Consider the following 453,798-nt stretch of genomic DNA (forward strand, 5'->3'; position numbering starts at 1 on the left):
GGACTTGCGTCCCCTACGGAATAGAACAACAGCGACAGCGAATAAAGGGTCTACACGGTCACAGGGGTACTTTTCTTTATTGTCAGACAAATGAATTTGCGAGCTGTTGCTTTTAAGGCGCGGTTTGAAGACAGTTTTACAATTAAATGGGCTCAATCGCCGCATGGCTCCTCGCATCGGCTCGGGCGCGCAGTCGCGCTTGCCAACGGCAAGCTGTTGGAGAAGTTTTACACACCTTCCTTTGCGAAATCCCTTCTCTTCGCTGTTAACAATGGTTAACTTCGCGGCATGAACGCCCCGCAAACCCTCACGCCAGATGCCGCCGCCCCTAATGTGGAGGGCGCCACGCCGGTCATGGCGCAATATATCCAGCTCAAGGCGCAATACCCCGATGCCCTCCTGCTGATGCGCATGGGCGATTTCTACGAAATCTTTTTCGAAGACGCGGTCATTGCCTCGCAGGCCTTGTCGTTGGCTCTGACCAAGCGCGGGCAGTTCCAGGGCAAGGATATTCCGCTGGCCGGCGTGCCCGCCCATGCCGCCGATGCCTATATCGCCAAGCTGATTCGTCTGGGCCACCGGGTTGCCGTCTGCGATCAGTTGGAAGACCCGGCCGAAGCGAAAAAGCGCGGCTCAAAAGCCATCGTCAAGCGGGGTATAACACGCGTTGTAACGCCGGGCACTCTGACGGAGGATACGCTTCTGGAGGAGCGCGGCGCCAACCGCCTGGTGGCCCTGTCATCGCGCGGCGGCGTGCTGGCCCTGGCAGCGGTCGAGCTTTCAACCGGTGATGTCGAGGTGCTGGAGGTCGCGCCCAAACAGGTGGGCGTGCAGCTTTCCGCCCTGCGGCCTTCGGAAAGCCTGGTGGCTGACCGGCTGATCCAGGACGAGGCCATTTACCCCCTGCTCAAGATGTACGGCGGGGTCATCCAGCCGCAACCAGCGTCTCTGTGCGATCCGGTTTCCGGTGAAGCGCGCCTGCTCAAGCTCTACGGTGTCTCCACGCTCGATGGCTTCGGCAGCTTCAGCCCGGCCGAGGTTTCGGCGCTGGGCTTGCTGGCCGCCTATATCGACCTGACCCAGGCCGGCAAGATTCCGACCCTGAAACCGCCGGCGCGGGTGATTTCCAACAACTATCTCGCCATCGACGCCGCCACGCGCAACAGCCTTGAGATCGACCGCACGCAGCAGGGCAGGCGCGAAGGCAGCCTGATCTCGGCGCTCGACATGACCGTGACCTCCGGCGGCTGCCGCCTGTTGCTGAACCGTCTGGCGCGCCCTCTCTATAATCCGGCCGATATCAATGCACGGCTGGATACGATCGAGTGGTTGCTGCCGCGCCGGACCTTGCGCGAAACCCTGCGCCACCTGATGCGCTCGCTGTCCGATCAGGCGCGGGCCCTGTCGCGGCTGTCTCTGGGCCGGGGAAGTGCGCGCGACCTGTGCGTCATCGCGCAGGCGCTGACCATCAGCGAGACCCTGGCCAGCCATCTGAACGACGCGCGCCATCAGGATCATGACGATCTGGCCGGAAATCCGCCTGCCATCCCGCAGGAAATCGACACCATCATCTCGGCCCTGGTGCCCTCCCTGCCGCTCAGCCAATTGCGCGACAGGCTGGCGCGCGCCGTTGTCGAGGAGCCGCCGCTCAAACTGTCCGACGGCGGCTTTATCCGTCCCGGCTTTAATGCCGAACTGGACGAGGCGCGGGCCCTGCGCGATGACAGCCGCCAGATCATTCTGGCGCTGGAGCAAAGACTGGCCGCTGAAACCGGTATTGCCATCCGCATCAAATTCAACAATGTGCTGGGTTATTTCATCGAGCTCTCCGCCAAGCTGGCTGAACAGCTTCAGGCGCAGGACACGGAAAAGCAGTTCATTCACCGCCAGTCTCTGGCCAACCAGGTGCGCTTCGTCACCACCGAACTGATCGAACTCGATGGCCGAATCCAGCGCGCCGCGCAGCAGGGCCAGGCGCTGGAAATGGACATTTTCGAGCAGTTACGTGAAGAGGTGCGCCTGGCCGCCGCCGAAATCCAGGGCGGACATGACGCCATCTGCGCGCTCGATGTCGCGGTCGCCAATGCCGCTTACGCCGAAGAATGGGATGCGATCCGGCCGGTAGTCGATGACTCCTTACGACTCGAAATCACCCGCGGCCGCCATCCGGTCGTCGCGGCGGCGCTGAAAAGCCAGGGCAAGCCCTTCACGCCCAACGATGTCCATCTCGATGCGTCGGGCGCCCATGCCGCGCGATTGTCGCTCGTCACCGGTCCGAACATGGCTGGTAAATCAACCTATCTCCGCCAGAACGCCCTGCTGATCATCATGGCGCAGGCCGGCCTGTTCGTGCCGGCCAAAGCCATGCACCTGGGCGTGGTCGACAAGCTGTTCTCGCGTGTCGGCGCCGGCGATGACCTGGCGCAGGGCCGTTCCACCTTCATGATGGAGATGGTCGAAACCGCCGCCATTCTGACCCAGGCCAGCGAGCGTTCCTTCATCATCCTCGATGAAATCGGCCGCGGCACCGCCACCTATGACGGCCTGGCCATCGCCTGGGCCTCGGCGGAAAACCTGCACGAGGTGATCAAGGCGCGCACCCTCTTCGCCACCCATTATCACGAGCTTTCCCGGCTCGAAGAGCGGATGAAGCACCTCAACAACCTGTCGCTGACCGCCCATGAGCACAATGGTGAACTGATCTTCCTGCACGAGGCGCGCAAAGGCTCGGCCGACCGCTCCTACGGCGTGCAGGTGGCACGTCTGGCTGGTATGCCGCCGGCCGTGGTTTCGCGCGCCCGCGATATCCTGACACGCCTGGAAGAAGACAACCAGACCCAGCTCAGGCTCGACGATTTGCCGCTGTTTTCCGCGAGCCGCACACCGGAACCGGCTTCATATGCACCCTCCAGGGCGGAAGCCATGCTCAGGAGCGTAAATCCGGATGATTTAAGCCCCAAGGAAGCCCTGGAACTCATATATAATTTACACAAACTGCTGTAAGCCGGAGGCAAGCCGAGTTTTGTTCATATGAGTGACTCCTCCCCCATGCTCACCCAGACACACCCGGCGGCGCCCGCATACCGTATCGACGGGACTGATCTGCGTAAACGCCTGACCGAAGCCTATGAGGATTCGTCAGGCGATACGCTCGATTTGCGACGCCGCGCCGTTACCATACTCAAGGACGCGCTCGATAAGGGCCGCGCCAGCCTGCTTGAGCGTGTGGACGATCAGAAGGGCGGCTATGCCACCGCCCGCGCCCTGGCCGGGGTGACCGACGAAGTGGTCTCGGCCCTGTGGGACTTCACGCTCACCCATGTCTACCGTGCCCGCAACCCGACCGAAGGTGAACGCCTGGCCCTGCTGGCGGTGGGCGGCTATGGCCGTGGCGAACTGGCGCCCTATTCCGATCTCGACCTGTTGTTCCTGCGCGCCTGGAAAGAGACCTCGCACTCGGAATCGGTCATCGAATTCATCCTCTATACATTGTGGGATCTGGGCCTGAAGGTCGGCCATTCGTCGCGCACGGTCGATGAAACGCTTAAATATGTCAGGAGCGACCACACCATCATGACGGCGGTGCTGGAACATCGCCTGATCGCCGGCGATGCCGAACTGGCGCAGAACCTGGAAGACCGGCTCACTCACGATGGCCTGAAATCGCACGCCTTCGATTTCGTCGCTTCCAAGCTGGAAGAACGTGACCAGCGCCATGTCAAGACCGGCACCACGCGCTTCGTGGTCGAGCCCAATGTCAAGGAGGGCAAGGGCGGCCTGCGTGACCTGCATACCCTCTACTGGATAGCCAAATTCCTGGCCGGCGGCGCTGGTAAAGATGCCGAGGTGCTCGATCTGATCCTGACCGACAAGGAACGCCGCATTTTCATGCGCGCCTTTGATTTCCTGTGGAAGGTCCGCATCATCATGCACACCGCCGCCGGGCGCGGCGAAGAACGGCTGACCTTCGACCTCCAGCCGGAAGTGGCCCGCCGCATGGGCTTTATCGACCGCGAGGGCGAACCCAATGTCGAGCGTTTCATGCGCCGCTATTTCGTGGTCGCCAAGGAGGTGGGCGCGCTGACCCGCACCTTCTGCACCAAGCTGGAAACCCAGCAGGCCAAGCCGCTGGCCCGGCTGTCGAGCCTGATCCAGTCGGGCATCATGAACCTGACGCGCGCCGATCACCCCGGCTTCATCGTCACCAATGGCCGCCTGAGCGTCAATTCACCGGATATCTTCCAGAAGTCGCCGGTGGCCATGTTCATGCTCTTCAAGATGGCTGACCGGCTCGAACTGGACCTGCATCCGGATGCCTTCACCGCCATCGCCCGCAATCTTGACCTGGTGACGCCCAGTTTGCGGCGTAATCCGGAAGCGGCACGGCTGTTCCTTGACCTGCTGGTGCGCGGCAAGGATCCGTACAAGACGCTGTCGATGATGTCGGAAACCGGCCTGCTCGGTCGCTATATCCCCGAATTCGGCCGCATCGTCGCCCAGACGCAGTTCAACATGTATCACGCCTATACGGTCGATGAGCACACCCTGCGCGCCATCGATATCATCCACGGCATAGATACTGGCGCTTACAAGGAAGACCATCCGCTGTCGAGCGTGATCATGCCGCAGGTCACCGACAAGGAATCGCTCTATCTCGCCATGCTGCTGCACGACACCGGCAAGGGCAATGAACTGGGCCAGGAAGTCGGCGGCGAGATTGCCGCGCGCAAGGCGTGTGAACGGCTGGGCATCGAGGACTGGAAGATCGATCAGGTGGCGTGGCTGGTGCGCCACCACCTCGTCCTGTCCGATTATGCGCAGAAACGCGACGTCTCCGATCCGGAAACCGTGGCCGCCTTCGCCCATATCGTCGAAACGCCCGAACGCCTGCGCCTGTTGCTGATCCTGACCGTGGCCGATATCCGCGCCGTCGGACCGGGCGTCTGGAACGCCTGGAAAGGCCAGTTGATGCGCGACCTGTTCGACGCCACAGAAAGCGCCTTCCGCGGCGGACGGGGACCGGATGCCGTGGCCAGCGTGCGTGAAGACCTGCAACAGCGCGCCCACGCCCGTCGGGTGCAGTTGAGCGAAAACAACGCGGATATGGCCGCCTGGCTGGAAACCATGGACGAAAGCTACCTGTTCTCGTTCAGTCCTGAAGATATCAAGAACCACGCGGTGCTGGTGCGCAATGCCAATGGCGCGCCGGCGGTCGCCCTGCGCATCGATACGGTGCGCAATGCCACCGCCTTCTCGATCTCGGCCGAGGACCGCACCGGGCTCTTTGCCGATCTGGCGCGCTGCTTCGCCAATCTCGGCGGCAATGTGGTCGGGGCGCAGGTTTTCACCTCCGCCACCGGCCAGGCGCTCGATGTCTTCTATGTGCAGGATTCGACCGGCAAGCCCTTCGCCCATGACGACCTGCCGCGCCAGAAACATGCCCAGACCGCCCTGGAAGCCGCCGCGAATGGCCGCCTGCCGGAAGCCCTGACCTGGAAATCACCCTTCGCGGCGCGCACCGCCGCCTTCGCCATCGCCCCCACTGTGGTCTTTGACGATGACAGCAACGCCAATGTCACCATCATCGAAGTTTCCGGCCGCGACCGTCCCGGCCTGCTGGCCGATATTGTCGAGGTCATGGCGAAGCAGCATGTCGATATCGCCTCGGCGCATATCGATTGTTATGGCGAACGCGCGGTCGACGCCTTCTATGTGGCGGACCACTACCGCAAGGCGCAACTGGCCGGCGGCCTGAAGCAGACCCTGAAAAAGCAGTTGCTGGCCGTACTCGACAAGCCGGCCCAGCCGCCAAAGCGCAACCTGGCACGGGCAAAAGCTAGCCTGGCGCGTTAACCCATAACTGCTTGCAGGAAATCCACAGGCGGCCTAAAGCGGAGAATACACTTCCAGCAGAGCATGTCCGTGTCAGACGTTGAAACGCCCGCAACACCCGTCAAGAAATCCTCCGGGCTTCTGCGCAATTCGCTGATCAACAGCAGTTTCACCCTGATCTCGCGTCTGGCCGGCTTCGCCCGTGACCTGGTTCTGGCCGCTTATCTCGGCGCATCGGGCAATATCATGGCCGACGCCTATAACACCGCCCAGGCATTTCCCAACCTCTTCCGCCGCATCTTCGCCGAAGGTGCCTTCTCGGCCGCCTTCGTGCCTTCTTACTCCGCCGCCCTGGAACGTGATGGGAAAGAAGCGGCCGACAAAATGGCGCATGATGCCATGGCGACACTCACCTTCATCACGGTCGCCTTCTGCCTGCTGTGCCAGTTCACCATGCCGTGGCTGATGATGGTCATCAAGCCGGGCTTCCTGGCCGATCCCGCCAAATACAAGCTGGCCGTGCTCTTTACCCAGATCACCATGCCCTATCTGCCGTGCATGGCCATCGTGGCGCACCTGTCCGGCGTGCTCAATGCGCGCGGGCGCTTCCTGATGTCGGCCGGCGTACCGATCCTGCTCAATGCCGTGACCCTGATCTCGATATTGCCACAGCATACGGTCTATGCCTCGGCGCTGTGGGGGTCGATCGGCACCCTGATCGCCGGTATATTGCAGGTCGCCATGCTGCTGTGGGGGGCACGAAGGTCCGGCGCCCATGTCAATCTGGCGATCATTCCGGTGTTCTCGAAGGACATCAACAAGCTGCTCCTGCTGGCCGTGCCCGGCGCTTTGGCCGCCGCCGCCACCCAGGTCAATATCTTCATTTCCGGCATCTTTTTCCTCATCGATCCACGGCGCCACCTCGTGGCTGGCCATGGCCGATCGCTTCTACCAGTTGCCGATCGGGCTTGTCGGCGTCGCTATCGGCACTGCCCTGCTGCCGGCCCTTTCCCGCGCCGTCCATGCCGAAGATCATGAAGCCGCGCAGGTCCAGATGGACCAGGCGGTCGTGTTTTCCATGGCTTTCGCCCTGCCCGCCGCCGCCGCCCTGATGGCCATGCCCTTCTTCCTGATGGACGGTCTCTATACGCGTGACGCCTTCCATCTCGATGACGCCCACCAGGTGGCGCGCTGCCTGTTTCACTATGGCTGGGGCGTACCGGCCTTCGTGCTGACCCGCATCCTCAATCCGGCCTTCTTTGCCCGCAAGGACACCTTCGGACCGATGAAGTTCGCCATTATCTCGGTGGTCGTAAACCTGAGCGTCGGCCTGACCATGTTCAAGCTGATCGGCACGGCGGGCCTGGCCATCGGCACCTCGGCTGCCGCCTGGGTCAATGTGGCGCTGATGGTCTTTACCCTGGCCAAACGCCGGACATGGATCATCACCCCCAAAGCCTTCCGCACCCTGCTATTGCTGCTGCTTTGCGGCGCCGGCATGGCAGCATTCTGTGGCCTCAGCTCGTTTGAACGCCCGTTAATACAGGGCGCCATCGGCTCGGTGGTGCCCTATGTGCGCGGCATTCCGTTGCTGCCTGCGATCTTTAGCCACACCAAGGAAATCGCCGTTCTGGGGGTTTGTTTCGCCGGCCTGTTCCTTTATATCGGACTGCTGTTTATAACCGGCGCGATCAAGCCGCACGAACTGAAGGCGGTGCTGCGGCGCCGTTCTGCATAATCAAGTAAGACCATGACCAATAAACGCATCCTTTCCGGCATCCAGGCCTCCGGCTCGCTGCACCTCGGCAACTATCTCGGCGCATTGAAGAAGTTCGCCGATATGCAATCCGATGACGCCGAGCGCTTCTTCTTCATCGCCGATCTGCACGCCATCACCGTCTGGCAGGAACCGCAAAAGCTGCTCGATCAGACGCGCGAAATTGCCGCCTGTTACCTGGCCGCCGGCGTCGATATCGAAAAGTCGACCATCTTCCCGCAATCAGCCGTGGCGGGCCATGTCGAGCTGGCGTGGATCTTCAACTGCGTCGCCCGCCTCGGCTGGCTCGACCGCATGACCCAGTTCAAGGACAAGGCAGGCAAGGACAAGGAACGCGCCAGCGTGGGCCTCTATACCTATCCGGTGCTGCAGGCCGCCGATATACTGCTCTATAAGGCGACGCATGTGCCCGTCGGCGAGGACCAGCGCCAGCACCTCGAACTGACGCGCGACGTCGCCAAGAAGTTCAATCACGATTTCGATGTCGATTACTTCCCCGTGCCGGAAACCCTCTACCAGGGCCCCGGCGCGCGCATCATGTCCCTGCGCGACGGCATGGCCAAGATGTCAAAATCCGACCCCTCCGATAATTCGCGCATCAACTTGACCGACGACGCCGATACCATCGCCTCCAAGATCAAGAAGGCCAAGTCCGACGCCGATGTGCTGCCGGAAAGCGCTGAAGGTCTGGAAAGCCGCCCGGAAGCCAAGAATCTCGTCGGCATCTATGCGGCGCTTGCCGGTATTTCCGTGGCAGACGTTCTGAAGGACTTTGGTGGCAAGGGCTTCGGCGCCTTCAAACCAGCCCTGGCTGAGGTCGTGGTCGAAAAGATGGCACCGATCTCAGAACGCCTGCGCAGGCTTTTGGCCGATCAGACCGAAATCGACCGTGTGCTGAGGATTGGCGCCGACCACGCCAATGAAGTGGCTGCGCCAGTGGTGAAAGACGTGAAAAAGATTGTCGGTTTATGGGCAGGGTCATAATGACCCTGCACCCTTAAGTTTGGAGGTCGCTATGCGTGCTTTAATCATTCTGGGCCTGGTGTGTCTGACACTGCCATTCACCTTGACCGCCTGTGAAAAGGTGGAGCAGCGCACCACCACCATATCGAGCTCAAGCGATGCCAGCGGCGTGGTCACCCAGTCCAGCCTCAGCATGACTGATTACGCCATGCGCGCGGCCTTGGGCAACAATCCAAATACCGCCGCCTATGTCACCATCACAAATAAGCGCAATACCGACGACCGCCTGATCTCGGCGGCCTGTGAGTGCGCTACCACCACGACCCTGCACACCATGAAAATGAACGGCTCGACCATGGAAATGGCCGAGGCCAGGGATGGCTTCGTCATCCGCTCCGGCGATAAGCTGGTTTTCGCACCCGGTGGCAATCACATCATGCTGGAAAACCTGACCCATCGCCTGGTCGAAGGCGAAACGGTCAATGTGACCCTGGTGTTTGAAAAAGCCGGTCCGGTGACATTGCCGATGCTGGTCTCCAATACCCCCTGGCCAAATCTGGTACATCGGGCGGTATGGACCATGGCGATATGAAGATGTGATTACCTCGCACCGAAGAGGGCCGAGCCGACACGGATTTCCGAGGAACCGAAAGCGATAGCCGTCTCGAAGTCGTCGCTCATTCCCATGCTGAGATGATTGATGCCGTTGCGGTCGGCGATCTTTTTCAGCAGGGCGAAGTAAGGCCCCCGTGGCCCCTCGAGCGGCGGAATACACATCAGTCCTTCGATTTTCAAGCCATAACCCTTGCAGTTGGCCAGAAAAGCATCGGCCTCCGCCGGCAGAACGCCCGACTTCTGGTCTTCCTCGCCGATATTGACCTGGACATACAGCACCGGCGCCCTGCCCTGCTTTTGAATTTCGTCGGCGATGGCGCGGGCGATCTTGTCCCGGTCGATGCTCTCGATCACATCGAAAAACGACACCGCTTCCGCCGCCTTGTTGCTTTGCAGGGGACCGATCAGGCGCAGTTCAAGACCCGGATAGTCGGCGCGTTTGCCGTCCCAGCGCGTCATGGCCTCCTGCACCCGGTTTTCACCGAAACGGCGCTGCCCAGCTTTAAGCACGGGCTCAATCGCCTCCCAGGGCTGGTTTTTGGAAACCGCGGTCAGATAGGCCGAGTCCGGCGCCCGAGCGGCGACCTTTAAAGCCTTGTGCATCTGAGCCATGAGCCTAGAATAGGTGCCAGATTGGACATCCGGTGATGACATACAAGACCCGCTTTCAGTATCTGCTCGACAAGGCACGGGATATAGCGCAAGCGCAGTCGCCCCAAAACCCCAAATTGCCGCCATTGTTCTTCTTCACCGATCCGAAGCGCACGCCGCATCCGGAAGATATTGCCGTCCACATGCCGGCAGGCTCTGGGATCATCTACCGCCATTTCGGTGAAAATCACGCCAGCCAGCGCGCACAATTGCTGCGCAAAATTGCCCGTGACAATGGTCTGACCCTGCTGATTGGCGAGGACGACGCTCTGGCGCTGGAGATCGAGGCCGATGGTATCCATCTGCGTCAGGCGAGCATCAATCGCGCCATCGGCTTGCACGCCGCGCATCCGGACCTGATCCTGACTGCCGCCTGCCATGACGCTGAGACCCTGCGCAATCTCGACGCAGCGAACGGCTTGACGGCGGTATTCATATCCCCGGTCTTCGCCAGCCAAAGCCCCTCAGCGCAAGGCATAGCGCCTTTGGGCGTAAAAGGGGCACGCGATATGACGGAACTGTCCAGTCTTCCGGTCTATGGTCTGGGAGGGATTGGCTGCGACAATATCCTGTCGCTGAGAGATACCGGTCTTTCAGGTATCGGCGCGGTAGACGCCTTCAGGCTGAATTAAAACTTGAACGTCGTTTCCAGGCGGACACGCGGCTGCTTCTTGTCACCTTGGGCGGCGCTGCGGGCCGGTTCCGGCTTCATCGGATCGGACTTTTCACCGAAACCGAGCGTGCCGCCGACGCGCAGGGAAGGCGTCAGGCGATAAAAAGCGCCCGCATCGATATCACTGGAGCGCGGGGCACTGGATTCGGGCTGGTTGACGTCAAACTTGACGCCCCATTTGCCATCGAGGTTGAACTGGTAGACCTTGGACTGCGGCTTGGAAAAGCCAGTCGTGTCGTCGCTGATGAAGCTTTCGCCAACCGGCTGTACCAGCGGCGTCAGGCCGGCGATATTTTCGACGGTCGACTGCGGACGCACGGTCTTGGTCTGCGCCATGGCAAAAGTGCTGCTTCCGGCCAACGCCAGAACCATCACAGATACAGCCATGAATGCGACAGATTTCATCTTCTTTTTCTACAGCCCGAAACCCGGATCATTTCGAGAGCGCCCCTTGAAAGGGTTGTCTACCTGAACAGCCACCGGATACCAGTTTATTGTTTTACACAGCTATTTTGACAAAGCTGTGACCTGATTGAGATATGACGAATTGTCTGACCGGTCAATTTGATATCACGCGAAAAGAGCCACCCGCCGAGATTCACCTGACAGCTGTGTTGAATCCGCCACGGATAGTAAACGCCGCATAAACAACAGGGTAACATTACAGCCCTGACGCAAAAGAGCCGGGAAGCTTTTTCGCTTTGCCCCACATCCGCCCTTATTTGCTGTAGAGTTAACAAACTTGTGATGCTACCCCTTGTCATACCCCAGGGCCTCCATGCTATAGAGGGCCGGGTCGCCGGGCAAATACCGGCAATTGGGGCCAATAAATCCAGGAATTCCGGCTGCTTAGCCGCGCGAATTCAAATCATGCGGAGTGATCAGTCTATGACGATTATGCGGAAATCGGCCCCGAAGCGTTTCGGTCTGGCTCTCGCTGCTTTGGGCCTGTGCCTGTCCTTCAGCGCCTGCGCCAGCCTGGGCACCAAGGGCGGCACGGCTTCCGCCAATACCACCGCGCCGACGGAAGAAAGCAAGATCGACCTCGGCCACCTGTTTGGCGGCGGCAAGAAGGAATCCGCGAATACGGAACAGGCCGGCATCGGCGTCAATGCCTATCTGTGGCGCGCCTCGCTCGACACCATTTCCTTCATGCCCCTGACCTCAGCCGATCCGTGGGGCGGCGTGATTATCACCGACTGGTACGCCAGTCCGCAAACCCCGGATGAGCACTTCAAGGTCACCATCTTCATCCTGGATTCGCGCCTGCGCGCCGATGCGCTGAATGTCTCGATCCAGAAAGAAGTCCGCGCCGGCGATCGCTGGGTGCCGGCCGATGTGTCGCAGCAGACCCAGCTCGACATCGAAAACGCCATCCTGACCCGCGCCCGTGAACTGCGCCTGTCGAACGTCAAGAACTAGGGAGCAGCCTTCCCGTTTAAAAAAGCCGTTGCGGTTATCCCGCAGCGGCTTTTTTAATGGTTTTGCGCCGCAACGCGCCGTATAAGCAGCCATCCCCTGTTTTCGCCCATTCCGCACAAAGATTTATGGCCCGTTATAATCCCAAAGAGACCGAACCCCGCCAGTTGCAGCGCTGGGACGACGCCAATGTGTTCCTGACCCGTCAGGATTCGATTTTAGATTCTGGCAAGCCCAAATACTACGTGCTGGAGATGTTCCCCTACCCCTCCGGCCGCATCCATATGGGCCATGTGCGCAACTATGCCATGGGCGACCTGGTGGCACGCTTCAAGCGGGCGCGTGGCTTCAATGTGCTGCACCCGATGGGCTGGGACGCCTTCGGGATGCCGGCCGAAAACGCCGCCATGGAACGCAAGATCCATCCGCGCGGCTGGACCTATGACAACATCTCCAATATGCGCGGCGAGCTGAAGCGCCTGGGCCTGTCTATCGACTGGACGCGTGAGTTCGCCACCTGCGACCCGGCCTATTACGGCCAGCAGCAGAAGTGGTTCAATACCCTGCTGAAGAACGATCTCGTCTATCGCCGCGAAAGCCAAGTCAACTGGGATCCGGTGGACATGACCGTTCTGGCCAATGAGCAGGTGATCGATGGCAAGGGCTGGCGCTCCGGTGCCGTGGTCGAGAAGAAGAAGCTGACCCAGTGGTTCATGCGTATCACCCGCTTCGCCGATGACCTGATCGAGGGCCTGACCGAGCTGGAGCGCTGGCCGGAAAAGGTGCGGCTGATGCAGTCCAACTGGATCGGCAAGTCACGCGGCCTGAAAATGACCTTCCCGTTCGCAGACCGCGATGGAGGCGTAGAGGTTTATACAACACGCCCGGATACCTTGTTCGGCGCCTCGTTTATTGCCATCGCTGCCGACCATCCGCTGGCACAGGAAGCCGCCGCCGCTAATCCGGAACTGGCCGCCTTTATCAAGTCCATCGCCAAGGGCGGCACCACCCAGGCCGAAATCGACACCGGCGAGAAGCTGGGCTTCAATACCGGCATAAAGGTCAAGCATCCCTTCAAACCGGGCGACACGCTCGATGTCTGGGTGGCCAATTTCGTGCTGATGGATTACGGCACCGGCGCCATTTTCGGCTGCCCGGCGCATGACCAGCGCGACCTCGATTTCGCCCGCAAATATGACCTGTCCGTCACCGAAGTGGTCCTGCCGCAGGGCGCCAATCCGGAAGAGTTCAAGATCGGCAATGACGCCTATACCGGGCCAGGCCATATATTTAACTCCGCCTTCCTGGATGGCCTGGAGATCGAAGCCGCTAAGGACGCGGCCATCGAAAAGATCGAGGCCATGGGTCTTGGCGAAGGCGCCACCGTCTTCCGTCTCCGCGACTGGGGCGTTTCGCGCCAGCGCTACTGGGGCTGCCCGATTCCGGTTATCCACTGCGACGATTGCGGCGTCGTGCCCGTGCCGGACGATCAGTTGCCGGTGGTTCTGCCGGAAGATGTCACCTTTGATATTCCCGGCAATCCCTTGGAACGCCACCCAACCTGGAAACACACGAAGTGTCCGCATTGCGGCAAGGACGCGACCCGCGAAACCGATACGCTCGATACCTTCGTCGATTCCTCATGGTATTTCGCCCGCTTCACCGACCCTAAATCGCCAACCCCGATCAACAAGCAGGCGGCCGATTACTGGCTGCCGGTCGATCAGTATATCGGCGGCATCGAACACGCCGTGCTCCACCTGCTCTATGCCCGCTTTATTACCCGCGCCCTGAATCATTGCGGCTATTTGGAGGTCAAGGAGCCCTTTGCCGGGTTGTTCACCCAGGGTATGCTGACGCACGAAACCTACAAAAATGTCGCCGGCCAGTGGGTCGAACCGGCCGATGTCGAGGTCACGAGCGAAGGCGGTGTCCGCAAGGCCGTGCAGGTCTCCACGGGTGAAACGCTCTCGATCGGCGATATCGAAAAGATGTCGAAATCGAAGAAGAACACCGTGGCGCCGGAAGATATTTTCGACACTTATGGCGTTGATTCGGCACGCCTTTTCGTTCTGTCTGACTCGCCGCCCGAGCGCGATGTCCAGTGGTCGACCGCCGGGGTAGAAGGTTCGTGGCGCTTTACGCACCGCGTCTGGGATCAGTTCGACACCCTGCCGGAAGGCGAGATTGCCTGCACCGATGAAGCCGCCGCCGCTGACCTGTTGAAGGCCGCACACAAAGCCGTCAAGTTCGTCACCGAAGGCTTTGAAAGCTTCCGTTTCAACGCCGCCATCGCCAAATTGTACGAATTTGTCACCATCATCCGTAATGCCGATATCGCAAAGACCGGCTCAAAGGCCCGCCGCGAGGCCCTGACCTTGCTGGCCGGGTTGATCGCACCGGTGACCCCGCACCTGGCCGAAGAATGCTGGACGCGTCTGGGCCATGACGGCCTGATTGCCAATGCCGCCTGGCCGAAATTCGATCCCGCCCTGGCCCAGGATGACGCCTACATCATGCCGGTGCAGGTCAATGGCAAGAAACGCGGCGAGATTTCGATCCCGGTCGGTGCCTCGGAAGAACAGATCCGCGAGATGGCGCTTGCGGATGAAGGGGTTAAGCGTCATCTTGAGGGTGTAACCATCCGCAAGATCATCATCGTGCCGAACCGGATTCTCAACTTCGTGGTGGGATAGCGAAATGCGTAAAGTTCTTGGAATATTTGCCGCATGTACCGTGCTGACCGCCTCCGCTGTCAGCCTGGCGGGTTGCGGATTCGCGCCGCTTTACGCCAGGACCGGCCTGACAGCCAGCCTCTCCCAGGTGGCGATAGAGGTGCCGCAAACCCGCACCGGCTATTTCCTTGAACAGGATCTGCGCAATGGCCTGGGCGGCGATGAGACCGCGCCCAAGTCCTTCCTGCTGACCATCGGCATGAAGGAAAGGCATTATGGCGTGGGTTACAAGGTCGATGACACTTCGACCCGGTCCGAAATTACCTCGGCCGTTGCCTATACGCTCAAGGATATGACGACCGGCAAGGTGTTGTATACGAACCAGTTCAGCGAAACCGTCACCTACGATACATCGAGATCACCCTTTACCGGCGTGATATCCCAGCAGAACGCCCAGCAGCGCATTGCCACGGCCATATCCCAGCAGGTCCAGCATGATCTCGCCCTGTATTTCCATGGCGATATGCTGCCGACCATCGCACCGGCTGACGCCGCCGCGGCCGATGCCGCCGTTTCGGCCATGTCGTCCGACACGGAAACCTCCGCCGCCAGCCAATGAAATTAAGCAAGCGCGCTGAGATCGATGCCTTTTTCAGCAAGCCGCCAGCCCATGTGGTGGGCGCCCTGATCTATGGCAAGGATCGCAGCCAGGTCATCGAACGCTGCACGGTTCTGGCGAAAAAGATCGTCCCGGATATCACCGATCCGTTCAATGTCTCGCTGCTGACGGATACCGATATCGAGGGCGACGGCGGCCTGCTGGAAGGCGAACTTCAATCCCTGTCGCTGATGGGCGGCAAACGCCTGATACGGCTTAAGTTTTTTTCTGAAAAGGCCACGCTGGACAAGGCGGTCGCGGCCACCCTGAAAACCCATGCTGCCGGCGAATTCAACAAAGACGCCTTTATCGTCATCGAAGCCGGCGGGTTGGGTGCCGATTCCGCCCTGCGCCGCCTGGCCGATGCCGACAAGAACCTGGTCAGCATTGCCTGCTACGAAGACGAGACCGGCGATGTGGTCCGCATGGCCCGCGAAGCCCTGGCCGCCGATGGCGTCTCCCTCAGTAATGCCGCCATGGATATCTTCGCCCAACGCCTGCCCAAGGAACGCGGCATCGCCCGGCAGGAAATCGAACGGCTGATCCTGTTTATCGGCCCCGGTTCGCACAAAACACTGAATGAGGTCGAGCTTCAGGAGTTTCTCGGCGTCGAGCCGGAAGCCTCGCTTTTCAAGGCGGCATCGGATGCCTTTGGCGGCCGCATGAAGCAGGCCCAGGCCGGTCTGCGCCGCGCCTTTGCCGAAGGTGAAGGCGGCGCCGATGCCATGCGCGCCTTGAGCCTGCAATATAACAAGTTGAAATTGCTCAAGAGTTATCTGGAGAAGGGCCTTGGCACCAAGGAGGCCACGCGCAATGCCGGCGTCTTCTGGAAGGACGAGGACGATATGCTCCGTCAGGCGCGAACCTGGAGTTTTCCGGCGCTCGATGCCCTGGCGCGCGACCTGATCGATGCCGACAAGCAGTGCAAATCAACCGGTATGCCTGATCTTTTGATCGCTGAACGGCTCTACCTGCAAATCGCCGGACGGGCGGCCAGGGCGGGCGTCTGATGTCGGCCGCCGACGCCTTCGCGGTCGCTTGGCGCGACCTGGCGTTAGCTTTTAGCTTGCCGGCGGCGTTCTCCGAGGGGCTTCTGGCCGAATTGCAGGCCGGATATGGCCATCCTGGCCGGCATTATCATACAGAAAAACATATCGTCGCCATGCTGAACGGCGCCGCCGGTCTTGATTTAAACGATCCGGACATGGCGCGCCTGGCCATTGTCTTTCACGATGTCATCTATGACCCGACACGCAGTGATAATGAACAGCGCAGCGCCATTTTACTGAAAGAAAGACTGGCGGGCCTTGTCGCGCCCGACCGCCTCAACCGGGCCGCCGGTATCATCGCGGCCACCGCCGCTCATAAGGCGACCAGTGATCATGATACCGATCTGGTGCTTGATCTCGACATGGCCATACTGGGCCAGCCCTGGCCGGTTTATCTAAGTTATGCCGAGGGTGTCATGGCGGAATACCTGCCCCATATTGGAGATGCGGCCTGGCGGCAGGGACGGATCAACCTGTTTATCGACCCCACCCTCGCCCTTCGTGACATCTTCATCACCGAACGGTTCAAGCCTCTGGAGATGCAGGCGCGCGAAAATCTGCGACGCGAAAAGGCCTGGCTTTCTGGCGACTCAACCTCGGCCTGACCATGACCGTTTATATCGACGACATGTACCGCTACACCATCCGCCAGTTCCGGGGCATGAAGATGTCGCACATGATCGCCGATGAAGAAGAAGAACTCCATATCATGGCCGTCCGCCTGGGCCTGCGTCGCGCCTGGCATCAGGGTGATCATTACGACGTGCCACTCGATGCGCGCTTCGTGGCCATCAGCCTGGGCGTGATCGAAATCACCTACCGCCAGGCTTCGGCCATGCGCCGCCGGCGCGTCGTGGAAGGAATCTGCGGCGTTCCGGATGAGGCCGTCGGCTGGCTGAGGGCCTGGTTTGCTATCCGGAGTTCGGGCCGAAATTCTGGCCGAAATCAGGGCCTCTGAGACGCACCAGGACGTCCCAGAGTACGACTTTCGACGCCAAATTCGCGTGAGACGTCGTTCTTACAAAATAATCAATTATTTCATAAGCTTACGACATAGCTCATCGAGCTGTTCAAGGCTGGCATAACTCAAACGCAGTTCGCCTCTGCCGCCGCGGTCATCAAGCTTCACTGTCAGGCCCAAAGCTTCCTGCAAATCCTGTTCGAGCGACAGGGTATCAGCATTCGGCTGGGCCTTAGGACGGGGCGATGGCGCAGCCTTGGGTCCGGCCTGTTCGTCACGCACCAGGGCTTCGGTCTGGCGCACGGATAATCCCTTGGCGATAACCTCGTCCGCCAGGGCATCGGCATTTTCAGCTGTGATCAGCGCACGGGCATGACCGGCCGACAGGCGACCGTGCAGCACATGATCCTGCACACCTTCGGGCAGCGCCAGCAGGCGCAGCGTATTGGCGATATGCGGACGGGACTTGCCGACTACCTGCGCCAGAGCGTCCTGGGTACGGCCGAAACGATCCTGCAAGACCTTATAGCCGCGCGCTTCTTCGATCGGGTTCAGGTCGGCGCGCTGGACGTTTTCAATAATGCCGACTTCCAAAACGTCGAGGTCATCCAGTTCACGAATGATCACTGGCACGGTATGCAGTCCGGCTTTTTGCGCCGCGCGCCAGCGGCGTTCGCCGGCCACAATCTGGTAATGCCCGGCCTGACCCGGCGCCGGACGCACCAGGATCGGCTGAAGAATGCCCTTTTCGCGGACGGACGCCGCCAGTTCGTCAATGTCGGATTCAACAAAAGTGCGACGCGGCTGATCCGGGTTACGGACCAGGAGTTCGATCGGCTGTTCAAGACCCCTCGCCGGCTCGGTGCCACGCGCTTCGGCCGCCTCCGCCCCCGTCTTCGGGCTGCTGGTATCCTGATCACCGAGCAATGCCGACAGACCGCGGCCCAAACCTCTATTCTTTTCAGACATTTATCTATTCTTCTTGTTGTGGGATACTTAAGCCGGAATCTTTTCCGCTTGCTTGCGGCGCTTGCGTTCCCTGGCCACCAGTTCCTTGGCGAGCTTGATATAGGCCTGGCTGCCGGAGCATTTCATATCGTAGATCAGGGCCGGTTTGCCGAAGGACGGCGCTTCGGACACCCGTACATTGCGCGGTATCACCGTATCATAGACCAGTTCGCCAAAGTGCGACCGCACGTCGCGTTCGACATGTCCGGACAGGGCATTGCGCTTGTCAAACATGGTCAGGACGATACCTTGCAGGCTCAGCCTGGGGTTCAGACTGCCGCGCACCAGATCAATCGTGCGCATCAACTGGCTCAGACCCTCAAGCGCAAAAAACTCGCATTGCAGCGGCACGAGCACGGCATCGGCCGCGCTCATCGAATTGACCGTCAGCAGGTTCAGCGATGGCGGGCAATCGATGAGGATATAGTCATAGGGCGGCTTTTCCTGATCCAGGCCATCGAGGGCATCCCGCAACCGATAGGATCGGCGCTCGGCCTGGCCCAGTTCGATCTCCACACCCGACAGATCCGGGTCAGATGGCAATAACCAAAGCCCCGGCACCGCCGTACTAACAGCCGTATCACCAATCGGCCGGCGATCGACGATCACGTCATAAAGCGAGTTTTCTCGCTGCTTTTTCGGCACGCCAAGCCCCGTGGACGCATTGCCCTGAGGATCCAGATCGATCAGCAGAACGCGCTGGCCGATAGCCGCCAGGGCCGTACCCAGATTGATCGCCGTGGTGGTCTTGCCCACGCCACCCTTTTGGTTGGCTATGGCCAGAACGCGAACTTTTTTATCGAAATCTTGGGCATTAACGGGCACGACGCAGCCTCCGGATATGGATCACGCGTCCGCGGGGATCGCTGGCGGACACCATCTGTTCTACGTCAAATGTCCACGTTTTGCCAGCATCCGCCAGTTCACTTTCCACGTTTTCCCCCTTTAAAAACCACGCATCGGCGCCTTTGTGGATAAAGCCTCCGGCAAACCCGAGAAGTTTGGTCATGGGCGCGACGGCCCGCGCTGTGACGACATCCACTTTCAGCTTCACGTTCTCGGCGCGGTCATTGATCACCGTCGCCGGCAGTTCGAGATCATCGACTACACTTTGCAGAAACCGGCAGCGCTTGGTCAGGGATTCGACCAGATAGACCTGCGGAGCGGGACCGTCGGAATGTTTCAGGAGAATACTGATGACGATACCGGGAAACCCCGCTCCGGCCCCAAGATCAGCCCAGGTGCGGGCGTCCGGGCGGTGATCAAGCAATTGCGCGCTGTCCAGCACATGGCGCGACCAATAGTCCGGCAGGGTGGCGGGCCCCACAAGATTCATGACTTCGTTCTGTGCGGCCAGAATATCATAAAATTTTTGCAGGTCAGCGACCGCCTCGTGTTTCACGTGAAACACCAGTTTGGCGGACATCTCGTCCGGAGTCATATGCGTCATGCCGTCAGCTTCGACTGGTTACGAACGTAAAACAGCAGCGTTGTCAGCGCGCCTTGCGTCATACCCTCGATACGTCCCGCCTGCCCCAGGGTTTGCGGACGGATGCGGTTAAGCTTTTCCCGTGCCTCATTCGACAGGCCCAGGATCGACATATAGTCGATATCATCCGGCAGGGCGAGATTTTCATCTTTACGGAAGCTCTCTATCTCCGCTTTTTGACGCGGCATATAGCCGGCATAAAGGGCATCGACTTCTACCTGCTCATAGAGGGCATCCGGCCAAGACTTGATTTCAGGCCACAGGGTTTCCAGGCGCTCACGATTGCAGGAGTCATAGGCCATCAATTGTGTGACGTTACGCCGCTGGCCATCACCATTGACCTGAATGCCCTGCGCCAGTGCTTCCTTTGGCGCGGCGACCAGTTCGGCGGCGCGCACGCGAATAGCATCCAAAGCCGCCTTCTTTTCCAGCCAGGCCGTTTTGCGCGCTTCACCGACGACACCGATGGCCAGACCATGATCGGTCAGGCGCTGATCGGCATTATCGGCGCGCAAGCTGAGGCGAAACTCCGCCCGCGAGGTGAACATACGATAGGGCTCGGTTACGCCGCGCGTCACCAGGTCATCGATCATTACGCCGATATAGGCTTGGTCCCGGCCAAGGACCGTCGGTGCATAGTCCCCTGCCCGTGCGGCCGCATTTATGCCGGCCATCAGGCCTTGAGCCCCAGCCTCTTCGTAACCCGTCGTGCCATTGATCTGACCAGCCAGAAATAAACCCGGCAGAGACTTCAATTCGAGTGTCGGGTGCAGTTCGCGCGGATCGACAAAGTCGTATTCGATGGCATAGGCGTAGCGCTTGATCACCACATCTTCAAGGCCGACAATGGTGCGAATAAAGGCCTCTTGAGTCTCTTCCGAGACACTGGTCGAGATGCCGTTTGGATAGACCGTATCATCGTCATAACCCTCTGGCTCCAGGAATATCTGGTGCGAGGTCTTGTCAGCGAACTTAACCACCTTGTCCTCTATGGATGGGCAATAGCGCGGCCCGCTACCGGATAGATGGCCACCATAAACCGCCGATTCCGTCAGACGGTCGGCAATGATCTGGTGTGTCTTCTCATTGGTATAGGTGATGCCGCAGGCGATCTGACCGCGCTCTATCGCGGGCGTCAGCATGGAGAAAGGCTGAATCGGATCGTCACCCAACTGTTGCTCCAGGCGATCCCAGTGGATGGTCTTGCCATCAAGACGCGCCGGCGTGCCTGTTTTCAGGCGGCCTATATCGAGTTTCAAATCATAGAGACGCTGGCCCAGGCCATTGGCCGGGGCATCGCCCCAGCGACCGGCCGCCATGCGCTTTTCACCAATATGGATGACCCCACGCAGAAAAGTCCCCGTCGTTAGCACAACAGCCTTCGCCAGATAAGACTGACCGGCAGCATCAATCACCCCGGTCACCACATCCTTTTCCAGGATCAGGTCTTCGACCGCTGCTTCGATAATGGTCAGGTTCGGGGTCTGGAAAAGTTCGGCCTGCACCGCTTCCCGATAAAGCTTGCGGTCGATCTGGGCGCGCGGCCCGCGCACGGCTGGGCCTTTGGACTTGTTCAGAACTTTGAACTGCATCCCGCCGATATCGGCCATGCGCCCCATAATGCCGTCAAGCGCATCGATCTCACGCACCAAATGGCCCTTGCCCAGACCACCAATGGCCGGGTTGCATGACATCTCGCCGAGCGTGTCCTTGCGATGAGTCAACAGAAGTGTTTTGGCGCCCATGCGCGCGGAAGCGGTCGCGGCCTCGCAACCGGAATGACCACCGCCAACGACAATAACATCCCAGAGTGTTTTGGGTTCATACATACGCAAACTTTCAAAAGGAGACGCGGCCTATAGCAGATAAGGCCAGGTCGGTCGATTCTATTTGCCTATGCAGAAACTGGAAAAGATGACATCCAGCACGCCCTCGACATCATAGCGGCCGAATAGCTGCTCGAAACTGTTGATCGCTGAGCGGATATTTTCCGCCGCCAGTTCGGGAATAGCCAGATTGGACCGCGACGCCACGACCAGTTGATCGCGGGCCTCTGTCAGCCGCTCGATATGTCGCAGGCGCGTCGCCGCCGGAAAGGTCTGGGCAGAAAGCTGCGCTCCGACAATCTGTTCTACAGCAGCGACCAACTCTGTCACGCCCTCACCCAGCGCCACACTGACAGCATAAACCGATGTTTCACGTGAAACACGCAAAGCGGCGACAGCTTCACGTTCATGTGCTTCCGCTTCGTCAATCTTATTGAAGACAATCAAATCGCCTTCACGGAAATCTTCTGGCAAGGCGGGTGCCGTTGAGTCGATTACCCAGATGCGCAGATCGGCTTCATCAGCCTTGGCTCTCGCTCGACGGATACCCTCCGCTTCCACCACTTCATCGGTGTCACGCAAACCGGCCGTATCATAAAGCAGGACGGAATAGGGCCCGATACGCAGTTGGGCTTCGATGATGTCTCGCGTCGTGCCGGCTATGGGCGTGACGATCGCGGCCTCGGCCTTGAGAAGAGCATTGAACAGGCTGGACTTACCGGCATTCGGTTCGCCCAGAATAACAATGCGATAGCCTTCACGGATTTGCCGGCCACGATGAGAGTCAGCAATAGCGATCGTCAGTTTGGTTTCCAAAGCGCGGATACGGCCAAGGATGGACTCCATCAATTCTGGCGGCAGATCTTCATCCGGAAAATCGATATAGACTTCCAGCCGCGCCAGAATATCGATCAGATCAGAGCGCCAGTTTTCATACTGCTGTTTCAGTCCCCCACTCAATTGGGTCAAAGCCTGTCGCCTTTGCGCCTCGGATTCGGCATCGACCAGATCGGCAATGGCCTCGGCTTGAGTCAGGTCCAGCTTGCCATGCGCCAGCGCGCGGCGGGAAAATTCGCCCGGTGCCGCCAGTTGCAAACCCAGTTCGGTCAGGATGAGATACAGGCGATCGAGAATGGCTTTCGAGCCATGGACGTGAAGCTCAACACAGTCTTCGCCAGTGAAGCTATGCGGCGCCTTAAACCAGATGACCACCGCTTCATCGATCAGTTCGTCTCGCCAGGTCAGCGGCGTATAGACCGCCATGCGCGGAGTCAGCATCTTGGCTGTGAGTTGCTGAACAGCCCAGACCGCCCTGTCACCGGAGAGACGGATGATCGACACCCCTGCCCGGCCCTGCGCTGAGGCCAGAGCGAAAATTGTGTGTTTCACGTGAAACACTTCCTTAATACTATTTGCCAGTGCTGAAAGGTTTGAGGCTGGCCTGAGCCGCCGACTGCATCAGTTTAAAGAACTGATCCTGAGCCGTGACCCCCAAGCTCGACCAGTTTTTCAGCATCTCTTCCGGCTGCATAGAGTGGATATTCTGCGCCAGGCGTTCCTGCATGGCGTTCATCATGTAATCGTTCAGCGGCTGGACATCGGGCAAGCCGAGAAAGGTGCGGGCCTCTTCCGGCGTGCATTCGACATTGACCGTGACCTTCATGATGATCTCCAGAACGGAATATAAAACGAATCAACCCGATATGATCCTCTCATACCGGGTTGACAAGAGCTATATTGCTTTAACATTCCAAACGCAGAGCCTTTGGTAAGCACGACTGTTCGCCCGAGCCTTTGCGAGGAGACTTGGGGCGCCTAGCCCGGCGCTTGAGCGCTTACTAAGTGTTCATCGACTGGAAGAACTCGGCATTGTTCTTCGTCTGGCGCAGTTTGTCGCTGAGGAACTCGATCGCGTCCTGAGCGCCCATCGGATTGAGAATACGGCGCAGCACATAGGTCTTTTGCAGGTTGACCTTGTCGGTCAGCAGTTCTTCCTTGCGGGTGCCGGACTTGAGAATGTCCATCGCCGGGAAGACGCGCTTGTCGGCCACCTTGCGGTCGAGCACGATTTCCGAGTTACCCGTGCCCTTGAATTCTTCAAAGATGACTTCGTCCATGCGCGAGCCCGTATCGATCAGCGCCGTGGCAATGATGGTCAGCGAACCGCCTTCTTCGATATTACGCGCGGCGCCGAAGAAGCGCTTCGGGCGTTGCAGAGCATTGGCGTCGACACCGCCGGTCAGCACCTTGCCGGATGACGGCACGACGGTGTTATAGGCACGCCCGAGACGCGTGATTGAATCGAGCAGAATCACGACATCGCGCTTGTGTTCGACCAGGCGCTTGGCCTTTTCGATGACCATTTCAGCGACCTGAACGTGGCGGGTGGCCGGTTCGTCGAAAGTCGAGGAAATGACTTCACCGCGGACGGTGCGCTGCATGTCGGTCACTTCTTCCGGGCGTTCGTCGATCAGCAGAACGATCAGGTAGCAATCCGGGTGATTGGCGGCGACCGACTTGGCAATATTTTGCAGCATGACCGTCTTACCGACGCGCGGCGGCGCAACGATCAGGCAGCGCTGGCCCTTGCCGAGCGGCGCCACGATATCGATGATGCGGCCGGAGCGATCTTTCAGGGTAGGGTCTTCGATCTCCATCCACAGACGCTGATCAGGATAGAGCGGCGTCAGGTTATCGAAATGGACCTTGTGGCGGATATTTTCCGGGTCTTCGAAATTGATGGTCTGGATCTTGAGCAGGGCAAAATAACGCTCGCCTTCACGCGGCGAACGGATCGGCCCTTCGACCGTATCGCCTGTGCGCAAACCATGACGACGGATTTGCTGCGGCGAGACATAGATATCATCCGGGCCTGGCAGGTAGTTGGCTTCGGGTGAGCGCAGGAAGCCGAAGCCATCCTGGAGCACTTCCATTACGCCGGAGCCGGTGATTTCGACGCCCTCTTCGGCCAGTGCCTTCAGCACGGCGAAGAGCATATCCTGCTTGCGCATATTGGAAGCATTTTCGACGCCCAGGGATTCGGCGAAAGTCAGCAGGTCGGTCGATGATTTGTCCTTCAGGGTCTGAAGTGAAATCTTCTGGCCGGCCATCGAGCCTTCGACTTCTTCCTCTTCGCTCTCGTCCGTTTCGAGGTCGGCGTCCAGGGTATCGTCGGTCAGGTTGTCTTCGGCCTGAATTCCGTTTTCGGGGGTTTCGGTATCGTCGGTCATGGTATTCTCTTTGTCAGGAACAGGATACGCGCGAAGTAAAGCCAAGGCTTTTCAGCCTGTGAAATCATCGTATCCCCAGCCCGTTTTAGCTAAACGCTTGAAAAGGCTTATAAATGTCAAATGAAGTGGCTGTTCCACAGAACGTGGCGCCATCAGGACGGCTGTCAAAACAGCTTAGGTCGGGTGCGATAACTACACCAACGCGGTCGATCGTCAAGTTAATCCTTATGGGACGTGGGTCTGTGACCCCACATCTGTCTTAAATGATCAAATTTGCCAGAACTGCAAGGTCACCGCCAGCACCATGATGATGGCCAGTACAAACGGCACCTCATTCATCTTGCGCCAGAAACTTTCGGTCCCGATCGGCTCACCGCGTTGCAGCTTCTTGAACCGCACCGCCAGGAAATGGTGGTAACCCGTGATCCCCACAATCCCCAGTTCCTTGACCACGAACCACGGCTCCCAAAAGAACTTCCAGCCTTCCATAAAACGAACGTGATAGACGATCAGGCAGGTACCGAACAGCCAGACCGCGATCATGGCAGGGTTCATGATCAGGCGCAGCAGATTGCGCTCCATCACCTTGAAGACATCGGTCACCGCCGTCACTTCGGCGTTCTTGATATGGTAGATGAATAGCCGCGGCAGATAGAGAAGACCGGCCATCCAGGCAATCACCGCCAGGATATGCAAACCGCGAAACAAATCGTACCAATTCACGCAGCACCTCTTTTCGGACAGAAGCTGTGACACTTGCCACAGTTATGATCACCCACCACGCGATCACCGGAACCGATGGCTTTCAGCACCTCATCATTCAATGCCTTGATATAGCTGGCGTTCACGCCCAAGGCCGGCAGGCGGATATAGTCTTTCACGCCGGATGCTGCCGCCAGATGGGCATATTCGATATCCAGCTCCACCAGGGTCTCGATATGCTCTGAAACAAAGGCGATCGGCACCAGGATGATCGATTTGCCATCGGCACCGGCCTTCTGGATGCTGGCATCGGTCGAAGGTCCGATCCATTTCATGGGCCCGACCCGGCTTTGATAACAGATGCTGTGCTCGATCGGATTGCCGAGCCCCGCCATGATCTTCGCCACGCAGGATTCGACCTGCTCCTGATAGGGATCCCCCCGCGCAATAATGCTTTCCGGCAAACCATGCGCGGAGAACAAAAGACGGTAATGGCCCGGCTGTTTCAATGTCCCTATCTTTTCCCGGATGGCATCGACATGCGCCTTGATGAAGTGGGCATTGTCCGAATAACAGCAGACCGAAGTCACCCTGGCCTTGCCGAAGTAGGCTTTCTGAAAAGCCTGGAAGGATGACAGGGTTGTGGTCGAAGAAAACTGCGGATAGAGCGGCAGTAGCACAATCTCATCCGGTCCCCACGCGTCGATTTCCCGTACCGTGTCTTCAACAAATGGATGCCAGTAACGCATCCCGATAAAGACCTTCGCCTCGATGCCCTTGGTATTGGCGGTAATATAGGCTTCCAGCGCCTGACTTTGCGCCTGCGTTTCCTTCAGGATCGGCGAACCACCGCCCATATGGGCGTAATTCTTTCTGGCTGAAGGCGCCCGCCGGCTGGAAATCAGCGAAGCGACGCCCTGCCTGATACCGAACGGCAGGTTAATGATGTTCTTGTCGGCAAAGAGATTATAGAGAAACCCCTGCACATCTTCGGGGTTTTTCGGTCCACCCAGATTGAACAACAATACCGCTATGCGCTTCATTCGCCTCTGATCCGCTTGAGCGCCTGCTCGACATGAGCCATCGGCGTATCCGGAAAGATGCCGTGGCCCAGATTGAAGATCAAGGGCCCCTGCCCCCAGCTTTGCAAAATCAGGTCGATGGCTTCATCCAGCGCCCGGCCGCCGGACCGCAATACCACCGGGTCGAGCGCGCCCTGGATCGGCATTTTCTTTTGCAATTCGATACCTAGCTTCATCGGCGTCGCCGTACCGAGCCCCATGCCCTGAACCGGCACCTGATTGGCATAATCATGGCACCGCGCTTCGGCGCCGCGCGGAAAACCGATGATCGGCAGGGTTACACCCAGTTCTCTAACGCGCCGGATAAGCCGGATATGCGGCTGGATGATCAGGCTGTCGAAATAAGGATCAGGGAACCCTTCCGCCCAGCTTTCGAAGATCTTCAGAACCTGCGCACCATTATCGGCCTGCATCTTCAGATACTGCGCCGAGGCTTCAATGACGATATCCGTCAGATCGAGCACCTTCTGGTAATCATCATAGACGAAGGCCCTAATGAGACTGCGATCGTGGGCCTTCTTGCCGTTCAGCATATAGGTCATCACGGTCCAGGGTCCGCCGCAGAAACCGATCAGCGTGGTCTCTGGCGAAAGTTCGGCTTTTACGCGGGCAACCGTCTCACCGACATTTTTCAGAGCCTCACCTGCCAGGCTGGCTTTCTCCCGCATAGCGTCCAGTGCCGGCAGTTCACCCAAAACTGGCCCTTCACCGGCCGCAAAGGTCAGGTCCTGTCCCAAAGCCAGGGGGATCATCAGAATGTCTGAAAAAAGAATGGCGGCGTCAAAACCATAGCGCCGGATCGGCTGCAAGGTCGCTTCGGCCGCTTTCTCCGGAGTGAGACAGAAATCAACGAACCCCTTGGTGGTTGCCCGAAGTTCCCGGTATTCCGGTAGATACCGTCCGGCCTGACGCATGAACCATACCGGAGGCACCCTAAGTGTCTGCCCTTGAAGGACGGCCAGGATCGATGGATTTACGGATGCCTGAGCGAGGGTCATGAGTCAACCTGTGTGAAACTGACCTTCCCTTAGCCCTAATCTAAATAAAAAGAAAAGGGTTTGTAGAAGGTTATAGGGCCGGGGACAGTGCGCAAAAGTGTCGCAGATTTCGCCGGATTCACGGGTTTTTCACATGCCATCCGGAATGGTTAATGCTTCATTAACAGCCCTGTGAATGACTTGGATAATTAACCAAATATTAGTATTGCTTAAAAAATTCTTAATTCGTTTTGGCGAGTCAATGTGAATGGTTAATGAAGAATTAACTTACGCACAGAGAGCCATAAGAAATTCATACAGAACGGGTGAGAGTCGATAAGCATCGGGTAAATGCGCCGGTTATGCCCGCTATCCCCTGCCCTTGCGGTGATTTGCGAATTATCGGATGATTGTCCACGACAGACCCCGACTTATACAGCCGCCTTATCCCCAGTTCGGCACACAGATTTAATTTTACAGGCTTTGCATGTCCTCCCCCTCAGCCAAGATCGGCAGCTATTTTCACGTCCACCTGGTATCGGATTCGACAGGCGAAACCCTGAACGCCCTGGCCAAGGCGGCGGCCGCGCGCTTTGAAGGCATCCTGCCGATTGAACATATCTACGTGCTGATCCGCTCGGAAAAGCAGTTGGAACGTGCCCTTGTGGAAATCGAGAGTTTTCCGGGCATCGTTCTGCACACCATGGTCGATATGGAATTGCGGACGGCCCTGGAAGCGCGGTGCCGCGAAATGGATATGCCGGCGATCGGCGTGCTGGATCCGCTGGTCGTGGCGTTTTCCCGTCATTTGGGCGCGGCGGTTTCCAAGCGCGTTGGCGCCCAGCATAATCTCGACAATGAATATTTCGAGCGCATCGAGGCACTGAACTATGCCATCGCCCATGATGATGGTGCGGCGGCCGACCGGGTGAAGAATGCCGATGTCGTTCTGGTGGGGGTCAGCCGCACCTCGAAGACCCCGACCTGCATCTATCTGGCGCACCGCGGCATCAAGGCGGCCAATATTCCGCTGGTGCCCGGCCGGGGGCTGCCGGAGGAACTGGACGATATGAACATCCCGCTGGTGGTGGGCCTGATTGCGTCTCCGGAGCGGCTGATTTCAATCCGCAAGAACCGCCTGCTGACCCTGAATGACGATCGTCCCTCTTCCTATACGGATACTGAAGCGGTGCGGCAGGAGATCATCGCTGCGCGCCGGCTGTTCGAGCGCAAGGGCTGGCCGGTAATCGATGTGACGCGGCGCTCGATCGAGGAAACCTCGGCGACGATTATCAGTTTGCTGAACGAGAAGCGGACGGGGAGGCTTGGAGGTATTTGAAGATGCGGGGTCGCGGACCCCACACCCCGAAACCGGACTGTGATACTTATATAAACATTCTAAAATGGGACCTCTTTGAAGTCCCATTTTAGAATGTTTGCGCAAATAACACTGTCGAGTTATGGGGTGCAGGGGCCCCCGCCCCCGCAACTTCAAAGACCTTCATGACCCAACTCATTCTCGCTTCCGCTTCCGCCTCCCGTTCCGCGCTCCTGACCGGCGCCGGTCTGTCTCACACCAAAATCCCGGCCCATCTCGACGAAGACGCCATCAAGGACGAATGTCTGGCGCGCGGTCACAGCCCCAAATCCGTGGCGCTGAAACTGGCCGAGGCCAAGGCGCTGCATGTCTCGACCCGTAATCCTGGCCTAGTGCTGGGCGGCGATCAGGTATTGCAACTCGAAAACGACCTGATCAGCAAGTCGCACGATCTCGATGAAGCCCGCGCCCTGCTCAGGCGCATGAGCGGCAAGGTCCACTATCTTCATGCCGGCATGGCCCTGGCGGAAAGCGGCCAGATCGTCTGGTCAAATGTCGAAACCGCCGAAATGACCGCGCGTCCACTGTCCGATGAATTTATCGACTCTTATCTGGCGCAGACGGGCGACAAGATCCTTTCCAGCGTCGGTTGCTACCAACTGGAAGGAGAAGGCGTGCATCTGTTCGAAGCCATTCGCGGCGACTACTTCACCGTGCTGGGTCTCCCCCTCCTGCCGCTTCTGGCGCAACTGCGTAACCTCAAAGTGGTGATGGCATGAGTGATCTTCCCATTGGGCTCCCCACAGGCGCGGCCATGGTCGCCGGCGTGGTCGGCCAGCCGATCCACCATTCTCTGAGCCCCTTTTTGCATACCGCCTGGCTGCGCGACCTGGGTTTGAATGGCGTCTATGCGCCTTTCGGGCCCAAGGATGAACATGGTTTCGATCGCCTGATCCTCTCCTGCCGCTCCAACGGCATCAAGGGTCTGAACGTCACCGCCCCTTTTAAAGCACAGGCCCTCGCCTTGGCCGATACGGTCTCCGATACCGCCAGAAAGGCCGGATCGGCTAATCTGCTGACCTTTGATGACGACGGCTATGTCCATGCCGATTCCACCGATGGTCATGGCCTGCTCCGCGCTTTTGAACTTCAGGCACCGGACTGCGATCTGACCTCGGCGCCGGTGGCGATCATGGGCGCCGGCGGGGCTTCGCGCGCGGTTGTCGCGGCTCTGCTTGATAAAGGCTGCCCGGAAGTCCGTATCATCAACCGCACCCTGGCCCGCGCCGAAGAACTGGTCTTTGCCTTCCAAACGAGCGTCACGGCTTTCGACCTGACCCAGGTGGCCCGCGCCTTTGAGGGCGCTATCGCTGTAATCAATGCGGCTTCTGGTGGCCCTCATCCGCTGTTTGAAGGTTTGAGCGAAAACGCCGCCGTCATGGATATGACCTACCGCCCGCTGAAAACCGCCTGGTTGCTGGCGGCGGAAGCCAATGGCCTCAAAACGGTCGATGGTTTGAATATGCTGATCGAACAAGCGCGGCCCAGCTTCCAGGCGTTTTATGGTGTCGCGCCGCGCGCAGATTTCGATATCCGCAAGTTGGCGCTGGACTTCCTGGGTGAAACCGAATGATCACGCTCGGCCTGACAGGCTCCATCGGCATGGGCAAATCAACCATCGCGGCCATGTTTGCCGACGAAGGCGTGCCGGTGTGGGATGCCGACCTGGCCGTCCACCGGCTTTACGCGGAATCCGAACCGCTGAAATCAAAGCTCGTTGAAACCTTCGGTGATGTGCTGACGGAGGGCGTGGTCGATCGGGTGAAACTGTCGGCGGCCCTGAAGGGCGAGGCGGCGAATTTCGAAAGACTGGACGCCATCGTCCATCCGGCGACTGTGGCGGACCGCAACCGTTATCTGGCCGAACACACCGACGCGCCCCTGGTGGTTGCTGATATTCCGCTGCTCTATGAAACCGGCGCAGAGGCGTCTCTCGACAAGGTTCTGGTGGTCAGTGCCCCGGCCGATGTGCAGGCGGCGCGGGTGCTGGCGCGCGCCGGCATGACCGAGACCAAGTTCGAGGCGATCCTGGCACGCCAGATGCCGGACGCGGAAAAGCGTGCGCGGGCGGATTTCGTCATCGATACGTCGAAAAGCCTCGATGAGTGCCGCGATGCTGTGCGGTTGTTGATTGAAAAACTGACCTCTTTACAAGATACCCCGGCTTAAGCCACACACAGATCATGGCGCTTGAAATCGTACTCGACACCGAAACCACCGGCATTGACCACCGCAAGGGTCACCGCCTGATCGAAATCGGCTGCATCGAGATTGAAGACCTGTTGCCGACCGGTCGGACCTATCACCGCTATATCGATCCGGAACGGGAAATCGAGGCGGATGCGATCCGGGTTCACGGCATCACCAATGAAATGGTGCGCGGCAAGCCGAAGATGGCCGAGATTTGCGACGAACTGCTGGAATTTATCGGCGACCGCAAGATCATCGCGCACAATGCTTCGTTCGACCGCGGCTTCATCAATATGGAGCTGGAGCGGCACAGTCGTCCCTTTCCACCGGATCACCAGTGGATCGATACCCTGGAAATGGCGCGCCTGAAATTTCCGGGCGCGGCCAATTCGCTCGATGCCCTGTGCCGGCGCTTCAATATTTCCCTGGCCGAACGTGATCTGCACGGCGCCCTGATCGATGCCCGGCTGTTGGCCAGTGTTTACCTCGAACTGCTGGGCGGCAAGGAACGCGGGCTCGATCTCGAAATGGCCGGCGCACGGGCCAGTGCCGCGGCCACGGCCAACCATACCGGTTATGCGCCGCGTCCGCGTCCGCTGGCTTCAAGAATAACGGCCGCGGAAGCCGAGGCGCATGAGGCGTTTGTCAAAAAATACCTGAAAGACAAGGCGCTCTGGCCGGCCGGTGGTTAAGCCGCCTTGCGTCCGGAGCGCAGCAGCCACAGCATGTCTTCGAGCACATGCGGATCGACGGGCTTGACCAGGTGCAGGTCGAAACCGGCGGTGGCGGTTTTTCGGCGCATGTGTTCATCACCCCAGCCGGTCTGGGCGATAATCTTGACATGTTTCAGGTCCGGCATGGCACGCAGGGCTTCGCAAACCTGAAGGCCGTCCATGCCGGGCATACCGATATCGAGCAGAATAACATCGGGCCGGAAGTCCGCAGCCATTTTCAGCGCGGTCTTGCCGTCATGACAGCTTTTGACCGTGTCGCCGAAGAGTTCGACCGTCCAGTGCAGGGTATCGGCGGATGCCTGGTTATCATCAACGACCAGTACACGCAGGGCAGAATTTTCAGACATCGATAAGGACAGGTTTCAACTGGCGAATTTACGCGGGGCGTCCCTTTACCGCGCGTGATATAAAAAATCGCTGTGGCTTTGCTGAGGACGCAAAAAAGCCCGGCGTCACCACCGGGCTTTACGAAGATAGCCACAAACTCTGATTTCCAAACGCTTCAACGTTTGGCAAGCACAAGGCGCGCCCGAGGGGGACGCCTAGTCCCGATGCGAGGTATCTCTTATGCAAAAAGGCTTGATCGCTTAAGCGATTAAGCCTGACCTACGGTCTGCTGCGACTGGATATTGCCCTTTTGCTGCAGGTACAGCGCGCCGAAATCGATCGGATCGAGGAAGAAGGGCGGGGTGAAGCCGCCATCGGCCGTGGCATCGGCGATGATGCGGCGGGCGAACGGGAAGAGATAGCGCGGGCATTCGACGAGCAGGGTCGGCTCGATCATCTGTTCGGGGATATTGCCGAGTTGGAACAGGCCGCCATAGACCAGTTCGATGGCGAACATCGGGCCTTCGGGTGTCGAGGCTTTCACGGTCAGCTTGATATCAACCTCAAACATGCCGTCCGGACGGCCTTTCGCGCTCATTTCGACGCCGAGATCGACTTCCGGCCGCGAATCCATGCGCAGGGAATTGGGCGCGCGGGGGTTTTCGAACGAGAAGTCGCGGATGAATTGCGCCAGAACCTGCATTTGCGGGGCGGGCGGTTGTTCGGGGGTGCGCTCGGGCGTGAAGGCGTCAGACATAAAAACAGGCTCCGGTAATCGAATGTGTCGGGGTGGAAAACGGCCGCGCCCGACATGTGTGGAAATGCGACTATCAGATAAGAAAATTTTAAGCAATCAAACGAAGAGTTCCGTTTCCTTAAACTTATCCTATATAGTTACCATCCGGGTGCCCGAAAGGCGCCCAAATATGTCTGCCGGCCCGAAAAAGCCAGATTCGAAAACAGAAGAGACGTTTCCCGTGAACACCCAAGTGATAGCCCTCGTTGTTTTTGCCGTGCTGGCTGTGGTGATCCTGTTGCAGCTTTATAATGTGCTGGGCCGCAAGACGGGTTTCCGTCCGGAAGAAAAGCCGGCGGGCCCCAAGGGTGAGGAGCTGGATGCCGCCGTGCGTGCCGAGCGCGTACCCGAAGGGATGCGGATGCCCAATCTCGAAACCCTGAAGACGCGCGACGTCAATTTCAACGAGATCAACTTCCTGGAAAAGGCCCGCGAAACCTATGAGCAGGTGGTGATCGCCTTTCATAAGGGCGAACTCGATCCGATCAGGGACCGTTTGTCAGAACGCGTATTGACCAGTTTCCGCGACGCCATAGGCCGGCGTACTGGCGCGCCAAAGGATACGGTCAGTTTCGTCGATACGCCAAAGGCGGATCTCGACCTGATCGATTTCAAGGAAGACCTGGCGCAGATCCGCGTCCGCTTCCTGTCCGAACTGGCCTATGAAGAGGTGGCTGTACCGGGCGAGACCACGGATGCCGCCGTGCCTGTCACCACGCCGGATAAAAAGGCCGAGCCGGTCAAGCCGCACCGTACCTATAAGCGCACCGCTGAATACTGGACCTTCCAGAAGGTCATGAAAAACCCTGCCAATCCCTGGTTGCTCACCAAGGTAGAGGCGGCCAAGGCGTGAGGTTGAGGTCAGGTTTTGCGCTTGGTCTGCTGGCCTTGCTGGTGGTTGCCTGCGCCGAAAGACCGGTCACGCCGCCGGTGGTGACGCCGCCCAAGGCGCCTGAAGTGCCGCCGGTCTACCTGCCGACGCCCGTTCCCGAAGGTGCGCGCCTGTCTGACCTGCCCGGCTGGGAAAATACCGATCCCTTCATCGCCATCGAGGCCCTGCGCGCCACCTGCCAGTATAAAAAGGGCCGCCAGTACGCCGATATCTGCGCTGCCATGGCCCGCCAGGATTTCGAGACACCTCAGCAGATCATGGCTTTCCTCAACGTGCATTTCCGCGTCGAGAAGGTGGAGGGCCAAGGTTTGCTGACCGGCTATTTCGTGCCGGACTATGACGCGCAACTGACGCCGGATGCCGAGTTTTCTCAGCCGGTGCGTACCAAGCCTGCTGATCTGGTCTATGTGCCAGGATCACAGATGACGCCGGCCTCTTCGGCGCCGAAGGTAGCGGCGCGCCGGCTGGGCGATCTCTACGTCCCCTACTTCACCCGCGCCGAGATCGAACAGCTCCCTGCAAATGCGCAATATTATATGCGGCCGGAAGATTATTTCTTCATGCAGCTTCAGGGGTCTGGCTTCCTTGATCTGCCCGATGGCAAACGTGTCTATGCCGCCTATGCCGCCGATAATGGCTGGCCGTTTGTCGGCATTGCCAAGACCTTGACCGAGCGCGGTATCCTCGACAAAACCCAGACCTCCGGCGACAATATCCACGCCTGGCTGGCGGCGCATCGCGGGCCGGAAGCGACTGAGATCATGAACACCAATCCGCGCTATGGCTTTTTCGCCATCCAACCGGACCAGACCGAGCCGGTCGGCGCCTCGGGCCTGGCCCTGCCTTCGGGATCGGCCATTGCTATCGACCCGACGCAGAACGACATGGGCGACCTGTTCTGGATCGACGCCGATGCCGGCGCGCTCAAGGATCCGTTCCCGACCTATCAGCGCATGGTAGCGGCGCTGGATACCGGCGGGGCGATCAAGGGCAAGATACGGGCAGACCTCTATGTCGGTCATGGCCAGCGCGCCGGATCGGAAGCCGGCCGTATCAAGCATACCCTGCGCATGTGGCGGCTGGTGCCCTATACAGGCAATTAACTCCGAATGCGTCAGCATTCGGCAAGGGCGACTGCCCGTCGCCGCCTTTGCGGCGAGCCATGCGGCGCTTGAGCTCTAAAAATGAAAGGCTATTCGCAGGGCATCGAAGCACAAGATCCCCAAAACACCCGAACTTGCCAGGAACAGGCAGAAGCGGATGGTGGTGATATTGGCGGTCGATTGCACGACGGAATGGATGATGCGCAAGGCAACATAGAGCCAGGCGAGATATTCCATGCCGGGATTAGACAAACCGCTCAGGAAAATGCCGAGGCACAGCGCATAGAACAGGGTCGGCTGCTGCATCAGGTTGTTGTAATTGTCGGCGGCCCATTGCGCCTGGGGCGGCATCTGGCGGATGGCCTCACCGCTTTGCAGGCGGGCTTCCGATATGGCGTAGCGGACAAGCGCGGGCAGCCTGCGGACATAGAGCCAGACAAGCATGATCATCGACCAGGCAACAAGCGCGAGCACGGGTTGTATCATCGTGCCCGTAACCTAACCGCCAAAAGCTAAATTAAGATTGAATAACGCCGCATAAACCATAACGGCCGGCCATGTTTTTCGTGCGTTTGCAGCGTCGATCTGATGGGAGCGTATGCGCTCCGAACACGCATTTCACACATTTCCCGCACAGAACTGTGATACCGAACCACTGGTTATAGCCGGTATGAAATGGTAAAAGTTGATCCGTCATCCAGGTTCGACCGGGTGGCCCGCCGGTATCAGGCTATGCCCCGCCCGGACCGTGCGGAAAGGTCAAAAACGAGAGGCGGCGCACCATCCCCCCGGTGCGTCGGCCTCGAACCGAGACGCAAAGACCCCTTCCCCCCATAAAGGGTTTTTGCGCCAAAGCCGCCAGTCCCCCGCCGGATTGGCGGCTTTTTACTGGGCGATAGTCAGGGCTTCATTTTGTTTTGACATCAGCGAAAGTGGATCACGGAAAGGCACAGAAGAAGACGGAAATACACGGAATTCTTCGCATGGACACATCGCTGCGAAGCGTCCTTTTTCACGTCTCTTTCACAAGTATGTTGTCGCCTTCGGCACAAGGACACCAGCATACTCACATTCCGTGTATTTCCGTCTTCTTCTGTGCCTTTCCGTGATCTTCTAAAATGTTCGTCGCTTGAGCGCATTTCCGGACGCAAAGCGTTCGCAAGGGCAAGGCCCGCCCGAGCTGATGCGAGGAGGCCCGCGCCGTCTGAGCGCCAATAAAGTGATCACAAAATCCCGTTGCCTGAGCAACTTTGTAGTGAAACCGTTGCGGGCTTTTGTTAAAGATTGCGTCGCATACTCCGGCTCCATCTCGGCGCCTATAATAACGAACCGTGAACCGGCGCCACCCGGCACTCGCGGTCAGGATCAAGTGGAAATACACATGGACACGCTCATCCCCGGCGAAAGCCAATCTCCCTCGAAAGACGCCCTGACCAGGGCATTCATAGCCAGCCGGGGAGCGAAGGATTTCCTCAGGCTTGACGAGTGTGAGAAAAATTTTCTGACCCAGATACTGGAAGATTTCGACGCCGACGAACTGCCGGGCCTCGACGCCGGTGATCTCAATCGTATCATCGATGGCTTCTGGCAGTATGGCGCCCGGCGCGATGGCGCCCAGACCCTGCGGCGCATCATGCCGGTGCTCGATGGCCGAGGCCAGCCCACGGGATATGATGCGGTCGAGATTGTGCAGGGCGACTCGCCGTTCATCGTCGAAACGGTGATGGGTGAACTGATCGACCAGGGCGTCTCTATCCGCTCGATGTTCCATCCGGTGGTGACCACGCACCGTGATTTCGACGGCAACCGCAGCAAGACGGGCGATGATTCGAAAGAGTCGATGATGCTGGTCTTCATCGAGCGCCAAAGTGTTGAACGTCATACCCAGATCATTGATGGCATCGACCAGAGCCTGAACGACCTGAAGCTGGCGGTGCGCGATTTCCCGCGAATGCAGAAGCTTCTGGCCGATGAGATCGAGGCGCTCGAACGTCAGCGCACAAATCCCGGTATTGATACGGCGACCCTGGAGGAAAACCTCGCCTTCCTGCGCTGGATCGATGAGAACCATTTTGTTTTTCTGGGCGCCCGCGGCTATGCCTATCCACGCGCTGATGATGGATCATACGCCCGCGAGGAGCCGCTGAACCAGATGCAGGAAGGCTTCGGCGTGCTGCGCGATGCCAACCGCGCCGTGCTGCGGCGCTCAAGCGAGCCGGCGGTGCTCAGCCAGCAACTGATGACGCAACTGGAAAATTCCGAACCGGTGACGGTGGCCAAGGCCAATCTCAAGTCCCGCGTCCACCGCCGCGTCTATATGGATTATATCGGGGTGAAGCGTTATGGCTCCGATGGCAAGGCGTCCGGCGAAGTTCGCTTTGTCGGCCTTTTCACGTCTGAAGCCTATGACCGGCCAGCCTTCGAGGTGCCGCTTGTGCGTAAAAAGGCCGAGCATGTGCTGCATGAAGCGACGGCGCTGGGTCTCCAGGGCGGTTATAATGAAAAGCGCCTGAAGAACATCGTCGAGACCTATCCGCGCGACGAGTTATTCCAGATGACCGAGCAGGAATTGCTGCGTATCGCCCGCGGCATATTGCACCTCAGCGATCGTCCGCGCGTCAAGCTGTTTACCCGCACTGATCCTTTCGACCGTTTCATTTCGGTGATGCTCTATATTCCGCGTGAAATCTACCAGTCGCAGATGCAGAAACAGGCCGGAGACATTCTGGCGGCCGCGTGGTGTGGCCGGGTTTCGGCGTCCTACAGCTATATCTCGGATTCGCTGCTGTCCTGCATCCATTACATTATCGGCGTTACCCCCGGCGATCACTTCGATCCGAATATCGCCGATGTCGAGGCCGATATCGAGAATATCACCCGCACCTGGCCCCAAAAAGTCGAGGCGCAGGTGGCACGGCAGGAAAAGGCGGCGAAAGGTCTCAACTGGATGACCTGGGCGGCGGCTTTCCCCGCCGGCTACCAGGATCGCTATACGCCGGCCGAGGCCGTCATCGATACAACGGTTCTTAACGCGCTTTCGATCGATGCACCGGTCAATGTCCGGGCCTATCAGCGGCTGGAAGATTCTGAGAACATCTTCTGTTTCAAGCTCTATACCCGCGCCGAAAAGGCCATTCCGCTGTCGGATATCCTGCCGGTACTCGGCAATATGGGCGTGAAGACGCTGGAGGAATACGGCTATCACGTCCGTTCGGAGGCGATCGGCACCTACTGGGTGCATGAATTTATCCTGAAGCTGCCGCGCGGCCACGCCGGCGCCTTTGCCGATTTCCGTGACGAGTTCGAAGAGACCCTGCTGGCCCTGTGGTATGGCAAGACCGAGGATGATGGTTTCAACGCCCTGGCCCTGACCGGGCAATCGTGGCGCGAAGTCGCCCTGTTGCGCGCTTTCTGCCGCTATCGCGTCCAGTCGGGCCTCGACCCCAGCCTCGATATCCAGCAAGCGGCCCTGCGCGAAAATCCCCAGGTGGTCGAGGCCCTGCTGGCGCTTTTCAATGCCAAGTTCGCCCTGGATGGCGGCGACGCGAAACTGCGCCTGACCGCCGTGGAAGCGGCCACACAAAATATCGATACCCTGCTGCAAAAGGTCGCCAGCCTCGATCATGACCGCGTTCTGCGCCGCCTGGCCGCGCTGATCGGCGCCATGCGGCGCACCAACTATTTCCAGACGGGAACGGACGGCAATCCCAAGCCCTATATTTCCTTCAAGGTGGCCAGCCGCGAACTGGCTGACCTGCCTGAACCCAAGCCTTATCGTGAAATTTTCATCTGGTCGCCGGGCGTCGAAGGCGTCCACCTGCGCTTCGGTCCGGTGGCGCGCGGGGGTCTGCGCTGGTCCGATCGCAAGGATGACTTCCGCACAGAGGTGCTGGGCCTGGTCAAGGCGCAGCAGGTCAAGAATGCGGTCATTGTGCCGGTCGGCTCGAAAGGCGGCTTCTTCCCGAAGAAACTGCCTAAGACTGGCACGCCAGACGAGGTGAAAAACGCCGCCATCATCGCTTACAAAACCTTCCTGTCGGGCCTCCTTGATCTCACCGATAATCTTGATGGCAAGGGAAATATCGTGCCGCCGGCCGATGTCATCCGCTGGGACGATCCCGATCCGTATCTGGTCGTTGCCGCCGACAAGGGTACGGCCACCTTCTCCGACATCGCCAATGGCGTATCGGCCGATTACAATTTCTGGCTGGGCGACGCGTTCGCCTCGGGCGGATCGGTCGGTTACGACCACAAAGCCATGGGGATTACGGCGCGCGGCGCCTGGGAAGCGGTCAAGCGCCACTTCCGCGAAATGGGCAAGGATATCCAGTCGGAAACCTTCACGGTGGCCGGTGTCGGCGATATGTCGGGCGATGTCTTCGGCAACGGCATGTTGCTGTCCGAAAAGACGCTTCTGGTCGCCGCCTTCGATCACCGCGATATCTTTATTGATCCCAGTCCCGATCCGGCCAGATCGTTCGCCGAACGCCAGCGCATGTTTGCCCTGCCGCGCTCAAGCTGGCAGGATTACAACAAGGACCTGATCTCGAAGGGCGGCGGTGTCTTCCCGCGCAGTCAGAAATCGATCCCGCTGTCACCGGAAATCAAGGCGCTGCTTGATCTAGAGGCCAACGAAGTATCACCTTTCGAGCTGATGCAGGCCATTCTGAAGGCGCGCGTCGAACTGCTCTATTTCGGTGGTATCGGCACCTATATCAAGGCGCCGGCACAAGCGCACCTTGACGTAGGTGACAAGGCCAATGACGCCATCCGCATCGATGGCAATGAGGTGCGCGCCAGGGTCATAGGCGAAGGCGCCAATCTGGGCGTGACCCAGGCCGGACGGATATCCTGTGCCGAAAATGGCGTGCGGCTGAATACCGACGCCATCGATAATTCCGCCGGCGTCGATTGCTCCGACCACGAGGTCAATATCAAGATCCTGCTCAGCCAGGTCATCGCCTCCGGCAAGCTGAAACCGGAGGCGCGTGATGACCTGCTGGCCAGCATGACCGACGATGTGGCCCGCCATGTGCTGAAGCACAATTACGACCAGACGCTGGCCCTGTCGCTCCAGGAAGCGACCTCGGCCGAGGACAACAGCGCGCAACAGGCGTTCATGTCGGGCCTCGAAAAGCGCGGCCGTCTCGATCGCAAGGTCGAGGGCCTGCCGGCCAATTCGGTGCTGGAGGCGCGCAAAACCGCCGGCCATGGCCTGTATCGCCCGGAACTGGCGGTCATCACCGCCTACGCCAAGCTGGTATTGTTCGATGATATCGTGGCGGGTGATGCGCCGGATGATGCCGGACTTGAACCGGTGCTGGTGCGCTATTTCCCGCCGGCTTTGCACGGCTATACCGACGCCATCCGCAAGCATCGCCTGCATCGTGAAATCATCGCCACGGTGGTGAGCAACGAAATCGTCAATGTCTGCGGACCGAGCTTCGCCATGCGCCTGACCCACGGCGCTGGCGTAGATACCTCGGCCCTGGTGCGGGCGTTCGAGGCCACGCGTCAGTTGTTCGGTATCAATGTGCTGTGGAGCGAGGTCAACGCGCTCGACAATCAGATACCGGCAGAGGCGCAGACCGCGCTTTACAGCGATCTGGCCAGCTTTGTCCGCCACCAGACCTACTGGATCGCGCGACGTCATGCCGGGCAGACCATCGATCTGGCCGCCATGCTGAAACCTTATGCGGAAGGGCTTTCGAATCTGCTGGCCCGAGGGGGATGCGGCCTTTACCGGCGCTATCAAGGCCCGCTTGGCCGATCGCGTGGCGGAACTGGAAGCGCTGGGTTGCCCGGCCGATCTGGCGGCGCGGATCACGCGCCTCAGCGCCTTCCACCATGCGTCGGATATCATCGACCTGGCGGCGGAAAAGAAAAAAGCCGCTCGACAGGACGGCGGAGCTTTATTTCCTGACCGGCGCGCATTTCGGCTTTGACGGTCTGCAGGCCGGCGCCGGCAATCTGGCCTCCCACGATCCATGGGACCGCATGGCCACCCGCCGTTTGATCGAGGATGTGCTGGCCGAGCAGAAAACGGTGGTGAAGACCATGATGGCCCGCATGTCGCCCTCTGAAAGCCCGGCCCAGATCATCGAGAACTGGGAAACCGAAAACAAGACGCTGATCGAGCCGTTGCAGCAGATGATGGCTGACATGGAAACCGGCGGCTGGAGCTTCGCCAAGCTGACCATCGTCAATGCCCTGCTGCGCGAATGGGCGGCGAAGTTGTAGTAAGGTTTAACCACGGATAGACATGGATGATGGCCTTTGGCCATCTGCACGGATCAGCACGGATATCTTTGTTTTGACCCTGTTGTGGGTCTATGGCGGCTATTTTTGGTTGTCATGAAATCCGTGTTTATCCGTGTGGCCGCGCAGCGGCATCCGTGCGGATGCGCTTGCGCATCATCCGTGGTTAGACTTACGGCCCAGCCTCTGCTGAACATACCCCTTGTCATCCCGGCGCTTTAGGCCCATTTACGGCTCAGTTAAAGCTCAAGGCCCAGTCATGTTTATCCAGACCGAATCCACCCCGAACCCCGATGTCATCAAATTCATCCCAGGCGAGGTCGTGCTTGAGAGCGGCACGAAGGAATTCCGCACGGTCGAAGACGCGAAAGCCTCCCCCTCTGGCCGAGAGCCTGTTTGCGCTCGATGGCGTAGCCGGATTGTTCTTCGGCGGCGATTTCCTGACGGTGCGGCGTTCGCCGGACTCGGACCTGATCTGGGCCCAGCTCAAGCCGCCGATCCTGGCCGCCATCATGGACTTCTACTCCAGCGGCCAGCCGATCCTGCGCGAAGTCACCGCCAAGGACGAGATCGTCTATGAGGGTGAATTGGGCCAGATCGTCGCTGAAATCAAGGATCTGCTCGATACACGTGTCCGCCCGGCGGTGGCCCAGGATGGTGGCGATATCGAATTTGACAGCTTCGATCTCGATTCCGGCACGCTTTACCTGCATATGCGCGGCGCCTGCTCCGGTTGCCCGTCGTCTTCTGCCACCCTGCGTCAGGGCGTCGAAAGCCTGATGAAGCACTATGTGCCAGAAGTGAAGTCCATCGAGCAGGTGCTGTAATTGGCTCTGCGGCTGGTCATCGACACGTCGCTGAACGCCTGCGGCCTGGGGCTGTTTGATGGTGAGACCTGCCTGTTTGACATCACCGAGGGCATGACGCGCGGCCAACAGGAACGCCTGCCGGTTATGGCGCTGGAAGCGTTTCAGGCGACGGGGATCAAAGCCAAAGGCCTGACCGCTATAGCAGTTACTCTTGGCCCGGGCTCCTTTACCGGCGTCCGGGTTGGCCTGTCCTTCGCTAAGGGTTTGGCGGCGGGCGCGGGCGTGCCGTTGAAGGGTATCGGCACACTGGAGGCGCTCGGCCATCACGCGGAGCTGCGGGATAAAATCCGTCTGGCGGTGGTGAACGGCGGCCGCGGGCAGATTTACGTCCAGCGGTTTCCGCAAGGCGTGCCGGTCACGCTCGATGTCCATGCGCCGGAGGCCATAGCCGAATTTGCAGCCGCGAATCCTGTCAATATCCTGACCGGTCCGGCCGCCGCGCTCCTTGCCGACTATTGGCCCGAAGCCGATGAATTCCCCCAAACGTGGCCATCGCTTGACGCCATTTCAAAGCTGGCCGTAGATGCGGGCCACGATGATTTGACCCCGCTCTATATGCGCGAAGCCGATGCCATTGCCTCGACCCGCGGTATTATCAGCCTGAACGCCTGACGCTTATGACACTGATCCGCCAGCTTGACGCGCCGTCCATGCAACTGGAGCACATCCATACGCGGTGCTTTGATTATGGCTGGAGCGAAGGGGTTTTCGCCGACCTGCTGATCAAGCCGCACCATCGCACCTATGTTTTCGAGGTCGAGGGCGAGATCGTCAGCTTCGTGGTGATGACGGTGGTGGCCGGTGAGGGCGAAATCCTGACCATCTGCACCGATCCGGATTTCCAGAAACGCGGTTTGGCGCGGATGCTGCTTCAGCAGGTCATCAAGGCCCTGCGGGAAGAGGGCGCAGAATCGCTGTTCCTGGAGGTGGCCATCGATAATCCGGCGGCGCTGCGCCTCTATGAAAGCGTCGGTTTCAAAAAGACCGGCCGGCGGAAAGCCTATTACAGCCGCAAGGACAAACCGCCGGTGGACGCCCATATCTTGAGGCTTGCGCTCTGAGGCGCAACACCATACATTTGCGGGACTTTTTGCCTATACCGGAGCTTACGGCCATGGACCGCATAGAACAACAATGCATTGAAAAAGGTATGCGAATGACCGACCAGCGCCGGGTTGTGGCGCGTGTTTTGTCGGCGGCCGAAGACCATCCGGATGTCGAAGAACTGTATCATCGCGCCGCCGCGGTTGATCCCAACATCTCGCTGGCGACGGTTTACCGCACGGTGCGCCTGTTTGAAGAGGCTGGTGTGGTCGAGCGTCATGATTTTGGTGATGGCCGTTCGCGCTATGAAGAAGCCGGCAGTGATCACCATGATCACCTCATCAATATCAAGACGGGACAGGTAATTGAATTTTTCGATGCCGAAATCGAGAAGATGAAGGAGGCCTTGGCGGAAAAACTGGGCTACAAACTGGTCGGCCATAAACTGGAGCTTTATGGGGTGCCATTAGGCGAAGAGAAATAAAGGTTTTGCAGGGGTGCAGGAGGCTGTGCCTCCTGCATACCTTGAATTTCTGTCCACAAACGACCATAACGCCCTGATGAACGATCACGCCCCCTTAAAGAAGCTCCACATCAAGACTTACGGCTGTCAGATGAACGTCTATGACAGCGAGCGCATGGTCGATATCCTGCGGCCGTTGGGCTATGAGGTGTCGGACAAGGCTGAAGGGGCTGATCTGGTTCTGCTCAATACCTGCCATATCCGCGAAAAGGCCGCCGAAAAGGTCTATTCCGAGATCGGCCGCCTGCGTGAAATGCGTGAGGAAAAGGAAGCGCGCGGTGAAGGGCGCATGACCATCGCCGTCGCCGGCTGCGTGGCCCAGGCCGAGGGCAAGGAAATCATGAACCGCGCCCCGGCGGTCGATCTGGTGGTTGGTCCGCAGGCTTACCACCAGTTGCCGGAACTGATTGCCCGCACCCACCGTTCCAAGGGGGAGCGCCTCTCCGCCGATTTCGCGCCGGAAGCCAAGTTCGACGCCCTGACTGTTGATCGCACCGTCTCCGGCCCGGCCGCCTTCCTGACTGTGCAGGAGGGTTGCGACAAGTTCTGCACCTTCTGTGTGGTGCCCTATACACGCGGCGCCGAATGGTCACGCCCGGTCCAGTCGATCCTCGATGAAGCAAAGGCGCTGGCTGCCAAGGGCGTGCGCGAGCTGACCCTGCTCGGCCAGAACGTCAACGCCTATAACGGTCTCGATGCCGATGGGGCGGAATCGACACTGGCGAAACTGATGTATGCCCTCGCCGATATCGAAGGTATTGACCGCCTGCGCTATACGACCTCACACCCGAACGACATGGGGCAAGACCTGATCGACGCGCACCGTGATCTGCCCGCCGTCATGCCTTACCTGCACCTGCCCGTGCAGTCCGGTTCCGACAAGATCCTGCGCGCCATGAACCGCAAGCACGGCCGGCAAGCTTATTTTGACCTGATCGACCGCATCAAAGCGGCACGGCCTGACCTGGCGCTTTCCGGCGATTTCATCGTCGGTTTCCCCGGTGAGACCGACAAGGATTTCGAGGATACGCTCGATCTGATCCGCCGCGTCGGTTACGCCTCGGCCTTCTCGTTCAAATATTCGCCGCGTCCGGGTACGCCCGCCGCCGGTATGCCCGGTCAGGTGCCGGATGAGGTAGCCGATGCCCGCCTGCACACCCTGCAGGCCCTGATCATCGAACAGCAGCAGTCGTTCAAGGAAAAGCTGATCGGTCAGACCCTGGATATCCTGTTTGACAAGCCGGGCCGTTTGGCGGGTCAGGCCATCGGTCGCTCGCCCTACCTGCAATCGGTGTTCGTTGAAGATGCCGCCCATCTGATCGGGCAGATTCACAAGGTGAAGATCATCGCCAACAGCAATAACAGCCTGAAGGGTGAACTCGCCTGATGGCCGCCGTGAAGGACGATTTCATCAATCTGACCGACCCCTGTGTTCTCGCCGTGGTCGGGCCTTCAGAGCGTTATCTCGCCATGATCGAGGGCGCCTTCAAGGTGCTGGTCGAGATGCCGGGCGGCGGTCTGGTCGTCTCCGGTGATGCCCGCGCGCGCCAGAAAGCCAAGGCAGTCATCGTGACCCTCGCTGATATGTATGACCAGGGCATCGATATAACCGAGGACGATGTCCGCCGTCTGATCAACCAGCCGCAACTGACGGGCGGCAAGTCCGAAAAGACTCAGTCCGCCGTACCGCTCGATCAGCGCAACACAATCGTCATGGGCCGGCACGGCGCCATCGCCGCGAAAACCGCCGGTCAGGCGACCTATCTCCATGAACTGGCCTCCAACGACCTAGTATTCGCCCTGGGTCCGGCGGGCTCCGGCAAGACCTTCCTTGCTGTAGCGCATGGCGTTTCCCTGCTGCTCAAGGGGGCTGTCGACAAGCTGATCATCACCCGTCCGGCGGTCGAGGCCGGCGAACGGCTGGGTTTCCTGCCGGGTGACCTCAATGAGAAGATCGACCCCTACCTGACGCCGATCTGGGGCGCCCTCGATGATATATTGGGGCCGCAGCTTCTGGCCAAGAAGCGCGAGACCAGGGAAATCGAGGTGGCGCCGCTGGCCTATATGCGCGGCCGCACGCTCTCCTATGCCTATGTCATCATCGACGAGGCGCAGAACACCACGCGGATGCAGATGAAGATGATCCTGACCCGCCTCGGCGAAGGCTCGAAGATGGTCGTCACCGGTGATCCGTCGCAGATCGACCTGCCTAATCGCGGTGACAGCGGCCTGGTCCATGCCGTTCATCTGCTTGATCAGGTCGAAGGTGTCGGCAAGGCCGAACTCAAGGCCGAGGATATCGTCCGCCACGAACTGGTGGCGCGTATCGTCCGGGCTTATGATAATGAGTATAAGAGTTGATGGCGAATATGGATGAAAACTATATTCGCTATTTAGCGCCCAATCGGGCGCCGCGCCTGATGGCGCGCACCCGCGTAGCGCCGAACACAGTGAGGTTAGCGTGAGCGAAAAAATGCCGAACGAAATTCCCCACCTTATCGATATTGAAGTCGAAGAAGACGGCTGGCTCGATGTCTTGCCGGATGCCCGGTCAGTGGTTGAAACCGGCATATTGGCGGCGCTCAACGCCGTTGATGTGACCGAACAGACCGATATTGTCGTGCTGCTGTGCGATGATGCCGAGATGAAATCGCTCAACAAGGAATATCGCCAGAAGAACGCGCCCACCAATGTGCTCAGCTTCCCAGCCCCGAAAATGAAGGGCATGGCGCATCTGGGCGATATCGCGCTCGGTCTGGAAACCTGTGTGCGCGAGGCCGCCGAACAGCAGAAGACACTGAAAAATCATGTCCTTCATCTGTCTGTGCATGGCGCTTTGCATTTATTGGGTTATGATCACATGACTGACGAAGAGGCGGAAGAGATGGAAAATCTCGAACGCGATATTCTGAAAAGCCTCAATGTCGCCGATCCTTATGGACCTGAACACACACATGGCTGAGCCAGACGACGCGCCTCGCAAGTCTTTTCTATCCTTTTTCCGGATCAGGCCTAAGCCGGCGGAAAAATCCGGCACGGACTCCATTGAGAGCGAAAACAGCGCCGCCGCCGCGGCCAACCTGATCGATCACGCCCGCGCTTTTCAGTCCTTGAGCGTCGCCGATGTCATGACGCCGCGTGTTGATATCGTCGCCATCGAACTATCGAGTACGCTTGCCGATGTTGTGCGCATCTGCATCGAGAGCGAACATTCGCGCCTGCCGATCTATCGGGATGGGCTGGATGATCCGGTCGGTGTCGTCCATATCAAGGATGTTCTCAAGCTGCTGGCCCCGGAGCCGGGCCGCGCGGCGCCGAACTGGGCCGAACCGGTGCTGCACCGCCTGCGCCGTGAACTACTTTATGTCCCCTCCTCCATGACCACGGCCGATCTGATGCTGCGGATGCAGGCCCAGCGCATCCATATGGCGCTGGTGATCGATGAATTCGGCGGCACGGATGGCCTGGTGACGCTCGAAGACCTGATCGAGGCCGTGGTCGGCAATATAGACGACGAATATGACGAGGCCGGCGATGAGGAAATGCGCGAGCTTCCCAATGGCCAATATGAGATCGATGGCCGCGTCGAGCTGGTGACGCTGGAGGAAAAGCTCGGCCTAAAGCTCTATCCGGAAGAATCCGAGGAAGAAATCGACACCCTGGCCGGGCTGGTGGCGGTGCTGGCGGGGCGCGTGCCCCAGCGCGGCGAGGTCGTGCCTTATGCCGATGCCGGCTTCGATATCGAGGTGCTCGATGCCGATCCCCGCCGTATCAAGCGTCTGCGCCTGCATCGCCGGCTGCCGGCGCCGGCACCCGGCGATATCACGGCCGCCAATGACTAGACTGGCCGCGTTTCTGAAACACCCCTTTCTGGCGCCGGTGGTCACCTTCATGGGCGATCCGCGCAAGCGCCCGCGTATGTTGGCGGCGATATCCGGCCTGCTGATTGCCTTCGCGCAGCCGCCGTTTGGTTTCCTGCCCGGCCTGCTTGGCTATGGCTTGTTGCTCTATGCGCTGGAATGTCATCTCGGTAACTGGCCGAAACGGACCGCCTTCTTCATGGGCTGGCTGGCCGGCTTCTGTTACTTCCTTGTCTCGTGCTTCTGGGTGGCGGAAGCCTTCCTGGTCGATGCCGAAACCTATGGCTGGATGGCCATTCCCGCCGCCACGCTGCTGCCTGCCGGTATCGGCCTGTTCTGGGGCGGATTCGCGGTGCTTTACCTGAAGCTGGCGCCTAAGGGCTGGATCAGGTTCGTCTTCTTCGCGGCCCTGTTTTCGGTGTTTGAAATGACGCGCGGCATGGTGCTTTCGGGATTTCCGTGGAATCCGGCCGGATCGACCTGGAAAGCGGGCAGCGCCATGTCGCAGATGGCGGCTTATGTCGGGGTCTATGGCTTGGGCTTCGTCACTGTGCTGGCCTTCTCAAGTGTCGGCGTGATCCGGAGCGGAAAGGGCGCTGCGGGTTATGCGCCGACGATTTTCGGTGCGCTGACGCTTCTGGGCTGTTTCAGCGTCGGTCAGGTGCGGCTGATAACCACCCATGTCGGCGATATCGGTTACGCCATCCGCTACGTGCAGCCGGCGGTCAGCCAGGCCGCCAAGTGGGACAATGCCAATTTCAGCCACCTATTCTTTTCTTATATCGGCCTGAGCAAGGCGCCGCCCAAGCCCGGTCATCGCGCGCCGGACCTGATCATCTGGCCGGAAGGCGCGCTGCCGATCATGTGGGAACAACTGATGGACCCGCGAACGGGCACGGTCGAGGACATGGCCGATCTGCTGACCGATGGCCAGTCCCTGCTGATCGGCACATCCCGCGAAGACGGTAAGACGGCGGCGGGCAAGCCGATCTACCGCAATTCGATGCTGGCCCTGCACCGCGAAAATGGTCGGACCCGCATCATCGGGTCATACAACAAGTTCAAGCTCGTGCCATTCGGTGAATTTACGCCCTATCAGGATATCCTTAATCCGCTTGGCATGTCGGCCCTGACGCATTTCGATGACAGCTTTACGCCCGGCGAACGCACGCGTCCGCACAGCTTCCCAGGCATACCCAGGGTTTTGCCGCTGATTTGCTACGAAGGTATATTCCCGGCGCTGGATATGACCAGTTACAGACCAAACGACATAATGCGGCCCAAATGGATCATTAACATCTCCAACGACGCCTGGTTCGGCCCGACGACAGGACCGGTGCAGCACCTCAACCTCGCCAGCTTCCGCGCCATTGAGGAAGGGCTGCCCATGATTCGATCAACCCCCACGGGAATATCGGGCGTTATAGATCCCCTGGGAAGAGTTGTTCCGGGCACGGCAATAGGTTTAGGTGTAGCGGGATACATGGACGTAACTTTACCAGGCGAGGCAAATGTTACCGCTTTTGCACAACAGAGGTATGTTTATCCTGTGTTTGCTATCATGCTTTGCTTGAGCCTGATTGTTTTTAGCGGGACTTTTTCTGTCGGAAACCGGCCTTTATCTGCGAAAAAACGGGCCTGATTGCAAAAAGATGTAGCCCAAAGTGAACAGTTTCGCTATGCGCTAGCGTATAATATACAGTTTGGCCGGTCTTCCCCATCGGCCAGGTAAAAAGTAAGAGGCTTAAGTTGGACGATAATTTGAAGGCTGAACGCGGCCCGAACCCCGTCGATCTGCACGTCGGCGCCCGCGTCAGAATGCGCCGCAAGTTCCTGGGCATGAGCCAGGAAGGCCTTGCCGAGACCATCGCACTAACATTCCAGCAGGTGCAGAAGTATGAGCGCGGCTCCAACCGTATCAGCGCCTCGAAGCTTTGGGAAATTGCCAAGGCCCTCAAGGCGCCGGTGGCCTATTTCTTTGAAGGCTATGGTGAAAATGAAGCGGTCGAGGGCTTCTCGGAATCGGAATCCGAACAGTTCGTTCATGGTTTCCTGATGACGACCGAGGGCATCGAACTGGCCGAAGCCTTTCCGCGCATCAAAAACGCCAAGCACCGCCGCCGCATCCTCGAACTGGTGCGCAGCCTCGCCGAAGACGACGACGCGTAAGCTGTCGGTTTGGAACTGCCAGATGAACAAGGCCCCGCTTTTCCGGAAGCGGGGCCTTTTTTGTCCGAAACAGACGGGCGTCACAGGACAATATTTAAAAAGACGCTTGATCATATAAACATATCTTTATATGGTTATGAGGAATGCGAAAGCCTTGCTGAAAGTTCCGAACCATGCGCCCCAACTATATCTTCACCAGCGAAAGTGTCTCCGAAGGCCATCCCGACAAGGTTGCCGACCGTATTTCGGACGTCGTGGTCGATGCCTTTCTGGCGCGTGATCCGGAAGCGCGCGTGGCGTGTGAAACCCTGGTAACGACCAATCGTATCGTTCTGGCGGGTGAGGTACGCGCCGGCGATGACCAGATCGAGGAGATCATTGGCGGCCTGGAAGAAAAAGGTGCGCCATGCCGTCAAGGATATCGGCTACGCGCAGAAGGGCTTCCACTGGGCCATGGCTGACTATGCCTGCCACCTGCACGCCCAGTCGGCCGATATCGCCCAGGGTGTCGATTCCGGCGACAACAAGGACGAAGGCGCCGGCGACCAGGGCATCATGTTCGGTTACGCGACGGACGAAACCGAGGAACTGACCCCTGCCCCGCTGCAATGGTCGCACAATATCCTGCGCCGCCTGGCCCAGGCCCGTCACGCCGGCGAACATCGCCTGGAGCCGGATGCCAAAAGCCAGGTGACCGTCCAGTATGAAAACGGCGTGCCGTCGCGCATCCTGAAGATCCTTGTCTCGCACCAGCATCAGGACGGCCTGACACCTTCGGATGTCGAAGCGATTATCAAGCCCTATGCCCTTGAAGTCCTGCCCACCGGCATGGTGACGGCCGATACCGAGTGGCTGGTCAATCCGACCGGCAATTTCGTCATCGGCGGCCCGGATGGCGACGCCGGCCTGACCGGACGCAAGATCATCGTCGATACCTATGGCGGTGCGGCCCCCCATGGCGGCGGCGCCTTTTCCGGCAAGGATCCGACCAAGGTCGATCGCTCGGCCGCCTATGCCCTGCGCTATCTGGCGAAGAACGTCGTGGCCGCCGGCCTGGCCAAGAAGTGTACCCTGCAGGTGTCCTACGCCATCGGGGTGTCGCGGCCGTTATCCTTCTATGTCGATACCCACGGTACCGGACAGGTTTCGGAGGAAAAACTGGAGGAAATCCTGCCGGAGCTGATCGGCGGCCTGACTCCGAAATCGATCCGCCTGCACCTCGGTCTCAACAAGCCAATCTATGAGCGCACCACGGCCTATGGTCACTTCGGCCAGAAGCCCGATGCCGATGGCGGTTTCTCCTGGGAAAATACCGATCTGGTCGAGGCGCTCAAAGGCGCATTCTGATCAATTCACTTTGGCAAAAAGAACGGAGGGGGTTATACGGCGCCGTATAATCTCCTCTTTTGCGTTCAGAGTTAAATGTCCGAAAAAAATACACCGCCTGCCGAATGGGGCCCGATGCGCTCTTTCGGACGGATCAAGTCGCGTAAGCTGAAACCGCAGCAGGCGAGCCTGTTCGATACCCTGCTGCCCCGGATCGAGGCGACCGACGCGAATGTGAAGGCCGCCCTGACCTCCGGCCGTGACCTGTGGCTGGAAATCGGTTTCGGCGGCGGTGAGCATCTGGCGGCCCAGGCGGCCCGAAATCCGGCTGTCACCCAGATTGGCTGCGAACCCTTCCTCAATGGCGTCGGCTCAGCTTTGCGCCATATCGCGGACGGGGATCTGAAAAACGTGCTGATCCTGCCGGGTGACGCGCGGCCCCTGCTCGATAGCCTGCCGGAAGCGTCCTTGAGCCGCATCTTTATCCTGTTCGCCGATCCGTGGCCGAAGGCGCGGCACAACAAGCGCCGGTTTATCCAGCCGGAAACCATTGCCGCCTTCGCGCGCGCGCTGAAACCCGGCGGCACGGTGCGTTTCGCCACCGATTGGGCCGATTATGCCGACTGGGCGTTGGAACGCTTCCTGGCCAGTCCGGATTTCAACTGGCCGGCGCAATCGCAATCCGACTGGAATACGCCGCCCGCCGATCATGTCACCACGCGTTATGAGACCAAGGAACTGGGCGACTGCAAGCCGGTGTTTTTCGATTTCGTGCGCAAATAGTCATCTTCACAACCGTGTGATGTGCCCTCTGGTCAAACGGTCTGAATTAGGACATGGTTAATGTTCTTAACCGGGGGGCGTGTGTATGGAGCGGTTGCATAAGGTATCGGCGGGCTTCGTCTTCGCCTTTCTGTGCCTGCATTTTGCCAATCATTTTGTCGGTCTGCTGGGCATCGGGGCCCATGCGCAGTTCATGGATGCCGCCCGGCTGGTCTACCGCCATCCGGTGGTTGAAATGGCGGTCATGCTGGCCTTTTTCGTGCAGATTCTGACGGGCATCTCGCTGATGATCGAAATCTGGGCGCAGAAAAAGGATTTCATCCACCAGCTTCAGGCGGCGTCCGGCCTGGTCATGGTGATCTTCATCCTCGTCCATGTCGGTGTGATCGCCGTTGCGCGCATGGTTTTCAATCTCGACACCAATTTCGAATTTGCGGCGGCCACCTTTGCGCCGCCCCTGACCTATGCCGCCTATGGGTTTTATGGCGCCGGGGTCTTTGCGCTGTTTGTCCACTTCGGCTGCATTCTCTATGACGTCTTCAAGAAGACCAGCAAGCCGGTCGGCGGGCTGCTGCTGATCGCCACGCTGGGGGTGGGTAGCTATGCCACTTACCTCCTGCTGCTGATGTATTCCGGCCATCTGTATCCGGTCACCATTCCGGATGCCTACCAGCACCTGTTTTAAATTCTCCTTGGCAAAATAAAAAAGCGGGCCTATATAGCTTGCCAACATGACCGATTGCCGAAAGGCGACGGCGGCGGCCACAGAGCCTGCCGCCTTTTTTATTGCTTTAGAGACCCCATTGCGCGCCAAGACGACTGAAGAACGCAAGCTGCTGGAAGCCTTCGACCCCATCGCCGAAGCGCTGGAGCTGGATATCGTGCGCGTGCGCCTGCAGGGGTCGCGTGAGCCCGGCGGTTCGCGCTTCCTGCAGATCATGGCTGAGCGCAAGTCGGATGGCGACATCAATGTCACCCAGTGCGCCCGTCTGTCGCGCGCCATCTCGGCCTATGTCGATGAGGTCGATCCGATCCCCGGTGAATTCACGCTTGAAGTGTCATCGCCCGGTATCGATCGCCCCTTGACGCGCCTCAAGGATTTCGAAACCTACGAGGGTCTGGAAGCCCGTATCGAGCTGGATCGCCTGGCTGAAGGTCGCAAGCGTTTCCGCGGCATCCTGGCCGGTATCGAGGATGACCATATCGCCATCGACCTCGAAGGCGAGGAAGAGACCGCGCTGATCCCGTTCGACTGGGTGGTTGACGCCAAGCTGATCCTTAATGACGAGCTTCTGAAACGTGGTGCCGAGGCAAAGGCGGCGCGCGGTGAGGAAGACGACGAAGAAGATGAAGATTTTGACGACGCCGATTTCGATGATGAAGACGATCTCGATGATGACGCCGCTAATGACGACAAATAAATAAACAGAAGGACTCACCAATGAGCTTCACCGGAATCAGCGCCAACCGCCAGGAACTGCTGCAGATCGCAGAGGCCGTGGCGCGTGAAAAGTCGATCGACAAGACCGTGGTCATCGCCTCCATCGAGGAAGCGATCCAGAAGGCCGCCCGTTCGCGTTATGGCGCCGAGCACGACATCCGCGTCTATATCGATCCGCGCACCGGCGAAATGACCATCACCCGTCACATCACCGTGGTGCCGGATGAGGAACTGGAAAACGAATACGCCCAGAAGACCCTGACCGAAGCCCTGCGCGACGACAAGGAAGCCTTCGCCGGCAAGGAATATTCCGAAGTTCTGCCGCCGTTCGAACTGGGCCGCGTCCAGACCCAGATGGCCCGCCAGGTGGTGACGCACAAGGTGCGTGAAGCCGAGCGTGAAAAGCAGTATGACGAATACAAGGACCGCGTCGGCGAAATCGTCAATGGCACCGTCCGCCGCGTCGAATACGGCAATGTCATCGTGGATCTCGGCAAGGGCGAAGGCATCATGCGCCGCGACCAGTCGATCCCGCGCGAAGCCTTCCAGGTCAATGACCGCATCCGCGCCTATATCTATGATGTGCGCCGCGAGACCAAGGGGCCGCAGATCATGCTGTCGCGCGCTCACGGTGGCTTCATGGCCAAGCTGTTCGCGCAGGAAGTGCCGGAAATCTATGACGGCGTGATCGAGATCAAGTCGGTGTCGCGTGATCCGGGGTCGCGCGCCAAGATGGCCGTGCTGTCGAACGATAACTCGATCGATCCGGTTGGCGCCTGTGTGGGTATGCGTGGTTCGCGCGTCCAGGCCGTTGTGGCCGAACTGCAAAACGAAAAGATCGACATCATTCAGTGGTCGCCCGATGAAGCCACCTTCATCGTCAACGCTCTGGCCCCGGCCGAAGTTTCCAAGGTCGTGCTCGACGAAGAAGAGGACCGCGTCGAAGTGGTGGTGCCTGACGAACAGTTGTCGCTGGCCATCGGCCGCCGCGGCCAGAACGTTCGCCTGGCTTCGCAACTGACCGGCTGGCAGGTCGATATCATCACCGAGTCGCAGGACAGTGAGCGCCGTCAGAAGGAATTCGCCGAGCGCACCGCCCTCTTCGAGGAAGCGCTCGATGTCGATGAAGTCATCGCGCAGCTTCTGGTCACCGAAGGCTTCAGCTCGATCGAAGACCTGGCTTTCGTCGATGAAAACGAAATCGCCGTCATCGAAGGTTTCGACGAGGAGACCGCTTCCGAACTTCAGGCCCGCGCTCGTGACTATCTCGAACGCGAAGCCACCGAGCAGGACAACAAGCGCAAGGAGCTGGGCGTCGAGGACGGCGTGCTGGACATCGAGGGCGTTACCCTGCCGATGGCGGTTGCCCTCGGTCAGGCCGGCGTCAAGACGATCGAAGACCTGGCCGACCTGGCGACCGATGAAATCCGTGGCGGCTTCGAGCAAAAGGGCGGCGAGCGCGTGCGCGTCCCCGGCGCCCCTGGAATCGTTCAACCTGTCGGTGGCCGATGCCGAGGCCCTGATCCTCAATGCCCGCGTTGCCGCCGGCTGGATCGAGGCTCCGGTTGTCGAGGAGGCCGAGGAAGAGGCTTACGAGGAAGCCGGTGCATTTGCTGAGGAGGGCGAAAATGTCGCCGACTCCGAGCAATGAGCCCGCGCTTTTAACCGACATTGACGACGCTCTGGTCCTTGGCGAAACCGCCAGGGCCTTCCCATGCGCCGTGATATTGCCAGCGGTGAGACTGTCCCCACGGACGGTCTCATTCGCTTCGTCGTGTCTCCGGAAGGGATGCTGACGCCGGATATCGCCCACAAGCTGCCGGGTCGCGGCTTGTGGATCGCCTCCGAACGCGATGCCCTTGAAATCGCGCTGAAAAAGAACATATTCAGTCGGGCGGCCAAGCGACAGGTCAAGGCCGAGCCCAATCTCATTCCTCTGGTGCATGATCTGCTGCGCCGCCGCTGCCTCGATCTTCTCGGTCTGGCCCGGCGTGAGGGCGGGATCGTCAATGGCTTCGAAAAAGCGCTGGCCGCCGTCAAGTCGGGCAAGGCTGGCTGGATCATCGAGGCTTCGGATGGTGCGGAAGACGGCCGCCGGCGCATTTTATACGCCGGCAGCCAGCAAACCCCCTCGCCAAACGTCTGCGGAAGCTTTAGTAACGCCGAATTAAGTTTGGCTTTGGGCACAGAAAATGCCATACACGTCGCACTCCTGTCGGGGCGGCGCGTGCAGCGTTGGTCTTTGGAAATGAAAAGACTGTCGGGCTTCGAACCCCTGGTGCCGGAAGGCTGGGTAAGAAGGCCGGAGCCCGAAACGCCCGGTTAGTATCGGGCAAGAGACTGTGAGTGTTGGTTCTTCTGCCCTGACTGTATACGGCCACGGTAATGATCGAGCGCTCGTGACGCGGACGGCTGATTTCTGATCGGGCGCCCGAATGACGATATTATTGAAACAGAAGTCCGGCACTCGGGTCAGGCTTCGCAAAAGGTTAGTAGACAAGCCGGATGAGCGACGGAAAAGACGACAAGAACAACGACCAGCCTGCCAATCGTGAGCGCGCGCCGCTGACGCTGAAGCCGCGTGTCGGTGGCAATGTTTCGACAGGTACGGTCAAGCAAAGCTTCAGCCATGGCCGTTCCAAGACGGTGGTGGTGGAAACCAAGCGCCGCATCGGCGCCCCGCCTGCCGGCGCGGGAACCGGTCATGTGCGTCCTGCCGCGCCTGAAATCAACCGTCCGCAACAGTCCCAGGCGTCCCGTCCGGCGCAAGGCGCCCCGCGTCCGCAAGGCGGCAGCGCTGGCGGTTTGCGTCAGGAGGAGCAGGAAGCGCGTCAGCGCGCTATTGCCGCCGCGCTAGCCGATCAGGAACGCAAGGCCGCCGAAGCGCGGGCCGCCGCGGCCCGTGCCGAAGCCGCTAAACCGGCGCCGGTTGTCCCGCAGGCGCCCCAGCCGGCCGCCCCGGCCGCAGACGCAACCCCGCGTGCCTCTGAGCCGGCGGCCGTGACACCCCAGGCGCCGCAACCCGCACCCGCCGCGCCGGCCCCGCAGCAACCGGCTTTCCGCAACGAGCGCGCCCCGCGTTATGACCAGCGGGCAGAGCGTCCGCAACAGGGCCAGCGTTCCGACGCGCCGCGCGGCGAGCGCACGCCCTATCCGTCACGCGATCCGAATACCTCGCGGCCGCCTTATCCGCCCAGAGACGGACAACGTGACGGTCAACGCGAAGGCCAACGTGATGGCGCCCCGCGCGGCGATCGTCCCTATACACCGCGTGATCCGAATGCGCCGCGCACCCCGCGCGATCCCAATCGTCCGTTCACGCCGCGTGATCCCAACGCCCCGCGTACCCCGCGTGACCCGAATGCGCCGCGTGCCGAACGCGGCGAAACGGTGCGATACAACGTTAATTCGCCGCGCCCGCCGCGTCCTGGTCAGGGCGTTTCCGCCAATGCGCCCGCCACGCCGGAAGTCGATCGTATCCGTTCGTCGCGTGGCGCCACGGGCATGGCCGGCAAGGCGCTCGATACCCGCAAGACGGATGACGATGATCGCGGCACCAAGCGCGGCAAAGCCGGGGCACCGGTCAAGGCCGTGTCGCAGACCCGTGGCGAGCCCAAGCGCCGCGAAGGCCGCCTGACCCTTCAGGCCGTTGTCGGTGACGACGAGGGCACCGCCGACCGGATGCGCTCGCTGGCCTCGGTGCGCCGCGCCCGCGAACGTGAACGCGAAAAGCGCAAGGGCCATACCACGGAGCAGGCGCGCGTCTCCCGCGAAGTGGTCATCCCTGACATCATCACCGTGCAGGAACTGTCCAACCGTATGGCCGTCCGTGCCGTCGACATCATCAAGTTCCTGATGCGCCAGGGCATGATGCTTAAGATCAACGACGTGATCGATACCGATACCGCCGAGCTGGTGGCTTCGGAATTCGGCCACACCGTCAAGCGCGTGTCGGAATCCGACGTTCTGGAAGGCTTCATCGACGCCGAGGATCATTCGGACGACACCGCGCCGCGTCCGCCGGTCGTGGCCGTCATGGGTCACGTCGACCACGGCAAGACCTCGCTGCTTGATGCGCTGCGCAAGGCGGATGTCGCCTCCGGCGAAGCCGGCGGCATCACCCAGCATATCGGCGCCTACCAGGTTCGCCTGCCTTCGGGCGACAAGGTGACCTTCCTCGATACGCCGGGCCACGCTGCCTTCTCGGCCATGCGTGCCCGCGGTGCCAATGTCACGGATATCGTGGTGCTGGTCGTGGCGGCGGATGACGGCGTCATGCCGCAGACGATCGAAGCCATCAACCACGCCCGCGCCGCCAAGACGCCGATGATCGTGGCGATCAACAAGATCGACAAGCCGGGCGCCAAGCCGCAGAACATCATCAACGAACTGCTCCAGCACGAAGTGGTGGTGGAAAGCCTCGGCGGCGACACCCAGGTGGTCGAGGTTTCGGCCAAGACCAAGCAGGGCCTTGATCAACTGATCGAAGCCATCCTGCTCCAGGCCGAGGTGCTTGACCTGCGCGCCAATCCGGATCGCACGGCCGAGGGCATTGTCATCGAATCCAAGCTCGACAAGGGCCGGGGTCCGGTGGCTACCGTCCTGGTCAAGCGCGGCACCCTGAAGCGCGGCGATATCCTGGTCGCCGGTTCGAGCTTCGGCCGCGTCCGTGCCCTGATCAATGAGCGCAATGAGCAACTGAGCGAAGCCGGTCCTTCGGAACCTGTGGAAGTGCTGGGGCTCGATGGCGCACCGGAGCCGGGTGAAGCCTTTGCCGTGGTGGAAAATGACGCGCGCGCCCGTGAAATCACGGAATACCGCGAACGTGTCCGCCGCGAAAAAGACCGTCGCTCCGGTCGGCGCTGTCTCGCTCACCGACATGATGAGCAAGCTGGCCGACAAGAAGGTCAAGGAGCTGCCGCTCATCATCAAGTCGGACGTGCAGGGGTCTGGTGAAGCCATTGTCGGCTCGCTGGAAAAGCTGGCCACCGATGAGGTCCGGGCGCGGATCATCCATTCGGCTGCTGGCGCCATCACCGAATCCGACGTGCAACTGGCCAAGGGCTCGGGCGCGCCGATCATCGGCTTCAACGTTCGTGCCGGCAAGCAGGCGCGTGACCTGGCCGAGCGCGAAGGTGTCGAAATCCGCTACTATTCGATCATCTATGACCTGATCGACGACATCAAGGGTGTGCTGTCGGGCATGTTGGCGCCGATCCAGCGTGAAACCTTCCTCGGCAATGCCGAAATCCTCGAAGTCTTCGATATTTCGAAGGTCGGCAAGGTGGCGGGTTGTATCGTCAAGGAAGGCAAGATGCAGAAGGGCGCGCGTATCCGTATCCTGCGCGACGACGTCGTCATCCAGGAAATGGGTATCCTGTCGACGCTCAAGCGCTTCAAGGACGAGGTCAACGAGGTGCAGGTGTCGCAGGAATGCGGCATGGCCTTCAACGGCTTCCAGGACCTCAAGAAGGGCGATTTCATCGAATGCTTCACGGTCGAGGAAATCAAGCGCACGCTCTAATCTTTTAAAACGCTTTTGGCCCGGATCATTCCGGGCCAAATTCGTTTTAAGGGTTAGGTGTTTGTTTTCATTCCTGATGTGTTATGGGGTGTGGGGTCTGTGACCCCCATCTTCTTTTAGAAACCCTGGCTATGCTCGACACCACAGATTTTGACCCCGCCCATTATGTCCTGATCATCAAGTGCCCGGATACGCGAGGCATCGTGGCGGCCGTCTCCGGCTACCTGAATGACAACGACATTTCGATCGTTGAATCCAACCAGTTCAACGATGCTTTGGGTGACATGTTCTATGTCCGCGTGGTGTTCCGGCAGGCCGGTCCGAAGATGCCGCCGATGCAGACCCTGCGTGACGGCTTCAAGCCGATCGCCCATCGTTTCTCGATGGACTGGGAGATTCACAGCTTGGCCAATAAGCCCAGGGTGCTGATCGCGGTATCGAAATTCGGCCATTGCCTGAATGAGTTGCTCTATCGCTGGCGGTCCGGCCTGCTGCCGGTCGATATTGTCTGCGTGATGTCAAACCACGACGATATGCGTTCCCTGGTCGAATGGAGCGGTATTCCTTATGTCTGCCTGCCGACGAAAGGTATTGGCAAGTCGGAGCAGGAGGCCGAGTTTCTCAAGCTGATCGAAGACTATCAGGCCGATCTGGTGGTGTTGGCGCGCTATATGCAAATCCTGTCCGACGACTTCGCGCGCAAACTGGAAGGCCGCTGCATCAATATCCACCACTCGTTCCTGCCCAGTTTCAAGGGGGCCAAGCCCTATCACCAGGCCCATGCGCGCGGCGTAAAGATCATTGGTGCCACGGCGCACTATGTCACGTCGGATCTGGATGAGGGCCCGATCATCGAGCAGGACGTCCAGCGCGTCCATCACGGCCTGACGCCGGAACAACTGGTGGCCATTGGCCAGGATATAGAGGCAAGGGTGCTGGCGCGGGCCGTGACCTGGCACGCCGAGCGCCGGGTGATTATCAACGGCGCGAAGACGGTTGTTTTCAGCTAAAAGATAATCTTGAAAACGGCGATCCAGAAGATCGAGCAATAAACCGTCAGTCCCGCAAGTGTATAGATAAACGGATACTTGCGATCGTCGGTGGCGGTGCGAACATGCGCGCGGCTGCCGAATATACGGTCGAAATCCTGCTGCGCCATGAAGGCTGATATATAGGGCGCTTGTGCATAGCAGATGGCCGTAGCGGACTGGCGGGAAGTACTTTGCATAAGGGTCTGGGGGCTAGAGGGACGAAAAACGCTTATTTGGGGTATTACGCGCGCGGAATCTGGCTTTTTTGGGTTTAAAAAAGAAATTGGTCATAAAAAATTAATACATTTGTCAAAAGCGCCCATAGCGATTCGCTTTCAATGACAAAAATACTCCCAATCTGACTTTGGGTTTGTTACCGGTTCAAAAGCTTGATGATTGCGTAGGCTATGCCAAACCACACTGCGCTGCAGATAATAAATGTGGCAGCCAGCGTGATGGCAAATGGAATTTTCTTTTCAGTCGTATCCTGAATGCCCTGGTCTGCCTCGGATTGCGAAGGCAGGGGCGTATAGCTCAACAGGTATGATGCTTCATTCTTTTTGACCGTATCGTCAAAACCGAAGGTTTCGCTCGGAACATATTTCGCCAAAACAGGTACTCCACTAACACTATAATACACCAAATACGCTAATTTTTTCGCCAGAGTCAAAAAATTAACCAGATGAGAGCCCCTTTCAGGTAAATTTTGTCTTAATACCGGCACCCTCACTTTGAAATAGTGAGCCCTGATTCTTCGTTTTCCGGACATGGCCGCACCTTTATCCAATATCAAATTTTTGTGCGCAACCAAGACGGTGCTGCGATGCAGCATTGCTTGTATCTCTTTACCAGTCAGGCGCTTTTGAATACTGGAGTGCCGATTTTATGCGTGCATTGATACTTGATCACTGCAAAGCAATAAAGGCTTCAAGCCGCCGATGCCTTTCGGATGAAAGGCACCTTTAGGGTCAGATAGGTGCCGGCGCGCCATAGCCATTCCAGGGGGCCATAAAGGAAGCCTTTGAACCACATATGGGCGAAGACGACCTGGGCGATAAAGGCCGGGATAGCGATCAGAACAGCGGTGGATTGCAGCATGGTGGCGTGAAGCCCCAGGCCGAAACTGTAGAAGACTGGCACGAAGATGACCGACTGCAGCACATAAAGCGTCAGGGTCATTCGGCCCGCCGGGGCCAGCAGGTTCAGCAGGCCATGCGCGAAGCCGTAATAGAGGCAGAGGAAGCCCATCATCAGCACGGTCATCAGGCTCAGGTCGAACCAGCCGGAAAGCATGGTATCCCACAGGCTGCGCGGCATGAATACGGCCTCGGATGTCGGCATCAGCGCCACCAGGATCGGCTTGCCGTATGTCAGGCCGATGGCGCAGATGCCGGCTATGGCCAGGGCGACCAGGCGGAAGCGGATAAAGCGCTGGGGTTGGCTGAAGAAGTGGATGCGGCCCAGCACCATGCCGATCAGTGACAGGCCCAAAATCTGGCTCAGGCGGCCGGACTCATACATGAAGGACCACTTGAAGGGATGGCCGTCCACCCAGTTCATGCGTATGGTTTCCAGCAGGCTCTTGCCGGTGAGATAGGCTTCGGGTGTGGCGGCGGTCCAGAAGCCTGGGGCCTTGTTGGCCCAGGCGGCGCCATTCAGCGCGCTGATGATCTGGAAAATCTGTATCGGCTGGAGCAGGAAGAAAACGCCGAGCGCCACAAGCAGGGCATTCGATTTCAGGCGATAGAAAGGTACGAGGAACACGCCCATCAGTGCCAGGACTTCCAGCACATCGCCGCGATACCACAGACCGTGGATGATGCCGATCAGGCCCAGCAGGGCCAGCCGCCACAGGAAACGGACAGTGAAATCGACACCGCGCTTGGCGGCGCGATCCATGATGATGAAGAAGGACACGCCGAAGCACAGGGCCAGCAGCGAAAAGGATTTGCCCGCGAAGGTGGTGAAGATGATGTTATGCCACAGAAGCTGCGTCGGGTCAGTGGTCGGGTGCGCCCAGTAGAGTTCATAAAGCTCCGGCATATGCACCAGGAACAGCCCCATCAGGGCGAAGCCGCGCAGGGCATCCAGCCCCTCCATGCGAGGTACAAAATCCGGTTTCAGCGCAGCCATGTTCACCCCCGTTATAAGTATGGTTTTTCCCTGCATAGCGCAGGAATTGCATTTTTGAATAGAAAAATCAGCAGAAGCGCCTATATGGACCGGATGAAACGTTCCTTTAAAGACAAGCACCACGGCCGCGCGCCGGCCGAACTGGGGCCGTCCCAGCGCCAGTTGCGCGCTGGTGAACTGGTGCGCCACGCCCTGGTCGAAATCCTGCGCGAAGAAGAGATTCACGATGAGGCGCTGCATAATGTCTCGATCACGGTCACCGAAGTGCGCTGCTCGCCCGACCTGCGCCATGCGACCGTGTTTGTTGAACCGCTCGGCGCGGGATTGAATGGCGTAACCATCACCAAGGAACAGATCGGCCCTGCGGTCGATGCACTGAACCGGCATTCGAAATTCCTTCGCGGTATTCTCGGCAAGCATATCGAGATGAAGTTCACGCCCGACCTGCGCTTCTTGCATGACGAAAGCTTCAATGAAGCCGCGCGCATCGATGCGCTGTTCATGCGTCCGGATATTGCGCGTGATCTGCATCATGATGATGAAGACGAAGAGGATTAAGTAAGAAACCCCACCACCACGCCTTCGGCGCGGTCCCCCTCCCCCATCAAAGATGGGGAGGTATAAGGTTTTCTTTTTCTTTTACCTCCCCAGTTTACTGGGGAGGGGACCGCACAACGACGCGAAGCGGCTAGATGCGGTGGTGGGGATTCTTGCTTTCTTACATTTGGAGGCCACTTGGCACGTAAGAAAAAAGGCGAGGCGATCCACGGCTGGGTCTGCTTCGACAAACCGCTGGAAATGACCTCGACCTCGGCGGTCGGCAAGATCCGCTGGCTGTTCCAGGCGCAGAAGGCCGGTCACGCCGGCACGCTTGATCCGCTGGCGACCGGCATATTGCCGATCGCACTCGGCGAAGCGACCAAGACCGTGCCGTACCTTATGGAAGCCGACAAGGTCTACAGCTTCACCATCACCTTCGGCCGCACGACCGATAGTTATGACGCCGAAGGCCGCACCATTGCCGAATCCGATGCGCGCCCGACGCGCGAGGCCGTCGAAGCCGCCATTCCGCAGTTCATCGGCCAGATCGACCAGGTGCCGCCGGCGTTTTCCGCCATCAAGGTCGATGGCAAGCGCGCTTATGACCTGGCCCGCGAAGGCGTCGAGGTTGAGCTGAAGGCCCGCGAGATCGAGGTATTCGACCTGACGCTCGATGCTTTCGACACCGAAACCGCCAGCTTTACGCTCCATTGCGGCAAGGGCACCTATGTCCGCTCGATCGCGCGCGACATCTGCCTGGAACTGGGTGTTTGCGGTCATGTCACCACGCTTCGCCGCGAGGCGGTGGGTGCGTTTGAAACAAAAGACTCAATAACACTGGAAAAGCTTGAGGAATTAGTGCATAGGAACGCCCATCTTGAGGCTTTACTTGGCGTAGAGACGGCACTGGACGACATCCCGGGCCTGCCTGTGACGCAAGATGAGGCCGCAAGATTGAAGCAGGGACGCGACCTTGCCCTTCTGCCCCGCCAGATTGAACAGCTTCGAGCGGCTCTGAAAGCCCGTCATGACGACGGCTATCTGGAGTTTCCCGATACGGTTCAGGCGGTACTGAATGGACAGGTTCTCGCTCTGTGTACCTTACGCGACCGGACATTACACCCGGCTCGTATCTTAAACCTATAGCTTCTCAATAAGGAGAAACCCGATGTCGATTACTGCTGATCGCAAGACAGAAGTCATCAAGACCCACGCTCGTACCGCCAATGACACCGGCGGCGCCGAAGTTCAGATTGCGATCCTCTCGGAACGCATCGCCAACCTCACCGAGCACTTCAAGGAACACAAGAAGGACAACCACAGCCGCCGCGGCCTCCTGAAAATGGTATCGCAGCGTCGTCGCCTTCTCGACTACCTGAAGAACCGTCACGCCGATCGTTACGCGGCGATCATCGAAACCCTCGGCCTGCGCCGCTAGGTTTTGCGACTACCAAGGGCTTGGGGGCAACCTCAGGCCCTTCTCCATGATTAGCCGCTCTCAAGCAGCGATAGCGGTAGGGCAACTAAAAAGACTCGCCATATCGGCGATTATACACCCCGGTCGGAATATCTGGCCTGCTAAATACACCCCGCGAAACATCGGTTTCGCTTATACGCTGGGCCAAAACGAAAAGGCCCCTTACACGCGCCGCTTAATCGATAAGCGGCCACCTCCCGAACGGCATGGGGCTGTTCCGGAGCCGAATGAAAGAAACGAAATGTTCGACATCAAAAGAAAATCCATCGACTGGGCGGGCCGCAAGTTCACCCTGGAAACCGGCCGTGTCGCCCGTCAGGCCGATTCCGCCGTGCTGGCCACCTACGGTGAGACCACCGTCCGCCACCGTTGTTTACGCGCGCAAGCCGAAGCCCGGCCAGGACTTCTTCCCGCTGACCGTCAACTATCAGGAAAAGACCTTCGCCGCTGGCAAGATCCCCGGTGGTTATTTCAAGCGCGAAGGCCGTCCGTCGGAAAAAGAAACCCTGGTCTCGCGCCTGATCGACCGTCCGATCCGCCCGCTGTTCGTCAAGGGCTTCAAGAACGAAGTGCAGGTTGTCTGCACCGTCCTGTCGCACGACATGGAAAATGATCCGGATATCGTCGCCATGGTCGCGGCTTCTGCCGCCCTGACCTTCTCCGGCGTGCCGTTTATGGGCCCTATCGGTGGTGCCCGCGTCGGCGTGATCGACGGCGAATACGTCCTGAACCCGACCCTAGACCAGATGAAGGACTCGGAACTCGACCTCGTTGTCGCCGGCACCCAGGATGCCCTGATGATGGTGGAATCGGAAGCCAAGGAACTGTCGGAAGACAAGATGCTCGGCGCCCTGATGTTCGCTCACCGCGGTATGCAGCCGATGATCGACGCCATCCTCGAAATGGCTGAACACGTCGCCAAGGAACCGTTCGACTTCGAAGCCGAAGATTTCTCGGGCATCGTTGCCGACATCAAGAAGCTGGTTGGCCAGGACATCCGCGACGCCTACACCATCCAGGAAAAGCACCCGCGCCACGAAGCCGTTGGCGCCGCCAAGTCCAAGGCCGCCGAAGCGCTCGTCGTCTCGGAAGCCAATCCGAACGGTGTCGACGCCGCCAAGTTCGGCGCCGCCTTCAAGGAATGTGAAGCCGAAGTCCTGCGCCGCGACATCATCGAGCACGGCAAGCGCGTTGACGGCCGTGCCGTCGACAAGGTCCGCTCGATCGTCTCGGAAGTCGGCATCCTGCCGCGCACCCACGGTTCGGCCCTGTTCACCCGCGGTGAAACCCGTGCCCTGGTCGTCGCCACTCTCGGCACCGGCGATGATGAGCAGTTCATCGACGCCCTGGAAGGTACGTACAAGGAAAAGTTCCTCCTGCACTACAACTTCCCTCCGTATTCGGTTGGTGAAACCGGCCGCATGGGTTCGCCCGGCCGCCGCGAAATCGGCCACGGCAAGCTGGCCTGGCGCGCGGTCCGCCCGATGCTCCCGGCCGCGGAAGATTTCCCCTATACGATCCGTCTGGTCTCGGAAATCACCGAGTCGAACGGCTCCTCTTCGATGGCGACCGTCTGTGGGTCTTCGCTGGCCCTGATGGACGCCGGTGTGCCGCTGAAGTCGCCGGTTTCGGGTATCGCCATGGGTCTGATCCTGGAGCCGTCCGGCGAATACGCCATCCTGTCCGACATCCTGGGTGACGAAGATCACCTCGGCGACATGGACTTCAAGGTGGCCGGTTCGGCCAACGGCATTACCTCGCTGCAAATGGACATCAAGGTGGCCGGCATCACTGAGGAAATCATGACCAAGGCGCTGCGTCAGGCCAGCGCAGGTCGTCTGCACATCCTGGAAGAAATGAACAAGGCCATCTCCGGTGCGCGTGAAGAGCTGGGTGAATTCGCGCCGAAGATCGAAACCATCAAGATCGCCACGGACAAGATCCGCGAAGTGATCGGCACCGGCGGCAAGGTCATCCGCGAAATCGTCGAAAAGACGGGCGCCAAGATCGACATCGCCGACGACGGCACCATCAAGATCTCGGCTTCGGAACAATCGAAGATCGACGCCGCCCGCGATTGGGTGAAGTCTATCGCCTCGGAGCCGGAAGTCGGCGCCATCTACAAGGGCAAGGTCGTGAAGGTCGTCGATTTCGGCGCGTTCGTGAACTTCTTCGGCGCCAAGGACGGCCTCGTCCATATCTCGCAGATCAAGAACGAAAAGGTCGGCAAGACCTCGGATGTTCTTAATGAAGGCGACGAAGTGAAGGTGAAGTTCTTAGGGTTCGACGATCGTGGCAAGACGAAGCTGTCCATGAAGGTGGTCGATCAGGAAACTGGCGAAGACCTGACGGAAAAGCTGGCGGCGGAACGTGCTGCTCGTGTGGCTTCCGGTGAAGAGCCTGAGCTGGAAGCGGCTGAAGGTGGTGATCGTCCGGATCGTGGCGAGCGTTCGAGCCGTCCGCGCCGTCCGCGCAGAGACTAAGCGCCGGAGACTTACGGGGTGAAGGGGCCTGCGGCCCCTTCGTCTTTCTCTTAAAAAAGCCTGCCATCCCTTTTTGAGGATGGCAGGCTTTTTTATTTAAGGTGAGGGGTCACGGACCCCTCAACCCCATAACTCGATAGCGCGTGTGACAAAGTTCGCGCTACTACGAAAGTAACTCTGACTAAACTTATTATTTAGTCGATAATTTTGCCAGACATGCAAACAGGTACTTTAAATGAAATCCGATGAAACAACTGCGACGATGATGAATTGCTTTCATCATTCTTCATGCCGCCTTTCCCGTTCAAACCAATAACAGAAAGTACCTTAATTTCTCCGCCGGCACTTCTTTCAGATGATTTCGTTGTATCGGCGTTTTCTGAAACTGCGATAGACACATCGAATTCAATGTAAGTAATTTCAGAAACGAGTTTTCTGTTAATTGTAGCTGGTGAAATCGCAATTAAATGTCGTGATTTAGATTTTGCGTTTTCAACACCGAGAGCAATTTCACTAAGAGTTTCCTCTATCAATTCACTTAACTTCATGACGAATCCTCGACATAGAAAGAATAAAAGCTAACATAGTGATAGCTCATTAAAAATTCCAAACGTCAAATTTAAAGCCTATGACCGCTCCCACCACCATCACCGATCAAATCCTCGACCGTAACGCCTTGCTCCTGCTGGCCAATAAGGGCGAGCCGGTTACCCTGCTCGGCTGCGAACTGGATGAGGTCGATCTGTCCGATCTGATCCTCAATGGCTGGGTGTTCGATCAGTGCTTGTTCCGCAAGGCGAAGTTTGTCAGCGCCAGGCTGGATGGCGCGCAATTTATCTCCTGCAAGGGCGCGCACGCCGATTTCACCAGCGCTGACCTGGCCGAATCCCGCTTCACCGCCTGCGATTTCAACAACAGCAAATTTCGTGGTGCCACGGTCTCACAGGCACAGTTCCGTCGCTGCAAGCTCACCGGCGCCAATTTCAATGACGCCAAGGCGCTCGATGTCCTTTTCGAGGAAACCCGCCTGAACGACGCCAAGCTGCGTAATTTCGCCTTCAACAAGCAGACACTGAAGTCGCTCGACCTGACCAATGCCGAGCTTCAGCGTTGCGATTTCCGCGGCGTGACCTTCGAGGATTGCAGCTTGCGCGATGCCGTCCTGACCGATGCCCGTTTTGAAGGCGCCGACCTGCGCGGCACCGATATCGGTGGGGTCCGGCTGGAGGACGCCCGCCGCTTCAAGGGCGCGACCATTTCCCGCGCCCAGGCGGCGGAACTGCTGTCAGAGCTCGGCCTGCACGTCCGTTAAGGGTTAAATCCCCTCGCCGCCATAAATCGGATTGTGGATGCCGCACTCGACTTTTTCTGAGTCGGCCCAGCGGCCGGAGCGGGCGTCCTCACCGGCAGCCACCGGCTTGGTGCAGGTAAAGCAGCCGATCGACGGAAAGCCCTGTTCGACCAGCGGATGCGGCGGCAGGTCATGGTTCTTGAAATAGGCGGTGATATCGTCGGCGGTCCACGTGGCCAGCGGATTGACCTTGAAATGCTTGCCGTCGAATTCGACGATCGGCAGTTTCGTGCGCGTGGCGCTCTGGTGGCGCTTGCGGCCGGAAATCCAGGCGCCATAGCCTACCATGAAGCGATTCAGCGGCCGCACCTTGCGCAGGTCACAGCAGGCGTCCGGATTGGTGCGCCACAGGGTGTTCTTGCTGTCTTCCGTGCTGGCTTCCTCCGCATCGGCCTTGAGATTGACCAGGTTGGTCAGGCCGAGCTTTACCACCAGTTCATCGCGGTACTGGAGGGTCTGGAAAAAATGCCGGTCGGTATCGAGGAAGATGACGGGCAGGTTCGGCTCGACCTGCGCCACCATGTGCAGCAGCACGGCGGAATCGGCGCCGAAGGACGACGACAGGGTGATGTCGCCGATAAATTCTTCAGTTATCGCTTTCTGCAGGATTTCCTGCGCGGTCAGGTGTTCCCAGGCCGCGCTCAGGGCTTCGGCGCGCAGTGACCCGTGCGTCTTTTTCTGGTCTTTCAGTATGTCGATCAGGATCGTCATAGCGGGAGGTCCTTAGCCCTCGGCGGCGTGCCGTAGAGCCCATACGGGGCGCTTGTCGTCCGCCGCCCCTTGATAAAATACACTAAAACGGGATTTGGCCGCTTCAATGGCCTGTGCCGGATCCTTGTCCTTGACGAGGAATTCATCGAACCCGCAGCGCAGCATCTGGAACAACTGGTCGCGCAGCACGTCGCCGACCGCACGGATGATGCCCGTGTAGCCGGCTTCGCGCAGGATGCGGGCGGTCGAATAGCCGCGGCCATCGCGGTAACCGGGGAAGCTGACCTCGAACAGGGTGATTTTCTCGATAAAGGGCAGCAGCAACCGCACGTCATCACCCGGATTGATACGGACGCCATAGTGGCCATTCAGGCCATCAAGTTCACGCAGGGCGCGGTCGAAGCCGAGCACATAGGGGCCATCGACGCCAGTCGTATCCTCGTCAGCCAAAAGCGTCCAGCCATCGGGAATGACTTCGCCGTCATTGGTGACCAGTTTCGCCTCGTGTGAGGAATTAAGCGGGCTCATGCAGCGCCTCCGCGAAGGTGTTACGGCCGACCCGTTCAAGCGTATCGATGAAACGCTCTGCGTCAGAAGTCCGCAAGGTGAGATAAAGCTGCACCACGCGCTCGATAGCGGCGGGCACGGCTTCGGCGGAAAGACCCTTGCCGGTGATCTGGCCCAATGCGGCCTTTTCATCGGCACGGCCGCCCAGCAGGATCTGATAGAATTCAACCCCCTGCTTGTCGACGCCCAGGATTCCAATATGGCCGACATGGTGGTGACCGCAGGCATTGATGCAACCGGAAATCTTGATCTGCAGATCGCCGATCTTGTCGGTCAGGTTGGCGTCCTCGAAACGCTTCGAGATTTCCTGCGACAGAGGGATCGAGCGCGCATTGGCCAGCGAGCAGTAATCCAGGCCGGGGCAGGTGATCATGTCGGTGATCTTGCCGGCATTGGCCGTGCTCAGATTGACCGTATCGAGCTTTGCATACAGCGCATAAAGATCGCGTTTGGCGACGTGCGGCAGGATGATGTTCTGCTCATGGCTGACGCGCAATTCGCCGTAGCCGAATTCATCGGCGACATCGGCCATCAGGTCCATCTGGGCCGAGGAGGCATCGCCCGGCGGCAGGCCGACGGGCTTCAGCGAAATGGTCACCGACACATGGTCGTCGCGCTTGTGCGGATGGGTGTTGTTCTTCACCCAGCGCGCGAAAGCGGCATCGGCGGTCTTGGCGCGTTCAAACGCAACACGATCGAACGGCGCATCGACATAGGCCGGATCGGGGAAATAGCTCTTGATGCGCGCCACCTCGGCGGCCGGCACATCGATGGCGGCCTTGTCAAAGGTTTCCCATTCTTCCTCGACCTGACGCGTATATTCGTCAGGCCCGAGGGCCGCGACCAGAATCTTGATGCGCGCTTTGTAGCTGTTGTCGCGGCGCCCATAGCGGTTATAGACGCGCAGGCACGCTTCGAGATAGCTCAGCAGCTTGTCGCCGGGCAGGCCCTTGCGGATGCAATGCGCCAGCGCAGGCGTCCGTCCCATGCCGCCGCCGACATAGACATCGAAGCCCTGCGGTGTCAGGTGCAGGCCGATATCGTGCAGGCGGATGGCGGCGCGGTCCTTTTCGGCGCCGGTAATGGCGATCTTGAACTTGCGCGGCAGGAAGTTGAATTCCGGGTGGTTGGAAGACCACTGGCGGATGACCTCGCCCCACGGACGCGGATCGTCATGCTCGTCCTTTGCGGCGCCGGCGAACTGGTCGGTCGTGGTGTTGCGGATGCAGTTGCCCGATGTTTGCAGGCAGTGCATCTCGACCTCGGCGAGGTGCTTCAGGATTTCCGGCACCTCTGCCAGCTTGATCCAGTTGAATTGCAAATTCTGGCGGGTGGTGAAGTGGCCGAAATCACGGTCATAGTTGCGGGCAATATAGGCCAGCTTGCGCATCTTGGCCGAGGACAGCACGCCATAGGGCACGGCGATGCGCAGCATATAGGCGTGCAGTTGCAGGTAGACGCCGTTCATCAGGCGCAGCGGCTTGAACTGGTCTTCGCTGATCTCGCCGGCGAGGCGGCGCTTCACCTGGTCGGAAAACTCGTTGATGCGGTCCTGCACGAAGGCATGGTCGAACTGGTCGTAAACGTACATCTTAGTTCTCGAAAATATCTGCGCGTTTGAACGCGCTGGAAAGGGCATCGGCGGTCTGGCCGATGGTCGGGCCATTAGCGCGGACAAATTCGCGCACATGCTCGCGCTGCACCGGTGTGCCGGCGTCGGTCAAGGGAATGACATAAGGCGCGACCACCTCGGTTTCGCGCGCCTTCCATTCGGCCAGCGCCGCATCCGCCTGCTCATCGCTCAGGCGCGCAGCATGGGCGGCATCCTCAACCCAGCCGGTTTCGGAAAACCAGATGGTCAGGCCGTCTGTCAAGCGATTGGCGGTCAGTAACTTCATGCGTTGATCCTGAGGGTCTCGGTAATGACGGCCGCAGCCGTATCCTGATAAAGCGCGGCGACTTCGCCGATAATGACGAGGGTCGGGCCTTTGGGTGGGTTGGCGGCGATGGCATCTGCCAAAGCGCTGAGATGGGTAAGTGTGCGTTTTTCGTTCGGACGAGTGCCGTTTTCTATGATCAGGGCCGGTGTATCGGGCATCCGGCCATGGGCCATCAGCTTGTCGGAAATGATCTTCGCCGTGGCGACGCCCATATAGACCACCAGCGTATGATGCGGGGCGGATAGCGCCGACCAATCGAGCAGCAGCGGGTTATTATCCGGATCGCCATCCTTGGCGTGACCAGTGATGAAGGTGACGCTCTGGGCGTGATCGCGGTGGGTCAGGGGCACGGCCGCCGAGGCCGCGCAACCGAGCGCCGCCGTAACGCCTGGCGTGATATGGACCTCGATACCGGCGGCGCGCAGGGCTTCGACCTCTTCGCCGCCACGGCCGAAGACGAACGGATCGCCGCCCTTGAGTCGCACGACACGGCGGCCCAAGCGAGCCTGTTCGACCAGCAGTTCGTGGATTTGTTCCTGCGGCACGGAGTGGTTCGAACGTTCCTTGCCGACATAGAAGCGATCGGCATCGCGGCGCGCCAGGTCCATGATGCCGTCCCCCACGAGACGATCATAGACAATGACATCCGCCTCGGAGAGCAGGCGCAGGGCTTTCAGGGTCAGCAGTTCGGGATCGCCCGGACCGGCCCCGACGAGGTTAACCACACCGGTGCGCGGGGCATTGACCGAGGGTGAGCGCCAGGGCCACGGCCTCATCGATCTGGCCCATGCGCGCCAGTTCAGCGGCCGGCGAGGACAGGATGTTTTTCCGTGCGCGGCGGCGATCGTCCGTGTTCGGAAGAAGTGCGCGCAGGTGGGGTGACAGGGCGGTGGCGAAGGCGGCGACCTCGGTCTCCGAAGGCGGCACGGCGGCTTCGATCTTGCGACGGGTCTCTCTAGCCAGCACCGGCGCGGTGCCGCCGGTGGCGACGCCGATGCTCAAAGTGCCGCGGTCGATAATGGCCGGCACATGGAAATCGGAAAGGTCGGGAAAGTCGACCACATTGAGTGGCGCGCTGGAGGTTCGGGCCAGGGCGGCGCCTTTTTCGGCTAGTTGGCGATCCTCAAAAGCGACGATGATCAGCGCGGCGTCTGCCAGTTCGGCGGCTTCCGGCCAGCGCGGCAGGGCCCCAATACTATCTGGCGCCAGATCGGCCAGCGGCGCGAAAACGGTCACTTTCGCCGGCGTGCGATTGAGCAGGGTCAGCTTGCGGATTGCCCACGCGCCAGCGCCGATCATGACGACCTGACGGTTTTCCAGCGGCCATGACAGGGGCAAAGCAAGCATATGAGCCAAACCAAAAGAGGGACCATACAATATGATCCCCTCTACAGCCTCTTATTTAAGGTTTTGCGCCCGCGAAATAAAGCGATGGTTTGTCGTGCGAGGGTTTAGGGGCGCTAAACGGCGCTTAATGACTGGCGCCGTCCCATTTGGTGATCTTGAGCGCATCGAGGTCAATGGCCGGAATGCAGCGCAGATTGATGCAGCGCATGGGCTTGCCGTCCGGTCCCTGGCCTTCGGAATAGGGGGCTATGCCGCAGGTCGAGCAGAAATGGTGATGCAGGCGGCGGGTATTGAAATTGTAGGTCGAAACGCCCGATTCCGGCGTTTTGAGTTTAAAGGCGTCGGCCGGCACAAAGGCCAGCAGCCCGCCGCGCCGCCGGCACATCGAGCAGTTGCAATCCAGCCCCTCATTGAAATCGCCCTCGACCTCAAAGGCGATCTGGCCGCAATGGCAGCTTCCCTCGTGCAGCATGATGTGTCTCCTTTGGTGGGAATCTTGTCTGGCAGGCATAAGAAAACAATGCGGGAGACAACCGGTCGCAGCGACCCGACCCTGTCAGTATGCTATAAAGCAGCCATGAGTTCAGAACGCGCCCTTGCCGCCCGCCAGAAAATCCGCGCTGATGCCGCTGCCATCGGCGTGGACGAAGCCTTTATCTCGAATCTAGTCGATGAATTTTACAGCCGTGTCCGCGTCCATCCGCAGCTTGGGCCGGTGTTCAATAATGCGGTCGATGACTGGCCGGATCACCTGGCCAAGCTGAAGCAATTTTGGGAGTCGGTGGCGCTCAATGCCGGGGTCTATTCGGGCCGGCCTATGCAGGCGCACCTGAAGGTTAAATCCATCGAACCGGCGCATTTCGGCGAATGGCTCTATCTGTTCGAACAGACCCTGCGCGATATCGCGCCAACGGATGAGGCCGTGGAATATTTCATGGTCCGCGCCAACCGGATCGGCGAGAGTTTGAAACTAGGGCTGTTTTTCAGGCCGTAAGTGATGTTATTTTAGGCTTTTGGTTTTAATAACTTTTGAGCCTAGTTTAGCGTTCGCTTAGCGTCCGGCAGATCAAGTGAGAAGGTCGGGATGATGACCTTCAGGGGCCGACCGTCTTCATTCTCAAACATATAGTAGCCGCTCATGGAACCGGAGGGGGTGCTTAACGGGCAGCCGGAGGAATAGCTGAAGCTTTCGCCGGGCTTCAGCACCGGCGTTTCGCCGACCACGCCGGGGCCATTGACATATTCGACATGGCCGCGCGCATCCATGATCGTCCAGTGACGGGTTTTGAGCTGCATCGTCTCGTCGCCGCCATTGATCAGGGTGATGTGATAGGCCCAGACGTGGCGCATGTCCGCCCCGCGCCTGTGGGCCTCTGGCGGCACATATTCGACCTCGACGCGGACGATGATATCGTGGCTGGTGTGCTGGTAAAACATGTTTATCGCTTGCTCACTCGGATAAGCTCTCTTAAATGGTGCGCCCGATCATGAAAAGAGAATAGCGCTCTGATGTCCCTGAAACCCGTTCCCGCCGACCAGCCCGAACCGCAAGGCATACTGCCGATGCAGAGCCTGGCGGCGCTTGTCGAACAGGGCGCGGTGATGAGCACCTCCGCGCTTGACGACAACCAGATCCAGCCCGCCAGCATCGACCTGCGCCTGGGCGACCGCGCCTGGCGGGTCCGCGCCTCCTACCTGCCGCGCGCCCGCACCGTGGCCGATCGCCTGCGCGACGTGCAGATGCACGAGATGGACCTGACGCGCGGCGCCGTGTTTGAATCGGGCTGCGTCTATATCGCCGAGTTGAAGGAAAGCCTGAACCTGCCCAGGGGCATTTCGGCGCGCGCCAACCCGAAATCCTCCACCGGCCGGGTCGATGTCTTCGTACGCCTGCTGACCGATTACGGCGTGGCCTTCGATGACGTGGCGGAGGGCTATTCCGGCCCGCTCTATATCGAGATTGCGCCGCAGACCTTTTCGGTGCTGGCGCGTTCCGGCACGCGGCTCAACCAGTTGCGCCTCAAGCGGGGCGTGTCGCCCAAGTTGCGCACCTCGGATTGCGGCGTCGACCTGACCGGCGAACTGGTCGGTTTTCGCGCCCGCCGCCATGCCGGCATCATTGATCTCGATCATATCGACGGCCACGATCCGAAGAAGTTCTGGGAACCGCTTTATTATGCCGGCGGCGAACTGCTGCTCGATCCGGGCGAATTCTATATCCTGGCCTCGAAGACCGATGTCGAAATCCCGGCCATGGAGGCAGCGGAAATGCTGCCGATCGATCCGGGCGTCGGCGAGTTCCGCGTCCATTATGCCGGCTTCTTTGATCCCGGCTTCGGCACGGCGGAAGCGGCCGGTACAGGCTCAAAAGGCGTGCTGGAAGTCCGCTGCCACGAGACGCCCTTCCTGCTGGAAGACGGCCAGACCGTGGCGCGGCTGGTTTATGAGCCCCTGACCGCGCGTCCGGACAAGCTTTACGGACAACTGGGCTCGAACTACCAGAAGCAGGGCCTGAAGCTGAGCAAGCATTTCAAGCCCTGGTAGCCTGCGCTACTTTACGATGTCGTCGACTGTATGACGGGTCACATCGTGATAGCCGGGACGCGCCTTCGCATAGACGGCCTTGGCCATATCGACGCCCCAGCCTTCCTGCGCCATCAGGCTCTTGAACAGCGGCACCACGAACTTCCGGCGCCCCTGCCCGGTCAGGAAATTTTCCAGCGCCGGCATGGCGGGCTGGTAATGATGCTGGATCGCCAGTTGCAGCCAGGCAAACAGGATTTCCGAATTGTGCGTTTTTGAAAAGCCATAGGCGTCGTCAAGCTGCGTCATCTGTTCGACCGTCAGGGTCTCCGGCAGGTGCGTCAGGAAATACTGCCACTGCGGCGAACTGTAATCCGCGACCTTCAGATCCTTCGCGGGCGTACCTTCGGTAAAGGCCAGCACCTGGGCCGATACCTCGTCCAGCAGGGCCGAGGTCGGGGCCACGGCATTATCCGGCATTCCCTTGTCATAAAGCCACTGATGGATCTTCAGGCTCTTTTCGAGGTCGGCGTCATTGTGCAGTAAATGGGTACGCAGGTCGATGACGAAGGCATCCGTCGTCATGCTCTGGAAGGCATAACGCTGGAAATAACCCTTGAGATAGGCATCCAGTTTCTTGCGGCCGAAATGGGCCTCCAGCATCCGGAGGAAGGCGGCGCCCTTTTCATAGGGCACATCGCTGAAATAATCGTCCGGATTGATGCCCTTGAGGTCAGGGTGCAGACGGGTGAAGTCGGGATTGGCCGCCTTGCTGCCGGGTTCGGTCAGGTCTTTCAGCGTGCCCTGCAAATCCTGCCAGCCGAGGACGCGCAGCATGTCGGCGCGCTCCTTGCCATAGACCTCTTCCATGATCCGGCCCTCGAAATAGACCGTGAAGCCTTCGTTGAGCCAGAAATCCTCCCAGGTGGCGTTGGTGACCAGATTGCCCGACCAGCTATGCGCCAGTTCGTGCGCCACCAGCGAAACCAGCGACTTGTCGCCGGCGATGACCGTGGGGGTTGCGAAGGTCAGGGTCGGGTTTTCCATGCCGCCGAAGGGGAAGGACGGCGGCAGGACGAGCACGTCATAGCGGCCCCACTGATAGGGACCGTAAAGTTTCTCGGCAGCCTCAAGCATGGAATGCATGTCGCTGAATTCACTGGCGGCGGCGGCCAGCGTTGCCTTTTCGGCATAGACGCCGGTGCGCGAGCCCTCGGCCTTGAAACCGATATCGCCGATAGCGATGGCGATCAGGTAGGGGGCGATCGGCTTCTTCATGTCGAAGCGGAAGGCGCGCTGGGCCGGATGACCGGCCACCTTTTCGCCTTCGGGCGTCAGGCGATCGGCGCTCATCACCGCCACCAGATTGGACGGCACGACAATGCGCGCGCTGTAGGTCTGGCGGATGGCGGGACTGTCCTGGGTCGGAATCCAGGTGCGGGTGTGGATTTCTTCACCCTGGCTGAAAACGAAGGGCAGCTTCTTGCCGGCGGTCTGTTCGGGCGAGAGCCATTGCAGGGCGGTGCCGTCCTTCGTCGTGGCATAATGGACGACGATCTTCTGCGCGCCCTGCGGCAGTTCGATGGTCAGCGGCTTGCCCATCATGTCGTTGCCCTTGCCCAGGGTGAATTTCAGCGGAGACCCGGAGGCATCAGTCACCGACTGGATATCAAGCGCGCGGGTATCGAGAATGACCTGCTTGGCATTGGCCTCGGTGACGAGGGTGAGCGTCGCCGTGCCCTTGAGAATCTTCTGGTTGAAGTCGGCGGTCAGGTCGAGATCGACATGGCTGACACGCGCCTCCTGCGGGCGGGCGTAGGAATGGTCATCGACCGTTTTGGCAACGATGGCCAGGGGGCGGCGGCTTCATTGTCCCCGGGGGTGCAGCCAGTTATCATCAGGCCGGCAGAGAGGGTCAGGGCCGCTATCAGGCAGGTGATCAGACCGATCGGTTGTCTGGCAGCTTTGGTTGCGGCTTTGGCAATCCTCGAAAGAGCGGGCATCGATCGGCATCCTCGGGTAACTGGCGCCGTTGTTCGGCGCGCCTCTATTAAACGGGAAAACCCGTCTTCACACAACTGTGAAAATAGCACAAGAGCCGCGTGCAAAGGTCACACGCGGCTCTTGACGATTCAGGGGTTTGGCCCCGGTTTACGAACGCGAACGACGCTTGAACTGGGCGCCTTCGCTGCGGGCCTTCGGGGCTTCGCTGTAATGCGGGTTGGCCGGTTTGAAAGCGCCCTTGGAGGCGCCAGCCTTGGCATTGTCCTTGCGGCTGGACGGACGGGCCTTGTTGCGTTCCTGGGTGGGGCGATCAGCTCCACGATCATCACGCGGGGTGTATTCGCGCGGACGTTCAGCATGGACATGCTCCGAACGCGGACGATCATAGCTGCGTTCAGCGCGCTCACCGTATTGGCCACCGCGCGGGGCATTACGGTCAAACGGCTTCTTCTTGCCGAATGGCTTCTTTTCGGCACGCTTCTCGAAGAAGGCATCGGTATTAACCGGCGCCGGACGCTCGGCAGCCATCGGATCATAGGCCGTCGGGCGAGGACCGAAATCCTTTTTGCCACCCGGCTTCTTGCCGAACTTGCGGTCGGCGAACGAACGGTCACCGCGGTCCGTCCCCTCGGCATTGGACTTGCCCGGACGGTTGCGGCTGCGCTTATGGACGTTTTCGGCGTGCGGATCGATATGACGGGCTTCACGCTTGACAGGGATACGGTCCGGAGTGGTCGGTTTTTCAGCCACGCCCGAAGCCAGCATGGCCTCGTCGAGCAACTTCAGCGCCTGGTCCTTGCGGCGGTCGAACGACGGAATGCGCTGACGGGTCATGCGCTCGATATCCTTCAGCATCTTGCGTTCGTCATCCGAACAGAAGCTGATCGAGATACCGCTCTTGCCAGCACGGGCGGTACGGCCGATACGGTGGACATAGGCCTCTGATACGTTCGGCAGCTCGTAATTGATGACGTGCGAGACGTCATCGACATCGATGCCGCGCGCGGCGATATCGGTGGCGACCAGGGCTCGGAGCTTGCCGGCCTTGAAGGCTTGCAGCGCCCGTTCACGTTGGCCCTGCGACTTGTCGCCGTGGATGGCAGCGGATTCGATGCCGCCGGCCTGGAGATAGGCGGCGACCTTGTCGGCCGAACGCTTTGTGCGGGTGAAGACGAGCGTGCGCGACAGCTTGTCTTCGACATAGAGTTCGGTCAGCAGGGCGCGCTTGCGCACGGCCTCGATGTAGAGGACGGTCTGTTCAACGCGCTCGGCCGTGGTGGCCTCCGGCGTGATCTCGACCTTTTTGGGCGCGTTCAGCAGTTCGGAGGCCAGGATGCCGATTTCCTTCGGCATGGTGGCCGAGAAGAACAGGTTCTGGCGCTTGCCCTTGATGCGCGAGGCGATCTGTCGGATCGGCTTGACGAAGCCGAGATCAAGCATCTGGTCGGCTTCATCAAGCACGAAGAATTCGACCGTGCTGAGATCAACCGTCTTCTGTTCGATGTGATCGACAAGGCGGCCCGGTGTGGCGACCAGGATATCGAGGCCGCCATTCAGCGCCTTATATTGCGGGCCATATTTCGAGCCGCCATAGATGGTGGCGATCTGCAGGCCGGTGCCGCGCGAATATTGCTGGAAGCTTTCGGCAATCTGCGAAGCCAGTTCACGGGTCGGCGACAGGACGAGTACGCGCGTCTGGCGCGGCGCGGGCATCTTGCGGTCGGACAGGAGCTTTTGCAAAATCGGCAGGGCGAAGGCGGCCGTCTTGCCGGTGCCGGTCTGGGCGATGCCCAGCAGGTCATGGCCATCGAGCAGGATGGGGATGGCTTGGGCCTGGATCGGGGTGGGCGTGGTGTAGCCGGCTTTTTCAAGCTGGATCAGCAGGGTGGAGGCGAGGCCGAGATCGGAAAAGAGTTTGGTCACGTGTGTCTTTCATGTGCTTCGGGCATCACGAAAGCACACGCCTTCGCAACGGCCCTTACCCGCAACTGGCCCATGCCAGTTCGGGAGTTGAGGGTCGAAGCGTTCGCGTGTCACGGACTTCGGTCATTTTTATAGATGGCAGATCGCCAAAATGGCGGTCTTAAATCACTGGCGGTATGTACTGGTTTGCGCGCAGTTTATCCGAAAAATGCACAATGACATTGCATGACACTTTATCGGACTACGCGTAGACGAAGCATACCTCACGCGGCCAGCGCCCGATATATAGGGCAGCGCATAAATTCCTGAAAATTCGAGAAAATGCGCAGAGAGCGTAAAAATATTCATTACGCACAGGATCAATCCCTGTGCGAGGCGAGACCAATGCCCTTTCATAGGCGGAAAGTCAAGTCCGACCTCGCTGCACCGCAAAACAAATATCCACAATCTGTTGCGCCGCCGGCATCCCTTTTGTGGACTCACTCATTTTTTATAAACCAAAGGCGCCTATGGTATTGGCCAACAGCGTAGTCATACGCGAAAACCCGCAAGCCGCCGCGTTAACGACGGCCGGGTGAGTGCCCAGTGATCCTTTAGTGCCGCGTATGCGTATGCACCATGTGCCCGTCACATGGCCCTCTGCCCATTTCTGCTTTCAGGTTGATCATGACCCCGCCTATCCGCCGCCCCGCCCCGCCCGTTACCGCAGCCCAGCCTGCGCCGGCGCGGCCGTCGGTAGAGGTCATCATGCCGGATCAATATGCCGACCGCCGTTCCGAACCCCGGACCCAGTGCGATGATCGCGGCGCCATGCTGTTTCTTTCCAGCCACCAGGTGATAAATTGCCGCATCCTGGACCAGAGCGCCAGCGGCGCCCGTGTCGCCATGGAAAACCTGGACCATATCCCGGCTGAAATCTGGCTGATCGACCTTGACACCGGCATGGTCAAGCGCGGGTCGCCTGCCTGGTCGATGGCCAACCGCATGGGGCTGAAATTCAACTTCATCCAGAAGATGACAGATGATGGCAAACGGCCAGCCAAGGTGCCGCCTGAAGTCTTTGACGCCTGGGTGCGCCTGAGCAAGGCCACCGGCACACCGGAAGAGGACCCGGACGATGACGTTCTCTATTTTGACTGATCATGTCTGAAAACCGACAAAGAAAAAATCCCGCAAGACATAATGTCTGCGGGGTTTTTTTCTACATCAGGGAGCGGAACTTCAAAGTTCCGTTGACGGCTTTGAGTTCCTCCAGCGCTTCCTTCGGATAGCCCTTGTCGACATCGACAATGACGTAGCCCAGGGTTTCGTTGGTCTTCAGGTGCTGGGCCAGCACGTTCAGGTCGTACTTGGCCATGATGGCGTTGATTGCCGCCATGACGCCCGGCACGTTCCTGTGCAGATGCAGGAAGCGGTGACGGCCGGAGACTTCCGACAGGGCCACATGCGGCATGTTGACCGAGAAGGTGGTATCGCCGCGATTGAGGAAGCCCAGCAGGCGCTCGGAGGCGAATTCGGCGATGGCTTCCTGCGCCTCTTCCGTGCTGCCGCCGATATGCGGGGTCAGGATCAGGTTTTTCAGACCCATCAGCGACGATTCAAACGGATCGTCATTGGTGCGCGGCTCCTGCGGGAAGACATCGATGGCGGCGCCGTAAATCTTGCCCGATTTCAATGCCGCCGCCAGCGCGTCGATATCGACGACATGGCCGCGCGACAGGTTGATGAACAGGGCGCCGTCCCTCATGCGGTTAAACTGCGCCGCGCCGAACAGGTTCTTGTTGTCGGCCCGGCCGTCGACGTGCAGCGATATGATGTCGGCCTCGGCCAGCAGGGCATCGAGCGAGCGGTAGCGTTTGGCATTGCCGAGGGTCAGCTTTTCGGCGAGGTCGAAATAGATGACGCGCATCCCGAAGGCTTCCGCCAGGATCGACAGTTGTGAACCGATGGCGCCGTACCCGATAATGCCAAGTGTCTTGCCGCGCACCTCATGGGCGCCGGTGGCCGACTTGTCCCACTTGCCCTTGTGCATGGCGATCGACTTATCGGGGATATTGCGGGTCAGCATGACGATCAGGCCGATGACCATTTCCACCACCGAGCGGGTGTTGGAATAGGGGGCGTTGAAGACGGCGATGCCCTTTTGCGAGCACGCCTTGAGGTCGATCTGGTTGGTGCCAATGCAGAAGGCGGCCACCGCCATCAGTTTGTCGGCGGCCTCGACGGCCTTGGCGGTCAGGTTGGTCTTGGAGCGCAGGCCGAGAATATGCACGCCCTGCAGCGCCTGGATCAGGTCTTCCTCGTCGAGCGCGCCCTTTACGGTGGTGACGTCATAGCCTTCCTCGCGGAAGGCGCGCACGGCGTCGGGGTGGATGTTTTCCAGCAGCAGCACCTTCAGCTTGGAGCGCGGGAAGGAATAGCGGCCCTGATAGCCTTCGGCGTGCAGCACCTCATCGAACGAGGCGGCGGTCAGGCTGGTGTCGCCATTGACGGCGGCCACCACCTTGGGGCGCACCACGTTTTCGGTGAAGGCGTAGAAGCGTTCGGCGGCGCCGCCCTTGTAGACTTCGAAATCGGTCCAGCCGTCGCCGACCATGGCGACCGCGCCAGCGACGCCAAGGCCGGTCAGGGCCACGACCTTGCCGCCATCCTGCGACAGGGGGTTGGCCTGGTCGACGCCCACAGCCGCGCCGTCTTCATTCCAGATCAGGCGGTTGGCCAGCACATATTCCGGCTCGATGCCGTAATCGGCGACCACAGCGTCGATGAAATCATGGAAGCCGCCCGAGATAATGCGGAACTTACCGGGGTTCTCGGCGAACACCGCCTTGTTGCGGATCACCGAAGCGCTGACCTTGGTCTTCAGCACCTCGACCAGGGCGGCAATATCGTCACGCGTCGGCTTGAGCAACTGGACACGGCGGTTAAGCGCCTCGGCGAAACTGATCTCGCCGGACATGGCCTGATCGGTCAGGGTCTTGATCTGGGCGACATCGGCATGGCGGGCGGGATCGGCGGCGGAAAGCAGCTCGGCCAGAACATCCAGCGCCTCGACCGAGGTAAAGGTCGAGTCGAAGTCGAGAACGACAGTGGCCAGGTTCGGTTGAGGAAAGCTTGCATTCATAGCGGTCACGCCCATTTAAGGGCGGAAACAGGCCATCGGGCCCACCGCCCACTTCAAAAGATGCGCCGCAAATAAGACAAAAGTGCCCCCCGCACAACCGCCTTCGCCATTTATTATGGCATGTGGCGGCTTAATTCTTTAAACCTGTAGACGAATGACCGCCAAACCTGCCAAACCCGTAAAATCTGAAACCAAAACCTCTGATTTCCTGCGCGATTATATGCCCGAACTTATTGACCCCACCGAAGACTATTCCGCCCGCTTCGTTATCGAAGCCCATCCCGTGCATGGGCGGCTGGTCCGTCTGGGGGAAACGCTCGACCAGATACTGAAGGCGCACGACTATCCGCCGCAGATCGCCAACCTGCTGGGTGAAGCCTGCGTCCTGGCCGTGCTTGTGGGCGCCTCGTTGAAATTCGAGGGGCGCCTGATCCTGCAGGCGCAAGGCGACGGCGTGGTGCGCTATGTCGTGGCCGATTACGACACCAAGGGCGGCCTGCGCGGTTTCTGCCGCTTCGATCCGGAAGAACTGGCGACGCTGGTGGCGGCCAATGAGGGCAGCTTCCAGAGCCTGGGCGCCCAGGCCCTGCTCGGCAAGGGCACCTTCATCATGACGCTCGACCCGGAAAACCACGGCGAGCGCTACCAGGGCATCACGCCGATCGAAGGCGAGAGCCTGGCCCTGTGCGCCGAGACCTATTTCCGCCAGTCGGAGCAGGTGCCGACCCAGATCAAGCTGGCCTGTAGCGAGTTTGCCGGAGAGGACGGTCCGAACTGGCGCGCCGCCGGCGCCATGATCCAGGCCATTGCCGGCGACGCGACCCGCGGTGATACCAAGGACTCGTTCCAGCATATCCGCGCCCTGTTCGAAACCCTGGGCGAGGAAGAACTGACCGATTTCGACCTGCCGGCCGACCGTTTGCTCTATCGCCTGTTCCACGAGGACGGTGTGCGCCTGAGCGCGGCCAAGTCGATACACAAGCTTTGCCGCTGCACGCAGGAGCGCGTCGAGGGATTGGTGCAGTCGTTTAGCGACGAAGAGCAGGCCGAAATGCTGGAGGCCGATGGCCGTGTGCATATCACCTGCGAATACTGCTCGAAGACGTTTTTCGTCGGGCTGTAGTCCACTCAAAGCTGCGATTGCGCTTTTAAAGAACGATGTTACTGTGATTTCACCGGCCGGAGAAAACAGGACCGGGGGAATCTAGGGGAAACATCGTGAGCAAAGCGCCTGACATCTGGATCAGCGACCGTGCGCGCATGTCACGCAGAACCGTGATGAGCGGGGCGACAGCGGCCGTTTGTCTTCTTGCACACCCGACGCTTGCCCAGCAGGTCAGTACGCCACCGGCAGATACACTGGACGATCATGATGCCGCCGCCCTCGCCGCCCGGACGGATGACGCCGATCACCTCAGCATAGAGGTCATGGTCAATGACCAGGGGCCTTATCACTTCGTTGTCGATACCGGCGCGGAAAGCTCCGTGGTGGCCGATAATGTCGCCCTTGCATTGGGCCTGCCGCCGGGCGCCTCGGTCGTGGTCGATGGTTTTTCCCGGCGTATACCGGCACAGACAGTCCATGTCGAAAGCCTGGCCTTCGGTCCCTTCCAACGCAAGAGCCTGACCCTGCCCGTCCTGCCGCGACAGTATCTGCTGGCCGATGGCTATCTCGGCCTTGACGCCATCAGCGACAGCCGCGTCACCTTTGATTTTGCCGGCAAGACGCTGAAAATAGAGCAGCCGCGTGACAAAAGCAGCCGTCATCCCCGGCCCGGCACCTCCACGCGCCTGTGGGCCAGTGGTTCTTCCGGCCGCCTGCGCGTTTCCGATTGCCTGGTTGATGGTGTCCGGGCCACGGCCTTCATCGATACCGGCGCTCAGGTTTCGGTCGGCAACCGGGCGCTGAAGGCGGCGCTGGCCCTGCGCGGCGGCCTGCAAAATCTGGGACCGCTCATTCTAAATGGCGTGACTGGCGGCGAAATTCTCAGCGAGGTCATCCCGGTTTCCCTCATCAAACTGGAAGACCTGTCCTTCACCGATTCCCGGCTGGCGATCGCCGATGTGCCGAGCTTCGATTCCTGGAACGTGCATAACCGCCCCGGACTGCTGATCGGCATGAACTTCTTGCGCCAGTTCGCGGCCGTGACGATCGACTATCGCCAGAAATCCATCCGCTTCGAACTGAGCGAAGCGCCGCCCCTGCCATCTCCAGGCGTACGGATAAACAGCCATGTCTGACGCTTTTACGCGCCGGAGCTTCGCGGCCGGCGGCCTGGCCCTGACCGCTTCCCTCCTGCCCGGCGGTCCCGGCTGGACCCAGACCATCACGGCCAATGCCTCCCTGCAGAAGCCCGATTCCGATCAGGATGCAGCCAGTCTCGCTGCACGCACCGACGCCAGCCAGCATCTGACCATAGAGGTGATGATCAATGGCCGGGGGCCGTATCATTTCGTCATTGATACCGGCGCCGAACGCACCGTCATCGCCGATACGGTAGCTTCGGCGCTGGGTCTTCAGCCGGGCGGCAACGTTACGCTGGAGGGTATCGGCGGACGGATCACGGTGACAACCGTCCATGTCGATCGCCTGACTTTCGGACCGTTTTTACGAGAAGGTCTCAACCTGCCTACCCTGCCGCGCGCCAATCTGTTCGCCGACGGCTACCTTGGCCTCGACGCCATAAATGGCAGCCGCGTGACCTTTGATTTCCGTAATCGCGCCCTGAAGATAGAGCAGCCGCGTGACCATGCGCCACAGGACTCGCAGGGTATCGCCAGCGTCCGCGCCAGAGGCAAGAACGGCCGGCTGCGTGTTTTCGACTGCCTGGTGGACAGCGTGGCAGCGGTTGCCTTCATCGATACCGGCGCCGAAGTTTCCGTTGGCAACCTGTCGCTCTACAACGCCCTGAAAAACCGCAATAGAAACCTGTACAGCACTGCCCGGATGACCCTGACCGGCGTAACCGGTGGCGAGGTGACCGGCGACGTCATCCCCGTCGGCCGGATCCGTCTGCACGACCTGTCTTTTACCAATGGCACACTGGCAATCGCCGACATACCTGACTTTTCCATATGGAAGGTCGCGCAGCGCCCCGCCCTCTTGATCGGTATGGACTATCTGCGCCAGTTCGCGGCGGTAACGATCGACTATCGCAATAAGGAAATCCGCTTCGAGATCAGCCTTGCGCCGCCGCGACCGACCCCCGGCGTGGAGATCGACCATACAGCTTGAATTTCAAGAATGATGATGCTCAAACTAATCACTGAAAGCGATTTTGTGAGTTCAGATGAAGCATGCAAACTTAAAAGCCAGAATGACGTTTTCGGTAATACTGGCTCTTATGATTGGAGCGGCGAGTTCGATATTATTCCTGCATATCGGTTTCGAAGAGAATGCTCAGGGCGAATATTATGACCCACTTACGAAGGTTATAGACCTGCCTTATACTGCAGAAATGTTTGTTATATTCTTTTTGCCGCCAGCCCTATTGTGCTTTATGGCAATGTTCATAATATCCGCTTACTTTTTCAAAAAATAAAATGTTTTGGCAAGCAGACCAGTAAGTTTGATCAGTTCTGCATGTCCAGGGAATAGCCAGCCGAACGCACCGTCCGGATCGGGTCGAACTGGTCGCCATTATTCAGTGCCTTGCGCAGGCGGCCGACATGGACATCGACCGTGCGGGCCTCGACATAGACGTCATTGCCCCAGACGGCATCGAGCAGTTGCTCGCGCGAGAAGACGCGACGCGGATACTGCATCAGATAGTCGAGCAGCTTGTATTCCGTCGGCCCCAGATGGATATCGCGGCCGGCGCGCTGGACGCGATGCGACAGGCGGTCGACGGAGATTTCACCGAACTCGACGCGATCTTCCGAAAGCGCCGGCCGGATGCGGCGCAGCACGGCGCGGATGCGCGCCATCAGTTCGACCATCGAAAACGGCTTGACCACATAGTCATCGGCGCCGGTATCGAGACCGCGGATACGGTCGGTTTCTTCCGAGCGCGCCGTCAGCATGACGATTGGCAGGTTGCGGGTCGAAGCCTGCTGGCGCAGGCGGCGGCAGACTTCGATACCGGATACCTTCGGCATCATCCAGTCGCAGACCAGCAGGTCCGGCGCACGCTCCTTCACCATCACAAGGGCTTCGTCGCCATCGGTGGCGACCCCGACATCATACCCTTCCTTCTCCAGGTTGTAGCTGAGGAGGGTGCTGAGGGCGTCTTCGTCTTCGGCAACTATGATGTAGGGCTTCATGCGTCTCTGCGGCGGTTACGGGTTACTGGTCCAGATTACTGGCTTTGGGGCGGGATTCGACATAGTCCTCACCGGTCAGCTCGTAATTGATATGCTCGGCCATATTGGTGGCGTAGTCGCCGATGCGCTCTAGGTTCTTAGCCATGAAGAGCAGGTGCGTACAGGCCGAAATGGTACGTGGATCGCCCATCATGTAGGTGAGCAGTTCGCGGAAGAGGGCGTTATAGTGTTCATCCACCTCGGTATCCGAAGACCACACGCTTTGGGCCAGGTCAACCTTGCCGGACTTGTAGGCATCCAGCACATCGCGCAGACGCGACGAGACCAGCTTGCCCATGCGCTCGATCGAACGGGTGAGCGGCGTCATGGGCTCGGCTTCGGAAATGACAATCGAGCGCTTGGCGATATTCTTGGCCAGGTCGCCGGTGCGCTCCAGCGCCGTGGCCAGCTTCATGGCGGCCACGGTCTTGCGCAGGTCGTCGGCCATAGGCTGGCGCAGGGCGATCAGACGGATGCACTTGCGCTCGACATCCTTTTCCAGTTCGTCGAGCTTGTGGTCGCGGGCCACAACGCTCTGGGCCAGGGCGACATCGCGGCGGGCCACGGCTTCAACGGCCTCAGCCACCTGCGCCTCGGCCAGGCCGCCCATGAGCACCACTTCGGCGGACAACTGGTCCAGTTCGTCGCCATAGGTCTTGACGATGTGGGTATTCATCTTGAACGACACCTTTTGAATTCCTTGTTCCTGATAGCCGACGCACGACGCCTGATGCCGGGAACTATAGCCCCAATAGGCGTATTTTGTGACAGTTTTATAATGCGGGTTGCTTTTTTTATGCGCTCAGGCGCCGCGCGGGCTTACGCGCAAACATGCGCGGCGGGCGGTCGCCCTTGCCGACCGGCTATACCGGTCGGAGGACTTTATCCTAGCCGGCATCTTTCATCGGCACAGCGTCACCAGTGACCAGACGCGGCGCATCGGCAACCCCAAAAGCGCGGGTCTGCGGAAAATAGGCACTGAAGGCGGTAAAGGTCTGGGGCGCATGGGGGAGGGCTGTCACCTTACCGTCACGCTCAAGAATATCATCTTCATTGGCCGAGACCGCCCCCTGACTTTCGACCACCAGTCCGCCGCGATGGCGGTTGATGATGTGCTTGACGATGGCCAACCCCAGGCCGGTGCCCAGCTTGTCGCCGCTCTTCTGGCCTTCGACGCGATAGAATCGCTCGGCCAGGCGTGGCAAAAATTCCCTTTGATTCCAGGGCCTTCATCGCGTACCGTGACGCGCGCATAATATTCATGCACATTGCGGTCAGGGCGCAGCAAAACCAGTTTGGCAGCTTGTTTGTCGTTCAGCGACATCGCCTGCGGCAGGGTAACATCGAAGCACACCGTGATGCTGACCTCCGAGCCTTGCGGCGCATATTTCAGCGCATTATCGGTGAGGTTCTGCACCACCTGGAGGATCTGGTCGCGGTCGCCGATGATCGGGAACAGACCGGGCCGGGGCGCATCGATGCGCAGGCGTATGCCCTTCTGTTGGGCCAGCACGCTAAGGCTGTCCACCACATCGCGCACGGCCAGAGCCAGGTCCGCTTCGCCTGCAGGCGGCACATGTTCGCTCATTTCGATGCGCGACAAGGAGAGCAGATCGGCGATCAGACGCCCCATGCGATCGGCCTGGGCGCCCATGATTGTCAAAAATCTGTCACGCGCCTGCTCGTCATCGCGCGCCGGACCGCGCAGGGTTTCGATAAAGCCGGTGATCGAGGCCAGGGGTGTGCGCAGTTCGTGCGACGCATTGGCGAGGAAATCGGCGCGCATCCGCTCCATGCGGCGGGCATCGGTCTCATCGCGGATCACCAGAAGCGCCAGACGCTGGCCATCATGTGCCTTTTCCATCGGCAGGGGGCGGAAAAGGCGCGCCAGAACTGGTCGCGCGCGCCACCGCTGGTCTCGAAATCGACCGAGCCGGTTATGCCGCCGAAGAGGGCCTCGTCGACATTTTCCAGCACTTCCGGCACACGGATGGCCCCGACCAGCGGCCCGCCATCCGGGCGCAGATGAAATACGGTCTGGGCGGCGTCATTGGCGAAGATCACACGGCGCGCGGCGATATCATCCGGTTCGTGGCCGGAAACGATCATCACCGGGTCAGGCACGGCGCGCAGAACTTCCTGGAAACTTGGGCCCAGTGGCTGCACCTTGTTCTGCTTTTCCGGGGCTTTCAGCGCGCGAATCTTCTCCTCGGCATCACCAAGCAGGACCAGATAACGAATGGCGGTATAGCCGATCACCAGCAGGGCCACGATGATGGTCAGCAGGTGCATTGGCGGCAGGAAGGCCATAGCGACCAGGATCGCGCAGCCAATAACGGTGCCGACCGGGACGAACTTCCAGACGCTCTGACGCTTTTCCATTTTGTACCCAAACCTCGCGGCGTTCATCTTATGACTTAAAGAACGTCGTGTTTATAGCGATTTGACGACAGTTTGGTGACCTGGCCGTAAACAGGCGATTAATCGGCGTACTGACAAGTTTGAGGGCAAGTTATGGCCGTGTTTGCCCGTCACCGCGCACCACATATTTGAAGGTCGTCAACTGATCGACGCCCACCGGCCCGCGCGCATGAAGGCGGTCGGTCGAGATGCCGATTTCGGCGCCGAAGCCAAACTCGCCGCCATCGGCATATTGCGTCGAGGCATTCCAGACGACGATGGCGGAATCGACTGCGTTGAGGAAGGTCTCAGCCGCTTTCGCATCCTCGGTAATGATCGCCTCGGTATGGCCAGAACCATAGGTCTTGATATGGGCGATGGCCTCGGCTTCGTCCTTCACCACCTTCACCGAAAGGATCGGCAAGAGGTATTCCGTGCGCCAGTCGTCCTCCGTGGCGGCCGACATCGGATAGATGGCCCGCGCCTTGTCATCGCCGCGAAGCTCGCAGCCGGCAGCTTTCAGAGCCTCAGCGATGGGCGGCAGCAGTTTCGCCGCCACGGCCTCGTCGATCAACAGGGTTTCGGTGGCGCCGCAGACCGAGACGCGGCGCATCTTGGCATTCAGGGTCACCTCCAGCGCCTTTTTCGGATCGGCGGCGGCGTGGATGTAGGTGTGGTTCAGCCCTTCGAGATGGGCCAGCACCGGCGCGCGCGCCTCGGCTTGCACCCGTGCCACCAGCGACTTGCCCCCTCTTGGGATAATGAGATTGATCGCCTTGTCGAGGCCACCGAGGATCAGGCCCACGGCGTCACGGTCGGAGGTCGGGACAAGCTGCACGCAATAGTCCGGCAGGCCCGCGGCGCGGAAGCCGTCCTCGAAGGCGGCATAGATGGCCAAGGCCGAATTGAGCGCTTCCGAACCGGTACGCAGGATGGCGGCATTTGATGAGCGGATGCACAGAGCGGCGGCATCGGCCGTCACGTTCGGGCGGCTCTCATAGATGATGGCGATAACGCCGATCGGGGTCGAGACGCGGGCGATATCGAGACCGTTTGGGCGTGTCCAGCGCGCCAGTTCGCGCCCGACCGGATCGGCAAGAGCGGCGACCTCTTCCAGACCTTTCGCCATGGCTTCGACCCGCGCCGGATTGAGGATCAGGCGCTCGATCATGGCATCGGTCAGGCCCTTGTCGCGGGCGAATTGCTGGTCCTGTGCGTTGGCAGCGAGGATCTGCGCTTCACGCTGGCGGATCGACTTCGCGGCTTCGAGAATGGCCTTTGTCCGCGTCTCCGGTCCAGCCAGACGCATGGCCTCCGCACCGAGCTTGGCTTTGTGTGCCATGTCGGTCATCAGGTCATTTAGAGATACGGCGCTCTGGTCGTCCATCGGGCGGCTCCTTGTTACTCAAGGGCTATATAGCGCAAATGCCGTAAATTACGACCGTTTCATGCGATATTACTCAAGCGCCCGAAAGCATCAAGATTGTTGAGTTCGCAGCTTTGATCTGTATTCGCGCAGAGCACGACCTATAATAAATGCAAGGGAAAGAGCCACAATTTGTGCAATTACGTAAAACGATACAGCGTCACCGAGTGGGTAAACCCTGCCGTGAGCGGCCAGCTTTGCAGCTTCGGTGGCACTTTCGCACCAGACTAAAATAGCAGGCACTAACACAAGAACGGCGATAGTGACCCAAGCGACGCGTTTCGCCGCGAACGCAATTGTCAGAGCTGCAATCACTATCCAGACTACAATTAATAAGTACGGATGTGTCATTACAGGCCTATCACACCAGCGCCATATCATCCCGATGGATGACTTCATCCCCTGACGTATAGCCTAAAATCGCTTCAATGTCGCGGCTGCCCCGACCTCGGATCAAGCGGATCGCTTCGGCGGAATAGGTGACTATCCCCCGCGCCACTTCCGTGCCCGCCGGCGAGACAATCGATACGCTGTCGCCCTTATCAAACTGGCCGGCGACCTCGACAATCCCTGACGGCAGCAGGCTTTTGCCATTATGCAGCGCCCGCACGGCGCCGTCATCGAGCATCAATTTGCCGGCGGGCACCACCGTTCCCGCAATCCACGCCTTGTAGGCCGCGCCCAAGCTGGCCTGCGGCTTGATCAGGGTGAATTTGGTAAGATTGGCCAAGGGGCGCACCACCAGGCCGGAGGCAATCAGCGTGGCGCAGCCAGCCGAACCGGCGATCTTGGCGGCGGCGATCTTGGTGGCCATGCCGCCCGTGCCGACGCCCGCCTGCGCATTGGCGCCACCGGCCATGGCCTCGATGCCGGCATCGAGCTTTTCGACCAGCGGAATGTGTTCGGCCGCGGCATTGCGGCGCGGATCGTCCGTATACAGACCATCTATATCCGACAGCAGGACCAACGCCTCCGAGCGCACCAGTTGTGCCGCCCGCGCGGCCAGGCGGTCATTGTCGCCATAGCGGATTTCCTCGGTCACCACCGTATCGTTTTCATTGACGATGGGCACGCAGCCCAGATCAAACAGGGTATCGATGGTGGCGCGGGCATTTAGCCAGCGGCGGCGTTTTTCGGTATCCTCGCGCGTCAGCAAAACCTGCGCGGTTTTCAGCCCCACTGTCTGAAAGGCTTCCTCCCAGGCGCTCATCAGACGCGGCTGGCCGGCGGCGGCGGCGGCCTGTTTCTCATCGAGCTTCAGCTTCTTGCGCGTCAGGCCGAGATAACGGCGACCCAAGGCGCCTGCGCCCGAAGACACCAGCAGGACCGACTTGCCCTCAGCCATCAGCGCCGCGATATCCTGCGCCAAGCCGCGCATCCACGGCGCATCGGCCACGCCTGAGGCGGCATCGACGATCAGGGCCGAGCCGACCTTGATGGTGATGCGCTTCGCCGATAGCAGGACATCGGGCAGCGATTTAATGACGTCGGGTGACATGAGGGTCTTTATCTCAGCGGCTTTAGATGTTAACTCGCGCGCTTCTTAACGACAATGCGTGCGCTTGCGCAAGTCCTTACGTTATTTGGCAAAATTGGTAACAAAATGAACTATATAGGCACCCGTGGCTTCCGCGAACCCCGTACCTTCGCCGGCGCCCTGCTCGATGGCCTGGCGCCCGATGGCGGCCTCTATGTGCCCGAAACCTACCCGACACCTGATTTCGACCTCGTCGCCGCTGCCGCCGGCGATTACGGCCTGCTCACTGAAAAGCTGCTGACCCTGTTCGGTGTCGATGTGCTGGGCGCGGACGCCGTGCAAAAGGCCGCCGCCCGCACGAAAGCCGCCTTCCTCAATGAGGCCGGCCAGACCCCGCTGGTTCAGGTCGAGGACAATCTGTGGATCTTGGAGCTGTGGCATGGCCCGACGCTCGCCTTCAAGGATATGGCGATGCAGATGATCGCCCCCCTGACCGACGCCGCTTTGGCGCAGACTGGCGAAAAGCTGACCCTGGTGACCGCCACTTCCGGCGATACCGGCGCCGCCGCCGTGCGCGCCTTCGCCGGTTCGGAGCATGTCAGGCTGGTGGTCTTCCATCCGCTCGGCCGCGTGTCGCCGGTGCAGCGCCTGCAGATGACGACGGTCGAGGCTGATAACGTGCTGAATATCGGTGTCGAAGGTGATTTCGATGACTGCCAGCGCATGGTCAAGCGCCTGCTCGGCGAAGAAGAACTGAAGCAGAACGGCCTGATTTCAAGCGTAAATTCGATCAACTGGGGCCGTCTGCTCGGTCAGGTGCCCTATTATCTCGCCGCCGCCGCCGCTTCCGGCGCGGACAAGCCCGAATTCGTGGTCCCAACCGGTAATTTCGGCGATGCCTTCGCCGGTTGGGTCGGGCGCAAGATCGGCGGCAATGTCGGCCACATCCACGCCGCCGTAAACCGTAACGACGCCCTGGCCCAGGCCATCAATACCGGCCACTATGTCCGCCACCAGGCGGTCGAGACCGCATCGGTCAGCATGGACGTGCAGGCGCCGTCGAATTTCGAACGGCTCGTCTTCGAAGCGTCGAACCGTTCCGCCGAAGGCACAAAGGGTGTGTTCGATAACTTCAACGCCACCGGCAATGTGCATCTGTCCGGAGACCTGCAAAACGCCCTGCGCGCCCAGGTCACCGCCTCGACCATCAGCGAAGAAGAAACCGCGCAGACGATCAAATATGCCCACGACACATGGGGCAAGGTCATCTGCCCGCATACCGCTGTCGCCGTGGCCGCTGCCCTGAAGCGAAACGACGGCCAGCCGATCATCGCGCTCTCGACCGCCCATGCCGCCAAGTTCCCTGAGTTCGTCACCAAGGCGCTCGGCTTTGCGCCGGAGGTGCCGGAAGCCATCCAAAAGCTGCATGGCCAGCGTGAGACCATCCAGTCAATCCGCAATGATGAATTCGCGGCGCTGGAGGCGGTGAAGGCTTTCGCCCACGGTTGATAAAAAGCGCCCGTGACCTGGGCCACAGACGCTTTTTCTACCCCTTCACGCAGACGACCTGCTTGAGGGTATGGACGATTTCGACGTGGTCGGCCTGAGCCTTCATCACCGCGTCGATATCCTTGTAGGCGGCCGGGGTTTCGTCGATCACCTCGGCGTCCTTCCGGCATTCCACGCCGACCGTGGCCAGGGCGTGGTCTTCCAGAGTGAACCGCCGCTTGGCTTCCGCCCGAGACATCGCCCGCCCGGCACCATGCGAACACGAACACAGGGCGTCGGCCGCTGCCTGGCCATCGATACCCCGCACGATAAAGGACTTTGCCCCCATCGAACCAGGAATAATGCCCAGCGTTTCCGGCGTGATCCGCACCGCGCCCTTCCGGGTCACGAGCACGTCCGAACCGAAGTGCCGCTCGTGCGCCACGTAGTTATGGTGGCAGTTGACGGCCTCGCAGTCACAGGTGAACCACTTAGGCACCGACACCGACAGGGCTTCAAGCGCCGCCGTCATCATCAGTTCCCGGTTGGCCCGCGCGAACCGCTGCGCCCAGGAGACCGCGCCCATATAATCGCCGAACAGGTCGGAACCTTCCGGCAAATAAGCCAGGTCTTCGTCGGGCAGGTTGATGTACCACCGCTTCATTTCGTGCTTGGCCCGTTCGATGAAGTACGAACCGATCCGGTTGCCTATGCCCCGCGAACCGGAGTGCAGCATAATCCAGACAGCATCGCTTTCATCGAGACAGACCTCAACGAAGTGGTTGCCGGTGCCAAGAGTCCCCAGATGGTTCTGCGCCCGCGACGCGCCCTGCGAAATCTTCGGGTGCTTGTCGACGATCTTTTTGCAGTTCGCCGCTCAGGCTCTTGAAGATTTCTGTCTGCGCCTCCGGCACTTCACCCCAGGCACCCCGGTCGTTGCGGCCGCCATTGTCGGTCCGGCCATGCGGAATCCGTTGCTCGATCGCCGTCCGCAGGCCCGACAGGTTGTCAGGCAGATCAGCGGCGTTGAGCGTGGTCCGCACAGCCATCATGCCGCAGCCGAGATCGACGCCCACGGCGGCTGGAATGATCGCGCCCTTGGTCGGAATGACCGAACCGATGGTGGCGCCCATACCCCAGTGAACATCCGGCATGATGGCGACGTGCTTATGAATAAACGGCATGGCGGCGATATTATCGAGCTGTTTGCGCGCCTGATCCTCAACCGCCACACCGTCGATCCATGCCTTGATCAGGCCACCTCTGGCCCCTTGAAAGACTTGCATGTCTTTCCCCTTTCTATGTGATTATCCCGGATTTTAGAGATGAAAAAGCCCTTTTGACCGGGTCAAAAGGGCTGCATAAAAGCTAGAAATCAAGCGATCCTAGTCTTTTATCAAAAAGCCCTGTCCACGGTAGCTCCAGTTGCGGAGGGTTTGTGGGCGTAGCGCAACACGCAGGGTGCCGACCTCTTTGGAGGCCTGCAACTGTGTCGACTGAACGTGGTAATGCGCTTGGGTCATGTCAGCGTCATCTGCCTGTTTTATGCACAGGTCAAGATGACAAGTTTCAAATGTGACAAGTGTGGCTTCGCGGTATCAGACGGCCAGGTCAGAAATAGACCAGACTAAAAATACGTATGCCCGGTCTTGATGCCGCGATGATAATCGAGCCTGCGGTAAAAGGCTTCGGGGTCTTTCGGCTTTACCACCCATGACGGATCGTGGTTCAGCAGGTCATAGAGCCGCGTCAGGGTAAAACGTACCGCCGAGCCACGGGCAAACAGAGGCAGGGCGTTGATTTCGGCTTCGGAAAGCTGCCGCGTCTCGTTATAGCCCTTGATAAAGGCCGAAATCATCTGCGGCTGCGGCTGGCCGCCCGGCGTGAAGCCCCAGGCATTGAGCGCCACCGCCAGGTCATAGGCATAAAAGTCCGTGCAGGCGTAATAGTAGTCGATCACGCCGGTGACGATGCCGTCGTCATTCATCAGCACATTGTCGGTGAAATAGTCGGCATGGATGGCGCCTTTGGGGAGATCAGTAGGCCAAACGCCCCGAAGGAAAGCCAGTTCCTCACGGAAATCCGCCAGTATCTCCTGGGCGCGCGGAGAGGTGACGGCGCGCGGTTCGCAGCGTTCGATCAGGCCAGGCCAGGCGGCCAGCCCCATCGAATTGGCGCGCACTTGCGGAAAATCGCCGCCCATCAGATGCAGCTTCGCCAGATACTCCCCGGCCGAGGCGGCATGACGGGTATCGGGATTGCGCGGCCAGCGGCCCGGCAGCCACTTGATCAGGGCACAGGGCTTGCCATTGATCCGCCCGAGCGATTGCCCGTCGCGCTTCAGCGCCGGCCCCGGCGCCGGATAACCCTTGCGGTCGAGATAAAGCGTATAGTCCATGAACCAAGGCAGCGAGTCTTCCGGCGTGGCGGCCTCGAACAGCGTCAGCGCATAGAGGCCCGACGTCGTCTCCACCTTGAAATTGGTGTTGGAAACCCCCTCCTCGATACCTTCGAGATGGATCAGTTCGCCTATATCATAGGCGCTGAGATAGGCACGGGCGTCCTCCAGAGATACGGGGGTAAAAACGGCCATGCGCGCCCTGTCCTGATCCTCAAAAGCCTGTGCCATCTGGTTTGGCACCTGCGGCATATAGACATAAAGCCGTGATCGCCAAAAGCTTTTCCTTGTGGACATAAGCCAGAATGTCTAAATCGCCGGCTTAGAATCCATCGCTTGGGTAGCGCGTGCGCATCTGATAGCAAGCCGCATCCCTTATTAGGACTCCTCCCATGGCCAAAACCGTTTCCTCTGTCGTCGATCTGATCGGCAACACGCCCCTCATTCGCCTGAAAGCGGCCTCTGACGCGACCGGCTGCGATATTTACGGCAAGGCGGAGTTCCTCAATCCCGGCCAGTCGATCAAGGATCGCGCCGCCCTGTGGATTATCCGCGCCGCCGAAGCCGATGGCTCGCTGAAACCCGGCGGCACTATTGTGGAAGGCACGGCCGGAAATACCGGCATCGGCTTGGCGCTGGTCGCCAATGCGCTGGGTTACAAGACCAAAATCGTTATTCCGCGCACCCAGGCGCAGGAAAAGAAGGACGCCATCCGCGCTTTTGGCGCCGAACTGATCGAGGTCGATGCCCTGCCCTATGCCAATCCCGGCAACTATGTCCGCTATTCCGGCACCCTGGCGCAGGAATTGCGTGAGGCCGGCGAAAGCGTTATCTGGGCCAACCAGTTTGACAATGTCGCCAACCGCCGCGCCCATATCGAAGGCACTGGCCCGGAAATCTGGGCGCAGACCAATGGCAAGATCGACGCGTTCATTTGCGCCGTCGGCTCGGGTGGCACACTGGGTGGTTTGAGCCTCTACCTGAAAGACAAGAACCCGAACATCCAGATCGGCCTGGCCGATCCGTTTGGCGCCGCACTCTATAGCTATTACACCACCGGCGAGCTGAAATCCGAAGGCACGTCGATTTCGGAAGGTATCGGCCAGGGCCGCATCACCGCCAATCTCGAAGGCATCACCGTCGATCGTTCCTATCAGGTTTCCGATGCCGAATGGCTGTCCGTGCTTTACGATCTGATCCAGAACGAGGGCCTGTGCCTGGGCACCTCCGCCGCGCTCAATATCGTCGGCGCTATGAAGATGGCGAAAGACCTTGGCCACGGCAAGACGATCGTCACCGTACTGTGCGATTACGGCAACCGCTACGCCTCGAAGATCTTCAATCCGCCCTTCCTGCGTGAAAAGGGCCTGCCGGTTCCGCCGTGGATGGCCGACTGAGGTGATGGCCTTTTTTCAGTCCCACCTTGTTTTCGCCTCCCCCATTCATGGGGGAGGTGGCGCGCCGCGTCAGCGGCGTGACGGAAGGGGTGATTCCACGGGAAAAAGCCCCTCCCACCATCGCAAGCGATGGTCCCCCCTCCCCGCTTCGCAGGGCGGGCGAAGAGGATCAGATATCCATCGCGGCGAAGACGGGCGGCTCGATATGCGCGCTCGGCGCGCCATCAACGCGCAGGGCTTCGGCGCGCAGCCACTCCATGAAGCACATCTGCGCCGGGGTCGGTTCGCGGGTCTGCGGCCACACCAGGTAATAACCGTATTCCAGCGGCTTGTCCTTCTCATCGAACAGCACCATCAGACGGCCGGCCTTGAGATCGGCTTCGGCGATGGTGCGCTTGGCCGAGGGCCACGCCGCGGCCGGCGACGGCGCCTTCGATGACCATGCTCGACTGGTTGAAACGCGGACCGCGCGTCGCATCGACGCCCTCGACGCCGTGCGCCTTCAGCCACATCGCCCAGTCCGGGCAGGAGGGATCGGTCTCGAAGCCGACATCATGCAACAGGACATGGTGGCTGAGGTCGGCGGGCTTGCGGATCGGTGCGGCCTCGTAAAGCAGGGGCGAGCAGACCGGCACCACGGCTTCGGCCAGCAAGTGCTCGACATTGAGGCCGCTGTAATGGCCGTTGCCATAGCGGATGGCGAGATCGATATCGCTGGTGGCGAAATCGACCGGGGCCATATCGGCGCTTACCCAGACATCAATGTCCTCGTTAGCGGCGCTAAAGTCATAGAGCCGCGGCATCAGCCATTTGGCGGCGAAACTCGGCGCGGCGGAAACCGTGACGCGGCCCTTCTGGTTGCCCTGCTTCATCAGGCGTGTGGCCTCGAACATCTTCTCGAAGGCTTCCTTCAGAATCTGCGCCGACGCCTTGCCGGCATCGCTCAACACGACGCGGCGGCCGTCACGCACAAACAGTTCGACACCGACATGTTCTTCCAGCAAGCGGATTTGTTGCGACACCGCGCCCGGCGTCACAAACAGTTCTTCCGCAGCCTGTTTGAAGCTTTCATGGCGGGCGGCGGCTTCAAAAACCCGAAGCGCCGACAGCGGCGGCAGACGATCACGCGACATATTCTAACCCCTGACCTGGCCACATAGCCTCAGTTGCCCTTAACCGGACGCTTCTTTATAGCGTCTTTCAGTTTAAAAAAACTATCTCGATTGAATTTGGAGAAAAAAATGACCGAAGCCAATCCGCTTCATCACATCGATGCGCTGGACGCCGGCGGCACCTGGACCACGGATGTGGTCGTTATCGGCGCCGGCCCGGTTGGCCTGTTCAGTGTCTTCGAACTCGGTCTGCTCGATATCAAGTGTCACCTGATCGACATTCTCGACAAGGTCGGCGGCCAGTGCGCCGAACTCTATCCGGAAAAGCCGATCTATGACATTCCGGCCTGGCCGATCATCTCTGGCGATGACCTGACCAAGCGCCTGCTGGAGCAGATTCATCCGTTCAGCGCCAAGTACCACCTCGGTGAAATGGCCGTCGGCGTGCGCAAGATCGAGGAAGGCGAGCATGAGGGCCTGTGGGAGGTGATCACCGACCAGAAGACCGTGGTTTACGCCAAGTCGATCGTGATTGCGGCCGGCGGCGGGTCGTTCCAGCCCAAGAAACCACCGATCCCCGGTATCGACGGCTTTGAAAACCTCGGTGCCGGCAAGGGCGTCCACTATGCCGTGCGCAAGATGGACACCTTCCGTGACAAGGAAATCGTTATTTCCGGCGGCGGCGATTCCGCGCTCGACTGGGTGCTGAATCTGCAACCGATCGCCAAGCGCGTGACGCTCATCCACCGCCGCGACGACTTCCGCGCCGCGCCCCACTCGGTCGCCAAGATGCGGGAACTGGTGGCCGCCGGAGAAATGGACCTGATCATCGCCCAGGCCACGGCGCTCAAGGGCGAGACCGGCCACTTCCTCGAATCGGTCGCCATCGAGGACGCGAACGGCGTGGAATCGCATATCACGGCAGATGCCTTCCTGCCCTTCTTCGGCCTGACCATGAAGCTGGGGCCGGTGGCCGAGTTCGGCCTGAACCTGCATGAGAACCTGATTCCGGTCGATACGGAGAAGTTCGAGACCTCGACCAAGGGCATCTTCGCCATTGGCGACATCAACCACTATCCGGGCAAGCTGAAGCTGATCCTGTCGGGCTTCCACGAGGCGGCTTTGATGGCGCAGCAGGCCTTCCGCTATGTCTATCCGGACAAGAAGCTGCGCTTCCAGTACACGACGTCGTCGTCGGAGTTGCAGAAAAAGATGGGCGTGAAATAGCAGGGTTTTGGGACCATAACGATTATCACGCTCAAGATAAAAAAGCCCCGCAACTCCAGGCTGCGGGGCTTTTAAAATTTCAGGGATCGGGCTTTACAGATAACGGCGGAGATTGCGGGACAGATCCGCGCCGCTGTCGCGCTTCTTGGCCTTTTGCGACGGCTGATAGGCGACGCGGCCGTGCTCGACGCAATAGGGCGTGCCTTCATCCGAACGGCGGCCGCAGAAAGAGAAGCTGTCCGAGGACGGGTCGCCGATCGGCCACTTGCACATCTTGGCGCCGAGCGTCAGGACTGTGGCGGTGCCGGGTTCTTCGACATAGGGCGTGACGGGCTGGCTGATCACCGGGCGGGCCAGGACCGGCTCGCTGCGACGGACGGGCGCCTGTGCGGCAGGACGTTCGGCATGTGAAGCGGCCGAGGCCGCAGGACGCGGCGGACGCGCGGGTTTATACAGCGGACGCGTCGGCTGCGAGGGCGCGGCGCGGCCGGAGAGGCCGAGGCGATGCACCTTGCCGATGACGGCATTGCGCGTGACGCCGCCAAGCTGCTTGGCGATCTGACTGGCGGAATGGCCTTCCTGCCAGAGCTTTTTCAGGGTCTCAACGCGTTCGTCGGTCCAGCTCATTACTCTCACTCTCCCATGCTTATCTATAATCGCTTGCGGTTCAAAAGTAATGAAACCACAAGATATAGATATTCCCGAAGGGACTTGCTCCCCAGTCATCAACAGATGGTAAACGAAATGTTAAAAACCGCAATATATGGTGTGAGGGGAATTTCATCTGTCCACAACATATCTATATGTAGTATTCATATAGTCCACATATGTGGATAAGGCTCCATCCATGCTCAGGCGGCAGTTTATGGCGCATTGTGCGGGAAGAACGGGCGTTTTAGCACCGTGAATCAGAACGGCGGCCCTTTAGGGAGCCGCCGGTCAGTGTCACTTAAATGGGGAATCCGTACCGGTTTACAAGGCGGGCTCGCCCAGGGTCGCCATGTCGATGGTGAAGCGATAGCGGACATCCTGTTTCAGCATCCGCTCATAGGCGGTGTTGATATCCTTGATGTCGATGACCTCGACATCCGAGGTAATGCCATGCTCGGCGCAGAAATCCAGCATTTCCTGGGTCTCGGCGATGCCGCCAATGCCTGAGCCGGCGAAGCGGCGGCGTTTCATCAGCAGCGGGAAGGCAGCGATGGCCTGCGGATTTTCCGGCGCGCCAACGAGGCAAAGCGTGGCGTCACGCTTGAGCAGATTGAGATAGGCATTGATGTCGTGATCGGCGGAGACGCAATCGAGGATGAAATCGAATGACTGCGCGTGCGCCGCCATTTCGTCTTCATTCTTCGAGATGACAACCTCATGGGCGCCCAGCCGCTTGCCGTCTTCCACCTTGGACGGTGAGGTGGTGAAGAGCACGACATGCGCCCCCAGGGCGCGGGCGAACTTCACACCCATATGGCCGAGGCCGCCGAGGCCGACAATGCCCACCTTCATGCCGGGCCCGACCTTCCAGTGCCGCAATGGCGACCAGGTGGTAATGCCCGCGCAGAGCAGCGGCGCAGTCGCCGCCAGGTCCAGCTTTTCCGAGACCTTCAACACAAAGCCTTCATAGACGGTGATTGACTTGGAATAGCCGCCGGCGGTCGGCTTGCCGGTCTGCGGCTCGATGCCGCCATAGGTCTGAATATTGCCGACATCGCAATATTGCTCCAGACCTTCCCGGCAGTTCGGACAGGTCCGGCAGGAATCGACCATGCAGCCGACGCCGACCAGATCGCCGACCTTGAATTTGGTCACATCCGCGCCGATCTTCGACACGCGTCCTACAATTTCATGGCCGACAACCACCGGATAGGTCGTGAAATGCCATTCGTTGCGCGCCATGTGCAGGTCGGAATGGCAGACACCGCAATAAAGAATATCGATGACCACATCTTCCGGCGTCGGGTCGCGGCGCTCGATGGTCAGTGGGCTAAGAGGTTTGTCGGCCGCGGGCGCGGCATAGGCTTCGCAACGAAACATGGGGGTGTCCTGTTATAAAGGGGAATGCCCTTCACAGGTAGGCCGATCCGCCTTCATTACAAGGCAGTGTCACCATCTATTCACACATCTTGCGGATGAAGTGCCTGCAGGGTAACGAGCAGCAGGCGCAGGCGATCTTCCGGCCATGTCATCAACTGTGCAAACAGGCGCGGATGGCGGCCGTGCAGGGCCTGTGCATCCTGAAGCCAATCCTGGCCTGGCCCCGGCGCACGCCACTCGCCGCGCGGCATCAGGTCGCCGGCGTCACACGCCAGCACACGGCTGATTTCGTAGAGGCGCGAGGCGCTGACCCGGTTGGCGCCGCGTTCGTACTTCTGGATTTGCTGGAAGGTCACATTCACGGCGGCCGCCAGCGCTTCCTGTGAAATACCCAAGCTGCGCCGTCGCCGGCGAATATTGTCGCCGACCGCCACATCAATGATATGCGGCCCCTTGCGCCCGATATCGCCCACAATTCACCACGGCATAAAATCAACCTACGAGTTGAAATTATCACTCAAACCAATCAGCGTCAATCACCGCGCAAAACAATGCGGTGAAGTCCTGCCACCTGGGAATGCAGCACCTGCTCCGTGCTTTCGGGATTGACCCGCCTGAAATAAAGAAAGCCGTCGCGTTCGCGTTCATAGAGCCGGACCTGGCGGGTGCCGTCTCTCATTTCGATAAAACAGCCCTCCAGGCGTTTGGGTGGCCGGCCGCGCTGGAAGAAGACCTTTTCGCCCGGTTCGCACCACGGCGCCATGCTTTCATCGGAGACGATATGGCTCTCCAGTTCGGCCGGAAAGCCTTGCCACCATGCCGTATGGCGCTGAAAACGCACCGCGAACGGGTCTTCGGAAACGGAATAGAGTTCGCGGTCGAGATCGGCCTCGCTGGCGCCGACCGCCCGCAGATAGACCGCCACCCGCTCCTCCGGCCAGGCGGCCGCGGCATTTTCCCACCGGCTCATGGCCTGGGCGGAAACGCCGACATCGGCCTGCAGTTCGGCCAGTGATTTACCGGCGCGCTGGCGCAGAAGCCTCATGGCGGCGGCGAAGGCGGGGTCTTTGGCAGTGTGTCGTCTCATGCCGCTATCATCAATGAGACACACGCAAACGCTACCGATAAAAAATCACCCTTATCAACCTATATCAACCCGTCTGACCTCAGGCAATAAGCTCGCGGTTGTGCGTCTCGGTGCCTGGCGTTTCCCTGGCCCGCATCTCTTTAGCCGGCGGTTCTGCCGTCAGGGCCTGAAGGCCGGCGACCAGCAGGCGCAGGTTTTCCTCCGGCAGGGCTATCAGCGTCTCGAAAAGGCGCGGATGCAGCACATGCAGCGCACGGGCGTCGGTCATCCATTTCGCGGCCTTTTCGTCCCGATACCAGTCCGGCGGCGGCATCAGGTCCGCCGGATGGCACCTGAGCACCCGGCAGATATCAAACAGGCATGACGCGCTGACCCGGTTGGCGCCGCGTTCATATTTCTGCACCTGCTGGAAGGTGACGGCGATCGCCTCGGCGAGCGCTTCCTGTGAAATTTTAAGCGCCCGGCGGCGCTGGCGGATATTGGCCCCTACCGCGACATCGACAATATGCGGCGTGGCCCGGCTGGGTTTGGGCATGGCGGCTCCGTGGCTATCCCTGACACGCGGGCATGATTGCGCTAACAAGTGCGACCCTTAACACAACCCTGAGAAAGCGCAAGTGTACGATAATTACAATCTATGAGCGTTTTACGCTTAAGGTTGGTGCCTGATGCCCGCCGGCCCAACCGGATAAATTTTCCCGTTATTTGCGTTTGATCAAATGAATGAGGACGCGGTCGGCCTATACAGGCACCATGTTCGACCCGATCACACCCGAAAGTCCGGTCGCGGACGCGCGCGCTTCTGCCAGCCCGATGCCCAGTCCGATACCATGGCTGGCGCCGGACATGGCTGATCAGACGGATCAGACATGGCAGGGCTGGCTGTCGCATTTCACCTTCGGCCTCACCCCGGCCGGGCTGACCGAAGCCTATGTCGCCTGGCTGGCCCATCTGGCCCTTTGTCCCGGCCGCCTGGCCGAACTGGCCCTGTTTCCGCTGACCCATCTTCATGATCCGTTTGCCGAGGGGCCGCGCGATTCCCGCTTCCGCTCCGATCTGTGGAAGCAGTGGCCGTGGCGGCAATATGTGCAGAATTTCCACCTGGCACAGGCCTTCTGGGACCGGGCGACGCTGGATGTTCCCGGCCTCGCGCCCGCCCATGCCCGCAGCATCAATTTTGTCGCGCATCAGGTGCTCAATATCCTGTCGCCGGCCAACTTCCTGCCGACCAATCCGGAGATCCAGAAGGCCGTCCGACAGTCCGGCGGACAAAACCTTGTGCAGGGTCTCATCCATTTCTACGAGGACTGGGAACGGCGTGTCACCGGCCAGCGTCCGAAGGGCATGGACGCCTTCACCCCCGGCCGGACCGTGGCGGTTACGCCAGGCCAGGTCGTGTTTCGCAACGACCTGATCGAACTGATCCAGTATGCGCCGCAGACTCCGGATGTCCATGCCGCACCGGTCCTGATCCTGCCGGCCTGGATCATGAAATACTATATCCTCGACCTGTCGCCGCACAATTCACTCGTCAACTGGCTGGTCGGTCAGGGCCACACGGTCTTCATGGTGTCATGGAAGAACCCCGGCAGCGCCGACCGCGACAAGGGCATGGACGACTATGTGCGCGACGGTGCCCTGGCCGCGCTCGATGCCGTGTCCGACATCGTGCCGGGCCAGAAGATCAACCTGGCGGGCTATTGCCTGGGCGGCACCCTGGCGCTGATCCTCGCCGCCTGGCTGGCGGTGAAGCGGGATGACCGGCTGCAAAGCCTGTCGCTTTTCGCCGCCCAGGGCGATTTCACCGAGGCTGGCGAGCTCAGCGTGTTCGTCACCGATTCCGAAGTCGCCTACCTCAAGAACATGATGCGCACCCAGGGCTATCTCGATACGCGCCAGATGGCCGGCGCCTTCCAGATGCTGCGCTCCAGCGAAAGCCTGTGGTCGCACATTGTCCGCGATTACTGGCTGGGCCGGCGGGCGGAGATGTTCGACCTCCTGGCCTGGAACGCCGACGCCACGCGGATGCCCTACCGGATGCACAGCGAATATCTGGAGCAGCTTTTCCTGCAAAATGCCTTCGTCAACGGCCATTTCCGGGTGCTGGGCGAAACCGTGGCGCCCGAAAACATCACCCTGCCGGTCTTTGCGGTCGGCACCGAAAGCGACCACGTCGCCCCGTGGCGCTCGGTCTACAAGGTCCACCAGTTCACGGCGGGCGACGTCACCTTCGCCCTGACCAATGGCGGGCACAATGCCGGCATTGTCAGCGAACCCGGCCGTACCGACCGCCATTATTGCCTCGCCGAGCACAAGGCGGGCACGCCGTTGCAATCCGCCGAGGACTGGCGGGCCGGCGCGCCGTGCCACACGGGCTCCTGGTGGACCGCCTGGGACGACTGGCTCTCCCGGCAGGACAACGCGGCAAAACGGCCGGCGCCGGCAGCCTTCGGCAATGCCCGCTTTCAGCCCCTCGAAGCCGCGCCCGGCCTCTATGTCCATCAGTCCTGAGGCCTGTCATGAATGTCCCCGTCCATCCCGCCGATCATTACAGCCACATCCTGGAGAGTGGCAGGGTGCTGCCGCGCATCACCGTGGCGGTCATTCATCCGGTCGACGCCCACGCCCTGGAAGCGGCGGCGGACGCCCAGGCGGAAGGACTGATCATGCCGGTCCTGATCGGCCCGCAGGCGCGTATCCGCAAGGCGGCTGTGGAGAACGGCATCGATATAGCCGACTGGACGATGATCGATGCGGAGCACAGTCACGCCGCCGCTGAAGCCGGGGCGGCCTCGGCGGCGCGCGGCGAGGTCGATGCCCTGATGAAAGGCGCCCTGCACACCGACGAACTGCTGACCGCCGTGGTGGCGAAAGAGGCCGGCCTGCGCACCGAGCGGCGCATGTCACACGCCTATATTCTCGACATCCCGATGTACCACAAGCCCCTGATCGTTACCGACGCGGCGATCAATATCGCCCCCGATCTCGATGAAAAGGCCGATATCTGCCGCAACGCCATCGGCCTGTGGCGCAGCCTGTTCGGCGACGAACGCCCGCCCAAAGTCGCCCTTCTTTCGGCGGTGGAGACGGTGCTGAGCGCCATGCCCTCGACCATCGATGCCGCCGCCCTGTGCAAGATGGCCGATCGCGGCCAGATCACCGGTGCGATCCTCGACGGCCCCCTGGCCTTTGACAACATCATTAGCCGCGAAGCCGCGGATGACAAGGGACTGGTCTCGCCGGTGGCGGGGGATGCCGATATCATTGTCGTCCCCAATATAGAGGCCGGCAATGCCCCGGCCAAGGAACTGATCTATCTCGGCCACGCCCGGGCCGCCGGCATCGGGCTCGGCGCGCGGGTGCCGGTCATCCTGACCAGCCGGGCGGATTCGCTGCGGACGCGGCGGCTGTCCTGCGTGGTGGCGCAATATCTGGTCGAGGCCCGCCGGAAAGGGCAACTGAAATGACCGACGCCCTGCTCGTTCTCAATGCCGGCTCCTCCAGCCTGAAATTCCGCCTGTTCGGCCTGACCCCGGACCTGCCGGTGATCGCCGGCGGCAAGGTCAGCGATATCGGCGGCCGGCCGGTCTTTCAGGCGGCAGGCACCGGCGAAGCCCCCCGCGATCTGCCCCCGCACACTGATGCCGGCGAGGCCCTGGCCTTCGTGCTGAACTGGCTGAAGCAGACGGTCGGACAGGTACGCTTGCGCGCCTGCGCCCACCGGATCGTGCATGGCGGGCCGGATTTCATCCACGCCACCGAACTGGACCGTGCGGCGGTCGATGACCTGCGCCAGTTCAACAGTCTGGCGCCGCAGCATCAGGCGCATAACCTGGCCGCCATAGAGGCCCTATGGGCGCAGGATCCGCGCCTGCGCCAATTCGGCTGTTTCGATACCGCCTTTCACGCCCATATCGACCCGCTGCACCGCCAGTTCGCCCTGCCGAAAAGCCTGCGCGACAGGGGTATTCGGCGCTATGGCTTCCATGGCCTCTCCTATGCCTGGATCGCACACCGCCTGGCCTGCGATCATTCGGCGCTGGCGAAAGGCCGGGTGGTCGCCGCCCACCTGGGCAACGGGGCCAGCCTGTGCGCCCTGAAAAATGGCCGCAGCATCGATACCACCATGGGCCTGACGGCACTCGACGGCCTGCCGATGGGCACGCGTTGCGGCGCCCTCGACCCCGGCGCGGTGTTATACATGCAGCAGGCGCTCGGCATGACGCCAGAGGCCATCAGCGATGTGCTCTACATGCAATCCGGCCTGCTTGGTCTGTCGGGCGTCAGCAATGATGTCAAAGCCCTGCTCGAAAGTCCGTTGCCCGCCGCGGCCTTCGCGCTCGATTACTTCGCCCTGAAAACCGCCCAGCAGATCGCCGCCATGGCCACCAGCCTGGGCGGCCTCGATGGTCTCGTCTTTACCGGCGGCATCGGTGAAAACGCCGCGCCGGTGCGTGAAAAAATCCTCCACCATCTCGCCTTCCTGCCCCCGTTTGAAACCCACATCATCGCCGCCAATGAGGAGCGCCAGATGGCGCTGGAAATCATGACGGCCTTTTATCAGGAGACTGTCTCATGACCGACGCGCTCAAGGGTCTGGTTATCGGCATTGCCAACGAAGACTCCATCGCCTGGGCCTGCGCGAAGGCGTTTCACGACAAAGGCGCCCGCCTGATCGTGACCTGCCAGAACGACCAGATGCGCGGCGCGGTCGAAGATCTGGCCGCCCAGATCGGTGCCGAACAGGTCCTGCCGCTGGATGTAACCGATGACGGCCAGATGGACGCCGTTTTTGCCGCCATTGCCGGCAAATGGGGTCGGCTCGATTTCCTGCTCCATTCCATCGCCTATGCCCCGCCGGCGGACCTGCTGGGCGAATTGGTAAATTCATCCAAAAGCGGATTCGCCACGGCCATGGATGTTTCCTGCCATTCGCTGATTCGTCTGGCGAAGCGGGCGCGGCCCCTGATGAAGAATGGCGGCTCAATCCTGACCATGAGCTATTACGGCGCGGAAAAGGTCATGCCGCATTACAACCTGATGGGCCCGGTCAAGGCGGCGCTGGAATCCAGCGTCCGTTACCTGGCCTGGGAACTGGGGCCCAGCGAGATCCGCGTCAATGCCCTTTCACCCGGACCGGTGCGCAGCCAGGTTTCACCGCATCCCGGCCGTTTCGATGAGATCATGCAGGAGGATGTATTCCGCACGCCCCTGCATCGCGCCATTACCCTCGAACAGGTCGGCGATGTCGCCGCTTTCATGGTGTCGCCCCAGGCGTCAGGCATCAATGGCCAGGTCATCCATGTCGATAATGGCTTTACGGCAATTGGTTAATAAATAAAGGGCGGTTTTGATCGGGGTCAAAACCCTTGGCCTGCCGCCATGCGATCATGCGCGCTCCCGGTTTCCTTACAGACAGCACAGGAGTTTTCCATGCCCGCCGATACCATTGCCCCCGCCCCGCAGACATCCAACCGCGCCAGCCCAAAACCGGACGGCGCCGCATTCCGGCCGGATAGCGCCGCCAACCTTTCGGAAGAAGGTGCGGCGACCTTCACCCAGGCCAATGACAGCCTGAAGCGGATCGGCGGCGCCTATATGGCCATCAGTTCCGACAATATGGCGGCCCTGACTGAAGCCGGCACGCAGGCCGGACGCCTGATGACCGACATGACCAAAAGCTATATCGATGCCCTCAGCTACGCGGCCGTCACCTATGCCGGCCTGGGGCGCGACTGCCTGACCTGCCGCACGCCGGCTGATGTCGTCGAGTTTCAGAAGAAGGCTATGGAAGGCTTCACCGAGACCTATGAAGCCGTCAGCAAGGTCTACAGCAATCTGTTCGAGTCCTTTTCGACCGCCTTCGAACCCCTGATGGCGCGGTCGGCCGATGGCCCGGAGCGGATGTTCCGCGCCTTTGCGGACTGAAAAGCGCCCATAAAACGCAACAAAAAAAGCCGGATCGTTTATCCCGATCCGGCTTTTACCGTTTGATCCCATCGCTTACAGCAGGCAGATCATCTGCTGCCGGTCCTCCCGGCTATGGCATCCGGTGTAGAGAAATCCGGCACCTGTAAGCCAGTCGGCCAGTTGCCGGTCGTTTTCGGCGTGATCCGCATGGATAACGAAGCAGATGTCATGCGCGCGCAGCCACTCCAGCAATCCGGCGATGGCCTCCGGCACATAGGGGGCGTGCAGGCCATCGCGCCGGCAGGCGATATCGAGATGAGGACCGTAGTAGCAGTCAAAATCAGGCGAGGCCGAGGTGGCATTCAGGTTTATGAAGCCCAAGGGATCGCCGCGACGGGTGAAAACGGCCCACATCCACCCCGTCTGCGCCGCCGCCTGGTCGTCGACGGGCCGGTAGACGCCCGGCAATGCACCCAGATCCTGCCCGGCCTGTATCAGTTCCATCTGGACGTTTTCAGTCTGAATGGAAAGGGGCAGCGGACGAAACGCATTGGCCTGAAAGCCATTGATTTCAGGCAGAACTTCAGGACGCGGATAGCGGATATCAACGGAAGCAACGCGGGCATTCATTTTGGTCATTCCTTTCTGGGCTTTCCCTGGCGGACCGCCTCGTTTCAGTCGGTGGCGTGGTCGCAGATATATTGCTGGTCGGGCGTGAGTTCGCAGACTGGCTTCTTATGCGGTGCCGGGGGCTGGACATCTTCAACCGGCTTGTCACCGGCGTTTTTACAGCTAACGGTCAATTCACAATCGACACCGCCGACTTCTCGTTCAAAAATCAAATGCTCGGGCTTGGTAATCGGCACGGTGTCCTCCTGTTCCGGTTGTTAAGATTTTGTACATCTTCCGAAGGGGCGCGCGTTTGATTACAGTCAATTCGACAATCAGGCCCAGCCTTTGAAAAGCAAAGTTCCCGGAAAGCGAGAGAGTTCATTTTTCGCTGTTTAAGCGAACCCGGTTGGGTTAATATTGGACTGTATCAGGATCGGCCTGCAATCGACGAGGCGCGTAAATGAGTAAGCAGATTGACATGCTGAGAACTCTGCCGCTGTTCAGCGATCTGCCCGAAGACCAGGTTGGTCTGCTGGCGTCCCACAGCCATATCCGCAAATGCGAACGCGGCACCTTCCTGTTCCTGCACGGCGACGACATACGCAACTTCAAGATTCTCTGCCGGGGCACGGTGCAGATATTCCGCGAGACGCCGGACGGTCACGAAGTGACGAGTGATATTCTCATCGCCGGCGACTGCATCAATGCCGAGGAAGTCATCGCCCTGCAAAAGACCCACCTGACCAGCGCCCGGATTGTGGATGACGCCCAGGTGCTGGAAGTGCCGATCAACTGGATGCGGGAACACCTGGCGGATTTCAACCGCCTGGCGCCGCGTTTGCTGCAGGGCCTTTCCGAGCGGCTGCATCAGGCGCACATGGAGGCCGAGCACCGGTCAACCATGTCGGCCACCCAGATGGTGGCCTGCTATCTTCAGGGTCTGTGCGTGCTTTACGAATTTGATCCGAAAGGGTTTGATCTGCCCTATTCCAAGACCCTGATCGCCTCACGCCTGCGCATGGAGTTGGCGACCTTTTCGCGCACGCTCCAGAAGCTGAAAGACGTAGGCATTTCGGTGACCGGCAATCGCGTAATCTTCACCAGCCTCAACCAGGCGGGTCATTTTGTCTGCGATAACTGCTCGGTCTCCGAGGATTGCCCGACCCACAAGGCGCTGTCGCAGAGGGCTCAGCCGCAGACTGCTGATGCGCCCGCGCCTGTGCTCAAGATAACCAGCTAAAAACTTCGGGCGGGAAACGGCTGACCGCCGACAATGGCCCTTCCGGCGTGCCGAGCACGATGGCGCAGACCGCCAACGCCGCCTTTGGTGCCTCCAGGCGAATCTTCCATTCCGGGCGGTTGAGCGCAGCGACCACGGGGGCGATCAGGCAGGTGCCCAGTCCCATGCCGCAGGCGGCCAGCATCACGTTTTCCGCCGCCATCCAGCATTCCGGCAGATGCCGTTCGTCGCCTGAGAGATCATAGATGACCATCAGCAGGCCGCCGCCGTGAAAGAAATCGAGATCATTAGACCCGGCCGGGTGAGGCAGCAACGCTTCGCCTTCGACGGCATTGTAGAGGCGCCCGGTCCATTCGGACAATTCGCCAAGGATCTGGCGGTCGCCAATGATCGAAAAGCCCAGCGCGGCCGTCTCTTTCGCCAGGGTGGGCGCCTGCACGGCGGCGTACAGCAGGGCGTGGATCGCCGTTTCAGGCACCTTCGCGCCCGTAAACTGACGCACTGCGCGCCGACTGTAAATGGCATCCATGATCGTCAGGGTGCGGCGGCCTGGCGCGAAAGCCGGACGCGGCTCGCTATCATTGGCCGCTGACCGGTTTCCTTGTGATATCTCTGACATGAAATTCACCACAGTTGCCCTTAGTGCGATAACAGAAGAGGAATATGCGAATGTTGCAGCACATGCCGCGTCGCGCCGCCCAGCAGGGCTTCGCCGACATGCCCGCGGCCGTAGGCGCCCATCACCAGCAATCCGGCGCCCAGTCCGGCGCTCTTTTCCAGCAGCCGGCTGCCGACCCCGCCCTCATGCGGAATATGCAGGCATTCGGGGAATATGCCGTGGCTTTCCAGGTAGCCCATGACATCCGCCTGATGGCCCTGAGCCGGATATTTGCCGTCTTCCTCGGCCATGAGCACATAGACGTCCTTGGCCCGCAGCAGGAAGGGCAGGGCATCGCGCATGGCCCTGCCGGCGGAAAGGCTGCCGTCCCACGCCAGCGCCACCGTGTCGGGGAAGCCCGTATCGGCCAAGCCTGTACCGGAAAGCACCGCGCCGGGGGTGCGCGGCAGCAGGAGGAGGGGGCGGCCCGTCTGGTAAAGACCGGCGCGGATCGTTTCCTGGTCGCCATCAGCTTGATTGTTGAAGCCGGCCACGATCAGGTCGACGGTCCGGCCTTCGGCATTCAGGCACTCGGCGGGGGAACCGATGCGCGTGCGGAACACCACCGCGTCTCGGCCTTTGGCACTTGGGGGAGGTCCTCGATCTCCGTGCCCAGGCCGTTTTTCTCCGCCCATTCGCGTGACAGGCGCAGCGCCTCGTCGTGCAGTTCGCGGGCATCCCGTTCCAGTACCTCCACCGCCGTGCCGCCGCCGTAGGCGGCAAAACCGTAGCCGCCGATCCCTAAAGTTTCAGCCGCCAGTATGGGCGGGGCGGCGATATGCAGAATGCGCAGGCGGGCGCGGCATTCCTGGCGGATGGCGAAAGCCGTGCCCAGGGCATTCAGGTCATGGCGCTCGCCGCTGAATACACAGAGGATGGATTTGATCGACATGGCGGGCCTCATTGAAAGCGATATGTATTTGATTCGACCATAGGGCGCGCCGGGGCCCTCTGCTTTGATCGCAGTCAAATACCGCGCGGGTCCGCGATCCTAGAGTTGTCAGGACATCCGATCAGGAGACTGCCTCATGCCGATCAAATCCATCCTTTGCGTCTATGGCGGCGTACCGTTTGAACAGAACGCCCTCGATACCGCCCTGTCCCTGGCCGGTTTCTTTCAGGCCGAAGCCCGGTTCCTGCACATATCCGTGCCACTCAATGTCTATCCCGAGCTCTATGGCATCACGCTCTATGGCCAGGCGGTATCCGGAGATGTTGGCGTGCTCGACTCCATCGCCGAAGCCAACGAGGACCAGCGCAAGATCGCCCAGACGGCGGTCATCAGCGCCGCCAGGGCGCATGGTGTCTCATTCAGCCGCAAGGACTGCCTGGGCACGACGACCGGCGCCGCCATGGCCGTCTTCTGTCCGGTGACCGCCCGCCTGAAAGACTGCCTGCCACAGGCCGGAAGACTGGCCGACCTGATCGTCATCCCCCGTGAGCGGGCGAATGCGGTGACGGACCTTGAATCTGTGCTCTGCGGCCTGTTCGATACCGGCCGGCCGGTCTTGGTCGTTCCCTCCATCGATACGGCATCCGCTGTGCCAGCCGCAAAGAGCCCCTTTGTAACCGGAAAGGCAGCCATCGCCTGGGACGGCAGCCTGCCAGCGGCGCGCGCCCTCTATAATGCCCTGCCCTTCCTGCGCCGGGCGAAACAGATCGAGGTCATCTGTGTCCGCCACGCCCATGCCGACGCCGAGGCGGACTATCATGGCGACCTGTCGCACTGGCTGGACCTGCACGAACTGCCGGCCCATATCCACCACATTGACCACGAGGCGACCACCGTAGGCGCTGCCATCCTCGACCGGGCCGAGACCTTTGAAGCGGAATGGCTGGTCATGGGCGCCTATGGCCACAGCCATGTCGGGGAAATGATCCTGGGCGGCGCCACCAACTATGTCCTGAAACACAGCCGAATGCCGCTCCTGCTGTCACACTGAGTTCAGAGCGCCTTGTCAGAGAGCCTGGCCGCCCAGGTTGCGCACCCGGGCCAGATGCCTTTCCCGCGTCGCCTGGCCCTGTTCGATCATACCGAGATAGGTGGCGCGCACCGGCTTGAAGCCGCAGAATGACAGCAGGCTCTGGAACGCCTTGCCGCCATGCGCCCGGAAGACGATCTCGTAAAAGGCCTGCGGCATACCCATGGTCTGGATCAGCCTTGCCGATCGTCCGCGCAGCAGGGCGGCCTGCATCGGGTTTTTGGCCTTCACATTATAGGCGATGCCGGGCGTGAAGGCGCGCTCGCAAAAACCTTTCACAAGCGCCGGTATGCCGAACTGCCACATCGGATAAATGAAAACCACATGCTGCGCCCAGGTGATCTGCGCCTGTACCGACGCGATATCGGGCTCCGCCGGCTGATTGCCCTGATAGCCCTCGTGCAGGATCGGATCGAACGCCAGGTCGGCGAGGCGCACCGTGTGGACCATATGGCCGGCCTCGACCGCCCCGTCATGATAGGCCTGGGCAAGCGCGGCGCTGAAACTCGTGCGCTGCCGGGCCGGGTTGCCGTTGATGATCAGGATGCGCCGCCCTGTGCTTTGATTGCCGCCACTCATCACGGTTTCTCGTGAAGTGTCTTGAGATAGGCGATAATGCCGGCCCGCTGCTTCGTGTTGGGGATCATGTAGGGCATCCCCGTGCCGGGCCGCACATGGCTGGGATTGGTCAGGAATTTATTGAGCGCCGAGGGTGTCCAGGTGTCGCCGCGGTCATAGGCGTCCCGCAGGGTCGGCGTGTAGAGGAAACCTTCGACCGATCCGACACGGCGACCCACCACGCCGAAAAGAGCGGGGCCAATATCATTGACCATATGCTGGCTGTTGTCGTGGCACAGGCTGCACTTGCTGGCATAGATCTGCGCGCCCAATGCCACCTGACTGGTCTTGCCGAGCGCCGGGGTGGCCAGGCAGATCGCTGTCAAAGCCGCAAGGGTCAGAAATCGGGTCATGGTATCCTCCGCCAGTTATACCCTGCGATCCATAACAGGAAATTCGCCGGGCGGTTTGACGCCGGTCAAATCAGCGGCGCGACTGCCTCTCTATGGTATGCGGGTAATCAGAAGAGGCATTCCAATGGACAGGGTAAAGAACAAGGTCGTCATCGTCACCGGCGGCGCCAAGGGCATAGGCCGCTCGGCCTGTCACCTGCTGGCGCGCGAAGGCGCCGGGGTCGCTGTCGTCGATATGGACCCGGCCGGTGAAGCGACGGCGGCCGAAATCCGCGCCGCTGGCGGCGAAGCCTGGTTCTGGCCGCTCAATACCCTGAACGAGGTCGATATCGCCCGCGTCTTCGCCGAGGTGGCGCATCGCTTCGGCGGCATCGACGCCCTGGTCAATAATGCCGGTATCGCCGGGGTCAACAAGCCGACCCATGAGCTGAGCGAAGCCGAGTGGGACGCGGTGATGGATGTCAATGTCAAGGGTGTCTTCTTCTGCACCAAGCACGCCATTCCCTACCTGCGCACGGCTGGCGGCGGTTCGATCATCAACCTGTCCTCGATCTATGGCCTGATCGGCGCGCCCGACAATCCACCCTATCACGCCTCAAAAGGAGCGGTGCGGCTGATGAGCAAGACCGACGCCATGCTGTATGCGGGCGATCATATCCGCGTCAATTCCATCCATCCCGGCTATATCTGGACGCCGATGGTCGAGGCCGTGGCGGCGCAGGATCCGGAAGGCATCGACCATTTCAAGGCGGCCATCAGCCAGTTGCACCCGCTGGGTGTTCTGGGCGAGCCCGATGATATCGGCTGGGCGGTCGTCTACCTGGTGTCTGACGAGGCCAAATTCCTCACCGGTTCGGAACTGGTGATCGATGGCGGCTATACGGCGCGGTGACATGTAATTATGCGCGCCATGCAGATATCACGGACCGGTCCTCTGCACGACCGGTCGCTGGAGCCGGTGGATATCCCCGTTCCGGTGCCCGGCCCCGGCGAAGTGCGGCTGCGTGTCCTGGTCTGCGGGGTCTGTCATACCGAACTGGACGAGATCGAGGGCCGCGCCCTGCCGCCGCATCTGCCGGTTATTCCGGGCCATCAGGTGATCGGGCGCATCGACACCATCGGCGAGGCGGTCGAGGGTTTGTCTATCGGTGATCGGGTCGGCGTCGCCTGGATTTTCCACGCCTGCGGCCAGTGCCGTCATTGCCTCGACGGCGAGGAAAACCTGTGCGCTGGGTTCAGGGCCACCGGCCGCGACGTCAATGGCGGCTATGCCGAAAAAATGATCATTTCCGCCGATTTCATCCATGCCATCCCGGAATCCTTCAGCGATGCCGAGGCCGCACCTCTGCTTTGTGCCGGCGCCGTCGGTTTTCGTGCCCTGCGGCTGACCGGCTTGCTGGATGAAGAACAGGACACGCCGGTGCTCGGCTTCAGCGGCTTCGGGGCGTCGGCGCATCTGGTGCTGCAACTGGCCCGCCAGCGCCTGCCGAACTGCCGGTTTCATGTCTTTGCCCGCAGCGCCGAAGAACGCGCCTTCGCCTTGAACCTTGGCGCCGATTGGGCCGGCGATTTCGATGAAACGCCGCCGATGCCGCTGGACGCCATTATCGACACCACGCCCGCCTGGCGGCCCATCGTTTCCGTCCTGCGCCACCTCGTGCCCGGTGGTCGGCTGGTCATCAATGCCATCCGCAAGGAAGACGCCGACAAGGCGGCTTTGCTGGAACTCGACTATGCCCGTGACCTGTGGCTGGAAAAACAGGTCCGCAGCGTGGCCAATGTCACCCGCGAAGATGTCCGCGAATGCCTGCTGTGGGCGGCGGAGGCTGATCTCCATCCGCAGGTGGAAATCTATGACCTGGCGGACGCTAATCAGGCCCTGGCTGATCTCAGGTCAAGGCCGGTGCGGGGGGCGAAGGTTTTGCGCGTCGCCAGCGATACCACCGCCCCGTCAGCCATTTAAGCCCTTCCAGGCCGGCCAGCATGATCACGCCGGCGGAGAGAGCCAGGGCAGTCATGGGCCAGGACGGCGCCTCAAAGCGGAACAGGTGACGGGCGAAAGGCAGGGCGAGGGCGACCGTCAGCACCACCGCCACGGCGAGGAAGACCAGCACCAGGGCGCGATTGGGCCGGCGTATCGCTTCCAGGATGGAGGCGGCGCGCGAACGATTGACCAGCACCAGGCTGAGAATGACCGCCACCAGCGCCATGAAGGTCACGGCGCGCACGGCATCCGTCGATAATCCGATGGTGAGCGCAAGACCCAGCATCAGGACGACCGCGCCGAGGGCCAGCCCGCCCTGGATGACGCCGCGGCTGATAAAGGCCAGTGAAAACATCGGCCGTTCCGGATCGCGTGGCGGCCGGCGCATGATGTCGTCTTCCTCGGTCTCCGCCTCGAAGACAAGCGTGCAGACCGGATCGATAATCATTTCCAGGAAGGCGATATGGACGGGGCCCAGCAGGATCGGCAGGCCGAACACCAGGGGCAACAGCGCCAGGCCGGCGATCGGCACATGTACGGCCAGGATGAAGGTCACTGCCTTGTGCAGATTGTCATAGATGCGCCGCCCCAGCCGAATGGCCTTGACTATGGAGCCGAAATCATCATCGAGCAACACGATGGCCGAGGCTTCGCGCGCCACGTCCGTGCCGCGCTGGCCCATGGCGATGCCGATATGCGCCGCCTTGAGCGTGGGGGCGTCATTGACGCCGTCACCGGTCATCGCCACCACCTCGCCCTTTGCCTTTAGGGCCTCAACGATGCGCAGTTTTTGCTGCGGCATGATGCGCGCGAAGACGGTGGTGGCCTCGATCCGCCGGGCGAGGTCGGCGTCGTCCATCGCCGCCAGCTCGTCACCGGTCATCACATCGGTGGCGTCGATCCCGGCCTGGGCAGCGATGGCGCGTGCCGTCACCGGATAATCGCCGGTGATCATGACGACGCGAATTCCGGCTGTCCGGCATTCGGCCACTGCCGTCGGCACCGCCGCTCTCAGAGTATCGGCCAGGCCGACCAGGCCCAGAAATTCAAACGCGAAGCCGTGCTGATCCTCAGGCAAGACGGGCCGCGCCGCCGCCCGCGCCACCCCCAGCACCCGCAAACCTTCCGCCGCCATGGCATCGGCATCGCCCGCGAGCCGTGCGCGGGCCGCTACATCGAGTCCGCACAGTTCGGCGATCGCTTCCGGCGCCCCCTTGCCGGCCACCACCAGCTCGTCGTCATCCGCCTTTTGCCAGACATTGGACATGGCCAGCAGGTCGGGATGCAGGCCGAAGGCCCGAACCAGTTGCCACTGGTGAACGGCGCCGTCCGGACGAAAGGCGTGCAGGGCCTTTTCCATCGGATCGAACGGTTCGCGCGCGCTGGCCAGGATGCTGAACCGCGCCAGATCGTGAAAAGCGTCCGGCAGGGCCTCTTGGGATGCCCGATAAACCTGGCCATCGGGCCGGCGCAGTTCGGCCACCCGCATGATGTTTTCCGTCAGGGTGCCGGTCTTGTCCGTACAGAGTACCGTGGCTGCGCCCAGGGTTTCGATGGCTGCCGCCCGCCGGGTCAGCACCCTGGCGCGGGAGATGCGCCATGCCCCCATGGCCATGAAGATGGTGACGACGACCGGAAATTCCTCCGGCAGCATCGACATGCCGACGGCGATTCCCGCCAGCAGCGCCTCCAGCCAGCTACCGCGAAACAGGCCATAGAGGATCATCACCAGAAGGCTGATAACCCCGCCGCCAATGGCGAAGACACGGACCAGCCGGCCCATTTCCTGTTTCAGGCGCGGCGGCTCGGTGATGAGTTCGCCCAGGCTCTGGCCGATGCGCCCGATCTGACTGCGCGGGCCAGTGGCGATCACTTCGGCAAGGCCGGCGCCGCGCACCACCAGGGTGCCTGAAAACACATAGGGCCGGTCATCGCCGCCCGGCACGGCTGCGTCGTCTTCCGTCGCTGGAGCGGCCACCTTCCGGACCGGCACAGATTCTCCGGTCAGCAGGGATTCATCGGTTTGCAGGCTCTGGCACTCGATGACGCGACCATCGGCCGGCACCCGGTCGCCCTCGCTGAGCACCAGCAGGTCGCCGGCCACGACCTCACGCCCGGCGATCCGCTGGCGCTGGCCGTCACGGATGACCAGGGCGCGCGGACTGGTGAGGTCGCGCAGGGCCTCCAGCACCCGCTCGGTGCGCGACTCCTGCACCACGGTGATCACCACCGAAAACAGGGCGAGCACCATCAGAATGATGGCTTCGCTCAGGTCACCGAGGAAGAGATAGATCACCCCGCCAGCGATCAGCAGGGCCAGCATGGGCTCGCGGATCACTTCCAGCGCGATCCGCAAGGGGGTGCGCCTGGCCTGGCGCGGCAGTTCGTTGGCGCCGTCCCTTTGCAGCCGCGCTTGTGCTTCCGCCAGGCTCAGGCCAGATGGAACCGCGCCAGTGGGTGCGGGCGCCGGTGTCGGCGTGGATATGGGCATGACTCCTCCTAACGGGAAACGGCGTCGGACGCCCCTTAGGCCTCTATGGTATGCTGACACAGGTATCGCCTTGATCCCGGTCAAATGACCGGCACATCCGCCGCCGCCCGCTTCACAATTCCATTTGTTTGACGGCGATCAAATGCCCGCTGCTTCGCCCTGCCTAGACTGCGCCCTGACGCGGCATTTCGAGCGCGCCTCCATACCCCCAAAGGAGCTAAGCATGAAAGACGATCAATTGCATCAGGATGTTCTGGACGAGCTGGATTTCGAACCCAGCGTCAACGCCGCCCATATTGGGGTCGCCGTCGAACAGGGCATCGTCACACTGACCGGCGAGGTCGGCAGCTATGCCGAAAAATACCACGCCGAACGCACCGTTCAGCGCGTCAAGGGGGTTCGCGGCATTGTCGAACACATTAAGGTGGTCTTCCCTGGCGACAAGGTCACCGGTGACGCCGAACTGGCCGAACGGGTTCTGGCCAGCCTGAAATGGAGCGCCGTCGTGCCATCCGACCGGATCACCGTGAAGGTCGAAAACGGCTGGGTCGCCCTGAATGGTGAACTGGACTGGCAGTTTCAGAAGGAAGCCGCCGAAGCGGCCGTCCGCCGGCTGAACGGCATCAAGGGTATCAGCAATCTGATCAAGCTGCCGCCCCAGGTCGTTGGCAGCAATGTCAAGTCGCGCATCGAGGACGCCCTAAAGCGCAATGCCGAGGTTGAGGCCAAGGGCATCATGGTCGGGGTCGCCGGCACCAAGGTGACACTGAACGGCATTGTCCACACCTGGCACGAACGCCTGATGGCGGAAAACGCCGCCTGGGCTGTGCCCGGCGTCACCATGGTCGATGACCACCTGCGGATTGCCTGATTTTTGAAACTTTGAAAGGAGCTTATCATGTCAACTCACTCCCTGACTCCCGCCCGCAAGGAAGCGGTTTCCGTCGTCCGGGGCGACAACCCCGTCCGTGGCCTGCAAAACGACGTCAACCGCCTGTTCAATGATTTCTTCGGCGACCTGTCATTTCCCTCATGGGACCGTTTTCTGGGAGACCGCTTCTCAAGCGGGCTGTCTATGAAAACGCCGGCGCTCGACCTGCGCGAAGGCGACAAAGCCTACACACTGGTCGCCGAGGTGCCGGGTATGCAGGCCAAGGACATACAGGTCTCGACCGCCGATGGCTGCATTATCCTGACCGGCGAAAAGACCGAGGCGCACGAAACGCATGACAAGGACTATATCCGTCAGGAACGCAGCTATGGCAGCTTCCGGCGCGTCGTCCCCATGCCGGCGGACGCCGACATTGATAATGTCAAGGCGGAGATGAAAAACGGCCTGCTCACCCTGACCATCGCCCGAAAGGCCGAAGACAGCGCGAAAACACGCAAGATCGATATCCGCGAACTGGCATGAGACTGCCCTGAGAACGCGCGAAGATATCCTGCCGGCGCATTTATTATGTGCCGGCCGGATATTGAGCTAAAGGCGGTGACAGGGTTCCGTCAGGCCATGATGAAACTCAGCGCGGGCATCCTGTTGTTTAATGAGCGCGCCGATGGCCTGCATATGCTGTTGGTGCATCCCGGCGGCCCGTTCTGGGCGCGGCATGATCTGGGCGCGTGGTCAATTCCGAAAGGGGAATATGCGCCGGGCGAAATTCCCGAACAGGCGGCACGGCGTGAACTGGCGGAGGAGACCGGACTCAACCTGACTGCTGACCTGATCCCGCTGGGTGAGGCGCGACAGCCGTCCGGCAAGGTCGTTACCGCCTTTGCCACGCCGTCGGATTTCGATCCCGCCGCGCTCCGCAGCAACCTGTTCGAGCTGGAATGGCCAAGGCACTCCGGGCAGATGCGCCGCTTCCCTGAAATCGACCGCGCCGAATGGTTTGACGCGGCCGAAGCGCGCCGGCGCATCCTGCCCGGCCAGGCTGTCTTTATTGACCGGCTGCTGGCGGCGCTCAGCAAGCCCGCTTAGGCTGCCAGATACTGCTCATAGGCGGCGATCGCATCCGCCGCGTACATCAGCGAAGGCCCGCCGCCCATATAGATGGCCATGCCCAGGCATTCCTCGATCTCGGCCCTGGTCGCCCCCAGGCGCACCAGCGCCTCCATGTGAAAGCCGATGCAGCCGTCGCAGCGGGTGGCGATGCCGATGGCCAGCGCGATCAGTTCCTTGGTCTTCTTGTCGAGCGCGCCGTCCTTGCTGGCGGCCTGGGCCATGGCGGAAAACCCGCTCATGGTCTCCGGGATATCCTTGCGCAAGGTCTTGATATTGGCGGAAATGCGTTTGGTGATGTCAGGATAGGACTTGGTCATGGAATGCTCGTTTACTTGAAGCTGACGCCCGGCTTGACGCCCAGCTTCTTGAAGATCATGGCGGCCGGGCAGAAGCCGGTGAAGGCCGCCTGGAACATGTTGGCGCCGGCAAAGGCGGTCAGCCAATACCACAGCGGGTTAACGAAGTGGCCGAGCGCCAGGCTCGTCAGGACAACGAAGCCGGCAAAGGCCATAACGGCTTTATCGAGAGTCATGATTATTCACCTTTCAGCTTGTGGGCGCCCATCATATTGAGCGCCATTTTTTCAAAGAACATTTCGCTTTTTCCGGCCTTGACCTTGCCGATGAAGTAGCCCTCGAAGGCTTCCTTCGCCAGGTGGACCCACTTGCCGGAAGCCGCCCAGTTGATATTGCGCGGCGGGATCTGCGGCTGGGCGAAGAAGGCCACGCCGCCATCGCCGAAATCGGCCAGGCAGATGGCGTTCCAGGTCGCTTCGTGCGTTGGCGCCTGCCCGGAGAGTTCCTGCTTCAGGTTGTGCGCCACGGCCGTGACCATGGATTCGATCATGAAGCCGGTCTTGGGCACGCCCACCGGCACGGCGGTTTTGCCCATCGGCGGAATGGCGACGCAGACGCCGAGGCTGTAGATATTGGGGAAGGTCGGATTGCGCTGGTGCTTGTCGATCAGGATGAAGCCGCGCGGATTGGTCAGGCCCTCGATGCCGCGCACCGCCTCGACCCCGCGGAAGGCCGGCAGCATCATGGAAAAGCCGAAGGGCAGTTCGTGATCGGCCTTATGCGCGCCGTCCTCGGTCAGTTCCTCGACGAACATCCTGCCCGCTTCCACGCGGCTGACCTTGGCGTTGGTGATCCACTTGATATGGCGGTTGCGCATCTCGCTTTCAAGCAGGCCCTTGGTGTCACCGACGCCATCGAGGCCGAGGTGGCCGATATAGGGCTCGGAGGTGACGAAGGTCATCGGCACGCGGTCGCGCACCTTGCGTTTGCGCAATTCGGTATCGACGATCATGGCGAATTCATAGGCCGGGCCGAAGCAGGACGCGCCCTGCACCGCGCCGATCACAACCGGCTGCGGATTGGCGGCCAGTTGATCGAAGACGGTGCCTGCGGCCACGGCGTGATCGACCCGGCAGACCGATTGCGTAAAGCCGGTATGCGGCCCCAGTCCTTCGATCTCGTCGAAGGCCAGCTCCGGACCGGTAGCGATGACCAGATAGTCGTAGGTCAGGGTTTCGCCGGTCGTCAGTTGCAGGGCATTATTCGCCGGATCAATGCGCGCGGCGCCTTCCGGGTGGAAAATGACCCCCTTCTTCTGGAAGACGGGACGCAGATCGACCTCGATTGCCTCGCGTTTGCGCCAGCCCACCGCCACCCACGGATTGGACGGTACGAACTGATAGGTATAGCCCTTGTTGACCACGACGATCTCGGCCTTGTCGCCGACGGCTTCCCTGATCTCGAAGGCGGCGATGGAGCCGCCAAGCCCCGCGCCCAGAATGACGATGCGTGGTGTCTTACCGGTAGTCATGGTACTCTGTCCTCCTGATTTGGCCTGGTTCCAAGCCTTAGGCTTAAAAAGGCCGGTAAGGTTTGATCGGCGTCAAACCTTACCGTTTCGATTGGTGGCATCTCCAGACCGGGACACCGCGAAATGTGGTGTGAAGGGTCTTGATTGTATATTTGAATTATCTTATATTCGGATTATCGAAAATACAATACCTTTTTTCAGCCCTTCCGGAGACCCGATCATGTTCAGCCTGTTCACTGTCAAAAACCTCACACCCGCCGAAGTCCGCGACGGCATGGAAAAGGGCGAAATCGTCCTTGTCGATGTCCGCGAACTGAATGAGCATAATGCCGAGCGCATAAAGGGCGCGATCAGTGTTCCCCTGTCACGCCTCGAAACCGCCAAGCTGCCGGATGCCGATGGCAAGCGGATCGTCATGCACTGCGCCGGCGGCGTACGTTCGGCCAGGGCCGTGACATTGTGCCGCAAGCGCGGCCTGACGGTCGATCATCACCTGGCCGGCGGCATTGCCGCATGGAAGGCTCACGGCCTGCCGACTATCCGATAACAAGTGTAAAGGGGTGCATCACATGCCGAGGCCAGACCAAATGCTGCGAGCGGGACTATCTATCATCGCCATATCCATTGCTGTTTCAGGCATGGGCCTGGCCTCGTGTGGCCGCAAGGAGCCCGCCCCGGCGGTGACCGCCTATAGGGGCCAGACTCTGCGGGTCTCCGCCCAGACCATCGATGATGTCAAGCCGCTCGCCGCCACCCTGACCACGCGCCAGACTGGTGAGGCGACGGCGCGCGTGTCCGGCATACTGACCAGCCTGAAGGTGCGCGAAGGCGACATGGTAAAACAGGGCCAGGTGATCGGCTTCGTGCAGGACCAGAGGCTGAATCTGCAAACCGGCGCCTATGACCAGGCCGCCGTGGCCGCCGAGGCCCAGGCCAATCTGGCGCGCGCCGCGCTGAAGCGCACCCAGACCCTCTTTGATAAGGGCATCTATGCCCAGGCGAAACTGGATCAGGACAAGGCTGCCGCCGATGCCGCCGAAGCCAATGCCCGCGCCGCCCGCGCCCAGACCTCCGCCAGTGGCGAGGCGGCGCGTCAGGGCGCCATCCTGGCTCCGGCCAGCGGCCGCATCATCCACGCCACCGTGCCGGTTGGCTCGGTGGTCATGGCTGGTCAGTCCGTCGCCACGGTGACCGCCGGTGCCCGCGTGGTGCGCATCGAGCTGCCGGAGGCCCGGGCCGCCGCCCTCAGCCTCGGCCAGAACGTGATGCTAGATGCCAATGGCGTGCGCAGCTCAGGCGTGATCAGTGAAATCTATCCTTCCGTCACCGCCGGCCAGGTGGTGGCCGATGTCACGCCGCAAGGTCTTGAAGACGCCGTGATCGGCCAGAAGGTCACCGCTTATGTCGGCGTCGGGCAGCGCCCGGCGATCGTCCTGCCGCGCGCCTATGTCGCCACGCGCTATGGCCTCGATTATGTCCGCCTGGTGCAAAAGAACGGCGCGGTCATGGAAACCACCGTCCAGACGGCCCCGACTGGTGATCCGCAGCGCCTCGAAATCCTGGGCGGCCTGACTGCCGGCGATGCCGTCGCCCCCTATGGCGCTTCTCTCGGAGCCGAAAAATGAGCGATGCAAAGCTGGGCCTTTCCGGCCGCCTGACCAAGGCCACCCTGACCTCGCCGCTGACACCGCTGTTCCTGATCGTCGCCATTCTGGTGGGCCTGCTCGCCGTCATGTCGATCCCGCGTGAAGAAGAGCCGCAGATCAGCGTGCCGATGATCGATATTTCCGTCGCTTCGCCGGGCCTGAAGGCCGTGGACGCCGAACAACTGGTGGCCAAGCCGCTGGAAGCCATCGTCAAAAGCGTCAATGATGTCGACCATGTCTACAGTTTCATCGATGACGACCGCGTACTGGTAACGGCGCGTTTCAAGGTCGGCACCGATCCGGACAATGCCGCCATCCGTATCCGCGAAAAGCTGGACGCCAATATGGACCGCCTGCCCGTCGGCATCGCCGCGCCGCTGGTGCAGACGCGCGGCATCAATGACGTGCCGGCCATGATCATCACCCTGTCGCCCAAGCCCGGCAGCGGCGACGCCTTGAGCGACACCGCCCTGTATAACCTGGCGGCGCGCCTGCGCGTCGAACTGGCCAAGGTCGATAATGTCGGCCTGACCTTCATCGTCGGCGGCCGGCCGGAAGAAATCCGCATAGAGCCCGATGCCGCCGCCATGAGCGCGCGCGGCGTTTCGCTGGAAACCCTGATGACCGCCGTCAAGGCCGCCAATACCAGCTTCCCGGCGGGCAATATACGCCAGGCTGGCCAGGCCGTGACGGTGGGCGCCGGCCAGACCCTGCAAACCGCCACCGATGTCGGCCTGATCACCCTGCCTTCGGTGACGGGCCAGAATGTCCTTGTCCGCGACGTGGCCACCGTCATCCAGGCGCCACGCGAAGATCAGTCGCATGTCTTCCGTTATGCCCGGCTGAAAGACGGCACCTGGGGCCAGTCGCCGGCGGTTTCCCCGGCCATCGCCAAGCGCAAGGGCGCCAATGCGGTGGTGCTGTCCCATGCCGTCCATGCCCGTGTCGAGGCCCTGCAGGGCACGCTGATCCCCGCCAATGTGCAGGTTTCCATCACGCGCGATTATGGCGAAAGCGCCAATGAAAAGGCCAATGAACTGCTGTTTCACTTAGGGTTAGCCACCGTCTCCATTGTCATCCTGATCGGCTTCACCATCGGCTGGCGCGAGGCGGCCGTTACCGCGGTGGTCATCCCGACGACCATCCTGCTCACCATGTTCGCCTCCAACCTGATGGGCTATACGATCAACCGCGTCAGCCTGTTCGCCCTGATCTTCTCGATCGGCATCCTGGTCGATGACGCCATCGTCATGATCGAGAACATTTCGCGCCACTGGGGCATGAATGACGGCAGATCGCGGCCCCAGGCGACCATCGACGCCGTGGCCGAGGTCGGCAATCCGACCGTGATCGCCACCCTGACCGTCGTGGCTGCCCTGCTGCCCATGTTGTTCGTCTCCGGCCTGATGGGCCCCTACATGGCGCCGATTCCGGTCAATGCTTCCGCAGCGATGATCTTCTCTTTCTTTGTCGCCGTCATCCTGGCGCCGTGGCTGATGATCCGCTTTGCCCGCAAAGCCCTGAAAGCCGGCGAACATGGCCATTCGCATGATCATGAAGGCTTTATCGGCGCCATTTACCGCCGCATCGCTGCCGCCATCATCAGGGATAAAAAAAGCGCCGGCCGTTTCCTCGCCTGGGTGGGTGTTGCCACGCTGATCGCCTGTTCCACCTTCTATTTCAAGGCCGTGACGGTCAAGCTCCTGCCGTTCGACAACAAGTCCGAGCTTCAGGTCATCGCCGACCTGCCGCGCGGCACCTCGCTTGAAACCACCCAGCGGATCCTCAATCAGGCGGCGCAGATCACCACGCAACTGAAGGAGGTTGAGGCCATCGATTCCTATGCCGGCACGGCCACGCCTTTCAATTTCAACGGCCTGGTGCGCCATTATTATTTCCGCACCAATCCGGAGCAGGGCGATCTGAATGTCCTGCTCGCGCCCAAGGGTGAGCGTTCGCGTGCCAGCCACGCCATCGCGCTCGACCTGCGCCAGCGCCTGAAGGCCATACCCCTGCCGCCCAATGGTGTGCTGAAGGTTGTCGAAGCTCCGCCGGGACCGCCGGTCATGGCGACCCTGCTGGCCGAAGTCTACGGTCCGGATGCCGCCACGCGGCGCGCCGTCGCCGAAAAGGTCAAGGCGATCTACAAGTCCGTTCCCTATATCGTCGATGTCGATGACAGCTACGGCGTGGCCGCGCCGCGCCTGGATATCGTCGCCAACCGCCAGAGGCTGGAAGCGCTGAATGTCTCCGACGGCCAGGTCTATGCCTCTTTGGGCGCCCTGATGAACGGACAGGTGCTCGGCTATTCCAACCGCGGCGATGGCCGTGATCCGCTGGAAATCTCCCTGCGTCTGCCGCAATCGCAGCGCACCTATGACCAGGCCCTGCAATCCATGCCCGTGGCGACCTCGGTCTCGGCCGCCGGTACCCGCCTGGTGTCGCTCGGCGAAGTCACCACCGCGAAGCCGGGCCTGACCTCGCCCCATATCTTCCGCCGTGACGGCCGCGACGCCGACATGATCCTGGGCGAAATGGCCGGCCAGTACGAGGCGCCGATCTACGGCATTCTGGCCGTGGACAAGGCCATTAAAAATGCCGACTGGGGTAATGTGCCCGCGCCAGCCATACGGCTCAACGGCCAGCCCGCCGATGAAAGCCGCGCTACGGTTCTGTGGGACGGTGAGTGGGAAATCACCTGGGTCACCTTCCGTGACATGGGCGCCGCCTTCGGCGTGGCCCTGCTGGGCATCTATGTGCTGGTCGTCGGCCAGTTCAAGAGCTTCAAGCTGCCTCTGGTCATCCTGACGCCGGTACCCCTGACCCTGATCGGCATCGTCATCGGCCACATCCTGTTCCGTGCGCCCTTTACCGCCACCTCGATGATCGGTTTCATTGCACTTGCCGGCATCATCGTGCGCAATTCGATCCTGCTGGTCGATTTCATCCGTCATGCCGACAAGCTGGATGCCAACGGCCAGCCGCGCCGCCTGCAGGATATCCTGCTCGATGCCGGCGCCACGCGCTTCAAACCGATCCTGCTGACGGCCCTGGCCGCCATGATCGGTGCGGCGGTGATCCTGACCGACCCGATCTTCCAGGGCCTGGCCATTTCCCTGCTGTTCGGGCTTTTGTCGTCCACGCTTTTGACCGTGCTGGTAATTCCTGCCATCTATGTCGTTATGCGTGGCGATTCCCAAAACAGTAAGGCGTAACCCATGAACAAGTCTGTTTCTCCCATGACCCTGGCGGCCAGCGCCCAGAAGGCCAGCCGCCTTCTCAAGCTCATGGCCAGCGAACAACGGCTGATGATCCTGTGCAGGCTGAGCGAGGGCGAGCAAAGCGCTGGCGAACTGACCGAGCTGGTGGGCTTAAGCCAGGGCGCGGCCTCGCAGCATCTGCAAAAGATGCGGGCCGAGGGACTGGTCGGCACCCGCCGGGATGCCCAGACCATCTATTATCACCTGGCCGATGAAGGCGCCGGCCAGGTGATCGATCTCCTGTGCCGGATTTATGGCGAGGCCGAAAAGTCTTAAGCGGCGGAATGACAGAAGAAGAGGGGGAAGCGGGCATGACATCAGCGCCGGCGAAATCAGCCACAGCCGGTCGTGCGCTGGAAGTCCTGCTGGCCTTTCTGTGGCTGGGCGTGACCTCGTTCGGCGGACCGATCGCCCATCTCGGCTATTTTCGCCGCGCCTTCGTGCAGAAGCGAAAATGGCTGAGCGAAGACGAATATGCTGACCTGGTGGCCCTCTGCCAGTTCCTGCCTGGTCCCGCCAGCAGCCAGACGGGCCTGCTGATCGGCCTGCGCCGCGCCGGTGCCTGGGGCGCCCTGGCCGCCTGGACGGGCTTCACCCTGCCGTCCGCCGTTCTGATGTTTATCCTCGGCGAGTCTTGCCCCCGGCCTGAAAGGTCCGGTGGCCCTGAGTGCGATCCATGGCCTGAAACTGGTCGCCGTGGCCGTCGTTGCCCAGGCGGTCTGGAGCATGGCCGGCAGGCTCTGCCCGGATCGGCGGCGCGCGGCCATCGCCCTGGCCGCCTTTCTGGCTATCCTGCTGGTGGTATCACCGGCAACGCAGCTTCTGGCCATTGCCGGCGGTGGTCTCCTGGGACTGCGGCTGTGCCGTAACATTCCTGACATGTCTGCCGGTGTGGCGCATCCGCCCATGCGCCGGCGCATCGGTATCGCCGCCGGTGCGGTTTTCATTGGCATTCTGGCCGGACTGTCTCTGGCGGCCGCTCTCTATCCGGGACATACGCTGTGGGCGCTGGCCAATATCTTCTTCAAAAGCGGCACACTTGTTTTCGGCGGCGGGCATGTGGTGCTGCCCCTGCTGCGGGATGCGCTGGTGCCGGCGGGGTGGATCGGTGATGACGCCTTCCTGGCCGGTTATGGCGCAGCGCAGGCCATGCCGGGGCCGCTCTTTACTTTCGCTGCCTATCTGGGGGGACGGTGGCCACACCCTGGAACCCCGCGCTGATAGCGGCGCTCGCGCTGGTCATGCTGTTCCTGCCAGGTGTCTTGCTGGTGGTGGCCGTCTATCCGTTCTGGTCCCGGCTGGGGCATAATCTCCCGGCGCGCGCGGCCTTGGCGGGGGTCAATGCCGCAGTGGTCGGCATCCTCGGCGCGGCGCTTTACAATCCGGTCTGGACATCCGCGGTCTTCGGACCGGGCGATGTCGCCATCGCGGTTGCGGGCTTTCTGCTTCTCGAAAAATGGCACACCCCGCCGCTGCTGGTCGTCGGGTTGTGCGTCGGCGCCTCGATGCTCCGGCTTTGCCTGGGGTTCTGAGGCTCAGGCCTTAAATGTAGTGATGTCGGTTCGCACTGAAATCGGCGTTTTGCTGAGTGAAAATGGCTCTGCGAGCAAGACAGCCGCTCACGTCGAATATGAGGGTTCGATTATTTTACTCGCTCTAAGATTTTGTCGGCCGCCGCATAAGGCTGGACTTCGGTTCAAATAATTGGACTTTTATTCAATCTAGTGTTGGTTTTCTGGCATCCGCACGACCAGACCATCAAGCGCATCTGATACGATGATCTGGCACGACAGGCGCGAGGTCGGCTGCAGGTCATTGGCGAAATCGAGCATCGATTCTTCCATCACCGAGGCAGTGCCGGTCTTGTCGGCCCATTCCGGATCGACATAGACGTGGCAGGTGGCGCAGGCGCAGGCGCCGCCGCAATCGGCATCGATGCCGGGGATGTTGTTCTTGACCGCGCCTTCCATGACGCTCTGGCCCGGCTTGACCTCGATGATGTGTTCTTTGCCGTCGTGTTCGATATAGGTGATCTTGGCCATGATAGTCACTTCAAATAAATAGAGCCGAAGCCAGGCTTCGGCTCTTAAAAGCAAAATGCAAAAATTTTCGACGGGCCGCCCCGAGAAAATTTTTTCCACATCGCAAAGGGGTACATGGGGGAAAGATCGTTTCCCCCATGAGTTTTATCCCTTCGCGGGCATCATCTTCTTGATTTCGGCGATCGCCTTGGCCGGGTTGAGCCCCTTCGGACAGACCTGCGCGCAGTTCATGATGGTGTGGCAGCGATAGAGCTTGAACGGATCTTCGAGCGACTCCAGGCGGGCCTTGGTGTTTTCGTCGCGCGAGTCAGCGATCCAGCGATAGGCCTGCAGCAGGGCCGCCGGCCCTAAGTACTTGTCCTGGTTCCACCAGTAGCTGGGGCACGAGGTCGAGCAACAGGCGCAGAGAATGCACTCATAGAGGCCGTCGAGCTTGTCGCGGTTGGCCGGGGTTTGCAGACGTTCCTTTTCCGGGTCCGGGGTCTTCGATTCCAGCCACGGCTCGATCGAGGCGTACTGGTTGTAGAAGCCCGACAGGTCGGGAATCAGGTCTTTCACGACCGGCATATGCGGCAGCGGGGCGATGGTGATATCGCCGGAGAACTCATCATGGCCCTTGGTGCAGGCCAGGGTGTTGCGGCCGCCGATATTCATGGCGCAGGAGCCGCAGATGCCTTCGCGGCATGAGCGGCGGAAAGCCGGGGTCGAGTCGATGTTGTTCTTGATGTAGATCAGCGAGTCGAGCAGCATCGGGCCGTGATCGGCCGAATCCACCTCATAGGTGTCCCAACGCGGGTTCTCGCCGGCATCCGGATCGAAGCGGTAGATCTTGTAGGTGCGCGTCGTTTTGGTCTTCTTCGCGGCCTTGTAACGCTTGCCCGGCTTGATTTTCGAGTCGCGGGGGAGGGTAAGCTCAACCATATCAGTAAACCCGTGCTTTCGGCTGAATGTAGGCGATGTCGTTGGTCATGGTGTAGGTATGGACCGGACGATAGTCGGTCTTGACCTGGCCGGTATCGGTGTCGATCCACATCAGGGTGTGCTTCATCCACTTTTCGTCGTCGCGGTTCGGGAAGTCCTCGCGGGCGTGAGCGCCGCGGCTTTCCTCACGGTTGACGGCCGAATTGACCGTCACGACCGCCTGATTGATCAGGTTGTCATATTCCAGCGCCTCGACCAGGTCGGTATTCCAGATCAGGCCGCGATCCTTGATGCCGATATCCTTCGAGGCGGCGTGGATTTCGGCCAGGCGGGCAACGCCTTCCTTGAGGGTGTCGCCAGTGCGGAAGACGGCGGCGTCCTTCTGCATGGCTTCCTGCATGGAGAGGCGCAGTTTCGCGGTCGGTGTGGCACCGGACGCGTTGCGGAAGGTGTCCAGGCGAGCCAGGTGCTTGTCGACCTGGGTCTTGCCGATATCCTTGTGCGCGACGCCCGGCTGCACCAGTTCCTTGGCGCGCAGGCCGGCGGCGCGGCCGAAGACCACGAGGTCGATCAGCGAGTTGGAACCGAGGCGGTTGGCGCCATGCACCGACACGCAGGCCGCTTCGCCTACAGCCATCAGGCCCGGAACAACCGTATCGGGATTGCCGTCCTTCAGGGTCAGGACTTCGCCGTGATAATTGGTCGGGATGCCGCCCATATTGTAGTGGACGGTCGGGATGACCGGGATCGGTTCCTTGGTCACATCGACGCCGGCGAAAATCTTGGCCGATTCCGAGATGCCCGGCAGGCGCTTGTGCAGGATTTCCGGCGGCAGGTGATCGAGGTGAAGGAAGATGTGGTCCTTCTTCGGACCGACGCCGCGACCTTCGCGGATTTCCATGGTCATCGAGCGCGACACGACGTCACGCGAGGCCAGATCTTTCGCTGAAGGCGCATAGCGTTCCATGAAGCGCTCGCCGGCCGAGTTGGTCAGGTAGCCGCCTTCGCCGCGCGCGCCTTCGGTGATGAGGCAGCCCGAACCGTAGATGCCGGTCGGGTGGAACTGCACGAATTCCATGTCTTGGAGCGGCAGGCCGGCGCGCAGCACCATAGCGTTGCCGTCACCGGTGCAGGTGTGGGCGGAGGTGGCCGAGAAGTAGGCGCGGCCATAGCCACCGGTCGCCAGGATGACGAGGTGGGCGCGGAAGACGTGGATGTCGCCATTGTCGAGCTGCCAGGTGGTCACACCACGGCACACACCGTCATCCATGATCAGGTCGAGGGCGAAATGCTCGATGAAGAATTCGACATTGTTGCGCACCGACTGGCCGTAAAGCGTATGCAGCATGGCGTGACCGGTGCGGTCGGCGGCGGCGCAGGTGCGCTGCACCGGGCCTTCGCCATAATTGCGGGTCATGCCGCCGAATGGACGCTGATAGATCTTGCCTTCTTCGGTGCGCGAGAAGGGCACGCCCCAATGTTCGAGTTCGTAGACGGCCTTGGGCGCGTTGCGCACGAGATATTCGATGGCATCCTGGTCACCCAGCCAGTCCGACCCCTTGACGGTGTCGTACATGTGCCATTCCCACTTGTCCTCGCCCATATTGCCTAAGCTCGCGGCGACGCCACCCTGGGCGGCCACGGTATGGGAGCGGGTCGGGAAGACCTTGGTGATACAGGCGGTTTTCAGACCGGCCTGACCGGCGCCAAGCGCGGCACGAAGCCCCGACCCACCGGCGCCGACCACGACCACGTCATAGTCGTGATTGATGATGTTATACGGTTTGGCCATGAGTTAAGCCCCCTGGTGCAGAACGAAGAGCGCGTAGCCGGTGGCAATCAGGAGAGCCGCACTCAGGAGAATATTGAGGAACATTGTGAAGCCGCGCAGGCCGCCTTGCAGGTAGTCATCGATGATGACTTTGATGCCCATATACATGTGCCACACCGAGATCAGCATGGTCAGGCCGATCAGACCGGCATTGAGGGGCACGCGGGCAAAGGCCGCGGCCGCATCGAAGCCGCCGCCGGCAACCGTGAAGGCCGCATAGGCCGCCCACAGGGTCAGCGGGATCAGGACCAGCGAGGTGCCGCGTTCGGCCAGCCATTCGCCGGCGCCGTGATGGGCCGATTGTTTCCAGGACTTGACGCTCTTGGCGCCGACATTACGATCGGTGGTCATTACAGGGTCACCTTGCCGGTGGAGAACAGGACCGCCCAGAAGACGAGGGTGAGAACGACGCCGAGGATCATGGTCCACAGGGCGATCTGGTCGGCTGTCTTCGGCTCGAAGCCGGCGCCGGTATCCCAGATCAGGTGGCGCAGGCCGCCGGTCAGGTGGACGAAGCCGGCCAGCGACAGGCCGAACCAGACCAGAAGGCCGAGCGGCGACGAGGCCAGCGTCAGGAAGCAAGTATAGTGTTCGCGCCCCATGGCGAGGGCGACCAGCCAGGCGGCGACCAGGACCGCGCCGGCCACCGAAGCCGAGCCGGTAACGCGGTGCATGATCGAGCTGAACATGGTGATATGCCAGCGCCAGACCTGCAAATGGGGGGAGAGGGGCCTATGTGGCGTATTGGGAGGAGTCTGAGACATATGATGTGGCCTTAACCAATGTCTTGTACGGGACGGCAGAATAGCCGTAGCCGGAAACGTTACACTTGCCGGTCTTTTAGACCCTGAAAGCGCTGTGTCAATCAAGCTTTGAATACGAAAAGCCGTTTTTTGCAGATCACTTACGCGAACGCTTCGCATCCGCATGAACAGGCTTCACGACGATGTGATTCCCTTTTCGCCCCAGCTTCGACAAATTTTTATGGTTTGCTTATGAGATGAATAACTTCTTAAGTTGCGCCTGATTAGCTCGTCCTGGGCCGCGCACAGCTTCCCCCTTCCGACATTGCCGCAGTAAGAGAGTACAGCCTAGTGATTTCTGCCCTGATCCTTTCCGCCGCCCTGATGACGCCGAGCGCCGCCCAGGACGATCTCCTGCCGGATACACAGCCCGCCGCGGCCACGGTGGAGCAGGCCCTGACCCCACAGGCGCCGGCCGTAGCGAACGCAACACCCCCGGCCCCAACGCCGCAGACCTCGATGTCAAGCGCGGCTGTCAGTGTCGATGCCTATCGCCGCAACTACGAAGGCCCGAAAGATTCGCGCGAACTGAGCTATGATTCCGGCCTGCTGTCGGCCCTGCGGTCAAAGGAAAGCCAGATCGGCAATATGGAAGGCTCGTGGGTGGTGGCCGGCGCCGATGGCCAGAAACTGCTAGGCCTGGAACTGCGCAGCGAAAACGCCGTCAGCGGCCGGATCGAAGGCGCGTGGCGTTCCATGCTGGCGGGTTTCGGCATGAATAGCTCAGGCTTTGTGTCGGATATCAACATGACTGGCCGCGACATGGAAGTCACCTACTATGCCGGCGGCGCGCGCTCACCCACGCTCCTGCACCTGACCCAAGGCGGCGACGCCCTGTGGCGCGGCTATATGCTCGATCCCAAGGGCATAAAGACGCCGGTCACCATGTCTCAGGTCCGGATGGGGAATTAATCTCATCTAAATGCCCTTAGGCTACACACACCTCACTTTTTTAGGTGCTGTGCAGCAAACCCTTGCGCACCGCGTCGTTAAGGATTAGGACGCCAGCAGATTTTGACCTGCGGCATTTTCAAAGGGAGTTCCCATGGCACGCGCAAAGATTGCTCTGATTGGTTCGGGTATGATCGGGGGCACGCTGGCCCACATCGCCGCCCGTGAAGAACTGGGCGATGTCGTCCTGTTCGACATCATGGAAGGCACGCCGCAAGGCAAGGCGCTTGATATCGCCGAAGCCACCGCCGTTTTCGGCAAGGACGTGGCCCTGAAGGGCGCCAATGACTATTCGGCCATCGCCGATGCCGATGTCTGCATCGTCACCGCCGGTGTACCGCGCAAGCCGGGCATGAGCCGCGATGACCTGCTGGGCATCAATCTGAAGGTCATGAAGGCCGTTGGCGAAGGCATCAAGCAATATGCGCCGAACGCCTTCGTGATCTGCATCACCAACCCGCTGGACGCCATGGTCTGGGCGCTGCGCGAATTTTCGGGCCTGCCGCACAAGAAGGTCATCGGCATGGCCGGCGTGCTCGACTCGGGCCGTTTCGCCTACTTCCTGGCGGAAAAGACCGGCGTGTCGGTCGAAGACATCCACGCCTGGACCCTCGGCGGTCACGGCGACGACATGGTGCCGATGGTGCGCCACTCCACGATCGGTGGCCTGCCCCTGCCGGAATGCGTCGCGCAAGGCTTCTTCACCCAGGAAGAACTGGACGCCATCGTGAAGCGCACCCGTGGCGGTGGCGGCGAAATCGTTGCCCTGCTGAAGACCGGCTCGGCCTTCTACGCCCCGGCGGAATCGGCCATCGCCATGGCTAAGTCCTACCTGCTCGACAAGAAGCGCGTCCTGCCGTGCGCCGTGTATCTGAACGGTGAATACGGCCTGCGCGGCCTGTACGTTGGGGTTCCGGCCGTGATCGGCAAGGACGGCGCCGAACGCATCATCGAGTTCTCGACCGATGACGAAGAAAAAGCGATGTTCGCCAAGTCAGTCGAAAGCGTCCAGGGGCTCATCGCCGCTTGTAAGACGATCGATCCGTCGCTGGCTTAAGGCTTACGAATACTGATTAAAAGCCGCTCGTGAAAACGGGCGGCTTTTTTATTTGCGGATATGCTAGGCTCCGATATCTGAGGAGTTTCGCATGTTCAAATCCGTCATTCCCATCCTGGCTGTCACCACCCTGATGACCGCTTTCGCCCCCAGCCAGAAGGCCGAAGCGCAGAGCAGCGCCGCGGCCGCGTCCGAACAGGCCAGCGCCGCCATAGCGCCCCTGGCCCAGGCGGCCACGGCCACCCCCAGCTTCAATTGCAAGAAGGCCACCCTCAAGGCGGAAATCATGGTCTGCGGCAATGCCCGTCTGGCGCAGCTCGATGTCGAGGTCGCGCGCCTCTATGGCCTGATTAACAAAGCGCCGGATGTCGATCGCGTGGCCCTGCAACGCCTGCAGGGCGGCTGGCTGAACAAGCGCAATGCCTGCGCTACCTTGACCAGCAGCGAAACCTGCCTGCTCAACGCCTATGCCGGCCGGATCAGCGACCTGCGCGCCGGTTACCCGGTGGCGCGCAACGATACCGCCGTCAGCATCGGGCCAATAGGATGGCATTGCCCCGCCGGCGACATGACCTCGACCTTTATCAATGGCACAAGCTCGATGGTCTATGTCAAGTGGGCCGACAAGGATGCTGTCCTTACCCAAGGCCTGAGCGCCTCCGGTGCGCGCTATGCCGCCGATCTGCCGGACGGACCTTACGAATTCTGGAACAAGGGCGACGAGGTCATGTGGACCGTACCCGGCGCCGGCATGGTCGTTTGCGAGGAGATAAAGCCATGAAGAAAGCCATCCTGACGATTGCCGCTATCACCGGCCTGTGCCTGCTGACCGCCTGCGCCACCCGGCCCATGGGCGGACCACATGATCCCGCCCTGGTGCGCGGTATTATCGATGGCCTGCTGGCGCCGATCTCCTTCGTCATCAGCCTGTTTTCCGATACCATCCGGATGTATGCCTATCCCAATATCGGCCGCTGGTACGATCTCGGTTTCCTGGCCGGCTTAAGCGCCTGGGGCGGCGGGGCCTCGACGGTAACCCGCTATGTCTATATAGACCGCCGCACCGGCCGCACCCTGGATATCGAGGACCGCTGATTTGACCCTGCCTTATGACTCTCCGCTCGGTCCGACGCTTGAGACCGACCGTCTGATCCTGCGCCCGCCGGCTGACGCCGATTTTGACGGTTTCTGCGCCTTTCATGCCGATGAAGCGACCATGACGCATCTGGGCGGCGTGGTGTCGCCGCCCGTGGTCTGGCGCAATATGCGGTCGATGGCCGGCGCCTGGGCGCTCGATGGCTTTTCCATGTTCTCGGTGATCGAAAAAGCGTCCGGTGAATGGATCGGACGGATCGGCCCTATCCATCCGCATGGCTGGCCGGACCGCGAAGTCGGCTGGGGCCTGCGCTCGCCCCACTGGGGCAAGGGATACGCAAAGGAAGCCGCCATCGCCACCATGGATTTCGCGTTCGATATCCTGGGTTGGGAAAAGGCGATCCATACCATCGCCCCCGCCAATGCCGGCTCGGTCGGCGTGGCCAAAAGCCTGGGCTCATACCTGATGAGCTATACCAATCTGCCCGATCCCTTCGCCGATATGGCCGTCGACATCTGGGGCCAGACGCGGGACGAGTGGGCTGAAAACCGGAAAAATCTCCTGAAAAACAAAGCTTAAAATGACTTGCAAAAAAAGTCTCTTGACTCTGTCATTTATTTAACCAATAAGTTATTTAACAAATCGGTTAAATTGAGTAGAGTACCCATGTCCCAAGACCGCCTGTCGCAAACCCTGAACGCCCTGGCCGATCCGACGCGCCGCGCCATACTGGCGCGTCTGTCGCTGGGCGAAACCTCGGTCAGCGAACTGGCCGAACCGTTCGATATGAGCCTGCCGGCGGTCTCCAAGCATCTGAAGGTGCTGGAAAAGGCCGGACTGATCTCACGCGGCCGCGAAGCACAGTGGCGGCCCTGCAAGCTGGAGCCGGAACCGCTGAAGGAGGTCGATGCCTGGATCGGCGAATACCGCAAGATGTGGGAAGCCCGTTTCGATCGTCTCGACGCCTATCTCAAGACCTTGAAGCCCGACGGACCAACGAACTAATTATTGATCTTTGATGGAGACCGGTATGTGGTGGCAATACTACAAGCAGCTCTGGGAAGCGCGTCTCGACCGGTTGGCCGCCTATCTGAAAACCTTGCAAGCCAGGGGAGTGAAGCATGACTGAGACAACCGATACCCCGGCCTACAAGGTGCTCAACCGCCGCCAGCTGCCTTTCCCGCATGGGAAGGTCTATGGCGCCTTCGCCGACCCGGAGCAGGTCAAGCTGTGGTGGGGCCCGGAGGGCTTCACAAACCGCATCGATACCTTCGATCTGCGCGTGGGCGGGCGATGGCTGTTCACCATGGTCAACGAAAACGACCGCGAGTTCGACAATATCAAGGAATTCCTCGAAGTCTCGCCCGAGCGGATCGTCATGCAGCATATCGAACCGATGCACGATTTCATCATGACCATGAGCTTCGATGCCGTGGATGATGACACCACCGACCTGACCTGGATCATGAACTTTGCCCCCGGCCAGGATCCTGGTCTCGCCCCCTTTCTTGAAGCCGCCAACGAACAGAATTTCGACCGGCTTGAAGCCCACCTGCAAACTCTCTGAGGAAGCCATAATGACCCTGGAAGCCCCCGCCGCCGAAGATGAAGTCTTCAAGATCACCCGCACCTTCGATGCCTCCAAGGCCTTGTTGTGGGATGTGGTGACAAAGGCTGAGCATCTCGCCAACTGGTTCGGCCCTGTCGGCATGAAGCTGATCGTCAAATCGCTTGATCTAAAGGTTGGCGGCACCTTCCTTTACGGAATGCAGATGCCGACGGGCGTGACCATGTGGGGCAAGTGGGTGTTCCGCGAAATCAGCGCGCCAGACAAGATCGCCTATGTCGTGTCCTTCTGCAATGAGGCCGGCGATCCGGTACGCCATCCGATGGCGCCCTTATGGCCGCTGGAGGTGCTGGCCATTCAGACCCTGACGGAAAAAGACGGTAAGACGATCTATGAAAGCCGCTCTTTCCCGATCAACGCCACGCCGGAAGAGCGCGCCGTCTTCAAGGCCGGTCATGCCTCCATGCAGATGGGCTTTGGCGGTACCTACATGCAACTCGAGGCCTATCTGGCGAGGATACAGAAATGATGGCGCCCGGATCCATCCGGGTCGCCAAGCCCGAAACTTTTACGCTCGAACGCGATTACGATCATTCCGTGTCACTACTCTTCTGGGCCTTCACCAGCCTGGAGGCCAAGCGGGCCTGGTACGGCGGGGAGGGCAGCTGGGAGGTCACCCGACATACGATGGATTTCGAGGTGGGCGGCTGGGAGCACTGGCGCGGCCGCCCCAATCCCGACGCGCCTTGGATGACCAATGACGGGCTCTATCTCGATATTCTGCCGGATGAGCGCATCATCCATCAGTACAATATGACGATGGATGGCCGTCTGTTCACCGTATCGCAGCAGGTGCTGGAGTTTTCCGCCAAGGGGTCAGGCTCTCACCTTAAACTTGTTGAACAGATTCTGTTCATCGATGGCGTCGATCATCTCGAAGACCGGATCGGCGGCACCAGGGACATGATGGACAAACTTGATGTCTACCTCAACACAGTTCCGGTAAATGCGAAATGATAATGCTCATCGTCATTCTGGTCCTGGCGGCCCTGTTCACCTTCCTGTTCGTCGTCATCAGCAAGCCGAACAATTTCCGGATGCAGCGCTCGATAACGATCAAGGCGCCGGCCGGGATTGTCTACGGCCATATCGCCGACTTTCGCAAATGGAAGGAGTGGTCGCCCTGGGAGCAGCTCGATCCCAGCCTCAAGCGCGCCTATAGCGGCGAAACCTCTGGCGTTGGCGCCGTTTATGACTGGGACGGTAATGGAAAAGCCGGCAAGGGCCGCATGACCATTCGAGAAGCTGCGCCGGCGCACCGCCTGCTGATCAATCTCGACTTTATCAAACCTATTCCCGCCACCAACAGCGCCGAGTTCCTGCTGCAACCGTCTGGCGAAGGCACGGTATTAACCTGGGCCATGTTCGGTCCCTCGCCTTTCATGTCCAAGCTGATGGGCACCCTCATGAACATGGACGACCTGATCGGCAAGGACTTCGAACGCGGGCTGGAAAACCTGAAACGCCTGAGCGAACAGGAAGCCGCTTAAGGCCCATTAAAATTAAGGAGACTATCATGAAACGCCTGCTCACTACGTGCGCGGTCTTGAGCCTCTGCGCCCTGAATCTGGCCTGCACGCCGCCCCAAAAGGCCGAACAGAAACCCGAAGCGGCCCCGGCATCTGCCACGCCATCGGTGGCCAATATTCCGGCTGGCGATTACAAGACCGACCCGGCGCACACCTCCCTGACCTTCAGCGTCAGCCACATGAGTTTTTCGTATTTCACCGCGCGCTTTACCGGTATCGACGCCCGCCTGAAACTCGACCCGGCGCACCCGGAATCCGCGGCCCTGACCGTGGCCATCGATCCGCAATCGCTGGACCTCAACAACCCGCCCAAAGGCTTCCATGACGAACTGATGGGCAAGAGCTTCTTCGATGCCGCGGCCTTCCCGAAGATCACCTTCACCTCGACACAGATCGCCATGACAGGCGCCAATACCGCCAATGTCACCGGCGACCTGACCCTGCATGGCGTCACGCATCCGGTGACCCTGGCCGTCACCTTCAATGGCGGCTATCCCGGAATGGCGGGCTATGACCCCAATGCCCGCATCGGCTTCTCGGCAAAGGGCACGCTCATGCGCTCCCAGTTCGGCATGGGTTACGGCATCCCGGCGCCGGGCACGACCATGGGCGTGGGGGACGAGGTTGATTTCACCATCGAGACCGAAATGACCGGTCCCGCCTTAAAGACACAGGAGAAGTAAGATGACCGAACGCTCCAGCCACCATGACACCTTCACCATTGAACGCGATATCGACGCACCGCCCAACCTGGTTTTCTTCGCCTGGGCCAATGCCGACGCCAAGGCGCAGTGGTTCACCGCGCCTGCCGATAAATGGGAACTGATCGAGCGCCATCTCGATTTCCGCGAAGGCGGCACCGAACGGCTGAAAGGCCGCTGGCAAAGCGGCACGGTCAGCGATTTCACCTGCGAATACCGCGACATCGTACCCGACCAGCGCATCGTCTACAGCTACGACATGCACCATAACGACAAGCGGCTGTCCTGTTCGCTCGCCACCATCGAGTTCACCCCGAACGGCCAGGGCACGCACCTCAAACTGACCGAACAGGTCGTCCATTTCGATGGCTACCCGACGCCGGAAGATCGCAAGACCGGCACCGAAAAGCTGATCGACATGGCGTTGGCCTACATCATTTCCCAAAAGCAGAAGCATAAGGAGAGGCTGCCATGAAAATCACCCCCTATCTCAACTTCCCCGGCACCTGCGCCGAAGCCTTCAAATTCTACGCCGAAACCCTCGGCGGCGAGATCACCTTCATGCAGACCCACGGCGACAGTCCGATGAAGGACATGGTCGGCGCTGACTGGCAGGACAAGATCATGCACGCCACGCTTCAGGTCGGCAGCAACACACTCGCGGGTTCGGATGCCCCCCTGCATATGCAGGCCAGGCCCGCCGGCTTCATGGTGACGATCAACCCCGATACTGAAGACGATGCAAAGCGCATCTATGCCGCCTTTGCCGATGGCGGTGAGGTGAAGATGGAACTGCAGCCAACCTTCTGGGCCTTGCAGTTCGGCATGGTGACGGATCGTTTCGGCACGCCGTGGATGATCAATGTCGAGGCGGCGGCCTGATGGACCGGGCCTGCCGCAATATCGCCCACACCGACAGTGATCTCAGGATCGAGCGTCTGTTCGATGCGCCGCGGGCCCTCGTCTATGAAGCCTGGACCAATCCGGCCCTGCTGTCGCAATGGTGGGGACCGGCGCACTATCCGGCCACGCATCTCGACATGGATGTGCGGCCGGGTGGCCGGTGGCGCAATTGCCTGACCTCGGTCGAGACCGGCGACGCCCTGTGGCAGAACGGTGTCTTCATCGAGGTCGTGCCGCTCGAAAAACTGGTCTTCACCTTTGTCTGGGAAGCGGCCGGCGAACGCGGCGAAACCAATACCGTCGTCATAACTTTCGAGGATCGCGGGAGCCAGACTCTCGTGACGCTCACTCAACAACCCTTCCTGTCGGCGCATGAAGCTGAAGGCCACGGTGACGGCTGGTGGTCAAGTTTCGACCGCCTGCACACCCTGCTATCTTTTCCGATGGAGATTTCCGCATGAGTTATCAAACAGATGTCGCCACCGAGGCGAACGATATCGTCCTGTCGCGCTTTTTCGCTGCGCCGCGCCCGCTGGTCTTCATGGCCTGGGTCGATCCCGTCATGCTGGCCGAATGGTGGGGACCGGCAGGCTTCACCGCCACCGTCGATATCGATGTGCGCGAAGGCGGCGAAATGTCGCTCGTCATGCACAGCCCCGAAGGCGAAGACTATCCGATCGGCGGCCATTTCGGCGAAATCGTGCCAAACGAAAGCCTGGTCATGATCATGGATGCCAGCCGCCATTCCGAAGGCTGGCACGAAGCGGTCAAGGCCGGCTTCATAGAGGCCGGCGGCCGGCCGGAAGACTATAATGCCGATCCGATCCGCACCCTGATCACCTTCGCCGACGAAGGCAACGGCACGCGCGTTACCGTGCGCCAGACCTTCACCATGGCCACCATGCGCGATGCCCATATCAAGCTCGGCAGCGGCGTGGGCTGGAGCGGCAGCTTCAACAAGCTGGACGGCGTGCTAAAAAAAGCGGGCGGCTAAAGGCTGGCCAGAATGGCGTCGATGCCGATCTGGGCGATTTCCAGATCCTCGACGCCGGACAGGCCGCTGACCGCCACCGCACCGAGGCATTGCTCCTGATACATAACCGGCGCGCCGCCATCCCAGCCGACATAGCGGCTGTCGCCATGATAATGGACATCGGAGCCATCGGCCTGGGCATTGCGGCCGAGATCGCCGGACGGGCCGCGCACGCGGGCGGCGGTATAGACCTTGTTCTGCGCGATAACGATCGGCGGCAGGGCGCAGCCATCGGTGCGCCATAGGGCCAGCAGTTCGCCATGACTGTCACCGACCGCGACCACGCCGGCCTTGCCGCGCCTTTTCAGTTCGGCGACGCAGGCATCGATGGCCAGCCGGGCTTCGGCCTCGCCCAAATTCAGTATGGTTTGCATCCGGTATCCTCTCTGTTCTTTTTATATGTGAACCTGAATAGGGATGTCTCGTCACCGGTGTCAATAGGGCTTGACGACAGCGCTGTCATCGTGATCCATAGGGGCACAATAAATATATCAGAGAAGAAGCGCCCCATGTCCCATCGTCCCCTGTTGCGGGCCGCCGCGTCCGTGGCTGCCCTGTTGCTGTCTTCCAACGTCCATGCCGCCGAGAAGCCCGCAACGGTCCATCCGAAGACATGGCCGGTCGCCAAATCGCCCATCGGCCTCGACCCGGTGATCGAAAAGCGCATCACCGAGATGCTGGCGCAGATGACGGTCGAGGAAAAGGTCGGCCAGGTCATCCAGCCGGAATGGAAGTCGATCAAGCCGGAAGAAGTGACACAATATCATATCGGCTCGATCGAGAACGGCGGTGGCGCCGTGCCGAACGGCAACAAGCACGCCACGGTCAAGGACTGGGTCGACCTGATCGAACCCTATTATCAGGCATCCGTAGTACCCGGTCAGAAAGTTACCATCCCACTGATATGGGCCTCGGACGCCGTACACGGCCATAACAATGTCTATGGCGCCACGCTGTTCCCGCACAATATCGGCCTCGGCGCGGCGCACGATCCCGATCTGATCCGCCGCATCGGTGAGGCCACCGCCGCCGAGGTGCGCTCCACCGGCATGGACTGGTCATTTGCTCCCACCATCGCCGTGGCGCGCGATGACCGCTGGGGCCGCACCTATGAGAGCTATTCCGAAGATCCAGCGATCACCAGAAAATATGCCGCCGCCATGGTTTCCGGCATCGAAGGCTCCGGCGCGACCTTCCTTGACGACCACCATGTCATTGCCACCGCCAAGCATTTCCTCGGCGATGGCTCGACCGATGGCGGCCGCGACCAAGGCAACTCCACCGTCTCCGAGGCCGACCTCGCGCGCCTGCATGGCGCCGCCTATGCCGACGCCATCAATGCCGGCACGCAATCGGTCATGGCCTCCTACAATTCGTGGCATGGCACCAAGATGCACGCCAACAAGGCCCTGCTGACCGATGTGCTGAAAGGCCGGATGGGCTTTGACGGCTTCATCATGGGCGATTGGCTGGCCCACGGACAGATTCCCGGCTGCACCAATTCAGACTGCCCCGCCGCTTTCAATGCCGGGCTGGATATCTTCAACCAGCCACAGGACTGGAAACTGCTCTACGCCAATCTGGTCAGGCAGGTGAATGACGGGACAATCCCGAAAGCGCGGCTGGATGATGCCGTGCGCCGGATATTGCGCGTGAAGTTCCGCATGAAGGCGTTCGAGCAACCCTCGCCGGCGAACCGTCCGGACACCTTTAAGCCGATCGGCACGCCGGAACACCGCGCCATTGCCCGCGAGGCCGTGGCTAAATCGCTGGTGCTGCTGAAGAATAATGGCGTCCTGCCGCTGAAAGCCGGCGCGCGCGTCCTGATTGCCGGCGATGGCGCCGACAATATCGCCATGCAATCGGGCGGCTGGACGCTAAGCTGGCAGGGGGCCGACAACACCAATGCCGATTTCCCCGGCGCCACTTCGATCTATGAGGGATTGAAAGCCCAGATCGAGGCCGCCGGTGGCCAGGCGCTTTACAGCCCGGACGGCACCACCCCGCAAAAGCCGGACGTCGCCATCATTGTTTTCGGCGAAACGCCCTATGCCGAATTCATGGGCGACCAGTCGGATGTGGCCCTGCACCATGATAATTCCGACTCTCTGGAATTGTTAAAAAAGCTAAAGGCACAAGGCATTCCCGTTGTTGCGGTGATGCTGTCCGGCCGGGCGCTGTACGTCAATCCGCAGATCAATGCCGCTGATGCCTTTGTCGCCGCCTGGCTGCCGGGATCTGAAGGCGAAGGCATCGCCGATGTCCTGACCGGCAAGTCGGATTTCACCGGCAAGCTCAGTTTCTCATGGCCGAAGCGTCCCGACCAGACGCCGCTCAATGTCGGGGACAAGGCTTACGATCCGCAGTTCGCCTATGGCTATGGCCTGAGTTACGCTGCACCGGCCGAGACGCCGCAATTGCCTGAAGTGGCTGACACCACCAAATATGGCGAGAAAAACGTCTATTTCAGCAAGGGCACTTTCTGGAACGGCTATCACCTGACTCTTGCCGATGACGACAGGCACCGCATGGACTATGTCGACACACAGGCGACGCTCTACGGCACGGCAGCACTGACCGTCACGCCGGAAACGGATGGCGCGGTTAGGGCCACCTGGAACGGCAAGGGCAAGGCGGCGCTGGAAGTCGGCGCCGACACGTCGTCCGATATCGCCCGCGAAGCCAATGGCGCCATGATGATTGCGCTCACCCTGCGCGTCAATGCGGCGCCCTCGGCTGAGGTGCGCCTGGGCGTCGGGTCTGCGTCCGTGCCGGTCACCGGATGGCTGAAAAATGCATCCACCGGCTATGCCAAGCTCGCCGTGCCTCTGTCCTGTTTCAAGGCGCAGGATCTCTCTGCCACGCCGACCGTGGCGCGCATCGAGACGGCTGGTATGCTTGACCTGTCGATTTCCGATATTCGTCTTACCGAAACCAAACCCGGCGCCAGTTGCCCGGCAGAATGATAAATCTTGATCCTCCCCTGCGAAGCGGAGGAGGTGGCAGCGCGAGGCTCAAAGAGCCGGTGTCGCTGACGGAGGGGCATTCCACAGTTTACCCCCTCCAGCGATACCTCCCCTTACGCTGTGCGACGAAGGAGGATCAAAGCCTACCGCTTTAGTTCCGACAACGCGCAGCCCTTGCAACTGCCGCAGCCTGAGCCACAACCACTGTCCTTTGCCGCGACCGGCTCAAGCTTTGGCGCGATGCCCGGCAAACCGGCGCGACTTAGAGCTTGAGCGCCCTTAACCTGCAGGTCATGGCTCAGCTTCGGCATCAGTTTGCGCAGCATCTGCACGGCGCAGAAGGCGACAATCGTCGTAATGATCACGGCCTGGATGACTGCGTATATCATGAGAGCCTCGATACGATCTGATAGGTCAGGAAGGCGAAGATGTAGGCGAGGGTGAACAGATAGCCCGCCGTGACACCGACCATCTTCCACGAATTGGTTTCGCGGCGGATGACGGCCAGTGTGGAAAGACACTGCGGTGCGAAGACATACCAGGCCATCAGGGACAAGGCGGTGGCCAGCGTCCATTGTGATGAGATCAGCGAGCCCAGTTGCGTCGCCACGGCGTCATCGCTGCCGGAAACGGCATAGACCGTGCCCAGCGCCGATACCGCCACTTCGCGCGCCGCCAGTCCGGGGATCAGCGCCACGCAGATCTGCCAGTTGAAACCGATGGGCGCGAAAACCGGCGCAATCACATGGCCGATCATGCCGGCCAGAGAATAGTCGATCGCCGGGCCGGTGGCGCCTTCGGGCTTGCCAGGGAAGGTGGTGGTCACCCACAGCAGGGTATTGACCGTGAAGATGATGCCGGTGATGCGGCGCATGAAGATCATGGCGCGTTCGCCCAGGCCGATCAGCAAATTCTTGGCGTGCGGCATCCGGTAGGATGGCAATTCCATGATCAGCGGGTGCTCGCTCTTGTCACGGCGGAAAACCGACATGACCAGCGAGACGGTCAGCCCGCCGACAATGCCGATGATATACATGCCAAACAGGATCAGGCCACGGAAGCTGATGAAGCCGAACACCTGCTGTTCCGGCACGAAGGCGGCGATAAGCAGGGTATAAACGGGGATACGCGCCGAGCAGGTCATCAGCGGCGCGATCATGATGGTGGTGATGCGGTCGCGGATATCGTGGATCGAGCGCGTGGCCATGATGCCGGGAATGGCGCAGGCATGGCTGGAGAGCAGCGGAATGAAGGAGCGCCCGGTCAGGCCGGCCTTCGACATCAGGTTATCGAGCAGAAAAGCTGCGCGCGGCAGGTAGCCCGATTCTTCCAGGATCAGGATAAAGAAGAACAGGATGATGATCTGCGGCAGGAAGACGATGACCGAGCCCAGGCCACCGATCAGGGCATCGGCGATAAAGCTTTTCAGCAGGCCATTCGGCAGGGTCTCGGTGACGACGCTCCCCAGCCACGCCATGCTGGCCTCGATGAAATCCATGGCCGGCGTCGCCCAGGTGAAGACCGCCTGGAAGACTACAAACATGATGGCGATCAGAATCGGAATACCCAGAAACGGATTGAGCAGGATGCCATCCAGCCGGTCATCGATCAGCGAGGTACGCTGCGGCATGACCACCGAGGCATCGAGAATGCGGCGCACGTCCTTGTGCAGGTCTCCGCTTTCGGTCACGTCCGGCACATGCGGCGCAACATTGGCGTCGAGGTGCGCCACAAGGGCGCCAGTGCCCTCGGCCTTGACCGCGATGGTTTCGATCACCTTGACGCCCAGCCCGGCTTCGAGTTTGGCGGTATCGATCCGGATGCCGCGCGCGCGCGCCGCGTCCATCATGTTGAGCGCCAGAATCATCGGCCGGCCGAGGCGCTTGACCTCCAGCACGAAGCGCAGGTGCAGGCGCAGATTGGTGGCGTCGGCCACGCAGACGATCAGGTCCGGCATGGTCTCACCCGGACGTCTCCCTAAGCAGATATCACGGGTGATGATTTCGTCCGGCCCCATGGCCTCCAAGCTGTATGTGCCCGGCAGGTCGAGCACCTGCACCTTGCGGCCGGACGGCGCAATGAAATGGCCTTCCTTGCGCTCGACCGTGACGCCGGCATAGTTGGCCACCTTCTGGCGGGCGCCGGTAAGCTGGTTGAACAGGGCCGTCTTCCCGCAATTGGGGTTCCCGACAAGCGCAATCGTGAGAGCGTCCATTCAGGCGGCCTTTTCGACCAAAACGCGGGAAGCTTCCGAACGCCGCAGGGCAAACCGCGTGAAGCCGATCTGAATCAACAGCGGATCGGCGCCGATCGGGCCACGCCCGACCACCCGGATCTCCTCGCCATCGACAAAGCCCAGTTCGCGCAGGCGATTACTGATCAGGTCGCCGTCATGTGTATCGATAACGCCGGTCACATGGGCAAGGGCAAAGGCGGGCAGGTCGGTCAATTTCATCAGGGTTCACTCGTACGATGCGAATGATTATCATTTATACCCCCCGCAGGTCAAGCGATTGCACATGAAACGCAAAAACCTGCGGCAATTTGACCGGTAATACGGCGGTCAAAAGGCAATAATGCAAATTATTCGCAAGATTCAGCTTGCAATTAAGAATGGTTCTCAATAACAAATGTGCAACGCTGTCTCCCCCAGCCTAATCTGAGAGAAGAAACATGTCCTCCATTCGCAGCCGCAAACATGCGGTAAATCCCTACGCCCTGGCCCTGACAGCCCTCGCCCTGCCTTCCGCAGCCATGGCCGATGCCGCCGACGCGGCCCGCGACTCTACGCATGTAACGGTCAGGGGCGAGCGCCGCGGCCCATATAAAGAGGACCATTCATCCAGCAAGAAGGCCACCGCCGACCTGCTCGATACCCCGCAAACCGTTCAGGTCATCGGCAAGGAAATCATCCGCGAACAGGGCGCCACTACCCTCACCGAGGCCCTGCGCAATTCGGCGGGTGTCGGCACCTTCTATCTTGGTGAAAACGGCAGCACCTCTACCGGCGACGCCGTCTATATGCGCGGATCGGACGCTTCCGGCAGCATCTTTGTCGATGGCGTGCGCGATGTCGCCTCGGTTTCTCGTGATGTTTTCAATATCGAATCCGTCGAAGTCCTGAAGGGCGCGGCCGGCACCGATGTCGGCCGCGGTTCGGCCACCGGCGCCATCAATCTCTACACCAAGCGCGCCGCTCCCCATGACTTCGCCAATGCTTCGGTTTCCGCCGGCGGCGGTGATTTCAGCCGCGCCATGGCCGATGCAAACTGGAAGCTGGCAGGAACCAGCGCCCTGCGTCTCAACCTGATGGCCCAGGATGCCGGTATTGCCGGCCGCGACGCCATCAAGAACAAACGCTGGGGCGCCGCCGCCTCGCTGGGCTTCGGCCTCGGCACCTCGACCCGCTATTTCCTCAACTATATGCATGTCGATCAGGACAACACGCCCGACGGCGGCGTCTCAACTATCGGCCTGCCGGGCTATTCCGCTCCGGATGACCGCGATTTTCTGAATACGGCCGCGCCAGTCAATCCGAAAAACTTCTATGGCACGAAGGATGATTTCGACGATATCCAGACCGATGTTGTTACGTTCAGCATCGAGCACGATTTCAATAACGGCCTGCATTTCAGCAACCTGACGCGCTGGAGCCAGACCGATCAGGATTACCAGCTCAGCGCGATCATGGGCCAGGCGGCCACCAGCACGCGCCCCCTGCTGACGCCCGATCCGGCCGATCCGTCTACCTGGACCCTGACGCGCCTTGTCAACAACAAGGATGTTCGCAATACCATGCTGACCAACCAGACCAACCTGCAGGCGCATTTCCGCGCCGGCGGCCTGGAACACAGCCTCAGTACCGGCCTGGAGCTGATCAGCGAAGAACAGAAAAGTCTGGCCTTCGACAGCACTACCGCCGGCGCCTATCCGGCGGTCAGCGTCTATGATCCGCAATCGGATGTCAGCGGCTATACGCGCAGACACAGCGGCGCCTACAGCGATGGCCAGACCGATACGATCGGCCTCTATGTCAATGACACGATCCGGTTCAGTGAAGCCTGGCAAGTCAGCGCCGGCCTGCGTCTGGACCACTATAAGACCGATTATAAAAGCGTCGCCGTCGATGGCACAGTCACGGCGTATAAGGCCGAGGATGATCTGCTGACCGGCAAGTTCGGCCTGGTCTACAAGCCCGCCGCCAATGGCAGCATTTACGCCTCCTACGCCATCACCCAGCAGCCGCCGGGCGGGTCCAGCTTCACCCTGGCCGCCGATGATTCCGCCAATGCCAACAATCCGAATGTCGACCCGCAAAAGGCCGAAACCTCGGAAATCGGCACCAAATGGGATCTGTTGCACAAACGCCTCTCCCTGACCGGCGCCCTCTACCGCACGCAATATTCCGACACGATCGCCACCGACACCGACGGCACCTTCTACCATGCCGGCGAAAAGAGCGTTTCCGGCATCGAACTGGGCATTGTCGGCCAGATCAATCCGCACTGGAATATCAGCGCCGGCTATACCGTCATGGATACTGAGGTGAAGAACGTAGCCGCCGTCACCGCCGACGGTTCGGCCAACCTGGCCTACAGCCCGACCGATGCCTTCACCCTGTGGACGACCTATGCCGGCAAGCGCTTCACCATCGGCGGCGGTGCCCGCTACAATGGCGAAATGAAACGTGGCAGGGATGGCGCCGTCGGCACCCCGGCCTTCGTCAAGGGCTATGTCGCCTTTGACGGCGTGGCGAGCTACCAGCTCACGCCGCGCGTCCAGCTTCAGCTCAATGCCTATAACCTGCTGGACAAACAATATGTGGCGGCGATCAACAAGTCCGGCTACCGCTACACGCCGGGCACACCGCAAACCTTCCGCCTGACGGCCAATGTCAGCTTCTGACCGTCAGATTTGATTTTACCTACAAGCCCCGGCGGATAGCGCCGGGGCTTCCGGCTTTCCGGAGATTGCCACTTGATGCTGCATGTTCCCAATGTTCTGACCCGCGATCAGGTGCGTGAGATACGCGCCCGGCTTGATGCCGCCGACTGGCTGGATGGCAAGACGACCGTGGGCGCGCAGGGCGCGCGGGTGAAGAACAACCGCCAGCTTTCCGAACACGGCGCCCTGTCGCGCGAACTGGGCCAGATCGTGCTCGATGCCGTGAAAGCCAACGACCTGTTCTTCGCCGCCGCCCTGCCGCTGCGCTTCGTGCCACCGCTTTTTAATCGCTATGAGGGTGGTGAGACCTATGGCCTGCATGTCGATGGCGCCATGCGGCCCTTGCCAACGGGTGATGGCTGGCTGCGCACCGATCTTTCCTGCACGCTGTTCCTGTGCGATCCGGAGGACTATGACGGCGGCGAACTGGAGGTGGTCGATACCTACGGCACGCACGAGGTCAGGCTGCTGGCCGGCGACCTGATCCTTTACCCCTCCACCAGCCTGCATCAGGTGACGCCGGTGACGCGCGGCGCGCGGGTCTGTTCGTTCTTCTGGCTGCAAAGCCTGGTGCGCGATGGCACGCAGCGCCAGATGCTGTTCGATCTCGACATGACTATCCGGAAACTGCGCGCGCAACTGGGGGACAGCGCTGAGGTGCTCGGCCTGACTGCGCATTACCACAACCTCATGCGCCAGTGGGCTGAGGGGTAATCTCTCCTCCCCATTTCTTAAATGGGGAGGTGGCATCGAGCCTTTAGCGAGATGACGGAGGGGCGCCCCCTCCACCGCTTCGCGGCCCCTCTCCCCATCAAGATGGGGAGGAGAGAACTTACGGAAACAGAAAGCTCGTGGTGGCGTCGACAATCTTTTTCAGTTCCTCACGGCTGGCGCCGGCGCGGGCGCGCACGGCCAGGCTGGAAGTCAGCGACGTGATCATCTGCGACATCACCTTCGGGTCCTGGTTGGAACCGATATGGCCCATTTCCTGCGCTTTGGTGAAGAAGCGCTCGAAGCGGGCATCGAATTCCTCAATCGTGCCTTGGAGCACGCTCATGATCGATTCATGCCGCGGGGCTTCGTTCAGCGCCGTACACATGAAGGCGCAGCCCAGGCATTCTTCGGTTTCGTTGGCTTCCGTCTCGCCGGTATAGGACGAGATCATCACATCAAAATAGCGATTGATGATATCCCGCAGGCTGCCGTCCCTGCCGGTGCATTGCAGCACCGTGTCGAGCTTGGCGGATATACCGTTGCGGTAGCGTTCCATCGCCTTGAGATAAAGGGCCTCCTTGTCGCCGAAGGTGGCCGCCAGCGAAGGCCGGCTGACGCCGGTGGCGGCGGAGATATCGTCGAGCGACGTATTGGCGAAGCCGCGCATCCAGAACATTTCCAGCACCGTTTCCAGTACGGCATCCGGATCGAAGGCACGCGGACGACCGCGCTTGCGCGGCGCTTCACAGGCACAGGCTTGCGGATCGACCGCCTGCCCGCCGCAGGTCACGTCAGGCAGGTCTATCGTCTTCAGGTCATCCAAGACACAACACTCCTTACCAGAATCTGGCAGTTGCCAGTTTCTGGCAGACTGTCAGTCTAAGCATTTTTCCCTGTCGCGCAAAGCCCAAAACGCTGGGGCAAATGGTCGCTTGCAGGGACAGTAACATATTTATTTGCGATGTCGCATAAAAATATGTTTACAAAATGACGGGGCGGGACTATTTAACTGCGACGCCGCATTAAATTAGCCGAAGCGACCGAAAAACGCCAGCCCGATTTTTTGCCCAACCGTATGCGTTCCTCCTCCCATTCCTTTACTCCCCAAAGGATATCGTCATGTTCGATCCCGTTGTTTCCTCCCTGAAGCTTGAGCGTTACCGCAAGCTGCTCGTTGCCGGCGCCGTGTCGCTGACCGTCCTGGCCGCCGTCGGCATCGGCACCGCTCTGAGCACCCAGGCCGCCAACCAGCCCGCCGCCAGCGCGCCTACGCCCGTTACTGTTTCCGTCGTGTCCCTGCAAAACGTCGCCCAGTGGACCGACTTTTCCGGTCACCTCGAAGCGGTCGATCGTGTTGAAATCCGCCCGCGCGTCGCCGGCGCCATCAAGGCCATCCACTTCCGTGAAGGCGCACTCGTAAAAGCCGGCGACCTGCTGGTCACCATCGATCCCGCCCCCTTCCAGGCAGAAGCCGCCAGAGCGCAAGCCGAGGTTTCCGCCGCTTCCGCCCGCCTGACCCTGGCCACCTCCGAACAGGCCCGCGCCCAGCGCCTGTGGGCCGATCACGCCATCGCGCAATCCGAACTGGAAAGCCGCACCAACGATCTGAAGGCGGCGCAGGCCAATCTCGATGCCGCCCGCGCCTCGCTGCAATCGGCCAATCTGAACCTCAGCTATACCCGGGTCCGCGCCCCGGTTTCCGGACGGGTCGGCCGTATCGAGGTGACGGTCGGCAACCTGGTCGGTTCCGGCCCGCAGGCCGCCATGCTGACGACCCTGGTCTCGGTCAGCCCGATCTATGCCAGCTTCGATGCGGACGAAGAGGTCATCCACAATACGCTCGCCGATCTGGGCTCGACCTCGCTGGAAACCATTCCCGTGACGGTGGAAGCTGATGGTGGTGAGCCGATCTCCGGCCACCTGCAACTGATCGACAACCAGTTTGATGGCACCAGCGGCACCCTGCGCGCCCGCGCTGTCTTCCAGAACCCCGAAGGCAAGTTGATCCCCGGCCAGTTCGTCCGTGTCCATATGGGCGCGGCGCAGGAAAAGCCGGCCCTGCTGGTTTCGGAACTGGCGGTCGGCACTGACCAGAGCAAGCGCTTTGTCTATGTGGTCGGCGCCGATCACAAGGTCGCCTATCGTGAAGTGACCCTCGGCGGCACGGCCAACGGCCTGCGCATCGTCACCTCAGGTTTGAAGGACGGCGAACGCATTATCGTCAGCGGCATCCAGCATGTCGGCCCCGGTTCGGTCGTGTCCGAAACCGTCGCCGCCATGGACGCCAAAGCCAAGCCGGAAGCCTGATTTTTTCTCTTCGATAAGTAAGAAACCCCACCACCACGCCCTGCGGGCGCGGTCCCCCTCCCCGGCATAGCAGGGGAGGTACAAGGGAAACCACCCCCTTCTTATACCTCCCCACCTCTGGTGGGGAGGGGACCATCGGCGAAGCCGATGGTGGTGGGGTTTCTTGCTTCAAATCTCGCCCAAAGGGGCCCCTCATGAACCTATCCAAATTCTTTATCGACAGGCCGATTTTCGCCGGCGTGCTGTCCCTGCTGTTCCTCGTGGCGGGCATGCTTAGCTTGCGCGTCCTGCCCGTTTCCGAATATCCGGAAGTGGTGCCGCCGCAGGTGGTGGTGCACGCCATGTATCCCGGCGCCTCGCCCGCCGTCATCGCCGAAACCGTCGCTTCGCCCATTGAAGAGTCGGTCAACGGCGTCGAAAATATGCTCTATATGTCCTCGCAAGCGACCGCAGACGGCCAGATGACCCTGACCGTCACCTTCAAGCTCGGCACCAATGCCGACCTGGCGCAACAGATGGTGCAGAACCGCGTCTCCCAGGCCGAAGCCCGCCTGCCGGCCGACGTCCGCGCACTTGGTATCACCACGCAGAAATCGCAATCCTCCCTGCCGCTGGTCGTTCACCTGACCTCGCCCAATGGCCGCTATGACGTAAACTACCTGCGCAACTACGCCCTGCTGCACGTCAAGGATCGCCTCCAGGCCATCAAGGGCGTCGGCCCGATCCAGATGTTCGGCGGCGGCGAATACGCCATGCGCGTCTGGCTCGATCCGCAGAAGGTCGCCGAACGCGGCCTGTCGCCGTCCGATGTCGCCGATGCCATCCGCTCCGAAAACGTCCAGGCCGCGGCCGGCGTCATCGGCGGCTCGCCCGGCATCCCCGACCTGACCCTGCAACTGTCGGTCAATGCGCAAGGGCGCCTCTCGACCGAGGAAGACTTCCGCAACATCATCGTCAAGACCGGCCCGGATGGCGCCGTCACCCGCCTGGGCGATATCGCCCGCGTCGAAATGGGCGCGGCCGACTATGCCCTGCGCTCCCTGCTCGATAACAAGAACGCCGTCGGCATCCCCATCTTCGAGACCGCCGGCGCCAACTCGCTCCAGCTCTCCAAGGACGTCCACGAGACGATGGAAGAGTTGAAGAAGGCCATGCCGGAAGGTGTCTCCTATGAGATCGCCTACGACACCTCCGAATACGTCCATGAATCGATCGACTCGGTCATCCACACCCTGCTGGAAGCCATCGCGCTCGTCGTCATCGTCGTCATCCTGTTCCTGCAAACCTGGCGCGCGTCGCTAATCCCGCTTCTGGCCGTGCCTGTCTCGGTCATCGGCACCTTCGCGGTGATGCACGTCTTCGGCTTCACCATCAATGCCCTCACCCTGTTCGGCCTGGTGCTCGCCATCGGTATCGTGGTCGATGACGCCATCGTCGTCGTCGAAAACGTCGAACGCAATATCGAAGCCGGCAAGAGCCCGCGCGACGCCACCTATCAGGCCATGCGCGAAGTCTCCGGCCCGATCATCGCCATCGCCCTCGTTCTGGTCGCCGTCTTCGTGCCGCTGGCCTTCATCACCGGCCTTTCCGGCCAGTTCTACCGCCAGTTCTCGCTGACCATCGCCATCTCGACGGTGATCTCGGCGATCAACTCCCTGACGCTTTCGCCCGCCCTGGCTGCCCTGCTGCTCAAGGGCCACAATGCGCCCAAGGACGGTCTGACCCGCTTCATGGACCGCTGGCTGGGCGGCTTCTTCGGCGCTTTCAACCGCACCTTCAAGAAGTCCTCGGAATCCTACGGCAAGAGCGTCGGCAAGATCGCCGGCCGCAAGGGTCTGATGCTCGGCGTCTATGGCGCGCTGGCGGCCCCGGCCTTCGTCCTCTTCGAGGTGGTGCCCGGCGGCTTCATTCCGCAGCAGGACAAGGCGTATCTCGTCGGCATGGTCAAGCTGCCCGATGGCGCCACGCTTGACCGCACCGAAGCCGTGGCCCGCAAGGTCTCCGAGATCGCCATGCAGCAACCGGGCGTCTCCCACGCCCTGGCCTTCCCCGGCCTGTCGATCAACGGCTTCACCATCGCCTCCAATGAAGCGGTTGTCTTCATGCCGCTGAAGCCCTTCGGCGAACGTAAAGGGGCGGCGCTTTCCGCCGGTGCCATCGCCATGCAGCTCAATGGCAAGCTGGCCGGCATTCAGGAAGGCTATTCGGTCATGTTCCCGCCGCCGCCTCTGCTCGGCTTAGGGACCACCGGCGGCTTCAAGCTCCAGCTCGAAGACCGCGCCGGCCTTGGCTACCAGAAGCTTGACGAAGCCACCAAGGCGTTCATCGCCAAGGCTTCGCAAACCAAGGAGCTGGCTGGCGTGTTCTCTGGCTACAATATCAACACGCCGCAGCTCTTCGCCGATATCGACCGCACCCGCGCCCGCCAGTTGGGCGTCTCGGTCAGCGATATCTTCTCGACCATGCAGATCTATCTCGGCTCGCAATATGTCAACGACTTCAACCGTTTCGGTCGCACCTACAGCGTCCGGGTCCAGGCCGACGCACCCTATCGCGCCCGCGCCGAGGACATCGGCTCGCTAAAAGTCCGCTCGAAGACCGGCGAAATGGTGCCTCTGGCCGCAGTGCTGAAGGTTGATCCGGTCTCCGGTCCGGTCACCGCCAGCCGCTATAACGGCTACCTCTCCGCCGATATCTCCGGCGGCCCGGCCCCCGGCTATTCCTCCGGCCAGGCGCAGGACGCCATCAAGCGCATCGCCGCTGAAACCCTGCCCGCTGGTATCGACTACGAATGGACCGAACTGACCTACCAGCAGATCCTGGCTGGTGATTCCTCGAACCTCGTCTTCGGCCTGGTCATCCTGCTCGTCTTCCTCGTGCTGGCTGCCCAGTATGAAAGCGTCGTCCTGCCGCTGTCGATCATCCTGATCGTGCCGATGGGGCTGATGTCGGCCATGATCGGGGTCTTCCTGATGCACGGCGATAACAACATCTTCACCCAGATCGGCCTGTTCGTCCTTGTGGGGCTGTCAGCGAAAAACGCCATCTTGATCGTCGAATTCGCCCGCGAACTCGAACTGACCGGCTTAAGTCCGCTGGAGGCCGCTATTCGTGCCAGCCGCCTGCGCCTGCGCCCGATCCTGATGACCTCGATCGCCTTCATCATGGGCGTCCTGCCGCTCGTCATCTCACAAGGTGCCGGCTCTGAAATGCGCCGCGCCATGGGGCTGGCCGTCTTCTCCGGCATGATCGGCGCCACCGCTATCGGCCTGTTCATGACGCCCTTCTTCTACGTCCTGCTGCGTGCCCTTTCCGGCAATCGTCCACTGAAGTCGCACACCTCGACGCTGGAAGGTGAAGGCGAACCCGAAGAGGCCCCGCATGTTCAATATATCGATTAAGGAGGCCAATATGCCCCGCTTTATGATCCTCAGCCTGGCCGCTCTCCTCCTGTCCGGCTGCGCCACCGCCCCGCTTGAAAAGGCATCCTTCGAGACACCTGCCGCCTTTGCCGGTAAAACGGCCGATACCACGCCCGCGCCCTCACAGGGCACGGCATGGTGGCTGGTCTTCGATGACGCGGTGCTCAACGACTTGACCGCCCGCGCCATGACCCGCAACAACACCATCAAGCTGGCCGCGGCACATCTGGAGCAGGCCCAGGCCCTGATCCGCTCGTCAAAGGCGGATCTGTGGCCGCAGGCAGGCATCGGCTATCAGGCCACCACCGGCGCCAATACCGCCACGCTCAGTCCCGGTTCGCAGAAGCCGGCCTCGGCGCACGGTCTGAGCCTCGATCTCAGCTATGAGGTCGATCTGTCAGGGCGGCTTTCCAAGGCGGCTTCCGCCGCGAAACTGGATGCGCAGACCAGCGAGGCCCTGCTGAAGGACACCCAGCTTCTGATCCAGTCGCGCGTCGCCGAAAGCTATTTCGCCCTGCGTGCGCTTGATGAAGACCGCGCCATCGTCCGCGATACGCTGGCCGCCTATCGCGGCAGCCTCGACGTTACCCAACGCCGCTTCGAGGAAGGCGATGTCGCCGAAATCGACGTGGCGCGGATGCAGGCCGAAGTCGCTTCCACGGAAGCGCAAGGATCGGCGCTCGACCAGCAACGCGCGCAACTGGCTCATGCCCTGGCCGTCCTGTTGGGTGAGCCGGCCAGCGACTTTGATGTGGCGGTTGTCGCCCTGGTCGAGCGAGCCTTGGGCCGGCGCCGTGCCGGTTATCCCGGCCGGCATCCCCGCAGATGTGTTGCAACGCCGCCCAGATGTCACCGCATCTTACGCCTCATTGCTGGCGGCGCAAAAGCGCGTCGGCATCGCCAAAGCCGCCTGGTTCCCTAGCCTCAGCCTGACCGCCTCCGGCGGCTACGCTTCCGGTGATCTCGGCAATCTGTTCGAGGATACGGCGAAAAACTGGTCTCTGACCGGCATACTGGCTCAAGCCATCTTCGATGGCGGTCGCCGAAATGCCGGTATCGATTACGCGAAAGGGGGCCTCGATGCCGCCTTTGCCGATTACCAGCAAAGTGCACTGGTCGCCTTTTCCGATGTCGAGGACCAGTTGTCGGACCTGACCTACCTGAAGCAACAGCAGACGGCACAGGATCAGGCGGTTTCCGCCGCCACACGGGCGCTTAACATGTCACAATCGCGTTATACCAATGGCTCATCGTCCCAGCTTGAAGTGCTCGATGCCCAGCGGCAACTGCTGGCCATCCGGCGACAGGCGCTGAGGGTCAGGGCGGCGCAATATCAGTCCACGGTCGGGCTGATCCGCGCCCTGGGCGGCGGCTGGACAAGTTAACCCCAAAGAAAGTCCGGCATGGTTCCCCATGCCGGACTTTTTTATTGATGTTGTTGACGCTGTCGCCCCTGTTATGGCACTAGCACCTTGCGGTCGCGGGTGTAGCTCAATGGTAGAGCAGCAGCTTCCCAAGCTGAATACGAGGGTTCGATTCCCTTCACCCGCTCCAAAATCCCCGATCAGTTCTTCAGTTCCGCCGGAACCTTGCCGCCGTTTTCGGCCAGCTTCTGCATCACCTGCTTGTGCAGCCACACATTCATGGCGCCCGAATGGCGGATATCGCCGGTAAAGCCCAGTTCGGCCGCCAGCGCCTGACGCACGCCCAGGTCCGATTCAAGCCCGACCAGTTTCAGCAGATCGACAATCGACATGCGCCAGTTGAGCTTCGGCTCGCGTCTGGCGTTTTCCTGGTCGAGAATGGCCGCCACATCAACCTGCTCCATGACCGGCGCCGGCAGTGGATCGGCCATGGTTGTGGCCGGTGCGATGGCTTCGGATGTATGGATCGACTCTTCGGCGGGTATCGGCTGCCGGGGCGCCGGGACGATCTGATCGCCATGTTTGTGGAAGATGAAGTCCTTGATTTGGCTGAAAATGCTCATAAGCTTTACTCCGTCGTGCCAAACCCCCTGCCTTCTCTCTAGGCCAGACGATTATAAAAATGCGATAAGGGATTCCGCGGAAGGACCAATACTTGAGCGATATTGTCACCGTTTCCATCGCCTGCGCCAGCGAGGCCGAAGCGCAAAGCCTGACCGGCCTGCTGGTCACCGCGCACCTGGCCGCCTGTGTGCAAAGCTTCGAGGTGCGCTCGACCTACCGGTGGAAGGGCGAGATCGATACGGCCAATGAAATCATGCTGACGGCCAAGACTCTGAGCGACCGCCTGCCGATGCTGGAGGCCCTGGTCAAGGCGCATCACAGCTACGAGGTGCCGGAAATCCTCGCCACGCCGGTGGTCTGGGCCAGTGCAGACTATGCGAAATGGCTGCATGAGGCGCTGGAAGCCTGAAGCCGCCCTGAAGCCACCTTGTCACGGCGCGGACAGGGCGATACACACGATAAACAGCCAAGGGTGCCTCCACATGACCGATAACACTCCAGAAATTGGCGGTATTTGCCCGCCAAAATTCGCCGCCGTAAAGGACGCCTTCGCCGCCAACTTCGCCGAGGGCAAGGAGCGCGGCGCACGGTTCTCGGTCGTGATCGACGGCGAGACGGTGCTGGATATCTGGGGCGGTAATGCCGACCGCGAAGGCACCGTGCCTTTTAATGACACAACGCTGACGCCGGTGTTTTCAACCGGCAAGGCGGTGATGGCCGTGATGATCGCGCGGCTGGTCGATGCGGGCAAGCTCGATTACGAGACGGCGGTGGCCCATTACTGGCCGGAATTCGGCCAGAACGGCAAGTCGCGCATCACGGTAGGCCAACTGATTTCGCACCAGGGCGGGTTGCCGGGCTTTTCGCCGCCGCAGGATCCAACCATCTGGTTCGATGTGCCGGCCACGCTGAAGGCGTTGTGCGAACAGGCGCCGCTGTGGACGCCGGGCCAGGGCTCCGGCTATCACCCGATCGCCGGCGGCTATCTGCTGGGCGAGATTTTTCGCCGCGTCGATGGCCGGTCCATGGGCACGGCTCTGCGCGAGGATATCGCCTCAAAATTCGGCCTTGATCTGATGATCGGCACGCCGGACGACTATGCCGCGCGCATTTCGGTGATGCAAAAGCCGACCTCGGCGCCGGATCTGGGCACGCTTGATGCAATCAAACAGGCGGCTTTTCTCGATCGCGGTTCGTCGCCCGCCGGCAAGGGCTCGGCCGACTGGCGGCGCATGGAAATCCCCTCGGCCAATACCCATTCGACGGCGCTGTCTCTGGCGCAGTTCATGGGCATTGTCGCTAATGGCGGTGTGCTGAATGGTCAAAAGCTGCTGTCGCTGGGTACGCTTGGACAACTGACCCGCGAGCGTGTTTACGGTCAGGATCGGGTGTTGCCGTTCAAGCTGTCATGGGCCGCAGGTTTGCTGCGCAATACCGGCATCCGGATTTACGGCCCCAATGAACGTGCGCTCGGCCATAGCGGTTGGGGTGGTTCCTGCGCCATGGCAGATCCAGAAAAGCGCCTGAGCGTCGGTTATGTGATGAACAAGCAGTCGGCCTATCTGATCGGCGATCCGCGTCCGGTCGGGCTGATCAATGCGCTGTATCAATGTCTATAAACTGGCTAAAAAAGCTTCTAAGCAAAAATAATTCTCAGCCTATATGCCGAGATAAGCCTTTCAGTGTCTATATCCTGTCGGAGCCGCAGATACCGCCGACATGCAAATATATTGTTCGTAATGACAATTCAGAACCAATAATTGTCATTGTCGAACCTTGGGCAGAAGAGTTTACTATTTCGCCAGAGAGCAAGATGGAAATCATTGTAAAATTTACAAAAATCGGCATTGCTGAAATGCGTATTTGCGATCCCTACGTTTCAATATGGCTATGGGGAGATAGTACCGCGACCGTTCTAATAGATGGCAATGATTGTACACCCGAAAGCCTAAAGCTTAACTAGCTAAGCCACTGGCACCACCTTGATCGCCTTAAGCCGCCGCCACGCCCCAAAGGCAAAGACCATCGCACCCGCCCAGATAAAGGCGAAGCTGATCCCGCGCAGTAGCGTGAATGGTTCGCCCTGGAACAAGCCGATGATCAGGGTGCTGGTCGGCGAAATGAACTGGATAAAGCCCATGGTCGACAGCGGCAATCGCCGCGCCACATAGGAAAACAGGGTCAGCGGCAGGACGGTGATCGGGCCGGTCATCATGAACCAGAAGGCGTGATCGAAGGCGAAGAAGTGCCCCTGGCCCGTCGTTTCAAACCAGATCAGATAAACGATCGCCGGCACGAACATATAGGCACATTCGACGAACAGCCCGGCCAGGGCATTGATGGCCAGTTGCTTGCGCAGGATGCCGTAGGCGCCAAAGCTTATGGCCAGGATCAGGGCAATCCACGGTACATGGCCGATGGCGAGGGTCTGGACGATGACGCCCACTGCCGCCAGCGCAATGGCGCCCTTGCCCCAGTTATCGAGCCGTTCACGGAACAGAACGGCCCCGGCCGCCATGTTCAGCAGCGGATTGAGGTAATAGCCCAGCGAGGATTCGATGGTATGGCCATTGGTCACGGCCCAGACATAGACGCCCCAGTTGGTAGCGACCAAAGCCGAGGTCAGGAGCAGCATCCAGCGCAGTTGCGGGGTCATGAAGGCGCGGAAGACCTCCGGCCATTGTTTCGTCGCCCAGACCAGCGCGCCGGCGCAGAGCACGGCCCACACCGAGCGGTGGGCGATGATTTCCAGCGCCGCGCCGCCGAAAGCATGGATAGGGAGGTAGAACAGGGGCACCAGGCCCCAGATCAGGTAGCATACTATGGCCAGGGCAACGGGCGAGGTGAACCGGGAGGTCAGGGAAGACATGGTTGTATCCAGAAAGAAAAAGCCGATGGAACCTTCAGGCTCCACCGGCTTTAAAACATCACGATCTGTGAGATTTAAGCGTCGGCCCGGGCCTCAATGACACCGCGTTCGTCGAGAAGCTGCGCGATCTGCACGGCATTGAGTGCCGCGCCCTTGCGCAGGTTGTCCGACGCGCACCACAGCGAAATGCCATAGGGTACGGTCGGGTCATTGCGGATGCGCGAGACATAGGTATCGAACTCGCCCACCACCTCGATCGGGGTGATGTAACCGCCGGCCTCGCGCTTATCGACCACGGCGACGCCGGGGGCTTCACGCAGGATTTCACGGGCCAGCTGCTCGTCCATCGGGTTTTCGAACTCGATATTGATCGATTCCGAATGGCCGACAAAGACCGGCACGCGCACGGCGGTGGGGACGACATCGATGGTCGGGTCGAGGATCTTGTGGGTCTCCACGATCATCTTCCACTCTTCCTTGGTGTAGCCGTCTTCCATGAAGACGTCGATGTGCGGAATGACGTTGAAGGCGATCTGCTTGGTGAACTTTTTCGGGGTCTTGTCGCCCATGCCGTAGATGGCCTTGGTCTGGTCCCACAGCTCGTCCATGCCCGCCTTGCCGGCGCCGGCCACCGACTGATAGGTCGAGACGACGACGCGCTTGATGGTGGCGGCGTCATGCAGCGGCTTCAGCACCACCAGCATCTGGATGGTCGAGCAGTTGGGGTTGGCGATGATGTGCTTCTTCTTGCAGTCCCAGACGGCATCCGGATTCACTTCCGGAATGATCAGCGGCACGTCCGGGTCCATGCGCCAGGCCGAGGAATTGTCGATGACGATGGGGCCGGCCTTGCCGATCTTCTCCGACCAGGCTTTGGAGACATCGCCGCCGGCGCTCATCAGAACGATGTCTACCTTGGTGAAGTCGAAGGTTTCGAGATCGATGCATTTCAGGGTTTTTGTGCCGAAGGAGACCTCGACGCCGACCGATTTACGCGAAGCGACCGCGTAAATATCCGAGACGGGGAAGTTCACTTCTTCGAGGATCGTCATCATTTCACGACCCACAGCGCCGGTGGCGCCGACTACGGCGACCCGATAACCCATAAGATTGCTCCTGTTAAATATACGAGCAGCGCAAATGATCCTTTTTAAGCCATATGACAAGGCTTAATTATCCACACGCGCGGATTTTACCCGCAGCGGTTTCTGGCGATACTAAAGCGCCTGCTTCATCTCCGTCAGGCTGCGGCGCTTGACGGCGCGCATGACGCTATCCAGGGCGCTTATCAGAGCCCCTGAAGTGAAGGGTTTGTTCAGGTGACCGTCGCCCCCGACCTGATACCCCATATCGATCCGTTCGGCACTTTCGTTGGCGCTCAGAAACAGGATCGGCGTGTAGCCAAGATGAAAGCCATCTTCCATCAGACGAATTTCGCGCGTCGCCTGCAAGCCCGACATCCCCGGCATTTCCATGTCCATCAGGACGGCGTCATATTCCGTGGTCTGGTAGGCTTCCAGGGCTTCCTGGCCGTCCGCGGCGAAATCAACATCTATCCCCGTGGCCGCCAGCATCAGATCGACCATTTTGCGCTGGGTGGCATTGTCTTCTACGCATAATAATTTCAAGGTCTTTCCCTCTTCCCTGATACAGGCCGTGCGGTTTACGCGAATCACGACCTGTTACAAATATACACATTACGTGTTATCTGAATATGAGTTACGCAAGATGGATGCCATCATTATAGGCGGCGGCCCCGCCGGGATCAGTTGCGCCATCTGGCTGAAGAAGCTGGGGGTCGAATGCATCCTGCTGGAAGCCTCGGCGCAACTGGGCGGTTTGCAGACGCGCAGCCCGTATGAAAATTTGTGGATACCGGGGGTGCAGGGCAAAACCGGCCAGCAGGTGGCGGCTTCGCTGGCGGATCATGCGAAAGCGGTGGGTGTCGATGTGCGGCTGAATTGCCCGGTGGTTTCTGTTGGTGGTCGTGAAGTGATGACTAGCGAGGGTGTTTTCACCGCACCGTATCTGGTCATCGCCACCGGTTCGAAGCCCCGCGACGGCGGCTTTATAGCCTCGGACAGGATCATCATTGGTCCTGGCGTGCAGATGGAAGCCTTGGACGTCAAAGGTAAACGCGTGGCCATTTTCGGTGGCGGGGATAATGCTTTCGACCAGGCGCGCTTTGTCCGTGACCGCGGCGGCCAGGTGACGATCTTTTCGCGGAATATGCCTCGCGCGCAAAAGCTGTTGCAGGATATGATCCCGGATGTACCGGTGGTTATCGGGCATCTGGACTATTTTACTGACACCCTGGTAGCCAATGATCAGGCTTATGATTATTGGGGCGTCATGTTCGGTTTTGAGGCGGTGGTGCCGGAGGAGCTGATGCTCGATCTCGACAATGGCTATGTCCGCGTCGATCGCTGCGGTGAAACCAGCCTGCCGGGCATCTATGCCTGTGGCGAAGTCACCGATTACTGGCACCCGTGCGTAACCACCTCGGCGGCGCATGGCATCCAGGTCGCAAAGCAAATTTCACTTAAACTACAGGCGTTATCATGAATACGCGCGTAATCGCTGTGAACATATCTTGGAACTTTATCGAAGTGTTTGACTCTATAGAAGCTGCGGTCAAGCGATGTCCCGGACTTGAAATCGCGGAAGGTGACTGGCTTTTCTTTGCCGGCGATGGTTCGGCACTTAGTGCTGTATTTTCTCAAGAACCTTATGTCGATCCAGAGCGAAACGTTTATGGCAATGGGATTTATAGCCTGGCCAAGGGAAACGGCGTCAATTTGCAGGACTGGCTGTTTGATTTCTGCAAAAGTACTGGTGATTTTCGTTTTGGTACGCTTGAACAATTTGAACGACTTTTCACTTAACGCACATGCAGCATTTTTTTAACGCCATATTGAGCCGGATCGTTTATAACCGATCGCAATAAACTGGTGGGTGGCCGCAAAGGTCATCGCGTGAACAGATCGAATGGCCAATATCCGTAGTGAATACAAACGCCTGCTGAAATCGGGCGAGATTGTTCCCGATGCCGCTCAGAAAGCGGCCATCGAGGCACTGGTCGTGTTAGAGCGCCGCATACGCCAGAGCCGCGCCCTGTGGCGGCGCCTGCTCGGTATTCAGCCGCGCGTCTGCGGTCTCTATCTCTGGGGACCGCCGGGCCGCGGCAAGTCCATGATGATGGACCTGTTCTACAACAATGTTCACAAGATCCCGAAGCGTCGCGTCCACTTCCATGCCTTCATGGCCGAGGTGCATCACAACATCCGCCTGTGGCGCGAGAGCGACGCGAAGACCCGCAAGATCAATTTCGGCACGCATAAGGGTGACGACCCGATCGCGCCAGTGGCCCGGTTGATCGCCAGCCAGTCGCAGCTCCTGTGCTTCGATGAATTGCAGGTGACGGACATCGCCGACGCCATGATCCTGGGGCGCCTGTTCGAGGCGCTGTTTGCGCGTAAGGTGATTCTGGTGGCGACCTCCAACCGACCGCCGGACGACCTCTACAAGGACGGACTGAACCGCGAGCACATCCTGCCCTTTATCGCCATGATCAAGGACCGCACCACGCTCGTTCAAGTCTCCGGCCCCAAGGATTTCCGGCTTGATCGTCTGCGCGGCGCCAAGACGTGGTTTTCGCCTTCCACCGAACCGCACGCCATCGCCGCCTTCAATACCTTGTGGGCGGACATGAAGCATTTGATGACCGAGATGGATACGGTTCTAACCGTCAATGAGCGCAAGCTGCATTTCGCCCGCGCCGCCGGCCCGATGTTGCGCGCCACCTTCTCAGAACTGTGCGCGGCCAATAACGGCCCGGCCGATTATCTCGCTATCGCCGAACGCTTCACAACGGTCTTCATCGAGGGCGTGCCGATTTTGTCGCCGTCCAACCGCAATGAGGCCAAGCGCTTCGTCACCCTGATCGACGCGCTCTATGAGGCCGGCACCAAGACGGTCATCCTGGCCGATGCCGAGCCGTCTCTGCTCTATCCGGTAGGGGATGGCGCCTTCGAATTCGAGCGCACGGTCTCGCGGCTGGAAGAAATGCGCTCCGAAGACTATCTGAACCGAGCAGATTAATTCGATTGACCGCACTTATCCCCATTCTGTAGATGGGCCATGGCTGAACGTATCTATCTTTATGACTCCACGCTGCGTGACGGTGCGCAGGCCCAGGGAATCGATTTTTTCTGTCGCGGACAAGCAGGCGATTGCCAGCGCTCTCGACGCGTTCGGCATTGACTATATCGAAGGCGGCTGGCCCGGCGCCAATCCGACCGATGACGCCTTTTTCGGCGCCCTGCCGAAGACGAAGACGGCGAAGATTTCCGCTTTCGGCATGACCCGCCGCGCCGGCCGCTCGGCCTCTAATGATCCCGGTTTGCAGGATCTGCTGGCGGTCAATACGCCGACCGTCTGCCTGGTCGGCAAGACCTGGGACTGGCAGGTCGAGACGGCGCTCAAGGTAAGCACGGCTGAGAACCTGCGCATGATCCGCGACAGCCTGGCTCATATCCGCGCCAATGGCCGCGAGGCCGTGTTTGATGCTGAGCACTTCTTTGATGGCTACAAGGCCAATCCAACCTACGCCATCGAGGCGCTGAAGGCGGCCCATGAAGGCGGGGCCAACTGGCTGGTGCTGTGCGATACCAATGGCGGCTCCATGCCGTCCGAAGTCTATCGCATCGTCAGCGCCGTGAAGGCTGCTCTGCCGGACGCCAATCTCGGCATCCACTGCCATAACGACACCGAGCAGGCCGTGGCCAATTCGCTGGCCGCGGTCGAAGCCGGCGTGCGCCAGGTGCAGGGCTGCATCAATGGCATCGGCGAGCGCTGCGGTAATGCCAACCTGATCGCCATCATCCCGACCCTGATGCTCAAGATGGGCTACGACACCGGCCTTTCTGCCGAGCAGCTCACCCATATCGGCGAGCTGTCGCGCCTGGTCGATGACCGCCTGAACCGTGCGCCTAACCGCCATGCGGCCTATGTCGGCTCATCCGCCTTCGCTCACAAGGGCGGGCTGCACGTCAGCGCCATGAACAAGGACAGCCGCTCCTATGAGCATATCGACCCAGCTCTGGTTGGCAATTCGCGCCTGATCCTGGTGTCGGACAAGGCCGGCCGCGCCAATATCGTTAACCGCCTGCATCAGATGGGCATTACGGTGGCCGATGATGACGACCATATCGGCGAACTGGTTAAGGCGGTGAAGGAGCGCGAGGCGCTGGGCTATGCCTATGAGGACGCCAGCGCCAGTTTCGAACTGATGGCGCGCGAACGCCTGGGGCAATTGCCGCGCTATTACGAACTGCAAAGCTATCGCGCGCTCAACGAATACCGCCTCGATGCAAAAGGCCGCGCCTTCGATGTGGCCGAGGCAACCGTGAAGCTGGTGGTCAAAGGCGAGCAGGTGATGAGCGTGGCCGAGGGCAATGGTCCGGTCAATGCACTCGATGCCGCCCTGCGCAAGGCCCTGACGCCGCATTATCCGCAGCTCAATACCATGCACCTGAACGACTACAAGGTGCGCATCCTTACGCCTTCGGACGCTACCGCGGCGCTGACCCGCGTCATGATCGAAAGCCGCGACGACCACGGCCGCACCTGGAACACGCTGGGCGTCAGCCATAATGTGATCGATGCATCCTACAATGCGCTTTACGACGCGATCACCTATCACCTGCTTAAAGCGGGGGTTTAAGCTTTCTTGAGCTGAAAGGCCAAACAGGCTATTCTCCTGTTAAAGGCACGGGGGAAACGCATCATGAAATCCATTATTGCGGCCATGATTCTGGCGGCCGGAGCGGCAGCTCAATCCGGGGCATGGGCTGAGGCTCAGCCGGTAATCGATGATTTTGGCCCGGGCATTCTTGGACTAAAAATTACACACGTACCGTCGGCCGCAAAGATACTGGGCGACTGCGAGCGTATATCCGGGACTGTTGAAAGCTGCACCTATCAGGTCGGTAATATCGAATATACGGTCGAGGATGGCCTGCTTCATCGTAAGCGCATCATCGTTGTTAAAATGATCAGCCAATATCCTTATGGAATTACCGTTTCACAAAGTGAAAACGAGGTCATATCCACTTTTCAGACGAAATATGGGATCAAGCTCGACCGTTTGGTCAGGGATGACAAACATATTATCTACAGCACACCAATTATGCGCAGTACGCGCTGCATATTGGACTGTTATACTTACCTTGAGTTCAGTCAGGCAGGTCGGCTTTTGAGTATCGGCCAGGAACTGAATTTTTCGGGTTCCAGCGATTAAAGCTCCAGAATAGACCGCGCCTGCTCCAGATGCAGGCGTTCGACCATTTCGCCATTCACCGACACCACGCCGGCATAGTGGCCTTCAAAGGCGGAGACAACCGCTTTAGCCCATTCCACTTCCGCTTCCGAAGGCGAAAAAGCCGCCTCGCAAGGCCCAATCTGCGCCGGATGGATCAGGGTCTTGCCGTCAAAGCCAAGGCTGCGCCCCTGAGCGCATTCGGCCGCAAAGCCCGATTCATCCTTGAAGGCATTATAGACGCCATCGAGTAAAGCCAGACCATTGGCCCGGCCATAAAGCACGATCTGCGACAGGGCGAACAGGATATCAGCGCGGCCCTCCATCGACCGGGTACGCAGATCCTTGCGCAGGTCGTTTGGGCCGGCGATCAGGCCCCTCACGCCCGCCGCCGCGATTTCCGCCAGATTGACCACGCCTTGCGCCGTCTCGATCATGGCCCACAGCGGCATATCCGGCCAGACATGCGCCACACCGGTAATATCGGCCGCGCCGCTCACCTTCGGCACCACCAGCCCGTCGATCCGCAGGCCCGCCAGCGCCTTGTGGATGCCGCCCAGATATTGCGGATGGATGCGCAGCAGAACCGTTTTAGCCACGAATGTACCCGCCAACGTCGCCGCCAGACTCACCAAAGCCCCGTCGCGCTCAGAGTCGCCCACCGCGTCTTCCAGATCGAAAAACAGCGCGTCACAGGCCAGCGTCGCCGCCTTGGCCATGGCCTTCGGATTGGCGCAGGGAATGAAAAGGGCGGAGCGCAGCATAGGAGCCTCCTACGGGCAGGGACTGGGATGGCTGAGGTGCAGGGCCATGACGGCCTTGTCAATCTCCGGCGTCCATTCCAGGCCGAAGGCGTCGATATCACTGATCAACTGTTCCATCGAACTGGCACCGATGATGGTCGAGGTGACGAACGGCCGCTGATCGACGAATTTCAGCGCCAGTTGCTCCGGCTTCAGGCCCAGTTCGGCGGCCAGATCGACATATTTGTCGATCATTTCGATGCCGCCGGGGCCTTCATAGCGATTGAGGCGCTGATAGAGCGTCTTGCGCGCGCCTTCCGGCAGGGCGCCATTGCGGTACTTGCCGGTCAGGTAGCCTTGCGCCAGCGACGAATAGGCCAGCAGGCCGACATCTTCGCGCAAGGCCACTTCCGCCAGACCATAATCGAAGGCGCGCGAGACGAGCGAGTAGGCGTTCTGGATCGAGGCGATGCGCGGCAGGCCGTGCTTTTCCGATTCTGCCAGGAACTTCATAACGCCGTAGGGGCTCTCGTTCGACACGCCGATATGACGGACGCGACCGGCCTTTACATGGCGATCGAGCGTTTCCAGGATGGCGTGAAAACTCTCATAATCGGCGTCGTAGTCGGTATAGTGATGGAAGCCGAAACCGGCATAGCGACGATCGGGCCAATGCAACTGGTAAAGGTCGATATAATCGGTTTGCAGACGATCGAGCGAGCCTTCGATGGCCGCATCGAGATGATCGCGGGTGTGGCGTGGGCCGTTCCGGATCCAGGTCATGAAATCGGCGCGGCCGGCGGCCTTGGTGGCCAGAATGATATTCTTGCGGTTGCCACGCGCCCTGAACCATTCGCCGATAATCCGTTCGGTGGCACCTTGGGTTTCCGGGCGCGGCGGAATGGCATAGGCTTCAGCCGTATCGAAGAAATTGATGCCGCGTGTCAGCGCATAATCCATCTGCGCCCAGGCATCGGTCTGCGACACCTGGCTGCCGTACATCATGGTGCCGAGACAGACGCGGGAGACTTCAAGGCCCGTGCGTCCGAGGGGGGAATATTTCATGCGGATTTGCCTAAATGACTTAGAATATCAAAGTCCCTGCGGGTGAGAGAATGCCTCTTGTCAGGAAAGCGCCACAGTCCCATATTATCACCAGAATGCCTTGGCAATACCACGCCAGCGGCATCAGACATTTAACAGGGGTTTCAAACCTATGAACGACATGGACACTCGCTATATTGCCATGCCCACAGTGGAAGAACAGGCCAAGGATATGGGCCTGCGCAACTTCCTGCTGGGCATCTATCAGAAAATGGCGCTGGGCCTCGTGGTCACCGGCGGCATGGCTTGGGCCGTGGCCAATTCGCCTTTCCTGATCCAGCTTCTCTACAATTTCACTGCTGACGGCCGCGTCACCGGTTATACGCCTCTGGGCTGGATCTTCGCCTTCGCGCCGCTGGTGCTGAGCTTCATTTCCGGCCGCTTCATGAACGGCCTGAACGCGGCGGTTTCGGGTGCCTTCTACTGGGTGTTCGTCGCCATCATGGGCGTGTCTCTGTCGTCGATCTTCCTGCTCTATACAGGCATCTCGATCGCCACCATCTTCTTTGTGACCGCGGCCACTTTTGGCGTCGTCAGCCTGATCGGCTACACCACCAAGGTCAACATGTCGGGCTGGGGCGGATTCTTCTCGGCCTCGGTCCTGGGCCTGATTATCGCCGGTCTGGTCAATGCCTTTATCCTCAAGAGCGGCATCATGATGATGGCGATGTCGGGTATCGGCGTGGTTCTGTTCTCGGCCCTGATTGCCTATCAGACCCAGTCGCTGAAGTCGCTGTACTATTCGGCAGGTCAGCTTTCGGCCAATCACCGGGCGGCCCTGACCTATATCGGCGCCATCGGCCTCTATGTCAGCTTTATCAACCTGTTCCTCAGCCTGCTGAACCTGTTCGGCGGCCGTCGTTAAAAGCTGATACATCTGAACTGAAAACCCCTCCGGAAGCCATTCCGGAGGGGTTTACTTTTAAAGAACGTCGAACCTGCGTTTATCCAGCACGGCCAGAACGGGGCCCAGTTCGCGGCCGCGCTTGAGGATCAGTCCCGCTTGGTTGAAGGCCGCGAACGCGCCCTGTTTGCGGGCAAGGGAGGGTCGCTTTTCGATGCGGTAAAGCGGCGCTTCACTGGAACGGCGGAAGATATTGAAGGCCACGGCGTCGGTAAGCTGATCTATGGCGTAATCGCGCCATTCGCCGGAGGCGACATGCTGTCCGTAAAGCCGCAGGATCAGTTCCAGTTCCCGGCGCTCGAAGAAGACCGGCCCTTTAAGGGGCTGCGAGGCGTTGAAAGCGCCGCTCAAATCCTGAATACTCATAAGCCCAAGACTCCGCAGGAAAATCCGACCTGATTACGCCTGATGCGGCTGAATCGCGCAAGTAAATAAATAGGGTCGTCTTTATGGGAAAGTTATGAAAAGGACGCGATATGACCTTATTTTGGCCCTTCCACGGCCCGCTTCCGCACCGATTATGTACCTGTCGGTCGAGGTGACTTGCTCGGGTTCCCCCCTGAACAGCCCCCCAGCCCCCGGAATCCAGTAGTCCCCCGGCCGGCAGACATTTCTTCTTCCCCGAGATTATCCTGGCGCTGCTACGTTTTCCCCCTCGTAGCGGCGCTTTTTTTTTTGCGTATTTGCAGCTCAGGCGCCGCGGGGCTCCTCGCATTGGCTCGGGCGGGCGCTTGCCCTTGCCAGATTTCATTGAAATCTGGATTTTATTCCGCCCAGAGACCGACCTTGGCTTTCGGCATGGCGGCGAAGAAGGGCAGGGCCTCGACCTGGGCCAGCCAGCCGCTGACATTGCCGAAGCCCTTCAGGTCCACCCCGCCTTCGGGCGCGTGGGCGACATAGGCATAGCAGGCGAGATCAGCGAGGGTGACGGTGCCGCCCACCAGCCAGGCGCGGCCTTCCAGGTGTTCGTTCATCACATGCAGGAAATCATGGGCAATGGCGTGGGCGGAATCGATATCCGCCGGGGCATTGAAGAGGTTGATGCGCCGCGCCGTGGCCATGCCGTAGGCAATCGGGCCGGAGGTCTTGCCCAGCCAGGCCATGATCTGCCCGAATTGCGCCGGATCGCGCGGCAGCAACCGACCGTCATCGTAACGGAGCGCCAGATAGGTCATGATGCCGATGGAATCCCAGATGACCGTGCCGTTATCATCGATCACCGGCACCTGGCCGAAGGGGTTCATCTGCAGGAAGGCTTCCGACTTCTGCTCCTTGGCGCGCAGATTGACCTCGATCAGCTCAAACGGCAGGTCGAGCGCCCGCAGGGTCAGCAACACCCGATGGGCATTCCCCGAAAGGTGCATGGAATAGAATTTGATCGGTGCGGCAGGCTGGGTCATGGCGGCTTTTCCTCGGGATCAGGCGCTGACTATACACCCTGACGCAGATAAAGTGCGAGACGCATTCCGGCATCCGCAATGACAAATACGGCGGGGCCGATCATGGCGATGGCCAGAAACCGCCAGCCGCCGCCCCGGCGCAGAATATAGATGCCGCAGACGATGGCCACGACGGCAAAGATCAGGCTCTGCACCACGAAGGATTGTGCGGCAGCCGGCACAGCCGTGACGAGGTTCAGGATCACGGCATAAAGGGCCGCGGCCAGTCCGGCAATGGTGATGATAAGCGGCAGGCGGTTTTTCATGATCCCGTTCTTACGGCGCGCCCGTGCGGAAAGCAACAAACCGCGGCACCTCACCGCATTGCGCTTTTGGCCGGCAAGGCTATGATGCGATTATGAAAACATATGATGTCGTAATCGTTGGCGCCGGCATGGCCGGCATGACCCTGGCCCTGGCCCTGAAATCCGGCGGGCTGGACGTGGCCCTGGTCGAGCGACAACCCTTCGATGACATGCTTGATGTCTCGTTCGATGGTCGCGCCTCTGCCATCGCCTATGCCTGTTTCCGACAGTGGAAGGCGCTTGGCGTCGGCGATGTGCTGGAAAAACACGCCTGTCGCATGGACGAAATCTTCGTGACGGATGGCCATCTGCCGGGGGCTTCGGCGCCTAAGCCCCTGCCGTTTTTCCTGCACTTCGCCTCGGAGGAAATTTCCGATCGCACCGGCGATGAGCCCCTGGGCTACATGGTCGAGAACCGACAGGTGCGCAAGGCGCTCTATGAAGAGATCATCAACCAGGGCATCCGCCTCATCAGCCCGGCCTCCGTGATCGGTAATCGTGAGGACGGTTCCTTCGCCGAGGTCGATCTGGATACGGGGGAAACCCTGCGCGCGCCGCTGATCGTCTCGGCGGAAGGCCGCAAGTCCACCTTACGCGAAAAGGCGGGCATCAAATATATAAACTGGGCCTACGACCAGAGCGCCGTGGTCTGCACCGTGCAGATGGAACATTCGCACAATCACGTCGCCTATGAGCACTTCCTGCCCACGGGCCCCTTCGCCATCCTGCCGCTGAATGACAATCGCGCCTGCATCGTCTGGTCGGAGACTCATGCGAAAGCGAAAGCCCTGATGCAGGTCGATGACCAGTTGTTTTACGATCACCTGATCGGGCGCTTCGGCGAATTTCTTGGCGAACTCACGGTGGTGGGCGAGAAATTCATCTATCCGCTGGGCCTGGGCCCGGCCGAGGAGATGCACAAGGGCCGGATGGCCCTGCTGGGTGATTCCGCCCACGGCATCCATCCGATCGCCGGCCAGGGCTTGAATCTCGGCCTCAAGGATGTGGCCGCCCTGGCGGAAGTGCTGATCGAGGCGGCGCGCCTGGGCGAGGATATCGGCACCGACCTGGTGCTGGAGCGTTATGCCAAGTGGCGGCGCTTCGATAATGTCACCACATCAGTGGTGATGGACGGGTTTGTGCGGCTGTTTTCCAATGGCAATCCATTTCTGCGCGCGGTCCGCGGCGTCGGCATCGGCCTGTTCAATCGCGTGCCGGCTTTACGGAAGTTCGTCATGGAAGACGCCGGCGCGGCGACGGGCGATCTGCCGAAACTGCTGCGGGGAGAGTTGGTGTGAGGCCGCTCTGGCTGATCCTGTTTCTACTTGGGTTGGCTACGTCGGCTTCGGCGCAAGAGGCAAAATGGATCACTTCGCCGGGCGTATCCGCCGCCCCAGTAGTTCTGCATTTCCGCAAGCATATCACGCTCGAAAAGACACCGGCGCATATGTGGGTCGATGTCAGTGCCGACAACCGCTTTTTGCTGTATGTCGACGGACAGCGCGTGGCTTCCGGTCCGGCCACCAGCGATCTGGCGCACTGGCGATATGCCCGCATAGATATAGCGCCCTGGCTGAAGGCAGGCTCGAACGCCATCAATGCCACGGTGTGGAATTTCGTTCTTCCGGGTGAGGACGACCTCAAGAAGCAAACCGGACCGCTATCGCAGCAATCGGCGGGAACCGGTTTTTATCTCAGGGCCGAAGACAGCGCTTATTCGGGCCTGGATAGCGGTCCCGACTGGCAGGTTGCGCCAGACAGCGGCCATAAGGCTACATCCGGCATGGCGCAGATCGATACGCCGGACTGGCTGGGCTATTATGTCGCTGGTGCGCCTGAAATCATTGATGCCCGCCAAACGAAACCGGCTGGCAAGCAGCGACGGTATCTTCGCGCCGGAACCTGACGCCCGATCCCCTGCCGCAAATGACCTATAGATTGACCGATAATGGCCGGCTGGTGCGCGGCGAAGGCTCTTTCCCCGATGCGCCGCAGGTCATTCCGGCCCACTGCCATGTCACCCTTCTGATCCGCCGCGACAACATGGTGGCGGCCTATCCGCGGCTTCGGGTTTCCGGCGGCAAGGATGCAATGATCAGGGCGACCTACGCTGAAGCGCTTTATGACAAGGCCGGCAGAAAAAGGCGTGCGCGACGTGGTCGACGATCGCACTATTCGCGGCCTGACTGACACCTTTGTTGCCAGTGGGGAGCCGGTCAGCTTCGAACCGCTGCACTGGCGGGTCTGGCGCTTCCTGCAACTGGACATCGAGACGAAAGGTCAGCCGCTGACGCTCGAAAGCCTGGAAATCCATGAAACCCACTATCCGTTTGAGGCCATTGGCCGGTTCCACTCCAGCGATCCGGCGCTCAATGAGATATGGGATATCGGCTGGCGCACGGCACGGCTCGACGCCCACGAAACCTATATGGACTCGGCCTATTGGGAGCAGTTGCAGTATGTCGGCGACACCCGCATCCAGATGCTGATCTCCTATGCTGTCTCCGGGGACAAGCGGCTGGCGGTCAACGCCATCGACGCTTTCGGCTGGTCGAATACCGAAGGCGGCCTGACCGAGGGCGCCTATCCGAGCCGGGGCCATAATCCGATCGCGCCGTTTTCATTACTTTGGCTTGGCATGATGCACGATTACTGGATGAACCAGCCGAATACGGCGGTCATTTCGCGCAACCTGCCGCGCGCCCGCGAGGTGCTGGCGTGGTTCCGGCCTTATCTGCACGCCGATGGCCTGCTTGGTAAAAACCCGACCTGGAACTTTGTCGATTGGGTCGGTAAAGACCGCGACGCCTTCCCAAGTTTTGACAGCAATGGGGAATCCTGTCTGACTTCGCTGATCTATCTCGGCGCCCTGCAACAGGCCGCCGATCTGGAGGAGGCGTTAGGTGATGCCGGAATTGGCGCAACCGACCGGGCGCAGGCGGAAATGGTGCGCGCCGGCATTCAGGACAACTGCTGGGATTCAAACCGTCGCCTGTTTGCCGACGACCCGTCGAAGACCCTGTTTTCGCAACAGACGAATGCACTGGCCGTGCTTTACGATGCCGCGCCGAAGGACCAGCAGGGGGATATCCTGGCCCGTATCACCACGCATGGTATCGAGCCGCCGGAAGTGCTGATCCCGGTCAGCTATTATTTTTCGTGGTATCTGGTGCGGGCCTATGAACATGCCGGCCTGAGCGATCGCTATCTTGACCTGCTGCAAACCTGGCGCGACCTGCTGCCGTTGCACTTCTCGACCTGGCCGGAGGCGAAACTGGAAGACCGATCGGACAGCCACGCCTGGAGCGCGCATCCCACCGCCGACCTGCTGGCCATTGTCGCCGGCGTGCAATCGGCGGCGCCGGGATTTGCGCGTGTGCGGATCGCACCGCATCTTGGCAAGCTGAAGGATTTGTCCGCGACGGTGCAGACAGCCGCCGGACGGGTAGTTCTCAACTACACACAAACGGAAACCGGCCTAAAAGCCGAGATCGAAATGCCGTCAGGTCTGCCCGGCGAATTTGTGTGGAAAGGCAGAAGCTATCCGCTAAAAGCCGGGAAAAACCGCCTCAGGCTTTGACCGGATCGAACTTGCGCGCCTGATCGACCAGCATGATCGGTACACCGGAACGGATTGGGAAGGCGAGGCCGACGGTTGGGCTGATCAGTTCCTGCGCTAGCTTATCATAGGTCAATGGCCGGCGTGTCACCGGACAGACCAGGGCTTCCAGCAGGCGGGGGTCTACTTCTAACTCATTCTTGGCGTAGGTTTCGATATCGGACATAGGGATCCCTAGCTGAAAAGAAGCGATGACAGGCGGCGGCGGCCGGCCTTGGTCAGTTCGGAGGCTGAACCGAGCGCGGTGAAAATCTTGAAGAGATAGGTGCGGGCCGCCTGGCCGTTCCATTCCGGATCGTATTTGACGATTTCCAGCAGGGACTGAATGGCTTCCGCCATTTCGCCCTGACCGGCCAGAGCGCGGCCGAGATCATACCAGGCATCGAAATCACGGTCATTGGAGGAAATTTTGGCACGCAGGCCGGCGATATCCGTCGGCGCGCCCTCGGCCAGTTCGAGCGCGGCTCGCAAGGAGAGGATTTCCGGGTCAGTGCTGTCGGCATAGGCCTGGTCAAGCACGGCCTTGGCGTGATCCGGTTGCTGGAGCTTGAGATAGATGCGCGCCATGCCGGCAATGGCCTTCGGATTTTCCGGGTCTTGCTCCAGGATGAAAGCATAGGCTTCCATGGCGCTCGGCATATCACCATCGGCCACCGATTGCGCCGCCAGGGCCAGGGTTTCCTCGATCGTCGGGCCGGCCCGGCCGGCGCCGAGCTTATCGATAAAGGCGCGCAGTTCGGTTTCAGACTTGGCGCCCATGAAGCCATCGACCGGCTTGCCGCCGAAAAACGCATAGACAGTGGGGATCGACTGAACGCGCATCTGGGCGGCGATGGCCTGGTTCTGATCGACGTCGATCTTGACCAGCTTCACCTTGCCCTTCTGTTCGCCGATGACCTTTTCCAGCGCCGGGCCGAGCTGGCGGCACGGACCGCACCACGTCGCCCAGAAATCGACGATGACCGGGCGCTTCATCGATTCTTCGATGACGTCGGCCATGAAGGTGTTTTCGGAACCGTCGATGATATTCGGGTCGTTGCTGGCCATGGGGTACCTCTGTCTATTCGCTTATCTCAAGTGGGCGTGCGCATCAATGGAATCAAGTGAGTGTGCTGAAATCGACGATTACCAGTTCACGGCCCAGAGACGCGATAAACGCTCGGAAATCAGCCTGACTGAGCGAAGTCGTGGCCGTATTGGTCAGAGGGTGGAAATTGACAATCTCCGCATCGGCCAGAGCCTTGTCGAGGATAAACCGCACCTTGTGTTCCGGATCATTGATCAGGCCAAGCGCCGTCACCGATCCCGGCCGCACACCCAATGCGTCATAAAGCCGCGCCTCGGAGCCGAAGCTGAGCCGCCCGGAACCGATCACCTTCGGCAGGGTCTTCAGCGGAATCTGCGTCGATTGCTCGGCCGAGATCAGCCAGAGCTGGCCCTTGTCATCCTTCAGGAACAGATTCTTGGTATGCGCGCCCGGCAACTGCGACTTTATGTCGTCACCTTCGCCCACGCGAAAGACGGCTTCGTGGGTCAGGGTGCTTGTTTTCAGGCCCAAATCATTTAAGGCTTCGAGCAGTTTTTCAGGCGTGTAGAGCGGATCGGTCATGATCCGCCTTTAGCGCAATCTTTTTGACGATGGAACTGCCAGATGGAACTTGAGTGCTTTGTCATGACCACCTATCCGCCGGAAATCGTGCCCGGCCGGCCGGAGCGGGAATGGATGGACAGTTTTCAGTCCCGCTTCCCCTATCGCTGCCTGCCGCTCACCATGGCCAACACCACCGGCTGGGAAATCCTTTGTCCCACCGACCTCACGATCATCTGGAACGGCGGCATCGGCAAGAACGACCTGACCATCACCTGCGACGCCGATCCGAACTATAATCTCGAACACCTGGTCTCATCGCACTTCACCCACGGCGTGGTGACCTTCCATACCGGTTTCCTGTTCCGCACCCCGCCGGGCTATGCCGTGCAGGCGTCCGGCGCGCCCAACCAGGTCAAGGACGGCATCGCGCCGCTCACCGGCCTGGTGGAAACCGACTGGCTGCCCTTCCCCTTCACCATGAACTGGCTGATGACCCGTCCCGGCATGGTAACCTTCAAGAAGGGCGAGCCGTTCTGTTTCATTCAAGTGGTGCAGCATAAGGGCCAGGATGACATCCAGCCGGTAATCAAGTCGCTGGAGAGTGATCCCGATCTCAAAAAGCAGTTCGATGCCTGGGCAAAGACCCGTCAGGAATTTAATGACAGCCTCGTCCGCCGCGACCCCGACGCGGTCAAGGAAGCCTGGCAGAAATTCTACTTCAAGGGCGAAAAGCCGGACCCGACAGGCCAGGTGGTTGAAAGGGTCGATGACCATATCAACCGCCGCCGCCTGAAGACCCCCAAGGTCATTCGCCCGAAAAAAACGCGATAAATGGAGAACGGACCGAGGCCAGTGGCCACGGTCCTTTCCTTTTAGGCGAAGCCGCGCAGACGCATCAGCGCATCGCGCTGCACATCGCGGCCGAGGAAGTTGCGATAGGCGACATCCTGCGGAATGGTATCACCCACGCTGAGGATGGTCTCGAAGTAGTGCTTGGCGGTCGGACCCTCGAAAGGCCCACCTTCTTTCATGAACTTCTCATAGGCATCCGCCACCAGGGCATCCGACCACAGGTACGAGTAGTACCCCGCCGAATAGCCGTCATCGGCGAAGATGTGCGCGAACTGCGTCGGACGGTGGCGCATGACGATTTCCTTCGGCATGTTCAGCCTGGCCAGTTCGGTCTTCTCGAAGGCATCGATGTCGATATCGACCTCACCGGCCAGGTGATACTTCATGTCGATCAGCGCGCAGGCCAGATATTCGACCGTGGCGAAGCCCTGGTTGAACTTCGACGACTTCACCAGCTTTTCCTGTAGTTCCGCCGGCATCGGCTTGCCGGTTTCATAATGGATGGCGAACTGGTTCAGCACCACCGGCAGGGGCAGCCAGTGCTCGTTAAGCTGCGACGGGAATTCGACAAAGTCCGTCGCCGTATTGGTGCCGCCCTGTGATGGATAATAGGCATTCGACGACAGGGCGTGGATGGCGTGGCCGAACTCATGGAACATGGTTTCGGCGTCATCCCACGAAATCAGGATCGGCTTGCCCGGTTCGGCCTTGATGAAGTTGCAGTTGTTCGAGCAGATGCAGATGTGGTCCAGCATATAGGATTGGCCCTGGTACTCGGTCTCCCAGGCGCCGGAAGACTTGCCTTCGCGGGCATAGGGGTCGTAATACCACACGCCAACCTGCTTGCCGGCGCGCATCACCTTGTAGGTCGTCACGTCCGGATGGAAGACCGGCACATCGGTCACCTGGATGAACTCGAAGCCGTACATTGTGTTGGCGGCCCAGAACATGGCCGCCTGAATCTTGTCCAGTTGCAGATAGGGCTTCACCTCCGACTCATCGAGATCGTATTTCGCCTTCTTCACCTTCTCGGCGTAGAAGCGATAATCCCACGGCGCGATGGTAATGTTCGCACCCTCGGCATCGGCGATCTTCTGCATGTCGGCCACTTCTTCATGGACGCGATTGACCGCCGGGCCCCAGACCGCTTCCATCAGGTTCATGGCGTTTTCCGGCGTCTTGGCCATGGCGACTTCCAGGCGCCAGTGGGCATGGGTCGGGTAGCCATAGAGCTTGGCGCGCTTCGCCCGCAGCTTGAGGATCTGGGCGCCAATCTGCTTGTTGTCCCACTGGTCGTTATTGTCGCTGCGCATGATATAGGCGCGCCACACCTTTTCGCGCAGGTCACGGCGCGTCGAATAGGTGGTGAAGGGCTCCATGGCCGAGCGCGTGTTTTGCACGGCATACATATCCGGCTTGCCCAGTTCCTTGGCCTTGGAGGCCAAGGCGGCGATGAAGGGCTCCGGCAGGCCGTCGAGATCATCCTTGGTGATAAAGGTGGCCTGCGCCTCATCGTGCTTCAGGTTATTCGAGAAGCGATTGAACAGGGTGGCCAGTTGCTGGTTTATGTCGGCCACTTCCTTCTTTTGCGCTTCGGAAAGCTTGGCGCCGGCGCGGACGAAGTTGTTGTACTTCTTCCACAACAGGCGGTCCTGCTGCGGATTGAGCTTCAGGGTGTCGCGCTGGTTATAGACCACCTCGATGCGCTTGAAGAGATCGGCATTCTGCATGATCTCGTCACCGAACGCCGCCTTGATTGGCGACAGTTTGGCGGAGATATCGGGGAAGCCGCCGGTCGAGAGATTTGAGTCCCAGACATTATAGACCGCACCGACACGATCATAGGCGGCACCCGAGGTCTCATAGGCTTCGATGACGTTCTGGAAAGTCGGCTGGGCGGGATTATCCGTAATCGCCCTGATCTCTGCGCGCATGGCGTCCATGGCGGTAAGAGTCGCCGGCTCGAAATCGGCGATCTTCACCTTGTCGAAAGCCGGCACGCCGCCATAGGGGCCGGTCCAGGCTTGAGTCAGATAGGCGGTGGCGATGGCTATTCCTCCGGTGCTTTGCGCGAAAGTTGGAGTGACGAAGGCGGCGGTGCTGGTGCCGGCCATCAGGCCCAGGGCGGTGCGGCGGTTCATTTGGGGTGAAGGCAAGGTGAACTCCCTTAAGGGGTCAAGAGAAAAAGCCCTGTTTACGAGACCAATTCTATTTACGAGATAGGGCAAAAGTCGTAACTGATGAACCTATAGACCGCAACAAACGCGGCCAAATTAAGTTTTCGTAACACAGGAAATCACTACATGGCGATCGGCGTTTTTGATTCGGGCATCGGCGGTTTGAGCATCCATCGCGCGCTGGTCGACCGCCTGCCCCAAGCCGATTTCGTCTATCTCGCTGATCAGAAACACGCTCCCTATGGCGACCGCTCCGGCGAGGAGATCGTCGAACTGACCAGGGCCGGCTGCGAAACCCTGTTCGAGGCCGGCGCGTCTCTGGTGGTCCTAGCCTGCAATACCGCCTCGGCCGTGGCCCTGCGCCGCCTGCAATCGACCTGGCTGGCCCAGTTCCGCAAAACCTATAAGCGTCCGGTCAATGTACTCGGCATCATCGTGCCGACCATTGAAGCCGCCACCGGCCTGCCGTGGGAACACGAGGCCGAACGCCGCGGCGAGAAGATCGAAAAGCTGGATGTCATCGGCGTGTTTTCGACCGTCGCCACCGCCCGCTCGCGCGTCTATGAAATCGAAATCGACAAGCGCCGGCAGGATATCGCCGTCTTCACCGAAGCCTGTTCCGGCCTGGCCGACATGATCGAGCAGGGCGCCGCGCGCGAAGATCTCTCCGCCAAGATCAAGGGCCATGTCGAGTCTTTGCGCATCCGCATCGGCCGCTATCCCGACCGCGCCATCCTTGGCTGCACCCACTATGAGCTGGTGGCCGATCTCTTCCGCGAACATCTGCCCGCCGGCACGCCACTGATTCATCAGCCGGCGCCAGTTTCCAAGGCCCTGGCCGATTATATCGAGCGCCATCCGGAATATACCATAGGCGATACCGGCCAGCGCACCTTCCTGACCACCGGCGAACCGCGCACCCAGTCGGCGCTGATCGAAGCTTTCTGGGGCGCACCCTTGACGTTCGCGGCGGTTAGCGCCGTGAAGGTAGCGTAAGGCCAGGAGGCGCAGCCTCCTGGACCTCATAACGGGACAAGTGATTAACCGCTGAACTACAGAAAAACCGGCCCCCCTTGGGCCCGGTTTTTCTGTAGTTCAAATGACTATCCACTGACCAGTTTCGGGGGTCAAGGGGTCAGTGACCCCTTGCCTTAACCTACTCTGCCGCGATATCCACCGGCACGGACGTCCGGATCAGGTGATCGAAGGCCGACAGCGCCGCCTTGGAGCCTTCGCCCATGGCGATGACGATCTGCTTGTAAGGCACGGTGGTCGCGTCACCGGCAGCGAAGATACCGTGGGCCGAGGTTTCGCCGCGATCATTGATCTCGATCTCGCCACGCGGGGAGAGGTTGATCGTGCCCTTCAGCCATTCGGTATTGGGCAGCAGGCCGATCTGGACGAAGATGCCTTCCAGTTCGATGGTGTGTTGGGTATCGTGGATGCGGTCCTTATAGACCAGGCCCGTCACCTTATCGCCATCGCCCAGCACTTCCGTGGTCTGGGCTTCGGTAATGACCGTCACGTTCGGCAGGCTGTAAAGCTTGCGTTGCAGAACAGCATCGGCACGCAGTTCCGGGGCGAATTCCAGCAGGGTGACATGGGCCACGATGCCGGCCAGGTCGATAGCCGCCTCGACGCCGGAATTGCCGCCGCCGATCACCGCTGTGCGCTTGCCCTTGAACAGCGGGCCATCACAGTGCGGGCAGTAGGCCACGCCCTTGTTGCGGTACTGGTCCTCGCCGGGGACGCCCATCTGGCGCCAGCGGGCGCCGGTCGAGATGACCACGGTGCGGGCGCGCAAAGCGGCGCCGCTTTCGAGCTGCACCTCGGCCAGGCCACCGGGTTCGGAGGCCGGAATCAGCTTCGTGGCCTTTTGCAGGTTCATGATATCGACGTCATATTCCTTGACGTGCTGCTCCAGCGCCGTGGCCAGCTTCGGACCTTCGGTGTGCGAGACCGAGATGAAGTTCTCGATCGCCATGGTATCGAGCACCTGGCCGCCGAAACGCTCGGCCACTACACCTGTACGAATACCCTTGCGCGCCGCATAGATGGCGGCCGCCGCACCCGCCGGGCCGCCGCCAACGACCAGTACGTCGAATTCCGACTTGGCGTCGATCTTGGCAGCTTCGCGCGCCTGAGCGCCGGTATCGATCTTGGCCAGGATCTGCTCCAGGCCCATGCGGCCCTGACCGAACGGCTGGCCATTGACCAGTATAGTCGGCACGGCCATGACCTGGCGCTTTTCGACCTCATCCTTGAACAGAGCGCCATCGATGGCGACATGCTTGATCTTGGGGTTGAGCACGCTCATCAGGTTCAGCGCCTGCACCACGTCCGGGCAGTTTTGGCAGGTCAGCGAGAAATAGGTTTCGAACTTCAACTCGCCATCGATATCCAGCGCCTTGACCTGCTCGATAACGTCGGCTTCGACGCGCGGCGGGTGGCCGCCAACCTGCAGCAGGGCCAGAACCAGAGAGGTGAATTCGTGGCCCATCGGCAGGCCAGCAAACGTGACGCTGATATCGGAACCGGGGCGAACGATAGCGAAGGAGGGCACGCGGGCATCGCAGCCATCGGTCTTCAGCGAGACCTTATCCGAGGCTTCGACGATGTCGTTCAGCAGGTCGAGCATCTCGCGTGACTTCGCGCTGTCATCGACCGTGGCAACCAGTTCGATCGGCATCCGGAGGTTTTCCAGATACGCCTTCAGTTGCGTCTTCATCCCTGCGTCAAGCATGGTGATACTCCGTTAGAAAATAGGGGAAATCATCGTCCATATTCGCACTCCGCAGAGTACGCATATGGAGAATGAGGCTGAAATATTCTCCTCCTTAGCGAAGCGGCAACTTCGTTGTGAGGGAGGTGGCGAGCAAGCGTAGCCGTCAGGCGAAGCGCGTCGAGACGGAGGGGGCCACTTTGTAATAGTGTCGCCCCCTCCGTCAGCGACACCAGCCCTTCGGGCTTCGCGCTGCCACCTCCCCCGTACGCTTCGCTACAGGGGAGGAGAAAGGTCTTAAATCTTGCCGACGAGGTCGAGCGAAGGGGCGAGTGTCTTTTCGCCTTCTTCCCACTTGGCCGGGCAGACTTCGCCGGGGTGCGAAGCGACATATTGCGCGGCCTTGACCTTGCGGAGCAGTTCGGTGGCGTTACGGCCAACGCCTTCCGAGGTGATTTCCATGAACTGGATGATGCCGTCCGGATCGACCAGGAAGGTGCCGCGATCGGCCAGGCCGACGCCCGGACGCATCACGTCGAAATTGTTGGTGATGGTGCCGGACTGGTCACCGACCATGTAGTAGTTGATCTTGCTGATGGCGGGCGAGGTGTCGTGCCAGGCCTTGTGCGAGAAGTGGGTATCGGTCGAGACCGAGAACACTTCAACATTCATCTTTTGCAGTTCGGGATAGATGCCGGCCAGGTCTTCCAGCTCTGTCGGGCAGACGAAGGTGAAATCGGCCGGATAGAAGAAGAAGATGGACCACTTGCCCTTGGTGTCGGCGTCGGAGATATCGACGAACTTGCCTGCCTTGTAAGCGGTCGCCTTGAACGGCTTGATGGCGGTGTTAATGAGAGCCATGGGGTATTTCCTTGAGTAAGAGTGGAACCGGGTTAAGCGGTACGCGGGGACAATCGCTCAAAACAATCAATAGAGCAAATTTGTTTTATTTTATTTTTGGATAGATTTTTTTATAAAGACGTGTGCGGACAATTAGCCCTGCAAGGCCGCTTCGGCGCGGACAACCGCCGAAATGGCATTAACGGTCGAGGCGATACGCAGGGCCGCCTGTATCTGAACCGCGCTGACGCCATGATTGCGCAGAACCTTTTCGTGGCTGTCCATGCACAGGCCGCAGGCATTGACGGCCGAAACCGCCAGCGACCACAGCTCGAAATCCACCTTATCGACGCCGGGATTGGTCAGGATATTCATGCGCAGGCCGGCGCGCATCTTTTCATATTCCTTGTTCTGCATCAGGTGCAGGGCGCGGAAATAGACATTGTTCAGCCCCATTATGGCGGCCGCGGCCTTGGCAGCGGTGACGGCTTCCGGCGTCATGACCTCACTGGCGGCGGCTTCGATATTTTGCACCACCGCCGGCACGCCGATGGCATGGGCGCAGGAGAGGAACGTCCCCCATTTCTGCTGCTCATTCAGGACGGTTTCGCCCAGCAGGTTGGTCAGGTTGGACGACAGATCCTTGGCATAGGCGGGGATCAGGCTTTGCAGGGTATCAATGGACATTAGGGAACCTCAGTGTGCATAGAATGTGATTATGAATTTTGACAATTCAATAAACAAATCTTATCTAGAAATCATGCTCCCAACTCTCAGACAATTGCAATACCTCAAGCTGCTGGCCGAACATAAGAGCTTCGGCGGCGCGGCGGAAGCGGCCTTCGTGTCGCAGCCGGCGCTGTCCTCCGGTATCGCCGAACTGGAAAAAATCCTGGGCGTCCGCGTGGTCGATCGGTCGCGCGGGCAGGTGATCCTGACGGCCGTCGGGGAAGAAACACTCAAGCGCTCTGAAGATATCCTGGCGCGCGCCGAAGACCTGGTGGAGGCGGCGCGCGGCGCCAATCGTCCCCTGACTGGTCGTTTTCGGCTGGGTGTCATCCCCACGGTTGCCCCCTTCCTGTTGCCCAAGGCCTTGCGGAAACTGCGCACGGATTTCCCCGACCTCCGCCTCTTCCTGCGTGAGGACCAGACGGCGCGCCTGATCGCCTCGCTGAAATCCGGCGCGCTCGATGCCGCCGTCATCGCCCTGCCCTATGATCTGGCCGGTCTGGATCACGCTTTTATCTGCAAGGACGAGATCGTGGCCGCCACGCCCTTCGGCCACCGACTGTCTAACGCCTCGCATATCGCCCCGGAAGACCTGAAAAACGAGGAACTGATCCTTCTGGAAGATGGCCACTGCCTGCGCGATCATGCCTTGGCCGCCTGTTCCTGGACTTCGCCCACCGGCACGTCGGAATCGCTGTCGACCTACGCCGCCAACCACGGCGGCGGCTTCGCGGCCACGTCTCTGAATACGCTGGTGCAGATGGTTGGCTCCGGCCTGGGCGTTTCTCTGTTGCCGGCCATGGCGGTGGACTCCGGCATGGTGAAAGCCGACGAGGTCTGTGTGCGCCCCCTTGCCTCGGACCATGCCTTCCGCGATATTGTCGTCATCTGGCGCGCTGGTTCCAGCCGCGCCGCCGAAGCGCGATTGCTGGCCGAAAAGCTCAAGGAGTAGAGAATGCGCATCCCCTGTGCCGCCCTTGCTCTGCTGATGCTGACCGCCTGTTCCAAACCGGCGCCGGAAGAAGCCGCGCCGGCCTCCATTGCCGCACCGCCGCCGGTGGAGGATCACTGGCCCGGCAAGTACGAAGGCGACCTGATGGTGCGTATCAGCGGCACGCCCAATGCGCACAAGGTGGTGCTGGTGACAGCGACGGCGGACGGCTGCACCGGCGATATCGGCCTGGCTGGCGGCGAACCGGCCAAGGACATATCTCCTGCCGAGCTCAGCCTGACTTTAAAGCCGGATGACAAGACCACCTGCACTATCGATATCAAAAAAGACGGCGACAAGCTGACGGTCTCCGAAAGCGGCATCTGCACCGTCTATCACGGGCTGGCGTGCAGCTTTAACGGCATGGCGACCAGACTGAAATAGTCAGAGCGCCAGCGGAACCGCATGTGTCCGCAACCAAGGCTCCAGGACTTCAAAGCGGAAACTGTGCGTGTCGTAAAGACCTGACATGAATGCCCAAAGATCGTCCTCAGACAGAACGATATCCAGACCGTTGAGGTTCAGAAACATCAACATCGAAGACAAGGCTGTTCGTTTATTACCATCAATAAACGGATGATTTTGCGACAGGCTTTCCCATAAGGCCGTCGCTTCCGCGATCAGATTGGCATAATAACCTGTCTGCGGCCGAAACAGGGCGGACTCAAGCTGTCCAGGATCACGCACACCTGATCCGCCGCCATGACGCAGCAGTTGATCGTCATGCAGCCTGAGAACTTCCCGAACAGTTAGATAGCGCGTCACCTACTTGGCCAGTTTTTCAAAAACACCGGCGTAGCGATCATGATTGCGCTTCATGAGCATCTCGAAATCGGGTTCAGCTCTTGCTTCCTGTCGTGTTTCAAGCAGCTTGCCGACAGCCTCCTCGACCAGAGACTGCAACTGACGCCCTTCGGCCTTGGCCAGTGCGCGCAGTTCGGCCAGCAGGGCGCTGTCCATCTGGGTGGCGAATTTCTCACGGGGCTGATGTTCGGTCATGGCTATCTCCTGACTGCATCTTATCATGAAATTTCATGACAAGCTACATATCAGGCACATTCGCTTTCAATTCGTCCAGCCAGATTTTCGCATTACCATCACTCGGCGCACGCCAGTCGCCGCGCGGAGAGAGAGCGCCGCCGGAGATCAGCTTTGGTCCATTCGGCACGGCTGAGCGCTTGAACTGCGAGATCGTGAAGAAGCGGAACAGGAACAGCTCCAGCCATTTCCGGATTTCCGGAAGCGTATATTTGTCTTTCCACGCCTGCCATGCCAGGAAGGCCACCTTGGACGGCTTGAGGCCATAGCGCGTAATGTAATAGAGATTGAAATCCTGAAGCTCATAAGGCCCGACCTTGTCCTCGGTCTTCTGGATGACACCCGCCTCGATCGGCACCAATTCGGGCGAGATTTCGCGCTCCAGCACCGATTGCAGGATACGCCCGGTTTTCGCGTCAAACTCCTTTTTCGCCGCCCAGCGGATCAGGTGCTGGATCAGGGTTTTCGGCGCGCCGCAATTGACATTGTAATGGCTCATATGGTCGCCGACGCCATAGGTGCACCAGCCGAGCGCCAGTTCGCTGAGATCACCCGTGCCGACGACAAAACCCTTCTTTTCGCCAGCCAGCCGGAAGAGAAAATCCGTGCGCAAGCCGGCCTGGACGTTCTCGAAATTGACATCGTAAACGCGCTCACCGCGTGAGAACGGATGGCCGATATCCATCAGCATCCGTTTGGCCGCCGGGCGAATATCCAGCACTTCGGCGGAAATTCCCAGTGCTTTCATCAGCTTCATGGCGTCATTGCGCGAACCGGTCGAGGTGCCGAAGCCCGGCATGGTATAGCCGTGGATATTGGCGCGCGGCAGACCCAACCGATCAAATGCCTTGCAGGCCACGATCAGGGCGTGGGTCGAATCCAGACCGCCGGAAATACCGATAACGACATTCTGTGTGTGACTGGTGGCAAGCCGCTGCATCAGGCCGTGGACCTGAATATTGAAGGCTTCGTAGCAGTCTTCATCCAGCCGCTCCGGATCCGTCGGCACGTAGGGGAAGCGCGGCACCTGGCGATGGAAGTCAGTCAAGGTGTGGGGTGTGTAGGAAAAGGTCCGGAACATATCCTGGCTGGCTTTGGAAAAAACGCGAGCATCATTAAAAGTGCCATTTCGTAGCCTGTCTTGCACAATACGATGTACGTCAACATCGGCAAATGTGATGCTGTCCGACATAAAGCGTTCACCTTCTGCCAGCAGATCGCCCAGTTCATAGATCAGAGACTGACCATCCCAAGCGAGGTCTGTGGTGGATTCTCCGGGGCCCGCAGCACTGTATGCATAGGCGCACATCAAACGCTCTGAAGTAGCTGCGCAAAGCCGTTTTCTGGAGCGGGATTTCCCTATTACGACTGGTGATGCGGATAGATTTACAATTATTGTCGCCCCGTTCAGAGCTAGACGGGTTGAAGGCGTAACAGGTGACCAAACGTCCTCACAAATTTCCACACCAAAGCTGAAAGCTTCAAAACCATAGGCCCTGAAAACGGGTACGTTGGAGTCAACAAAGATTGCATACCCCCTTCCTTTGGAATCCTTCAGCATAGGAGTCTCGCCCATTAACTGGGAGCCGGACGCAAAGTACCGCTTTTCATAATATTCACGATAATTTGGAAGGTATGTTTTGGGCGCTATGCCTATGCAATGGCCGCGATGTACAACGGCTGCGCAATTATAAACGGCACCGTTGATGATAAGCGGAACGCCTACCACAAGCACCGATCTTATGTTCTCCGTCTCGACAATAAGGGTTTCGAGGGCATCTTCGCAGCTTTTAAGCAAGAGCTCCTGCGTAAACAAATCATCGATGGCGTAAGCTGAAAGCGATAATTCCGGAAAAACAACCAGATCGGCGCCGGCGTCATCCGCGCGTTTGGCCAGAGATAGATGTTCCGCCAGATTAGCCTGCGGATCGGCGATATGCACCCTCGGTGTTACACAGGCGATACGAACGAAGCCGTGAGAAGCCGGCGAAAAGAAGTTTTGCATTTTTTCGGTCATTTTGGCCAACCCGGATTCAATATTTGTTATTAATGACAGATGATAACGAATTATATAAGAAGAATATCCGGATTTTGCCCGCAAATTTGGTCAATTTGGCCAACGTAATAATTGAATCGATTATTTTAGTTGTATTTGAAACCATTTGACTTTTTTGCGCCCTCTCCCATTTTTTCAAAGCCATGCCCCGTCCCCTCTGATAAGGGAGCGCCATCATGACCGTGACCTTTTCAGATATCGAAGCCGCTGCCGAACGCATAAAGGGCCATGTCGTGCGCACGCCGTGCGCCTTTTCCCAGCGCCTCAGCGCCGCCACGAAGACGAAGCTCTGGCTGAAGGCGGAAAACCAGCAATATACCTCGGCCTTCAAGGAACGCGGCGCGCTCAACAAGCTGCTGCAACTAAGCGCGGATGAACGCCATCGCGGTGTCTTCGCCGCCTCCGCCGGCAATCACGCGCAAGGGGTGGCCTGGCACGCCCAGCGCCTCGGCATCCCCGCCACCATAGTCATGCCGATCGGCACGCCCTTCGTGAAGGTGGAAAAGACGCGCGGCTATGGTGCCGAGGTGGTGATCGAAGGCCACAGCTATGATGAGGCCTCGGTCATCGCGCAGAAACTGTGCGCTGAAAAAGGCGGCGTGTATGTCCATCCGTTCAATGACGAACAGGTTCTGACCGGCCAGGGCACCCTGGTCATGGAAATGCTGGAAGACGTGCCGGAACTGGATGTCATTCTGGTGCCGATCGGTGGCGGCGGTCTGATCGCTGGTGCCGCCATCGCCGCCAAGGCAATGAAGCCGTGGATCAAGATCATCGGCGTCGAAGCCGCCATGTTCCCCTCCTTCACCGCCCGCCGGCGGGGGATGCCAATCCCGATGGGCGGCGCCACGATTGCCGAGGGTATCGCGGTGAAGGAGGTGGGAAACATCAGCTTCACCCTCGCCAATCCGCTGGTCGACGACGTGCTGATCATCGATGAGGCCGATTTCGAGCACGCCATCGCGGCGCTCGCTAATATCGAAAAGACCGTCACCGAAGGCGCCGGCGCCGCCGGCCTGGCTGCCGTGATGCGCTACCCGGAGCGCTTCGAGGGCCTGAATGTCGGCCTGATCCTCTGCGGCGGCAATATCGACCTGCGCCTTCTGGCCTCGGTGCTCCAGCGCGAACTGGTCCGCGAAAAACGCCTTGTCACCTATCGAATCTTAGGCGACGATCGCCCCGGCATGTTATCGCGCATGGCCGATGTCATCTCGCAAAAAGGCGGGAATATCGTCGATGTGGCGCATAACCGCCTGGTGCTCGATGTCCCCGCCAAGGGGGCGGAGTTCGACATCATGGTGGAGACGCAAGGCCCGCGTCATGCCTTTGAAATTTCAGAAGCCCTCAGGAGCACCGGATATGCGCTACGGATGGACTAAAAAAGCCACCATTTTCGCTCTCGCTTTCATTCTTACCGCATGTGGACAAGCCATGGACAAGACAAACGCCCAAACCGTTTCCGAACAGAACTTGCAAAAAGGTCAGGAATTTCTGACCCAGACCGCCAAGGTGCCGGGCGTTTCAGTGCTCCCCTCCGGCGTGATGTATAAGATCATCTCGCGCTCGCCCAATCCCGGCGCACAGCCGACTGTGGCCGATAACGTCACCATCAATTACGAAGGCAAGCTGCTGGATGGTTCGGTTTTTGATTCCTCGTATCAACGGAATGAGCCGGCCAATTTCCCGCTCGGTCGCCTGATCCCGGCGTGGCAGCAGGTCATTCCGCTGATGCATGTCGGCGACGAGATCGTCCTCTACACGCCGCCAACCTCAGCCTATGGCGAGCGCGACCTGGGCGAAATCCCGCCCAATTCGACCCTGATCTTCCGCGTGCAACTGCTGGGGATCAACCAGTAATGCGCCTCGTCTCCATCGCTGCCCTGGCTGGCATCCTTGCCTTGACGGCGTGCGGTCCGTCGCAGGATACTGCGGCCCAGCTTGAAGCCATGCAGGCGTCGGCCGATGCCGCCGCGGCGCAGAACCTGAAGGACGGCGAGGCCTATCTGGCCGATATCGCCAAGCAACCGGGCATCATCAAGCTGCCTTCGGGCGTGATGTACAAGATCGTTTCGCGCAGCCCTAATCCCGGCCCGCAGCCGACAATCAACGACACGGTTAAGATCAATTACGAAGGCAAGCTGCTCAATGGCCATGTCTTCGACTCGTCCTATGCCCGCAATCAGCCGGCCGATTTCCCGCTCTCCCGCCTGGTGCCGGCCTGGCAGGAGGTTATCCCGCTGCTGCATGTCGGCGACGAAGTGACGCTCTATACACCACCCAGCCAAGGCTATGGCGAGCGCGACATGGGCGAGATCCCGCCCAATTCGACCCTGATCTTCCGCATTCAGTTGCTGGGTGTGCAGGGGAAGTAAATGGATTTTCTGCCGGACGTACCTGTCGAATATGTCAGCGCCCGGCTGGAAGCGGCGGGCGGCAATGAGATCGCCAGCGGCAAACTGGCCAGTCCCGAAAGTTCCGCCGCTCTGGCTGTCAACTGCTTTGGCTGGTTCCATGGCCGCCCGGCGCAACGGCCACCTTTTGGCGAACTGCAAGCCGGCTTTCCCGCTCTGGAAGTCGATATCGAATATTGCGCACGCTTCCCGTGGTCTGGGGGTCGTCATCCCTGGCTCGACGCGGCCGTTGTGACGAAAACGCATCTGATTGGCATCGAATCCAAGCGGTTTGAACCCTTCCGCGACAAGAAGGTGGTGTCTCTTTCTGATGCCTATGATCGACCCGTCTGGGGGGATGAGATGGCACCATTTGAAACCATGCGGGATGATCTGCGCAGCGGAAGCCAGCGCTTTGATTATCTGGACGCGGCCCAGTTGGTTAAACACGCATTCGGGCTGGTCACGGATGGGCGTCGAAAGGGTCTGAAGCCCGCCCTTGTCTATCTTTTTCGCCGAGCCAGCGCAGCGCGATGGCAAGATGATCGAAGCTGCGGCTCACGTCCAGCACAGATCAGAAATCGCCAGATTTGCCAAAGCTGTTGATGGCGCGGCCGTGGCATTCCACGCTTTGAGTTATCGTGATTGGTTGATATCATGGCCACTGGCTGACGGTGACCTTATAACTCATCAAAAGGCCATCCTGTCGGCATTTCAACCTTAAGCCCATACCTGTCCTGTTATGGGTGCAGGGTGCAAGCACCCTGCGTCTTACCCTTTAATACGCTTGATCAACGCCGTGGTGCTCGGATCATGCGCGGCGATTTCACTGCCGGTGATGTCCTTCAGCACATTGACACCGAGGGTCTTGCCGAGTTCAACGCCCCACTGATCGAAGCTGTTCAGCCCCATGACGATGCCTTCAACAAAGGTCTTGTGCTCGTACATGGCCAGCAGGGCGCCCAGCGTTTCCGGCGTCAGTTCGTTGAGCAACACCGTGGTTGACGGCTTGTTGCCGGGGCAGACCTTTTGCGGCGCGATCTGGGCGGTCTTGGCGTCATCAAAGCCAAGCTTGCGGCATTCGGCTTCCGAAGTTTCCAGCGACTTGCCGACCATGAAGGCCTCGCCTTGCGCGATGACGTTAGACAGCAGCTTCTGCTGCATGTCGGTCGACGCCTCGGCATTATGCTGCGCAGCAATCAGCTCCAGCGGCACGATGTCTTCCGACTGGTGCAACATCTGGAAGAAGGCGTGCTGGGCGTTGGTGCCTTCATCGCCGAAGACCACCGGGCAGGTCTGCGTATCGAGCAGTTCACCGGTCGGCGAGGTGCGTTTGCCGTTCGATTCCATCTCCAGTTGCTGCAGGAAGGCGGCGAGGCGGCGCAGACGGTGAACATAGGGGATGACGGCGCGAGACGGGCGGCCGAGGCCAATGCGGTTATAGAGTTGGGCGGCGGCCAGCAGGACGGGGGCATTCTTTTCCAGCGGCGCGGTCAGGAAGTGCTGGTCCATCTCATGCGCGCCCTTGAGCAGGCGCTCATAGACGTCGTATCCGGCGGCGATGATGACCGACAGCGAAACGGCCGACCACAGCGAATAACGGCCGCCGACCCAGTCCTTGAAGCCGAAGACGCGATCGGCCGGGATGCCGTAGGCGCCGGTTTTATCAGGTGCGGCGGAGACGGCGGCGAGGTGCTTCTTGGAGGCTTCCTCACCCAGTCCCTTGATCAGCCAGTCGCGCGCGGCCAGGAAGTTGGCCAGGGTTTCCTGGGTGGTGAAGGTCTTGGAAACGGCGATGACCAGGGTTTCGGCCGGATCGAGGCCGGCGGTGGCCAGGGCCAGTTCGGAACCGTCGACATTGGCGACAAAGCGGATATCGATTTGCGGGTTGAGCGGCACCAGGCCGTGCCAGACGAGACGCGGGCCGAGGTCGGAACCGCCGATGCCGATATGGATGATGGTCTTGAAAGGCTTACCGGTAGCGCCGGTGATGGCGCCTGAGCGGATGCCATCGGCATAGGCTTTCATGGCGTCACGGGCGGTCTTGACGTCGGACGTGATCTCCGGCCCGCGCAGTCGCAGGTTTTCCGCGTCGGAATCGCGCAGGGCGACGTGCAGCACGGCGCGGCCTTCGGAAACATTGATTTCCTTGCCCGTCCACATCTTCTCGCGCGCCTCGGTGATGCCGGATTGCGCCACGGCAGCGATGGTGGCCTCGAAACCGGCCTTCGACCAGCTCTGCTTCGACACATCGATGAAGAGCCCGGCGACATTGAGGCTCATGCGCGACAACCGATCCGGATCGGCCGCGAACTGGTCAACGATTTTGAGGTGGGCGTCGGCGGCGGCCTGGGTTTTCAGGGCATCAAGGGTCATGGTCGGCTCCGGTGGTCCATGGTGCGGGAAAGAATTTTGAGCGGACTCCATGTCAAGCTTTTGGCCAGCCGTAAAGCGCTTATTTGCCGCCCGTCCTGAATTGACTTTCGCTGTTTCAGGATTGGTCCCATGCCTATCAGCGCAGCGAAAATACCCCGCCAGACCACGCCCCCTTGCCTTTTAGGGTATCGACCAGGGCCATGATAACCGTAAGACCAATATGCAGCGGCAGGGTCGGCAGCAGCAGGGCCAGGGGCATGTTTCTGACATACATCCAGAGGCGGTTGCGATAGCCGTGAAAAAGCGCGAAATCAGAGCGCACCCCGGTGCTGGCCGAACCGATATGATCGACGCGTGCCGAGGGCACGAAGACGCAGCTTTCGCCGATCAGACTGGCGCGAAAACCGAGATCGACGTCTTCGCAATAGCAAAAGAAATTTTCATCGAAACCACCCAGATATTCGAACAGGTCGCGCCGGATGATGAAGGCCGCGCCGCAGGGCGAAAAGACATGCGCGGGTTTCAGATTCGGCGGCAGAACCTGCCCCAGGCCGGAGCGATAGGGGAAGCCGAAAAAGGTCAGGGCGTCGCCGGCGCCGTCCAGCCGCGAGGTGTCGTCCGCCTGAAATTGCAGGGAGGTAAACAGGCCGATGGTCGGGTAATCGTCAACGGCCTGCTTCATCGCCTTCAGCCAGTCATCGGCTACGAAGGCATCCGGATTGATAAAGCCGAGCCATTGTCCGCGCGCCGCCTTCGCCGCCCGGTTATTGCCCGCCGCATAGCCCAGGTTCTCACCGAACGGCATGAAGACGACCGAAGGAAACTGCGCTTGCAGGGCGTCGAAATCCATGGCTTCCGAGCCATTGTCGGCATGGATGATTTCAACCGTGCGGCCCAGCGCCGTCAAAGCCTTCAGGCAACGCTCAATAGAGGCTTCGCTGTGGTAACTGAGGGTAATGAGGGTGAATTTCGGCGTGTCACTGGGCATGGCCGCCCTCCCATTCCTTCAGAACATCCGCATCGGCTTCGCCGGCGGCTTTTTGCACCCGCAGGCGCGCAAACGCTTCCGGCTCAAGCCCCTGCTTCAAGGCCCAGACCGCGGCACCGCGCACCACCGGATTTTCCTCATCAAGGCTGCGTTCCAATAGCGCGGCCGTCTCCGGATGGCGAGACACACGGAAGTGATTGCCCAGCGCATAATGCACATTGCGCAGGAAGGACTCGCGGCCGATCCGCTTGACCGGCGATTTGGAAAACAGCGCCCGGAAAGACGGATCATCGAGCCCCGCCAGATCGGCCAGTTTCAAACCCTCGAAACCCTCCCGCGTCTGAAGCTTGATATCATGCGTCGCGCTGGCGAACTTGTTCCAAGGACAGACGGCCAAACAATCATCGCAGCCATAGATGCGGTTGCCTATGGCGCGGCGGTATATTTCAGGCCACGGCCCGCGATATTCGATGGTGAGATAGGACAGGCACTTGCGGGCATCCAGCCGATAAGGGCCTTCAAACGCATTGGTCGGGCAAATGTCCAGACAGGCACGGCACGAGCCGCAATGGTCGGGTTCCGGCGCATCCTCGGCAATCACCCGATCCAGAAGAATGACGCCAAGGAACAGCCAAGAACCAAATTCGCGCGACACCAGATTGGTGTGCTTGCCCTGCCAGCCCAGGCCCGCCAGCGCCGCCAGCGGCTTTTCCATCAACGGCGCCGTATCGACAAAGACCTTCAGCTCGCAGCCTGTCTGGCCGACGATCCAGCCCGCCAGTTGTTTGAGCTTCTTCTTGATCAGCTCGTGATAATCGTCGCCGCGCGCATAGACGCTGATATTGGCCGTGTCGGTCTGATCCAGCAAAGCCAGCGGATCGCTGTCGGGGCCGTAATTATAACCCAGCACCAGGGCCGACTGCGCGTCGCTCCACATGTTGCGCGGGTGCCTGCGGCGTTCCAGCGTTTCTTCCATCCAGGTCATCTCGCCGTGAAAGCCGGCCTCGACAAACGCCTGAAGCCGCTCGGACGCCGCCCAGACATCGGGTAAGGCCGCGAAACGTGCCGCGCTGAATCCCAAAACATGCGCCTGCTGCCGGATGGAGGCGGCCAGATCGTCCATGATCAGAAGTCGAGTTCTTTATAGTGGGCCGAGGGCGCCACGCCGGGCAGCTTGTCATTGAGCAGCGGACGGAAACAGGGACGCGACTTGATCACCATGTACCAGGTCTTGAGGTGCGGGTAGCGCGACCAGTTCACTTCATCGAGGTAGTCGAGAATCGACAACTGTCCGGCACAGGCGAAATCGGCATAGGAGATGGTGTGCCCGGCCAGCCAGTTGCGCACGGCCAGCAGGCTTTCAAAATAACGCAGATGGTCTTTCAGCGCGTCGCGGCCGGCCTTCATGGCAGGTATATCGGGCACGCCGCCGCCCATCAGCCGCTTTTCCATCTTTTCGTGCAGCAGCAGGGCATTGACCTCGAAATCGAACTTGCGCTCAAACCAGCCCACCAGGCGGCGCGCCTCGGCGCGTTCGTTGACGTTCTTCGGCCACAGACGGATATCCGGATAGGCTTCTTCGAGGTGCTCCATGATGGCGCGGTCCTCGCAGATACGATGGGTTTGTCCGCCGGAGTCGGGCTCCGGCATTTCCACCAGGATCGGCAGCAGGCCGGAGGGATTCAGGCGCAGGATCGTATCGTCCGGCTCCCAGTAGCGTACCGGGACCTCCTCGAAGGCGAGCTTCTTTTCGCCCAGCGCCAGGCGGACCATGCGCGAATGCGGGTCGAAGGCGAAATGGTAAAGCTGGCGCGAACAGGCGGTCATGGCTTCTCTATGCCTTATTCGCCCCCCGTAAGTCAAAGCCCAGTCAGGTGTCCGCGTCGTGTTCTTCACTGAAAACGCCGGCATGGGCCTCTGCCCGGCCTTTCGGATCGGGATGGATCAGGATATCGGCATTGGGAAAGATATCGAGCAGGCGTTTTTCGGCCGCGATGATGATCTGGTGCGCCGCATCCAGCGACAGGGTCGGCGCCATTTCGACATGGGCCTGGATCTGGATATAGGGTCCGGTCAGCCGTGTGCGCAACTGGTGGACGCCCAGCACGCGCTCGTCATCGGCGATCAGGCCGGCGATGCGCGCCACCTCGCCATCGCCCAGCGCCTTGTCCATCAGGTGGTCGGCGGCCTCCTTCAGCACATTGACCGCGCCCCAGATGAACCACGCCGCCATCAGGAAACCGGCCACCGCATCCATGAAGCCCAGGCCCAAGGTGGCCAGCACCACGCCCGCCAGGGCCACGCCGTTACTGACCAGGTCGGTGACATAGTGCATCCGGTCAGCCGAGACCGCCACCGACTGGCTGCTTTTCAGGGCCAGGTTCTGCACGAAGACCAGCCCCAGGGTGAGGGCCAGAGACAGGATCAGCACGCCGATCGCCAGGCCGGACCGTGCGATCGGCTGCGGATTTTGCAGATTATGGATGCACGACTGCATGACCAGCGCGCCCGAAGCAAAGACAAGCCCTGCCTGGAAGAGGGCGCTGAAGGCTTCGGCCTTGCCGTGGCCGAAGGGGTGTTCCTTGTCCGGCGGCACCTTGGCATAACGCACCGCGCCGAAGGTGATCAGAGAGGCCAGCAGGTCGAGTCCGGAATCGGCCAGGGAGGCCAGGATGGACTGCGAACCCGACAGGTAAAGCGTCACCCCCTTCATCGCCACCATGACGCAGGCCGTGACGACCGACAGGGTGGTGGCCAGCCGCACCAGGCTGTCCGGTGACAAATTGTGCAGGCCGGGGCCTTTGGCGTGAGGCGGTTTGGAAGTCATTGAAATCTGTTAGCACTTCACCGTCGCTCTGCAAAGCCGCACGATCGCCCGCTTCCCGCCCTGATTTGGCCCGGAAGCCGTTGGAGGCTGGCCGGTGGCGTTACGATGAAAAAACATGTTAACAAATCGTAAATCCACCTTTGACTTTGGCGCAAAGGGTGTAAACCTCGCAATAATCAATCTTGATATTTGCCGTGGTTTTTGTTTCGTTTTTTGAGCAGGTAGACATGTCACGAGTCTGGATCAGCCGCACCGAGGCCCTCAAGCGCCTCGAGGTCAAGCCGCAAACCCTCTATGCCTATGTCAGCCGCCAGCGCATCGCCGCCAAGAGCGACCCCACGCATCCGCGCCTCAGCCTCTATGCGCTCGATGATGTCGAGCGCCTGTCACGCCGCGCACCTGGCCGGATATCCAGAGACTCCAGAGCCGATCACGGCGCGCCGCGCCACCATGCCGCCACCAGCCTTTCCGGCGGCACCATCACGCGTGGCGAAGCGGCCATTGATACCGAAGTCGCCATTACCCTGCACGGCCATCACTATGTCCGTGGCCGCGACCTGGTCACGCTTGCCGAAACGGAAAATTTTGAAAACGTGGCGGCGCTTCTGTGGCGCAGCGACAGCCCCAATCCGTTCGGTCCGCTCAAGCCGCGCCCGGATGTCAACTTTCCCGGCGGTCCGCGCACGCGCGTGCTCTCCATGCTCAGCCGCCGCCCGGAAGAAGACGCCCTGGCCGAGATCAAGGCTGAACGCGACCTCGGCACCGAGGCGGCCAGCCTGCTGAACGAGATGTTCGACTCGGTGACCAATGGCGGCCCACGCCTGTTCTTCCACCAGCGCCTGGCGCGTGCCTGGAAGGTCTATGACCTGAAGGACGTTGACCTGCTGCGCCGCGCGCTCGTTCTTTCGGCCGATACCAGCCTCGATGAAGCTACCTTGGCCGTGCGTGTCGCCGCCGCCACCATGGGACCGCTCGCCATTCCGCTGATCGCCGGTTTCGCCACCCTGACCAGTCCGAAACTGGGCGGTCGTATTTCGCGGGCAGAATCCTATGTCACCCAGGTGCGGCGCCACGGCAATCCGCTGGCCCTGGCCAAGGCGCTGCTCGAAAAAGGCCACGAACTGCCAGGCTTCGAAAAAGAACCCTCGCCTTCGGAAACCCTGCGCGCTCGCAACCTGATCGAGGCCGCACCGCACATGGGCGAAGACCTGAAAATGATCCTGCGAGTCGGTGAAGACCTGACCGGCCAGAGCGTCGGCATGTCGCTCGCCACTGGCCCTGATCGGCCGCCATCTCGACCTGCCGCGCGAAGCCCCGATGACGCTTTACGGCCTCGGCCGCAGCGCCGGCTGGCTGGCCCACGCCATCGAGCAGATGCAGACCGGCGCTTCGCCGAAGGCGCGCCTGCGCTATATCGGCATCCATCCGGAAGCCACCGAACCGGTTGAGGGATAATTTCGATTCACTTGGCGTTTAAAGTGCTCTAAGAATTTCCCGATCATATAGGGGTTTCCATGCACTATTTACTCGCGGCGCTGCTGGGTCTGATCGAAGGGCTCACGGAATTCTTACCTGTTTCTTCCACGGCGCACCTGCTGATCGCCGAAAAGCTGATGGCGTTCAATGATCCGGGCGGCAATTTCACCGTCATGATCCAGTTGGGCGCGATTTTGGCCGTGGTCGTGCTCTATTTCGCGCGGCTTTGGAAGGCCGTGATTACCCTGCCGACCTCGGCGGATTCGCGCCGGTTCGCCATCAGCGTTCTTGTGGCCTTCTTTCCGGCGGTGGTGATCGGCGTCATTGTCAAGAAATCGGGCATCCTGGGTGCGCTGTTTGACAATGTGCCGCTGATCTGCGGCGCCCTGATCGTCGGCGGCGTGGCGCTGTGGGCTGTCGATAAATACGCACCAAAGCCAGTGCATCATGATTCGGCGAAGCTCGATATCAAGACCTCGCTGCTGATCGGCCTGTTCCAGTGCCTGGCCATCATTCCCGGCATGTCGCGTTCAGGCTCGACCCTGATCGGCGCCATGGTGGCGAAAGTGGACAAGACGGCCGGGGCCGAATTTTCCTTCTTCCTTGCCATCCCGACCATGCTGGGCGCCTTCGTGGTCGAATTCGCCGACAGCCACAAGGATCTGACTTCCGATCAGTACAGCACTATCGCCATCGGTTTTCTGGTCGCCTTCCTGTCGGCGCTGCTGGTGATCAAGCCGTTTATCAGCTTCGTGCAGAAGCGCGGTTACGGCTTCTTCGCCCTGTGGCGAGTCGTGGTCGGCGTGGGCGGACTGGTGTGGTGGTTCGGTTTCGCGCACTAATCTAATGGGCAACTGTGTTTGAGTGTGGCGCGGATCAGGTGATCTGCGCCATTTCTTTTGTGTGCCAGTTTGAGTTTTTAGCGATCATAGCGTTGAGTGCTGTGATCATCCACCTCGCAATGGCAATGAGGGGGCACTTCTTTTGTTTTCCTCTGCTTGTGAGGGCCTGATAGCGGTCTTTTACGTCGGCTTTTGATCGGCTTGCGGTTACGGCAGCGGCGAAGAGGAGGTGGCGGATGTGGCGCCTTCCGCCCCAGATGGTTCTTTTTCCCCTGAATGTTCCGCTATCCCTTGGATGAGGGGCCAGTCCGGTCAGGCTTGCGATCTGTTTTCGGTTTCTGTGTCCGAGCTCAGGCAAATCCGCGATCAGGGTTGCTGCGGTAACCGGTCCGATGCCTGGCGCACTTTGCAGGCAGACAGAGGCTTTGCGGAAGTCAGAGTTGGCCTCGATCAGTTCGCGGATTACGGCTTCAATGCTGCGGATTTGCTGATCAAGGATGCTGAGCATGTGGTCGAGGCTTTGGCATATCCAGGGATCATTGCAGAACTGATGTCTACGGGTACGTTCCTGCTTGCGCATTTCGACCATCTGCCGGCGCCTGCTGAGATACAGGCTGAGCCTAACCCGTTCGGTCGAGCGAGGTTGTGACGGTGCCGGCTTTAGGGCCTGCGCCATATGGGCCAGCATGGCTGCATCAACGCGGTCTGTCTTGGCGCGTCGGCCTGAGGCTTTAGCAAAGTCTCTGGCGTCTCTGGGGTTTACGCGGACAAAGGCACCCTGACGCCGCTCCAGTTCTGTGTGCAGGGTCTGGTCAACACGGCTTGTAGCTTCGAACACGACAAGACGTTGGGTGTCGAGGCCATCCAGCCAGGCTGTGATGGCATCAGTGTGGTTATCGATCTGAAAGTAACGCGAAGTTTGACTGTCGAAGATGTCGAGTGTCGCTTTGGAAACATCGACGCCAATGGGAAATTGGTGCAAGGTCATGGGGCCTGTCCTTGTCAATACGGGGTCGGTGGCGACCGCCCCCTGGCAACTGTTCAGGTTTGGTGTGAAGCTGCCGGGGACTGAGCCCAGAAACGATCTCTAAGGGATCGGGGTTTGGACAGTCTCCCGGCGGCGATCTTCACAATAGCATACCCACAACAGACAGGGTTTGGGGCCTGCGGGTCCGGACTCATATTTGGGATTCCTTTGAGCCTGCGGATGTGATTCACTTTCTTTGCCAGGAGGTGGATCATGTCTGATTTGTTTTGGTTTTCTGATGAGCAGTGGGCGCGGATCGAGCCTTTGCTACCCAAAGGACGTCCTGGAAAGCCGCGTGTGGACGACCGGCGGGTTTTATCCGGGATTGTTCATGCTTTGAAATCGGGTGGCCGCTGGAGTGATTGTCCGCCAGCCTATGGCCCGAAGAAGACGCTTTACAATCGCTTCGTGCGCTGGGCCGATCAGGGCGTGTGGGAGGCAATTTTCCATGCCCTGGCCGGTCAGGAAGCCTTGCCTGACCGATTGTTCCTCGACGCGACTCTGGTGCGAGCCCACCGCTCAGCCGGCGGTGCAAAAGGGGGCTTTGGCCAATGGTATCGGCCGTACCCAGATCGGACGCCAGAGCAAGATCCACGCTCTATGCGACGCATATGGCAGACCCTGGACGCTCGTCGTAACGCCTGGGAATATTCCCGATGTCGCCGTCGCTCAGCAGTGCATAGGTTCTCTGGCACCGACAGGTGAGTTGGTGGCGGACAAGGGATATGACGCCAACGCCCTGCGTGAATGGCTGGCGGAGCGTGGGACAAAGGCGGTCATCCCGCCTATGCGTCATCGCCGCATCCAGTTCGCCTATGACAAACGTGTCTACAAGCAACGTAACGTAATCGAGCGCATGTTCTGCCGCTTCAAAGATTGGAGGCGAGTGGCCATGCGGTACGACCGAAAGATTGAAACCTTCATCGCAACCATAACCATCGCAGCCATCGTCAACTGGTGGGCAAAATAATATGAGTCCGGACCCACGGACCCCACGCCGCATTAGTTCAGTCACAAATCTCAACGGCATCACCGGGCCCGGCCGTGCGCAGAAAGTCCAGCATGTCCGGCAGAGCCACGGCCACGCAGCCCTCGGTGCCGGAATAATCTTCCCGCGCCAGGTGCATGAATATAGCCGACCCCATGCCGGAAACCGGCGGGTCATCATTATGCCCCAGTACCACGATCACATCATAGACGTGGTCATCCCGCCACAGCTTTTCATGGCTCGGCTGAAAGGGCAGCTTCACATGACGGTTATAAAATGCCGAGGACGGCTCGTCGCACCAGCCGTCATCCGGCGACAAAGGCACCAATTCCAAAGCGGTTTCGGGCGGCGCCAGGCGGTCCGGACGGTAAAAAACAGAACGAATCGGCCAGATTCCCAGCGGAGAGGCGCCATCCCCCTCTCTTTATCGCCCGCGGGGCGAACGCCCCCTTTCCCAATAGCGCAACGCACACTATGTTCGTTGATGTGGAATTGGCCAGCGGCGGCGGCACTAAACTTATTGATCATTTATTTGTCATCGCGGCTTAATCTGATAACGACAAGACTTAAAGTACAGGATCATGGTGCAACAAAAAACCCTGCTGATCGTCGATGACGATGATGAACTGCGCGAAGCCCTGGCGGAACAGCTCGAACTTCATGAAGAATTCAAGGTCATTCAGGCGTCAAACGGCACCGAGGGCCTCAAGCTGGGCAAAAGTGTCAATGCCGACCTGATCCTGCTCGATGTCGATCTGCCCGACATGGACGGCCGTGAAGCCTGCCGCCTGCTGCGCAAGGGCGGGCTGACCACGCCGGTCATCATGCTGACCGGCCAGACCTCGGATTCCGATACCATCCTCGGGCTCGATGCCGGCGCCAATGACTATGTCACCAAGCCGTTTCGCTTTGCCGTGCTGCTGGCGCGTATCCGGGCGCAAGTCCGCTCACACGAGACCAGCGAGGACGCCACCTTCCGCATCGGGCCGTATGAGTTCAAGCCGGCGCTGAAGGTGCTGGTCGATCAGACGCAGAAGAAGACGCGCCTGACGGAAAAGGAAACCAATATCCTGAAGTATCTCTATCGCGCCGGCGGCAAGCCGATCACCCGCGAGGAGCTATTGACCGAGGTCTGGGGTTACAATGCCGGCGTCACTACCCACACGCTGGAAACCCACGTCTATCGTCTGCGCCAGAAGATCGAACCCGATCCCGCCAATGCCCGTTTGTTGATGACGGATGCCGGCGGTTACAGATTGCAGTTTTAGCAGGCAAGGGTCTCGGACCCCTTCACCCCATAAGTTAAGCCGGCGTTGCGAAACGTCGGCTTTTTCGCGTGTGTGATCCAGCTTCGTCCGCCAGCGTATCCTCTGTTAGTGGCCAACAAAGGATTTGCGCATGTTTCTGAAACTCGTCATTGCCAGCGCCATCAGCGCTCTGCTGCTGTCCGCCTGTGCCTCCCTGCCTTCCGATGCCCAGGCGCCCAAAACCGCGACCATCCCCTTAAGCCACTACAGCGGCACCTGGCTGGAGATCGCCCGCCGGCCCATGTGGCTGACCAATGGCTGCGTGGCGGGCTACACGACCTACAGCCCCGGCGCCAAACCGAACGAGATCGCGGTGGAAGATGGCTGCCACAAGGATACGCCGACCGGCAAACTGAAGACGATCAGGGCGCGCGGCGTGCTGACAGATGCCGGCGGCGCCAATGCCAAACTGGAAGCCCACTATCCCCTCTTCATCACGTGGAATTACTGGGTTTTGTATGAATCGCCGGACCATAGCTGGTTTATCAGCGCTGACCCGAAGATGAAGAACCTGTGGATCTACAGCCGCACCGTGCCGACAGTCGAAGCCCGCGCCGTCATGGTCGCCAAGGCCGGGGAACTAGGTTATGACGTTACTAAGCTGGAGTTTCCGGCCTTTTAGGCCGTCTCTTCCGCATCGACATACCAGACGAACCAGATGGCGTCTTCGAGCGTGCCGCCGGACTCGACAAAGCGCGCCACCGGCTCCGGAAACGCCTCTTTGATCTCCCTGACGAAATTAAATTCCGCCTTGAGCAATTGCAGGTCTTGCATGGCGACATTGGCGGCCATTTCGACCTGGGCGTCCCAGGGCAGGATCGGCGGAATCAACTGGCAGGCATCGACCTGTACCCAGTCACATTCGCCGATGGCATCCGGTGTGCGGATTTGCAGTTGGCCGCCGATATTGCGCAGGCCCATGGCACGCGCCGCTTCGATCACTTCCGGCAGGTCGGCAATGCGCCAGGCATATTCGTTATGGCGGAAGTCGGCCTTGGCGAGGATGGCTTCAGGCAGGCGGCTTTCAACTAAATCGGACATCTCATAGCTCGAAAATGGTCTGGATCGGGGCGTGATCGGAGGGCCGCTCCCATTCGCGCACGGTGTCGTGGATTTTGGCGGTGATATCGCCCCCGACCTTCGCCATCAGTCCCGGATTGAGCAGGATGTGATCGAGGCGCAGGCCGCGATTGCTCTTGCGGAAGTCCGCCGCACGATAGCTCCACCAGGTAAATATTTTCTGCGGATCGGGATAGGCGACACGGAAGGGGTCGTGAAACGCACCCGCCCGCATCAGATTGCCAAAAGTCTCGATCTCGACCGGCGTATGGCTGACCACGCGCAGCATCTGGCGGTGGCTCCAGACATCGAATTCGCCCGGTGCGATATTGAGATCGCCACAGATCAGCAGGGGCTTATCCGTGCCACGCCGCTCCAGATCCTCGATCAGGCGTTCATAGAAGGTCAGCTTGTGATCGAACTTGTCATTGCCCTCGCGGTCGGGGAAATCACCACCGGCCGGAATATAAAAATTCCAGATATCGGTGCCGTCTATGCGGATACCCTGGGCGCGGGCCTCGCCACGGCGGCAGAAGGCCGGCGCCGGCAGGGCCTCGAACGGGATTTTCGACACCAGCGCCACACCATGCCAGCCCTTTTGCCCGGCGATGTGAATATGGCTGTAACCCAGCGCCTCGAAAGCCTCGCGCGGGAACTCGTGTTCCTGACACTTGATTTCCTGCATACACAGGATGTCGACATCGGTATCTCTCAGGAACTGTTCGATCTGGGGCAGGCGCAGGCGAACGGAATTGACGTTCCACGAGACAAGACTAAGGCGCATAAACGGACAAACTCTCTACTGTTTCCAATGTCGTCAGGCATTGGCAAGGCCAGGGACCGACCGAGGTCTGCCCTCAAACAGCGAAGCGGTAGGGCTTCGCACGGGCGAGGAGCCCCGCGGTGCCTGAGCGGAAAAAACACAAAAAAACCGATCCGCGCTGACGGATCGGTTTAAAGATTTGGCACATAACACGAAGAGAAAAAAGGGAAAACGCACACCTGGAAGTCCAGGTCGGGAGATAATCCGCCGTTCCATCTCCATGTGTTCAAAATAACACTCTCGCCAAAAATTCACAAGGGAAAAAGTGAAAAAGGCGTTATTTTTTCTTCTGCGGCTTATTTAACACAAATAAATCAGCCTTTTGCGCCGAATCGCGGGTGAAACTGGTCAGTTTCAGGTTCGTGGCGCGGTTTTGCGCATCGGTAATCGTCCATTCGCGCAGGGCCAGTGCGCCGTTCGGCGCCTGGTCGAAGCCCAGCACCACCGAGCCTTCCACCGATTTGCGGCGGTCGCGCGCCTTCAGCGTAAAGCCTTGCGCATTAGAACTGACGGCGGTCACGATCACGCCCTGATCGAAGCGGATTTGACGGGCGAGGAACAGCGACAGCGGCGTTTCGGACAGCGGATACTGATCGAAGGATTGCAGACGCGGATCCCACATGCTGACCGTCTTGCCGTTGGAAACGATCAGCAGCGAAGTGGGGGCGTCATATTCAAAGCGCATCTTGCCAGGGCGGGCCAGATACCAGTTACCCGTGCTTTTGCGTCCGCGATAATCGGTCTGCTCAAAGCGGCCGTGAGCCGTGCCCAAGGCTTGCAGATAATCCGTCGCCTTCTGGATTCGCGCCTTGTCAGCGGCATTGAAACTGGGCGGCGAAATCAGGCCGCTGAACTGGTTCTTGCTGCCTTGGGCCAAGGCCGGTGTAATGGCGGGTGTGGTGACGAGCGCGGCGGCAAGGCCCAGCAAGAGAGTACGTTTGGTAAAATCGGTCATGGTCTACCCATAAAGGCAAAATTCGTAAAAATCCAATGCCTTCAGGAAACATCTCAAGGCGTCATTTTTACGACCTTAAACAGGATGCGCTGAACCCGGCGTGAATGCGGTCGTTAGGCAAAATCGTATACTTTATGCTTGTGCAGAGGCAAAAACCGGCTTTAATGGCAATGGTTTTCTGAAGGATTGAAGTCATGGTCGAAGTGCATCGTCGTCATCTGCTGCAAGGCGCGGCCATTTTGGGTGTTGGACTGGGTACTGAAGTGACGGCGCAACCGACCTTGGCCGGCATTCTCCCTGCACCTGCCGACCTGACGCCCCGTCAGCGTATCCGCTTTGATGACGGCTGGCGTTTCGCCTTCGGCCATGCTTCGGATGTGACGCGCGATTTCAATTTTGGCGCCTATCAGTATACCCATGCCAAACAGGGCCTTTCCGGCGTCACGGCCGCCGAGCCGGATTATGACGACAGCACCTGGCGTCAGGTCAGCCTGCCGCACGACTGGGCGGTGGAACGGCCATTCGTGAATAACGACACCTATACACTGCCGGCACCCGATAAGCGCCGGGAATATGAAGAGGATGAAGCGGCGGCGCATGGCTACAAGCCCGTCGGGCGCAAGTTTCCCGAAACCAGTATCGGCTGGTATCGCAAGGTGCTCAAGCTGGAAAAGGGCGATGAGCAAAAGCGCCTGACCCTGGAATTCGACGGCGTGTTCCGCGATTCCCTCGTTATCCTCAATGGCTATATCCTGAACCGCCACGAGAGCGGCTACACGCCCTTCGAGGTCGATATCAGCAACTTCATCAATACCGACGACAAGCCGAATATCCTGCTCGTGCGGGTCGATGCCTCCTATGGCGAGGGCTGGTTCTATGAAGGCGCCGGCATCTATCGCCACGTCTGGCTGGTCAAGACGGCGCGGACCTACGTGCCGCAGTGGGGCACCTATATCAAATCGGATATTTCCGGCGCGGTCGATATTGAAACGCGGATTGTCAATGGCACCGATACGGCGAAAACGGTGACGCTTGTTTCCACAATCAGCGATGCCGACGGCAAGGCGGTGGCGCGGCTGGGAACACCGGTCGAACTGGCGGCGCAGGCCGAGACAACAACGAACCAGACCGCCCAACTGGCCGCGCCGCGGTTATGGGGACTGAAAGACCCGCATCTGTACAGCGTGCGCACCGAGATTATGGAAAACGGCGCGGTGGTGGATCTATTCGCCAGCACCTTCGGTATCCGTGAGGTGGTGTTCAGGGTCGACGGCTTCTTCCTCAATGGCGAAGCGATGAAGATCAAGGGCACCAATAATCACCAGGATCACGCCGGCGTCGGTTCGGCCATTCCCGACGGCCTGCATGTCTGGCGTCTGCAACAGCTGAAGGCCATGGGCTCGAATGCCTATCGCTCGTCGCACAATCCGGCAACGCCTGAGGTGCTTGATGCCTGCGACCGGCTGGGGATCATGGTCATCGATGAAAACCGGCTGATGACTTCGGCGCCGGAAGGCATGGATGAGCTGGAAACCCTGATCCGGCGCGGGCGCAATCACCCCTCCATCATCCTGTGGTCGATCGGTAATGAGGAGCCACAGCAGGGCACGGAACGCGGGGCAAAGATCGCCCACGACATGCGCCGCCTGGCCAAGCGGCTGGACCCGACGCGTCCCATCACGGCGGCGATGAATAACGGTCAGGGCTTCGGCATCACCGAGTCACTCGATGTGCTGGGCGTGAATTATTACGTCACCCGCCTGGGGCCGGTGCGGGAAAAATACCCGAACCTGCCTGTGGTCGGCACGGAAACAGCTTCAACGCTTTGTACGCGCGGCGAATATGAGCGCTCAGACACCAAGCTCTATGTCCCGGCCTATGATGTCACCGCACCGAAATGGGGCCACACGGCGGAAAACTGGTGGCCGCTCTATAATAAGACGCCGAACCTGCTCGGCGGCTTTGTGTGGACCGGCTTTGATTATCGCGGGGAGCCGACGCCTTTCAACTGGTGGCCATCGGTCACCTCGCATTTCGGCATCATGGACCTGTGCGGCTTCCCGAAGGACAATTTCTGGTACTATCAGGCGTGGTGGTCCGATAAGCCGGTACTGCACCTCTTCCCGCACTGGAACTGGGAGCCGGGAAAGGATGTTTCTGTCTGGGTCCATTCCAATTGCGAGATGGTCGAACTGTTCGTCAACGGCAAGTCAGTCGGCCGCAAGGATGTGGTCAAGGACTATCACCTCGAATGGACCGTGCCCTTTACGCCGGGAAAGATCACGGCCTACGGCTATCGCGGCGGCAAGGTCGCCATGAAGGCCGAACGCGTAACGGCAGGGGCAGCAGCGAAGGTTGTTCTGACCTTTGACCGGATCGAAGACATTGTTGTGCTGAAGGCGGAGGTGTTCGACAAGGCGGGCGTCACCGTGCCGAAAGCAGATAACCTGGTCTTTTTCGATGTCGAAGGGCCTGCGGAAGTGATCGGCGTTGGCAATGGCAACCCGACCAGCCACGAACCGGACAAGGCGCTATACCGCAAGGCATTCAATGGCTTGGCTCAGGCGATTGTGCAGGTGAAGGGCAATGAGCCAGTGACGATCAAGGCGCGATCGGAGGGGTTGGTTTCAGGGCGGGTAAGCCTGAAGGCTTGAGGCAAGCCTTCAAACCGTAGGTGCGCAGCCTCTATTTTGGGCTAACGCCGGCTTCCTTGTATAGTGCGTTCAATTTATCCGCATCGACATTGGCGGTTAAGCCGGCCATTCCCGCAGCCACTTCCGGGTCCGAAAAGATGCCTTTTGCCGCGATCTGACCGAGCAGACTAAAGCTCGTCTGTATCGATACGTCGCCCTCATACTTGATTGCCGCCACACTTTCGGCTCGGCAATCCGTTGCGAGCAAACGTACCATTAGCGTGGCAGCGCTTTTGTTAATAGCGGCACGTTCTTCAACACTAATATTAGCCATTGATCGGATATCCGGATGCAGGGCAATGGCCGCAAAAATCCAGCGAACAAGGTCTTTCTGATCTGAAGGGCTTGCAGATTTGATAAGGCATTTACTGAGATCGTCGGTGTATGGGCCTGCGTAGGCAGGTGAAAAAGCGGTCAGGCTCGCCAATACAGTTGCAGCGACTAAGAACTTTTTAAACATCTTATCCCCCCATTGAATGGTATGATACCACTACAGCATTGCGTCTCGCGCATCAATCTTTGAAAAGATCAGATGGGGTAAAGGAGCCGGAAGTTCTTCGCACCCTGCTAGTGGCCGGGAGGCGGGCCGACGAGGATATCGCGTTTGCCGACATGGTTGGCGGGGCCGACCACGCCTTCCTGTTCCATCTTTTCCATCAGCGAGGCGGCGCGGTTATAGCCGATCTGGAGCTTGCGCTGGATATAGGAGGTCGAGGCCTTGCGATCGAAGGTGACGAAATAGACGGCCTTGTCATAGAGGTCGTCGCCGGAGCCACCGCCTTCGCCCGCGCCGCCTTCGGAGCCGCCCTCTTCATCGCCGCCATAGGTAACGTCTTCAAGATATTGCGGCGCGCCCTGATCGCGCAGGAATTGCGCCACGGCCTCGACTTCCTCGTCGGAAACGAACGGGCCGTGCAGGCGGGTGATACGCCCGCCGCCGGCCATATAAAGCATGTCGCCCTGGCCGAGGAGCTGTTCGGCGCCCTGTTCGCCGAGGATGGTGCGGGAGTCGATCTTGGAGGTGACCCGGAAGGAAATCCGGGTCGGGAAGTTGGCCTTGATCGTGCCGGTGATGACATCGACCGACGGGCGCTGGGTGGCCATGATCAGGTGGATGCCGGCGGCGCGGGCCATCTGGGCCAGACGCTGCACGGCGCCTTCGATATCCTTGCCGGCCACCATCATCAGGTCGGCCACCTCGTCGATGATGACGACGATATAGGGCATGGGCTCCGGCACCATTTCATCGAACTCATAGATCGGCTGGCCGGTCTCGTCGAAACCGGTCTGGACCTTGCGGACGAAGTTCTTGCCCTCGGCGGCGGTGGCGCGGGCGCGTTCGTTGAAATTGCTGATGTTCCGCACGCCGACCTTGGACATGCGGCGATAGCGGTCTTCCATCTCCTTGACGGTCCATTTCAGCGCCACCACGGCCTTTTTCGGATCGGTGACGACCGGGGCCAGCAGGTGCGGAATGCCGTCATAGACGCTGAGTTCCAGCATCTTCGGGTCGATCATTATGAACTTGCACTGTTCCGGATCGAGACGATAGAGGATCGACAGGATCATGGCGTTGACGCCGACCGATTTACCCGAACCCGTGGTGCCGGCGATCAGAAGGTGGGGCATCTTGGCGAGGTCGGTGACGTAAGGATCGCCGCCGATATTCTCACCCAGCACCATCGGCAGGCTGTGACCCGCCTTCTCAAATTCGGCCGAGGCCAGCATGTCGCGCAGATAGACGGTTTCGCGCACCTGGTTGGGCAGTTCGATACCGATGGCGTTGCGGCCCTGGACGATCGAGACGCGGCAGGAGCGGGCGGACATGTTGCGGGCGATATCGTCAGCCAGGGCCACGACGCGCGCGCCCTTGACGCCGGCGGCCGGAGCCAGTTCATAGAGGGTGACGACCGGGCCGGGGCGGATCTGGTCGATAACGCCACGCACGCCGAACTCGGCCAGCACGCTTTCCAGCATCCGGGCATTCTGGCGCAAACTATCTTCATCGAAGCTGTGGTTGCGCGCCTTGGGCTTGGCGAGGATGCTGAGTTCCGGCAGACGGAAGTTGCTGGGCCGCAGGAAGTCAAAGACCGGCTGCTTTTCGGCTTCGGCGCGCGGCGATGGCTTGATCGGCTTTATGTCCGAAACTGGCGTTTCCATGGTATCGAGAAAGTCCGGGTCTTCGTAGGGACTCATCTCATCATCGAGCGGCGGCAGGGCGCCGGTGCGGGCGGTATTGGGCGAAATGCGCGGCGCGAAGGCGGGCGCGGCGACCTCTTCCACCGGCGGATCGAAGGTCTCCTCATCGACGGCGACCTTCACTTTCGGCGCGCGCCTGACCTTGGCAACCACAGCCTCGCCGGCGCCGGTGGCGGCGCGGCCAAGGCCCATGGCCGCCACGGCCTTATGGGTCAGGCCACCAATCACGCCGGAAAGGTGCAGGTAATGCCCCATGTTCAGGCTCAGGGCCTTGTTGAAGCCCAGAAGCGCCAGACCGGCATAGATCAGGCTGGCGATGATATTGCTGCCCGGCAGGTGCATGAAATCGAAGACCGATTTCAGCACATTGTGGATACCGGAGCCCCAGAAACCGCCGAAGCTCTGCTTCAGGACCGGATCGTCCGAGGTCATGATCGGGGCGATGGCGGCGCTCAAGGCCAGAACAAACAATGTGGCCCACAGAGCATGTATGCGCAGTTTCAGGCGCGTCTGGTCAGGATCGGGATGGAAGGTGCGCAGCAGGCCGAAATAAATCATTAGCGCGGCGGCGGGCCAGGCCGCCAGGCCGATCGACTGACTGCCGATATCGGCGATCATGGCACCGAAGGAACCGAGGGCATTATGGATATCGCCATGACCGGCGGTGTTCAGGCTGGGGTCTTCGGCATGATAGGTGGCCAGTGCGATAAAGAAGGAAAAGCCGGCCAAGGCCGTGAACGCGCCGCGCAGACGGGCCATCAGCGGCGATTGCCACATGGCGCGCATGTGGGTTTCGACGGCGTTCCAAACGGTCATGGTGAGGCTGGACATGGATAATGTATCGCGGCTTTAAACGGGAAACTCAGCCTGACCAAATGCCACGGAAAGGGTTAATAGCGGTTTACTATGTCAGGTTTTGCGGCCTTAAAAGTAAGAAACCCCGTCCTCGCTCGAAGGCTCCACCGGACAAGCCGTTCCAGTACGGCCAGAGCGCGGTTCGGCGCCGTTGAGTTACGGGTGCAGGGTCGTTACGATCCTGCAAAAGAAAAAAGGCCCTTCGGCAGAACCGAAGGGCCTTTTTCTTTATAAATTGTCGCAGAAACTATTCAGCGGCTTCGGCCGAGATGGTGCCACGGGCCAGGTTACGCAGGACGTATGGCATGACGCCGCCGTTCTTGTAGTATTCCAGCTCGGTCGGCGTATCGATGCGGCAGCGAACCGGGAAGCGGGCCACCTTGCCATCGGAAGCGCGGAACAGCTCGACGATCAGTTCCTGACGCGGCTGCACGTTTTCCAGACCACGGATGGTGACGATTTCCTCTCCGGTCAGGCCGAGCTTGGCCCAGCCGTCGACCTTGAACTGCAAGGGGAGGACGCCCATGCCGACCAGGTTGGAGCGGTGGATACGCTCGAACGACTCGGCGATAACAGCGCGGACGCCGAGCAGCTTGGTGCCCTTTGCGGCCCAGTCACGCGAGGAGCCGGTGCCGTATTCCTTGCCGGCGAAAACGACCAGGTTGCGGCCTTCCGACTGGTAACGCATGGCGGCGTCATAGATCGGCATGACATCGCCCGACGGGAAGTGCTTGGTGACGCCGCCTTCGATTTCCGGGGTCATCTTGTTGCGGATGCGGATATTGGCGAAGGTGCCGCGCATCATGACTTCGTGGTTGCCGCGGCGGGCGCCGTAACCGTTGAATTCCGAGACGGGGACGCCGCGATCGATCAGGTACTTGCCGGCGGGAGACGCGGCCTTGAAGGAACCGGCGGGCGAGATGTGGTCGGTGGTGATCGAGTCACCGAAGACGCCGAGCACGCGGGCCTCCACGATGTCGGTCACCTTGTCCGGCGTCATGGTCATGCCGTCGAAATAGGGCGGATTGGCGACATAGGTCGAGGATGCATCCCAGCCGTAGGTCTGGCCGCCGGCGACCGGAATGGCCTGCCAGTGCTTGTCGCCCTTGAAGACGTCGGAATAGCGGTTGGAGAACATGGCGTTGGTGACGTGCTTGCGTTGCAGGTCGGTGACTTCCTGCGTCGTCGGCCATATGTCCTTCAGATACACGTCCTGGCCGTCCGAACCGGTGCCGATCACGTCGGTGGTCAGGTTAATGTTGAGCGAGCCGGCCAGGGCGTAGGCCACGACCAGCGGCGGCGAGGCCGAGGTAGTTGGCGCGGACGTCGGGGTTGACGCGGCCTTCGAAGTTGCGGTTGCCCGAAAGCACCGAGGCGGCGACCAGGTCACCCGAATTGACGGCGGCCGAAATGGCTTCCGGCAGCGGGCCCGAGTTACCGATACAGGTGGTGCAGCCATAACCGACGAGGTTGAAACCCAGGGCGTCGAGATCTTCGGTCAGGCCGGCCGAGTTGAGGTAGTCGGTGACGACCTGCGAACCGGGGGCCAGCGAGGTCTTGACCCACGGCTTGACCTTCAGGCCCAGGGCGCGCGCCTTGCGGGCCACGAGGCCGGCGGCGATCAGGACCGAGGGGTTCGAGGTGTTGGTGCAGGAGGTGATGGCGGCGATCACCACGTCGCCATGACCGACGGTGAAGTCGGAACCTTCGACCTGGACGCGTTTGGCTTCGTCACCGGCCTTGCCGAATTCGCCCTGCAGGGCCGAGGTGAAGGCGGAGGCGGCGTCGGAGAGCAGGACGCGGTCCTGCGGGCGCTTCGGGCCGGCCAGCGAGGGCAGGACGGAATCGAGGGCCAGTTCGAGGGTATCGGTGAAGACCGGCTCGACCGACGGATCAAGCCACAGGCCTTGCGCCTTGGCGTAGGCTTCGACGAGGGCGACGCGCTCAGGCGTACGGCCGGTTTCAGCCAGATAGTTGATGGTCGGCTGCGACACCGGGAAGAAACCGCAGGTGGCGCCATATTCGGGGGCCATGTTGGCGATGGTCGCCTGGTCTTCCAGGGTCAGGTTGACGAGGCCGTCGCCGTAATATTCGACGAACTTGCCGACGACGCCCTTCTTGCGCAGCATCTGCGTGACGGTCAGCACCAGGTCGGTGGCGGTGGCGCCTTCGGGCAGCTTGCCGGTCAGCTTGAAGCCGATAACTTCGGGGATCAGCATGGGGATCGGCTGGCCGAGCATGGCGGCTTCGGCTTCGATGCCGCCGACGCCCCAGCCGAGGACCGACAGACCGTTGATCATGGTGGTGTGCGAGTCGGTGCCGACCACGGTATCCGGGTACGCGACTTCACCGCCGTCCGCCACATTGGTCCAGACGGTCTGGGCCAGGTATTCGAGGTTGACCTGGTGGCAGATGCCGGTGCCGGGAGGCACGACGCGGAAGTTGTTGAAGGCCGAGGAACCCCAGCGCAGGAAGTTATAGCGCTCGATATTGCGCTCATATTCACGGTCAACGTTGCGGGTGAACGAGTCGCCGTGGCCGAAATAGTCGACCATGACCGAGTGGTCGATGACGAGGTCGACCGGGTTCAGCGGGTTGATCTTCGCCGGATCGGCGCCGAGCTTGACCATGGCGTCACGCATGGCAGCCAGGTCGACGACGGCCGGAACGCCGGTGAAATCCTGCATCAGCACGCGGGCCGGGCGGAAGGAGATTTCGTGCTCGACAGCGCCTTTGTTTTTCACCCAGGCGGCCATGGCGCGGATGTCGTCAGCCTTGACCGTATCGCCGTCTTCGTTGCGCAGCAGGTTTTCCAGCAGCACCTTCAGCGAGGCGGGGAGCTGGGAGGCGCCTTCGAGGCCATTGGCTTCAGCGGCTTTCAGATCGTAATAGGTGTAGGTTTTGTCGCCGACCTTGAGTTCGGCTTTTGACTTGAAGGAGTCAACAGAAGACATTTACGCAGTGTCCTTTTCAGGTTAGCCCGCCCAGCCGCCACGATTGGCAACCGTGAATTCAAGAACGCGCGTAAATGAGGGACGCACAGGGTCCGGACATTGCGCTGCAATACCTTGAAGGCGGGTAATCTGCCTTCTAAACTTCTTATTTGTTTTCGTCTATGCCAGAACCATACTAAGCCTTGGTGCGAAAAGGGTTATTTTATGGGTGTGAGTTTGAAAGTGGAAGGTCTGAGCCTGAAAAAAGGCTACAACCTTTTGATTCATAATCTGAATTTTGAGATGTGCGGCGGCGAAATCATTAGCCTGACAGGCGAAAATGGCGTCGGAAAAACGACTCTTTTGCGCACCCTGGCAGGCTTTTTTATACCCCATGTGGGCACGATTTCTGCGTATGAGAATGATGTGCAGGTTGAGCCGGAAATCTGGCATGGCAGCATGATCCATTTCCTCGGCCACCAGGAGGCTTTGAGCCCGTCGCGGACGGTGGCGCAGGAGCTGAAATTCCAGGCGGACTTTCTGGGTGGCGAGGTATCGGGCATCGAACAACTGAACCTTCTGAGTCTTATGGATCTGGAGACGCGTTATCTCTCGGCAGGGCAAAAGCGCCGGTTGTCGTTCGCGCGCCTGCTGATGGTCAAGCGGCCGCTGTGGCTGCTCGATGAGCCGATGGCGCCGCTCGATGTCGGCCATCGGGCGCTGATCGCCGGGCTTATGCAGAAGCATCTATCGGAAGGCGGGATAATCATCGCGGCCGTGCATGATCCGCTGCCATTCGAGACGCGCACCCTCAAGCTTGAACGCCCGAAGGCTAAGGAACGCGAGGCCGCGAGTGTTTGAGAATGGAACCACATTCTTCTCCCCTGCGATAGCGGGGGAGGTGTCGAGCAAGCGTAGCGCGTCGAGACGGAGGGGGCCACTTACCACTCTTGATGCCCCCTCCGTCAGCGACACCAGCCCTTCGGGCTTCGCCCGAAAGAACTGGGCGCTGCCACCTCCCCCGCTGCGCAGGGGAGGAGAAGGATGATCCGCCCCGCCATCGCTCTTATCCGCCGCGATCTCGGCCTGTCGCTGACCCGCGGCGGCGGTCCCTTGCTGGCCATCGGTTTCTACCTGACCCTGATGGCGATGATCCCCTTAAGCCTCGGCCCCGACCAGGCCATCCTGTCGCGTATCGCCGCTGGCCTGACCTGGCTGTGCCTGGCGCTTTCCAGCCTGCTGTCGCTGGAGCGCCTATTCGAGCGCGATTACGAGGATGGCGTATTCGATGTGCTCCGGCTCGGTCCCCTGCCGCTCGAACTGATCGCCCTGCTGAAATGCCTCAGCCAATGGCTCGGCACCGGCGTGATTCTGTCAGTGATGACGCCTGTCGTTATGATCATCCTCGGCGCACCGGTATCGTTGACCCTGATGGGGCTGGTTTCGGCGTTTCTGGGGTCACTCAGCTTTGCCCTGATCGGCGGGATCGGCGCGTCCCTGGCGCTCGGCTCGCGCAAGGGCGGTGTGCTGATGGCATTGCTGGTTTTGCCGTTTTATGTGCCGCCGGTGATCTTCGGCGCCGGCCTGATGCAGGCCATGCAGACAAGCGCATCACCCTGGCAGGCGCTGGCCTTTCTGGCAGCCTATGCCCTGTTTGCTTTAGCGCTTGGTCCCATTGCCATGGGTGCCGCCTTAAGAAGCGCGCTCAGCTAATCACCAAGGCAGATAGCGCGTGGCCTTGATATGATGCTCGCGGTAGGTGGCGCGACGGGCATTAGCGTGGCCGAACCAGTAGCGCGCCGGAATGCTCAAGCCCAGCATCAGCAGGATCGACAACTGGATGATCAGGTGAGCCAGGATCGCATTTTCCACCAGCCGGTCAATGGCGATGCAGAAGCCGGTCATGACAATGGCGGCCAGCCACGAGATCCAGCGGCAGTCCTTGCGCACGTCGAAATAATAGACGGCGAAGGTCAGGCCGAAGATCAGGGCGAGAAGAAAATACCCGAACTGCATGTCATACGCTCCCAGCGATTCAGACGAGTTTAGCAAACAACTGCAATCAGAAGGTTAACGCGAAAAAGCCACATTTGCCGCCTCTTGCCGAAGATCGCCAAACCCCGTATGTCCGGTGCATGATCAATTTTCTCGCCAATCCGGAACGCTTCACGCGCGTCACGCGGCCCCTGCGGCCGTGGCTGGCGGGCCTGACGGCGGCGCTGTTCGTCTGGGGGCTTTATCTCTGTTTCGCCTCGCCGGAGGATTACCAGCAGGGCGATACGGTGCGGATCATGTATGTCCATGTGCCGGCGGCCTGGATGGGCCTGACCGTCTATGCCGCCATGGGGATCGCCAGCTTCTTCGGCCTGATCTTCCGCCATGCGCTGGCCGACGCGGCCGCCAAGGCGATGGCGCCGATCGGGGCGGTCTTTACCGGCCTGGCCCTTTTGACCGGCGCCCTGTGGGGGATGCCGATGTGGGGCACGCCGTGGCAATGGGATGGCCGCATGACCTCCGAACTGATCCTGTTCCTGTTTTACATCGGCTATATCGCCCTCCATGCCTCGACCGAGGACGAGGTGCGCGCCGCCAGATCGACCGCCATTCTGGCCCTGGTCGGGCTGGTCAATCTGCCGATCGTGCATTTTTCCGTGCAGTGGTGGAACAGCCTGCACCAGGGAGATTCCATTTTCGTCAAGGGCGGCCCGACCGTGGCGCCGGACATGCTGTGGCCTCTGTTTGTCATGGTGGCCGCCTATCATGCCCTGTTCGCCTGGCTGTTCCTGGTGCGGATCGACAGCGAAATCCTGGCCCGAAAGTATCGGGCTTTGCGCGCCCGTTTGAGCTTCAATTAGAGAGATGCACATGGACCTCGATATGGGCAAATATGTCGTCTTCGTCTGGGGCTGCTATGGCGCCACGGCCGTGGCTTTGGGCGCGTTGATCATGGTCTCCTTGCGTGCGCAGGCCAAACGCCGCAAGGTGCTGGAAGCCTTGCAGGCGGCGGTCGAAACCAAATGAAACGCCCAAAATGAAAAAGATTAGTTTATTTTGCCCCGCTGGTGCTGTTTGTCGGTTTGCTCACCGTGCTGGGCTACTATAATTTCCACAAGAAGGAACGGCTGGAACCGCGCGAAATGGTCGGCAAGTCGGTGCCGGAAGTGGTGATCAACGACCTGCAGGATGGCACGCCGGCCTCATTGAAAGCACTGGTGGCGGGTCATGACAAGCCGGTACTGGTTAACGTCTTCGCCTCGTGGTGCGCGCCGTGCATCGCCGAAAATCCGCAGCTTATGGCGCTGAAGGCCAGGGGTGTAACCATCATCGGCATCGCCTGGAAGGACGAGCCGCAGAACACGCTGAATTTCCTGGCCCAGCACGATAATCCTTACGCGAAAACCCTGACCGATCCGGACGGCAAGATGGCTTTGGCGCTCGGCATTACCGGCGTGCCGGAAACCTATATCGTCAGCCCCGACGGCACCATTACCGACAAGATCGCCGGCCCGATCGTTCCGGATACGTTTGATGCGGTCTATGCCGAGGTCAGCGGCAAGAAATAAAAGTTGTTTTTAAGGACTATGTAAAATTTCCGGTAACCCTGTTCGGCTAGACTGGCCTCCTAATTGACAGCATCAATCGGGTGCGGAGCATGAAACCAGCCAGCCTGGAACGCGTCAGGTTTCTGGTCGTCGAAGACAACGGCCATATGACGAATATCGTGAAGACCATTCTGCGCGGCTTTGGCGCGGTGCATATATTTGAAGCGCGCGATGCGACGGAAGCCTTCCACCGCCTGAAACACGACGCCATCGATATCGTTATTGTCGATTACCAGATGGAGGTGCTGAACGGCATCGAGTTTGTGAATCTGGTGCGCAAGTCGTCGGACAGCGCCAATCGGTTTGTGCCGATCATCATGCTGACCGCGCATTCCGAGCGATCGCATGTGGTGGATGCGCGCGACGCCGGGGTGACGGAATTCTGCTGCAAGCCGGTCACGGCCAATGAGCTGTACCGCAAGGTCGTGTCCATCGTCGATCATCCGCGTCCGTTTGTTAAGCTGAACAGCTTCTTCGGACCGGAACGTCGCCGACGGACGGACGCGAAATACGAAGGCCCTGAACGCCGCAAGGAACGGCGTCCAGAGCCGTCTGGCCCTGAAAGTGATCAGGACGCACTTAACACGGCATCCTGAATGGTCGTTCACTGCTGGGGATGCAGATCGACGAGACCACCTTTCTCCTCCCCTGCAACGCGGGGGAGGTGGCAGCGCGAGGCTCGAAGAGCCGGTGTCGCTGACGGAGGGGGCATTCCCCGGTCGAAAGAAAGCCCCCTCCGTCGCGGACTACGCCGCGCCACCTCCCCGTACGCTTCGCTACAGGGGAGGAGATTTAGTAGTGCGGCGGCTTGGTCACCGGCACTTCACCGGTGCCGGATTCCATGGTTTCCAGCCGTTCGCCCAGGCGTTCCAGCATCCGTTTCATCCGGTCGATCACCTTCCACTGTTCGGTCACCTGTTCGGATAGCTCGTCGATGGTCTTGGCCTGATGCGCGGTCAGTTCCTCGAGGGCCGTGATGCGATCACTCATCTCTGGCCCTCCGAGTTACGGAATGGATCAAGCGGATAGGTGCCCAGAATCTCGACATCGACGGCGAAGAAGTTCAGCTCTTCCAGCGCCTGTTTCAGCCCGCCTTCGGTCGGGCGCCCCTCGACATCGCAGTAGAAGACGGTCGAGGCGAAGACGCCGTTTTCGATATAGCTCTCCAGCTTGGTCATGTTGACGCCATTGGTAGCGAAACCGCCCAGCGCCTTGTAAAGCGAGGCCGGGATATTCTTCACGCGGAAGATAAAGCTGGTCATGCAGTCGATGCCGGGCGCGGGCTCGACCACGCGGTCTTCGGTCGTCAGGATCAGGAAGCGCGTCGTGTTATTTTGCGCATCTTCCATATGGCGCCGCAGGATCTTCAGGCCATAGAGCTCGGCGGCCGGTTCCGGCGCGATGACACCACGGTCCAGTTCGCGCGTTTCCGAAAGCGCCCGCGCCGCACCGGCGGTATCATGAAAGACCTCGGCGGTGATGTTCAGTTCGCGCAGCGCCTTGCGGCATTGCAGCAGGGCCATGGTGTGCGAGGCGGCCACCTTGATATTTTCCAGCTTCGTTTCCGGCACGCCCATCAGGATCATCTCGATCGGCAGGAAGCGCTCGCCGATGATCTTCAGGCCCGAATTGGGCAGAAGGTGGTGGACATCGGTGACGCGACCGGCCACCGAGTTCTCGACCGGAATCATGCCCAGTTCGCATTCACCATCACGCACAGCGGCAAAGGCGGCTTCGAAGGTGGGGTAAGGCGTCGGGGTAAATTCGCCAAACCAGCGCTTGATGGCCTGATGGCTGAAAGCCCCCGGCTCGCCCTGATAGGCGATCTTGCGAATGGTTTGCGTGTTCATAATTACCTTTTATCCCAAGTGCGACGAAATGCCACGCATGGCTCTAATTTAGACCCGCGGGGCTAAAAGTAAGCTTGCGAAAATGCCGGTAGCGTGTCAGAGAGCCAAACGCAAGTAGATCAATAAGCCTTGCTTTCGCCACATATTGACACACGTCACGGGTGGCCTAAGCTCCGGGCACTAATGAATCAACAGGGTAACTTGGCGACATGAGCGGCGACCTTCAGGTAAACAAAATTCTCGGTGCGGTCCTGGCGACCGGTCTGGTAATCATGGGCGTCAAGCTCGGCGCGGAAGCCATCTATCATCGTGAAGCGCCTGAAAAGGCCGGCTATCATATCGAGGTCGCCGATACCGGTGGCGAAGGCGGGGCTGCCGCCGCCGTAGATACGCCGCCCGACTGGGGCACGGTGATCCCGACCGCCGATATCGCCGCCGGCGAAAAGACCTTCCAGACCAAGTGTACCTCCTGCCACAATAACGCCAATGGCGGCCCGAACGCGATCGGTCCGAACCTGTGGGGCGTGGTCGGCCGGCCCGTCGCCTCTCACCCCGGCATGGACTATTCCGACGCCATGAAAGAACATGCCAAGGAAGTCCCGAACTGGTCGTGGGACGCCATCTACGCCTTCCTCGGCGCGCCGTCGAAAGTGGTCAAGGGCACCAAGATGACCTTTGTCGGCGTCAAGAAGCCGGAAGACCGCATCAACCTGATCGCCTATCTGCATAGCCAGGGTTCGACCGGTTATGCCGTACCGGCGCCGAATCCGGCTGCTGCGGCGGCCCCGCCTGCCGGGACTCCGGCCGCCGCTCCGGCGGCTGCGGAAGCGGCTTCCAAGTAGGCAAACGCAAACGCAAAACAAACCCCCGCCGGATCACTCCGGCGGGGGTTTTTCATTTCTTCTCCTCCCCTGCGAAGCGGGGGAGGTGGCGCGGCGTAGTCCGCGACGGAGGGGGCTAAACGGACGGAGAAGTGGCCCCCTCCGTCTCGACGCGCTGAGCTTGCTCGACACCTCCCCCGATAAATCAAGGGAGGAGAAAAGCTTACAGCCTCCGGAACGCCAGCGGCATGCCCGAACCGCACGAGTCAATGCGATTAACGGCATCGGCCAGAGGCTCGATAGCCACCTTCATATGGTGGGCATTGGCGTGGATGATATTCACATCATCGATCATGATGGCGACATGGCCCTTCCAGAACACCAGGTCGCCACGCACCAGGCCGCGCAGGTCAGGCCCGATATCCAATGGCAGACCCAACTTCATCTGCATGTCGGAATCGCGCGGGCAGCCATAGCCTGAGGCATAGAGCGCCTGTTGCAGCAGGCCGGAGCAATCCAGGCCCAGGCTTTCGCGGCCGCCCCATTGATAGGGTGCGTTGATATAGCTTTCGGCCACGCTGACGAAATCCGGCGCGAAGGTCTCGAAGGTCGACAGGTGATTGGCGAACACCCAGCCCATTTCGTTGATATAGGCAAAGCCGTTCTCATAGCGCGTCACTGAAACCAGCGCATTGTGGCTGAGGGCGGTCAGCGTCGAGGATTTCAGGTTCGGACCAGCAAAGACATAGGTGCGCAAGGTCGAGACATAGTGCGTCGGCAAATACCAGTCGCGCTTGAAAGCCGAGACCGGCACATAGCCGACATAACCGTCGCGCAGAGCCTGTCCCCAGAAATAATCATGCTTGCGCTCGATGACCTTGAAGCGTTCGCCCATCAGCAACTGATCCCACTGTTCCGCGCCGTGTTCCGGCTGCGACAGGATCGGGGCCGAAGCATCGTAACAGCTCAGGATCTCGCCGGCGACAAAGGTCTTGGCGCGGATCAGGCCCTCATGCGCCTGGTCGGTCACGCCATCCTTGAAGGGCGTGGTGCGCTTGTCGAAAGGATCATCACTCATCTGCGTCATAAAGCCGTCTACCTTCTACAGGTCACTATCACCGTGGCGCACGTACTCTGCGCCTTATATGGTCACTCTACGATACGGATGCAAAGATCGCCTTAACGGCCAAGGTCAACAGGAGATTTATGAAAGCTGAAGCAGGTCTTAACAGGGTTGACTTCAATAAGACGTCAGCAACTGATAAACCGCCCGGATCGCCTGCGCCTCGGCCCCGACCGGTGATCCGGCCTTGCCGCGCGGGTTCCAGGCATAGATGTCGAAATGCACCCAGGCACCCGATTTCGGCGCAAATCTTTGCAGGAAAAGCGCCGCCGTCACCGAGCCGCCTTGCGCCCAGCCGGCCGGATCATTGCGGATATCAGCGATGTCGGATTCCAGCGCATCATTATAACCCTTCCACAGCGGCATCCGCCACAGGGGATCATTCTGGGCGATCGAGGCCACCTCCAGCTGGCGGGCCACGTCTTCATCATCGGTATAGAAGGGAATGACCTCCGGTCCCAGGGCCACGCGCGCCGCCCCGGTCAGGGTGGCGAAATCGACGGTGAGCGCCGGTTCCAGTTCGCCCGCACGGGTCAGGGCGTCAGCCAGGATCAGCCGGCCCTCGGCATCGGTATTGCCGATCTCGATGGATAAGCCAGCGCGCGAGGCGAGAATATCGCCGGGCCGGAAGGCATCGCCCGAAATCGAATTTTCCACCGCCGGGATCAGGACCGACAACGCCACCGGCAACTGGCTGGCCATGACCCAGTCGGCCAGGGCAAGCGCATGAGCCGCGCCACCCATGTCCTTCTTCATCAGGCCCATGCCGGCGCCGCCCTTTATATTCAGGCCGCCGGTATCGAAGGCCACGCCCTTGCCCACCAGGGCCACCACCGGGAGCGGGCCCGGCACGCCCTTCGGCTGCCGGGTGATCTCGATAAAGCGCGGCTGATTGTTCGGCCCGGCGGCGCGGCCGACCGCATGAACGGCGGGATAGTTTTCCTTCAGCAGGTCATCGCCAACCGTCACCTGGATCGCGGCGCCATGTGCCCCGGCGATGCGGTGCGCCTCGGCCTCGATATCCGCTGGCCCCATGTCGTTGGTCGGGGTATTGACGAGATCGCGCACCAGATTATGCGCCTTCACCTCGCGCGCCACCGCCGTTTTCGTCGCCTCGTCGAGCGCGCTGTCATCGAGCCGGACCTCACTCACCGTACTGCTCGATTTATAGCGCGTGAAGCTGTAGGCGCCCAATCCCCAGGCGACATGGATGGCGCGGGCGTCCAGTTCCGCGTCATATTGCAGGGCCCATAATCCCTTGGGCAATTGCGATGGCAAGGCGCGGAAGGTCATCGACGTATAGTTTTTGCGGGCACCCAGGCCAAACCAAGCGCAGCAGCCGCTCTCTTCCGGCAGGACGATCAGGCTGCCCGCCTTGCCGGTGAAGCCTTTCAGCGTCAGGAACTTCGCCTGTGCCGGGGTCAGCGCGGCAATCGCCGAGGCGGCCTCTTCCTCGAAAAGGGCAATCAGCGTGTTCTCGGCGGCGGCTTTCGGGGCTTTGATCGGCTTGGGCATCAGTTCACTACCGTTAACGATTGTTAAGAGCTTTAACTATATCTTCACAGCGGTCACCGAAAGCTTAATTCTGTTCGTTAATCGGGGTTCGCCATGCTGCGCCGCCTGCTTGTTTCCGCCGCTCTTTTGGCTTGTTTCACGGCCAGTCCCGCCTCTGCGGGCCTGTTCGGCAAGGATGACGCCAAAAAAGACGCCGCGCCGTCCGCTTCCGCAACCGCCACACCGAAACCGGCCGCCTTCAAGCCCGCCCGCAAGGCCGAAATCGAGGCCGCCCTGCGCGCCGATCCGCTGCAACAATCGGTCTTCTTCAACGACCAGTTCGAGCATAACCCGACCGATGCGAAGATGGGGCTTTACCTTTCCAACGCCCTGCGCGCGCTCGGCCGCTATCCCGAAGCCGCCGATATCGCCCACCGCGTCCTGCTGTTCGCGCCCGATAATACCGATATCCTGCTGGCCGCCGCCCGCGCCCATATCGCCGACAACAACGCCTTCTTCGCCATCGATCCGCTGCAGCATGTTATCGAGCTGAAGCCGAAGGACTGGCAGGCTTACTCCCTGCTGGGCGTCGCCTATGACCAGACCAAGCGTCCGGACGAGGCGCAAACGGCGTGGAACCAGGCCCTGGCACTTTCACCCAACAATCCCGCCGTCCTGACCAATATGGCCATGGCCAAGGTTACCCGCGGCGACTTTGCCGGCGCTGAGCCGCTCTTGCGCACCGCTGTGGCGCAACCGGGCGTCACCGTGCAGATCCGCCAGAACCTGGCCCTGGTGCTGGGCCTCGAAGGCAAGATACCGGAAGCCGAAAGCCTGCTGCGCCGCGACCTGCCGCCGCAACAGGCGGATGCCGCCCTGGCGTGGCTGCAACAGGCGGTGGCGGCGAAGGCGGCACCGGCTTCAACCACCGCACCGACGCGGTCTTGGGATTCGGTCAGGGCGTCGGGAAGCTAAGTAAGAAACCCCACCACCATTGCTGCGCAATGGTCCCCCTCCCCAACAAGTGGGGAGGTACAGATATTCTTGATCCTCCCCGCTTGTCGGGGGAGGGGACCGCACGACGACGCGAAGCGGCTAGATGCGGTGGTGGGGTTTCTTACTTCCTTATCCCCATCACCAATTGTAACCCATTAACTTTTGCCGCTGCACGCCGTAAAGCCCTGTGCTAACGTGATCCGCGAAGCGTCATCTGACCGCTTCGTGTCGGGATTGAAAAAATTATCCCCAAAAACCACATACCATATGTAGATGTTAACCTGGCCTTAACCACGAAATGTGGTGATATAGCCATGACATTTGCGCTTTAGTATCGATTCGGGGTTTTCTATGAGCAGTTCACTTCTTCTGGCCAATTCATCCGCCGGTCTCCTGACCCCGAGCCATTCCTACAAGCCGTTCCGCTACCCCTGGGCCTTTGAATTCTGGCGCAAACAGCAGCAGGTCCACTGGATTCCGGAAGAAGTGCCATTGGGTGAGGACTGTAAGGATTGGGCCACCAAGCTCAATGACTCAGAGCGCAACCTGCTGACCCAGATCTTCCGCTTCTTCACCCAGTCGGATATCGAGGTTCAGGATAATTATCTGGAACGCTATTCGCGCGTCTTCAAGCCGACCGAAATCAAGATGATGATGTCGGCCTTCGCCAATATGGAAACCGTCCATATCGCCGCCTACGCCCTGCTGCTCGAAACCATCGGTATGCCCGAAAGCGAGTTCGGCGCGTTCATGGATTACCAGGCCATGCGCGACAAGCACGACTATATGGGCACGTTCGGCGTCGATACCGAAGCCGATGTTTGCCGGACGCTTGCCATGTTCGGCGGCTTCACCGAAGGGCTCCAGCTTTTCGCTTCCTTCGCCATGCTGATGAACTTCCCGCGCTTCAACAAGATGAAGGGCATGGGCCAGATCGTTTCGTGGTCGGTGCGTGACGAGTCGCTGCACTGCGAAGGCATCATCAAGCTCTACCATACCTTCAACCGCGAGACGAAGGCCGTCACCAAGTCGGTGGCCGATGACATCATCGATTGCTGCAAGACCGTGGTGAACATGGAAGACAAGTTCATCGACCTGGCGTTTGAAATGGGCCCGGTCCAGGGCATGACCCCGGAAGATATCAAGGCCTATATCCGCTATATCGCCGACTGGCGCCTGCGCCAGCTCGAACTGCCGGAAGTCTTCAATGCCGGTAAGGAAAACCCGCTGCCGTGGTTGCAGGTTTTGCTGTCGGGCGTCGAGCACGCCAACTTCTTCGAGGCCCGCGCCACCGAATATTCCAAAGCCGCCACCAAGGGGCAGTGGACCGGCGAAGAGGGCGTCTGGGGGGCGTTCGACCAGCTTCTCAAGAAACGGTCGGAAGCGACAAAGAATGGTGTAAACGCCTAAAAGAAAAGCCCCCGGAAACGGGGGCTTTTTTGTTGAGAAAAAGATTGTTAGGCTCTGGTTTTGCTTAAAGAGGGGAGCTTAATTTGAACAACCAGCTTGTAAAAAACATTAGCCTAATTAGCAGCTTAATTGTGATACTTTGCGCCTGCTCACAGGAAAATAACAGTAAAAATTTCCCAGATCAGAGTCTAAATGGGGCGTCTGCAGTCCCGATTACACATAATTATCTGCAAAATGACGGCAAGGTATATATGTACAGTGTGGAGTTAACGGAAAACGAGCGCGCTTTAGGCAGGGTGACAAATAATATATTGGCTATCCGTTATATTGGTAGAGAGGGTGATAACTACACATTCGAAAATGATGAAGACCCTCGGTTTGGATTTACGTGTAAAGAGCCTTGCCGTGTCATCAATCTTACATATCAAGGTCGCCTTGTAGAAAGAATTGAAAACGCTCCTGAGTTGGTTGCTGGGCAAGTGGTTGATGATGCTCGGAAAGGCGCTTTGGCTCTTTGGCGTAACGATGAGGCAGATAAGAGCGCACCCAATACTGTCGCTCCGACTGTAATTAAAAAGATAGATAAAAGTCAGAACATTATTACTTCTAAAAGTATTTCTGAGACTCAAGCGCAGACTATACACAAAGCTGCCAACTGGTCAGAGGTGGAATCAATTTCTAAAAAATTTGAGGAACAGCGAGCTATATGCAGAACAGGTAAAGACATAGACCGGGATCGGGCATGCGGTCAGCAAGTCGGCTACGGTGAGCAACTTAATGATAAAGGGTGGTGTTATTCTACAGATGGAAATGCACCGGTCCATTGGTATGAATGTCGTTGAGCGGTGTACCCTCCTCCCTTGCAAGCGTAGCGTAGCGGGGGAGGTGGCGGGCGTAGTCCCGCCGGAGGGGGCCTCTGTTCTTAATTTGAAATCGCGGCATTTGTCTTGTGCAGTGGCCCCCTCCGTCAGCGACACCAGCCCTTTGGGCTTCGACGCTGACACCTCCCCCGCTTCGCCCAAGGGCTTGCAAGGGAGGAGAAGGGTGGTAGGTTTTGGTCATGAGGGTTCGGGATAAATCCAAGATTGCTTTTGCGCGGAAACTGCGGTGCGACATGACACCGCCGGAAGCACGGATCTGGGCGCGCCTAAGAGTGCGCGATACCGGCATCAGCTTTCGCCGCCAGTATCCCATCGGCCCCTATGTGCTGGATTTCTATTGTGCCAAGGCAAGGCTGGCGATCGAGGTCGATGGGCTGATCCACACCATTGCGGATCATCCTGAACGTGACGAGCGGCGCGATGCGTGGCTTTTGGAGCAAGATATAACGACGTACAGGATTGCGGCGAGCGACGTTATGGCTGATCCCGATGAAGTGGCGCTTGGTATTTAGTTATTGGCGAAAGAGCGAGCGGAAAAATAAAGTGGCCCCCTCCGGCGGGACTTCGCCCGCCACCTCCCCCGCTAAAGCAGGGGAGGAGAAATAATCCCCGCTCTTAATTCCCGTTCCATGCTTGTCCTCATGGAAACGCACACAACTCCCATCGCCACGCCTGAACAAAGACAGGCGCTCCGTCGCAACCAGCAGCAGCGTCTTCGAGACCAAGCCGAGGCGCTGTTGCGCGCCGTCGAAGCGCTGGAACCGCCCCAGACCTATGCCGAGGCCGAACGCGCCGCCAAGACCCTGCTGGCGGTGGGCAAGGTGCTCGTTGCCGTCAATACGGAGACCCGAGACGATCTGCCGACCAAGCCGGCCTGGGTAACGACCGCCGAACCCGCCACTGAGCATGAAGCCCTGGCAAGCTGGCAGGCGGTACTCAATCACAGCCTGGATACCCTCGCCGCCGCCCGAAGGATGAACCGTGAAGCTGCGCCGTAGATCAATTTATTGAATCAGGAAGCAAGATACCCCACCACCATTTCGCTTTGCTCATGGTCCCCCTCCCCGACAAGCGGGGAGGAACAATGAATAGTACCTCCCCGCTTGTCGGGGAGGGGGACCGCACGACGCGCGTCAGCGCTAGATGTGGTGGTGGGGTATCTTATCACACGCTCATACTGACTCATTTCTTACGCCGTGACCACGCGCCCGGAACAGCATCCTTACCCTTAGCTCCCTAAGCTGATCCCAGCCGCCGAAGACTCGATTTCGGGACACCCGGCGGATTCAAGGCTCAGGTACGGTGTGTGGCGGGTTTATGCCGGCGCCGTGCCTGGGCCCTTCAATTCCCCTCGGATCAGGGCCGGCCTTCAAGCGTCGTGACGCACCACCGTCCCATGCCCGGCCGGTTCTGGTTCTCCTTCTGGACAATCCCGGCGAATTAGCGCTGATATGCCTAGTACCGGGGAGCCATCATCTGCGCATCACTCATCCCCATATTAGCTTTTTGGCCTTGGCGTATCATCCGGCTACGACCAGATTGAAAGGTAGCGGCCAAAAAAATTAGAGCGGAAAGACGCATCTGAGGAAACGCCTTTCCGCCCGTATCGTCGCAACCATCCGGCGGGAAAGAAGCGACAATCTCAAATTTTTAAAACGCGATTAGTGCGTCCGATTCCACTCGTCGATCTGCTTGTCGGCCTCGTCCTTCGCAATGCCGTAGCGTTCCTGAATCTTGCCGGCCAGCAGCTTGCGATCGCCTTCGATCACATCGAGATCGTCATTGGTCAGCTTGCCCCACATCTTCTGGACGTTGCCCTTGACCTGTTCCCAACTGCCTTGCATTCGATCGTTATTCATGAATATCTCCTGAAATCAATGGGTTAATGTCTGTGCTCACTATAGGCGGCGTGTGCCTAAATTTTCGACGCTTGAGGGCGCCCGCAACATAAGAAAGACATAAGCCCCCCATACAGCTTGCCTTTGCGACCATTATAATCGTATGATGACTGACAAATATAATGGGAGGTTGTCATGTCGAAACTGACGCGGCGCGGTGTCATGGTGCTGGGTGGCGCATTGTCTATGGCGGGTATAGCCAACGCACAGGCGGCTGATATCGAGCGCTGGGGCTTGTTTGAAATTACCTTGGATGGTCCGAAAACCGGCAATCCATTTGTCGATGTCACGCTCGCGGCGGAATTCAGTAACGGCGCGCAGATTGTTACCGTGCCGGGGTTTTATGATGGCGACGGCGTCTACAAAATCCGCTTCAGCCCGGATATTGAGGGCGTCTGGCAATGGCAGACCACGAGTAACACCATGGCGCTCGACGGCCGCACCGGCGGCTTTACGGCGCGGCCGGCCAGTGGCAACAATCATGGCCCGGTGCGCGTCACGGCGGATGGCTATCACTTCGCCTATGCCGATGGCACGCCCTTCCGCCAGATCGGCACCACGGCCTATGCCTGGGCGCAGCAATCGGACGCGCAATGCGCGCTGACCTTGCAAACGCTAAAGGCGTCGCCGTTCAACAAGTTGCGCATGTGCGTCTACGCCAATGTGAAAGCCGAGCCGATCGAGCCTTATATCTATACCGGCACCGGCCCCAGGGACTGGGGTGCGGCGCGTTTCAATCCGGCTTTTTTCCACCGCTTCGAGGACCGCGTGGCGAAGCTTCAGGCGCTTGGCATAGAAGCCGATATCATCCTCTATCACCCCTATGACAAGGTGCATGGTTACGCCGAAATGGCCCGCGCCGATGATGAGCGCTATCTACGCTATGTCATTGCCAGCTTAAGCGCTTACCGCAATGTCTGGTGGTCGATGGCCAATGAGTTTGACCTGGTGAAGGCAAAATCACCGGCTGACTGGGACCACATTGGCCAGTTCGTCGCCGACAGCGATCCGCACCAGCGCCTGCGCTCGATCCATAACTGCAAGGCGTTTTTTGATAACCGCCGGCCGTGGGTGACCCATTCCAGCATCCAGAACGGCATGTCGGTCAAGGATGATACCCGCGCCGAAATCTATCGCAGCGTCTGGGAAAAGCCGGTGGTCTTCGATGAGATCTGTTACGAAGGCAAGTCCGATCTGCGCTGGGGCAATCTGACCGGCGAGGAGATGGTGTCGCGCTTCTGGCATGGTCTGATCGCCGGCACCTATGTCGGGCACGGCGAGGTGCTGACCGACACGAATCTCAGCCCGGATGGCGGCTGGAGCGGCATCGGTGGGCGACTGCTCGGCACCAGCGCGCCGCGGCTGGCCTTCCTGAAAACGGTGATGGACACGGGGCCGAAGCCGGGCATCGATCCGGTCGATAAGTGGTGGGACCGCCATATCGGCGGCCAGGCCGGACAGTACTACCTGCGCTATTTCGGCAGTGAGACGCCGTCAGATTGGCCGCTCGACCTGCCGAAGCAGGAACTGGCCGGCGGGGAGCAATTCCGTGTCGATTTGATCGATACCTGGAACATGACAGTGACGCCTGTCGAGGGCGTTTTCACCATGCAGAAGAAGGATGGTTATTCCTTCCACGACCCGGCACGGCCGGTCATCGCCCTGCCCGACCAGCCGTGGATGGCGGTCAGGGTCGTGCGGGTTTAGAAAAGCGCATTCGGCAACTTTTGCGGCGTGCAATAACCCGTTTCACCGCGATGCCCGTCCTTGCCGATACGTTTGTTATCGATCTCCTCGGCGTAAAACGCACCGTTGGAGCGATCGAGCGTGATACGCAGGGCCGAGCCGTGCTTCGTTATGCGGTTGACGAGATAATAGGTCGAGCCGGTGACATTGGCCGGGCACAAGGTATCCAGGCAGATCGACTGGCGGATCAAGGACGGGTGCGCCGGATCGACACGCAGGAACTTGAAATCAGCGTGTTCATCCGGGAAGACCGGCGACGGGAAGAGGTCAATATAGAAGACACCCTGCGAGATGAAACGCTTGCCTTCGGTCACCTGGGTTTCGCATTTCAGGCTGATCTGGTCTGTTTCCGGCAAGGAGCGTGACGACGGTACCGCAACCGGGGCAGGTGGTGGGGGATCGGCAATCGGCTGCATGGTGATGGGCGCGGGCGTTATGGCGACCGGCGGCGGCAAGGGGGCTAGCGCGGCCGGTGGCTCCGGGGTCAGGGCCTTCGCCATATCGGGGCTGAGTTTGGCGGCGGCATAAGGGATAGGGGCCGCCGGCGTCGTCAGGACCGGCGCCGGTTTAGCGGCGGCTTTTTTGCGCTTGACCACAGGTTTCGGCGCGGGTGCGTTTTCGTCGTAAGGCGTACCTTCGGCCTGGACCAGGCCCGATGCACAAATGGCCGAAGCCGTCAGTAACGCAAGGCAGAGCTTGACCGCGACTCTCATGCGTCCTCATCGAAGCGGTTGCTGACCAACTCGGCCAGGGCGGCCACGGCCTCTTCGGCCTGCGGTCCTTCGGCCTCGATGCCGATAACGGTGCCAATGCCGGCGCCCAGCATCAGGAGGCCCATGATCGACTGGGCGTCGACGCGGGTATCGTCCTTGATGACATAGGTCTGGGCGTCAAACGCCGAGGCCAGCTTGACGAACTTGGCGGAGGCCCGCGCGTGCAGGCCCTTCATGTTACAGATTTCGACCTCAGTACGCACGCCGGGCTCAGTCTCGCTCATCAAGTGCCCTCCCTCGGGCAAGGCTTCTCGCGCCGGAGAATGCGGGCGTTCGGGGTTTTAGTCCAGAGGGAAAAGGGATCAGTTATCGCCGGAAAGCACGTAGGAAGCGACGGTGACGTATTTGCGGCCGGCTTCCTGGGCGTGGCAGACGCAGGCGCCCAGGTCTTCGTTTTTGCGTAAAGACGCCAGCTTGATCAGCATCGGCAGGTTCAGGCCGGCAATGACCTCGGCCTTGGTCTGTTCCATCACCGAAATGGCGAGATTGGAGGGGGTGCCGCCGAACATGTCGGTCAGGAGGATGACGCCGTCACCGGAATCGTTTGCAAAGGTGGCGTCAAGGATATCCTTGCGGCGCTGGGCGACATCGTCTTCAGGCCCGATACAGATGGCGGCCACCTGGGTCTGGGGCCCGACCACGTGTTCCATCGCCGATACGAACTCGTCAGCCAGCTTGCCGTGAGTAACGATGACCAGTCCGATCATTAAAGCAACTTCCTTACTAACGCCTTGGGCCCGACACCGTTAAGCGGGGTAGCCCATCATACTAGTCCCGATTTCATCGCACTGCAAAATGAGATTTAGGAGTCTCCAGCAAATTTTGCGCCGCAATAGGCCGGTGTGCCAAATATGCCAGAGGTCACATTTACAGGGTGTGAATGAGTCCGAGAGCTGACCTTTAGGTAAGTATTTTTAAGCTACTTTCAAGCGGTGAAGGAGTTTGCTGACGCTTGATGCCTCGCGCGGGTTGAGGCGGATGGTCGGGACCGCCTGTCCCAGAATGGGCGTGATTTCGTTTTCGGGGAGGCGTTCGATGGGGTCGGATTGTGCCAGAACCGCCAGGTGGATGCGCGTCAGCTTGCGCGTTTCCGCCGCCATGATGCCCAGCCCGCGGATTTCCATACGGCCCTCTATGGTTTCGGGCGCGCCGGCATAAAGCTGCCCGCCGGAGGTCCACAGAAGGCTGTAATCATCGCTCACCAGCGCACAACCGGTATGCCCGGCCGCCTGGATCAGGCGCAGGGCCAGGTCGCTCTTGCCGCTGCCGGAAGGCCCCATGATCAATACGCCACGCCATTCTTGGCCGATATGCAGGCTTAAAGAGGTGGCGTGAATGATCATCTTGCTCATGCCGGTATTTAGGCACGGATGGCGGACGGTGAAAGCCGTTTCTAGCGGAGGAGGTAAGGAAATGGCTCTGACCTCGATTTGGCCTCAATGGATAAAGGAGATTGGCAACTGACGGATAATGTGTAAAATCGCACCAATAGTATGATGCTTTGTGAAGGAGCATTTATGGCGACTGTGCGCAAGACCATCACCATAACCGATCAGCAAGACGCGTGGGTTAAATCCCAGATCGAAAGCGGCCACTATACCAACGACAGCGAGATAATCCGCGACCTCATTCGGCGTGAACAGGAGCGAATGGCAGAGACAGAGCGCATCCGGGCGGCACTCATAGAGGCCGAAAACAGCGGAGAGCCACAGCGTTTCGACCCGGAAGCCTTTAAGCGTCGGATGCGATCAACACATGGCTGAATACCGCCTTGCACCCACGGCAGAGCGCGACATGGAACAGATTTGGCGAACGACCGTCACGGTGTGGGGGATCGATCAGGCCGACCGCTATACGGACAAACTAATCGCCACTTTTGAGAAACTGGCCGAGGCGCCAGACAGGGCGCCCGCCTGCGACCATATCCGGATTGGGTATCGACGCCGCAATGTGGAACGCCACGCCATTTACTTTCGCAAAACGGCTGCCGGCATTGATATCATGCGCATAATACATGACCGTATGGATGCCAGCCGCCATCTGTAGCCATTTTGCACCTACTTGTTTAGTCGTATTGCTATTACTGACGTGCAAGCTGTTGTTTTACACATATACATCTGGGAGAGAGCAATGAGGCAAGGAGCTTGATCATTCGTCACGCTGGTGTTTACGCCGGTCGTGTTCTCTTCTGGTGTGGCTTTCGGGGGCCCTCTTCGTTGCCATGTCATAGAGCATTCTGACACCGGCGGCACGGTCGAGGTTCTTACCGATGAGACTCTCGCCCCAGCCTGGTGGCCAGAAGGCAACAAGCCGCAAATCGTCTGGCGACCTGCGCCGGCACCGATGAGTCCTCGGCTCACTTTGAAATTTGCAAATTCGACCTTGGCGGAAATGGGTAGAGTCCCTAGTGGCGGATATATTAGATTCCGTATCCCGCCGCCAACACAACCGGACGATACACAGGTAATCCTTGATCTGCCCACCGAAAGCGTCGTGTTTAAGTGTGAACAGCTAAAATATGGGCGCGATTTCGGGAGTGACGATGAGACGCAGCCCGCAATGGATATCGTTTTCCCAAATGAAGATTGGTCCGCGATCAAGGCGGCGATAACGGAGGGGGGCGCCTGAGTGTAAAATTGATTCGAAAGGGACAGGCGCTTTCGGATACCACATTCGATCTTGGCAATTGGGATGCAAGGGATGCGCTTCTCGCCAAGGCGGCACGGAGAGTCGCTGCCGCTGATCCGAAAGCGTGTACGACCGCATCGATTCCCGTAATAGATATGACTTCGCAAGGGACAAAGCCTTAAGGCTCTTAAGACGGCTGGTAAATGCTCAATTCGCGCTCGGCAGCAGGATCGAGAAACGGGCGCCGACGATATGGCCGGTGTCGTCTTTGCGGTTTTCCGCCCAGATTTTTCCGTTGTGCGCCTCGATGATCTGGCGCGAGATCGACAGGCCGAGGCCGGAATTCTTGCCAAAGCTCGTGCCCTTGGGACGCGAGGTATAGAAGCGCTGGAAGATGGTCTCCAGATTGTCCTCCGGAATGCCGGGGCCGTCGTCCTCGAAGACAATGCTCATCGGCCGCAGCGGATCGGCATTACTGTGGGCGAGCGTGACGCGGACCTCGCCGCCTTCCGGGGAGAAGGAACGGGCATTGTCGATAATATTGCGGAAGACCTGACCGAGCGGGCCTTCGCGGCCATTGACCAGCGAGGCGGCCGGCGACAGGGAACGCTTAAAGCTGACCGTGACCTGGCCGGCGATATGACTCTGCTGGTAGAGCGAGATGATATCTTCCAGCAGGGTGCCGACCTCGACCTTTCTCGGCGTGTCGCGCGACAGTTCGGCATCGAGGCGAGAGGCGTTGGAAATGTCGGTGATCAGGCGGTCGGCGCGGCGTACATCCTGGTTGATGACCGCCATCAGCCTGTCCCTAGCCTCGTCGTTCTTCACCAGCGGCAGGGTTTCCAGCGCCGAGCGGATGGAGGTCAGCGGGTTCTTGATCTCGTGAGAGACATCGGCGGCGAAACGGTCGATTTCCTCCATGCGCCGCCACAGGGTATCGGTCATGCTTTCGAGCGAGCGCGCCAGGGTGCCGATTTCGTCCTTGCGCGATTCGAGGTCGGGCAGGGAAATGGCGCGGGTGCGCGCCAGACGGACATTGTCCGCCGCCGCCGACAGCCGGTGGATCGGCCGGCTGACCAGCCAGTTGAGCAGCAGAGACGACAGCATGGTGACGCCGAAGGCGACGAGAATGAACGGCAGCATGGACCAGCGCTGTGCCGCCACGATCTTGTCGACATCGCCGCGCTCGATGGTCAGCACGCCCAGCACCTCCTTGACGTGGCGCAGGGGCACGGAGACCGACACCACCTTTACGCCGCGTTCGTTACGGCGGACCACGGCGGTGGGCGGCGCACCAGACAAAGCCATCATCACCTCGCCATGCAGTTGCTGCTCGGCCAGCGCCCGACGGGCCTGACGCTTGGCGGACTTATCCTCCGGCAGCGGGTCATTGGGCCGGCGCGCGCGGCGGAAGCTGCGACACGTCGATCATGTCGGAAACCGCATAGGAATCGGAGATCAGGTTGCCCTTGTCATCGAAGAGGCGCGCGCGCTGGCCGGAGGGAATGAACCGGCCCAGCACGATGGCGGCATTTTCGGCTTCGAGATGCGGCTCCGGCACGCCTTCGGTAGCGACCTCGGCAATCACCTCGCCCATCAACTGGGCCTGAGACAGCAGGGAATCGCTCTGGGCATTGATCAGGCCGCCGCGAAAATCACTCAGCACCAGGGCGCCGATGACGATGATGATCAGCCCCAGCACATTCAGCCCGAAGATCAGTCGTCCCAACCGGGACTGACCGAAAGGAAGCCGTTTTAGCCAGGGCTTCGCCATGCGCTTTTAAATCTCTCTATAGCGATAACCGACGCCGTAGAGGGTTTCGATCGAATCGAAGGTCGGGTCGACCTGGCGGAACTTCTTGCGCATCCGCTTGACGTGGCTGTCGATGGTGCGGTCATCGACATATACCTGATCGTCATAGGCGGCATCCATCAGGTTGTCGCGGCTCTTGACGAAGCCGGGGCGCTGGGCCAGGGCGTGCAGCAGAAGGAATTCGGTTACGGTCAGGCGCACAGGCTTGCCGTCCAGGTGCATTCATGACGGGCGGCGTCCATCACCAGCTTGCCGCGCTTGAGCGACTTGGCATTGAGCGCCTCGGCGACTTCCGGGGCCTCGCCCTGTTCGACGATACCGGCGCGGCGCAGCACCGCCTTGACGCGCTCCAGCAGCAGGCGCTGCGAAAAGGGTTTGTGCATGTAGTCGTCGGCGCCGAGATTGAAGCCCAGCACCTCGTCGATCTCATCGTCCTTCGAGGTCAGGATGATGACCGGCAGGTTGGAGGTATTGCGAAGGCGGCGTAGCACTTCCATGCCGTCCATGCGCGGCATCTTGACGTCGAGAATGGCGAGGTCGGGCGGATCCTTTTCGAGCGCGGCCAGACCCGCCGCGCCGTCATAATAGGCCTGGACGGTGTGGCCGCCGCTTTCCAGCGCGAGCGACACGCTGGTGACAATGTTCTCGTCGTCGTCCACCAAAGTAATCTTGGCCATGTGATCTCCGGAATTGAATAAGCTGTCTCTTAAATAAACGCATATCGCCAAAGTTCAATTGAACTTTGGCATGTAAAACCACCATTGGCAGTTCCTCATGAGGCACTAAACGCATGGCTGCGGTCTTTTTCAGGGCCTGATCACGGCGTTTTCTGGCCTTAAGCCCCGCAAATGCGGCCTAAATCATAATTTAACGTCGGGGGTGTAATAATTCCATGCAGATCAATCACTAAATCGCTGCTTCAGGGACCCCATGAGCCACCATCCGGTGCATTACGAACTTTTTTCGCGCCGCACGCCGCAATCGTCGTGGGTGCTGGAAATGGCGTCGGAAACGCGTGACCAGGTTATTCAGGCCGCGGATGAGATGCTGAAAAGCGGCCGCGCCGCCGTTCGCGTCACCAAGGAAATGCTCGATCCGGAAAGCGGCGAATACAGCAGCGTGACCGTGCTGGACAAGGGCGTGGCGGTGGCGGCGAAAAAGCCGAAACTGGCGCCCACCACCGATACGGTCTGCACCAGCCCGCAGGACCTTTACAGTGCGCTTGCCCGTGAGAAGATTTCCCGCCTGCTGGAAGACTGGCTGAAGCTGCAGGGCGTGACGGCGTTTGAACTGCTGCACCGGCCTGACCTGGCGGAGCGGCTGGAAGCCTCCGGCAGCGAACTGCTGCATGTGGTGCAGAAACTATCCGTGCCGGAAAGCCATGACACCGGCCAGGCCCTGCATGAGTTGATGCGGCGCTGGTCAAGCCTGTTCGACAAAGCCTGCACCCGCCTGATCCAGGATGGCCGCAAGGGCCTGTTTCCGGAACTGACGCCGGAAAACGGCCTGGAATTGATCGACCGGCTGCATGACCATCCGGAACGCGCCTATGTCTTCGGCGGCGCGCTGGCGGCCACCCTGAAGGGGCAGCGCCGGCCATCGGCGAAGCTGGAAACCCTGCTGATCTATGCCGGCCTGATCAATGCCTGGCTCGATACGCATCCGGAACGCGAATGGGCGCTGCAACTGATCGAAATTCCGGTGGTGGAGCTGTTTGCCGCGCGCGGCAGCCTGAACGATGTGCTGGGCGAAGAGATGGACCTTGGCGGCGCCATGATGATCATGACGCGCCTGGCCGCCGGCCGCGAGGTGGACCTGATCGCCCGCGCCGATGCCCGCGTGGCGCGCCTGACCCCGCCGCTTAGTGGTGTTCTGGGGGGCTACCACGACCTGATCCTGAATAACCGTCTGCCGCATCTGAGCTATCATATTTCCAAGCGCCTGATGCAGGAACTGAAGAGCCCGCGCCGTCTGCGCCCGAATGACCCGATGGGCGAGATCGAGATTCTGCGCGTCCTGGCCCTGTGCATGACTGCCGCCGGCCGCGATGAAAGCCAGCGCGACGATATCACCGAAGCCTTTGCCGACCGCTCCCGCAAGCTGGTCTCGGCCGATTTCATCACCAGCCTGCTGGAAACCGCCGAAACGCCGGCCGAGGAGGCCGACCGCCTGATCTGGCTGTGCGAAAACATGGTCGGCGCCGCCAACAAGCGCCAGGCGGCGCGCTGGCTGTCGCAGATCGTCGGCGCCGACAAGTTCGAGCGCCATATGCGCGAAAGCCAGCAGTCGGCCGCGCAGCGCCTGCTGGCCCTGGCGCAGATGCAGGGCCGTGTGGCGGCCGCGGCCCTGATCGACCAGGATGGCGAAGAGGTCACCCGCCGGCTGGGCCTGATCGGTAATCAGATCGCCACCGATGTGAAACTGCTGGCCCATATCCAGCGCGGCGGCGCTTCCCCCATGCAGAAGTTTTCGATGCTGCTGAGCTTCGCCGCCGGGCAATCGGCGCCGTTCGGGCCCTTAAGCGAGCAGGCCAAGGCGGAAGTGATGAAGATGATGCGCGATCCCGCCCTGCGCTCCCGTCTTTCGGCGCAGCCGCAGATATTGGCCACGCTCAAACCGATGATGCAGGCGGCAGGCGTTCTGGCGGCATAAGCGCAATCCAGTAAAGTGTGACGCACTTTCTGGATAAATTGCGCGTCAGAGGATGTTGCGGAAATTGAGCTCCAGCAACACATTGTTTGGATCGACCACGAACAGTTGTGTCAGGCCGATTTCCGGCAGTTCGGCGCGTTCATAACGCAGGCCGCGCGCTTCAAGCCGTGACACCATGCCATCCAGATCGTCGCATTCGAAGGCGACATGGTGGATGGCGCCAGTGGGGCCGCCGGGGATGACCTCGCGTTCGTAAGTATTATCCGTACCGAAGAGATTGAGGTGAATGACGGCGCGTTCGCCGGCATAAAGCCACTGGCGTTCCTCCGGCTTGCGGCGTGGCGCAGTCTTCGCCACCAGCCCCAGCAACTCGCCGTAAAAGGCAATGGTGACGGCCATGTCGCGGGTCTGGATATTGACGTGATCGAGGGTTTTGACGGTCATGCCGCAGAATAGAAAAAGGCGCGGCGATATGCAACCGCCGCGCCTTTAGACTCTGTCGTTGGGGCTTACGCCGCCCGGATATGCGCCAGGAAGTTGTTGATCTGGGTGCGCAGGTTTTCTGCCTGGTGCGCCAGTTCGCCAGAGGCACTTAGCACCTGTGAGGCGCCGGCGCCGGTTTCTTCGGCCATGCGGGCCACGCCGGTGATATTGGAGGTCACCTCCTGCGTGCCGAGCGACGCCTGATTGACCGCCTGGACGATCTCGCTGGTGGCGGCGCCCTGCTGCTCGACGGCGGCGGCAATGGTCGAGGACGAGTCGTTGATGTCGCGGATCGTGCCGGTAATGCTCTCGATAGCCTCCACGGCGCGGCGCGTGGTGGACTGGATGCTGCCGATATGCTGACTGATCTCGGAGGTCGCCTTGCCGGTCTGCTGGGCCAGTTGCTTGACCTCGGCGGCGACGACCGCGAAGCCCTTGCCGGCCTCACCGGCGCGCGCCGATTCAATGGTGGCGTTGAGCGCCAGCAGGTTGGTCTGGGCGGCAATGCCGGTAATCATGTCGACAATGCCATTGATACGGGCGGCGGCTTCGGAAAGTTCCTGCACGATGGCGGCGGTGGAATCCGCCTCGCGCACGGCTTCGCGCGCCTTGATGGAGGAATGCTCAACACGGCGGCCAATTTCCTGCACCGAAGCGCCCAGTTCCTCGGCCGACCCGGCGACCGACGTGACATTGGTCCCGGCTTCTTCGGCGGCGGCGGAAACGGACGTGGCCTGAGCGGCGGATTCCTGAGCGGAAGAGGTCAGTTGCGAAGCCGTGGCCTGCATTTCGGTGGCGGCGGAAGACACCGCCTCGACCACGCCGCCGACGGCGCTTTCAAACTGGTCGGCCAGTTCGTACATGGTTTTCTTGCGCTGGATTTCGGCGTCTTCACGCGCCTGACGGGTTTCTTCTTCCAGGGCCAGGTTGCGGATCATGTTGTCGCGGAAGACCTCGACCGTGCCGGCCATGTCGCCAATTTCATTGCGTTCACCGACACTGGGAATGGTGACCTGGGTATCGCCATCGGCCAGTTTCTGCATCACGCCGGACATGCGGGTGATCGGCAGGGAAATGGTGCGGATCATCATGAAACCGATACCGAAACAGATGGCGGCGGTAGCCGCCAGCGCCATCATGATCAGGGTCATGGCTGCGCTGCCGAGCTTGATGCCCTTATCGGCAGCTTTGTGTCCTTCCTTGAGTTGATAGGCGCGGTCATTACGAATGGCCTTACGCAACTCGTCCGTCCCGGCCTGCATGTCGGTCAGGTAGATGGTGGTGGCGCCGGCCACGTCATTGGCGGCGGTGGCCGCTTCCAGGGGTTTGCTGGCCTCGTAATAGGCGGTGAGCTGGGTATGAATGGCGTCCGCCAATACCCGTTCGTCCGGTGTAGCGACTGTGGTGTTATAGTTGACGTAGTCCTTTTCGAGCGCGTCGCGCGAGCCCTGCATCCGCGCCAGCATCTTTTCGCGCGCCTCGCCGGTCAGCAGCAGGGCCTGGCCCTGGCGGGAGCGATAGGTTTCAAAATCCTGCGACAGGTCACCGAGATAGTTGGCAGCGGGCAGCCAGTTGGTGCCGACATCTTTCGCGGATGCATTGACCGCGCTTAGGCGCTGGATGGCAAAGAGCCCGAGGGCGACAGCGGCGCAGAGCACCAGGGCGAAGGCGGCGATCACGCGCACCCGGATCGTCATATTCTTCAGCATAGCGTTTCCCCAGGGCCGCACATACACAAACACTATCGTATCCGGCAGCCTGCGTTCTGCGTCGGATCGGTCTCGGCCCTGATACGCAGCCCGCTTCGATTCCTGTCCAAATAACGCAGATATAGTAAAGAAGGTATTAATTATAAACGCTGGAGATGTATCTGGAATCATTACACTTTATGACAAAAATCTTAATGCGCCTCGTCCCAGTTGGGCGCGGCATGGGCTTCGACCACCAGCGGCACGCTCATTTCCAGCGCCGGCAGGGTGGCGTCCGACATGATGCGTTTGATCAGCGGGATCACGTCGTCCACCTCCGCATCGGGCGCCTCGAAAATGAGTTCGTCGTGGACCTGGAGCAGCATCTTCGTGGTGAAGCCGGCCTCAAGCAGTGCCTGCGGCATCCGCATCATGGCGCGGCGGATGACATCGGCGGCCGTGCCCTGGATCGGGGCATTGATGGCGGCGCGTTCGGCAAAGGCTTTCAGCGCGCCCTTGCCATTGATTTCCGGAATATGGATCTTGCGGCCCATCAGGGTCATGACGAATCCGTTGGCGGTCACGAAGGCCTTGGTGGCGTCCATATAGCCCTTGATGCCGGGGAAGCGGTCGAAATAGGTTTCGATGTAGCGGCCGGCCTCGCCGCGTTCGATGCCGAGCTGGTTGGACAGGCCGAAGGCCGAAATGCCGTAGATGATGCCGAAATTGATCGCCTTGGCGCGGCGGCGGATTTCGGAGGTCATCTCTTCCATCGGCACATTGAACATTTCGGAGGCGGTCATGGCGTGGATATCGTCACCGCGCAGGAAGGCTTCCTTCAATTGCGGTATATCGCCGATATGGGCCAGGATGCGCAGTTCGATCTGCGAATAGTCGGCGCTGATCAGCTTGTGGCCCGGCTTGGCGATGAAGGCCTGACGGATCTTGCGACCCTCGGCGGTGCGGATCGGGATATTCTGCAGATTGGGCTCGTTGGACGACAGGCGCCCGGTCGGCGTCGCCGCCAGGTGGAAACTGGTATGGATGCGCTGGGTGTTCTTGTCGGCATAGCCGGTGAGGGCGTCGGTATAGGTGCCTTTGAGCTTGGCCATCTGGCGGTAATCGAGCAGCATCTTTGCCAGCGGTTGACCCGCTTCCAGTCCCGGCTTACCCTCGGCGATCTCCTCCAGCACCTTGACGTCAGTGGCCCATTGGCCGGAGGCCGTGCGCTTGCCGCCGGGAAGCTGCATTTCGTCGTAAAAAATCTGGCCGAGCTGCTGCGGGCTGTTCATATTGAACGGCCGACCGACCAGGGCCTGCGCCTCCTGCTCGATGGCGTTCATCCGCGTGCCGAAATCATGCGACAGGCTTTGCAATATGGCCGGATCGATGCGGATGCCGGCCAGCTCCATTTCGGAGAGAACGGCGGGCATTTGCCGTTCCAGGGTCTCGTAGACGGTGACGAGGCCCTCGCGTTGCAGGCGCGGTTTCAGGATATGCCACAGGCGAAGCGTCACATCGGCGTCTTCGGCGGCGTATTCGGTGGCTTCTTTCAGACCGACATATTTAAATGACTTAGCCGACTTGCCGCTGCCGGCCACCTGCTTGAACGGGATTGGCGTGTGGCCGAGGTGCAGTTCGGACAGCTCGTCCATGCCGTGGCCGTGCTGCCCGCCTTCGAGCACATAGGAGATCAGCATGGTGTCATCATAAGGCGCAACATCAATGCCGTGGCGGTGCAGGACCGACAGATCGTACTTGATGTTCTGGCCGACCTTGAGGATGGTCGGGTCTTCGAACAAGGGCTTCAGCGCGGCGATAGCCGTCTGGAAATCGATCTGCTCGATTCCGCCGCCATCACCAAAATCGAAACCCTCATTTGAGGTGTGCGCCAGCGGAATATAGCACGCCTGATTGACGCCTACCGCCAGGGAGATACCCACCAAACCGGAGCGCGAGGCCGACAGGTCGTCGGTTTCGGTATCGATGGCGATGACCTGCGCTTCATAGGCGCAGGCGATCCACTTCTCCAGCGCTTCCAGGGTCTGGATGCACTCATAGGTCTCGCGGTGGACCGGCTGGATGACGGCTTCGGCCGGGCCTTTTTTCGGCGCGCCATAGAGCGGGCGCAGGATCGGCGCGGTGGGCAACTTATCGAGTGCCGAAGAGGCTTGCAGCAGGCTTAAGGCATTGCCGCCAACACGCTTGGCCAGGGAGTTGAACTCCATCAGGCCGAGGAAGGTGAGCAAAACGTCCTGTTCTGGCTCTTTCAGGATGAAGGTATCGATATCGACTGGGGTGGGCGAGTCGCAGCGCAGGGTGACCAGTTCGCGCGACATCAGGATCTGCTCTTTGAAGTCGATCAGGGTCTGGCGGCGTTTTTCCTGCTTGATCTCGGAGGCGCGAGCCAAAACGGCATCAAGATTACCGTATTCGAGCAGCAGTTGCGCGGCGGTCTTGACGCCGATGCCGGGCGCGCCGGGCACATTATCGGCCGAGTCGCCGATCAGGGCCCGGGCATCAACCACCAATTCCGGCGGCACGCCGAACTTCTCGATCACGCCTTCGCGGCCGACGATCGTGCCCTTGACCGGGTCCATCAGGCTGACATCGTCATCGACCAACTGCATCAGGTCTTTATCCGATGAGATAATGGTGACCTTGAAGCCCTCCTTCTTGGCCAGGTGCGTATAGGTGCAGATCAGGTCGTCGGCCTCGAAATTCTCCATCTCGATGGCGGGTAATCCAAAAGCACGGGTGGCCTCGCGGATCAGCGGGAACTGCGGGATCAGGTCTTCCGGCGCCGGCGGGCGGTGGGCCTTGTACTGGTCGTAGATTTCGTTGCGGAAGGTCTTGGAGCCGGCATCGAAAATAACCGCCAGGTGCGAGGGCGCGTCATCGCCGCGGTGCTCCTTGATCAGCTTGAACAGCATGTTGCAGAAGCCGGCGACCGCGCCGACCGGCAGGCCATCCGACTTGCGCGTCAGGGGCGGCAGGCCGTGATAGGCGCGGAAGATATAGCCGGAGCCATCGATCAGGACGAGGCGCTTCTGTTTTTCGGTATCTGACATTTAGGATTTTCTGCGCAGGATGTGTTCGGCTGTCTTCATAGGACGATCCGTCAATCCTGCCAAATCAAAGCGACAGGTAACGGCAGGATTTACATTCTGAAACCAGTTATGTCGGTGCGACCGTTATGCCGCAGTGCAATATGAAATCCGTTGTGCTAGCGCGAGATAAACTTGCAGCCCGCCCCCAGTAAATTCGGAGTACCCCCATGTCCATGATGAAAGAGACCGACCAGAACCGCCTGCACATCCAGGCCAGCGGCATTCTCGAAGGCTTCCTGCAGCAGCATATTACTCTGCGTGAGGCCGTTTCTGATCTGGGGCTCCTTTGCCGGCTGGACCTCTGCCACCTGAATGGTCCCGGCATGAACCAACGCCTGGCAGATACACTAACCCTGGCAGAAAACGGCGAGATCGACCATGACTTCGCCGTAACGCATCTGGTGCGTCTGGCCTCGACCCATGTGCTGTGTGTTGAGACGCCTTACGCTTTTAGCTGATTACCAGCTTCCGGTATTAGGCATTGAAGCCCAGGGTTCCGCCGGTGCCAGCGAACCATTCTTTTGCAGCAGTTCCACGGAAATACCATCCGGCGAGCGAACAAAGGCCATGTGGCCGTCGCGCGGCGGACGGTTGATCACCACGCCCATATCAACAAAGCGCTGGCAGGCGGCGTAGATGTCATCGACCTCATAGGCGACATGGCCGAAATTACGGCCGCCGGTATAGACCTCGGCGTTCCCGTCCGCATCGGGCCAGTTCCAGGTCAGTTCGAGTTCGGGCGCCTTGAAGGACCGCGCATGGTCCTCATCGAGCGGCGCCGCCAGATAGATCAGGGTAAAGCGGCCCTTTTCCGATTCCATGCGGCGGGTCTCGATAAGACCTAAGCCTTCGCACCAGAATGTCAGCGCGGCATCCAGATCATGGACCCGCACCATGGTATGCAGAAAACGCACGGTTTAGTGCTCGCCTTCCGGACGCGGCGCCGGATCAACATAGTCATGCGCGTGATCCTTATGCACGAACTTGCGGTCGCAGTAACCGCATTCGGCTGTGCCGTCCTCGCCCAGTTCGTAATAGGTCAGGGGGTGGCCCAGCGCGCCGCCGCCACCGTTGCAGGCGACCTTGTGGCTGTCGACATAGATGACTTCGGGGGCGGGATAATGTCGCTCATGATGCTTAATAACCTTGCGGAAAAACCGTTGCCGATCCTTAAAACAAACCGCCTTGTTTCGTCAATTGAACTGTGAAACCTTTGATGCATGAAAGAGAGCAATAAACTGGGTTCCATCCTCGGCGGATCGATCGGCAATCTGGTCGAGTGGTACGACTGGTACGCCTATTCGGCCTTTGCTCTCTATTTCTCACCGGCCTTCTTTCCCAATGCCAGCCCGACGGCGCAACTGCTCAATACGGCGGCTATCTTCGCGGTCGGCTTCTTTATGCGCCCGATCGGCGGCTGGCTGCTCGGCTGGTATGCCGACCGCTATGGCCGCAAGTCCGGGCTGACGGTTTCGATCCTGTTGATGTGCGCCGGGTCGCTGATCATCGCCATAACGCCGGGCTACACGACCATCGGCATTGCCGCACCGGCTCTGTTGTTGCTGGCGCGACTGTTACAGGGCCTGAGTGTCGGCGGCGAATATGGCGCCAGCGCCACCTATCTGTCGGAGATGGCCGGCAAGACCCATCGCGGTTTCTGGTCAAGCTTCCAGTATGTCACCCTGATTATGGGGCAATTGATCGCTTTGGGCGTGTTGATCCTGCTGCAAAAGTGGCTGCTGACCCATGAACAGCTTGAGGCCTGGGGCTGGCGGATTCCGTTTGGCATCGGCGCCCTGCTGGCGCTCGCCGCCTTGTTTATTCGCCGCCATATCAGCGAGACGACCTCATTTGAAGAAGGCCGCAAATTCACCGGCAATCGCACGCTGACCTTGTTACGCGAGCATCCGTGGCAGGCGCTGCAAGTGGTTGGTCTGACCATGGGCGGCACGGTCGCCTTCTATACATACACCACCTACATGCAGAAATTCCTGGTCAATACCGCTGGCTGGAGCAAGACCGAGGCGACCAGTCTGTCGGCCCTGACTCTTTTCCTCTACATGCTGGCCCAGCCGCTTTTCGGCGCTCTGTCCGACCGCATCGGGCGTCGGCCGTTGCTGATCGGCTTCGGCGTGCTGGGTGTGATCTTCACCGTGCCGATCATGACAGCGCTTAGCCATGTGCAAGGATTTTGGCCGGCCTTCGGACTGGTGATGGCGGCACTGATCATCGTCAGCGGCTACACCTCGATCAATGCTGTGGTGAAGGCCGAACTGTTTCCCGCGCATGTCCGCGCGCTGGGCGTCGCCCTGCCCTATGCTCTGGCCGTGTCGGTCTTCGGCGGCTCGGCGGAATATGTGGCGCTGTGGCTGAAACAGGCGGGCGCGGAAGAGAGTTTCTTCTGGTATGTTACCGCCTGTATCGCCGTTTCCTTGCTGGTCTATATCTTCACTGCCGATACGAAGGCAAAGACGGCCTTCCATACGGATGAGGGCTAGCAAGCCACCCCACCACCACGCCTTCGGCGCGGTCCCCCTCCCCACCAAAGGTGGGGAGGCATAAGGATGGTTTCGAAGCTGCTATTACTTCCCTGCCGGAGCATCGATAATGCGGAACTCCCCGCTCAGGTGCATCAGGCTCATCAGGTACAGCATCCCGTCGAAATAGCGCTGCTCGCCCGCCGGCACCGGCGTGCTCCACAGTTCCTTCAGGAAAGCGTCGGATACCTCGCCCTGAGTTGCCGCCAGGCTGCCGACGGCGGTGGCCGCCACCATGCCGGTGGAATGGCGGTCGGACATCGGCTGACCGTCCAGCGAATAGCGATCGGGGAAGGTATGAATGCCCTGGCCGTAAAGGAAGCCCTGAATACGGTCGCTGCGGGTCTTCGCCCGCGCATCCTTGCCCCACCAGCTATAATCGACCGACCAGTTGCTGGCCGTGCGCCAGCTATCATAGGCAAACTGGCTCGGCTTGCCATCCCAGCCCATAGCGGGCTGGCCGTCGAAGGTGCTGCGGTCGGGCGCCAGGCCGGTTTTCGGATTGGCGACGGTTTCAAAGAAATTACGGCTGACATCGGCGGCCCTGGCCCAGAAGGCGCGATCCTCCACCGGTCCCCAGCGCGCCCACAATTCATAGAAAGCCGGCAGGTGATAGGAGGCGTCGGTGCCGGGGATGCTGGTTTCCGGTACGAAGCGGATCATGGTGTGAGCTTCATCGACCATCGGGCCGACCGTCACCGAACGCGGGGCGCGCATTGGCCGATAGGGCGGCCACGGCTTGCCCGCTTTCAGCGCCTCGGCCTCGGCTCGGCGGTTATTCGGGCTGGGCCAGGGCACGTCTGGCTCGATAAACGGCGCGTCACCTGGGTGGATGCGGAAGGGCGTGGTGGCGGTTTTGACCGGATGATGACGCATCCCGCTCAGGATCTTATCGGCCTCGGCCTGGTAATTATAGATGCCCTGGCCATTGCCCCAGCGATGCGCCGCGAAATAGAGCGCCATGGCATAATATTCCTCGCCATCCGGTGCGGCGCCGACCGCGCGAGCCGAGCCATCCGTGCCCATCGACCACGCGAAATAGCCATAGGACGGATTTTCCGGATCGGTGGTCAGCATATAGGTTTTCGACCAGTTCCACAGAGCGTCGAACTCGCGCTTCTTATCCAATTGTACGGCGATCATCATGCCGTAGCTCATGCCTTCGGAGCGCGCATCGTTATTGGCCCAGTCGGTGATATAGGCCAGCGGCCCGTCGGCATTGGCGCCGGTCTCGAAATAGACGCGCTGCTCCTGGCCGTCGCCATGGAATAGCTGCTGGAAGGTCTGCTCGATCTTCTGCTGCGTTTCGGCCTCGCTGTGGCCCAGCCGTTCAACGAACAGGTTATGATATTGGCCGGTCTTGTAGGCGCCGGCGCCATCGCTCACGGTGGTCGTTGCGGGCGCGGCAGCCTGAGCGGTAACCGGCAGGGTCAGGGCCAATATGATAGCGGTAACATTAGAGAGCAGAGCACGGCGCGTTTTCATCTGGGTTTGTCTTTCCTGGTCAATGGTGCGGCGCGGGGTGTCGCCCTCTTTATGGCCGCCGATGCGTTTCCTGGCCGCAACATGACACGCAATCCGCTTCAGGAAAAGAGCAGGGCACAAAATCGCGCCCTCTTCGCGGGGGGTAGCGAAGAGGGCGCTTATGCCGGCGCTTATGATTTTTGTTTATGCCGGGGTTTATTCGTAACCGTGGGCGGCCTCGTTGATGACCAGCGACGGCATCTTCGAGAAGTCCACCGCGACCGGGCGGCCCGCCTGCGACTGGAAGGTCTTGAGCGCATGATCGAGGCGGCGCATGGTTTCGCGCGCGGCTTCGCTGTTAGAATCCAGGTTCAGCGGCGCCAGGCAGTAGGCGATGATCGAGTCACGATTGCTTGTTTCCATAATTCACTCTCCTATTCTGCGGCGGCGACAAACTGCGCCGTCTCGGTTGAGGCCTTCATGGCCGTGGTGGAGGATTGTCCATTGCTGATCGTCTCCGCGACCTTGTCGAAATAGCCGGTGCCGACTTCGCGCTGATGGCGGGTGGCGGTGTAGCCGGCGGCTTCGTTGGCGAATTCACGCTGTTGCAGTTCGGAATAGGCCGCCATGCCGCGATCGCGGTAGCCGTCGGCCAGCTCGAACATGCCGTTGTTCAGGCTATGGAAGCCGGCCAGGGTGACGAACTGGAATTTGTAACCCATGGCGCCGAGTTCACGCTGGAATTTGGCGATGGTAGCGTCATCCAGTTTGGCCTTCCAGTTGAACGAGGGCGAGCAGTTATAGGCCAGCAGCTTGCCCGGATGGACCTTGTGGACGGCTTCGGCGAACCTGCGCGCATCGTCGAGATCGGGGTGCGAGGTTTCCCACCACAACAGGTCGGCATAATCGGCATAGGCCAGGCCGCGGGCGATGCAGTGATCGAGGCCGGTGCCGGGCTTCAGGCGATAGAAACCTTCGACCGTGCGGTTATCGCGCTCGATGAACGGATGGTCGCGCTCATCGACATCCGAGGTGATCAGTTGCGCCGATTCCGCATCGGTACGGGCAACCGTCAGGGTGGGCGTACCCATGACATCGGCGGCCAGGCGGGCGGCGGTCAGGGTGCGCTCATGCGCCTGGGTCGGGATCAGCACCTTGCCGCCCAGGTGGCCGCACTTCTTCTCAGACGCCAACTGGTCCTCAAAATGGACACCGGCGGCACCCGCCTCGATAAAGGCTTTCATGATCTCGAAGGCATTGAGCGGTCCGCCGAAACCGGCCTCGGCATCGGCGACGATCGGCGCGAACCAGTCACGCTTTGCCGCACCTTCACTATGTTCGATCTGGTCGGCGCGTTGCAGGGTGCGGTTGATGCGACGGCACAGTTCCGGCGCGGCATTGGCCGGGTAGAGCGACTGGTCCGGATACATGGAAGACGCGGTATTTGAATCAGCCGCGACCTGCCAGCCGGAAAGATAGATGGCCTTCAGGCCGGCGCGAACCATCTGCATGGCCTGATTGCCGGTCATGGCGCCGAGGCTATTGATGAAGGGCTCGGTGTGCAGCAATTCCCACAGGCGGTTGGCACCCCGTTCAGCCAGGGTGTGCTGGATGGGGAAGGAGCCGCGCAAGGAGAGGACGTCTTCGGGCGTGTAGTTACGTTTTATGCCGTCGAAACGGCCCTTGGGCGCGGCGGGGACTAAATCCTGGAACGTGGTCTTAGACATTGTCATGATCGCTTATCCTTGTTGGGGAGGTTGGGCAGGCGTGGAAATGGTGAGGCGGCGGGCGGCCATCAGGGTGCCGGGCGCGAAGAGCCCGAAGGAGGCGGCATACACGGTCGCCATATCCCAGGGGTTGGTGATCGGTGTGGATTTGAGCTTTTGTGTCATAATGTGTCTCCTTTCCGGCGATGCGCCGCCTGTGTGTGTGGAGATATAAAGCGCTTATATTATTGGGAAAGATAGATGCGCAGCCATGTAAATGGCGTCATTTGGAGAATTGTGACATTGCATCATTTGTAAATTTATGACAATTTGGAGCAGTGGTGTGTTGGGTTGTGCTATTCAACATGACTCAATCTGTAGCCAATTATGCAAATGCTTCGCACGGCGGAGCTGTGCGCGCGGGAATGGGGATCGAATGTCGCTGAATAAACACAGGCGGTTTCAAGCGGGCTGGGGCGGTATGAGGATACGAGCCGGGGCTTTGCCCATTGCACTATGTGCGGTGATCTCGATTGGCCTTTTGGGCGGTTGCGAAAGCAGGAGCTACCCCAGAGTTCGGATGACGGCGACGGTCGAAAGCAATGGCGTCCGGTATTCTGGCAGCAGCGTTCAGGAATATCTTTGTACGCCTTCAACTCACCTCATGAACGACCTCGACAAGTGTTCAGTGCGCGGCGAAGCGGTGGTCGTTGACATCAAAGGTAAAGGCCTTCTTTTCCTGATCTTCGATATGCCAGGTGCAAGAAGTATCACTGAAATGCCTCGGTCGGTTTTGGGCGCTGCAAGTTCAGACCCATTGCACGCAACCAACGCCGCCCTTCCGAAACATTGGACGCTTCAGGTTGATCAAATGCCGCTGATGGTAAAGTTCCGCGACATAAACGACGGATATACCGTTCAACAGGTCGATCCGGAGCACCTCGAAGCCAGTTTCGGGCCTAATGTTAAACTTGTGTCCGTCGAAGTTGAGACCACCGATGAGCCAATAACAAAAGGCATCATTCAGAAATATATTCCTTGGGTCATGCTAAAGAAAAACAGCATGTACAGGGGGACTGGTGAAAACCCATTCTCAGAAACACTTTCCCAAGCTAGGTTCACATCGGAGTTTGAAAGATAACTCTCTCAATGACCGATCTTGATCGCAAACTCTTCCTGGGCGGGCGGCTGAAGCGGCTGCGCTATGACCTCAGCCTGACCCAGACACAGATGGCGGCTGATCTCGGCGTTTCGGCCTCCTATCTCAACCATCTGGAGCGCAACCAGCGGCCGGTGACGGCGCAGGTGCTGCTCAAGCTGGCGGCGACCTATGATCTCGACTTGCGCACCTTTACCGATGACCTCGGAGCCCGCCGGCGAGGCCGATCTGGTCGAGATTTTCGCTGATCCTTTGTTCAAGGATCTGCACCTGCCGCGCCGGGAAATTTCAGAACTGGTGGCCTCGTCCCCCATGGCGGCCGAGGCGGTGACGCGACTCTATCGCGCCTATACCGAGCGCCGCAAACGCGATGCCCTTGCGGCGGGGCCGGAAGAGACCGAGCAATCGCCCACCGACTGGGTGCGCGATCAGATTCAGGGTCATCACAACTTCTTCCCCGAACTGGATGAGCTGGGCGAACAGCTTTTCGCCACGCTCGGCGGCGATCCGCATACACTTGAAGAGGCGGCGCAGGCACGGCTGAAAGACCAGTATGGCATCGATATCCGCCTGATGCCGGCCCAGGTGATGATGATCTATCAGCGCCGGTTCGATCCGCACCGCCGCCGCCTGATGATTTCCGAAACGCTTGGCCCCTCGTCGCGGCGCTTCGCCATCTTCTACCAGTTGGCGCTCAGTGAATATGGCGCCGAGATCAATACCCTGACCGAAAAGGCAAAAGCGCCCGACCTGGCGACGGCACGACTCTACAAGATCGCCCTGCTCAATGCCCTGACCGCCGCCACGCTGATGCCCTATGGCCGCTTCCTCAGCGAGGCCGAAGGCAATGCCTATGATATCGAGCTTCTGCGTGCCCCGTTCGAGGTGTCTTACGAGCAGGCCGCCCAGCGCCTGACCACGCTCTCCCGCCCCGGCAGCCGCGGGGTGCCCTTCTTCCTGATGCGCATCGATTCCGCCGGCAATGTCTCCAAACGCTTCGCCGCCGGACATTTCCCGTTTTCCCGATATGGCGGCGCCTGCCCACGCTGGAATATCCACCAGGCTTTCCAGACGCCGGGCCGCATTATCACCCAGGTGATCGAAACGCCCGATGGCCAGCGCTATTTCACCCTGTCGCGCACGCTCGACCGCTCCCTGCGCGCCTATGCCGATGGCGCCTATGCCGAACAGGCGATCGGCCTGGGTTGCGAGCTGAAATATGCCGAGAAGCTGATCTATGCGCGTGGGCTCGACCTGGCCCAGCCAAATGCCGTCCAGACCGGACCAATGTGCCGGCTGTGCGAACGGCCCAATTGCCGTGAACGCGCCGCCCCGCCGGCGGTCAAGGCGCTGGTCATCGATGAATGGATCAAGGGCGTGACAGCGTTTCCCTTCTAGCTTTACAGCCGGTTCTTAACCTCTTACATTTTGGAATGAAGGAGACATCATGGCCGGGGCTACGCTGAAAGATATCGCGCGCGAAGCCAATGTGTCCATCGCCTCGGCCTCCCGCGCCATCAATGGCCTCGATAATGTCGCCGACGATGTGAAACAGCGCGTGCTGGAGATTGCCAAGCGCCTGCGCTATGTGCCGCATGGCGGGGCGCGGTCGCTGGTCATGTCGCGCACCAATACCATCGGCGTGCTGCTGCCCGATATCTATGGCGAGTTCTTCGCCGAAATCATACGCGGCATCGATGTGGCGGCGCGGGCGCGCGGCCTGCACCTGCTGGTTTCCGGCTCGCACGGCAATCCGGATGAAGCACTCAGCATCATGCGCGCCATGGGCGGCCGGGTCGATGGACTGCTGGTCATGTCGCCTTTCGTCGAGTCACACGACCTGGCTTCCGTGCTACCGCTCAACCTGCCCGTGGTGACCATCGCCAGCCAAATTGGCGCCGGACGCGGTGGCATCAGCGTCGATAATTTCGGCGGCGGCGTCACGGCGGCCCGTCACCTGCGCGAACAGGGCTGCCGCCGGCCGGCCCTGATTTCCGGTCCGTCACGCAATTTCGAGGCCGAGGAGCGCCGGCGCGGTTTCCTGTCGGTTTTCGATGGTGAACCGCCGCCCGTGTTCGAGGGCGATTTCACCGAGGAATCCGGTTATCGCGGCGCCAAGGCTTTTCTGGCGCTTGATGCGCGCCCGGACGGCATCTTCGCGGCCAATGACATGATGGCGGTGGGCTGCCTGCTGGCCCTGCGCGAGGCGGGCGTGAACGTGCCGGAAGATATCGCCGTGGTTGGTTTCGATGATATCCCCATCGCCCGCTTCACCTCGCCGCCGCTGACCACCCTGCGCGTCGGGGTCTTTGACCTGGGGCGTCGCGGCCTGGAAATGCTGGTGGCGACGCTGGAAGGCGAAGACGAGACGGCCGGGCAGGGCATTATCGTGGCACCGGAACTGGTTCGCCGCGCGAGTTCTCGCCACAAATCCGGATAATCGCATTTTTGCGGTTGAGTGCGCGGGCGGTTTCGCTTAGGTAGCTTGGACCGGCTAAAAGGCACCCATAGCTCAGCTGGATAGAGCGTTGCCCTCCGAAGGCAAAGGTCAGAGGTTCGAATCCTCTTGGGTGCGCCATATTTTATAAGGATTCCGAGCTTCGGAACCCTATTGCATTTCAGCCGGTAGCCGCCGGGGTAGCAAGCGCAGGTAGGTTCAAAGCTGATGAACTTGCTTTTGGACTACAGCTCTTTCTATTTGATAGCGAGGACTGCGAAATCGGCACCTGGGAAGCATGTTGTGATCGCAAACCCCAAAATTACTTGCTTTTGGAATCATCAGGCTGCCATTTGGATTGATCACATTCGGGGATATCGGGGATGGTTATGCCGCCGCCACTTTAATCGGTACGCACAGCTTCACCAGCCTTAACGCGTGCGCTCACGCCTGATTTGGGAATACCGTGTCAGATAAATTTTCTAACAATCTAAAGCGAACCAGCCCTTAATCAGGCAGCTTTTGTTTTCTTACGGCGAATTTTACGCGGCAACTGGCGCAGCTTCGTCCAAAGCTTGGTCTTGGCTGGCTCCGGATAGGGTTCGAGATTGCGGATAAATTCCGCGGCGCATTCCGGCCATGAGAATTTCTCGGCATAGGCGCGCACCGCCTTGCGATCGATCTGAAGCGCTTCCTCGATCGCTATCTTGAGGTCGTCATTGATCGCACCGGCGCCGGAGCCGGGAATGAGGTCGATCGGACCGTGCGCCGGAAAGGCCGCCACCGGCGTGCCGGCGGCCATGGCTTCGGTGATTACCAGGCCGAACGTATCGGTCAGAGACGGAAAGACGAAGACATCCGAGTCGGCATAGGAGCGCGCCAGGTCTTCGCCGAAACGCGGACCGGTAAAGACCACCTCGGGATATTTCGCCTTCAGTTCCTCCAGTTGCGGGCCCTTGCCGACGATGACCTTGGTGCCGGGCAGATCGAGCTTCAGGAAGGCTTCGATATTCTTTTCCACCGCCACGCGCCCGATATAGGTCATGATCGGGCGCGGCAAATCGCCGAAGATCGGTTCCAGGTTCGGACGGAAAGTGACCGTATCGACGCCGCGCGTCCACGGCGAGATATTGGTGAAGCCGCGCGATTCCAGGTCTTTTTGCAGGGTCGGCGTCGCCACCATCACCCGGCCGGAAGGCTTGTGGAACCAGCGCATGAAGGCGTAGCCGACGCTCAAGGGAATCGGCAGGCGAGCCGAGACATATTCCGGGAATTTGGTGTGATAGCTGGTGGTGAAGGGCAGCTTGAATTCCTGGCAGACGCGCCGCGCCGCCATGCCGACAAAGCCCTCGGTGGCGATATGGATGGCGTCCGGCTCATAATCCAGGATGATTTCGCGCACCTCTTCGTAACAGCCGAGCGCCAGCTTGACCTCCGGATAGTCCGGCCAGGATACGGTCTTGAACTGGTTATAGTCGATGATGTGGAATTCGTGGCCGAGCTTTTCGCACTCCTCGATGGTGCGGCGTAGCGTGGTCACCACGCCATTGACCTGGGGTTCCCATGCATCGGTTGCCAGCAAGATACGCAATTCGTCAGTCCTCAGGGCGTTTCTGATGTTCAGCCTTCAATGCCGGTTGTCTCGCCGTTTGGCAAGACCAAAGCCGGGCGCGACATTATCTCAGGCCGCGATGGATAATTTTCATGGCCTTTTTGATGCTGCAATGCACAAATCGCCATTTGTAAGGGAACAATAAGATGTTTGGTCGTTTGCCGCTTGCGTAAAGGCCAAAATCCTTTATTTTTAAAGTCAGGAACCCTCCGGGCGCCGTCTAATGAAAATGGTGTATCCGTGGGGCGAAACAGGAACCAATGGCAGAGCGATTAAAGACTACGCAGATGCGGGATAAGGATGGCGGCGCCAAGGACACGCCGAAATCGCGTCGCACGCGCATTCAGATTCTGGAAACGGCCATGCGTCTCTTTGCCGAGCTGGGTTATGACCGCGCCGGCAATGCCGCCATCGCAGAAGCCTGCGGCCTGACGCGCGGCGCCATGCTCTATCATTTCCCGACGCGCGAAGACCTGGTCGAAGCGGCTGCCTGGCATATCCATGCCGCGCGCGAAGCCGCGTTCGAAGCCGAGGCCAAGAAGCTGAAACCCGGACAGGACGCGCTAGATGGCGCCATCGACGCCTATTGGCGCCTGCTCGATTCCGTGCCCTTTGCCGCCTTCCTGGCGCTGGAGCGCGCCGGTCGGCAGGATGCCGATGTTGCCAAGGCCATCAAGCCGGCCCAGGAAGCCTTCGATAACGCCGCCATGGGCCGCGCCACGCCGGGCTTCATCATGGCCGGCAATGATGCCCGCTTCCAGGCCAGCCGCGACCTGGCCCGCTTTGCCCTCGACGGGATGCACCGCGCCGCCCTGACCTATGAAAACGAGGCGCGGATCGAGAATGTGCTGACCGTGATCAAGCGCGCGATCCACATGCTCAACCGCAAGGGCGATGTCACCGATCTGTGGGGCGAATAGTCCGCACCGGAAAATTATAATCGGCGTTCATATGCCCCACCGCTTTCCAATTCATGAAGGCGTAGGGTCCGGACTTCACCATATATTGGGAGCCAGACACCATGAGCACAACCGACGCCATTACCCTGCTGAAAGCCGATCACCGCGCGGTCAAGGACCTGTTCGATCAATTCAAAGAGGCCGAGACCAAACGCGAAAAGGCGAAACTCGCCACCCAGGCCATGACCGAGTTGAAGATTCACACCCAGATCGAGGAGGAACTCTTCTATCCGGCCGTGCGCAAGGCGCTGAACAAGGCCATCGGCAAGGCAGAGGCGACCAGCCTGATGGATGAAGCCGATGAGGAACATCATGTCGCCAAGCTGCTGATCGCCGAACTGGGCACCATGAAGGCCTCCGACGATCACTGGGAAGCCAAGTTCACTGTCCTGTCCGAAAACGTCCTGCACCATGTGAAGGAAGAGGAAGGCGAGATGTTCCCGCAGGCGCGCAAGCTGGATATCGATTATAACGCCCTGGGCGCCGAAATGGCGGCGCGCAAGGAAGAACTTAAGGCGGAAGGCGTCCCCACCTTTGCCGAGCAGACCCTGATCGCCGAATACGGCATTGCCGATTCCCCGGCTGAAATGACGCGTATGCACTGACGATGATTATACGCGCCCCGACCCCGAGGGCCTTGACCCATTGGGTTCGGGGCGCGCATAAGCGCGGCAGTCCTGTCACTGCCGAGTGTTTACCATGCGTCACGTCCTGCGTTCCAAGATCCACAACGCCTATGTCACCGAAGCCAACCTCGCCTATATCGGCTCCATCACCATAGATGAAGCCCTGATGGAGGCAGCCGGTCTGTGGGAAGGGGAGCGCGTGCTGGTGGTGTCCAATACCTCCGGTCACCGGCTGGAGACCTATGTCATCCGTGGAGAGCGCGATTCCGGCGTCATCGCCATGAACGGGGCAGCGGCGCACCTGATCAATGAGTCGGAACAGATCATCATCATGGGGTTCGAACTGACGAATGAGCCGATTATCCCCAATGTCGTGCTCGTCGACCGGCACAATAAACTTGACCGCTATCTCTCCGAAACGCCCGCCACGATTCTTACACAGGAATCGTGATTGAGGCGAAAAAAGTGTTAAGCCTTCGCAAGCCCTTGAGCGGTATGGAAAAAGCCGAAATTTAACCCTTCATTAACGAAAAAGTTCGCCAAAACATCGACTTGATCCTTGACGAAAACTCTGGCCTATGGCCCCTTATATAGACGGGCGGGCCGACGCAGACACTAGATATAGTTGTTAACGTCTCCCATATGGGTAGCTCCGGGTCCGGAGCGATTTCGAGATTTCAAGGGTAGAGTGACAATGTCAGCGAACGAAGCAGTCAAGCGTGAAACAGTGGCCGCCGGTAAGGTTAACATGGCTGTCCGCCCGAAGGAGCGCGCCGAGTTCAAGCTGGTCACCAAGGTTGTCACCGATCCGTCGCGCGACGCCCTGCTGACCGACTTCGGCAAGACCACGCTCGATGATCGCTACCTGATGCCGGGCGAAACCTATCAGGACATGTTCGCCCGCGTCGCCACCACCTATGCCGATGATGCCGACCACGCCCAGCGCATCTATGACTATATTTCGCGTCTGTGGTTCATGCCCGCCACGCCGGTGCTCTCCAACGGGGGCGCCAAGCGCGGCCTGCCGATCTCCTGCTTCCTCAACGCCGTGCCGGATAACCTCGAAGGCATCGTTTCGGTCTGGAACGAAAACGTCGCCCTCGCTTCGAACGGCGGCGGCATCGGCACCTATTGGGGCGGCGTCCGCTCCATCGGTGAAAAGGTCAAGGGCGCCGGCCAGACCTCCGGCATCATCCCCTTCATCCGCGTCATGGATTCGCTGACCCTGGCCATCAGCCAAGGTTCCCTGCGCCGTGGATCGGCCGCCGTCTATATCGACGTCTTCCACCCGGAAATCGAGGAATTCCTCGAAATCCGCAAGGCATCGGGCGATTTCAACCGCAAATCGCTGAACCTGCACCACGGCATCGGCATCACAGATGAATTCATGGAAGCCGTGCGTGACGGCGCCCAGTTCGGCCTGCGCTCACCCAAGAACAACGAAATCGTCCGCTTTATAGATGCCCGTTCGCTGTGGCAGAAGATCCTGGAAATCCGCCTGCAGACGGGCGAGCCCTACCTGATCTTCTCCGATACCGTGAACCGCGCCATGCCGGCGCACCAGCGTGAACTGGGGCTGAAGGTCCGCCAATCAAACCTGTGCTCGGAAATCATGCTGCATACCGGCATCGACCACAAGGGCCGCGACCGCACCGCCGTCTGCTGCCTGTCGTCGGTCAATGCCGAGACCTTCCTGGAATGGCGCGACCAGCCGGGCTTTGTCGAAGACATCATGCGCTTCCTCGACAACGTGCTGGAAGACTTCATCCAGTGCGCGCCGTCATCGATGGATAACGCCGTCTATTCCGCCATGCGCGAACGCTCGGTCGGCCTCGGCCTGATGGGCTTCCATTCCTTCCTGCAAAGCCGGGGCGTGGCCTTTGAATCGGCCATGGCCAAGTCGTGGAACATGCGCCTGTTCAAACACCTGCGCCGCGAAGCCGACAAGGCGTCGGTCAAGCTGGCCGAAGAGCGCGGCGCCTGCATGGACGCCGAGGAACGCGGCGTCATGGAGCGATTCTCGCACAAGCTGGCCATCGCCCCCACCGCCTCGATCTCGATCATCTGCGGCGGCACCTCGGCCGGTATCGAGCCGATCCCGGCCAATATCTATACCCACAAGACGTTGTCCGGTTCCTTCGCCGTCAAGAATCCGTATCTGGTGAAGCTGCTGGAAGAAAAGGGACTGAATACCACGGACGTGTGGAATTCGATCGTCGAGCACGAAGGATCTGTGTCGCATCTGGATGAGTTGTCGCCGGATGAAAAGGACGTCTTCAAGACTGCCTTCGAAATCGACCAGCGCTGGGTGGTCGAACTGGCTGCCGACCGCACGCCGGAAATCTGCCAGTCGCAGTCGCTGAATATCTTCCTGCCGGGCGATGTCGACAAGTGGGATCTGCACATGCTGCACTGGACGGCGTGGGAGCAGGGCGTCAAGTCGCTCTATTATCTGCGCTCCAAGTCGGTCCAGCGCGCCTCGCACGCCGGCAGCGACACCAAGGAAGCCGTCGAAAAGATGGACACGCCGAAGACGGACTATGAAGAATGCCTGGCCTGCCAGTAAGATGAAAGACACAGGGGCACAGCCCCTGCACCCATAAGTTATTCGCGTATGGGCAGGCTTAATACCAAATAAAAAGGGCCTCTTTAGGGGGCCCTTTTTATTTGGTTATATAATTCATCCAAACTCAAATAGCTTGCGGGGTGTGGGGCCTGTGGCCCCACGTCTTACTTCTTCTGCTCAGCCGCCGGGCGGTCGCCGATCATCGGCGCGGCGTGATCCTTCTTCTGCATGTCAGTGATGCGCAGGACGACAGGGCCCAGAATGACCAGGAACAGTACCGGCAGGAAGAAGACGATCATCGGCACGGTAAGCTGGGCCGGCAGGGCCGCTGCTTTTTTCTCGGCTGCTGAAAGGCGCAGTTCGCGGTTTTCCTTGGCCATGACGCGCAGGGCGGTGCCAAGCGGGGTGCCGTATTTTTCAGCCTGGACCATGGCGGTGCAGACGGCCTTGATGCCGGGGTGGTTGGTGCGTTTGGACAGCCCCTCATACGCCATCCGGCGTTCCGGCAGGTAGGAGAGCTCAGCCACCAGCAGGGACAGTTCCTCGGCCAGTTCGATGGAGGACGGCCCCATTTCGGCGGCGACCTTTTGCAGGGCGGTTTCGATCGACATGCCGGCCTCGACGGAAATCAGCAGCAGGTCGAGCAGATCGGGAAACGCCTGCATGATCGAGGTCCGGCGCTTGGTGGCCAGGTTCTTGATGTAGATATTCGGCGCGTAATAGCCGATGACGAAGGCGCCGACCGTGATCAGCAGCTTGATCTGTACCGGATAGTGACCGATATCGATCACGAACATTTCGAAGGCGGCGATGGCGCCCAGAACGAACGGCATGGCGAAGCGGAAGAAGTAAAAGGTCGAAACCGGCTTGGGACCGCGAAAACCGGCCGTGGCCAGGTTATCGACCACCTTCGGGTCTTCCAGCAGGGTCTTGAGGTTCAGCTTCTCAACCAGCGCACGATACGGACTGGTATCGGTATGGCGCAGGCTGGAGCCTTCCTTCACGGTCTGGCGCGAGAGGCGACGCAGTTCGTCGCGGCGGGTAGCCACGGACTTCATGCGCTTGTCGAGCTGGTCGCCCGAGGTCAGGCTCTGGCCGAGCGTCAGCAGGCTGAAAAAGGCGAGGACGGCGACGAAACCGAAGACCAGGTTGCCCGGCGTCATGATAAAGGCGGCGAAATCGGTCATGTGCTTGCCCGCCCTAGAATTTGAAGTTGATCATCTTGCGCATCATCATGATGCCCATGAACATCCAGGTCGCGCCGCCCAGCAGCATCAGTTGCCCGCGGGTATCGGTAAACATCGGCGCGATATATTCCGGACGCACGATCGAAATCATGATGCCGACGCCCGGCGGCAGCACGCCGATGATAGAGGCTGAGGCAATGGCTTCGGAGGAGAGCGCCTTGATCTTTTCACGCATCATCTTGCGGGCGCGCAGCACGGCCGACAGGTTGCCGAGCGCTTCGGACAGGTTACCACCCGTCTTGGCCTGGATGGCGATAACGATGGTGAAGAAGCGCAGTTCCGGTGCGGGAATATGCTCGCTCATCTTTTCAAGCGCGCCGTCAAGCGACATGCCGACGCCGACATTTTCGACCAGGCGCTGGAATTCCGGTCCGAGCGGCGCGCTGCATTCCTTGGCCACCAGTTTCAGGCCGTCATTGACCGGCAGGCCGGACTTGATGCCGCGGGTGATGATATCCATGGCGTTGGGAAATTCTTCGGTGAATTTCTTGATGCGCCGCGCCGCCATCATGCCGAGCACCCAGCGCGGCAGACCATAGCAGGCGGCGAAGGCGGCGCCGCAGGCGATCAGCAGGCGCACCAGGAAGGGCATGTGCCCCAGGGCCAGCAGCGGAATGACAAACACCACGGCGCCGAGGATGCCGCTGTAAAGCCAGAACTTGGTGATATCCGGGGTGACGCCGGCGTGCAGCATCCGCGCGCGCAGGGTCAGGCGCGCCTTGCGCTCGCGCTTGTCGGCTTCCTTAAGCTGCTCGGTGATCTGCCGGCGGCGCTCTTCGGGCGTCTTGGCCTGGGCCTTCTGGCGCTGCTTGGTACGGGTATTGCTGCCGAGACCGATGGTCTGGGTGCGTTTGGTCAGGGCCGCCGAACCCCCGCCCCCGCCGGTGAAGGCGAAGCCGAGGCTGGCGATGATGACGAAGCCCAGAAAGGCGATCAGGATGGTCATGAGCATGGATTATTCACTCGCATCCAAAGCTTCGGCCAGTTCGCGCTCAAGGCCGTAATATTTGGCGCGGTCCCAGAAGCGCGGGCGGCCGATGCCGGTGGAGCGGTGGCGGCCAATGATCTTGCCTTGCTTGTCCTCGCCCTCGATTTCGTAGACGAACAGGTCCTGGGTAACGATGACATCGCCTTCCAGACCCAGCACCTCGGTGATATGGGTGATGCGGCGCGAACCGTCGCGCAGGCGGGCGGCACGGACGATGACATCGATCGAGCCGACGATCATCTCGCGGATGGTGCGCGAGGGCAGGCCGTAGCCGCCCATGGTGATCATGGATTCAAGACGCGACACGGCTTCGCGCGGGGAGTTGGCGTGCAGCGTGCCCATCGAGCCGTCGTGGCCGGTATTCATGGCCTGGAGCAGGTCGAAGGCTTCCGGGCCGCGGACTTCGCCGACGATGATGCGTTCGGGGCGCATACGCAGACAGTTTTTGACCAGGTCACGCATGGTGATCGTGCCCTGGCCTTCGAGATTGGGCGGGCGCGTTTCCAGACGCACCACATGCGGCTGCTGGAGCTGGAGTTCGGCGGCGTCTTCGCAGGTGATGACGCGTTCGGTCGGATCGATGAAGGCGGTCAGGGTATTGAGCAGGGTGGTCTTGCCGGAGCCCGTACCGCCGGAGATCAGGACGTTGCAGCGCGAGGCGCCGATCACGCCGAGCACGCGCGCCCCTTCCGGGCTGATGGAGGCAAACTCCACCAGGTTGCGCATGGTCAGCTTGTCCTTCTTAAACTTCCGGATGGTCAGCGTCGGGCCATCGAGCGCCAGCGGCGGCGCGATGACGTTGACGCGGGAACCATCAGGCAGGCGGGCGTCACACACCGGCGAACTTTCATCGACGCGACGACCGACCTGGCTGACGATGCGCTGGCAGATGTTCATCAGTTGCTGGTTGTCGCGGAAGCGCACATTGGTGAGCTGCACCTTGCCGCCGACTTCGATAAAGACGCGCGTGGCGCCATTGACCATGATATCGGCGATATCGTCGCGCGCCAGAAGCGGCTCCAGCGGGCCGTAGCCCAGAACGTCATTGATGATGTCCTGGACAAGATTGTCCTGCTCGGCCACAGACATCGACACATTCTTGATCGCCACCAGTTCGGCGACGATATCGCGGATTTCCTCGGAGGCTGCCTTGTGATCGAGCGAGGCGAGCTGGCTTAAGTCAATGGTATTGAGCAGGGCGTTGAAGATCGCCGTCTTCGTGGCGTGGTAATAGTCCGACTGCTCACGGACGATTTCGGTAACCGCCTGCGCCTGGTGCATCTGCTCCAGGCCCTTGCTCAGTTTGTTGGGGGCGAGCTTCGGCTTGGCGGCCGCCGCGGCGCCACTATCGGCGCCAACACGTTTTTCCTGACTGAGTTCGGGCAGGGCGGCGCGCGGCGCGCCCGTGTTCTGGGCAGGTGTTTTGGCGTCGAGGGTTTGCGGACGTGTGGCGATATCCGACCGGGCCGAGGCGGGCGGCGGGGCCGCACTCAGGGCCTGGGCGCGCAGATCTCCAGCGGCGATGGGCCGGATCTGGCCGCATCCGCGAGGGCGCGCGTGCCAGCCCCTTGAGCCCCTTCGGTCGGACGTTTACCAAACACGTTCAGAACCTCACTTCTTAAACAGATTGCCCGAGGAAGGAGGACGATTTCTTGGCTTTCGGTTCCGGATTGCGGCCAGTGATGCGGGCCGTCAGTTGCGCCATGGCATCGGCCACCTTGCCGGCGGGCGCGACCTCGCTCAGCATCTGGCCGTTGTTCGAGGCCTGGCCGAACAGCTTGGCGTCGAAGGGGATCAGGGCGCAGGGCTCGATGCCGAGCGCGGCGGTGAAATCCTTGACCGGAATTTCCGGACGGCCCGGCATCTCGGTCTGGTTCAGCACCAGTTTCGGCGCGGAGTCATTGGGGCGCGAATGCTTGAGCAGGTCGATGATGTTCTTGGCGTTGCGCAAGCTCGCCGAGGTCCGGCGTGGCCACGATGACAACCTCGTCGGCGGCGATCAGGTTCGCCTTCAGCCACGGCGACCACAGGTGCGGCAGGTCCATGACGATATAGGGCGCAGCCGAGCGCACCTTGCGCGTCACCTCATCATACGCGTCTTGGTCGGCGGTATAATCCTGGTCGAGGGCGGCCGGCGCCGAGAACAGCGACAGGCGGTCGGTGCATTTGGCCAGCATCCGGTCGAGCAGCACGGAATCGAGGCGATCCGGTTCGTTCAGCGCCTCGGCCATGCCCTGCAGCGGATCCTGATTGAAATCGAGGCCGGCGGTGCCGAACGGCAGGTCGTAATCGACGATGACCGTGTTCGACTGCATCTGTTCGCTGAGGTTGTAGGCGAAATTGTGGGCGATGGAGGAAGAACCAGCGCCGCCGCGCGCGCCGACAAAGGCGATGGTGCGGCCGACGAAGGGCGTTTCCGGATCGTTGAACAGGGTGGCGATCGACTTGATCAGTTGCATCGGCTGGACCGGTGCTACCAGGTAATCGCTGACGCCCTGGCGGATCAGTTCGCGGTAAAGGGAAATGTCGTTGTGCGCACCGATGACCACCACCTTGGTATTGGCGTCGCACACCTCGGCAAGCTGACCAAGCTGATCGAGCAGGTCGCGGCCGCGCGCGGCGCTTTCGACGAAGATCAGCGAGGGGGTGGGCTCGTTGCGGTAGGTTTCGATCGCCTCGGCCATGCCGCCGCGCCGGACCAGAGACTGGGCGCGTGTCATGCGGCGGTCGAGCGCGGCCGCGTCACAGGCCGCGACCGAGGCTTCATTATCCGGGAAGAAGTGGATGGCGATGCGCGGAATGGAAATCGCGCCGATATCCTCGTCATCATGACCGAAATGCAGGCCGGCCGGTTCGCGCAGGCTCAAAGGGGCAGCCGATCCGGAGGCCGGGGCCGCGAATGCCTGCCGCTGCAAGTCGGCGGGGAGCGCTTCCGGCTCGTCGTCGAACGCGTCGGCAAACGGATCGCGCGCCGGGGTTTCCGCCGCATACGGCGCCGCGTAGCTGTCCACGGCATAGTCGTCCTCGGCATCAAGCCCGGCCTTGTAGTCGACGAACTCATCGTCCAGGTCATCAAGACTGTCGAAGGGGTCATTATGTTTGGCGGGGTTTGCCATGATCTGCCTTGCTCTACTTGATCGCGTTGGAAATGGCGCCCGTGGCGTTGTCATCCTTCGCCGAAGACGTGACATCGCCCTTGCGGTATTTGTCGAACACCACGGAACGGCGTCCCATGTCCGCCGATGTGGCGGCCCTCGGTGTCTGCAGGTCGCGCGGATCGGCGATCTGGGCCGCCAGGTTGGAAGAGACGGCGCAGCCGAAGTTCTGGTAAGGCGTATTGTTGCGCGTGGCCGCCAGGTTTTCCCAGGTCTGGCCGCAGGCATAGGTGCGGGCGCGGTAATCGACGATATTGACCGTGACGATATCGGCGGGCTGACCGGCCTGGCTCAGTTGCGACAGGCTGGTTGCGGCGACATCGTGATCTACCAGATAGTCGCCGACCGTGCGGCCCGCGGCGATGGCGGCCGGATCGCCGCTGGTGATGATTTCGACGTTTACCGGCGCGCCGGAGGTCCAGCCTGCCTTTTGGGCGATCTGGTCGAGCGCCGTGCGCTGGTTGCCCGACAGGCTGTTCGGGTTGATGCGCAGGTTGATGGTTTTTGTCATCGTCTGGGCCTGGAGCGGATATTGCTCGGTGGGCGTCGGCGCCGTCAGGGCCATGCTGCCCGCCGTGCCGGAATCGGTGGCGCAGCCGGCCAGGGAAAGAGCCGTGAGCAGGGCGGTGGTTAAGGCCAAAGGACGTAAAAGATGTGTCATGCCTGTGTCCTATTCAATCACGTAGCCGACGGGCGCCTGATAAGGCTCGGCGGCGGCCTGTCCGGAAGCGGCGGCGGCCGGTTTGATGATCTTGTTGAGCGTGCCCATGAAGGTGGCGCTCATGTCGCCGGCGGCCTGGAGGTTGTCGGCCGGGGTCTGCATGGCGTCGGGATTGGTGGGGTCGACGATATAGGGCGTGACCAGCACGACCATTTCGGTCTCGTCATTGAGGAAGTCACGCGAGCGGAACAGCGAGCCCAGGACCGGCAGGGAGGTCATGCCCGGCAGGGAATCGAGGCTTTCCTTGAATTTCGACTGCAACAGGCCGGCGATCATCAGCGATGAGCCGGACTGCATCTCGACCGTGGTTTCGGCGCGGCGGACGCTGAGCGCCGGGATTGTGACGCCGCCTGTCACGGTAAAGGCGCCAGTATTGGTCAGTTCAGAGACCTCGGTCGACATCTTGAGCGAGATGCGGCCGCCCGAAAGCACGACCGGCGTGAAGCCGAGGCCGACGCCAAAGGGCTTGAACTCGATTGTGACCCGGCCCTGGTCGTCTTCGCCGGTCGGCACCGGGAATTCGCCGCCGGCCGAGGAACTTGGCCGACTCGCCGGAAACCGCCGTCAGGTTGGGTTCAGCCAGGGTGCGGGCCAGGCCGGCATGTTCAAACGCTTCAAGGCAGGCATCGCTGCTGGTGCCGTTGGCCAGCTTGCCGGCATTGGTAACCGTGGTGGTCGTGCCGCCGTTCGTGGTTGTGGTGGTCGTGGAGCCGTCAAAGGTCGCGGTCTTGGCCTGGCCATAACAAAGGCCCTTGCCACCCTGATAGCTGCCATTGGCGCCGTAGGTATTGGGACGGCCAAACGAATAGGATTTGGTGCCGTCATTATAGGTGATGGAACTGGACAGCCCCAGTTGCTTGATCGACGAACGGTTGACCTCGACAATGCGCACCTTGAGCGTCACCTGGTCCTTGCCGGCGATGGTCATCAGGTTGAGCACATTATCGGGAGAGCCGGCGAAGCTGGCGGCCAGACGGCCGATCTGGTCGGATTCGCCGGCATCGTGCGCGATACCGGACAAGACGACATGGCCATTGACGCTCTGGACCTCGACATGGGTGCCGGGGAAGAGGCGCTGGACGGCATCGGCCAGGCCGTCAGTCGGGGCATCGACGATGATCGACAGGTTGAGGATCTGGCGGCCCATGCCGTCGAAGAAGATGGCGTCGGACTGGCCATTGGCCACGCCCAGCACGAAGATGCGGCGCGGTGTGCGCAGCACGGCATCGGCGACGGCGGGATTGGAGACGAAGACATCGCTGGCATCGACCGGCAGGTCGATGACCGCCGACCGGCCCTTGGACAGGTTCAGAACCTGAGTCTTGACCGACGCGGTTTGCGTATGGACCTGAAGGCCGCCGGCGGATGCGTAGGTGCGCGGCTCCGCTGAAACGGATGCCGCGCCAAGGAAACACACCAGAACCGCGGCGCTCAGGCCCGCTTTTGTGGCAAGGGGACGGGTGAGAGAAATCATCGTGACACCATTACCTCTGTGGTCTGGTCGGGTCGGAAGACGCGCACCGATTTGTCGCCGGCGCCGGTGGGCGCAGCGGCCACCGCGCCGGACGGACCGGCCGCATCGGCATAGGAACGCAGCATCAGGGACAGGGTGCCGGATGCCTTGGCCAGGGTAACGACCTGACCGTCAGAGGGCGATACTTCGAGCGTGGCAGTAGCGCCGATAACGCTCTGCTTGCCTTCTTCGACATTGACTTGCTGATCGATGGCCAGCACGCGGATATTGCGCAGGACCGGCTGGACCGAATCGATCGTGCCGCCGCCTGTCGTGCGCGGCGTCTGGTGGGTGACGAGGATATCGACACGGTCGCCGGGCAGGATGAAGCCGCCGGCGGTATTATCGACGCTCACCGGTACGGCCAGGGCGCGCATACCGGGGCTGAGCATGACGGCCATGTAGCCGCCTTCGTCGGCGCGGACGATCTTGGCGTCGATGATCGGTTCATTAGCGAGAATGGCTTCGCGCGTCACGCCGCCGACATAGGCTTCCTTGGTGGGAGACGGGGCCACCTTGTCGGCGACCGCCTGGACCAGCTCGCTGGCGGGCTTCTTGACGGCGACGGGGCCATCCTTAGGGTCGCCCTTCTTTGCCGTTGCGTCTTCGCTGCCGGCGGCCGGAGCCGCGGCGGCGGGCGCGCCGCCATCGACAATGTAGGCGGGATTGAGGGTATTGACCGGCCAGTCCTGCCAATTGAGATCGGCTTCGGTGATACGGGCACCGGCGGGCAGATCGCGGGCGGCGACAAGCACACGGACGGTCGGTTGCGCCGGCGGCGCCTGGACGGAGGCTTCGGCCTTGTGCGATCCGCTGCCGGCCATCATGCCGCGCACCAGAAAGGCCAGGATCAGCGCCGCGATGGCCGCGAGACCGATAACGGCGTAGCGTGACGTCTTCATTGACCCCATATCCCCTGAGAAAATCTGACTCTGAGAAAATCCGGCAATCCGCGTCATGCGGGCCAAATCATCTGCGAAATTGAACTTAAGGAATCTTCGCTTAAGGTTAGTTAACGTTCACCTAAAGAAAGTATGCGGACGCATAATTCTTTAGATTCATGGAGATTTCCGGATTTTGGCATCCGGTGCCGCAAACCTAGAGCGCCGGCAGGGGCAGCAGGCCGCTCATGAAATCGCTCTGCCACAGGGCGGCGATGCCGCCGACGCAGATGGCGATGCCATAGGGAATACCACCCTTCGGCTCCAGATGCTGGCCGAGCCAGTGCGGCAGTTTGGGAGCATAAAGCGAGAAGAACTGGCGCAGGGCCAGCAGGCCCAGGGTCAGGACTCCGCCGAAGATCGCTGTATAGAGAAGCAGGGCCACAAAGCCATGAAGGCCAAGCCACAAAGAAGCGGCCGCGATCAGCTTGGCGTCGCCGCCACCCATGAAACGCAGGGCGAAAAGCGTCATGCCGAGCACCAGTCCGGCGAGGCCGAGGCCGAGATGGATGCCCCAGCCGGCGAGGCTGAGATGGGCCAGCAGGCCGACCGGCACGAAAAGAACCGCCAGGCCAAGGGTCAGGCGGTTGGGAATGGTCATGGTGGTGAGGTCAGACACTGCGGCCCAGAACAGCGCGATCGGATACAGACAGGCCAGCAGTATAGTTATCGACACGGACAATACCTCGAACGGGATGAGTGGCCGTGTGTAAGTAGCAGCTCCGGGTTAAGCAGTGCTTATCAGCCGGGGTTTGTCGCGCCGCCGACGGCGGTCCCGATCTTGTTATACATGACCCCCGTGGCCTCGGTATAGTGATGTATGGCCGTGACGATGGCAACAAAGATCAGGCCGGCGATCAGGCCGTATTCGATTGCTGTTGCACCACTTTCATCCGCCAGGAATTGCTTGAACATCTGCCTGCACCTGCAAGTATAGGGGCCAAAAAGAACGGGCCGCAGACAGTGTTTCGTCTGCGGCCCGAATACTTTCAGTCCGTCAGGACTAAGCTTTTAGGCTTAGGCCGCCGGCGTAACGGCCGTCTGGATCTTCGTGAAGGTCAGGCCGAGGTTGGAGCCAACAGCACCCAGAACGGTGATCAGGGCGACGGCGATCAGAGCGGCGATCAGGCCATACTCGATGGCGGTGGCGCCGGATTCGTCCTTGGCAAAGCGATTGAAGAACTTGGTCATGTGATTTCTCCTGGATAATTTTAAAGCAAGTGAACCATTTTCGTATCGGGTACCGAGTAAACGGCTCATTTGCCCCCGAACACGAGATCAAATTAGCAAGCCATGATTAAAGTGAAGTAAACAATCAAATGAAAATAAAATTATTCTATAGTTAATCTGTAGTTACTATTAAAATGAATTAACCTTAATTTGATTTAACGATATTTATCATTGTATTAATGCGTATTTTTTCGCGTTAATATTGCGTTTAGCAAATTTAAACAAATCTTATTTAGCCTGTTTCCTAACGCGGACCTTACGCATGATCCTTATAAAGACACTCAAAGGACCGAAACGGTTTCGGCGACCTGCGAAACACGAGCCATTTGGATAATGAAACACATGAATATCAAATCGACTGGCGTGATGGCCTTTGTGCTCGCCGCCGCTTTCATTTCTTCAGGCATCGCTTCGAGTGCTTCCGCTGCCCAGCGCCTGGTGGTTGAGAAAAACCATTCGGCGCGCATATCGCTGAATGGCGCGGCGGGCTCGGTCATTGTCGCCAATCCGGATATCGCCGATGTCAATGTCGTCGATTCCCGCACGGTATATATTGTCGGCAAGGGCTTCGGTAATTCCAGCGTCATCATTACCGACCAGATGGGCCGTCCGCTGTTCGATGGCGAGGTGGTGGTCACCGCCTCGCAAAAGGGGGCCATCACCGTTTACAAGGGCCTGACCCCCTCCTTGATGGTCTGCTCGACGATCTGCACCTCGGAAGAAGGCGGCAGCAGCAATGCCGGCGCCAGTTCGCCGGTCGCGCTCGGCACGCCCGTGGCAGCGGGTGTTACGCCTTAAGCCCTGTGTCCATCCCCAGTGACAATTGTAAACCGGTTTTAACGGACTATTGACCGAGACCCTGTAATCTGGCCGCGACTTTGACAACAGGGGCGCGAAAACCATCATGCGAGCCAGGCTTGCGGACCTTCATCGGGCCATTGGGGGCCTGAAAGACACGCGCGGTTCCACCGCGGTGGAATTCGCCCTTGTGGCCGGTCCATTGATCTTCCTGATTTGCGCCTGCGCCGAACTGGCGCTGATCTTCCTGGTATCGGTCACGCTCGATAACGCCACGGACAGGGCGTCGCGGGATATTCGCACCGGCCTGACCACCAATGCCAATACCAGTGTTGAGCAGTTCAAGCAGAAGATCTGCGACAAGATGGGCTGGCTCGGCGGCAACTGCATCAGCAGCCTTCAGGTCGATGTCCAGACCTACAGCAGTTTCGCCGACCTGTCGAATGCGCCCCCGCCGATCGAGGATGGCAAGTTCAAGGCATCCAGCTTCAACTTCAATATCGGTCCGGGCTCCAGAATCCAGATGGTGCGCGTCTATTACGAGTGGCCGCTGATTACGCCCCTGCTCGATGGCGCCCTGTCCAAGCTGGGCAATAACGATGCGGTTGTCACCGCCAAAGCCGTTTTCAGAAACGAGCCGTTTTAACATGATCTCCCTGCGCCGCCTCAACCGCCTCGTCACGCTGAAAGCCTTTGGCAAACGTTTTGCCGGCGATGGACGTGGCGTCTCCGCCATTGAATTCGCACTGGTCGCCCCGGTTCTGATCTTGCTTTATCTCGGCATGGCCGAACTGACGCTCGGCATGATGGCTGCGCGCCGCGTCTCGCATCTGGCCGCCACGGTGGGCGACCTGGCGGCGCAGTCGCAGACACTGACGCCGACCAATATCACCGATCTGTGGGCGATCGGCGCCAATATGCTGGATCCTTTCCCGACAAGCGGCACCTCTCTGAGAATCCGCCTGACATCGGTGACGATGCAAAGCACGAAAAAAGGCGACGGTGGACTGGAGCGAGCCTTCCAACTGGACCAAGCACACGGACAGTGACAAGGCGATCACGGATATTACGACCGATCAGATTGCGGTCGGCGAAAGCCTGATCCTGACCGAGGTGGAATATGATTACGATTCACCCATCGGCAATTTCTTCAAGACGGGCACCGTCTTCAAGGACACCTTCATGCACCATCCGCGCAATGGCTCGGAAGTCACCTGCCCGTTGTGCCCCTAACCCTCCAAAACCGATCTGATCAGGGATAGCTTGGTTTCGGTCTCCAAGCGCTCGGCTATCGGGTCGCTGTCGGCCACGATGCCGCCGCCAGCCGCCGCGCGAAAATGCCAGCCGGCCTCATCTTTTTCCAGCGCCAGGGTGCGGATCAGTACGTTTGAGTCCATGGCGCCGCCGGCATCGATGAAGAACAGCGACCCGCAATAGGGGCCGCGCGCCGCTTCCATTTCACAGATCACCTTCATGGCCTGCACCTTGGGCGCACCGGAGATCGAGCCGGGCGGGAAGGTGGCGGTGAGCACATCGGCAGAGGTCTTGCCGGCCCGGAGTTGTGCCGTGACGGTCGAGACGAGATGGTGGACATTGGGATAGGATTCCAGTGCATTCAGCGCCGTGACCCTAACACTGCCGACCTCCGCCACCTTGGAAAGATCATGGCGCATCAGGTCGACGATCATCAGGTTTTCGGCGCGGTCTTTCGCGCTGGCGGAAAGCTCGGCGGCCTGGGCGCTGTCCTCGTCCGGTGTCCGGCCGCGTGGCCGGGTGCCCTTGATCGGGCGGGTTTCCAGGTGGCCCTGAGCATCCAAAGAGATGAAGCGTTCCGGACTGTTGGACAGGACCGCCCGATCGCCGAGGGTCAGGAAGCCGCCGAAAGGCGCCGGCCCGCGGTTATGCAGCGCCGCTATCAACCGGCCGGGGCTGGCGCCTGGTTGCAGCCGACCGCTCCAGCCGCGCGCCAGATTGGCCTGGAACAGGTCGCCGGCGTGGATCTGCCGCACCAGCGCCGCCACCTTGTCCTCGTGGACCTCATCCGGTGTTTCAAGGTCGAGCGGTCTTTCGGTAAATGGTCTATCTTGCGGATCGGTAACGGGGGTTGCGGCATAAAGCGCCGCCAGGGCGTCGCGTGAGGCTTCAGCCTCGGCCAGTGTGGCGCCGCGTCCGATAGCGGTCAGGGTGCGCTCGTGATGATCAAAGGCCAGAACCGCCGGATAGCACAGCATGACCAGTTCAGGCCACGGCTGGCGGCCTTCGATGCGGAAGGGTCGGCGCTTCATGCCCTCCAGCCGCAGGCCCAGCTCGAACGCGGCCATGCCGACCAGTCCGCCGGAAAAGGGCGGCAGATCACTCCGGTGGTGATCGGCCGTGATGGGGGCGGTCGCTTCGCGCAGAAAATCAGCCGTTTCGCGCGGATCGTCATAGGCGAGATGCGATTCCGCGATGGGTTGCGCCAGCAGGTAGCTATACCGGCCGCGTGCGCCGCCATCGGACAGGAAGCCGGCCGCAAAGGCGTGGTCCAGCCAGCCTTCCAGCCGTGTGCCCACCGCCTCGTAAGGCAGTTTTTTTTGCGCAGCAATAGCGAGAGAGATGGCCGAAAACGGCAACATTCACAGCAACTTGATTCGATAGTGAGGGCCAAAAGGCTCACAATGATATCAGGATGTAGCCCCTGTCGACAAGCCCGCGTCAGATGACGCCCGCCCGCACCGGTTATATCCTATGGATGGAGGTCCATTGATCTGACTGGAGCGGTTTGCCTTAACAGCAACCCGCTCCTTTTGTATTAGCGGAACGGCGGCTCGTCGAAGGCCCTGAGCTTGCGGCTGTGAAGCTTCGGGCCGAAGTCGCGCAATATGCCGACCGTCTCAATGCCGATCCGGATATGTTCGGCGATGGCGCGTTCATAGAAATGATTGGCCTGGCCCGGCAGTTTCAGTTCACCATGCAGCGGCTTGTCGGAGACGCACAGGAGCGTGCCGTAAGGGACGCGGAAGCGATAACCCTGCGCTGCCAGGGTCGCCGACTCCATATCGATGGCGATGGCACGCGACTGCGAAAACCGGCGGGCGGAAAGCGAATATTTCAGTTCCCAGTTGCGATCATCGGTGGTGACGACCGTGCCGGTGCGCAGGCGCTTTTTCAGCTCTTCGCCATCCTGGCCGGTGACGCGCACCGCCGCCTGATGGAAGGCCTGCTGCACTTCGGCGATCGGTGGAATGGGAATCTCGATCGGCAGCACGTCGTCCATCACATGGTCATCGCGCAGGTAAGCGTGGGCCAGCACATAGTCGCCGATGCTTTGCGAAGCGCGCAGGCCGCCGCAATGGCCGATCATCAGCCAGGCGTGGGGTCGCATGACGGCGAGGTGGTCGGTGATGTTCTTGGCATTGGACGGGCCGACGCCGATATTGACCAGCGAAATGCCCTGCCGGCCGTGCGCCATCAGGTGATAGGCCGGCATCTGGTGCTTGCGCCACGGGGAGCTAGCGATCAGGGCCTCCGGATCGGGCGTATCCTTCGTGATAGTGAAGTTGCCGCAGCAGGACAACGCGGTGTACGGACTATCCGGCTTTTTGAGCTGTTCCAGCGCGTAGGCGACGAAGACATCGACATAGCGGTTATAATTGGTCAGCAGGATATAGCCCTGGGTATGTTCGGCCGGGGTGCCGGTATAATGCTTCAGGCGCGCAATGGAAAAATCGCTGCGCAGGCCATCGAATAACACCAGGGGATGATGGCCTTCGGCATCGATAAACGAAATACCATCGGCCACTTCATTGCCGATCAGGGCCAGTTCGGTGGCCGGGAAATGACGGGAGAGGTCTATGGCCGAGACGCTGTTGAGGTCAAGCCCGGCGCCATCGAGCACATACGGATAGGGGATTTCCTGGTCGGACAGCGATACGGTGCATTCGGCGCCATAGTCACGGATCAGCAGATCGAGTTGTTCCTCGATATAGTCGCCGAAAATATCAGGCCGCGTGATCGAGGAGGAATAGGTGCCGGGGCGCGAAAAGCGGGCATAGGCGCGATTGACCTCCGGGTGGCGGTTGGCGAGCACCAAGGCCTCGTCCTCGTCATCCAGCACGCCTTTCCAGACGATGGCCAGCTTGGGATAGCAGTAGCGCCCGGCATCGCGCAGCGGGCGCGAGGGTTTCTGGCGGGTGGCGAGATAGGCTTGCAGATCAGTCTGGAGCGCGGCCACGGCTTCATCATAGATCTGGCGGAGCTGGCGGACGATTTCGGCGGCGGAGGTGTTGGGAGCCGTTCTTTTCTTTTCTTTTTCATGCCGTTAGCATAGCACGCAGAACGTCAATTTTCTATGACAACGTGTTCGCCATCGGCCTCAGTCCCAGTTCGCGCAACAGATGGGCGTCGGTGCCGGGTTGCGGATTGGGCGTGGTCAGGAGGGTGTCGCCGATAAAGATCGAGTTGGCGCCGGCCATAAAACACAGCGCCTGTAACTCTTCGCTCATTTCATTGCGGCCGGCCGAAAGGCGCACCATCGATTTCGGACAGAGGATGCGTGCCACGGCAATGGTGCGGACAAATTCGATGCCGGAAATGCCGCCGTCAGCGCCGACCTTATCACCAAGCGGCGTGCCGGAAATGACGACCAGATTATTGATCGGGATCAGATCCGGGTGATGGGGCAGGGTGGCCAACTGATGCAGGAACGACACCCGATCGGCGCGCACCTCGCCCATGCCCATAATGCCGCCACAGCAGGTCTTCATGCCGACATCGGAGACGGCTTGCAGCGTGTCCAGCCGTTCCTGATAGGTGCGGGTGGTGACGACGCTGTCGTAATATTCCGGCGAGGTATCGAGGTTGTGGTTGTAGTAGTCGAGGCCGGCGTCTTTCAGCGCCTGCGCCTGATCGGGCGTAATCATGCCGAGCGTCGCGCAGGTTTCCAGTCCCATCGCCTTGACCCCGCCGATCATGGCGGCCAGCGCCGGCACGTCACGGTCCTTCAGATCGCGCCAGGCGGCGCCCATGCAGAAACGCTGCGCCCCGCCCTCTTTCGCGGCCCGCGCTTCGGAGAGCACCTTTTCAACCGCCATCAGCTTGCCGGCTTTCAGGCCGGTATCAAAATGCGCCGATTGCGAACAGTAGCCGCAGTTTTCCGCGCATCCGCCGGTTTTTACGGAAAGCAGTTGCGACAGCTGCACTTCCGATGGATCAAAGCTCTGGCGATGCACCGTGGCCGCCTGGAAGACCAGTTCCATGAACGGCAGGTCGAACAGGGCGGCGATCTCGTCGTTAGACCAATCGTGGCGGAGTGTAAAAGCGGCTGCGTTCATCATCAAATCCTTAGCTTTGCGCCTTGATTAGTCCAAATGCGCCATTTCGGCACCCAAATTCTGCTCATTTCGGGCGATAATCTGTGGCCATGATTATAGACCGCCGCCAGATGATGACTGCCTTTACGGCCCTGGGCTTTACCGCTTCCATGGCTCGCGCGGAAGCCATGGGCTTTGATCTGTGCCTGACTAATGAGGGCCTGATTATGCCGGTCATGGTGGGCGGCCAATTCTTGCAGGGTATTCTCGATTGCGGCGCCAGCGCCACCCTGATGGATGCCGGGGTTGCCGAAAATCTCGGTCTGGCCGCTATTAGCGAACGGCGTGGACAAGCGGTTTACGGCCAGATTACCGCGGGTGAAAGTGCGCCGGTACATATCCGTGCGGGTGATGCGGCCTACACGGCGCCGGTCATGATCCTGCCGATGCGGCAGGCCGGTTTGACCTCGGATATGCTGATCGGACGCGATATCCTGTCGTCCTTTCCGCTCGATCTTGATGGCCCGGCTCAGCGCGCCAGTTTCCGACGCCAGCGCCCCGCCGCCGGCATGAGGCCAATTCCTTTATCGCGCAGCCCGAAAGGCGCTCTGGTGGTGGATATCCAACTGGAGGGCCTGCCGGTCCGCGCCAGTCTCGATACCGGCGCCAATACCGCGCTGATCCTGCGAAGGCATTGGGCGAAGCGGAACGGCCTGCTGGACGGTCGCCAGCAATCCACGGCCCTGGGCGGCGATATCAACGGCTTGCGCACGCTCACCCTGAGCCCGATCCGCGATATCCATATCGGCGGCGTGGTTTTCCATGATCTCTCCGCCGAGATTTCCGATAATGTGCTGGAACACGATGTCACGGTCGGCCTCGATGTTCTCAGGCGCCTGCATACCTACTGGGATGTGCCGGCCGGAAGGCTGTGGCTGGCACCGACTTCCGACACCATATAAAGATATCTTTATATGTTTATTGCCAATTCGCTGCCGGATCGTTATAAGCCGTCTCATATCTCTTGAAACGGAATCTGATCATGGCCGACTATATTGTAAAAGACCTCTCGCTCGCCGCCTTTGGCCGCAAGGAAATCGACATCGCCGAGGGCGAAATGCCGGGCCTGATGGCCACGCGCGAGGAGTTCGGTAAGGACAAGCCGCTGAAGGGCGCGCGCATCGCCGGTTCGCTGCACATGACGATCCAGACCGCCGTGCTGATTGAAACCCTGCAGGCCCTGGGCGCCGAAGTGCGCTGGGCGTCGTGCAACATCTTCTCGACCCAGGACCATGCCGCCGCCGCCATCGCCGCCGCCGGCACGCCTGTCTTCGCCATCAAGGGCGAAACCCTGGAAGAATACTGGGACTACGCCCACAAGATCTTCGAATGGCATGACGGCGGCTATCCGAACCTGATCCTCGATGACGGCGGCGACGCCACGCTTCTCTGCGTTTTGGGCCCGAAGGCCGAGCAAAACCCGGCCCTGCTCGATAATCCGCAGAACGAGGAAGAAGAAGCGCTCTACACCGTGATGAAGCGCTACCTCAAGGAAAAGCCCGGCTTCTATTCGGCCATCCGCGACGCCATCAAGGGTGTCTCCGAAGAAACCACCACGGGCGTTCACCGCCTCTACGCCATGGCGCAGAAGGGCGACCTGCCTTTCCCGGCGATCAATGTCAACGACTCGGTGACCAAGTCGAAGTTCGACAACCTCTATGGTTGCCGAGAATCCTTGGTCGATGCCATCCGCCGCGCCACCGATGTCATGCTGGCCGGCAAGGTCGCGGTCGTGCTGGGCTATGGAGATGTCGGCAAGGGCTCCGCAGCCAGCCTGCGCAACGGCGGCGCCCGCGTCATCGTGACCGAAGTCGATCCGATCTGTGCCCTGCAGGCGGCCATGGAAGGCTATGAAGTCCGCACGGTCGAGGAAGTGGCCTCAAGCGCGGATATCTTCGTCACCTGCACCGGCAACAAGGACGTGCTGCGCCTGGAGCACATGCGCGAGATGAAGCACAACGCCATCGTCTGCAACATCGGCCACTTCGACTCGGAAATCCAGATCGCGGCCCTGCGCAATTTCAAGTGGGACGAGATCAAGCCGCAGGTCCACCACGTCGAATTCCCGGACGGCAAGAAGATCATCGTCCTCTCCGAAGGCCGCCTGGTCAATCTGGGCAATGCCACGGGCCACCCGTCCTTCGTCATGTCGGCCTCGTTCACCAACCAGACCCTGGCGCAGATCGAACTATGGGTGAACGGCAAGACCTATGACAAGTCGGTCTACACCCTGCCCAAGCACCTCGATGAAAAGGTGGCCCTGCTGCACCTGGCCAAGCTCGGTGCGAAACTGACCGTCCTGAACCAGGAACAGGCCGACTATATCGGTGTTCCGGTCGATGGCCCGTTCAAACCGGATCATTACCGCTACTAAGCCCGCATAGACCGGTGCAAAGGTGAAATGCCTTTGCACCGGCGAATTGGGTGCCCTGCCGGCGTAATGACGATCAAAAGCCCGTCATCGTAAAAATTTTACTTGTTCGCTTGCGGCTGCACATTGCGCAAAGCGGTACCCGTTTCGCGGTCTCGTGGTTTCCCAGCTTCTCGATTTTCTTGATGGCTGTTAATTTTCACCGAGAACTGACCCAGTATTTTCACCTAGAACTGACCCGCCTAAAAGGTATAATCCTATGGGTCATGTTGGGGTCAAGTCACAGTTTTCTCCCTTCTCGATTTCACTGTTGCGGTGCTTGCCTTGAAGCGGAAGCTGTCGTTTCCGGTTTCAAGGATTATGGCAGTGATGCGTGAGCCGGTCGAGCAGCGCGGTGGTCATCTTGGCATCGCCGAACACACCCGCCCATTCGCTGAAGCTGAGATTGGTGGTTATGACGACGCTGGTCTGTTCGTAGAGCCGGCTTAGCATGTGGAACAACAAGGCGCCGCCGGACGCGCTGAACGGCAGGTAGCCCAGCTCATCGAGGATGACCATATCGAGCTTGAGTAACCGGTCCGCCATTTGGCCGACCTTGCCCTGGGCCTTTTCCTGTTCAAGCAGGTTGACCAGTTCGATGGTCGAGAAGAAACGCACCTTCTTTCGATGATGCTCGACAGCCTGCACGCCCAGCGCTGTGGCGACATGGGTTTTGCCAGTGCCAGGTCCCCCGATCAGGACAACGTTGTGCGCACCGTCGATAAACTCACATCGATGTAACTGCCGCACAAGCGCTTCATTGACCTCACCGGAAGCAAAGTCATAGCCCGACAGGTCTTTGTAGGCCGGGAAGCGGGCCGATTTGATCTGATAGGCAATAGACCTGACCTCCCGCTCAGCCGTTTCGGCCTTCAGAAGCTGGGACAGGATTGGCATCGCGCTTTCAAACGCAGGCGAGCCCTGCTCGGTCAGTTCGCCTGCGGCCTGGGCCATGCCGTACATTTTCAGAGCTCGTAGCATGATGATAATGGCCGCACTGGCGGGATCATGACGCATGACGGCCCTCCGTGCGCAAGGCATCATAGCGCTCAACATTAGCCAGGGGTTCCTGCCTCAGCCGCAGCGCCTGTGGCGCATCGATTGTATCGGGCGGCGTTGTCCCGTCGATCAGGCGATGCAGCAGGTTCAGGATGTGTGTCTTGGTTGGCACGCCACCAGCCAGTGCCAGCTCAACGGCTTGCAAGACGACCTGTTCGTCATGTTGAAGAACAAGGGCCAGGATTTCGACCATTTCCCGATCGCCACCAGGGCGTTTGAGGAGGTGCCCCTGAAGCCGCCGGAAGGATTCCGGCAGATCAGTGAATGGCGCGCCGTTACGCAGGGCGCCTGGCTTGCGCTGGATCACCGCCAGATAGTGACGCCAATCGTAGACGGTGCGACCAGGCGTATGATGGCTGCGATCTATAATCCGTTGATGCTCGCACAGGATCTGACCTTCCGCCGCCACGACGATGCGATCTGGATAGACGCGCACGCTGACCGGGCGGTTGGCGAACGAGGCCGGCACGCTGTAGCGATTGCGCTCCAAATGGATCAGGCACGTCGGGGTCACCCGTTTGGTATGTTCGACGAAGCCGTCGAACGGCCGCGTGGGCGCCATTAAGTAGTCCTGCTCTTCCGCCCAGACATCCGCAATCGTCCCCGGCAGTTCACCATGCGGGATTTCCCGCCAGTAAGCGATACACCGCTCTTCCAGCCAGACATTCAGAGCCGCCAGGTTCGGGAAGCTGGGTATCGGTATCCATAGCCGGTGACGGGCATCCTGGACGTTCTTCTCGACCTGTCCCTTCTCCCAGCCTGACGCCGGATTGCAGAACTCGGCATCGAACAGATAATGACTGGCCATCGCCTGGAAGCGCAGGTTCACCTGCCGCGCCTTGCCGACTCCGATCTTATCGACCGCCGTTCTCATATTGTCATAAATACCCCGCCGCGGCACCCCGCCCAGCACGCGGAAGGCTTCGACATGAGCATCGAACAGCATCTCATGCGTCTGAAGCGGATAGGCCCTGAGGAAGAAGGCCCGGCTGTATGCCAGCTTGAAGTGGGCTACCTGAAGCTTGGTGCGCTCGCCACCCAGAACGGCCCAGTCCTCGCTCCAGTCGAACTGGAAGGCTTCGCCGGCCTCGAAGGCCAGGGGTACGAAGGTCCCGCGGCCAGTTGTTTGCTGGTCACGCAAACGACTGGCTTTCCAATCCCGCGCAAAAGCCGCCACACGACCATAGGATCCCTCGTAACCCAAGGCAATCAGATCGCCGTGGAGCTGTTTGATGGTGCGCTTTTGCTTGCGAGACTTGCCAGTTTCAATCTTCAGCCAATGCGCCAGTTTCTCAGCGTACGGGTCCAGCTTACTGGGCCGGTCCGGCACCCGATACTTCGGCTCAACAGCGTCAGATCGTAGGTATCTGCGGATAGTGTTGCGGGACAATCCTGTCCGCCGCGATATCTCCCGGATCGATATCCGATCACGGAAAGCCCAGCGTCTGATGACGCTCAATAGTGCCATGTCTATCACTCCAAGGCCCTCGCTGTCTGACAACGAGGGGAGTTTCACATGGGTCAATTCTCAGTGAAAATTACGAGGCCAAGTGGGTCAGTTCTAAGTGGAAATCAACACAGTTAAGCCGCGATGGACAATTTGACCCCCAGCGCCTTCGTCATAGCCAGAAGCGTAGACAAGGTCGGGTTACCATTCTCACCGACCGCCTTATATAGTGCGGCGCGCGTGAGGCCGGTCGCCTCGGCGAGGTCCTGGACGCCTTTGGCGCGGACGACATCGCTAAGAGCCGTGCGAATAAGGGCCATATTGCCTTCCTCAAACGCAGCTTCCAGATAGGCCGCAATCATCTCCGGACTGTCCAGATATTCGGCCGCGTCAAATTTTCGCGTTGACTTCTTCATCCGTATATCTCCGCCAATACCTTTGCCTGCTCAATGTCGGCCTGCTGACTTTTCTTGGTTCCGCCGCAAAGGAGCACGATCATCACGCGGCCTCGTTGTATGAAATACAGACGGTAGCCCGGACCGTAATCAATGCGGGCCTCGCTGACGCCTTCGCCAACCGGCTTCACGTCTCCAAGATTGCCGAGCGAGAAACGAGTAACTCGGGCAACAATACGGGCCTTGGCCCGGACATCCCGCAAGTCAGTCAACCACTCGGCAAATTCCTCGGTCTGATGCACTTCAAACATTGGCAAAATGCGCCCTTTGCGCAGTTTTGTCAACTATAGTTTTCATTTCTGTGACTGGCTGGTTCTTCAAAGCATCAAGGTAATCAGACCACCACTGCGCCATCCGCACACGCTCGTCCCAGTGCTTGCCTCTGTGATAAATCGCTCGCACGGCGTCGCCGCCCTGGTGCGCCAGGGCACGTTCGATCGCATCGGGTGACCACAGGCCGGATTCGTTCAGCAAGGAGCTGGCAGTGCTTCTGAAGCCGTGCGAGGTCATCTCATCCGCCGTGAAGCCCATGCGCCTCAGTGCGACATTGAGCGTGTTTTCAGCCATAGGATTTTGCCACGAGCTGACGGCTGGAAAGACATACTGGCTCCTACCTCGGCACAGCGCCGCTTCGCCCAGGATGGCGAGAACCTGGGATGACAGAGGCACGGTATGGTCGTTGCGCATCTTCATCTTGGCCGCTGGAATGCGCCAGACGGCTTTATTCAGGTCGAACTCCTCCCATTCAGCGTGGCGTAGTTCTCCCGGACGTACAAAGACATGGGGCAACATCTTAAGCGCCAGGGAGCAAAGACCGTGACCTCGGTATCTGTCGATGGCGCGCAGCAGGCGGCCCACTTCTTCGGGCTCTATAAGCGCGGCGTGATGTTTGACCTTCGGGGCGATCAATGCCTCTCCGAGATCGGCAGCCGGGTTGAAACGGCACCTTCCGGTGATCACGGCATAGCGAAACACCCTCGCGGCGAACGCCCGAACCCGCTTGGCAGTTTCGTGGTTTCCCAGCCCTTCAATTTTCTTGATGGCCGCCAGAAGCTCCACGGGCTCTATCGCTGTCACAGGCCGGTAGCCAACATCCTTTTCCAAAAGCGAATTGAACCAGCGAAGCTTGGTCATAGTCGCTCCTGCCAGGCCATCTTGCTCCCGCTTTTCTACAAATTCGTCCGCAATGGCCTTGAATGTGTTTGCTGCTTCAATTGCCGCAGCAGTCTGCCTTCTCTTCTTCTCCAGACCGGGATCGACGCCATCGGCGATAAGGGATCGGGCTTGGTCGCGCCGCCCCTGGCGTCTTTCAAGCTCACGTCCGGATAGCCGCCGAGGGATAATTGTTTTTCAGCGCCACCGAAGCGGTACTTGAACCGCCAGAGCTTCCCGCCGGTGGGCGTGACGACGACCAACAGTCCGCCGTCGTCGTAAAGTTTATACTTGGTCGCTTGGGGCTTCGCATTGCGCAAAGCGGTATCAGATAGTGCCATTGCGTTTGTCCTAAAAGCAGGACCGCACCGCTGAGAAATCCCCCCAAAAGTCCCCCCAACAAGGGCGAATGCAGGCGGACTCCAGCGGACGGAGTTGAACTCAACGTCTTATAACTAGCACATTTTAAAGGGTTTTTCAATTTTTCGCGGACACCCGCGAACCCCTAGATGGTGCCCAGGAAAGGACTCGAACCTTCACGGCCGTTAAGCCACTGGCACCTGAAGCCAGCGCGTCTACCAATTCCGCCACCTGGGCACTTACTTAGGTGGTAGTCTCCGCCGATTTCTCCGCGAAGGCGGCGACCTATAGGGGCAAACTTTTCGCCGGTCAACGCCTTTGATGACGATTTACACAAAAGTTTTCACACTTTCCGCCTTAACCAATTCCTTATTTCCCAAACCGTGAACCCTATCGGTTTTTTGCGCCCGCCGTTTTCTTCTGTTACCGCCCCAGAAGCGTTGGAGATCGCCATGCTGCAAAGATATCTTCAGGCTCTTATTCAGCAAGGCAGGCTGACTGTTCGGATCAATCCCGGCAAGACCTTTACTTTCGGCAATTTGATACCGGACAGGCCCGATCTGGATGTCGCCATCTGGATCAACAGCCCCTGGACGGCCTTCAAGATCGGCCTGCATCCTTATCTCTATTTCGGCGAAGCGGTCATGGAGGCCGACCTGATCGTTGAAAAAGGCAGCCTCTGGAACCTGATGGAACTGATCGGGCTGAACCTGCAAAACGCGCCTGACCGTGGCTGGCTGTCGCGCCTGCTGCACGGCATCAAGCGCTTCCTGCCGGTCCATTCGCTCAGTGCCTCGCGCGCTAATGTGGCGCACCATTATGATCTGTCGGAAAAGCTCTACCGTCTGTTTCTCGATGAGGACATGCAGTATTCCTGCGCTTATTTTCAGTCGCCCCAGGCGTCGCTGGAAGAGGCGCAGATCGCCAAGAAGGACCATATCGCCGACAAGCTTTATCTCACGCCGGGCCAGAGTGTGCTCGATATCGGCTGCGGCTGGGGCGGCATGGCGCTGCACCTGGCGAAGCAGGCCGGCGTCAATGTCACCGGTGTGACCCTTTCGACCGAACAACTGGCTGTGGCCGAACAGCGCGCCCTGGCGCCGAGTGTCAATGCCCGCGTGCGCTTCGAGCTGTGTGACTACCGCGAGGTCAGCGGCCTGTTCGATCGCATTGTCAGCGTCGGCATGTTTGAGCACGTCGGGCTGGCCGGTTTTGATGGCTATTTCCAGACCGTGGCCGACCGGCTGAAGGACGACGGTGTGGCGCTGATCCATACCATTGGTCGGCGTGGCAAGACCGGCGGGCGTTCGGCCTGGCTCAACAAATATATCTTCCCCGGCGGTTATATTCCGAGTTTATCGGAAATAACGGACTCGGTCGAAAAAATCCGGGCTATACATCACTGATATCGAGCCGTTGCGCCTGCACTATGCCGAGACCCTGCGGCACTGGCGTGAGCGTTTCCTGGCGCACCGCGAGGAGATCGCCGCCCTCTATGACGACCGCTTCTGCCGCATGTGGGAATTTTATCTCTGCTGGTGCGAACTCGGTTTTCGCTACGGTGACCTCATGGTCTTCCAGGTGCAACTGGCAAAACGGCTCGATACCCTGCCGATCACCCGAGACTATATGATGCCGCAGGCGTCAGCCCGCGTGGCCGAAGAAGCCGCCGGCGAAACGCTGAAAGGCGTTGCCCGCGCCGCTCAGGCGATCCGGCAGGGCGAAGCGCGGTAAGAACAGCGCCACCGTGCGGCGCGGATTGAAATCGCGCATGGGAATCCGCACGACATCCGGCGCCTGGTAGCAATCCGGCATCACGGTGATGCCCACACCGGCGCCGACCATGCTGAGGGCGCGCTCGTCCTGAGCCGTGCGGTAAACGAGCGGCGGACGGACATTGCGATCGGTGAAATGACGGCTGGTTTCGCTCAGCACTTCGCAGCGCGAGCGGACAATCATCGACTCATTGGCCAGATCTTCGCCCCGTATGACGGCCTCGCCCGCCAGCCGGTGCGTGACAGACAGCGCCAGTTGGTAACCTTCCTCAAAGAGCGGCAGGCTGGTGTTATCCTCGACCCGGCGCAGCGAAAGCGCATAATCCAGGCCGCGTTCATCGAGGCGATTGAGCAGTTCCTGTTCGCTGCCGTCATAAAGATCGAAACGGATGCCGGGATGTGCCGCCGAGAAGCCGGCCAGCAGACGCGCCACCAGGGCTGCCGGCAGGGTTTGCAGCACACCCAGCCGCAACACATCGGCGGTTTCGGTCCGGGAGATTTCGGCAGCGGCCATATTGACTTCGTGCAGGATCGCCTTGGCGCGCGGCAAAAAGCGCGAACCGGCCGTCGTGAGAAAGACGCGCTTGTTGTTGCGCACGAACAGATCGACGCCCAACTGCTCTTCCAGCCGCTTGATTCCGGCCGAAAGCGTTGGCTGGGTGATCAGGCAAGCGGCCGCCGCCTTGGTGAAGCTGCCGGTTTCGACCACCGCCAGGAAATAGCGCAGAAGGTACAGTTCCATAATCTATTCAATGGCGTTTATTCATAGATATTGTCTATGCACAGAATTGTGACTATCAATTTTTCCAATTGAGGCCAGGCGCGTACTATCCTCCCTGAAAACGTGAGACAGGGATCATATGACCGCCTTCAGAAGCGAGATCGACACAGGCTCGGATGAGTTTCGCGCCAATGCCGCGCGGATGCAGGCGCTGGTGGATGACCTGCGAAGCCTGACCGCGCACATCGCTCAGGGCGGGTCGCCATCGGCACGTGAAAAACATACGGCGCGCGGCAAGCTTCTGCCCCGCGATCGTGTTGCCGGGTTGATCGATCCGGGCTCGTCGTTTCTCGAATTTTCCGCCCTGGCGGCGCACAGGGTCTATCATGACGAGGTGCCGGCGGCGGGCCTGGTCACCGGCATCGGCCGGATTTCTGGCACAGAATGCGTCGTCGTCTGCAACGACGCCACGGTAAAGGGCGGCACCTATTATCCGCTGACGGTCAAGAAGCACCTGCGGGCACAGGAGATCGCCCAGACCAACAACCTGCCTTGCGTCTATCTGGTCGATTCCGGCGGCGCCAACCTGCCCAACCAGGACGAGGTCTTTCCGGACAAGGACGATTTCGGCCGTATCTTCTTTAACCAGGCGCAGATGTCGGCCAGCGATATCCCGCAGATCGCTGTGGTCATGGGCTCCTGCACCGCCGGCGGCGCCTATGTGCCGGCCATGAGCGACGAATCGATTATTGTCCGTAACCAGGGCACCATCTTTCTGGCGGGGCCGCCGCTGGTCAAGGCGGCCACAGGGGAAGTGGTCTCGGCAGAGGATCTTGGCGGCGGCGATGTCCATGCGCGCGTCTCCGGTGTGGTCGATCATCTGGCGGCCGATGACGCCGATGCCCTGCGCATTGCCCGCCGCATTGTCGGTCATCTCAATCGCCCGAAAAAGATCGGGCTGGCAATGCGGCAGGCGGTTGAGCCGCTCCACGAGGCCGAGGAGATTTACGGTATTATCCCCGCCGACACGCGCCAGCCTTTCGATGTGCGTGAGATTATCGCCCGGCTGGTCGATGGCTCCGAATTCGATGAATTCAAAAAGCTTTACGGTGAGACGCTCGTCTGCGGTTTCGCCCATCTCTACGGCTATCCGGTTGGCATCATCGCCAATAACGGCGTGCTGTTTTCCGAAAGTGCGCTGAAAGGGGCGCATTTTATAGAATTGTGCTGCCAGCGCGGCATCCCGCTGATTTTCCTGCAAAATATCACAGGCTTTATGGTCGGCAGACAGTATGAAAACGAAGGGATTGCCCGCCACGGCGCCAAGATGGTCACGGCGGTCGCCTGCGCCAACGTACCGAAATTCACGGTCATCATCGGCGGATCTTATGGCGCCGGAAACTACGGCATGTGCGGCCGCGCCTATGATCCGCGTTTCCTGTGGATGTGGCCCAATGCACGGATTTCGGTCATGGGTGGTGAACAGGCGGCCAATGTGTTGGCCACGGTGAAGCGCGACGGCATCGAGGCGAAGGGCGGCCAATGGAGCGCCGAGGACGAGGCCGCCTTCAAGGCGCCGATCCGTGACACCTACGAGGCGCAGGGCCACCCCTATTACGCCTCCGCCCGGCTGTGGGATGACGGCGTCATCGACCCCGCGGATACCCGCCGCGTACTGGGCCTGGGACTATCCGCCGCATTGAATGCCCCGATTGCCCCCACCAGGTTTGGTGTCTTCAGGATGTAACCGCCGAAAAGGAAACGCCCTCAAGCAGCGTAGCGGTAGGGCAAAGGAGAAAGCCATGCAGGATATCACCGTAGACGCCGATGAACGCGGCGTTGTCCGCGTCACACTCAATCGCCCCGCCGTCCATAATGCCTTCAATGAGGGCATGATCGGCGAACTGACCGACGCCTTCGCCGATCTCGGCAAGCAGGATGGCGTGCGCGTCATCGTTCTGGCCGGCAATGGCGCCAGTTTCAGCGCCGGGGCCGATCTCAACTGGATGAAGCGCGCCGCCGAACAGGACGAATACGCCAACCGCGAAGACGCCCTGGCCCTGGCGAAGATGTTCGATACGCTCAATACCTGCCCGAAGCCGGTAGTCGGACTGGTCCACGGCGCGGCGCTGGGCGGCGGTGTCGGGCTGGTCGCCTGCTGCGATGTGGTGATCGCTCAGCCGGAAGTCAGTTTCGGCATGACCGAGGTGCGCCTGGGCCTGATCCCGGCGGTGATCTCGCCCTTCGTCATTGCCAAGGTGGGCCAGTCGGCGGCACGGCGTTACATGCTGACCGGCGAGCGCTTCACGGCGGCGGAAGCCCTGCGCATTGGCCTGATCCATGAGGTCTCAAGCGCGCTGGAAGCCGAGGGCGCCAAGATGGTCGAGGCCCTGCTGGCCGGCGGTCCGGAAGCCATTGCCGACGCCAAGGACCTGATCAGTGATATCACGCGCATGGACGATAAGGGAGAATTGACCGCTCACCGCATCGCCACGCGCCGCGCCTCCGATGAAGGCCGCGAGGGTATTGCCGCCTTCCTTGGCAAACGCAAACCCCACTGGACGGCCTGATGTTCAAACGCATTCTGATCGCCAATCGCGGGGAAATCGCCCGTCGTATCATCCGTACCTGCAAGCGGATGAATGTTGAGACCGTCGCCGTCTACTCCGACGCCGATGCGCGTGCGGCTTTTGTGCGCGAGGCCGACCGCGCCGTGTTGATCGGGCCGGCGGCGGCCAGTGACAGCTATCTCCGTGGAGACCGGATCATCGCCGTGGCGCTGGAAACCGGCGCCCAGGCCATCCACCCCGGCTATGGCTTCCTGTCGGAAAACGCCGAATTCGCGGAAGCCTGCGAGGATGCCAGCCTGGTCTTTATCGGTCCGCGGCCAGACGCTATCCGGGCCATGGCCCTGAAAGGGGCCGCCAAGGCGCTGATGACCGCCGCGGGCGTGCCGGTAACACCCGGTTATCATGGCGATGATCAGGACACGGAGTATCTGGCGGCTGAGGCCGCGCGGATAGGCTTTCCGGTGTTGATCAAGGCCGTGGCCGGGGGCGGTGGCAAGGGGATGCGGCGGGTCGACCGGGCGGAGGATTTTAGTGATGCGCTGATATCGGCACAGCGCGAGGGGCTGAATGCCTTTGGCGATCCCAAGGTGCTGATCGAGAAATATATCGAGGTGCCGCGCCATATCGAAATCCAGCTCTTCGCCGACGAACACGGACATGTCGTTCATCTGTTCGAGCGCGACTGTTCGCTGCAACGCCGCCACCAGAAGGTGATCGAAGAAGCCCCGGCGCCGGGCCTGCCGCAAGCCATGCGCCAGGCCATGGGAGAGGCGGCCGTGAAGGCGGCGCAGGCCATCAAATATCGCGGCGCGGGCACGGTGGAGTTCATCGTTGATGTCTCGAAAGGCATCGAAGGCGCGCCCTTCTATTTCATGGAGATGAACACGCGGCTTCAGGTCGAGCATCCGGTGACCGAGGAAATCACCGGGCTTGATCTGGTCGAATGGCAGTTGCGCGTGGCGGCGGGCGAGCCCTTGCCGAAGACGCAGGACGAATTGACGATCACCGGTCACGCCATCGAGGCGCGGCTCTATGCCGAAGACCCGCAGAATGATTTCCTGCCGGCCACGGGCACGCTGGAACGGCTCGATTTCCCGCAGGCGGCGCGCATCGAATCGGCGGTTGAGGAAGGGGACGTCGTCAGCCCGTTTTATGATCCGATGATCGCCAAGATCGTGGTTCATGGCAATGACCGCAAACAGGCATTGGCGCGGATGCGCGAAGCGCTGATCGCGACGAAACTGCGTGGCCTGGCGACAAACCTTGGCTTCCTGCGCCGAGTGGTGTCCGACGAGGCGTTTTTGGCGGCCGAGATCGATACCGGCTTTATCGCCCGCCATCAGGACAGGTTGCTTCTCCCCTGGCCCGACAGCGAGATCACGCCTTCACAGGCCGATCCGACCTCGCCATGGAATGACATCACCGGCTGGCGGCTCAACCTGCCGCCGCAGTCGCCATTGAACCTGAAGTCGGAAGCCAGCGAGGCGGTTGTGGTTTCCGGCGATGTCAAGGCACCGATGCCGGGCAAGCTTATCGACGTTTTTGTCGCCGTGGGCGAAACGGTTGAGAAGGGCCAGAAGCTGCTGATCATGGGCGCCATGAAGATTGAACACACCATGAAGGCACCGATGGCGGGCGTGGTAAGGGCTGTCCATGCGGCGGCCGGTGACCAGGTGGCAGATAAAGCGCTGCTGGTCGAGATTGAGTAAATAAGGCAAGAAACCCCACCACCACGAGCCAAGAGGCTCGCGGTCCCCCTCCCCAGTAAACTGGGGAGGTATAAGAAAAAGAGGCAGGCGATGATCGATTTCCCCCATCTGCAATTCGGCCATGGCGAGGATATTGAGTCCCTGCGCGAAGGCGTGCGTCGCTTCGCCGAAATCGAGATCGCGCCTTTGGCTGAGGCCGCCGACCGCGATGACCAGTTCCCCATGCCCCTGTGGCGCAAGATGGGCGAGATGGGCGTGCTCGGCCTGACCGCGCCGGAAGCCTATGGCGGCGCCCAGATGGGCTATCTGGCCCACACCATAGCCATGGAGGAAATCTCCCGCGCCTCGGCTTCTATCGGACTTTCTTATGGCGCGCATTCCAATCTGTGCGTCAATCAGATCGTCCGCAATGGCAATGAAGCCCAGAAGGCGAAATACCTGCCGAAGCTGATTTCCGGTGAGTATGTCGGGGCGTTGGCCATGTCGGAAACCGGCGCAGGCTCGGACGTGGTGTCGATGAAACTGCGCGCCGACAAGAAAGGCGACCATTACGTACTCAATGGCTCGAAGATGTGGATCACCAATGGTCCGGACGCGGACGTTCTGGTCGTCTACGCCAAGACCGATCCGGCGGCCGGCTCGAAAGGCATGACCGCCTTTCTGATCGAAAAGGGATTCAAGGGCTTCCTCGGTGGCACAGAAGCTCGACAAACTGGGGATGCGCGGCTCGCATACCGGCGAACTGGTCTTCGCCGATTGCGAGGTGCCGGCGGAGAATGTTCTGGGTACGGAAGGGCGTGGCGCCGGTGTGCTGATGTCCGGTCTCGATTACGAGCGCGTGGTGCTGTCCGGCGGGCCGCTTGGCATCATGCGCGCCTGTCTCGATGTCGTGATCCCCTATATCCACGCGCGCGAACAGTTCGGCAGCCCCATCGGCACCTTCCAGTTGATGCAGGGCAAGCTGGCCGACATGTATTCGACCTGGGCCGCTTGCCGATCTTACGTCTACGCCGTGGCCGCTGCTTGTGACCGTGGCGAAACCACGCGCAAGGATGCTGCGGGCTGCATCCTTTATGCCGCCGAAAAGGCCACCTGGATGGCGGGCGAGGCCATCCAGTGCCTGGGTGGCAACGGCTATACGAACGACTTCCCGGTCGGCCGGTTGTGGCGCGACGCCAAGCTGTACGAAATCGGCGCCGGTACTTCGGAGATCCGCCGGATGCTGATCGGCCGCGAGTTGTTCGAGGAAACCCGATGAATTCTAAAAATATGAGGCCCTCGCACGTCACTCTTTACGAAGTCGGGCCGCGCGATGGCTTGCAGGCGGAGACTGAGATCGTACCCGCCGCCGACAAGATCGCGCTGATCGACACATTGTCCGCATCCGGATTAAATTATATCGAGGCCGCCAGTTTCGTTTCATCGAAGTGGGTGCCGCAGATGGCCGATGCGGCCGAAGTCATGGCTGGCATCACGCGCGCACCGGGCGTAGCCTACCCGGTCCTGTCGCCCAATCTGAAAGGTTATGAAGCCGCGCGTGATGCCAATGCTCAAGTCGTCGCCATCTTCGGCGCGGCGTCGGAAACCTTCAGCCAGGAGAATATAAACTGCTCGATAGATGAAAGCCTTGAACGCTTTGGCTTCGTGATGGAGTCGGCAGCGCGCGACCATATTCGGGTGCGCGGCTATGTTTCGACCGTCATCGCCTGTCCCTATGAAGGGCCGGTCCAGCCCGAAGCCGTGGTGCGCGTGGCAGAACGGATGCTCGACATGGGCTGCTATGAAATTTCGCTGGGTGATACCATCGGTGTCGGTACGCCCGGAGATGTGGCGCGCCTGCTTGACATGGTGCTCAAGGTCATACCGGCGGAAAAACTGGCCGTGCATTTCCACGATACCTATGGCCAGGCCCTGGCCAATATCCTGACCTCGCTCGATTACGGTATTGCCACCATCGATTCCTCGGTCGGCGGGCTGGGCGGCTGCCCCTATGCACCGGGCGCTTCCGGCAATGTGGCGACCGAGGATGTGCTCTACATGCTAAATGGACTGGGCATAAAGACCGGTGTCGATCTCGATGCCATCGTATCGGCGGCCTGGCAGATATCGGATGTGCTGGGCCGCCCGCCGCGCTCGAAGGTGGCGGTGGCGAAAGGCCGGCCTAAAGTCTGAGCTTCAGGAGCTTAAGCGCGCCCGCTGTCAGCAGCGCCGTGGTCAGGGTGATAACCATACCCCAGGCCATATCGATCAGGCTCAGGCGCAGAGGCCAGTCCCGGATCACCGCCAGGGCCGTCAGGTCATAGGTGCCGTAAGCCGCCATGCCGAACAGGGCGGACTTTATCGACAGATCGATGAGGGACGGGCGTCCGCGCCCACCGAAAAGCACCGGGAATATGACCAGCCAGGTCAGGCTAACGCCATACAGCAGATAAAAGGCCGCCGCGGGCACAAGATCGGGCTTTGTACGCATCAGGCCGGCCATGTTCGATCGGTAGAGGGCTTCGGCCGTCAGGCTGAGCCAGGCAAAATCGAGGGCCAGCATGATGACCAGCACGAGTACGAGCGTGACGATAAAAGCGCGGATCATGCTATATCCTCGCAATGGGCTTCAGCAGCCAACCCAGCCAGGTCTTGGGGATGATCGCGGCTTCCTGCGCCACCAGGCACAGGCAGTCGACATCACCCATCATGACCGGCATGTGGCGGTCATCGGTTTCGTCGCACTGGCTGAAATCGCCGCGCTGGTAAAGCCCCTTGTGATCCCGGTATTGCCCCTGCAGCATGACGGTAATTTCGCGCCCGCGATGGGTATGCTCGGGCATTTCCATGCCGGCCCTGACGCACATCAGGTAGGTCTTTGCCCTCTTTGGATCGTCCTGCAGGGCAATCGGCGCCATCCAGACACCGGGCGCGACGAAATAACGGTTGCGGATGTCGACGTTTTGCAGTGACGGCGGCAACTCGAAACCTTCGAGGAACGCCGGCCGTCTGGCCGGTGCAGGCACAGGCGCATCGCGGGTTTCCACAAGCTCGACCGGTCTTTCAATCCGGGCCAGGGCCAGGTCAAGCGCGCTGTCCGACATCGCCACGCCCTCGGTCACTTCCAGCATGGCGCCGCCAATCGCCGTGAAGACTCGCAGGTCATCCCGGCAGTTTGGACACAGATCGAGGTGCGTGCTGACGCTCAAACGCAGGCCCGGCGCCAGCGCACCGCGGAAATAGTCCCACAGAAGATCTTCACCCGGATGGTGAACGGCACTCATGACTTTACTCCGGTACTCTTGCCGTCCATGGCGGTGCGCAGGCGCGTCATGGCCAGGCGCAGGCGGGATTTCACGGTCCCCAGTGGAATGGACAGGGTTTTGGCGATATCGCTTTGCGACAGGTCTTCATAGAAGGACAGGCGCAGGATATCCTTTTGTTCGGGCGGCAATCCATCGAGCAGCCGGGCGACGGCCTGCGCCGATTGCGTGTCGACAATCTGTTCGTCGGCGGCCTTGTCGCCGTCACCTTGCCACAGGTCTTCGGGCAGTTCCCTGACCCGTTTGGCCTTGCGCGCGGCATCGATGCGCAGATTACGGGCAATGGAATAGATCCAGGTCACGGCCGAGGCTTTCGAGGCGTCGAACATGTGCGCCTTGCGCCAGACATTGAGCAGGGCCTCCTGCGCCAGGTCCTCGGCTTCCTGCGCGGTCATTCCCTGACCCATGACAAACGCCTTGATCCGGGGAGCGAAACTGGTGAACAGGGCGGCATAGGCGGCGCGGTCCCTTGTGCCGGCAATGCGCGTGATGAGCGCTTCGGGCGTTTCGGCACAGTTCTTCTGATCCGGCGATATCATGCGGACAGAAGAGCCGATTGTGAGGGCGCGGTCAAAGTGCATTTTGTCCGTTTCAGGAATTCAGCTATCAGGCGGGTTGTTTTCGCGTATTTGCTGCTTTTACGGCGCCATGTCCGCAGTGGATCACAGCGGGTGATCCATGCGGCGGGGGCGGGCGTAAACCCTGCATGTGAAAAGCAAGCACAACGGCAGTTCAATGGTTACCCCCGCAAAGTCCAAGATCGCCATTATCGGCACCGGTATCGCCGGCCTGTCAGCGGCCTGGATGCTGAATGACACCTGCGACATCACCGTTTTCGAAAGCGAGGCCGAGGTCGGCGGCCACAGCCATTCGGTCAATGTCGGCACGGAGGAAAATCCGTTGTGGGTGGATATGGGCTTTATTGTTTTCAACGAGCCCTGCTATCCCAATCTCGTGCAATTGTTTAAACATCTGGATGTGCCGCACCAGCTTTCCGACATGTCGTTCGGCGTATCGATCGACAAGGGCCGGCTGGAATATTCGAGCCTTGGCTTGAAAGGCCTTTTCGCCCAGACGCGCAACCTCTTCCGGCCGCGCTTTATTTCCCTGCTGCTCGACATCATGCGTTTCTATCGCGAGGCCCCGAAAGATCACGCCGCGCGCGCCCGTGAGAATTACCGGCTGGGCGACTATCTGAAGGACCGCAATTACGGCCGCGCCTTCATCGATGACCACCTGCTGCCCCAGGCTGCGGCCATCTGGTCGACCTCGGCCAGCCAGATCATGGACTACCCTTTCCGCGCCTTTATCGCCTTCTTCGAGAACCATGGCCTGTTGCAGATCATGGACCGCATCCTTTGGCGCAGCGTTATCGGCGGCGCGCAAGCTTACGTCACGAAACTGGTCGCGCCATTTGCCGGCCGTATACGCACCCATACCGCGATCAGTCGGGTGACGCGCGGCCCGAAAGGCGTCGTTCTTCACGATCAGAATGGCGTCAGTCATCTGTTCGACCAGGTGGTTTTCGCCACCCACGCCGATGTGACGCTGAAGATGCTGGCCGATGCCACCGGGGATGAAATCGAGACGCTCGGCGCCTTCAGCTATACCCCGAACGAGGTGGTGCTGCACACCGATGCCGCCTTCATGCCAAAGCGCCGGGCGGCGTGGTCAAGCTGGAACTATATGGGCGAACGTTCGGCTTCCAATGAACAGCAGCTTTGCGTCACCTACTGGATGAACCTGTTGCAGGTGCTGAAAACCGACCGGAACTACTTCGTTACCCTCAACCCGACGCACGCGGTCGATCCGGCGAAAGTCATCAAGCGCATCGTTTTCGAGCATCCACTGTTCAATGCCCGCGCCATCGCGGCGCAAGGCCGGCTGGCGGATTTGCAGGGGCAAAACCATAGCTGGTTCTGTGGCGCCTATTTCGGCTCCGGTTTCCATGAGGACGGCCTGCAATCGGGCCTGGCTGTCGCCGAGGCGATCACGGGCAAGCGCCGGCCGTGGGAATTTGACTGGCGGCAGAGCCGCATCCCCTACAATCCGTGGGAAGAACCGGTGAGAGAGGCGGCGGAATAGTGGAAAGTGGGATTTACATCGGCGAGGTGATCCATCAGCGGTTTGCGCCGAAGGCCCACCGCCTGAGCTATCGCATCTTTCAGATGCTGATTGATCTCGACCAGCCCAAAGAGGCGCTTTTCTTCTCCCATAATCGCTTCAACCTGTTCAGCTTCCATGACCGCGATCATGGGCCGGACAAGGCGCAGGCCCGCGCCGGACTCCTGCGGGACCGGATGGCGAAGCTATTATCCGAACACGGATTATACGCGCCCGGCGACCGGCTGTTCCTGATGGCCATGCCGCGCGTACTCGGTTTCGTCTTCAATCCGATCAGCCTCTATTTCCTGCAATCGGCCGAAGGCGCGATGAAGGCGGTGGTCTATGAGGTCAATAACACCTTCGGCGATCGTCACTCCTATGTCCTGCCCGTGCGCCAGGCCGTAAAGCGCATCCGGCAGGCCAGTGAGAAGCGTCTGCATGTCTCGCCCTTCATGGATATGGACATGGCCTACAGCTTCGACCTGATCGCGCCGGAGGAGACCTTCGCATTGAAAATTGACCTGAAAAAAGGCGATCAGCGGGTGCTGTTCGCCGGCTTTACGGCGTCACGAAAACCGCTGCGCGACCACACCTTGCTGTATCTCTTTTTCGCCATGCCGCTGATGACTATCGGTGTTGTCTGGGGCATTCACTGGGAGGCGCTTTTGCTGTTCCTCAAGGGGATGCGTCTGCGTCCCAAACCGCCGACCGAAAAGTCGGGCGTCAGCCTTAATGCCTGAGCCTGTGACGAAACGCTCCCTGCTTGCCGGGCTTGGCCTGGCGCCTTTGCTGGCCGGCTGCAATACTCTGTCTCTGTTCAACACTTTCACGCCGAAGGATGAGGCCCGGCGCGTGGCGCGTGATGTGCCTTTCGGTGACGATCCGCGGCAAAAACTGGATATTTATGCGCCTAAAGGCGAGCATCGGGACTTGCCGGTGCTGGTGTTCTTCTATGGCGGTGGTTGGAATTCCGGCTCGAAAGCCGACTATGTGTGGATGGGGCATTCGCTGGCGGCCCTGGGGTATCTGGTCTTCATCCCGGATTATCGTCTGGTGCCGCAGGTGTTCTATCCGGTGTTTCTCGAAGACAATACGCTGGCGGTGAAATTCGTCATGGCTCATGCTGGCGCCTATGGTGGCGATATCCGGCGCCTGGGTGTGATCGGTCATTCCGCCGGTGGCTATGCGGCGGCCATGATGGCGCTCGATCCGCGCTACCTCGGCGAAGGCGCGCCTTTGAAGGTCTGCGTCGGTATTGCCGGCCCGTATGATTTCTATCCGTTCGATGTACCGGCCTCAAAGGATGCCTTCAGCCAATGGCCAAGACCGGAGGAAACACAGCCGGTGACCTATGCCCGCAAGGTGGATACGCGCTTCCTGCTGATGCAGAGCCGCGCCGATACGGTGGTGGGAGTCCATAATGCCGTCAATCTCGACGCCCGGCTGAAGGCCGCCGGCACCGACGTGGACTTAAAGCTGTATGATAAACTGACCCATCCGGATACGGCCGCGGTCTTCTCCGTGCCCTTCCGCAACAAGGCGCCGCTGCGCGCCGATGCGGCCGCCTGGCTTAAGGCCAATCTTTAGGCGCCTGACAATTCTGAGCGATATAGTCGCGGTGGCTTGGTATTCTGGGCAGGAGCGTATCGTATATCTGGCGGATATTGGCCATATAATCCGTGAGACTGTCATCAGGTACGGTGAGGGTCAGGGGGAGAAGCTTTCCGGCGTCACGCCCTGGCCGATCAGCACCTGCACCCAACTGGCTTCCTTGAACAAGTCGTCTTCCTCCACGATAACCCGGCCATGCTGGCGGAAATACGCCATCTTGGTCATCAAACTCTCGGGCACCGCCATGGTGCGGCAATGGTTCCAGAACGGGCTGTCGTCGCGTTTCGTCGCCTTGTAGTGCAGGACGAGGAAGTCGCGGATCAGCTCGTATTCACGCTGGGTCTTGCGGTTGTATTCATCGATTTCCGGCTGATTGAAACCGGTATCGGGGAACATATGCGCCAGCCTTTGCAGGGCCGATTGGACCAGATGGATGCTGGTCGATTCCAATGGTTCCATAAAACCGGAAGCAAGCCCCAGACTGACGCAGTTTTTTACCCACGATGCCTTGCGACGGCCGGCGACAAATGTCAGCAGGCGCGGCTCGGCCAGGGCTTCGCCATCGAGATTAGCCATCAGGATATCGCGCGCCGCCTCCGGTGCCATGAAGGCGCTGGAAAAGACGTGTCCATTGCCGGTGCGGTGCTGCAGGGGGATGCGCCATTGCCAGCCGGCTGTATGGGCGCGCGTCTGGGTGATCGGGCGCAGCGGACCGGCGGAAGCACACGGCACGGCCCAGGCCCGGTCACAGGGCAGATACGGCGTCCAGTCCTCATAACCGGCCTTGAGCGCGCCTTCGATCAGCAGGCCCTTAAAGCCTGAGCAGTCAAGGAAAAAGTCGCCTGTGATCACGTCTCCCGATTGCAGGGTCAGGCTTTCGATAAAGCCATCGGCACTGCGCTGATTGACGCTGCCGACCTTGCCTTCACGCCGGATAACGCCCTGCTTTTCGCAATGACTGCGGACATATTTCGCCAGCAGGCTGGCGTCGAAATGCAGGGCGTAGTTCATACCCTCCATATTGGGCGTATTGGGGATGGTGCGCAGGCGGCCGAAGCGGTTTTGCTCTGCCGCCAGAGCGTTCAGGCTGTAATCCCACAGGCTGCCCGCCTTGCCGGCGTGGTGCTGGCGCAGCCAGTATTGATGGAAGGGCAGGACACCGAGCGGGTTGCCGGGCGCGCCGAACATATGGCCGTAACTATGGCCCTTTTCATACCAGTCATGAAATTCGATACCGAGCTTGAAGGTGCCCTGGACGTGCCTCAGCAGGTCGTCCTCGTTGAGTCCAAGAAAAACCAGCAGGTTGACCAGCGGTGGAATGGTGGCTTCGCCCACGCCGACAATGCCGATCTCGTCGGATTCGACCAGGGTGATGTCTACCGTTTTGCCCAGAACCCGCGCCATCATGGCCGCGCTTAGCCACCCGGCGGTGCCGCCACCGAGAATGACGATTTTTTTGATAGGGGCAGCGGGCATTGTTTCCTCGGTTTTCGTGAGCTTACACACTTCAAAAAACAAAAGCACCCGCCGATCATGAGACCGGCGGGTGCATTTCGTCGTCCGTCTGTTCCTAGAAGAACTTGTAGTTCACGCCGAACAGATAGGTCGAGCCGTAAACTTCGTGACGCATCACGTTGTTCTTGTTGCCCTTGGTATAGAGCTTGAACGGCTCGTTGGTGATGTTGGTCGCCGAGAAGGACAGCGACAGCCCCTTCAGGCCACCGCCCCGGAACTCGTAACCCAGTTGGGCGTCAAGCAGGGATTCGGCCGCGACATACCGGCTTTGCAGGCTGTTGGTATAGTCAGGCACCTCGCCCAGGAAGTCGCCGCGGTAACGGTTGGACAGGCGGGCGGAGAAGCCATACTTTTCATAGTAGATGGTCGTGTTGACGACCTTCTTCGACAGGCCCGGCAGGTCGATCGGGTTTGTGCCCGACGGATTGATTTCCGAGTCGTTGAAGGCGGCCGACACAATCAGACCGAAACCATCGAGGTAAGGCGTAACCATATCGCCCGGCACGGAGACCGTAGCTTCAATACCCTTGATCCAGCCGCCGGAACCATTCTGCATGACCGAGACCGTGCCGATGCGATTGGCAGTGGCCTGGGTATAGAGGGCTGGGTCGGCACCGGCTGGCAGAGCCGCGCCGGTATAGTCACGTAGGACCGTCTGATTGAAGATGTAGGAGTTGAGCGTCTTGTGGAAACCGGCGATCGAGACATAGCCCTTGCGGCCGAAATACTTTTCCCACGAGATATCAACCGCCGTAGCCTTCCAGGGCTTCAGCGTCGGATTGCCGCCGGAACCGGACCAGTAGTAGGAATTGCCGCCGAACTGAACCGGCTGGTTGCCGTCGGAAATGGCGCCATACCCTACACCGGCCGCCATGTCATCCATGCGCGGACGGGCGATGGTGACGCCGGTGCCGACGCGCAGTGTCATGTCGTCCGCCAGGGCGAAGTTGAAGTTCGCGCTCGGCAGAATGTCGGTATAATCGGCGCTTTCCGATTTCAGCTTGGTGCCGGTGGCGGTGCCGTCCGTGAAGTAGGACTTCGCCGTCTGCTTGGCGTGCTGCGACTGGACGCCGATATTGCCGGTCAGTGGCAACCCGAACAGTTCGGTATCGAGGTCCGCCTTGACGAAGGCGACGTCGATGCGTTCATCGACATTCCAGGTGCGCTTGACTGAATCCTGGCTGACATCCTGAACGAAGCCGAAATAGCCATCGTTCCACATCGCCAGGCTGTCATAGGAAATCATGCCCGAAGAACCACCCAGGAAGGTGGCATCGGTCACGCCCATGCGATACTCTTCCGGCACGACGGCTTGTGTACCGGTAGGCAGGGTGATGAAGCCTTCGACTCCCTTCTTGTCCTTCTGGCGGTGCGTGCCGGTATAACCGAAGCTGATGCTGGAGAAGACGTTGTCCATATGGCGGGTGGCGGCCAGCTTGATTGAGGTCAGTTCGTCCTCGATATGCGGGGCCTTGACATAGCCGGCGCGGCCGACCGGACCACCCCAACCGCCCGGATCGGTCAGGAAGATGGTATCGAAGTTCGAATAGTCGACAACGCCCGACAGGGTCGAGAGACCATATTCATCCGGGGTGTCGAAGGTCACCGTATCCTTGGCGCCACTCTTGTTGAAGCCGGTGCCTGCGGTCGATTCGAGGATGATATCGTCACGTTCGACCTTGGAGTAGGACAGGTCGGCCATCAGGTCCCAGTTGTCATTCAACTGATACTGCGTGTTCAGGCCGACGGCATCCAGCGCCGCCTTGCGGTCATTGGTGTAGTTTTCAACGATCGCGGTGACGTCATTGAAGACGCCGTGTGTGACGAAGGTATTGCCGGCCGTGTAGCCGGCGGCGAGGTGGTTATCGCCCCAGGCCAGCGGATACTCGATGCGGGCGATCTTTTGCAGTTCGCGGAAATCCGAGTGATAGGCGTCCAGGGTCATGTGAAGCTGGTCGTTCGGCTTCCATTCCAGAACGCCCATATAACCGTCGCGCTTCAGGTTGGACGAGATGATGCCGTCCTTGGCGCCGCCGAGGATGAGCAGGTCCTGATCTTCCGGCAGACAGGCCGAGCAGGTCGGGTAGCCGCCATCGCCCCAGGGCTCCTTCTTCTGGACCTGGTAGGGTGAATCCGTATGGGCATAGCCCAGCGCCACGCCGATGGTCTTGTTGGCGAACTGGTCGATATACATCAGCGAATAGCGGTTGCCCGAATTCTTCATGCCACCGATGGCCGCGTCCTCGCTGTTGAGTTCGCCGCGCACATTGATCGCCGCCGCGCGCTTGCCATAGGCCAGCGGACGGACGGTTTGCAGATCCGCCGTACCGGCGATGCCCCGGGTGGTCATGCCGGCATTGGGCGTCTTGTAGATCAGCACCTGCGAGATCAGTTCGGAGGGGTACTGGTCGAACTCGACCGAGCGGTTGTCACCGGTGGAAACCTGTTCGCGGCCGTTGAGCGTGGTGACGGTATAGTCGGGACCGAGGCCGCGGATGCTGAGCGACTGGGCGCGGCCGTTTGTGCGCTGGGCGGCGATACCCGGCAGGCGGGCGATCGATTCAGCGATCGAGGCGTCCGGCAACTTGCCGATGTCTTCGGCTGAAACGGCTTCAATGATCTGGGATGACTTCTTCTTGGCCGAGATGGCGTCCTGGATGCCGCGACGGATGCCGGTGACCACAATTGTAGTCGAGTCATCAGCGGGCGCCGGGGCGGCCGCGGCCGTATCCTGGGCCCCATCCTGGGCCATAACGGGGACGGCGAAAGCGCAGGCCGTTACGATGGCCGCGGTGGCGCCACAGGTCAGCAGGCGCGTACGCAGCGCTGCATTTTGACCCTTGGAATTACGCATTAGGTTTCCTCCTGGTGTTGCGTTTCGATCTTCAACGCTTGCCCTGTTCTCAATGCAGGACATTCGCCTTTAGACATCTCAACCCTCGCGGCACTCTGACGGCGCCTGTGAGCCTGAGTATCTATACAACATGGTTCTTTTTGCAATGCTTTGCAAAAATTTGCAGACCAAAACCTGTACAATTCGTAATGATGTGGCTTTCAAGATACGAATTTCGCCATTTCGGGCACATTAAGATCGAAAAAATCGTATAAAATGCCTGAATTTACGCCTTTTGAAGGTAAATTCAGAACGTGTCATTTTTGACGATTTGCGTAAAAAATTGCAAATTTATGCAAAGTTAGCGCTACCAAGCGCTGATCGCTATGACAGCGCTTACGCTCTTTGCCTCAAGTGGCCTCAGCCGCCGCAGGATTCGCGGACAACGAGCTCCGTGGAGACGATCTCCGAATGGCTCTCATCATTGGAAATGGAGCCGATCAGCTTTGAAACCATCAGCTTGCCGGCGCGCGCCAGATCCTGGGATATTGTGGTCAGAGACGGATGGGTGAGGCTGGCCAGCGTGATATTGTCATACCCCACCACGGAAACATCTTCCGGCACGCGCAGGCCGGCGCGCATCAGGCCGCGGATGGCGCCGAAGGCGATGATGTCGGAACAGGCAAAAATACCGTCGAACCGGATTCCCTTGTTGATCAGGTTCAATACGGCGGCCTCGGCCGAGGCGATTTCGAAGTGGGTCGAAACGACCAGGCGCAGATCGGGAGTCAGGCCGTTTTCCGACAGGACATTGAGATAGCCCTGGTAGCGCAGTTTCATCTCCACCCCTTCCGTTTCGCCGAAATAGGCGATCCGTTTGCGCCCCAGGCGTGCCAGGTGAGAGGTGGCCCGTGTACCGCCCTGAAGGTTGTTGGAGCCGACCGTGCAGTACTTCTGGCCGGGGATTTCCTGGCCCCAGACGATAAATTTGTTGGTCGAGTTGGCCAGATGATTGAAGCGGTCGTGCAGGTAACTCTGGCCAAGGAAGATGACGCCGTCGGCCTTGATATTGGCCATCAGGGTGGCGAGGTCGTTCTGGCTTCTCGGCGTCAGGTGAGAGAGCAGCAGGTCGCAGCCCATGTCGCGCGCGGCCTCGCCCACAGCGGAGATCAGTTCCTGGTAGAAGGGGTCGGAAAAGCGGCCTTCGCGGCCGTGCGGTGGCGGGATGACGATGGCGATAGTGGCCTGCGAACCCGACATCGACATCGGCATGTCCTGGTTCAGGACGTAATTATGGTCGCGGGCGATCTTCCAGACACGCCGCTTGGTGACGCGGTTGACGGCGGGGGAATCGTTCAGAGCGCGTGAAACCGTGGCGACCGATACGCCGGCGATCCGTGCGATATCTTCAAGCCTGACCTTGCCTGATATGGTGTCCATCATCCCTAAATCCCTGTCCGCTTAAGCGGATTTCGGTTTAAAGAACACAATTTTCCTTGCGAAAGCAAGTGCTTTCAGTTTTTTGAAAAAATGCGCCGCGCGAAAGCGGCCTACACCACGATATTGAGGTAAGAGCCGGGGCGGCGCAGAGGCTGGCTGGTGTCCTGCGCTACGGGCGGCTGTGCCGGCGCAGGGGAGACGCTTCCGGTGGCCTTGGCGACATCGGCCGCCGTATAGGTGGCGGGCGTGATTTTGGGCGCGGTGACCTGCTGGAAAAAGGCTTTCTGCGCCTCGAGCGCACTGGCAAATCCGGTGGCGGCCGGCGCCGGTTTCGCGGTGGCGGGCGACTGCGGGTTCAACATTTGGGCGAGGGAGGGCCGGATGGGCGTGGTCATGCCTGAACCCTACATGGAATCAGGTATTTAAATGGTTAACGGATTTTAAGGCCGCGTTAATTATTTGCGGCTTGGCGGCCTTGCTATTCATCCTAAATTTTTACGTTTTTCTGCGCATATGGCGGTCAACTCTTTCCGCCGCAGGTGTCATGTCCAGTCTCCAAAGTCATTTCGACACTTTGCTAAAAAGGGTATCCGGCCGGCCTTATTCATGGGTCTTTATCGCCCTGCTGGTGTGGACGCTGGTCGTTCGCCTGCCTTTTTTGCATGTGATCCACGACGATGAGGCGTTCTACAGCGTGGTTGCCTCGCGCTGGCTCAATGGAGAGCCTCCCTATATCGCCAGTTATGACATCAAGGCACCTGGCATATTCGCAATACTGGCGGGCTTCCAGGTCTTGTTCGGTGCCCATCTGATCGTCATCAAAGCTGTGGAAGCTCTCGCTACCGTTTGGGGGGCGTTTGGGCTGTTCAGGCTGGTCGCCCACGCCAGCTCAAGGCGGCTGGCCCTGCTTGTGGCCGCGCTTTACCCGCTGTACTCGCTTTTCCTGATGGGCGTATCCTCGCCAACGCAACTGATCGAGGCGGCCTGCACCATCGAAGCCTTTGCCCAGATTGGAAGGGTCGAGGGGGAGGTTTACCGAAAGCACCTCATTGCGCTGGCTCTGGCCGCTCTCATGATGGGGTGCGCCGTCATGGTCAAGCAGACCGCGGCCTTTACAGCCCTTGGTTTGTTCGGCTGGGTGGCCTGGCATTCATGGCGGCAAAGGGATTTTAAATCTCTTGCCCTCTTCTGTGTCATGGGGGCAGTGCCAGCTATTGCCTTTGGCGTTTATTTTGCGGCAATCGGGCATTTCAGAGACGCTTTCGACACCGTCGTTCTGACAGCGATTGACCGGTCCCAGGTCGATATGTCCGAAAAGCCGGATACCCTGCATCTTGGCTTCCTGCTTCGGCTCTGGCATTTTCCCGCTTTTTACAAGCCCATGCTGGTCATCACAGCGGGCGCTTTGCTGGCGGTAATGCGCTTGCCGCGTCTGAAGACGGCTCTGTCTTTGCCGTTCATATTTCTGATCATGATCTGGTACGTAACTGCCGTGGCGGGCGTATTGGTCAATCAGTCACTGGTCATCTGGTATGGCTTTACACTTGTGCCGCCGACCCTGATTCTCTTTTGCGCCGTGTTGTTTTACGGGATAGATTTCAAGGCGCGGTGGCGCGTCGTCTGGATCGGGCTTTACACACTGGCCGCTGCCATTCAGCCTTTCATCGTCGAGGGCTACACGCTTTTCAATCCTGGCCCCTTCGGCCCGCCGGATTATCTTGGCAATGTGCGCGCGGCCGAAAGTCTGAAGGCAAACGGCCTGAAGCCGGGCGACAATCTGCTGGTCACCGGTCGAGGGCATTACATCTATCTTCTGACGGGCGTCTTGCCGAAAGCGAAATATTTCAATGCCATGCACCTGATGTGTACCTTTCCGACGCCCGACAAGGATCCGCTGGCGGTGGCTTTTTCCACGCAGCCGGATTTCTTGTTGGTTTCGGACAGAGGGTTTTTCATGGGCTGCCGGTTACCTGAGCGTGAAGCCGCGATTACCGACGAACTGGCCCGGCATTATCGGGCTGTGTCGCGCGTAGAGGGGGACTGGGACAATTTCACAATCTATCGCCGCAAGCCATAACGAGGCGCCTGCTTAAACCCAAACGCAAAACGTCAGCGAGACCCTGGTGGGGTGCAATGGTCCTAAAACGCAAAACGTCAGCGAGACCCTGATGGGACACAATGGTCTAAGAGCATAACCCAAAACGCAAAACGGAGACCATTGGGGGGCAATGGTCTCCGTCGCATGCCACCGGTTTCGAGGGGGGGGGATGATCCCGGTGACGAACTTGTAGCTATCGGGCTGTAAAGCCGACTCATATTATGAGTTATAGCTTCGAACCCTTACTTAATACTTTATGCGGAAAATGCTAGTGCGATGCACAAAATATCTCCGCATTTTATGGGATAATCTCCCGGTCTCACGCTTTTTTGAACAGAATATTGCGTGAGGCCAAAATCACCTCTTAAGCGAACAGTTTCGCCCAGCGCGGCTTTTCACGGCCCTGCCAGGCGCCACGATGATAGGCGTCCGAGCCGATCAGTGGCACGACGGTGGTGGCTTCGGCGAAGACCATCTGTTCGTAGGTGGTCGAGACCTTGCCCCACGACGCAGCTTCCTTCAGCGTCGAGGACGAACAGGCGCCGTCACGAACGTCGGCGACGGTGATCTGGACGGCGTACTTGTGCATATCGGCTTCGACCCCCAGAATTTCGGCACAAACGACGGTGTCCTGGGCGAAGTTCTTCGGCACGCCGCCGCCGACCATGAACAGGCCGGTGGTGCCGGCGGCGATCTTGATGTCGGTCAGTTCGCGGAAATCAGCCACGGCATCGATGGTCAGGTAGGGTTGCTTTGCGGCGATGCGTTCCTTCTGGTGCTTGACCAGACCGAAACCGGCGGAGCTGTCGACAAAGGCCGGGCAGAAGATCGGCACGCCGTTCTCGTAGGCGGTCTGGATCAGCGAGCCTTCCTTTTTAGCGTTGCCGGCGGCCAGCCACTTGCCCATTTCCCAGATAAACTCACGCGACGAATAGGGGCGCGGCTCAAGCTGGTTGCAGATTTCCAGGATCGTGTGGTCGCAGTTCTGCAGCTCTTCTTCGTCGATATAGGTATCGTAGATGCGGTCGATATAGTTGTCGCGCAGCACGTTGTCGTCCACCGGGCCCGCGGCCTGGTAGTGCTTGAAGCCCAGAGCTTCGAAGAAGTCCATGTCGACGATCGAGGCGCCGGTAGCGACCACGGCATCGATCATGCCGAACTTCACCATGTCGCGGTAGACGTGCATGCAGCCGCCGGCCGAGGTGGAGCCGGCCAGGATTAGCCAGGTCGAGCAGGATTTGTCTTCCAGCGCCATGTTGAAGATGTCGGCGGCGCGGGCGGTATCGCGCGACGAGAAGGACATCTTACGCATCGAGTCGATGATCGGACGGGCGTCATACGAAGTGATATCGACGTGCTCGACCGTTTCAGCCAGCAGCGATGCCTTCATGTTGGATTGGGGAGTGGTATCTGCGCTCATGTTTGCGTTCCTTTGAGAAGCGCCCCGGTGCGGGGTGGGTAAAGGTGGACGCCCGTCATTTACCCGCTATCCCCCAGACGGTGCGATGGGGAGGGTATTCAGAAGTGGCGGCCTATAGACCATAGCCGCCTGTTTTGCAATTCTTGTGACATATGTTTGTGGCGTCGGCCTGCATGACGCGGCCGGGCAATGCGTCGTTATTTATAAGGAAATGGTAAGTCATTATCTTGCCTCAAGCCGGGCGTATAAGTTGGCTTTAAACAGTGCGCTCGTATTTATTTGAGATGTTTTAATATAAATTAGGAATAGACATCGAAATTTGGATAAATATATTCGCTTTATGGATAATTTAGAAAATTGGAGCTAAATGACGATCGTTGAGCGCATTGTACTTAATGGCCCTGTGGATTATTCCGAAAGACTAGACGTTTTTTTCGGAATACGGCTTTCCCGGTTTATTATCGGATAGTCGTTCCCTTTCAAGGGAGGTTCTTTTGATTTACTTCCATATCGATTCTTTCTGGCGAGGTGCCAGATGACAGATTACGGGCTGGAACGAAACCGCATGCAGGGCACTCCTCTGGATTCCATTGAGACTTGGCCCATTGAGACCTGGCAATGCGAAGGCAGTGACTTCGACAGCTTCCAGAAAAGTATCTGCAAGTTCTTCGACTGGAGCTGCGCGCGCGACCTGGATGGTCCCGATTTCACCTGGCAGATGTATCTGGGCGTGCTCAAGCCGCATGACACCGGGGCGGCTGCCCACGCCATCATGGCGCGGCTGATTTCAAGCTCCGGCTTTGTGCAGTTGCAGAGCGAAGCCAGCTATGACGTGGTGATCGTCATGCCGGTGAAAGGCGCCTTGTCATTGCAGCATAAGGACGCCGCTGTGCAGAAGATCGCGCCCGGCCACGCCATTATCTATCAGCCGATGACCGAGACGCGCATCTCCCACGCGGCAGATGGCGAGACCTGCGAGGTCTATCTCATCAAGCTGTCCTATGCATGGGTGCAGCGCTTCCTGTTCGATATCCTTCAGTTGCCGGTCGAGCGTGACCTGCACCTGGGGCCGGTGATCGATCTTGCTACCCCCAAGGCGCGCGTTCTGTCACGCCTGGTGGAGACCCTGTGTTCGGATGCCTTCACTGCCCAGAGCCGTGACCTGTCGGGTTCGCTCCAGCATCGCCTGGTCGAGACCTTCAGCCACCTGCTGCTGGAAAGCATTCCGCATCGTTACAGCGAACGTATGCAGGCGAACAAAGGCGGTCCGATGCCGAACTATCTGCGCCTGGCGCGCGATTTCATGCACCGTGAGGCGCGCAGCAATCCGAGCATGGTGACTGTGGCGCGGGCGGCCAATATCAGCGTCCGCACGCTGGAAACCAGTTTCCGCCAGCATATGGATGTGACGCCGCACGCCTATTTGCGCACCCTGCGCCTGAAAATGGCGCGTGAGGCGCTGAGCGATCCGAACGATATGCGGCCGATCGCCGACGTGGCGGCCGATCATGGCTTTCCGCACGCCGGCCGTTTTGCGCAATACTATACGCAGTTGTTCGGGGAATCACCGTCGCAGACACGTCGCAAGGGGCCGAACGCAGGTTAGTCTTTCCGCTTCCGCTTACCATAGAGCATGACGCGGCCCGCCTCAATTTCTTCGGCAGTGGCCGTGTTCTTAGGACGGTAGGTCAGGTGAATGCCGATCATGTTTAGTGCGTAGAAAAATGCTATAGCGACAAGAAACAATAGGCCAATGCCCAGATTGCGGCCCAGTCCGACAAAGTCTCCTGTCCGCCAACTGTCCACGCTATTAATCGCTGTGATCAGTATGAGCGCTAAGCAGAAAATGCCCGCCGAGATTTTGGCGTGTAGCTCATTACTTTTTCTCGTGCGGAAAAACAGCATTATGCTGAACCTATTGTTTATGCCTTTGCCTTCACGCGCTTCTTGCCGCGCTTGCCGCCTTTCGGGCGGTTGAGGCGGACAACCTTGTTGTCATCGGATTCCATAAAGCCGCGTGGATTGGTCAGGCTGCGCGGGCCAAGGCCGAACAGCGAGGCCATCGGCGCATCGTCGAGGAAGACGGTTTCTGTCTCGCCATAGCCATTGAAACGCGTGCCCATGGTGACCCCATAGGCGCCCAACATGCCGATTTCGACATAGTCGCCTTCGTTGACATCCGCCGGCAGCCAGAAGGGGCCGGGCATGGAGTCGATGGAATCACAGGTCGGGCCGTAGAAGCGGAAGGGCTTCAACTGCTCGTCGTCGTGCGTTTCATCCGGGCGATGCAGACGCACGGGGAAGGGCCACTTGGCGTGCGTGGCGTCGAACAGGTTGCCGTAGGAGCCATCGTTAAGATAGAGCGCGTCGCCCTTGCGCAGTTCCACCTTGGTCAGCACCGAGGTCGATTCCGCCACGAGCGCACGGCCGGGTTCGGCCCAGAGCTGGGTTTCCTCATGCACCTTCATGTCGTTAAAGGCGCGATTGATGGTGTCCATGTATTCCGAAAGCGCGGGCGGGATCATGCCGGGATAGACCGACGGGAAGCCGCCGCCCACGTCCACTATATCCGCAAACACACCCGCGCGGACCAGCGACCGCGACGCGGCCAGCATGGCGGCGGCGTAGGCCGTAGGGCGCATACATTGCGAGCCGACGTGGAAGGAAATGCCCATCATGTCCTGGGTGGCCTGGCGGGTGGCCAGCAGCAGGGAAGGGGCTTCATGCGTCTGAGCACCAAACTTGTTGGTCAGCGGCAGGTTCGAGCCTTCGCCGGAGGTGGCCAGGCGCACGACCAGGTTCAGGTCCTTGGCGTTGCCTGTGGCCTCGAGGATCTTGGCCAGTTCTTCATGCGTATCGAGCGAAAAGGTGCGCACGCCGAAATCGAAATAGGCGCGGGCGATCGACACGCGGCTCTTGACCGGATGCATGAAGGCAAGGCGCGCGGTGGGCAGGGTGGAGCGCACAAGCTCGACTTCCTGGATCGATGCCACGTCAAACGAACGCACGCCGGCCGCCCACAGGGTTTCCAGCACCCACACGGACGGATTGGCCTTTACGGCGTAGAAGACATCGCCTTTGAAATTAGCCTGAAACCATTGCGCGGCAACTGTGACGGGCGCGCGTCGCACGAGGGCGACGGGACGTTCCGGAGGCTGCTTGCGGACCAGGTCCAGGGCTGTTTGGTAGTTTTCCACCAGCATACCCTTAGATAAGTTAAACCCAGACCGGCGTTAGCAGCGATGCCTGAGCCTCAATTCCCTCAAAGATACAATCTCTTTGCGAAGGAAATGAGGCAGGACCATTTGAACTCGGGGTCCGCCGGAAGTGGCGCATAAAATAGTGGAATAGTTGCGCATGTAAAGGGATAAACCCAAGACGGCTGTAAAATTTACATCGGACCTGCCGAGTGCATCATCAAACCGGTTGCCAGCGTGGTAAAATGCCCCGTATGATTCTGGCTGGTGATGTAAACCGGAGCCGGTCAGGTTTCAAACGGGAGGGGGATGACGGTTCATGACCTTGTACGCTTTATCACGTAAGGCCCTGGCGGGCGCGCTGATCACGGCGTGCCTTGGCCTGTCCGCGTGTGAGCGTCTGGGCAACGGTATTGAGGCCCGCCGCGAAATCGCTTTCTCCGTCCTCTCCAGCGACGAGGCCAGAACCCAGGCCCTGTGGGCGCCCGTGGTGGCTGATCTGCAAAAACAGACCGGCCTTAAGGTGAAAATTGTCCCCTCCGCCAATTACGAAGCCCAGGTGCTGACCTTCCAGACAAAAAAAGCGCAGGCGGGCTGGTTCACCAACCTGACCGGCGCGGAGGTGCTGGGGCGCGGCCATGGCGCTGTTTTCGCTGAGGCGGAAGGGATCACCGCCTATCAGAGCCTGATCATTGTGCCCGCGGCCTCGAAGCTGAAGGCGGAAGACCTGCTGAAATGCAATCGCAAGCTCACCCTTGGCCTTGGTGAACGCCGGGCCGCCGCTTCGGGACAGGCGACGCTCTACTATTTCTTCCAGCCGAACCGGATCGATATGAAGACCTGCTTTAAGGCGGTGACGACCGGCACGGCGGAGGAAAATATCGCCGGGGTGATTTCCGGCAAGCTGAATGCCGCGGCTGTCGATACCGATATCCTCCAGGCCCTGCGGCAAAGTGCGCCGGCGCGCTTTGCCAGGGTGAAGGTCATCTGGGCGTCAGAGGCCCTGCCGGAGGATGTGCTGATCTATCGGGATGATCTGGACCCGGTGACGCGCGAAAAACTGCGTTCCTTTTTCCTGAGCTATGGCCGGGCGCCGGGTGCCGAAGGCGACCGGCAGCGCAATATCCTGAAAGCGCTGGAGCTGGAAGGCTTCGCGCCGGAAGGCGACGACCATTTTATTCCCATCCGGCTGATGAAGGCGTCAGTCGAGCTGATGCAGGCCGAACGGGCGGAAAACAAGGCATTGATCGCCAAGGCTAAGGCGCGGCTTGAACAGGCGCGCGCTGACAAACGTGCCGCAGATGCCGCCACCGCGCCGCAGGCCCCCGCCGATGCCCGGCCGGCCTCATGAGTTCGCGGTTCGGGCGCGATTGCCAATAACGCGGTTACATGTTTATGTGTCGGGCTTGTAATAATGTCTGACATATATCCGGGGAAACATGTCTGCTCAGACCATAAAGACCGTCACCATAGTGGGTGGCGGCACGGCCGGCTGGATGACGGCCGCCGCGCTCGTCAAGGCCCTGTCGACTGAGACGCGGATCACCCTGATCGAATCCGAGGAGATCGGCACGATCGGGGTCGGCGAGGCCACCGTACCATCGATCAACCTGTTTAATACCCTGCTGGGGATCGATGTTCCCGAATTCATGCGCGCCTGCGAGGCCACCTTCAAGCTCGGCATCGAATTCGCCGACTGGGGCGGGGTCGGGGAGCAGTACATGCACCCCTTTACCAATTTCGGTCCGGATGTCGCCAATCCCAACTTTCCCAGGGTGTGGATGCACCATGCCCGCGAACGGCAGGCGGAGTTGCATCTGGACGATTACAATCTCGGCTGCCTGGCGGCGCGGCAGGGCCGTTTCGTGTTGCCGCAAAAGGGACAGGCGCCACGCATAGGGCCTCTGGCTATGCCTTCCATATCGATGCCACCCTGTACGCGCGTTACCTGCGTGCCTATGCGGAAGCGCGCGGCGTCACGCGTATCGAGGGCAAGGTGGTCACGGCCACGCAGGACAGCGAGACGGGCGATATCCGGTCTGTAACGATGGAGTCCGGGGTGGTCATACCTGGCGAGGTTTTTGTCGATTGCAGCGGTTTTGCCGGCCTGCTGATCGAGAAAACGCTCAAGGCCGGATACGAGGACTGGAGCCACTACCTGCCGTGCAATCGCGCCATCGCCGTGCCGAGCCAGAATGTCAGGCCGCCGGCGCCCTATACGCGCGCCACGGCCGATGCCGCCGGCTGGCGCTGGTGCATTCCACTGCAGCACCGCACCGGCAATGGCTATGTGTATGCCAGCGATTTCATCAGCGATGATGCCGCCGAGCAAAGACTGCTGGAAGCGCTGGAAGGGCCGCCCCTGGCGACGCCGCGCCGGCTGCAATTCGTCACCGGCAAGCGTTGCAAGGTCTGGGACCGTAACTGCATTGCCATAGGGCTGTCTTCCGGGTTCCTGGAGCCGCTGGAATCGACCAGCATCTACATGATCCAGACGGGCATTGTGCGTTTGCTGGGCCTGCTGATGCACACCGGGCTTGATCCATCTCAGGCCGACGCTTTCAACAGGATTGTCGCCGACGAGTTCGAGGGTATCCGCGACTTCATCATCCTGCACTACAAGATGACGCAGCGCGACGATACGCCCTTCTGGCGGCATTGCCAGGAGATGAAGGTGCCTGACAAGGTTGCCGAAAACATGGAGATGTTCGCCCGCTCCGGCCGGGTATCGATACCGAAAGATCACCCCTTCCCGTTGCAGGGCTGGATGGCGGTCATGCTGGGGCAGGGGCCTTTGCCGGAGGCGCTTGAACCACTCCCGGCCAATGTGCCGCTATCGGCGCTGTCGGGGCATATGCGCGAGGTGAGGGAAGCCTTGCAGCAGACGGTCAGCGCCATGCCGAGCCAGGCGGAATTTCTGGATGTGCTGCTGAAGGTGCGTGCGGCGGGCTGAAAACGAAGAGAAGAGGTGGGGCTTCAGGCCCCACACCCCAATCCTTATTTCCCCTTTGCGAGGTCGTCGAAGGCGCGGAGCGTTGTGATGAGTTCCTGCATCTTGTCGATATAGATCATGTTGGGGCCGTCGGAAGGCGCATGATCCGGGTCTTCATGGGTTTCGATGAAGACGGCCGAGACACCGACCGCGCAGGCGGCGCGCGCCAGCACCGGCGCGAATTCGCGCTGGCCGCCAGAGGTCGTGCCCTGGCCGCCCGGCTGCTGTACGCTGTGGGTGGCATCGAACATCACCGGATAGCCGGTCTGGGCCATGATCGGCAGCCCGCGGAAATCGCTGACCAGGGTGTTGTAACCGAAGCTCGTGCCGCGATCACACAGCAGGATGCGCTCATTGCCTGTGCTGGCGATCTTGTTGGCGACGTTCTTCATGTCCCACGGCGCCGAGGAACTGGCCCTTCTTGACATTGATGGTGCGGCCCGTGGCGCCGGCCGCCAGCAGCAGGTCGGTCTGGCGGCACAGGAAGGCCGGGATCTGGATGACATCAACCTGCTTGCTCACCGGCTCGCACTGGCCGGCGTCATGCACGTCGGTCAGGACCGGGCAGCCGAACTTTTCCCGCACGGCGGCCAGGATATCAAGGCCCTCTTCCATGCCGATACCCCGCGCGGTGCCGATCGACGAGCGGTTGGCCTTGTCATAGCTCGACTTGTAGATGAACTTCGTGCCCGACGGCGCGCAGGCTTCGGCGATCTTTTCGGCCATCATCAGGGCGTGATCGAGGCTCTCGATCTGGCAGGGGCCGGCGATCAGGACGAAGGGTTCGTCACCGCCGACCGTGATCTTCGGCTGACCGAAATCACCGATCTCGAAAAGTCTTCGTTTTGACGTGCTGCGGCTGGATCGACATCTTTAATTCCTTAAATCACTTGCTCGATGCGGGCGACATCGACGGGGTTGTTCAGTTCCCAGAACACGCGGCCGCGGCCATCGACCTCGACGCAGCGGATAGCCGTGCCGTTTTCCAGAAAACGCAATTGCTCCAGCCCCTCGTATGTTTCCAGCGGTCCGACCGGCCATTTGAGATAGCTGTTCAGCGCCTCGCCACGATAGGCATAGACGCCGACATGGTGAAAGACCGGGATGGTGTCGCCCTCATTAAAGGTCTTACCGGTGTAGGGAATGACTTCCTTGGAGAAATAGAGGGCGTTCATGTGGCGATCAAACACCGCCGTGGTGCCGCCGACCCGGCCATTCTGGCGATCCTCGACAAAATTGGCATAGGTCTGGGCATCACAGCGCAGGACCGGCGTGGCCATCTGGGCGTCGGGATAGGTCTTCATCTCGCGGATCAGGTCTTCGACGAACCAGGCAGGGGTGAGCGGGGCGTCGCCTTGCAGGTTGACATAGAGATCAGCCGACTCTTTCAGCTTGTGCATGGCCTCGGCGCAGCGCTCGGTGCCGTTGGCGCAGGTTTCCGAGGTCATGATGACGCTTGCGCCGAAAGCTTCAGCGGCATCCTTGATGCGGTCATCATCGGTGCAGACATAGACGCTTGCCACGCCCTCGACCGCACTGGCCGCTTCCCATGAGCGCTGGATCAGCGACTTGGACACGCCGTCACGACCGGTCAGCCTGACCAGCGGCTTGCCGGGATAGCGGGTGGAGGCATAGCGCGCGGGGATCAGGATAATGGTCTTCACTTAGGCTACTCCCGCACGCAGGCAATCGTGGATATGGATCAGGCCGACCGGCTTGTTATGGTCATCGACCGCAAACAGGCAGGTGATCTTCTTGTCGTTCATGATGCCCAGCGCCTCGGCGGCCAGGGCATCCGGGCGTATGGTGCGCGGACCGGCGTGCATGACCTGCTTGGCGGTCTTGTCCATCAGGCCCGACAGGTTGCGGCGCAGGTCGCCGTCGGTGATGATGCCGGTCAGCTTTCCGTTGGTGTCGGTGATGCCGACCACGCCGAAGCTCTTGGCGGTCATGACCAGCAGGGCCTCGCCCATCGGCGTCTGTTCGGTGACCAGCGGCAGGGCGTCGCCGGTATGCATCAGGCCGGAGACGGGCAGCAGTTGCGCACCGAGCTTGCCGCCGGGATGGAAGGTCTTGAAATCGGTCGGCTGGAAGCCGCGCTTTTCCATAATCGCCACGGCCAGGGCATCGCCAAGCGCCAGGGTCATGGTGGTGGAGGTGGTCGGCGCCATGCCGATGGCGCAGGCTTCCGGCGCATTGGGCAGGACCAGCGCGATATCGGCGGCCTTGAGCAAGGTTGACTCCGGGCGCGAGGCCACGCCGATCAGCGGAATCTGGAAGCGGCGGGTATGGTGGATGATATCGCTGAGTTCCGATGTCTCGCCGGAATTCGACAGCACCACGACCACATCATCGGGCGTGATCATGCCGAGGTCGCCATGCGAGGCTTCAGCCGGGTGGACGAACTGCGCTGGCGTGCCGGTGGAGGCCAGCGTCGCGGTAATCTTGGCGGCGATGTGACCCGACTTGCCCATGCCGGAGAGGATGACGCGGCCCTTGACGGCGTACATCACCTCGACCGCCCGCACGAACGATTCCGACAGCGAACCGGCAAACAAAAGCAGCGCCTCGCCTTCGGTGCGCATCACACGCGCACCGGTAGCCAGGATTTCGGTGCGGCTGTTGATTTCGGAAGGCGGGCTTAGTGTCATAGTCAATCCATATGGTGCGCGCGCCCCCTCTTAGCAAGGTTGGCAGGGGGGGACAATCCAAATGCGCATATTGAAGCCGCCGGGAAATCACACCGGCGGGTAGAGATCAAAGCTGTACCAGCGCGCACCGAAACGCCCTGAGCGCTCCACGATACAGATACGGTCGCCGACTTGCGCACGACGATACCAATCGCCATCGACGCTGAGTTGTGCAGGCAGGCCGTAGGGCACGGGCGAAAGAATGACATTCTGCGAAAACTGGCCCCTGCAGGAGCCAGAGCTGTAAGGCCCACCACCAAAGGAACAGTGCGGCTCGGTCATATACAGGTTGTCAATTCCGGTCTGCACAGACACATCCGGGCTGTGATCCAGCAGGCAATTGGCAGTCTGTGTCATGCCCCATGCGGCAAAAATCAACACACCAATCGTTACAAAAGCCCAAAAGGCTTTCACAGGTCGTTCAAACCAAAGGATCAGAGCCGACAGGATCAGCCCGACGATCACGCCAGCCCAAATGCCAGTCGAGCGATCCAGCAGCGTCTGATCCTCAATGGCATGTATGCCTATCGCCAGCAACAAGGCGTAAAATCCAGTGGCCAGGCTGGGCTTTTCCGCATCTCCGTAGTCGATCAGGCTGAAACGTTTCCAAGCCACAGCCGGCAGAACGGCTATGCCAGCCAGGGCGGGTATCAAGGCCAGATCCAGCGGCGACCGGTTATGCTGATAGGCCAGAACCACCCACAGAGCGATGATCAAGGCAACGCTATTCATCGCCATGGCCGACCACCATCGCGTGACATAGCTTTGTTCGCCGGCGGGTGTGGAAATAACGTGCATGGCTTTGCATAGCAATTTTCACGCGCACAAACCAGAGCCTGTCAGGAATGGTAAAAAGGTGCTGATCGCCTCTGGAACATGGAGAAAATTCCGCCATTATGACGGTATGGACTCAACACCCGTTCACCCCCTTGCGCCCTTTCTGCAGCCGGTCCGGCGCTGGATAAGACGCACCTTGCTCGTCCTGCCGGGGCCTGTGCGCGAATTCGTACTGTTCGGACTGAAGATGGCCTGGTCGTGCCTCTTCGGCGCCGGGATGCTGGGCCTGATGATCGTCACCCACCTGATCTGGCCGGCGAACAGCCCCATCTATCGCTATGACTTCCTGCTGGCCGCCGCGATCGGCATTCAGTGTCTGCTGCTGTGGACGCGGCTGGAGACCTTTGACGAAGTGAAGGTGATTTTCCTCTATCATGTCACCGGCACGATCATGGAAATCTTCAAGACCCATATGGGCTCATGGACCTATCCGGAGCCGTCGATCTTCCACATCGGCGGGGTGCCGCTATTCACCGGTTTCATGTATGGCAGCGTCGGCTCGTTCATCGCCCGCGCCATCCGCGTGTTCGACATGCGTTTTTCGCATTACCCGAAACCGTGGGTTACGTATCTGCTGGCCCTGGTGATCTATGTGAATTTCTTCACACATCATTTCATATGGGATTTCCGCTACCTGATCTTCGTGGCCATCTTCGTGATCTATTTCCGCTGCTTCGTCTTCTTCCGCATCGATCGGGCCGTCCATTCCATGCCCTATCTCCTGGCCGGCACACTGACCGCCTTCTTTCTGTGGCTGGCGGAAAATGTCGGCACCTTCACCCATACCTGGAGCTATCCCGGCAAGGCGTGGCATCTGGTCTCGATCCAGAAGATGGGCGCCTGGGGCTTGCTGCTGATCATCAGCTTCGTGACCGTGACTCTTGTGTTCAAGCCGAAAATACCGGAAGATGAGGTATCTGACAGGGGGGATATATGTCCAGAGACGAAAACCGTATTAAGAGACCGCGCATAGCAACTTTTTTTCTGCTTCCCGGCCTCGTTTTGCAACTCGCCAGCGAAGCTTTCCTTTGCTGTGCAATAGCATTTCTCGGTTTTGATATGTCTGCGTTTGATGATCCCTCATATAGCCCGGACAGCATCGGCGTTTTAGTCGGCCTGGCAAGTTTGATTATTTTGGTGATGCTGGTTATCAACTTCATCATGTTGATGTTCTGGGTATATCGCATCAACGCCAATACACATAACCTCCCTGTCCCGGATCTCGAATATGAGCCAGGCTGGGCTGTGGGGTGGTGGCTCATACCCTTTGCCAATCTTTGGAAGCCATTCGACATTATGTGCGAACTGTACAATGCCAATAAAAATCCCAATGATTGGCATGAATTGAGCAGACCGCCGCTGCTCATAGCTTGGTGGGTAGTTACAATCCTGCAAATTCTGCCGACAATCGCGCTGCGTTTTGCAAACGACTTTGGCGGCAGCGCCTCGGTGCCTTATGTACTGTTGTATGTTCTGGGGGCCATAAGGTTAGCCTTGATTATAACAATTGTTTTGCGCATCAATGGCTTTCAGAAGATCGCCATTGTCAGGCCCGGTGTGGAGCAAGTCTTTTAGCGGCATCTGGCCACCAGGTTTGACAGGGCTTCGAGATAGTCGGCAAAGGCCTTGCGACCGGCCGGTGTGATATGCGCACGAGTCAGCGGCTTGCGGCCCTGAAAGCTCTTGATGATCTCGACATAGCCGGCCTCTTCCAGCTTACGCAGATGGACCGAGAGATTGCCCTGGGTCGCTTCCAGCACCGCCTTCAATTCGTTGAAGTCAGCGGCTTCGGCGTCCATCAAATAGGCCATGATTCCCAGACGCAGGCGTCCGTGAATGGCGTCATCCAGTTTGTTGATGTCGAAGCCGGCCATGATTATTTGCTGGCCTGCCGCATCATGTACCAGCCGCCGCCGCCCATGATGACAAACAAGGCAATGCCCAGCACCAGCACATAGTGCGGCGTGCCGATCAGAAGGCCCAGTGTCAGGGTGGTGATGAACCAGCCGGCCGATATGACCGCCAGCCACGCCTCCCTGCGGATCATGTAGGCGGTGAACCACACCGCGCCCTGGAAGGCGCAGACCGTGATCGGATACAACAGCCAGATCAGGATACTCTTTTCGGTGATGGCGGCGTAGGCAAACACGCCGATCATGAACAGATTGGCCAGACCGGCGCTGCTGAAGGCGGCGTTGAGCGCACGCGTCGCCACCCCGTTCTTCGGCACCTTGCGGTCGCGCCACAGGATAATGCACATCACCGCCAGGAAAACCACTGTCGGCAGGAAGCCGGCGATCAGATTGCCCCAGACACCGATATTAACGATGCCGGCCAGATGAATCCATTGCACCAGGCACTGCAATCCATAGCACACGCCACCGGTCAGATAGAGCGCGCCGCCGGAAATCCGCACCCGCGCGCCTTCGCTGACCAGCGCCTTTACAAAGGCCAGATCGGCTTCGATACCCTTGGTCATATGGCGTCTCCCTTTTGGCGACGATCAATGGCCATCATGGTCCAGCCGGCGCCGCCCATCAGCACGATCAGGGCGATGCCGAGCACGAGCAGATAGGGCTGCGGTTGTCGGATCAACAGGCCCAGGGCGACCGTGGTGATGAACCAGCCGGCGGAAACGCCTATCAGCCACAGCTTGCGCCGGATCATGTAAGCCACATACCAGACAGCGCCCATGAAGGCACATATCACCACGGGATAGAGCAGCCAGATCAGCAGGCTTTTCTGTGTATTAGCAACATAGCCGAAGACAACGGCAATGGCGAGATTGGCCAGGCCCGCCGAACCATAGGCGGCATTGAGCGCGCGCGTGGCGACGCCCTGCGGCCCGGCCTTGCGGCCTTGCCAGGCGACATAGATGATGACGGGAATGGTCACGGCGATGGGGAACAGGATCAGGGTCCAGTTTACCAGCGCGGTCTGCGGCCAGCCGAACGCATCCTGCGCCCAGTAGGCCAGACAGTCGATACCATAGGCCGGGCCGGCGGTCAGGAAGACGATGCCGGCTGCCCCTTGCGCCTTCGGGCCCTCGCTGACGAGGGCCTTCAGGAAGGCAAGGTCTTTATGGACGTCCTCGCCCGGTTCAGTCATGCCCCATCTCCTAATATGGCCTCCTGGCCCTGGCTTGCGCGTTTCACCTTACGGCGGCGGCCATTGAGAATCGCCCCGATGAAGGTGTAGCGTACCATAAATTGATAGGTGAACAGTCCGATCATCACCGTCGCCAGCAAAACCCCGGCAAATTTCAGTTCGGCCGGGCCGGGCAGGTTGCGCACGAATAGTTGCAGCGCCATGACCACAGGGATGTGCAGGATATAGATCCAGTAGGAGGCATCCGACAGATAGCGCAGTACCGGGTTTTCGCGTTTCAGAAAGGCATGGGCGGCACCAATCAGGCCGAGTGTCCACGACCAGCCGGTCAGCAGGTAAAGTGCCAGATAGAGCGGGTGGTCGCTGCCTTTCGCGGGCGTGATGACAGGCGTCAGGCCAACCATGTTCAGGCAGATGACCGTACCGATGGCCGCGGCGGGCAGGTGTGCCCACCAACGCTTCGCCAGATGGCTCAGCAGGTCCGGCGAACGGTGCAGGAACCAGCCAAAAGCAAAGGCCGTGGTGAAAGCCGCCAGGGCGGGCGTATTGATCATAACGCCCGCATCCGGGGTGGGGATGCCGAACCACATCAGCCAGGCGGGATTGGCATAAAGGGCGGCAAAGGCCGGCAGGATCAGGACGGCACCGATCAGATCGGTACGCGTCAGGAAGCCGATGACAGTGTCAAACATCCGGCCCAGAATGCCGCCGATATGCAGCACGTCGGTCACCAGCTTGAGGACGATGGCGCCGCCATAGAGCCACAGCAGGGCATAAAGGAACCACAGGTGCGTAAGCGGAAAATTCTGGGGGTAAGCCCCGGCGCTGGCGGGGGTGTGCCGGCAGGCGTCCCCGGCGGCGGCATATAGGCAAAGAGCATGACGCTGATGATAGCGGTAAAGACGATCGGCCAGAAGGCCACCAGCGGCACGCCGACCCGGATCAGGCGGTTTTTGATAAAGCCGCCAAGCCCGCGCCTGTCCACCAGCATATGCGCGAAGAACCCGGCCATGACGAAGAAGGTCATCATGCGGAACATGTGGATGACGTAGAACAGCAGGCCTAAACCAACAGACGAACTGGCATCCTTCAGCACCCACACCTGGGGTTCGATAAAGGACATGGTGGTATGCAGGGCGACACCGAGCAGAAGCGCGCCGGCGCGCACGGCATCGAGATCGTGAAAACGCTCGGAATGGGTACTCACAGACAGTTTTGTCGTCACAGACATAATGACCTCCCGTCAGGGCCGATTGCCCCAATGTGGCGACAGATATATCAACAAGTTTGAAATGTAAACCAGTTTGTATATTTCAAGATTGCGCCCGTCATCAAAGCTTCGATAAATCATGTGAAAAGGGGCGGGTATGAGCGAAACAATCGATAAAAAAACACGCGGCCTGGCTTTCGCCTGGCGGCTTTTGCGCCTGACCGGCCTTGGTCTGGCGGGCGCCTGTCTCGCCGCCTGGCTGATGGCGGTCGGGTATCTCTATATCGAACAGCGTCACCTGCTCTTTTACCCGGAACGCGAGACTGAAGCCCTAGCCATAAAAGGCCTGGACTTGCAGGATGTGCGCATCCATACGCCTGATGGCGAGACCCTGCAGGCACTTTATGAGGCGCCCCGGCCAGGCCAGCCGGTCATCCTGTTCCTTCACGGCCAGAGCGGCACCTTGATGATGGGCAAGTGGCGCTATATCCGGATGCACAAACAAGGGGTGGGTTATCTGGCGCTGGCCTATCGCGGCTATTCCGGCTCGACCGGCACGCCATCGGAAAAGGGGCTGCTGATCGATGGCCTGGCGGCCTATGACTGGCTGAAAGCGAAAGGGTTTCGGGATTCCGACATCGTCATTCATGGCCATTCGCTGGGCACCGGAGTCGCCACCTATGCGGCCACGCAGCGGCCGGCGCGGGCGCTGATCCTCGAAGCACCCTTTACCGCCGCCAGCGATGTCGGGGCCGAGCGTTATCCGCTCATTCCGGTATCGATTTTAATGAAGGACAAGTTCCTGAACCGCGAACGCATCAGGGACGTCCATATGCCCGTGCTGATCGCCCACGGCGACAAGGACAGCGTTATTCCCTTTCGGCAGGGCGAGCGCCTGTATGCCCTGGCCAATGATCCGAAGGTGTTCGTAAGAATGCACGGGTCAGAGCATAATACCCTGACCCGTGACGGCGTTTATCCTTATTACTGGAAGTTTCTGGGATTGCTGGAGACTGATGTCGATCCGGCAATCGTCATCGCCAGATAGCTACTGTGTGAGCGCTTTCGCGCGGCCGACATCGACGCTGGCGACCACCGCTTTCAGGGTGCCCATATCGACATTATCCCCTTCCGCCGCCACGCTGATGCGGCCATCGGAAACAATGGCATATTCACCGTGCTTGGCCGCGTTATCCCACTTTTCCGTGACCATGCGGCCGTTTTCGGTGGTGACCTTTTCGTAGCCGGTGGCGCTGCTGCTCGATGAGTTCAGGTTCATTGCCGCCGCCATGGCGCCGATACCGGCCACTGTGCCCATGTCGGTGACGGTGACATTCACCGTGCCGTCACCGATATGATAGGTGCCCTTGGCGGTGGAGACGGCGATGCCGCCCGCGCCGCCGGAACTGGTATTGTCATCGGTGCGCGCGGCACCGTTATAGGCGGGTGGCAAAAGGGCCAGAAGCGCCGAGGCATCGGCCAGCTTGACCACTGACTGGCCGGTCTGGGCCGCCGAGGCTTGCGCCGCCATCTGGTTGGCCGCGGCTTCCATCTGATTGGCGGCCTCTTCCATCCCGGAGACATTGGGCGCGACGATCGCGCGATTATTGAACGCGAAGCCGCCCATATGCCCCATCCCGCCAGTGGCCATCATGCCGGCGCTGGTAACGGCACCGGCAACAGCGCCGATGATCATGGCCAGGACGATATAAACAATCGCCACAACGATCATGTAGACCACGGTTTTGTCGGCGGGGTTTTTCATCAGTTTCGGCAGACCGAGATAGAAGAGGTATATGCCGTAGAGTGCGCCAAGCAGGGCCAGTATGCCGAGCATTGGGAACAGGCCGAAGATGGACGCCACCCAGCCGGCCGTAGACGCGTAAGCTGCAAGCTTGAGCGCCTGGATGAAGTTTTTCTGGCCGTTGAAACTGGGGGCCAGCCCATCGATGACGAGCGCCACCACATAGATCATGATCAGCGAGAGCACGTAGCTCAATACGGCGCCGACAATCGCCATCAGCAGAGGCGTATGAAAGGAAAACCCGAGCGCACCCACACCAAATACCACGCCGCCAATGGCGCTGGCCGCCGGGCCGATGGCGGCCAGCGGCATGATATAGCTGGTATAGAGCTGTTGAACGGTCGGCGTTTCGCGCTCGATCACATCCCAAGTCGGCGAGGGCTTGAGCAGGATGGCCTGCACCCGTTCGATCAGATTGTTCGGGTTCTTCGGGTTGGCGTAGGGATTGGGGTCCGGCGCTTGCACGGGGGGAACGGAGTCGTCGGTCATGTATGGGATCGCCCTGTCAGTGGATAATACATACGCTGGCACTGGCGGGGCAATATGAGAATTTCGCCCCAATAAGGCGAGCATGGCCAAAAAAGAACCCCCGGTCAATCAACCGGAGGCCCTTTCGTTTCAACGTTTTCGTGATACTTCTCCGATGCGCTTGCGCATCGGCAAGGGCAAGGCCCGCCGCCGCTTATGCGGCGAGTCTTAACTAGCGCTTGAGCGTTATTCCTTAAAATCGATATGCCGGTTGTCCTTGATGGTGAACAGCCCGATCAAGACCGTCAGGGCGGCGATCCCCACCGGATACCACAGGCCGTCATAGATGCCGCCGGTCGCCGCCACGATGGTGAATGTGATGAAGGGCAGCAGGCCGCCGAACCAGCCATTGCCGAAGTGATAGGGCAGGGACATGGCGCTGTAGCGGATGCGTGCCGGGAACATCTCCACCAGCGCGGCCGCCATCGGGGCATAGACCATGGTGACCAGAACTACCAGCAGGGTCAGGATGCCGATGGTTTTCGGAAAATCAATCTGCGCTGTGTCGGCCTTGGCCGGATAACCGGCGATTTTCAGGGCCGCGCCCACCTGTTCGGCGAAATCGGCCTGTCCGGCTTTCAGAGCGTCTGCGGCCAGCCCGCGGCCCTCGAAGGCGGGGATGACCGTCTGGCCGATACGGACACTGGCTATCGTGCCGGCAGGGGCGGCTTCATTGGTATAGCTGATGCCGCCCTTGGCGAGATACGACTTGGCGATGTCGCAGGATTGCAGGAATTTCGCCTTGCCGACCGGGTCGAACTGGACGGCGCAGGCGGTCTGATCGGCCACGACCACAACTGGCGAGGCTGTTTGCGCATGTTCGAGCGCCGGGCTGACGGCGCCGGTCAGCATCTGGAACAGCGGGAAATAGCCGATGGCGGCCAGCACCAGGCCGGCCAGAATGATGGGCTTGCGGCCGATGCGGTCCGACAGCCAGCCGAAAAAGATGAAGAACGGCGTGGCGATGACCAGCGCGCCGCCGATCAACCAATAGGAGGTGGCCAGGTCGACATGCAGCATCTTTTGCAGGAAGAACAGGGCGTAGAACTGGCCGGTATACCACACCACGCCCTGGCCCATGACAAGACCAAACAGGGCAATCAATACGATCTTGAGGTTCGACCATTTCAGGAAGGCTTCGGAAAGCGGTGATTTCGCCGTGCGGCCTTCATTCTTCATGGCCTGGAAGACCGGGCTTTCATTGAGCTTCATCCGTATCCAGATCGACACCAGTAAAAGCACGATCGAGAACAGGAAGGGCAGGCGCCAGCCCCACGCCTTGAAATCTGCTTCGGAGACGTAGTGTTGGGTCACGCCGATGGCGACCAGGGCCAGCAGCAGGCCGAGCGTGGCCGTGGTCTGGATCCAGGCGGTCATCTGGCCGCGCTTGTTATCCGGCGAATGCTCGGCCACATAGGTGGCGGCCCCGCCGTATTCGCCGCCCATGGCCGGGCCCTGCACAAGACGCAGGCCGATCAGGATGATGGGGGCGGCGATGCCGATCTGGTGATAGGTGGGCAGGACGCCAACCAGGAAGGTGGACAGGCCCATAATGATCATGGTGATCAGGAAGGTGTGCTTGCGGCCGACCTTGTCGCCCATGCCGCCGAAGACCATGGCGCCGAAGGGCCGCACGATAAAGCCGGCAGCCAGGGCCAGAAGCGCGAAGATGAAGGAGGTGGTCGGGTTGATGCCCTTCACCTCGAAGAACTGCGCCCCCATAATGGCGGCCAGCGTGCCGAAGATGTAGAAATCGAACCACTCGAAGATGGTGCCGAGCGATGACGCCCCGATCACCAGAGCCATGCTTTGTTTTTTATGTGCCGTTTCGCCCATAACGTCTCAACCCCTTGCTTTGCTTATGCACCCGATTACCGGATGTGACTTTCGTCTCTTTGAAAGCAGAAATGGCACAGGCGCGGCAGGACGGCAAGAGATTAGCCGCCAGCATGATAAAACCCTCCGGCGATTTCGCGCCGGAGGGTTTTATTTGGTTGAAACCGAAGCTTACTTCGCGTCTTTCAGCGCCGTGACGACTTCCGCGCCCTTGGCGTCCTTCAGAACGCTGCACGAGCGGATATCCTCCAGCATCCGGTTAAAGGACAGTTCGCCGCGGCCGGCAGCGACCACTTTCGGGCGCATGATACGCTCGATCTCATCCGCCTTGCCCGCATCGCAGTAATTATGCGGCAGCGAGGCGATGCGGCCGGCCGAGAAGATGCCGGCTCCCGCCGAGAAGCTGTCATAATTGGCCTTCAGCCAGTCATAGGTCATGTCGCGCGTGGCAGCATTGTTCATCAGGCCGCCGACCAGGGCCAGCTTGTCCGGCACGCGCAGGCGGGGCTCGCTCAGCGCACCCAGGAGCCAGGTCGCCGTGGCGGCGTCGGCGTCGGAGGTGATGGCGCCGCGTACCGCCGAACGGACGACTTCGTCCTGTTCGGTCATCATCCGGTCGAACAGGGCCTTGGCCGCCGGCTGGTGGCCTTCCTCGACATAGATCTTGAAGCCGCGCGCCAGGAACGCCTGGTCGAGCGCCGTCTTGTCGCCGCCGAGATAGGCATTAGCGGCATCGAGCAGTTGCTTGCGCACCGCCGGGTCGCGGCCCGCATCGGAGACCGCGACCACCAGGCGCTGGCGCAGTTTCTGCGTGTCGGGATCATCGGAGAGATGCGCGCCGGCCTTCGGGTTGAAACCGAGGGCGGCCAGGCGCGGGGCGTAGATTTCATCCATCACCCGGCGATAGTCCGGCAAGCCGGCTTCGGGGATAATGCCGCGTGTCACCAGTTCAGCGAATTGATCGGCGCTGCCGGTGGCGACGTTGGAATCCTTGTTGTTGACGAAGACCTTGGCCGCCTCGATCAGTTGCGGTGCGGCCAGCTTGCCGGCATAGAACTGGCCCCACAGGCTGTCGAGCGCCGCCAGGCCCTCGCCGGCGGGCAGTTTGTCGCCGGTGGCGATCAGGGTTGACCAGTCGTCCGGCGTCAGGGTGAAGCGGTAATAGCCGGTGCCGCCGGCATTGGGCATCAGTACGCCGGGCGCATCGGCGCCGAGCGTGCCCTGCGGCTGGGCCATCAGGAAGCACTTGCGTTCTTCACCCTGGCGCAGGCAGAGCGGAATGGTCCAGCTTTGCGGGTCAAGCGTGGCGCCCAGGCGGGCATAGCGCGACTGCGTCGCCACCAGCCAGCCGCCCTGGTGGCTGAAATCGACCGTCGGGAAGCCCTGCTGGTTAACGAAGCTCTTCATGGCGTCGAGTACGGCCGGTTCCTGGGCGGCGTCGGCCAGGGCGCCGAAAAATTCATCGGAAGTGGCGTTGCCGTACGGATGACGCGACATGTGCAGGCGCACGCCGCGCTTGAAGGTTTCATCACCGAGATAGCCGGCCACCATGGCCACGACCTGTCCGCCCTTGCCATAGGTGATGGTGTCGAAGGCCGAGTCGATGTCGCCGTTATTGGTGATCTTTTCGTGGATCGGACGGCCCACCTTGAGGGCGTCGGTATCCATGGCACCGAAAGCTTCATCGATGGCGCCGACGCCGATATTCAGTTCCGGCCGCCATTCATTGCCGATGCGGTAACCCATCCAGTTGGCGAAGCTCTCATTGAGCCAGATATCATCCCACCAGGCCGGGGTGACATAATCGCCGAACCACTGGTGCGACAGTTCGTGAGACACCACCATGCCGAATTCCTGCTTCTGTACGGTCGAAGCGCCGGAATCGAGCAGCAGGATATTGTCGCCATAGATATCGATGCCGGCGTTTTCCATGGCGCCCGGCATGATCGGCGAGGCGACCTGATCGAGCTTCGGGAAGGGGAAGGCCTGTCCGAAATAGGTTTCCAGATGGCTGACGATCGACGGGGTTTCATCGAGCGCATATTTCAGCTTGGCGGCATTGGGCTTGGTGGCGACAATGCGGATCGGCAGGGCGTAGTTGCGGTACTGGTTAGGCGGCGCCACGCCTTCCGCCACCGCAAATGGCCCGACGGCAAAGGCGACCAGGTAGGTCGGCAGCTTTTCGGTGCGGTAGAAGGAGTGGGTGATCATCGAGCCGGCCGTGGTCGAGCCATCTTCCGGACCGTTGCTGAGGGCGACCAGTCCTTTTTCCGTGGTGATCTGCACCTTGAACGGCGTCTTGAAGCCCGGCTCGTCGAACGACGGGAAGGCGCCGCGGGCGTCGATCGATTCAAATTGCGACCAGACATACCACTCGCCAGCGACCTGGACGCGGTAAAGCCCGGCCGCATCATTGGTGAAAGGCGCATCGTAATCGAACACCAGGGTGGTGCGACCGGCGGGGATGGCCTTGGCGAAGTCGAGGCGGGCGACGCCGAGGTCATCGACCTGGGTATATTTGGCGTTGACCGGCTTGCCATTCACCATGGCGACCACTTTCGACATCTTCAGGTCGCGGCCGTGCAGGTAGAGCGATTTCGTTTCGGCCTTCACATTGACATCGATCTCGACATGGCCCGAAAAGCGCGGCTTGGAGGGCACGATGGTCAGGTTGAGGCTGTAGGCGAGCGGGGTGGCGGCGTCGGGCAGCTTGCCCTTGGGGGCGTTGGCGTCGGCGACAATGGCGGTGGCGGCCGGGGCAGCCAGCGTCACCACGGGGGTGAGGGCGGTCGAAGCGAGGAGCAGGCTGGCGGCGAAAAGCAATGGGCGCATATGAGATCCGGGTTTGTAGCGCGGCGCGGAGCTAGGCGACCCCTTGAGGCGGCGCGATAATTAAGAATGAAACCAGTCGGCAGGGTTAGCATGGCCTCCGCCGACTGCACATTAAGTTTTTGTAATGGGCTTTTATGGCGTGGCAAAAAGGCCGCAGGCGCTGCGTTTTCTTCAGAAACGTAATCCCATAAAGCAAGGCTTAAACAAATTCAGGCGAAATTCCTCGGACGACAGGCGGACCAGGCCGAAGGGGAAATGTTTTGAAATACAAGCGTATAGGCGAAATTGTTGCGCTCGCCATCCTGGCGTGTGCCGGTCTGACCGGGGCCGCGCAGGCGGAGTCGATCTTCACCTATACCAGCGGCAAATTGCTGCTGACCGGCGGCGTCAGCCAGATCGAAGGCGCGGCCGGCGGCGGTCTGACTCCCTGGGCGGTGATCGGGGGGTATGGCGCACAGAACCAGACCGGCGGAAACGCCTTCTACACCACTGTCGATACGCAGGACTATCGCGTGTCCTCGTATGGCGCGTTGGTCGGCATCCATGACCGCGTTGAAATCTCCTACGCCCGGCAGGATTTCGACCTGCAAAAGATCGGCGGCGCGCTGGGCCTTGGCGATGGCTACACCATTTCGCAGGACACCATCGGCGTAAAGGTCAAGGTGGCCGGCAATGCCGTGCTGGAACAGGATCGCTGGCTGCCGCAGATCGCCGTGGGGGCGCAGTTCAAGCAAAACAAGAACGGCGCCCTGGTCAAGGCGTTGGGCGCGCGCGATGACAGTGGCACCGATTATTATGTCAGCGCCACCAAACTGTTCCTCGCCCAGAGCCTGCTGGTCAACAGCACGATCCGCGCCACCAAGGCCAATCAGTTCGGTATTCTAGGCTATGGGGGAATCGATGACGATTACCATGCCGAATTCGAGGGCTCGGTCGCCTACCTGCTCAACCGCCATTTGGCCATCGGCGCCGAGGTGCGCTCGAAGCCCGATAATCTGGGTGTCGCCAAGGAAGGCGCGGCGGTTGATGCCTTCGTGGCATACGCGCCCTGCAAGCGGATATCCTTCACCCTCGCCTATGCCGATCTCGGCAATATCGTCACGCGCCGCCAATCGGGACTGTATCTCTCGCTCCAAGCCGGATTCTGATCATGAAAATCATCGCTCTTGCGGCAACCGCCCTTTTGTTCGCGTCTCCGGTTCTGGCGCAAGGTACGCCTTCCGCCCCGACCGCGCCGGTCATTTCGCCCGATGGCAGGCTCTTCTCCGAATTTGGCGGCCATGACGGCCTGGTCAGGATCATGGACGACCTGATGGTCAATCTGCTGGCCGATCCGCGCACGAAAGACTTCTTCGTTGCCGTCGATCAGCAGCATGTGAAGGATGAACTGGTCTCGCAGTTCTGCGCCATTTTGGGCGGCGGCTGCACCTATACCGGCAAGGACATGAAAGCGGTCCACGCCAAGCTGGGTGTCCATCAGGAAGACTTCCTGGCGCTGGTGGAAGACCTGCAAAAGGCGATGGAAAAGAACCATGTGTCGTTTTCGGCGCAGAACAGACTGCTGGCGGCCCTGGCGCCCCAGCACCGGGATGTCATAACGGAATAATCAGCCGAAGACGCGCCTGGAAAGTTCCGCTAGTGCCGCCTGCGCCCACGGCGGCAAGGGGATGCCGGTCTTTGCCGTCATGATGGAAATCACCAGGCATATGGCCAGGAACAGGCTGACGCCGCGCCAGATGCCGACCTGGTTGCGGGCCAGCCAGGAATGCTTGCGGAAGAAATCGGGCTCGGCGCCATGCGAGCCGGTCTCAAGCTTGAAAGCCAGTTCGAAACCGTCCTGGAAGCGATCGGCCGGATTCGGCGCCAGGGCCTGCAAAATCACGCTGTCGAGCCAGGCCGGCAGGTCGCCGCGCCGGCTGGCGAGGCGTTCCGGCATGTTGAAACGCGGTGTCTGGCCGGTCTCGATCTCGCCGAAGGGATAGGCGCCGCCGGTGAACATCCGGTAGAGCGTCACCCCCATGGCGAAGATGTCCGAGCGCTCGTCACCCGGTTTGCCGTCGAACAATTCCGGCGCCTTGTAGCTGGGCGTGCCGGGCACGAACAGGCTGTCCTTGTCGATGCCGGGAATGCGCGCCACGCCGAGATCGACCAGCTTGAAGCCGCCATCGGCCGTCAGGATGATGTTCTCCGGTTTGACATCGCGGTGGATGATACCGGCGCGGTGCAGCGAGCCCAAGGCCTTGGCCAGCTTGGTAGCGATGCCGACACCTTCCTTCAGGGTGATTTTCGGGCTGCGCAACAGGCGGTGTTCGAGGGTTTCGCCGACATAATAGGGCTGGGCAACATAGAGACAGGTCTGGCGGCCGGGGGCGATATCAAGCACCGAACCGATCCACATATGCTGGACGCGGCTGGCTACCCAGGCTTCGCGCATGAAGGCCGAGCGCGCCGAGGTTTCCGAGCCGATGGTATGGGGTTTGGGGAATTTCAGCACGACATTGGGGCTGATGCCGGTGCGGAATTCGCGCATGTCGCGCGCCCGGAAGACACGGCTGTAGATGCCGTCGGCCAGTTGCCGCTCCAGCTTGAAGCCATCGATCAGGTCGCCGACATGGGGCGGTTCGATGATCGGCAGCCGGGAAATGGCGAGGTTCAGGTCTTCGATCGTGGCCGGGGGCAGGTCGATGACATCGATCACCAGGGCCGTGGCGTTATCGTCGCCGCCGTGGGCGATGGCGGTGCTGACCAGCCGCTGGGCCGTCTCTTCCGGCGCTGTGCGGCCATCGAGCAGGGCGAGTATCTGGGCCTGACTGACAAAGCCGTGAATGCCATCCGAACACAGCATCAGCCGGTCATGCGGAAAGATATCGTGGGCGCCGTAATCGATACGGATGGCTTCTTCGGCGCCGACCGCGCGGGTGATGAACGGGCTGCCGTCCGGCCCTTCGGGCTTGTGGTCTTGCGTCAATTGTTCGAGCTGGCCGGCGCGCAGGCGGTAGAGGCGGGTATCGCCGGCATGGAAGCTGTGCAGCCGCCGCCCCTTAATGACGATACCGGTAAAGGCGGCGCACATGCCTTTCAGGTTTTCGTTCTTCTGACCTTCGCGGTAGAGCCAGTAATTGATGCTTTCCAGCGCCCGCGCCGCCGTCTTTTGCGGTGACAGCAGTTCCGACTGGCCGAGATAATCATCGATAAAGGTCCGCACAGAAAGCTCGGCCGCCACGCGCCCACCCTTGCGCCCGCCGACGCCATCGGCCAGGGCGGCCACCGCGCCGTGATGACGCTGGCCGTCCTCCAGACAGAGGGCGGCGAAATCCTGGTTTTCTTCGCGCTTGCCAATATCACTGGCGAAACCGGCGGCGATATCGAGCTTTGAGGCAGTCTGCGTCGGGTCATGTCCTATGTGTGCAGGAGCGAACCGTGTTCGTCCAGTGGGCTTTGGATTATGCTGATTGACGTGGCTTTTGAACCACTACAGCCGGTCGAGCGGCAAAACCTCGACGCGCGACCCAGCGTTTTGCGGCAGGGTATTGGCCGGCAGGCGGATCAGCGCATCGGCACGGGCGAAGACTTTGACCAGGGAGGAATCCTGGTCGTCAAACGCTGTCACCTGCAATTGCCCTTGCAATGAGCTGCCGATTTTGGCGCGCAGATAGGTCTCACGTGGACCGGCGGCAGAGAGGGGGCCTTGCGTCACGGCGGTGATAAAGGGGCTTGTTTCCGGCATTCCCAGTGACGCCTCGATCCAGGCTTTCAGGAACAATTGCGCCGTGACAAAAGCCGAAGCCGGATTGCCCGGCAGGCTCAATATCCGCGTCCCATCGGTCAGCCGGCCGAAACTGGTCGGCTTGCCGGGCTTGATCGCTACGGAAGCGAAATCGAGCGCCAGGCCCAGCTTTTCCAGCGCCGGCCGCACCAGGTCATAATCGCCGACACTGGCCCCGCCGACTGTGACGATCAGGTCGGCCTTCGTGTTCTTCAGCGCCTTATGCAGAGCCCTGGCGTTATCGCCCTCCACGCCGACATAGCTGGTCTTGCCGCCCCACTGCTTGATCAATGCCATGAGCGCATGGGAGGCGGATTCATAGATCTGGTCCGGTTTCGGCGTCTGGCCGGGCAACACAAGTTCATCACCGGTACACAGGACGGCGATCTTGGGACGGCGCCAGACCGGCACCGTGTCCAGCCCGGCCGCCGCGACCAGGGACAGGCGCCACGGATCAAGCCGCTGACCGGGCTCAAGCAGGGTGTCGCCGGCCTTGAAATCCTGGCCGGCCTTGCGAATGTGAGACGGTCCGTCAGGCTTGCGGCCATCCGGCAGGACATCGATCATGTCTGCCTGGCGAACGACATTTTCCTGAATAACGACGGCGTCGCAATCGGCGGGTACAGGCGCGCCGGTAAAAATGCGCACGGTCTCCCCCGCGGCCACCGACCCTGTGTAGACGCGGCCCGCCGCACTTTCGCCGACCACATGCAGGGTGACCTGTTTAGCTTTCGTTTTCAGCGATTCCCTGCGGACGGCATAGCCATCCATGGCCGAGGCGTTGAAGGGCGGCTGATCGCGCCCAGCCAAAACGGCTTCGGCCAGCACGCGACCCATGGCCTTGGCCAGCGGCACACGCTCTGCCGCTGGAGACACCGCGCCCTGCCTGACCGCTGCCAGCGCCGCATCGACCGCAACGTTTTTCATTATTTTTCCTTCAGTCACTTTTCTTTCAGGCGGGGCATCAGTTCGACCATATTGCACGGACCATGCCGGCTATCGAGCTGCCAGCGGATCACCTTGTCCCAGCCGTCCTTGACCGCGCCGTTCGAGCCCGGCAGGCAGAAGATAAATACGCCGTCGATGATCCCCGCAAGGGCGCGCGATTGCAGGGTGGAGAGGCCGACCGTTTGATAGCTCAGCATATGGAAAATGGTCGAGAAGCCTTCGATGCGCTTGGTCAGCAGCGGCTCGATCGCTTCGGGGGTGACATCGCGGCCGGTAATGCCGGTGCCGCCGGTGGTGACGATGGCGTCGATCTCGCCGGTATTGACCCATTTCATCACCTTGGCGCGGATGGCGTCGATGTCATCACGCACAATATTGCGGCGCACGACGCTGTGGCCGGCCGCTTCGATGCGCTTGACCAGCACATCGCCGGAGGTATCGCTTTCCTCGTCGCGCGTATCGGAAATGGTCAGGACGGCCAGGCTGACCGGCCGGAAGGGCCGCGTCTCGTCGATACGGCCACCGCTCAGAAAAGTCTTGTCCGCTTCCGTAATCTCGCTCATGCCGGCCTCATCTGTTGTTCTTCACAGCAGATTTAGGCGCTGGGTTTGCTTATCTCAAGCGAAAACGGTTTCGCTCTTGAGGAGTTCGGCATAGGCGCCTTCGATTCCGGCGATCACGGTGGCGTCCGTCGCCAGCGTTTCCGGGAAGACGGCGCGCAAGGCGAGGAAGCGGCTGACATCCGCTATCGTGTCGTCACAGGTCTTGCCAAGCGCGATCAGATCGTCCGCCAGTGGATCGGTGATCGCCTCACCGGTGATCGCTTTCCGGCTCACAAACCGCATCCACGCCGCCAGAGGCAGGCACAGCCGGCGGATATCCTGGCCGCGATCGAGTGCCTCGCCGAGACTGCTCAGAATACGGATCGGCAGTTTTTGCGAGCCATCCCAGGCGATCTGCGACAGCTTATGGACAATGGCCGGATTGCGGAAGCGCTTGAGAATATCCTCACTGTAGGCCACGAGATCGAGTCCTTCCGGCGCCTCCAGCAACGACACCACGTCCTCTATCATCAGCTTACGGATAGTATCGGCCAGCTCGGCGTCCTTCATGGCCTCGGAGACGCTTTCGTAACCGCGATGCAGGCCCATATAGGCCAGGGTCGAATGCGGGCCGTTGAGCAGGCGCAGCTTGGCGCGTTCATAGGCCGGCACATTGTCGGTCAGGGTTACCCCGACGCCCTGCCAGTCGGGACCGTTTTCATGGTCGTGCTTTTCGATCACCCACTGGGTGAAGGCTTCGCGCTGGATCGGCCAGGCGTCTTCCAGGCTGGTCACCTCCGCCACGCGGGCGCGCAGGGCATCATCGGTGGCCGGCGTAATCGAATCGACCATGGTGGAAGGGCATTGCAGGGTATCGTGAATCCACTTCGCCAGGTCATGATCACTCTGCCCAACAAAGACGGTGACGGCGTCTTTCAGGCGCGCGCCGTTCTTGGGCAAGTTATCGCAGGGGATCAGCACGAAGGGCTTCAGACCGGCCTGTCTGCGGCGGCGCAAGCCTTCCGCGACGTAGCCGATAAAGGATTTCGGCGCCTGCGGATTGGCCAGATCGTGGACAATGTCCGGGTGCTGAAGATCGAGCGAAAAAATCCGGCGCCAGGCAATAGCCTTTTTCGGTTACGGTCGAGGTGACGATTTCGACCGAAGGCCGCGTCAGGCGCTCAAATACCGCTTCGATATCCTCCGGGCCGACCAGGACTTCACGCATGGCGCCGATGATGCGGTAGCTGATGTCCTCATCGAGAATGGCCAGGGTGTAGAGGCCGTCCTGGGGTTTCAGGGCATCGCGCACGCCGGCCGAATGCAGCGACACGCCGCAAATGCCCCAGCGCGGGTCTTTCGCCGCCAGAGCATCGAAATACGCGGCCTGATGGGCACGGTGAAAGGCGCCAGGGCCGAAATGAACGACGCCAATATCCAGCGATGCCGGATCATAGGCCGGTTTTGTGGCGTTTGTGGTGGCAAGTGTATCAAGTGAAAGGCGCATTCAGAGCGTAACCCCATTTTTCCAGATGGCGATTTCGCGCTCATCGTTTGTTTCATTGCAGGCCGGCTGGCCCGAAGCGGTTTTGATGATCAGGTCCATCAGGTCATCGGCCGTCTGTTCCAGCGTGCGCCCTTCCAGCACCTGGCCGGCATTGAAATCGATCCAGCCGGGCTTGCGCGCCGCCAGGGCCGAATTGGAGGCAATCTTGAGTGTGGGGGCCGGAAAACCGAGCGGCGTGCCGCGGCCAGTGGTGAAAAGGACGATTACCGCGCCGGCGGCCGTCAGGGCTGTGGAGGAGACCGCGTCATTGCCGGGCGCTTCCAGCAGGGAAAGTCCCGGTTCGTGGGCGCGCTCGCCGTAGCGCATGACGGCATTGAGCGGGCTGTGGCCGCCCTTCTGCACAGCGCCAAGCGATTTTTCCTCCAGGGTGGTTATGCCGCCGGCCTTGTTGCCCGGCGACGGGTTTTCAAACACCGGCTGCTTGTGCGCGATGAAGTAGTTCTTGAAGTCGTTGACCACATCGACGACCTGGTGAAAGACCTTTTCGTCCCTGGCGCGGTTCATCAGGCCGCGTTCGGCGCCAAAGACTTCGGGTATCTCGGTCATGATCGCCTTGCCGCCGGCAAAGGCCACGCGGTCGGCGATCAGTCCGACCAGCGGATTGGCGGTCAGGCCGGAAAAGGCATCCGATCCGCCGCACTTGACGCCGATGGCCAGATCGCGGACCGAACAGGGTTCGCGCCGGTCCTTTTCGACCACGGCCACCAGTTCTTCCAGCGCTTCCAGTCCAGCGTCCTGCTCGTCCTCGACCATCTGGGCCGCGAAATATTTCAGGCGATCGGCCGGGCGGTCTATTTCCTTGATCAAGGCTGAAATCTGGTTGTTTTCACAGCCGAGACCGACGATCAGCACGCCGCCGGCATTGGGGTGCATGGCCAGTGACGCCAGCAGCTTACGGGTATGATCGAGATCGTCGCCCAGTTGCGAACAGCCGAGCGGATGGGTCAGGGCATGAATGCCATCGACGCGGCCCTTGAAACGCTCCGAAGCGATTCGCGCCAGCTTTTCCGAGGTCTTGGCCACGCAGCCGACCGTGCACAATATCCATATTTCATTGCGAATTCCGACCTGGCTATCCGTGCGGCGGTAGCCCTCGAAAGTGGCTTCCGTCAGGGCCGGTGGCATTGTAACGGGCGTCGGCTGGTAGCTGTAAGCCTCAAGTCCGCTTAAAGCCGTCACCAGGTTGTGGGCATGAACATGCTCACCGGCGGCGATATCCTGCGAGACGCGGCCGATGCTGAAGCCGAGCTTGATGACCTCGTCGCCGGCCTGGATATCCTTCAGCGCGATCTTGTGGCCCTTCGGCACATCATTGCGCAAAGCAATCTCACGCCCGTCGATGGCGATGAGATAACCCGCCGCCAGGTCCTGGAGGGCCACCGCGACGGAATCGCCCGCGCTGACCCGCAGCCAGGGCAGCGATACGCCTGCCGGATCATCCGCCATACACTTTAAACTCCAGGATGGGTTTTACAAATAATGATACCGGTGTCATAAACCGAGCGTGCAATCTTTTCAATCTGGCATTTCAAGAAAATAACTGTTCAGCCGCCACGAAGCCCGCTACCCATAGCCCAACAAGACGATCAGGCCCCATACTCCATGTCCGAAGACGCTATCGAGGAATTCATCCAGCGCCGCAAGAAGGCGACGATCAATGATGTGGCGCGGCTGGCGCGCGTGTCGAAAAAGACGGTGTCGCGGGTCATCAACAAGTCGCCCAGCGTGCGGGCCGAAACGCGTGACAGCGTCAATGCCATCATCGAGCGCATCGGTTTCCGGCCCGATCCGCAGGCGCGCGGCCTGGCTTTCCGCCGGTCGTTTCTGATCGGGCTGATCTACGATAATCCCAATGCGCAATATGTCGTCAATATGCAGATGGGCGCGCTCGATGCCCTGCGCGGCTCCGGCAGCGAACTGGTGGTTCACCCGTGCGACCGCCACAGCGACCGCTTCATCGAAGATATCCGTGATTTCATAGAGTTGCAGCGCCTGGCGGGCGTGATCATCCTGCCGCCGATTTCCGAGGATCGCCGCTTGCTGGCCCTGCTGGAGGAACTGGAGGTCGACTATGTTCGGGTGTCTGCCGTGCAGCCGACCACGACGACCGGCGGTTATGCGGTCCTGTCGAAAGAGCGCATCGGCTGCCGCGCCGCCGGCGAACATCTGGCGCAACTTGGCCACACGCAGATCGGCTTTATCACGGGGCCGGAAGGCTATGTCTCAGCTATCGAGCGGCGCGCCGGCTTCCGCGAGGGGCTTCAGGCCCACGGGCTGGATATAAACTGGGAACTGGAGGCGCAGGGGGCCTATACCTTTGAGTCCGGCCATGCCGCCGCCCTGAAAATTCTCGACCGGCCCAACCGCCCGACCGCGATCTTCGCCAGCAATGACGAAATGGCCATCGGTGCCTACAAGGCGGCCTTTGAACTGGGGCTGCGCATCCCGGCCGATCTCAGCATCTGCGGCTATGACGACAGCCCCATGGCCCTGCGCGTGTCGCCACCGCTGACCACGGTCAACCTGCCGAGCCGCGACATGGCCCGCGCCGCCGCCGCCACGCTTCTGGCCGATGAAGACGATCGCCGGGACGAAATCATTTTTGAATCCGGCCTGGTTGTGCGGGAATCGACGGCTCGCCTGTAGGGACGGTGAAAAAGCCTGTTGTCAAACGTAATGACACCGGTTACCTATGGCGGCAAATATCTCACAGGGTCGATCCCCAAGGTCAATAACATGTCCAAACCGCTTTTCCTTCACGCCGACCGCCTGTTTTCCAGCGATCCGGCCCAGCGCGCCATTGCGCGTGATCTCTATGCCAGCGTGAAGGCCCTGCCGATCCTGTCGCCGCACGGCCATACCGATCCGTCCTGGTTTGCCGACAACCAGCCCTTCGAGAACGCCACCGAACTTTTCCTGGCGCCGGACCACTACATCTACCGGATGCTCTACAGCCAGGGCATCGACATGGATTCGGTCGGCGTCGGCTCGAAGGCCGGTCCTTCCGGTGCCGATGCCCGCGCCGCCTGGCGCATCTATGCCGCCAACCAGCACCTCTTCCGCGGTACACCGTCCTCCATGTGGATGTCGCATGTCTTCGGCGAAATCATGGGCTTCGAGGTGGCGCTCGATGAAAGCACGGCCGACTTTTACTTCGACCGCATCGGCGAACTGCTCGCCTCGGAAGCCTACAGGCCCCGCGCCCTCTTCGATCGCTTCAATATCGAACTTCTGGCCACAACCGAAGGCCCGACCGATACGCTGGAGCATCACGCCAAGATCAAGGCTTCCGGCTGGAAAGGCCGCGTGATCACCGCCTATCGTCCCGATCCGGTTATTGATCCGGAGCACGAAGATTTCCACGAGAAGCTGGCCTTGTTCGCCGACCTGACCGGTGAAGATGTCCATAGCTGGAAGGGCTATCTGGCCGCCCACCGCAAACGCCGCGATGTCTTCACGGCTCACGGCGCCACCTCGACCGATCACGGTCATCCGACGGCGCAGACCGCCAATCTCTCGCATTCCGACGCCAAGGATCTGTTCCATCGTGTCTTGAAAAAGCATGTCTCCGCCGAAGACGCCGAACTGTTCCGCGCCCAGATGCTGACCGAGATGGCGCGCATGTCGCTCGATGACGGCCTGACCATGCAGATCCACCCTGGCGCCTACCGCAATCACAATGCCAAGGTGTTCGACAGGTATGGCCGTGACAAGGGCGCGGATATCCCGATGCCGACGGGTTATGTCCATGCGCTCAAGCCGCTGCTCGATGCGTTCGGCAATGAAAAGAACCTGACGATCATCCTGTTCACGCTCGATGAGACCAACTACGCCCGCGAACTGGCGCCGCTGGCCGGTCATTATCCGGTGCTCAAGCTTGGTCCCTCCTGGTGGTTCCACGATTCACCGGAAGGCATGATGCGCTTCCGCGAGCAGGTGACCGAGACAGCGGGCTTCTACAATACGGTCGGATTCAATGACGACACCCGTGCCTTCCTGTCGATTCCGGCGCGTCATGACGTCGCCCGGCGCATTGATTCCGCCTTCCTGGCGCGCCTGGTGGCCGAGCATCGCTTGGCCATAGAGGACGCCGCCCAGGTTATCCAGGACCTGACTTATAACCTGCCGAAAGCGGCCTATAAGCTGTAAAAATCTCCTCCCCATGACAATGGGGAGGGGGACCACGAAGTGGTGGAGGGGCGCCCCTCCGTCAGCGCTGCGCGCTGCCACCTCCCCAGCTATGCTAGGGAGGATAAATCAGTTCAGTCTCGTCAACTTGTCCGGATTGCGCTGAAACCAGACAGCGGTGATCCGGTCGTCACTCACTTCCACGCTCAGCACATCGGTGTAATCATCGGTGTGGGTGGTCAGCAATGACAACACGCCATTGACGCGTTCATAGCGCAGGGCCGCGGTCGTATGGTTGCGGAACTTCTGGTAGATGCCGGCCATGAAGGCGCCGACCCGGCGCTTGCCATCGAGAATATTGATCGCCGCCGATATCTTGCCGCCGCCGTCGCTGTAGAGCTTCACGTCATCGGCCAGCAGGGCTTCAAGCGCCGCCATGTCGCCCTTCTGCGAAGCGACCACGAAGGCTTCGAGATAGCGTCGTTCGTCATCGGGCGTCACCTTGAAACGCGGCCGGCTTGCCCGGACATGCTGGCGGGCGCGGGCGGCCAGTTGCCGGCAACTGCCTTCGGAGCGTTCCAGCGTTTTGGCAATTTCGTCATAGCCGATATCGAAGATATCATGCAGCAGGAAGCTGGCGCGCTCCAGAGGCGTCAGGCGCTCCAGGGCATAAAGCAGGCCGATGGACAGATCATCGGCCAGGTCTGTGGCGGCCGCCGGCGAGCCGGTGAAATCGCTGACATCGTGCAGCGGTTCCGGCAGCCATGGTCCGACATAGTCGATGCGCTTTTTGTGCGCCGATTTCAGGATATCGAGGCATAGGCGCGTCACGATCCGGGTCAGGAAGGCGCGTTTGTTTTCGATGGTCTCAGGTGCGGTTTCGCGCACACGCAGGAAAGCGTCCTGCACCGCGTCTTCGGCCTCGCTGACCATGCCCAGCATCCGGTAGGCGACGCCCTGCAAATAGCGGCGTTCGTCTTCAAACCACTGGATATCGGATTGAGGGATCATGATGACAATCTACAGAAAAGTAAGACACCCCACCACCGCGTAAACGCGGCGGTCCCCCTCCCCACCAAAGGTGGGGAGGTACAGGTCAGATTTACGCAGGCTTATCGTTGGCATGGAGGAAACGCATGGAAACAGCGAGGCGGTTCCAGGCGTTGATCATTGCAACCGCCAAAGTCAAATCGGCCATTTCCTTGTCGCTGAACTGCGCCTTGACCTCGGCATAGGTCTCGTCCTCGGCGCGATCGACATCGATATGGGTCAGGCTCTCAGCCCATAACAGGGCCGCGCGTTCCTTCTCGTTGAACATGCGCGACTCTGCCCAGGCGGGCAGCAGGTTCAGGCGGGCAGGGGTGTCGCCGGCCTTCAGCGCTTCTTCATAGTGCATGTGCAGGCAGAAGGCGCAGCCATTGATCTGCGAGACGCGCAGCTTGACCAGGCTGAGCAGCTTGAGATCAAGCGCGCCATGCAGATAGGTTTCAGTGGCAATCAGGCCGTTATAGCCTTCGGCGGCCAAAGCGGCGAGGTTCAGGCGGTTGAAGTGGGTCATGACAGTCTCCTTCGGTTGGGGTCTGCCAGTATGACGAGCCAGCCACCTCCGCTGTGACAGGGGGGCAATATTTTGTGCGGCTTTCGTATTTCGATTGAACATGACACCGGTATCTTTTAGGTTCGCGGCTCGGAAGGAAGCCCAATATCATGTCCCATAAGTCCATCGCCGATCGTTTCACGGCCGCCCGGCGCACGGCGACCGCCCTGCCGGATTATCCCGGCGACCTGCCGGCCGGCATGGCGGATGCCTATGCCATTCAGGATGCGGCGATCGATCAGTGGCACCAGAAACTGGTCGGCTGGAAAATCGCCCGCATTCATCCCGATTTTCAAGCGCGACACGGCGAGCGCATGGCCGGACCGATCTTCGCCAACAGCTTCCGTGAATACCAGGGCGAGCCCCTGACCTATCCGATTTTCACCGACGGTTTCGGTGCGGTCGAGGCCGAGTTCGTCCTGCGGATCGACCACGATGCCGATCCGGAAAAGACTAGTTATACGGAAGAAGAGGCCCTGCGCTTGTGCGATGGTCTCTATGCCGGGGTTGAGGTGGCCGGCTCGCCCTTCCCGAAGATCAACGAACTGGGGCCCACGGTTACCGCCTCCGATTTCGGCAACAATTTCGGCGAAATCCTGGGGCCGCGCCTGCTGGAAATCGATTCCGACACCACACTCGATACGGTGCGGCCCGAGGCTCTGAAAAACTACAGGTCGAAGACCGAGATCGACGGCCAGGTGGTAGGCGTTGGCGGGTTGTTCGTCATGCCGGGCGGGCCTTTTCAGGCCCTGGCCTGGCTGGCGGGTCACCTGGCCGTCCGCGGCCGTCCGCTGACACGCGGCCTGCTGATCTCGACCGGCCAGACCACCGGTGTCCATCGCATCCTGCCGGGGCAGACCTCGGTTATTACCTTCAGCGGTGTCGCGGATGTGGTAATAGAGCTGAAGACGGTGCCGCTTACCGTCGGCGCGCCAGAAATCGCCTAAAACCACATCATAAGACACACAGGAAACCCCATGCCATCGACCGCCCCCTTCGTCTGTTTCGGCGAACTGCTGATCCGCCTGACCGTCACCGGCGGTCATCTGCTGGAAAGCCTGTCGCCGCTGCAACCGGTCGTGGGCGGGGCGGAGGCCAATGTGGCGGTCGGGCTGGCGCGCCTGGGCCACGAGACGCGCATGGTCAGCGTGGTGGCCGATAATGCCCTGGGCGTGGCGGCGGTCAATGAACTGCGCCGCTGGGGGGTCGATACCTCTGCTGTGACGAAGGCTCCGCAGCGCATGGGCCTCTATTTCCTGACGCCCGGCGCCATTCATCGCCCGTCGGATATCGTCTATGACCGCGCCGGCTCGGCCTTCGCCCTGGCCGATTTCAGCGCGCTCGACTGGCCGAAGTTGTTGAAAGGTGCCGGCTGGCTGCATGTCTCTGGCGTCACGGCGGCCCTCGGCGAAAACTGCGTGACCGCGGCGCTGACCGCTATGAAGGCGGCGCGCAAGGCCGGTGTAAAGGTGTCGTTCGACTGCAATTACCGCCCTAAGCTCTGGGCAGAATGGAGCGCCGACGCACCCGCCTACATCGTGCAACTGATGGCAGAGGCTGACCTGATCTTCGGCGGTTACCGCGATATCGAATTGGTCAGCGGCCATCGCTTCAATGACGAGCGTGCGGCGGCGGACCATGCCTTCGCCGCCTTCCCGCATCTGCAACGCCTGGTCTGCACCCGGCGTGAACAGGTCAATGTCGACCATAACCGCCTGACGGGCCTGATGTATACACGCGACCATTCGCTGGAAACCGATACGCACAATATCGAGCGCATCATCGACCGCATCGGCGGCGGGGATGCCTTTGCCGCCGGCGTCATGCACGGGCTTTTGACCGGCGCCGACGATGAAAAGGCGCTCGATTACGGCATTGCCTGCGCCTGCCTGAAACACGCACAGCCGGGTGATGCCAGCCTGGCCACGCCGGCCGATCTCGACGCCTTCCTGAGCGACGACGGCTTCGACGTGAAGCGATAGATTTACCCTTTTGCCTCGTCGAGGTGCAGGTCTTTTTCCCCTGACTCACTGCCGCCGTCGCCGCGTTTGAGGCGGCTGAAGATCAGGGCGGAGACCAGGGTAAAGCCGCCCAGCACAAAGAACGCCTTGTGCAGGCCGTCAATCATGAGCGCCGGATTGCGGGTGGCGTCGGCTGGCAGGAAGAAGAGCGTGGTCAGGCCCGCTGCCGCCACGCCGAACGATACCGACAATTGCTGGAGTGTGCTGGCTATGGTGCTGGCGCCGCTCGACTGGTCACGCGGCACATCGGCATAGACCAGCGTATTCATGCTGGTGAATTGCAGCGAGGTCAGTACACCGTAAATCAGTGCCTGAAGGACAATAACCCAGATCGGCGTGCTGCGGCTGATTGTGCCGAACAGCATCAGCATCACGCCGAGGGCCAGGGTATTGAAAACCAGTATGCTGCGGTAGCCGAAGCGCTCCAGGATACGCGGCAGCAGGGTCTTGGTGGTCATCGAGGCTAGGGCCTGCGGCATGATCAAAAGCCCCGATTGCACCGGCGTCAGGCCCAGGCCGATCTGGTAAAGCATGGGCAGCAGGAAGGGCGCCCCTCCGATTCCGAGGCGGGTGATGAAACTGCCGCTGACCGCCGCCGCAAAGGTGCGCAGGCGAAAAAGCGTCAGGTTCAGCAAGGGAAAGGCCGTTTTCGCTGCGTGCAGGCCGTAGCCCAGGATCAGCAGCAGGGAGATGGTCAGCAGGCCCAGTATGCCGCCAATGCCCAGCCGGTGTTCACCGAAAACCTCCAGCACGTAGGAAAGCAGGGCAATGCCGGAACTGAACAGGATCAGGCCGAGGAAATCGAGGGGCGCGCCGCGCCGCGATAATCGGGCATTTTGAGCCAGACCATTGCCATGCCGATCAGGCCAACCGGCACATTGACGAAGAAGATCACCCGCCAGTGCAGGTAGTCGACGATCAGGCCGCCGATCAGGGGCCCCAGCATCGGCGCGATCAGCACCGGTACGGCGACGAAGCTCATGGCCCTGACCAGGTCCGTGCGCTCGAAGGTGCGGACCATGACCAGCCGACCCACCGGCGTCATCATGGCGCCGCCCATGCCCTGCAGGACGCGACAGGCCACCAGCATATGGATATTGGTCGACAGTCCGCACAGCAGCGAACCGAGCGTAAACAGGCCGATGGCGGCGGCAAACACAGTGCGCGTGCCGAAACGATCGGCCATCCAGCCGCTGATCGGGATGAAGACAGCCAGGCTTAGGGTATAGCTCGACAGCACGGCCTTCATGCTGAGCGGCGTGACCGCCAGCGCTTTGGCGATGACCGGGACGCCGGTATTGAGGATGGTGGTATCTAGCGCCTCCATGAAGAAGGCGACGGCGACCAGCCAGGGCAGGATACGCCGTGTTATTTCTGGGGTGCGTTCGGCTCTGGTCAATCCGGTAATCTCTGGTTTCGCCCCCGGCAACTATGGGCCGGCGGAATCACTCATGCAACCGTCATTCGGCGATCGAGCGAATGACCCGCGCCGGATTGCCGGCCACCAGCATATTGGCGGGCACATCCCTGGTGACAACGGAACCGGCGGCAATCACAGAATTTTCGCCTATTGTCACGCCGCCGATAACGGTTACATTGGCGGCGATCCAGACATTTTTGCCGATCACGATCGGTTTTGCGATGACTGCATCACGCCGCCGGGATGGCTCGATCGGATGGCTTGAGGTGATCAGGCTGACATTCGGCCCGATCATCACCTCATCGCCGATATCGATGCCGCCGAGATCATAGATCGTGCAGTTCTGATTGATGAAGACATGCCGTCCGATGCGGAGATTGTCGCCGCCGGTGGTATAGAATGGCGGGATCAGCGAAAAGCCATTGTCCAGCGGCGCGCCGATCAGTTCGCTGAAGAGAAAGCGGACTTCCGCCGCGTCGTCATATGTCAGGCGGTTGAGGGCAGCGGTCATGGCCATGGCGCGTCTGACGCTGGCGACCATGGCTGCCGATTCCGGTGTCCGGCGCGCAATGATTGTCGTGCGGTCATCATCCATCTGATATCTTTCTTTAAAACAAACGCATCTGCGGATCACCGCCGCGAAACTGGCTGCTGTCAAGCGGCCGGCCGGGCTTGTCCAGTCCGTAACGCCTGATGGCCTTCTCCAGGCGGTTCTGGATCAGGTCGGCATAGACGCCTTCGCCGCGCATCCGGCTGCCGAATTCGGCATTATAGAGCTTGCCGCCCCGGCATTGGCGGATGTGATTGAGCACCTTTTCGGCGCGATCGGGGAAATGCGCGCGCAGCCATTCCTCGAACAGCCCCTTGATTTCATGAGGCAGGCGGATCAGCACGCCACCGGCCCGTGTGGCGCCGGCATGGGCTGCCGCCTCCGTGACTTTTTCGATCTCGTGGTCGGTCAACCCCGGAATGACCGGCGCCATCAGAACACTGGTGGGGATGCCGGCGTTGGTCAGGGTGCGGACGGTATCCAATCGGCGGGAGGGCGTGGCGGCACGCGGTTCCATGACGCGCGCCAGATCGCGGTCAAGCGTGGTGATCGACAGGGTGGCCTTGAAGAGGTTCAGGTCCGCCATCGCGGCCAGTATATCGATATCGCGCTGGATCAGGGCCGACTTGGTGACGATATGGACGGGGTGGCGGAATTCATACAGCACCTCCAGAATGTTGCGAGTCAGTTTCTCCGATTTCTCCGTCGGCTGATAGGCGTCGGTATTGATGCCGAGCGCGATAGGGGCCGGGGTGTAGTTCCGCGCCGACAGTTCCAGGCGCAGGGCGGCTGCGGCATCCGGTTTGCGGAAGATGCGCGTTTCGAAATCCATGCCGGGCGACAGGTCGAGATAGGCATGGCTGGGGCGGGCGAAGCAATAGATGCAGCCGTGTTCGCAGCCTTTATAGGGGTTTATCGAACGATCAAAACCAACGTCGGGCGAGGTGTTGCGGGTAATAATGCGCCGGACGCTATCGACGCCGAGGATGGTCTGGCGCCGGGCCTTGCCCCAGTCTTCGCGTTCATGATCGCTCCAGCCGTCATCGATCTCGTAACGGTCGGCCACGCCGAAGCGGTGACTTGGCCGGTTGGAGACTGAGCCGCGTCCCTTGCGTGGCAGGTCGGGCAGGGCATCGTCACTTTTTGTGCGTGTATTTGGTGGCGGCGCGGGCATGGCCGCATCCTATGCCGAAATAAGAACAAATCAAGAACAAATTATCAGGCGGCTTTTTCACGCTTGCGGCTGACGGTCGGGGCAATAAACGGCCTGACGCCTTCGTCATAGATGATCGTGCCGGGCCGCTGCGGATCGAGCGAGAAGGCCGGGGTCAGTGGGCTCTTGTGACCCTTGAAGCCGCCGCTCATGAGCTTGTAGAGGCGGGCGAAGACGATCTTCAACGGTTCCAGGATCTTCGGCGATTTCGCTACGCTCGGATTGAGGCCGAACAGTCTCCGCAGCAAACCATTGGCATAGATGACATTGGCGTGCCACAGGGCGCGCGGCGTCATGAACTCGATTGACAGCGACACATTGACCATGTCGCCATTGACGATACGGTGCGGCGCGTTCTGCGGCCAGGTCAGCATTTCGCCCGGCTTGAGATCGTGGATCAGAGCCTTGCCATCGAAGGCGGGGTCATACGGCAGGTTCTCGTCGCTTTCGCGCAGGGCGATGCCCTCGATCTGGCGATCGGTGAAAAAGCCGGCATCGGCGGGATAGAGATAGACCTTCTTCACGCCGCAGATCTGCCACAGCATGACCATCGGCATGTCGAGATGGTAGACGACATGAGCGTTGGGCGAGGAGATCAGCAGGCCGAGATCGGTCTTGAGGTTATGCGTGCCGGTCTTTTCCGCCACCTCGGCGAAGATGCGGTCACACAGTTCGCCAACGGCCGGATCAGAATGATTGACGCGGCGGAGATTCAGCCACAGGCGCCCGTGTTTCACGGCTTCCATCAGGGCGCGGCCGTCCAGTTCGGTGCCGTCTTTCGCCGTCTTGCGGCCGAGATACCATTCACCGAAAACCGTCTGGTCGTAACCCATGGTGAAGACCTCGACGCTGTCACGCGGATAGCGGTCGATGAGGGCGATCAGCGCCTCTTCGCTGAAGAGTTCGCTGTCGGCGATATTATGCGTGAACAGCAGGTTTTCCTTCGTGAAGGCGCGCTGCTTTTCCGGTGTCCAGTTGATCAAAGTCATGGTTTTGTTTTCTTGTCTTTTTTGAGCAGGACCTGCCCGTAGAATTTCATCTTGAAGGGTGGGAACCACAGGGTCTTGCCGAGGCCGCGCGCCGCCTTGTCGAGCACGAAAGCCCGGCGCGGATGGCCGATGGCGAAGAGACCAAGGCTGGCAATTCCGAACAGTCCGGCCTGAATCAGGCCCTGTGCCATCCAGCTGGCGCAGGCGAGGAACCGGCCATTGACGCCGCTTGAATGACTGGGGCCCTGGCCGTAGGCGAAGCCGCGCTTCAGCGTGTACGCCAGGGTAGCGCGGGCGGGTGGCACGTCTTCAAAGACGGGGGCATCGGCGGCCCAGGCCATGACACGGCCCTCGGTCTTCATGGCGGTGAAGAGGATATCGTCCTCGCCGCCCATCTCGTTCTGCAATGTGCTGAACGGCGTTTTCGAGGTGAGCGCAGACGTCTTCAGCAGGGAATTGCCGCAGCCGTAATAGTGCGGCAGGATTTCCGATTGTGCCGGACCGAAACGCGAAAAGAAATGTTCGTAATAGGGGCGATTGTGGCGGGTATCGGCAGGCAGGCGGGCAGTGACCGGCCCGAAGACAACATCAGCGTTGAATTGGGTTTGCGCGGCCATGAGGCGGCTTAGCCAATCCGTCGGGGCCTCCTCGTCGTCATCGAGAAAGGCGATGAAATCGCTGTCGCAGACGGCCACGGCGCTGTTGCGCGCATTGGCGACGCCGGTTTTCGGCTCGTGGATATAGATCACTGGAAAAGGCGCGTCGAAGCCTTCGACCTGAGCGCGCGCCGAGGCTTCCGGGCTGTTGTCACAGACGATCAGGCTGAGCGGCGGCGCATCCGCCTGGGTGCGGATCGACCGCATCGCCGTTTCCAGCCCCTGCGGTCGCCGAAAGGTTGGAATAATGACGCAGATGCGCGCAAGGTCGCTCTTGGTGTTCTGGGACATAAAGGCGTGCGGACTGCTGTCGGGCATGGAGGAAATGGACGCCTTCAGGACATAAGAGGATCGGAATGCCGTGAACAGCAAGGTTCGGGCCACCCAGACCCTGCCACAAAAGGGTAAATTTCAGGTGTGGCATCAGGCTTAACGGTATTTAAGGCTGGCTATTATGACAACCACTCTGGACATAATGACAAGGGCGCTTGACATGTTGTGTGCGAATATGTAAAGCATCCTTGTCATTCATCGGGAGGTTGGTCATGACGGGATCGAAATGGAAGTTTGTTGGCGGGGTGGCCGTGGCGGCATTGATCGGCGGGCTGCTGGGCGGATTCAATATGAGCTGGAGCCGTGAGCCGTCGTTTCCGCTCTATGGCTTGATCATAGATGTTTGCGCCCTTCCAGTCCTGATCATGCTGATTCTCTACGTGCGCAAGCTGAAGGCAGCCACGACCGATGAATTCAGCATCGCCAAGAAGCGCTATGCGGCGCAGAGCGGTTTTCTCATCGGCTTCATACTGTTCCTGATTACCGGTCTGTTTCCGATCTTTTTGCCGGACCTCTATCGCCAGTTTATCGCCAGCATGGATGGCGCCAATGACGGCTTTCTGATCGGGCGCGTGTCCGGCATGGCGCCGTTCGTGCTGGGGCTGCTGATCGGGCAGGTCAATGCCTGGCTGAAATATCGCTGATGAAAAACCGCCTGAAAATCCTGCGCGCCGAACGCAACTGGTCGCAGGCCGACCTGGCTGACCGGCTGGCTGTGTCGCGCCAGACGATCAACGCCATCGAGACGGAAAAGTACGATCCGTCCCTGCCGCTGGCTTTTAAAATTGCGGACCTGTTCGCCTTGCGGATAGAAGATATATTTATGCCCGTTTGAGGTGCTTGGGGGATCCATGCTTTCCAGATTGAAAACCGGCCTGCTGGCTGTCATCGCTCTCCTTGGCTGCGCTTTCGCGCCGATGGCTCAGGCGGAAGTACCGGCCACTCAGGTCAAGCCCGCCCAAATTCGCCCTGCCATGTGGGTGATCAAGGACGCGGATCTGACCATCTATCTGCTGGGATCAATCCACGTCATGACCCCTGAGACGCCCTGGTTGACACCGGCTATCCAGAGCCGTTTCGACAGCGCGCAGGATGCGTGGTTCGAGATTCCTGACCTCGACAACAAGGCGACCGCCGGTGCGATTGCGCAGAAATACATGTTCGATCCGAAGGGCGACATGAGCAGCGGCCTGACGGCGGAAGAGCTGGCGCGTGTCGATGCGCTATTAAAGCCTATGGGGCTGAACGCGGCGGCGCTGAAAGCCATGCGCAAATGGGCTGTCGGGCTGATCATTACCATGCAGGAGGTCAATCAGCTTGGGTACGCCACGGATACCGGCGTCGATGTGACCCTGATGAAGCAGGCACGTGAAACCGGCAAGGGCGTTCATGGCTTCGAGACGATGGAAAGCCAGATGCAGGCCCTCGTGCCGGAAACCGAGGCGGATGAACTGATCGCCCTGCGCGCTACGCTTACCGATATCGAGACCATGCCGCAGGATCTGGGCGACCTGTTTACTGCCTGGAAGCAGGGCGATACTGAAGCCTTGACCCGCCTGATGATTGACAAGATGCAGGCCGAAGACCCAAAGAGCTACCAGCGCCTGATCGTCGAGCGCAATGCCGCCTGGGAACCGCAGATCGAGCAGATACTGGCCGGCAAGGGCACGGTTTTCATCACGGTCGGCGCAGGGCACCTGGTCGGGCCGGACAGCGTGATCGCCATGCTGAAACAGCACGGTATTCAGGCGGAGCGCGTGCAATAATGCCTGTCCCGATCTGATCCTTAACACAGCCTTAAGACTGGCCCAAGGCTTGCAGGGGTTCCTCCGGAATATAAAAGCCGGAGGTCGGAAATGCGGGCGGTCAATTACGCGGACGGTGTCTTTTTCAAAAAGAGAAAGCGGTCAACCCGCTGGCTGGTGGAGGCCGGGATCATCATGGGGGCGGCCATGGGTATCGCCGTCGTCGTGCCGCCGCTCGGCATGTGGTGGCACCGCTCGCACAATCCGGACGCCGTCACCGTGGCCTTTACGCCGGCCGCCGATCCGGATGTGGCCGAGGCCGGGGCCGGCCCGACGGGATCGCCCCTGCTGTGGGTTATGAAGTCGGGCGATTCCACGGTCTATCTGTTCGGCGGGTTCAACAGCTCGGGCGACATCGCATCCGGCTGGATGGACCGCCGCCTGTTCACGGCCTTCGATAATGCCGATACCACCCTGTTCGAGGTCGGCGCCTATCCCGATGTACTCCCGGCCGATGTGGTGACGCTGCGTCCGGATGCCGCGCTTTATCACCGTGCGGACGCGATGCGAAAGATGACCGTCGGGCTTGATAAGGGCGCATCCGAAGCCGGGCGCGTCACCGCCGAGGGCGTGACAGATGACGGTTTTGTGCTGCCGGCCGAAGCCTGGCGCACCGGCGACCAGAAGTCCCTGACCGACACCCCGGCCCTGCTGGCCGAGGCCGATCCGGCGGGCTACGATGCCCTGATCGTGAAGCGCAACCAGGCCTGGCTGCCGACCATCGAAAAGGCGCTGTCCGAAAAGGGCACGACCTTCGTCACGGTGGGCGCCACGCACCTGATCGGCCCCGATGGGCTTGTGGCGCAGTTGCGGCGGAGCGGCTATGCGGTGACGCGGCTTGATTCCGTGACCAGGCCGGTGGTGGCGGGGTGAGCGAACGCCCCACCACGCCCTGTGAATATCGTTGACATTACGGTGATTATTCGACAAAAGGCCCGCCTAAGCCCCCAACAGCTTAGACGCCTTCTTTCCCTTGCGTGAGGTACGCAGGGTTTTCGCCGTTTTTGGGGTATTACCATGGCTCAGTCGGAAGATCATTTGTTCGGTGTGTATGCGCGGGCGCCTATCGAGGTGGAGCGCGGCGAAGGCAGCCGACTGTATGACCGATCGGGCCGTGAGTATCTCGATTTCGTGCAGGGCATCGCCGTCAATGGCCTGGGCCACGCCAATCCAGTGCTGATCGAAGCCCTGAATGCGCAGGCGCATAAACTGTGGCACGTCTCCAATATCTTCCGCATTCCCGGCCAGGATGAACTGGCGGGCAAGTTGTGCGCGTCGTCCTTTGCCGACCAGGTGTTCTTCACCAATTCCGGCACGGAAGCGGTCGAATGCGCCCTGAAGCTGGCGCGCAAGTACCATGCCTCGAAGGGCCATGAAGAGCGCATTGACATCATTGGCTTCCAGGGCGCCTTCCACGGCCGCACCTATGCCGCCGTGACCGCCGCCGGCAACCAGACCTATCTCGACGGCTTTGGTCCGCGCCTGCCGGGCTTCGTCAATGTGTCGCTCGACGATCATGACGCCCTCCGCGCAGCGGCGGAAGCACCGACCGCGGCGGCCATCCTGGTCGAGCCGGTTCAGGGCGAAGGCGGCGCACGCGCCCTGACTGACGCAGAATTACAGATGCTGCGCGACCTGTGTGACGCCAACGGCCTGCTGCTGATCTTCGACGAAATCCAGTGCGGCATGGGCCGGACCGGCAAGCTGTGGGCCTATGAGCATTCCGGCGTCGCGCCCGATGTCATGTGCATCGCCAAGGCTTTGGGCGGCGGCTTCCCGATCGGCGCCTGCCTCGCCACGCGCGAGGCGGCTTCAGGCATGGTGGTCGGTTCGCACGGCTCGACTTTTGGCGGCAATCCGCTGGCCATGGCGGTCGGGATCGCCGCTTTCGATGAAATATCGAAGCCGGAACTGCTGGAAAACGTCGTCAAGGTATCGGGCTATCTCAAGCAGCAGCTTGAGGGTCTGAAGCAGGCCTGGCCGGACATGATTGCGGATGTGCGCGGCAAGGGCCTTCTGATCGGTATCAAGCTGAAGCCCAACAACCGCGAAATGATGGCCCTGGCGCGCGATAACGGCCTGCTGGTGGCCGGCGGCGGCGAAAACTGCATCCGTATGCTGCCGGCGCTGAACCTCACTGAGGCCGATGCCCGCGAGGCGCTCGACCGTCTGGAAAAGACGTTCGTGGCTGCCCGCGAAAAAGCAAAAGAAACCGCGTAAATTCAAGATTGGGGTCATGAAGTGGCCCTCAAGGGGGAGTCCTCCATGACCCGTCATTTTCTCGATATCTGCGACCTGACCGCCGAAGAGCTGCGCGCCATCGTCGATGACGCCCACGCCCGCAAGCGCCTGCGCCGTGACTGGCCGAAGGGCAAGCCCGATGCCGACGCGCCGGCGAAGGACCGCGTGCTGGCCATGATCTTCCAGAAGAACTCGACGCGCACGCGCTTTTCGTTCGATGCCGCCATCCGTCAGCTCGGCGGCCGTGCCATCATCTCGACCTCGAACGACATGCAACTCGGTCGCGGCGAGCCGATCGAGGATACTGCTAAGGTGCTGTCGCGCATGGTCGATGCCATCATGATCCGCGCCAATGAGCACGATGACGTGGTGCGCCTCGCCAGGGCCTCCACCGTGCCGGTCATCAATGGCCTGACCAATGCCTCGCACCCTTGCCAGATCATCGCCGATATCCAGACGATCGAGGAGCATCGCGGCGCCATCGAGGGTAAGACCCTGGCCTGGATCAGCGACGGCAACAATGTCTGCAACAGCCTGATCCATGCGGCGGCGCGTTTCGGCTTTACGCTGAAAATCGCCTGCCCGGCGGCCTACAAACCGTCTCAGGCCGCCATGGTCTTTGCCTCAGAATCGCGCGCCCACGTTACGGTCACGCAGGATCCGCAAGAGGCCGTACGCGGCGCCGATGTCGTGCTGGCCGATACCTGGGTCAGCATGGGCGATCTCGACCATGACGAGCGCCTGGCCGCCTTCCAGCCTTACCAGGTCAATGCCGACCTGATGAAGCTGGCCAAGGATAATGCCCTCTTCCTGCACTGCCTGCCGGCCCACCGTGGCGAGGAAGTGACCGAGGATGTCATCGACGGTCCGCAATCGGTCATTTGGGACGAGGCTGAAAACCGGATACATGCCCAAAAGGCTATTCTCGCCTGGTGTTTTAGCGCGCCATCCTTGGCCGACTAATACGCAGTCTGCGCTAGCGGGTACCAAGTGTACCCGCGTCACTTGCCGGCTATTATTCGCCTCAAGGCTGGCGGCTAAAACGGGCCGGCGCTTTAAGGGTGCAATTACGGATGCGGGAACTGTTCCGGGGGCTTGGTCTGTATGCCCACCAGGTTCAGCAGATGCACGACCAGCAGCAGGGCGGCCGTAAAGGTCAGCAGCATCAGGAAGCGCCAGGGCACCATGCGCGGGCCCTTGTTCGGGTCCATCGGCCGGGCGCCGAGATAACCGAACAATGCGGTAAAAAGCCCGCTGACAATCGTGAGAATCACGGTAAGGGATAAGGTCAGTTCCATCCGTCGCATATGTCGTGGAACGGCATTTCGGGCAAGGCCGCGGGGCGATTTTATCGCGCATTTCCGCCTGACTGTGGCATTTCCCGCATCCGGTGACTGGCCTCGCCAGTTTTCCCCAGAAGATTAACGTCCCGCCATATATAGTGGTTAACGAGGTGTTTACACCCCACATAATGTTGTCTACGCTCGCTACCTGACGAAGTTAGGGGAATCGCATGAGCGCGAACGCACCGTGGAGTGTGAAGGGTATTGACGCCAGGGCGCGCGAAGTCGCCAAGGATCTGGCGCGCCGCTCCGGCCTGACCCTCGGCGAATGGCTCAATCAGATGATTCTCGAAGGCGAGGATGTCGGGGCGCTGATCAGCCGCGAAAGCGACCGCGCCGAACGCCCTGTATATCGTGACTCTCTATAATGAACCCGAAGCGGGAGGCCGCATGGCCAAGAGACATACAGACGCGCCGCGCAAACCGGCCGCGCCCTATTCATCCGCCGCTCAGCCGCTCGGTTCGCGTGAAATGAGTTCGCGTGATCTGCGCCGCCGGTCGATCTTTGACGAACGCCCGGCTTATGATGACGGTTATGCCGCCGAAGAGGCGCACTATGAGGCTGCCTCAAGCGATCTCAGTCGGGTGGCTCGCGCGCTTGAATCTCTGGGCGCGCGCATGGAAAATTCCGAAGCGCGTTCGGCCAGCGCCGTGCGCGGTGTCTCCCATGCCGTCGAAACCGTCCTGAGCCGGCTGGAGCGTAATGAGGCCGCGCACGCCGAGGTCCGAGGGCCGGATCGAAGAGCAGTCCGAAGCGGTTGTGTCGTCGTTTGAACGACTGGCGCGCACCGAGGAAGATCACGGCCTGTTCGCCGAGCGCCTGGAGCAGGCGGAACGCCTGATCGATGCCCAAGCTGAGCGTCTGGAGGGATTGTCCGGTCATGTGCGTGAAGCACGTGAGCGCGCCGCGAAAATCGAGCAGGAACTGGCCTCGCCCAAGGTAAACGAAACGGTCCGCGCCGTTGAAGCCACGCTCGGCAAGCTGGCCAACCAGCTTTACGAGGGCGAAGCCCGGACCCGCGACAGCCTGACCGGTGTGCGTGAGGATATGGTTGGCCTTTCGCATCGCCTGTCGCAGATGGAGCTGCGTGATCCCGACCGCGCGGCGCAAGGGCTGATCGACAAGGTGGTGGCGCAACTGGCGCACCGTCTCGATGCCGCCGAAGCCAATACCAGCGGCGCCATCCGCACACTCGAACAGGCGTTCAAGGCGCTTGAAGGCCGCCTAAACCAGGTGGAAGCGGGCGGCGATGTCACCGATCCCGAAGCCATGAAGTCCCTGAGCGGGCTGGCGGCCGACCTGTCGCGCCGCGTCGAGGAATCGCGCCAGGACCTGTTCAGCGCCTTGCAGACCGGCAAGCAGGAAACGATCGAACTGGCGGTCAAGGTTGTGGGTGAGCGCATCGAGCAGTCGGAAAAGCGCTCCGCCGGCGCGATCGAGCGCATGGGCCAGGACGTGCTGCGCATCGCCGACAATCTCAACCGCCGCATGGCGGGGGTCGAGACCAGCAATCATGACGGCCTGACCCGCGTCAGCCGTGATGTCCAGCGCATCGCCGATACGGTCGATGGCCGCTTCAACCGCATCGAAGGCAGCCATGCCCAGGCGCTGGAACGTCTCGGCGGCGAGATCGCCCGCATTTCCGAACGTTTGACAGGCAAGATGGCCGAATCCGAACGCCGCGCGGCGGAAGTCGTCGGTGCGGTGGGCGAACAGTTCGAACGCCAGCGCACGGACCTGTCCGATCGTATCCGCGCCAGTGAGGAACGCACAGCGAAACTGCTGGAAGAGACGCGCGCCCGTATCGATTCACGTCTCGCCAAGGTGCAGACGGAAAGCCTCCTGGCCGAAGCCGAAGCGAAACCGGCTAAGCCGTCTGCCCGTCATGATGATGATATGGATGGCGGGCTGCCCAATCCATTCGCCGCCACGCCGCAGGATACGCGGGCGGAGGCCCCGGAACCGACTAAGGGGCCGGCCGAAGAGGAAGCTATCGACCTGACCGGCCGCCTGCTTGATTTCGGCGAGCCGCAGTTCAAGCCCGATTTCGATCCGTTCGAGGAAGAGGATCTGGAAGCTGACCTGGTAATGAATGCGCCCCTGACGGCCCCTCTGTCGTCTGCCGCACCGCCGGTCAGGCCGCCGCTGCCAGTCATTGAACCAGTGATGGAAGAGGAAGATGACAGCGACCCGTTCGCCGATATAGAGGTGTCGCGCAAGACGGCGCCGCGCCAGGCCGTGCATATGGAAAGCATTCCGCAGCAGCCGATGATTCACGCCGAGGTGCCGGCTGAATCTGCGCGCAATCCTTTCGATGATGAGGATGAAAGCGATTTTGGCGCCGCTCCGGTTTCGGTGTCGACGCGCGATGCCTTGGCGGCGGCGCGGGCGGCGGTGCGCGCCAGCATCGAAGGCAATGAGGACCGCAAGTCGGGCGGGCTCGGTCTGGGCCTCCTGCGGGCGGGGCCGTCAAAGGCCAAGGGCGTCAAGCCGGAAGCCGCCGCGAAGACCAAGGGCGGCAGCACCTTCCTGAACGCCGTCAAGGCATCGTCGGTGGCCATGGGCCTGGTTGCGGTCGGCACAGCCGGCTGGGTTGTCGTCAACAAACTGGCCAATGAGCAGAAGGCCCCCACGCCCATCGCGGCTTCGGCCCTGACGGTCAGTGCGCCGGCGGTTCAGGACCAGCAGGCGCTCAAGACACGTTATGACCTGGCACTGCAAGCCTTGCAGGCCCGCGATCCGAAATCGGTCGATCTGATGAAGATGGTGGCCAACCAGGGCTATGCACCGGCCCAGTACCAGCTTGGTATCCTCTATAAGGGCGGTACGCTTGTCACTGCCGACAAGGCCGAGGCGCGCACCTGGATGAAACGCGCGGCCGAAGGCGGCGTGCCTGAAGCCATGAACGAATACGGCTACATGTTCTATAACGGTGAAGGCGGCGACCAGGATCGCCCCACGGCGGCGCTGTGGTTCCGCAAGGCGGCGGAACGCGGTGTTGTCGACGGCCAGTATAATCTGGCCCAGCTCTACCAGAGCGGCAAGGGCGTGCCGCTTAACCCGAGCGAAGCCTACAAGTGGATGAAGATCGCCGCCAATAATGGCGCCGATGGCGCCAAGGCTTACGCCGCCGACCTCGGTTCGCAACTGAGCGACGAGCAGCGCGCCCGTGCCGATGATGCCGTGGCGCGGTTCACGCCCATAAGCGACGGCGGCCCGGTGACGGCCGGTTCGGAATCGGCCGGATAAAACGACTGAGCGATAAATCCTTCAAAGGCCGCGCTGTCAAGGCGCGGCCTTTCTTTTACCAGTAACTGCCTGTTTTCAGGCACTTCTGCCAGTGACTGTTGGCGCGCATCCGGCAGGCCGTATCCGAACACAGGGCGGCGTCGGCCTGGTGCTTCTGGGCGCATTGCCGTTTGTTGGGATTATCGCCCGCGGCCTGAACGGACTTGGGCGTGCCCAGCAGGGCCTTCATTTCGGGGGATGTGGCATAGCTGGCGGGATTCTTGCCGAAGGTATCGGTGGCTGAGAGGCTGGCGCCATGAGCGACGAGGATTTTCGCCATTTCCACCCGGTCGCGTTCAGCGGCGGTGTGCAGAAGTGTCGAGCCGGTATTGTCCTTGTCGTTCACCCCGACACAGTTCTCGATATAGGCGGTCAGTTCATCCGGATGATTGTACCATATGGCGTCGCGGGCGCGCAGGCGCGCGCGGTTCTGCGGCGTGCGGCCGTCATTCGTGGTTGCGGTGACTGCGCGCTCGCAATATCCCATCTCGTCCGTGCCCTGATGAGGCCCTTGGTTGGACGCCAGGGCGGTCGCTGGACTGACCGGCGCGGGCTTCGCCTTTGGCGCTGCGGGCGGTTGCGGCGGCAGGCTGGCGAGATAAGCCTTCATGGTGCTGTCATAGGCATATTGCGCCGGTGTCTTGCCGGATGTGTTTTTGACATCCAGCCGCGCGCCGTGCGCCAGCAGAATCTTGACCGCGCTAAGCTTGTTGCCGTCGATCGCGGTGTGCAGCAGCGTATTGCCGGATGAATCGCGCGAATTGATATCGACGCAGTCTTCCAGGAGCGCGATCAGTTCATCGTCATTGTTTAAAAACACGTCCTCTCGCGCCCGCAGTCGCGGATCGGTGGCCTGCTTGACCACGCCGTCATTGGGTGTGTTCACGACCGCTTCGCAGGCGCCGCCCTTGGTGTAGGTGGCGGCAATGGCGGCCGGACCGGACCCGGCGGTAATGGCCCCTACCACCAGGCATCCGGCGAAAAGACCGGTGGCGGCAAATATGGCAAATTTTTTCATTCGGTTCCCTCCCTGGCGAAAACCTAATATGCGCCTGAAACCTGGTAAAGCCGGCAAACACTTAGCCCGGTAAAATACGGATGGTGCGCGGCTTTTTTCTTCGCGATTCCGTTTATGGCGTCGCTTTCCGGATGATCTGGATTCTGTTTCACATTTTGTTCCTTTTGATCTTGGCCATGTCCCCGGCGCACGTTAAGCTTTGGCTGTGAGTGAAGACGTAACCCTGAAATCCCCTGAAACGCCTATAGGAACGCCGGTCTGGTGGCGTGACCACGCGCCCAAGGCGGCGCTGGGATATTCGCCGGCGCGCGCCTTTATCGCGGGGGAGGACGCCCGTGCGCTTTCCGTCAATGAACTGCGGGAACTGTGGGGCCGTGAGCCCCTGATCGTCGCCAATGCCGCCCTGGTCCGGACGCGCCTGTTCGGCAATCGCCAGCACCGCGAGGCGCGCCATTTCGATGTCCTGGAATTGTTTGCCTTTGTGCGCCCGGCTCAGTTTTGTGCGCCCTCGGTGGCGGGGCTGGCTCTGGCCTGCGGTTATCCGGAACCCCAGACGCCGGAGGCCCAGGCGCAGGTGTTGTTCGATGTCGTCACCCGCCTGTGTGAAGACCTGAAGGCCGCGCCGCTCGGCTTCCGGCTGGTGGCGCAATCGGGCGTGCGGCTGATGGAAAAGCAGGGCTGGCCGTGGGCGCCGCTGCTTCAGGCCGTGCTGGATGAAAGCCAGATACCGGCCGATTACGTCCCGCCGCCGGCGCTCGATGTCTGGACCCTGCTGGAGGAGTGGGAAGACCAGCCGCCCGAAGGCCAGGCGCGCGCCGTTTCGCTGACCGAAGAGGAGGTCGGTGCGGCGCTGGATGCCAATCTGGCCCGCGCCGGGCTCGATGAACGCCGGCCGGAACAGCGCGAATTTGCCCAGAAGGCCCGCGATATTTTCGCGCCGAAATTCGTCAAGGACCAGCCCAACATGTTGCTGGCCGAGGCCGGCACCGGGGTCGGCAAGACGCTTGGTTATCTGGCGCCGGCGCATGCCTGGGCGCGCAAGGCGCAAGGCCAGGTATGGGTCTCGACCTATACCAAGGCCCTGCAGAAGCAGATCTATAACGACACCCGCGCCCTGTTCGACAGTCCGCACGAACGCGCCGAACAGGTGGTGGTGCGCAAAGGGCGGGAAAACTATCTCTGCCTGCTCAATTTCCAGGAACGGCTGAACGGCGCGCATAGTCAGCCGGAAATCATCATGGCCGTGCTGATGGCGCGCTGGGTGCTTTACAGCCGCGATGGTGACATCATGAGCGGCGATTTCCCGACCTGGCTGCCGTCGCTTTTGCCGCCCACCTCGCCGGCCCATGTTTTCCAGACCCTGACGCCTTCGGCGCTGGTCGATCGACGCGGCGAATGCACCTATGCCGCCTGTCCGCATTATCGCGTCTGCTTCATCGAAAAGTCGGTGCGCAAGGCGAAATCGGCCACACTCGTCATCGCCAATCACGCCCTCGTCATGGCGCAGGCGGCCTACGATCTGCGCGATACGGCGCGGGCTGAAATCGAAGCCGAACTGAACGGCGAGGACATGCAGGACGAGGTGGCGGTGCCCGCCCTGTCGCGGCTGATCTTCGACGAAGGCCACCATGTCTTCGAGGCAGCGGACTCTGCCTTCGCCACGCGGCTTTCCGGACTGGAGGCCTTTGAGTTGCGGCGCTGGATACGCGGCAATGAAGGCCGGTCGCGGCGTGGGCGCGGTCTGGAGGCGCGACTGGGCGACCTGCTCTCCGGCGACGAAACCTCGAAACAGGCCATGCAGGAACTGATGCGCGCTGCCGCCGTCCTGCCGGCGGAAGGTTTTTCCCAGCGCATCACAGTACGCACGCAAAACGGCGGCGGTCTCGATCCGGTGGGGCCGATCGAGGCCCTGCTGGTGGAGGTCTACCGGCAGATTGATGTCCGACTGGGCGAGGCGCGCCTTCGCTCCCGCTTTTCGCAGGATGCCGATCAGGGCGGCGAATGCGAGGCACATCCCTGTCTGGAAGGCGTGGCCCACGGCGGCGAAGACCGCGGCGCGCGCCGCCCGGCGGCCATCGAGGTGCCCCTGCTGGCCCTGGTCCGGGCGCTGGAAGATCGCTTAAGCAGCGGCAAGGAAGATATCGAACCGGCGGACCGTATCCGTATCGAAGGTGCGCTGCGTGGGCTGGAGCGCCGGGCGCGGATGCTGCTGCCGGCGTGGCGGGCCCTGTTGCAGCAACTGACGCTGGATGATGAACCGACTCCGGAGGGGGCGCAGACAATCGACTGGTTTTCGACCGAGGTGATCCGTGGGCGGGTTGTCGATGTCTGCCTCAATCGCCATTATGTCGATCCCTCCCTGCCGCTGGCGGACTATGTCCTCAAGCCGGCGCATGGTGTGCTGGTGGCCTCCGCCACCTTGAGCGACGGCATTAAGGTGGAAGAGGGGGAGAACCGGGACATTTTCGCCCTGGCTCGCCAGCGCACTGGCGCCAATCATCTGGTCATGGGCGCCAAGGCGATCCGCGTCGCCTCGCCGTTCGACTATGCCTCGCAGGCGCGTCTGTTTGTCGTCACCGATGTCAGCCGCGAGGACGCCCGCTCGGTGGGAGCGGCCATGCAGGCCCTGTTCGTGGCGGCGAAGGGTGGCGCGCTGGGGCTTTTCACCGCTATCCGCCGTCTGAAGGCGGTCTATGAGCAGATCAACAAACCGCTCAGCGAGCAGGGCCTGTCGCTTTATGCCCAGCATGTCGATCCGCTCGATGTCTCCGACCTGATCAGCGTCTTCCGCGCCGAGCATAACTCCTGCCTGTTGGGCACGGACGCCATTCGTGACGGCGTCGATGTGCCGGGCCAGGCCCTGCGGTTGATCGCCTTTGACCGCATTCCGTGGCCGCGCCCCGATACCCTGCATCGCGCGCGCCGCCAGCATTTCGGTCAGAAAATCTATGACGATGCCCTGACGCGCGCCAAGCTGGCCCAGGCGTTCGGCCGCCTGATCCGCCGCAAGGACGACAAGGGCGTCTTCGTCATGCTCGATTCCGCTGCGCCAACGCGGCTGTTTTCCGGTCTGCCAGAAGGGGTTCTGGTGCAGAGATGTACACTGGCGGAAGCGATTACCGCGATCGAGATGTTTTTGTATCCGAATTGACTTTGTTCAGGGCGGCGTGTTTGGTTAATGCTCAATCGGTCTTCGCCCGGCCCGTTTACGGGGAGGGGGGACCATCGCTTGCGATGGTGGGAGGGGCTATTGTCTGTGGAATTGCCCCTTCCGTCATTTCGCTTCGCTCAATGCCACCTTTCCCATAAATGGGGCAGGCGGGGTAATCCGAGGACCGCACCGTGACAGACGACCTGACCTTACCTGCCAAGCCGCAAAAGAAGGCCAGCCGCTGGGGGCTGTTCGGTCCTGTACTGCTGCTGGCCCTGATCTGCGCGGCATGGAGCGGCTATTGGTTCTATACCGCCGGGCGCATCCAGGCGCAGATTCTGCAACACCAGAAGGCGCTGATCGCCGCCGGTTACCAGGCCAGTTTCGATCCGATCAAGGTCACGGGTTTTCCTTACCGCATGGTCATCGATTTTCACCGCCTGAACATCATCTCGCCAAACGGAAAGGGCTTTTCCGCACCGACCGTCCGTGCCGAGGCCAATGCCTATGCGCTTGATAACTGGGTAGCGGAAGCGCCCCAGGGGCTGACCCTCTATCGCGGGCGAACCGGCGGGATCGACCGCGGCAAGGTCTCGGTCATGGGCAACGGCCTGCGGGCCAGCGCCTTCAACCTGTCGAAGCCGGTCCCGACCGTCGCCATTGAAGGCAATGACCTGATCCTGGCCGCTTCGGATGCCGGCTATCCCTTGCCGTTCACCACGGCGAAAACGCTTGAGGCGCATTTGCGCCCGACCGCCAATGTGGCCGACAGCGCCGATTTCATGCTGAATTTCACCGGCGCGCAGGGGCAGCCGAAGAGCCTGGCCGGTGACTTCGGTGCCAGCAAGGCGCTGTCACTGCAGGTCGAGGGCGCGATCAGCCATGTCTCGACCCTGCGTGACACCGGCGTTTCCAGTGCCTGGGCGGCGAAGGGTGGGCAGGTCTCGGCCTTTCGGCTGAAACTGGTGCAGGGCGGTCTGGCGCCTTTGCCGACCAATATCTTTACCACGGACTGCAAGGCGGCCAGTGCCGGCGATCTCAATGTCTGCGCCAGCAGCGACCTCCTGACCCCGGATGCGGCGGGGCGAGTCAATGGCAAGTTGAATATCGAGATGTCGGGCACGTTCAACCCGATCGATGTGCTGGGCGCGCTGAACCTCATTTCTCAGGAAAACATGACCATTGCCCGGCCTCTGCTCAACATGACCCTGGCGACGCAGGGGGCGCAGAAATTCCCCGTCGAATTTCATAATGGCGGGGCCTATATCGGTCCCTTGAAAGTTTCAGATGCACCTATACTGCCCTGGTAGGCTTTTATACTGACTTTTTGCCAAACAAGACTTGTGGTGTAGGTGGTGGAAGCCTAAAGTCAGGGCTTCCTGTCGCCTAATAGGATGTGGTTTATTGAGTACGCTTGCTGATCTCCGCACGCAGATTGACGCCCTTGATGCGGAATTGCTGCGTCTTGTTGACGCTCGTGCCGCATTGGGCAAGGCCATCGGCGAGGCCAAGGCAAAGGAAGAGCCGGCCAACACCCAGGTGTCGCTCCTGCGTCCGGATCGTGAAGCCATGTTGATCCGCAAGCTTCTGGCCATGCCGCGTCAGGCCGCCAGCGAGAATGTGGTCGTGCGTATCTGGCGTGAACTGATTTCAGAAAACCTGCGTATTCAAGGGGCCGCCAGTAATGGCGGCCTTCATTTGAATCTAAGCACCGCCGAACACTCCAAGGAGGTGCTGGTGTGGGCGCGCGAACGCTTCGGTTTCGCTCCGAGCTTTGGTTATGTCAATGACGCCACGGCGGCCATACAGGCGGCGCGCGATGTCCGTCATATCTCCGTTTTGAGCCTCGATCCGCGCGGCGGCGCCTGGTGGGCGCGCCTGCTGGCAGAGCCGAAGGTGCGCATTATCGCCGCGCTCCCCGAACTCTCGACAGTCCGGCCGCACGCCGTGGCGCTGGCCGCCATTGCGCCGGAACCAACCGGCGACGACATGACCTTCTGGGTCAGCGATTCCGCCGAACACGAAAACAAGATCATCGAAGCGCTTGGCCAGCGAGGCTTTGCCGCCGAATGGCTTTGCACCGCCCAGGGCTTGAAGCTGTTTGGCCTTATCGGCTATGTGCAGGAACACGATGAGCGGCTGGTGACCAAGACGCTTGGCAGCCTGTCGGGCATTATCGGCGCTGCACCGCGCATTTAAAGAGATATGGAAATGACCAAGACCGCACCCGCGCCTAAAGCGGGCATACTTGATATCGCCCCCTATGTCGGCGGCAAGTCGAAGATCGAGGGCGTCACTGAGCCGATCAAGTTGTCCTCCAACGAGAATGCGCTGGGCTGCTCGGCGCTGGCCATAGAAGCCTATGAAAAGGCAAAGGAAAAGCTGTTCCGCTATCCCGATGGCCATGCCGCGCCCCTGCGCGCTGCAGTCGCGGAATATCACGGCCTGGAGCCGGAACGCCTGGTCTTCGGCAATGGTTCGGATGAAGTTTTCGCCCTGCTGAACCAGGTCTATCTCGAAGCCGGCGATAATATCGTCACCGGAGAGCACGGCTTCCTGGCCTATCGCATTTCGGCGCTCGCCTGTCAGGCCGAGGTGAAGCTGGCTGAGGAGCCGGACCAGCGTATCAGTATCGAAAAGCTGCTCGAACTGGTCGATGACCGGACGAAGATCGTCTATATCTCCAATCCGGCCAACCCGACCGGCACCTGGAACACGCCGGAAGAAATCGCTGACCTGCGGGCGCGGCTCGATCCGTCCATCCTGCTGTGTATTGATGAAGCCTATGCCGAATTCGTCGACGAACCGACCTGGGAAACGGCATTCCCGATGGCGCGCGGCCTGGATAATATGGTCGTTACGCGCACCTTCTCGAAAATTCACGGCCTGGCTGGCCTGCGTATCGGCTTCGGCTACTGCCCGGTCGATGTGATCGCCGCTATCGATCGTATCCGTCTGCCATTTAACGCTAATCTGCCGGCGCAATATGCCGCCGTGGCCGCCTTGCAGGATACCGTCCATATAGAGGCATCGCGCCAGCAGGTGCTGAACTGGCAGCCGCGCCTGCGCCAGGCGATTGCCGGCCTGGGCTTCGATATCCGCAAGGGGACGGGCAATTTCGTGCTGGTTTATTTTAAGGATGGCGAGGAAGCGGCGCGCGCCAATGAATTCCTGATGTCGCAGGGCATCATCATCCGTCATGTCGCCAACTACGGCCTGCCGCAATGTTTGCGCATTACCGTCGGCAAGGACGAGGAAAACCAGGCGGTGATCGAAGCTCTGGGGAAATTTGCGGCTTTGAGGTCTTAAAGCGAAACCACGAATGTACACGAATAAGCACGAATATTAGTGTTTATTCGTGTACATTCGTGGTCCCAAACCTGCTTTTGCACCTATTTGACGCATCGTTTGCCGCAATGTGCCATGCTATCTATATTGCTGACACGCTCACAGCCGAAGTTTCCCCATGCCTGACCAATCCGCCCCTGCCGCCAATACAAAGATCGTCTTCGGACAGGGTTTCCTGAAGGACTGCTGGTGGTTTGCCGCGCTTTCGGGCGATCTGGTAGCCGGCAAGCTGCAACGCTATGTCATACTGGGTGAACCGGTCCTGCTGGCGCGTGACCTTGATGGCCGCGCCTATGCCATGCGCGATATCTGTCCGCACCGTGCGGCGCCGCTTTCCGCCGGCGAGATGATCCGTGATGGCAGGGGCGGGGCCTGTGTTGTCCAGTGCTGCTATCACGGCTGGACCTTCGATACCGAAGGCACCTGCAAGAGCATCCCGTCGCTCACTGCCGATCAGCCGATGGATGTCGAGAAGATCAAGGTGCGGTCTTACGAAATCCGCGAACAGCAGGGCATAATCTGGATCTATATCACTGCCGATCCGCGTCGCCCGACCGCGCCCGATCACGAACCGCCGATCCTGCCGGGCGTGGTGGGTGGGAAGCCCATAATCGTCGAGACCATGGATTTCGACAGCCATATCGATCACGCTGTCGTTGGCCTGATGGACCCGGCGCATGGCCCTTATGTGCATCAGCAATGGTGGTGGCGGTCGGCCAAGAAACAACTTTCCAAGATCAAGCAATTCGAGCCACGAGAATACGGCTTCTCGATGGTGCGCCACGCCCCGTCTTCCAACAGCCGCGCCTACAAGATCCTCGGCGGCGCGCCGGCCACCGAGATTACCTTCCGCCTGCCGGGCATTCGCTATGAGCATATCGAGATCGGCACCCAGCAAGTTCTCGGCCTGACCTGCCTGACCCCGATCGATGAAAATACGAGCCGCATCACCCAGATTTTCTGGTCTGACCACGGCCTGTTCCGTTTTATCGCGCCGCTCTTTCGCTATGGCGCCAAGGCGTTCCTCAAGCAGGACGGGGACATGGTCAATCTTCAGAACGAGGGACTGAAATATGATCCGGCCCTGATCTGGATCGACGATGCCGACACCCAGGCCAAATGGTATCAGCAACTCAAAAGGGAATGGATGCAGGCACGCGCCGAGAAGCGGCCCTTCGCCAATCCGGTAAAGCCGACGACCCTGAAGTGGACGAGCTAAACAAAAAGCCTTCAATCGGATGATTGAAGGCTTTTTTGTTTAGCTGTGAAACTTAAGTTTAAGCCGCTTTCAATCCGGCGACGACCAGTGCGACCTGAGCATTCAGGCTTTTGGCCAGCCTGTCCATGTCGAAAGCGCCGCTGTCATCGCTGCCCTGATAGGCACGGCGAAGATTGGCGAGGCACAGGTCTTCCAGCACCTCGGCCGCGCATTCGACGCTGACGGACTGCGGCACTTCATTGCGCGCCTGCGCCGACTTCAATGTATCGAGAAGGACGAAGCGGATCAGGTCGCTCATCTGCCCGACCTGATTGACCGGGGTCTGGCCCTGGCTCCATTTCATCACGAAGGCGGAGAGCACGATGCGGGCATTATGCTGGGTGGCCTCATAGCCGCGCATCAGTTGCGTATGCAGGCGGCTGACCAGGTCGAGCTTTTCGTCAAGCGCATCGCGCATGGTGCGGATCACGCGATTGTTTTCGCTTTCCAGCACGGTCAGGAAAATTTCGTTCTTGTCCGCGAAGTTGGCGAACAGGGCGCCGGTGGAAAGGCCGGCGGCGCGGGCGATATCGCGCAGGGTGGCCGCTTCGAAGCCGCGCTCACGAAAAAGGGTCGCCGCCGACTCAAGAATCTTCAGGCGGTTACGTTCTTTCGACTTGGCGCGATTGCCGGCCGGAACGGGTTTATCGCTGGCGATGGCAGTCTCACTCACAGGGTCGGTGGCATGGTGGGGATCGTACATAACGCGTTACTCGCACACAAAAATGAAGTTTACCTTCGGGGAAGAATTTTCGTCGGATTTGCCCTATTTAGTATGGCCATCTGCCTATTACAAGGATGACGCCGTTATTCCGTGCGTCACTTTTCAATACGCACAGGAACAGCGGATTCAACGCGCGGCATCAGAAAATCCGTCGCTATCCCAGGATAAATAACTCGACTTTTGGCTATAAAAAGGCGATTTTGTCACATGACCAAAATACTTTTCTATCTGGCGCTTCTCGCCATGTTTGCCGTGCTTGTGGTGCTGGGCGCCGGCATATTCAGTCTCGTGCGTGGCGGCACTTTCCGCGAGAACTGGTCGAACAAGCTGATGCGCCTGCGCGTGCTGTTCCAGGCCATCGCCATTGTGTTGTTAGTCATCCTTGCCTGGGCGATGCACCATTCTTCTTAATCGCTTAAGCGCCGGACTAGGCGTCCCCCAAGGCTCCTCGCACCGGCTCGGGCGGGTCATGTTTATTTAAGAGCTTGGGCCCCTGCCGAACCATAACTACTTTGGAATTTAGATGGTCAAGCTCAACAAGATCTACACCCGCACCGGTGACGACGGCACTACCGGCCTGGCCGACGGATCGCGCCGGCCAAAGCACGATCTGCGCCTGGTCGCCATCGGCAGCGTCGATGAAGCCAATGCAGCCCTGGGACTGGTGCGGCTGAACAGCGCAGGCGATCCTGCGCTGGATGCCTTGCTGGCGTGTATTCAGAACGAATTGTTCGATCTCGGCGCCGACCTGGCCACGCCATCAGATGATGTCTCGTGGACGCCGCTGCGCATCAAAGCGCATCAGGTCTTGGCGCTTGAAGCGGCGCTTGATGCCTATAATGAACCGATCGCGCCCCTGACCTCCTTCATTTTGCCGGCGGGATCGGCCTTGAGCGCCCATCTGCATCTGGCGCGCACCGTGGCGCGGCGCGCCGAGCGCGATGCCGTTGCCCTGGCCCGGATCGATGGCGAAGCGGTCAATCCGGAGGCATTGAAATACCTCAACCGTTTGTCCGACCTGTTGTTTGTGTTGGCGCGTCATGCTAACGATCAGGGCCGTGCCGACGTTTTGTGGGTGCCGTCGAAATAGCCGCCGCGAGAGTATGATGATGTCGAAAACCTTTACCGCCATTGCGCTTGCCCTGCCTTGTTTGCTGCTGACGCAATGCGATGCCGTCGAGAAGGCGGCCGGCAGGAGCAATGCGGAAAATCCGGCGGTGGCTTTCGACGTAGCGATTGAAATGACCCCGGCCGCCGCGGCGCGCTTCAAGGCGACCGGCGATACCCTGGTGGTGGATGTCGCCTATTACGGCTACCCGACCGAGGCCGCGCGACCGAAAGCCAACGGCCTGCATCAGATCGACCTGGGGCAGGAGCGGGTGGGCGTGCTGCCCAATGTGGCGAAGGTGCATATGCCCGGCGGCGGCCTCAATCAGAAGGGCCTGGCCGATATTGTCGATGGGGATGTCATGGTGCTGGTCGATGGGTACAGCATCACGCCAGCCAGCAACGAGGACAACCAGGTCCGGTGCAGCTATTACCGCGACCGGCTGGAAATGGCGCGCAGCAAGCCGCCCGTCCTGAAGTGCGATATTCCCGCGAACGACTGATTATTTCGAGGCGGCGCTGCTGACCGCACCATTTACCGCTCTGGCGTTGCTCGCCTTCAGCGCATCGTCATGATAATCGATGGTGGCTTTTTCGCCGTCTTTGCGGCCGGTGATGGTCGAAAGGGCGATGGGTGCATAGCACTTGTGCGCCTTCCAGGAATACCAGCCCTGGGCGCTCTCGCACTTCTTCTTCGGAATGTCGTAGAGCCAGCCATAGCCGACAATGCCCGCGCTGCACAAACCGAGCATGATGATGAAGACGTATTTCAGTTTGCCGATCTGGCTGGGCATGGGCAGGGTTTTCCGAAGGCGTAACTTGACGTGAACGTAAACATGTGGTTATTCCTTTATGCGCCAATAATGATGATGGGGCAATGGAAAACGTCCGCTAAAATACCAAACAGGAATTGACTTTGCGGACGTTGGTCGTCATGTGAAGCCCCATATGAATCCCCTGGCCGACATGCCCGGCAAAGGCATCAGGAAACGAACTGAAAAAGGTTAGAAGCCATGAAGATTTTGGTCCCCGTCAAGCGGGTGCTGGATTACAACGTCAAGGTCCGGGTCAAGTCCGACCAGTCGGGCGTCGATCTGGCGAACGTCAAGATGTCGATGAACCCGTTCGATGAAATCGCCGTCGAGGAAGCCACCCGCCTGAAGGAAAAGGGCGTGGCCACCGAGATCGTCGCCGTCTCGATCGGGCCGGCCCAGGCGAAGGATACCATCATCACGGCGCTGACCATCGGCGCCGATCGCGGCATCCTGATCCAGACCGACCAGGACGTTGAGCCGCTGGCTGTGGCCAAGCTGCTGAAAGCCGTGGCCGAGGCCGAAAAGCCCGACCTGATCATCATGGGCAAGCAGGCGATCGATGGCGATAACAACGCCACGGGCCAGATGCTTTCCACTTTGCTCGATTGGCCGCAGGCCACCTTCGCCTCGAAGGTGGTCATCGAGAACGGCGAGGCTCAGGTCACCCGTGAAGTCGATGGCGGTCTGCAAACCCTCGGCGTCAAGTTGCCGGCGGTTATCACTACCGACCTGCGCCTGAATGAGCCGCGCTATGCCTCCCTGCCCAACATCATGAAGGCGAAGAAGAAGCCGCTGGAAACCAAGACCGTTGCCGATTACGGCGTCGATGTCACGCCGCGCCTGAAAGTTCTGAAAGTGACCGAACCACCGAAGCGTTCGGCGGGTAAAAAGGTGGCCGATGCCGCCGAACTGGTCGCCAACCTCAAGTCCGCAGGAGTTCTCTAAATGGCCGCTCTCGTTATTGCCGATCATGACGGCGTCCATCTGCGCGACACCACGCACAAGACCGTAACCGCCGCGCTTTCCCTGTCTTCGGATGTCGATGTGCTGGTCTATGGCGAAGGCGTGAAAGCTGTCGCTGATGCGGCTGCCAAAATCGCTGGCGTCCGCAAGGTGCTGGTCGCTGAATCCGCCGACCTGAAGCAGGATATTGCCGAAGATGTCGCCGCGCTCATCACCGGCCTCGCCGCCAATTATGATGCGGTCGCCATTCCGGCCTCGGCGTCGGGTAAAAACTTTGCGCCGCGTATCGCCGCCTCGCTTGACGTCTCGTTGCTGTCGGACGTGATGGAAGTGGTAGATGGCTCGACCTTTGTGCGCCCGATCTATGCCGGCAACGCGCTGGAAACCGTCCAGACCTCGGAAGCCAAGAAGGTCCTGACCGTCCGCACCACGGCCTTCAAGGCGTCGGCTGAAGGTGGTTCGGCTTCGGTCGAGACCATCACTGCGCCTGCCGCCAAGGCCGGCACGCGCTTTATCTCGGAAGAGAAGGTCACCTCGGATCGCCCGGAACTGGGCGCCGCGAAGATCATCGTTTCCGGTGGTCGCGCGCTCGGTTCGAAAGAAGAGTTCGACGCCGTGATCGATCCGCTGGCTGATAAGCTGGGCGCCGCCGTCGGCGCCAGCAGAGCCGCCGTCGATGCCGGCTATGCCCCGAACGACTACCAGGTCGGCCAGACCGGCAAGGTGGTGGCGCCGGAGCTTTACATTGCCGTCGGTATTTCGGGGGCCATCCAGCACCTGGCCGGCATGAAGGACTCCAAAGTGATCGTCGCCATCAACAAGGATCCCGAAGCACCGATCTTTTCGGTGGCTGATTACGGCCTGGTGGCGGATTACAAGACCGCCGTGCCCGACCTGATGAAGGCCCTGGGCTAAGCTGATTTAGTCCCTCCCCGAACCGTCGGGGAGGGACAATTTTTTCACGGCTATTGCCTTGCCGCAAGGCGCGCTTTATCTCCGTAACAAGATACAAATTCTACAAGGCGGACAGCATGACCACGATCAGGACCGTAGGCATTATCGGCGCAGGCCAGATGGGGGCGGGGATCGCCCAAGTCTGCGCGCAGGGCGGTTATGAGGTCGTGCTGTATGATGCCTCGGCCGACGCCGTGAAAGCCGCCGTGGGGCGTATTGAAAAGGGCCTCAGCCGCCTGGTCGAAAAGGAAGCGATCACGACTGAGCAGGCGACGGATGCCCTGAAGAAACTGATGCCGGCGGCGTCCGTTTCGGAACTGAAGGATTGCGACCTGGTCATTGAGGCCGCCACCGAAAAGGAAGAGGTCAAGAACGCCATCTTCCGGTCGGTGTGCGAGCATCTGAAACCTGAAGCGCTTCTGGCCTCCAACACCTCGTCCATCTCGATTACGCGCCTGGCTGCCGCCACCGATCGCCCCGGCAAGTTCATCGGCCTGCATTTCATGAATCCAGTGCCGATCATGAAGCTGGTCGAAATCATCCGGGGCATTGCCACCGACGCCGCGACCTACGAAACGGCGGTCGCCTTTGCTCAGTCGCTTGGCAAGATCACCGCCAATTCCGAAGATTTCCCGGCCTTTATCGTCAACCGCATCCTGATCCCGATGATCAACGAAGCCATCTACACGCTCTATGAAGGCGTCGGCACGGTCGAGGCCATCGATACCGGCATGAAGCTGGGCACCAACCACCCGATGGGACCGCTGGAGTTGGCCGATTTCATCGGTCTCGATACGGTGCTGGCCATCATGAACGTGCTTTATGAAGGTCTGTCGGATTCGAAATATCGTCCGTGCCCGCTGCTGGTCAAATATGTCGAGGCCGGCTGGTATGGCCGCAAGACGGGCCGCGGCTTCTACGATTATCGCGGCGAAAAGCCGGTCCCGACGCGCTAGATGCCAAATCCGGGGCTCAGTTATCGACAGCCCGAACTGCGCTGGATGGCTATCGCCGGCGCGGCCGCGCTGTGCCTGCACGGCCTGTGCTGGCTAGGCGCCATTATGCTGAACGGCCATTCGGGCGCCTTTGCCGAGGTGCAGCGGCAGGTGATGCTGGCCCTGTTCTGGATGATCGGCACACTGATCATCTGGAAGATCGCGCCGTCGCCCTCGCGTCTGCACGCCGTCATGACCGTGCTGGCCTGCGCCCTGTTCGTCTGCGGCATCGGCTCGGTTTTCGCCATCGCCAATCTCGTCTTCATTCAGCACTATACCCTGAACAGCGTGATGAAGACGCTGGGCCTGGCCAGCCTCCTGCTGCTCCTGATGCAGCTTTGCCTGGCCGTGCCTTCGGCCATCCTGTTGCAGGCGATCGCCTTGAAACGTAATTCAGCCGCCGGATGACCGCGCGCATCCGCACACTCGATCATGTGCGCGGCCTGAGTATTCTGGGCATATTGCTGGTCAATGCCATCGCTTTTGCGCAACCCTTTGCGGTCTACAGCCAGCCCAATATATCGCCCCTGCCGCTGGGTCATGACGATCTGACCGTCTGGTGGGTGATCGAGACCTTTTTCAAGGAAAAGTTCATCACCTGCTTTACCCTGCTGTTCGGGGTGAGCGTCTATCTGGTAGGCCGTGATCGAAATCCTGCCGATCCGGCTTACCGGACGCCGCTGTTTCGCCGGCTGGCCTGGCTGGTGGTCTTTGGCCTGATCCACGGCGCCCTGATCTGGCACGGTGATATCCTGTTGTCCTATGCCCTGACCGGTTTCATTTTCTGGCGCTGGCAGGATGCCTCTGCGCGTAAGCTGTTGGTCTGGGGCCTCGGCCTGTTTCTCGCCGGTGCGGTGGTGATGCTGGGGCCGAATATCGCTACGACCTTTCAGGGTGAACATGTCACGCCGGATTATGGCGATCTTGCGGACATTACCGCCCGGATGCGCGGGCCTTTCCTGGTCTCGATGGCGCAGAATGCCGCGGTCTGGAGCGAGACCATTGTCAGCGAGGTTCTGGGCTATATGCCGACCACCCTGGGCCTGATGATGATTGGACTTGGGCTTTTCAAATCGGGCATTCTGCGTGGCGAGGCGAAGATACGGACCTATGTTCTCCTGATCGCGGCGGGCGCGGTGAGCCTGGCGCTGATCGGCTGGCAGGCGCGGGTCACGCTGGTGGCCGGCTTTCCTTATCCTGAGATTTTTGGCCTCTACGCCCTGGCCAATGACCTTTTGTGTCTGCCGGTGGCTTTGGGCTATCTCAGCGTGCTGGTCCTGATCGGCCGGACATCGGTAGGGGCGGTGCTGCTATATCCGCTGGCCTGCGCCGGGCGGATGGCTTTCACCAACTATCTGACGCAGTCGCTGATCATGACAGGATTGTTCTACGGTGGACGCGGACCGGACTGGTTTGGTGAAATGAACCACGCGGCGCTGGTGCCAATCGTCGCGGCCATCTGGATCGGTCAACTGGCTTTCAGCACGATCTGGATGACGACTTTTCGCTATGGTCCGTTTGAATGGGGCTGGCGCTGTTTGACTTACGCGCGCTGGATGCCGATCTTGAAGTAAGAAGCCCCACCACCATTCGCTACGCTCATGGTCCCATGGCTTGCGAAAGCAATACTTTCGCTGACGCCAAACCCCGACAAGTCGGGAAGGTATGATAAGGCAGACTTCTTATACCTCCCCAATTTATTGGGGAGGGGGACCGCGCCATTCTTTATGGCGTGGTGGTGGGGTTTCTTGCTTTTTTACCTATTCCGCCAGCAATTTATCCAGCAGGGCCTGAACCTCCGGGGTATCCCACTTGGCCTCACCATCGAGGCGGGCGACCTGACGGCCCTGCTTGTCAAGGATCAGTGTGCCGGGCATTCCGGTAATATTGTATTTTGATGGTGCCTGGAATTCCTGGTCGGCATAGACCTCCAGCGGCTGCTGCACGTCCATGAAGGACTTCACATCGGCAAACTTGTCCTCGGTGTCGACGCTGAGTGGCAGCACCTTTACGCCCTTGCCGGCATAGTGTTCCTGCAATTTGGCCAGGGTTGGCATTTCGAACCGGCAGGGCGCACACCACGTCGCCCAGACATTCAGAACCACGACCTGGCCCTTGAAATCGCTCAGTTTTACAGGCTTCTGGTTGCGGTCGATAAAGCTGATGTCCGCGATAGTGACGGGCGCCTCGTTCGTCACCAGCTTGGCCAGCGCGCCCTTGGCATAGACGGCGAGGGGCCCCTTGGCCTGGGCCACGGCGGGCGCGGTTGTCGCCGTCGTCTCGGCGCCCGGCAATGTGCCGGCCGGCTTTGTCACCAGACGCCAGGTTACAAGCCCGACGAGCGCCAGAACCACTATGGTAACAATGGCAATCACCGCTGCTGGCGGGCGCTTCATTTTTCTGACCCTGGGCGTGTTTGCGGCCTTGGGTTCCGCGGCGTCCTCCGCTATAGGCATGACCGCCGGGGCGACAGAAGGCTCGCTCTGAATTTCAGATTCCGTTGAGGGCTGCTCGCCGTCCTCATTCAACCTGGGTTCCGTCATGACCGATCCATCCGCCCAAAAAGCCCCGAACGCGCAGGCCCCTCAACAGGGCCAGAAAATGTGGGGCGGCCGTTTTACTGCCCGACCCGATGAGATTATGCAAGCCATCAATGTCTCCATCGATGTCGACAAACGCCTTTGGCAGCAAGACCTTGCGGGCTCGAAAGCCCACTGCGCCATGCTGGCCAAACAAGGTATCATAAGTTCGGAAGACTCCCAAATCATCCTGAACGGGCTGGAAACCATTACCGCCGAGATCGAGGCGGGCACCTTCCCGTTCCGCGCCGAGTTCGAGGACATTCACATGAATGTCGAGGCGCGCCTGCGCGAACTGATCGGCGTCACAGCCGGCCGCCTGCATACCGCCCGCTCGCGCAATGACCAGGTGGCGACTGATTTTCGCCTGTGGGTGCGTGATCAGGTCGATATTACCATCCGGCAGCTTTATGATCTGCAAGGTGCCCTGCTCAAGCGTGCGGAAGACTATGCCGATGCCCTGATGCCGGGTTTCACCCATTTGCAGCCCGCCCAGCCGGTAACCTTCGGCCATCACCTGATGGCCTATGTCGAGATGATCGGCCGCGACCGCTCACGCTTTATCGACGCCCGCGCTCGTATGAATGAAAACCCGCTGGGCTCGGCGGCGCTGGCCGGTTCGCCCTTCCCGATCGACCGCCATATGACGGCTCAGGCGCTCGGCTTCGATCGCCCGACCGGCAACAGCCTTGATGGCGTGTCCGATCGTGATTTCGCGCTGGAATCCCTGAGCCATGCCGCTATCTGCGCTGGCCATTTGTCGCGGCTGGCCGAGGAAATCGTCATCTGGACCACGCCCTATTTCGGTTTCATCCGCCTGTCGGATTCGTTCTCGACCGGCTCCTCCATCATGCCGCAGAAGCGCAATCCCGATGCCGCTGAACTGGTGCGCGCCAAGACCGGCCGCATCAATGGCGCGCTGATCGCCCTGACCACGGTGATGAAGGGCCTGCCGCTGGCCTATTCCAAGGACATGCAGGAGGACAAGCCGCCGGTCTTTGAGGCTTTTGATGCGCTTGATCTCGCCATCCGCGCCATGACCGGCATGGTGCTCGATCTCGAAGCCAATACCGCCAAAATGGCCGCGGCCGCCGGCGCCGGTTTTTCAACCGCCACCGACCTGGCCGACTGGCTGGTGCGGAACTTAGGCATTCCCTTCCGTGACGCGCACCATATTACCGGGGCGGCGGTCAAGCTGGCGGAAACCCAGGGTGTGGACTTGGCGCAACTCCCCTTGAGCGATCTGCAAAATCTGGAAGCCAGGATCACCGATGATGTGTATAAGGTGTTAACACCTGAGGCCAGTTGCGCCAGCCGTCAAAGCTACGGCGGCACGGCGCCCGATCAGGTCCGCATTCAAATCCAGCGCTGGAAGGATCAACGCTCATGATGACGCCTAAAAAGACCCGCCTTGCCTTGACGATCGTGCTGGGCGCGGCGCTGGCTGCCTCCCTGCTGTCGGCCTGCGGCAAGCTGGGCGATCTCGAACGCGCGCCGCCGATGATGAACAAAAAGGCGGCCGCCGAATGGTCCACATCGCAGAACCCGGATGGCGGTGTCACCACCACGACTGATTCATCGACTTCGCGCGCCACGGAAAAGGCGACGCCGGACGCCGATGCCAAGAACAGCATGGAAAACCCCTATGCCGTCAACAAACGCATCCAGGATGCGCCCCTGGAAGGCACGGGCAGCAATAACGGCTTCCGCGATGCCCCCAATAAGTAGATGAACCATTTCGAGTACCACGACGGCGAGCTTTACTGCGAACAGGTTGCCTTGCGCGAACTGGCCGATACGGTCGGCACGCCGCTTTATGTCTATTCCTCGGCGACGCTGGAACGGCATTATAATGTCTTCGCCGACGCCCTGTCGTCCAAGCCGGAACTGCGCAGCCCGAAGGGTGAGGCGCCGCTGGTGGCCTATGCCGCCAAGGCCAATTCCAACCTGGGCGTTCTGGCCACTCTGGCAGCACAGGGCTGCGGCGCCGATACGGTCTCCGAAGGTGAAATCCGCAAGGCGCTGAAGGCGGGTATCCCGGCCGATCGCATTGTCTTTTCCGGCGTCGGCAAGACCGATGCGGAAATGGCTTTCGCGCTGACAGCCGGCATCTATCAGCTCAATGTCGAGTCACGCCCCGAACTGGAACGCCTGGCGCGCGTGGCGGCCGAACTCGACATGGTGGCGCCCTTCGTCATCCGCATCAATCCGGGGGTTGGCGCCGGCGGGCATGAGAAGATCACCACGGGCGGTGCCAAGGATAAGTTCGGCATTTCGGCGGCGGAAGCCCTGTCGCTCTATGCCGCTGCGGCTGGCCATCCCAACCTGGCGCCCATGGGCATTGCCTGCCATATCGGCAGCCAGATTCTCGATCTCAAGCCGTTGCAGGAAGCCTTCACCAAGATGCGCGGCTGGGTCGAGCAGTTGCGCGCCGAAGGGCTATCAGTCGAGCGCCTCGATCTTGGCGGCGGGCTGGGCGTGCCGTACTTTAATCAAAAGGAACCGGCCAGCGTGGCCGACTATGCCGAAATGGCGGCGTTGGCCGCTGGCAATCTTGGTGTGCGCTATACCTTCGAGCCGGGCCGCCTGATCGCCGCCAATGCCGGTGTGCTGATCTCGAAGGTGGTGCATGTCCATGAGCGCGCAGACAGCGGCCAGCAGTTCCTGGTGATCGACGCGGCAATGAACGACCTGATCCGCCCAGCGCTTTACGATGCCTTCCATGATATTCGACCGGTCGCGCGTCCCGGCAACGAGACGGCGACCTATGATGTGGTCGGCCCGATCTGCGAAACCGGCGATACCTTCACGCGCGGCCGGGAAATGCCGGTGATGCAGGCGGGTGACCTGGTGTCCTTCATGAGCGCCGGGGCCTATGGCGCCGTGATGGGAAGCGAATATAATTCGCGGCCACTCGCGCCGGAGGTGTTGGTGCGTGACGCTGACTGGTCTGTCGTGCGTCCTCGGCCGAGCTATGAAGAGATGATGGCGCGCGAGCCCCTGCCGGGCTGGCTGTCGCCGGCGCCAAAGGCGCGGACAGCCTGATTTTGGAATAGGGGGGCCTATGCAGCAGAGCAATAAATCACCGTTGGCGCCGCTGAATCGCGGGCTGTTCCTCACGAAAGCGACGATGATCTGGGAGCGTCTGCTGCTGCCGTCCCTGTTTCCCTTTGTCCTGCTGGCCCTGCTGGTGGCGGTGGCCGGGCAGTGGGGGCTGTTCGCCCTGGTGCCGCAAGCGGCGCATATCGCTGTGCTGGTGGTGGGCCTGATCCTCTGCGTCATTGCCGCGGTGCGCACGATTTTAAGCTTCCGGATGCCGACCTTCACCGAAATCAATACACGCCTGGCGCTGGATAACGACCTTAGACCGGAGCACTTGCTGGCCATGCGCCACGAGAAGCAGCAGCCGCCTTTGAAGGTCGGCAAGGCCAAGGCGGGCATTGCGGCCTCCGATCCGTTTGCCCTGCGCTATGTGGCGCTGGCGGCGGCGATTTTGGGTTTCCTGATCCTTGGGCCAGTGCCGGTGGCCCAAGTAATCAAAGCCTTTAATCCGTTAGGTCAGAATATAGTTTTGGCCAGCAAATGATGGATGGTGCGGTTAAATTTTACGGTATTGCGACCTTTATCGCGCTCGTTACTGTTTTTTCGATCAGTCAGGTATTTCGTGGCGTGACGACCGGTCGGATCACAAGCCCATCTACCTTACTGCCCACGCGTAACCGGACACAGCATCCTATCCGTTTCTGGATGTCCATGACCTATTATGTTGTCTGGATTTTGGGGGCTGTGTACGCTGCTGTTACGTACTTTGTTACAGGCGGCCGATTGCCGTCGCTTTAATCCATGACCCCGATATAGGGCAGGGCGCGGTACTTGCCGCCATCATCCAGTCCATAACCCACCAGATAACGCGCTGGGGCCTCCCAGGCACAGAAATCGACCTCCATTTCGCGCATCTTGCCGTCCTTCAGCGGATCGGGCTTGCGGGCGAAAACCGCGGTCAGCACTTCCGAAGCGCCGGCCTCGCGGGCGATATCACAGGCGATTTTCAGCGAGGCGCCGGTATCGAGCACATCATCCATAATCAGCACCTGCCGGCCTTCGACCGAACGCTGTAGCGGCGCGCGGATCAGCATGGCGCCGCTTTCGTGACTGTCGGCGTAGGAGGACAGCCACAGGGCATCAAAGGCGATATCCTTGCCCGCACGATTGAGGGCGCGGCTGAGGTCGGCGGCGAACCAGATGCCGCCGGTCAAAAGACAGATGCCGACGCAGTTGGGCTTGATATAGTCTCTGAGCAGATCGGCCAGGGCGGTGACGCGGCCCTGGATCTCGTCTTCATTCAGCAAAACAGCGGGCAGGGCATCAGTCATAGGGCATACTCGAAGACAGGAGGTGGTCAGCCGGCGCCGTGACCAGAGCCCTGATCCGTATCGTGAGGCAGGCTTGAGCGCAGGGCCGGTTCCGGCTGGTCATGCGCCGGTTCATCGGCCGCCTCGGCATGGGCAGGTGCGGCTTCCGGTGGTGCGGTCGTTTCGTGCGCGGGTTCGGGCGCCGGTTCGTGACCGGCGCCTTCGTCATGGCCGCTCACCGGCGTGACGCGCAGGTCCGGCCCGGCGGTCTTCATCTTCTTCATCGCCACCAAGTCGAAATCGAGGTCGAGCGACGAGGTCAGGTTCTTCGGGTCGGCGACATCGAAGACCAGGGTGCGCGTGGCATGGGGCGCCACAACCAGGCCGTCCGACGGCATCAATACCGAGTTGAATTCCTGCAGGGTGGAATCGAGCAGCTTGACGCGCACCGGCGGCACCGGCACCGGCTTGTCGCTGGTGTTCTTGATCTGCGCCTTGACCGTCACCACGAAACGCCCGCCCTTGAAGGCAGCATCGGCAGTCTTGTCGCCGAAGACGAGATGGGTGCCATTGACCTTCATGCCCACCATGGCATAGGCGCCGGCAATGCGTGGGAAGGCGCGAACGATATCGACGCGCAGGAAGAAGCCGAGCGCCAGGATCAGCGCAAAGGCGGCCGCCATGCCGCCCCAGACCATGCCTTGCGCCGCCAGGGCCTTCATGCGCTTCTTGTCTTCGAGGATAGCGCGGTATTTCAGCGGCAGTTTCTTGGCCTTGACCGTATGCAGATCCTCGACCGTTTCCTTCTCGGATTTCTTGACGTCGCTGAAGGACAGATCGATCGGCTTTTCCGGGCGTTCGGCGTGCCAGGTGGTCTTGCAGGCGGCGCAGCGCACGGTCCGTCCGCGAATGCCCAGCTGGGATTCGTTGAGCGTATATTTCGTCGCGCAGTTAGGACAGCTCAGGATCATGATCAGTTAAGTCGAACGGCACCGAATCAGTACATAAACCCGTTAACCACATACGGGTTCTTAACCTTATGTCCCCAAAAGTCTTAACAACTGATCAAGCCAGGCCCCCGCAAAGCTGATATGACGACCGCGCCCTCAGACACCGATCGCCAGCCGCGCCGCCACGCGGAACCGGAGGCCGTAGTGGCCTTCCATGGCGTGTCGCTGGGCTATGACCTGGGGATGCCGAAGACGCTGGCCGCCGGGCTGAATGAAGACGACCTGATTCTGAAAAATCTCAATTTCGAGCTGCCGGCGGGCTCGTTTCACTTCCTGACCGGGCCGTCGGGATCGGGCAAGACCTCGCTGCTCAAGATGATCTATCTGGCGCAGAAACCGACCACCGGCGTGATCGAGCTGTTCGGCGAAACCATCCGGCCGCATGACCGCGCCCAGACCGCCGCCCTGCGCCGCCGGCTCGGCATCATCTTCCAGGATTTCCGTCTGCTTGAGCATCTGAATGTGTTCGATAATGCGGCCCTACCTTTGTTTGTGCATGGCGCGCATTTCCGCGACTATCATGACGACGTCACCGAACTGCTCAACTGGGTGGGGCTGAAAAACCGGCTCGACGCCATGCCGAATGTGCTTTCCGGTGGCGAGAAACAGCGTCTGGCTATTGCCCGCGCCGTGGTGACGCGTCCGACCCTGATCCTGGCTGACGAACCGACCGGCAATATCGATTACGCCATGGGCCTGCGCATCATGCGCCTGTTTATCGAGTTGAACCGGCTGGGTGCCACGGTGCTGATCGCCACCCACGATGAAGGTTTGGTGAAGGCGTCTGGTATGCCGGTGCTCGAACTGCGCCAGGGGCAATTGTTTCAGCGGGATGTGTCGGGGGGCGCGCGATGATCGGGCCGATCGTTGCAAAACTCGGAGTTTTGAAGGCCGGCAAGCTATTGCCACAGCAGGACCAGCGCGAGGTGGCCCTGCATTATGTTATCGGCGTCTTATGCTTCCTGGCCTGTATGGCGGCCATGGTGGTCATGGCGTCGGACCGCGCCGCCCATGGCTGGTCACGCGATATCCGCGCCGAGGTGACCGTGCAGGTGCGCCCGACCGGTCTGGAAAGCGGCTCCATCGCGGCCGCCAAGGCGGCGGAGGTGCTGGCCGGCGTCAAGGGGGTGGGGCAGGTGACGGCGCTGGAGCCGGAAAAGGCCAAGGCGCTGATCAAGCCCTGGCTGGGCGACGTCGTGCTCGATGACCTGCCGATCCCCAACCTGGTCGAGGTCACGCTTGATCAGCGCCACCCGGCCACGACCCAGGCCATGATGAATGCCCTGACCGATGCCAGTATCGATGCCAGCATTGATGATCATTCGACCTGGCTGAAGGATGTGGAGCAAAGCGCCCTGACCATCCGGCTGATTTCGCTGGGGATTTTCTTCATCATCTTTTCCGCTACCGGCGCCGTGGTCGGCTTCGCCACCCGCGCTGGCCTGACCGCCCGCGCCGATATTGTCGATGTGCTGTCCCTGTGCGGGGCCAGCGATATCTTCATTGCCGAACGCTTCCAGTGGCGCTTCGCCCGCATGGCGTTCGAGTCCGGCCTGCTGGGGGCGGGCCTGGCCGGCGGCGTCATGGCGCTCATAAAAGCCACAGGTTCCTCACAAAGCTTCGCCATAGCCCTTCCCTTTTCATGGTCGGACCTGTTAATATTAATCCCGTGTCCGTTCTTGGTGGCGTTGATCGGCGCCCTGACGGCGCGTATGGTGACCTTGCGGCTGCTGGCGCAACATGACTGAACTGTATTGAGGGGGAGGCTGATATTATCAAACATATGCGCACCCTGATCGCCCTGTTCGTGGTCATCCTGTTATGGACGGCGGGCCTGTTCGCCTTTGCCGACCGCGTCATCGACTCGACCCCCGCCACTGAGCCCGCCGAACCGGCGGACGCCATCGTCGTGCTGACCGGCGCGTCGGATTTGCGTCTCAAGGCCGGAATGCGCCTGCTGGAACGCCGCAAGGGCGCGCGCATGTTCATTTCGGGTGTCAATCCGGAGGTCAAGCGGCCTGAACTGATGGCCGTGACCGAGGGCTCGAAGCGGCTTTATGAATGCTGCGTCGATCTCGGCTACCAGGCGGAAAACACCGTCGGCAATGCCCATGAGATTGCCGACTGGGCACGCGGCCATGATTTCTATACCCTGATCGTCGTCACCTCGGACTATCACATGCCGCGCTCCCTGCTGGAGCTGAAGGCCGATATGCCGGGCGCCACCCTTATTCCCTATCCCGTTGCCACGCACGATCTCGATGCCCGCGGCTGGTGGAAATCCCGCAAAGGCCAGCGCATCATCGTGCTTGAATACTGTAAATACATGGCCATTCTTGGCCGCGATGCCATCCTCAGCATATCGCGCAAGTTCGGTGACAAGGGCGGTGCGCCGCAGCCAAAGGCCGGCACCGAAGATGCAATGGCCGCGAGTTCCGCTTCGTGAGTTTTCTGATTACGCGTATCCGTTCGCTGTTTTTCATGCTGTGGCTCTATGGAACCATGGCCTTTTTCGGCATTGTCTGTTCGCCTCTGCTGCTTTTCCCGATACCCGCCGCCATGGCGGTGATCCGCTGGTGGGCCGGGTCGGTGCTCTTCGGGGCGCGCTGGATTGTCGGGGTCAGGGTCGAATTCCGCGGCCTGGAGCACCGGCCGGATGGTCCGGCCCTGATCGCCGGCAAGCACCTGAGTATGCTTGATACCATTGCACCTTTCGTGGTGCTGAAGCGGCCGGCCTATGTGCTCAAGCACTCGCTGATCTATCTGCCGTTTCTGGGCTGGTACGCCCTGAGAACCAAGATGGTCGCCATCCGCCGCGAAGATGCTGCCAAGGCGCTGAAGGCCATGGTGACGGCCTGCCGGGCGCGCCTGAATGAGGGGCGCCAGATCCTGATTTTCCCGGAAGGTACGCGCTCGGATGTCGGTGATGATCCCGATTACAAGCCGGGCGTGGCGGCGCTTTATCGTGATCTCGAAGTGCCCTGCCACCTGCTGGCGACCAATAGCGGGCAGTTCTGGCCGGGCCACGGTATCGATCGCAAGCCGGGGACGGTGGTGTTCGAGTTCCTGCCGCCGCTGCCGGCCGGCCTGAAGCGCGGCGAACTGATGGCGCAGATGAAAGACAAGCTGGAAACGGCGTCGAACGCCCTGGTGGCGGAACATGCGTCCTGAGGATATCGTCGCCCGGCAGCTTAATGCCTATAATGCCAGGGATATCGATAGTTTCATGGCCTGCTGGGCGGATAATGCCGAGATATTCGCGCATCCGGATGTTCTGCTGGCCCGTGGCCATGATGATATCCGCGCCCGGCATGTGCTGCGGTTTCAGGAGCCCGACCTCTTTGCGCATCTGATCAGCCGGATTGTCATGGGGAATCGCGTCGTCGATACCGAACTGGTGACGCGCAACTTCCCAGAAGGCGTCGGTCAGGTCGATGTCATCGGCATCTATGAGGTCGAGGCCGGGCTGATCGCCCGCGCCTGGTTCATGATGGGTGAGCCAAGGCTGGCCCCGGCTCACCCTTAAGCCTTACGACAGAACGACGACGACGACGCGGCGGTTGGCGGCGCGGCCTTCGCGGGTGTTGTTCGGGGCCACCGGCTGTTCCGAACCGTAGGAGATGGCCGACATGCGGTTGAGCGCCACACCCTGCTGGTTGAGGAAGCGGCGGACGCTGTCAGCGCGGGCCTGGCCGAGACGGTAGTTGATATCGTCCGTCCCCGTGGCGTCGGTATAGCCCTGGATTTCGAGATAGACGTTCTTGTTGTCGGTCTTGAGCTGCTCGGCGAGCTGGGTCAGCTTGGCCTTGGTCTCTTCGGACAGGACGGCCTTGTCGATGTCGAACTTCGCCGAATCGTCGCTCAGGACGACGGAATAGACGAACTTGCCCTCGGCCAGCTTGCCGGCGGCGGTGGCGCGGTCGAGCGCGTCCTGGGTGGTCTTGTCGAGCTGCGACAGGTGCGCGTCGTTCTGGTCGATGCGGCCGTTCACGGTCGTGATTTTTTCATCGACGTATTTATGGCTGGCGCAACCGGAAACCGCGATCATAAGCGGCATTGCCGTCAGAAGCGCCATGGATTTGAAACGTATCATAAAGAACCTATTGAATGAAAAGCGGGCCTCTGAGTTGGCCTGAAATTCTCTATAAGCGGGAAAAAAAGACGGAAAAAGGGCAAATTAATAAAGGATTAATAAGGGACTTCGGCATGGCCGGTAAGCCGCTGCCAGGCGCACAAAAAGAAGGCGGAGCGGTCAGGGGAGCCGCTCCGCCGTTTTCAAGGCCGGTTGGGGGGTATGGAATACCGGCCTCGAAAGGTGAAATTACCTGATAATCAATGCGCGTTGGACATATCGACCGGTCCCTTTGGGCGCGGCACGGTCCAGACCAGGAGGGCGCAGATCAGGAACAGGACAGCGGCGCCCATAAAGACACCATTGGTCGAAATCATCAGGGCTTGCGCGCTCACCAACCGGTCGGCCGTCGCAATGGCGGCTTCGCGTGACATGCCGCCCTGCATCAGCGAATCGATGAACGCCTGAATGCCCTTCAGGCTGTCAACAATGCCTTCATGGTTTTTCGTGGCGTTGTTTTCCCAGATGGTGGTGACGAACGAAGTGGCGACGGCGCCCGACATGGTGCGGATGAAGTTCTGCAGGCCGGCGGCATTGGCGGTTTCTTCCGGCTTGACCGCGCTCATGGTGATTTGCAGCAGGGGCATGAAGAAGAAGGGCATACCGACGCCGCTGAGGAAGATCAGGAAGGCGATCTGGCCGAAGCTCATTTCCATGGTGGAAAGGCCACGGATGAAGGTGATCAGGGCCAGCCAGCCGACCCCCAAGAAGATCAGGCGGCGCGGATCGACACGGACGGCCAGTTGCGCGGCAATGGGAGCGGCGAAAATAGCCAGTATGCCGATCATACCGGTGGCGTTGCCGGCCCAGGAAGCCGTCCAGCCCAGGTTATTTTGCAGCCAAAGCGGCCCGATGACATTGATGGCGAAGAACGAGCCGATCATCAGCGCCATGCAGACCATGCCGATAGCGAAGTTGCGGTGGCGGAAGACGCGCAAATCGACGATCGGGTTGGCGTCGGTCAGTTCCCAGATCAGGAAGGAGATGAAACCGAGCGCGGCGATCAGGGCCAGGGTGATGATGAAGGGCGAAGCGAACCACTCGTTTTCCTTGCCAAGGTCGAGCATCAGTTGCAGCGCGCCGACCCACAGGATCAGCAGGCCGAGGCCGACCGTATCGACGCGGGCCTGCGTCGTCCTGGTTTCCTGGCTGAACAGCACACGCCAGACGAGGAAGCCGGCACCGATGGCGACGGGCACGTTGACGAGGAAGATCGACCCCCAGCCGAAATTGTCGCACAGGGTGCCGCCGAGCATCGGGCCGGCGACGGGCGCCACCAGGGTGGTGATGGCCCAGATGCCCATGGCGGCCGGTTGCAGCTTCTTGGGGAAGATGGTCAGCAGCAGGGTTTGCGACAGGGGCATTAGCGGACCGCCGCAGAAGCCCTGCAGGATGCGCGCCATGACCAGGATTTCCAGCGATGGCGAGATACCGCACAGGAAGGAGGCGATGCCGAAGCCGATCAGGGATACGGAAAAGACGCGGACCGTGCCGAAGCGCGAGGCCAGCCAGCCGGTCAGCGGTACGGCGATCGCCTCGGCCACCGCATAGGAGGTGATGACCCAGGTGCCCTGCGAGGTCGAGACGCCGAGCGCGCCGGCGATATTGGGCACGGAGACATTGGCGATGGAAACGTCAAGAATGGCGACGAAATTGGCCATGGCCAGCAGGATGCCGCAGAGCCAGAGCGTGAGGCCGGTCAGCGGCACGGGTTCTTTGTAGGCGGGGTCGGCGGTGGTGGCGGACATGGTCGCAACTTTCCAAAATGGGATTTTGGCTCACATATTGAAAGCAAGAAGCCCCACCACCACGCGTCAAGGGAGGCGCGGTCCCCCTCCCCCGACGGGCGGGGAGGTACAGGTTAAGGGACTCCTTGTTCCTCCCCACTTGGTGGGGAGGAGGACCGCACGACACCGCGAAGCGGTTAGATGCGGTGGTGGGGTTTCTTACTCAGTTTACTCGATAACGCTGATCTTGGCCTTCATGCTCATGCCGACGCGCAGCGGATGCTGCTTCAGTTCCGTCGGGTTGAGCGCGATCCGCACCGGCACGCGCTGGACCACCTTGATCCAGTTCCCGGTGGCGTTCTGGGCCGGGATGATGGCCATGGAGGAGCCGGTGCCGCCGGAAAGGCCGGCGACCTTGCCGTGATACTTGACGCTGCCGCCATAAACATCGGCGGTCAGTTCGACCGGCTGGCCGACCTTGACCTTCTTGAGCTGCACTTCCTTGAAATTGGCGTTCACATAGGCGCTCTGGATCGGTACGATGCTCATCAGCGACTGTCCGACCTGGACGCGCTGGCCGACCTCGACCGTGTTGCGCGAGACGATGCCGTCGATCGGCGAGCGGATGACGGTACGGTCGAGATCAAGTTGGGCCTGTTCCACCTTGACGCGGGCGGCGACGACCTGCGGATTTTCATCCACGCCGACTCCGGAAATGATGGCGGTGTTGGAAGCGCGCTGGCCGATGGCGGCCTGGGCCTGTGCCTTGGCGGTGGCGAGCGCCGCCTGGGCCTGGTCCATGGCCGTTTTGGCGTTCTGGACGTCCTCGCCGGAAACGGCGCCGCTGGCGGCCAGGGCCTTGCGGTCATTGTATGACTTCACGGCATTGTCGTAGGTCGCCTGGGCGTTATTGACCTGGGCAGCGCTGGCGTCGGCCTGGGCCTTCAGGGTGGCGTCGTTCTCGTAATAGGTGCCGATCTGGCGGGTGGCCTGGTCAAGCTGGGCCTGGGCCGCGGCGAGCGCCAGCTTCGCGTCGGTGTCATCGAGCACCACCAGCACATCGCCGGCCTTGACGGCCTTGGTCTCGTAAATATTGGCCTCTTTCACCGGCGCCGAAACCAGCGGAGTTATGGAGGCGGTGGAGGCGTCAACATAGGCGTTGTCGGTCTCGACCGACTTACCGCCTTCGATCAGGGTGTAGGCGCCGAAGCCGAGGGCGGCCACGGCGACCACGCCGCCGAAGATAAGGAAAAGCGGGCCGCGGGCCTTTGAATTGACAGGCCGGGCGGGAGCGGCGTTATCCAGGGTGGCCGAAGGGGAGGATTGATCGGGCATGATGCTAACTTCGTGTGTGCTTAATGCGATTGAAAGCCGCCACCGAGAGCGGCGATGAGGCTGATGCGGTTATTATAGGCCTGGGCAGTCAGGTCGGACAGGTCGAGTTCGGCCGAGGTCAGCTTGACCTGCGCGTCGATCAGGTCGAGCTTGCTGGACAGGTTGCGCTGAACGCGCAGATTGACCAGGTCATAGGCTTGCCGGGCGCTGTCCACGCGGGTTTTCGCTTCGGCGATCTGGTCGGCCGTCGATTTGGTGCTGATCGCCGCGTCGGAAACCTGACGCAGGGCGGTCACCAGCGCCTTGTTATAGTTGGCGACGGCCGAATTGTAATCGGCTTCGGCGCCGCGATACTGGGCGCGCAGGCGGCCTTCGGCAAACAGGGGCAGGCTGATGGCCGGGCCGATGCTGCCGATCGTGGAATCATGGCGGGTCAGGCCGTCCCAGTCGAGCGCCTGGAGGCCCCATTCGGCGCTGAACTTCACGTCGGGATAGAAATCGGCTTTGGTATATTTGATGTTCTGGCCTTGCGCTTCCACCATCAGGCGGGCGGCTTCGACATCGGGGCGACGGCCGAGCAGGTTCAGGCTGGCATCGGCGGGCAGGGACGCAAATTCGACCGGGGCGAGGGCGGGGCGCTGGATGGTCAGGCCGCGATCCGGACCGGCGCCGACCAGGGCGGCGATCAGGTTGTTTTGCAGCTTGATGGCGGCTTCGGCGCCGGAAAGGCGGGCGGCCAGGCGAGCCTGTTCGTCGGCATTGTTCAGCACCGAGTCCTTCGGTTCCAGATTGTGAGCGGCACGGGCCTGCATCAGTTGCAGGCGGGCGTCACTGTTGGCCTTGACGGCGGCGAGGTCGTCGCGCTGCTGGTAAAGCCGGTCGAGTTCAACATAGGCGCGGGTCACGGCCACGGCAATATCCTGCCGGGCGGCGATGCTCTCCACCTCGGCGGCCTTGCCTTGCGCGAAGGCGCCCTTGCGAGCCGCCTTCGCCTTGCCCCACAGGCCCAGATCATAGTTGGCGCCGATGGTGGCGCGGGTCAGCGGGTGGTAACCCTTCGGCAGGAAATCGCGGAACGCAGCCGGATAGCCCATGTTGAGGCTCTGCTGGGTTTCGGTGATCGAGCCGTTGAGCGACAGGCTGGGTTTCAGAGCCTCGGTAATCTGTTCGCTGGAGGCCACAGCCTTTTGCAGGCGGGCGTCGGCGGTCTGGATATCGGGCGAATTGGCAAATGCCTCGTCGATCAGCGCATTGAGCTGGACATCATTGAAGCCCTTCCACCAGTCCTGTGCCGGCCATGCGCCCGATTCAGCCGGCAGGCTCTGCGTGGCGGCGAGGTCGGTGCGGGGGGCAATGGTTTGGGAATCCGGCACGGACGCGCAGTTGGCCAGCAGTGCGGCGGCGACCGCAAGCGCGCTCAGGCTGGCCGCTTTCGTCAGGAAGGCGCGCGAGAAAACCGGCGCTTCAAATTTATAGGGGGAGGGCATCTGGAGGAGGTCCTGAAACACAAAAAGGTGAACCGTACTGTACAGTTCGGTTTATTTGCGCTAAGATGCAAATCAAGTCAAGCTCTAACTGTACAGTATGGTACAAATTTTTATGGAAATGCCAACAAAAACCTTGAAGGGCGCCGCAACTTTCAAGGAAGCGCCTACTTTTAAAGACCAACGCCGCGAACGCATCATTCAGGTGGCGCGCAGCGTGTTTTACGAAGTCGGTTATGCCGGCGCCAGCATGTCGATGATATCGAGCCGCCTGGGTGGCTCGAAAGCGACCCTCTATGCTTATTTCAACAGCAAGGAAGACCTGTTCGAGGCCATTATACGCGAACAGTGCGGCCAGATCGCCGACCTGTTCCTGGCCCATACCGGCACGGACGACCTGCGCGCCACGCTCGCGGTCATGGGCCGTGAACTGCTGACGGCGATCATGTCGGATGAGGCGGTCCGCACCTTCCAGCTTATTGTCGAGGAAAGCCACCGCAATCCGCAACTGGCCGAGATGTTTCATAATGTCATCCAGAGCCAGGGCGGTTCCAACCTGGTCAATCTGTTGCAGGCGGCCCACGCGCGCGGACAGATCAATGCGCCCAATAGCCAGGAAGCGGCCATGGTGCTGAAAAGCCTGATCTTTGGCGACTGCCACTTCAAGCGCATCATGAACCTGGCGGCACAGCCGACCGAGGCGCATTTGTCACGTCAGGTCGATCTCGCCGTCGATATCTTCATGGCCTATTACGGAGTGAAGCCCGCCGGGTAAGTGTTTACGAAAGTGTAAACCTTTTTGGTTAACGTCCGTTAAGCAAAGGGTTTCACATGGCCAAAACAACAGACGAATCAACGCCTTTTTGATGTTCGCCCGAACGCGCAGGCATTGGTGCGCAAACAGCGGCGCGCTGCAGATTTTGACCGGATATGCGCCGGCGTCTGTGAACTGGCCGCGGCGATTTTCGATATGCCCATGGCGTTTCTCAGCCTTGGCACGGGTGAGGCTCAGGCGGTCACTGCTGCCTTTGGTATTCCGGATATCGATGTGCTGGACGGCATCGCCTTCACGCAGCGCCCGCTGACTGCCGGCGAGGGCTTGAACATCCCTGACGCCGCGCACGATGCCCGCTATTTCCTGGAAAGCGCCGTCCTGCGCGCACCGCATATCCGTTTCTATGCCGATATGCCGCTGGTGAATGAGGGCGGGATCATCGGCGTTATCGCCCTGGCCGATGCCGCGGCGCGTGAAGATTTTTCGGCGGCGAAACAGGCTGTGCTGGCGAGATTCGCCGATCAGGTGGCCACACTGCTGGCCCTGGCGCAGGGATCGGGTGCGGACATGCGGGGGATGGTGCAGATGCAGCAAAAACGTCTGGAGCGCGCCGCGGAACTGGCCGGCTTCGGTTACTGGACGATCGATCTGACCAGCCGTGAGGTTGTCTGGTCCAGGGAAATGTATGGCCTGCTGGGCCTGAACGAAAAGACCTATCGCCCCCAGGTGGCCACGCATCTTGATATCTATCAGCCGGATGATCGGTCGGTCGTGATTGAGCACTTCCAGCGCGCGGTCAATGCCGGCGAGGATTTCGATTTCGAATTGCGCATTGTCCGCCGCCGGGACAAGGCCGCGCGCCTGATTCGTACAAAGGGTGGGGTCGAATATGATGGCGATGGCGCGCCGATCCGGCTGTGCGCCGTGGTGCGCGATGTGACTGAAGCGACGGCGGCGGCACTGGCCAGTGAAGGCTTCCTTGGCCATATTGCCGATGAACTGCGGGCGCCGCTCAACGAGATTGTCAGTTATGCTCGAATGATAGAAATGCAGCCGGTATCCGGCAGCGAGACCGCCGATTTTGCCCGTCATCTGCAAAACTCCGCGCGGGCAATGAAGACGCTGATCGGAGATGCGCTGAGCCATGAACCGGCCGTGTCCAGTGAGGAAGACAACGAGATCGTCGATGTGGCCGCGACGATCCGTGAAACGGTCGACGCCTTCACGCTTCAGGCCCAGGCCGCGCAGACCCGGCTCAGCGCGCATTTTGTTGATTTCACCCGTAGACAGGCGCGTCTCGATGACATGCGGGTCCGGCAGGTGCTGCAAAACCTGATCGCCAATGCCTGCAAATTCACGCAGGGCGGCGTCATCAGCGTCACCGCCAGCCAGGTGACGGCGGAAAACCCGCAGAGACTGAAATCGGAAATCCGCCTGCATGTTAGTGTGCGCGACACAGGCATCGGCATGGGAGAAGCACAGGCGCGCACTCTCTTCAGTGGCGGCAAAAAGAAGCACGGCCTGGGCCTGTCCGTCGCCCAGGCGATCGTCGAAAGTCTCGGCGGCCATATCGGCGCGGTGTCGCGGCCGGGCGAAGGCGCCAATGTCTGGTTTGAAATTCCCGTCGACTGGGTGGAAGCGCCCGAGGTCAAACCCGATCCGAAAGCCGCGCCCGTGCCGCGTACCCTGACGCGGCAGATTTTTGACAGGCCGCAGTCCCGTCCGGCCTATGCGCCGCCCCGTCCGCGTATCGACGCTGCGCCGCCTGAGCCAGCAAAACATGCGCCGGTAGATGAAGACCGCATCAACCGCGAATATCTGCGCGCCCTGCTGGCGGATATGAAGCTCGATCTGCAATAACCCTGTTAACATTGCGGGTAAGTTGTATTTTAAGACTTAGTCAGTAGTCTGACCGCGACCGGCTGCAAAAAAAGAGCGGCTTTTCGGGGACGGGAATGACCGACGATCTCAAGACGCAACGCGACCGCTATATCGCTTTTTCCCTGGCGGCGGCCGACCTTTTGATCGAGGCGGACAGTGACTTTCGCATCATCAGAACGATCGGTGCCACCCAGGCTTTGCTGAGCGGGCTTGGCGAAGGTGTCGTCGGGCGCGAGGTCTGCGATATCTTTATCCCGATGGATCGCGCCTTTGCCCGCCACCTGTTCAACCGCGCCAAGTCTGTGGGCCGCATCGAACCCTGTGGTCTGAACCTGCAACAGGCGGAAGGCCCGCCGCTGCTGGTCAATATGGGGGCCTGTTACCTCGGCACCGGCGAAGGCAGCACCTTTATCAGCCTGACCGTCCTGTCGGATGGCGTGGTAGCGCAAACCGCGGCGGACGGCCAGTCCGGTCTGCTCGATCTTGAGTCCTATCTCGGCTTTGCCAGGCGGAAGATCGGTGTCAAAGGCGAGACCGCGCCGAAGGACATGAAACTGGTGCGTGTCGCGGGCCTTTCCCAGGCCATGCGCCAGTTGCCGGCGGCGCAGTCCGACCTGCTGATGGGCGAGATCAGTTCGGTTTTGCGCGCCCAGGCCGTGGGCGGCAGCGCCGCGGCACGACTTTCTGAGGAAGCCTTCAGCTATATCCCTTCCGCCAAAGGGGCAGGTGCTTCGCCGGACGCGATTTCGCGTGATATCCGGGCGGCGGCGGTGGCTGCGGGCCTGGCGGAAAACAGTTTGGCGCCTGCGGTGCTCAATCTCGAACTCTCCACCGGCAATCTGGATCAAGACAGCATCGCCAAGGCCCTGCAATATGTCCTGAGCGATTTCTGCAAGCCGGAGCGCAGCCCGATCAGTTCGCTGGCGCAGGGCCTGAAATCGGCCATGGCCGAGACAGTGCAGCATTTCGACAGCATCCGCGCCCTGATTGATGGCAATAAGTATACGCTGTTCTACCAGCCGGTGGTGCGCCTGTCCGACCGCACGACACACCATTACGAGGCCCTGTTGCGCTTCGCCGATGGCCGGGCGCCGTTCGACACCATCCGCCTCTCGGAGCAACTGGGCCTGGTGCAGGATTTCGACCTGGCCGTGGCGAGAAAGGCGATCGAGACCCTGGGGCGGCATGAGGATGCGACCATCGCCATCAACCTGTCCGGCCTGTCGATCCAGGGCGACCCGTTCCGCGAGCATCTGCGCCAGTTGCTGAGCGGCGCCGGCGGCGTGAGCCAGAGGCTGATGTTCGAATTGACCGAATCCAACGCTATCGAGGATATCGAGGCCGCCGCCACCTTCCTCCGCTGGCTGCGGCGCACGGGCTACCGGGTCTGCCTCGATGACTTCGGCGCCGGTGCGGCCACCTATACCTATCTGCGCCATTTCGATGTCGATTTCGTCAAGATCGACGGGCCTTTCCTGAAGGAGGCGCGTGATAATCCGCGTCAGCGCGCTTTGGTGCGCTCGGTCAGTCACCTGTGCCGCGATCTGCACACCGAAGTGGTGGCTGAAATGATTGAGGATGACGCCATGGCGGCGCTGTGCCAGGAGATGGGCATAGGCTATGGCCAGGGTTACCTGTTCGGCAAGCCGAAACCGCAGATCGACGTGCCCAAGCCGCTGGTGGTCGGCAAGCGCAAAGGGTTCAGCGAAAGCTGGGGGTAGACTGGCGGAAAATGATATTTGGTGCATCTTAGGTTCTATGAAAGTGCACAGACTGATATCCCTTCTGCCCGCCATTGCCCTGCTGGCCGGAACCGCCGCTGACGCCCGCGACTACTGGTTCGGGGCCGATCTTTCCTATGTCAACGAGATGAAGGCTTGCGGCGCGAAGTACGACTACAAGGGCGAGACTGACGCCTACAAGATCTTCGCGCAGTCGGGGCATAATCTCGTTCGCGTCCGTATCTGGGTCGATGCCAAATGGACGCCCTATTCCGATCTGGCCGATGTCGAAACAACCATTGCCGCCGCCAAGGCGCAAGGCCAGAAGGTGCTGCTCGATTTCCATTATTCCGATGACTGGGCCGATGGCGGCAAGCAGCTGGTGCCGGCCGCCTGGGCCGGAATGAGCGAGGACGATCAGGCCAAGGCGCTCTATCAATATACGCTCGATACGCTGAATGCGCTTAAGGCGAAGAACCTGATGCCGGAAATGGTGCAGGTCGGCAACGAGACCAATGGCGAGATCCTGCGCACCCAGCCGGAAGAGCATGTGGCTATCAATTGGGCACGCAATGCGAAACTGTTCAATGCCGGGATCAGGGGCGTGCGCGATGCTTCGGCAGATAGCGCCATAAAGCCGGAAATCATGCTGCATATCGCCCAGCCGGAAAATGTCGAGCCGTGGTTCGACGCCGCCAGCAAGGCCGGTGTCACCGGCTATGACATCATCGGTATTAGCTATTACAGCCGCTGGTCCAAAGAGGATATGAATGGCCTGGCCGAGACCATTCGCCGCGTCCATTACAGGTTCGACAAGGACGTGGTGGTGGTCGAGACCGGCTATGCCTTTACCGACGTGCCGGCCGACAGTGCCAATAATCTGCTGGGCTCGGCCTACGCGCTGAAAGACTATCCGGTCTCGGTGGTCGGGCAGGCAAAATATATGCACGACCTGATGCAGCAAACCCTCGATGCCGGCGGGATCGGTGTTGTCTACTGGGAGCCGGCCTGGATCTCGACCAAATGCCGCACGCGCTGGGCGCAAGGGTCGGACTGGGAAAACGCCGCCTTCTTCGACTATAAGGGCAATGCCCTGCCGGTGCTGGAATGGCCGCAAGCGCCTTACGTCTGGCCGGTGGCGGTCACCTTTACCGTGCCGGATCACGGTCAGACGGCGCAATATATCGGCGGCGATTTTACCGGCGGCGTCCCTGTGGCCATGCAGCGGGTGGATGGGCAATTCGCCTATACCGCCTGGCTGCGACCGGGCAGTCATGTGCTGATAGGTACGGCGGAGGCCGAAGCCGCCCTGGGTGATACCGAAGCGCTGGATGTGACCGTGCCGGCATCTGGTGGGCCGGTTGTGTTGGCAAAGTCACAGCCGTAATATTGTAGTACAATTATCTGGAAGATCGTCGTCAGTGTGTTATAAATCCGCAAAAGCCTCAAAAAGGCGGATAAAAACACACGGGGAGCGGCGGAAATTCCGATGTCAAACATCGTACATACAGGGCCATTGGGGGAGGCGCGCAAAGCGCTTCTGGCTTTTGTGGGCGCGCAGATATTACCGCATGAGGCGGATCTGCGCCATTGGCTGTTGCGACTGGGTGTGAAGGCGCATGAACTCGATGATATCGTCCAGGATGTTTATTGCCGCCTGCTGCGGCTGGAGCGCTTCGATCATATCGAGGATCCGCGCGCCTATCTCTTCCGCTGCGCCCGCAATGTCCTGCTGGAGCAGGTGCGGCGCAACAAGGTGGTTTCGATCATGACCGTGCAGAATCTCGATGAACTGGGCGTGGCCGATCTGGGGCCGAACCCGGAAAGCGCCGCCTCGTCGCGCGCCGAACTCGTCCGGGTGCTGGGCCTGATCGAGGGCTTGCCCGAGCGCTGCCGCCAGGTGTTCGAACTGCGCAAGGTGCATGGCCTCTCCCAGGCCGAAACCGCGAAGGCATTGCGGATCAGTGAGAATATTGTCGAGAAGGAAACGGCCAGGGGCTGAACCTGATCCTGCGCCACATGGCGGAAGCGGGATCGGGGGTGGTGAGGGTGCTCACCACCCGTACCGGGCACAAGAGGATTCATGTCGCGGATTGATGAGGAGGCGACCCAGTGGGTGGCCCGCCTGAATGGTGAAGTGAGTGACGAAACGCGACAGGCTTTCGATGCCTGGCATGAAGCGGACCCGCGCCATCAGGGCGCCTTTCTGCGCGCCGAGGCGGCGTGGGTGATGCTCGACCGCGCCGAGGTCATGGCGCATGGCGATACGCTTCTGGCCCGGCGGGCACTGGAAGAAAAGCTGAAGCGGCATCGCAATTCTGTCAGCCGTCGGTATGTGATGGGCGGGGCGGTGGCGGCATCGCTGACTGGCGCGCTGGCGGTCGGTTATGTCCTGGCCAACCGGTTGAGTGTGGCCACCGGTGTCGGTGAGTTACGGAGTATCCCCCTGAAGGATCGTTCCATCGCCTCGGTCAATACGGACAGCCAGATCGATGTCGATATGACGCCGCAGATCCGTCATGTGGCCCTGGTGAAGGGCGAAGCCTGGTTTGAGGTGGCCAAGAACCCGGAGGTGCCGTTTGTCGTTTCCGCTGGTGATATCCGCGTGCGCGCGGTCGGCACGGCCTTCAGCGTGCGCCGGCGCGAGGGCGGCGCCGAGGTGCTGGTCACCGAAGGCACGGTCGAGGCATGGACCGTCAAAGACAAGGACAAGCGGGTGACGCTCACGGCCGGTCATGAAGCCTTTGTGCCGGTCAGGCCGGAAACGGTCGAGGTAGCTTACCGCCCCGAGGAGGTCGAGCGCCGGCTGGCCTGGCGCGAACGCGAGATCGTGCTCAACTCCGAAACCCTGACCGAGGCGGTGGCCGAATTCAACCGTTACAACAGCCGCCAGATCGTCATTGCTGATCCGGCCCTGGGCGCGCAGAAACTGGTGGGCGGCTTCCATGTCGACCAGCCGGAAACCTTTGCCCGCGCGGTGCAGACGGCGCTCAATGTACCGGTGTCCATCCCGGCCGATACGGCGGACGACCGTATCATAATTGGCACAGCCGGCGCGGCCCTGTAAAAAAGTCGTACAATTCGGCGGAAAAAAAACCAGCCGGACATCTTGGTTTCAGAAGGCGTGAAAAAACGCGCCTCGTCAGCAAGATGCAAACACAAAGTAGTCAGGGAACATCATATGTCACATTGGAATAATGTCGCCTTCCGTGCGGCGCTCATGGGATCGGTCGCCGCCGTGGTCATGGTGGCGCAGCCGGCCGCCGCGCAAACAAAGACCTTCAACATCCCGGCGCAGGATGCCGCCACCGCCATTCCGGCCTTCGTCAAACAATCGGGCCTCCAGGTGCTGGCCACCGCCGCCGATCTGCAGGGCGTGCGCACCAATGCCGTTTCCGGCAGCCTGAGCAATGATGCGGCGCTGACGCAGCTCGTCGCCAATACCGGCCTGGCTGTGAAGGCCAATGACGGCGCCTCCGCCGTGGTGGTGCGCGCCGCAGCCGCTGATGCCGTGGCCAGCGAGGCCGCCGCCGAAGCGCCGGCCGATCCGCAGGAAGTGGTGGTCGTCGGCGTGCGCAAGTCTTTGCGCGATGCGCTCGATGTCAAGCGCCGCAATACCGGCATTGTCGAAGCCATCTCCTCGAAGGATATCGGCGCCCTGCCGGATGTGACCATTGCCGAAACGCTCAACCGCCTGCCGGGCATCACCGCCACGCGTGACCGCGGCAATGACAGCCAGGCCTCGATCCGGGGCCTGGGCGCCCGCATGGTGCTGGGCACAGTCAATGGCCGCGAAGTGGCCTCATCGGAGCCCGACCGCAATGTGCGCTGGGAAGTCTATCCGTCGGAAGTCGTTTCCGGTGCGGCGGTCTACAAGTCTTCGGAAGCCAGGCTGATCTCCGGCGGCATTTCCGGCACGGTCGACCTGCAAACCATCCGCCCGCTCGATTACAAGGGGCCGTCCTTCGTGCTGCGCGCCGGTCCGGTCTATTATGATGGCGGCTCGGCTTTCCCGAACTATGACGGCCTGGGCTATCGCGCCTCCGCCTCTTTCGTCCATCGCTTCTCGAACAGCTTCGCGGCGGTCCTCGGCCTGACCTCTCAGGTCCAGAAGAACGGCTATGAGTCGGTGCAGGGCTGGGGCTATAATTCCGGTGCCGATAATGGTCCGGTCGTGGCCGGCGACGCCACCAAGTACAATACGCCCTGGGGGGCGCAGGCCGAGGCGAAGCGTCTGAAGGAATCGCGCTTTGGCGCTTCGCTCGGTTTGCAGTTCAAGCCGACGGATAATTTCCAGCTCAGCTATGACCTGCTCTATTCCGACATCAAGATCCATGAATTGCAGGATCAGGCGTGGTATGGTGATGGCGCCTGGGGCAACTGGGACGGCGGCAACTACAGCAACTATACCGACGGCGCCACGGCGTCCGGTCAGGCGCCCGTCATCAACAGCAATGGTGACGTGGTGGCGGCAAGCGTGGCCTGGGGCGGCGATAAGTCGGTCGTGGCGCGCTATACTGAGGACAAGACCCTCATCGTCCAGGGGCTGAACGGCAAGTGGACCAGCGAGCACTGGACAGTCTCGGCCGATGCCTCCTATTCCAAGGCGCAGCGCTATAATCTGTGGGCCGCCAACGAACTGGCCTACTGGCCGAGCCTGATGACCTATGATTTCCGCGACAAGCCGGTCATCACCGTCTCCTCGGCGCCGGAAGACAACACCCAGACGGCGCAGACCGGCCAGACCTCGCTGGGCGCCGTTACCGACGAACTGGGCGCCGTGCATCTCGATTTCGAGCGCCATCTCGACAGCGGCCTGTTCAAGAGCATCCTGTTCGGGGTGCGCGCCTCGGATCGCACCAAGGCGCTTGGCTCGCTGAACGGCACCGTGTCCCCGATCATCGGTGCCGTGCCGGACTACCTGCTGTCGGGCTACAGCTTCAAGAACTTCAATATCCCGACGATCCTGACCGGTGATTTCGGCGCCCTGGCGACGCATCTTTACGGTACTTCGTTCGATATCGATCCGAAGACCACGCCGATCACCGACCGGGTCAAGGAAAAGGTCTCGGAAGCCTATCTCGAAGGCACCTATGCCACCACGATCGGCGGTATTCCGGTGGATGGCAATATCGGCGTCCGTGTCGTCGATGTCGACGCCACCTCGGCCGGCACCTCGACCGTCGCCGGAAATTGGGTCGAAAGCCCGCCGGGCAGCGGTGTCTGGGTTCAGGAAATGGTCACGACGGCAGTCACTGGCGGCGCCAGCTATTCCAAGGTGCTGCCCTCGGCCACGGCGCGTCTCGATTTCGGCAATGGCCAGTATCTGAAGCTTTCGGCTGCCAAGGTGATCTCGCGTCCGCCGCTGAACGACATGATCATCACCCGCCAGATCTCCTCCAGCGCGCCCTATACCGGTTCGTCGGGCAATCCGTATTTGAAGCCGTTCGAGGCGACGCAACTGGATATCTCTTACGAAAACTATTTCAACAAGGACGCCCTGTTCGCCGTTAGTGTCTATCACAAGCAGGTTGACAACTTCGTCGGCTATTCATCGCGCCAGGAAACGATCGACGGCAATGTCTATACCCTGACCTCGCCGGTCAATTCCGACAAGGGCGGCCGCATCGACGGCGTCGAACTGACCTACCAGTCGTCGTTCGGCTTTATCGGGCTCGATCACTTCGGCATCTATTCCAACTATGCCTATGTCGATTCCGATCTGACAGAAATGTCGTCGGGCCTGCCGCTGAACGGCCTGGCCAAGAACACCGGCACGCTCGATTTCTGGTATTCCGACCACGGCATCGATGCCCGCCTCGGCACCAAGTATCACGACACCTACACGGCCATCTATGGCTGGAACGATGCGCAACTGATCCGCGTCCGCCCGGAAACGACTATGGACTTCTCGATCAGCTACCAGATCAACCCGATCGTCCAGGTCCGCTTCCAGGCCAACAACCTGCTCGATACGCCGCTGCGCACCTATAACGACAACGTCAAGGACCGCCTGGGCCGCTATGACCTTTATGGCAAGCGTTACCTGCTGGACTTCACGGTGAAGTACTAAAGTAAGATACCCCACCACCGCATCTAGCGCTTCGCGCATCGTGCGGTCCCCCTCCCCGACAAGCGGGGAGGGTCAAGGTGGATAACCTTTTCCTGCGCCTCCCCGCTTGTCGGGGAGGGGGACCATGAGCGTAGCGAATGGTGGTGGGGTTTCTCGCTTCTCCAAACACTATTCAATGGCCAGCCCTTGACCTCATCGGGTGCTGGCCATCATTGTATCTGTAAACCACGAGGAACCGCCGCCATGCTCGATCTGAACCGCCGCCATCTGCTGGCAGGCACCGCCGCCACTTTCGCCGCCGTTCAGGCAGGTACATCACAGGCGCAGACCGAAACGATCAGGCAAGACAATCGTCGCACCCGCTTCGATACCGGCTGGCGGTTTGCATTCGGCCACCTCTACGACGCGGAAAAGGATTTCGGCTATGGGGCCGACCAGCGCACCTATGCCAAGCAAGGACCGGATGCCACGCCGGTCGCCAAGGCGGACTATGACGACTCGCACTGGCGGCCAGTTACCTTGCCGCATGACTGGGCGGTGGAACTGCCATTCGTGCATAAAGAGCCGAAGACGCCGCTCAAGCCGGACGATCATGGCGCGGTCTGGGACCCGGCCGCCAATCACGGCTACAAGCCGCTGGGGCGCGACTATCCGGAAACCAGTGTAGGCTGGTATCGCAAGACGTTCACGCTCGATGCGACGGATAAGGGCAAGCGCATTTCGCTGGAATTTGACGGCGTGTTCCGCGATGCGATGGTGGTCATCAACGGCTATATCGTGAAGCGCAATGACAGCGGCTATACGCCGTTCCGTGTTGAACTGAATGACTTCCTCAATACCGATGACAAGCCCAATACGGTGCTGGTGCGCGTCGATGCCTCACTGGGCGAAGGCTGGTTCTATGAGGGCGCCGGCATCTATCGCCACGTCTGGCTGGTCAAGACCAATCCGGTGCATATCCCGCAATATGGCATTCAAATTGTTGCCAGTGCCGATGGCAACGGGACTATTATAACCGAAGTTCAGATTGACAGTGATCGGGAGCGCTTTTTCACGGTAAGTCACGTCATTGGAAAAACAGATGTTTCCGGCGGTCATCTACCTCTCGATATAGCATATTCCCCTTGGACTAAATTTACAGAGCAAGTGGGATTCAAGCTCGAAAATCCACGTCTGTGGTCGCTCGAAGATCCTTACCTTTATGAGTTGACGACATCGATCATGGAAGATGGTCAGGTTATAGATCAGGTCACTACTCGTTTTGGTCTTCGTGATATCAAGTTCGATGCGCAGACCGGCTTCTTTCTCAACGGCAAGCCGGTCAAACTGAAGGGCACCTGCAATCACCAGGACCATGCCGGGGTTGGCGCGGCCATTCCCGACGCCCTGCAACGCTGGCGGTTACAGCAACTGAAGGACATGGGCTGCAACGCCTATCGCGCCTCGCACAACCCGCCGACGCCGGAATTGCTCGACCTGTGCGACGAGATGGGCATTCTGGTCATCGACGAAACACGGATGATGACCTCGTCGCCGGAAGGTCTGGCGCAACTGGAAACCCTGATCCGCCGTGACCGCAATCACCCTTCGGTCATCCTGTGGTCGATCGGCAATGAGGAGCCGCAGCAGGGCACGGAACGCGGGGCCCATATCGCCCGTACCATGAAGCGCCTGTGCAACGACCTCGACCCGACGCGCCTGATCACGGCGGCGATGGATAACGGCTACGGTATGGGCATCACCGAGGTGATCGACGTTATCGGTTTCAACTACCGCGACCAGTTGATCGATGATTTCCACGCTAAACACCCGAACCTGCCGATCATCGGCACGGAAACCGCCTCGACCGTTTCCACGCGTGGCGAATATGTGAAGGATGACGCCGCCCATATCGTGCCGGCCTATGATACGACCGCGCCGTGGTGGGCCACCACAGCCGAGGGCTGGTGGCCGCATTTCGACGCCAAGCCCTATATCGCCGGCGGTTTTATCTGGACTGGCTTTGATTATCGCGGCGAGCCGACGCCCTATAGCGCATGGCCGTCGATTTCATCCCAGTTCGGTGCGCTCGATACCTGCGGCTTCCCGAAGGACAACTATTATTACTACCGTGCCTGGTGGCGGTCTGAGCCTCTGCTGCACCTCTTCCCGCACTGGAATTGGGAAGGTCAGGAAGGCAAGGAAATTTCCGTCTGGGCGCATTCCAATGCCGATGAGGTCGAACTGTTCGTCAACGGCAAGTCGGCGGGTCGCAAAACCGTCACAAAGGACTTCCACGTCGAATGGATGGTGCCGTATCAGCCCGGCAAGATCGAAGCCTTCGCCTACAAGGCCGGCAAGGTCATCCTGAAGGACAAGCGCGAAACAGCGAGCGCGCCGGCGAAGGTGGTGCTGACCACAGACCGCACAACGCTTGCCAATGACGGCATGGACTGCACGGTGATAAAGGCGGAAGTCTTCGATGCGAAGGGCCGTCCGGTACCGAAGGCGGATAATCTGATCCGCTTTGCTGTGTCGGGTCCGGGCGCCGTGATCGGCGTCGGCAATGGCAATCCGAACAGCCACGAGGCCGACAAGGCCTCGGCGCGCCAGGCGTTCAACGGCCTGTGCTGCGCCATCGTGCAGGTGACGGGCGCCGGCGGGATCACCGTCACCGCCACGGCTGACGGGTTGGCCGGTGGTAAGGTGGTGTTGAAGTCGGCTTAACGGTCTTCGTCAATTACCCCTCCGTCAGCGCCAATGGCCCTGAAGTGCCTGGCGCTGACGGAGGGGTAACAACCGTCGCCATCACCCCGCCTGGTCACCCCAGAGCTTCTTCAAGGCCGGGCCACGGCCGCAGCCGACATAATAGGCGTTATAATGCGCAGCATGGGTCTGCCAGTAATGCTGGTGATAGTCCTCGGCCGGATAGAAGGGCAGGCCGGTCTGGGTTGATTTGACCACCAGCGTATAGATCGGCTTGTTCAATTGCCGGCCGACGGCCTGTTTCGAAGCCACGGCCGCATTATATTGCGCGTCCGAAAAGGTGAAGATGGCCGTGCGGTAATTGTCGCCACCATCGCAGATGACGCGGGCCTGCGTCGTCGGGTCGGTCGAATGCCAGTAGGTATCGAGCAGTTGCTGATAACTGACCTGGTCGGGGTCGTAGGTCACTTCCACGGCCTCGACGTGGCCGGTGCCGCCGCTGACCACATCTTCATAGGACGGATTCTTCACCGAGCCACCCATGAAGCCGGCGCGGGTATTGGTCACGCCCTTTACATGGTCGAAGGCCTTTTGGGTGCTCCAGAAACAGCCCCCGGCAAAAACCGCCACCTGTGCGTCAGCGGCCAAGGCATTGCCGGCAAAACTGAAGGCCAGCAGGCTCGTCACAAGCAGTCCTCTCAGCATATCAAACCTCCTAAGCCGGAATAAACTTGAGGGCCACGCCATTGCTGCAATAGCGCTTGCCGGTGGGGGCGGGGCCGTCATCGAAAAGATGGCCATGGTGGCCGCCACAGCGCGCGCAGTGATATTCGGTGCGTGGAATGCCGATGGCGAAGTCGGTCTTGGTTTGCAGATGGCCGGGAATGGCGCGGAAGAAGCTGGGCCAGCCAGTGCCCGAATCGTACTTGGTGTCCGAATTGAACAGGGGCAGATCGCAGCCAAGGCAGGCGAAGACGCCCTTGCGGTGTTCATTAAGCAGCGGACTGGTGAAGGGGCGCTCGGTGGCTTCGTGGCGCAATACATTATAGGCAGCGGGGGGCAGGCGCTTCTTCCATTCGGCATCGCTGAGTTTCAGCGGCGCGATGGTCTCGGCCTCGCTTTGCGAGCAGGCGGCCATCAGCGCGCCCATTCCGGCGAGGGAGAGAAAGTGACGGCGTAACATATGAGACTCCGTAAATGACTTACCGAGACTTATACGCTCGAATTGCCGATTGGGTTACAGGCAAAAACTGTGGCGATTATAACGCACCTGGGCCGCATCCGGTTCGTAAAGAGGTCGTAAAGGGCGTCGTCACATAAGTGTCAAATCAGTTACACGCGACTGTCATGAAGCGCGCCTATTGCGCCGTGCGTGGCCCTGGCTGTTCGGGGACCAAAAAATTACAAGCACACGCACAAGGTAATTTCACCATGAAAAAATCCCTCGTCATCGGCACGGCCGTCGCCGCCATCGCGCTGGCCGCCATTGCTTCGGGCGCTTCGGCCCAGGATACGACCATTTCCGGCCGTATGTATGCCGACTTCACCAATATCGACAACAAGGTCGATGGCGTCGAAGCCGCACCGTCCGGCACGGGCTTCGATATCAAGCGTCTGTATATCGGCATCGACCACAAGTTCTCCGACATGTTCTCGGCCAATGTGACGACCGACTTCCAGTACAGCTCGGCCATCAGCTCGACCGAAATCTACCTGAAGAAGGCTTACGTCCAGGCTAAGTTCTCCGACGCCCTGGTTGTGCGCGTCGGCGCCACGGACCTGCCCTGGGTGCCCTATGCCGAAGACATGTACGGCTTCCGCTTTGTTGAAAACACCGTTGCCGACCGTACCAAGTTCGCCACCTCCTCGGACTGGGGCCTGCACGCTTCCGGCAAGCTCAACAGCAACTTCTCCTACGCGGTCGCCGCCATCAACGGCTCCGGCTACAAGAACCCCAGCCGCTCGAAGAGCATGGACTTTGAAGGCCGCCTGAGCGCCAAGTTCGACACCCTGAACTTCGCCATCGGTGGTTACACCGGCAAGCTCGGCCAGGAAGTCGCCGGCGGCGCCGCCACGCCGAATACCGCCACCCGCTTCAACGCCCTGGCCGCCTATATCGGCGACCGCAGCCGTTTTGGCGTAGAATACTTCTCGGCCAACGATTACTCGGCCGCCCTGGTTAAGGATCCGCTCAACGAGGACAAGGCTGACGGCGTATCGGTCTTCGGTTCGTATCGCCTGACCCCGGTCTACACCGTGTTCGCCCGTGCCGAAGAAGTGAAGCCCTCGAAGACGCTCTCGCCGTCCAAGAAGGACAAGTACTATAACCTCGGCGTCAACTTCACGGCCTACAAGGGCATCCAGTTCGCCGCCGTCGCCAAGCATGACGAGATCACCTCGATCGGTCACAAGACCGAATCCAACGAAATCGGTATCTGGACCGAGGTTCGTTACTAAGAATTGCCGGGCGGGCCGCTGAGTGATCGCGGCCCGCTTTCGCATTCTGTTGTCTTTTTAAATTCCGCGCGCTGTAACAAAACTGTCGCAATAACGCGATAGAGCATCCGGACAGCCCGCAAAACATCCCTTACCAAGGAGATACGCATGTTCAAGTTTCTGAAAGTGGCCCTCGCCGCTGCCGTGATGACCGCTTCGGTCGGCTCGGCCGCCATGGCCGCCGATTCGATTTCCGGCGCCGGCGCCACCTTCCCGGCCCCGCTCTATGCCAAGTGGGCTGAAGGCTACAAGCGCTCGACCGGTATTGCGCTGAACTACCAGGCCATCGGTTCCGGCGGCGGCATCAAGCAGATCAAGGCGAAGACCGTTGATTTCGGCGCCTCCGACAAGCCGCTGACTCCGGATGAGCTGGATTCGGCCGGCCTCTACCAGTTCCCGACCGTTGTCGGCGGCGTTGTGCCGGCCATCAACATTCCGGGCGTCCCCACCGGCAAGCTGAAGCTGCCGGGCGCCGTCCTGGCCGACATCTTCCTCGGCAAGATCACCACCTGGAACGATCCGGCCATCGCCAAGTGGAATGCGGGCCTGAATCTGCCGGCCCTGCCGATCACCGTCGTCCACCGTTCGGACGGTTCCGGCACCACCTTCCTGTTCACCTCCTATCTCGGCATCGCTTCGCCGGAATGGAAGCAAAACGTCGGCGCCTCTGACGCCGTTGAATGGCCTGCCGGTGTTGGCGGCAAGGGTAACGACGGCGTTGCCGCCCTCGTTCGCCAGACCGCCGGTTCGATCGGTTACGTTGAATATGCCTATGTCATGAAGACCGGCATTGCCTACGCCCTGGTCGCCTCCAAGGACGCCACCGGCCGATGCCGACCGCTGCCAACTTCAAGGCCGCGACCGCCGGCGCCGACTGGGCCCACGCCCCCGGTAACTACGTGCTGATCCTGAACCAGCCGGGCGCCAATGCCTGGCCGATCACCGGCGCCACCTTCATCCTGATGTACAAGGAACAGGCCAATGCCGCCAAGGCCGCCGAAGTGCTGAAGTTCTTCGACTATGCCTACAAGACCGGCGACTTCAACGCCAATGAACTGTACTATGTGCCGCTCCCGGCCACGGTGAAGTCGATGATCCGCAAGCAATGGTCCGCCAATATCAAGGCGAACGGTGCCGCGGTCTACAACTCGCCGAACAAGTAAGATCAGGACTGCCTGACAAGGAAGGCGAGGATGACCTGATAGGCCATGCCTCGCCTTCTCTTGTTTCTGCTCTCCGCAGCCCTTATAGCTGCATCCCGAAGATGAACCAGGACGAGATTATGTCTGCTGAAACCAAGTCGCCCCGTTTCGATCCGACCGACCCGATTTTTCGCTGGGTCTCGTTCGGCGCTGCCACCCTGCTGCTGGTGGTTCTGGGATCGCTGATTGTTTCCCTTGTCTATGGCGGCTGGCCGGCGCTTTCGACCTTCGGCCTGGAATTCTTCCTCAAGTTCAAGGATTGTCCGGCCGGTCACGGTGGTCATTTCTGCATCGATACGCCCCTGGAATCCGGTGACCGATGTCTACAGCGCCACGGCACCGATTGTCGGCACGATCGTCTCCTCCTTCCTGGCGCTGCTGTTCGCCCTGCCGATCGCCATCGGCGTCGCGGTTTTCCTCACGCAATTCTGCCCGCGCTATCTCGCCCAGCCCCTGTCCACGGCGGTCGAACTCCTGGCCGGCATACCCTCCATTGTCTACGGCATGTGGGGCCTGTTCGTTTTCGCCCCTGGTTCGCCAAGGATATCCAGATGCCGCTGATGATGGCGGCCTCACAGGATCCGACCTCGTGGGTCGCCAAGCTGGTGGCGGGCATCCCCAACGGCGCCAACCTCTTCACCGCTTCGATCATCCTGGCGATCATGGTGCTGCCCTATATGGCCTCGGTGTTCCGCGAACTGTTCCGCTCCATTCCCGCGCAGGTGCGCGAAGCGGCCTTCGGCGTGGGCGCCACGCCGTTTGAAGTCACCACCTCGGTCATCATCCCCTATGTCAGGAAGGGCATGATCGGCGTAATCATGCTGGGCCTGGGCCGCGCGCTCGGCGAGACCATGGCGGTCACCTTCATCATCGGCAATTCGCACCGGTTCCCGAAGTCGCTGTTCGACTCATCCTCGACCATCGCCTCGACCATCGCCAATGAGTTTGCCGAATCGACCTCCGACCTGCATACCTCGGCCCTGGTGGCGCTCGGTCTCATTCTCTTCCTGATCACCTTTACCGTGCTGGCGATTGCGCGCTGGCTCCTGTCCACCCAGCGTTACTAAGGAGAGACACATGGATCGCGCGCTTCGCCGTAAAATCGCCAACTACATCTTCATCGCCCTGTGCGTCATCGGCACGGCCATCGCCCTGGGCGCCCTGGCTCTTATCCTGTGGTCGCTGTTCACCCAGGGCATTGGCGGGATGAACCTGAAAATCTTCACCATGGATACGCCGGCAGCCGGTTCCGAAGGTGGCCTGCGCAATGCCATCGTCGGCTCCATACTGATGTGCGGCGTCGGCATGATCATCGCTGTGGTCGTTGGCATCCTGGCCGGCACCTGGCTGGCGGAAATCGGCGGCGACACAACCTACGGCCATGTCGTCCGCTTCCTCAATGACGTGCTGCTGTCGGCGCCATCCATCCTGATTGGCCTGTTCGTCTATGAATTGCTGGTGTTCAAGAGCAATCCGCTGTCGCTGGGCCATTTCTCCGGCTGGGCAGGTGCCATCTCACTTGCCATCCTGGCCACGCCGATCGTGACGCGGACGACCGAGGACATCCTCAACCTGCAACCCAATGCCCTGCGTGAAGCCGGCATGGCGCTCGGCGCCTCGCAGTTCACCACCATCCGCACCATTATCTGGAAGGCGGCCGGGTCCGGCCTGCTGACCGGCGGCCTGCTGGGCTTTGCCCGTATCTCCGGCGAGACGGCACCGCTGCTGTTCACGGCCCTGGGCAACCAGTTCTATAACGGTGACCTGAGCCAGCCGATGGCCAGCCTGCCGGTCACCATGTTTAACTTCGCCCTGACCCCTTATGAAGACCTTAACAAGCTGGCCTGGGCCGGTGCGCTTCTGGTGGCCGTCGCCGTTCTGGGGGTCAATATTCTTGGCCGCTGGATCGCCCGCGAAAAGAATGCCGGTCACTAAATCTTTTTTGCTCATTCAACTGAGAACACGTTCATGACAACCGACACGACCTCCCCGGATTTTCAAAGCGTCATCGTTCCGCCGCCTGAGGGCAGTCTGGTGCTTGAAATCAAGAAGCTGAACTTCTTCTATGGCCAGCACCAGGCGCTGTTCGGTGTCGATCTACCGGTGAAGAAGAACGCCATCACCGCCCTGATCGGTCCGTCGGGCTGCGGGAAATCGACCCTGCTGCGCACGATCAACCGCATCTATGATCTCTATCCCGGCCAGCGCGCCGAGGGCGAAATCCTGTTTGAAGGTGACAACCTGATCGGCCCCAAGGTGGACGTTGCCGCCCTGCGTGCACGTATCGGCATGGTCTTCCAGAAGCCGACGCCGTTCCCGATGTCGATCTATGACAATGTCGCCTTCGGTGTGCGCCTGCACAGTTCGAAGTCGAAGGCGGAACTGGATGAGCTGGTGGAAAACTCGCTGCGCAAGGCGGCACTGTGGGACGAAGTGAAGGACAAGCTGCACAAGTCGGGCCTCGGTCTTTCCGGCGGTCAGCAGCAGCGTCTCTGCGTGGCGCGCGGCATTGCCGTCAATCCGGAAATCCTGCTGCTCGACGAACCAGCCTCGGCGCTTGACCCGATCTCGACCGCCAAGCTGGAAGATACGCTGGAAGAGCTCAAGAGCGACTACACCATCGTCATCGTGACGCACAACCTGCAGCAGGCGGCGCGTCTGTCGAACTATACGGGCTTCATGTTCCTCGGCAAGATGATCGAGTTCGGGCCGACGGAAGAGCTGTTCGTCAAGCCGAAGGTCGACAAGACCGGTGACTATATTGGTGGTCGCTTTGGCTAATGGGGCGTGGGGTCCGTGACCCCACATCTTCTTCTATTCAAATAAAAAACCCGGTCCAAAGACCGGGTTTTTTATTTGATCAGGAAAGGCATGGGGCCTCAGGCCCCAAACCCCGTTCGCTCAATGCACGTACAGTGTCCGCGCGTCACTGTCGAAGGTCGTGCCATCCGTGCGCGTGGCACGAATGCTTAGCTTGTGCTCACCCGATGTCAGCGACCCCGCCGCGAACTTGAAGTCATATTGCAGCTTCGGCCAGTTGGGATCATATTTCAGCAGGTCCGGTACGCGGAACGCTTCCGGATCGAGACCATACCGCGCCCGCGTCACTACCTTGCCGTCCAGCAGCACATCGACCGCGGTGACGCCCTTCGGATCAGCCGCGACGCCATGATAATTGCCGGTGTCATCGCCAGCCAGGAATTCCCCGCGCTCCGGATGAGCGATATAGGCTTGCGGGAAGAAGGCGCAGGGGGCGCCGGAAATATCACCCAGCGGATGCACCCTGACCCGCGCCGTATAGAAATCGACCGCCATTTTATAGGGCGGCAGGGCCACGACGCGGAATGGCTCGATGTCCTCGAAATTCTGGCAGAGCCTGGTGTACATCGCCACCTTGTCGGCCTCGTGATAGATATAGGATGGCTCCAGCATGGCCAGCATCACGCCCTTGCCGGCCTGCTTTTGCAGTAGTGCCGACATATCCAGCCCCCACTTGTGGCGCGCCACCACGAAGCGCGTCAGTTCGTCGTTCGGATCGTCCAGCGTATAGAAGCGGCGGTGGCTGTCGCCCGATCCGGGAAATTCCATATGGACCGCGCTCATATGGCTGTTGGCGGCCCAGGCCACGTCCGGGCCGAAGCGGGCTTTCGCACGGGCATCGGCGGCGGCGATATCGGGCTCAAGCAGGGACCAGTTTTCGTTCTTCAGGATATTGTGCTCGCGCAGCGCATAGGGCAGTTCCGCCGAATGGACGAACGCCCATTGATAGGCGGTGCCGGCAATGCCGACCGCCAGCGCCATCAGCGGCGCCGTGGCGATCACGGCCATGCGCAGGTGTCGCTTGCCTTGCGTCGTGGCCCGGCTCATGAAGTTTTCCAGCAGGTCCGGCACGAAGGGCAGGAGCGGGATAAAGGCCATGAAGGGCCAGTGCGGCATGATCTTCTTGTTGAAGATGGTTTGCACGCCATAGAAGGCGAGAATGACGACGAACTGCCAGGCCAAAAGGCTTTCCGGCTTGTTGCGGTCGCGGATCAGGCCGTTCTTGGCGGCCACCACCATGGCGGTGAAAAAGACCGGCGTGCCCATGGCGAACTGGGTCTCGAAATAACTGAGCAGGCGGCCGGGATCGGGCTTGAACTGCGGCCGGTTCAGCACATGGAACTGGACGGCCGGCCAGTCATTGAGCGCGTTATAGATCAGCGACGGCAGGAGACCGAGCAGGGCCACGCCGGCGGTGATCCAGACGCCGGGTTTGAGCCACAGTTTACGTCCCTGCGCATTGGCCAGCATGAAGACAACCACGGCCAGACCCGGCGCCAGGAAGCGGAAATGCACCAGCAGGCCAACCGCGGCACATACGCCCGTCAGGACCCACCACTTGAGACGATCCTGCTGAATGGCCCGGATCAGGCAGCCGAGCATAAAAGCCATCAGCACCTGCAAGGCGCCTTCGGGATAGAAGACCGTGCCATTGAGCGACAGCGGCGGCAGGAGCAGCGCGATCATCGCCGCCCAAAGCGCATTGCGATGGCTGACCAGGGGGTAGCCATGAAATAGACCGCGAACGGCATCATCGTGGCGATGATCAGCGAGACGATGCGCAAGGGGAGGACGTGCCAGCCGAAGATCGATGTCACCAGCCGCGCCAGCCAGGGAAAGCCGGCCGGAATATCGGGATAGCCGAGATCGAGATAGGCGCCGGAAACGACGAAGTGACCTTCTTCCCAGATGACATGGCTGATCAGGGCGACATAGAGCTTCCACACCACCAGGATCGCGCCCAGTATGAAGGTGGCGCGGATCAGGCTTTTGTCATCACCCAGGAAAGGTTTTTGCGGCGCCAGCGGCGGACGCTCACTATTCAGATCATAGAATTCGGCCATGCGGTCTCCCCAGTCAGCCCCGACTTATAGCGGGGGTTGGGGAGGCGGGTAAAGACCCCTAAGCTTCGACCCGTTCGCGCGTGGCGCTGGAGACGGTGTAATCGGCGGCGACCCGGACATCGCGCAGGTGGCGTACCTGGCGGATCGATTCCTCGTAAAGCGGGTGGGCCTTGTAGGCGCGAAAGTCCTCGATCGTGTTGAATTCGCCATAGACGATGACGTCGATCTCATTGGCGATCTGGTCGATCTTTTCGTTATAGGCCACTTCCAGCAGGGCGGCGTGCTCGATCTGGGTCAGGACGGACAGGCCGCGATAAATGGCCTCACGATCCGCTTCATTCGGGCTGGAAAACATAACGATGTGACGGATCATGATAATTCTTTGGCGCAGGCTTTTCGTAACAAATCGAACGACCCGCTTCCCTTAAACCGTGAGGCTTATCCGTCAAGCGCCGATTTGCCGTAAGGTGTCTTATTCCCCCGCAAGACCTTCAGCATGGCCGCAGGCGCGGTCATGAACGTGAACCGGGCGATGATAGAGATAGTTGCAGGTATGGCCGGCGGCGATCAGCAGGGCGCCGATGACGCTCATGGCCACTTCCACATCGCTGAGCGCGGGGATAAAAGCGGCCAAGGCCAGCAGGATCAGTCCGACGACGATGGGCAACGAAATCTGCCATTTGCGCCAGACGTGCGAGGCGCGGATGGCCCACAGGCTGATCGGCGCGGCGGTCAGCACAAGGGCGGCATGGACCCAGCTTCCGGTAAAAGGGGTCAGGGCCGGGAGCAGCACGACCAGGAACGGCAGGGCCAGGCAATGCACCACGCACAGGGCAGAAAGCGCCAACGAGGCGATATCGAGCCATTTTTTCTTCAGGTCAGGCATGGTCAGTGTTACCGTGGGCCGGCGGGAACGCCGTGGTCATGCAGATATGTTATATTGTAACTTTTTGCAAGGGCGCAGGCGAAATATAATTGTGAGGAGGGGATATGATCGCCTTTGCCGAGATAGAAAGCCGGGCCATCGAGCGCAAGGGCGACCTTGTGCCGCTGCTGCATAATCCCCTGCCGGCAAAGGAGATCGCCGCCATCCCCGATGACCGCTGGTTGTCGCAGATGACGCGCTGCATTTTTGAGGCCGGGTTCAACTGGGACCTGATCGACAGGCGCTGGCCGCAGTTTGAAACGGCGTTTGAAGGTTTTGACGTCACCCGCTGGGTTTTCATGTTGGATGACGATCTCGACCATCTGCTGAAAGCGCCGGGCCTGGTGGCCAATGCGCAGAAAATCCGTTCGGTGGGGGAGAATGCCCGTTTCATTTCCGATATCGGCCAGACGCACGGTTCGGCCGGCGCCTGGTTCGCCGACTGGCCTGCCGGGCGCTATATGGAGCTATGCCTGGAACTGAAGGCGCGGGGTTCGCGGCTCGGCGGCATAACCGGCCAGCGCATGATGCGGCGCATGGGCGTCGATGCTTTGATCCTGACCCCGACCGTTATCAAAGCACTTAACCGCTGGGGTGTGATCGAAGGCGAACCGACTTCGAAGAAGGCTTTTCTCGGCTTGCAGACCGTGCTGGATGACTGGCGCGCTGAAACTGGACATGGCCTCAACCATATCAGCCAGATACTGGCCTGGTCGATCGACTGAAGAAGATACCAAAATAAGACCTTGCGTATTTAATAAATCAAATTTAGTTATTTCGATCAATCCGGACCACACGGACATCGGGAGACTGTATGATGAATGCGCAACAGCGGTTGGCGGACCTGTGCGTCGAGTATGAAGCTCTGATCGCTGCGCCCAATGCGCCGCAGCCACGTTCAAATGGCATTTATCAGCGCTGGCAGAATCCGGTCGTCACCGCCGCCCATGTGCCGCTAGACTGGCGCTATGACTTCAACCCTGAGACCAATCCCTTCATGATGGAGCGGATGGGCATTAACGCCACCTTCAATGCCGGGGCGATGAAGTGGCAGGGCAAGTATGTGGTGGTGGTCCGCGTCGAAGGCGATGACCGCAAATCGTTCTTCGCCATCGCCGAGAGCGCCAATGGTATCGATGGCTTCCGCTTCTGGCCGAAGCCGGTGGTGCTGCCGCAAACAGACGACCCCGACACTAATGTCTATGATATGCGCCTGACCCAGCACGAAGACGGCTGGATCTATGGCCTCTTCTGCACCGAGCGCAAGGACCGGGCCCAGCCGGATGATCTTTCAGCCGCGACGGCGCAATGCGGCATTGCCCGCACGAAAGACCTGATTGCCTGGGAGCGTCTGCCGGACCTCATCACCCACTCCGGCCAGCAACGCAATGTGGTGCTGCATCCGGAATTTATCGATGACAAGTACGCCCTCTACACCCGTCCGCAGGATGGTTTTATCTCGGTCGGTTCCGGCGGCGGCATCGGCTGGGGCCTGTGCGATGACATGGCCAGAGCGGTGATCGACCGTGAAGTCATCGTCGATAACAAGGCCTATCACACCATCAAGGAAATCAAGAACGGCCAGGGACCGGCGCCGATCAAAACGCCTGACGGCTGGCTGCATCTGGCGCATGGTGTGCGCAATACCGCCGCGGGGCTGCGCTATGTGCTCTACATGTTCATGACCGCGCTGGACAAGCCGTGGCAGATCATCCATGCGCCGGGCGGGCACTTCATAGCGCCGCAAGGGCCGGAACGCGTCGGCGATGTGTCGAATGTTACTTTCTCGAATGGCTGGATCGCCGATGAGGATGGCAAGGTCTTCATCTATTACGCCTCATCCGATACGCGCCTGCATGTGGCGACCTCAAGCGTGGCACAACTGGTCGATTATTGCCAAAATACCCCCGCCGATCCGCTGACCTCGGCGGCTTGCGTGCAGCAGCGCATCGATCTGATCGCCAAAAATGAAGCATACAACGTTGCCTCTGTGGCGGCCAAATGAGCCTGCGCGAGGAAGTCCGCACGGAAGGTTTGCGACTGCTTGACTGGTGGGCGGCGCATCTGGTCGATGCCCGCGGTGGCTTCTATGGCGAGGTCGATGCCGAGGACCGGCCGGTGCCGGAGGCACCCAAAAGCATTATCCTCAATACACGCCTGCTGTGGTTTTTCAGCGCTATGGCGAAAGGATCGGGGGATGCACGGGCGCTGACCCTGGCAAAACGCGCGGCGGACTATATACGGGCCCATTTCCATGACGCCGAACAGGGCGGCCTTTACTGGCTGTTGGATGCCGCAGACCAGCCCGAAGACATGCGCAAGCAAGCCTATGCACAAGGATTCGCCGTCTATGCCTTTGCCGAATATCACCACGCCACCGGGGATGCGGCGGCGCTGGTTTTCGCGCGCGATCTCCAGGCCCTGATCGAGGCGAAATACTGGGATGCCGGCGCTGGCGGCTATATCGAGGCGCTGGACCGCCAGTGGAATCCGCCGCTTGATCAGCGTCTGTCCGACAAGGATCTCGATGCGCCAAAGACGATGAATACCCACCTGCATGTGCTGGAAGCCTACAGCCGGTTGCATGGGGTTGCGCTGACCGATGAGACCGAAGCCGCACTGCGTCGTATCCTCACGGTATTCCTTGATCGCTTTGCCGGCACGGATGGCCATCTGCGGCTGTTCTTCAATATGAACTGGAACGACCTGACGCGTTCGGTCTCCTATGGCCATGATATTGAAGCGAGCTGGCTGATCTGGGAAGCCGCTGAGGCCCTGGGCGATGAAGCCTTGCTTGAACGCGCCCGACCGGTCGTTCTGACTCTGGCGGAAACGGCGCGCCGCGAAGGCATGAGCGAGGGCGGCGCATTCAGCTATGAAAAGAGCTTCGACGGCCACACCGATCCTGATGGCGAGTGGTGGGGGCAGGCCGAGGCCCTGGTCGGCTTCGTCAATGCCTGGCAGATGACCGGCGAGGCGAAATGGCTGGATGCGGCCAATGAGGTCTGGGCCTATACGAAGGCGCAATATGGTGCGGGCGGCGCGACCGAATGGACCTGGTATGCCGCTTCGGCGCCAAAAGACAGAATCTATAAGGCGGGCCAATGGAAATGCCCGTATCATAACGGACGGGCCATGATCGAACTCGATCACCGGCTCGCATAAATATAATAAAACAGGGGCAGGGACATGAACTTACAACCAATCGACCTCGCCATCGTCGCTGGCTATCTGCTGCTCACCGTGGGCCTCGGCTTCTGGGTAGCGAAGCTGTCTTCGGGCAGTATCCAGGGCTATTTCCTGGCCGGCAACAAGCTGCCGTGGTGGGTGCTGGGGCTTTCCAACGCGTCCGGCATGTTCGATGTCGCCGGGACGATGTGGATGGTCGGGCTGCTGGTCGTCTATGGTTTGAAATCGGTGTTCATTCCGTGGCTGTGGCCGGTGTTCAACCAGGTTTTCCTGATGGCCTTCCTGGCGATCTGGCTCAGGCGCTCCGGCAAGCTGACCGGTGCCGAATGGATCAGCTTTCGCTTTGGTGAGGACTTCGGCGCCCGCGCCTCGCATCTGATCAATGTCATTTTCGCCCTGATCATGGTGGTGGGGATGCTGGCCTTTGGCTTTCTCGGTATCGGCAAGCTGGCGGCTGAGTTTATCCCCTACAGGTTTTCCGCCGATCCGATGATCAATGACAAAATCTACGGCCTGATCGTCGTGGCCCTGACCACGGTCTATTCGGTCAAGGGCGGCATGTATTCGGTGGTGATGACCGAAATCCTGCAATTCTTCATCAAGCTGGTGGTGTGCATCGCCATCGCCTGGATCGCCATGTCGCTGGTGACACCGGAAATGATCCGCGCCGTGGTGCCGGCGGGCTGGCATGACATCTGGTTCGGCTGGAAGCTCGACCTCGACTGGGCCGGGCTGGCGCGTACCGCCGCGCCGGACCAGAAGGTGGTGGCCGATACCGCCATCTCGGTGATTTCGAAGGAGGGTTATTCGGCCTTCGGTATCTTCTTTATCCTGATGACCTTCCAGGGCGTGCTCAAGGCCATGTCCGGGCCGGCGCCCAACTATGACATGCAGCGCCTGCTGTCGGCCAAGTCGCCGACAGAGGCCGCCAAGATTTCCGGCTTCGTCAATGTCGTGTTGCTGTTTCCGCGCTACCTGATGATCGCCGGCATGGCGGTTCTGGCCCTTTGTTTCATTGGTCCGCAATGGACGCACATGCAGGTGGCCGCGGCCGCTTCCGGCCAGAGCTTTACCGGCGATATCGATTCCATCCTGCCGTGGGTAATCCGCAACTACATGCCGCCGGGCCTGATGGGGCTGGCGCTGGCGGGGATGCTGTCGGCCTTCATGGCCACCTATTCGGCCTCGCTCAACGCGGCGCCGGCCTATGTGGTCAACGACATCTATCGCAAATATATCCGCCCGGATGCGCCTCAAAAACGGCTGGTCCAACTGAGCTATATCACCTCCCTGACCTTTGCCGTGCTGGGGGCGCTGATTGGCTGGCAACTGACCTCGATCGACGGCATTGTCGGCTGGATAACCACTGGCCTCTATGGCGGTTATACGGTGGCCAATGTAATCAAGTGGTACTGGTGGCGGCTGAACGGCACCGGCTATGCGGCTTCGATGGCGCTGGGCGTGGCGGTGGCCATGTGGATGGCGGTGTGGAAAGACCCGGTCACCGGCCAGGCGATCAATGCCCTGGCGGCGTTTCCGTGGCTGCTGCTGGCTTGTCTGGCGGCGGCGGTAATCGGCTCTTACGTGACCAAACCGACGGATATGACAACGCTCAAGCTGTTCTACAAAAAGACCCGGCCGTGGGGATTCTGGAAGCCCGTGCTGGCAGCCCTGCGCGCTGATGAGCCGGATGTGCAGCCCAACCGTGACTTCTGGCGCGACATGTTCAATTCGTTAACCGGCGTGGTGTGGCAGACAGCGATCACCGCCTCGGCCATCTTCCTGATCATCCGCGAAATGGATCGTTTCTGGTTGTCGCTCGGTCTGGTGGTGCTGTGTTCGGTGGTGATGAAGTTCACCTGGTGGGACAGGATGCGGGATGAGCCGGCTTAAGCCATAATGGCGTCACATCCATCCGGCTAATTGCGCAGGGAGGTGGGTGCCATGTTAAAAGCTTTTCTGGCTGCATTGGGATTTCTGGCTGTGGCGTCATCTGCACATGCCGCGGACTGCCAATACGATCATTCACAATTGCTGGCGCTGGATTACAAGGCGTTCGATCAGGACGGCTGGCGTCCGCTTGCGGACGCGGACGGGTGTAAGCAGGCGGCTGCCGATCTGATCCGGGATTACCGCCAGGCGCATCCTGACTTATCGGCCGATGACAGACGATCCTTGATCTGGCACGAAGGTCAGATGCGGGCGGCCTTTGGTGATTATGCAGGCGCCATTCCGTTGCTTTCGACCGAAAATCCGGACCCGGCTATGCGCGACTACGCGATGGCCACCATTGCCTTTCTTAAACACGATAAACCGGCCTTGCTGGCCGCGCGGACGCAACTGATTGCCGAGCCCAAACCTGAAGGTTGGGATGAAGCGGTGGCCGAACTCAAGGCCAGCGGGGAAACGATTCAGTGGCCTCTGAATCTGGAGGTCGTGGACGGCCTGATCCTCTGCTTCGATAAGCCCTATGCCGAAGCCTATGGCTGTCGCGTTGAAAAATAGCCCCCTTGCGTTGAACTGTAATCGTATTACATACAGTTGGTATCGAAGGAGTATCTGCTGTGAAAATCGAAATCTGGTCCGATGTCATCTGTCCGTTCTGTTATATCGGCAAGGCGGAACTGGAAACCGCGCTTAAGGAATGGGGCGGCGAGGCGGATATCACGCACCGCGCCTTTCGTCTGTCGCCCGGCCAGGCGGTGATGCCGACCGACCTGATGTTGCAGAAGAAATACGGCATGAACGCGCAACAGGTGACGGCCAATCAGGCGCAGGTGACAGCGCGTGCGGCACAGGCGGGTCTGGAGTTTCATCTCGACGGCACATTGGCCGGTGATACCACCGATGCCCACCGCCTGATCGCTCTGGCCCAGGGGCATGGCAAGCAGGCCGAGGCCGTCGATCGACTTTACGGCGCCTATTTCACCGACGGCCGCAATATCTTCGATCGCGCTGTGCTGCATGAGATCGGTGCGGAGCTTGGCCTGGCCGCCGTGGATATCGATGCCGCCTTCACCTCGTCCGATATCGACATGTCCATCGCGCTCGATCAGCGCCAGGCCCAGGCTTATGGCGTGCGCGGTGTGCCGTTCGTGGTGGTCGATGGCAAATATGCCGTCTCGGGGGCGCAACCGGTGGCCGCTTTCCTGCAGACGCTTCAGGCCGCTGCTGCTGAAGCGAAGAAGACTCCGGTCGTCGAAGGCGATGCCTGCGGCATAGATGGCTGCGACCCCGCATAAAATAAATTGCCCGACTCAATTGGCGAAAGGGCAGGTGCGGCCTATATAGGGCGAATTAAAACCTCCCCATATATCCGAGCCAGTCGAAAGCGACCGCCTGATGAGTCCCTCCCAATTACAGAATGCCCCGATGCCGAAGCCCAAAGCCAAGGCATCGGAGACGATCGCCTTTCTCAAGCCCTACCTCTGGCCCTCGGATCGCACCGACCTGAAGATCCAGGTGGTCTGGGCACTGCTGGCCATGCTGGTCGGCAAGGTGCTGACCGCCTTTACGCCGCTGACCTTCAAATGGGCGACCAACGCTCTGACCGTTCATGCGCCGCAACTGGCGCATCCGGACTGGTGGACGATGATCATCGGTATGCCGCTGGTCATGGTGGCGGCCTATGGCATTGTCCGCATCCTGTTCAACGTCTTCAACAATATCCGTGACGCTATGTTTGCGGCGGTAGGCCAGCACGCCGTGCGCGGCCTGGCCAATCGCGCCTTCGTCCACCTGCACAATCTGTCTTTGCGCTTCCATCTCCAGCGCCGCACCGGCGGCCTGTCGCGGGTCATTGAACGCGGCAAGGCGGGGATTGAAACCATTATCCGCCTGACTATGATGGTCGGCATCCCCACCATTGTCGAATTCGTGCTGACTGCGGCGATCATCGCCTTCCAGTTCGATCTTATCTATGTCGCTGTTGTGGCGGTCACGGTCGTCGTCTATGTCTGGTTCTCGATCGTGGCCTCCAACTGGCGCATCTCGATCCGCAAGGACATGAATGAGGCCGACTCGGATTCGATGTCGAAGGCGGTGGATTCCCTCCTGAACTTCGAAACGGTCAAATATTTCGGTAACGAGGCGCACGAGTCCGCGCGTTATGACCGTGCCACGGCCATGTATGAAAAAGCGGCGATCAAGACCTATACCTCGCTCGCCTGGCTCAATATCGGCCAGACGGTGATCTTCGGCATTGGTATGCTGGCCGTCATGGTGATGTCGGTGCTGGAAGTGATGCACGGCACCAAGACCCTGGGCCACCTGGTCATGGTCAATGCCTATATGATGCAGCTCTCGATTCCGCTGAACTTTATCGGCACGCTCTACCGCGAAATCTCGACTGGGCTGATCGACATGGAAGCCATGTTCAAGCTGCTGGACGAGCCGCAGGAAGTGACCGACAAGGCCGATGCCCCCGATCTCGTGGTTACGGATGGCGCCGTGCGCTTCAAGGATGTCGTCTTTTCCTACGATCCCGATCGCGAAATCCTTAAGGGCGTCTCCTTCGAGATTCCCGCCGGCAAGACGGTGGCCGTGGTCGGGCCTTCGGGCGCCGGCAAGTCGACCCTGTCGCGCCTGCTGTTCCGCTTCTATGATGTGAAGGGCGGCTCGATCGAGATCGACGGCCAGGATATCCGCGAGGTCAACCAGGCGTCCCTGCGCAAGGCCATCGGCATGGTGCCGCAGGATACGGTGCTGTTCAACGATACGGTGGGCTACAATATCGGTTATGGCCGCTATGGCGCCTCGCGCGAGGAGATCGAGGACGCCGCTGAGGCCGCCCAGATCGCCGGTTTCATCAGCACCCTGCCGAAGGGCTACGAGACCGAGGTCGGCGAGCGCGGTCTGAAGCTTTCGGGCGGGGAGAAGCAGCGCGTGGCCATCGCTCGTACCCTGCTGAAGGCCCCGCCGATCCTGATCCTCGATGAAGCCACCTCGGCGCTCGATACCCATACCGAGCGCGAAATCCAGGCGTCGCTTGATGACGTCTCGAAGAACCGCACGACCCTGGTCATTGCCCACCGTCTGTCCACGGTCGTCGGCGCCGATGAAATCCTGGTGCTGAAGGATGGCGTGGTGGCCGAGCGCGGTCGGCATTCCGACCTGATGAAGCTGAACGGTATCTATCACTCGATGTGGGAACGTCAGCGCGCCGCCGATGCCGCCCGCGAGACCTTGGCCAAGGTGGTCGCAGAAGTCGAGTAGACGGAGGCTTCAGTCATAAAAAAAAGCCCCTCGCGCCAAAGGGTGCGAGGGGCTTTTTTTAGCTTTTCAGGCAGCTTACATCGAAGACGAAGTGGTCGTCGTCGTGGTCGTAGTCGACATGGCGGCATCCGACATGGCGGCGTCGGAAGCGGGGGCCATTGCGTCAACGGCCGGCGAGGTGACCTCGGTCGAGGTTTCGGTCGTAGTTGTCGTGTCAGCCGGCTTCGAGCAGGCGGCGACCGAAAGCGAAGCGGCGGCGACGGCAGCGATAGCGATGAACTTGAAAGTATTGCGCATGATTGTGATTCCTTCTCACCAAGACGTGAAGGACTATGGCGAAGGGGGCATATGGAAGCGCTGTGGCTGCGGGGCGGATTCCATAAAAATCTCATAAGGGAAATTTTACGGGCCGGCTATTGGGCTACCCAGCCACCATCGATGCTGAGGGGGGCGCCATTGATCGCCTTGCCGGCATCCGAGCACAGGAAGACGGCAAGCGCCGTGATATCCTCCACGCTCACGAATTCACCAGTCGGCTGGGCGGCCAGGATAACGTCCTTGATCACCTGTTCGCGCGTCATGTTGCGCGCCTTCATGGTGTCGGGGATCTGCTTGTCGACCAGCGGGGTGTGGACATAGCCGGGGCAGATGGCATTGGCGGTGATGCCGAAGGTGGCGCCTTCCAGGGCAATGGTCTTGGTGAAGCCGAGCAAACCATGTTTGGCGGCGACATAGGCCGACTTGAACGGTGAGGCCACCAGCGCATGGGCCGAGGCGATATTGACGATGCGGCCCCACTTCTTCGCTTTCATGCCGGGGAAGGCCAGGCGCGTGGTATGGAAGCTGGAGGTCAGGTTGAGGCCGATAATGGCGTCCCATTTCTCCGGCGGGAAATCCTCGATCGGCGAAACGAACTGGATGCCGGCATTATTGACCAGGATATCGACCCCGCCGAGCGTGTCGTTGATGTCCTTGAACAGCGCCTCGATCTGGTTGGCCTTGGTCAGGTCGGCGCCGTTGAAACGCACCTCGACGCCGTGTTCGGTGGCCAGATCAGCGCGGACCTTTTCGATCTCGGCGGCATCACCGAAACCGTTCAGCATGATCTTCGCCCCCTGTGCCGCCAGCCCTTTCGCTATCGCCAGCCCGATACCGCTGGTGGAACCTGTGACGAGGGCGGTCTTGCCGGAGAGGGACATGGGCTTATTCCTTAGGTTTCTTGGGGGAGGAGTCTTGTGCATGGGAGGCGACATTGAGCGCCTGCTTGCCGCATTGTTCGACAAAGGTCATGGTCGCACGTGTCTGGTCCTGGCCGTATTTCAGGCAGGTGGCGGCCCAGCGCTTCTGCAGGTCGGCCATGCTGGCCGGATCGTGCTTTGCGGACGCTTCGTTCATCAGGGCGATGGCCTCCTGGGTGAAGGCGGCGGTATCCTCGGCATAGCGATGCGAGGTGGTGCTGATCATCTCGATCAGGTTGATCAGGCTGCGCGCGGCGCGCTGCTGCTGATCAGCCATCAGGCGCAGGCCATTCTCAAAGGACGAGGGGGTGGTCATGTCCGCTGACTCCTCAGGCAGATGCGGCATATTCTCAGGCGAATACCGCAAAACTATGGCGGTTTTCGCACAGTTGCGCAAATGCAAAACAACCGTGAGGGGGCGGAGTCTCAATTCAATAATATAGTACCCAGCAGAACCTTGGCGCCCTTGCGGCCGAGGATCGCGTCGGTGGCGGCCTGAAGCTGCATGGCGATGAAATCGGTATTCACCATGGCGCTGGCGTTGAGCGTACCGGCATAGGCTTGCAGGCGGGCGACATAGGCATCCTGGAGGCGCGGTTGATAGAGCTTGATCTGCTCGACCAGCTTGGCGTCTTCGCAATAGAGGCCCATGTCGACGCTGAGCGTACCGTGCCGTCGGCGGCTGGCCTCGGTAAAGACATTGATCGTCTTGAACTGCGTATAGTTTTCACCGCCGCCCTTTTTCTTGGGTTCGGAAGCGAAGGCAGCCGGTGCGGTAAGACCGGTTGCGGCGGCAAGGGCGAGGAATTGTCTGCGGATCATTTCAGCAGTCTAACGCCAGTGGCGTTAAGGTCCGGTTTATGTGAGGTAAATATGAAATTTACCATAAATTCAATGGCATAAGTCAACGGGGAATTAAGGGATTTCCGGTATTTTTGATAAAGGCAAAGGGCGACGGACAAATTTCAACCTCATGAACCTGCTTCATTCACAGACCCAGCGCCTGTTGCGAAAGGTCAATTGTCCGGCGGTCAGTCTGCTGATCGTCGAGGATAATGATGCTTCGCGCCGCCTGGTGATCGAGTTGCTGCGCGCCGCTGGTTTCGTCCATCTGAGCTTTGCCCGAAATGCCGAAGCGGCGCTCGACCATTTGCAGAACCAGGCACCGGACCTCATGTTGCTGGACTGGAACCTGCCAGGCATGTCGGGGCTGGAACTGGTGACCCTGATCCGCAGTGCGGCGCACAGGCCGGATGTGCGCATCCCGGATCCGGCTTTGCCGGTCGTCATGCTGACGGCCCGCCAGCGCGCCAATGACGTGGCGCTGGCGCGCAATGCCGGCATCAATGAATTTGTCATCAAGCCGTTCTCCACCAGTTCCCTGCTGAAGGCCATATCGTCGGCCCTGACCCGGAAACGCCCGGTCTCGACGGCATCAACCTCGCCCGAGCGCCGCCGCCGCAAGGCGCAACTGTTTCGAGGGCTGCTGCGGCGGCCCGAAGGCGGGGCAACGCACACGCCCGTGGAAGCCGGACTCCAGACCCTGCGCGGCCTTATGGGCGCTCATGGCCAGGCGCCGCAAATCGAAAATATCAATCAGGTTGTCCGGCATCTGATGGCGGATCAGGCCCAGGCGCACGCCTTTCACCGGCATCTCGTTGAACAGGCGACCCAGTCCCTGAACGACTATGTGACATTGGCCGGGAAGGCCGCCGATTCCGAGGTCATTGACGTCCATCTCGATGCGCTGATCCGCCTGAACGAGGCGCCTCACGCCGATCCCGACGAGGCGTTGAATATCGTCCGCCACCTCAAGGTGCTCGTCACCAAACGCAAAACCAGCCGCAGGCTCGCTTCGAGGGTTACCCAATGAACGCTTTCACCACTCTGGACAGCCGCACAACCCTCAACAACACCCTGTCGAACCGGGATGTGCGCAGCCTCGCCAATCTCGGCGAGACAGCCTCGACAAGCCGCGTCCTCAACCTGTCGGCGGTCCACGTCAATTCCGCGCACGAAAAGGACTACCAGTTGCGGCCGTTCTTCCGCGATTCGCAGATGAATAAGGCCATACTGGTCAAGCATACCCTGCGCGCCAATGAACGCGAACTTTTTGGCCGTTATCGCCGCACGGCCACCAAGATCATCCTGCCCTTCGATGCAACGGACCTCAAGCTGGGCGGGCGCTCTATCCTGGTCAACCAGGTCGGTTTCGACGCCTTCTGCCGTAGCTATTTCGGCGATGACATCAATGCCAATGCGGATGTGCAGACCTTACGCCTGCTCGATCAGTTGCCCTCGGTCGATCCTTTTCTGGTGCGCGAGCACCTGTCGCGTCATGGCTATAAGCCCGGCGCCTGCTACCTGAAGATTTCACCCTACGATATCCAGCGCATGATCGGTTTCGCCAATGAAGAAATCGAGCGGCTGGTGCGCACGGCCTTTTCCGGTTCGATCGGCGGGTCCGCCATCAAGCTGGCCGGCAAGATTCTCGCCAATGAGCTGGATTCCGAACTGTGGCCGCTGAAAGCCACCCTGCGCATGGCGGATGATGAGTTTTCCGATGGCATCTTTTCGTGGCGCGGCTTCCTCTATTTCAAGTGGCGCCACATCGAATTGCAGGACGAGATGCGCAAGGTGCTGGAGGGGCTTTCCACCTACCAGCCGATCGGCGCCTGCGATGACGGCACGCGCGACTACCTGAAAGAGGTGCGCCCGCGCCTGGCGCAGCGCATCGTCAATGCCGTTGCCAGCGTTGGCCGCACGTTGAATGTCTATGACCGAGCCTATCATGCCCTCGTGCATGGCAAAAATCCCGGTCCGTTCCGCCGCTTCCTGCTGGATGGGCCGAGCCTGTTCTTCGAGTTGGGAGAAAGCATCGGCATCCTCAGCCACATCGCCTCCTTCTGGAGCTATCGCATGGGCCAGTCGATGATGACCCAGCGCCTGACGCCGTTTGAATATGGTGACATCCTGATGGATTTTGAGGAGTCGCTGTCGGTCGTTTCGCTGGACGATGAGGAGGGTGCCGGATGATCGGCACCAGCCTCGCCTTTACCGATGGTCTGAACCGCGCCGCTACGGACAGCGACTTTACCTCGATCCGCGAGGTGCGCAACCTCGCCAACCTGAACCGTACCTGGTCGTCCTGCCGGGTGCTCAATCTTGCCAAGATCTACACGGCCTACAAGGACAATGAGGATTATCTCGCCAAGCCCCTGTTCGAGCATTCGGCGCTCAATCGCGCCCTGATCCTCAAACACACCTTGCGGCTCGACGAACGCGATCTCTTTCCCAACGGCCGCCGCACGGTGACCAAGGTCATCCTGCCCTACGATCCCTACGACTTGCGCCTGGGTGGCCGCTCGTTCTTCGTGCGCCAGACCCAGTATGAACCGATGATGCGCACCTATCTCGGCATCGAGGACATGAGCAAGAACCGGGATGCGAAGATCCTGCGCTGTATCGACGACCTGCCGTCGCTCGATCCGTTCCTGTTGCGAGAGCATCTCGACAAGGCCGGCTGCCATCCGTCCGGCGTCTATTTCCAGATTTCGCCGCAGGATCTGAAGGCCATGACCGCCTTTACGGCGCGCGAGATTGAAAACCTGGTCAATGTGGCGCTTGGGCAGGGCAAGAACAGCCGGGGCGCCACCCGGCTGGGCAACAAGATCCTGTCGGATAATCTCAGCAAGACCCTGGCGCCGCTGCAAATGACCCTGCAAATGACCGACGAGGAATTTCAGGAAGGCATCATGTGCTGGCGCGGCTTCCTCTATTACAAATGGTGCCACGTCGAATTGCAGAGCGGCCTGCGCGATGTGCTGGGCGGCCTGGGCAGTTACCGCACCTCGGGTAGCTATGATGAGTCGCTGCGGGGGTATCTGAAAAAAGCACGGCCGCGCATCGCCAAGGCGGTGGTCGAGATCATCAATGACGCGCGCGATACGCTCGATCACTATGATCAGGTCTATCACGCTCTCGCGGTGCGGCGCGATCCGGAGCCTTTCCGCCAGTTCCTGTTGTTCGGGTCAGAACTGTTCCTCGAACTGGGCCACAAGATCGGCATCCTGAACCACATCTCGTCCTTCTGGAAATACCGCATGGCGCGGCTTAACCGCAAGGGCGCCAAGCCTTTGCAGGATATCGAATTCGCCGACATGCTCGTCGATTTCGAGGCCAGCCTGTTCAATAATCTGAAGAAAGACCCGATGCGGCAGCGGGCGTAAAACCTTATAAAAAGGCCCGCTGGGAAGCGGGCCTTTTCATCTTACTTATCCATCAGCTTCTGCATGAAGTAGGTATAGTCGATGGCGTAGCGGCGGGCGCGTTCCGGCAGGTTGGAGGCCGCCGCATGGCCGCCTTCGGTATTTTCGTAATAGTAGAAGGGCAGGCCCATTTCCTCGAAAAGGGCCGCCATCTTGCGGGCATGGACCGGGCCGACGCGATCATCCTTGGTCGAGGTCTCGAACAGAGGTTCCGGATAGGCGACACCGGCCTTCACATTGTGATAGGGCGAGATGCCGCGCAGGAAGGCGCCTTCGACCGGGTCGTTCGGATCGCCGTATTCGCCTTGCCACGAGGCCCCGGCCGACATTTTGGTATAGTTCACCATGTCGAGCAGCGGCACCTGCACATCGACGGCGTTCCACAGGTCCGGGCGCTGGGTGAGCTGGACGCCCATCAGCAGGCCGCCATTGGAGCCGCCCATGATACCGAGATGGCGCGGCGTAGTGATCTTCTTGGTGATCAGATCCTCGGCCACCGCCTGGAAGTCATTATAGATGTTCTGGCGCTTGGTCTTCAGGCCGGCTTCGTGCCAGGCCGGGCCGAATTCGCCGCCGCCGCGGATATTGGCCAGCACGAAGGCACCACCCTTTTCCAGCCACAGCTTGCCGATGGTGCCGGAATAATAGGGTGTCGAAGAGACCTCGAAGCCGCCATAGGCATTGAGGATGGTCGGCGTCGTGCCATCAAGCTTGATGTCCTTCCGCGCGATCAGGAAGTAGGGCACTTTTGTGCCGTCCTTCGAGGTGGCCCAGAATTGCTGCACCTGGAGGCCATCGGCATTGAAGCGCGCCGGCGAGGTCTTGATCTGCTCCACCGTGCCCGAGGCCGCATCGGCATTGAGCAGGGTGTTGGGTATCAGGAAGGACGAGACGCTGACCAGCACGCGGTCGCTCTGGTCGTCGGTCGAGACGATATCGAGCGCCGAATTGGCCGGCAGGTCGAGCTTCTTTGCCGACCATTGGCCGCCGGTGTAATCATAGCTCCAGACCTCGCCGGTGACGTTGGACAACAGCGACAGGATCAGCCGGTCTTTCGTCTGGCTGATGCCTTCGACTGACTGATGGGCGTCCGGCTGAAAGAGCAGTGTGGGTTCCAGATGCGCCGGATCAGCCAGAGCGTTTTTCAGATCGAAGACCAAAACGGCGCCGGTCTTGAAAACTGTGCCCTTGGCGGATGTCCAGTCTTCTTTCAGCGAATAGATCGCCTGGTCCTTCATATAGCCATTAAAGTTCGACGATTGCGGCAGGGGCAGTTCGACCGGCTTGTCGCCGACGTAGAAAAGCTGCTGGCTATGGAAGAAGTCGATGCCGCGATAGGCGTAGTCCATGACATATTTGCCATCGACATCGCGCAGGACGGTGCGGCCGGCGCTGACATCGGACTTTTGACCGCGATAGATTTCCACGGCCTGGTCGAGCGGCTGGCCGCGTTTCAGCACCTTGGTAATGTAGGCGTAAGAGGATTCAGTAACATCGCCCGGCGTCCATTCGCGGGTGACATAGACCGTATCGGCATCGCGCCAGGTGACGCTCTGCTTGCCTTCGGGCAGCTCGAAGCCGCCGGTGATGAAGCTTTTCGTCGTGATATCGAATTCGCGGACAATGGTGGCGTCCTTGCCGCCATCGGACAGTTCGATCAGGCAGCGCGTATAGTCCGGCGCCAGACAGTTGGCGCCTTCCCACACCCAGTTCTTGCCTTCGGCCTTGGAGAGGGCATCGATATCGAGGATGGTCTCCCACTGCGGGTTGGCGGTCTTGTAAGACTCCCAGGTTGTCTGACGCCAGATGCCGTGGGTGTGTTCGCTGTCCTGCCAGAAGTTCTGCACCAGACCCTTGTGGGCGAAGGTCGGGTAGGCGATGCGGTCGGTGGCCTGAAGGATAGCGAGGGCCTCGGCCTGGTTCTGCGCAAAACGCGGGTCTTTGGACAACTTGTCGATCGTGGTCTGGTTATGCGCCAGCACCCACTTCATGGCCTCGGCGCCGTCGATCTCATCGAGGAAGGCGCGCGGATCGGGGGCATCTTTTGGCGCGGTATTGGGATTGTCGGCGACGGCCTTGGCAACTGTGGTCATGGTTTCTGCGTGCAGGGTAAAAGGAGACAGGGGCAGCGCAACCAGCGCCGTTGTCACACATAGCGATTTCAGGGAAATTTGCATCGGAGGCCCCTCATATTTCTTTTGAAGATAACGGTTGAAACTAACCGCTTTATGGGACTTGGCAAGCTGCCTTGGATTACAAAAGAGTCATGATTGTTTCTAAAAAAGTACTTTACAAAATAAAGTTCTTTAGTCATTTATGGTGGCGTCTTCAAAGGAGCTGTTCATGTCCACCCTGTCCCTGACTGCCGATCATTCGCCCGATGCTTCCCAGCCCGCCGTCATGGAAGGCGGCATGACCTTCTGGGCGGGCCTGAGCTTCGGCACGGCCAGTTTCGTGCAGTATCTCATTCTCTCCGGTCATATCACCCTGCCGCATCCGGCCCTGATGGGCCTGCTGTGGATGGCCGCGGCCTTCGCCTTTGTGCTGTTCGGCATCGTCTTCAAGGTCGGCAGCGATCGCCTGATGCTGCAACAGCCGGCGGTCAGGCGTTTTCGTGCGGTCTGGGGTACGCTGATCCTCGGCGCCGCCGTGGTGATCGCCGCCCTGATGATCATGATGGTCAGGTTCGGCGCCGCCGCTAATGCCAGCTTCATCATCTCGCCGGTGGCTTTGTCAGTCTATGGTGTCGGCTGGCGCGTGGCGGGGGTAATGACCGGAAAATCCTGGCCGAAATGGCTCTCGCTGGGCGCTTTCGGCGCGGCGATCGGCCTGGCGCTGCTGGCCGGCCGGCCTGAACAGGCGCTGGCCTATACCGCCGCGCTCATCGTCTTCGCCATCCTGCCCGGCCTGTCGCTGCTTCTGCGCCAGCCTGCCAACTGATCCGAACAAGGAACAACCCCCATGTCCAACCTGCAATCCGATATCGACTACATGAAATCTCTGGCCGAGGCCGGCGGCAAGGGGCCGCTCAAGAACGGCGCCACCCTGTTCTGGGCGGGCCTGCTCTATGGCCTGGCCGCCATCGGCCAATATGCCATGATTGTCGGCTGGCTGCCGAAATCCGGTGCGGTCTCGGCTTTTATCTGGTTCGGCGCCAGCATACTCTTTGGCATCATCGCCACGGTCTTCTGCTTTGACCGCCTGCGCATCAAGGGGGCGGTCAGCAATCGCGCCACGGCCTCGGCCTGGTCGGCGGTCGGCATGGGCATCATTGCCCTCCTGATCAGCGTGGCCGTCATCGCCAATATCTACCAGAATTTCGAGCCGCTCTCCTATCTGATCGCCCCGGTCGTCCTGTTGATGTACGGCATGGGCTGGTGGGTCAGCGCCCAGATGTCGGGGCAGGGCTGGCTGAAACTGATCAGCCTGGGCAGTTTTGTCGCCGCGCCGGGGGTCTCCTGTCTGGCTGGCCAGCCAGGCCAGATGCTGGCCTATGCCGGCTGCCTGTTCCTCTTCGCCATGGTGCCGGGCCTTGTGCTGATGCGCGCTGAAAAGGCGTAAGGCTATGGGTGACGTTTTCAATATCGAGGCCATAGATGATGTCATCCACGGCCGTCTGCGGCTGGGCGTCATGGCCTTTTTGTCGACGGCCGGTTCGGCGGATTTTCCCTTGCTGAAAAACCGGCTGCAGGCGACAGACGGCAATCTGTCGGTGCAGTTGCGCAAGCTGGAAGAGGCCGGCTATGTCCTGATCGAGAAGGCGTTTGTCGGCAAGAAGCCGCAGACTACTGTGACCCTGACGGATACGGGCCGCGCCGCCTATATCGGCTATCTCGACGCCATGCGGAAGCTGATCGCGGAAAGTGGCGGCTAAAGCCTCACGAAAAAATCATTTCATTTGCAACCAGATCGGCGTTACACTCCCGGAAAAGAGGAGGCGCCAATGTTGGACGAAAAGCACGGGATTGTCGGCGGCTATGTGCCGGAACGCGCCGACTGGACCATCGACCAGGACTGGCACCGCTACACGCCTGAGGAACATGCCACCTGGAAGACGCTTTATGAGCGCCAGATAAAGCTGATCCCTGGCCGCGCTTCGAAGCACTATCTCGACGGATTGGCCGACCTGCCGATCACCGCCGATACCATACCTGATTTCGAGCGCCTCTCCGACGCGCTGGAAAAGCGCACCGGTTGGCGCGTGGTGGCGGTGCCTGGCATGGTGCCGAACGATGTCTTCTTCACCCACATGGCCAATCGCCGCTTTCCAGCCGGGCAGTTTATCCGCAAGGCCCACCAGCTCGACTATTTGCAGGAGCCGGACGTCTTCCACGATATTTTCGGCCACGTCCCGATGATGGTCAATCCGGTGATGGCCGACTTCATGCAAGCCTATGGTGAAGGGGGTCTCAAGGCCATGCGCCTGGGCGAACTGGACCGCATCGCGCGACTCTACTGGTACACGGTCGAATTCGGTTTGATTGCCGAAAGCGATGATGTGCGCATCTTCGGCGGGGGCATACTATCGTCTTTTACCGAGACGCGGTTCGCGTTGGAAAGCCCGTCGCCCAACCGCATCGGCTTCGACCTGGAACGTGTCATGCGCACGCATTACCGCATCGACGAATTTCAGGAGACCTATTTCGTCATGCCGTCGATCGATACCCTGTTCGACATGGCCAATACCGATTTCGGCCCGATCTATGAGCGGCTGAAGTCCGTGCGGGATTATGGCCTGGCCGAAGTCCTGCCGACCGATCATATCTATACCCGCGGCACGGGCGAATATCACCGGGCGCTGGCCTAGATTTGACAGCGCGTCGCGCCCGTGGTCTGTGGTTGGAAAACGGGAGCCAACACATGTCCATCCATCGTCGTCACCTGCTGGCCGGCTTTTCGGCGCTCGGCCTTGTTGGCCTGTCTGCCAATGCCGCCGCCATCAGGCAGCCTTATCAGAAAACCGGCCTTCAGCTTTATACGGTGCGCGATGCCTTCGCCGCTGATCCGACCGGCACTCTGCAAAAGGTCAAGGCGCTGGGCTATGATTATGTCGAGACCATATCTTATGGCGGCCTGACGCCGGCGGCCTTCAAGGCGAAACTGGCGGAGATCGGTCTGATCGCACCGTCTGCCCACATCGGCCTTAGTGACTGGCAAACCCGTCCGGAAGCTGCGTTGGATGACCTCGCCGCGCTCGGCGCCGATTATGCCGTTCTGGCCTGGATGCCGCCGGAAGACCGCAAGGACTGGAAGGCGCTTGGCGAAAAAATGAACAAGTGGGGGGCGCTGGCGAGGGCCAGGAACCTGAGCTTCGCCTATCATAACCACGATTTTGAGTTCACCAAAACGGCCGAGGGCGAGATGCCCTATCATCTGCTGCTGGAAAATACTGACCCGGCCCTGGTGAATTTTGAGCTGGATTGCTACTGGGCCAGTTTCGCCGGACACGATCCGCTGCATATCCTGCAAAAGCATGGTGACCGTATTCGGATGCTGCACCTGAAGGACAAGCTGGCGGATGGTTCGATGGCGCCGGTCGGCGAGGGCATGATCGATTTCGCCGCCGTCTTGGCCAAGGCGAATGAACTGGGTATCAAATACGGTTTTGTCGAGCATGACAATCCGGCTGATCCGTGGGCGAGTATCGCCACGAGTATCCAGAATTTGAAGGGCTGATCTTTGATCCTCCCCTGCGATAGCGGGGGAGGTGCCACGGCTTGTCCGTGGCGGAGGGGCAATTCCACCGTCCGTTTGCCCCCTCCGTCAGCGACACCGGCTCTGCGAGCCTCGCGCTGCCACCTCCCCCGCTATCGCAGGGGAGGATCAAGAGGGTTTACTGCTCCCCCGCCTTCTTCTGGTAATAATCACCCAGCACGAAAAACGCCTCTTTGCGCTGACCGGTTTCGGACAGAAGTCCCTTGCGGTTCCAGCCCTGCTGCCAGGTATTTTGCCGGCGCGGTGAGCGGAAGTCCTTCAGTATCCACGGCGACATGCCGGCCAGGAAGGGAATATGGTCGGCCATTTCCAGCGTCGCCTTGTAATAGCTCGCCTGGTAGTCCTCGCTGAAACGGTGCTGCTGAGCCGGATCGTGGTAACCGTATTTGGCCCCGGCGCCGAATTCTGAGAAGATCATCGGCTTGTCGTAATCCGAATGCCAGACGGTCTTGCGGACATCTTCCAGCGTGCCATTGCCATACCAGCCGTTATAGGTGTTGATACCGATGACATCGAGATAGGCGGCCAGCGGATCCTTGATCGAGATGTCGTTCGGGCCGCTGGCTGTGGCGGTATTGAGCGCTGCCGAGACCAGCCGCGAACCATCGAGATCGTGCGCTTCCTGTGCCAGGGTGCCGAGGAAATGATTGCGGGCGTCCGATACCGGGGTTTCGTTGCCCACGCTCCAGATGATGATCGAGGCACGGTTGCGGTCGCGCAGGATATTTTCGGCGATCATCTTCTGCGCCGCCTGGAGCGTTTCCGGGCGGGTGAAATTGACGCTCCAGTAGACCGGGATTTCGCTCCACACCAGCAGGCCCAGCTCATCGGCCATGCGCGTCGTGGTCTCATTATGCGGGTAGTGCGCCAGCCGGACGAAGTTGCCGTGGAGGCCGGTCTTGATCTCGTTCAGAAGGGCGCGCGAGGCTTCCGGCGTGATGCGGCGTGACGGATCGGGACCGAACTCCTCTTCGTGCAAGGAAATGCCGCGCAGGAAGATCGGCTTGCCGTTAAGAATGATCTGGCTGCCTTTCACTTCGATGGTGCGGAAGCCGATGCGGTCGGTCAGGGTATCCGTGCCCGAGGTGACGGTGACGTCGTAAAGCGTCGGTGTGTCCGGCGACCAGCGTTTCAGCCCGGCTGGCGCCCTGGCCGACAGGCTGACGCGGCCATCGGCGCCGGTGGTGCCTTTCAGCGTCAGTTTCAGCGCCGGTACACTGACCTCCACAGCCTGCCCGGCCTTGCCGGCGCCTTCGAGCGCCACATCGGCGGCGATGCGGCCATCTTTTGTCAGGTGGATGAAGTCGTCGTCGATATAGGTCTGCGGCGTGGTGACAAGCGTGACATCGCGGGTGATGCCGCCATAGGTTTCCCAGTCGGTGACCGTCGGTGGAATGGTGTCGGGCGTGCGCGTCGAATCGACCGCGACAACGAGATTGTTGTCTTTCGCCCGCAGCTTGTCCGTCACGTCGAAGGCGAAGGGGGTGAAGCCGCCGTCGTGCTCGCCGATGACCTGGCCGTTGAGATAGACAGTGGCGTGGTAATCTGCCGCGCCGAAGCGCAGGAAAATGCGCTTGCCCGCGCTGTCGGGCGCATCGAAACGTTTCTGATACCACATCAGGCCGTTATAATAGCGCAGTTGCGGATCGTAGCCGATCCACGCACCGGGGATATCGGCCACTGGTGCGCGGCCCAGGTCGTATTCGTAAAGCGCGTTGGGATTGTCACGCGACGCCTGCTCGACATTGACATCGGCACCGCGGGTTTGGCTGACCTTGAAAGTCCGGCCCAGGAAATCGGCCTGGCCGTCGCGGTAGGGATCGACGCTGTAATGCCAGGGGCCGGACAGCGAGACGCCCTCCCGCCGGTCGGCATTGACCAGCACAAACGCCGGCACCAGCGCGGCATAGGCGGCATTATCGGCGGGCCTGGCCGGTGCGGCATAAAGCGGTGTTGCCGCAAGCATCAAGGTTGCGATAATGGATGCAAAAACGGGCCGGTTGCGGCGCATGACGATTTCCTCACCTGTTGTTTTCAGCAAGGCTATCCGCTTAAGACACCGGTGGCAAGGTGCCGCAGAATTGACCAGACATGCCGCTTGTCAAAAGCCGTACCGGCGCGCAAGATGCTCTTATGCGACCTCTACTTTCAACTGATGACCTATCCGCCCTGCCGCAGGATCTCCCGCACTGGACGCTGGAAGATGGCGGCAAGGCGATCTCCCGCAACTTCAGGTTCGCTGACTTCAAACAGGCGTTCGCCTTCATGACGCGGGTCGCTTCCGAGGCTGACCGGATGGATCATCATCCGGAATGGTCCAATGTCTATAATACCGTCTCGATCCGCCTGACGACGCACGATTCCGGCGGGCTTACACAAAGTGATGTCAAGCTGGCCCGGTTGATCGATCGGGCCGCCTCGGGCGTATAAGCCACTCACGCATTTAATTTTTATTTTTCTGTCCGTAGTTCTGGTTTTACCAATTAGTTAGTGATCCCCTGTCTTCAGGGGTCCGGCGGCGTCTATATTTAGAGGATCACGGAATACCCATGCTCGAAAAGAAAAACACCATTCTGATCGTTGATGATGAAGAAGAAATCCGCAAGATGCTGAGCATCTTCCTTGATGCGGCGGATTTCAAGGTGTGCGAGTGCGATTCAGGCAAGCAGGCCCTGCGCATGAGCGCTTCGGTTCGTCCCGATCTTATCCTGCTCGATCTCGGCCTGCCCGATATCGATGGCAAGGAAGTCATCACCAAGATCCGCGAATGGTCGAACGTGCCGATCGTCGTGCTGACCGCCCGCTCTGAAGATGCCGACGCGGCCCCGGCGCTGAATACCGGCGCCGACGACTATGTCACCAAGCCATTCTCGGCCGAAGTCCTGCTGGCCCGCATCAATGCCAATCTGCGCAAGTCGGCGGTGAAGGAGGTCGGTGATCCGGAGATCGTGCATGGTCCGATCCGCATGGACCTGGTGCGCCATGAGGTCTTCATCGATGACGAGCGCATCGGTTTCACGCCAAAGGAATATGACCTGCTGCGCTTCTTCCTGGTCAATCGCGGGCGGATGCTGACCCACAAGCAGATCCTGAAGGAAGTCTGGGGACCGGCCCACCTGGAGGATACGCAATATCTGCGCGTCTATATCGGCCAGGTGCGTGACAAGCTGGAGACCCGTCCGGGCTTGGGCAAGTCGATCGTATCGGAATCCGGCATCGGTTACCGCATGGATATGGTCAGCTAAGGTTTCGTCTGCTGACGTCATAATAATCCGGCAGGGTATGTCCCTGCCGGATTTCTTGTGTCCGCTTTGCGAAAGAATGGTGCATTTATTCCATCCTTATCTTCTAATCGTGGGTTGTCTTTGTATATTTATGGCCGGTCGCATACCGTAAACTTAATTATCTGCGCCATTCAGGGCGGGGTTGTATAGGAGAACGCTATGCTCAACTGGATTGTCACCTTCTTTATTCTGGCCGTTATTGCGGCCTTCTTTGGTTTCACAGGCTTGGCCGGCACTTTCGCCGAAATCGCCAAGTTCATTGCCGTGATCTTCGTGGTCCTGTTCGTGGCCAGCCTGGTCTATCGCATGATCACCGGCCGCAGTGCCAATCCGCCACTATAGCTTCCCGGCCTGGAAGCCTTGAATATGAAAAACCGGCCCTGTAACGGGGCCGGTTTTTTTGTGTCTGCTGTGATCTTCTTACGCCTTCTTATTGGCGTACCACAGGGTGAAGATGGCGCCGCCTTCGGGGTGGTTATGCAGTTCGATGCGGCCGTCGAGCAGCCGCATAATGTACTGACTGATGGTCAGGCCAAGGCCGGTTGAGGCATTTTGCTGGTCGGTCTTTTGCAGGCGGGTATATTTGTCAAAGACCGCCGCCTGTTTTTCCAGAGGGATGCCTTCGCCATGGTCGCGGATGCGCACAAACCCCTCAGTGCCTTCCAAGCCGTATTCGACCTCGATCACCGGATTGGCGGTCTTGCGGCCGCCGAACTTGAAGGCATTGTGCAGCACCAGGCCGATGGCGCGGCTGCCCAGCATCGGATCGGTCACCAGGTCATCGGCGGAGCCGATGGCGGTAATCTTGATTTCGCCCTTTGTCTTGAGCGGGCCTAAGCGCGCCAGGCTGTCATTGATCATCTGGCTGAGGCGGGCGCTCTCAAAGCGCGGCCTGACGGCGTCGGCCTCGAACTTGGCCATATCGAGAATATTGGTGATGAAATGATCGAGACGGAAGGCTTCGGTCAGGGCCGAGCTGATCAACGATCTGCGCTTCTCCTCGCTCAGCTTGTCATAGAGCATGGTCATGACTTCCAGCGAGCCGATAATGGTGGCCAGCGGGGTTTTCAGGTCATGGGATACCGACGAAAGCATTTGGCGATGCAGGTATTCACGAATCTCGTCATGTGTCGGGGAGCTTATATCTTCGGGCTTCATAGCCATTTCTTACCAACAATGTACAGGTTGCGCAAACAGACTTGAGCAGTATTAAAGGAAGGGCGCAAAGAAAGGGAGCAAGGCCTTACACCTTGCTCCCTCAGGAACCGAAGCCTGTCAGCCAGGGGAAAAACTGAGGCTTCGGCAATGACGGGGATCAGCGCATCACGCCAAACAGATAGAGAAGAAGAATGACGGGGATGGGCACCCCTACGAGCCACAGCAATATGCCTTTCATGCCTTATCCTTTTTTGTTCTGTGCGTTTTGTGCCTTTTGCTTTTCGGCGGCGGCCTTCACATCAGCCGAGGTTTCGGACATAGCGCTGGATGTGGCCTTGCCGGTCTTTGACAGAGCCGAGGAAGCGGCCTGGCCGGTGTCCTTCAGGGCATCGCCGACCTTGTCGATATTGTCCTTGTCGGTAGCTTCATCGGCCGCCTTGTTGACCACAGCGGGCAGGGCATCGACCGCCTTGCCGACCTGGTCGCCGGCTGTCACCACATGCGTCCGGTTATAATACCAGACGCCGGCGACCGCGACGATCAGCAGAAGAATTACGATCAGGACGAACCGGCCGAAACCGGAGCCGCGGGTGTATTCCGTCATCGATTAGTCATTCCAGGTATCAGCGATATGAGCGTAGATGGCCAGTTCGCCGAAATCCTCATCAATGTCGAACAGTTCGGGAATATCGTCCTCGAAATATTCACCGTCGATGCTGACCTGGCGAATAGGGGCGGGTTTTGGGGCGGGGAAGGGAATGATCTGGGCGTTCACGATTGTCTCCTTCATCAGGAAAAATTACATCTTGGGGTCCATGACCGGCGGGATTTCCGATGGCAGTTCTGGATTGCCGTCGGGTGCCGGCGGATCATATTCGGGCGCATTATCAGGGGGCGGCGTTGTGTCCGGTTGTGCGGGTTCAACCTCTGGGTCACCGGCGGATGCAAACGTTTCTTCGACCGCCGGTATTAGGGCGCTTACGCGGCGCAGCGCCTTCGACATTTCCTCGACGCGGCGTTCCTGGTCTGCCGAGGGGGCGACATTGCCGCCTTCGCCTTCGAAGCGCAGGAAGTCATCGAGCGACAACGCCAGTTCCTTTTGGGCCTCGATGAGGGTGTCGTAACCGGCCTCGCTGATCTTCTTCGCAGCATCCAAACCCTTGAGATAGGTCGTGGTCCAGTCATTGAGCCGGGCCACCTGAAGCTTCACGTCGGTCTTGAGGCGGGCGGCATCGCAGCCGGCCAGAAGACGCTTGAGGTCATGCGACATCTTCTGGACGGATTCGATATGATCGTGGTCATAGAGCGCGGAAAGGGCCTGCGCATTCAGGCTCGCATTCAGGGCCGCGCTGCCGGCCGGCGCGCTTCTGACCTCGCTTGCGGTGACGCCCTGGCTGGTCGGGCTGGTGCGGACAGAACTGTCGCGGACGTGTGTGTCGGGCATGGCCACCTCCTCCTGCAATGGTGATGGTCTTAGCCTAGCCCCAAAGCCTGCAAGGGCTCAGTGCCTAAGCTTCGCATTGCGGATAAGGGAGCGGTAAAGGCGTCAGGCCGGCTGACGGACCGGGATGGCGCCGAGCTTCTGCGCTAATATGCCGGGAAGGACCGGCTTTGAGATATAGTCGTCCATCCCCGCCGCCAGGCAGCGTTCGCGGTCGCCGGCCAGGGCATGGGCCGTGACCCCGATAATGGTGTGGCGCAGGGCTCCGGTCTTTTCACCTTCGCGGATATGGCGGGTGGTATCGAGACCGTCCATGCCGTGCATCTGCACGTCCATCAGGATGGCGTGGAAGGGCGGGGAAGTCTCGATCAGGTCCAGGGCCTCGCGCCCCGACGTGGCGGCGACCGTTTCGTAGCCCAGTTCATCGAGCATCAGGTTGAGGACCATGATATTGGGCTCGTAGTCCTCGACGATCAGCACGGTCGGCTTGGCCCCTTCCGCCGTGACCGGCGCCCGGTGCTCTGCTTCCGGTTCCGCAAGGCTTTCCTTCGCGGCCGTCTCCGGAGCACACGGCAGGTCGAGCGTAACGGTAAAGCTGGAACCGGTGCCGGGATCGCTTTCGACCACGACATCCCCGCCCATCAGTTGCACCAGCGAGCGGGCGATGGAGAGGCCAAGACCCGACCCGCCGAAACGCCGCGTGATGCTTTCATCGGCCTGGGTGAATTTCTCGAAGATCAGAGGCAGCTTGTCGGCCGGGATGCCGATGCCGCTGTCATGAACCCGGATCATCAGACCACAGGTGTCTTCGCCGGAAGACCGCACATGCGCCTCAATGGCGATTTCGCCGCTGTCGGTAAATTTCAGCGCATTGCTGACCAGGTTCATCAGCACCTGCTGGAGCCGCGAACGGTCGCCGAGCATCCAGTGCGACTGCGTTTCGTCCTCGATGCGTAAGGACAGGCCCTTGCGCTCTATATCCGGCTCGAACATGACGCGGATGTCGTTAAGGATCGCCGAAACCTGGAACGGAATGCTCTCCAGTTCGATATGGTCGTCCTCGATGCGGCTGATATCGAGCAGATCGTTGATCAGCTTGAGCAGCAGGTCGGCATTGGTGCGCAGGGTATCGACGATCTTCTGCTGGTGATCGTCGAGCGCGGTACGCGACAGAACTGTGGCGAGGCCGGTGACCACGTTCATCGGCGTGCGGATTTCGTGGCTCATGGTCGCCAGGAACCGGCTCTTGGCCTGGTTGGCGGCCTCGGCGCGTTCCTTGGCCAGTTTGAGCTCGACGCTTTGCTGCGCATTTTCGCGCAGCAAACGCTCCTTGGTGAAGGCGGCCACCATGATGGCGGGCAGCAGGTCGAGATAGGTCTGGTTGACGTCTTTCACCGCATAGTCGGCTGCGCCCTTTTCCAGCGCTTCCAGGGCGATGCGCTCGTCGCCGCCGGCGGTCAGGATGACGGCGGGCGGTACAACGGCCAGTTCGGTCAGCCGATCGAGCATCTGCAGGCCGCTCATGCCCGGCAGGTTGTAATCGACCAGCAACAGGTCGAAATCGCGCTGATTCAGCAGCGCCAGCGCCTCTTCGGCGGTGACCACAGTTTCGACCTTCAGCCCGATCCGTTCCATGCGCTTTTGCAGCAGGCGCGCCAGCGCGGCGTCATCCTCGACATAGAGGATATTCTGCATCGCGGCGTGCGTCGTCTTTGAAACGGGGGTGTCAGGCATGGTTCAGGCACACTCAGGGACGGGTATGTGGGACGCGAACTATGGTCAACATAAGACCAAGCTTCTGTATAGCCTCGGAAAAATCGTTATAACCCACCGGCTTGGTCATGAAGGCGTTGCAGCCGAGCGCGTAGCAGCGATCGATGTCGCGCGGATTGTCGGTGGTGGTCAGGACAATGACCGGAATGCGCCGGGTGGTTTCGTCGGTCTTTAGGCGGCCGAGGATTTCAAACCCGTCGACATCGGGCAGGTTGAGATCAAGCACCACGACCGTCCGGTCGAGCGGCTGGGTATGGGCGTCGCTGCCGAAGAAATAGGTCAGGGCCTCGTGGCCGTCGCGCAGGCGGGTGATCGGGTTGAGCACGCCGGCGCGCTGGAGATTGCGGTTGATCAGGTTGGCGTGGCCTTCATCATCCTCGATCAGGACCACCGAAAAGGGCTGGGTAAAGGTGCTGATCATGCCGCGTCCTCATCTTTGGCAACCTGATCATTGGAGGCGGTCACGGGCATCCGCTTCGGCAGGCTGACATGGAAGGCCGTGCCGACGCCCAACTGGGATTCAAACCAGATGGCGCCATTCATCTTGCGCAGAGTCGCCTTCACGAAGGCCATGCCTAACCCTAAGCCGCGCACATCACCGGTATTGCGGGCGCGGCGGAAAATATTGAAAACACGGTCGGAATCTTCGGCATCGATACCCCGGCCATTATCGCGGAGGGTGAATATGTAGTCGCGGCTCGTCTCCTGGCACGACATCTCGATGCGCCCCGGCTCTCCGGGTTTAAGATATTTGACGGCATTATCGAGCAGGTTGGAAAAGACCTGTTCGAGCGCGATCGGATCGGTGATCAGTTTCGGCAAAGACTTTACCGTGACCTCGACATTCTTGTTGCTGATCTCGTAGCTCTGGGCCCCCAGGCATTTGTCGAAGACGGCCTGGGCATCAACCAGTTCGTCCCTGTAGACGAACTTGCCGATGCGCGACAGGTCCAGAATGGCGGTGGTCAGGGTATCCATGCGATCGACGGCATTGCCGATGAAGCCCAGGGCCTCGGGGATATCTTTGCGCAGGATATGCTCCAGCCGCGCCCAGGTCTCCGCGCCAAGCGTTTTCTTCTGCGGTTCGATCAGGCCGTCGATCTCCTGCACGGCCAGGGCCAGTTCATGCGAGAAGCCCTTGAGATTGACCAGGGGCGAGCGCATGTCATGTGATGTAATATAGGTAAAGGCTTCCATGTCGTTATTGAGCTGGCGCAGTTCTTCCTCGCGGTTTTTCTGCTCGGTGATGTCGGTATGGGTACCGATCATGGTGCGGATCTGACCGAACTTGTCCCAGGCGCCGACACCGCGCGCCATCATCCAGCGCCAGGTGCCATCCTTGTGTTTCAGGCGGAAGATGTTGTTGTAGGTCGGGGTCTGCTTGATGATGTAGTCGTGGCGCACCTGCATGTAGGCGTCGAAGTCATCCGGATGGACCAGCGCGCTGAAGGTATGCATGTCCGTGTCCAGCTCGTCCTCGCCGAAGCCCAGCATGGCCTTGAATTCCTTGGACATATAGATGGTTTCGTTGATGAAGTTCAGCTCGAAGACGCCGTCATTGGTGCCGTTCATCACAGAACGGAAGCGGGCTTCGGCACCTTCGTTCAGCGCCTGGATGTCCTCGTTTTCGCTTTCCAGGCGGATGATCAGGATGGTGCCGCACAGAACGATACCGACACCGAGGATCGTGCCGATGACAAGGATATAGAAAAAGTTTGTCTTGCGCGGTTCGACCAGGTCACGGCGGGTCTTCACGCTGGCCAGACGGTGGGCGATGCTGGCTTCGATGATGGCCTCGACCTCGTCCATCTGGGTGCGCTGTATGCTGAGGGCGTTCTGGCTGACCTGCCCGCGGCCGTGTGCGTGCATATAGTTCATCTGCGATTCCAGTTGCTTCTGCAGGCTGTCTACGCGGTCAAGCAGGCTGTTGGTTTCAGCGAAGGCGTTGGATTCGTAATAGGTGGCCTGGCGCAGGGCCATGATCTCGCCGGGCAGGCGGTCCGAGGCAATTTCGTAGGGTTTCAGGTAGGTCTTGTCGCCAGTAAGCACGTATCCGCGCACCCCGGTTTCCATATCGACAATATCCATCAATATGTTCTTGGTGCGCCGGATATTTTCGTACTCATAACGCATGTAATCATTCAGGTTTTGCGACTTCTGGTACTGGTCGTAGATGACCAGGCTGAAGGCGCACAGCGCGATCGAAATGACGCTGAAAAATGCCAGATACAGGTGCTTGACGTTGAGTCCCCACGGCATTCTCATAAGGCTCGGCCAAACCCCCTTCGGCGCAGTAATCAACCCGTTGCCGGGATTGATAAAACCCGAGGTTTTTACATACGCAAATTGTTCTCGTGATCACGCTAATGCACGAGGCGTAATAGGGCAATAAGCGAGGAGGGGGATAATATAAAGAAGAGGTAAGGACGATTTGCGCGGAGAAAGGCCAGAAGGCGTCAGCGCAGCCCGGATTTCGAGGGCTTCCCCGGCTTGTTGCGCGAGGTGCGCAGGCCGGACAGGAAAGCGCCCGCCACATCGCCGACCTTGTTTATGACGGGGGCGACGATCGGGGTCTGGCTGTGAAAAATCTGCTCGATATCGCTGCGCACCCGACCGAAAAGCGCGGCGGCGCCCCAACCGGCCACTGCCAGAATAACAAGCGTCAGGGCGGTAGTGGACAGCGCCGCCGTCATAACACTGAGGCCGGCCGCCACAATCTGAAGATAGATCAGATACAGCAGGCCGGCGATCATGAGGGCGGACAGAAATATGCCGAACAGGCCCAGAAGCGCTGCCAGCATCAGGTTGGACACGGCGCTCATGACATGGGTTTTCGAGTCGTTGAGGTTCTTCGTGGCCGACAGAAGCTCGAAAATTCGCGTGACCCAGAACATGATTTCGACGTGTCTCCTGAAGCCGCCAGCGCCTGATATAAACCGTCTTAGCGGCGGGTGAGCAGGGCGCCCAGAATAAAGCCGGCGCCAAGCGCGATGGCGGACGAGCGGACCGGATTGGTCTTGATCTCGGTTTCGATCCTGTGGGTCGCGTTCTTGCTGCCGTCGAGCGTGCGGTCGAACAGGCCGCGGACCTTCTGACCGGCTTCGTTGGCATAGCCGCTGACATCGTGCAGGATGTCGTGACCGCGGTCATTCAGATCACGGGCGGCTTCGCGGGCATTGTTCGAGGCTTCGCGGGCGCTGCTGCGGATGTCGTGTTCGGCCAGGCTCTTGGTGACATTGGCCGCGGCCTTGGTGGCGGAAGACAGCATTGGGTAATCTCCTGACTGAGTGTAACCGGAAAGTCCGGCGTTACAGATATTTCGGGGAGGAAAAATGGGGGTCACGTTCACATCAGGCTTGTCTGAAACCCAGGGGCTGGGGGGCGGAGAAGGGCTTGAGAGAAGCGGATGTGAACGTGATGATTGCAGACTAAAGGCCGGGCTTTAAGGAAGCCATGTGCAGGCGGACGGCCATAAATAAAGAAGCCATAAACGGGCTTTGTGCCGTAAAGCGACTTACCTCATTCTTACCGGTGAGCCGGCGCTCCGGTGCATCAATTTTACGGGCGAAAGCCTACGATCATGCTGACTGCGGAGGTATCCGCGGCATTGATTTTAAAGGAGAAAACCATATGACTGTGAAAGCCAGTATCAAGGAAACCACGGGGGCTGCCGAAGAAGAACTGGGTGAAGCCCTGGGCGACACCAAAATGGCCGACAAGGGCCGCCAGTTACGCAATGAAGGCCGCGTCGAAAACGGCAAGACGCCGAAGACGACGGTGCCCGGCACGCAAAAGGAAAAGCACCACATGGGCTCCTGAGCCCAGATGGTATGACCTGAAAAGACCTCTCCGGGATGACGGAAGAGGTCTTTTCTATGTTTATTCGGCGGCATCCCTTTGCGCGGCGGCATCATAGCCCAGGTGCGCCAGCAGATCCTTTATTTTGATCGAGGCGAAGTGGATCGAAGAATCGGCCACGCCATAAGGCATGAAGATCCATTCCCCGCAGCGCAGGGCGCCGCAGGTATAGATGACATTGGGCACATAGCCTTCGCGGTTGTCTTCGGAAGGCGACAGCAGCGCCTCCTTTGAGCGCGCCAGCACAATGCGCGGATCGTTCTTGTCCAGCAGGGCGGCGCCAAGCGAATAGCGCCTGACCGGCCCGACGCCGTGGGTCAGCACCAGCCAGCCTTCATCCAGTTCGATCGGTGAACCGCAATTTCCCATCTGGATCAGCTCCCACGGCGCCTCCGGCCCCAGGATCTTGTCGCCATTGTTCCAGGTGTATTTATCGTCGCTCTCCAGATAGAAGATGCTCTCGTGATCGAGCCGGCCGACCGCCGCCCAGCGCCCGTTGATCTTACGCGGAAAGAAGCCCAGCCCCTTGTGCTGAGAGGCGGCGCCGCGAAAAGGCGTCAGGCGGAACGAGCGGAAATCAGAGGTCTCGAAGCATTCGCAGGCGATTTCGCGGCCATTATAGGCCGTATAGGTGCCCATGATGGCCGAGGCGCCGTTTTCATCGATAAACTTGACCATCCGCAGGTCTTCGAGACCATTGCTTTGCGAACGGGTGACGGGAAACAGCACGGTTTCGGAAATCGGACAGGCCTGGTGACCGTGGACCGTGATGGCGCCGTCGAGCGGTGCATTCCCCAGCGGCTTGGCGGCGACGGCGAAATCGGCTTCCGGCTTCAGTTCCATCGTGCCATCCTTGTAGAAGGTGCCTTCCCGGAAGGAGATGGTCGAGATGTGGCCCTCGCCGACGGTGCGCGTCGACATGATGAAATTGGTGCCGCCGTTGGAATTGTTCTGATCGGGGTGGACAACGACGCTGGGGTTCATGACCGCAGCCGCCTGATAACTGTATTCATGACAGAAATAGGCGCCAATGAGGGCCATGTGGTCCTCGTCAAGGTTTTCCATGCCCCCGTGAACGCTTTGCATGGCCTTGAAGCGGTCAAGAAAGATGCCGCGGGTTTGCCAGTGGCGGCCAGTGAAGTCGCGGTTGACGATTTCCAGTTCCTCCCTGACCGTGTCGGGAGACATGGCGGCGATGGCGTCGCAGATGCGGGTGACGCGCGACATCGCCCCCATGGCGCTGTCACGCGGGTTCACAGAAATCGAAAAGGGCAGGATGACAACGCGGTCCGGATTGGAGCGCAGCATTGTCGGGCTGATCAGCATGTCGGTCATGGTATTAACCCCTCAGATGGGTAGTTTAACAAACGCGTAGGGCGGGCCGTTTTCACGACCCGCTTGAACCGTGGTGGCTCGTTTACACGAACCTATAACTCGGCCTTCAGGGCGACCCAGCTCATGGGGTATGAGAGCAGGGATTCGGCGCCCTGATTGAGATTAAGGCCGTTCGGATTGAGGCCGTCATAGCAGCCGCCTTCCCCGTCCAGCAGCGACAGGCCGGCGGTATTCTCGCCGTGGAACCAGGCGAAGGCGCGCAGCGCCTCATCCCGCCACTGGCTGTCACCGGTTATGCGCCAGGCACTCAAGGTGGCGTCGATCGTGGCCAGAACCTCCAGAGGCTGCTGGTCATAAAGCGGATGATCCGGGCCATCTTTGGAGAATTTGGAATTGGGGATCGGCACGAAGACACCGTTTCTGGTCTGCATCTTCATCAGCCACTTTTGCGCGGTCAGGCCCGCTTCGATCATGTCCGGTTCCGCCAGGAACGCACCGCCCAGGATGAGCCCTTCGCTGATCCGGGCATTGTCATAGGCCAGATCCGTCTCGAACCACTCGAGTCCGGGGCGCGCGTGCTGTTTGTAGCGTTGGTGCAGGTCGCGGGCGAAATAGCGGACCAGCACCTGGATTTCCTGTCCGTCACCGAAGACGCCAAACGCCCGGACCAGCGCCTTGATCATGACCGCGCGGGAACGCAGGCTCGTCCAGCCCTCGACCTTCGGCATGATCTGGGCGCCGAGATCGCAGGCCCACTGGCGCAGATCGACGGGCAGCCCGGAACGGGCGACATCGACCAGTGATTCATAAGACCGGGCGTTGCAGTCATCATAGCCGCCGTCATCGAGCCATTCGCGGCTGTAGGACATGAAGTTGCGGAAACTTTCGCCGTTCCAGGCATGGTTCATGAAGGCGGCATAGCGATAGGCCAGTGATATTTGTCCGGCCGTCGGCGGCGTTACCAGGGCGTGTCGGGCCACCAGAGACAGGGCGCGGGCATTGTCATCGGCGCAGTAACCGTGCTGGCGGTCCGGCAGGCGGTACTTGCCATGTTGGAAAATGCCGCAGTCATCAGTCATACGCTCGATGGCGGCCCAGGATGGCGGTGCGGGCAGCGGGGCGATAACGGGTTTCGCCACTTCGTAATTGGCCACATCCTCGGTGGCGCGGGCGACATAGGCGTGGGCGACTGCCGACCAGCGCGAGGGCTGGGCGGCCATGTAGGCGCGCATCGACATATCGGCGCGGGCCTTATCGGAAGCCAGCAAACGCGAGATCGCCTCGGCGAATGCCTTGGTGTCATGGAAATCGCACAGAATGCCGACACCATCCGCAAGGGCCTCCACTGCGTGCCAGTAGGGCGTAGAAACCGTTGGCCGGCCAAGCGCCAGGGCATAGGACAGGGTACCGGAGGTGATCTGGGTTTCGGTAAGGTAGGGCGTGACATAGACATCTGTCGCCTGAAGAATGTCGATCAGGTCGTTGTCGTTAATAAAGCGGTTGATGAAGCGGATATTGTCCTCGACGCCCAGTTCGCGCGCCATCGCTTTGAGGCCGTCACGGTATTTTTCGCCTTCGTGCTTCACCAGGTGCGGATGGGTGGCGCCGATGACGAGATAAATCACATCGGGGCACGTTTTGCGGATTTCCGGCAGGGCGGCGATGATGGTTTCGATGCCCTTATTGGGCGACAACAGGCCAAAAGTGGTCAGGGTCTTCTTGCCGGCCAGATGCAGATGGGACTTGAATTCAGCGGTATCGCGCAAGGGGCGGGACGGTGCGCCGTGCGGCACGACGCTGATCTGTTCCGGCCTGACGCCATAGACACGTTGCAGGATGTCCGACCCCTTCTGCGCCATGGTGACGAGGGTCGAGGACAGGCGGATCAGCGATTGCATGACGCGCTTCTGCTCGTCGTTCGGTGTTTCCAGAATGGTGTGCAGAGTGGTGACGATCGGGAAATTGACGCGCTCCAGGCACTCGATCAGATGGGCGCCCGACTGGCCGCCATAGATGCCGAATTCATGCTGCACGAACAACACCTGCGTCCCGTCGGCATTGAGCGTTTCGGCGAGATCGCGGTAGGCGGCGATGTCATCCTGCGGGATCTGGTGGGTGACCTCAAGGGGGTAGTCATAGCTGGCGCCGGGATCGTTCATGGCGATGACGTCCCAGTCGGTATTCGGCAGGGCCTTGCTCAGGCAGGCGTAGATGTCACGGGTAAAGGTGGCCAGGCCGCACTGGCGCGGCGGAAAATTGCCGATGATTGCGGCCTTCGACAGGACGACGTCATCGCCTGATGCGCCGGAGCTCAGCGTCGCGGCGATGCTTTGCGGCAAGCCTGCCGTTTCAACTTCGGCACCATGGGCAATTTCGAAACTGTTGGCCTGCAGCATGTCCGGGCTCCGCAAAGAGGGAATGCGCCCGGCAGAAAAAGTCACAGATAAACCGTCTGAAAAAACCTTTGGCGGGCGTCGATGGAAGGAAGGCGGCGGGGCTGATATTACCTCGCTTCTGATTGACAGTGGCGGTTCGGCTGTAAAGATTCAGTATGGTTCACGGTGCGGCGCAATAAATGGCCTGTCACACTTGTGTGACTCAGGCGGCGCGAACAGGCGTGAAAAAGCTGTTGGCGGTCAGGCGGCCGGTGCGGGGATCGTCCGTCAGGTGGGCGCCATCGAAGAGAGCACAGTGAAGCACATGACTGCGATAAATCACCACGCGGTTGAATTTTGGCGCGACCGTTTCCAGCAGTTCGTAATTGGGGGTATCCGGCCCGGTATAGCCGGTCAGGCGGTCCCCCAGGGTGTCCAGTTCGCTGGCAACCATCGCCATATAGGCTTCGCGGCGGGTACGGTCGATCGATTCAAAGCCTGAGGGTATATGCCGGAAAAAACCAGTGCCGCCGACCTGGTCACGGCCGAGATAGTGCACCATAGCCAGGCAGCGCGGATCGGGCTGGTCATAATGCGGAATCTTTTGCAGAGGCTGCATTTCGTCGGTGCGCAAGGTCGACAGCGCGAAGAAGGCGCGGGACAGCAGTCGGCCGTCGCCAATGTCGAAAGCGCGCATCAGGCTGGGGCGCAGGATCGGCAGCAGCGTTTGAAGATAGGCCGGTGGCAGCGGCGCATTGAGGCCGGGATAGAAGGTGGCCTCCGGTGCCGAGAAAGGGGTTTGCGCGGCGAAATCGATCAGATCGTCGGGATTGAGCAGAACGTCGTCTATAACGATGAGCGGGTTCAGCTCTTCGCCATAATGGCGAAGTTGCACGCGGGCGGCGGGATTGATCTGGATAACGACATCGACAGCAGACATGCCCGATCCTAGCGCAGATTTCACGGCTCTGCCGATGATTTTTTTAAGCACGAAATTTTGAACGGCGAAAATGTTGCGTCGCAATATGGATGCTTGACGCGGAGAACGGCCGCTGACAGGTTTCAGTGCCAATGCGCAGATCAAAATGTCGCAACCAGATGACATACTGCCGTCATTAGCGAGGCCAGACCTTAACCTCAGATGCTCAAAAGGAGCCGCCAATGACCAGCACCAATTTTGTCACCACATCCGATGGCGCCCAGATCTATTTCAAGGACTGGGGGTCGAAAGAGGCGCCCGTGATCATGTTCCACCACGGCTGGCCTCTGTCGTCGGACGATTGGGACACCCAGATGCTGTATTTCCTGGGCAAGGGTTTCCGGGTCGTGGCGCATGATCGCCGCGGTCACGGCCGGTCTTCGCAGATCAGCGACGGTCATGACATGGATCATTACGCCGCCGATGCCCATGCAGTGGTCAAACATCTCGACCTGAAGAATGCCGTCCATATGGGTCACTCGACCGGTGGCGGCCAGGTGGCGCGCTATGTGGCGAAGTTCGGTGGGAATGGCCGTGTTGCCAAGGCCGTGCTGATCAGCGCGGTCACGCCGATCATGCTGAAGACCGAGGCTTTTCCGCTTGGTCTGCCAATCGATGTTTTTGACGGCCTGCGCGAACAGACGGCCAATAATCGCACCCAGTTTTACAAGGATCTACCCATTCCCTTCTATGGCTTTAATCGGGACGGCGCAAAACCGATCGATGGCGTGATCGACAACTGGTGGCGTCAGGGCATGATGGGCAGTGCCAAAGCGCACTATGAAGGCATCAAGGCCTTTTCCGAAACCGATCTGAGCGCTGACCTGAAGGCCATAGATGTGCCGGTGCTGATCATGCACGGTGATGACGACCAGATCGTGCCTTACAAGGCGGCAGCGCTCGAAGCTATCAAGCTGGTCAAGCACGGCACGCTGAAAATCTACGAAGGCTTTCCGCACGGCATGTGTACCACCCACGCCGATGTCATTAATCCGGACCTGCTGGCCTTTATTCAGTCGTAGGTCGATTTTAAGGCGGCGGTCTATGTGCCGCCGCCCAGCGCCTGATACAGCGTTGAATGACGCTCCACGCCTTAACCGGAAAGGGTTTCCCAGCGACCGGAGGTTTCCGAACGGAACAGGGCATCGATGATGCGCATATTGATGCGGGCGTCCTCGATGCCGTAGGGCAGGGGGACCGCGCCGGTGACAGCGCGTGCGAAGGCTTCACCCATCAGGGCGTACTGGTTCGATGGTTGCAGGGTGTGCGTCACCGCCGTGGCGCCGTTGAAGCTCTGGCCGTCATCGATGGTGATGATCTGGGGCTTGTCGGGTGGCTGGTTGAACGGGATGGAGAGACTAAGGCGGGCCTTGTCGCCCATGATGGTGACCGCCTGGCCGGGTGCCAGCGCGGTCGAAACCGCGAAGGTCAGTTGGCGCCCCTCACCGAAATCGAGCAGGCCGGAGGTAATGGTGTCGGTGCCGAAATTGGCATCGCGGCTGAACAGGGCCATGACGCGCACCGGCTCGGCCTCGAAAAAGAAGCGCCCGGCGACGATCGGGTAACAACCAATATCCATCAGTCCGCCGCCACCCCATTCGACCTTGTTGCGAATATTATTGGCGTCCATATTGTTATAACTGAACCAGGACTGGATGATCTTCGGCGTGCCGATCGCGCCTTCGCGGATCAGACGGCGCGCCTCCAGCCATTGCAGCGAATGGCGCACCATAAAGGCTTCCATGATGTGGACCTTAGTCGCTACCTCGGCCAGTTGGTCGATCTCGGTGGCATAGAGCGCCATCGGCTTTTCGCACAGGACGTGCTTGCCGGCACGGGCCGCCGCCAGGGTCATCGGCACATGCAGGTGGTTGGGCAGGGGGTTGTAGATGACCTCGATGTCGGGATCGGCGATCAGGTCTTCATATGATCCATAGGCGGTTTCCAGCCCAAGCTTTTCGGCGGCATTTTTAGCGGCCGAGCCGTCACGCGAGGCGATGGCCTTTACACGGATCAGCTCGCTCTGCATCAGGGCCGGGATCACCTTGGTGATGCCGATTTTTGCCGTGCTGAGCACGCCCCATACGGTCTTTTTCATCTATTTCAGTCTCTCGATGAGGGCCATGGCGGCCGCGGGATTCAGCACCTTATGGCCGCTGATAACATACAGGAAGACGTCGTGCGGCTTAGGCGCGGGCTTTTCGCCATAGGTTGCCAGATCGCCGGGCACCTGCCCTTCGGCTAGGGTGCGGGCGCGATAGGCCCATTCATCGAGCGCCTGTTCGCTATAGCCTTTTTCATGCTGGTCGGTGGTGCCCATGATGCGGACATAGGCGAAATCGGCGGTCAGGTCGGCAATGACCGGAAAATCGCTGTCGACGCCGGTGATGATGGCCACGCCATAATGCCGTGCCAGGTCGACAAATTCCCTGCACTGGAAAGTGGGGTGGCGGACCTCGACGGCGTGGCGCAGGCGAACGCCATCCTGTTCTGACGGCAGCAACTTGAAGAAATTCTCGAAATCAGCCGGATCGAATTTTTTCGTGGCCATGAACTGCCAGTTGATCGGCCCCAGCTTTTCCTTCAGTTCGGTGATGCCACTGGCAAGGAAACGCTCGACCGAGTCCTTCGATTCGGCCAGGTTCTTGCGGTTGGTGGCGTAGCGCGTGCCTTTGACGGAGAAGATAAAACCGTCGGGCGTCTCGGCGCGCCATTTCTGAAAGGAGGAGGGCTTCTGCGCGCCGTAATAGGTGCCGTTGATCTCGATTGAGGTCAGTTTGGATGAAGCGTACTCCAGCTCGCGTTTCTGCGCCAGGCCTTCGGGATAGAAGGGGCCGCGCCAGTCTTCATAGGTCCAGCCTCCGATACCGACATAGATGGTCATGTGCGTTTTCCTCCTGACAGGTCTTGCCCGATGTGGTGCCAAACTATGCCGTAAGCGCGCAACCTGTTTCTGGCAGTATTTTACATGTTCACTTTATGTTCGTGTTGTGGCATGAGTCAAGACGGACTGGTAACACACCACGAATGAACACGAATAGACACGAATATTCTGGAATGGCCTGGAGATATTTTCCGCGATTTGCGCCTAAGACGCATTCGTGTCTATTCGTGTTCATTCGTGGTTTCGACCTTGAGTAACCAAATTGGACGGCGAACATCCCTCTCCGCAAAGAAAGATCATCCATATCGATATGGATGCCTTTTTCGCGTCGGTGGAACAGCGTGATCATCCGGAGTTGCGCGGCAAGCCTGTGGCGGTGGGTGGCGGCTCGGAACGCGGAGTCGTGGCGGCGGCGAGCTACGAAGCGCGCAAGTTCGGCGTCCATTCGGCCATGCCGTCGATCACGGCGAAGCGCAAATGTCCGGACCTCATTTTCGTGCGTCACCGCTTTGATGTCTACAAGCAGGTGTCGCGTCAGATCCGGGATATTTTCGAGGACTATACGCTGTTGGTCGAGCCCCTGTCGCTTGACGAAGCCTATCTCGATGTCACCGAAAACCGCAAGGGAATGGCCTCAGCCACTGAAATCGCCGAGGAAATACGGGCGCGCATCTGGGAAACGACGCAACTGACCGCCTCGGCCGGGGTCTCCTATAACAAGTTCCTCGCCAAGCTGGCCTCGGACCAGAACAAGCCGAACGGCCTGTTCGTCGTCAAGCCCGCGATGGGGCCGGTGTTCGCCGCCTCGCTGCCGGTCAAGAAGTTCCATGGCATCGGCCCGGCGACGGCGGCAAAGATGAACCGGCTGGGGCTCTACACGGGCGAGGATATCCGCAACCAGACGCTTGATTTCCTGGAACAGCATTTCGGCGTCTCCGGGCGCTATTACTATGGCATCTCGCGCGGCATCGATCACCGCCAGGTCAGGCCGGACCGTGAGCGCAAGTCGATCGGCGCCGAGAACACCTTCTTCACCGATACCACCGATTTCGATACCGCCTGGGGTTTTCTCGAACCGCTGATCGACAAGGTGTGGCGCTATGTCGAGGCTAATGACATCAAGGGACGGACGGTCACACTCAAGGTCAAGTTTTCCGATTTTCGCATCATTACCCGCAGCCGGTCGGGACTTGTGCCCGTGACGAGCAAGACCGAACTGACAGGGTATGTGCGGGCGTTGCTGGAGGGTGTGTTTCCGGTGGCGAAAGGCATACGGCTGCTGGGGGTGACTCTGTCTTCGCTGGGCGAACGCGAAACAACCACTGCGGAACAATTGAGTCTGGCGCTTTAAGCAAGATGCCCCACCACCATTTCGCTACGCTTATGGTCCCCCTCCCCAACACGTTGGGGAGGTATAAAACTGGTTTTTTCTTAAGCCTCCCCGGCTGTGCCGGGGAGCGAGGACCGCGCCCGTCTTCGGGCGGGGTGGTGGGGTTTCTTACTTCTTCTACCATCCATTTCCTCAGCTTGTTATTTCGCAGATGCGGGACTAGACTGGCCTCATGTCTTCGCGTCCTGCATTGATCGATGGATTTGGCCGCCGCCTCAGCTATGTGCGGCTGTCGGTGACGGATCGCTGCGACCTGCGCTGCACCTACTGCATGAGCGAGCGCCAGACCTTCCTCCCGCGCAAGGATCTGCTCAGTTTCGAGGAAATGGAGCGCCTCAGCCTGTTCCTGATCGACAGCGGCGTCGAGCGCCTGCGCATTACCGGCGGCGAACCTCTGGTGCGCAAGGGCGTGCTTGAATTCATCACCCGGCTTGGCCGGCAGGTGCATGAGGGGCGCCTGAAGGAACTCACGCTGACGACCAATGGCACCTTGCTTGAAGGCGCCGCGCCGGTACTGGCTGCGGCGGGGATCAGGCGCATCAATGTGTCGTGCGACAGCCTGAAGCCGGAAGTCTATCGCCGCATCACGCGCGGCGGCGACCTCGGCAAGGTACTGGCGGGGATACAGGCGGCGCAATCCGCAGGTATCCATATTAAGCTCAATGTTGTGGCCCTGGCCGAGGATAACCGCGCTGAAATTCCCGATATCATCCACTTTGCCCATGCGCGCGGCATGGATGTATCTCTCATTGAGACCATGCCGCTGGGCGATGAGATTTCAGGCCGCGAGGCGCAGTTCGTTTCCTTGAAAGATGTGTTGGCGGATTTGCGCAGTTTCTGGCAGGTCGAGGGTGTCAGCGATACGACCGGCGGGCCAGCGCGTTATTATCGCATCGCGGAGACAGGGGGCAAACTCGGCCTGATTACGCCGCTCAGCCATAATTTCTGCGACACCTGCAATCGTGTGCGCATTACCTGCACCGGCCAGCTTTACATGTGCCTTGGCCAGGACGACCATGTCGATCTGCGCGCGGCGCTGCGTGAGGATACCACGAATGCTGGCCTTCAGGCGGCGCTGGGGGACGCCCTGGCGCACAAGCCGAAGGCGCATGATTTCTTCATTGCCGAGGTCGGGCTGGCGCAACCGGAGCGTTCGCACGCGCCGGCGCGGACGATGTCTCTCACGGGTGGTTGATATTGGCGAAGGCCGCGTCATCGGACACCGGAACCGTTCGCACATTCTGGCTGGCCAGGAACCGCATCACCGCCAGCCCGCCTTCGGTCTTTTGCAGGGCCTCGCGCAGGGCCTCGGCGACCGATACCCGCCACAGGGCGCATAGCGGATAGTCGCGTTCGCCCTTGAAATAGACGATATCGGCCGGCGGGGCGGCCAGAAGCTGCGCCACCATGTCTTCCGGCAGTGCGGGCATGTCGCACGGCGCGGTGATGACTTGGGCATCGCCGACCGCCCTTGCCATTACCAGCGCGCTCAGGACACCCGTCAGCGGCCCCAGGTCAATCAGGTCCGGGGCATCGAAGATCAGCGGCAGGCCGAGGCATGACAGGGGCAGGATGAGGGGGGACTCTTTTGCGCCGGCATTGATGACAAGACCGCGCACCTGGGGCTTTAGGCGGGCGATCAGGGTTTCGATCAGAGTGGAATGACCATAAGGCGCAAAAGGCTTGTTGCCGCCCATGCGTTTGCCCTTGCCGCCGGCCAGGAGTACGAGTTGTGGTGTCATGATATGCCGGTCTGATGCTTTGGCTGCGGGTGTAAAGGCCCAGTTTAAGCCCTAAGCGCCTGAATTATAACCCTCCTTATGGGTTTTTTATAAGGCATATCCGGCTCCTTATTGGATGCTTATGCGGGCGCCCTATAGGGTTTTTGACAATCGGATGAACGGCCAGGCAGTCCGCCTGACCGCCAAGGGGCATGGCACAGGGGGCATGGAAGGCGAATGAACAGAGGCAAGACCGGACGGTTAGGCAAACAATTCAGAATGGACATGAGCGTATCGCTCGGCCTGTCCGTGGTCGCTGTCTTCTTTTTCATCAGCGGGATTATTTCATACGTCAATATTCAGACCCTGAACCGGGACAGCGAGCAGATATCCCATACGCATGAAGTCCTGCTGGGGCTGAACAATATCCTCTCCACGATGAAGGATGCCGAAACCGGCCAGCGCGGTTTCGTCATCACCGGTCAGGAAAGCTATCTGGACCCTTATAATGACGCCTTGACCGGCATCGAGGAGCAGGTTCTGCGCATCGAGCAACTGACCCGTGACAATCCGGATCAGCAACGCCGTATCGCGCCGTTGAAATCGCACATCGCCGCCAAGCTCCAGGAACTGAGCACGGTCATCGAGATGCGCCGCAGTGATGGCGTGCAGGCGGCCATGGCGCGCGTGGCTACCAATCGCGGCAAGGAAGACATGGATGCCATCCGCGCCCAGGTCGCTGTGATGCAGACCACGGAAAGCGGCCTGCGAAAGACGCGTGTCGCCGAGATGGATGCCGCTTACGATACGGCGGTCGCCAGTATTTCGGTCACCGCCCTGATCGGTGTCCTGCTGTCGATCGCCATTACCATCATGATCAGCCGCGCCTCGGCCATGCGTCGCCGGGAGGAATGGCTGCAGGCCGGCCAAGTCGGGTTATCCGCCGCCATGATGGGCGAGCAGAGACTGGATCAACTGGGCCACAGCATTCTGGCCTTTCTCACGGAGTATGCCCACGCCAGCGCCGGTGCCTTCTATGCCCTGACCGATGGCGCCTATCGCCGGATGTCCACGGTGGGGGTGCCGGAGCAGGCGCCAGTGCCGGTGACGTTCACAGCGAAGGATGGCCTGCTCGGCCGGCCGTCAGCGAAGGCAAGGCGATCATGCTGCGAGACCTGCCCGCCACTGATGAGAACCATCATCTGTCGGTCGGCGCCGCGCTGGGCCAGTGGCGGCCGCGTCACCTGCTGGTGGCGCCGGCCAAGGCGGAACGCCGGGTGGATGCGGTCATCGAGCTTGGTTTCGTGGAGCCCGTTTCCGACCTGACGCTTGATTTGATGGCGCGGGTCTCTGAATCCATCAGCATCGCCGTGCAGACGGCCAATTACCGGGCCAACCTGCAAAACCTGCTGGAAGAAACGCAGCGCCAGTCCGAGGAACTGCAAAGCCAGGGCGAGGAACTGCGCGTCAATAACGAGGAACTGGAAGAGCAGGGGCGGGCGCTCAAGGAATCGCATTTCCGCCTCGAACAGCAGCAGGCCGAGCTGGAACAGACCAATTCACAACTGGAAGAACAGACCGCCGCGCTTGAGCGCCAGAAAGAAGACCTGGCGCGTTCGACGAAGGAGATCGAAGCCAAGGCGCACGAACTGGAGCAGGCAAGCCGCTACAAGTCCGACTTCCTGGCCAACATGTCGCACGAACTGCGCACCCCGCTCAATTCGTCGCTGATCCTCGCCAAACTGCTGGGGGATAATCCGGACGGCAACCTGACCGAGGAGCAGGTCAAATTCGCACAGACCATCCAGTCCTCCGGCAATGACCTGCTGGCTCTGATCAATGACATTCTTGACCTGTCGAAGATCGAGGCCGGGCAGATGGAAATCCGTCCGGAAAGCCTGTCTCTGGCGCGCCTCATGAAGGACATGCAGCGTACCTTCGATCCGGTCGCCGCGCAAAAGGGCCTGAGCTTCAACACCAAGATCGCCAAGGACCTGCCGGATACCATCGAAACCGATCGTCAACGCCTGGAGCAGGTGCTGAAAAACCTGCTGTCGAACGCTTTCAAGTTCACCGAAAGCGGTTCGGTCGAACTGGCCCTGTCAACGGACGCAGACGACCAGGTGATCATGGCGGTCACCGATACCGGTATAGGTATTTCCTCGGATCATCAGGCGGCGATATTCGAAGCCTTCCGGCAGGCGGACGGCACGATCAGCCGCAAATATGGCGGCACCGGTCTTGGTCTGTCGATCTCGCGCGAACTGACCCGCCTGCTCGGCGGCGCCATCGCCCTGAAAAGCACGCCGGGCAAGGGCTCGACCTTCGCCCTGACCCTGCCGCTCGCCTATGATCCGGCCCATGTCACCACCGGTCTGATCACGCCGCTGCTTGGCAGCGCATCCGAAGGCGACAGCCCTGTTGTGGCCGAAACGGCGCCGGTCGTCACCGGTAAGGCGACGAAAAAGCCCCTGCCCCCCGGCCGGGTGCAGGATGACCGAGACCGGCTCGATCCGAAGCGCCGCACCATTCTGGTGGTCGAGGATGATGTGTCGTTCGCCGGAATCCTTTACGAACTGGCCCATGGTCAGGATTTCCTCTGTCTCGTCGCCACCTCGGCCGAGGAAGCCCTGGAAATGGTCAAGCAATATACCCCGGCCGCCGTGGTGCTCGATATCGGCCTGCCGGATCATTCCGGCCTGTCGGTGCTCGATCGCCTGAAGCGCGACAACCGCACCCGCCACATTCCCGTCCATGTCGTTTCAGGCAGTGATTACCAGCATACAGCCCTGTCGCTGGGCGCCGTCGGCTACATGCTGAAACCGGTCAAACGCGATGAACTGGTCGATGCTTTCAAGTCGCTGGAAAATCGCCTGAGCCAGCAGATGCGCCGGGTTCTGATTGTCGAGGACGACGAAGTCCAGCGCGACAGCGTGTCCCGCCTGTTGAAATCGAACGATACCGAGACCATAGCCGTCGGCACGGCGGCGGAATGCCTGGACCTGCTCAAGAGGCAAACTTTTGACTGCATGGTACTCGATCTCACCCTGCCGGACGCCACCGGCTATTCGCTGTTGGAGACCCTTTCACAGGAAGACGCCTATGCCTTCCCGCCGGTCATCGTCTATACCGGCCGCGACCTCTCTTACGATGACGAGCAGAAGCTGCGCCGCTATTCGTCCTCCATCATCATCAAGGGCGCCAAGTCGCCGGAGCGGCTGCTCGATGAGGTGACGCTTTTCCTGCACCAGGTCGTCTCCGAGCTGTCTCCGGAACAGCAGAGCCTGCTCAAAAAGGCCAAAAACCGCGACGCCATGCTGGAAGGCCGCCGCATCCTGGTGGTCGAGGATGATGTCCGCAATGTCTATGCCGTCACCAATATCTTCGAGCCCCTGGGCGCCGTGGTCTCGATCGCGCGCAATGGCCGCGAGGCGCTCGACCTGCTGGAAAAGACCAATGACCGCAAAGACAGCGACAGCGCCATAGACCTGGTGCTGATGGACGTCATGATGCCGGAAATGGACGGCCTCACCGCCACGCGCGAAATACGCAAGCGCAAGGACTGGGCGAAACTACCGGTCATCATGCTGACCGCCAAGGCGATGAAGGACGATCAGGAGCGCTGCCTCGACGCCGGCGCCAATGATTACATGGCCAAGCCGCTCGATGTCGAAAAGCTCATTTCACTGGTGCGGGTATGGATGCCGAGGTAACAGACGTGACGCCCGCCGGGACTGTGAAAACGGAGGATATCGAAATCCGGCTGCTGCTGGAAGCTATTTTCCGCAGATATCACTATGACTTTCGCGGCTATGCCATGGCTTCGGTCAAGCGCCGCCTGATCCAGGCGCGCGAACATTTCCACTGCCAGACCTTCTCCGCTCTGCAGGATATGATCCTGCACGATCCCGGCATGATGACGGCCATGCTGCCCTATCTGACGGTGCAGGTCTCCGAACTGTTCCGCGACCCGCTCTATTTCAAGGCGATCCGCGAAAAGGTGGTGCCGCACCTGAAGACCTACCCGTCGCTCAAGGTGTGGATCGCCGGATGCAGCACGGGCGAGGAACTCTACTCCTTCGCCATCCTGTTCCGCGAGGAGGGGCTGTTCGACCGCACCCTGTTCTACGCCACCGACATAAATCACGATGCGCTGAAAAAAGCCGAGGCCGGGGTCTACAGCCTCGACCGCATCAAGCTGTTTACCGAGAACCATCGCCTCTCCGGCGGCAAGGGGTCGCTGTCGGATTACTACAACGCCGCCTATGGCGCGGCGTCGTTCGATAAGTCTTTGCGTAAAAATGTCGTCTTTTCCGACCACAGCCTGGCCACCGATGCGGTGTTTGCGGAGACCCAGATGGTCTCATGCCGCAATGTGCTGATCTATTTCGATCGTGAATTGCAGGACCGCGCCATCAGCCTCTTCAAAGGCTCGCTGACGCGCAAAGGCTTTCTCGGCCTGGGATCCAAGGAGACCCTGCGCTTTTCCTCCAGCGCCGATGCCTTCAGCGATTTCGCACATGATGAGCGCATCTATCAGAAGCGGGATGTGACATGAGCATATCTGCCAGAAGTCAGCCCTCGCCCAGGGAAGCGGCACCGCAGGCGGTGGTGATCGGCGTATCGGCCGGCGGCCTGAACGCGCTGTCGGCCATCCTGCCGCAACTGCCGGCCGATTATCCCCTGCCGGTCATGATCGTCATCCATCTGCCGCCGGACCGCGACAGCGTGGTCGCCGAACTGTTTGATGAAAAATGCGCCCTGACCGTGCGCGAAGCCGAGGACAAGGAAGATATCCTGCCGGGACATGTCTATTTCGCCCCGCCCGACTACCATCTGCTGGTCGAGGCCGATCATCGCCTGTCGCTCTCTTCCGAGGAGCCGGTGCTGTTTTCGCGGCCATCGGTCGATGTGCTGTTCGAGACGGCGGCCGATGTCTATGGCGAGGGCCTGATCGGTGTCATCCTGACCGGCGCCAACCCGGACGGTGCGGCGGGCCTGAAGGCGGTCATGACCGCCGGCGGCAGGGGGCTGGTCCAGCGGCCTGATCTGTCCTACGCCAGCGCCATGCCGGAAGCCGCCCTCGAATTCAGCCCCCAGGCCGAGGCCCTCAGCCTGGAACAGATCGCCGAAAGGCTGCGGGAGGCGGCATCGTCATGAATCCTGCCCATGTCCCCGTGCCGATCCTGATTGTTGATGACCTGCCGGAAAACCTGCTGTCG

The 453,798-nt window shown here is 60.3% G+C and carries 441 protein-coding genes, 3 tRNA genes and 23 pseudogenes (1 of these 467 only partly in view); 252 read left to right on the top strand and 215 right to left on the bottom strand.

Annotation, left to right across the window (positions count from 1 at the left end; all coding sequences use genetic code 11):
- Positions 1-288 precede the first annotated feature (288 nt).
- The 5 genes and pseudogenes from mutS to NVV72_06670 all read left to right on the top strand — a co-directional run bounded on the left by mutS (position 289) and on the right by NVV72_06670 (position 9,164).
- Positions 289-3,003, top strand: a complete 2,715-nt coding sequence (mutS, locus tag NVV72_06650) for a DNA mismatch repair protein MutS (protein MCR6659023.1) — start codon at positions 289-291, stop codon at positions 3,001-3,003.
- Positions 3,004-3,030: 27 nt separating this feature from the next.
- Complete coding sequence (locus tag NVV72_06655) at positions 3,031-5,853, top strand: [protein-PII] uridylyltransferase (GenBank protein MCR6659024.1); 2,823 nt, start codon at positions 3,031-3,033, stop codon at positions 5,851-5,853.
- A gap of 63 nt (positions 5,854-5,916) precedes the next feature.
- A pseudogene (murJ, locus tag NVV72_06660) lies at positions 5,917-7,570 on the top strand (murein biosynthesis integral membrane protein MurJ).
- Positions 7,571-7,582: 12 nt separating this feature from the next.
- Positions 7,583-8,593 carry a tryptophan--tRNA ligase gene (trpS, locus tag NVV72_06665; protein MCR6659025.1) on the top strand — a complete coding sequence of 337 codons (1,011 nt, stop codon included), beginning with the start codon at positions 7,583-7,585 and terminating at the stop codon, positions 8,591-8,593.
- A 31-nt stretch (positions 8,594-8,624) separates the two neighbouring features.
- Positions 8,625-9,164 carry a copper chaperone PCu(A)C gene (locus tag NVV72_06670; GenBank protein MCR6659026.1) on the top strand — a complete coding sequence of 180 codons (540 nt, stop codon included), beginning with the start codon at positions 8,625-8,627 and terminating at the stop codon, positions 9,162-9,164.
- Positions 9,165-9,172: 8 nt separating this feature from the next.
- Here NVV72_06670 and NVV72_06675 read toward each other — a convergent pair whose 3' ends face one another.
- A complete protein-coding gene (locus NVV72_06675) occupies positions 9,173-9,790 on the bottom strand; it encodes a YggS family pyridoxal phosphate-dependent enzyme (protein ID MCR6659027.1) in 618 nt (205 codons plus the stop codon).
- A 44-nt stretch (positions 9,791-9,834) separates the two neighbouring features.
- On the opposite strand from NVV72_06675, the gene NVV72_06680 reads away from it, so the two are divergent.
- A complete protein-coding gene (locus NVV72_06680) occupies positions 9,835-10,470 on the top strand; it encodes a thiamine phosphate synthase (protein MCR6659028.1) in 636 nt (211 codons plus the stop codon).
- On the opposite strand, the gene NVV72_06685 is transcribed toward NVV72_06680, so the two are convergent.
- Positions 10,467-10,916, bottom strand: a complete 450-nt coding sequence (locus NVV72_06685; GenBank protein MCR6659029.1) for a hypothetical protein — start codon at positions 10,914-10,916, stop codon at positions 10,467-10,469. The genes NVV72_06680 and NVV72_06685 overlap by 4 nt on opposite strands.
- Before the next feature lie 483 nt (positions 10,917-11,399).
- Here NVV72_06685 and NVV72_06690 point away from each other — a divergent pair, with 483 nt between their 5' ends.
- From NVV72_06690 to NVV72_06715, 6 genes are all read left to right on the top strand, one after another.
- Positions 11,400-11,933 carry a DUF3576 domain-containing protein gene (locus tag NVV72_06690; protein ID MCR6659030.1) on the top strand — a complete coding sequence of 178 codons (534 nt, stop codon included), beginning with the start codon at positions 11,400-11,402 and terminating at the stop codon, positions 11,931-11,933.
- Positions 11,934-12,058: 125 nt separating this feature from the next.
- Entirely contained in the window at positions 12,059-14,626 is a 2,568-nt protein-coding gene (leuS, locus tag NVV72_06695) for a leucine--tRNA ligase (protein ID MCR6659031.1), read from the top strand.
- A gap of 4 nt (positions 14,627-14,630) precedes the next feature.
- A complete protein-coding gene (locus NVV72_06700; GenBank protein ID MCR6659032.1) occupies positions 14,631-15,224 on the top strand; it encodes a hypothetical protein in 594 nt (197 codons plus the stop codon).
- Positions 15,221-16,273, top strand: a complete 1,053-nt coding sequence (gene holA, locus NVV72_06705) for a DNA polymerase III subunit delta (GenBank protein MCR6659033.1) — start codon at positions 15,221-15,223, stop codon at positions 16,271-16,273. The genes NVV72_06700 and holA overlap by 4 nt, the downstream gene beginning before the upstream one ends.
- On the top strand, positions 16,273-16,917 hold the full coding sequence (locus NVV72_06710) for a hypothetical protein (protein MCR6659034.1): 645 nt from the start codon (positions 16,273-16,275) through the stop codon (positions 16,915-16,917). Before holA ends, NVV72_06710 begins: the two co-directional genes overlap by 1 nt.
- Before the next feature lie 2 nt (positions 16,918-16,919).
- Positions 16,920-17,270: a DUF4031 domain-containing protein gene (locus NVV72_06715; GenBank protein MCR6659035.1), complete on the top strand. Its 351-nt coding sequence runs from the start codon at positions 16,920-16,922 to the stop codon at positions 17,268-17,270.
- A 75-nt stretch (positions 17,271-17,345) separates the two neighbouring features.
- Here the strand turns inward: NVV72_06715 and NVV72_06720 are convergent, their stop codons facing one another.
- The 10 genes from NVV72_06720 to hemE all read right to left on the bottom strand — a co-directional run bounded on the left by NVV72_06720 (position 17,346) and on the right by hemE (position 27,608).
- On the bottom strand, positions 17,346-18,242 hold the full coding sequence (locus NVV72_06720) for a ParB/RepB/Spo0J family partition protein (GenBank protein MCR6659036.1): 897 nt from the start codon (positions 18,240-18,242) through the stop codon (positions 17,346-17,348).
- A 27-nt stretch (positions 18,243-18,269) separates the two neighbouring features.
- Positions 18,270-19,106 (bottom strand): AAA family ATPase, encoded by an 837-nt coding sequence (locus tag NVV72_06725; protein MCR6659037.1) that lies wholly within the window; start codon positions 19,104-19,106, stop codon positions 18,270-18,272.
- Positions 19,096-19,707, bottom strand: a complete 612-nt coding sequence (gene rsmG / locus NVV72_06730) for a 16S rRNA (guanine(527)-N(7))-methyltransferase RsmG (protein ID MCR6659038.1) — start codon at positions 19,705-19,707, stop codon at positions 19,096-19,098. Before rsmG ends, NVV72_06725 begins: the two co-directional genes overlap by 11 nt.
- A gap of 20 nt (positions 19,708-19,727) precedes the next feature.
- On the bottom strand, positions 19,728-21,599 hold the full coding sequence (gene mnmG / locus NVV72_06735) for a tRNA uridine-5-carboxymethylaminomethyl(34) synthesis enzyme MnmG (protein ID MCR6659039.1): 1,872 nt from the start codon (positions 21,597-21,599) through the stop codon (positions 19,728-19,730).
- A gap of 57 nt (positions 21,600-21,656) precedes the next feature.
- Positions 21,657-22,985, bottom strand: coding sequence for a tRNA uridine-5-carboxymethylaminomethyl(34) synthesis GTPase MnmE (mnmE, locus tag NVV72_06740; GenBank protein ID MCR6659040.1), 1,329 nt, complete (start codon positions 22,983-22,985; stop codon positions 21,657-21,659).
- A gap of 19 nt (positions 22,986-23,004) precedes the next feature.
- A complete protein-coding gene (locus tag NVV72_06745) occupies positions 23,005-23,259 on the bottom strand; it encodes a DUF6489 family protein (protein ID MCR6659041.1) in 255 nt (84 codons plus the stop codon).
- A gap of 175 nt (positions 23,260-23,434) precedes the next feature.
- Complete coding sequence (rho, locus tag NVV72_06750) at positions 23,435-24,826, bottom strand: transcription termination factor Rho (GenBank protein MCR6659042.1); 1,392 nt, start codon at positions 24,824-24,826, stop codon at positions 23,435-23,437.
- A 267-nt stretch (positions 24,827-25,093) separates the two neighbouring features.
- Entirely contained in the window at positions 25,094-25,549 is a 456-nt protein-coding gene (locus tag NVV72_06755; protein ID MCR6659043.1) for a CopD family protein, read from the bottom strand.
- Positions 25,546-26,571, bottom strand: coding sequence for a ferrochelatase (hemH, locus tag NVV72_06760; GenBank protein ID MCR6659044.1), 1,026 nt, complete (start codon positions 26,569-26,571; stop codon positions 25,546-25,548). The genes NVV72_06755 and hemH overlap by 4 nt, the downstream gene beginning before the upstream one ends.
- Positions 26,568-27,608, bottom strand: a complete 1,041-nt coding sequence (hemE, locus tag NVV72_06765; GenBank protein MCR6659045.1) for a uroporphyrinogen decarboxylase — start codon at positions 27,606-27,608, stop codon at positions 26,568-26,570. The genes hemH and hemE overlap by 4 nt, the downstream gene beginning before the upstream one ends.
- 466 nt (positions 27,609-28,074) lie before the next feature.
- Here hemE and NVV72_06770 point away from each other — a divergent pair, with 466 nt between their 5' ends.
- The 5 genes from NVV72_06770 (at position 28,075) to dnaQ (ending at position 31,847) form a co-directional block, all read left to right on the top strand.
- Positions 28,075-28,926 (top strand): kinase/pyrophosphorylase, encoded by an 852-nt coding sequence (locus NVV72_06770; protein MCR6659046.1) that lies wholly within the window; start codon positions 28,075-28,077, stop codon positions 28,924-28,926.
- Between the two features lie 164 nt (positions 28,927-29,090).
- On the top strand, positions 29,091-29,684 hold the full coding sequence (locus tag NVV72_06775) for a Maf family protein (GenBank protein MCR6659047.1): 594 nt from the start codon (positions 29,091-29,093) through the stop codon (positions 29,682-29,684).
- The gene (locus NVV72_06780; protein ID MCR6659048.1) at positions 29,681-30,538 is read left to right on the top strand and encodes a shikimate dehydrogenase; all 858 of its coding nucleotides are present in this window, start codon (positions 29,681-29,683) and stop codon (positions 30,536-30,538) included. Before NVV72_06775 ends, NVV72_06780 begins: the two co-directional genes overlap by 4 nt.
- Entirely contained in the window at positions 30,535-31,134 is a 600-nt protein-coding gene (gene coaE / locus NVV72_06785) for a dephospho-CoA kinase (GenBank protein ID MCR6659049.1), read from the top strand. Before NVV72_06780 ends, coaE begins: the two co-directional genes overlap by 4 nt.
- A gap of 14 nt (positions 31,135-31,148) precedes the next feature.
- Complete coding sequence (gene dnaQ, locus NVV72_06790) at positions 31,149-31,847, top strand: DNA polymerase III subunit epsilon (GenBank protein MCR6659050.1); 699 nt, start codon at positions 31,149-31,151, stop codon at positions 31,845-31,847.
- Here the strand turns inward: dnaQ and NVV72_06795 are convergent.
- Together NVV72_06795 and secB are read right to left on the bottom strand one after the other, a co-directional pair.
- Positions 31,844-32,236 carry a response regulator gene (locus tag NVV72_06795; protein ID MCR6659051.1) on the bottom strand — a complete coding sequence of 131 codons (393 nt, stop codon included), beginning with the start codon at positions 32,234-32,236 and terminating at the stop codon, positions 31,844-31,846. The two genes, dnaQ and NVV72_06795, sit on opposite strands and share 4 nt — an antisense overlap.
- Before the next feature lie 248 nt (positions 32,237-32,484).
- Complete coding sequence (gene secB / locus NVV72_06800) at positions 32,485-32,973, bottom strand: protein-export chaperone SecB (GenBank protein MCR6659052.1); 489 nt, start codon at positions 32,971-32,973, stop codon at positions 32,485-32,487.
- Positions 32,974-33,193: 220 nt separating this feature from the next.
- On the opposite strand from secB, the gene NVV72_06805 reads away from it, so the two are divergent.
- Positions 33,194-33,865 (top strand): Tim44/TimA family putative adaptor protein, encoded by a 672-nt coding sequence (locus tag NVV72_06805; GenBank protein ID MCR6659053.1) that lies wholly within the window; start codon positions 33,194-33,196, stop codon positions 33,863-33,865.
- A complete protein-coding gene (locus NVV72_06810) occupies positions 33,862-35,007 on the top strand; it encodes an MltA domain-containing protein (protein ID MCR6659054.1) in 1,146 nt (381 codons plus the stop codon). Before NVV72_06805 ends, NVV72_06810 begins: the two co-directional genes overlap by 4 nt.
- A 75-nt stretch (positions 35,008-35,082) precedes the next feature.
- On the opposite strand, the gene NVV72_06815 is transcribed toward NVV72_06810, so the two are convergent.
- Entirely contained in the window at positions 35,083-35,481 is a 399-nt protein-coding gene (locus NVV72_06815) for an MAPEG family protein (GenBank protein ID MCR6659055.1), read from the bottom strand.
- Between the two features lie 907 nt (positions 35,482-36,388).
- Here NVV72_06815 and NVV72_06820 point away from each other — a divergent pair.
- From NVV72_06820 to purU, 20 genes and pseudogenes are all read left to right on the top strand, one after another.
- Positions 36,389-40,930, top strand: coding sequence for an NAD-glutamate dehydrogenase (locus NVV72_06820; protein ID MCR6659056.1), 4,542 nt, complete (start codon positions 36,389-36,391; stop codon positions 40,928-40,930).
- A complete protein-coding gene (locus NVV72_06825; protein ID MCR6659057.1) occupies positions 40,855-41,247 on the top strand; it encodes an NAD-glutamate dehydrogenase in 393 nt (130 codons plus the stop codon). Before NVV72_06820 ends, NVV72_06825 begins: the two co-directional genes overlap by 76 nt.
- Positions 41,248-41,524: 277 nt before the next feature.
- Positions 41,525-42,092: pseudogene (locus tag NVV72_06830) on the top strand (NifU family protein).
- A complete protein-coding gene (gene tsaB, locus NVV72_06835; protein MCR6659058.1) occupies positions 42,093-42,746 on the top strand; it encodes a tRNA (adenosine(37)-N6)-threonylcarbamoyltransferase complex dimerization subunit type 1 TsaB in 654 nt (217 codons plus the stop codon). It abuts the pseudogene before it with no gap.
- Between the two features lie 5 nt (positions 42,747-42,751).
- On the top strand, positions 42,752-43,195 hold the full coding sequence (rimI, locus tag NVV72_06840; GenBank protein MCR6659059.1) for a ribosomal protein S18-alanine N-acetyltransferase: 444 nt from the start codon (positions 42,752-42,754) through the stop codon (positions 43,193-43,195).
- 53 nt (positions 43,196-43,248) lie between these two features.
- Positions 43,249-43,662: a transcriptional repressor gene (locus NVV72_06845; GenBank protein ID MCR6659060.1), complete on the top strand. Its 414-nt coding sequence runs from the start codon at positions 43,249-43,251 to the stop codon at positions 43,660-43,662.
- 76 nt (positions 43,663-43,738) lie between these two features.
- A complete protein-coding gene (gene miaB, locus NVV72_06850) occupies positions 43,739-45,088 on the top strand; it encodes a tRNA (N6-isopentenyl adenosine(37)-C2)-methylthiotransferase MiaB (protein MCR6659061.1) in 1,350 nt (449 codons plus the stop codon).
- Entirely contained in the window at positions 45,088-46,062 is a 975-nt protein-coding gene (locus NVV72_06855) for a PhoH family protein (protein MCR6659062.1), read from the top strand. Before miaB ends, NVV72_06855 begins: the two co-directional genes overlap by 1 nt.
- 124 nt (positions 46,063-46,186) lie before the next feature.
- Positions 46,187-46,663 (top strand): rRNA maturation RNase YbeY, encoded by a 477-nt coding sequence (gene ybeY / locus NVV72_06860; GenBank protein MCR6659063.1) that lies wholly within the window; start codon positions 46,187-46,189, stop codon positions 46,661-46,663.
- Positions 46,623-47,543 (top strand): hemolysin family protein, encoded by a 921-nt coding sequence (locus tag NVV72_06865; protein MCR6659064.1) that lies wholly within the window; start codon positions 46,623-46,625, stop codon positions 47,541-47,543. Before ybeY ends, NVV72_06865 begins: the two co-directional genes overlap by 41 nt.
- Positions 47,536-49,203, top strand: a complete 1,668-nt coding sequence (lnt, locus tag NVV72_06870) for an apolipoprotein N-acyltransferase (protein MCR6659065.1) — start codon at positions 47,536-47,538, stop codon at positions 49,201-49,203. Before NVV72_06865 ends, lnt begins: the two co-directional genes overlap by 8 nt.
- Positions 49,204-49,310: 107 nt before the next feature.
- Positions 49,311-49,730 carry a helix-turn-helix domain-containing protein gene (locus NVV72_06875; GenBank protein MCR6659066.1) on the top strand — a complete coding sequence of 140 codons (420 nt, stop codon included), beginning with the start codon at positions 49,311-49,313 and terminating at the stop codon, positions 49,728-49,730.
- A 173-nt stretch (positions 49,731-49,903) separates the two neighbouring features.
- A pseudogene (gene metK / locus NVV72_06880) lies at positions 49,904-51,077 on the top strand (methionine adenosyltransferase).
- A gap of 75 nt (positions 51,078-51,152) precedes the next feature.
- Positions 51,153-51,839 carry a tRNA (guanosine(46)-N7)-methyltransferase TrmB gene (gene trmB, locus NVV72_06885; GenBank protein MCR6659067.1) on the top strand — a complete coding sequence of 229 codons (687 nt, stop codon included), beginning with the start codon at positions 51,153-51,155 and terminating at the stop codon, positions 51,837-51,839.
- 85 nt (positions 51,840-51,924) lie between these two features.
- A complete protein-coding gene (locus tag NVV72_06890; protein ID MCR6659068.1) occupies positions 51,925-52,524 on the top strand; it encodes a hypothetical protein in 600 nt (199 codons plus the stop codon).
- A 118-nt stretch (positions 52,525-52,642) separates the two neighbouring features.
- Entirely contained in the window at positions 52,643-53,260 is a 618-nt protein-coding gene (rimP, locus tag NVV72_06895) for a ribosome maturation factor RimP (protein ID MCR6659069.1), read from the top strand.
- A 20-nt stretch (positions 53,261-53,280) separates the two neighbouring features.
- A pseudogene (gene nusA, locus NVV72_06900) lies at positions 53,281-54,931 on the top strand (transcription termination factor NusA).
- Between the two features lie 63 nt (positions 54,932-54,994).
- Entirely contained in the window at positions 54,995-55,606 is a 612-nt protein-coding gene (locus NVV72_06905) for an RNA-binding protein (protein ID MCR6659070.1), read from the top strand.
- A 179-nt stretch (positions 55,607-55,785) separates the two neighbouring features.
- A pseudogene (infB, locus tag NVV72_06910) lies at positions 55,786-58,804 on the top strand (translation initiation factor IF-2).
- A 131-nt stretch (positions 58,805-58,935) separates the two neighbouring features.
- Entirely contained in the window at positions 58,936-59,814 is an 879-nt protein-coding gene (gene purU / locus NVV72_06915; GenBank protein MCR6659071.1) for a formyltetrahydrofolate deformylase, read from the top strand.
- Here purU and NVV72_06920 read toward each other — a convergent pair.
- The 3 genes from NVV72_06920 to NVV72_06930 form a co-directional block, all read right to left on the bottom strand.
- Positions 59,811-60,032 (bottom strand): hypothetical protein, encoded by a 222-nt coding sequence (locus tag NVV72_06920; GenBank protein ID MCR6659072.1) that lies wholly within the window; start codon positions 60,030-60,032, stop codon positions 59,811-59,813. The two genes, purU and NVV72_06920, sit on opposite strands and share 4 nt — an antisense overlap.
- Positions 60,033-60,208: 176 nt before the next feature.
- On the bottom strand, positions 60,209-60,667 hold the full coding sequence (locus tag NVV72_06925; protein ID MCR6659073.1) for a hypothetical protein: 459 nt from the start codon (positions 60,665-60,667) through the stop codon (positions 60,209-60,211).
- A gap of 95 nt (positions 60,668-60,762) precedes the next feature.
- On the bottom strand, positions 60,763-61,968 hold the full coding sequence (locus NVV72_06930; protein ID MCR6659074.1) for a DUF418 domain-containing protein: 1,206 nt from the start codon (positions 61,966-61,968) through the stop codon (positions 60,763-60,765).
- A gap of 93 nt (positions 61,969-62,061) precedes the next feature.
- On the opposite strand from NVV72_06930, the gene rbfA reads away from it, so the two are divergent.
- From rbfA to pnp, 4 genes and pseudogenes are all read left to right on the top strand, one after another.
- On the top strand, positions 62,062-62,526 hold the full coding sequence (rbfA, locus tag NVV72_06935; GenBank protein ID MCR6659075.1) for a 30S ribosome-binding factor RbfA: 465 nt from the start codon (positions 62,062-62,064) through the stop codon (positions 62,524-62,526).
- 177 nt (positions 62,527-62,703) lie between these two features.
- Entirely contained in the window at positions 62,704-63,654 is a 951-nt protein-coding gene (gene truB, locus NVV72_06940) for a tRNA pseudouridine(55) synthase TruB (GenBank protein MCR6659076.1), read from the top strand.
- A 22-nt stretch (positions 63,655-63,676) separates the two neighbouring features.
- The gene (gene rpsO, locus NVV72_06945) at positions 63,677-63,946 is read left to right on the top strand and encodes a 30S ribosomal protein S15 (protein MCR6659077.1); all 270 of its coding nucleotides are present in this window, start codon (positions 63,677-63,679) and stop codon (positions 63,944-63,946) included.
- A 280-nt stretch (positions 63,947-64,226) separates the two neighbouring features.
- Positions 64,227-66,468, top strand: a pseudogene (gene pnp / locus NVV72_06950) (polyribonucleotide nucleotidyltransferase).
- A gap of 194 nt (positions 66,469-66,662) precedes the next feature.
- On the opposite strand, the gene NVV72_06955 reads toward pnp, so the two are convergent.
- On the bottom strand, positions 66,663-67,016 hold the full coding sequence (locus NVV72_06955; protein MCR6659078.1) for a hypothetical protein: 354 nt from the start codon (positions 67,014-67,016) through the stop codon (positions 66,663-66,665).
- A gap of 80 nt (positions 67,017-67,096) precedes the next feature.
- Here NVV72_06955 and NVV72_06960 point away from each other — a divergent pair, with 80 nt between their 5' ends.
- On the top strand, positions 67,097-67,780 hold the full coding sequence (locus tag NVV72_06960; GenBank protein MCR6659079.1) for a pentapeptide repeat-containing protein: 684 nt from the start codon (positions 67,097-67,099) through the stop codon (positions 67,778-67,780).
- Positions 67,781-67,783: 3 nt separating this feature from the next.
- Here NVV72_06960 and NVV72_06965 read toward each other — a convergent pair whose 3' ends face one another.
- The 7 genes from NVV72_06965 to NVV72_06995 form a co-directional block, all read right to left on the bottom strand.
- A complete protein-coding gene (locus NVV72_06965) occupies positions 67,784-68,530 on the bottom strand; it encodes a phosphoadenylyl-sulfate reductase (GenBank protein ID MCR6659080.1) in 747 nt (248 codons plus the stop codon).
- Between the two features lie 12 nt (positions 68,531-68,542).
- Positions 68,543-69,058 (bottom strand): DUF934 domain-containing protein, encoded by a 516-nt coding sequence (locus NVV72_06970; protein MCR6659081.1) that lies wholly within the window; start codon positions 69,056-69,058, stop codon positions 68,543-68,545.
- Positions 69,045-70,688, bottom strand: coding sequence for a nitrite/sulfite reductase (locus tag NVV72_06975; GenBank protein ID MCR6659082.1), 1,644 nt, complete (start codon positions 70,686-70,688; stop codon positions 69,045-69,047). The genes NVV72_06970 and NVV72_06975 overlap by 14 nt, the downstream gene beginning before the upstream one ends.
- A 1-nt stretch (position 70,689) precedes the next feature.
- Positions 70,690-70,995: a DUF2849 domain-containing protein gene (locus NVV72_06980; GenBank protein ID MCR6659083.1), complete on the bottom strand. Its 306-nt coding sequence runs from the start codon at positions 70,993-70,995 to the stop codon at positions 70,690-70,692.
- Positions 70,992-71,813 carry a uroporphyrinogen-III C-methyltransferase gene (gene cobA / locus NVV72_06985; protein ID MCR6659084.1) on the bottom strand — a complete coding sequence of 274 codons (822 nt, stop codon included), beginning with the start codon at positions 71,811-71,813 and terminating at the stop codon, positions 70,992-70,994. The genes NVV72_06980 and cobA overlap by 4 nt, the downstream gene beginning before the upstream one ends.
- Positions 71,755-72,384 carry a bifunctional precorrin-2 dehydrogenase/sirohydrochlorin ferrochelatase gene (locus NVV72_06990; GenBank protein MCR6659085.1) on the bottom strand — a complete coding sequence of 210 codons (630 nt, stop codon included), beginning with the start codon at positions 72,382-72,384 and terminating at the stop codon, positions 71,755-71,757. The genes cobA and NVV72_06990 overlap by 59 nt, the downstream gene beginning before the upstream one ends.
- 124 nt (positions 72,385-72,508) lie before the next feature.
- Complete coding sequence (locus tag NVV72_06995; GenBank protein ID MCR6659086.1) at positions 72,509-72,856, bottom strand: GFA family protein; 348 nt, start codon at positions 72,854-72,856, stop codon at positions 72,509-72,511.
- A gap of 105 nt (positions 72,857-72,961) precedes the next feature.
- On the opposite strand from NVV72_06995, the gene NVV72_07000 reads away from it, so the two are divergent.
- On the top strand, positions 72,962-73,378 hold the full coding sequence (locus tag NVV72_07000; GenBank protein MCR6659087.1) for a group III truncated hemoglobin: 417 nt from the start codon (positions 72,962-72,964) through the stop codon (positions 73,376-73,378).
- Positions 73,379-73,419: 41 nt separating this feature from the next.
- Here the strand turns inward: NVV72_07000 and apaG are convergent, their stop codons facing one another.
- On the bottom strand, positions 73,420-73,821 hold the full coding sequence (gene apaG, locus NVV72_07005; GenBank protein ID MCR6659088.1) for a Co2+/Mg2+ efflux protein ApaG: 402 nt from the start codon (positions 73,819-73,821) through the stop codon (positions 73,420-73,422).
- A 72-nt stretch (positions 73,822-73,893) separates the two neighbouring features.
- On the opposite strand from apaG, the gene NVV72_07010 reads away from it, so the two are divergent.
- Positions 73,894-74,928, top strand: coding sequence for a 2'-deoxycytidine 5'-triphosphate deaminase (locus NVV72_07010; protein ID MCR6659089.1), 1,035 nt, complete (start codon positions 73,894-73,896; stop codon positions 74,926-74,928).
- A 6-nt stretch (positions 74,929-74,934) separates the two neighbouring features.
- Here NVV72_07010 and NVV72_07015 read toward each other — a convergent pair whose 3' ends face one another.
- On the bottom strand, positions 74,935-76,656 hold the full coding sequence (locus tag NVV72_07015; GenBank protein MCR6659090.1) for a M1 family metallopeptidase: 1,722 nt from the start codon (positions 76,654-76,656) through the stop codon (positions 74,935-74,937).
- Positions 76,657-77,058: 402 nt separating this feature from the next.
- Positions 77,059-78,834: a DEAD/DEAH box helicase gene (locus NVV72_07020; protein MCR6659091.1), complete on the bottom strand. Its 1,776-nt coding sequence runs from the start codon at positions 78,832-78,834 to the stop codon at positions 77,059-77,061.
- Between the two features lie 666 nt (positions 78,835-79,500).
- On the opposite strand from NVV72_07020, the gene NVV72_07025 reads away from it, so the two are divergent.
- Complete coding sequence (locus tag NVV72_07025) at positions 79,501-79,974, top strand: hypothetical protein (protein ID MCR6659092.1); 474 nt, start codon at positions 79,501-79,503, stop codon at positions 79,972-79,974.
- A 61-nt stretch (positions 79,975-80,035) separates the two neighbouring features.
- On the opposite strand, the gene serA is transcribed toward NVV72_07025, so the two are convergent.
- Positions 80,036-81,958 carry a phosphoglycerate dehydrogenase gene (serA, locus tag NVV72_07030; GenBank protein ID MCR6659093.1) on the bottom strand — a complete coding sequence of 641 codons (1,923 nt, stop codon included), beginning with the start codon at positions 81,956-81,958 and terminating at the stop codon, positions 80,036-80,038.
- Positions 81,959-82,178: 220 nt separating this feature from the next.
- Here serA and NVV72_07035 point away from each other — a divergent pair, with 220 nt between their 5' ends.
- The 3 genes from NVV72_07035 (at position 82,179) to NVV72_07045 (ending at position 85,193) form a co-directional block, all read left to right on the top strand.
- A complete protein-coding gene (locus NVV72_07035; GenBank protein MCR6659094.1) occupies positions 82,179-83,081 on the top strand; it encodes an Hsp33 family molecular chaperone in 903 nt (300 codons plus the stop codon).
- A gap of 95 nt (positions 83,082-83,176) precedes the next feature.
- Positions 83,177-84,199: an aspartyl protease family protein gene (locus NVV72_07040; GenBank protein MCR6659095.1), complete on the top strand. Its 1,023-nt coding sequence runs from the start codon at positions 83,177-83,179 to the stop codon at positions 84,197-84,199.
- Positions 84,192-85,193 (top strand): retroviral-like aspartic protease family protein, encoded by a 1,002-nt coding sequence (locus NVV72_07045; GenBank protein MCR6659096.1) that lies wholly within the window; start codon positions 84,192-84,194, stop codon positions 85,191-85,193. Before NVV72_07040 ends, NVV72_07045 begins: the two co-directional genes overlap by 8 nt.
- Before the next feature lie 338 nt (positions 85,194-85,531).
- Here NVV72_07045 and phoB read toward each other — a convergent pair whose 3' ends face one another.
- From phoB to proB, 7 genes are all read right to left on the bottom strand, one after another.
- The gene (phoB, locus tag NVV72_07050; protein ID MCR6659097.1) at positions 85,532-86,221 is read right to left on the bottom strand and encodes a phosphate regulon transcriptional regulator PhoB; all 690 of its coding nucleotides are present in this window, start codon (positions 86,219-86,221) and stop codon (positions 85,532-85,534) included.
- Positions 86,222-86,243: 22 nt separating this feature from the next.
- Positions 86,244-86,936, bottom strand: coding sequence for a phosphate signaling complex protein PhoU (gene phoU, locus NVV72_07055; protein MCR6659098.1), 693 nt, complete (start codon positions 86,934-86,936; stop codon positions 86,244-86,246).
- Positions 86,937-87,147: 211 nt separating this feature from the next.
- Positions 87,148-87,282: a hypothetical protein gene (locus NVV72_07060; protein ID MCR6659099.1), complete on the bottom strand. Its 135-nt coding sequence runs from the start codon at positions 87,280-87,282 to the stop codon at positions 87,148-87,150.
- The gene (locus NVV72_07065) at positions 87,279-88,124 is read right to left on the bottom strand and encodes a HAMP domain-containing histidine kinase (GenBank protein MCR6659100.1); all 846 of its coding nucleotides are present in this window, start codon (positions 88,122-88,124) and stop codon (positions 87,279-87,281) included. The genes NVV72_07060 and NVV72_07065 overlap by 4 nt, the downstream gene beginning before the upstream one ends.
- Positions 88,082-88,642 (bottom strand): PAS domain-containing protein, encoded by a 561-nt coding sequence (locus tag NVV72_07070; GenBank protein MCR6659101.1) that lies wholly within the window; start codon positions 88,640-88,642, stop codon positions 88,082-88,084. Before NVV72_07070 ends, NVV72_07065 begins: the two co-directional genes overlap by 43 nt.
- A 130-nt stretch (positions 88,643-88,772) precedes the next feature.
- The gene (locus NVV72_07075) at positions 88,773-90,047 is read right to left on the bottom strand and encodes a glutamate-5-semialdehyde dehydrogenase (GenBank protein ID MCR6659102.1); all 1,275 of its coding nucleotides are present in this window, start codon (positions 90,045-90,047) and stop codon (positions 88,773-88,775) included.
- Between the two features lie 400 nt (positions 90,048-90,447).
- Positions 90,448-91,584, bottom strand: coding sequence for a glutamate 5-kinase (gene proB / locus NVV72_07080; GenBank protein ID MCR6659103.1), 1,137 nt, complete (start codon positions 91,582-91,584; stop codon positions 90,448-90,450).
- Positions 91,585-91,689: 105 nt separating this feature from the next.
- Here proB and thrC point away from each other — a divergent pair, with 105 nt between their 5' ends.
- Positions 91,690-93,072: a threonine synthase gene (thrC, locus tag NVV72_07085; GenBank protein MCR6659104.1), complete on the top strand. Its 1,383-nt coding sequence runs from the start codon at positions 91,690-91,692 to the stop codon at positions 93,070-93,072.
- Positions 93,073-93,109: 37 nt separating this feature from the next.
- Here thrC and NVV72_07090 read toward each other — a convergent pair.
- Together NVV72_07090 and thrB are read right to left on the bottom strand one after the other, a co-directional pair.
- Positions 93,110-94,337: pseudogene (locus tag NVV72_07090) on the bottom strand (RtcB family protein).
- A gap of 341 nt (positions 94,338-94,678) precedes the next feature.
- Positions 94,679-95,644: a homoserine kinase gene (gene thrB, locus NVV72_07095; GenBank protein ID MCR6659105.1), complete on the bottom strand. Its 966-nt coding sequence runs from the start codon at positions 95,642-95,644 to the stop codon at positions 94,679-94,681.
- Positions 95,645-95,841: 197 nt separating this feature from the next.
- Between thrB and NVV72_07100 the strand changes: the two genes are divergently transcribed.
- Positions 95,842-96,846: a cysteine synthase A gene (locus NVV72_07100; protein MCR6659106.1), complete on the top strand. Its 1,005-nt coding sequence runs from the start codon at positions 95,842-95,844 to the stop codon at positions 96,844-96,846.
- 169 nt (positions 96,847-97,015) lie between these two features.
- On the opposite strand, the pseudogene gcvA reads toward NVV72_07100, so the two are convergent.
- Positions 97,016-97,979: pseudogene (gene gcvA / locus NVV72_07105) on the bottom strand (transcriptional regulator GcvA).
- A gap of 108 nt (positions 97,980-98,087) precedes the next feature.
- Here gcvA and NVV72_07110 point away from each other — a divergent pair.
- Positions 98,088-99,185 carry an NAD(P)/FAD-dependent oxidoreductase gene (locus tag NVV72_07110; GenBank protein ID MCR6659107.1) on the top strand — a complete coding sequence of 366 codons (1,098 nt, stop codon included), beginning with the start codon at positions 98,088-98,090 and terminating at the stop codon, positions 99,183-99,185.
- A gap of 93 nt (positions 99,186-99,278) precedes the next feature.
- On the opposite strand, the gene NVV72_07115 is transcribed toward NVV72_07110, so the two are convergent.
- The 5 genes from NVV72_07115 to NVV72_07135 form a co-directional block, all read right to left on the bottom strand.
- Positions 99,279-99,812, bottom strand: coding sequence for a GcrA cell cycle regulator (locus tag NVV72_07115; protein MCR6659108.1), 534 nt, complete (start codon positions 99,810-99,812; stop codon positions 99,279-99,281).
- A gap of 345 nt (positions 99,813-100,157) precedes the next feature.
- Positions 100,158-101,216 carry an NAD(P)-dependent alcohol dehydrogenase gene (locus NVV72_07120; GenBank protein ID MCR6659109.1) on the bottom strand — a complete coding sequence of 353 codons (1,059 nt, stop codon included), beginning with the start codon at positions 101,214-101,216 and terminating at the stop codon, positions 100,158-100,160.
- Between the two features lie 80 nt (positions 101,217-101,296).
- On the bottom strand, positions 101,297-101,692 hold the full coding sequence (locus tag NVV72_07125; protein MCR6659110.1) for a helix-turn-helix domain-containing protein: 396 nt from the start codon (positions 101,690-101,692) through the stop codon (positions 101,297-101,299).
- Positions 101,693-101,748: 56 nt separating this feature from the next.
- Positions 101,749-102,303, bottom strand: coding sequence for a helix-turn-helix domain-containing protein (locus NVV72_07130; protein ID MCR6659111.1), 555 nt, complete (start codon positions 102,301-102,303; stop codon positions 101,749-101,751).
- Positions 102,304-102,382: 79 nt separating this feature from the next.
- Positions 102,383-102,838 carry a helix-turn-helix domain-containing protein gene (locus NVV72_07135; GenBank protein ID MCR6659112.1) on the bottom strand — a complete coding sequence of 152 codons (456 nt, stop codon included), beginning with the start codon at positions 102,836-102,838 and terminating at the stop codon, positions 102,383-102,385.
- A gap of 311 nt (positions 102,839-103,149) precedes the next feature.
- Between NVV72_07135 and NVV72_07140 the strand changes: the two genes are divergently transcribed.
- From NVV72_07140 to NVV72_07160, 5 genes are all read left to right on the top strand, one after another.
- Complete coding sequence (locus NVV72_07140) at positions 103,150-104,814, top strand: alpha/beta fold hydrolase (GenBank protein ID MCR6659113.1); 1,665 nt, start codon at positions 103,150-103,152, stop codon at positions 104,812-104,814.
- A gap of 8 nt (positions 104,815-104,822) precedes the next feature.
- Positions 104,823-105,770 (top strand): bifunctional enoyl-CoA hydratase/phosphate acetyltransferase, encoded by a 948-nt coding sequence (locus NVV72_07145; protein ID MCR6659114.1) that lies wholly within the window; start codon positions 104,823-104,825, stop codon positions 105,768-105,770.
- Positions 105,767-106,882, top strand: a complete 1,116-nt coding sequence (locus tag NVV72_07150) for an acetate/propionate family kinase (protein ID MCR6659115.1) — start codon at positions 105,767-105,769, stop codon at positions 106,880-106,882. Before NVV72_07145 ends, NVV72_07150 begins: the two co-directional genes overlap by 4 nt.
- Positions 106,879-107,637: an enoyl-ACP reductase FabI gene (fabI, locus tag NVV72_07155; GenBank protein ID MCR6659116.1), complete on the top strand. Its 759-nt coding sequence runs from the start codon at positions 106,879-106,881 to the stop codon at positions 107,635-107,637. Before NVV72_07150 ends, fabI begins: the two co-directional genes overlap by 4 nt.
- Positions 107,638-107,736: 99 nt before the next feature.
- Positions 107,737-108,231 carry a hypothetical protein gene (locus NVV72_07160; GenBank protein ID MCR6659117.1) on the top strand — a complete coding sequence of 165 codons (495 nt, stop codon included), beginning with the start codon at positions 107,737-107,739 and terminating at the stop codon, positions 108,229-108,231.
- A 75-nt stretch (positions 108,232-108,306) separates the two neighbouring features.
- On the opposite strand, the gene NVV72_07165 is transcribed toward NVV72_07160, so the two are convergent.
- Positions 108,307-108,843, bottom strand: a complete 537-nt coding sequence (locus NVV72_07165; GenBank protein MCR6659118.1) for a hypothetical protein — start codon at positions 108,841-108,843, stop codon at positions 108,307-108,309.
- Positions 108,844-108,887: 44 nt separating this feature from the next.
- On the bottom strand, positions 108,888-109,079 hold the full coding sequence (locus NVV72_07170; protein MCR6659119.1) for a hypothetical protein: 192 nt from the start codon (positions 109,077-109,079) through the stop codon (positions 108,888-108,890).
- 206 nt (positions 109,080-109,285) lie between these two features.
- Between NVV72_07170 and NVV72_07175 the strand changes: the two genes are divergently transcribed.
- Positions 109,286-110,065 (top strand): Crp/Fnr family transcriptional regulator, encoded by a 780-nt coding sequence (locus NVV72_07175; protein ID MCR6659120.1) that lies wholly within the window; start codon positions 109,286-109,288, stop codon positions 110,063-110,065.
- On the opposite strand, the gene NVV72_07180 is transcribed toward NVV72_07175, so the two are convergent.
- The 3 genes from NVV72_07180 to NVV72_07190 are packed head-to-tail and all read right to left on the bottom strand — an operon-like array spanning position 110,049 to position 111,615.
- Positions 110,049-110,684 carry a nitroreductase family protein gene (locus tag NVV72_07180; GenBank protein MCR6659121.1) on the bottom strand — a complete coding sequence of 212 codons (636 nt, stop codon included), beginning with the start codon at positions 110,682-110,684 and terminating at the stop codon, positions 110,049-110,051. The genes NVV72_07175 and NVV72_07180 overlap by 17 nt on opposite strands.
- A 20-nt stretch (positions 110,685-110,704) precedes the next feature.
- Complete coding sequence (locus NVV72_07185) at positions 110,705-111,286, bottom strand: universal stress protein (GenBank protein MCR6659122.1); 582 nt, start codon at positions 111,284-111,286, stop codon at positions 110,705-110,707.
- Positions 111,247-111,615, bottom strand: coding sequence for a hypothetical protein (locus tag NVV72_07190; GenBank protein ID MCR6659123.1), 369 nt, complete (start codon positions 111,613-111,615; stop codon positions 111,247-111,249). Before NVV72_07190 ends, NVV72_07185 begins: the two co-directional genes overlap by 40 nt.
- 136 nt (positions 111,616-111,751) lie before the next feature.
- Between NVV72_07190 and NVV72_07195 the strand changes: the two genes are divergently transcribed.
- Entirely contained in the window at positions 111,752-112,666 is a 915-nt protein-coding gene (locus tag NVV72_07195) for a universal stress protein (GenBank protein ID MCR6659124.1), read from the top strand.
- 15 nt (positions 112,667-112,681) lie between these two features.
- Here the strand turns inward: NVV72_07195 and NVV72_07200 are convergent, their stop codons facing one another.
- Positions 112,682-113,284, bottom strand: coding sequence for an NAD(P)H-dependent oxidoreductase (locus NVV72_07200; GenBank protein MCR6659125.1), 603 nt, complete (start codon positions 113,282-113,284; stop codon positions 112,682-112,684).
- Positions 113,284-113,676 (bottom strand): c-type cytochrome, encoded by a 393-nt coding sequence (locus NVV72_07205; protein ID MCR6659126.1) that lies wholly within the window; start codon positions 113,674-113,676, stop codon positions 113,284-113,286. Before NVV72_07205 ends, NVV72_07200 begins: the two co-directional genes overlap by 1 nt.
- Before the next feature lie 124 nt (positions 113,677-113,800).
- Between NVV72_07205 and NVV72_07210 the strand changes: the two genes are divergently transcribed.
- Positions 113,801-114,568 carry a glucose 1-dehydrogenase gene (locus NVV72_07210; protein MCR6659127.1) on the top strand — a complete coding sequence of 256 codons (768 nt, stop codon included), beginning with the start codon at positions 113,801-113,803 and terminating at the stop codon, positions 114,566-114,568.
- A gap of 18 nt (positions 114,569-114,586) precedes the next feature.
- Entirely contained in the window at positions 114,587-115,639 is a 1,053-nt protein-coding gene (locus NVV72_07215) for a zinc-dependent alcohol dehydrogenase family protein (protein MCR6659128.1), read from the top strand.
- Here NVV72_07215 and NVV72_07220 read toward each other — a convergent pair.
- Positions 115,566-118,151, bottom strand: a complete 2,586-nt coding sequence (locus NVV72_07220) for a cation-translocating P-type ATPase (protein MCR6659129.1) — start codon at positions 118,149-118,151, stop codon at positions 115,566-115,568. The genes NVV72_07215 and NVV72_07220 overlap by 74 nt on opposite strands.
- A 223-nt stretch (positions 118,152-118,374) precedes the next feature.
- Here NVV72_07220 and NVV72_07225 point away from each other — a divergent pair, with 223 nt between their 5' ends.
- The 3 genes from NVV72_07225 to NVV72_07235 all read left to right on the top strand — a co-directional run bounded on the left by NVV72_07225 (position 118,375) and on the right by NVV72_07235 (position 120,129).
- Positions 118,375-119,022: a BON domain-containing protein gene (locus NVV72_07225; GenBank protein ID MCR6659130.1), complete on the top strand. Its 648-nt coding sequence runs from the start codon at positions 118,375-118,377 to the stop codon at positions 119,020-119,022.
- A 27-nt stretch (positions 119,023-119,049) separates the two neighbouring features.
- Positions 119,050-119,565, top strand: a complete 516-nt coding sequence (locus NVV72_07230) for an Hsp20/alpha crystallin family protein (protein MCR6659131.1) — start codon at positions 119,050-119,052, stop codon at positions 119,563-119,565.
- A gap of 96 nt (positions 119,566-119,661) precedes the next feature.
- Complete coding sequence (locus tag NVV72_07235; GenBank protein ID MCR6659132.1) at positions 119,662-120,129, top strand: NUDIX domain-containing protein; 468 nt, start codon at positions 119,662-119,664, stop codon at positions 120,127-120,129.
- Here the strand turns inward: NVV72_07235 and NVV72_07240 are convergent.
- From NVV72_07240 to NVV72_07250, 3 genes are read right to left on the bottom strand one after another with little or no spacing between them, the layout of a single operon-like run.
- Positions 120,126-120,470, bottom strand: coding sequence for a carboxymuconolactone decarboxylase family protein (locus NVV72_07240; protein ID MCR6659133.1), 345 nt, complete (start codon positions 120,468-120,470; stop codon positions 120,126-120,128). The genes NVV72_07235 and NVV72_07240 overlap by 4 nt on opposite strands.
- 11 nt (positions 120,471-120,481) lie before the next feature.
- Positions 120,482-120,685 (bottom strand): DUF2892 domain-containing protein, encoded by a 204-nt coding sequence (locus NVV72_07245; protein MCR6659134.1) that lies wholly within the window; start codon positions 120,683-120,685, stop codon positions 120,482-120,484.
- Between the two features lie 2 nt (positions 120,686-120,687).
- A complete protein-coding gene (locus NVV72_07250) occupies positions 120,688-121,980 on the bottom strand; it encodes an FAD-dependent oxidoreductase (protein MCR6659135.1) in 1,293 nt (430 codons plus the stop codon).
- Positions 121,981-122,200: 220 nt separating this feature from the next.
- Between NVV72_07250 and NVV72_07255 the strand changes: the two genes are divergently transcribed.
- The 7 genes and pseudogenes from NVV72_07255 to NVV72_07285 all read left to right on the top strand — a co-directional run bounded on the left by NVV72_07255 (position 122,201) and on the right by NVV72_07285 (position 128,418).
- Entirely contained in the window at positions 122,201-122,527 is a 327-nt protein-coding gene (locus tag NVV72_07255; protein ID MCR6659136.1) for a rhodanese-like domain-containing protein, read from the top strand.
- 22 nt (positions 122,528-122,549) lie between these two features.
- Positions 122,550-123,605 carry an efflux RND transporter periplasmic adaptor subunit gene (locus tag NVV72_07260; protein ID MCR6659137.1) on the top strand — a complete coding sequence of 352 codons (1,056 nt, stop codon included), beginning with the start codon at positions 122,550-122,552 and terminating at the stop codon, positions 123,603-123,605.
- Positions 123,602-126,841 carry an efflux RND transporter permease subunit gene (locus tag NVV72_07265; protein MCR6659138.1) on the top strand — a complete coding sequence of 1,080 codons (3,240 nt, stop codon included), beginning with the start codon at positions 123,602-123,604 and terminating at the stop codon, positions 126,839-126,841. Before NVV72_07260 ends, NVV72_07265 begins: the two co-directional genes overlap by 4 nt.
- A 3-nt stretch (positions 126,842-126,844) precedes the next feature.
- Positions 126,845-127,162, top strand: coding sequence for a metalloregulator ArsR/SmtB family transcription factor (locus NVV72_07270; protein ID MCR6659139.1), 318 nt, complete (start codon positions 126,845-126,847; stop codon positions 127,160-127,162).
- Between the two features lie 35 nt (positions 127,163-127,197).
- A pseudogene (locus NVV72_07275) lies at positions 127,198-127,455 on the top strand (chromate transporter).
- A gap of 157 nt (positions 127,456-127,612) precedes the next feature.
- Positions 127,613-128,107, top strand: coding sequence for a chromate transporter (locus tag NVV72_07280; GenBank protein MCR6659140.1), 495 nt, complete (start codon positions 127,613-127,615; stop codon positions 128,105-128,107).
- Entirely contained in the window at positions 128,080-128,418 is a 339-nt protein-coding gene (locus tag NVV72_07285; GenBank protein ID MCR6659141.1) for a chromate transporter, read from the top strand. The genes NVV72_07280 and NVV72_07285 overlap by 28 nt, the downstream gene beginning before the upstream one ends.
- Before the next feature lie 189 nt (positions 128,419-128,607).
- Here NVV72_07285 and NVV72_07290 read toward each other — a convergent pair whose 3' ends face one another.
- The 5 genes from NVV72_07290 to sdhC form a co-directional block, all read right to left on the bottom strand.
- Entirely contained in the window at positions 128,608-128,928 is a 321-nt protein-coding gene (locus NVV72_07290; GenBank protein MCR6659142.1) for a 2Fe-2S iron-sulfur cluster-binding protein, read from the bottom strand.
- 144 nt (positions 128,929-129,072) lie between these two features.
- Positions 129,073-129,849: a succinate dehydrogenase iron-sulfur subunit gene (locus NVV72_07295; protein ID MCR6659143.1), complete on the bottom strand. Its 777-nt coding sequence runs from the start codon at positions 129,847-129,849 to the stop codon at positions 129,073-129,075.
- Between the two features lies 1 nt (position 129,850).
- On the bottom strand, positions 129,851-131,641 hold the full coding sequence (gene sdhA / locus NVV72_07300; protein ID MCR6659144.1) for a succinate dehydrogenase flavoprotein subunit: 1,791 nt from the start codon (positions 131,639-131,641) through the stop codon (positions 129,851-129,853).
- Between the two features lie 3 nt (positions 131,642-131,644).
- A complete protein-coding gene (gene sdhD / locus NVV72_07305) occupies positions 131,645-132,031 on the bottom strand; it encodes a succinate dehydrogenase, hydrophobic membrane anchor protein (GenBank protein MCR6659145.1) in 387 nt (128 codons plus the stop codon).
- Positions 132,031-132,444, bottom strand: coding sequence for a succinate dehydrogenase, cytochrome b556 subunit (gene sdhC / locus NVV72_07310; protein MCR6659146.1), 414 nt, complete (start codon positions 132,442-132,444; stop codon positions 132,031-132,033). Before sdhC ends, sdhD begins: the two co-directional genes overlap by 1 nt.
- Positions 132,445-132,774: 330 nt before the next feature.
- On the opposite strand from sdhC, the gene NVV72_07315 reads away from it, so the two are divergent.
- The 15 genes from NVV72_07315 to NVV72_07385 all read left to right on the top strand — a co-directional run bounded on the left by NVV72_07315 (position 132,775) and on the right by NVV72_07385 (position 141,342).
- Positions 132,775-133,395: a hypothetical protein gene (locus NVV72_07315; GenBank protein MCR6659147.1), complete on the top strand. Its 621-nt coding sequence runs from the start codon at positions 132,775-132,777 to the stop codon at positions 133,393-133,395.
- 133 nt (positions 133,396-133,528) lie between these two features.
- Positions 133,529-134,491, top strand: coding sequence for a malate dehydrogenase (gene mdh / locus NVV72_07320; protein MCR6659148.1), 963 nt, complete (start codon positions 133,529-133,531; stop codon positions 134,489-134,491).
- Positions 134,492-134,582: 91 nt separating this feature from the next.
- Positions 134,583-135,272 (top strand): MliC family protein, encoded by a 690-nt coding sequence (locus NVV72_07325; protein MCR6659149.1) that lies wholly within the window; start codon positions 134,583-134,585, stop codon positions 135,270-135,272.
- Positions 135,269-135,586, top strand: coding sequence for a hypothetical protein (locus NVV72_07330; protein ID MCR6659150.1), 318 nt, complete (start codon positions 135,269-135,271; stop codon positions 135,584-135,586). Before NVV72_07325 ends, NVV72_07330 begins: the two co-directional genes overlap by 4 nt.
- A gap of 1 nt (position 135,587) precedes the next feature.
- Positions 135,588-136,166 (top strand): GNAT family N-acetyltransferase, encoded by a 579-nt coding sequence (locus NVV72_07335; protein ID MCR6659151.1) that lies wholly within the window; start codon positions 135,588-135,590, stop codon positions 136,164-136,166.
- Between the two features lie 87 nt (positions 136,167-136,253).
- Positions 136,254-136,592, top strand: coding sequence for a metalloregulator ArsR/SmtB family transcription factor (locus tag NVV72_07340; protein ID MCR6659152.1), 339 nt, complete (start codon positions 136,254-136,256; stop codon positions 136,590-136,592).
- Positions 136,593-136,708: 116 nt separating this feature from the next.
- Positions 136,709-137,155 (top strand): SRPBCC domain-containing protein, encoded by a 447-nt coding sequence (locus NVV72_07345; protein MCR6659153.1) that lies wholly within the window; start codon positions 136,709-136,711, stop codon positions 137,153-137,155.
- Positions 137,156-137,165: 10 nt separating this feature from the next.
- Positions 137,166-137,684 (top strand): SRPBCC domain-containing protein, encoded by a 519-nt coding sequence (locus NVV72_07350; GenBank protein MCR6659154.1) that lies wholly within the window; start codon positions 137,166-137,168, stop codon positions 137,682-137,684.
- Complete coding sequence (locus NVV72_07355; protein MCR6659155.1) at positions 137,681-138,172, top strand: SRPBCC domain-containing protein; 492 nt, start codon at positions 137,681-137,683, stop codon at positions 138,170-138,172. Before NVV72_07350 ends, NVV72_07355 begins: the two co-directional genes overlap by 4 nt.
- Positions 138,169-138,705, top strand: a complete 537-nt coding sequence (locus tag NVV72_07360) for an SRPBCC family protein (protein MCR6659156.1) — start codon at positions 138,169-138,171, stop codon at positions 138,703-138,705. The genes NVV72_07355 and NVV72_07360 overlap by 4 nt, the downstream gene beginning before the upstream one ends.
- Positions 138,706-138,731: 26 nt before the next feature.
- Positions 138,732-139,427 (top strand): YceI family protein, encoded by a 696-nt coding sequence (locus NVV72_07365; GenBank protein ID MCR6659157.1) that lies wholly within the window; start codon positions 138,732-138,734, stop codon positions 139,425-139,427.
- Between the two features lies 1 nt (position 139,428).
- Complete coding sequence (locus tag NVV72_07370; GenBank protein ID MCR6659158.1) at positions 139,429-139,920, top strand: SRPBCC family protein; 492 nt, start codon at positions 139,429-139,431, stop codon at positions 139,918-139,920.
- Positions 139,917-140,327, top strand: a complete 411-nt coding sequence (locus NVV72_07375; protein MCR6659159.1) for a VOC family protein — start codon at positions 139,917-139,919, stop codon at positions 140,325-140,327. Before NVV72_07370 ends, NVV72_07375 begins: the two co-directional genes overlap by 4 nt.
- Positions 140,327-140,809, top strand: coding sequence for an SRPBCC domain-containing protein (locus tag NVV72_07380; GenBank protein MCR6659160.1), 483 nt, complete (start codon positions 140,327-140,329; stop codon positions 140,807-140,809). The genes NVV72_07375 and NVV72_07380 overlap by 1 nt, the downstream gene beginning before the upstream one ends.
- Entirely contained in the window at positions 140,806-141,342 is a 537-nt protein-coding gene (locus NVV72_07385) for an SRPBCC domain-containing protein (GenBank protein MCR6659161.1), read from the top strand. The genes NVV72_07380 and NVV72_07385 overlap by 4 nt, the downstream gene beginning before the upstream one ends.
- Here NVV72_07385 and NVV72_07390 read toward each other — a convergent pair.
- The gene (locus tag NVV72_07390; protein ID MCR6659162.1) at positions 141,339-141,755 is read right to left on the bottom strand and encodes a heme-binding protein; all 417 of its coding nucleotides are present in this window, start codon (positions 141,753-141,755) and stop codon (positions 141,339-141,341) included. The two genes, NVV72_07385 and NVV72_07390, sit on opposite strands and share 4 nt — an antisense overlap.
- 135 nt (positions 141,756-141,890) lie before the next feature.
- Here NVV72_07390 and NVV72_07395 point away from each other — a divergent pair, with 135 nt between their 5' ends.
- On the top strand, positions 141,891-144,347 hold the full coding sequence (locus tag NVV72_07395; protein ID MCR6659163.1) for an exo 1,3/1,4-beta-D-glucan glucohydrolase: 2,457 nt from the start codon (positions 141,891-141,893) through the stop codon (positions 144,345-144,347).
- Between the two features lie 143 nt (positions 144,348-144,490).
- Here NVV72_07395 and NVV72_07400 read toward each other — a convergent pair whose 3' ends face one another.
- Genes NVV72_07400 through NVV72_07410 form a run of 3 tightly spaced genes read right to left on the bottom strand, consistent with a single transcriptional unit; the run spans position 144,491 to position 146,802 of the window.
- Entirely contained in the window at positions 144,491-144,736 is a 246-nt protein-coding gene (locus NVV72_07400) for a hypothetical protein (protein MCR6659164.1), read from the bottom strand.
- Positions 144,733-146,562, bottom strand: a complete 1,830-nt coding sequence (locus NVV72_07405) for a ferrous iron transporter B (protein MCR6659165.1) — start codon at positions 146,560-146,562, stop codon at positions 144,733-144,735. The genes NVV72_07400 and NVV72_07405 overlap by 4 nt, the downstream gene beginning before the upstream one ends.
- A complete protein-coding gene (locus NVV72_07410) occupies positions 146,563-146,802 on the bottom strand; it encodes a ferrous iron transport protein A (protein MCR6659166.1) in 240 nt (79 codons plus the stop codon).
- A 218-nt stretch (positions 146,803-147,020) separates the two neighbouring features.
- On the opposite strand from NVV72_07410, the gene NVV72_07415 reads away from it, so the two are divergent.
- The gene (locus NVV72_07415) at positions 147,021-149,252 is read left to right on the top strand and encodes a catecholate siderophore receptor Fiu (protein ID MCR6659167.1); all 2,232 of its coding nucleotides are present in this window, start codon (positions 147,021-147,023) and stop codon (positions 149,250-149,252) included.
- Positions 149,253-149,324: 72 nt separating this feature from the next.
- The gene (locus NVV72_07420; protein ID MCR6659168.1) at positions 149,325-150,005 is read left to right on the top strand and encodes a Fe2+-dependent dioxygenase; all 681 of its coding nucleotides are present in this window, start codon (positions 149,325-149,327) and stop codon (positions 150,003-150,005) included.
- Between the two features lie 118 nt (positions 150,006-150,123).
- On the opposite strand, the gene NVV72_07425 is transcribed toward NVV72_07420, so the two are convergent.
- Positions 150,124-150,828 carry a TetR/AcrR family transcriptional regulator gene (locus NVV72_07425; protein MCR6659169.1) on the bottom strand — a complete coding sequence of 235 codons (705 nt, stop codon included), beginning with the start codon at positions 150,826-150,828 and terminating at the stop codon, positions 150,124-150,126.
- Positions 150,829-151,124: 296 nt separating this feature from the next.
- On the opposite strand from NVV72_07425, the gene NVV72_07430 reads away from it, so the two are divergent.
- The 5 genes from NVV72_07430 (at position 151,125) to NVV72_07450 (ending at position 157,288) form a co-directional block, all read left to right on the top strand.
- Positions 151,125-152,312 (top strand): efflux RND transporter periplasmic adaptor subunit, encoded by a 1,188-nt coding sequence (locus NVV72_07430; protein ID MCR6659170.1) that lies wholly within the window; start codon positions 151,125-151,127, stop codon positions 152,310-152,312.
- A 194-nt stretch (positions 152,313-152,506) separates the two neighbouring features.
- Positions 152,507-155,713 carry an efflux RND transporter permease subunit gene (locus tag NVV72_07435; protein MCR6659171.1) on the top strand — a complete coding sequence of 1,069 codons (3,207 nt, stop codon included), beginning with the start codon at positions 152,507-152,509 and terminating at the stop codon, positions 155,711-155,713.
- 10 nt (positions 155,714-155,723) lie between these two features.
- Entirely contained in the window at positions 155,724-156,656 is a 933-nt protein-coding gene (locus tag NVV72_07440; GenBank protein ID MCR6659172.1) for a TolC family protein, read from the top strand.
- Positions 156,604-157,119, top strand: coding sequence for a TolC family protein (locus tag NVV72_07445; protein ID MCR6659173.1), 516 nt, complete (start codon positions 156,604-156,606; stop codon positions 157,117-157,119). The genes NVV72_07440 and NVV72_07445 overlap by 53 nt, the downstream gene beginning before the upstream one ends.
- 95 nt (positions 157,120-157,214) lie before the next feature.
- Positions 157,215-157,288 (top strand) — tRNA-Gly (locus tag NVV72_07450).
- Between the two features lie 10 nt (positions 157,289-157,298).
- Here NVV72_07450 and NVV72_07455 read toward each other — a convergent pair.
- Positions 157,299-157,721 (bottom strand): DUF3597 domain-containing protein, encoded by a 423-nt coding sequence (locus NVV72_07455; GenBank protein MCR6659174.1) that lies wholly within the window; start codon positions 157,719-157,721, stop codon positions 157,299-157,301.
- 92 nt (positions 157,722-157,813) lie between these two features.
- On the opposite strand from NVV72_07455, the gene NVV72_07460 reads away from it, so the two are divergent.
- Positions 157,814-158,131: a divalent-cation tolerance protein CutA gene (locus NVV72_07460; GenBank protein MCR6659175.1), complete on the top strand. Its 318-nt coding sequence runs from the start codon at positions 157,814-157,816 to the stop codon at positions 158,129-158,131.
- Positions 158,132-158,204: 73 nt separating this feature from the next.
- Complete coding sequence (locus NVV72_07465; GenBank protein MCR6659176.1) at positions 158,205-159,341, top strand: beta-lactamase family protein; 1,137 nt, start codon at positions 158,205-158,207, stop codon at positions 159,339-159,341.
- Positions 159,342-159,685: 344 nt separating this feature from the next.
- On the opposite strand, the gene rarD is transcribed toward NVV72_07465, so the two are convergent.
- From rarD to NVV72_07480, 3 genes are all read right to left on the bottom strand, one after another.
- A complete protein-coding gene (gene rarD / locus NVV72_07470; GenBank protein ID MCR6659177.1) occupies positions 159,686-160,591 on the bottom strand; it encodes an EamA family transporter RarD in 906 nt (301 codons plus the stop codon).
- A 74-nt stretch (positions 160,592-160,665) separates the two neighbouring features.
- Entirely contained in the window at positions 160,666-161,697 is a 1,032-nt protein-coding gene (locus tag NVV72_07475; protein MCR6659178.1) for an aspartate-semialdehyde dehydrogenase, read from the bottom strand.
- Between the two features lie 111 nt (positions 161,698-161,808).
- Positions 161,809-162,219, bottom strand: a complete 411-nt coding sequence (locus NVV72_07480) for a response regulator (GenBank protein ID MCR6659179.1) — start codon at positions 162,217-162,219, stop codon at positions 161,809-161,811.
- A 100-nt stretch (positions 162,220-162,319) separates the two neighbouring features.
- Between NVV72_07480 and NVV72_07485 the strand changes: the two genes are divergently transcribed.
- The 5 genes from NVV72_07485 to NVV72_07505 all read left to right on the top strand — a co-directional run bounded on the left by NVV72_07485 (position 162,320) and on the right by NVV72_07505 (position 166,892).
- Entirely contained in the window at positions 162,320-163,156 is an 837-nt protein-coding gene (locus NVV72_07485) for an NAD(P)/FAD-dependent oxidoreductase (GenBank protein ID MCR6659180.1), read from the top strand.
- Positions 163,153-163,476, top strand: coding sequence for a hypothetical protein (locus NVV72_07490; GenBank protein ID MCR6659181.1), 324 nt, complete (start codon positions 163,153-163,155; stop codon positions 163,474-163,476). The genes NVV72_07485 and NVV72_07490 overlap by 4 nt, the downstream gene beginning before the upstream one ends.
- Positions 163,477-163,579: 103 nt before the next feature.
- Positions 163,580-164,692, top strand: coding sequence for a cell division protein ZapE (gene zapE, locus NVV72_07495; GenBank protein MCR6659182.1), 1,113 nt, complete (start codon positions 163,580-163,582; stop codon positions 164,690-164,692).
- Between the two features lie 61 nt (positions 164,693-164,753).
- Entirely contained in the window at positions 164,754-166,316 is a 1,563-nt protein-coding gene (gene cimA / locus NVV72_07500) for a citramalate synthase (GenBank protein ID MCR6659183.1), read from the top strand.
- Positions 166,317-166,379: 63 nt separating this feature from the next.
- On the top strand, positions 166,380-166,892 hold the full coding sequence (locus NVV72_07505; GenBank protein MCR6659184.1) for a hypothetical protein: 513 nt from the start codon (positions 166,380-166,382) through the stop codon (positions 166,890-166,892).
- Here NVV72_07505 and NVV72_07510 read toward each other — a convergent pair.
- Together NVV72_07510 and NVV72_07515 are read right to left on the bottom strand one after the other, a co-directional pair.
- Positions 166,889-167,674, bottom strand: coding sequence for a CoA ester lyase (locus NVV72_07510; protein ID MCR6659185.1), 786 nt, complete (start codon positions 167,672-167,674; stop codon positions 166,889-166,891). The two genes, NVV72_07505 and NVV72_07510, sit on opposite strands and share 4 nt — an antisense overlap.
- Positions 167,675-167,683: 9 nt before the next feature.
- Positions 167,684-168,718, bottom strand: coding sequence for an aldo/keto reductase (locus NVV72_07515; GenBank protein MCR6659186.1), 1,035 nt, complete (start codon positions 168,716-168,718; stop codon positions 167,684-167,686).
- Between the two features lie 151 nt (positions 168,719-168,869).
- Between NVV72_07515 and NVV72_07520 the strand changes: the two genes are divergently transcribed.
- Complete coding sequence (locus tag NVV72_07520) at positions 168,870-169,622, top strand: Bax inhibitor-1/YccA family protein (GenBank protein ID MCR6659187.1); 753 nt, start codon at positions 168,870-168,872, stop codon at positions 169,620-169,622.
- Between the two features lie 57 nt (positions 169,623-169,679).
- On the opposite strand, the gene NVV72_07525 is transcribed toward NVV72_07520, so the two are convergent.
- From NVV72_07525 to NVV72_07535, 3 genes are all read right to left on the bottom strand, one after another.
- Positions 169,680-170,027 (bottom strand): DUF2794 domain-containing protein, encoded by a 348-nt coding sequence (locus NVV72_07525; protein ID MCR6659188.1) that lies wholly within the window; start codon positions 170,025-170,027, stop codon positions 169,680-169,682.
- Positions 170,028-170,425: 398 nt separating this feature from the next.
- Positions 170,426-171,061, bottom strand: coding sequence for a glutathione S-transferase N-terminal domain-containing protein (locus tag NVV72_07530; protein ID MCR6659189.1), 636 nt, complete (start codon positions 171,059-171,061; stop codon positions 170,426-170,428).
- A 29-nt stretch (positions 171,062-171,090) separates the two neighbouring features.
- Complete coding sequence (locus tag NVV72_07535; GenBank protein ID MCR6659190.1) at positions 171,091-171,366, bottom strand: hypothetical protein; 276 nt, start codon at positions 171,364-171,366, stop codon at positions 171,091-171,093.
- 92 nt (positions 171,367-171,458) lie between these two features.
- Here NVV72_07535 and NVV72_07540 point away from each other — a divergent pair, with 92 nt between their 5' ends.
- The 4 genes from NVV72_07540 to NVV72_07555 are packed head-to-tail and all read left to right on the top strand — an operon-like array spanning position 171,459 to position 174,985.
- The gene (locus NVV72_07540; protein ID MCR6659191.1) at positions 171,459-172,703 is read left to right on the top strand and encodes a UbiH/UbiF/VisC/COQ6 family ubiquinone biosynthesis hydroxylase; all 1,245 of its coding nucleotides are present in this window, start codon (positions 171,459-171,461) and stop codon (positions 172,701-172,703) included.
- Positions 172,700-173,311: a hypothetical protein gene (locus tag NVV72_07545; protein ID MCR6659192.1), complete on the top strand. Its 612-nt coding sequence runs from the start codon at positions 172,700-172,702 to the stop codon at positions 173,309-173,311. The genes NVV72_07540 and NVV72_07545 overlap by 4 nt, the downstream gene beginning before the upstream one ends.
- Positions 173,312-173,331: 20 nt before the next feature.
- Complete coding sequence (locus NVV72_07550) at positions 173,332-173,595, top strand: hypothetical protein (protein MCR6659193.1); 264 nt, start codon at positions 173,332-173,334, stop codon at positions 173,593-173,595.
- Positions 173,552-174,985 (top strand): hypothetical protein, encoded by a 1,434-nt coding sequence (locus tag NVV72_07555; GenBank protein ID MCR6659194.1) that lies wholly within the window; start codon positions 173,552-173,554, stop codon positions 174,983-174,985. The genes NVV72_07550 and NVV72_07555 overlap by 44 nt, the downstream gene beginning before the upstream one ends.
- On the opposite strand, the gene NVV72_07560 is transcribed toward NVV72_07555, so the two are convergent.
- The 3 genes from NVV72_07560 to NVV72_07570 are packed head-to-tail and all read right to left on the bottom strand — an operon-like array spanning position 174,975 to position 176,633.
- Complete coding sequence (locus tag NVV72_07560) at positions 174,975-175,190, bottom strand: Trm112 family protein (protein ID MCR6659195.1); 216 nt, start codon at positions 175,188-175,190, stop codon at positions 174,975-174,977. The genes NVV72_07555 and NVV72_07560 overlap by 11 nt on opposite strands.
- An 8-nt stretch (positions 175,191-175,198) precedes the next feature.
- Positions 175,199-176,071 carry a thioredoxin gene (gene trxA / locus NVV72_07565; protein ID MCR6659196.1) on the bottom strand — a complete coding sequence of 291 codons (873 nt, stop codon included), beginning with the start codon at positions 176,069-176,071 and terminating at the stop codon, positions 175,199-175,201.
- Between the two features lie 52 nt (positions 176,072-176,123).
- Complete coding sequence (locus tag NVV72_07570; protein ID MCR6659197.1) at positions 176,124-176,633, bottom strand: prolyl-tRNA synthetase associated domain-containing protein; 510 nt, start codon at positions 176,631-176,633, stop codon at positions 176,124-176,126.
- A 42-nt stretch (positions 176,634-176,675) separates the two neighbouring features.
- Here NVV72_07570 and NVV72_07575 point away from each other — a divergent pair, with 42 nt between their 5' ends.
- Positions 176,676-177,446, top strand: coding sequence for a DUF6065 family protein (locus NVV72_07575; GenBank protein ID MCR6659198.1), 771 nt, complete (start codon positions 176,676-176,678; stop codon positions 177,444-177,446).
- A gap of 41 nt (positions 177,447-177,487) precedes the next feature.
- Here the strand turns inward: NVV72_07575 and NVV72_07580 are convergent, their stop codons facing one another.
- A complete protein-coding gene (locus NVV72_07580; GenBank protein ID MCR6659199.1) occupies positions 177,488-179,623 on the bottom strand; it encodes a M3 family metallopeptidase in 2,136 nt (711 codons plus the stop codon).
- A gap of 147 nt (positions 179,624-179,770) precedes the next feature.
- Here NVV72_07580 and NVV72_07585 point away from each other — a divergent pair, with 147 nt between their 5' ends.
- Complete coding sequence (locus NVV72_07585) at positions 179,771-180,640, top strand: aspartate/glutamate racemase family protein (GenBank protein MCR6659200.1); 870 nt, start codon at positions 179,771-179,773, stop codon at positions 180,638-180,640.
- Between the two features lie 160 nt (positions 180,641-180,800).
- Here the strand turns inward: NVV72_07585 and ahpF are convergent, their stop codons facing one another.
- The 3 genes from ahpF to NVV72_07600 form a co-directional block, all read right to left on the bottom strand.
- Positions 180,801-182,387: an alkyl hydroperoxide reductase subunit F gene (gene ahpF, locus NVV72_07590; GenBank protein MCR6659201.1), complete on the bottom strand. Its 1,587-nt coding sequence runs from the start codon at positions 182,385-182,387 to the stop codon at positions 180,801-180,803.
- A gap of 276 nt (positions 182,388-182,663) precedes the next feature.
- Positions 182,664-183,227, bottom strand: coding sequence for an alkyl hydroperoxide reductase subunit C (gene ahpC, locus NVV72_07595; GenBank protein MCR6659202.1), 564 nt, complete (start codon positions 183,225-183,227; stop codon positions 182,664-182,666).
- Positions 183,228-183,359: 132 nt separating this feature from the next.
- On the bottom strand, positions 183,360-183,893 hold the full coding sequence (locus NVV72_07600) for a carboxymuconolactone decarboxylase family protein (protein ID MCR6659203.1): 534 nt from the start codon (positions 183,891-183,893) through the stop codon (positions 183,360-183,362).
- A gap of 73 nt (positions 183,894-183,966) precedes the next feature.
- Here NVV72_07600 and NVV72_07605 point away from each other — a divergent pair, with 73 nt between their 5' ends.
- Together NVV72_07605 and NVV72_07610 are read left to right on the top strand one after the other, a co-directional pair.
- Positions 183,967-184,887 (top strand): hydrogen peroxide-inducible genes activator, encoded by a 921-nt coding sequence (locus tag NVV72_07605; protein MCR6659204.1) that lies wholly within the window; start codon positions 183,967-183,969, stop codon positions 184,885-184,887.
- 3 nt (positions 184,888-184,890) lie between these two features.
- Positions 184,891-185,310: a hypothetical protein gene (locus tag NVV72_07610; GenBank protein ID MCR6659205.1), complete on the top strand. Its 420-nt coding sequence runs from the start codon at positions 184,891-184,893 to the stop codon at positions 185,308-185,310.
- On the opposite strand, the gene NVV72_07615 is transcribed toward NVV72_07610, so the two are convergent.
- From NVV72_07615 to NVV72_07625, 3 genes are read right to left on the bottom strand one after another with little or no spacing between them, the layout of a single operon-like run.
- Positions 185,311-185,691: a type II toxin-antitoxin system death-on-curing family toxin gene (locus NVV72_07615; GenBank protein MCR6659206.1), complete on the bottom strand. Its 381-nt coding sequence runs from the start codon at positions 185,689-185,691 to the stop codon at positions 185,311-185,313. It abuts the gene before it with no gap.
- The gene (locus tag NVV72_07620) at positions 185,692-185,925 is read right to left on the bottom strand and encodes a hypothetical protein (GenBank protein ID MCR6659207.1); all 234 of its coding nucleotides are present in this window, start codon (positions 185,923-185,925) and stop codon (positions 185,692-185,694) included.
- Positions 185,926-185,968: 43 nt separating this feature from the next.
- Positions 185,969-187,981 carry an NAD(+) synthase gene (locus tag NVV72_07625; GenBank protein ID MCR6659208.1) on the bottom strand — a complete coding sequence of 671 codons (2,013 nt, stop codon included), beginning with the start codon at positions 187,979-187,981 and terminating at the stop codon, positions 185,969-185,971.
- 215 nt (positions 187,982-188,196) lie between these two features.
- Between NVV72_07625 and NVV72_07630 the strand changes: the two genes are divergently transcribed.
- The 4 genes from NVV72_07630 to NVV72_07645 are packed head-to-tail and all read left to right on the top strand — an operon-like array spanning position 188,197 to position 191,016.
- Positions 188,197-189,399, top strand: coding sequence for a threonine ammonia-lyase (locus tag NVV72_07630; protein MCR6659209.1), 1,203 nt, complete (start codon positions 188,197-188,199; stop codon positions 189,397-189,399).
- Positions 189,400-189,451: 52 nt separating this feature from the next.
- Positions 189,452-189,877, top strand: coding sequence for an FKBP-type peptidyl-prolyl cis-trans isomerase (locus NVV72_07635; protein ID MCR6659210.1), 426 nt, complete (start codon positions 189,452-189,454; stop codon positions 189,875-189,877).
- Complete coding sequence (locus NVV72_07640) at positions 189,877-190,392, top strand: FKBP-type peptidyl-prolyl cis-trans isomerase (GenBank protein ID MCR6659211.1); 516 nt, start codon at positions 189,877-189,879, stop codon at positions 190,390-190,392. The genes NVV72_07635 and NVV72_07640 overlap by 1 nt, the downstream gene beginning before the upstream one ends.
- Entirely contained in the window at positions 190,393-191,016 is a 624-nt protein-coding gene (locus NVV72_07645) for a hypothetical protein (protein ID MCR6659212.1), read from the top strand.
- A gap of 165 nt (positions 191,017-191,181) precedes the next feature.
- Here NVV72_07645 and pgi read toward each other — a convergent pair whose 3' ends face one another.
- The 5 genes from pgi to NVV72_07670 form a co-directional block, all read right to left on the bottom strand.
- Positions 191,182-192,786: a glucose-6-phosphate isomerase gene (gene pgi, locus NVV72_07650; protein MCR6659213.1), complete on the bottom strand. Its 1,605-nt coding sequence runs from the start codon at positions 192,784-192,786 to the stop codon at positions 191,182-191,184.
- Positions 192,787-192,922: 136 nt separating this feature from the next.
- The gene (locus NVV72_07655; protein MCR6659214.1) at positions 192,923-193,774 is read right to left on the bottom strand and encodes a glycosyltransferase family 2 protein; all 852 of its coding nucleotides are present in this window, start codon (positions 193,772-193,774) and stop codon (positions 192,923-192,925) included.
- A complete protein-coding gene (gene queG / locus NVV72_07660; GenBank protein MCR6659215.1) occupies positions 193,764-194,897 on the bottom strand; it encodes a tRNA epoxyqueuosine(34) reductase QueG in 1,134 nt (377 codons plus the stop codon). The genes NVV72_07655 and queG overlap by 11 nt, the downstream gene beginning before the upstream one ends.
- Positions 194,898-194,899: 2 nt before the next feature.
- On the bottom strand, positions 194,900-195,601 hold the full coding sequence (locus NVV72_07665) for a glutathione S-transferase family protein (GenBank protein ID MCR6659216.1): 702 nt from the start codon (positions 195,599-195,601) through the stop codon (positions 194,900-194,902).
- 43 nt (positions 195,602-195,644) lie between these two features.
- Positions 195,645-196,601 (bottom strand): cation diffusion facilitator family transporter, encoded by a 957-nt coding sequence (locus NVV72_07670; GenBank protein MCR6659217.1) that lies wholly within the window; start codon positions 196,599-196,601, stop codon positions 195,645-195,647.
- 788 nt (positions 196,602-197,389) lie between these two features.
- Between NVV72_07670 and NVV72_07675 the strand changes: the two are divergent.
- From NVV72_07675 to NVV72_07685, 3 genes and pseudogenes are all read left to right on the top strand, one after another.
- A pseudogene (locus NVV72_07675) lies at positions 197,390-197,740 on the top strand (citrate synthase).
- A 178-nt stretch (positions 197,741-197,918) separates the two neighbouring features.
- Positions 197,919-198,056 carry a hypothetical protein gene (locus NVV72_07680; protein MCR6659218.1) on the top strand — a complete coding sequence of 46 codons (138 nt, stop codon included), beginning with the start codon at positions 197,919-197,921 and terminating at the stop codon, positions 198,054-198,056.
- Positions 198,057-198,115: 59 nt separating this feature from the next.
- A complete protein-coding gene (locus NVV72_07685; GenBank protein MCR6659219.1) occupies positions 198,116-198,919 on the top strand; it encodes an undecaprenyl-diphosphate phosphatase in 804 nt (267 codons plus the stop codon).
- A 34-nt stretch (positions 198,920-198,953) separates the two neighbouring features.
- Here the strand turns inward: NVV72_07685 and NVV72_07690 are convergent, their stop codons facing one another.
- On the bottom strand, positions 198,954-199,907 hold the full coding sequence (locus NVV72_07690; GenBank protein ID MCR6659220.1) for a transposase: 954 nt from the start codon (positions 199,905-199,907) through the stop codon (positions 198,954-198,956).
- A 252-nt stretch (positions 199,908-200,159) separates the two neighbouring features.
- Here NVV72_07690 and NVV72_07695 point away from each other — a divergent pair.
- Positions 200,160-200,916, top strand: a protein-coding gene (locus NVV72_07695) for an IS5 family transposase (GenBank protein MCR6659221.1) whose coding sequence is annotated in 2 segments (ribosomal slippage) — positions 200,160-200,491 and positions 200,490-200,916 — 759 coding nt in all. Because the reading frame shifts where the segments join, the coding sequence is not laid out codon by codon here.
- 37 nt (positions 200,917-200,953) lie between these two features.
- On the opposite strand, the pseudogene NVV72_07700 reads toward NVV72_07695, so the two are convergent.
- A pseudogene (locus NVV72_07700) lies at positions 200,954-201,462 on the bottom strand (L,D-transpeptidase family protein).
- 53 nt (positions 201,463-201,515) lie between these two features.
- On the opposite strand from NVV72_07700, the gene NVV72_07705 reads away from it, so the two are divergent.
- Both NVV72_07705 and NVV72_07710 read left to right on the top strand, forming a co-directional pair.
- Positions 201,516-202,202, top strand: coding sequence for a response regulator transcription factor (locus NVV72_07705; protein ID MCR6659222.1), 687 nt, complete (start codon positions 201,516-201,518; stop codon positions 202,200-202,202).
- 130 nt (positions 202,203-202,332) lie between these two features.
- Positions 202,333-202,863 (top strand): lipocalin family protein, encoded by a 531-nt coding sequence (locus tag NVV72_07710; protein MCR6659223.1) that lies wholly within the window; start codon positions 202,333-202,335, stop codon positions 202,861-202,863.
- On the opposite strand, the gene NVV72_07715 is transcribed toward NVV72_07710, so the two are convergent.
- From NVV72_07715 to NVV72_07725, 3 genes are all read right to left on the bottom strand, one after another.
- Entirely contained in the window at positions 202,860-203,282 is a 423-nt protein-coding gene (locus NVV72_07715) for a hypothetical protein (GenBank protein ID MCR6659224.1), read from the bottom strand. The two genes, NVV72_07710 and NVV72_07715, sit on opposite strands and share 4 nt — an antisense overlap.
- A gap of 1 nt (position 203,283) precedes the next feature.
- A complete protein-coding gene (gene xth / locus NVV72_07720) occupies positions 203,284-204,084 on the bottom strand; it encodes an exodeoxyribonuclease III (GenBank protein ID MCR6659225.1) in 801 nt (266 codons plus the stop codon).
- A 316-nt stretch (positions 204,085-204,400) separates the two neighbouring features.
- On the bottom strand, positions 204,401-205,078 hold the full coding sequence (locus NVV72_07725; protein ID MCR6659226.1) for an outer membrane lipoprotein carrier protein LolA: 678 nt from the start codon (positions 205,076-205,078) through the stop codon (positions 204,401-204,403).
- Between the two features lie 194 nt (positions 205,079-205,272).
- On the opposite strand from NVV72_07725, the gene NVV72_07730 reads away from it, so the two are divergent.
- Positions 205,273-207,732: a DUF4982 domain-containing protein gene (locus NVV72_07730; protein ID MCR6659227.1), complete on the top strand. Its 2,460-nt coding sequence runs from the start codon at positions 205,273-205,275 to the stop codon at positions 207,730-207,732.
- Between the two features lie 31 nt (positions 207,733-207,763).
- On the opposite strand, the gene NVV72_07735 is transcribed toward NVV72_07730, so the two are convergent.
- From NVV72_07735 to acnA, 3 genes and pseudogenes are all read right to left on the bottom strand, one after another.
- Positions 207,764-208,231: a hypothetical protein gene (locus tag NVV72_07735; GenBank protein ID MCR6659228.1), complete on the bottom strand. Its 468-nt coding sequence runs from the start codon at positions 208,229-208,231 to the stop codon at positions 207,764-207,766.
- A gap of 107 nt (positions 208,232-208,338) precedes the next feature.
- A complete protein-coding gene (locus NVV72_07740) occupies positions 208,339-210,801 on the bottom strand; it encodes a DNA translocase FtsK (GenBank protein ID MCR6659229.1) in 2,463 nt (820 codons plus the stop codon).
- A gap of 271 nt (positions 210,802-211,072) precedes the next feature.
- Positions 211,073-213,779, bottom strand: a pseudogene (gene acnA, locus NVV72_07745) (aconitate hydratase AcnA).
- Positions 213,780-213,878: 99 nt separating this feature from the next.
- Here acnA and ccmA point away from each other — a divergent pair.
- Both ccmA and ccmB read left to right on the top strand, forming a co-directional pair.
- On the top strand, positions 213,879-214,619 hold the full coding sequence (ccmA, locus tag NVV72_07750; GenBank protein ID MCR6659230.1) for a heme ABC exporter ATP-binding protein CcmA: 741 nt from the start codon (positions 213,879-213,881) through the stop codon (positions 214,617-214,619).
- A gap of 183 nt (positions 214,620-214,802) precedes the next feature.
- Positions 214,803-215,471 carry a heme exporter protein CcmB gene (gene ccmB, locus NVV72_07755; GenBank protein ID MCR6659231.1) on the top strand — a complete coding sequence of 223 codons (669 nt, stop codon included), beginning with the start codon at positions 214,803-214,805 and terminating at the stop codon, positions 215,469-215,471.
- On the opposite strand, the gene NVV72_07760 is transcribed toward ccmB, so the two are convergent.
- On the bottom strand, positions 215,472-215,774 hold the full coding sequence (locus NVV72_07760) for a hypothetical protein (GenBank protein MCR6659232.1): 303 nt from the start codon (positions 215,772-215,774) through the stop codon (positions 215,472-215,474).
- 119 nt (positions 215,775-215,893) lie between these two features.
- On the opposite strand from NVV72_07760, the gene NVV72_07765 reads away from it, so the two are divergent.
- From NVV72_07765 to NVV72_07780, 4 genes are all read left to right on the top strand, one after another.
- On the top strand, positions 215,894-216,613 hold the full coding sequence (locus NVV72_07765; GenBank protein ID MCR6659233.1) for a heme ABC transporter permease: 720 nt from the start codon (positions 215,894-215,896) through the stop codon (positions 216,611-216,613).
- A gap of 10 nt (positions 216,614-216,623) precedes the next feature.
- Positions 216,624-216,779 (top strand): heme exporter protein CcmD, encoded by a 156-nt coding sequence (gene ccmD, locus NVV72_07770; GenBank protein ID MCR6659234.1) that lies wholly within the window; start codon positions 216,624-216,626, stop codon positions 216,777-216,779.
- A gap of 41 nt (positions 216,780-216,820) precedes the next feature.
- The gene (locus NVV72_07775) at positions 216,821-217,321 is read left to right on the top strand and encodes a DsbE family thiol:disulfide interchange protein (GenBank protein MCR6659235.1); all 501 of its coding nucleotides are present in this window, start codon (positions 216,821-216,823) and stop codon (positions 217,319-217,321) included.
- An 89-nt stretch (positions 217,322-217,410) separates the two neighbouring features.
- The gene (locus NVV72_07780) at positions 217,411-217,956 is read left to right on the top strand and encodes a response regulator (protein MCR6659236.1); all 546 of its coding nucleotides are present in this window, start codon (positions 217,411-217,413) and stop codon (positions 217,954-217,956) included.
- 196 nt (positions 217,957-218,152) lie between these two features.
- Here NVV72_07780 and NVV72_07785 read toward each other — a convergent pair whose 3' ends face one another.
- Together NVV72_07785 and NVV72_07790 are read right to left on the bottom strand one after the other, a co-directional pair.
- Positions 218,153-218,350 carry a SlyX family protein gene (locus NVV72_07785; protein ID MCR6659237.1) on the bottom strand — a complete coding sequence of 66 codons (198 nt, stop codon included), beginning with the start codon at positions 218,348-218,350 and terminating at the stop codon, positions 218,153-218,155.
- Complete coding sequence (locus tag NVV72_07790) at positions 218,347-219,210, bottom strand: prephenate dehydratase (GenBank protein ID MCR6659238.1); 864 nt, start codon at positions 219,208-219,210, stop codon at positions 218,347-218,349. Before NVV72_07790 ends, NVV72_07785 begins: the two co-directional genes overlap by 4 nt.
- 209 nt (positions 219,211-219,419) lie before the next feature.
- Between NVV72_07790 and NVV72_07795 the strand changes: the two genes are divergently transcribed.
- Positions 219,420-220,052 (top strand): cytochrome c family protein, encoded by a 633-nt coding sequence (locus NVV72_07795; protein ID MCR6659239.1) that lies wholly within the window; start codon positions 219,420-219,422, stop codon positions 220,050-220,052.
- Positions 220,053-220,254: 202 nt separating this feature from the next.
- On the opposite strand, the gene NVV72_07800 is transcribed toward NVV72_07795, so the two are convergent.
- Together NVV72_07800 and NVV72_07805 are read right to left on the bottom strand one after the other, a co-directional pair.
- The gene (locus NVV72_07800; protein MCR6659240.1) at positions 220,255-221,118 is read right to left on the bottom strand and encodes an NlpC/P60 family protein; all 864 of its coding nucleotides are present in this window, start codon (positions 221,116-221,118) and stop codon (positions 220,255-220,257) included.
- 153 nt (positions 221,119-221,271) lie between these two features.
- Positions 221,272-222,669, bottom strand: a complete 1,398-nt coding sequence (locus NVV72_07805; GenBank protein MCR6659241.1) for a leucyl aminopeptidase family protein — start codon at positions 222,667-222,669, stop codon at positions 221,272-221,274.
- Positions 222,670-222,762: 93 nt separating this feature from the next.
- Between NVV72_07805 and NVV72_07810 the strand changes: the two genes are divergently transcribed.
- The 5 genes from NVV72_07810 (at position 222,763) to NVV72_07830 (ending at position 226,933) form a co-directional block, all read left to right on the top strand.
- The gene (locus NVV72_07810; GenBank protein ID MCR6659242.1) at positions 222,763-223,623 is read left to right on the top strand and encodes a tetratricopeptide repeat protein; all 861 of its coding nucleotides are present in this window, start codon (positions 222,763-222,765) and stop codon (positions 223,621-223,623) included.
- A gap of 372 nt (positions 223,624-223,995) precedes the next feature.
- Positions 223,996-225,054, top strand: a complete 1,059-nt coding sequence (locus NVV72_07815) for a ribonucleotide-diphosphate reductase subunit beta (GenBank protein ID MCR6659243.1) — start codon at positions 223,996-223,998, stop codon at positions 225,052-225,054.
- An 83-nt stretch (positions 225,055-225,137) separates the two neighbouring features.
- The gene (locus NVV72_07820; GenBank protein ID MCR6659244.1) at positions 225,138-225,896 is read left to right on the top strand and encodes a hypothetical protein; all 759 of its coding nucleotides are present in this window, start codon (positions 225,138-225,140) and stop codon (positions 225,894-225,896) included.
- A gap of 218 nt (positions 225,897-226,114) precedes the next feature.
- A complete protein-coding gene (locus NVV72_07825; GenBank protein ID MCR6659245.1) occupies positions 226,115-226,447 on the top strand; it encodes an endonuclease domain-containing protein in 333 nt (110 codons plus the stop codon).
- A 129-nt stretch (positions 226,448-226,576) separates the two neighbouring features.
- Complete coding sequence (locus tag NVV72_07830) at positions 226,577-226,933, top strand: hypothetical protein (GenBank protein MCR6659246.1); 357 nt, start codon at positions 226,577-226,579, stop codon at positions 226,931-226,933.
- Between the two features lie 663 nt (positions 226,934-227,596).
- On the opposite strand, the gene NVV72_07835 is transcribed toward NVV72_07830, so the two are convergent.
- A complete protein-coding gene (locus NVV72_07835; GenBank protein MCR6659247.1) occupies positions 227,597-227,794 on the bottom strand; it encodes a CsbD family protein in 198 nt (65 codons plus the stop codon).
- A 174-nt stretch (positions 227,795-227,968) separates the two neighbouring features.
- Between NVV72_07835 and NVV72_07840 the strand changes: the two genes are divergently transcribed.
- Positions 227,969-229,540, top strand: a complete 1,572-nt coding sequence (locus NVV72_07840; GenBank protein ID MCR6659248.1) for a DUF5060 domain-containing protein — start codon at positions 227,969-227,971, stop codon at positions 229,538-229,540.
- Here NVV72_07840 and NVV72_07845 read toward each other — a convergent pair.
- The 4 genes from NVV72_07845 to NVV72_07860 form a co-directional block, all read right to left on the bottom strand.
- Entirely contained in the window at positions 229,537-230,292 is a 756-nt protein-coding gene (locus NVV72_07845) for a hypothetical protein (GenBank protein MCR6659249.1), read from the bottom strand. The genes NVV72_07840 and NVV72_07845 overlap by 4 nt on opposite strands.
- The gene (locus NVV72_07850) at positions 230,289-230,576 is read right to left on the bottom strand and encodes an HPr family phosphocarrier protein (GenBank protein MCR6659250.1); all 288 of its coding nucleotides are present in this window, start codon (positions 230,574-230,576) and stop codon (positions 230,289-230,291) included. The genes NVV72_07845 and NVV72_07850 overlap by 4 nt, the downstream gene beginning before the upstream one ends.
- Positions 230,577-230,654: 78 nt before the next feature.
- Positions 230,655-231,059, bottom strand: a complete 405-nt coding sequence (locus NVV72_07855; GenBank protein ID MCR6659251.1) for a PTS sugar transporter subunit IIA — start codon at positions 231,057-231,059, stop codon at positions 230,655-230,657.
- Positions 231,060-231,266: 207 nt separating this feature from the next.
- Positions 231,267-231,704 (bottom strand): HPr kinase/phosphatase C-terminal domain-containing protein, encoded by a 438-nt coding sequence (locus NVV72_07860; GenBank protein MCR6659252.1) that lies wholly within the window; start codon positions 231,702-231,704, stop codon positions 231,267-231,269.
- Between the two features lie 165 nt (positions 231,705-231,869).
- Between NVV72_07860 and NVV72_07865 the strand changes: the two genes are divergently transcribed.
- Positions 231,870-232,115, top strand: a complete 246-nt coding sequence (locus NVV72_07865; GenBank protein ID MCR6659253.1) for a type II toxin-antitoxin system ParD family antitoxin — start codon at positions 231,870-231,872, stop codon at positions 232,113-232,115.
- Positions 232,108-232,398 carry a type II toxin-antitoxin system RelE/ParE family toxin gene (locus NVV72_07870; GenBank protein MCR6659254.1) on the top strand — a complete coding sequence of 97 codons (291 nt, stop codon included), beginning with the start codon at positions 232,108-232,110 and terminating at the stop codon, positions 232,396-232,398. The genes NVV72_07865 and NVV72_07870 overlap by 8 nt, the downstream gene beginning before the upstream one ends.
- A gap of 789 nt (positions 232,399-233,187) precedes the next feature.
- Here NVV72_07870 and NVV72_07875 read toward each other — a convergent pair.
- From NVV72_07875 to NVV72_07885, 3 genes and pseudogenes are all read right to left on the bottom strand, one after another.
- On the bottom strand, positions 233,188-234,291 hold the full coding sequence (locus NVV72_07875; protein ID MCR6659255.1) for a HAMP domain-containing histidine kinase: 1,104 nt from the start codon (positions 234,289-234,291) through the stop codon (positions 233,188-233,190).
- Between the two features lie 76 nt (positions 234,292-234,367).
- Entirely contained in the window at positions 234,368-234,754 is a 387-nt protein-coding gene (locus NVV72_07880; GenBank protein ID MCR6659256.1) for a sensor N-terminal transmembrane domain-containing protein, read from the bottom strand.
- A gap of 6 nt (positions 234,755-234,760) precedes the next feature.
- Positions 234,761-235,470 (bottom strand): annotated as a pseudogene (locus tag NVV72_07885) (response regulator transcription factor).
- A gap of 253 nt (positions 235,471-235,723) precedes the next feature.
- Between NVV72_07885 and NVV72_07890 the strand changes: the two are divergent.
- A complete protein-coding gene (locus NVV72_07890; GenBank protein MCR6659257.1) occupies positions 235,724-237,445 on the top strand; it encodes a hypothetical protein in 1,722 nt (573 codons plus the stop codon).
- A 45-nt stretch (positions 237,446-237,490) separates the two neighbouring features.
- On the opposite strand, the gene NVV72_07895 is transcribed toward NVV72_07890, so the two are convergent.
- From NVV72_07895 to polA, 3 genes are all read right to left on the bottom strand, one after another.
- Positions 237,491-237,889, bottom strand: a complete 399-nt coding sequence (locus tag NVV72_07895) for a VOC family protein (protein MCR6659258.1) — start codon at positions 237,887-237,889, stop codon at positions 237,491-237,493.
- 65 nt (positions 237,890-237,954) lie between these two features.
- Positions 237,955-239,637 (bottom strand): methyl-accepting chemotaxis protein, encoded by a 1,683-nt coding sequence (locus tag NVV72_07900; GenBank protein MCR6659259.1) that lies wholly within the window; start codon positions 239,635-239,637, stop codon positions 237,955-237,957.
- A 191-nt stretch (positions 239,638-239,828) separates the two neighbouring features.
- On the bottom strand, positions 239,829-242,687 hold the full coding sequence (gene polA / locus NVV72_07905; protein MCR6659260.1) for a DNA polymerase I: 2,859 nt from the start codon (positions 242,685-242,687) through the stop codon (positions 239,829-239,831).
- A 206-nt stretch (positions 242,688-242,893) separates the two neighbouring features.
- Here polA and NVV72_07910 point away from each other — a divergent pair, with 206 nt between their 5' ends.
- Positions 242,894-243,184, top strand: coding sequence for a hypothetical protein (locus NVV72_07910; GenBank protein MCR6659261.1), 291 nt, complete (start codon positions 242,894-242,896; stop codon positions 243,182-243,184).
- On the opposite strand, the gene NVV72_07915 is transcribed toward NVV72_07910, so the two are convergent.
- Positions 243,185-243,640, bottom strand: coding sequence for a VOC family protein (locus NVV72_07915; GenBank protein ID MCR6659262.1), 456 nt, complete (start codon positions 243,638-243,640; stop codon positions 243,185-243,187). It abuts the gene before it with no gap.
- A 45-nt stretch (positions 243,641-243,685) separates the two neighbouring features.
- Between NVV72_07915 and NVV72_07920 the strand changes: the two genes are divergently transcribed.
- Together NVV72_07920 and NVV72_07925 are read left to right on the top strand one after the other, a co-directional pair.
- Entirely contained in the window at positions 243,686-243,934 is a 249-nt protein-coding gene (locus NVV72_07920; GenBank protein MCR6659263.1) for a hypothetical protein, read from the top strand.
- A gap of 12 nt (positions 243,935-243,946) precedes the next feature.
- Positions 243,947-245,224 (top strand): MFS transporter, encoded by a 1,278-nt coding sequence (locus NVV72_07925; protein ID MCR6659264.1) that lies wholly within the window; start codon positions 243,947-243,949, stop codon positions 245,222-245,224.
- Between the two features lie 84 nt (positions 245,225-245,308).
- On the opposite strand, the gene NVV72_07930 is transcribed toward NVV72_07925, so the two are convergent.
- From NVV72_07930 to NVV72_07945, 4 genes are all read right to left on the bottom strand, one after another.
- The gene (locus NVV72_07930; GenBank protein ID MCR6659265.1) at positions 245,309-246,748 is read right to left on the bottom strand and encodes a glycosyl hydrolase family 8; all 1,440 of its coding nucleotides are present in this window, start codon (positions 246,746-246,748) and stop codon (positions 245,309-245,311) included.
- 195 nt (positions 246,749-246,943) lie between these two features.
- On the bottom strand, positions 246,944-247,150 hold the full coding sequence (locus tag NVV72_07935) for a hypothetical protein (GenBank protein ID MCR6659266.1): 207 nt from the start codon (positions 247,148-247,150) through the stop codon (positions 246,944-246,946).
- An 11-nt stretch (positions 247,151-247,161) separates the two neighbouring features.
- Positions 247,162-248,460, bottom strand: a complete 1,299-nt coding sequence (aceA, locus tag NVV72_07940; GenBank protein ID MCR6659267.1) for an isocitrate lyase — start codon at positions 248,458-248,460, stop codon at positions 247,162-247,164.
- Positions 248,461-248,466: 6 nt separating this feature from the next.
- Positions 248,467-248,619: a hypothetical protein gene (locus tag NVV72_07945; protein ID MCR6659268.1), complete on the bottom strand. Its 153-nt coding sequence runs from the start codon at positions 248,617-248,619 to the stop codon at positions 248,467-248,469.
- 394 nt (positions 248,620-249,013) lie between these two features.
- Between NVV72_07945 and NVV72_07950 the strand changes: the two genes are divergently transcribed.
- The 4 genes and pseudogenes from NVV72_07950 (at position 249,014) to NVV72_07965 (ending at position 252,170) form a co-directional block, all read left to right on the top strand.
- Positions 249,014-249,574 carry a hypothetical protein gene (locus tag NVV72_07950; GenBank protein ID MCR6659269.1) on the top strand — a complete coding sequence of 187 codons (561 nt, stop codon included), beginning with the start codon at positions 249,014-249,016 and terminating at the stop codon, positions 249,572-249,574.
- A gap of 8 nt (positions 249,575-249,582) precedes the next feature.
- A pseudogene (locus tag NVV72_07955) lies at positions 249,583-250,990 on the top strand (short-chain fatty acyl-CoA regulator family protein).
- 49 nt (positions 250,991-251,039) lie between these two features.
- The gene (locus NVV72_07960; protein MCR6659270.1) at positions 251,040-252,032 is read left to right on the top strand and encodes a LacI family transcriptional regulator; all 993 of its coding nucleotides are present in this window, start codon (positions 251,040-251,042) and stop codon (positions 252,030-252,032) included.
- A gap of 61 nt (positions 252,033-252,093) precedes the next feature.
- Positions 252,094-252,170: transfer RNA gene (locus NVV72_07965), tRNA-Arg, on the top strand.
- Between the two features lie 370 nt (positions 252,171-252,540).
- Here the strand turns inward: NVV72_07965 and NVV72_07970 are convergent.
- The gene (locus NVV72_07970) at positions 252,541-253,620 is read right to left on the bottom strand and encodes a glycosyltransferase family 1 protein (GenBank protein ID MCR6659271.1); all 1,080 of its coding nucleotides are present in this window, start codon (positions 253,618-253,620) and stop codon (positions 252,541-252,543) included.
- Between the two features lie 308 nt (positions 253,621-253,928).
- On the opposite strand from NVV72_07970, the gene NVV72_07975 reads away from it, so the two are divergent.
- The 4 genes from NVV72_07975 to NVV72_07990 all read left to right on the top strand — a co-directional run bounded on the left by NVV72_07975 (position 253,929) and on the right by NVV72_07990 (position 257,792).
- Positions 253,929-254,561 (top strand): TetR/AcrR family transcriptional regulator, encoded by a 633-nt coding sequence (locus NVV72_07975; GenBank protein MCR6659272.1) that lies wholly within the window; start codon positions 253,929-253,931, stop codon positions 254,559-254,561.
- Between the two features lie 101 nt (positions 254,562-254,662).
- Positions 254,663-255,205 carry a hemerythrin domain-containing protein gene (locus NVV72_07980; GenBank protein MCR6659273.1) on the top strand — a complete coding sequence of 181 codons (543 nt, stop codon included), beginning with the start codon at positions 254,663-254,665 and terminating at the stop codon, positions 255,203-255,205.
- A 94-nt stretch (positions 255,206-255,299) separates the two neighbouring features.
- The gene (locus NVV72_07985) at positions 255,300-255,677 is read left to right on the top strand and encodes an aspartate 1-decarboxylase (GenBank protein ID MCR6659274.1); all 378 of its coding nucleotides are present in this window, start codon (positions 255,300-255,302) and stop codon (positions 255,675-255,677) included.
- 243 nt (positions 255,678-255,920) lie between these two features.
- Positions 255,921-257,792 carry a ribonucleoside-diphosphate reductase subunit alpha gene (locus NVV72_07990; protein MCR6659275.1) on the top strand — a complete coding sequence of 624 codons (1,872 nt, stop codon included), beginning with the start codon at positions 255,921-255,923 and terminating at the stop codon, positions 257,790-257,792.
- A 164-nt stretch (positions 257,793-257,956) separates the two neighbouring features.
- Here NVV72_07990 and NVV72_07995 read toward each other — a convergent pair whose 3' ends face one another.
- The 11 genes and pseudogenes from NVV72_07995 to NVV72_08045 all read right to left on the bottom strand — a co-directional run bounded on the left by NVV72_07995 (position 257,957) and on the right by NVV72_08045 (position 267,548).
- Positions 257,957-258,979, bottom strand: a complete 1,023-nt coding sequence (locus tag NVV72_07995) for a type II secretion system F family protein (GenBank protein MCR6659276.1) — start codon at positions 258,977-258,979, stop codon at positions 257,957-257,959.
- A gap of 13 nt (positions 258,980-258,992) precedes the next feature.
- The gene (locus tag NVV72_08000; GenBank protein MCR6659277.1) at positions 258,993-259,991 is read right to left on the bottom strand and encodes a type II secretion system F family protein; all 999 of its coding nucleotides are present in this window, start codon (positions 259,989-259,991) and stop codon (positions 258,993-258,995) included.
- A 3-nt stretch (positions 259,992-259,994) separates the two neighbouring features.
- Positions 259,995-261,551: a CpaF family protein gene (locus NVV72_08005; GenBank protein ID MCR6659278.1), complete on the bottom strand. Its 1,557-nt coding sequence runs from the start codon at positions 261,549-261,551 to the stop codon at positions 259,995-259,997.
- A gap of 157 nt (positions 261,552-261,708) precedes the next feature.
- Positions 261,709-262,771, bottom strand: a pseudogene (locus NVV72_08010) (AAA family ATPase).
- A gap of 385 nt (positions 262,772-263,156) precedes the next feature.
- The gene (locus NVV72_08015) at positions 263,157-263,843 is read right to left on the bottom strand and encodes a CpaD family pilus assembly protein (protein ID MCR6659279.1); all 687 of its coding nucleotides are present in this window, start codon (positions 263,841-263,843) and stop codon (positions 263,157-263,159) included.
- A gap of 9 nt (positions 263,844-263,852) precedes the next feature.
- A complete protein-coding gene (locus NVV72_08020; protein ID MCR6659280.1) occupies positions 263,853-264,380 on the bottom strand; it encodes a hypothetical protein in 528 nt (175 codons plus the stop codon).
- Positions 264,286-265,377, bottom strand: a complete 1,092-nt coding sequence (locus NVV72_08025) for a pilus assembly protein N-terminal domain-containing protein (GenBank protein MCR6659281.1) — start codon at positions 265,375-265,377, stop codon at positions 264,286-264,288. The genes NVV72_08020 and NVV72_08025 overlap by 95 nt, the downstream gene beginning before the upstream one ends.
- Positions 265,374-266,318, bottom strand: a complete 945-nt coding sequence (gene cpaB, locus NVV72_08030) for a Flp pilus assembly protein CpaB (protein ID MCR6659282.1) — start codon at positions 266,316-266,318, stop codon at positions 265,374-265,376. Before cpaB ends, NVV72_08025 begins: the two co-directional genes overlap by 4 nt.
- A 196-nt stretch (positions 266,319-266,514) precedes the next feature.
- The gene (locus NVV72_08035) at positions 266,515-267,033 is read right to left on the bottom strand and encodes a prepilin peptidase (protein ID MCR6659283.1); all 519 of its coding nucleotides are present in this window, start codon (positions 267,031-267,033) and stop codon (positions 266,515-266,517) included.
- A gap of 101 nt (positions 267,034-267,134) precedes the next feature.
- A pseudogene (locus NVV72_08040) lies at positions 267,135-267,272 on the bottom strand (Flp family type IVb pilin).
- A gap of 102 nt (positions 267,273-267,374) precedes the next feature.
- Positions 267,375-267,548 carry a Flp family type IVb pilin gene (locus NVV72_08045; protein ID MCR6659284.1) on the bottom strand — a complete coding sequence of 58 codons (174 nt, stop codon included), beginning with the start codon at positions 267,546-267,548 and terminating at the stop codon, positions 267,375-267,377.
- 381 nt (positions 267,549-267,929) lie between these two features.
- Here NVV72_08045 and NVV72_08050 point away from each other — a divergent pair, with 381 nt between their 5' ends.
- From NVV72_08050 to NVV72_08065, 4 genes are all read left to right on the top strand, one after another.
- Positions 267,930-268,385 (top strand): pilus assembly protein N-terminal domain-containing protein, encoded by a 456-nt coding sequence (locus NVV72_08050; protein MCR6659285.1) that lies wholly within the window; start codon positions 267,930-267,932, stop codon positions 268,383-268,385.
- Positions 268,386-268,491: 106 nt separating this feature from the next.
- Positions 268,492-269,031: a pilus assembly protein gene (locus NVV72_08055; GenBank protein MCR6659286.1), complete on the top strand. Its 540-nt coding sequence runs from the start codon at positions 268,492-268,494 to the stop codon at positions 269,029-269,031.
- 1 nt (position 269,032) lies between these two features.
- Complete coding sequence (locus NVV72_08060) at positions 269,033-269,434, top strand: pilus assembly protein (protein MCR6659287.1); 402 nt, start codon at positions 269,033-269,035, stop codon at positions 269,432-269,434.
- Entirely contained in the window at positions 269,388-269,618 is a 231-nt protein-coding gene (locus NVV72_08065; GenBank protein MCR6659288.1) for a hypothetical protein, read from the top strand. Before NVV72_08060 ends, NVV72_08065 begins: the two co-directional genes overlap by 47 nt.
- Here the strand turns inward: NVV72_08065 and NVV72_08070 are convergent.
- The 3 genes and pseudogenes from NVV72_08070 to bioB all read right to left on the bottom strand — a co-directional run bounded on the left by NVV72_08070 (position 269,615) and on the right by bioB (position 273,697).
- Positions 269,615-271,000 carry an anthranilate synthase component I family protein gene (locus NVV72_08070; GenBank protein MCR6659289.1) on the bottom strand — a complete coding sequence of 462 codons (1,386 nt, stop codon included), beginning with the start codon at positions 270,998-271,000 and terminating at the stop codon, positions 269,615-269,617. The two genes, NVV72_08065 and NVV72_08070, sit on opposite strands and share 4 nt — an antisense overlap.
- Before the next feature lie 176 nt (positions 271,001-271,176).
- A pseudogene (locus NVV72_08075) lies at positions 271,177-272,679 on the bottom strand (AMP nucleosidase).
- A 34-nt stretch (positions 272,680-272,713) separates the two neighbouring features.
- Positions 272,714-273,697, bottom strand: a complete 984-nt coding sequence (gene bioB, locus NVV72_08080; protein MCR6659290.1) for a biotin synthase BioB — start codon at positions 273,695-273,697, stop codon at positions 272,714-272,716.
- A gap of 89 nt (positions 273,698-273,786) precedes the next feature.
- Between bioB and NVV72_08085 the strand changes: the two genes are divergently transcribed.
- Positions 273,787-274,638 carry an aspartyl protease family protein gene (locus NVV72_08085; GenBank protein MCR6659291.1) on the top strand — a complete coding sequence of 284 codons (852 nt, stop codon included), beginning with the start codon at positions 273,787-273,789 and terminating at the stop codon, positions 274,636-274,638.
- 80 nt (positions 274,639-274,718) lie between these two features.
- A complete protein-coding gene (gene ahcY, locus NVV72_08090) occupies positions 274,719-276,110 on the top strand; it encodes an adenosylhomocysteinase (protein MCR6659292.1) in 1,392 nt (463 codons plus the stop codon).
- Between the two features lie 272 nt (positions 276,111-276,382).
- Here ahcY and istB read toward each other — a convergent pair.
- The 7 genes and pseudogenes from istB to NVV72_08125 all read right to left on the bottom strand — a co-directional run bounded on the left by istB (position 276,383) and on the right by NVV72_08125 (position 280,856).
- Positions 276,383-277,163 (bottom strand): annotated as a pseudogene (gene istB, locus NVV72_08095) (IS21-like element helper ATPase IstB).
- Entirely contained in the window at positions 277,153-278,673 is a 1,521-nt protein-coding gene (istA, locus tag NVV72_08100; GenBank protein MCR6659293.1) for an IS21 family transposase, read from the bottom strand. The pseudogene istB and the gene istA overlap by 11 nt, the downstream one beginning before the upstream one ends.
- A gap of 113 nt (positions 278,674-278,786) precedes the next feature.
- Positions 278,787-279,068: a putative addiction module antidote protein gene (locus tag NVV72_08105; protein MCR6659294.1), complete on the bottom strand. Its 282-nt coding sequence runs from the start codon at positions 279,066-279,068 to the stop codon at positions 278,787-278,789.
- Positions 279,065-279,358, bottom strand: a complete 294-nt coding sequence (locus NVV72_08110) for a type II toxin-antitoxin system RelE/ParE family toxin (GenBank protein ID MCR6659295.1) — start codon at positions 279,356-279,358, stop codon at positions 279,065-279,067. The genes NVV72_08105 and NVV72_08110 overlap by 4 nt, the downstream gene beginning before the upstream one ends.
- Positions 279,351-280,241 carry a site-specific integrase gene (locus tag NVV72_08115; GenBank protein MCR6659296.1) on the bottom strand — a complete coding sequence of 297 codons (891 nt, stop codon included), beginning with the start codon at positions 280,239-280,241 and terminating at the stop codon, positions 279,351-279,353. Before NVV72_08115 ends, NVV72_08110 begins: the two co-directional genes overlap by 8 nt.
- Before the next feature lie 35 nt (positions 280,242-280,276).
- Positions 280,277-280,600: an Arm DNA-binding domain-containing protein gene (locus NVV72_08120; protein MCR6659297.1), complete on the bottom strand. Its 324-nt coding sequence runs from the start codon at positions 280,598-280,600 to the stop codon at positions 280,277-280,279.
- Positions 280,601-280,769: 169 nt separating this feature from the next.
- Positions 280,770-280,856, bottom strand: a tRNA-Leu gene (locus tag NVV72_08125).
- A 452-nt stretch (positions 280,857-281,308) separates the two neighbouring features.
- Between NVV72_08125 and NVV72_08130 the strand changes: the two are divergent.
- Positions 281,309-282,353: pseudogene (locus NVV72_08130) on the top strand (cyclopropane-fatty-acyl-phospholipid synthase family protein).
- Here NVV72_08130 and NVV72_08135 read toward each other — a convergent pair.
- Positions 282,264-283,136: a LysR family transcriptional regulator gene (locus NVV72_08135; protein MCR6659298.1), complete on the bottom strand. Its 873-nt coding sequence runs from the start codon at positions 283,134-283,136 to the stop codon at positions 282,264-282,266. The pseudogene NVV72_08130 and the gene NVV72_08135 sit on opposite strands and share 90 nt — an antisense overlap.
- 118 nt (positions 283,137-283,254) lie before the next feature.
- Between NVV72_08135 and NVV72_08140 the strand changes: the two genes are divergently transcribed.
- The 5 genes and pseudogenes from NVV72_08140 to NVV72_08160 all read left to right on the top strand — a co-directional run bounded on the left by NVV72_08140 (position 283,255) and on the right by NVV72_08160 (position 289,566).
- On the top strand, positions 283,255-284,862 hold the full coding sequence (locus NVV72_08140) for a methylcrotonoyl-CoA carboxylase (protein MCR6659299.1): 1,608 nt from the start codon (positions 283,255-283,257) through the stop codon (positions 284,860-284,862).
- A gap of 55 nt (positions 284,863-284,917) precedes the next feature.
- Positions 284,918-285,685 carry an enoyl-CoA hydratase-related protein gene (locus NVV72_08145; GenBank protein MCR6659300.1) on the top strand — a complete coding sequence of 256 codons (768 nt, stop codon included), beginning with the start codon at positions 284,918-284,920 and terminating at the stop codon, positions 285,683-285,685.
- On the top strand, positions 285,685-287,394 hold the full coding sequence (locus NVV72_08150; GenBank protein ID MCR6659301.1) for an acetyl/propionyl/methylcrotonyl-CoA carboxylase subunit alpha: 1,710 nt from the start codon (positions 285,685-285,687) through the stop codon (positions 287,392-287,394). Before NVV72_08145 ends, NVV72_08150 begins: the two co-directional genes overlap by 1 nt.
- 93 nt (positions 287,395-287,487) lie before the next feature.
- Positions 287,488-288,652 (top strand): annotated as a pseudogene (locus tag NVV72_08155) (isovaleryl-CoA dehydrogenase).
- Positions 288,649-289,566 carry a hydroxymethylglutaryl-CoA lyase gene (locus NVV72_08160; protein ID MCR6659302.1) on the top strand — a complete coding sequence of 306 codons (918 nt, stop codon included), beginning with the start codon at positions 288,649-288,651 and terminating at the stop codon, positions 289,564-289,566. The pseudogene NVV72_08155 and the gene NVV72_08160 overlap by 4 nt, the downstream one beginning before the upstream one ends.
- On the opposite strand, the gene NVV72_08165 is transcribed toward NVV72_08160, so the two are convergent.
- Genes NVV72_08165 through NVV72_08175 form a run of 3 tightly spaced genes read right to left on the bottom strand, consistent with a single transcriptional unit; the run spans position 289,556 to position 291,277 of the window.
- Positions 289,556-289,981, bottom strand: coding sequence for a DUF2177 family protein (locus NVV72_08165; protein ID MCR6659303.1), 426 nt, complete (start codon positions 289,979-289,981; stop codon positions 289,556-289,558). The two genes, NVV72_08160 and NVV72_08165, sit on opposite strands and share 11 nt — an antisense overlap.
- A gap of 1 nt (position 289,982) precedes the next feature.
- Entirely contained in the window at positions 289,983-290,657 is a 675-nt protein-coding gene (locus NVV72_08170; protein MCR6659304.1) for a ChrR family anti-sigma-E factor, read from the bottom strand.
- Positions 290,654-291,277, bottom strand: coding sequence for a sigma-70 family RNA polymerase sigma factor (locus NVV72_08175; protein MCR6659305.1), 624 nt, complete (start codon positions 291,275-291,277; stop codon positions 290,654-290,656). The genes NVV72_08170 and NVV72_08175 overlap by 4 nt, the downstream gene beginning before the upstream one ends.
- A 154-nt stretch (positions 291,278-291,431) precedes the next feature.
- On the opposite strand from NVV72_08175, the gene NVV72_08180 reads away from it, so the two are divergent.
- The 3 genes from NVV72_08180 to NVV72_08190 are packed head-to-tail and all read left to right on the top strand — an operon-like array spanning position 291,432 to position 294,389.
- Positions 291,432-292,781, top strand: a complete 1,350-nt coding sequence (locus NVV72_08180) for an FAD-dependent oxidoreductase (GenBank protein MCR6659306.1) — start codon at positions 291,432-291,434, stop codon at positions 292,779-292,781.
- Positions 292,781-293,542 carry a DUF1365 domain-containing protein gene (locus tag NVV72_08185; protein ID MCR6659307.1) on the top strand — a complete coding sequence of 254 codons (762 nt, stop codon included), beginning with the start codon at positions 292,781-292,783 and terminating at the stop codon, positions 293,540-293,542. The genes NVV72_08180 and NVV72_08185 overlap by 1 nt, the downstream gene beginning before the upstream one ends.
- Positions 293,543-293,546: 4 nt before the next feature.
- Positions 293,547-294,389 carry an alpha/beta hydrolase gene (locus NVV72_08190; GenBank protein ID MCR6659308.1) on the top strand — a complete coding sequence of 281 codons (843 nt, stop codon included), beginning with the start codon at positions 293,547-293,549 and terminating at the stop codon, positions 294,387-294,389.
- Positions 294,390-294,509: 120 nt separating this feature from the next.
- Here the strand turns inward: NVV72_08190 and NVV72_08195 are convergent, their stop codons facing one another.
- The 4 genes from NVV72_08195 to NVV72_08210 all read right to left on the bottom strand — a co-directional run bounded on the left by NVV72_08195 (position 294,510) and on the right by NVV72_08210 (position 300,596).
- Positions 294,510-295,889: a tryptophan 7-halogenase gene (locus NVV72_08195; protein ID MCR6659309.1), complete on the bottom strand. Its 1,380-nt coding sequence runs from the start codon at positions 295,887-295,889 to the stop codon at positions 294,510-294,512.
- 94 nt (positions 295,890-295,983) lie between these two features.
- Positions 295,984-298,782 carry a TonB-dependent receptor gene (locus NVV72_08200; GenBank protein MCR6659310.1) on the bottom strand — a complete coding sequence of 933 codons (2,799 nt, stop codon included), beginning with the start codon at positions 298,780-298,782 and terminating at the stop codon, positions 295,984-295,986.
- 399 nt (positions 298,783-299,181) lie between these two features.
- Positions 299,182-300,204 (bottom strand): LacI family DNA-binding transcriptional regulator, encoded by a 1,023-nt coding sequence (locus tag NVV72_08205; GenBank protein MCR6659311.1) that lies wholly within the window; start codon positions 300,202-300,204, stop codon positions 299,182-299,184.
- Between the two features lie 107 nt (positions 300,205-300,311).
- Positions 300,312-300,596, bottom strand: coding sequence for a hypothetical protein (locus tag NVV72_08210; GenBank protein MCR6659312.1), 285 nt, complete (start codon positions 300,594-300,596; stop codon positions 300,312-300,314).
- Positions 300,597-300,745: 149 nt separating this feature from the next.
- On the opposite strand from NVV72_08210, the gene NVV72_08215 reads away from it, so the two are divergent.
- The gene (locus NVV72_08215; GenBank protein ID MCR6659313.1) at positions 300,746-302,278 is read left to right on the top strand and encodes a hypothetical protein; all 1,533 of its coding nucleotides are present in this window, start codon (positions 300,746-300,748) and stop codon (positions 302,276-302,278) included.
- A gap of 385 nt (positions 302,279-302,663) precedes the next feature.
- Here the strand turns inward: NVV72_08215 and NVV72_08220 are convergent, their stop codons facing one another.
- Positions 302,664-303,719: a deoxyhypusine synthase gene (locus NVV72_08220; protein MCR6659314.1), complete on the bottom strand. Its 1,056-nt coding sequence runs from the start codon at positions 303,717-303,719 to the stop codon at positions 302,664-302,666.
- Positions 303,720-304,284: 565 nt separating this feature from the next.
- Here NVV72_08220 and NVV72_08225 point away from each other — a divergent pair.
- Positions 304,285-305,325: an AraC family transcriptional regulator gene (locus tag NVV72_08225; protein MCR6659315.1), complete on the top strand. Its 1,041-nt coding sequence runs from the start codon at positions 304,285-304,287 to the stop codon at positions 305,323-305,325.
- Here the strand turns inward: NVV72_08225 and NVV72_08230 are convergent.
- Complete coding sequence (locus tag NVV72_08230) at positions 305,322-305,624, bottom strand: hypothetical protein (GenBank protein ID MCR6659316.1); 303 nt, start codon at positions 305,622-305,624, stop codon at positions 305,322-305,324. The two genes, NVV72_08225 and NVV72_08230, sit on opposite strands and share 4 nt — an antisense overlap.
- Positions 305,625-305,641: 17 nt before the next feature.
- A complete protein-coding gene (locus NVV72_08235) occupies positions 305,642-306,916 on the bottom strand; it encodes a type III PLP-dependent enzyme (protein ID MCR6659317.1) in 1,275 nt (424 codons plus the stop codon).
- A 319-nt stretch (positions 306,917-307,235) separates the two neighbouring features.
- On the opposite strand from NVV72_08235, the gene phnD reads away from it, so the two are divergent.
- The 3 genes from phnD (at position 307,236) to NVV72_08250 (ending at position 309,869) form a co-directional block, all read left to right on the top strand.
- Positions 307,236-308,267 (top strand): phosphate/phosphite/phosphonate ABC transporter substrate-binding protein, encoded by a 1,032-nt coding sequence (gene phnD / locus NVV72_08240; protein ID MCR6659318.1) that lies wholly within the window; start codon positions 307,236-307,238, stop codon positions 308,265-308,267.
- Positions 308,268-308,355: 88 nt separating this feature from the next.
- Complete coding sequence (locus NVV72_08245; protein MCR6659319.1) at positions 308,356-308,961, top strand: tryptophan 7-halogenase; 606 nt, start codon at positions 308,356-308,358, stop codon at positions 308,959-308,961.
- Entirely contained in the window at positions 308,865-309,869 is a 1,005-nt protein-coding gene (locus NVV72_08250) for a tryptophan 7-halogenase (GenBank protein ID MCR6659320.1), read from the top strand. The genes NVV72_08245 and NVV72_08250 overlap by 97 nt, the downstream gene beginning before the upstream one ends.
- Before the next feature lie 44 nt (positions 309,870-309,913).
- On the opposite strand, the pseudogene kdsA reads toward NVV72_08250, so the two are convergent.
- The 4 genes and pseudogenes from kdsA to NVV72_08270 form a co-directional block, all read right to left on the bottom strand.
- Positions 309,914-310,682 (bottom strand): annotated as a pseudogene (gene kdsA, locus NVV72_08255) (3-deoxy-8-phosphooctulonate synthase).
- 107 nt (positions 310,683-310,789) lie between these two features.
- Positions 310,790-311,572, bottom strand: coding sequence for a 3-deoxy-manno-octulosonate cytidylyltransferase (locus NVV72_08260; GenBank protein MCR6659321.1), 783 nt, complete (start codon positions 311,570-311,572; stop codon positions 310,790-310,792).
- On the bottom strand, positions 311,573-312,559 hold the full coding sequence (locus NVV72_08265) for a KpsF/GutQ family sugar-phosphate isomerase (GenBank protein ID MCR6659322.1): 987 nt from the start codon (positions 312,557-312,559) through the stop codon (positions 311,573-311,575).
- Positions 312,560-312,646: 87 nt separating this feature from the next.
- Positions 312,647-313,336, bottom strand: coding sequence for a hypothetical protein (locus tag NVV72_08270; protein ID MCR6659323.1), 690 nt, complete (start codon positions 313,334-313,336; stop codon positions 312,647-312,649).
- Positions 313,337-313,571: 235 nt separating this feature from the next.
- Here NVV72_08270 and NVV72_08275 point away from each other — a divergent pair, with 235 nt between their 5' ends.
- Both NVV72_08275 and NVV72_08280 read left to right on the top strand, forming a co-directional pair.
- On the top strand, positions 313,572-314,408 hold the full coding sequence (locus tag NVV72_08275; protein MCR6659324.1) for a DUF817 domain-containing protein: 837 nt from the start codon (positions 313,572-313,574) through the stop codon (positions 314,406-314,408).
- Entirely contained in the window at positions 314,369-315,010 is a 642-nt protein-coding gene (locus NVV72_08280) for a DUF4328 domain-containing protein (protein MCR6659325.1), read from the top strand. The genes NVV72_08275 and NVV72_08280 overlap by 40 nt, the downstream gene beginning before the upstream one ends.
- On the opposite strand, the gene NVV72_08285 is transcribed toward NVV72_08280, so the two are convergent.
- The 5 genes from NVV72_08285 to NVV72_08305 are packed head-to-tail and all read right to left on the bottom strand — an operon-like array spanning position 315,007 to position 317,774.
- A complete protein-coding gene (locus NVV72_08285) occupies positions 315,007-315,309 on the bottom strand; it encodes a transcriptional regulator (protein ID MCR6659326.1) in 303 nt (100 codons plus the stop codon). The genes NVV72_08280 and NVV72_08285 overlap by 4 nt on opposite strands.
- A 2-nt stretch (positions 315,310-315,311) precedes the next feature.
- On the bottom strand, positions 315,312-315,914 hold the full coding sequence (locus NVV72_08290; protein MCR6659327.1) for a hypothetical protein: 603 nt from the start codon (positions 315,912-315,914) through the stop codon (positions 315,312-315,314).
- Complete coding sequence (locus NVV72_08295) at positions 315,911-316,543, bottom strand: hypothetical protein (GenBank protein ID MCR6659328.1); 633 nt, start codon at positions 316,541-316,543, stop codon at positions 315,911-315,913. The genes NVV72_08290 and NVV72_08295 overlap by 4 nt, the downstream gene beginning before the upstream one ends.
- Entirely contained in the window at positions 316,540-317,331 is a 792-nt protein-coding gene (locus tag NVV72_08300; protein ID MCR6659329.1) for an acyltransferase family protein, read from the bottom strand. Before NVV72_08300 ends, NVV72_08295 begins: the two co-directional genes overlap by 4 nt.
- Entirely contained in the window at positions 317,271-317,774 is a 504-nt protein-coding gene (locus NVV72_08305) for an acyltransferase family protein (GenBank protein ID MCR6659330.1), read from the bottom strand. Before NVV72_08305 ends, NVV72_08300 begins: the two co-directional genes overlap by 61 nt.
- Before the next feature lie 136 nt (positions 317,775-317,910).
- Between NVV72_08305 and NVV72_08310 the strand changes: the two genes are divergently transcribed.
- Entirely contained in the window at positions 317,911-318,801 is an 891-nt protein-coding gene (locus tag NVV72_08310) for an alpha/beta fold hydrolase (GenBank protein ID MCR6659331.1), read from the top strand.
- On the opposite strand, the gene NVV72_08315 is transcribed toward NVV72_08310, so the two are convergent.
- Positions 318,802-320,046, bottom strand: coding sequence for a YIP1 family protein (locus NVV72_08315; GenBank protein ID MCR6659332.1), 1,245 nt, complete (start codon positions 320,044-320,046; stop codon positions 318,802-318,804).
- Between the two features lie 82 nt (positions 320,047-320,128).
- Here NVV72_08315 and NVV72_08320 point away from each other — a divergent pair, with 82 nt between their 5' ends.
- On the top strand, positions 320,129-320,257 hold the full coding sequence (locus NVV72_08320; GenBank protein ID MCR6659333.1) for a hypothetical protein: 129 nt from the start codon (positions 320,129-320,131) through the stop codon (positions 320,255-320,257).
- Between the two features lie 14 nt (positions 320,258-320,271).
- On the opposite strand, the gene NVV72_08325 is transcribed toward NVV72_08320, so the two are convergent.
- A complete protein-coding gene (locus tag NVV72_08325) occupies positions 320,272-321,891 on the bottom strand; it encodes an MFS transporter (GenBank protein ID MCR6659334.1) in 1,620 nt (539 codons plus the stop codon).
- Between the two features lie 201 nt (positions 321,892-322,092).
- Entirely contained in the window at positions 322,093-324,753 is a 2,661-nt protein-coding gene (locus NVV72_08330; GenBank protein MCR6659335.1) for a M1 family metallopeptidase, read from the bottom strand.
- 260 nt (positions 324,754-325,013) lie between these two features.
- Between NVV72_08330 and NVV72_08335 the strand changes: the two genes are divergently transcribed.
- Together NVV72_08335 and NVV72_08340 are read left to right on the top strand one after the other, a co-directional pair.
- The gene (locus NVV72_08335) at positions 325,014-325,901 is read left to right on the top strand and encodes a DUF3034 family protein (GenBank protein ID MCR6659336.1); all 888 of its coding nucleotides are present in this window, start codon (positions 325,014-325,016) and stop codon (positions 325,899-325,901) included.
- 2 nt (positions 325,902-325,903) lie between these two features.
- Positions 325,904-326,359, top strand: coding sequence for a group 1 truncated hemoglobin (locus tag NVV72_08340; GenBank protein MCR6659337.1), 456 nt, complete (start codon positions 325,904-325,906; stop codon positions 326,357-326,359).
- Here the strand turns inward: NVV72_08340 and NVV72_08345 are convergent, their stop codons facing one another.
- From NVV72_08345 to NVV72_08365, 5 genes and pseudogenes are all read right to left on the bottom strand, one after another.
- Entirely contained in the window at positions 326,360-328,156 is a 1,797-nt protein-coding gene (locus NVV72_08345) for a protein kinase (protein MCR6659338.1), read from the bottom strand. It abuts the gene before it with no gap.
- 69 nt (positions 328,157-328,225) lie between these two features.
- A complete protein-coding gene (locus tag NVV72_08350; protein MCR6659339.1) occupies positions 328,226-329,446 on the bottom strand; it encodes a molybdopterin molybdotransferase MoeA in 1,221 nt (406 codons plus the stop codon).
- A gap of 14 nt (positions 329,447-329,460) precedes the next feature.
- On the bottom strand, positions 329,461-330,030 hold the full coding sequence (gene moaB, locus NVV72_08355) for a molybdenum cofactor biosynthesis protein B (protein ID MCR6659340.1): 570 nt from the start codon (positions 330,028-330,030) through the stop codon (positions 329,461-329,463).
- Between the two features lie 54 nt (positions 330,031-330,084).
- Positions 330,085-331,516, bottom strand: a pseudogene (locus NVV72_08360) (mannitol dehydrogenase family protein).
- Entirely contained in the window at positions 331,517-332,995 is a 1,479-nt protein-coding gene (locus NVV72_08365; protein ID MCR6659341.1) for an altronate dehydratase family protein, read from the bottom strand. It lies immediately after the preceding pseudogene.
- A 183-nt stretch (positions 332,996-333,178) separates the two neighbouring features.
- On the opposite strand from NVV72_08365, the gene NVV72_08370 reads away from it, so the two are divergent.
- Together NVV72_08370 and uxaC are read left to right on the top strand one after the other, a co-directional pair.
- On the top strand, positions 333,179-334,222 hold the full coding sequence (locus NVV72_08370; GenBank protein ID MCR6659342.1) for a LacI family DNA-binding transcriptional regulator: 1,044 nt from the start codon (positions 333,179-333,181) through the stop codon (positions 334,220-334,222).
- Positions 334,223-334,312: 90 nt separating this feature from the next.
- The gene (gene uxaC / locus NVV72_08375; protein MCR6659343.1) at positions 334,313-335,725 is read left to right on the top strand and encodes a glucuronate isomerase; all 1,413 of its coding nucleotides are present in this window, start codon (positions 334,313-334,315) and stop codon (positions 335,723-335,725) included.
- Between the two features lie 108 nt (positions 335,726-335,833).
- Here the strand turns inward: uxaC and NVV72_08380 are convergent, their stop codons facing one another.
- Entirely contained in the window at positions 335,834-336,715 is an 882-nt protein-coding gene (locus NVV72_08380; protein MCR6659344.1) for a sigma-70 family RNA polymerase sigma factor, read from the bottom strand.
- 91 nt (positions 336,716-336,806) lie between these two features.
- Positions 336,807-337,262 carry a carboxymuconolactone decarboxylase family protein gene (locus tag NVV72_08385; GenBank protein ID MCR6659345.1) on the bottom strand — a complete coding sequence of 152 codons (456 nt, stop codon included), beginning with the start codon at positions 337,260-337,262 and terminating at the stop codon, positions 336,807-336,809.
- A gap of 149 nt (positions 337,263-337,411) precedes the next feature.
- Here NVV72_08385 and NVV72_08390 point away from each other — a divergent pair, with 149 nt between their 5' ends.
- Together NVV72_08390 and NVV72_08395 are read left to right on the top strand one after the other, a co-directional pair.
- A complete protein-coding gene (locus tag NVV72_08390; GenBank protein ID MCR6659346.1) occupies positions 337,412-338,248 on the top strand; it encodes a 2-keto-4-pentenoate hydratase in 837 nt (278 codons plus the stop codon).
- A gap of 30 nt (positions 338,249-338,278) precedes the next feature.
- On the top strand, positions 338,279-339,283 hold the full coding sequence (locus NVV72_08395) for a sugar kinase (protein ID MCR6659347.1): 1,005 nt from the start codon (positions 338,279-338,281) through the stop codon (positions 339,281-339,283).
- 2 nt (positions 339,284-339,285) lie between these two features.
- Here NVV72_08395 and NVV72_08400 read toward each other — a convergent pair whose 3' ends face one another.
- The 6 genes from NVV72_08400 to NVV72_08425 form a co-directional block, all read right to left on the bottom strand.
- The gene (locus tag NVV72_08400; GenBank protein ID MCR6659348.1) at positions 339,286-340,074 is read right to left on the bottom strand and encodes an MFS transporter; all 789 of its coding nucleotides are present in this window, start codon (positions 340,072-340,074) and stop codon (positions 339,286-339,288) included.
- A 35-nt stretch (positions 340,075-340,109) separates the two neighbouring features.
- Positions 340,110-340,721 (bottom strand): MFS transporter, encoded by a 612-nt coding sequence (locus NVV72_08405; GenBank protein ID MCR6659349.1) that lies wholly within the window; start codon positions 340,719-340,721, stop codon positions 340,110-340,112.
- A 61-nt stretch (positions 340,722-340,782) separates the two neighbouring features.
- Positions 340,783-341,337, bottom strand: coding sequence for a sugar O-acetyltransferase (locus NVV72_08410; protein MCR6659350.1), 555 nt, complete (start codon positions 341,335-341,337; stop codon positions 340,783-340,785).
- A 13-nt stretch (positions 341,338-341,350) separates the two neighbouring features.
- Positions 341,351-342,466: a PA0069 family radical SAM protein gene (locus tag NVV72_08415; GenBank protein MCR6659351.1), complete on the bottom strand. Its 1,116-nt coding sequence runs from the start codon at positions 342,464-342,466 to the stop codon at positions 341,351-341,353.
- Between the two features lie 44 nt (positions 342,467-342,510).
- Positions 342,511-343,494 carry a hypothetical protein gene (locus NVV72_08420; protein ID MCR6659352.1) on the bottom strand — a complete coding sequence of 328 codons (984 nt, stop codon included), beginning with the start codon at positions 343,492-343,494 and terminating at the stop codon, positions 342,511-342,513.
- Entirely contained in the window at positions 343,491-344,468 is a 978-nt protein-coding gene (locus tag NVV72_08425; protein MCR6659353.1) for a glycosyltransferase, read from the bottom strand. Before NVV72_08425 ends, NVV72_08420 begins: the two co-directional genes overlap by 4 nt.
- 227 nt (positions 344,469-344,695) lie before the next feature.
- Between NVV72_08425 and NVV72_08430 the strand changes: the two genes are divergently transcribed.
- From NVV72_08430 to argF, 6 genes are all read left to right on the top strand, one after another.
- Positions 344,696-345,127, top strand: coding sequence for a hypothetical protein (locus NVV72_08430; protein ID MCR6659354.1), 432 nt, complete (start codon positions 344,696-344,698; stop codon positions 345,125-345,127).
- On the top strand, positions 345,127-345,318 hold the full coding sequence (locus NVV72_08435) for a helix-turn-helix transcriptional regulator (GenBank protein ID MCR6659355.1): 192 nt from the start codon (positions 345,127-345,129) through the stop codon (positions 345,316-345,318). The genes NVV72_08430 and NVV72_08435 overlap by 1 nt, the downstream gene beginning before the upstream one ends.
- 16 nt (positions 345,319-345,334) lie before the next feature.
- Positions 345,335-346,249: a TraB/GumN family protein gene (locus NVV72_08440; protein ID MCR6659356.1), complete on the top strand. Its 915-nt coding sequence runs from the start codon at positions 345,335-345,337 to the stop codon at positions 346,247-346,249.
- Positions 346,250-346,339: 90 nt separating this feature from the next.
- Positions 346,340-347,161, top strand: a complete 822-nt coding sequence (locus NVV72_08445) for a TraB/GumN family protein (GenBank protein ID MCR6659357.1) — start codon at positions 346,340-346,342, stop codon at positions 347,159-347,161.
- 144 nt (positions 347,162-347,305) lie between these two features.
- Positions 347,306-348,508, top strand: a complete 1,203-nt coding sequence (locus NVV72_08450; protein ID MCR6659358.1) for an aspartate aminotransferase family protein — start codon at positions 347,306-347,308, stop codon at positions 348,506-348,508.
- A 45-nt stretch (positions 348,509-348,553) separates the two neighbouring features.
- Positions 348,554-349,492 (top strand): ornithine carbamoyltransferase, encoded by a 939-nt coding sequence (argF, locus tag NVV72_08455; protein MCR6659359.1) that lies wholly within the window; start codon positions 348,554-348,556, stop codon positions 349,490-349,492.
- A gap of 104 nt (positions 349,493-349,596) precedes the next feature.
- Here the strand turns inward: argF and NVV72_08460 are convergent, their stop codons facing one another.
- Entirely contained in the window at positions 349,597-349,836 is a 240-nt protein-coding gene (locus NVV72_08460; protein MCR6659360.1) for a hypothetical protein, read from the bottom strand.
- 206 nt (positions 349,837-350,042) lie between these two features.
- On the opposite strand from NVV72_08460, the gene NVV72_08465 reads away from it, so the two are divergent.
- Genes NVV72_08465 through NVV72_08475 form a run of 3 tightly spaced genes read left to right on the top strand, consistent with a single transcriptional unit; the run spans position 350,043 to position 353,122 of the window.
- Positions 350,043-350,240, top strand: coding sequence for a hypothetical protein (locus tag NVV72_08465; GenBank protein ID MCR6659361.1), 198 nt, complete (start codon positions 350,043-350,045; stop codon positions 350,238-350,240).
- A 22-nt stretch (positions 350,241-350,262) separates the two neighbouring features.
- Complete coding sequence (locus NVV72_08470; protein MCR6659362.1) at positions 350,263-350,646, top strand: hypothetical protein; 384 nt, start codon at positions 350,263-350,265, stop codon at positions 350,644-350,646.
- A complete protein-coding gene (locus tag NVV72_08475; GenBank protein ID MCR6659363.1) occupies positions 350,576-353,122 on the top strand; it encodes a hypothetical protein in 2,547 nt (848 codons plus the stop codon). Before NVV72_08470 ends, NVV72_08475 begins: the two co-directional genes overlap by 71 nt.
- 55 nt (positions 353,123-353,177) lie before the next feature.
- Here the strand turns inward: NVV72_08475 and NVV72_08480 are convergent, their stop codons facing one another.
- Positions 353,178-354,179, bottom strand: coding sequence for a hypothetical protein (locus tag NVV72_08480; GenBank protein ID MCR6659364.1), 1,002 nt, complete (start codon positions 354,177-354,179; stop codon positions 353,178-353,180).
- Between the two features lie 205 nt (positions 354,180-354,384).
- Between NVV72_08480 and NVV72_08485 the strand changes: the two genes are divergently transcribed.
- From NVV72_08485 to NVV72_08505, 5 genes are all read left to right on the top strand, one after another.
- Complete coding sequence (locus NVV72_08485) at positions 354,385-357,330, top strand: ATP-dependent DNA helicase (protein ID MCR6659365.1); 2,946 nt, start codon at positions 354,385-354,387, stop codon at positions 357,328-357,330.
- A gap of 191 nt (positions 357,331-357,521) precedes the next feature.
- Positions 357,522-358,640, top strand: a complete 1,119-nt coding sequence (locus NVV72_08490) for a DUF2125 domain-containing protein (protein ID MCR6659366.1) — start codon at positions 357,522-357,524, stop codon at positions 358,638-358,640.
- Between the two features lie 94 nt (positions 358,641-358,734).
- Entirely contained in the window at positions 358,735-359,529 is a 795-nt protein-coding gene (locus tag NVV72_08495) for a chorismate mutase (protein ID MCR6659367.1), read from the top strand.
- 12 nt (positions 359,530-359,541) lie between these two features.
- A complete protein-coding gene (gene hisC / locus NVV72_08500) occupies positions 359,542-360,639 on the top strand; it encodes a histidinol-phosphate transaminase (protein MCR6659368.1) in 1,098 nt (365 codons plus the stop codon).
- A 157-nt stretch (positions 360,640-360,796) separates the two neighbouring features.
- Positions 360,797-361,897, top strand: coding sequence for an aromatic ring-hydroxylating dioxygenase subunit alpha (locus NVV72_08505; protein ID MCR6659369.1), 1,101 nt, complete (start codon positions 360,797-360,799; stop codon positions 361,895-361,897).
- A gap of 58 nt (positions 361,898-361,955) precedes the next feature.
- Here NVV72_08505 and NVV72_08510 read toward each other — a convergent pair whose 3' ends face one another.
- Complete coding sequence (locus tag NVV72_08510) at positions 361,956-362,609, bottom strand: TetR/AcrR family transcriptional regulator (protein ID MCR6659370.1); 654 nt, start codon at positions 362,607-362,609, stop codon at positions 361,956-361,958.
- A gap of 258 nt (positions 362,610-362,867) precedes the next feature.
- Here NVV72_08510 and NVV72_08515 point away from each other — a divergent pair, with 258 nt between their 5' ends.
- The 3 genes from NVV72_08515 to NVV72_08525 all read left to right on the top strand — a co-directional run bounded on the left by NVV72_08515 (position 362,868) and on the right by NVV72_08525 (position 364,270).
- Positions 362,868-363,071, top strand: a complete 204-nt coding sequence (locus NVV72_08515) for a twin transmembrane helix small protein (GenBank protein ID MCR6659371.1) — start codon at positions 362,868-362,870, stop codon at positions 363,069-363,071.
- Between the two features lie 112 nt (positions 363,072-363,183).
- Positions 363,184-363,750, top strand: a complete 567-nt coding sequence (locus tag NVV72_08520) for a cob(I)yrinic acid a,c-diamide adenosyltransferase (GenBank protein MCR6659372.1) — start codon at positions 363,184-363,186, stop codon at positions 363,748-363,750.
- Between the two features lie 19 nt (positions 363,751-363,769).
- Positions 363,770-364,270, top strand: coding sequence for a hypothetical protein (locus NVV72_08525; GenBank protein ID MCR6659373.1), 501 nt, complete (start codon positions 363,770-363,772; stop codon positions 364,268-364,270).
- Here NVV72_08525 and NVV72_08530 read toward each other — a convergent pair whose 3' ends face one another.
- Positions 364,271-364,561, bottom strand: a complete 291-nt coding sequence (locus NVV72_08530) for a hypothetical protein (GenBank protein MCR6659374.1) — start codon at positions 364,559-364,561, stop codon at positions 364,271-364,273.
- Positions 364,562-364,780: 219 nt separating this feature from the next.
- Here NVV72_08530 and NVV72_08535 point away from each other — a divergent pair, with 219 nt between their 5' ends.
- From NVV72_08535 to NVV72_08555, 5 genes are all read left to right on the top strand, one after another.
- A complete protein-coding gene (locus tag NVV72_08535) occupies positions 364,781-365,527 on the top strand; it encodes an electron transfer flavoprotein subunit beta/FixA family protein (protein MCR6659375.1) in 747 nt (248 codons plus the stop codon).
- Complete coding sequence (locus NVV72_08540; GenBank protein MCR6659376.1) at positions 365,528-366,460, top strand: electron transfer flavoprotein subunit alpha/FixB family protein; 933 nt, start codon at positions 365,528-365,530, stop codon at positions 366,458-366,460. It begins immediately after the preceding gene.
- Between the two features lie 116 nt (positions 366,461-366,576).
- On the top strand, positions 366,577-367,455 hold the full coding sequence (locus NVV72_08545; protein MCR6659377.1) for a 3-hydroxybutyryl-CoA dehydrogenase: 879 nt from the start codon (positions 366,577-366,579) through the stop codon (positions 367,453-367,455).
- A complete protein-coding gene (locus tag NVV72_08550) occupies positions 367,456-367,902 on the top strand; it encodes a hypothetical protein (GenBank protein MCR6659378.1) in 447 nt (148 codons plus the stop codon).
- On the top strand, positions 367,899-369,068 hold the full coding sequence (locus tag NVV72_08555) for a DUF418 domain-containing protein (protein MCR6659379.1): 1,170 nt from the start codon (positions 367,899-367,901) through the stop codon (positions 369,066-369,068). The genes NVV72_08550 and NVV72_08555 overlap by 4 nt, the downstream gene beginning before the upstream one ends.
- Positions 369,069-369,254: 186 nt before the next feature.
- Here the strand turns inward: NVV72_08555 and NVV72_08560 are convergent, their stop codons facing one another.
- Positions 369,255-369,890 (bottom strand): TlpA family protein disulfide reductase, encoded by a 636-nt coding sequence (locus NVV72_08560; GenBank protein MCR6659380.1) that lies wholly within the window; start codon positions 369,888-369,890, stop codon positions 369,255-369,257.
- A gap of 205 nt (positions 369,891-370,095) precedes the next feature.
- On the opposite strand from NVV72_08560, the gene argH reads away from it, so the two are divergent.
- The 4 genes from argH to NVV72_08580 are packed head-to-tail and all read left to right on the top strand — an operon-like array spanning position 370,096 to position 373,659.
- Positions 370,096-371,463 carry an argininosuccinate lyase gene (gene argH / locus NVV72_08565; GenBank protein ID MCR6659381.1) on the top strand — a complete coding sequence of 456 codons (1,368 nt, stop codon included), beginning with the start codon at positions 370,096-370,098 and terminating at the stop codon, positions 371,461-371,463.
- Entirely contained in the window at positions 371,460-371,801 is a 342-nt protein-coding gene (locus tag NVV72_08570; protein ID MCR6659382.1) for a hypothetical protein, read from the top strand. Before argH ends, NVV72_08570 begins: the two co-directional genes overlap by 4 nt.
- The gene (lysA, locus tag NVV72_08575) at positions 371,802-373,118 is read left to right on the top strand and encodes a diaminopimelate decarboxylase (protein MCR6659383.1); all 1,317 of its coding nucleotides are present in this window, start codon (positions 371,802-371,804) and stop codon (positions 373,116-373,118) included.
- Between the two features lie 19 nt (positions 373,119-373,137).
- Entirely contained in the window at positions 373,138-373,659 is a 522-nt protein-coding gene (locus NVV72_08580; GenBank protein ID MCR6659384.1) for a DUF4175 domain-containing protein, read from the top strand.
- Between the two features lie 250 nt (positions 373,660-373,909).
- Here NVV72_08580 and NVV72_08585 read toward each other — a convergent pair whose 3' ends face one another.
- Both NVV72_08585 and NVV72_08590 read right to left on the bottom strand, forming a co-directional pair.
- Positions 373,910-374,446 carry a phosphoribosyltransferase family protein gene (locus NVV72_08585; protein MCR6659385.1) on the bottom strand — a complete coding sequence of 179 codons (537 nt, stop codon included), beginning with the start codon at positions 374,444-374,446 and terminating at the stop codon, positions 373,910-373,912.
- Positions 374,447-374,472: 26 nt separating this feature from the next.
- Positions 374,473-375,396: a zinc-ribbon domain-containing protein gene (locus tag NVV72_08590; protein ID MCR6659386.1), complete on the bottom strand. Its 924-nt coding sequence runs from the start codon at positions 375,394-375,396 to the stop codon at positions 374,473-374,475.
- Between the two features lie 120 nt (positions 375,397-375,516).
- Here NVV72_08590 and NVV72_08595 point away from each other — a divergent pair, with 120 nt between their 5' ends.
- Genes NVV72_08595 through NVV72_08615 form a run of 5 tightly spaced genes read left to right on the top strand, consistent with a single transcriptional unit; the run spans position 375,517 to position 378,961 of the window.
- Positions 375,517-376,290 carry an ATP-binding cassette domain-containing protein gene (locus tag NVV72_08595; GenBank protein MCR6659387.1) on the top strand — a complete coding sequence of 258 codons (774 nt, stop codon included), beginning with the start codon at positions 375,517-375,519 and terminating at the stop codon, positions 376,288-376,290.
- On the top strand, positions 376,287-377,183 hold the full coding sequence (locus NVV72_08600) for an ABC transporter permease (protein MCR6659388.1): 897 nt from the start codon (positions 376,287-376,289) through the stop codon (positions 377,181-377,183). The genes NVV72_08595 and NVV72_08600 overlap by 4 nt, the downstream gene beginning before the upstream one ends.
- A 35-nt stretch (positions 377,184-377,218) precedes the next feature.
- A complete protein-coding gene (locus NVV72_08605; GenBank protein MCR6659389.1) occupies positions 377,219-377,881 on the top strand; it encodes a YdcF family protein in 663 nt (220 codons plus the stop codon).
- A gap of 8 nt (positions 377,882-377,889) precedes the next feature.
- The gene (locus tag NVV72_08610; protein ID MCR6659390.1) at positions 377,890-378,606 is read left to right on the top strand and encodes a 1-acyl-sn-glycerol-3-phosphate acyltransferase; all 717 of its coding nucleotides are present in this window, start codon (positions 377,890-377,892) and stop codon (positions 378,604-378,606) included.
- The gene (locus NVV72_08615) at positions 378,596-378,961 is read left to right on the top strand and encodes a nuclear transport factor 2 family protein (protein ID MCR6659391.1); all 366 of its coding nucleotides are present in this window, start codon (positions 378,596-378,598) and stop codon (positions 378,959-378,961) included. The genes NVV72_08610 and NVV72_08615 overlap by 11 nt, the downstream gene beginning before the upstream one ends.
- A gap of 3 nt (positions 378,962-378,964) precedes the next feature.
- On the opposite strand, the gene NVV72_08620 is transcribed toward NVV72_08615, so the two are convergent.
- Positions 378,965-379,528 carry an OmpA family protein gene (locus NVV72_08620; protein ID MCR6659392.1) on the bottom strand — a complete coding sequence of 188 codons (564 nt, stop codon included), beginning with the start codon at positions 379,526-379,528 and terminating at the stop codon, positions 378,965-378,967.
- Positions 379,529-379,542: 14 nt separating this feature from the next.
- Here NVV72_08620 and NVV72_08625 point away from each other — a divergent pair, with 14 nt between their 5' ends.
- Positions 379,543-379,764, top strand: a complete 222-nt coding sequence (locus NVV72_08625; protein ID MCR6659393.1) for a hypothetical protein — start codon at positions 379,543-379,545, stop codon at positions 379,762-379,764.
- A 3-nt stretch (positions 379,765-379,767) separates the two neighbouring features.
- Here the strand turns inward: NVV72_08625 and NVV72_08630 are convergent, their stop codons facing one another.
- The 3 genes from NVV72_08630 to NVV72_08640 form a co-directional block, all read right to left on the bottom strand.
- Entirely contained in the window at positions 379,768-381,315 is a 1,548-nt protein-coding gene (locus NVV72_08630) for a DHA2 family efflux MFS transporter permease subunit (protein ID MCR6659394.1), read from the bottom strand.
- Positions 381,316-381,522: 207 nt separating this feature from the next.
- Positions 381,523-382,629 (bottom strand): HlyD family secretion protein, encoded by a 1,107-nt coding sequence (locus NVV72_08635; GenBank protein ID MCR6659395.1) that lies wholly within the window; start codon positions 382,627-382,629, stop codon positions 381,523-381,525.
- Positions 382,630-382,649: 20 nt separating this feature from the next.
- Positions 382,650-384,116 (bottom strand): efflux transporter outer membrane subunit, encoded by a 1,467-nt coding sequence (locus tag NVV72_08640; GenBank protein ID MCR6659396.1) that lies wholly within the window; start codon positions 384,114-384,116, stop codon positions 382,650-382,652.
- 118 nt (positions 384,117-384,234) lie between these two features.
- Here NVV72_08640 and NVV72_08645 point away from each other — a divergent pair, with 118 nt between their 5' ends.
- The 8 genes from NVV72_08645 (at position 384,235) to NVV72_08680 (ending at position 397,269) form a co-directional block, all read left to right on the top strand.
- Positions 384,235-384,888 carry a TetR/AcrR family transcriptional regulator gene (locus NVV72_08645; GenBank protein MCR6659397.1) on the top strand — a complete coding sequence of 218 codons (654 nt, stop codon included), beginning with the start codon at positions 384,235-384,237 and terminating at the stop codon, positions 384,886-384,888.
- Between the two features lie 117 nt (positions 384,889-385,005).
- Positions 385,006-386,748 carry an ATP-binding protein gene (locus NVV72_08650; GenBank protein ID MCR6659398.1) on the top strand — a complete coding sequence of 581 codons (1,743 nt, stop codon included), beginning with the start codon at positions 385,006-385,008 and terminating at the stop codon, positions 386,746-386,748.
- A gap of 95 nt (positions 386,749-386,843) precedes the next feature.
- Positions 386,844-388,490, top strand: coding sequence for an EAL domain-containing protein (locus tag NVV72_08655; GenBank protein ID MCR6659399.1), 1,647 nt, complete (start codon positions 386,844-386,846; stop codon positions 388,488-388,490).
- Between the two features lie 37 nt (positions 388,491-388,527).
- On the top strand, positions 388,528-389,877 hold the full coding sequence (locus NVV72_08660) for an arabinogalactan endo-1,4-beta-galactosidase (GenBank protein ID MCR6659400.1): 1,350 nt from the start codon (positions 388,528-388,530) through the stop codon (positions 389,875-389,877).
- A gap of 102 nt (positions 389,878-389,979) precedes the next feature.
- Complete coding sequence (locus NVV72_08665; GenBank protein MCR6659401.1) at positions 389,980-390,492, top strand: RNA polymerase sigma factor; 513 nt, start codon at positions 389,980-389,982, stop codon at positions 390,490-390,492.
- A gap of 81 nt (positions 390,493-390,573) precedes the next feature.
- Positions 390,574-391,557 (top strand): FecR domain-containing protein, encoded by a 984-nt coding sequence (locus NVV72_08670; GenBank protein ID MCR6659402.1) that lies wholly within the window; start codon positions 390,574-390,576, stop codon positions 391,555-391,557.
- Between the two features lie 114 nt (positions 391,558-391,671).
- Positions 391,672-394,563: a TonB-dependent receptor gene (locus NVV72_08675; protein ID MCR6659403.1), complete on the top strand. Its 2,892-nt coding sequence runs from the start codon at positions 391,672-391,674 to the stop codon at positions 394,561-394,563.
- A gap of 243 nt (positions 394,564-394,806) precedes the next feature.
- Positions 394,807-397,269 carry a DUF4982 domain-containing protein gene (locus NVV72_08680; protein MCR6659404.1) on the top strand — a complete coding sequence of 821 codons (2,463 nt, stop codon included), beginning with the start codon at positions 394,807-394,809 and terminating at the stop codon, positions 397,267-397,269.
- An 81-nt stretch (positions 397,270-397,350) separates the two neighbouring features.
- On the opposite strand, the gene msrA is transcribed toward NVV72_08680, so the two are convergent.
- Both msrA and msrB read right to left on the bottom strand, forming a co-directional pair.
- A complete protein-coding gene (gene msrA / locus NVV72_08685) occupies positions 397,351-397,953 on the bottom strand; it encodes a peptide-methionine (S)-S-oxide reductase MsrA (protein ID MCR6659405.1) in 603 nt (200 codons plus the stop codon).
- A 10-nt stretch (positions 397,954-397,963) separates the two neighbouring features.
- A complete protein-coding gene (msrB, locus tag NVV72_08690; protein ID MCR6659406.1) occupies positions 397,964-398,431 on the bottom strand; it encodes a peptide-methionine (R)-S-oxide reductase MsrB in 468 nt (155 codons plus the stop codon).
- A gap of 248 nt (positions 398,432-398,679) precedes the next feature.
- Between msrB and NVV72_08695 the strand changes: the two genes are divergently transcribed.
- The 7 genes from NVV72_08695 to pstB all read left to right on the top strand — a co-directional run bounded on the left by NVV72_08695 (position 398,680) and on the right by pstB (position 403,727).
- Entirely contained in the window at positions 398,680-399,705 is a 1,026-nt protein-coding gene (locus NVV72_08695; protein ID MCR6659407.1) for an OprO/OprP family phosphate-selective porin, read from the top strand.
- A gap of 147 nt (positions 399,706-399,852) precedes the next feature.
- Positions 399,853-400,650 (top strand): phosphate ABC transporter substrate-binding protein PstS, encoded by a 798-nt coding sequence (gene pstS / locus NVV72_08700; GenBank protein ID MCR6659408.1) that lies wholly within the window; start codon positions 399,853-399,855, stop codon positions 400,648-400,650.
- Positions 400,644-400,907, top strand: a complete 264-nt coding sequence (locus tag NVV72_08705; protein ID MCR6659409.1) for a hypothetical protein — start codon at positions 400,644-400,646, stop codon at positions 400,905-400,907. Before pstS ends, NVV72_08705 begins: the two co-directional genes overlap by 7 nt.
- A gap of 225 nt (positions 400,908-401,132) precedes the next feature.
- On the top strand, positions 401,133-401,507 hold the full coding sequence (locus NVV72_08710) for a hypothetical protein (GenBank protein ID MCR6659410.1): 375 nt from the start codon (positions 401,133-401,135) through the stop codon (positions 401,505-401,507).
- Positions 401,498-402,013 carry an ABC transporter permease subunit gene (locus NVV72_08715; GenBank protein MCR6659411.1) on the top strand — a complete coding sequence of 172 codons (516 nt, stop codon included), beginning with the start codon at positions 401,498-401,500 and terminating at the stop codon, positions 402,011-402,013. Before NVV72_08710 ends, NVV72_08715 begins: the two co-directional genes overlap by 10 nt.
- A gap of 10 nt (positions 402,014-402,023) precedes the next feature.
- Positions 402,024-402,881 (top strand): phosphate ABC transporter permease PstA, encoded by an 858-nt coding sequence (gene pstA / locus NVV72_08720; protein MCR6659412.1) that lies wholly within the window; start codon positions 402,024-402,026, stop codon positions 402,879-402,881.
- Positions 402,882-402,914: 33 nt separating this feature from the next.
- Entirely contained in the window at positions 402,915-403,727 is an 813-nt protein-coding gene (gene pstB / locus NVV72_08725; protein MCR6659413.1) for a phosphate ABC transporter ATP-binding protein PstB, read from the top strand.
- 120 nt (positions 403,728-403,847) lie between these two features.
- Here the strand turns inward: pstB and NVV72_08730 are convergent, their stop codons facing one another.
- From NVV72_08730 to NVV72_08745, 4 genes are all read right to left on the bottom strand, one after another.
- Positions 403,848-405,452: a glycosyltransferase family 39 protein gene (locus NVV72_08730; protein ID MCR6659414.1), complete on the bottom strand. Its 1,605-nt coding sequence runs from the start codon at positions 405,450-405,452 to the stop codon at positions 403,848-403,850.
- On the bottom strand, positions 405,449-405,829 hold the full coding sequence (locus NVV72_08735; GenBank protein ID MCR6659415.1) for a hypothetical protein: 381 nt from the start codon (positions 405,827-405,829) through the stop codon (positions 405,449-405,451). Before NVV72_08735 ends, NVV72_08730 begins: the two co-directional genes overlap by 4 nt.
- A 58-nt stretch (positions 405,830-405,887) precedes the next feature.
- Positions 405,888-406,202 carry a Dabb family protein gene (locus tag NVV72_08740; GenBank protein MCR6659416.1) on the bottom strand — a complete coding sequence of 105 codons (315 nt, stop codon included), beginning with the start codon at positions 406,200-406,202 and terminating at the stop codon, positions 405,888-405,890.
- Positions 406,203-406,301: 99 nt separating this feature from the next.
- Positions 406,302-406,715 carry a MerC domain-containing protein gene (locus tag NVV72_08745; protein ID MCR6659417.1) on the bottom strand — a complete coding sequence of 138 codons (414 nt, stop codon included), beginning with the start codon at positions 406,713-406,715 and terminating at the stop codon, positions 406,302-406,304.
- A 104-nt stretch (positions 406,716-406,819) separates the two neighbouring features.
- Between NVV72_08745 and NVV72_08750 the strand changes: the two genes are divergently transcribed.
- The 7 genes from NVV72_08750 to NVV72_08780 all read left to right on the top strand — a co-directional run bounded on the left by NVV72_08750 (position 406,820) and on the right by NVV72_08780 (position 415,157).
- A complete protein-coding gene (locus tag NVV72_08750) occupies positions 406,820-407,479 on the top strand; it encodes a DNA-3-methyladenine glycosylase I (protein ID MCR6659418.1) in 660 nt (219 codons plus the stop codon).
- An 89-nt stretch (positions 407,480-407,568) separates the two neighbouring features.
- Positions 407,569-408,759, top strand: coding sequence for a glycosidase (locus tag NVV72_08755; GenBank protein MCR6659419.1), 1,191 nt, complete (start codon positions 407,569-407,571; stop codon positions 408,757-408,759).
- The gene (locus NVV72_08760) at positions 408,756-409,919 is read left to right on the top strand and encodes an AGE family epimerase/isomerase (GenBank protein ID MCR6659420.1); all 1,164 of its coding nucleotides are present in this window, start codon (positions 408,756-408,758) and stop codon (positions 409,917-409,919) included. The genes NVV72_08755 and NVV72_08760 overlap by 4 nt, the downstream gene beginning before the upstream one ends.
- Before the next feature lie 24 nt (positions 409,920-409,943).
- Positions 409,944-411,836 (top strand): Na+:solute symporter, encoded by a 1,893-nt coding sequence (locus NVV72_08765; protein ID MCR6659421.1) that lies wholly within the window; start codon positions 409,944-409,946, stop codon positions 411,834-411,836.
- Between the two features lie 51 nt (positions 411,837-411,887).
- Complete coding sequence (locus tag NVV72_08770) at positions 411,888-412,448, top strand: hypothetical protein (GenBank protein MCR6659422.1); 561 nt, start codon at positions 411,888-411,890, stop codon at positions 412,446-412,448.
- A 59-nt stretch (positions 412,449-412,507) separates the two neighbouring features.
- Positions 412,508-413,185 (top strand): DsbA family oxidoreductase, encoded by a 678-nt coding sequence (locus NVV72_08775; protein MCR6659423.1) that lies wholly within the window; start codon positions 412,508-412,510, stop codon positions 413,183-413,185.
- 130 nt (positions 413,186-413,315) lie between these two features.
- Positions 413,316-415,157 (top strand): ABC transporter ATP-binding protein/permease, encoded by a 1,842-nt coding sequence (locus NVV72_08780; GenBank protein ID MCR6659424.1) that lies wholly within the window; start codon positions 413,316-413,318, stop codon positions 415,155-415,157.
- Positions 415,158-415,232: 75 nt separating this feature from the next.
- Here the strand turns inward: NVV72_08780 and NVV72_08785 are convergent, their stop codons facing one another.
- From NVV72_08785 to NVV72_08800, 4 genes are all read right to left on the bottom strand, one after another.
- Positions 415,233-415,454 carry a hypothetical protein gene (locus NVV72_08785; GenBank protein ID MCR6659425.1) on the bottom strand — a complete coding sequence of 74 codons (222 nt, stop codon included), beginning with the start codon at positions 415,452-415,454 and terminating at the stop codon, positions 415,233-415,235.
- A gap of 116 nt (positions 415,455-415,570) precedes the next feature.
- Positions 415,571-416,356, bottom strand: coding sequence for a 3-hydroxybutyrate dehydrogenase (locus tag NVV72_08790; protein ID MCR6659426.1), 786 nt, complete (start codon positions 416,354-416,356; stop codon positions 415,571-415,573).
- A gap of 4 nt (positions 416,357-416,360) precedes the next feature.
- Positions 416,361-416,711 carry a phasin gene (locus tag NVV72_08795; protein MCR6659427.1) on the bottom strand — a complete coding sequence of 117 codons (351 nt, stop codon included), beginning with the start codon at positions 416,709-416,711 and terminating at the stop codon, positions 416,361-416,363.
- A 110-nt stretch (positions 416,712-416,821) separates the two neighbouring features.
- Entirely contained in the window at positions 416,822-417,217 is a 396-nt protein-coding gene (locus tag NVV72_08800; protein MCR6659428.1) for a Tat pathway signal protein, read from the bottom strand.
- A gap of 151 nt (positions 417,218-417,368) precedes the next feature.
- Between NVV72_08800 and NVV72_08805 the strand changes: the two genes are divergently transcribed.
- From NVV72_08805 to NVV72_08815, 3 genes are read left to right on the top strand one after another with little or no spacing between them, the layout of a single operon-like run.
- Positions 417,369-418,268 (top strand): response regulator, encoded by a 900-nt coding sequence (locus NVV72_08805; protein MCR6659429.1) that lies wholly within the window; start codon positions 417,369-417,371, stop codon positions 418,266-418,268.
- Positions 418,265-419,431, top strand: coding sequence for a hypothetical protein (locus NVV72_08810; protein ID MCR6659430.1), 1,167 nt, complete (start codon positions 418,265-418,267; stop codon positions 419,429-419,431). Before NVV72_08805 ends, NVV72_08810 begins: the two co-directional genes overlap by 4 nt.
- Positions 419,428-420,624: a hypothetical protein gene (locus tag NVV72_08815; GenBank protein MCR6659431.1), complete on the top strand. Its 1,197-nt coding sequence runs from the start codon at positions 419,428-419,430 to the stop codon at positions 420,622-420,624. Before NVV72_08810 ends, NVV72_08815 begins: the two co-directional genes overlap by 4 nt.
- A 41-nt stretch (positions 420,625-420,665) precedes the next feature.
- Here NVV72_08815 and NVV72_08820 read toward each other — a convergent pair whose 3' ends face one another.
- Complete coding sequence (locus tag NVV72_08820; protein ID MCR6659432.1) at positions 420,666-422,840, bottom strand: prolyl oligopeptidase family serine peptidase; 2,175 nt, start codon at positions 422,838-422,840, stop codon at positions 420,666-420,668.
- A gap of 166 nt (positions 422,841-423,006) precedes the next feature.
- Here NVV72_08820 and NVV72_08825 point away from each other — a divergent pair, with 166 nt between their 5' ends.
- The 5 genes from NVV72_08825 to NVV72_08845 all read left to right on the top strand — a co-directional run bounded on the left by NVV72_08825 (position 423,007) and on the right by NVV72_08845 (position 426,339).
- Positions 423,007-423,603: a hypothetical protein gene (locus NVV72_08825; protein ID MCR6659433.1), complete on the top strand. Its 597-nt coding sequence runs from the start codon at positions 423,007-423,009 to the stop codon at positions 423,601-423,603.
- Between the two features lie 21 nt (positions 423,604-423,624).
- Positions 423,625-424,224, top strand: a complete 600-nt coding sequence (locus NVV72_08830; protein MCR6659434.1) for a hypothetical protein — start codon at positions 423,625-423,627, stop codon at positions 424,222-424,224.
- Between the two features lie 4 nt (positions 424,225-424,228).
- Positions 424,229-424,537, top strand: a complete 309-nt coding sequence (locus NVV72_08835; protein MCR6659435.1) for a transcriptional regulator — start codon at positions 424,229-424,231, stop codon at positions 424,535-424,537.
- 69 nt (positions 424,538-424,606) lie between these two features.
- Positions 424,607-425,470, top strand: coding sequence for a phenylalanine 4-monooxygenase (phhA, locus tag NVV72_08840; protein ID MCR6659436.1), 864 nt, complete (start codon positions 424,607-424,609; stop codon positions 425,468-425,470).
- Positions 425,471-425,523: 53 nt separating this feature from the next.
- The gene (locus NVV72_08845) at positions 425,524-426,339 is read left to right on the top strand and encodes a sugar phosphate isomerase/epimerase (GenBank protein ID MCR6659437.1); all 816 of its coding nucleotides are present in this window, start codon (positions 425,524-425,526) and stop codon (positions 426,337-426,339) included.
- Positions 426,340-426,496: 157 nt separating this feature from the next.
- Here the strand turns inward: NVV72_08845 and NVV72_08850 are convergent, their stop codons facing one another.
- The gene (locus NVV72_08850; protein ID MCR6659438.1) at positions 426,497-428,389 is read right to left on the bottom strand and encodes a beta galactosidase jelly roll domain-containing protein; all 1,893 of its coding nucleotides are present in this window, start codon (positions 428,387-428,389) and stop codon (positions 426,497-426,499) included.
- 122 nt (positions 428,390-428,511) lie between these two features.
- Between NVV72_08850 and NVV72_08855 the strand changes: the two genes are divergently transcribed.
- The 3 genes from NVV72_08855 (at position 428,512) to NVV72_08865 (ending at position 430,004) form a co-directional block, all read left to right on the top strand.
- The gene (locus NVV72_08855; protein ID MCR6659439.1) at positions 428,512-428,808 is read left to right on the top strand and encodes a 4a-hydroxytetrahydrobiopterin dehydratase; all 297 of its coding nucleotides are present in this window, start codon (positions 428,512-428,514) and stop codon (positions 428,806-428,808) included.
- Positions 428,809-428,927: 119 nt separating this feature from the next.
- Entirely contained in the window at positions 428,928-429,623 is a 696-nt protein-coding gene (locus NVV72_08860) for a response regulator transcription factor (GenBank protein ID MCR6659440.1), read from the top strand.
- A gap of 198 nt (positions 429,624-429,821) precedes the next feature.
- Positions 429,822-430,004 (top strand): DUF1328 domain-containing protein, encoded by a 183-nt coding sequence (locus NVV72_08865; protein ID MCR6659441.1) that lies wholly within the window; start codon positions 429,822-429,824, stop codon positions 430,002-430,004.
- A gap of 78 nt (positions 430,005-430,082) precedes the next feature.
- On the opposite strand, the gene NVV72_08870 is transcribed toward NVV72_08865, so the two are convergent.
- The 9 genes from NVV72_08870 to NVV72_08910 form a co-directional block, all read right to left on the bottom strand.
- A complete protein-coding gene (locus tag NVV72_08870; GenBank protein MCR6659442.1) occupies positions 430,083-430,820 on the bottom strand; it encodes an ATP-binding protein in 738 nt (245 codons plus the stop codon).
- Positions 430,821-431,061: 241 nt separating this feature from the next.
- The gene (locus NVV72_08875) at positions 431,062-431,424 is read right to left on the bottom strand and encodes a hypothetical protein (protein ID MCR6659443.1); all 363 of its coding nucleotides are present in this window, start codon (positions 431,422-431,424) and stop codon (positions 431,062-431,064) included.
- A 3-nt stretch (positions 431,425-431,427) separates the two neighbouring features.
- Positions 431,428-431,595, bottom strand: coding sequence for a hypothetical protein (locus tag NVV72_08880; protein ID MCR6659444.1), 168 nt, complete (start codon positions 431,593-431,595; stop codon positions 431,428-431,430).
- 24 nt (positions 431,596-431,619) lie between these two features.
- Positions 431,620-432,264, bottom strand: coding sequence for a hypothetical protein (locus NVV72_08885; GenBank protein MCR6659445.1), 645 nt, complete (start codon positions 432,262-432,264; stop codon positions 431,620-431,622).
- 102 nt (positions 432,265-432,366) lie between these two features.
- Positions 432,367-433,995 (bottom strand): response regulator, encoded by a 1,629-nt coding sequence (locus tag NVV72_08890; GenBank protein MCR6659446.1) that lies wholly within the window; start codon positions 433,993-433,995, stop codon positions 432,367-432,369.
- 13 nt (positions 433,996-434,008) lie between these two features.
- Entirely contained in the window at positions 434,009-434,455 is a 447-nt protein-coding gene (locus NVV72_08895) for a response regulator (protein ID MCR6659447.1), read from the bottom strand.
- Positions 434,452-436,293 (bottom strand): ATP-binding protein, encoded by a 1,842-nt coding sequence (locus NVV72_08900; protein ID MCR6659448.1) that lies wholly within the window; start codon positions 436,291-436,293, stop codon positions 434,452-434,454. The genes NVV72_08895 and NVV72_08900 overlap by 4 nt, the downstream gene beginning before the upstream one ends.
- A gap of 197 nt (positions 436,294-436,490) precedes the next feature.
- The gene (locus NVV72_08905; protein ID MCR6659449.1) at positions 436,491-436,928 is read right to left on the bottom strand and encodes a hypothetical protein; all 438 of its coding nucleotides are present in this window, start codon (positions 436,926-436,928) and stop codon (positions 436,491-436,493) included.
- 47 nt (positions 436,929-436,975) lie between these two features.
- On the bottom strand, positions 436,976-437,302 hold the full coding sequence (locus tag NVV72_08910; protein ID MCR6659450.1) for a hypothetical protein: 327 nt from the start codon (positions 437,300-437,302) through the stop codon (positions 436,976-436,978).
- A 362-nt stretch (positions 437,303-437,664) separates the two neighbouring features.
- On the opposite strand from NVV72_08910, the gene NVV72_08915 reads away from it, so the two are divergent.
- Positions 437,665-437,853 (top strand): hypothetical protein, encoded by a 189-nt coding sequence (locus tag NVV72_08915; GenBank protein MCR6659451.1) that lies wholly within the window; start codon positions 437,665-437,667, stop codon positions 437,851-437,853.
- A 60-nt stretch (positions 437,854-437,913) separates the two neighbouring features.
- On the opposite strand, the gene NVV72_08920 is transcribed toward NVV72_08915, so the two are convergent.
- The 3 genes from NVV72_08920 to NVV72_08930 all read right to left on the bottom strand — a co-directional run bounded on the left by NVV72_08920 (position 437,914) and on the right by NVV72_08930 (position 442,542).
- Positions 437,914-439,227: a glycoside hydrolase family 130 protein gene (locus NVV72_08920; GenBank protein MCR6659452.1), complete on the bottom strand. Its 1,314-nt coding sequence runs from the start codon at positions 439,225-439,227 to the stop codon at positions 437,914-437,916.
- Positions 439,228-439,319: 92 nt separating this feature from the next.
- On the bottom strand, positions 439,320-441,623 hold the full coding sequence (locus NVV72_08925) for a glycosyltransferase family 4 protein (GenBank protein MCR6659453.1): 2,304 nt from the start codon (positions 441,621-441,623) through the stop codon (positions 439,320-439,322).
- A 202-nt stretch (positions 441,624-441,825) separates the two neighbouring features.
- Positions 441,826-442,542, bottom strand: coding sequence for a DUF6445 family protein (locus NVV72_08930; GenBank protein MCR6659454.1), 717 nt, complete (start codon positions 442,540-442,542; stop codon positions 441,826-441,828).
- Positions 442,543-442,763: 221 nt separating this feature from the next.
- Here NVV72_08930 and NVV72_08935 point away from each other — a divergent pair, with 221 nt between their 5' ends.
- Positions 442,764-443,603, top strand: coding sequence for an alpha/beta hydrolase (locus NVV72_08935; protein ID MCR6659455.1), 840 nt, complete (start codon positions 442,764-442,766; stop codon positions 443,601-443,603).
- 71 nt (positions 443,604-443,674) lie between these two features.
- Here the strand turns inward: NVV72_08935 and NVV72_08940 are convergent, their stop codons facing one another.
- Both NVV72_08940 and NVV72_08945 read right to left on the bottom strand, forming a co-directional pair.
- Positions 443,675-444,679 (bottom strand): Gfo/Idh/MocA family oxidoreductase, encoded by a 1,005-nt coding sequence (locus NVV72_08940; protein MCR6659456.1) that lies wholly within the window; start codon positions 444,677-444,679, stop codon positions 443,675-443,677.
- Positions 444,680-445,465, bottom strand: a complete 786-nt coding sequence (locus NVV72_08945) for a DUF72 domain-containing protein (GenBank protein MCR6659457.1) — start codon at positions 445,463-445,465, stop codon at positions 444,680-444,682.
- Between the two features lie 262 nt (positions 445,466-445,727).
- Here NVV72_08945 and dinB point away from each other — a divergent pair, with 262 nt between their 5' ends.
- Positions 445,728-446,816: a DNA polymerase IV gene (dinB, locus tag NVV72_08950; protein ID MCR6659458.1), complete on the top strand. Its 1,089-nt coding sequence runs from the start codon at positions 445,728-445,730 to the stop codon at positions 446,814-446,816.
- 211 nt (positions 446,817-447,027) lie between these two features.
- On the top strand, positions 447,028-448,050 hold the full coding sequence (gene moaA, locus NVV72_08955; GenBank protein ID MCR6659459.1) for a GTP 3',8-cyclase MoaA: 1,023 nt from the start codon (positions 447,028-447,030) through the stop codon (positions 448,048-448,050).
- Here the strand turns inward: moaA and NVV72_08960 are convergent.
- Positions 448,037-448,597 (bottom strand): molybdenum cofactor guanylyltransferase, encoded by a 561-nt coding sequence (locus NVV72_08960; GenBank protein MCR6659460.1) that lies wholly within the window; start codon positions 448,595-448,597, stop codon positions 448,037-448,039. The genes moaA and NVV72_08960 overlap by 14 nt on opposite strands.
- Before the next feature lie 258 nt (positions 448,598-448,855).
- On the opposite strand from NVV72_08960, the pseudogene NVV72_08965 reads away from it, so the two are divergent.
- The 4 genes and pseudogenes from NVV72_08965 to NVV72_08980 form a co-directional block, all read left to right on the top strand.
- Positions 448,856-452,289, top strand: a pseudogene (locus NVV72_08965) (response regulator).
- Positions 452,274-453,134 carry a protein-glutamate O-methyltransferase CheR gene (locus NVV72_08970; GenBank protein ID MCR6659461.1) on the top strand — a complete coding sequence of 287 codons (861 nt, stop codon included), beginning with the start codon at positions 452,274-452,276 and terminating at the stop codon, positions 453,132-453,134. Before NVV72_08965 ends, NVV72_08970 begins: the two are co-directional and overlap by 16 nt.
- Positions 453,131-453,736 (top strand): chemotaxis protein CheB, encoded by a 606-nt coding sequence (locus NVV72_08975; protein MCR6659462.1) that lies wholly within the window; start codon positions 453,131-453,133, stop codon positions 453,734-453,736. The genes NVV72_08970 and NVV72_08975 overlap by 4 nt, the downstream gene beginning before the upstream one ends.
- A protein-coding gene (locus NVV72_08980) for a response regulator (GenBank protein ID MCR6659463.1) crosses the window boundary here: on the top strand, positions 453,733-453,798 show its 5' portion. The gene runs 1,566 nt beyond the window's last position; the window shows 66 of its 1,632 coding nt (coding positions 1-66); the start codon lies at positions 453,733-453,735; its stop codon lies off the right edge, out of view. The genes NVV72_08975 and NVV72_08980 overlap by 4 nt, the downstream gene beginning before the upstream one ends.

Source organism: Asticcacaulis sp. (assembly GCA_024707255.1).
Taxonomy (GTDB): Bacteria; Pseudomonadota; Alphaproteobacteria; order Caulobacterales; family Caulobacteraceae; genus Asticcacaulis.

Bases quoted from the DNA above. Each gene is read 5' to 3' on its own strand.
- NVV72_07710 (MCR6659223.1), top strand. From the start codon at position 202,333: ATGTTTCTGAAACTCGTCATTGCCAGCGCCATCAGCGCTCTGCTGCTG.
- NVV72_07570 (MCR6659197.1), bottom strand. From the start codon at position 176,633: ATGACCGATCCGCTCTACACGCCTGAAAAACTGCTCGAAGCCTTAAAT.
- NVV72_07705 (MCR6659222.1), top strand. From the start codon at position 201,516: ATGGTGCAACAAAAAACCCTGCTGATCGTCGATGACGATGATGAACTG.
- NVV72_08200 (MCR6659310.1), bottom strand. From the start codon at position 298,782: ATGCGTAATTCCAAGGGTCAAAATGCAGCGCTGCGTACGCGCCTGCTG.
- NVV72_08205 (MCR6659311.1), bottom strand. From the start codon at position 300,204: ATGATGGACACCATATCAGGCAAGGTCAGGCTTGAAGATATCGCACGG.
- NVV72_07825 (MCR6659245.1), top strand. From the start codon at position 226,115: ATGAGGGTTCGGGATAAATCCAAGATTGCTTTTGCGCGGAAACTGCGG.
- NVV72_07225 (MCR6659130.1), top strand. From the start codon at position 118,375: ATGAAAGACGATCAATTGCATCAGGATGTTCTGGACGAGCTGGATTTC.
- NVV72_08660 (MCR6659400.1), top strand. From the start codon at position 388,528: ATGAAAGTGCACAGACTGATATCCCTTCTGCCCGCCATTGCCCTGCTG.
- NVV72_07800 (MCR6659240.1), bottom strand. From the start codon at position 221,118: ATGACGCAGATGAGTGATGATCCTTTCGACAAGCGCACCACGCCCTTC.
- NVV72_08425 (MCR6659353.1), bottom strand. From the start codon at position 344,468: ATGCCCGACAGCAGTCCGCACGCCTTTATGTCCCAGAACACCAAGAGC.
- pstS (MCR6659408.1), top strand. From the start codon at position 399,853: ATGTTCAAGTTTCTGAAAGTGGCCCTCGCCGCTGCCGTGATGACCGCT.
- NVV72_07400 (MCR6659164.1), bottom strand. From the start codon at position 144,736: ATGATATACGCAGTCATCCAGGCCGTGATCATTACGACGATTGTCGCC.
- NVV72_07540 (MCR6659191.1), top strand. From the start codon at position 171,459: ATGAAAACATATGATGTCGTAATCGTTGGCGCCGGCATGGCCGGCATG.
- NVV72_07935 (MCR6659266.1), bottom strand. From the start codon at position 247,150: ATGGAAACAAGCAATCGTGACTCGATCATCGCCTACTGCCTGGCGCCG.
- NVV72_08145 (MCR6659300.1), top strand. From the start codon at position 284,918: ATGCAGGATATCACCGTAGACGCCGATGAACGCGGCGTTGTCCGCGTC.
- NVV72_08410 (MCR6659350.1), bottom strand. From the start codon at position 341,337: ATGGATGATGACCGCACGACAATCATTGCGCGCCGGACACCGGAATCG.
- NVV72_08830 (MCR6659434.1), top strand. From the start codon at position 423,625: ATGTCCAACCTGCAATCCGATATCGACTACATGAAATCTCTGGCCGAG.
- NVV72_08960 (MCR6659460.1), bottom strand. From the start codon at position 448,597: ATGACACCACAACTCGTACTCCTGGCCGGCGGCAAGGGCAAACGCATG.
- NVV72_08615 (MCR6659391.1), top strand. From the start codon at position 378,596: ATGCGTCCTGAGGATATCGTCGCCCGGCAGCTTAATGCCTATAATGCC.
- NVV72_08765 (MCR6659421.1), top strand. From the start codon at position 409,944: ATGAACTTACAACCAATCGACCTCGCCATCGTCGCTGGCTATCTGCTG.
- NVV72_08230 (MCR6659316.1), bottom strand. From the start codon at position 305,624: ATGCTGTTTTTCCGCACGAGAAAAAGTAATGAGCTACACGCCAAAATC.
- NVV72_07840 (MCR6659248.1), top strand. From the start codon at position 227,969: ATGTCGAAACTGACGCGGCGCGGTGTCATGGTGCTGGGTGGCGCATTG.
- istA (MCR6659293.1), bottom strand. From the start codon at position 278,673: ATGGCACTATTGAGCGTCATCAGACGCTGGGCTTTCCGTGATCGGATA.
- NVV72_07870 (MCR6659254.1), top strand. From the start codon at position 232,108: ATGGCTGAATACCGCCTTGCACCCACGGCAGAGCGCGACATGGAACAG.
- NVV72_08195 (MCR6659309.1), bottom strand. From the start codon at position 295,889: ATGCCCGCTGCCCCTATCAAAAAAATCGTCATTCTCGGTGGCGGCACC.
- NVV72_08845 (MCR6659437.1), top strand. From the start codon at position 425,524: ATGTCCATCCATCGTCGTCACCTGCTGGCCGGCTTTTCGGCGCTCGGC.
- NVV72_08070 (MCR6659289.1), bottom strand. From the start codon at position 271,000: ATGTTGCCGTTTTCGGCCATCTCTCTCGCTATTGCTGCGCAAAAAAAA.
- phoB (MCR6659097.1), bottom strand. From the start codon at position 86,221: ATGAAGCCCTACATCATAGTTGCCGAAGACGAAGACGCCCTCAGCACC.
- fabI (MCR6659116.1), top strand. From the start codon at position 106,879: ATGACCGACGCGCTCAAGGGTCTGGTTATCGGCATTGCCAACGAAGAC.
- NVV72_08055 (MCR6659286.1), top strand. From the start codon at position 268,492: ATGCGAGCCAGGCTTGCGGACCTTCATCGGGCCATTGGGGGCCTGAAA.
- msrB (MCR6659406.1), bottom strand. From the start codon at position 398,431: ATGTTACGCCGTCACTTTCTCTCCCTCGCCGGAATGGGCGCGCTGATG.
- NVV72_08445 (MCR6659357.1), top strand. From the start codon at position 346,340: ATGCGGGCGGTCAATTACGCGGACGGTGTCTTTTTCAAAAAGAGAAAG.
- NVV72_07280 (MCR6659140.1), top strand. From the start codon at position 127,613: ATGGCCGGCAGGCTCTGCCCGGATCGGCGGCGCGCGGCCATCGCCCTG.
- queG (MCR6659215.1), bottom strand. From the start codon at position 194,897: ATGGACGATCTGGCCGCCTCCATCCGGCAGCAGGCGCATGTTTTGGGA.
- NVV72_08945 (MCR6659457.1), bottom strand. From the start codon at position 445,465: ATGACCATCTATGTCGGTATCGGAGGCTGGACCTATGAAGACTGGCGC.
- NVV72_08210 (MCR6659312.1), bottom strand. From the start codon at position 300,596: ATGACCACGCCCATCCGGCCCTCCCTCGCCCAAATGTTGAACCCGCAG.
- ahcY (MCR6659292.1), top strand. From the start codon at position 274,719: ATGGCCGACTATATTGTAAAAGACCTCTCGCTCGCCGCCTTTGGCCGC.
- NVV72_08430 (MCR6659354.1), top strand. From the start codon at position 344,696: ATGACGGGATCGAAATGGAAGTTTGTTGGCGGGGTGGCCGTGGCGGCA.
- NVV72_07550 (MCR6659193.1), top strand. From the start codon at position 173,332: ATGACCTATAGATTGACCGATAATGGCCGGCTGGTGCGCGGCGAAGGC.
- NVV72_07380 (MCR6659160.1), top strand. From the start codon at position 140,327: ATGGACCGGGCCTGCCGCAATATCGCCCACACCGACAGTGATCTCAGG.
- moaB (MCR6659340.1), bottom strand. From the start codon at position 330,030: ATGAGCGAGATTACGGAAGCGGACAAGACTTTTCTGAGCGGTGGCCGT.
- NVV72_06655 (MCR6659024.1), top strand. From the start codon at position 3,031: ATGAGTGACTCCTCCCCCATGCTCACCCAGACACACCCGGCGGCGCCC.
- NVV72_08800 (MCR6659428.1), bottom strand. From the start codon at position 417,217: ATGATCCGCAGACAATTCCTCGCCCTTGCCGCCGCAACCGGTCTTACC.
- NVV72_08910 (MCR6659450.1), bottom strand. From the start codon at position 437,302: ATGCTGTCTTCCGCCACCAAGGCCGCGGCCAATGTCACCAAGAGCCTG.
- NVV72_07960 (MCR6659270.1), top strand. From the start codon at position 251,040: ATGGCCGGGGCTACGCTGAAAGATATCGCGCGCGAAGCCAATGTGTCC.
- NVV72_07210 (MCR6659127.1), top strand. From the start codon at position 113,801: ATGGACAGGGTAAAGAACAAGGTCGTCATCGTCACCGGCGGCGCCAAG.
- NVV72_07260 (MCR6659137.1), top strand. From the start codon at position 122,550: ATGCCGAGGCCAGACCAAATGCTGCGAGCGGGACTATCTATCATCGCC.
- NVV72_08220 (MCR6659314.1), bottom strand. From the start codon at position 303,719: ATGAGCGCAGATACCACTCCCCAATCCAACATGAAGGCATCGCTGCTG.
- NVV72_08835 (MCR6659435.1), top strand. From the start codon at position 424,229: ATGGGTGACGTTTTCAATATCGAGGCCATAGATGATGTCATCCACGGC.
- NVV72_07160 (MCR6659117.1), top strand. From the start codon at position 107,737: ATGCCCGCCGATACCATTGCCCCCGCCCCGCAGACATCCAACCGCGCC.
- NVV72_07925 (MCR6659264.1), top strand. From the start codon at position 243,947: ATGAAAGAGAGCAATAAACTGGGTTCCATCCTCGGCGGATCGATCGGC.
- NVV72_08975 (MCR6659462.1), top strand. From the start codon at position 453,131: ATGAGCATATCTGCCAGAAGTCAGCCCTCGCCCAGGGAAGCGGCACCG.
- NVV72_07000 (MCR6659087.1), top strand. From the start codon at position 72,962: ATGAGTTCAGAACGCGCCCTTGCCGCCCGCCAGAAAATCCGCGCTGAT.
- NVV72_08905 (MCR6659449.1), bottom strand. From the start codon at position 436,928: ATGTTCTGGGTCACGCGAATTTTCGAGCTTCTGTCGGCCACGAAGAAC.
- NVV72_08785 (MCR6659425.1), bottom strand. From the start codon at position 415,454: ATGCGCAATACTTTCAAGTTCATCGCTATCGCTGCCGTCGCCGCCGCT.
- NVV72_07805 (MCR6659241.1), bottom strand. From the start codon at position 222,669: ATGCCCAAGCCGATCAAAGCCCCGAAAGCCGCCGCCGAGAACACGCTG.
- NVV72_08225 (MCR6659315.1), top strand. From the start codon at position 304,285: ATGCAGGGCACTCCTCTGGATTCCATTGAGACTTGGCCCATTGAGACC.
- trxA (MCR6659196.1), bottom strand. From the start codon at position 176,071: ATGGCCAGCAACGACCCGAATATCATCGACGGTTCCGAAAACACCTTC.
- NVV72_08180 (MCR6659306.1), top strand. From the start codon at position 291,432: ATGGTTACCCCCGCAAAGTCCAAGATCGCCATTATCGGCACCGGTATC.
- NVV72_08755 (MCR6659419.1), top strand. From the start codon at position 407,569: ATGATGAATGCGCAACAGCGGTTGGCGGACCTGTGCGTCGAGTATGAA.
- NVV72_06995 (MCR6659086.1), bottom strand. From the start codon at position 72,856: ATGCTGCACGAGGGAAGCTGCCATTGCGGCCAGATCGCCTTTGAGGTC.
- NVV72_08290 (MCR6659327.1), bottom strand. From the start codon at position 315,914: ATGACCAAGGGTATCGAAGCCGATCTGGCCTTTGTAAAGGCGCTGGTC.
- NVV72_07290 (MCR6659142.1), bottom strand. From the start codon at position 128,928: ATGGCCAAGATCACCTATATCGAACACGACGGCAAAGAACACATCATC.
- NVV72_08325 (MCR6659334.1), bottom strand. From the start codon at position 321,891: ATGGCTCTGGTGATCGGGGCGTCATCGCTCGGCACCATCTTCGAGTGG.
- NVV72_08855 (MCR6659439.1), top strand. From the start codon at position 428,512: ATGCGACCTCTACTTTCAACTGATGACCTATCCGCCCTGCCGCAGGAT.
- NVV72_07780 (MCR6659236.1), top strand. From the start codon at position 217,411: ATGAAACCAGCCAGCCTGGAACGCGTCAGGTTTCTGGTCGTCGAAGAC.
- NVV72_07865 (MCR6659253.1), top strand. From the start codon at position 231,870: ATGGCGACTGTGCGCAAGACCATCACCATAACCGATCAGCAAGACGCG.
- NVV72_07990 (MCR6659275.1), top strand. From the start codon at position 255,921: ATGTCAGCGAACGAAGCAGTCAAGCGTGAAACAGTGGCCGCCGGTAAG.
- NVV72_08520 (MCR6659372.1), top strand. From the start codon at position 363,184: ATGGTCAAGCTCAACAAGATCTACACCCGCACCGGTGACGACGGCACT.
- NVV72_07430 (MCR6659170.1), top strand. From the start codon at position 151,125: ATGTTCGATCCCGTTGTTTCCTCCCTGAAGCTTGAGCGTTACCGCAAG.
- NVV72_08930 (MCR6659454.1), bottom strand. From the start codon at position 442,542: ATGTCTGCTGTCGATGTCGTTATCCAGATCAATCCCGCCGCCCGCGTG.
- hemE (MCR6659045.1), bottom strand. From the start codon at position 27,608: ATGACCCTCGCTCAGGCATCCGTAAATCCATCGATCCTGGCCGTCCTT.
- NVV72_07490 (MCR6659181.1), top strand. From the start codon at position 163,153: ATGAATACGCGCGTAATCGCTGTGAACATATCTTGGAACTTTATCGAA.
- NVV72_08620 (MCR6659392.1), bottom strand. From the start codon at position 379,528: ATGATACGTTTCAAATCCATGGCGCTTCTGACGGCAATGCCGCTTATG.
- NVV72_06700 (MCR6659032.1), top strand. From the start codon at position 14,631: ATGCGTAAAGTTCTTGGAATATTTGCCGCATGTACCGTGCTGACCGCC.
- NVV72_08850 (MCR6659438.1), bottom strand. From the start codon at position 428,389: ATGCGCCGCAACCGGCCCGTTTTTGCATCCATTATCGCAACCTTGATG.
- NVV72_06775 (MCR6659047.1), top strand. From the start codon at position 29,091: ATGACCCAACTCATTCTCGCTTCCGCTTCCGCCTCCCGTTCCGCGCTC.
- NVV72_07785 (MCR6659237.1), bottom strand. From the start codon at position 218,350: ATGAGTGATCGCATCACGGCCCTCGAGGAACTGACCGCGCATCAGGCC.
- NVV72_06890 (MCR6659068.1), top strand. From the start codon at position 51,925: ATGGAGCGGTTGCATAAGGTATCGGCGGGCTTCGTCTTCGCCTTTCTG.
- NVV72_06865 (MCR6659064.1), top strand. From the start codon at position 46,623: ATGTCGCCGATCCTTATGGACCTGAACACACACATGGCTGAGCCAGAC.
- NVV72_08865 (MCR6659441.1), top strand. From the start codon at position 429,822: ATGCTCAACTGGATTGTCACCTTCTTTATTCTGGCCGTTATTGCGGCC.
- NVV72_07435 (MCR6659171.1), top strand. From the start codon at position 152,507: ATGAACCTATCCAAATTCTTTATCGACAGGCCGATTTTCGCCGGCGTG.
- NVV72_08580 (MCR6659384.1), top strand. From the start codon at position 373,138: ATGCAGCAGAGCAATAAATCACCGTTGGCGCCGCTGAATCGCGGGCTG.
- rimI (MCR6659059.1), top strand. From the start codon at position 42,752: ATGACACTGATCCGCCAGCTTGACGCGCCGTCCATGCAACTGGAGCAC.
- NVV72_07350 (MCR6659154.1), top strand. From the start codon at position 137,166: ATGACCCTGGAAGCCCCCGCCGCCGAAGATGAAGTCTTCAAGATCACC.
- NVV72_07645 (MCR6659212.1), top strand. From the start codon at position 190,393: ATGGATTTTCTGCCGGACGTACCTGTCGAATATGTCAGCGCCCGGCTG.
- NVV72_08160 (MCR6659302.1), top strand. From the start codon at position 288,649: ATGAATTCTAAAAATATGAGGCCCTCGCACGTCACTCTTTACGAAGTC.
- NVV72_08805 (MCR6659429.1), top strand. From the start codon at position 417,369: ATGAACCTGCTTCATTCACAGACCCAGCGCCTGTTGCGAAAGGTCAAT.
- coaE (MCR6659049.1), top strand. From the start codon at position 30,535: ATGATCACGCTCGGCCTGACAGGCTCCATCGGCATGGGCAAATCAACC.
- NVV72_07120 (MCR6659109.1), bottom strand. From the start codon at position 101,216: ATGTTTCGTTGCGAAGCCTATGCCGCGCCCGCGGCCGACAAACCTCTT.
- NVV72_08380 (MCR6659344.1), bottom strand. From the start codon at position 336,715: ATGATCCCTCAATCCGATATCCAGTGGTTTGAAGACGAACGCCGCTAT.
- NVV72_07810 (MCR6659242.1), top strand. From the start codon at position 222,763: ATGCTGCGCCGCCTGCTTGTTTCCGCCGCTCTTTTGGCTTGTTTCACG.
- NVV72_07725 (MCR6659226.1), bottom strand. From the start codon at position 205,078: ATGACCGATTTTACCAAACGTACTCTCTTGCTGGGCCTTGCCGCCGCG.
- NVV72_07895 (MCR6659258.1), bottom strand. From the start codon at position 237,889: ATGACCGTCAAAACCCTCGATCACGTCAATATCCAGACCCGCGACATG.
- NVV72_07980 (MCR6659273.1), top strand. From the start codon at position 254,663: ATGAGCACAACCGACGCCATTACCCTGCTGAAAGCCGATCACCGCGCG.
- NVV72_07740 (MCR6659229.1), bottom strand. From the start codon at position 210,801: ATGTCCAGCCTCACCATGACCGTTTGGAACGCCGTCGAAACCCACATG.
- NVV72_08665 (MCR6659401.1), top strand. From the start codon at position 389,980: ATGTCAAACATCGTACATACAGGGCCATTGGGGGAGGCGCGCAAAGCG.
- hemH (MCR6659044.1), bottom strand. From the start codon at position 26,571: ATGAAGCGCATAGCGGTATTGTTGTTCAATCTGGGTGGACCGAAAAAC.
- NVV72_07760 (MCR6659232.1), bottom strand. From the start codon at position 215,774: ATGCAGTTCGGGTATTTTCTTCTCGCCCTGATCTTCGGCCTGACCTTC.
- NVV72_08440 (MCR6659356.1), top strand. From the start codon at position 345,335: ATGCTTTCCAGATTGAAAACCGGCCTGCTGGCTGTCATCGCTCTCCTT.
- dnaQ (MCR6659050.1), top strand. From the start codon at position 31,149: ATGGCGCTTGAAATCGTACTCGACACCGAAACCACCGGCATTGACCAC.
- NVV72_08460 (MCR6659360.1), bottom strand. From the start codon at position 349,836: ATGCGACGGATGGAACTGACCTTATCCCTTACCGTGATTCTCACGATT.
- NVV72_07620 (MCR6659207.1), bottom strand. From the start codon at position 185,925: ATGACCGAACATCAGCCCCGTGAGAAATTCGCCACCCAGATGGACAGC.
- phhA (MCR6659436.1), top strand. From the start codon at position 424,607: ATGTTGGACGAAAAGCACGGGATTGTCGGCGGCTATGTGCCGGAACGC.
- NVV72_07115 (MCR6659108.1), bottom strand. From the start codon at position 99,812: ATGAGCTGGACCGACGAACGCGTTGAGACCCTGAAAAAGCTCTGGCAG.
- NVV72_08795 (MCR6659427.1), bottom strand. From the start codon at position 416,711: ATGACCACCCCCTCGTCCTTTGAGAATGGCCTGCGCCTGATGGCTGAT.
- NVV72_08890 (MCR6659446.1), bottom strand. From the start codon at position 433,995: ATGCCTGACACCCCCGTTTCAAAGACGACGCACGCCGCGATGCAGAAT.
- NVV72_08385 (MCR6659345.1), bottom strand. From the start codon at position 337,262: ATGACCCACTTCAACCGCCTGAACCTCGCCGCTTTGGCCGCCGAAGGC.
- NVV72_07505 (MCR6659184.1), top strand. From the start codon at position 166,380: ATGAAATCCATTATTGCGGCCATGATTCTGGCGGCCGGAGCGGCAGCT.
- uxaC (MCR6659343.1), top strand. From the start codon at position 334,313: ATGTCCAAACCGCTTTTCCTTCACGCCGACCGCCTGTTTTCCAGCGAT.
- NVV72_07880 (MCR6659256.1), bottom strand. From the start codon at position 234,754: ATGGCGAAGCCCTGGCTAAAACGGCTTCCTTTCGGTCAGTCCCGGTTG.
- NVV72_08350 (MCR6659339.1), bottom strand. From the start codon at position 329,446: ATGAAAAACGTTGCGGTCGATGCGGCGCTGGCAGCGGTCAGGCAGGGC.
- NVV72_08675 (MCR6659403.1), top strand. From the start codon at position 391,672: ATGTCACATTGGAATAATGTCGCCTTCCGTGCGGCGCTCATGGGATCG.
- apaG (MCR6659088.1), bottom strand. From the start codon at position 73,821: ATGTTTTACCAGCACACCAGCCACGATATCATCGTCCGCGTCGAGGTC.
- NVV72_06955 (MCR6659078.1), bottom strand. From the start codon at position 67,016: ATGAAGTTAAGTGAATTGATAGAGGAAACTCTTAGTGAAATTGCTCTC.
- NVV72_07690 (MCR6659220.1), bottom strand. From the start codon at position 199,907: ATGACCTTGCACCAATTTCCCATTGGCGTCGATGTTTCCAAAGCGACA.
- NVV72_08745 (MCR6659417.1), bottom strand. From the start codon at position 406,715: ATGCCTGACCTGAAGAAAAAATGGCTCGATATCGCCTCGTTGGCGCTT.
- NVV72_08750 (MCR6659418.1), top strand. From the start codon at position 406,820: ATGATCGCCTTTGCCGAGATAGAAAGCCGGGCCATCGAGCGCAAGGGC.
- NVV72_07670 (MCR6659217.1), bottom strand. From the start codon at position 196,601: ATGACTTCCAAACCGCCTCACGCCAAAGGCCCCGGCCTGCACAATTTG.
- argH (MCR6659381.1), top strand. From the start codon at position 370,096: ATGTGGGGCGGCCGTTTTACTGCCCGACCCGATGAGATTATGCAAGCC.
- NVV72_07345 (MCR6659153.1), top strand. From the start codon at position 136,709: ATGACTGAGACAACCGATACCCCGGCCTACAAGGTGCTCAACCGCCGC.
- phoU (MCR6659098.1), bottom strand. From the start codon at position 86,936: ATGAATACCCACATCGTCAAGACCTATGGCGACGAACTGGACCAGTTG.
- NVV72_08920 (MCR6659452.1), bottom strand. From the start codon at position 439,227: ATGACCGACATGCTGATCAGCCCGACAATGCTGCGCTCCAATCCGGAC.
- NVV72_08435 (MCR6659355.1), top strand. From the start codon at position 345,127: ATGAAAAACCGCCTGAAAATCCTGCGCGCCGAACGCAACTGGTCGCAG.
- NVV72_07440 (MCR6659172.1), top strand. From the start codon at position 155,724: ATGCCCCGCTTTATGATCCTCAGCCTGGCCGCTCTCCTCCTGTCCGGC.
- NVV72_07465 (MCR6659176.1), top strand. From the start codon at position 158,205: ATGACCGATAACACTCCAGAAATTGGCGGTATTTGCCCGCCAAAATTC.
- polA (MCR6659260.1), bottom strand. From the start codon at position 242,687: ATGTCAGATACCGAAAAACAGAAGCGCCTCGTCCTGATCGATGGCTCC.
- NVV72_06965 (MCR6659080.1), bottom strand. From the start codon at position 68,530: ATGACGATCCTGATCGACATACTGAAAGACCAGAAAAAGACGCACGGG.
- NVV72_08820 (MCR6659432.1), bottom strand. From the start codon at position 422,840: ATGCAAATTTCCCTGAAATCGCTATGTGTGACAACGGCGCTGGTTGCG.
- NVV72_06795 (MCR6659051.1), bottom strand. From the start codon at position 32,236: ATGTCTGAAAATTCTGCCCTGCGTGTACTGGTCGTTGATGATAACCAG.
- NVV72_08535 (MCR6659375.1), top strand. From the start codon at position 364,781: ATGAAGATTTTGGTCCCCGTCAAGCGGGTGCTGGATTACAACGTCAAG.
- miaB (MCR6659061.1), top strand. From the start codon at position 43,739: ATGAACGATCACGCCCCCTTAAAGAAGCTCCACATCAAGACTTACGGC.
- NVV72_06745 (MCR6659041.1), bottom strand. From the start codon at position 23,259: ATGAAGGTCACGGTCAATGTCGAATGCACGCCGGAAGAGGCCCGCACC.
- NVV72_08740 (MCR6659416.1), bottom strand. From the start codon at position 406,202: ATGATCCGTCACATCGTTATGTTTTCCAGCCCGAATGAAGCGGATCGT.
- NVV72_07845 (MCR6659249.1), bottom strand. From the start codon at position 230,292: ATGAGAGTCGCGGTCAAGCTCTGCCTTGCGTTACTGACGGCTTCGGCC.
- NVV72_07875 (MCR6659255.1), bottom strand. From the start codon at position 234,291: ATGATGGCTTTGTCTGGTGCGCCGCCCACCGCCGTGGTCCGCCGTAAC.
- sdhA (MCR6659144.1), bottom strand. From the start codon at position 131,641: ATGGCCAAACCGTATAACATCATCAATCACGACTATGACGTGGTCGTG.
- NVV72_07240 (MCR6659133.1), bottom strand. From the start codon at position 120,470: ATGACCAAGTCCTATCCTGACATCACCAAACGCATTTCCGCCAATATC.
- NVV72_08935 (MCR6659455.1), top strand. From the start codon at position 442,764: ATGACCAGCACCAATTTTGTCACCACATCCGATGGCGCCCAGATCTAT.
- NVV72_06855 (MCR6659062.1), top strand. From the start codon at position 45,088: ATGGCCGCCGTGAAGGACGATTTCATCAATCTGACCGACCCCTGTGTT.
- NVV72_08655 (MCR6659399.1), top strand. From the start codon at position 386,844: ATGACCGACGATCTCAAGACGCAACGCGACCGCTATATCGCTTTTTCC.
- NVV72_07365 (MCR6659157.1), top strand. From the start codon at position 138,732: ATGAAACGCCTGCTCACTACGTGCGCGGTCTTGAGCCTCTGCGCCCTG.
- NVV72_08270 (MCR6659323.1), bottom strand. From the start codon at position 313,336: ATGGCGATGAATAGCGTTGCCTTGATCATCGCTCTGTGGGTGGTTCTG.
- NVV72_08645 (MCR6659397.1), top strand. From the start codon at position 384,235: ATGCCAACAAAAACCTTGAAGGGCGCCGCAACTTTCAAGGAAGCGCCT.
- mutS (MCR6659023.1), top strand. From the start codon at position 289: ATGAACGCCCCGCAAACCCTCACGCCAGATGCCGCCGCCCCTAATGTG.
- NVV72_07200 (MCR6659125.1), bottom strand. From the start codon at position 113,284: ATGAGTGGCGGCAATCAAAGCACAGGGCGGCGCATCCTGATCATCAAC.
- NVV72_08640 (MCR6659396.1), bottom strand. From the start codon at position 384,116: ATGCCCTCCCCCTATAAATTTGAAGCGCCGGTTTTCTCGCGCGCCTTC.
- NVV72_08695 (MCR6659407.1), top strand. From the start codon at position 398,680: ATGAAAAAATCCCTCGTCATCGGCACGGCCGTCGCCGCCATCGCGCTG.
- purU (MCR6659071.1), top strand. From the start codon at position 58,936: ATGCTCGACACCACAGATTTTGACCCCGCCCATTATGTCCTGATCATC.
- NVV72_06715 (MCR6659035.1), top strand. From the start codon at position 16,920: ATGACCGTTTATATCGACGACATGTACCGCTACACCATCCGCCAGTTC.
- NVV72_06710 (MCR6659034.1), top strand. From the start codon at position 16,273: ATGTCGGCCGCCGACGCCTTCGCGGTCGCTTGGCGCGACCTGGCGTTA.
- NVV72_07475 (MCR6659178.1), bottom strand. From the start codon at position 161,697: ATGGGTTATCGGGTCGCCGTAGTCGGCGCCACCGGCGCTGTGGGTCGT.
- NVV72_08475 (MCR6659363.1), top strand. From the start codon at position 350,576: ATGAGGCCGCGCACGCCGAGGTCCGAGGGCCGGATCGAAGAGCAGTCC.
- NVV72_07680 (MCR6659218.1), top strand. From the start codon at position 197,919: ATGACGCTTTACGGCCTCGGCCGCAGCGCCGGCTGGCTGGCCCACGCC.
- bioB (MCR6659290.1), bottom strand. From the start codon at position 273,697: ATGAACGCAGCCGCTTTTACACTCCGCCACGATTGGTCTAACGACGAG.
- NVV72_06970 (MCR6659081.1), bottom strand. From the start codon at position 69,058: ATGAGCCCGCTTAATTCCTCACACGAGGCGAAACTGGTCACCAATGAC.
- NVV72_07100 (MCR6659106.1), top strand. From the start codon at position 95,842: ATGGCCAAAACCGTTTCCTCTGTCGTCGATCTGATCGGCAACACGCCC.
- NVV72_06675 (MCR6659027.1), bottom strand. From the start codon at position 9,790: ATGCACAAGGCTTTAAAGGTCGCCGCTCGGGCGCCGGACTCGGCCTAT.
- NVV72_08480 (MCR6659364.1), bottom strand. From the start codon at position 354,179: ATGAAAAAATTTGCCATATTTGCCGCCACCGGTCTTTTCGCCGGATGC.
- NVV72_08545 (MCR6659377.1), top strand. From the start codon at position 366,577: ATGACCACGATCAGGACCGTAGGCATTATCGGCGCAGGCCAGATGGGG.
- NVV72_08170 (MCR6659304.1), bottom strand. From the start codon at position 290,657: ATGAGTGCCGTTCACCATCCGGGTGAAGATCTTCTGTGGGACTATTTC.
- NVV72_08600 (MCR6659388.1), top strand. From the start codon at position 376,287: ATGATCGGGCCGATCGTTGCAAAACTCGGAGTTTTGAAGGCCGGCAAG.
- NVV72_07330 (MCR6659150.1), top strand. From the start codon at position 135,269: ATGAAGAAAGCCATCCTGACGATTGCCGCTATCACCGGCCTGTGCCTG.
- NVV72_08925 (MCR6659453.1), bottom strand. From the start codon at position 441,623: ATGCTGCAGGCCAACAGTTTCGAAATTGCCCATGGTGCCGAAGTTGAA.
- pstB (MCR6659413.1), top strand. From the start codon at position 402,915: ATGACAACCGACACGACCTCCCCGGATTTTCAAAGCGTCATCGTTCCG.
- rsmG (MCR6659038.1), bottom strand. From the start codon at position 19,707: ATGTCCGCCAAACTGGTGTTTCACGTGAAACACGAGGCGGTCGCTGAC.
- NVV72_08320 (MCR6659333.1), top strand. From the start codon at position 320,129: ATGGCCAAAAAAGAACCCCCGGTCAATCAACCGGAGGCCCTTTCGTTT.
- NVV72_07150 (MCR6659115.1), top strand. From the start codon at position 105,767: ATGACCGACGCCCTGCTCGTTCTCAATGCCGGCTCCTCCAGCCTGAAA.
- NVV72_07635 (MCR6659210.1), top strand. From the start codon at position 189,452: ATGGACAAGACAAACGCCCAAACCGTTTCCGAACAGAACTTGCAAAAA.
- NVV72_07795 (MCR6659239.1), top strand. From the start codon at position 219,420: ATGAGCGGCGACCTTCAGGTAAACAAAATTCTCGGTGCGGTCCTGGCG.
- rarD (MCR6659177.1), bottom strand. From the start codon at position 160,591: ATGTCTTCCCTGACCTCCCGGTTCACCTCGCCCGTTGCCCTGGCCATA.
- NVV72_08915 (MCR6659451.1), top strand. From the start codon at position 437,665: ATGACTGTGAAAGCCAGTATCAAGGAAACCACGGGGGCTGCCGAAGAA.
- NVV72_08395 (MCR6659347.1), top strand. From the start codon at position 338,279: ATGCCATCGACCGCCCCCTTCGTCTGTTTCGGCGAACTGCTGATCCGC.
- NVV72_08450 (MCR6659358.1), top strand. From the start codon at position 347,306: ATGGCTCAGTCGGAAGATCATTTGTTCGGTGTGTATGCGCGGGCGCCT.
- NVV72_07985 (MCR6659274.1), top strand. From the start codon at position 255,300: ATGCGTCACGTCCTGCGTTCCAAGATCCACAACGCCTATGTCACCGAA.
- NVV72_07205 (MCR6659126.1), bottom strand. From the start codon at position 113,676: ATGACCCGATTTCTGACCCTTGCGGCTTTGACAGCGATCTGCCTGGCC.
- NVV72_08540 (MCR6659376.1), top strand. From the start codon at position 365,528: ATGGCCGCTCTCGTTATTGCCGATCATGACGGCGTCCATCTGCGCGAC.
- serA (MCR6659093.1), bottom strand. From the start codon at position 81,958: ATGAATGCAAGCTTTCCTCAACCGAACCTGGCCACTGTCGTTCTCGAC.
- NVV72_08550 (MCR6659378.1), top strand. From the start codon at position 367,456: ATGCCAAATCCGGGGCTCAGTTATCGACAGCCCGAACTGCGCTGGATG.
- NVV72_07995 (MCR6659276.1), bottom strand. From the start codon at position 258,979: ATGACCGATTTCGCCGCCTTTATCATGACGCCGGGCAACCTGGTCTTC.
- NVV72_07860 (MCR6659252.1), bottom strand. From the start codon at position 231,704: ATGAGCAAGATGATCATTCACGCCACCTCTTTAAGCCTGCATATCGGC.
- NVV72_08000 (MCR6659277.1), bottom strand. From the start codon at position 259,991: ATGCTCATGACCATCCTGATCGCCTTTCTGGGCTTCGTCATCATCGCC.
- NVV72_07010 (MCR6659089.1), top strand. From the start codon at position 73,894: ATGTCCCTGAAACCCGTTCCCGCCGACCAGCCCGAACCGCAAGGCATA.
- NVV72_07485 (MCR6659180.1), top strand. From the start codon at position 162,320: ATGGATGCCATCATTATAGGCGGCGGCCCCGCCGGGATCAGTTGCGCC.
- NVV72_07035 (MCR6659094.1), top strand. From the start codon at position 82,179: ATGCCCGAACTTATTGACCCCACCGAAGACTATTCCGCCCGCTTCGTT.
- NVV72_08605 (MCR6659389.1), top strand. From the start codon at position 377,219: ATGCGCACCCTGATCGCCCTGTTCGTGGTCATCCTGTTATGGACGGCG.
- NVV72_07525 (MCR6659188.1), bottom strand. From the start codon at position 170,027: ATGAGTATTCAGGATTTGAGCGGCGCTTTCAACGCCTCGCAGCCCCTT.
- rho (MCR6659042.1), bottom strand. From the start codon at position 24,826: ATGACCGACGATACCGAAACCCCCGAAAACGGAATTCAGGCCGAAGAC.
- NVV72_08015 (MCR6659279.1), bottom strand. From the start codon at position 263,843: ATGACACATCTTTTACGTCCTTTGGCCTTAACCACCGCCCTGCTCACG.
- NVV72_07830 (MCR6659246.1), top strand. From the start codon at position 226,577: ATGGAAACGCACACAACTCCCATCGCCACGCCTGAACAAAGACAGGCG.
- NVV72_08595 (MCR6659387.1), top strand. From the start codon at position 375,517: ATGACGACCGCGCCCTCAGACACCGATCGCCAGCCGCGCCGCCACGCG.
- NVV72_08790 (MCR6659426.1), bottom strand. From the start codon at position 416,356: ATGTCCCTCTCCGGCAAGACCGCCCTCGTCACAGGTTCCACCAGCGGT.
- NVV72_07220 (MCR6659129.1), bottom strand. From the start codon at position 118,151: ATGCCCATATCCACGCCGACACCGGCGCCCGCACCCACTGGCGCGGTT.
- NVV72_07790 (MCR6659238.1), bottom strand. From the start codon at position 219,210: ATGAACACGCAAACCATTCGCAAGATCGCCTATCAGGGCGAGCCGGGG.
- NVV72_08140 (MCR6659299.1), top strand. From the start codon at position 283,255: ATGACCGCCTTCAGAAGCGAGATCGACACAGGCTCGGATGAGTTTCGC.
- NVV72_08370 (MCR6659342.1), top strand. From the start codon at position 333,179: ATGTCCGAAGACGCTATCGAGGAATTCATCCAGCGCCGCAAGAAGGCG.
- NVV72_08285 (MCR6659326.1), bottom strand. From the start codon at position 315,309: ATGGCCGGCTTCGACATCAACAAACTGGATGACGCCATTCACGGACGC.
- NVV72_08810 (MCR6659430.1), top strand. From the start codon at position 418,265: ATGAACGCTTTCACCACTCTGGACAGCCGCACAACCCTCAACAACACC.
- NVV72_07405 (MCR6659165.1), bottom strand. From the start codon at position 146,562: ATGGACGCTCTCACGATTGCGCTTGTCGGGAACCCCAATTGCGGGAAG.
- NVV72_07625 (MCR6659208.1), bottom strand. From the start codon at position 187,981: ATGACCGAAAAAATGCAAAACTTCTTTTCGCCGGCTTCTCACGGCTTC.
- NVV72_07045 (MCR6659096.1), top strand. From the start codon at position 84,192: ATGTCTGACGCTTTTACGCGCCGGAGCTTCGCGGCCGGCGGCCTGGCC.
- holA (MCR6659033.1), top strand. From the start codon at position 15,221: ATGAAATTAAGCAAGCGCGCTGAGATCGATGCCTTTTTCAGCAAGCCG.
- proB (MCR6659103.1), bottom strand. From the start codon at position 91,584: ATGTCACCCGACGTCATTAAATCGCTGCCCGATGTCCTGCTATCGGCG.
- sdhD (MCR6659145.1), bottom strand. From the start codon at position 132,031: ATGACCACCGATCGTAATGTCGGCGCCAAGAGCGTCAAGTCCTGGAAA.
- pgi (MCR6659213.1), bottom strand. From the start codon at position 192,786: ATGACCCTTGATGCCCTGAAAACCCAGGCCGCCGCCGACGCCCACCTC.
- thrB (MCR6659105.1), bottom strand. From the start codon at position 95,644: ATGGCCGTTTTTACCCCCGTATCTCTGGAGGACGCCCGTGCCTATCTC.
- NVV72_07415 (MCR6659167.1), top strand. From the start codon at position 147,021: ATGTCCTCCATTCGCAGCCGCAAACATGCGGTAAATCCCTACGCCCTG.
- NVV72_07535 (MCR6659190.1), bottom strand. From the start codon at position 171,366: ATGAAAAACCGCCTGCCGCTTATCATCACCATTGCCGGACTGGCCGCG.
- NVV72_07520 (MCR6659187.1), top strand. From the start codon at position 168,870: ATGAACGACATGGACACTCGCTATATTGCCATGCCCACAGTGGAAGAA.
- NVV72_07815 (MCR6659243.1), top strand. From the start codon at position 223,996: ATGAGCAGTTCACTTCTTCTGGCCAATTCATCCGCCGGTCTCCTGACC.
- NVV72_06930 (MCR6659074.1), bottom strand. From the start codon at position 61,968: ATGGCTGCGCTGAAACCGGATTTTGTACCTCGCATGGAGGGGCTGGAT.
- zapE (MCR6659182.1), top strand. From the start codon at position 163,580: ATGGCCAATATCCGTAGTGAATACAAACGCCTGCTGAAATCGGGCGAG.
- phnD (MCR6659318.1), top strand. From the start codon at position 307,236: ATGACCTTGTACGCTTTATCACGTAAGGCCCTGGCGGGCGCGCTGATC.
- NVV72_08670 (MCR6659402.1), top strand. From the start codon at position 390,574: ATGTCGCGGATTGATGAGGAGGCGACCCAGTGGGTGGCCCGCCTGAAT.
- NVV72_08875 (MCR6659443.1), bottom strand. From the start codon at position 431,424: ATGACGGAATACACCCGCGGCTCCGGTTTCGGCCGGTTCGTCCTGATC.
- NVV72_08635 (MCR6659395.1), bottom strand. From the start codon at position 382,629: ATGCCCGATCAATCCTCCCCTTCGGCCACCCTGGATAACGCCGCTCCC.
- NVV72_08825 (MCR6659433.1), top strand. From the start codon at position 423,007: ATGTCCACCCTGTCCCTGACTGCCGATCATTCGCCCGATGCTTCCCAG.
- NVV72_07855 (MCR6659251.1), bottom strand. From the start codon at position 231,059: ATGATCGGACTGGTCATCGTTACTCACGGCAAGCTGGCTGACGAGTTC.
- NVV72_07950 (MCR6659269.1), top strand. From the start codon at position 249,014: ATGACGGCGACGGTCGAAAGCAATGGCGTCCGGTATTCTGGCAGCAGC.
- NVV72_07375 (MCR6659159.1), top strand. From the start codon at position 139,917: ATGAAAATCACCCCCTATCTCAACTTCCCCGGCACCTGCGCCGAAGCC.
- trmB (MCR6659067.1), top strand. From the start codon at position 51,153: ATGTCCGAAAAAAATACACCGCCTGCCGAATGGGGCCCGATGCGCTCT.
- NVV72_08515 (MCR6659371.1), top strand. From the start codon at position 362,868: ATGACCAAAATACTTTTCTATCTGGCGCTTCTCGCCATGTTTGCCGTG.
- NVV72_07175 (MCR6659120.1), top strand. From the start codon at position 109,286: ATGAGTAAGCAGATTGACATGCTGAGAACTCTGCCGCTGTTCAGCGAT.
- NVV72_08085 (MCR6659291.1), top strand. From the start codon at position 273,787: ATGATTATAGACCGCCGCCAGATGATGACTGCCTTTACGGCCCTGGGC.
- NVV72_07355 (MCR6659155.1), top strand. From the start codon at position 137,681: ATGATGGCGCCCGGATCCATCCGGGTCGCCAAGCCCGAAACTTTTACG.
- NVV72_07370 (MCR6659158.1), top strand. From the start codon at position 139,429: ATGACCGAACGCTCCAGCCACCATGACACCTTCACCATTGAACGCGAT.
- NVV72_08630 (MCR6659394.1), bottom strand. From the start codon at position 381,315: ATGTCCGCCACCACCGCCGACCCCGCCTACAAAGAACCCGTGCCGCTG.
- NVV72_06680 (MCR6659028.1), top strand. From the start codon at position 9,835: ATGACATACAAGACCCGCTTTCAGTATCTGCTCGACAAGGCACGGGAT.
- NVV72_06925 (MCR6659073.1), bottom strand. From the start codon at position 60,667: ATGCTGCATCGCAGCACCGTCTTGGTTGCGCACAAAAATTTGATATTG.
- NVV72_07145 (MCR6659114.1), top strand. From the start codon at position 104,823: ATGAATGTCCCCGTCCATCCCGCCGATCATTACAGCCACATCCTGGAG.
- NVV72_08970 (MCR6659461.1), top strand. From the start codon at position 452,274: ATGGATGCCGAGGTAACAGACGTGACGCCCGCCGGGACTGTGAAAACG.
- NVV72_08305 (MCR6659330.1), bottom strand. From the start codon at position 317,774: ATGTCTGTGACGACAAAACTGTCTGTGAGTACCCATTCCGAGCGTTTT.
- NVV72_06770 (MCR6659046.1), top strand. From the start codon at position 28,075: ATGTCCTCCCCCTCAGCCAAGATCGGCAGCTATTTTCACGTCCACCTG.
- thrC (MCR6659104.1), top strand. From the start codon at position 91,690: ATGAACTATATAGGCACCCGTGGCTTCCGCGAACCCCGTACCTTCGCC.
- leuS (MCR6659031.1), top strand. From the start codon at position 12,059: ATGGCCCGTTATAATCCCAAAGAGACCGAACCCCGCCAGTTGCAGCGC.
- NVV72_08715 (MCR6659411.1), top strand. From the start codon at position 401,498: ATGCCGCTGATGATGGCGGCCTCACAGGATCCGACCTCGTGGGTCGCC.
- NVV72_08115 (MCR6659296.1), bottom strand. From the start codon at position 280,241: ATGACCAAGCTTCGCTGGTTCAATTCGCTTTTGGAAAAGGATGTTGGC.
- NVV72_08120 (MCR6659297.1), bottom strand. From the start codon at position 280,600: ATGGCACTATCTGATACCGCTTTGCGCAATGCGAAGCCCCAAGCGACC.
- NVV72_06990 (MCR6659085.1), bottom strand. From the start codon at position 72,384: ATGCTTGCTTTGCCCCTGTCATGGCCGCTGGAAAACCGTCAGGTCGTC.
- rpsO (MCR6659077.1), top strand. From the start codon at position 63,677: ATGTCGATTACTGCTGATCGCAAGACAGAAGTCATCAAGACCCACGCT.
- cobA (MCR6659084.1), bottom strand. From the start codon at position 71,813: ATGAGGCCGTGGCCCTGGCGCTCACCCTCGGTCAATGCCCCGCGCACC.
- NVV72_07510 (MCR6659185.1), bottom strand. From the start codon at position 167,674: ATGCTGCGCTCCGCCCTTTTCATTCCCTGCGCCAATCCGAAGGCCATG.
- NVV72_06820 (MCR6659056.1), top strand. From the start codon at position 36,389: ATGGACACGCTCATCCCCGGCGAAAGCCAATCTCCCTCGAAAGACGCC.
- NVV72_07135 (MCR6659112.1), bottom strand. From the start codon at position 102,838: ATGCCCAAACCCAGCCGGGCCACGCCGCATATTGTCGATGTCGCGGTA.
- NVV72_07610 (MCR6659205.1), top strand. From the start codon at position 184,891: ATGCGCATCCCCTGTGCCGCCCTTGCTCTGCTGATGCTGACCGCCTGT.
- NVV72_07295 (MCR6659143.1), bottom strand. From the start codon at position 129,849: ATGGTTGAGCTTACCCTCCCCCGCGACTCGAAAATCAAGCCGGGCAAG.
- secB (MCR6659052.1), bottom strand. From the start codon at position 32,973: ATGTCTGACGCCTTCACGCCCGAGCGCACCCCCGAACAACCGCCCGCC.
- NVV72_07385 (MCR6659161.1), top strand. From the start codon at position 140,806: ATGAGTTATCAAACAGATGTCGCCACCGAGGCGAACGATATCGTCCTG.
- NVV72_08625 (MCR6659393.1), top strand. From the start codon at position 379,543: ATGAAAAGCGGGCCTCTGAGTTGGCCTGAAATTCTCTATAAGCGGGAA.
- NVV72_08940 (MCR6659456.1), bottom strand. From the start codon at position 444,679: ATGAAAAAGACCGTATGGGGCGTGCTCAGCACGGCAAAAATCGGCATC.
- NVV72_08135 (MCR6659298.1), bottom strand. From the start codon at position 283,136: ATGGAACTGTACCTTCTGCGCTATTTCCTGGCGGTGGTCGAAACCGGC.
- NVV72_07070 (MCR6659101.1), bottom strand. From the start codon at position 88,642: ATGGAAAAGCGTCAGAGCGTCTGGAAGTTCGTCCCGGTCGGCACCGTT.
- trpS (MCR6659025.1), top strand. From the start codon at position 7,583: ATGACCAATAAACGCATCCTTTCCGGCATCCAGGCCTCCGGCTCGCTG.
- NVV72_08420 (MCR6659352.1), bottom strand. From the start codon at position 343,494: ATGACTTTGATCAACTGGACACCGGAAAAGCAGCGCGCCTTCACGAAG.
- cpaB (MCR6659282.1), bottom strand. From the start codon at position 266,318: ATGAAGACGTCACGCTACGCCGTTATCGGTCTCGCGGCCATCGCGGCG.
- NVV72_06975 (MCR6659082.1), bottom strand. From the start codon at position 70,688: ATGTACGTTTACGACCAGTTCGACCATGCCTTCGTGCAGGACCGCATC.
- NVV72_07575 (MCR6659198.1), top strand. From the start codon at position 176,676: ATGGAACTTGAGTGCTTTGTCATGACCACCTATCCGCCGGAAATCGTG.
- NVV72_08590 (MCR6659386.1), bottom strand. From the start codon at position 375,396: ATGATCCTGAGCTGTCCTAACTGCGCGACGAAATATACGCTCAACGAA.
- NVV72_08245 (MCR6659319.1), top strand. From the start codon at position 308,356: ATGTCTGCTCAGACCATAAAGACCGTCACCATAGTGGGTGGCGGCACG.
- NVV72_06980 (MCR6659083.1), bottom strand. From the start codon at position 70,995: ATGAAGTTACTGACCGCCAATCGCTTGACAGACGGCCTGACCATCTGG.
- ahpC (MCR6659202.1), bottom strand. From the start codon at position 183,227: ATGGCTCTCATTAACACCGCCATCAAGCCGTTCAAGGCGACCGCTTAC.
- NVV72_08730 (MCR6659414.1), bottom strand. From the start codon at position 405,452: ATGATCGCGCTGCTCCTGCCGCCGCTGTCGCTCAATGGCACGGTCTTC.
- NVV72_08505 (MCR6659369.1), top strand. From the start codon at position 360,797: ATGCCTGACCAATCCGCCCCTGCCGCCAATACAAAGATCGTCTTCGGA.
- NVV72_08045 (MCR6659284.1), bottom strand. From the start codon at position 267,548: ATGACCAAGTTCTTCAATCGCTTTGCCAAGGACGAATCCGGCGCCACC.
- NVV72_07360 (MCR6659156.1), top strand. From the start codon at position 138,169: ATGATAATGCTCATCGTCATTCTGGTCCTGGCGGCCCTGTTCACCTTC.
- NVV72_07975 (MCR6659272.1), top strand. From the start codon at position 253,929: ATGCGGGATAAGGATGGCGGCGCCAAGGACACGCCGAAATCGCGTCGC.
- NVV72_07605 (MCR6659204.1), top strand. From the start codon at position 183,967: ATGCTCCCAACTCTCAGACAATTGCAATACCTCAAGCTGCTGGCCGAA.
- NVV72_07250 (MCR6659135.1), bottom strand. From the start codon at position 121,980: ATGACTACCGGTAAGACACCACGCATCGTCATTCTGGGCGCGGGGCTT.
- NVV72_07195 (MCR6659124.1), top strand. From the start codon at position 111,752: ATGCCGATCAAATCCATCCTTTGCGTCTATGGCGGCGTACCGTTTGAA.
- NVV72_06780 (MCR6659048.1), top strand. From the start codon at position 29,681: ATGAGTGATCTTCCCATTGGGCTCCCCACAGGCGCGGCCATGGTCGCC.
- NVV72_07835 (MCR6659247.1), bottom strand. From the start codon at position 227,794: ATGAATAACGATCGAATGCAAGGCAGTTGGGAACAGGTCAAGGGCAAC.
- NVV72_07235 (MCR6659132.1), top strand. From the start codon at position 119,662: ATGATGAAACTCAGCGCGGGCATCCTGTTGTTTAATGAGCGCGCCGAT.
- NVV72_08570 (MCR6659382.1), top strand. From the start codon at position 371,460: ATGATGACGCCTAAAAAGACCCGCCTTGCCTTGACGATCGTGCTGGGC.
- pstA (MCR6659412.1), top strand. From the start codon at position 402,024: ATGGATCGCGCGCTTCGCCGTAAAATCGCCAACTACATCTTCATCGCC.
- NVV72_07255 (MCR6659136.1), top strand. From the start codon at position 122,201: ATGTTCAGCCTGTTCACTGTCAAAAACCTCACACCCGCCGAAGTCCGC.
- argF (MCR6659359.1), top strand. From the start codon at position 348,554: ATGACCCGTCATTTTCTCGATATCTGCGACCTGACCGCCGAAGAGCTG.
- NVV72_07215 (MCR6659128.1), top strand. From the start codon at position 114,587: ATGCAGATATCACGGACCGGTCCTCTGCACGACCGGTCGCTGGAGCCG.
- lnt (MCR6659065.1), top strand. From the start codon at position 47,536: ATGACTAGACTGGCCGCGTTTCTGAAACACCCCTTTCTGGCGCCGGTG.
- NVV72_07730 (MCR6659227.1), top strand. From the start codon at position 205,273: ATGGTCGAAGTGCATCGTCGTCATCTGCTGCAAGGCGCGGCCATTTTG.
- ahpF (MCR6659201.1), bottom strand. From the start codon at position 182,387: ATGCTTGACGCAGGGATGAAGACGCAACTGAAGGCGTATCTGGAAAAC.
- ccmD (MCR6659234.1), top strand. From the start codon at position 216,624: ATGGACCTCGATATGGGCAAATATGTCGTCTTCGTCTGGGGCTGCTAT.
- NVV72_08340 (MCR6659337.1), top strand. From the start codon at position 325,904: ATGAAAATCATCGCTCTTGCGGCAACCGCCCTTTTGTTCGCGTCTCCG.
- NVV72_06690 (MCR6659030.1), top strand. From the start codon at position 11,400: ATGACGATTATGCGGAAATCGGCCCCGAAGCGTTTCGGTCTGGCTCTC.
- NVV72_06905 (MCR6659070.1), top strand. From the start codon at position 54,995: ATGCGCCGTGATATTGCCAGCGGTGAGACTGTCCCCACGGACGGTCTC.
- NVV72_08025 (MCR6659281.1), bottom strand. From the start codon at position 265,377: ATGATTTCTCTCACCCGTCCCCTTGCCACAAAAGCGGGCCTGAGCGCC.
- NVV72_06670 (MCR6659026.1), top strand. From the start codon at position 8,625: ATGCGTGCTTTAATCATTCTGGGCCTGGTGTGTCTGACACTGCCATTC.
- NVV72_07850 (MCR6659250.1), bottom strand. From the start codon at position 230,576: ATGAGCGAGACTGAGCCCGGCGTGCGTACTGAGGTCGAAATCTGTAAC.
- NVV72_08415 (MCR6659351.1), bottom strand. From the start codon at position 342,466: ATGCCCGCGCCGCCACCAAATACACGCACAAAAAGTGACGATGCCCTG.
- NVV72_08900 (MCR6659448.1), bottom strand. From the start codon at position 436,293: ATGCCGTGGGGACTCAACGTCAAGCACCTGTATCTGGCATTTTTCAGC.
- NVV72_08780 (MCR6659424.1), top strand. From the start codon at position 413,316: ATGCCGAAGCCCAAAGCCAAGGCATCGGAGACGATCGCCTTTCTCAAG.
- NVV72_07715 (MCR6659224.1), bottom strand. From the start codon at position 203,282: ATGTCCGATTTAGTTGAAAGCCGCCTGCCTGAAGCCATCCTCGCCAAG.
- NVV72_08760 (MCR6659420.1), top strand. From the start codon at position 408,756: ATGAGCCTGCGCGAGGAAGTCCGCACGGAAGGTTTGCGACTGCTTGAC.
- NVV72_08525 (MCR6659373.1), top strand. From the start codon at position 363,770: ATGTCGAAAACCTTTACCGCCATTGCGCTTGCCCTGCCTTGTTTGCTG.
- NVV72_07230 (MCR6659131.1), top strand. From the start codon at position 119,050: ATGTCAACTCACTCCCTGACTCCCGCCCGCAAGGAAGCGGTTTCCGTC.
- cimA (MCR6659183.1), top strand. From the start codon at position 164,754: ATGACTCCACGCTGCGTGACGGTGCGCAGGCCCAGGGAATCGATTTTT.
- ccmB (MCR6659231.1), top strand. From the start codon at position 214,803: ATGATCCGCCCCGCCATCGCTCTTATCCGCCGCGATCTCGGCCTGTCG.
- msrA (MCR6659405.1), bottom strand. From the start codon at position 397,953: ATGCTGAGAGGACTGCTTGTGACGAGCCTGCTGGCCTTCAGTTTTGCC.
- NVV72_07025 (MCR6659092.1), top strand. From the start codon at position 79,501: ATGACCCCGCCTATCCGCCGCCCCGCCCCGCCCGTTACCGCAGCCCAG.
- hisC (MCR6659368.1), top strand. From the start codon at position 359,542: ATGACCAAGACCGCACCCGCGCCTAAAGCGGGCATACTTGATATCGCC.
- NVV72_08110 (MCR6659295.1), bottom strand. From the start codon at position 279,358: ATGTTTGAAGTGCATCAGACCGAGGAATTTGCCGAGTGGTTGACTGAC.
- NVV72_07765 (MCR6659233.1), top strand. From the start codon at position 215,894: ATGATCAATTTTCTCGCCAATCCGGAACGCTTCACGCGCGTCACGCGG.
- NVV72_06825 (MCR6659057.1), top strand. From the start codon at position 40,855: ATGCGTCGGATATCATCGACCTGGCGGCGGAAAAGAAAAAAGCCGCTC.
- NVV72_08585 (MCR6659385.1), bottom strand. From the start codon at position 374,446: ATGACTGATGCCCTGCCCGCTGTTTTGCTGAATGAAGACGAGATCCAG.
- NVV72_08895 (MCR6659447.1), bottom strand. From the start codon at position 434,455: ATGATCAGCACCTTTACCCAGCCCTTTTCGGTGGTCCTGATCGAGGAT.
- NVV72_08105 (MCR6659294.1), bottom strand. From the start codon at position 279,068: ATGAAGAAGTCAACGCGAAAATTTGACGCGGCCGAATATCTGGACAGT.
- NVV72_07110 (MCR6659107.1), top strand. From the start codon at position 98,088: ATGACCGAAGCCAATCCGCTTCATCACATCGATGCGCTGGACGCCGGC.
- NVV72_06920 (MCR6659072.1), bottom strand. From the start codon at position 60,032: ATGCAAAGTACTTCCCGCCAGTCCGCTACGGCCATCTGCTATGCACAA.
- NVV72_07655 (MCR6659214.1), bottom strand. From the start codon at position 193,774: ATGCCCAGTGACACGCCGAAATTCACCCTCATTACCCTCAGTTACCAC.
- moaA (MCR6659459.1), top strand. From the start codon at position 447,028: ATGTCTTCGCGTCCTGCATTGATCGATGGATTTGGCCGCCGCCTCAGC.
- NVV72_07900 (MCR6659259.1), bottom strand. From the start codon at position 239,637: ATGCTGAAGAATATGACGATCCGGGTGCGCGTGATCGCCGCCTTCGCC.
- NVV72_08150 (MCR6659301.1), top strand. From the start codon at position 285,685: ATGTTCAAACGCATTCTGATCGCCAATCGCGGGGAAATCGCCCGTCGT.
- NVV72_06720 (MCR6659036.1), bottom strand. From the start codon at position 18,242: ATGTCTGAAAAGAATAGAGGTTTGGGCCGCGGTCTGTCGGCATTGCTC.
- NVV72_07265 (MCR6659138.1), top strand. From the start codon at position 123,602: ATGAGCGATGCAAAGCTGGGCCTTTCCGGCCGCCTGACCAAGGCCACC.
- NVV72_07245 (MCR6659134.1), bottom strand. From the start codon at position 120,685: ATGACTCTCGATAAAGCCGTTATGGCCTTTGCCGGCTTCGTTGTCCTG.
- NVV72_08280 (MCR6659325.1), top strand. From the start codon at position 314,369: ATGTCCAGAGACGAAAACCGTATTAAGAGACCGCGCATAGCAACTTTT.
- NVV72_07390 (MCR6659162.1), bottom strand. From the start codon at position 141,755: ATGCAAACCATACTGAATTTGGGCGAGGCCGAAGCCCGGCTGGCCATC.
- NVV72_07665 (MCR6659216.1), bottom strand. From the start codon at position 195,601: ATGACCGCCTGTTCGCGCCAGCTTTACCATTTCGCCTTCGACCCGCAT.
- sdhC (MCR6659146.1), bottom strand. From the start codon at position 132,444: ATGTCTCAGACTCCTCCCAATACGCCACATAGGCCCCTCTCCCCCCAT.
- NVV72_07910 (MCR6659261.1), top strand. From the start codon at position 242,894: ATGTCCATGATGAAAGAGACCGACCAGAACCGCCTGCACATCCAGGCC.
- NVV72_07945 (MCR6659268.1), bottom strand. From the start codon at position 248,619: ATGACACAAAAGCTCAAATCCACACCGATCACCAACCCCTGGGATATG.
- NVV72_08560 (MCR6659380.1), bottom strand. From the start codon at position 369,890: ATGAAGCGCCCGCCAGCAGCGGTGATTGCCATTGTTACCATAGTGGTT.
- aceA (MCR6659267.1), bottom strand. From the start codon at position 248,460: ATGACAATGTCTAAGACCACGTTCCAGGATTTAGTCCCCGCCGCGCCC.
- NVV72_07600 (MCR6659203.1), bottom strand. From the start codon at position 183,893: ATGTCCATTGATACCCTGCAAAGCCTGATCCCCGCCTATGCCAAGGAT.
- NVV72_07630 (MCR6659209.1), top strand. From the start codon at position 188,197: ATGACCGTGACCTTTTCAGATATCGAAGCCGCTGCCGAACGCATAAAG.
- NVV72_07180 (MCR6659121.1), bottom strand. From the start codon at position 110,684: ATGTCAGAGATATCACAAGGAAACCGGTCAGCGGCCAATGATAGCGAG.
- NVV72_08530 (MCR6659374.1), bottom strand. From the start codon at position 364,561: ATGCCCAGCCAGATCGGCAAACTGAAATACGTCTTCATCATCATGCTC.
- rbfA (MCR6659075.1), top strand. From the start codon at position 62,062: ATGAAACGTTCCTTTAAAGACAAGCACCACGGCCGCGCGCCGGCCGAA.
- NVV72_08315 (MCR6659332.1), bottom strand. From the start codon at position 320,046: ATGACCGACGACTCCGTTCCCCCCGTGCAAGCGCCGGACCCCAATCCC.
- NVV72_08465 (MCR6659361.1), top strand. From the start codon at position 350,043: ATGAGCGCGAACGCACCGTGGAGTGTGAAGGGTATTGACGCCAGGGCG.
- NVV72_08735 (MCR6659415.1), bottom strand. From the start codon at position 405,829: ATGGCCGAATTCTATGATCTGAATAGTGAGCGTCCGCCGCTGGCGCCG.
- NVV72_08330 (MCR6659335.1), bottom strand. From the start codon at position 324,753: ATGCGCCCATTGCTTTTCGCCGCCAGCCTGCTCCTCGCTTCGACCGCC.
- NVV72_08770 (MCR6659422.1), top strand. From the start codon at position 411,888: ATGTTAAAAGCTTTTCTGGCTGCATTGGGATTTCTGGCTGTGGCGTCA.
- NVV72_08860 (MCR6659440.1), top strand. From the start codon at position 428,928: ATGCTCGAAAAGAAAAACACCATTCTGATCGTTGATGATGAAGAAGAA.
- NVV72_08680 (MCR6659404.1), top strand. From the start codon at position 394,807: ATGCTCGATCTGAACCGCCGCCATCTGCTGGCAGGCACCGCCGCCACT.
- NVV72_07920 (MCR6659263.1), top strand. From the start codon at position 243,686: ATGCGCGTGATCCTTATGCACGAACTTGCGGTCGCAGTAACCGCATTC.
- lysA (MCR6659383.1), top strand. From the start codon at position 371,802: ATGAACCATTTCGAGTACCACGACGGCGAGCTTTACTGCGAACAGGTT.
- NVV72_07455 (MCR6659174.1), bottom strand. From the start codon at position 157,721: ATGAGCATTTTCAGCCAAATCAAGGACTTCATCTTCCACAAACATGGC.
- NVV72_06685 (MCR6659029.1), bottom strand. From the start codon at position 10,916: ATGAAATCTGTCGCATTCATGGCTGTATCTGTGATGGTTCTGGCGTTG.
- NVV72_07075 (MCR6659102.1), bottom strand. From the start codon at position 90,047: ATGGACGACCAGAGCGCCGTATCTCTAAATGACCTGATGACCGACATG.
- NVV72_08870 (MCR6659442.1), bottom strand. From the start codon at position 430,820: ATGAAGCCCGAAGATATAAGCTCCCCGACACATGACGAGATTCGTGAA.
- NVV72_08470 (MCR6659362.1), top strand. From the start codon at position 350,263: ATGGCCAAGAGACATACAGACGCGCCGCGCAAACCGGCCGCGCCCTAT.
- NVV72_07515 (MCR6659186.1), bottom strand. From the start codon at position 168,718: ATGAAATATTCCCCCCTCGGACGCACGGGCCTTGAAGTCTCCCGCGTC.
- NVV72_07395 (MCR6659163.1), top strand. From the start codon at position 141,891: ATGTCCCATCGTCCCCTGTTGCGGGCCGCCGCGTCCGTGGCTGCCCTG.
- NVV72_07140 (MCR6659113.1), top strand. From the start codon at position 103,150: ATGGCTGATCAGACGGATCAGACATGGCAGGGCTGGCTGTCGCATTTC.
- NVV72_07560 (MCR6659195.1), bottom strand. From the start codon at position 175,190: ATGTCCGATATCGAAACCTACGCCAAGAATGAGTTAGAAGTAGACCCC.
- NVV72_08815 (MCR6659431.1), top strand. From the start codon at position 419,428: ATGATCGGCACCAGCCTCGCCTTTACCGATGGTCTGAACCGCGCCGCT.
- mdh (MCR6659148.1), top strand. From the start codon at position 133,529: ATGGCACGCGCAAAGATTGCTCTGATTGGTTCGGGTATGATCGGGGGC.
- NVV72_07340 (MCR6659152.1), top strand. From the start codon at position 136,254: ATGTCCCAAGACCGCCTGTCGCAAACCCTGAACGCCCTGGCCGATCCG.
- NVV72_08310 (MCR6659331.1), top strand. From the start codon at position 317,911: ATGAGCGAAACAATCGATAAAAAAACACGCGGCCTGGCTTTCGCCTGG.
- mnmG (MCR6659039.1), bottom strand. From the start codon at position 21,599: ATGTATGAACCCAAAACACTCTGGGATGTTATTGTCGTTGGCGGTGGT.
- NVV72_08265 (MCR6659322.1), bottom strand. From the start codon at position 312,559: ATGACACTAAGCCCGCCTTCCGAAATCAACAGCCGCACCGAAATCCTG.
- NVV72_07735 (MCR6659228.1), bottom strand. From the start codon at position 208,231: ATGTTTAAAAAGTTCTTAGTCGCTGCAACTGTATTGGCGAGCCTGACC.
- NVV72_07130 (MCR6659111.1), bottom strand. From the start codon at position 102,303: ATGAGACGACACACTGCCAAAGACCCCGCCTTCGCCGCCGCCATGAGG.
- NVV72_07585 (MCR6659200.1), top strand. From the start codon at position 179,771: ATGGCGATCGGCGTTTTTGATTCGGGCATCGGCGGTTTGAGCATCCAT.
- NVV72_08215 (MCR6659313.1), top strand. From the start codon at position 300,746: ATGTCCAGTCTCCAAAGTCATTTCGACACTTTGCTAAAAAGGGTATCC.
- NVV72_06960 (MCR6659079.1), top strand. From the start codon at position 67,097: ATGACCGCTCCCACCACCATCACCGATCAAATCCTCGACCGTAACGCC.
- NVV72_07065 (MCR6659100.1), bottom strand. From the start codon at position 88,124: ATGGAAAAGGCACATGATGGCCAGCGTCTGGCGCTTCTGGTGATCCGC.
- NVV72_08050 (MCR6659285.1), top strand. From the start codon at position 267,930: ATGAATATCAAATCGACTGGCGTGATGGCCTTTGTGCTCGCCGCCGCT.
- NVV72_07190 (MCR6659123.1), bottom strand. From the start codon at position 111,615: ATGTCGATCAAATCCATCCTCTGTGTATTCAGCGGCGAGCGCCATGAC.
- NVV72_06845 (MCR6659060.1), top strand. From the start codon at position 43,249: ATGGACCGCATAGAACAACAATGCATTGAAAAAGGTATGCGAATGACC.
- NVV72_07270 (MCR6659139.1), top strand. From the start codon at position 126,845: ATGAACAAGTCTGTTTCTCCCATGACCCTGGCGGCCAGCGCCCAGAAG.
- NVV72_08390 (MCR6659346.1), top strand. From the start codon at position 337,412: ATGTCCCATAAGTCCATCGCCGATCGTTTCACGGCCGCCCGGCGCACG.
- NVV72_07640 (MCR6659211.1), top strand. From the start codon at position 189,877: ATGCGCCTCGTCTCCATCGCTGCCCTGGCTGGCATCCTTGCCTTGACG.
- NVV72_07930 (MCR6659265.1), bottom strand. From the start codon at position 246,748: ATGAAAACGCGCCGTGCTCTGCTCTCTAATGTTACCGCTATCATATTG.
- xth (MCR6659225.1), bottom strand. From the start codon at position 204,084: ATGCGCCTTAGTCTTGTCTCGTGGAACGTCAATTCCGTTCGCCTGCGC.
- NVV72_07325 (MCR6659149.1), top strand. From the start codon at position 134,583: ATGTTCAAATCCGTCATTCCCATCCTGGCTGTCACCACCCTGATGACC.
- NVV72_08175 (MCR6659305.1), bottom strand. From the start codon at position 291,277: ATGCACTTTGACCGCGCCCTCACAATCGGCTCTTCTGTCCGCATGATA.
- NVV72_08295 (MCR6659328.1), bottom strand. From the start codon at position 316,543: ATGACTGAACCGGGCGAGGACGTCCATAAAGACCTTGCCTTCCTGAAG.
- NVV72_08165 (MCR6659303.1), bottom strand. From the start codon at position 289,981: ATGATCCGCGCTTTTATCGTCACGCTCGTACTCGTGCTGGTCATCATG.
- NVV72_08885 (MCR6659445.1), bottom strand. From the start codon at position 432,264: ATGCCCGACACACACGTCCGCGACAGTTCTGTCCGCACCAGCCCGACC.
- NVV72_07410 (MCR6659166.1), bottom strand. From the start codon at position 146,802: ATGAAATTGACCGACCTGCCCGCCTTTGCCCTTGCCCATGTGACCGGC.
- NVV72_07890 (MCR6659257.1), top strand. From the start codon at position 235,724: ATGAGCCACCATCCGGTGCATTACGAACTTTTTTCGCGCCGCACGCCG.
- NVV72_07165 (MCR6659118.1), bottom strand. From the start codon at position 108,843: ATGAATGCCCGCGTTGCTTCCGTTGATATCCGCTATCCGCGTCCTGAA.
- NVV72_08555 (MCR6659379.1), top strand. From the start codon at position 367,899: ATGACCGCGCGCATCCGCACACTCGATCATGTGCGCGGCCTGAGTATT.
- NVV72_07530 (MCR6659189.1), bottom strand. From the start codon at position 171,061: ATGACCCAGCCTGCCGCACCGATCAAATTCTATTCCATGCACCTTTCG.
- NVV72_07685 (MCR6659219.1), top strand. From the start codon at position 198,116: ATGCACTATTTACTCGCGGCGCTGCTGGGTCTGATCGAAGGGCTCACG.
- NVV72_08060 (MCR6659287.1), top strand. From the start codon at position 269,033: ATGATCTCCCTGCGCCGCCTCAACCGCCTCGTCACGCTGAAAGCCTTT.